The organism is Vibrio ishigakensis, from assembly GCF_024347675.1.
GTDB classification, from domain to species: Bacteria; Pseudomonadota; Gammaproteobacteria; order Enterobacterales; family Vibrionaceae; genus Vibrio; species Vibrio ishigakensis.
In genome coordinates this window covers 2,018,276-2,479,648 of the sequence record NZ_AP024881.1, presented here as the reverse complement: position 1 = coordinate 2,479,648, position 461,373 = coordinate 2,018,276, and the positions used below count along the sequence as shown (strand labels likewise).

Sequence of the window (461,373 nt, the reverse complement as noted above, 5' to 3'; positions counted from 1 at the left end):
CTACACTTGAGCTTACCACTACTAAGTTCATAATTTTTCGATACTAGTTCTGAAATATAATCCTAAATTATACCCATAAGCATAGTTAAGTTGAACACTGGAAACATTTGTTTAGATCTAGGTCAATTCTCAGTTTCGCTTACACGCGCTCTGGCAAGGTTTTGTTCAATACGCCTCTGCGGTATACTTCGGGTAATTGACCGAATTAGTCAGCTTAGAGAACAAGATGTTTGATAACTTAACAGATCGTTTATCCCAGACACTGAAGAATATCAGTGGTAAGGGTCGTCTTACTGAAGACAACATTAAAGAGACCCTACGCGAAGTGCGTATGGCACTATTGGAAGCGGACGTTGCCCTTCCGGTAGTTCGCGACTTTATCAAGCGCGTAAAAGAAGGCGCTGTTGGCGTTGAAGTTTCCAAATCCCTTACACCGGGCCAAGAGTTCATCAAGATTGTTCAATCTGAGCTTGAAGCGGTTATGGGTGAGTCCAACGAAGGTCTAGACCTTGCGGCTCAACCTCCAGCAGTTGTATTGATGGCAGGTCTACAAGGTGCGGGTAAAACCACCAGTGTAGGTAAGCTATCTAAACTCCTAAAAGAGCGCGATAAGAAGAAAGTATTGGTCGTGTCTGCCGACGTTTATCGTCCTGCAGCGATCAAACAGCTAGAAACCCTAGCCGGCGATGTTGGCGTAGACTTCTTCCCATCTTCTGCCGACCAGAAGCCTATCGATATCGCAAACGCGGCTATCGACCACGCCAAGAAGAAGTTCTATGACGTGCTTCTTGTGGATACCGCGGGTCGTCTAGCTGTAGATGAAGAGATGATGGCTGAGATCCAAGCTCTTCACGATGCGATTACCCCAGTTGAAACCCTGTTCGTGGTTGATGCTATGACAGGTCAGGATGCGGCGAACACGGCAAAAGCCTTTGGTGATGCGCTACCTCTTACCGGTGTAATCCTTACTAAGGTCGATGGTGATGCTAGGGGCGGTGCTGCCCTTTCGGTAAAACACATCACAGGTAAGCCGATCAAATTCCTAGGTGTGGGTGAGAAAACCGACGCCCTAGAACCTTTCCACCCTGACCGTGTAGCCTCGCGCATTCTAGGCATGGGTGATGTGCTGTCTCTTATCGAAGACCTGCAGCGCAACGTAGATACCCAAAAAGCTGAAAAACTGGCGAAGAAGTTTAAAGAGAAGAAGGGCTTTGACCTCGAAGACTTCCGTGAGCAGCTAGGTCAGATGCAAAACATGGGTGGCATGATGGGTATGATGAATAAGCTACCAGGCATGAACAATCTACCAGACGACGTAAAAGATAAAGTCGACGATAAGATGTTTAAGCAGATGGAAGCCATCATTAACTCTATGACCATGAAAGAGCGCCAACGCCCAGAGCTTATTAAAGGCTCACGCAAGAAGCGTATTGCAGCGGGTTCAGGTACTCAGGTTCAGGACGTAAACCGTCTACTCAAGCAGTTCACTCAGATGCAGAAGATGATGAAGAAGATGCAGAAGGGTGGCATGCGCGGCATGATGCGCAACATGCAAGGCATGATGGGCGGCATGGGTGGTATGGGCGGCGGTGGCTTCGGCGGCCCATTCGGCCGATAGGCCCGCTAGTCACAATGAATGCTTAGAATCAGGCTCTAGATTTCTAGAGCCTTTTTATTTCTTGGTTTATTTTCAAAATGTTACCCAGCTCACATTCAATTAGTTGGCTAAAAAGTAACTAAACCCCTTGCAAAGATTCCGAATAAGAGTAAAATTCCGGAGCTTTATTTTGGCACGAGACCCCATGCAATTCTGCGGAAAGAATAGTTTGGGGTTAAATTTTTTTTTGAGAAAGCAAAGAGGACGACATGGTTACCATTCGTTTGGCACGTCACGGCGCTAAGAAGCGTCCATTTTATCAAATCGTAGTAGCAGACAGCCGTCGTGCAGCTACTGGTCGTTTCATCGAGAAAGTAGGTTTCTTCAACCCTACTGCTAAAGGTCAAGAAGAAGGTCTACGTCTAGACCTAGACCGTGTAAACCACTGGGTTTCACAAGGTGCTACAGTTTCTGACCGCGTAGCTAAGCTAGTTAAAGACGCTCAAAAAGCGGCTTAATTGGCACTCGATGTAAAAGGAAAAGAACGAATGAGTGAGCAAATCGAAAAAATTGTTGTAGGCAAGCTTGGTGCTACTTATGGCATTCGTGGTTGGCTTAAAGTTCATTCCTTTACAGACAACGCTGAAAATATTTTTCAGTACAGCCCTTGGTTTCTTAACCAAAACGGCAGCCTAGTTGAGTACAAAGTAGAGAGCTGGAAACGCCACAATAAAGGCTATGTTTGTAAGCTTGAAGGTGTAGATGTACGTGAAGACGCACATTTGCTTACCAACTTTGAGATCTCGGTAAATGCTGCTTCTCTACCTGAACTGTCAGAAGATGAGTTCTACTGGCGTGAATTGTTTGGAATGCAAGTGGTAACCACTAAAGGTTACAACCTTGGCGAAGTCACCGATATGTTGGAGACGGGTTCAAACGATGTTTTGGTAGTGAAGGCTAACCTAAAAGATGCTTTTGGCAAAAAGGAACGACTAATTCCGTTCCTTGAAGAGCAAGTGATCATTAATGTTGATCGCGATGCTCAACGGATCGAAGTTGACTGGGATCCTGGCTTCTAGTCCAAAATTAGAGAGTGAACTATGTGGGTTGGCGTAATTAGCCTATTTCCAGAGATGTTCCGCTCTGTCACTGATTTCGGAGTAACAGGTCAAGCGGTTAAAAAAGGTCTACTAACGGTACAAACGTGGAATCCTCGTGATTTTACTCACGACAAACACCGTACTGTTGATGACAGACCTTACGGGGGAGGCCCCGGAATGCTAATGATGGTTCAGCCTTTGCGCGATGCCATTCATGAAGCAAAGAAAACCGCACCGGGTAAGACGAAGGTTATCTATCTTAGCCCTCAAGGTCGAAAGCTCGACCAACAAGGGGTAGAAGAGCTGGCAACCAATGAGAACTTGCTTCTTATTTGTGGCCGCTACGAAGGGGTAGATGAGCGCATCATACAGTCTGAGATTGATGAAGAATGGTCAATCGGAGACTTCGTGATGACGGGTGGTGAGATACCAGCCATGACCTTAATCGACTCAGTATCTAGGTTTGTACCTGGGGTATTGGGAGATTTTGCGTCAGCAGAGGAAGACTCCTTTGCAAATGGCCTTTTAGATTGTCCTCACTACACGCGTCCTGAGGTGTTAGATGGCACTGAAGTACCAGCGGTACTTAAGTCCGGAAACCACAAGGACATTCGTCGCTGGCGATTAAAGCAATCGCTGGGCCGTACTTGGCTAAGAAGACCAGAGATGCTGGAAAACCTAGCTCTGACTGACGAACAGGAAATATTACTTGTCGAGTTCATAAATGAACATAAAAGTCGCAAGTAATCATATATTTAGATTCAGTTTATTCTAGGGTATATACAAATGAGTAATATCATCGCAGCTCTTGAGCAAGAGCAAATGAAATCTGACCTGCCAAAATTTGGTGCAGGTGACACTGTAGTTGTACAGGTTAAAGTAAAAGAAGGTGACCGTGAGCGTCTGCAGGCGTTCGAAGGTGTTGTAATCGCGATTCGTAACCGTGGCCTTCACTCAGCATTCACAGTTCGTAAGATCTCGAACGGTGAAGGTGTTGAGCGTACGTTCCAAACTCACTCTCCAATGGTTGATAGCATTGAAGTTAAACGCCGTGGTGCAGTACGTCGTGCCAAGTTGTACTACCTACGTGAGCGTTCTGGTAAGTCAGCTCGTATTAAAGAGAAACTTGCTAAGAAGTAATGCATTACCTGCATTTCTCATAGATAAAACGGGAAGCCAAATGGCTTCCCGTTTTTTTGTGTTTGTTTGATAACTGGTTATTTTGAACGCTAACTGCGTTGTCACTGCTCATGTGCGCGTTGCACACTGCGCGGCTCCGCCTTGTTAGCCTCCAAAATCTCTGCGTTATCATTCCAAAAACTGCTTTTAGAGCTTGTGGCTAGCTTTAATATTGATCTTCAGACCAACCGTCCGAATCAGACATATCCGGTGCGCCTGGAATCGAGTTCTCTTCATCGGCCCATTCGCCGAAGTCTATCATCTGGCACTTTTTGCTACAGAATGGACGGTGAGGGCTTTGCTCTCCCCATTCAACATCATTGCCACACTGCGGGCACTTAACTATGGTTGGTTTACTCATGGTGTTCTCAGCTACAAACGGCAAGCTCAAACTCAATATCTTGGTTGCTAGCCTGCCCAGTTTCAAAGTTAATGAATTTGATCACAAAGCGGTTCTTATGTCCAGAAACCATAGGGTAGACGCCGTAATCTTGGCTGAACTGTAGCCTGACCATGTTGGCCTCCTCGGCATCGCTCTGGAAAAATCCCCCACGAGCAATCTGAGGCTTCATTTGACTGGAACTACGGGTTAGATTGAGCCACTGCTGCAGACCGTGATTAAGCGGTGCTAGCGAGCTTAACCAGCGCTGGGCATCCGTCATGCGCTTTTCCAGAGGTTGATGTAGCCAAAAGTGTAATGCAGGAAGGTCGAAGCAACAGGCACCTCCTGGCAGATTAAAGCGTTGGCGTATGGAGGCAAGGAAGCGATCTTCCTTCAACAAGGTGCCGAAGCGCTGCGCCTTGATGATTTCTCCATGCACCATATCCAACTCTTTCAACAGGCCCTGTAGGCGCTTTTGATCCACACCCGGCACATTTAGCCAGTTGGAGTAGGTGAGCTTGAGTTTATCAAGATCTTTTAGCAGTTCAGGTTTTAGCTGGATCTGTTCGAAGATATCCAACAGATCGAAGATAGATCGGAACAGTACTTGATAATGTTGAGGATCAGAGAAGGTCGCACACTGCTGAGCTTGCCTGAGTAGGCTCTCAATACGCAGATAGGTACGGCTCTTTTCATTGAGCGGGTGTTCGTATTTTTGAATTGTCATACTGAGCATCCTGCTTTTCAGTTGCGCTTCACTCTCCATGGCTTGCCTCTGTCATCGCTAGATATTGATGGTGCAATTTTTCTATCTGCTCGGCCAGTGGTTCGATGCCGTCGTTGTTGACCACATCGTCTGCAATCGCCAGCCGTTCGGCTCTGCTTGCTTGTGATTTTAGTATAGATTCAACTTGCTCTTGTGAGACCTGATCACGCGTCATTGTTCGGTTAATTTGTGTCAGCTCTGAGACATCTACCACTAAAACTCTATTCGCAAGGCGTTGCAGTCCGTTTTCCACCATAAGTGGGATAACCAGTAGACAATAGGCAGAGTGAACTTGTTCAATCTGATCTAACATGCGCTGGCGAATCATAGGGTGAAGCAGTTCATTTAACCACGTCTTAGCACTTTCATCTGAAAAGATAACCTCTCTGAGCTTCTTCCTATCTAAAGTGCCATCGCTGGTAAGGATCTGCCCACCAAATTTATTCGTGATAGCCTTGAGACCTTCAGTGCCTGGCTCCACCACTTCGCGAGCAACCACGTCGGCATCGACGATCTCGATGCCAAAACGGTGATTAAACTGATCGGCTACTGTGGTTTTACCGCTGCCAATGCCGCCGGTCAGGCCAATTACAAGTGTCATTAGGCACCTCCGAAATAGAAGCCGAGATACCAGCTAACGATTTGCTCACCCACAATCAGATACACCCAACCAGCAATAGCTAGATATGGACCAAACGGAAAGGCTTTTTCAATGCCTTGTTTCTTTAGTCTCAACTGGATGATGCCAAAAACTAGTCCGACAACAGATGAAAGTAGGATAATAAGCGGAAGTGCCTGCCAGCCAAGCCAAGCCCCGAGAGCAGCAAGAAGCTTAAAGTCGCCATAGCCCATACCTTCCTTGCCGGTAATCAGCTTAAACAGCCAGTACACGCTCCACAGAGACAGGTAACCCGCCATTGCACCGATAATGGCTTGTTCAAGGCCTATCGGACCAATACCAGTTAGTGCTAGTGCTATGCCAGCCCACATTAGAGGAAGAGTTAGGCTATCTGGCAACAGCATGGTATCTAGGTCGATAAAGGTGGCGCAGATCAGTACCCAGGTAAAACCAAGCAGGGCAACGGCATACAAGCTTGGTTGGAATTGTAGAGCCACAATGAGGCACAAACCGCCAGAGAGAAGTTCTATTAAAGGGTAGCGAGGGCTTATCTTAGTGCTACATGCTCGGCATTTACCTCTAAGCATTAACCAGCCCAATACAGGAATATTGTCTCGAATCTTAATTGGGGTTTCACACTTAGGGCAGCGTGAGCGCGGTAAACTTAGTCCAAAGTCACCCTCTGGCTTGTCTAGTTTTAGCTCCGGATAGGCCTCAGCAAATTCTGTTCTCCATTCTCTTTCCATGATGATGGGCAGTCTATGGATAACTACATTGAGAAAACTGCCGATGATAAGGCCGAGAATTGTGGCCATAATTGGGAAGAGGGCAGGGAATTGAATGAAGTAATATTCGAGCATCAGAGGCCCATGTACATGAAATTCTAGCAATTATTTTATATTAATCTTCTAATGTAAGCTATTCATCAGACTGAATATGGGCAGATAAATGGATAGCACCATAGTACCAACCATGCCTCCGAGTAGCAGTATAACAAAGGGCTCAATAAGCTTGCTCAGATTATCTGTGGTATCAATGAGTTGCTGTTCGAGGTCTAGAGACGCTTTTTCTAGAAGCGAGGTTAGTCGACCACTGCTTTCACCTATGCTAATGAGCATCCCCAGCTCAGAGGGAAAATTAGGGACTTCGGCCATAGCGTCAGACAGGCGCATACCCTGATTTATTTTCTGTTTAGCCTTACTTAGATGCTGGTTTAGGTAGCCGTTCTCCACCACACAGGTTGCATTGTGCCAAGCGTTCAATATAGGCAAGCCGGCACCTAGGCTAGATGCGAGTATCAGGCTAAACCTAGCCCACTCGCCCGAGCGTAACGCTTTTCCCATTATGGGTAGACCAAGGAGCAGGGCATCGAACCTGTATCTCAATCGCGTTCCACTTCTAAGTAGCGTGGTGATAACTAGCGTGAATAGCGTTGTTCCCATGAGCAGGTATAGGCCGTAGTTTTGTGTCCAGGCTGACAAGCCTAGTGTCCATTGGGTAAGGGAAGGCAGTTCCGCTCCAAACCCTGCAAAGAGGTTCTCAAACTGAGGAAGTACAAATATCAGCATGATAACCAGTACAATTAGAGCAACCAGAAACACTAGGGTCGGATAGATTAGGGCGGAGCGCAGCTTGCGTTTAATATTCATGCTGCGTGTTCTTTGCTCTAGTGCCCATCTCAGGGTATCAGCCAGCTTGCCATTAGACTCGCCTATGCGGATATATTGAAGCAAGATGGGGTCGAAACAATCGAATCGACTTAAGCTCTGCGAAAGGCTCAAGCCCTCTAATATCTCATCTCTGACTAGATGGATAAGAATCCCAAGCTCATTTTTCTCTCTATGTTTAAGACTTTGACTGAGTGCCTCTGTCACAGGAAAGCCAGACTCCAGCAGAGTAATTAGCTGATGGATTAAACTATTTACTTGGTTAGCCTTAATGCCAAAGCGCATTTTATAGATGCTAGATACAGAGCCTTCGGCGATCTTTTGAATCTGTATTGTCTCTCTCTTCGCTAACTGGGCTAACTGAGCTCGAGAGTAGGCGTATAAACTCCCAGAGGTTTTATTTGAGTTCTCCTGCCTACCGAACCAATGGAAACATCTCAGCTTATGCTTCATGACCAATAACTCTGTCTAGTTCGTTTTTGGTGGTTACTCCTGATGCTTGCCAGTGTTTACCCGCGTCATGAAGCGTCAAGCCGCCAACCATCTCTTGATTGGGTAGAGAATAGAGTTCAAATAGCCCAACACGCCCTTTGTAGCCGTCATTACAGTGTGGGCACCCACTTACACAAGACAGGCAGGCCCTCCTTACTAGTCTTTGGGCAATGACTAGCTTGAGTGTGGTGCGAACATCTAGCTCAGACACTCCAAGGCTCAACAGTCGTGGAATAGATTCTCTAGCACTATTGGTGTGCAGGGTAGAAAGGACTAAGTGACCGGTTTGAGCTACGTGTACGGCGATCTGGGCTGATTCCGAATCTCGGATTTCACCTAGCATTATAATGTCGGGATCTTGGCGCAATAGTGAACGCAGTGCTTCTGCGAAGCCATAATTTATATTGGGGTCAATCTGAACCTGATTGTAGTTAGTGTCTTGAATCTCTACCGGGTCTTCAACGGTGCAGATTGAAAGACTGGGCGTCTGTAATTGCTTTAGGCAAGAATAAAGCGTGAGACTCTTACCGCTTCCTGTAGGACCGGTAACCAACAAGAGGCCATGCGGGCTTAGCAGTGTTCGTTTTAAATGATCGAATTGAACATCCATCAACCCAAGTTTATCTAGGCTAGGAACCTGTTGCTCGGCTTGCATCCGTAATACCACTTTCTCGCCCCATATGGTTGGCAGTATGGATACTCGGATATCTTGATTGTGCCAATGCAGTCTTCCATCTTGTGGGTGTCTATGTTGTGTGATGTCCAGATCGGCCAGTACCTTGATGCGACTAACCAGAGTGGTGGTGAATGGGTGGGGAATACTTCTCCATGGATGCAGTAATCCATCGATGCGAAAGCGGATATCTGTTTGCTCTTTTCTTGGCTGAATATGCACATCGGAAGCTCTGCTGGATTTTCCTTCTCGCAGTATTTGTTCCAATAAATCTTCATCGTTAGTGCTCAGTTCCGCTTTTATGCGCTTAAAATCCGAGTAGCAGATTAGAGTGAACTGGGTATCGAGCTGGTGGATAAAACCAAACTCTTGGCAGGCTTGTACAGCTTTTGGATCATATGAGACCAAATGCAATTTATCGCCAGCCCTATTAATAACTATTAGATACTCATCCCTTGTTCTATAAAGGGTTGAGAGCTTTTTAAGTTCATCTGTCTCATAGTTAATCTGTTTAGAGAAAGGCAATTTGTGCAGCTTTGATAGTATTTGGCCTATGGTAGGCCAAATACTCTGAGGTGTGCTTTCTATTACCTCTTTTAATTCTAAAGATGCTTCGATGGCCCGCTGATAAAGGGCAGAGTCGATAAGCCCCGCCTCTTCCAGCGCATCTAGATAATGTTTCACTGGCAACCTTTAGGTCGGGTGACATTTGCCGCACCGCTAATGCTACAACTCCAACCGTTAGTGGCATCTCTAGAAAAAGCGACGCTAGCATTGGCAAGGGCGCTATTGTTGTTATCAAAAGAGAACAGGAGCTGATTGCTTCCTTGAATAGATATGGTGCCTAAGGTGCCACCGGCTGCAGAGCTAGTTTGTATATCTGAAAGGTTGGCTGGAAAACTGCCGTGATCCAGCAGGTAAAGCTCAGCCTTGGTAATTAGCCCTCTCAGGGTGGCAGTGCCAGAGGCAAGCTCAGATTTCTTTACGTAGTCTTGGTACATGGGTACGCCGACTGCGGACAAGATACCTATGATAGCCACCACTATCATCAGCTCTATTAGGGTAAAGCCATATTGATGTTTACGCATGATTCTTCTCAACTTATTGGGGTTGAGTAAATCTAGAAAGTTGAAGCTTGAGCGTCGAAGGGCGGAGGCTAGCTTTACTAGCTCAGTCGAAGAGAGAAATGAAAGTCGGGAGAGAAAGGCTTAAAAATGTGACTGAATATCACAGCTTGTAATGCTCAGATACAAAAAAGGCCAGCATCTGCTGACCTTAGATAGGGTTTAAAGCGCCTTACTTGAAGCGCATAGACAGGTCCATTGCCTTAAGGTGCTTAGTCAGTGCACCTACAGAGATAAAGTCCACACCAGTTTCAGCCATAGGGCGGATGGTCTCTAGGGTCACGTTACCTGAGTTTTCTAGCACAGCGCGGCCTTGGTTGATCTCAACGGCTTCACGCATCATGTCTAGGGTAAAGTTATCTAGCATAATGATGTCTGCGCCTGCCTCGATAGCTTGTTTCAGCTCTTCAAGGCTCTCTGTCTCAACTTCAACAGGTTTACCAGGATTTAGCTCTTTCGCTGTTGAGATAGCTTGCTCGATACCGCCACAGGCAATGATGTGGTTCTCTTTAATAAGGTACGCATCGAATACGCCGATTCTGTGGTTGTAACCACCGCCACAGGCTACAGCATATTTAAGAGCGCTGCGCAGGCCAGGGATGGTTTTACGTGTGTCTAGTAGACGACAGCCAGTGCCTTCGATGGCCTTAGCATACTCGGCAACGACGGTCGCACAGCCAGATAGAGTCTGGATAAAGTTCATCGCGTTGCGCTCACCTGTTAACAGGGTGCGAGCAGGACCGCTCAGGGTACATAGAGTCTGGTTTGGCTCTACTGTATCGCCGTCAGCTACGTGCCATTCGATAGCTACTTCACTACCAAGCTGTTTGAACACTTCATCAGCCCACATCTGACCGCAGAACACGCCGTGTTCACGAGTAATGATGGTTGCTACGCCCTGGGTATCTGCTGCAATTAGGCTTGCAGTGATATCCGCTGATGCGTCTAGCGTTCCGCCTAGATCTTCTTTTAGTGTATCGGTAACCGCACGAGTCACTTCTACTGGAAGTTGCTGTTTTAGATAGGCGAGTCTAGCTTCGCTGTCGTGAGTGTTTTTCATAGTCACAGGCTTGATAGTTTATCTATTTGGGAATTGTGCTGAATGATACTCTTGCTTTGAATATAATACCAATCTGGATCAGCAAATTAGCAGGCAAATCATGGAAGATATCTGGTATCCAAAATCAAAAGTGGTGTTATCACCGTTTTGCGATGAAAGAGATGACCCAAATGATGTCTCCTTGCTGGTACTGCACAACATCTCTTTGCCGCCGGGACAGTTTGAAAATGGTCATATTGAGGCTTTTTTTCAGGGTAAATTAGACGGCTCAGCACATCCTTATCTGGCATTAGTTTCTAAGATGCGGGTTTCTGCACACTGCTTGATCACCCGAAGTGGCAATATCATTCAATTTGTTCCCTTCAATAAACGCGCTTGGCATGCTGGTTTATCTAGCTTTGCTGGTCGAGAAAAGTGTAACAATTATTCTATCGGTATTGAGCTTGAAGGAACCGACACTCAATCTTTCACTTCAGAGCAGTATCAATCTCTGTCTGAGTTAACCCAATTCATAACCACCACGTATCCTGCTATTACCCCTCATCGGATCACTGGGCACCAATATATTGCGCCCTACAGAAAGTCCGATCCTGGCCTATGCTTCGATTGGCGATATTTTAGACAGTCACTAAAGCATATCTAATTTGAATGAGCATTTGACCAATTCATATACTTTGGTTTAATTTGTCATACAAGTTAACCAGTTAAATATCCCCATGGCTGGTAACAATCAAGTTACAAAGAAACGGATTTTATTTGAATTCCTGTTAGTGTGATCTCCATTCCATGATTTAAATCAATTTTTGGTGGACAGGAAAACGAAAGGCGTGCTAACTTTGCGCCAAATCAAAAAATTGGTAATACCAATTAACGTATTACCAAATTACATTGTGCAGGACGCAAAGAACTAAATGCAGAAAGTTGCTTTTAAAAGTATTCGCCAACCAAAGCTTTCCGACGTGATTCAACGTGAATTGGAGAGCTTAATCTTGGATGGAATCTTGTCCCCAGGACAACAGCTTCCACCTGAGCGTGAACTGGCGAAGCAATTTGATGTGTCTAGACCCTCTGTACGTGAGGCGATCCAAAGGCTAGAAGCCAAAGGTTTGCTGACTCGTCGTCAAGGAGGGGGAACCTTTGTTAATGAAAACCTGTCTTCTAATTTGTCCGATCCACTTCTGAACCTGCTGTCGAGCCGTGCGGATACGCAACGAGACCTGCTTGAGACGCGTCATGCGTTAGAGGGCATCTCAGCTTATTTTGCTGCGCTTCGAGGCACCAAAGAAGATTTCGAACGAATCTCTCAATGTCACCAAGCAATGAACGAATCACTTCAGGCTGAGGATATTGAAGCAGAAGCCAAGGCAGTAATGGAGTTTCTAACTGCCATTGCTGAAGCATCTCACAATGTAGTTTTACTGCACATAGTGAAGAGCCTCTCTCCACTGTTAGAGCAGAACGTTTTACAAAACCTAAAGCTGTTGTCTGAGCGCGAAGATGCTCTGCAAAAGCTGAATGAACACCGAGCTAAGATAGTGAATGCGATCGTTTCTGGCGAGCCAGAGAAAGCGAGCGAGATGTCGCACACACACTTGGCATTTATCGATGAAACATTGTCGGATTTGACTCAGGAGCAGGGCCGCAGAGCTCGCTCACTACGTCGAACCCAACAGAATAAATAGTAAGCTTTTTCTGGGCTAAACCGCCCGGTAGTTGACCTAACTTAATATAAAAGGATAGTTCGCCATGTCTGACATGAAGCATGACGTTGATGCTCTGGAAACTCAAGATTGGTTAGAAGCACTTGAGTCAGTAGTACGTGAAGAGGGCGTTGAACGCGCTCAATTTTTGCTAGAACAAGTTCTAGACAAAGCTCGTTTAGACGGTGTAGATATGCCAACCGGTATCAACACCAACTACATCAACACCATTCCAGCAGCCCAAGAACCAGCTTACCCTGGTGATACAACTCTTGAGCGTCGCATTCGCTCAATCATCCGCTGGAACGCAATCATGATCGTATTGCGCGCTTCTAAGAAAGACCTAGACCTTGGCGGTCACATGGCTTCTTACCAGTCAGCTGCAGCTTTCTACGAAGTATGTTTCAACCACTTTTTCCGTGCTCCGAATGAGACGGACGGTGGCGATCTAGTTTACTATCAAGGTCACATCTCACCAGGTATCTACTCTCGCGCATTCGTTGAGGGTCGTCTAACTGAAGAGCAGCTAGACAACTTCCGTCAAGAAGTAGACGGTAAAGGTATCCCTTCATACCCGCACCCTAAACTAATGCCTGAGTTCTGGCAGTTCCCAACTGTATCTATGGGTCTTGGTCCAATCTCTGCTATCTATCAAGCACGTTTCCTTAAGTATCTTGAGGGTCGTGGCCTGAAAGACACTTCTGCACAGCGCGTATATGCGTTCCTAGGTGACGGTGAGATGGATGAGCCAGAATCACGTGGTGCTATCTCTTTCGCTGCGCGTGAGAAGCTAGACAACCTATGTTTCCTAATCAACTGTAACCTACAGCGCCTTGACGGTCCTGTAATGGGTAACGGCAGCATCATCCAAGAGCTAGAAGGCCTATTCAAGGGTGCTGGCTGGAACGTTGTTAAGGTTATCTGGGGTAGCAACTGGGATTCACTACTTGCGAAAGACACATCAGGTAAGCTTCTTCAGCTAATGAACGAAACTATCGATGGTGACTACCAAACATTCAAATCTAAAGATGGCGCATACGTACGTGAGCACTTCTTTGGTAAGTACCCTGAAACAGCTGCACTAGTTGCTGACATGACTGATGACGAAATCTTCGCGCTTAAGCGTGGTGGTCATGACTCATCTAAGCTGTTCGCTGCATTCAACAACGCGAAAGAAACTGGTGGCAAGCCAACTGTAATCCTAGCTAAAACTGTTAAAGGTTACGGCATGGGTGACGCAGCTGAAGGTAAGAACATTGCACACGGCGTGAAGAAGATGGACATGACTCATGTTCAGCACCTACGCGACCGTCTGGGCCTACAAGACCTTCTATCTGATGAGAAAATCTCTGAGCTTCCTTACCTGAAGCTAGAAGAAGGCACAGCAGAATACGAGTACATGCACGCTCGTCGTAAAGCACTTCACGGCTACACACCAGCGCGTCTACCTCAGTTCACTCAAGAATTCCAGGTTCCTGAGCTAGAAGAGTTCGCTCCTCTACTTGGCGCACAGAAGCGTGAAATCTCAACGACTATGGCGTACGTTCGTACTCTTAACATCCTGCTTAAGAACAAGAACATCGGTAAGAACATCGTTCCTATCATCTGTGATGAAGCACGTACCTTTGGTATGGAAGGTCTATTCCGTCAGATCGGTATCTATAACCCGCACGGTCAAGACTACACTCCAGAAGATAAAGGCATCGTTTCTTACTACAAAGAAGCAACCTCTGGTCAGGTTCTTCAAGAAGGTATCAACGAACTAGGTTCAATGGCGTCTTGGGTTGCAGCTGCAACTTCATACAGCACCAACGACCTGCCGATGATTCCGTTCTACATCTACTACTCTATGTTCGGTTTCCAACGTATCGGTGACATGGCATGGCTAGCAGGTGACCAACAAGCTCGTGGCTTCCTACTAGGTGCTACAGCAGGTCGTACAACCCTAAACGGTGAAGGTCTACAGCACGAAGATGGTCACTCGCACATCATGGCGAACACTGTACCTAACTGTATTTCTTATGACCCAACGTTCGCTTACGAGCTAGCGGTAATCATGCAAGACGGTATCCGTCGCATGTACGGTCCTGAGCAAGAGAACGTTTACTACTACCTAACAGTAATGAACGAGAACTACGCAATGCCAGCAATGCCAGAAGGCGCTGAAGAAGGCATCCGTAAGGGTATCTACAAGCTTGAGTCTCACGAAGGTACTAAGGCTAAAGTTCAGCTAATGAGCTCTGGTACTATCATGAACGAAGCGCGTAAAGCTGCGGTAATCCTAAGCGAAGAGTATGGCATCGCATCTGACGTATTCTCTGTAACATCGTTCAACGAACTAACTCGTGACGGTCAAGCAGTAGAGCGCTACAACATGCTTCACCCAGAAGCTGAAGAGCAAGTACCTTACATCACTACAGTTCTAGGTAATGAACCAGCAATCGCAGTGACTGACTACATGAAGAACTACGCTGAGCAAGTACGTGCTTACATGCCTTCTGAGTCTTACAAGGTTCTTGGTACAGATGGCTTCGGTCGCTCTGACAGCCGCGAAAACCTACGTCGTCACTTCGAAGTTAACGCTGGCTACGTAGTAGTTGCAGCCCTAACTGAACTGGCTAAACGTGGCGATGTTGAGAAGTCAGTAGTTGCAGAAGCAATTGCTAAGTTCGACATCGACGCAGACAAAATTAACCCGCAATACGCATAAGACTTCCATTTATTAAGGGAAATAAACAATGACAATCGAAATTAATGTACCTGACATCGGTGCTGATGAGGTTGAAGTAACTGAGATTCTAGTGAACGTTGGTGACAAGGTTGAAGAAGAACAGTCACTGATCACTGTTGAAGGCGACAAGGCTTCGATGGAAGTTCCTGCATCTCAAGCGGGTATCGTTAAAGAAATCAAGGTAGCTGAAGGCGATTCAGTTACCACTGGTTCTCTAATCATGATCTTTGAAGCAGAGGGTGCTACGGCAGCACCTGCTGCTCCAGCAGTTGAAGTGGCGGCACCAGTTGCTGCTCCTGCAGCGGCGGCTGCGGCCGGCGTTCCGGAGCTTAAAGAAGTTCACGTACCAGACATCGGCGGCGACGAAGTAGAAGTTACCGAAATCATGGTTGCAGTTGGCGACACAGTTGAAGAAGAGCAATCTCTTCTTACTGTAGAAGGCGACAAAGCATCTATGGAAGTACCAGCACCATTTGCAGGTACAGTTAAAGAAATCAAAGTAGCTTCAGGCGATTCTGTTTCTACTGGTTCTCTTATCATGGTATTCGAGACGGTAGGTTCTGGCGCAGCGCAAGCCCCGGCTGCAGCAGAAGCTCCAGCAGCTGCACCTGCGGCACCAGCTGCGTCTGCTGTACAAGAAGTTAACGTACCAGACATCGGCGGTGACGAAGTAGAAGTTACTGAGATCATGGTTTCAGTTGGCGACAGCGTTGAAGAAGAACAATCTCTAATCACTGTAGAAGGCGACAAGGCTTCTATGGAAGTACCAGCGCCATTCGCAGGTACGGTAAAAGAGATCAAGATCGCTGAAGGCGACTCAGTAACTACTGGTTCTCTAATCATGGTATTCGAAACGGCGGGTTCTGCTCCAGCAGTGGCTCCAGTACCGGCTGCTGCAGCTCCTGCGGCGGCACCAGCAGCTCCAGCGCCTGCGGCACCTTCAGCTCCAGTAGCAGAGACTCCAGCGGCAACGGGTGAGTTCCAAGAGAACCACGACTATGCACACGCATCTCCAGTTGTTCGTCGTATAGCCCGCGAATTCGGTGTTAACCTTTCTAAGGTTAAAGGTACTGGTCGTAAGAACCGTATCCTTAAAGAAGACGTTCAAAGCTTCGTTAAGGACGCTCTAAAGCGTCTTGAAGCTGGCGCTGGCGCAGCATCTGGTAAAGGTGACGGCAGTGCTCTTGGTCTACTACCATGGCCAAAAGTGGACTTCAGCAAGTTTGGTGAGACTGAAGTTCAGAAGCTTTCGAAGATCAAGAAGATCTCTGGCGCTAACCTACACCGTAACTGGGTAATGATCCCTCACGTTACACAGTGGGACAACGCAGATATCACTGAGCTTGAGAAGTTCCGTAAAGAGCAGAACGCGTTCGAAGCGAAGAAAGATTCTGGTATTAAGATCACTCCGCTTGTATTCATCATGAAAGCAGTTGCAAAAGCGCTAGAAGCATTCCCTGCATTCAACTCTTCTCTATCAGAAGACGGTGAGAGCATCATCCTTAAGAAATACGTGAACGTAGGTATCGCGGTGGACACACCAAACGGCCTAGTGGTTCCAGTATTCAAGGATGTGAACAAGAAGGGCATCTACGAGCTATCTGAAGAACTAGCAGTAATCTCGAAGAAAGCACGTTCTGGCAAGCTGACTGCAGCTGACATGCAAGGTGGCTGTTTCACCATCTCTAGCCTAGGTGGCATCGGTGGTACTGCGTTCACTCCAATCGTGAATGCGCCAGAAGTTGGTATCCTTGGTGTATCTAAGTCTGAGATGAAGCCAGTATGGAACGGCAGTGAGTTCGAACCACGCCTAATGCTTCCACTGTCTCTATCATACGACCACCGTGTGATCGATGGTGCAGAAGGTGCGCGTTTCATCACCTTCCTAAACCAATGCCTAAGCGATATCCGTCGCCTGGTAATGTAATCTAGAAAGCAGCTCGAAAGAGCTGCTTTTTCTCGCCCGTTTGTCCGGGCTATTTAAGATTTTTATATGCAATGCTGGTCTGCGACGAGCGGAAGTGTTGTATAGCTCACAGCCTAAATGGAATTAGTTTTCACTGAGTTTGCAAATTTGTAAACTGAGCGTCAGCTAAATACCCAATTAGCCTGTCAGGGATAATGACTAAAAGAGGTCACAATGAGCAATGAAATTAAAGCCCAAGTTGTCGTACTAGGTTCAGGTCCAGCTGGTTACTCTGCTGCCTTCCGTTGTGCGGACTTAGGTCTTGAAACTGTACTTATCGAACGCTATAGCAGCCTAGGTGGCGTATGTCTAAACGTTGGCTGTATTCCTTCTAAAGCACTTCTTCACGTTTCAAAAGTAATCGAAGAAGCTAAAGCTATGGCCGACCACGGCGTAGTTTTCGGTGAGCCAACTACAGACATCAACAAGATCCGTATCTGGAAAGAGAAGGTTGTTGATCAGCTGACTGGCGGCCTCGACGGCATGGCTAAGATGCGTAAGGTTAAGGTTGTAAACGGCTACGGTAAGTTCACTAGCCCTAACTCTATCCTTGTAGAGGGTGAAGGTGAGTCAACAGTAGTTAACTTCGACAACGCTATCGTTGCTGCGGGTTCTCGCCCAATCAAGCTTCCATTCATCCCACATGAAGACCCACGTATCTGGGATTCAACGGATGCACTTGAGCTGAAAGAAGTTCCAGGAAAACTGCTTATCATGGGCGGTGGTATCATCGGTCTAGAAATGGGTACGGTTTACCACTCACTAGGTTCTAAGGTTGACGTTGTTGAGATGTTCGACCAAGTAATCCCAGCTGCGGATAAAGATATCGTTAAGGTTTACACCAAGCGTATCAAGAACAAGTTCAACCTAATGCTTGAGACTAAGGTTACTGCAGTAGAAGCGAAAGAAGATGGTATCTACGTTTCTATGGAAGGTAAGAAGGCTCCTGCTGAAGCTGAGCGCTATGACGCAGTACTTGTTGCTATCGGTCGTGTACCAAACGGTAAACTACTGGACGCAGAAAAAGCGGGCATCGAAGTTGATGAGCGTGGCTTCATCAATGTAGATAAGCAGCTTCGTACTAACGTTCCTCACATCCACGCTATCGGTGATATCGTAGGTCAGCCAATGCTGGCTCACAAAGGTGTGCATGAAGGTCACGTAGCGGCTGAGGTTATCTCTGGTAAGAAGCACTACTTCGACCCTAAAGTAATCCCATCTATCGCGTACACTGAGCCTGAGGTTGCTTGGGTTGGTAAGACTGAGAAAGAAGCGAAAGCAGAAGGTATCAACTACGAAGTTGCTAGCTTCCCGTGGGCCGCATCTGGCCGTGCAATCGCATCTGACTGCTCAGACGGTATGACTAAGCTTATCTTCGACAAAGAATCTCATCGCGTAATCGGTGGTGCGGTTGTAGGTACTAACGGTGGTGAACTACTAGGTGAAATCGGCCTAGCAATCGAGATGGGCTGTGATGCAGAAGACATCGCGTTAACCATCCACGCTCACCCAACTCTACACGAGTCTGTTGGTCTTGCGGCAGAGGTGTTCGAAGGTTCGATCACTGACCTACCAAACAAGAAAGCGGTTAAAAAGAAGAAGTAATTCTTTCTCTTTGAGCGAATAAAATGAAACCCGGCCTTAGGTCGGGTTTTTGTTTTTCGGTAACAAGTTTTGTCTGCTACAATGCACGCCCTTTTGATCCTATAGTTGAAGCTATATTCCATTAGCGAGAAAGCACAATGAAACATACCGTAGAAGTCATGATCTCTGAGCAAGAGGTGCAAGAGCGAGTCCAACAACTGGGTGCCCAGATTAACGAGCACTATAAAGACAGCCAAGAGCTTGTTTTAGTTGGTCTTTTGCGCGGTTCATTCGTATTTATGGCTGACCTTTCACGTGCCGTAACCGTAAACCACACCGTGGACTTTATGACGGCTTCTAGCTACGGCAACAGCATGGAAAGCTCTCGTGACGTACGTATCCTGAAAGACCTAGATGACGACATCAAAGGCAAAGACGTACTGCTGGTGGAAGACATCATAGATACAGGTAACACCCTAAGTAAGGTGTGCGAAATCCTAGCGATTCGTGAGCCTAACTCTATCCAAATCGCAACATTGCTAGATAAGCCATCTCGTCGTGAGGTGAAGGTAGACGTTAAGTGGATCGGCTTTGAGATCCCAGATGAGTTCGTAGTGGGTGTGGGCATCGACTACGCACAGAAGTACCGTAACCTACCGTATATCGGCAAGGTAGTACCGCAGGAATAAAAAAAACGCCTCAGAATACTGAGGCGTTTTTTTATCTGTTAGCTGATAGCTTTCAGCTTAAAGCTCTTAGGCCACAATCTTAGCCATCGCTTCCTGATAAGTTTGCTCTAGACTCGCATGGTCGGCACAGTTCATCTTAAGGTCGGTCAGCTTACCGTCGCCGATACCATAGATAACCCCATGGATTTCAACGTGTTGGCCTCGCTCCCAAGCATTACGCAAGATACTTGAATTACCTAGGTTATACACCTGTTCAGCAACGTTGATTTCACCCAGTTTGTCGCCTTGCTTCTCTGGTGGTAGCGAGTCGATAAGCTCTTTGTGCTTCAGGTAATGGTCACGGATATGAAGGATCCAGTTGTTGATAAGACCTAGATTAGGGTTGTCGATAGAGGCTTGAACACCGCCACAGCCGTAGTGACCACATACTATGATGTGCTTAACCTTGAGTACGTCTACCGCGTACTGCACTACAGAAAGGCAGTTTAGGTCGGTATGGATAACCTGGTTGGCTACGTTTCGGTGTACGAACAGCTCACCCGAATAAAGGCCGGTTAGGCGCTCTGCAGGCACGCGACTGTCTGAGCAACCGATCCAAAGGAAACCTGGTGACTGGCCTTCAGCAAGCTTAGAAAAATACTCAGGTTTTTCTGATTTGAGCGACTCGGACCACTTAGAGTTGTTCTCAAATAACTGTTTAATCTCTGGCATGACAATTCCCTTAATTAATTCGGTCTACTATACACAAAGGTGAGATCTTGATCCCGAAAAAAAACGCTGATCAGATCTGTTAGATCTCTATTAATCAATCGGTTACATGAATCATATCCACTGCGTATAACTTATAAGTTCGTTACCCTTTTATTCAAATTGTTTCATTTGTTAACATGTGCCAGTTTTGGAGTTGCTTTTAAACGGATTGATATGAAGTTGGTACATAGATTTGAGGATCTAAATCTTAAAGGGGATCTGTTTGGCGGTGTTACCACGGCCATCATCTCTTTGCCATTGGCGCTAGCCTTTGGTGTGGCATCTGGGGCAGGGGCGGAAGCTGGCCTGTGGGGCGCTATTATGGTGGGGCTATTTGCCTCCTTGTTCGGTGGATCGTCGACTTTGATCTCCGAGCCTACCGGCCCTATGACGGTGATCATGACCGCTGTGCTTACCAGTATGATGGCGAAATACCCTGAAACCGGTCTTGCCATGACCTTTACCGTGGTGATGATGGCAGGTGCATTCCAGATACTGCTCGGCACACTCAAGCTGGGCAAGTACGTCACCCTAATGCCTTATAGCGTGGTCTCAGGCTTTATGTCGGGGATAGGGGTGATACTGGTTATCTTGCAGTTAGCACCGATTTTGGGCTCAGCAGCTCCAGCAGGTGGCGTTGTCGGTACTATCAAGGCACTGCCTGAGCTAATCGTTAATATCGACTTCAAAGAGCTGTTCTTGGGCCTTCTAACCCTAGGCATCTTGTTCTTCCTGCCTAAGAAGTATCGACAGCACGTACCGCCGCAGTTGGTGGCTCTAGTCGCGGTAACCCTGTTGTCTGTGCTCATCTTCGATAATGACTCCATACGTCGTATCGGTGAAATCCCAGCAGGTCTTCCGAGTTTGGTGATGCCAACCTTTAATAGCGAGATGTTAACTGCCATGGTAATCGACGCCCTAGTGCTAGGTACCCTTGGTTGCATCGATACCCTTCTAACGGCGGTTATCGGCGACTCGCTAACGCGTAAGGAACACGACTCTGACAAAGAGCTCAGAGGGCAGGGCTTAGCTAACCTGATTGCGGGTCTGTTTGGTGCACTACCAGGCGCAGGTGCGACCATGGGTACGGTGACTAACATCCAAGTGGGTGCGCGCTCACCGCTATCAGGTGTGATTCGTGCGCTGGTGCTTGCACTGGTGGTTTTGGTTGCCAGTGACCTAACTGAACCTATTCCTATGGCGGTACTGGCTGGTATCGCGGTATATGTCGGCTTTAATATCCTCGATTGGAGCTTTATCCAGCGCGCGCATAAGGTGAGCCTCGCTGGTATGGGCATCATGTATGGGGTGATGCTACTGACAGTGTTCGTTGACCTAATTGTTGCAGTAGGCCTTGGAGTATTTATCTCCAACATTATCATTATCGAGCGTTTGAGCTTAGCTCAAGAGCGGCACGTTAAGGCGATAAGTGATGCCGACGATGATGATGTGCCTTTGACCGCAGAGCAGAGAAGTATTCTGGATAAGGCGCAAGGTAAGGTGCTGTTCTTCTACCTATCTGGTCCTATGATCTTCAGCGTATCTAAGGCGATCTCCCGTCAGCACTCGAGTATCGATGAATACGAAGCGATGATCTTGGACTTATCTGACGTACCTATGATCGATGTGACTGTAGGCCTAGCACTTGAGAACGCCATCAAGGATGCCAAGGATGCCAACTGTCATGTGTATCTGCTGTGTCCTAATGAGCAGACGCGTAAACAACTAGATAAATTCCACGTGATTGATCTTGTGCCGGATGAAAATATCTATACTCAGCGTGAACAGGCACTGGAAGCGGCGTATCAAGCCACGCTCTAAGAATATTAACTAAGGTTATAGCGAGCATTGCCAATGGCGTGCTCGCTTTTTTATTGATGATTTCAATCATTGCGCTTGAAAAACGACGTTGAGATCATCATTTGTAGTATCATCTGTATATTTTTCGATATCATTGGAAATATCAAACTATTCCAATAGCTCATTCAATCGGTAGAAAGCATGGTCGCATTAGAGATAGAAGATTTACGAAAAACCTATAAAGGGGGATTCGAGGCGCTTAAGGGGATTTCTCTTAGCGTAGAGAAAGGGGACTTTTATGCCCTGCTTGGCCCAAACGGTGCAGGCAAGTCCACCACTATAGGCATTATTTCCTCTTTGGTGAACAAGAGCTCGGGTGGGGTAAAGGTCTTTGGCCACGACATAGATAAAGAGCTTGAGCTGGCTAAGCAAAACCTTGGTCTTGTGCCGCAAGAGTTCAACTTCAATATGTTTGAAACGGTTGAGCAGATAGTGCTTCAGCAGGCGGGTTACTACGGCGTATCGCGCGCTGACGCGAAAGTGCGTGCACAGAAGTACCTGACACAGCTAGACCTGTGGGATAAGCGTAAAGAGCGTGCTCGTAGCCTCTCTGGCGGTATGAAGCGACGCCTTATGATTGCCCGCGCTTTGATGCATGAACCGCAACTTCTGATCCTAGATGAGCCAACCGCAGGTGTTGATATCGAGCTTCGCCGCTCTATGTGGGAGTTCTTGAAGAAGATTAACCAAGAGGGCATCACCATCATTCTAACCACTCACTACTTGGAAGAGGCTGAGATGCTGTGTCGCAACATCGGTATCATCAACCGCGGTGAGCTGATAGAAAACACCAGCATGAAGTCACTGCTGAACAAGCTTCAGGTGGAGACCTTTATCTTAGACCTAGAAGCGGGCGTTGAGCCTAAATTACTCGAGGGCGTTGTAGGCCAGAATTTGGTGAATGGTTCCCTTGAGATAGAGCTTCAGAAAGAGCAGGGACTGAACCACGTATTTAGTCAGCTATCAGAGCAAGGCATCAAGGTGCTTTCTATGCGTAACAAGGCCAACCGACTTGAAGAGCTGTTTGTAACCATTGTTCGAGATCAGGAGAAATAAAATGTACGCGATCTATTGGACGGCATTTAAGAGCCTGCTCGGCAAAGAAATTAATCGTTTTACTCGTATCTGGGTGCAAACCTTGGTACCACCTGCGATCACTATGACGCTATATTTCATCATCTTCGGTAGCCTGATCGGTTCTCGCATCGGTCAGATGGGCGGCTTTAGCTATATGGAATATATAGTGCCGGGTCTTATCATGATGAGCGTGATCACCAACTCCTACTCGAATGTGGCCTCGTCATTTTTCAGCTCTAAGTTCCAAAAGAACATTGAGGAATTGTTGGTTGCACCTATCCCAACCTATGTGATCATTGCCGGTTATGTGATGGGGGGGGTGGTTCGTGGCTTGCTGGTGGGCACCATAGTCACCTTTGTTTCTCTGCTTTTTGTAGACCTTCAGGTGCAGCACTGGGGCGTGGTGATCGGCACGGTATTTATGACCTCAGTAGTATTTGCCCTAGGCGGTCTTATCAATGCGGTGTTTGCGGGCACCTTCGATGATATCTCTATTATCCCGACCTTTGTGCTGACCCCGCTGACCTACCTTGGCGGTGTATTCTACTCAATCAGCCTGCTACCTGAATTTTGGCAGTACGTGTCTAAGGTGAACCCTATCGTGTATATGGTGAATGCCTTCCGCTACGGCTTCTTGGGTGTGTCTGATGTCAATATTGTGAGCTCATTTGCGGTATTGAGCGTGTTCGTTGTAGGCCTGTTTGCTGTGGCTTACTACCTAGTTGACCGAGGCATAGGCCTTCGAAGCTAATACAAAAAAGGGCAGTCAATTGACTGCCCTTTTTAATGCTGGTGCGCGTTACGCTAGCTTAACAACCGTATTGTCGATAAGCCTCACTGAGCCTAAGAAAGCCGCTACTAGAATTACCGCTTCCTCGGTTTCTGAGGTCACCTCGGTAAGGGTGAGAGCATCACAGATAAACAGTTCATCTGCCTGCATACCGGCAGCCTTGATCGCTTGTTCACCCTTTGCAATCACGGCTTGTGTCTCAAGAGGGGCTTTGAGTAACTCGTCCGCCATCTCAAACATCACCTTTGACAGGCCTGGTGCGATAGCGCGCTCCTCAGCAGTCAAACGGTTGTTGCGAGAGCTCATGGCAAGGTTATCTTGCTCACGTACCGTTGGTACAGGCACGATCTCAATATCCATAGCTAGGTCTTCAACCATCTGACGAATCACAGCCACCTGCTGGAAGTCTTTCTCACCAAAGCACGCCACATCTGGTTGAACCAAATTGAACAGCTTGGTCACGATAGTCGCTACGCCGCGGAAGTGACCTGGACGCGATGCACCCTCAAGCATGCTTGATAGCTTTGGCACTTCAACAAAGGTTTGATTTTCAAGCCCTTTAGGATAGATAACCTCTGGGGTTGGTGTGAACACCATAGCCGTGCCGAACGCCTCTAGCTTGGCTAGGTCTTGCTCTAGGGTACGAGGGTAGTTGTTGAGATCATCTGGGTTACCAAACTGCATTGGATTTACAAAGATGCTCACTACCACTACGTCAGCATGTTCTTTAGCACGCTCAACCAGAGTCAGGTGGCCTTGATGAAGGTTACCCATGGTTGGAACAAAACCAACGCGCTTGCCTTGGCGTTTGTATTCTTTGATCTGAGCTCTTAGCTCGCAAGGAAGTTGTACCGTTTGCATCTTAGAACCTACGCAATGGTATAGTCAGCGTTAGGGAAGTCACCGCTTTCCACTTCTTCGATATATTGGGTTACCGCAGCGCGCATATCGCCAGTTTCGGCTAGGAAGTTCTTGGAGAATTTCGGCATATAGTTGGCTGAAATGCCAAACATGTCGTGCATTACCAAGATTTGACCGTCGGTTCCGTTGCCTGCGCCGATACCAATAACCGGTACAGACAGTACATTAGTGATGCGCTCAGCAAGGGCTGCTGGTACACACTCAAGCAAGATGATCTGAGCACCTGCGTTTTGCAGTTCTAGTGCGTCTTTTACCATCTGGTCTGCTTGCTCTTGCTCGCGACCTTGAACCTTGAAACCACCAAAGATGTTTACCGATTGTGGGGTAAGGCCTAGGTGTGCACATACAGGTACAGCACGCTCGGTTAGCTTGCGTACGGTTTCCACAAGCCAAGCGCCACCTTCCAGTTTCACCATGTTAGCGCCAGCGCGCATTAGCTTAGCGGCTTCCATACATGCGTGTTCCGGGGTTGCGTAACTCATGAATGGCATATCAGCCATTAGCAAGCTGTTTGGGCTACCAGCGCGCACACAGCGAGTGTGATACGCCACTTCTTCTGTGGTTACAGGCAGTGTGTCTGGCTTGCCTTGTAGAACCATACCCAGCGAGTCACCCACTAAAAGAACTGGCATCTCTTGCTGTTCAAATAGCTGAGCGAAGCTTGCGTCATATGCGGTTGAAGAAGCGAATTTACGTCCTTCAGCCTTCCATTTCATAAGTGTGCTAATGGTAACTTTTTTCATTTTATTGCCTTTGTTTGGGAGTGGCTACTCGCCCCACACACGCAGACCGTTTCGATCAACGTTCTCTATTAGAGACTCAAGTGTGCTCCCGTCGGGAAGTGTTAAATTTGGTTCGATTTCTTGCAGCGGGTAGAGGACGAACTCACGCTCTTTCATGCCGTAATGCGGTACGGTCAATCTTGGTTCGTCTATGATTTGCTCCCCATAAAGCAAGATATCTAGATCTAGGGTTCTCGGTCCCCAACGCTCATCTTTACGTACTCGCCCCTGTTCCAGTTCGATCTTCTGGGTATTATCTAAAAGCTCGAAAGGTGCTAGCTCGGTCTCTATCTTAACCACGGCATTGATATAGTCGGGCTGATTCTGCGGTCCCATAGGGGTGCTACTGTATAGAGACGATGCTTTAAGTACGCGAGTGCTAGGGATGCCTTCTAGGGCTTTGATTGCAAGCTCGGCTTGAGCGACAGGGTCGCCCAAATTACTTCCTACTGCGATATAAGCGGTGATCATTGGCTTGGCTTCTTGGTGCGTTTCTTATTGCGACTGCTAGAGGAGCGACGACGGCGCGTGCCTGATTTTGAGCCTCCGCCAGCAAGGTCAGTCACCATTGCCTGACGCATATTGCGACCAGAGTGCTGGAAGGTATGCCACCATTTAGCTAATGCCTGGATCTCTCCACCTTCAACCTCGCCACGCATCTCTAAGAAGTCAAAGCCAGCGCGGAACTTGTTTAGCTCAAGTAGGCGGAATGCACGCTTGCCTGAGCGGCGTTCTAGTCGGCTCTGAAGTTGCCAGATCTCGCGGATGGTTGCGGTATGACGACGTGGAATCGCTGTGCTACGCACCTGCTCATCAAGAACATGGTTGCCTGCGGTCATCATGGCATCGTAAAAGGTCATTCCCTTCTCTTCTACTAGACGATGGGCATAGGCCTCAACCGGATACCACAACATAGCGGCAAACATAAACGCTGGGTTTACACGCTTGCCTTCAGCCAGACGAGCATCGGTCGACTCAAGCACCAACTCAATCATGCGCTCGGTCTTGGACTCTTCTTCTTCGGTGAAGAACTCAGAAACCTGAGGGAAGAGGTGCTCAAATAGGCTGAACTCACGTAGCAGATCATAGGTATCGAGACCGTGACCCGATTGCAGCAGTTTAAGAGATTCTTCGTACAGACGAGCGGCTGGAATACTGGCTAGCAGAGGTGCGAGATAGTTAATTGGGTTTGCGGTCTCGTAGCTGATATCCATGTCTAGCTTAGAAGCGAAACGGATAGCACGAAGCATACGAACTGGGTCTTCACGATAGCGGGTCTCAGGGTCGCCAATCATGCGCACCATGCCTTCTTCTAGGTCCTTAACACCGTTGGCGTAATCGTGGATAGAGAAGTCAGAGATGTTGTAGTACATGGCATTGATGGTGAAATCACGACGCTCTGCGTCTTCATCAATAGTGCCATACACGTTATCGCGAAGTAGCATGCCTTGGTCAGACTGCTGAGAAACTTGTTTTTCAGGCTCTTGGTGGTGACCACGGAAGGTGGCTACCTCAATGATATCGCGACCGAAGATGATGTGTGCCAAACGGAAACGTCGACCGATAAGTCGACAGTTACGGAAGGTCGCTTTGATCTGCTCTGGAGTCGCATTGGTAGCGATATCGAAATCTTTTGGTGATTGACCCAGTAGAAGGTCTCGTACACCACCACCTACTAGATAGGCGTCATAACCCGCTTTTTGCAATCGATACAGCACTTTCAGTGCGTTTTCACTGATGTGTTGACGCGAGATATTGTGTTTGTCTCGAGGATAAATCTTAAGGTCGATCTTGCCTATCGAGTTTTGGCTATCTAAATCTGTTGTCATCGAATTTGTCGGTATGTTTGATGGTTATGAAGAGGGAGTAAGCCTCAAGAATTGGTGCACATAATAGCTTAGCTTGCTCTATTTGAGAACAGAGTTGTAATCTCTGTCTCAGTTGGTAACTGGGTTAGGCTCCAGTTCTGCTCGCCCCAAGCGATGATTTTCTCAATTTCCGCACCCTTAATTGCCTCTGGAATGTTAAATCCTAAAAATGCCATGGCTTGCAAAAGGGTAGGAATAGGGTTTTCTATATCTATCGGTTGGGCATGGTTTTGCTTCGAGAGCTTAGCGCCGTTCTCTGTCACTGCCAGTGGCAGATGTAGATATTTAATCGGCTGTTTGCCGAGCATTTGATATAGAGAGATTTGACGACCTGTCGGTTCGATAAGGTCTGCACCTCGCACTACCTCGGTCACCCCCTGGTCTATATCGTCCAGCACAACCGCTAGGTTATAGGCAAAAAGGCCGTCACGGCGTTTAACGATATAGTCTTCCTCGGCGATGGCTTGCGGTATGGCAATGGAGCCATGCTTGAGGTCGTTAAATTCGGTAACGCCTGTTTCTACCTTGATGCGTACAGCACCCTCATCTAATCCTTTATCTCGACAGTGACCAAGATAAAATCCGCCATCTGCTTTGATCTGCTTGCGCGTGCACTGGCAGTAGTAGGCTTGCCCTTTCCCGATCCAGTTGTCGATCTGCTGCTGATATCTATGGTGGCGATTGCTCTGGTAGATCACCTCGCCATCCCAATTTAGATGATAGGCTTTTAGTGATTCAAGGATAAGCTCGCTGGCGCCCACCATTTCACGAGGTGGATCCAGGTCTTCGATGCGTACCAGCCATTTACCGTTTTGAGATTTGGCCTGAAAGTAGCTACCAAGGGCGGCTACAAGGGAGCCGAAATGAAGCGGACCTGAGGGAGAGGGAGCGAATCGTCCAACATATTGAGTCATAAAGTCTTAACCGAAAAAGGGAGCCGAAGCTCCCTTATGAAATCTAACTGACTAGTAGTTTAGTCGAATTAACCTTGCATCTGCTTTTCTTTAAGCTCCGCTAGGGTCTTGCAGTCGATGCAAAGATCCGCTGTTGGGCGAGCTTCAAGACGGCGAATACCGATTTCAACACCACAAGAGTCACAGAAACCAAACTCGTCTTCTTCGATCTTGTTTAGAGTCTTCTCGATCTTCTTGATCAAGCGACGCTCACGGTTACGAAGTTCTAGGCTGAATTCTTCTTCCTGAGACGCGCGGTCTACTGGATCTGGGAAGTTTGCAGCTTCGTCTTGCATGTGAACTACTGTGCGTTCAACTTCTTCACGTAGCTGGTCGCGCCACGCTTCTAGAATTTTTGTAAAGTGAGCCACTTGCTCTGGTGACATGTACTCTTCACCAGCTTTTTCTTGGTACGGCTCAACGCCTGCTATGGCTAGAATGCCTAGCGCTTTTTTCTTAGATTCTGGCATACCGCATCTCCTAACTAACCTTGTTGAGCTTTAAAGGCTCAATTTTAAGGCGGGTATCTATACCAAAAAGTCCTTTAGTAGGCAACATAACTCCGATGTTGCTTCCGAATCTGTACGAATAAGTGTGAACATATCGTCAGTTTATGCGTCGAAAAACGGTAAATTGTGAGAGATCTTTACATCATTCACAGTTATGTCCGCTTTGTAGCAGAGAATTTCTACGCCGGATTTTTGGGCTTGGTTTAACAATTTCGCATATCGCTCATCTATATGGAGCGCAGGGGAAACTTTTTCAATCCCAGAATGCAAAACAATAAATAAAAGTACTGCCCTTTGACCACTTTTAGCAAGTTCACTCAGTTCTCGTAGGTGTTTTTGCCCGCGAGTCGTCACTGCATCCGGAAACTGTCCCAACCCAGATTCTGGGTCGCTAAGCAAGGTAACGCTTTTTACTTCTACATAGCAATCGTCCTTTGCGTCATCCGTGAGCTTTATATCGATACGACTGTTCTCTTTGCCGTATTTTTGTTCAGTTTTCAGCTCGGCATAGTCAGACAACTCAGAAATGATGCCGTTTTGGATAGCTTCCACCGCTAGTGTGTTTGCTCTAATTGTATTCACGCAGATCTTATGTCCGGCAGGCGTTTCTGTTACCTCCCAACTATTTGGATATTTGCGTTTTGGATTGTCAGAGGTAGAGAACCACACCTTACTGCCAGGTTCAGCGCATCCCGTCATTGCGCCAGTATTGGCACAGTGGATAGTGAGCTCTTCTCCGGAATCTAGGGTGAGATTTGCAAGGAAGCGCTTATAGCGTTTTATCAAAATGCCACTTTTCAGTGGTGGGGAAAATTCCATTTCTATCGCTTTTGAGTAGAATTGTCGAAAACGGACATCTTGGCATAGGCGCACTGCGTGACACAAGCTCAAAGCTCTCTTCCCATAGCGGAGATAATTTCTCCTCTTCTTCAGGCAATTCCTACACAAAATCAGTTTGTGATTAAGGCTCCACCAGGGGCGGGTAAGTCAACCTACCTGCCACTTCAATTGCTACTAAACGCAAAGCTTGAGGGCAAGATAATTATGCTTGAGCCTAGAAGGCTGGCGGCCAAAAGCATTGCCACTTTCCTAGCTTCTCAGCTCGATGAAAAAACTGGGCAGAGAGTAGGTTATCGCATCCGCGGAGAGTCGAAGGTCTCTAAAGAGACAAAACTGGAGATAGTGACCGAGGGAATACTGACGCGAATGATACAGTCAGACCCTGAGCTCTCGGGCATTAGCATGATCATCTTTGATGAATTTCATGAGCGCAGTCTGCACGCTGACCTTGGTCTTGCCCTAGCTCTGGAAGTTCAGCAGGTTTTTAACGAAGAGCTCAAGCTGATGGTGATGTCTGCAACTCTAGATCAGCTCGGTTTAGATACTTTGTTACCGGATGCTCTAGTGTTGGAATCCGAAGGGCGCACCTTCCCTATCGAACAGAAATATGCCGCGCTTCCGGCAAACGCTAGCCTTATTTCCCATATCTGCAAACAGACCCTAAAGCTAGTCAATCAAGAAATCGGCTCTGCTCTGGTATTTCTGCCAAGTGTAGGTCTTATCAACGCTTGTTTGGAGCAGTTAACCTCTCATCCAGAACTGCCACAAGATATGTCCGTCTTGCCTCTTCATGGCAGCTTGGATTTTAAGGTGCAACAGGCGGCGATTCGTCCTGCAATAGAGGGGAGCCGTAAGCTGGTTTTGACCACCAATATCGCTGAAACCTCGTTGACTATCGATGGGGTGCGTATGGTGATAGATAGCGGGCTTGAGAATCAAAGCAGCTTTGATATTGCCAGTGGCGTGACTAAGCTCGAGCAAAAGCGTATTTCTCAATCGTCAGCTATCCAGAGAGCCGGTCGTGCCGGTCGTACCCAAGCGGGTATTTGTCTGAGGCTTTACTCTGAATCTCAGTTTAATCAAAGTGCCTTTCATACGCCTCCTGAGATACTGCGAAGTGACCTTTCTTCTCTGTTACTTGAGGCGAGCGGTTGGGGGGCTAGACAACTGAGTGAACTGCAATGGCTTGATAAACCTAGCGATGCAGCCGAGAAATGTGCGCAAGAACTGCTCAAGAGATTAAGTTTACTCGCTTCTGACCATTCGTTGACTCAAGAAGGTGAGCGAGCCCTACACTTAGGCTTAGAACCGAGACTGGCGGCCATACTGTTAAGGGCGCCACAGGAAGTTCGTTCTACAGCGATTGCCTGCGCCGTGGTTTCGGAAGAGCCAATGCGTAACAATGATGACCTGCAATCTCAGGTACTTTTGTTTACTCAGGGTAAACACAGTTATCAGAAGCGACTGCAGACTCGAGCCAACAGTTTAGCTGAGCGCATTGGGGCTAAGTATCAAGCACAGCAAGTACAGCTATCTAAATTGGGACTATGTCTTAGCTTTGGTTATCCAGACCGAGTGGCAATTAAACGGGGTAAAGATAGCAATACCTACAGATTGGCCTCTGGCTTGGGCACGTTTATTGATGAGTTAAGCTCTCTTAACCGAGAGCAGATGCTGGTGGTAGCAAATGTTCAACGGGGCAAGCAAGCCGATAGCCGTGTGCTGTTAGCCGCGCCTTTCAACCAAGCCATGTTAGAGCAGCATCACAAGCTAGAGAAACATACCTGCGTCGTTTGGGACCAAGATAAGCAGGGGATGCGCGGGGAGAAGCAGACTCGCTTTGGCGCCTTGATTTTAAGTCGAGAGCTGATCCCAAATAGCGAGATTGATGATGAGCTCATCAAACGCGGTGTGCTTGATTATATCACTCAGCAAGGTCTGGATACGCTTCCGTGGAGTGACGCATCCCTTAGTCTGCAGACTCGAGTAATGTGCGCGAGTGAGTGGCTACCTGAGATGGGTTGGCCTGATTGGAGCAGTCAAGCGTTAGTCGAGAACCTAGATACATGGCTTGAGCCGTATCTCAACTCTATCCGCTCCCTTAAAGAGCTGAAAAAACTAAATATGCTTGAGATATTAAATGCGCATCTTGGCTGGCCGTTAAATCAAGACATAGACAAACTATTGCCGGTAAAACTGACGGTACCGAGCGGTGCTAGCAAGAGGCTGGAGTATCAGGTCGGTCAGTCACCGAAACTATCAGTAAAGATGCAGGAGATGTTTGGTCAGCCAAGTTCTCCTACTGTGGCAGGTGGTCGAGTCAAGGTAACTCTAGAACTGTTATCTCCAGCCCAAAGACCACTGCAAGTGACCCAAGACCTCGCCGGTTTTTGGAGTGGCGCCTACATAGAGGTGCAAAAAGAGATGAAGGGGCGTTATCCCAAGCATCCTTGGCCCGATGACCCAGCTACCCATGTAGCAACCAGTAAAACCAAGCGTCAACTAAATTCGAAGTGATTGGAAGTTCACAGTGACAAAGAAGCAAACCACTACAACCAAGCGCAAGGCAGCGCCAAAGAAAGCTCAGCCACGTAAAAGTGCGCCGAAAAAACGTAACAAGCCAAGTATCTGGCGCAAGCTATGGAGCATAGGTTGGAAGCTCGCACTTGTAGGTGTTGCGGTGTTGGTGTTCGTGATTTTCTATCTAAATACCGTGGTGGAGCGCCGCTTCGAGGGGCAGTTATTTGACCTGCCTACCGTAGTTTACGCTCGCGTGCTTAACCTAGCCCCAGGTACAGAGATCACTCATTCTCAAATGCTCAAAGAGCTCGACGTGCTCAAGTATCGCAAAGTACGAGACCCTAAGTTTGCAGGCGAATACTCCGCCTCGAGCACCAAGATTGAGCTTATCCGTCGTCCGTTTGAGTTCCAAGATGGTCCCGAGCCTGAGCGTCATGTGATGCTTACCTTTGATAGCAACAGCATTCGAAGTATTCGCTCTTTAGATTCAGGAGGTGAGCTAGGTTTCCTTCGTCTCGAGCCAAAGATGTTGGGTATGCTGGAAAAGGATGTGGTGGAGCAGAGGTTGTTTGTGCCTCGTGAGCAGTATCCCGAATTCTTGGTAGATGCACTGCTGACTACCGAAGACAGAGATTTCTATCAGCACGATGGGGTTTCTCCTACTGCCATTGGACGTGCCTTCGTTGCCAACCTCAAAGCAGGTAGAGCGGTGCAGGGTGGCAGTACCTTGACCCAACAGCTAAGTAAAAACCTATTCCTAAGCCGCGAGAAAACTCTATGGCGTAAAGTCCGTGAGGCGCTGATTGCCCTTATTATCGACCACAAATACGACAAAGACCGCATCCTAGAGGCCTATCTTAATGAGGTGTATCTGGGACAAAGTGCAGGGCAGGCCATCCATGGCTTTGGTCTGGGGGCTCGTTTCTACTTTGGTCAGCCGGTGGAAGAGCTTCGCTTAGATCAATTGGCGATGCTGGTGGGTTTGGTTAAAGGGCCTTCTTACTACAATCCGGTTCGTAATCCAGAACGTGCTAAAGAGCGTCGCGACCTTATCCTCAAACTGTTGTTTGAACAGGGCACACTCAATGCAGACCAATATCAACAAGCCATCAGTCGTGACCTTGATTTGCAAGAGAATCCGCACATTGCCAGTCGTCAGCCAGCATATTTTCAGCAGCTAACTCGTGAGCTGAAACAGAATCTAGGGGACAGCTTTGAGCAGCACCAAGGCTTGAGGCTCTTCACTACTCTGGATCCTGTTTCTCAGACCATGCTAGAGAGATCAGTACGCGAAACCTTGCCTCGTCTTGAGAAAGGTGCGCCTTCAGATTTGGAAGCGGCAGCCATTGCAGTGGATCGCCAGACCGGCGAGATCCGCGCCATGGTAGGTGGCAGACGTACAGGCTTCGATGGCTTTAACCGCGCCTTGAGTGCTTCAAGGCAAATTGGCTCCTTGGTTAAGCCAGCTGTGTATTTGGATGCGCTAATGCAGCCAGAGAAATTCCAGTTAGCCACGACTCTGGTAGATGAGCCTATCTCACTGAAAGGCAACAAAGGAAGCGAGTGGACGCCGCGAAACTTTGACCGCAAGTTCCGTGGTGATGTGCCTCTGTATCGCGCATTAGCCCACTCTCTAAACGTGCCTACGGTTAAGCTAGGTATGACCTTAGGGATCAAGAATGTGCAGCACCTGATGGAAGACCTGGGTGTTGGGCAGAATGAAGTGCGTCCTGTGCCATCTATGTTCCTTGGGGCATTCTCTCTGACTCCAATTCAAGTGGCGCAGATGTATCAAACCATCACTAATTCAGGGCGCAAGGTGCCACTGAGTGCGCTGCGTGTGGTGCGAAACCAAGATGGTGACATCCTCTATCAATCTTTTCCTAAGGCGCAACAAGTGGTGCCAGAGCAGGCTGCTTGGCTTGCCACTTATGCGATGAAGATGGTGGTGAATGAAGGATCAGGCCGTTACCTGAAAGCGAACTATTCACCCTATGCGCTAGCGGGAAAAACCGGTACCAGTAACGATGGTCGAGACAGCTGGTTTGTCGGTGTAGATGGTCGTGAGGTGGTTACCCTTTGGGTGGGGCGTGATGACAATAAGGCCGCGCACCTTACAGGATCTTCTGGCGCACTTCGGGTTTACGCAGACTATTTGGGTAAGCGTGAGCCTGAGGTATTGAGCCTGCCGTGGCCGAAAGGGATCCGCACCCTTGGCTATCGTCAAAACAGTGATGGCAGCCTAAGCATTGATTGCAGTAGCCAATATAAATTGCCAGTTTGGGATGACTCGGGAGAGCTACTTAAGCGCTGTGAGGAGCAGGCTAAGCCTTGGTTCAAGAAAATTTTACCTTGGTAAGTCCCTGATACTAGGTTAAATTTATTTTATTCTCGAAACGGATTTTTAGGAATAGCAGTTGCTACATAGAGCTCTAACTGTCTGCGTATTAGCCGTAGTATCACTACCACTGTTTGCGCAGACTGCCTCTTCTTCCCAATCTACTCAGGCCAAACGCCCGACTATAGCCGTCGTGTTAGCAGGTGGTGGTGCTAAAGGTGCTGCGCATATCGGTGTGCTTAAAGCTCTGGAAGAGTTGCGCGTACCGGTAGATATCATTACCGGTACCAGTATGGGTTCTTATGTCGGTGGTCTGTACGCATCTGGACAAAGTGCCGAGCAGATAGAGGGCTACCTCACTACAGTGGACTGGTATTCCGGCTATCGAGATCAGGTGGACCGCTCCGACCGCCGTTTGCGCGACAAAGAATATGAAGATAGATATCAGCTTAACACCGACCTTGGTGTAGGCTGGGGTACTCTGAAAACGCCGAAGGGTGTGGTACAGGGGCAGGGCATGCTCCGTATCTTGCGTCAAACCTCGGGTAACCCATTGGCTATGGATAGCTTTGACAATATGCCTATCCGCTATCGCGCGGTTGCCTCGGATATCGTTGAACTAGAGCAGGTGACTATAGACCACGGATACCTGGTCGATGCCATGATGGCCTCTATGTCTGTGCCGGGTGCGCTTCCTCCTTATGAGATAGATGGAAGGCTTTTAGTTGATGGTGGCGTGGTGAATAACATGCCAGTGGATCTTGCTCAGGATATGGGCGCAGATTACATTATCGCCGTGGACATCTCCTCAAACTACAAAGACCAAGAAGAGATCCGTAGCTTTTTAGACGTGGGCGGGCAGCTTTCTAACTTCCTTGTTCAGCGCGGTACCGTGGAACAGGCTCAGCTTCTTACCGACCAAGATACCTATATCAAACCCGAAGTTGGGGATATAGGCACTACTGATTTTAGTGCTATGCCTGAAGCTTATCAGCTTGGCTACGAAGCCGCTATGCAGCACAAAGAGGAGCTGATGCGTTATTCGGTTTCTGAAGAGCAGTACGCAGAGTACGAGGCCGATAAAGCCATCAAAAAAGAGCTAATGATCTTTGGCGATGAGATACCTATCGAAAGCATCGAGGTTCGTAATCAGAGTCACTACAATCAAGACCTACTGATAAGGCGCATTAATCTCGACCCTGAGAGCCAGCCGAGCTCTGATGAGATCGAGGCCGGCATCAACAGACTGTATGCCTTAGACCGTTTCGAGCGTATCACCTACAAATACGAACAGCGCGAGTTTGAAAACGCTATCGTGGTGGATGTGGATGAAAAAGATTGGGGTCCTAACTATCTGAACTTTCGCTTTTTCCTAGAAGATGACTTCACTACTGAAAGCCAATATGGCTTGGGTGCTTCGGTTAACTTTACCGACCTTGGCAGGCAAGGTGCAGAGCTTAGAACCAGCTTTGAGCTGGGAACCGACAAGCTAGTAGCCGCAGATTTGTATGCACCTTTCTTTGCCAACCAGTTGCTATTCAATACCCTTACTTTGAAATATACAGATGAGGGTCGAAATGTCTCGGTGAACAACGCCAGCGGCAATGAGACCGAGGATCTGAGAGAGACCAAGGATTATATCCCTCTAACTTACAAAGAGTTCTCGGTAGATCTCGGTATGGGTCTGCAACCTGCCCTTTGGAATGAGGTGAAGGTGGGCATGAGGTACGCCTATGGTAATGCTGAGATCTCGTTTGCGCCTTCGCAGGGAAGTGCTGATTATCAGCGAACGGGGTTTTATGTTAGGTATCTGCATGACACCTTAGACAGCCTTGCACTTCCTACCGACGGCTCTTTATTAAGACTTGAGTATATGACCTCTTTCGATAGGGTGGATGCTTCAGGAAATCTGCAAGCAGAGGATGAAAGGGTAGATGAGTACAAGGCCAACTTTGTGCTGGCTCATACCTTTGCGGAAAAACACTCTTTTGTGCTCGATGCTGAGTTGGGTCTTCTGGACTCGGACAACAATGACTTGCCCATTGATCCTTATGACCTAGGTGGTTTCCACAACCTTTCAGGTATCCCTCGCAACTCACTCATTGGTAGTAACAAGGTATTCGGTAAGTTGGTGTACCGCTATCGCTGGTTTGAAAATGATTTTGGCATGTTCCAGTCACCTATCTATCTGGGCGCATCCGCTGAATATGGTGGGGTATTTAATGACTTAGACCGAAGCTTCAGTGACTTGCCTCTGTTTGTGGCAGGCTCGGTATTTGCCGGAATCGATTCCCCGCTCGGACCGGTGTTCTTAGGTTATGGTCAAACCGAAGACAGCATGAGCGCAGTTTACCTCATCATCGGTAACTCATTCCGCTAACGGGCTGAAAATAGACACAAATTGAAAGAATTTTCATCACAACTTGCTATGTTGGTCAAATTGGTGAGATTTTAATTTAAGGTTAAATTTGGTATCCTCGACTCACCATTTGGCGTCGCTCACTCCTGTTTATGCAAGCAGGAGCACTCTTCTTACAACAGAGTCGGCGCCTGATCAAAGGACGTCTAAGACCTTGTCTTGGACAAAAATCAGAGGAATGAAGTTGTGCTTGAAGCCTATCGCAAACACGTAGCCGAGCGTGCGCAGCAGGGAGTGGTACCAAAGCCCCTAGACGCTGAGCAAGTTGCCGGTCTTGTCGAACTACTTAAAAATCCCCCTCAAGGCGAAGAAGCCTTTATCTTAGACCTGCTAGAAAACCGTATTCCACCGGGCGTGGATGAAGCAGCCTATGTAAAAGCTGGATTCTTGACTGCTATTACTAAAGGGGAAGTTTCTTCACCGCTAGTTTCTAAAGCTAAAGCGGCCGAGCTACTAGGTACAATGCAAGGTGGCTACAACATCGAGCCACTTATTAATCTTCTTGACGACTCAGAGCTTGCACCAATAGCGGTTAAGGCCCTGTCTCACACCCTACTAATGTTTGATGCCTTCTACGATGTAGAAGAGAAAGCAAAAGCGGGTAATGAGTTTGCTAAGCAAGTAATCCAATCTTGGGCTGATGCCGAGTGGTTTACTTCAAAAGAGAAAGTCGCTGAAAAGATCACGGTAAAAGTATTCAAGGTAACCGGTGAAACTAACACCGATGACCTATCTCCAGCGCCAGATGCTTGGTCTCGCCCTGATATCCCAGTACACGCTAAAGCAATGCTTAAGATGGAGCGTGACGGTATCAACCCTGATGAACCAGGCACAGTTGGTCCAATCCAGCAGATCGAAGAGCTACAAAAAGATGGCATCCCACTAGCCTATGTTGGCGATGTTGTGGGTACGGGTTCTTCGCGTAAGTCAGCTACTAACTCAGTGCTTTGGTTTATGGGTGAAGATATCCCATTTGTACCGAACAAGCGCACTGGCGGTATCTGCCTAGGTGGCAAAATCGCTCCTATCTTCTACAACACTATGGAAGACTCAGGTGCATTGCCAATCGAACTAGACGTACAGAACATGAATATGGGCGATGTTATCGACATCTACCCTTATGAAGGTGTTGTGCGCAAGAACAATGAAGAGATCTCTAGCTTCGAACTGAGCAAGGTACTGCTTGATGAGGTTCGTGCTGGTGGTCGTATTCCACTGATCATCGGTCGTGGCCTAACCGGTCGTGCTCGCGCATCTCTTGGTCTAGAAGAAACAGACCTGTTTGCTAAGCCAATTGACCCATCGGCATCAGACAAGGGCTACACACTAGCTCAGAAGATGGTTGGTAAGGCGTGTGGCGTTGAAGGTGTACGTGCGGGTCAGTACTGTGAGCCTAAGATGACAACCGTCGGTTCTCAGGATACTACCGGTCCTATGACCCGTGATGAGCTAAAAGACCTTGCGTGTCTTGGCTTCTCAGCAGACCTAGTGATGCAGTCTTTCTGTCACACCTCGGCTTATCCAAAACCAGTGGATGTGAACACGCACCACACACTACCTGATTTCATCATGAACCGTGGCGGTGTTTCTCTACGCCCGGGTGATGGTGTAATCCACTCATGGCTAAACCGTATGCTTCTGCCTGATACCGTAGGTACAGGTGGTGACTCGCATACTCGTTTCCCTCTAGGTATCTCATTCCCAGCAGGTTCTGGTCTAGTAGCATTTGCTGCGGCGACGGGTGTAATGCCACTGGATATGCCTGAGTCTATCTTGGTTCGCTTCAAGGGCGAGATGAAGCCAGGTATCACACTGCGTGACCTAGTACATGCTATCCCTTACTACGGTATCAAGCAGGGTCTACTGACGGTTGAGAAAGCAGGTAAGATCAATGAGTTCTCTGGTCGCGTACTTGAGATTGAAGGGGTTGAATCGCTAACTGTAGAGCAGGCGTTCGAGCTATCGGATGCATCAGCAGAGCGTTCAGCTGCAGGCTGTACCGTTAAGCTATCTCAAGAGTCTATCGAAGAGTACCTAAACTCCAACATCACTATGCTTAAGTGGATGTTGGCTGAGGGCTATGGCGATGTTCGTACTATCGAGCGCCGTATCGTTGCGATGCAAGAGTGGCTAGCAAACCCAGAGCTAATGGAAGCGGATGCGGATGCAGAATACGCACACATCATCGAGATTGACCTAGCTGAAATCGATGAACCTATCCTTTGTGCGCCAAACGACCCAGATGATGCGCGTCTTCTATCTGAGGTTCAAGGCACTGAGATCGACGAGGTATTCATCGGTTCGTGTATGACCAACATCGGTCATTTCCGCGCGGCAGGTAAGCTTCTTGAAAACTTCGGTGGTCAATTGGATACACGTCTATGGGTGGCTCCGCCAACTAAGATGGACCGCGATCAGCTAACCGAAGAAGGTTACTACGGCATCTTTGGTCGTGCTGGTGTCCGCATCGAGACCCCTGGGTGTTCACTGTGTATGGGTAACCAAGCGCGCGTTGCAGATAAGGCAACCGTAATGTCTACCTCTACGCGTAACTTCCCGAACCGTCTAGGTACAGGCGCGAACGTATTCCTATCGTCTGCAGAGCTTGCGGCAGTAGGTGCGATTCTAGGTCGTATCCCGACTAAGGAAGAGTATCTAGAATACGCCTCTCAGATCGATGCAACGGCAGCAGATACCTACCGTTATCTGAACTTCCACCGCATGCAGGACTATGTGAAGAAGGCCGATGAGGTTATCTTCCAAGAGCCGGCTTAAGGCTAATTAGTCAAAAATAATCAACCGCTGCTTTGCAGCGGTTTTTTTTTAGGTAAAATTCGCCCACTACTGTTTTGGGTTGAGGCGACTATGGAATTTGAATTTAAGCGCGGATTTGGTGAATACAGCGTTCAGACCAGCATGGGACACGAGATCATCGGCCGTTGGCTTCAAGAAGAGATAGGTCGTGATTTAACCAAAATAGAGCAAGTTCTAGATCTTACCGAACAAGCGAAGCATCAATTTGGTGAGAATCACAAACTTGAGGGTAATGAAATCTCACTTTCTATCGAGTCTGGCGAGGTGCTTGTGCAAGATAACGCCTTGTTTTTACAGACAGAACACGATCTTGAGCCGGATTTTGAGTTGTACGATAGTGAAAGTTACGCCGTGTGCGGATTAGAAGATTTTGAGGCCCTAATTCAGCAATGGCAGAGATTTGTCACCACGGGACTGTGATCTAAAGCACCAGGTTTGCACAATTTGGTGACATTTTTTAACAATCTGTTCAATTTTGGTGAGTGCGATGCACCAAGATTGTGCGTCGATTCCCGCCTATACCCACCTCTATACAGTAAACCCTTATATATCAATGCTTTAAAAAGTTGGCACGCCCTTTGTATTAGTAACAGTGTTACTGAATTGATTACGCAAAGGAAAAGCTATGAAACTTATCAATGCAATCATCAAACCCTTCAAACTGGACGACGTGCGCGAAGCACTGTCTGATGTAGGTATCGAAGGTATGACCGTTTCCGAGGTTAAAGGTTTTGGTCGTCAAAAAGGACACACCGAGTTGTACCGTGGTGCTGAGTATCAAGTAGATTTTCTTCCAAAGGTAAAGCTGGAGATCGCTACCCAGGCAGAAAACGTTGATCGCGTAGTTGAGGCAGTAAGTAAAGCGGCTCACACCGGCAAGATTGGTGACGGCAAGATCTTTGTCTATGACCTATCGCAAGCAGTACGTATCCGTACTGGCGAGCTAGACACTGAAGCCCTTTAAGAATTCACGGACGAGAGATTTTATTATGGAAATTGCAGCAACAGTAACTGAACTTCGTTATGCGCTAGACACCTTCTTTTTCTTAATTTCAGGCGCATTGGTAATGTGGATGGCAGCAGGTTTTGCCATGTTAGAAGCGGGTTTAGTTCGCTCTAAGAACACCACAGAGATCCTAACTAAAAACGTCTGCCTATATGCGATTGCATGTACCATGTACCTAGTTGTTGGTTACAACATCATGTACGTAGACAATGCTTCAGGCAGCTGGTTGCCATCTTTTGGTAGCCTAATCGGAACTCAAGGCGAGGGTGCAGACCACTCCCTAGAGTCAGACTTCTTCTTCCAGGTAGTATTCGTAGCAACGGCTATGTCTGTAGTATCGGGTGCGGTAGCTGAGCGTATGAAGCTTTGGGCATTCCTAATCTTCACCGTAGTACTAACTGGTTTCATCTATCCAATGGAAGGTTACTGGACTTGGGGCGGTGGCTTCCTATCTGAAGCAGGCTTCAGTGACTTCGCAGGCTCAGGTATCGTTCACATGGCAGGTGCAGCAGCTGCGCTATCAGGTGTAATCCTACTGGGTGCTCGTAAGGGTAAATACGGTAAAAATGGTTCGGTTAACCCTATCCCAGGTTCGAACATGCCTCTAGCAACTCTAGGTACCTTCATCCTTTGGTTCGGTTGGTTCGGTTTCAACGGCGGTTCTCAGCTAATGGTTTCTGATTTCGAGAACGCAACAGCTGTAGGTCAAATCTTCCTGAACACCAACGCGGCGGCAGCAGCAGGTGCAATTGCAGCGCTACTAGTGTGTAAGACTACTTGGGGTAAAGCTGACCTAACTATGATTCTGAACGGCGCGCTAGCAGGTCTAGTAGCTATCACAGCAGATCCACTGTCTCCATCACCACTAGCAGCGGTAAGCATTGGTGCAGTAGCAGGCGCAATCGTAGTATTCAGCATCGTTGGCTTCGACAAGATCAAGATTGATGATCCAGTAGGTGCTATCTCAGTTCACGGTGTGTGTGGTTTCTTCGGCCTAATGGTTGTTCCACTAAACAACGCAGACGCTACTTTCGGTGCACAGCTACTAGGTGCGGCAGTAATCTTCGGTTGGGTATTCCTAGCAAGCCTAGCGGTATGGGGCGTACTAAAAGCTACCATGGGTATCCGTGTAACAGAAGAAGAAGAGATTGAGGGTATGGATATTCACGACTGTGGTATCGGCGCTTACCCAGAGTTCATGACAGTGAAATAAGGATTTTTCACTCAGATAAAAACCTGCCTTCGGGCAGGTTTTTTTATATGTAGGATATGGAAATGTCGAAAATGAAGTTGAAAATCGTTCTCATTGGTATGCGCCAGATCACAAATCTAAACTAAGAACCCATAAACCTGAACTTAGTTTGTTTCTTATCATTGTTTTGCATAAGCGCTTGAATATAATAACCGCATTGATAACCATTCTCACTTTCAATTAGGGATAAAAGATGAAAAAACTTTTGGTTATGACTGCTGCAGTAAGCGGTGTGCTTTCTCCAATCGCAATGGCTGCAGAAGAGGTAAATGTATACTCTTATCGTCAACCATTCCTAGTTCAACCTATGTTCGATGAGTTCACTAAAGAAACCGGTATCAAGGTTAACGTGAAGTTCTCAAAGACTGGTATCGCAGAACAACTCAAAAAAGAGGGCGAGTACAGCCCAGCTGACGTAGTTCTTACTACTGACATCAGCCGTCTGGTTGAGTTGGCTAACGAAGAAGTTGTTCAACCTGTTGAAAGTAAAGAAATCAGTGGCAATGTTCCTGCTCAGTATCGTGATAGCGAAAATGAGTGGTTTGCTCTAACCCTTCGTACTCGTAATGTTTACTCTTCTCGTGACCGTGTAGGCCAGCTTGGTGCTGACTTTGACTATAAAGACCTAGCGAACACGGAATACAAAGGCAAGATCTGTACTCGTAGCGGTAAGCACCCATACAACGTATCTCTAGTGGCTTCTATGATTGCGCACCACGGTGAAGCAGAAGCGAAAACTTGGCTAGAAGGCGTAAAAGCAAACTTAGCGCGTAAGCCTCAAGGTAATGACCGTGCACAGGTTAAAGCCGTGAAAGAGGGCCTGTGTGACCTAGCACTAGGCAACAGCTACTACCTTGGTAAGATGCTGGAGAATGAAGAACAGCAAACATGGGCTGAGTCTGTATATATCAACTTCCCTGGCCAGAACGCTAACGGTACTCACGTAAACGTAAGTGGCATGGCAATGGCGAAGTACGCGCCTAACCGTGATAACGCAGTTAAGCTGATGGAATTCCTAACCGAAGATAAAGCACAGCAGATGTACGCAGAAGTAAACTATGAGTACCCAGTGAAAGAAGGCGTTAAGCGTTCTGAGCTAGTGGCTTCTTGGGGTGACTTCAAAGCAGATACAATTGCTCTAGAGAAGATTGCTGACAACCATGCAGCTGCGGTTAAATTGCTCGATCAGGTTAAGTTTGATCTGTAAATCAGACCCAAACTACACACAGGGGGAGCAATCCCCCGTATAATCAAATATCGACATGGCGTTGAGTCTTTTAGACTGAACGCCTTTTGCTGTTTTTAGGGACTGAAGCAGGAAAGAACTCAAAGGTAGACTCAAAGGTCAATAGAACCTGTTAGATGAAAGAAAATTATCCAGTATTTAAAACCGCCAGTGGCCTAGTGGCACTGCTTTTGGTTTTACCTATATTAGCTATTTTTTACACCAGCTTCGGTGGTGACAACGACCTGTTTTCACACCTACTACAGACGGTGATGCCTACCTACGCCAGTAACACACTGTGGCTATTGGTTGGGGTCATGCTGCTCTCGCTCTTGATTGGCATTCCAACCGCTTGGTTTATGGCGATGTGCCGCCTACCAAGTGCTGGCATATTGCAATGGGCCTTGGTTCTCCCTCTTGCTATGCCTGGCTACATCGTTGGTTACATATTTACCGACTGGTTTGATTTTGCCGGTCCAGTCCAGATTTGGCTGCGAGATATTACCGGTTGGGGACCGAGAGAATATTGGTTCCCTGATATGCGAACTTTGGGCGGTGCTATCTGGGTCATGTCTTTAGTGCTTTACCCTTATGTTTACCTTCTGTGTCGTGCTGCCTTTATGGAGCAGAGCGTCAATATCTTGCAATCTGCACGCCTTCTCAAATGCTCGCCTTGGCAAAGTTTCTGGCGCATCTCCCTACCTATGATTCGCCCATCCATAGCGGTTGGTCTGTCGTTGGTGGCGATGGAGGCAATTGGTGACTTTGGCACTATGAACTACTTTGCAGTGAATACCTTGACCACGGCGGTTTATGATACCTGGCTTGGTTACTCGAATCTTGGTGCAGCAGCTAAGATCTCTGCTGTGATGTTGCTATTCATTATTTTGTTGATTGGCTCGGAGCGATATAGCCGTCGCCGTCAAAAGCTGTTTCAAAACCAATTCACTAGTCATGAAGATTTCCGCTATGAACTCAAAGGCTGGAAAAAGTGGGGTGCAGTAGCTTGGTGCTGGTCGATTGTGGCAATAGCCTTTATTTTCCCACTACTTCAGCTGACCTCCTATGCGATGAGCTATTTCGAGCAGAGCTGGACTAGTGATTTCTTCCGTTTCTCAATGAACAGCCTGAAGGTTTCTATCCTAGCTGCAACGATTGCGCTTGCTGTGGCGATGTTGGTTAACTTCAATCAGCGTCTTTCGAGCTCTCGATTAGGTAATGCCTTTTTGCGTGGTGCGTCTCTTGGCTACGCAGTGCCGGGAACGGTATTAGCTATCGGGGTGATGGTGCCAGTATTGACCGCTGATCACTGGATAAACGATGTAGCTAAATTTATGGACTGGGGCCGACCTGGCCTAGTGCTTTCTGGCTCTATGTTTGCTTTAGTGTTTGCCTTTGTGGTGCGCTTTTCGGCGGTGGCGATAGGTACGGTGGAAAGTAGTATGAACAAGATATCACCATCGCTAGATATGGCGGCTCGCACCATGGGATGTAACAGCACTCAGATGCTAAGTCGCGTGCATATACCACTTATTAAACGTGGTGCTCTGATTGCCTTCTTGCTGGTCTTTATCGAGTCGATGAAGGAGCTCAATGCTGCCTTGCTATTGAGACCGTTTAACTTCGAAACCCTAGCTACCTACGTTTATAACTTTGCCTCAGATGAGCAATTGGAGCTGGCGGCTATGCCGGCGGTCTTGCTAGTCTTGGTAGGCCTGATCCCACTAATTATCGTTAACCGTTCTTTGGAGCAAGCACACTAATGAGTCGTACCCTAACCGTTAAAGACCTAACCTGTAAGTATGAGGATCAAGTGGTACTTGAGTCCTTGTCCCTTAAGGTTAAGAAAGGTGAGATCGTGTGTCTGCTTGGTGCTAGTGGCTGTGGCAAAACCACCTTGCTTAAGGCTATCTCTGGCTTGCTTCCATTGTCTCAAGGACGTCTCGAACTAAATGGCAACGTGATCGATGATGGCGACCATTGGATGCCACCTGAGCAGCGCAATATAGGCATGATCTTCCAAGACTATGCGTTATTTCCTCACCTTACCGTGGCAGAGAATATCTGCTTTGGTATCCGTGAGTTGGCGAAAGAGGTGCAAAAAGAGCGTGTAGAGCAGATGCTTGAGATGGTGCACTTACAAAATCTTGGTGACCGCTATCCGCATCAGCTTTCTGGTGGTCAACAGCAGCGTGTGGCAATCGCTCGCTCTTTGGCTTATAAACCGGACCTGCTACTTCTGGATGAGCCTTTCTCCAATATCGATACTCAGGTGCGTCATAAGCTGATCTCTCAGATCCGCGATATCTTTAAGAAAGCGGGTGTTACGGCGATCTTTGTAACCCACAGTCGTGAAGAAGCGTTTGCTTTTGCCGATAAAATGGCAGTAATGAACAAGGGTGTGATTGAGCAGTTTGGCAGTGCCTCTGAGCTTTATCACAATCCATCCAGTCGTTTTGTGGCTGACTTCCTAGGTGGTGGCAGTTATCTGCCTGCTCTGAATCTCGGTGAAGGTAAGTATCAAACCGCACTGGGTGTGGTGGATGCTACCGCTAAGGGTGCGGAAGCAGAGCGTGTGAATATTTTGCTACGCCCACAGAACCTATTATTGAGCGAGAATGAGGAAGGGGTGACCCAGGTGCTTGAGCAGCAGTTTATGGGTGACCATTTCCGCTATGTTATTGAGCTTGAAGGGCACAGATTGCTGTCGAGTTCGGTAGAAAAGCTGGATATTGGCAGTCGAGTGGATGTAAAGCTCACACCAACCCAGTTGTTAGCATTCGCATAAAAAAAGAGTCGCTTAAAGCGACTCTTTTACGTTTTACCAAGGGCTTCGGTAGTTAATACCTCGGCTATCAAGCTGTGCTAAATCTGTTTTCAATCGAGCCAAGAAGTCATGCCAGTCTCTGTTTTGAGGCTGAGTCCAAGTGACTTCGGCGATGGCTTGCAGCCTAGGATGAACCATATATTCCAGACGTTCTGGAGTATCTACCAGTTCACACCAAAGAGCAGCTTGTATCCCTAGCACCTTGTCTCGGATTGGGTCATCAGAGGCTATCTCTTTCAGAGGCTGATAATGGTAAGCGCGCTCTAGTGGAATCACGTTTGCCCAGTAGAAACCAGACTCATTTTGTTCAAAGTCTTGGGCCATATCTAGGTAGGTAAACTGACCTGGCTGAAGCACCACATCGAAGCCTTTTCCAGCACATTCGATAGCGGCCTGCTCACTTTGCCACGAGTAGATAATGGTGTCTGTGCTGACCTTGTCACCATACTGCGCCTCTTCCCAACCGAGCATTCGCTTGCCTAACTGAGCGAGCTTCTTCTCAACATGACGAAGCATATGCCCTTGCAGTTCTTTGGCTGAATTAAGGCCAAGCTCTTGCATCTGCGCTTTACACAGGTCGCTTTGGGACCAAACGCCCTCAGGCACTTCATCCGCCCCAATATGCACCATAGGAGCTGGGAACAACTCGGCTACCTCTTCCATAACCGTATCAAGGAACTCGTAGGTGCCTTGCAGAGCAGGCGAGAGCACATTGTCGGTATAGTGCTGAACACTGCGATACTCTGACTTATCTTCCGCGTCCACTAGCAGATGTGGCAGTGATTTAATAGCCGCACGGCAATGTCCAGGGATATCTATCTCAGGGATGACAGTGATACCACGAACGCCGGCATACTCGACTATCTCTTTTATTTGTTGCTGGGTGTAGAAGCCGCCATATTTTTTGCCTATTTGTTTGAACTGAGAACAAAGCGCTTCTTTAGGCCCGCGCCACGCGCCGATATCGGTTAGCTCTGGAAAGGCTTTAATCTCGACTCGCCAGCCTTCATCGTCGGTCAGATGCCAATGGAAGTGGTTGTATTTATAGCGAGCGAGCTGGTCAATAACAGCCTTTACCGTTTCTATTGAGTGGAAGTGACGACAACAGTCGAGCATCATGCCTCGATAACTGTATTGAGGGGCATCGCTGATTCGTAGGCACCAGAGGGTATTACTTGAGCCCAACAACTGCACTAGACTAGCTGTTGCGTTTCTAAAGCCCTCACTATCGCAAGCGCTTAGAGTAATTTGATCATGGGTAACCTCAAGCTGATAAGCGCCAACATCGAGGTTATCTAAGAGTGCAAAAACGAGCTCGGCATCATTTTCTGACTGCTCGAACTGAATATGAGAAGCAGCTTGTTTTAGCCAAGCAACGGATGGCTCTGCGACTTCGGATTGAATGCTGTAGCGACAGATATTCCCCAGTTTGATCTCACCCTCTAGAAGCGTCAGCTCGTTGGGTCTAGGAATAAGAGCAATGGCACTTGTGTCAACCTCTGGCACCTTGGTTGGCTCATTGTAGGCGTTACCGATGTTTGCGGGCGTTATCTCTATGTCGAGTCGTTCGCCATTGATGTCTACATAGGCCTCCAAGATAGTGTCGCATTGCAGCCTGAGGGGCGGGGTTTCCATCTCTAGGGTAAAGGATATGGACTCATCGATAGCAAGCTCAGGAAGCTCAGTTACAGAGCAAAGGCTGCCGAGTTGAGATAGGCTACCTATGCTGATGCTATCGGATTTGAGGAAACGAGTAATCGAAAAAATAAGATCCCAATTACTCAGTGTTTTTGAGCTATTGTTGTGCAGAGTAATGGTGAACTGGGCTGTGTGCGAATTGGTCTGCACCACGTCTTGGGATAGTGATAGGTGAGTCATGTTAGCCTCGTGAATACAGGTTGTGTTTAGGGTTATTTGCCAACATCAGCGCGCCATCCATAGCGTCGCCTTTGGCAGGGACGATAAATTCTTGTATTGCGGGTGTTAGCCAAGCTTGGATGCGCTCGGCAATGCCTCCCATCAGGCAGATTTGCCTCGCTCCCCGCTTATGTAGTGCCCATAGAAACACCTCTATGTCTTGAGCGGTTTGGGTGAGAAGCTCGATAGCCAGCGGGTCGCACTCTTTGGCTAAGGAGAAAATCTGCGGGGAAAACTGACCGTAGTCTCTAGGAAGAGCTGATTTAGACCAATCGACGATAGCATCGATATCTTGATTAAAGTGCTCGAGCACATGCAGGCTCAATGGCGTATGCGGACGAATCTCGTCATGGGCCAACAAGGTTTGCTGAATAAGCCTCAGCCCCATCACAGCGCCGCTACCTTGGTCTGAAATAGGAAACTCTCGACCACCAACAACGTGCTGCTGACCTTGATTTAGCAAGATGCCACAACTGCCCGTACCAGCAATCATGATTGCGCCATCTTGTCCTTGATGAGCACCAAGGCAAGCGCCATAGGCGTCGGTATTTAGGGTTATCGAAGCAAATGGATGGGGCTGGCTCATAAAGGCATCCCACGCCGACTTTTGCTCCGCTCCTGCCAGTGCCGCGCCTATATGCAGTGACTCAAACTGTGATTCTTCAATGCCTGCATCTAGGAGTGCACCTATGATGGCATCCAGTGCAGATTCTGCCCCGAGTAAGATATTGGCACTGCCGCTTTTGCCCTCAGCAGTCAACTTACCGTCAAGGTCTACTACTCTTGCGCGGCAAGAGGTACCGCCGCCATCGATTCCAACCAAGTAGCTCATAGAGATTCCTCCTTGGCTGTCAGCGAGACTGCTAGCATGAACCAGGCTGCATGAGGTATCCATTGCTCGCCCCAGCGCCAGTTCTGCGCCATATTATCCGCTTGAGCTTCGGGCTTAAAAGCGATGCCATTTGGGTCATCAAAGCCAGCGGTTATGCCATTGCAGATCCCGCCCTTGGCATTAAAAAAGCCAAGCTCAGGTAGATAGTCTGGGTTGTTGCGACCATGACCATCGAGCATGCAGATATCATATGGATTAGCACCTAAGATCCAGTTAAGACACTTGTTGCTATAGGCAGAGATCTTGGATTGTGAACTGCTATCAAGCAGGGGCTTGGCAACAAGTCCCATACAGGCGAGAGAGCCTAGGCGTGCATTCTCACCCTGCCACCAATAGCCACTCTCGTTATCCTGCGAAATAAAGAAAGAGGAGCGCTTTTCTCCACCCACGTCCTTCACGTATTGGCGTGGATAGCCAAAGGGATTGGCAACCTCTTGGCTAATCTCAAGCTCAAAGGTAATAGCGCTTTGTATTGTTTGTTGGCACTCTTGCTTGAGCAGTTCATCGGTTTCTATGGCTAGGTAATGGCACAAGGCAATTACAGGTAGACCAGCATCTGAGGCGTGATAATAAGGGCGCTCGGGAGAGGCGCTCCAGAAATTTTGCTGTTTGGCATCGCTTTGCTGACGAGCCATTAGAGCATTTGCCCAACCTCGTGCTTCCGCTAGGTATTCTTGTTTGTCGCTGGCTTTGAAGAGCTCGATACAGGCAAGCAGGGCGCAGTATTCATCTATGATATTCGCTTCGCCGTTATCCAAGTACTTAAGGTTGTACTCCTTGAGATGGTGATAGCCCAGTTCTGCGCTCTTAAGATAATTGGGCTGTTGGCTAATGCGATAAGTAGCGGCAAGGGCTGCGATAGCCATACCACCACCTTGGCGAAATCCTGCCTGATAATCCGCTCCCTTGTGTCCATCTTGGGTTTGATAGGCGCACAGTTCTCTCTGCTCTGTGTCCTTGCTCCACTTATCGAACAGGGTCATATAGAAAAAGCCAGACTCGTGCTGCATGCGAATCAAGAAGTCAGCACCGAACTTTGCTTCTTCGATAAGTCTTAAGCGAGTAAAGGCTTGTTCAAATTCAGTATGCTCTATGGCTTCTAGGCTCTGGACTAGGCTCCAGACGACCAAGGGTATCTGCTGCGGATTCAGGTAGTTAGCGTAGGATAGGTGGCTCAGATATTTACTCACATCCCCCGAAGCATCATACCAACCACCGCTTACATCTCGGGTTTCATCACTGCCATAGACCTTGGCGTTTTTATCGCTCTCTTCATAGATGCCACTGCAGCGCTGAGATTTAAAGTAGTGAAGCAGATCAGAGAAGGTGCGCTTGAATAGCAGTTGTGGCTCTAGGCTAAAGGTGTGCGAGTGCGTCGAATCTAGTTTGACGTAGTATTCACTAGCATCATTAAGGCTCGAAAAATCAAAACTATGGCAATAACCTACCTGCCAATTATCCACCAGTTGTGCTTCATCTAGTGGCACCTGCAGGGCGATGCTGTGATCACTTGTTCTGATCAGCTGCACACATTTAGAGATAAGTGGCTGATCACTGATGACAACACCATGTTTTGGGCTGTTTGTGGAAAAACCTAGATGATTAATCAGGATCTTCATACGTGTCTCATATAAAAAGTGCCCCTCAAACTGGAGGGGCAAAACTAGGAGTGAAATTGGTGGTTATTGCTCGTGCAGATAGCAACGAACAAAGTGGTTTTCGGACAGCTGAGTCACTCCTGGGAGCTGTTCTTTACATCTATCGGTTGCGTGCTGGCAGCGACCAGCAAACGGACAACCTGCTGATTCTGGTGTCCACAATGGGATCTCGCCCTTGTTACCCTTGAGTTTTTCATGGATAGACTTAGATGGATCGGGCACCGCAGAGATCAACAGCTGAGTATAAGGGTGCTGAGGGTTCGCGATAACCTCATCGGTATCTCCCCATTCCACCATGTGTCCTACGTACATAACAGCAATGTCTTCGGCGATATAGCGCGCTGTAGCGATATCATGGGTGATGTATAGAAGCGACATCTGCTTCTCGAACTTCATCTCTTCCATTAGGTTAAGAACGCCGGCACGGATGGACACATCCAGCATTGATGTCGGCTCATCGGCAAGCACTACCTCGGCACCCACAGCGATATTTCGCGCTAGGTTTACCCTTTGACGCTGACCACCAGAGAGCTGATGAGGGAATTTCTCAGCGGTCTCTTTTGGTGGGATTAAGCCTACTTGCTCAAGCAAGTCATATACACGCTCTTGAAGTTCTTTCTTGTTACCCGGCTTGACCTTCTTATGGATGATCAATGGTCGAGCGATATGGTGAAAGATGTTGTGGGTTGGGTTTAGTGACCCAAACGGGTCTTGCCATACCATCTGCACGCCTTCACGGTAGTGCATTAAGTCGGCTTTCTTGTTGATGGTCTGGATATCACGGCCACGGTATTCGATGCTGCCACCAGTGGGTGCATACATCTTAGCGATCATCTTAGCTGTGGTAGATTTACCTGAGCCAGATTCGCCCACCACAGAAAGACCACGACTCTTATACATCTTGAATGACACGTCATTAATGGCGCGCATCATAGGGTTCTTTAGCGCTGTGCTGCTAACCGGAAAATCTTTGATTAGGTTTTTGCCTTCGATCAACAGCTCGCCTGTAGGTTTACTCATGTTACTTCTCCTTTAGCTCACTGCTGTTTGAATGATTGGCTCGCCATATAGATGGCAGTTGGAAAATCTTCTGTGCTCAATCTGTCTTAGCTGGGTCGAGGTCGTGCGACACGCCTCATGTACACGGTCACAGCGCGCTTGGAAACGACAGCCTTGCGGCACTTCAAGAAGGTTAAGCGGGTTACCCGGAATACCGGTCAGCTTGGTCTTTGGGCCTATTAGAGGAGGGAATGAACTGCCCAGCCCCTTAGTGTAAGGGTGATACGGGTTTTCTAGGATCTGTTTGGCCGGAGCAACCTCAATAAGCTCACCCGAATACATGATGCCGATGCGGTCGGAAAACTCCACCATCAGCGACAGGTCATGGGTGATAAACAGGATAGAAAAACCAAACTCTTCTTTAAGCGCATAGATCTTTTGTAGGATCTCTCGTTGAACAACCACATCAAGCGCTGTGGTTGGCTCATCCATGATGATCATCTTTGGATTAAGCGCGAGAGCGATGGCAATAACCAGACGCTGACGCATACCACCAGAAAACTGGTGTGGGTAGTCGCTCAGGCGGCTCGGGTGTATATCTACGATCTCTAGTAGGCCTTCAGCGCGTACCTTAGCTTGAGTACGAGTCATGTTGGTATGACGCATGATCACATCACAGAACTGCTCTTCCATGGTAAGCACGGGGTTTAGGGCGTTCATCGCACTCTGGAATACCATAGACATCTGGCTCCAGCGGAAACCCTGCATACGGTCATCGCTGTACTTTAAGATATTCTCACCGTTAAATAGCACCTCGCCGCCAGTAATAAACGCGGGTGGCTTATGCAGGCGCATCAGTGAGAAGGCGACGGTAGATTTTCCGCAACCTGACTCACCGGCAAGGCCGAAGACCTCGCCTGGTGCAATATCAAAGCTGACGTTGTTGCAGGCACGCACGTCACCTGCATCGGTAATGTAGTCCACACAAAGGTCGCGGACAGATAGTAGTGGTTCAGTCATGTTCTATTCTCCGCGCATAATAGGGTGGGTAGGCGCTTTTTCTATAGTGTCTTTGCGCTCCTTTTGGTCTTGTTTGGCTAGCTTCTTCCAGCGACGCATACCCTTATGAGAGCGAAGCTGAGGGTTAGCAATCTCGTCTACAGCAAAGTTAAGCAGAGCTAGACCCGTTACCAGTAAGGTCAGAGCCAAACATGGAGCTAGCAGTTCCCACCAAGCGCCAATCAACATAGAAGAAGAGGTTTGTACGTTGTACAGCATGATGCCCCAGCTGATGGTGTTCGGGTCACCCATGCCTAAGAAAGAGATGGTTGCTTCCATCATGATGGCGTACATCACAGAGCCGATGAAGCTCGCGCCAACGATAGAGATAAGGTTCGGCAGTATCTCTACAAAGATGATGCGAAACGATGACTCACCTAGAACCTCAGCGGCTTTAACGAATTCTTTCTCTCGAAGGGCTAGGGTCTGCGCTCGTACAACCCTCGCGCCCCAGGCCCAGGAGGTCATACCGATTATTAGGGCTATGGTCAGCGGTCCTGCTTCACCGATAAAGGCAGCCACAACAAACAGCAGCGGATACTGAGGAATAACCAACATGATGTTCATTGCTGCGGTCAGGAACTCATCCACCTTGCCTCCAAAGTAGCCTGCAGAGACGCCGATAACCGTCGCTAGGAAACACACGGTAAGACCAGCGCCGAAACCAACTGCTAGGGAAACGCGCGCGCCGTAAGCTACTTGTGCCCAAACATCACGTCCCATACGTGTTGTGCCGAGTACGTGCTCTGCATCTTTAGACATGCGCATAGTACGAGCATCAGTCGCTAAATTTTGCGCTACCCAACCATCAGGGTTGGCCTGAGCCGCTTTCACCACAGCTGCAGGGTATTCATGTGGTTTACCGGTGCGCTTGTCTGGAGCATGGCCAGTGATCAAAGGCGCAGCGATGGCAATAAAGAGGAAAACACTGAGGATAGACACGCCAATCATGGCTACCGTGTTACCTCGAATCAGTTTAAAGATACCTTTCATGATTATTTGCCTCCCTTGCGTAGGCGAGGGTCAAGCAGTACATAAAGCATGTCCGCCAAAAGGTTAAAGAACAGCATAAATAGGGTCATGATTAGCAGTTGACCTTGCAGTACCTGATAGTCACGCGCTGTGATTGCGTTGAACAGTACAGTGCCAAGACCTGGGTAGTTGAAGATGATTTCGATAATAAGCTGGCCACCGATAGCCATACCCAGTGACATAGAAAGGGCAGTCACACTTGGTAGCAGTGCGTTACGTGCCGCATAGTTGAATACCACTCGGTTCTCGCTAAGGCCCTTGCCTTTCGCCATGGTGATGTAGTCTTCAGCCAGCAGGTTGATCATGTTGTTACGCATGTTTACGAGGAAGCCACCGATCTGAACGATAGAGGCACAAAACAGAGGTAGTACTGCGTGATAAGCCACGTCTTTAATAAAGGCCCATGAGGTCCAGTCAGGTGAAGTACCTGCGGTATAGGCGTAGCCCGTTGGGAACCACTTAAGACCGATAGCGAAGATAAACATCGCCAGCATAGCGATAACCACCTGAGGTACCGCTTGAATGATCAGCATACCCGGGGTGACAAAGGTGTCGTACTTGCTGCCGCGTTTCCATGCGGCAAAGATGCCTAGGATAGAGCCTATTGAGAAAGATAGGATAACCGCGGTTCCAGCTAGGAATAGAGACCAGCCAAATGCACTGCCTAATAGGTCGTTTACGCTAAGCGGATAGAATTTGATAGAGGTTCCTAGCTCCCAGCTAAGAATACTCTTGATGTAAGTGAGATATTGCATCCACATAGGGCCATCCACAAATCCAAGTAGCTGTTTCATTGCTTCGATTCGTTCTGGAGTAACCTGAGCTGTTGCGTTAGCGAACATCATGGTTACGGGATCGCCTGGCATCGCACGCGGAATGATGAAGTTGATAGTGGCAGCTACCAAGAGCGCCATAAAATAAAACGATAATCGTCTAAGAAAATATCCCATGCCTACACCTAATACGGATACAGATACTCTAAATTGGAAGCGAGTGCTCCCAGGGTGCTTACGCACCTAAGTTTCATTTAAGGGGAAGAAGAGCGGCACGGAACGCGCCGCTCGTATATCGATTACTCGACTGGTTTTAGGTCCAATACGTGTAGAAGACGCTCAGGGATACCTGCCCAGATGTTTGGACGGCCTTGAGGGTTATCTTCGTTCCACCAACCTGTGAAGCGAGTGGTGTTGTATTGGTAGTTGCTTGCACCAGACATTACTGGGATGGTCACCTGATCCGTTGCGATAATGCGTTGGATGTTGTGAGCGATTTCCATCTGCTCTGTCTTGCTTGCTGTTTTGTAGAAGCTGTTTAGTAGCTTATCTAGCTCGTTGTTTTTGTAGTAGTGCATCGCAAAACGAGGCATACCACTACCGTCTTGTAGAGCTGAGTTGTAAGCGCTGTTCCAGTATAGGTGTGGATCCGCACCGTGGAAGTAGTTGGTGTAAGCCACATCATAGGTACCCTCAAGCATCGCTTGGTTGTATACCGCAAACTCAGGAGTACGAGCACGCGCCTTGATGCCTACTTCGTTTAACTGCTCAACCGCTAGTTGAACTGTGTTATTGAAGTCAGTCCAGCCGTTTGGAGATTGGATCAGAAGCTCAAACTTCTTACCCGATGGAGTCTCTACAAAGCCGTCGCCGTTAGTGTCTTTGAAACCCGCTTTTTCAAGAAGTGCTTGAGCACCCTCTGGATCATACGAGTTGTATTGCTTGTACTTGTTGTGCACGCCTTCGTCAGACCAAGCTTCGAATGCGTAGCCTAGACCAGAACCGAAATCATTTACTGTACCTGCGCCGTAGAACGCGATATCGATGATGGTTTCACGGTCGATAGACATACTCATAGCGCGGCGGAAGTCTACGTTAGTAAGTGCTTCTTTCTTCGCAGGATCTGGGTTTTTGAAGTTAACCATCAGAGCCTGAGTACCTGCTGGTGGGTTCCAGTAGCCGTGGTGAGGATTCACTGACTTATAGGTGCGGTCGATGTCAGGGATGAAAGATGAAGTCCAATCAAGCTCTGAGTTTACGATCTTGCTTAGAAGCTGGTCGTTGTTTGCGATCTGAGGAACGCGAAGGCAGTCCACCTCTAGGTTATCTGCATCCCAGTAGTTCGGGTTTTGACACTGAACGTAAAGCTGAGGAGTAAAGGTATCGATCTCAGTGAATGGGCCTGTACCTACTGGATTTTCGTTAGTGAACGAAGTTGGGTTATCAACCTTAGACCATACATGCTCAGGAACGACTGGTACCTTTGAAATCTCGTAAGGTACGTTAGAGTTGCCTTCGGTTAGGATGAAGCGTACTTGGTAGTCGTTTAGCTTCTCAACTTTAGCAACCCACTTGTTGATACCCGTTTGGTCTAGCTCGGTTTTGCTCTTAACTAGGTTGAAAGAGAATATAACGTCATCAGCGGTGAAGGCTTCACCATCAGACCATTTCACGCCCTTGCGGATATCGAAGGTGACGCTCTTAAGGTCGTCTGACATAGTAAAGTTTTCAGCTAGACGCATTACAGGCTTGTTACCGTGCATTTCATTGAAGATAACAAGAGGCTCGTAGATGAAGTCGGTGGTGGTACGCAGGTTAGTCGCAAGGTAAGGGTTGAAGTTGCGAACCATAGTTGGGTAGAACTCTGGGACGATAGTCAGTTCTGAGCGAGCTAACGCTGGCGCCGAAACTGCAGTTGCCGTGGTTGCGATAATCGCAGCTGCAATGGCAGTTTTTTTTATTTGAGCAAGCATGGTATGTCCTTTGTTTCAGTTTGCTTAATTGTTTTTGTATTGCCACCAATCCATTTGAGCCTGACTGATTCTTTCCGCCGGTATCACTGCTTTCGTCTTGGGGGACAGTGGGGCTCAAACCCTTTGGTTGCTTGTAGAATTGTCTTTCCTGTAAAAATCGTCAATTTGCCTAGTTGTTAAAACCGTCAAAACACCCTCAAACCCCGTTAAAATCGTTAAAAATTTCGTGATTGTGATGCAATATTCACCTCATGCTATGAGTGCTATTAACTTAGATATTGAGTTGTTTGTTGGTGCTTACTTACCTATTGGGCTGTTAAATGTATGGCTTTTATATCTGTTTTTAATCTTGTGAGATCTCGATGTTAGCAATTTTCAGGACTTAGTTTGCGAGTTAAAATTAACTTGCTTGTAATGTTGTGATAACACTCTCAATAATGGATAAAATCGTCTTTTGACCCTGTTGTAACGAGCTTATTTCCGAGTTTTTAGTTGTTATTTAGCACTGATTATTGAGGTTTATTTGTGGCAATAAAAAAGCCCCGATAAGGGGGCTTTATGCGGTTGGATGAGACTTAATTCTGCGTGACCTGGTATTGGAGTTGGTCACGCAGTGAAAGCAACTGTGCACGCTGTGCATCGTCTCTGTCTGAGTGGGTTAGGATGAAATCCAACGAGTTAAGTACGGTGCGCCAGCGCGGCGTTTTAGGCAGGGTTTCAACCCTTAGGTACTTGTCTAGGGTGCGGGTCTGTAAGGTGCTTCTGTCGAGGTAGACGCGCCATAAACCACTCTGCTCAGCAAAGGTAAACTTGGTCTGCCCTTCGTGGCTTTCCCAATACTCTATGGCTAAGGTCATACATTCAACCAGCAGCTGCCTTAGGGTTTGCTGTTTACCGTTCTTCTCTCCCTCAACCTTTTCTACCAGCTTAGAGAAGTCGCCGCCAAGCTCGCGTATCAAGTCGAGCTGTGACTTGTCACCGGCAAAGGCGTAATGCGACATAGCATCTAGAGCAACCTCTAGATCTGCGACGCGCTGATTAACCTTGTGTGGGTCATTGTTAAAGATAAACATGCCACGCATACCAGTCTCTAAAGGCAAAGTGAAGATATCACTCGGCACGCTCTGCTTCTCTTCATCCACAAAGATATCGATATCGATACTGCGGTGTGGCTGATCGAAGCTGAGATATTTCGGTCCAATAAACTCTTCTATGCTAGAGCGCTTGAGCTGCTCTATAGAGCGTTTAAACAGCTGAGTAGCAGTTTGGTTGGCATAGCTGATCTTATGCTTATCGTTGACACAGACAATTGCCTCAGGGGTATTCTCCAGCTGCTCAAGCAGTCTGGTTTGAGTATCTAGAAGGATCGCCTCGGTCTGTTCTAGTTGTGACAACTCTTGGGTGAGGACTAGGTTCTGCTGTTTCCTCTCTTCAGAAACACTGGCATCGATGTGTACACCGATACGCGCTGATAGCTCCTGCTTATTAAACGGCTTCACTAGATAGTCGTTGGCACCACACTCGAAACCTTTGATCTTATCCTCGGTCTGGTTAAGGGCGGTGAGCATAATGATTGGAAGTTCATGTCGAGAGTACTTAGTGCGGAGCTTTTCACACACCTCATAACCGCTGAGCTCTGGCATCATAATATCCAATAGAAGCACAGCCGGTTTTTGCTCTGCCACTTTATCTAGGGCTTGCTGTCCGTCGCTAGCACATTCAACCCGATAGCCCTCGATTCGAAGGAAACTCTCTAGGATTTTCAGGTTTACCGGCTCATCATCGGCAATCAGGATCAGTTCACCATCTGGGTTCTCTGGCAGAGCGCTTGGCTCTTCTGATAGCTTTATTTGCTCGGTGGTTTCGGCTTTAAAGTGGGTACCCTCTACCTGCTGGTTGAGCTGCTCTTCTGTCGCTAGGGGCAGAGTTAGCCTGAAGGTAGTGCCCAGCAGAGGCTGACTGCTAACGCTAAGTTCACCATCCATGAGTTCAATAAGACGCTTGCTGATGGAAAGCCCAAGACCTGTGCCGTGTTGATAGCGCGCAGATTGACTCTGCATCAGGGGTTCAAAGATGGTTTCAAGGTCTTGTTCTGGAATGCCGCGACCAGTATCGATGACCTCTATTACTAAGCTGTCGTCTTGCTCGGTAGCATTTAGCACCACTTTACCTTCGTTAGTGAACTTGATGGCGTTCCCGACAAGGTTATACAGCACCTGCTCTAAGCGTTGCGGGTCAGCGCTCACCATAGGTAGGCGAGGGTCGATATGGTTTAGAAGGCGCACAGGTTTATCTTCGATAAGGTGGTTAGAGAGTTCGACCACCAGTTGTGCCGATGAAGCGACCGATACTGCGTGTTGATCCAGCTTGAGATCCCCATAGCGCATCTTGTGATAGTCCAGCAGATCATCCACTAGATTAGAAAGCCGGTTACCACTGTTGATGATGATCTCTAACTGGAATCTCTGCGCACTCGGGATATCTCCATGTGCACCAGAGAGAAGCGTTTGAGCCACGCCTATCATACCGTGCAGTGGGGTCCGAAGTTCGTGTGAGGTGGTGGCTAGGAATTCATCTTTTAGTTTATCTGCCAGTTGCAGTTCTTGGTTTTGTTCGGCAATGGTCTGAAGGTTGTACTCTAACTCTTGCTTTTGTTTTTCAATTAGTTCGATTTTCTCACGGACCGAGCGCTGCATACGCTCAAAGCTGACAGCCAGTCGACCAATCTCGTCCTCGCGCTCAGCTCCCTCTACTTTCTCTTCTAGGTGACCGGCTGAGATGCGTTCAGCTGCCCAGGTTAATTTAAGCAGTGGACGGGTGATCAGGTTCGATAGATAGGCCGAGGTGATAAACACCAACACCAGTGCCACCACTACGATACCCACAAACAGCATCTGTAGGTTGGAAACGCGCGCGAAGGCGAGGTCTTCAGGTGATTGAGAGAATACCGACCACTGCATACCGTGCACTGAGACAGGTGCGAATGAAGCCATGATCGTTTCATTGTCGTTATCCACGTACTGAGTAAGATCTGCCTGAGGCTCAGTTTGAGTGAGTGCGATGACCTCTTCTAACTGATCTGGACTACCAGCAAGCAGGTTTTGATGCTGATCCAATAGCATGATGCTGACATTGTCAGTTGGATCGCTGTCGATAAGATTGCTTAGTCGTTCTATTGGAAGGCGGGCAAAGGCGTAGCTGTGCAGGTAGCCTTGCTGGATAATAGGCGCGGCAAACCACACTACCTTCTGATCAATGTCTTTGCCTGTGTTCTGGCTAAAGTCACTCATCAATACCAAGTCGTTATAGTCCAACAGGTCTTTCTGCTTGTTCGACATAGTGCTCTTTAACGACTCAAACAGCTTTCCCAGTTCGCTGTTGTGATAGCGCCCTGAGTCTAGGTTGGTGGCATAATAGTCGTTCTTAAGGGCTGAATAGGCAACGTTGCCATCTAGATCCACCAGTAGGATGTCATCAAAGTCCGAACGCTTTAGAAGGTCTAGGAAGGTGTTCTGGTAGCGAGCATGGATCAGGCGGTAGCGCTCAACCCCCACATAGTTCGCCGATTCTCGAGTTGTCGGCTGACTAATCACATCTCCCGAGCCTGGAATATAGCGCTTTTGTCCTATCTCACGAGATTCCTCTACATTCTCTCCGAGGCGACGAAAGGCATCGATCAACCCGTAGAAGCGGCCACCACTGGAGTAAGCAAGCTCAGAATGAACAAAGCCTACCACTTCCGCATCAAGGTTATTGAAGTAGGTGGATACCTTCTGACTCGCTCCATTTCGCGCAGCGATTAGATACTGCGTGCTCTGCTCTGTGAGATCTAAGCTGTGGGAGCGAAGGAAGAAGTATCCAACCACCAACATAGGGGTAAGGCTGATCACCAAGAAGATGGCCATCAGGTTACTTTTGATACGTTTAAATTTTGGCGCAGTGGAATTTTGAGACATGAAAAGCAAGACACATATAACCCAAGATGTCTTGAAATGTACCCTTGCTAAAGGCTTTGACAAAGTGAGTCGTTGGAAAAGCGTGTTGCCTCACACATTTTTAACGACGAAAAATAAGTTTTTCCGTACTCGCTCAGATTTGGATAGTGTGCGCCATCTTAGGCGAAGGCGCACTGAGTTATTAGGACACAGTGGGTTACTTGCTTGCGTGGTAAATGGCAAATTTGGTGGTTTTATCCAGCACAGTATTGTTGCCGAAAGCCTTCTCAATGATAGGCGGATACTTCAAAAAGCTATTCGCGACGATAACTAGTTCACCGCTCTTTACTAGCTTGTTTGGCGCTTTTTCTAGCAGGGTTTCGGTGGCGCTGTAGCTGGTATCTAGACCTGAGTGGAATGGTGGGTTGCTGACGATAAAGCGGTAGTCATCGCTAGTGTGCGAATAGACATCACTGGCAAATACCTTACCTTCAACACCATTAGCCTTGAGGGTGCGCTTGCTCGATTCAAGCGCGAAGGCGCTGATATCACACATCTCAACCTGAATATCAGGGTTCGCCAGCTTCATCGCAGTGCCGATAATACCTGCGCCACAACCAAAATCCAGAACCTTACCAGACAGTTTTGGCAGGTTATCCAAAAGCAGTTTAGTTCCCAGATCAAACTCACCATGGCTGAATACACCAGGCATACTGATGACATCCAGCTTGTGTTCGCCAAGGCTTACAGGGTATGACTTAAAGTAGCTTTCGAGGTCGAACTCGCTCGGCGCTTCTTGACAGATCCCCCAATAAAAGGAGCAGCGTCTCGCCGAGTCGTATTTATTGATGGGACCGAACGGCTTAAACATCTTCTCGATGCTTTTCACTCCAGAACGGTTTTCTCCGATGACCACGATTTCAGTCTCATTACCAAGCTTATTAAGAAGCATATTTAGCAGAAACTGAGCTTCGCTCTTCGCTTTTGGCCAGTACAACAAAACCATGTCGCTATTGTCAGCGTTATCGTACTCAACTCCGAATTGGCTCGAGATACCTTGGCTTTGCATCTGCTGGTGGTAGCCAAAATGGGTGGTGAATACGGTTACCGACTCGGCAACCTGTGCCAGTTGTTTTGGAAATAGGTCTTCCGCTTCACCGGCAACCACCACACGCTTTCCTGAAAAGTATTCAAGTTGACGCTCGGCAATTTGGCTTGGGGCAGTGTAGGCACTCATAAAACTAACTCGTGATTATCTTTGATCTTGTTGGTCGAGGAAGTCTTTAAACTCCTCTTCATACATGTTGAACAGCACCAAGGTGATGGCGAAGATCAACGGGCCGTAGATTAAACCAATTAAGCCGAACACATGCAAACCGCCAAGAAGAGAAAAGAAGATCATTAGTGTGCTCATACCTGCGCTACCTTGCATAAGAAGCGGACGTAAGATGTTATCGATAGAGCCCACGATAGCCACAGACCAAACCAACAGGAAGATGGCCCAGCCAGTTTCTCCAATGAACAGTAGATAGATACAGGCAGGCACCCAGATAAGTGCGGTACCGATAACAGGGATGAAAGAGGCAAAGCCCATCATGGTACCCCAGAATAGGCCAGGGAAACCCGAAAGCCACATGGCGATACCGCCAGCAAAGCCTTGCGCGATAGCGGTTAGGAAAGAGCCCATTACCGCAGACTTGGATACTTGCTCTATTTCATTTAACAACCTGTCTTCTTGTGAGCGAGATAAAGGAAGGATGTGGCGCATGCCTGCGATGATCTTGTCGTGATCGCGCAGTAGGAAAAACAGCACGAACAGCATCAAACCAAAGTTAAGCAAGAAATTGGTGGCGTTGCCGATAACCGTGGCGCTGATAGCCACAAGGTTACTACCAAAGGTCGATGCAAGCTCTGCAATCTTTTGTCCAATCTCTGATGGCTCTAGGGTATCGAACGGTAGATACTTATTAACTAGGTCTAAACCTTTCACTATCCATGGCTGAGAGAACATCTCTTGGATGCCGCCTCCGCTTACCCAGCGATAGACATCTTGCGAAAAGCTGGAGCCTTGCTGGACAATAGCCGTAAACACCAACAGCAGCGGGATAACCACGATAAAGGTCAAGATGATGCAGGAGAGCAGTGCCGAGGTGTTGGGCATACTCGGCATCTTTTGCTCTAGCTTTTCATGAATAGGGAACATCAATAGTGAGATGATGAAGGCCATCACTATGGAGTTGATGTAAGGGGTGATCAGGGTGTAACAGGCGTATGCTGCAGCGATAAGGGCAACGATAAGTAACCACTGACTTGAATTTAGCTTATTTTTTTCAGGCACTTGCACATTAGAAACCAGAGTTCATATAGTGACTAAATCATATACCCAAGCACAAAAAAAGCACAGGGTGAAGGCCCTGTGCTTTGCTATTTTATGATTAAATTACTTTAACTTAGCGAAACAGCGCTCAGCAGCCGCGATGGTTGCCTTGATATCTTCATCACTATGCGAAAGAGAGGTAAAGCTTGCTTCAAACGCAGACGGAGCCAGATATACGCCCTCTTCCAGCATTAGGTGGAAGAAGGTTTTAAAGCGCTCAACGTCACACTCAGCTACGTCTTGATAGCAGGTCACTTCGCTCCTATCAGTAAAGAAGAAACCGAACATGCCGCCTACTTGGTTTACAAGAAGTGGCACGCCTTGCTTATCTGCTGCTGCCTTGAAGCCATTCGCAAGCTTCGCGGTTACCTCAGACAGGCGCTGTTCGTTGCCTTCTTTAGTAAGCTCAGTCAGGCATGCATAACCGGCAGCCATAGCGATTGGGTTACCTGAAAGGGTACCCGCTTGATAAACCGGGCCGGTTGGCGCGATGTATTGCATTACCTCTTTACGACCACCGAAGGCACCTACTGGCATACCGCCACCGATAACCTTGCCTAGCGTAGTTAGGTCTGGTTTTACTTCGTAGTAAGCCTGAGCACAGCCTTCAGCTACGCGGAAGCCCGTCATTACTTCATCAAAGATCAGTAGTGCGCCGTACTGGTCACATACGTCACGAAGTTGTGTCAGGAAGCCGTTTACTGGTGGGATGCAGTTCATGTTGCCTGCAACAGGCTCAACTATGATACATGCCACCTCATCTTTGTTTGCTTCAAACAGAGACTTTACTGACTCGATGTCATTAAAGGTTGCGGTAAGGGTGTGCTTGGCAAAGTCAGCAGGAACGCCAGGAGAGCTCGGCTGGCCTAGGGTTAGGGCGCCAGAGCCAGCTTTAACCAGTAGGCTGTCAGCATGACCGTGGTAGCAACCTTCAAACTTGATGATCTTGTCACGGCTAGTGAAGCCACGAGCTAGACGGATGGCACTCATGGTTGCTTCAGTACCTGAGCTCACCATGCGAACTTGCTCCATAGAAGGAACGATGCGAGATACCAGTTTTGCCATCTCGATTTCAAGCTCAGTCGGTGCGCCAAAGCTAAGACCGCGCTGTGCCGCTTCAACTACCGCGTCACGAATGGCGGCGTTGTTGTGGCCAAGGATCATAGGACCCCAAGAGCCAACGTAGTCGATATAAGCTTTGCCATCGGCATCATAGATGCGAGAGCCGTCTGCTTTCTCAATAAAGAGTGGCGAGCCACCCACACCATTAAAGGCACGAACTGGAGAGTTCACACCGCCAGGGATAACTGTTTGAGCTTGTTGATACAGTTCTTCTGATTTGCTCATTCTATGAATCCTTGCATTCGAAAAGTGGCGCTATTGTACACGCAACTTAACTTACAAGGCGAGACAAGGTGCAAATTCTCAGAATACTTGAACACTTTGCTCGGGTATTACATAATCAACGGATCTTTTAGCGACAACATGGTTTGTAGGAGAAGTTCCAGTGAGTGAACTAGATGTACCTTTGAATTTCTCGGACGCGGCAGCAGCACGCGTTAAGGTTCTGATTACAGAAGAAGAAAACCCAGAGTTGAAACTGCGCGTTTACATCACTGGTGGTGGTTGTAGTGGTTTCCAATACGGTTTTACCTTCGATGAGAAAGTAAACGACGGCGATGCAGTCATTGTAAAAGACGAGGTAACCCTAGTTGTTGACCCTATGTCGCTACAATATCTGATTGGCGGTACCGTAGATTATACGGAAGGCCTAGAAGGCGCGCGCTTCTTTATCGATAACCCGAATGCGACCACCACTTGTGGCTGTGGCGCTTCATTTAGTGTGTGATCCCTTGCCCAGACTTACAAAGTGAGACTTTGTATACTAATCAGATTGAATTGATTAGTCGTAGTAGTTAACAAATACACTGATGTAGCCTAACTACTAGAAAAGGATTTTTATGGCATTCTCAACGCTAGGGCGAGCGGTTTCGCAGCGCCCGTGGATCATCTCATTAATCCTGATTCTCGCTCTAGGGGCATGGCTTGGCGCCGGTGCCCTAAGAGCAGAAGAATCTTCCCAAGCCTCTCCCTCTAAAAAAGACGTCCCTCTCGCTAGGGTAATTGTCTCTTCATTTGACGCAGAACCTGTGGCTCGCAAGATAGAGCTATATGGTCGCACTGCGCCCAATCGTGATGTCCATCTGAGTGCTGAGCTGGCAGGTACTATCGAGAGCTTGCGCGTTCGCAAAGGCGCTATGGTCAAGCGCGGTCAGGTGATCGCAACTATCGACAAGGGTGACCTTGAGATCCAGTTGGTTCGTGCCAACGCACTACTGCGCGTAAAGCAAAAAGAGTATGAAGCGGCAACCACCTTGAAAAAACGTGGCCTGCAGAACGAGGTTGCCTTTACCACTGCAGAGGCGGAACTGGCTAACGCTAAGGCAACGGTTGCGAATGTAAAACTGGCTATCCGAAACAGCGTGATTCGCGCTCCGTTTGCGGGTGTGGTAGACAGACTTATCGTTGAGGTGGGTGACTATGTGGCCAGCGGTGATGAGGTAGCGCACCTTATCGACCTTGAGAAACTGGTTATCGAGGCTGACCTGAGTGAGCGCCATATTCAGCAGGTGAAAAAAGGGCAGTCTGCCAGCATTACCTTGCTAGGCGGCGAAAAAATCTCGGGCACCTTGAGATACGTATCCCGCAACTCATCTCTTGCGACTAATACCTTCCCAATTGAAATAGAAATAGCCAATGCCGATCAGATGATTCCTTCGGGTGTGAGCGCTGAGGTGGGGCTTGAACTTGAAACCAAGATGGCAGTGAAGATCACCCCGGCTATGCTTGCGCTAGATGAAGAAGGTAACTTGGGCGTTAAGACCCTTGAGCAAGAGGATGTGATCAAGTTTGTGCCTATCCAGATAGTAAAAGCTGAACAAGACGGGGTATGGCTCTCCGGCTTGGGTGACAAGGTAGACATCGTTACCACAGGGCAGGGCTTTGTGCGCGACGGTGACCGCGTTATCGCTGTGCGTCAGTAGGGAGCGATACTATGTATGCTCTGATAGACGCAGCCCTTTCCCGCTCTCGCACTATTTTGACCCTGCTGGTGATGCTGATCATCGCAGGTGTCGGCACCTATTTAACTATCCCCAAAGAATCTAGTCCTGATATTACTATCCCTATCATCTATGTCTCGGTAGGACATCAAGGCATTTCACCTTTGGATGCGGAGCGCTTGTTGGTTCGCCCAATTGAGCAGGAGCTTCGCTCTATCGAAGGGGTGAAGAAGATGACCGCGACTGCCTCAGAGGGGCACGGCTCAGTGACACTGGAGTTTGTCGCAGGTTCAGATCTCAACAAAGCGATGACGGATGTGCGTGAGGCGGTCGACCTTGCCAAATCTAAGCTGCCGCAAGACGCTGACGACCCTACGGTTAATGAGGTCACGTTAGCCAGCGAACAGCCGGTATTGTCCGTTGCTTTATATGGGACCGTACCTGAGCGAACCATAGTGCAAATAGGTCGTCAGCTTCAGGATAGACTCGAGGCTTTTAAGCAGATCTTGGAAGTGGATATAGCTGGTGACCGAGAGGATATCGTCGAGGTTATTGTTGATCCGCTTCTAATGGAGAGCTACGGCTTAGACCAAGGTGATATCTATAACCTGATTGCCGCTAGCAACCGAGTAGTAGCCGCTGGTTTTGTCGATACTGGCTATGGGCGCTTCTCGGTTAAGGTGCCTTCGGTATTTGCCTCCTTGCAGGATGTGATGGAGCTTCCGGTCAAGGTGGATGGAAAAGAGGTCATCACCTTTGCCGATGTGGCGACTATTCGTCGCTCGTTTAGAGACCCAGAGAGCTTTGCTCGCCTCGACGGTGAGAGCGCAGTGGTCCTGGACGTTAAAAAGCGCGCCGGTGAGAACATCATAGAATCGGTAGGCTTAGTTAAGGCTGTTATTGAACGTGCGATGCAGACTGACCAATGGCCGGATAACCTATTGGTTAAGTACACCTACGATGACTCCAAAGATGTGGACATGATGCTCACGGATCTGCAGAACAACGTGCTTTCTGCGATTATTCTGGTGGTCATCGTTATCATTGCCATATTAGGTGTGCGCACCGCGCTACTGGTGGGGATTTCTATACCTGGCTCATTCCTTACTGGTTTATTGGTGCTGTCTGTATTTGGCTTAACCGTCAATATTGTGGTGCTGTTTTCGCTGATCATGGCGGTAGGTATGCTGGTGGATGGTGCTATCGTAGTCACCGAGTTTGCCGACCGTAAGATGCAAGAAGGTGTGCCAAGAGAGCAGGCCTATAGAGAAGCGGCTAAGCGTATGGCTTGGCCTATAACCGCTTCTACTGCGACTACGCTCGCTGCGTTCGCTCCCTTGTTGTTCTGGCCCGATACCACGGGCGAGTTTATGAAATACCTACCACTTACCCTGATTGCTACCCTAAGTGCATCCTTAGTAATGGCGCTTATCTTCGTTCCAGTATTGGGCAGCCTGGTGGGTAAACCCCAGTATATGAACCTCAAGACTCAGCGCCGCATGCAGGAGATCCATGAGGGCAATTTCGAAAAAGCCACAGGGATTACTTGGCTCTACTATCACACCTTAGCCATCGCTATAAAGCATCCGCTCAAAGTGTTGTTGAGTGCAGTGCTAATGGCGTTTGCGGTTGGCTTTGCCTACAACAAGGCTGGGCTGGGTGCAGAATTCTTCCCCGAGGTAGATCCACCGTATTTCAACGTTAAGGCTCGCTCTTACGGCGATCTCTCTATCCAAGAAAAAGATCGCATCATGCGTCAGATAGAGAACGAGATAGTCGGGCATCCCGAGCTTGAGAGTGTCTATACCCGAACCGGTGGTGATGAGGAGATAGGTACGGTCCAAGTGACTCCGGTGGATTGGCAATATCGACGTCCGGTTAAAGACATTATTGAAGAGCTTCGAGAGCGCACAGATAAATTTGCCGGAGTGGAGATTGAGTATAAATTCCCAGACGCAGGTCCTCCGGTAGAGAACGACTTGGTTATCGAGGTGACTGCGCGCGACCCATCTCAGATTGATGCCGCGGCTAAGCAGGTGCGTTTGTGGGCCGATGGTAATCCAGCGCTCACTAATATCAGCGATAACTCTAGTAAGCCGGGTATTGATTGGACTATAGATGTAAACCGAGCTGATGCAGCAAGATTTGGCGCAGATGCCACGCTAGTGGGCAACACGGTGCAGTTTGTGACTAATGGCTTAACGGTTGGGGATTACCTGCCAGATGATACCGATGATCAGGTAGACATACTGGTTCGTTTCCCTACCGAGAAGCGCGATATAGGGCGCTTCGATGAACTAAGAGTTAAGACCCATTCAGGTTTGGTGCCAATCACTAATTTTGCTCGTGTTAAACCTGAACCTAAGCAAGATACTATTCATCGCTTAGACGGAAAGCGCATTGTTAATGTGGTGGCGGATATGGCTGAGGGATATAACCTCGCCATCGAGCTTCCAGCTATTCAGAAAGCCTTAGAAGAACTAAACCTGCCAGCAGGTGTTGAGTTCAGCATCAAAGGTCAGAACGAAGAGCAACAAAACTCTTCAGCCTTCCTGCAATCGGCATTTATGGCGGCTCTTGCCGTGATGGCGCTGATCCTGATCACCCAGTTCAACAGCTTCTATCAGGCGTTCTTGATACTAAGCGCAGTGCTTTTCTCAACCGTAGGGGTATTTGCAGGCCTGTTAGTTTTCCAACGACCGTTTGGCATCATAATGTCCGGCATTGGCGTGATTGCCTTGGCGGGTATTGTGGTAAACAACAATATCGTACTTATCGATACCTATAATCAGCTCCGCAAGCGTGGTTTGCCAAAAGAGGAAGCCATTTTGCGAACCGGTGTTCAGCGTCTTCGTCCTGTACTTCTTACTACCGTCACCACCATCTTAGGTCTAATGCCCATGGTGCTACAGACCAACGTTGACCTGATCAACCAGAAGATAGAGATTGGAGCCCCGAGTACCCAGTGGTGGACTCAGCTAGCAACTGCAATTGCGGGTGGCCTGGCCTTTGCGACCTTGCTGACTCTGGTGCTTACCCCGTGTCTACTCATGTTTGGCCGAGATAAGGTGAAACAGGAGGCAGAAGATACCGTCCCAAAGTCGCTAGAGGATAAAGAGCCACAACAAGGAGTGGCTTAAACTAAAAAAGCACAGCAATTGCTGTGCTTTTTCATATCAATCGACCGTAGCCGTGAGCAAGGTTCGATATCGCTCAAGTTCACCAAGACGTTTTTCCGCTACCTGCATAAACTCTTTCTTCTTATTGCCAGTCAGAGATTTAGCTTCTGGAAGTTTTACCGTGCGCGGGTTCTTATGAACACCATTTACCAAGAATTCATAGTGGAGGTGAGGGCCCGTAACTCGGCCTGTACCGCCTAGCGTGCCTATGGTTTGGCCCTGCTTCACCCTTTGACCACCTTTGACCTTACGCTTTTGCAGGTGGAGATACTTGGTGATGTAGATATTGCTGTGTTTGATAAACACATAGTTACCGTTGAACTGGTTATAGCCAGATTTCAGCACGATGCCATCACCGGCTGAGTAGATAGGTGTGCCAACCGGTGCGGCATAGTCGGTGCCTCGGTGTGCGGTGATCTTGCCCGTCACTGGGTGGCGACGATTAGGATTGAAATTGGAGGTTACACGGCGAAAATCCACTGGAGAGCGCAAAAAGGCTTTTTTCATCGCTCGGCCTTTTTCGTCGTAGTAGTTACCGCTCTTCTCATCAAGGATCGCCTTGAAGGTGGTGCCTTGGTTGGTAAATTGTGCAGCTAAGATACGCCCTCTGCCAACTCGTTCACCCTCGACAATATTCTCTTCATACAACACCTTAAAGCTGTCGTTAGGACGAATATCCAGAGCAAAGTCGATATCCCAACCAAAGATACCAGCCACACTCATGATCTGATTTGGCGTGAGCTTGGCATCGATAGCCGCGTTCCAGAAGCTAGAAGTGATATTTGCCTCTGCATAGTTGAGCTGCACGTTTATCTGCTTCTTCTCAATACTGGAGATGAAGCCTGATTGTTCGCGTTTTACCACAAAGGTCTCGTAGGCACTCAATCTGCGTTTTATCTGCACTAGTTGATCGTCTGCATCGAAGCCAAAATGAAGTTCATCGTTTGGACGCAGTCGAGATAACTGCTTGTTGATGTCATCGTTGCTGGTAACCAATTGATGAAGCAGGCTAGGGGAGAGACCGATACGCTGAAATAGAACAGCTGCGCTTTCACCAGAGCGGACCTTGTAGTTGGCCCAGCGAGCGACACGGGATTGATTCTGGCTAGGCTGGCTCTTCAAAAGATCAGCATCAATGGGCAGCGAGTATAGCTTGCCTACCTTGTAGTTGGTCTTCTCATCTCTAAGCTCTCGAGGATCAGGAAGAAGGAACAAGGCTACCAAAATAATGGCAGTAAAAAGGCAAATTAACGCTCGGTGCAAAAGGGGTAAACGTTTAAAAATGGTCAGCATAGCCCGATTCGTTAGATAACTGGGTATAAATAGTGAATTTTCGTATTTGATTAGTCTAACGGCTTTCAAATCTGTTCGCTATTCAAGTACACTGTCAGGATAATTTTTTTCCTGATTTTGTGGGAGCATAACATGGCGAATTTGGAAACTGCGCTAGCTGAGATCAAACGCGGCGTAGATGAATTGATTCCAGAAGAAGAATTGATTGCCAAGCTGAAAGAGGATCGCCCTCTACGTATTAAACTGGGTGCCGATCCAACAGCACCAGATATTCATCTTGGTCACACTGTGATCCTAAACAAGCTACGTACCTTCCAAGACCTTGGACATGACGTAACTTTCCTGATCGGTGACTTCACCGGCATGGTAGGTGACCCAACAGGTAAGAACACTACGCGTCCACCGCTGACTCGCGAAGACGTACTGCGCAATGCCGAGACCTATAAAGAGCAGGTTTTCAAGATCCTAGATCCGGCAAAGACCAAGATCGCGTTCAACTCTGAATGGCTGAGCGAGCTAGGTGCTGAAGGCATGATTCGTCTAGCAGCAAACCAGACGGTTGCTCGTATGCTAGAGCGTGACGACTTTAAAAAGCGTTATAACAATGGGCAACCTATCGCTATCCACGAGTTCATGTACCCACTTCTACAAGGTTACGATTCAGTAGCAATGGAGACTGACGTTGAGCTTGGTGGTACTGACCAGAAGTTCAACCTGCTTATGGGCCGTGAACTGCAAAAAGCCAATGGTCAAAAGCCTCAGGTTGTACTGACTATGCCACTTCTTGTTGGCCTAGACGGTGAGAAGAAGATGTCTAAGTCAGCCAACAACTACATAGGTGTGACTGACGTACCGACAGAGATGTTCGGTAAGATCATGTCTATCTCTGATGACCTGATGTGGAACTACTTCGAGTGTCTATCTTTCCGTCCTCTAACTGAGATTGAGCAGTTTAAGACCGATATTGCGGAAGGTAAGAACCCACGTGATGTGAAGATCCTGCTGGCGAAAGAGATCATCGCTCGTTTCCACTCTGAAGCAGATGCTGATGCAGCAGAGCAAGAGTTCATCAACCGCTTCCAAAAGGGTGCTATCCCAGATGAGATGCCTGAGTTTGAATTCGAAGTGGGTCGCCCTGTAAGCAATCTTCTAAAAGAAGCTGAGCTATGTGCTTCGTCTTCTGAAGCTATGCGCATGGTTAAGCAAGGCGCAGCCAAAATTGATGGCGAGAAGGTAGCAGACAGCAAGTTTGTTCCACAATCGGGTACTTTTGTATTCCAAGTAGGCAAGCGCAAGTTTGCACGTATTACACTGAAGTAAAACTGTAATATGTAACGCCGTTTTAATGAGCGCCTTTTGGCGCTCATTTTGTATTTATCCACAAATGGCTTTTTGATATATTACGCGCCGCTGGACCAATCCAGCAGATTTTGGAGATAACTATGAACACTACCGACCATCCTCCTAGTAGCAAGGGAGAAAAATAACCTCTGTCGGTGTGATTCGTAACGTCTCTGCCCACAGTGGTAGGGAGTCCTTTTCTTATTTTCTCTTCTATTTTTCTCCTTGATATCTAGCCGTAAATAAAACTGAACCTGGCGTTTAGCTTTGGTTTTATACCCAAAGTAATTGGAGTTTCAGGTAGGCGGCAAGCGAGTGAAGCCCCTGAGCATAGGTTAACTATGTGATGGGGAGAGCGAGCGCCAGCCAACACCCCTGCAACTTCAAGTAAGAAGGGTATATGCGTTTTATTACGATGGTCGTTACCGTGCTTTCGCACAGCTAATCGGGAGATTCGCCATGACGGTAATGAACACTACTATTGCTCACGATGTGAACTCATTCTCACGTGAGGAGATCTGCGCAGCAACTAGCGCATTTCTGCAATATGATGAAAAACAGCAGTTGGCTCTGCTTCAAAAAATGCCAATCGAGGAAGCTGTTGGTGTGCTAAACCAATGCTCAGTAGCCTATGTGCAGAAGATGATCAGCGAACTAGAGTTGTGTGGAGAAGATGTGCGTGCACGTCACTTTGCTCATCAGCTTGGTTTTATTCGCTCTGAGGCTGAGCCACATAAGGGCTATTTATCAACCAGCGTTCTAGCGCATGTACAGCAGCGTATCGGCTGGATTATCGGGCTTGCATTGATGGGGATTGTTTCAGGTCTTATCATCGCCAGCTATGAAGATACTCTTAGCCAACTGGTTCTACTTGCCATCTATATGCCGGTAATTGCGGCAGCGGGTGGTAATACGGGTACTCAGTCGGCAACGCTTGTTATCCGAGCCTTGGCAACTGGGGAGCTGAAAAAGAGACAGTGGCTATCTGTCCTTTGGAAAGAAAGTCGCGTGGCTTTGTGCATCGGCTTTGTTATTGCTGTAGTGATAGTGGGCCGTATCTTGCTATTCAGTGATGGGGTTGGCACAGGTGGCTATAACCTGAATACTATAGCTCTCGCGGTTGCGGTGGCTCTGTTTATCCAGATCACTATCTCAACCACGCTAGGTGGCGTGCTGCCTATCATTGCGCGAGCGTTTAAGCTCGACCCTGCGGTTTTGGTAAGCCCAGTGCTGGCCTCTATCGTAGATATCTCAGGTATGTGGATCTACTTCAGCGTAGTGAACTACTTCTTGGGTATAGCCTAGAAAAGAGTGGCGGGTCTGAGACCCGCTATTTTTTTGTCTGCTGGATGAGTTTGTTATAGAAGTCTTTCTCAAAGCTCACGATGGGCGCCTCAATACCTTCACGCTTTGGCGGATGGTAGTTAGAGACAAACTGCACGAAGGTTTTTTGTATTTTACCTTCGCTATCCAATGCGTATCCCACCATGTTATGCGTGCCAAACAGTGAACCGCTTTTACCATGGATATTACCCTTGATAGGCTCCTTACGCATACTAGGGCGATACTTAAGAGTGCCGTTTTCACCTGAGGTCGGTAGCAGGGCGATTAGTCCTAGCTCTTTGTCATGAGCCTGAATATATTCCATTACCTGCATCATGCTTGAAGCCTGAATGCGGTTGTTGCGTGATAGCCCTGAACCATCTTCTAAAACAGCCGTGCTTAGGTCGATATTGGCTTTCTCATTCAGTATTAGTTTGAGTGCTGCTGTACCGCTCTCAAAGCTCCCTGAAACATCAAACATCTCGTGACCAAGTCGCTTAGTAATCGCGTCCGCGTAGAGGTTATTTGAGTCTCTAAGCATGGTCTGAAGCAGTTCATCGATTGGCGCCGATTGATGAGAGGCAATAACCTTAGCTCTTCGCTCTGTTTTACCTACGCGAATCTGGCCCTCAAGTTTGGTGTTCCAAGACTTAAATATCTGCTCTATGACGTTTTCTACGTAAAGCTGTGGAGACTGTAGAGCGAACTTCAGAGGTAGAGGTTTATTACGTTTTTGCAGGCAACCTGAGAGGGTGTATGTATTATTTGGAGCTGTCGTTAATTCTAAATCACAGAAGCTTTGCTCCTGCTCTTCTTTTGTGAGGCTCTTTACGTTGCCAACGACCTCAATTGGTTGAAACGAAGGCACATAAATACGACTACTGCCATTCTCGTTTGTGGAAATAGAGGCTTGAACACAGTTGCCTTCCAAGGACACCGCACTAACCGGAGCAGCATAACAGACCCCGAGTACGTCCCATGGCCAGCCCACACCTCGGGTGTAACCGGTAAAGATAGAGTCATCTAAAATAAGGTCACCAGAAATGGTTTTGCCTTTTAATGGGCGAAGCAGTGCTTCAAGGTTTTTTCTTAAAAGGCTTGGGTCACCACTAAATCTAACAACGTAATCCTGATCTTGTTTGAGAAGTTCGGTACTGAATCGAAACTCATTGTTTGGCCACTGCAGTTTGGCTGCCAATGCGGTTACTACCTTAAGAGTACTAGCTGGTGGCATGAGTTGCTCTGCATTGTGAGACTCGATTTCTGAGGTGCCATTTCGCACTAAAATGGACGATGAACTGCCCTCAGGAAGAAGATCATAAGTGGCGATGGACGCCAAAGCTGAGTGTGTGAGAGCTAAGCTGAGAGTAAGGGAGAGTAGGCGACGCATAGTGGTCCTGACAGCGAAGGGATATGTTGCCAGTATAAACAAAAACACCCGCCAAAAGGCAGGTGTTTTTCGATAGAACTTAGGTGGTTATACCATTATAGGTAGTAACGAACACCAACAGAGTACTTGTTATCGTCGTCTGAGTAGTCATCACCTAGGTCGATTTGGTAACCAGCGAAGCCAACAAAGCTGTTAGTGAAGTTGTACTCAGCTTGGATAGCCATTTCGCTGCGAACAGTTAGGTTATCTGCGTCGTTTTCTACACCTTCGTAGTTAACAGAAAGGTTTAGGCTGTTAGATAGAGCGTAAGCTGCTAGGAATTCGTAAGCAGAAGTCTCAGCTAGTGCTTCACCGCCAGCAATGTTCATGTATTCGTTCATTGCGTATACACCAGCGATGTATAGGCCGTTACCGTAAGAACCGTACTTAGCAGAGAACGCGTGAGAGTTAGCGTCTTTCGTGCCACCAGTTACGCCAGTAAGTGGAGAGAAGTCAACGTCACCTGTGTTGTAAACGTAACCTGCAGAGAAACCAGCAACGTCAGCAGAAACAGCTACTTGAATACGGTCACCGTAGTTACCTGCGTCAGCATTTGGATCAAGAGCGTTGAATGACTCAGAGTTGTCACCCTGCCAACCTAGACCGAAGTTAAGACCTACAGAACCTAGGTCAACACCATTGCGGTAAGAAACCATCTTGTCTGCACGGCCAGTACCTAGTTTGCCATGGTTGTCGTATAGAAAGTCGTTCGCGAAAGCGATTGGCATATCAGCTACACCAGCAACGTCGTAGTATGGAGACCACTGAGTACCAGCTACTGCGCGACCGAATGTGTCATGAGAAACACCGATGTAACCTAGACGAGTAGTGAATGTGTTGTCACCACCTTCTAGCATGTTCATCGCCCACTCACCTTTAGCGTCAGCAGTGAAGCCGTGGCCAAGGTCTTGAGTAGCGTTGAAGTTAATACGAGGAGATACAGCTTCTACTGTTGGGTCATTTTCTTCAGAACCCTGGATAGCAGCAGTTACGTGACCGCCTACAGCGAAAGTTGTGCCGTCGTTGTTGTAAAGCTCAACAGCAGATGCTTGAGTACCGAATGCCGCTGCAGCAACTGCTAGCGCAATGATTTTCTTGTTCATTTCCAAATCCTAAAAGTTTTGTCCATAAATGGGCGTGTTCACTGTGCCCTAAAATTTCCCGAATCCGAATCAGTGAGTCAGGCGCGTTACTAAGTTATTGTTATTCGTAACGTTTAATGCGTAACCAGAATCGTTCCGTTGAAGGATTTTGACCTAGATCAGTAAGGGGTCGGAAGTAAAATGATGTAAAGATATGGAACTTTTTGGATCTAAAGGTTTGTGTGGGTGGCTATATTCAACCATTTCAATAGGTTAGTTGTTGTTATAAAAATCAGTGAATAGTGAGTTGTTTAGTAGTTTTTATAGTTTAGATTAAAAAACACGCAGTTAATCAGTGATTTAGATGTGATTGATGTCACGAAACTGAACTTGGTTGCACAGATGAATTTAGGTGAAAATTTTTACTGTTTTCGATACAATTGAAGCATTCCAATTGAATATTCGCCTATTGAGCACTCCGCTCGATAGGTTTTTTGTTGTCCTAATTTAGCTTGGACATAGAGGTTATTATGCAAAAAGTACCTATGACTGTTCGTGGCGAGCAGAAACTAAAAGAAGAACTCGATCGCTTGCTAAAGCTTCGTCCACAAATCTCTGTGGCTATCGCAGAAGCGCGTGAGCTGGGTGACCTAAAAGAGAACGCAGAGTACCATGCAGCTCGTGAAGAGCAAGGCATCTGTGAAGCACAAATTCGTGATATCGAATACAAGCTATCTGTTGCTCAGGTTATCGATGTAACTAAGATGGATAACACCGGCAAGGTAATCTTCGGTACTACCGTAACCCTTATCGACGTTGATACTGAAGAAGAGTTCAAATACCAAATCGTTGGTGATGATGAGGCTGAAATTAAGCTTGGTCGTATCTCTGTAAGCTCACCAATTGCTCGTGGTCTGATCGGTAAAATGGAAGGCGATGAAGTGACTATCACTACTCCGGGTGGTGTAAAAGACTTCGAAATCGAACAAGTCGAATATATCTAATAGATATCAAAAAGGCTGCATTACGCAGCCTTTTCTCTTCTTACCGTCGCGATTATTTGCGAGGAAGTTCAATCTTGCGATCTTCGGTCTGACGATACAGAACTAGGGTCTTACCAATAGTCTGTACTTTTTCTGCGCCAGTCTCACGAACGATAGCTTCGATGATTAGGTTTTTAGTCTCACGATCTTCTGAAGCAACTTTTACCTTGATCAGTTCATGATGGTCGAGAGCGATTTCGATTTCCGCTAGAACAGCCTCTGTCAATCCATTTGCGCCCATTAGCACAACCGGCTTAAGGTTGTGTGCTAGGCCTTTTAGGTGCTGCTTTTGTTTGGTGCTTAGGTTCATATCGCGGCCAAATTCTTAGTTTAAAGGGTTGAAAAATCCTATTTTAGCTTCATATCTGTATCAAGACTATACCCAAGTGATTTATTAGCCTTTAATAAAGCTAATAGGGATAGAAAAAACACTGAATTCTGGGAATTTAATGAGTAAACAAAAACGATCTGCAAGTTCTGGCCGTTGGCTGAAGGAGCATTTTGACGATATCTACGCTAATGAAGCGAGAAAAAAGGGCTATCGCTCTCGCGCTTTCTTTAAGATTGATGAAATCCAAGAGAAAGATAAGCTGATAAAACCGGGTCACACAGTAGTGGACTTGGGCTCTGCACCAGGCGGCTGGTCTCAATACGCAGCAAAAATTGTTGGGGATGAGGGGCAAGTCATAGCCTGCGACATTTTGCCTATGGATTCCATAGCTGGTGTGGCATTCTTGCAGGGTGACTTTCGAGAAGAATCTGTGCTTGATGCACTACTTGAGAGAATCCAACCGGACATGGTTGACGTAGTAATGTCTGACATGGCTCCAAATATGGCAGGCAATTCGTCTGTAGATCAACCAAGAGCAATGTATTTGGTTGAACTTGCCCTCGATATGTGTCGACAAGTTCTAGCACCAAATGGTAGCTTTGTAGTTAAGGTATTCCAAGGCGAAGGCTTCGACCAGTACGTCAAGGAATGCAGAGACATGTTCAAGGTTGTGAAGATACGTAAACCTGACTCATCGCGAGCACGTTCCCGTGAGGTATACGTTGTTGCAACTGGCTACAAAGGCTAACATTTAACAATCTAGCTACACGTTCTAAACTGTAGTAATCTACCTTTAATTACAATTAGTTATCGAGAGGCTTACACCTTGAGTGACATGGCAAAAAATTTAATCCTGTGGCTAGTGATAGCTGTAGTATTAATGTCCGTATTCCAGAGCTTTGGCCCTGGAGACAGTAACGGAAAAACTGTGGATTACACCACATTCATACAGGAAGTTGGCCAAGGCCAGATTCGTGAAGCAAAAATCAACGATAAAGAAATTGTTTTCTATCGTAGTGATAACTCACGAAATGTGACGTACATGCCTGTGTACGACACCAAGTTGCTTGATGACCTTATCAACCAAAACGTTAAAGTAACAGGTACTCCACCAGAAGAGCAGAGCCTGCTTGGAACCATCTTCATCTCTTGGTTCCCGATGATTCTTCTTATTGGTGTGTGGATTTTCTTCATGCGTCAGATGCAAGGCGGCGGTGGCAAAGGTGCCATGTCGTTCGGTAAATCTAAAGCGCGCATGATGAGCGAAGAACAAATCAAGACCCTATTCTCTGACGTCGCAGGCTGTGACGAAGCAAAAGAGGATGTAAAAGAGCTTGTAGATTATCTTCGCGACCCAAGCCGATTCCAGAAACTGGGCGGTAAGATCCCTACGGGTGTTCTTCTTGTTGGTCCTCCTGGTACAGGTAAAACCCTTCTTGCGAAAGCCATCGCAGGCGAAGCTAAGGTTCCATTCTTTACTATCTCAGGTTCTGACTTCGTAGAGATGTTTGTTGGTGTGGGTGCGTCACGTGTACGTGACATGTTCGACCAAGCGAAGAAAGCGGCGCCTTGTATCATCTTCATCGATGAGATCGATGCCGTAGGTCGCCAACGTGGCGCTGGTGTTGGTGGTGGTCACGATGAACGTGAACAAACACTTAACCAAATGCTGGTTGAGATGGATGGCTTCGAAGGTAACGAAGGTATCATAGTTATCGCTGCGACTAACCGTCCAGACGTACTTGACCCTGCGCTATTGCGTCCTGGCCGTTTCGACCGTCAGGTTGTAGTTGGACTACCAGACGTTCGTGGTCGTGAGCAAATCCTTAAGGTTCACATGCGCAAAGTACCTCTAGCAGGTGACGTTGAGCCTTCTCTGATTGCTCGTGGTACTCCAGGTTTCTCTGGTGCTGACCTCGCTAACCTAGTGAACGAAGCTGCTCTATTTGCTGCTCGCGGCAACAAGCGCAACGTTTCTATGGTCGAGTTCGAGCAGGCGAAAGACAAGATCATGATGGGTGCAGAGCGCCGCTCTATGGTAATGACAGACGACATCAAAGAGTCGACTGCATACCACGAAGCTGGCCACGCCATCATCGGTCGTCTAGTGCCAGAGCATGACCCAGTTTATAAGGTATCTATCATTCCTCGTGGCCGTGCTCTTGGTGTGACTATGTACCTACCTGAGCAAGACCGCATCAGCATGAACCGCCAGCACCTAGAGTCTATGGTTTCTAGCCTGTACGGTGGTCGTCTAGCGGAAGAGCTAATCTACGGTAAAGACAAGGTTTCTACCGGTGCATCTAACGATATCGAACGTGCAACTGACATTGCTCGTAAGATGGTTACTCAGTGGGGCTTCTCAGACAAGCTTGGTCCACTTCTGTATGCAGAAGAAGAGGGTGAGGTGTTCCTAGGACGTAGCGTTACTCAGACTAAACATATGTCTGATGATACAGCCAAACTGATCGACGATGAGATTCGCCAAATTATCGACCGCAACTACGCTCGTGCACGTCAAATCCTTGAAGAAAACATGGATATCATGCACGCCATGAAAGATGCGTTGATGAAGTACGAAACCATTGATGCAGGTCAGATTGACGACCTAATGGAACGTAAAGAAGTTATCCGTGAACCAGCGGGCTGGGGCGAAGTAAGTAAGCCAGTTGAGCAGCCAGAAGAGGCGCCAAAGGCCGAAACTAAGCCAGATGCAGAGGCTGAGAAGAAGGCCGATGCTGAACCTGCGAAATCAGAGTCTGCAGATAAAGAATCTGAATAATCCGTCGTAAATTAAAAACCCCGAGCTCGCTCGGGGTTTTTCCGTATATTCCCTTCAAAACTATGATACTGACCAATAACTCTAAAACTCTGGACCTCTCAACACCTCAGGTGATGGGCATCCTTAACGTGACTCCAGACTCCTTCTCTGATGGCGGTAAGTTTAATCGTATTGATGCAGCTATTGAGCATGCCAAGCAGATGATTGCTTATGGTGCGACCATAATCGATATCGGCGGCGAGTCTACACGTCCGGGAGCGCCAGATGTTGCTCTTGAAGAAGAACTCGAGCGTGTGATCCCAGTGATCAAGGCGTTGCGTGCGGTTTCGGATGTTTGGATTTCTATCGATACCAGCAAAGCTGAGGTAATGAAGCAGGCAGCAGAAGCAGGTGCAGACATCATCAACGATGTTCGAGCCTTGCAAGAGCCTAATGCTCTTCAAGTAGCCGCAGATACAAGACTTCCTATTTGTTTAATGCATATGCAAGGACAACCCCGCACTATGCAGAGCAATCCGCAATATGACGACCTACTGGAAGATGTGGGTGAGTTTCTAGAGAAGCGCATTCGAGCCTGTGCTGAGGTAGGAATCGATAAGAGTAAGCTGATTCTTGACCCTGGATTTGGCTTTGGAAAGACGCTTGAGCATAACTATCAACTTCTACAGCAGCTAGAAAAATTCCATCAATTTGGGCTACCTATCTTGGCAGGTATGTCGCGCAAATCTATGATTTTTAAGTTGCTTGATAAGACGCCAGCAGAGACTTTGGCGGGTAGTATTACCTGCGCGGTAATCGCAGCGCAAAAGGGCGCACAGATAATTCGTGTTCATGATGTTGAACAAACAGTGGATGCAGTGAAGATCGTAAACTTCATGCACAAATTACAATAAAGACTAGGTTATTAATTATGTCGAAGAGACGTTATTTTGGCACCGATGGTGTCCGTGGCAAGGTGGGTCAATACCCAATCACTCCTGACTTTGTACTCAAGCTAGGTTGGGCGGCTGGCCGAGTTTTGGCAAAGCAAGGCACCAAGAAAGTTATTATTGGTAAAGATACTCGTATCTCTGGCTATATGCTTGAGTCCGCTCTTGAAGCCGGTCTTGCTGCTGCAGGTTTAAAGGCGACCTTCACTGGTCCTATGCCAACGCCAGCGGTTGCTTATCTAACTCAAACCTTCCGTGCTGAGGCAGGTATCGTTATCTCTGCGTCGCACAACCCATACTACGACAACGGTATTAAGTTCTTCTCATCTGAAGGTACTAAGCTTCCTGACGATATCGAGCTAGCCATTGAAGCGGAACTTGATAAAGACATCGAGTGTGTGGAATCGGCAATGCTTGGTAAGGCATCTCGTCTAAACGATGCGGCGGGTCGTTACATCGAATTCTGTAAGAGCACCTTCCCACATCATGAGAGCTTAGCTTCTCTAAAGATCGTTGTGGATTGTGCTCATGGCGCAACCTACCACATCGCTCCTAGCGTGTTTAAAGAGCTAGGTGCTGAGCTGGTGCTAATGGGTTGTGAACCTGACGGTCTTAACATCAACAAAGAAGTGGGTGCTACCGATGTTCGCGCTCTACAAAAACGTGTTGTTGAAGAGAAAGCGGATCTAGGTTTAGCGTTTGATGGTGACGGTGACCGCATCATCATGGTTGACCACAAGGGTAACAAGGTAGACGGCGACCAGATCGCGTATATCATTGCTCGCGATGCACTGCGTCGTGGTGAGCTAAAAGGTGGCGTTGTAGGTACTCTGATGACCAACCTAGGTATGGAAAATGGCCTTAAGCAACTGGGTATCCCGTTCTCTCGTGCCGCCGTTGGTGACCGTTATGTAATGGAGCAACTGGTTGAGAAGGGTTGGAAGATCGGTGCCGAAAACTCAGGCCATGTTATCCTACTTGATAAGGTAACTACCGGTGATGCTATTGTTGCTGCGCTTCAGGTGCTAGCTTCAATCGTGGGTAGTAACATGAGCCTGTTCGACCTATCTCAAGGTATGACGCTATATCCACAAGAGTTGGTAAACGTGCGCTTTAGTGGTGATACTAACCCAATGGAGCTAGACATTGTTAAGCAGGCGGTTATCGATGCTGAGACTGAACTTGCCGATAAAGGTCGCGTACTTCTGCGTAAGTCAGGTACAGAGCCACTTATCCGAGTTATGGTTGAAGGTGAAGATGGCGAGCTAGTGCTAGCCTTGGCGAATCGAATCGCCGATGTGGTTAAAGAAAACTGCTAAAACAAAAAATGGTCACCTAGGTGACCATTTTTTTATATTCAAATTCGGCAAGCTACTATTTCTGCCTAGCTTTTATTTTAGTAGAGCTTCATTGCCGTGTTCGCGGATGTGCTTAAGGATACCCTTAACGCCACGTGCGCTTGAACCAACTACGTTACCTGATTTCAGGTAATCAGTACCGCCTGCAAAGTCAGTTAGAATCGCACCAGCTTCACGAGCGATCAGCTCACCTGCAGCGATGTCCCATGGTTTAAGACCAAGCTCGAAGAAACCATCTACACGGTTAGCCGCTAGGTAGCATAGGTCAAGAGCTGCAGAGCCAGTGCGACGGAAATCAGATACGTCGTTAAATAGAGAACTCATGATCTTGAAGTAAGATTCTGAGTGTTGCTTTTGCTTGTATGGGAAACCTGTCGCTAGCACAGTACCTTGAAGGTCTTTAAGCTGCTTAACACGGATACGAGAGTTGTTTAGCTGAGCGCCAGCACCGCGTTGTGCAGTGAATAGCTCGTTAAGCATTGGGTCATAAACACATGCAACCTCAGTTTTACCGTTAATACGAACTGCGATTGATACAGAGAAGTGTGGAAGACCTTTAGCGAAGTTAGTGGTGCCATCCAGTGGGTCAATGATCCATTGTACAGCGTCGTCTTTACCTTGTTGAAGGCCAGACTCTTCTGCAATGATGCTGTGATCAGGGTAAGAAGCTTTAATCGTATCAATGATTAAGTACTCGGCTTCTTTATCTACGTTGGTCACTAGATCGTTAGTGCCTTTTAGAGATGTTTCGATTTTGTCAGCGTTTTCTAGAGATTTAGCAATATGATTGCCTGCTTTTCGCGCAGCGCGAATAGCAATATTCAGCATAGGATGCATATTTATATACCCAACGGATGTTAAAGAACTAAAGCGGTGCGGAGTATAAGCAAGAATTCCATAAAAGGGAAGTGGTTATTTTTTATTCGAAACGAATTTGGTTGGGTCATGTGGGTATTTAGCGGTCACTTGTGCATATTGATTGTGCTAACATTCCCTCGATTTCAAAGTTCAAGGAAACCAAGATGCTAAACCAAGTCAAAGTCGTACTTGTTGGAACCTCTCACCCAGGAAATATTTGCTCTGCAGCGAGAGCTATGAAGGTGATGGGCATAAAACAACTAGTGTTAGTCGCACCTCAATGTGAGGTAGATGAGCAGAGTATGGCATTGGCGGCAGGGGCAGATGATGTAGTAAAGAATGCCCGAGTGTTTGAGACCCTTGAACAGGCGGTAGCTGATTGTGCACTGGTAGTGGGTTCAAGTGCTCGATCACGTACCTTGGACTGGCCCATGCTCGAACCAAGAGAGTGCGGTATTAAGTTTGTCCAAGAAGGACAAAGCGCACCGGTAGCACTAGTATTCGGTCGTGAGCGTACAGGTCTTACTAATGAAGAGCTTCAGATCTGCCAGTATCATGTTTGTATCCCAGCTAACCCAGAATACAGCTCGCTAAACCTAGCCATGGCAGTACAAACCCTTACCTATGAAATCCGTATGGCCTTTCTTGAACACCAGCAAGCAGCCTACCCAGAGCAAGCTCAGCCAGAGTATGCCAGACACGGTGAACTACAAATGTTTTACGAGCACCTTGAAAAGGTACTGCTCGATACCCAGTTTATCTCTGAGGACAAACCTACTCAGGTTATGAATAAGCTAAAACGTCTGTTCAGTCGCGCACGCCCAGAGGCGCAAGAGTTGAATATCCTTAGGGGTGTTCTGAGCTCGGTTCAGAAGTCGATTGCGGACAAAAAATAACCATGCTAGCAAAATGGTTAAATACCTGAGTAAATTAGTCAAATAAATACTTGACCGTTTTTGTCGGGTATGGGAGACTTCCCGTATTCAGTGAATCGGAAAGAGTGTGATATGAAGCTTACATCTAAAGGAAGATATGCCGTAACAGCCATGCTTGATGTAGCATTGCATTCTCAGCACGGCCCAGTTCCGCTAGCGGACATTTCGGAGCGTCAGGGTATATCTCTTTCCTATTTGGAACAACTGTTTTCCAAGTTACGTAAAGCTGGCCTAGTGGCGAGTGTACGAGGCCCGGGTGGTGGTTATAACCTGGGTAAAACGGCTGATACTATTGCGATCGGTACTATCATTTCAGCCGTAGATGAATCAGTAGAGGCGACTCGCTGTAATGGAAAAGCAGATTGTCAGGGAGGCGCTAGGTGTTTGACGCACACCCTATGGCGTGATTTAAGCTCCCGCATTAGTGATTTTTTAAACAACATCACCCTTGGTGAGTTGATGTTGGATAACGAAGTTCTCGAAATTTCAGGACGTCAAGATATGGAGCTAGCAGCGAACCACGCAGTTCCTTCTATCTCTGAAACTATTGGTATCAACGTCCGCTCATAGAGCAACAGTTTTACTTGGAGTAAATATGAAACTGCCTATTTATTTAGACTATTCTGCAACCTGCCCAGTTGATGAGCGCGTTGCGCAGAAGATGGTCCAGTTTATGACTATGGATGGTACTTTCGGTAACCCTGCATCTCGCTCGCACCGCTTTGGTTGGCAAGCAGAGGAAGCTGTGGATACGGCTCGTGAGCAGATTGCTGACCTTCTAAATGCAGACCCACGTGAGATCGTATTCACCTCGGGTGCAACTGAATCTGATAACCTTGCTATTAAAGGTGCTGCAAACTTCTACTCGAAGAAAGGCAAGCACATCATCACTAGCAAGACTGAGCATAAAGCCGTTCTTGACCCATGTCGTCAACTAGAACGTGAAGGCTTCGAGGTAACTTACCTAGAGCCAGAAGCGAACGGCATCATTGACCTAAACAAGCTTAAAGACGCAATGCGTGAAGACACTGTGCTGGTATCTATCATGCACGTGAACAACGAAATCGGCGTTATTCAAGATATCAACTCGATCGGCGAACTATGCCGTGAGCGTAAGATCGTATTCCATGTGGATGCGGCTCAATCAGCGGGCAAACTGCCGATCGACGTACAAGAAACTAAGGTTGATCTAATTTCATTGTCTGCGCACAAAGCGTATGGTCCTAAGGGTATTGGCGCACTTTACGTTCGTCGTAAGCCTCGTATCCGTCTTGAAGCACAGATGCACGGTGGTGGTCATGAGCGAGGTTTCCGTTCTGGTACGCTTCCAACTCACCAAATCGTGGGTATGGGTGAAGCATTCCGTGTAGCAAAAGAAGACATGGAAAAAGATTACCAGCACGCACTTAGCCTGCGTAACCGTCTTCTAGACCAAATCAAAGACCTAGAAGAAGTAACAATTAACGGTGACCTTGAGCAGCGTGTACCGCACAACCTAAACGTGAGCTTTGCTTTCGTTGAGGGCGAATCGCTACTAATGTCACTAAAAGACCTAGCAGTATCTTCGGGTTCGGCATGTACTTCAGCAAGCCTTGAGCCATCTTATGTACTGCGCGCTTTAGGTCTTAACGATGAACTAGCACACAGCTCGGTTCGCTTCTCATTCGGTCGTTACACCACTGAAGAAGAAGTTGATTATGCAGCGGCACAAATCCGCGAAGCAGTGACCAAACTACGTGATATGTCTCCGCTTTGGGACATGTTTAAAGAAGGGATTGATCTGGACACCGTTGAGTGGGCACATCATTAATTCCAAGGAAGTTGAGGATTAGAGGAATTTATTATGGCTTACAGTGAAAAAGTAATTGATCATTACGAGAATCCACGCAACGTTGGGTCGTTCGATAAAGAAGATCCAAATGTAGGTAGTGGTATGGTTGGCGCACCAGCATGTGGTGACGTTATGAAACTTCAAATCAAGGTGACTCCAGAAGGCATCATCGAAGACGCGAAGTTTAAGACCTATGGTTGCGGTAGTGCTATCGCATCTAGCTCACTCGTAACTGAGTGGGTTAAAGGTAAGACTGTAGATGAAGCAGCAGCGATCAAGAACGCTGAAATTGCGGAAGAGCTAGAGCTACCACCAGTGAAGATCCACTGTTCAATCCTTGCAGAAGACGCTATTAAAGCAGCTGTATCGGATTACAAAAAGAAACATCAAGAGTAATAGTTGGGGAGTTCGCTCCCCAGTTTCAGGAAAATAAGGTTGTAGTATGGCCATCACAATGACACAAACCGCAGCAGACCGCGTGCAAGCATTCATGGACAGTCGAGGCAAAGGTATTGGCTTACGTCTAGGAGTGAAGACCACGGGATGTTCGGGCATGGCTTATGTGCTTGAATTCGTTGATGAACTAAACGAAGAAGACAGTGTATTTGAGCATAAAGGCGTGAAAGTGATAATCGATGCCAAGAGCCTAGTTTATCTTGATGGTACTGAGCTTGATTATGTGAAAGAAGGACTTAACGAAGGATTTGAGTTCAACAACCCTAACGCCAAGGGCGAATGTGGTTGTGGCGAGAGCTTCAACGTTTAATCCGAGTTAAGCAGGGGGAATTTATTCCCCCCTTCTTTTGTATCTCGATGCAGAGAAACCAGATGAATCACTTTGAACTTTTTGGGCTACCAACGCAGTTTGAGCTGGATGGTAGCCTTCTTTCTTCTCAATTTCGCGAACTCCAACGTCGCTTTCACCCTGACAACTTCGCAACCGCGTCGGAGCGTGATCGCCTTATGGCGGTGCAAAAGGCAGCGACCATCAACGATGCTTATCAGGTACTGAAGAATCCTATCACTCGCGCCGAATACCTGCTTTCAGAGAATGGTGTTGATATCCGTGCTGAACAACAGACCTTGCAAGATCCTATGTTCTTAATGCAACAGATGGAATTGCGTGAAGAGCTTGAAGATATAGGTTCTAGCAGTGATGCAGAAGAACAGTTGTTTGATTTTTCAGGCAAAGTGTCGAAAATGCATAAACAACAACTGAAGTTGGTACAACAGCAGCTAGAAGAGCAAGCTTGGGAGCAAGCTGCCGATAGCGTTCGAAAGCTGAAATTTATTGAAAAACTAAATGTAGAGATTGAACGACTCGAAGACCGTTTGATGGGCTAGTCGTTTAACAAAAGGAAGCACATGCCATTACTTCAAATTGCAGAGCCAGGTCAAAGCTCTGCCCCTCATGAGCATAGACTTGCTGCTGGTATCGACCTAGGTACTACAAATTCATTGGTCGCTACCGTGCGTAGTGGCGAAGCCTCGACCCTGCTTGATGAAAGCGGTCGCGCTATCTTGCCTTCTGCAGTGCATTATCAGTCTGAAGAAATTGTAGTGGGCCATAATGCCTTGGCTTCTGCTGAGGCAGATCCAGTCAACTCGATTATCTCGGTGAAGCGTTTACTTGGTCGCTCTGCAACTGACGTACAGCAACGATTCCCTAATCTGCCGTATGATTTGCAGATCAGCGACAATGGGCTACCTCTGCTTCGCACTGCTCAAGGTGACAAGAATCCAATTGAGGTTTCTTCTGACATCCTTAAGTCTTTGGCAAAACGCGCTGAAGATACTTTAGGTGGCGAACTGACGGGTGTGGTTATCACGGTTCCTGCTTACTTTGACGATGCTCAGCGTGCTGGCACCAAAGATGCGGCTAAGCTGGCAGGTTTAAATGTATTGCGTCTTCTTAATGAACCAACCGCTGCAGCAATCGCCTATGGTCTAGATTCAGGTCAAGAGGGCGTAATTGCGGTATATGACCTTGGTGGCGGTACCTTTGATATTTCAATCCTGCGTCTGTCACGCGGGGTGTTCGAGGTGCTATCAACCGGTGGTGACTCTTCGCTAGGTGGCGATGATTTTGACCACCTTTTGGCTGAGCACTTACAAAGTGAGATGGGACTTGAAACCCTGACTCCACAGCAAACTCGAGCTCTGCTTAACGCTGCTACTCAAGCGAAAATTGATTTATCTAGTCAAGACGTCGCTGAAGTATCTGTACTTGATTGGACTGGCAGTGTATCTCGCGATCAGTTTGAAGAGCTGATTCGTCCGCTAGTTAAGCGCACTTTGATGTCTTGTCGTCGCGCTGTAAAAGATGCGGGTATCGATAACGATGAAGTGCTTGAAGTAGTTATGGTTGGCGGTTCAACCCGCACACCTCTAGTTCGTGAAATGGTAGGTGACTTCTTTGGTCGCACTCCATTAACCAGTATTAATCCTGATGAAGTTGTCGCTATCGGCGCAGCTATTCAGGCGGATATCCTAGCGGGTAATAAGCCTGATTCAGAGATGCTACTACTTGATGTGATCCCACTTTCCCTTGGTATCGAAACCATGGGTGGTTTGGTTGAGAAGATCATCCCGCGTAACACCACGATTCCTGTGGCCCGTGCGCAAGAGTTTACTACCTTTAAGGATGGTCAAACGGCCATGACTGTGCACGTAGTGCAAGGCGAGCGTGAGATGGTCGATGACGGTCGCTCTCTGGCTAAGTTTGCTCTGAAAGGTATTCCGCCAATGGCTGCAGGTGCTGCGCACATTCGTGTGACCTATCAGGTGGATGCCGATGGTCTATTGTCAGTAACGGCAATGGAGAAGAGCACTGGCGTTAATGCTGAGATCCAGGTGAAACCATCTTACGGTCTTAGCGATGACGAAGTAGCGAACATGCTAAAAGAGTCTATGACTCACGCGAAAGAAGATATGCAGGCTCGCGCACTGGCTGAGCAGCGTGTAGAAGCTGACCGAGTAATCGAAGGCCTGATTGCCGCTATGCAGCAAGATGGTGACGAGCTTCTTTCCGAGCAAGAGCGCGCCGAGTTACTTAAAGCGATTGAGCAATTGATCGAGCTTCGCAACGGTCACGATGCAGACGCTATTGAAGAGGGCATCAAGAAAGCGGATAACGCTAGCCAAGATTTTGCCTCTCGTCGTATGGATAAATCGATTCGTCAGGCTCTGTCTGGTCAATCAGTAGATGATATTTAGAGAATAAGAAAATGCCTAAGATTGTTGTATTGCCACATGAAGAGTTGTGCCCAGAGGGCGCGGTACTTGAAGCTGAAACTGGTGAGAGCGTACTAGACGTCGCTCTGAAAAACGGTATCGGTATTGAGCATGCGTGTGAGAAATCCTGTGCATGTACTACTTGTCATGTGGTTATCCGTGAAGGCTTTGATTCTCTTGAAGAGAGTGAAGAGCTAGAAGACGATATGCTAGATAAAGCGTGGGGCTTGGAGCCGGAATCTCGCCTAGGTTGTCAGGCTATGGTAGCTGACGAAGACCTAGTGGTAGAGATCCCTAAATACACGCTGAACCACGCTTCAGAAGACCACTAAACGAGGAACAGAGTCATGAAATGGATTGATAGTCGTGACATAGCCATTGAGCTGAGTGAGCAGTTTCCAGAGGTAGACCCTAAGACGGTACGCTTTACGGATCTGCGTGATTGGGTAATGAATCTAGAAGAGTTCGAAGATGACCCAAACCACTGTAATGAGAAAATTCTCGAGGCTATTATTCTGTGCTGGATGGACGAAGCAGACTAATTGTTAGTGAGTTAACAGTTATTTAATAAAAATCGGGCTTTCATGCCCGATTTTTATGTTTTTGAAAACTAGTCTAGGCATAATGATTTAATTGATCATAATGGGTTAACCCCCTTGGAGCCTCGGCTCCACATAATTATAAAAGTAGAAGGCAAGGAGAAGTCATGTCTACAATGCAAGTTAAATTGTCTACCGAACAAGCCGCCGCCCACTGGGGCGCAAATGCGATTCTTTCTTTTGATGGTGAGAGCGCAACCATTCATATCGGTAAAGGCCACGATCAAGGCGCAATTCAAAAAGCTGGGCGCAAGCTAGACGCTCAAGGCATCAAGCAAACTTCATTAGTTGGTGAGGGCTGGGGTCTAGAAGAGATCTGGTCTTTCCAACAAGGCTACCGTAACGCTAAGAAAAACAACCAGCTTGAGTGGCAAGCACTTGCAGAAGCTGACCAAGTTGAACTTGAAGGTCGCATCAAGGTTGCTAACTGGACTCGCGATATCATCAACAAGAGCGCAGAAGAAGTAGCACCGCGTCAACTAGCGACTATGGCTGGTGAGTTCATCAAATCACTGGCACCGGATCACGTGACTTATCGCATCGTAAAAGATAAAGATCTACTGACCGAAGGTTGGGAAGGTATCTATGCTGTAGGTCGCGGCTCTGAGCGCACTTCAGCTATGCTGCAACTGGATTTCAACCCAACTGGCGACCCTGAAGCTCCAGTAATGGCGTGTCTAGTAGGTAAAGGCATCACCTTTGACTCAGGCGGTTACAGCATCAAGCCATCTGGTTTTATGACCGCAATGAAGGCGGACATGGGTGGTGCAGGAACCATCACTGGCGGTCTTGGTCTGTCTATCATTCGTGGTCTTGATAAGCGCGTGAAGCTGATCCTTTGTTGTGCAGAAAATATGATCTCGGGTCGTGCACTCAAGCTTGGCGACATCATCACCTATAAGAATGGTAAAACCGTTGAGATCATGAACACCGACGCTGAGGGCCGATTAGTCCTAGCGGATGGCCTGATCTACGCTAGCGAACAAAACCCTGAACTTATCATCGACTGTGCAACTCTAACCGGTGCGGCTAAGAATGCACTTGGTAATGACTACCATGCGCTGTTTAGCTTCGATGATGCTCTGGCAGAGCAAGCGCTTGCTTGTGCTCAGGAAGAGCGTGAAGGTCTATGGCAACTGCCATTGGCTGACTTCCACCGCGGTATGCTGCCATCAAACTTTGCTGATCTATCTAACATCAGCACAGGCGACTATGTACCGGGTGCATCAACGGCTGCGGCTTTCTTGTCTTACTTTGTAGAAGACTACAAGCAAGGCTGGCTGCACTTTGACTGCGCGGCAACCTACCGTAAGTCTGCAAACGACAAATGGTCAGCAGGCGGTACAGGTACAGGTATCCGCACCCTAGCTAACCTATTGGTTAGCCAATAATAAATAGATTCGATTGTGATCATGGGCTCGCTCTTGAGCCCATATTTGGAAGCCTGATTTGGCAAAACCAAGACAATAATAAAAACGCGATAAGGAAATAAAATGGCGATAGAAAGAACATTTTCCATCATTAAGCCCGACGCTGTGAAACGTAACCTAATTGGCGCTATCTACCAACGCATTGAAGCGGCTGGATTGCGCGTTGTAGGTGCAAAGATGGTGCACCTAAATGAAGAGCAAGCGAGTGGCTTCTATGCGGAGCATGAAGGCAAGCCTTTCTTCGACGCACTTAAAGAGTTTATGACCTCTGGTCCTATCATGGTTCAGGTACTGGAAGGTGAAGATGCTATCACTCGCTACCGTGAGTTGATGGGTAAAACCAACCCAGAAGAAGCAGCCTGTGGCACTATCCGTGCAGACTATGCTTTGAGCATGCGTCACAACTCAGTACATGGCTCAGACAGCCCGGCGTCTGCAGCGCGTGAGATCGAGTTCTTCTTCCCACCTTCAGAGGTGCACGCAAGACCATAACCCTAGGTTTTGTATGGAGAATCATCCCAGCTCAGGCTGGGATTTTTTATGCCTGTAACATAAGATCACGATCACATATCACTTGTTGTAATTGCACAAAGGCTGTACAATTCGCGCCCCAAGATTTGTTGTTTGTCGTTGAGAGGCACCATGACCCAAGCAAAAGTTAACCTACTTGATTTTGACCGCCAAGGGCTGCGCAAGTACTTTGCCGATGAGCTAGGCGAGAAGGCGTTTCGCGCCGATCAAGTAATGAAGTGGATGTATCACTTTGGTTGTGATGACTTCGAGAAAATGACTAACCTCAACAAGAAGTTGCGTGAAAAATTGCAGCGTCTTACCGAGATCCGTGCACCTTATGTATCTGAAGCTCAGTACTCAAATGATGGCACCATCAAGTGGGCGATGCGCGTTGGCGATCAAGACGTTGAAACCGTGTATATCCCAGATGGTGATCGTGCAACCTTGTGTGTTTCCTCTCAAGTAGGCTGTGCACTGGAATGTAAATTCTGTTCAACGGCGCAGCAGGGCTTTAATCGTAACCTACGCGTGTCTGAAATCGTAGGTCAGATCTGGCGTGCATCCCGTGAGATTGGTCTTGAGAAAGAGACAGGTCGTCGCCCAATTACCAACGTGGTAATGATGGGCATGGGGGAGCCACTGCTTAACATGAAGAACCTGATGCCATCCCTTGAGATCATGCTTGATGATCTTGGCTTTGGTCTATCAAAGCGTCGCGTGACAGTCTCAACGTCGGGCGTAGTATCGGGTCTTGACCAGATGACTGGCAATATCGATGTTGCGCTAGCTATTTCTCTACACGCACCTACTGATGAATTGCGCAGCCAGATTATGCCAATTAACGATCGTTGGGATATCGAAGAGTTCCTAGCTTCTGTGCGTCGTTATATTGCATCTTCAAACGCAAACCGAGGTAAGGTAACTGTCGAGTACATCCTACTAGACCATGTAAACGATGATATGGAGCATGCGAGACAACTCGCAGAACTGCTGAAAGATACCCCAGCTAAGATCAATTTGATTCCATTTAACCCATATCCTGGCTCACCTTATAAGAAGCCAAGTAACTCACGTATCGACCGCTTCATGAAGACCTTGATGCAATACGATTACACTGTGACGGTACGTAAGACCCGCGGTGATGATATCGATGCAGCTTGTGGTCAGCTAGTGGGCGATGTTATCGACCGTACCAAGCGTACTCAAAAAGCTCGCTCTGAAGAGAGTGTGCAGGGTGATATCCCAGTAAAAACTCTATAAAACGAGTTTCATAAAAGGGTTTGGGTTCTTTGGCGCAACGCCGGAGAACCCTATGTTTAAAGCATCGATCACACTTTTTTTCCTCAGTCTCTGCTTAGGCTGTGTTACAGTGAAAAGAGCAGATGGAAACGCGAAATTTGACCCCCTCTTAGCTGCCGACGCACGTATCGAACTGGGTTTGAGCTACCTCAAAGCGAACGATACTGTCAGGGCAAAGCAAAATTTAGATCTCGCACTTCAATATGCGCCGAAATATGTTCGTGCCGCGTCTGCAATAGCCTATTATTATCAACAAGTTTCAGAGACTAACCAGGCTGAAGATTGGTATCAAAGAGCACTAAGACTCTCACCCTATGATGGCGATCTACTAAATGATTTTGGCGTCTTTTTATGTCGTCAGCATCGCTACTCCGAGGCGTTGCAACAATTTGATAAAGCGATACAACTAGATGGCTATAGCCAGGTTGCAGCGAGTTATGAAAACTCCGGCCTCTGCGCATTGAAAATGGAGCAGTGGCAAAGGGCAGAGGGCTTTTTTATTAAGTCTTTGCAGCATCAACCAAACCGTTATCGCAGTGATATTGAGCTTGTTAAGTTGGCCATTCGTTTTGGTCATTTAGAGCAAGCAAAACAGAGACTAGACAGAATTCAAATTCGAGTCGGAATGACCGCAGAGATTGAACAGCTAAGGCAGACATTGACTGCCGAGCAAACATAGTTCAGCTGCTCCTTCGGACTTCAGAAAAAGTTTTAGAGAAAATGAGCACAGATTCGACTAATACAGATACAGCAAGTACTTCAGAAAATCCTACCCCTATGCTCGGCGAGATGCTTCGAGTTAAGCGTGAGTCTTTGGGACTCAGCGTTCGAGAGGTGGCCGACAGACTGCGTCTTCGCGTTGCCATCATCGAGAGCATCGAAGCTAACGACTTTCAAATAGGTCAGGTTCATACCTTCACTCGTGGCTATATTCGCTCTTATGCCAAGTTGGTGGGTGTGGATGAGAAGTCAGTATTGGACGCATTCGATAGCTTAGGCGTAGGCAAGAGTGCAGAGCAAGATATGCAGAGCTTTTCTCAAGGCACTCAGAAGAAGAAGCATGATAACAATATCATGAAGCTCACTTGGGGCATCTTTGTGGTTATCGTGGGTATCTCTGCTGTGTGGTGGTATCAGAACGAGCAAAACGTGGATACCGTTGTAGTAGAAGTGGCTCCTCAGGTTGAAGAGTTTGACCCTGCCAGTATAGAACCAGAATTAGCTGAACAAGCTGAGTTACTAGACCAACAAGAAGCCGTAGAAGCATCAAACGCAGTTGTCTCTGAACTAGAATCTGTGGCTTCAGGCGCTGAGGTTGCAAACCAAGAGCCTGCAATTGAACCGGAAGTAATGGAACAAGAGCCTCAAGTAGCCGAGACACCAGTACAGCTTCCAGCAGAAGTCCCGCCTGCAATCTCGATGAGCTTTAGCGCTGATTGCTGGATTCAAATCCAAGATGTGAATGGCAAAACCCTATCTACCGGGGTTATGAAAGCAGGTCAAACTCTAGAACTTGAAGGCCAGGGGCCATTTAAGTTCGTAGTTGGTGCTCCAGAGGCCGCTTCTCTGTCAATTTCGGGTGAACCCTTCGACCTTTCTGGGTATACTGCGGGCAAAGTTGCACGTTTCACTGCAGAGTAATTATGCATCAGGAATCTCCTATTAAGCGTCGTCCTTCGACGCGTATCTACGTTGGTGATGTTCCGGTCGGCGATGGTGCGCCGATCGCTGTTCAGTCAATGACAAATACCCGTACCACGGATGTTGACGCAACCGTGGCTCAGATCCGCGCGCTTGAGAAGGTTGGTGCGGACATTGTTCGTGTATCTGTACCTACCATGGACGCCGCTGAAGCGTTCAAGCAGATCAAACAGCAGGTGAATGTACCGCTTGTTGCTGACATCCACTTTGATTACCGCATCGCGTTAAAAGTGGCGGAATACGGTGTGGACTGTCTGCGTATCAACCCAGGTAATATCGGTAAAGAAGACCGAATCCGCGCAGTGGTTGATTGTGCTCGTGACAAGAACATTCCGATCCGTATCGGTGTTAACGGTGGTTCTCTTGAGAAAGATATCCAAGAGAAATACGGTGAGCCAACGGCGGCTGCTCTGGTTGAGTCAGCGATGCGTCACGTAGATATCCTAGACCGTCTTAACTTTGACCAGTTCAAGGTAAGCGTGAAAGCGTCAGATGTATTCCTTGCAGTGGATTCATATCGCTTACTAGCAAACAAGATCGACCAACCTCTACACCTTGGCATTACTGAAGCGGGCGGTGCTCGCGCGGGTGCAGTGAAGTCGTCGGTAGGCTTAGGCATGCTTCTCGCTGAAGGTATCGGCGATACACTACGTATTTCACTAGCGGCAAACCCAGTGGAAGAGGTAAAGGTAGGTTTCGATATCCTGAAATCTCTGCGTATTCGCTCTCGTGGCATCAATTTTATTGCATGCCCAACCTGCTCACGTCAGGAGTTTGACGTGATCGGCACGGTTAACGCACTAGAAGAGCGTCTTGAAGACATCATCACCCCTATGGATGTGTCTATCATCGGTTGTGTAGTAAACGGACCAGGTGAAGCGGAAGTCTCACATATGGGCGTTGCTGGTGGTAATAAAAAGAGTGCCTTCTACCTTGACGGTAAGCGTCAAAAAGAGCGATTCGACAACGAGCAGATGATTGACCAACTGGAAGCTAAGATTCGCGCTAAAGCGAGTCAGTTGGATCCTGCACAGCGAATCGACATCAACGATATTCAAGAATAATAGTCTCAGAGCATAAGCTCTGACTCGATACGGTAATTTATAGTGGCTAAAACTATTCAAGCAATCCGAGGCATGAACGACTGCCTCCCAACTCAGTCTCCACTTTGGCAGAAGGTGGAATCTACGGTTAAACGTGTTGTAAGCGCATACGGCTATAGTGAAGTACGTATGCCTATCGTTGAGATGACGAACCTGTTCAGTCGCGCTATCGGTGAAGTGACCGACGTAGTTGAAAAAGAGATGTACACCTTTGAAGACCGTAACGGTGACAGCCTGACTCTTCGTCCAGAAGGTACTGCAGGTTGTGTTCGTGCGGGTATTCAAAATGGTCTGCTTTACAACCAAGAACAGCGCCTATGGTACATGGGCCCAATGTTCCGTCACGAGCGTCCTCAGAAAGGTCGTTACCGTCAGTTCCACCAATGCGGTGTAGAGGTGTTCGGTATCGACGGTCCTGATGTGGATGCTGAACTTATTATGATGACTGCGCGTCTATGGCGTGAGCTCGGCATCGATAAGCACGTTCGCCTTGAGCTTAACTCTATCGGTTCTCTTGAAGCTCGTGCCAACTACCGCGTAGCGCTAATCGAGTTCCTAGAGCAGCACATCGATATCCTAGATGAAGACTGCAAGCGTCGTATGCACACCAACCCACTGCGCGTTCTTGATACCAAGAACCCAGATGTACAAGCCATCCTAGGTGATGCACCACGTCTATCTGACTACCTAGATGAAGAATCTAAAGCGCACTTTGCAGGTTTGTGTGAACTTCTTGACGCTGCTGGAATCGAATACCAAGTTAATGAGCGTCTAGTACGTGGTTTGGACTACTACAACCGCACTGTATTTGAGTGGATCACCGAGAGCCTTGGCTCACAAGGTACTGTTTGTGGCGGTGGTCGCTACGATGGTCTAGTTGAGCAGCTTGGTGGTAAGCCAACGAATGCAGTTGGTTTTGCAATGGGCCTAGAGCGTCTAGTGCTTATGCTTGAAACCTTAGAGCTTGATGATGTTCGTCCAGCGGTTGATGTCTATGTTGTTACGGCCGGTGAGGGCACGCTAATGGCAGGTATGAAGCTGGCTGAATCTCTACGTGAACAACTTCCAGAGCTACGTGTAATGAACCACTTCGGTGGCGGTAACTTTAAGAAACAGTTTAAGCGTGCAGATAAAGTGGGTGCTCACGTAGCATTAGTGCTTGGCGAGAACGAAGTTGAGCAAAACAACGTAGTTGTGAAAGACCTTAAAGGTGGCGAGCAATCTACGGTTGCACAAGACGAGCTTGTGTCTCAATTACAAAAATTACTATAAAGAGGATCTGTCGTGGAACTGTACGATAGCGAAGAACAACAAGTTGAAGCCATTAAGGATTGGTGGCAAGAGAACGGTAAAGCCGTAATTTTGGGCGCAGTAATTGGCCTAGGCGGCCTATTTGGCTGGCGCTACTATCAAGATTCTGTGGTTGAAGGCCAAGAAGCAGCATCAGTTGCTTATAACTCGGCAGTTCAAACACTTCAAACTCAAGGTGTTGCTGCAGCCGATCAAGTACAAAGCTTTATCGATAGCAACTCTGATCGTGAATACGCGGTTCTGGCTGCAATGCAACTAGCTCAGGTTCAAGTAGCTGAAGCCAACTATGCAGAAGCATTGAAACAGCTAGAGTGGGCGAAAGCAAATACTAAAGATACTGCGATTGCACCAGTTCTAGCTATTCGCGCGGTACGCGTGAAAGCGGAAATGGGCGACATTGATGGCGCACTTGCTGACCTAGAAGCGGCGAAAGCTGAAGGTTGGGAAGGTCGCATGGCTGAGCTGAAAGGTGACCTTCTACTGCGCAACGGTGACAAAGAAGGCGCTTACACAGCGTATACCGAAGCACAGCAGGCAGCAGATGCGAGCCAAACGCTGCAACTTAAGCTTGATGACCTAGCGAAGTAAGGTTTAGTAGATGGCAAACAGAAAGTGGCTAGGACGCGCGTTAATTGCGAGTATTGCGCTAGGTATCGTGGGTTGTGCTAGCGAAGAAGATACTATCGTGATGGCTCCGGTTCCTGTAGTGCAAAGTGAATTCACACCCACTCAGGAATGGTCCACCTCTGTCGGTGATGGCGTTGGCCAGTACTATTCTAAACTCACTCCTACTTTTGCGTATGACAAGGTATTTGTAGCAAGCCGTGACGGTGAGGTTGCAGCACTAGACCCTGAGTCAGGTAAAGAAATCTGGTCTGTGGATCTTGAAAAAGATGTACCTGCTCGCCTATCTGGTGGCATCAATGCGTCTTACGGTCAGCTGTTTATCGGTAGTGAAAACGGCGAGATGATCTCTCTAGATGCCGAAACGGGTGAAGAGAAGTGGCGCGTTAAGGTAGATGGCGAGGTTCTATCTGTACCGGAAACCGACTCCAACCTAGTGCTAGTACACACATCTCGCGGTGCGCTTGTTGCCCTAGATGAAGAGACAGGCAACGAAGCATGGACCGTAAGTACTGAGGTGCCAACTCTTACTCTACGAGGCACTAGCTCTCCAGTTGCTTTATCTGGTGGTGTATTCTGGGGCACCGCAAATGGTCGCCTTGCAGCCGCTATCGTTGAGCGTGGCCAGATGATCTGGCAGCAACCTGTAGGTACACCTAAAGGTGCGACTGAGATCGACCGTCTTGTTGATTCAGATGCTAAACCTCTGATCATCGGTGGCATGCTGTATACCGTTGGTATCAATGGTCAACTTGTAGCTATCGATCTTCGCTCTGGTGCGCCAGCGTGGAAGCGTAACTACTCATCTGCGCAAGATATGGCCACCGATGGCCGTAATATCTACCTAATCACAGATAAAGACTACATTGTTGCTGTAGATGCACGCAGTGGTACCGAGCTTTGGGAGAACCGTGAGCTTGAATACCGTTTGCTAACGCCACCTGCAGTCATTGATGGCAAGCTAGTCGTTGGTGATAGCGAAGGTTATCTACATTGGCTAGATCGTCGCAGTGGTGATTTCATTGCTCAGCAGCAAGAACACGACAGCGGTTTTGCCGTGGCACCTATCGAGCTTGATGACGGATTTTTAATTGTCACTCGAAATGGCAGTGTTAAGAAGTTAAAGATCAACTAAGATCTGTGATATGATTCACGTTCGGCTCTTGGCTGGTGACAGTCAAGAGCCTTTTGTTGTTTATAAAATAGAACAGTTTCAGTTTTTGAGGTCGTTATGATTCCAGTTGTTGCGCTCGTAGGGCGTCCGAATGTAGGTAAATCTACGCTATTCAACCGATTAACTCGCACCCGCGATGCCTTGGTTGCGGACTTCCCAGGTCTAACGCGCGATAGAAAATATGGTCAGGCTAAACTTGGCGAGCATGAGTTTATCGTGATCGACACCGGCGGTATCGATGGTACCGAAGAAGGTGTTGAGACCAAGATGGCTGAGCAGTCTCTGGCTGCGATCGATGAAGCTGATGTGGTTCTATTTATGGTTGATGGCCGAGCTGGCCTTACCGTAGCGGACGAAGCTATCGCTCAACACCTACGTAAGATCGAAAAACCAGCCATGCTTGTGGTAAACAAGGTGGATGGTATCGATGCAGATGCAGCAAGTGCTGAATTCTGGCAACTTGGTGTTGAAAACATGTACCAGATTGCGGCAGCACATGGCCGTGGTGTAGGTGCATTGATCGACCGTGCTTTAAACCCATTTGCCGAAGAACTGCTTGCAGAGCAAGGTGAGATTGAAGACCTTACTGGCATCGAAGATGCGCCAGAAGAGAAGCTTGAATACACCGAAGAAGAAGCGGAAAACGAGTTCAAGCGTCTGCAAGATCAGCCGATCAAGCTGGCTATCATTGGTCGTCCAAACGTAGGTAAATCAACCCTGACTAACCGTATTCTCGGTGAAGAGCGCGTGGTGGTTTACGATATGCCGGGTACCACTCGTGACTCTATCTATATCCCAATGGAGCGTGATGGTCGCGAATACGTTCTGATCGACACTGCTGGTGTACGCCGTCGTAAGCGTATCAATGAAACCGTAGAAAAGTTTTCTGTGGTTAAAACCCTAAAAGCAGTAGAAGATGCTAACGTGGTTCTTCTGGTTATTGATGCTCGTGAGAACATCTCAGATCAAGACTTGAGCCTACTAGGTTTTGCCCTCAACTCAGGTCGCTCTATCGTGATCGCGGTAAACAAGTGGGATGGTCTAGATATGGACGTGAAAGAGCACGTTAAGAAAGAGCTAGACCGTCGTCTTGGATTCGTTGATTTTGCGCGCATCCACTTTATCTCTGCACTGCATGGTACGGGTGTTGGTCACTTGTTCGAATCGGTACAAGAGGCGTATAAGTCAGCAACCACACGTGTAGGTACATCAGTACTAACCCGTATCATGAAGATGGCTACCGATGATCACCAGCCGCCACTAGTACGTGGTCGCCGTGTGAAACTGAAGTACGCACACGCAGGTGGCTATAACCCACCGCTAGTGGTTATCCACGGTAACCAGGTGAATGACCTACCAGATTCTTACAAGCGCTACCTGATGAACTACTACCGTCGTTCACTGGAGATTATGGGCACGCCGATCCGTATCCAGTTCCAGAACAGTGAGAACCCATTTGAGGGTAAGTCAAACAAGCTGACTATCTCACAAGAGCGTCGTAAGAAGCGCCTTGACCAGATGCTGAAAGGTAGAAGCAAGAAATAATGAAGAAAACCGCGGAAACGCGGTTTTTTTGTGCCCGAAAACATACAAATATGGAAGCATGAGTTGTTTTACATGAGCCTGTATTTCGATTTAGGTGAAAAAGAGATCGTTTTATAAAATCCTGTAAATTCCACCATTGTATTTACTTTAAGAGTTTTCGTCTGTATAAAATCCAAAGACAGCACATGTAACTTATGCTTTCGGTATGTGGTTATATAAATGTTCTTTTTAGGGTAGATCGCTGATCACGGAACACAAAGGAGAAGATCTGCGAAAGATCACTTAATGGAGCTCTTACAGTTCAAATCAGAGATATTGAGATTTTTAGTGACAAACCCCATATCAAGACAAGAGATATCAAGGCTTTCGATACGATTTGAGGAGTTTAGCTTGAACGAGAATAAATGCCCAAGCTGTGATAGCGACCTAGGATGGGATGGTCAATATTATTGCGCCAAGTGCGATCAGCACTATAAAAAGATCGGCTTTTGTCCAGACTGCGATGCGGAGATGGAAAAACTACAAGCCTGCGGTTCGGCGAGTTATTTCTGCCATAGTTGTAACGAGCTCAAGTCTAAATCTCGAGCTCGCTTCGAGTTTCAAAAGGCTTAATCTACAGAGATAACCTTTGAGGTAACCTGGCCGTCGGCAAATCGAGTGGTCAGGGTATCTTCTACCTTCACCTCACTCGCCTGTGTGACCACCTTTTTACCTACCGAGCTGATGGAGTAGCCACGCATCATGGTTGCAAGCGGGCTGACCGCATCCAGTTTTTCCGCCAACAAACCAAGGGCGTATTTCTCTTGGGTCATTCGACTTTGAATGGCGCTTTGCAGGCGTTGCTCTAGGCTAGACAGTTTCTGCTTCGATGCCGCAACCTGGGTATCAGGAGACCTTAGCTGCAGTCTATGCTCAAGGTTTTGGATCTGCTGACGACGTCTAGCCAACAAGTCACGCATAACCTGCTTGAGGCGCATCTCTTTTTCGTCCAGCTGCTGGCTCTGCTCTTGCAGTTGATGCTTTGGATGTAGACGTTCTAGTCTATGTTGCTGTGTCAGCAACTGCTGCTTAAACAGAGATAACTGCTGCTGCATGGCTGAAAGCAATTGGCGTCGTCTATTGCCTAATTGATCACTCTTATGGCTTTGGTCTCGGCTTACCAACTCTGCTGCGGCTGATGGGGTGGCTGCGCGCATATCCGCCACAAAGTCTGCTATGGTCACATCCACTTCATGACCAACAGCACTGATAATAGGGATCTGGCTAGAAGCTATAGTGCGTGCCACTACCTCGTGGTTGAAACACCACAGATCTTCCAGAGAGCCACCACCACGGCCCACAATCAGCACATCGCACTCGTTTCTCTCATTAGCAAGACCAATCGCCTGAGCAATATGAAAAGCCGCCGGCTCACCCTGAACCAGAGTAGGGTAGATGATTACAGGCAAGCTTGGATCGCGGCGTTTAAGCACTCGCAAGATATCGTGCAGGGCAGCACCGGTAGAAGAGGTGACCACGCCGATACGCTTTGGATGTTCTGGAATTGGAAGTTTGTTTGACTGAGCAAACAGACCTTCAGCGGCCAGTTGCATCTTAAGCTTCTCAAACTCTTGTTGCAGGCGACCATCCCCCTCTGGCTGCATCGACTCGATAATGAGCTGATAATCTCCGCGAGGTTCATATAAAGAGAGGCGTGCTTTTACTAAGACTTGTTTTCCATTCTCAGGTCTAAATGTCACACGACGGTTATTGCCACGGAACATGGCGCATTTTACCTGTGCGCGGGAATCTTTAAGGGTCAGATACCAGTGTCCTGAAACGGGAGCCGAGAAGTTAGAGATCTCACCGATAAGCCACACTATACCCATTTCGTTTTCTAGTAACAGGCGGACTTCAGAGTTAAGACGAGAGACGGTATAGATGTTGCTGTTTTGCTGGGAGGGCAAATTCGGACTCGCTAGACGTGAGTATGGAGGATAGCGCCAATATAATACACATCAAGGTTTAGAGTGCAAATAAAAATCATAAAAATGAGTAGCCAACCGTTTGCGCTCTGCGTATAATCCCTCCGCAATATCAATCCAACTCAATCTACTAACTTCCTGTTAGGCGTTGGATACCTTTATTTTTAACCACCTATGTTGTGAGATATTGCAAATGCTACGTATTGCCAAAGAAGCGCTGACCTTTGATGATGTACTATTGGTCCCAGCACACTCCACCGTTCTCCCAAACACTGCCGATCTTCGCACTCGTTTGACGAAAAACATCAACTTGAACATCCCTATGATCTCTGCATCTATGGATACCGTTACCGAGGCTCGTCTAGCGATTGCCCTGGCACAAGAGGGTGGCATCGGTTTTATTCATAAGAACATGTCTATCGAAGCGCAAGCTGAGATGGTACGTCAGGTTAAGATCTTCGAAGCGGGCATCGTTTCTGATCCAGTGACCGTTCGTCCTGAAATGTCTATCGAAGAAGTACTTAAGCTAACTGAAAAGCACGGCTTTGCAGGCTTCCCAGTTGTTACTGATGGCCAAGAGCTTGTAGGTATCATCACTGGTCGTGACATTCGTTTCGTAACTGACCTATCTAAGACAGTTCAAGAAGTAATGACCTCGAAGGAAAACCTAGCTGCGGTTAAAGAGGGCGCATCTCCTGAAGAAGTTCAAGAGAAGATGCACGAAGCGCGCGTTGAGAAGGTGCTTGTTGTAAACGACGACTTCCAACTACGCGGTATGATTACTGCAAAAGACTTCCACAAAGCAGAACGTAAACCAAACGCATGTAAAGATGAGCGCGGCCGTCTACGCGTTGGCGCTGCTGTTGGTGCTGGTGCTGGTAACGAAGAGCGCGTTGCTGCTCTAGTTGAAGCTGGCGTTGACGTACTTCTTATCGACTCTTCACACGGTCACTCTGAAGGCGTTCTAAACCGTATCCGCGAAACTCGTGCTGCTTACCCAGATCTTGAAATTATCGGTGGTAACGTAGCAACTGGCGCAGGTGCACGTGCTCTTATCGAAGCCGGCGTAAGCGCAGTTAAGGTTGGTATCGGCCCTGGTTCTATCTGTACCACTCGCATCGTAACTGGCGTTGGTGTTCCTCAGGTAACGGCTATCGCAGATGCAGCTGAGGTTGCAGCTGAGTTCGATATCCCAGTAATCGCTGATGGCGGTATCCGTTTCTCTGGTGACATCTGTAAAGCTATCGTTGCTGGCGCATCTTGTGTGATGGTTGGCTCTATGTTCGCAGGTACTGAAGAAGCGCCGGGTGAGGTTATCCTTTATCAAGGTCGTTCTTACAAAGCATACCGTGGCATGGGTTCTCTTGGCGCTATGTCTCAAGGCTCTTCTGACCGTTACTTCCAAACTGATAACGCAGCTGACAAGCTGGTTCCAGAAGGTATCGAAGGTCGTATCGCTTATAAAGGTCGCCTAAAAGAGATCGTTCACCAGCAAATGGGTGGCCTACGCTCAAGCATGGGTTTGACTGGTAGCGCAACTATCGAAGATATGCGCACCAAGGCTGAGTTTGTACGTATTTCTGGCGCGGGTCTTAATGAGTCTCACGTGCATGACGTACAGATTACCAAAGAAGCTCCAAACTACCGCCTAGGTTAATTTATCGTTGCTGAGTGACTCTGTATCTGCGTCGAAGGTGCTCATTTACCACTTGTAAACTGTGCGCCTTCTCCTTGCTACAAAGCCACTCAGCTTAGCTAAATGTAACCTAGAACTTTATTAAGAAACTTATTTAAAGCTTTGGAGGCGATTGCCTCCATCCACCTAATATTGTCGAGATTTCTAATGACTAAAAATATCCACGATCAGCGTATTCTGATTCTAGATTTCGGTTCTCAGTACACTCAGCTTGTAGCTCGTCGTGTGCGTGAAATCGGTGTTTACTGTGAGCTTTGGAGCTGGGATGTAGAAGAAGCTGATATTCGTGAATTTAATCCAGATGGCATCATCCTATCTGGTGGTCCAGAGAGCGTAACGGAAGCGAACTCTCCACGTGCACCTCAATACGTATTCGATTCAGGCGTGCCAGTTCTTGGTGTGTGCTACGGCATGCAGACCATGGCTGAGCAATTGGGCGGCAAGGTTGCTGGTTCTGATGAGCGTGAATTCGGTTATGCACAGGTTAAAGTGGTTGAAGATTCTTCTATCTTCCACAACATCGAAGATGCTATCGCTGAAGATGGTAACGCCCTTCTAGACGTTTGGATGAGCCACGGTGACAAGGTTGTTGAGATCCCAGCAGACTTCACCAAGATCGCTGAAACCGACACTTGCCCATACGCTGCTATGGCAAACGAAGAGAAGAAATACTACGGCGTGCAGTTCCACCCTGAGGTGACGCACACTCGCCAAGGTACTCGCATGCTTGAGAACTTCGTTCTTAATGTGTGTGGTTGTGAAAAGCTTTGGACTTCTCAATCTATTATCGATGATGCTGTTGCTCGTATCAAAGAACAAGTGGGCGATGATGAAGTAATCCTTGGTCTATCAGGTGGTGTTGATTCATCTGTAGTGGCTATGCTGGTTCACCGTGCAATCGGTGACAAGCTGACCTGTGTATTCGTAGACAACGGTCTACTGCGTCTAAACGAAGGCGAGCAGGTAATGGAGATGTTTGGTGACCACTTCGGTCTGAATATCATCAAGGTTGATGCTGAAGAGCGTTTCCTAAAAGCACTTGAAGGTAAATCTGATCCAGAAGACAAGCGTAAGACTATTGGTCATGTATTCGTAGACGTATTCGACGAAGAGTCGAAGAAGCTTGAGAATGCTAAGTGGCTAGCGCAGGGTACTATCTACCCAGACGTTATCGAGTCAGCCGCATCTAAGACAGGTAAGGCACACGTAATCAAGTCTCACCATAACGTTGGCGGTCTGCCAGACGATATGGAAATGGGTCTTGTTGAGCCACTACGCGAGCTATTCAAAGATGAAGTTCGTAAGATCGGTCTAGAGCTAGGTCTTCCATACAACATGCTTTATCGCCACCCGTTCCCAGGTCCAGGCCTAGGTGTACGTGTACTTGGCGAGATCAAGAAAGAGTACTGTGACCTGCTACGTCGTGCGGATGCTATCTTCATTGAAGAGCTTCACGCTGCAGACCTTTACCACAAGGTATCTCAAGCGTTCACTGTATTCCTACCAGTTCGCTCTGTAGGTGTAATGGGCGATGGCCGTAAGTACGATTGGGTTGTATCTCTGCGTGCAGTTGAGACTATCGACTTTATGACTGCTCACTGGGCACATCTACCTTATGACTTCCTAGGTAAGGTTTCGAACCGTATTATTAACGAAGTTGATGGTATCTCTCGCGTAGTTTACGACATCTCAGGTAAGCCGCCAGCGACCATCGAGTGGGAGTAATCCCTCGTTAGAATACAAAGGCCCGCAGATATCTGCGGGTTTTTTTATTTGTGCCTAGGAAAAATGCCTGCGGACATGCGAGAATTAACTATCAAAGAAATTAAACAGAAGTATAAGAGATGGCAAAACTGACCCTTCAGGAGCAGATGCTCAAAGCTGGCCTAGTTAACGAGAAAAAGCTAAAGAAAGCGAAGAAAGGCGCGAAGAAATCTCGCGTTCAAGCTCGTGAAGCTAAGGTAGCAGCCGAAGAGAATCGTATCGCTCAGCAAGAGCGTGATAAAAAGATCAACCAAGAGCGTGAGCAGCAGCGCCTAGCCAAAGAGCTCAAGGCTCAGGTAAAACAGCTTATCGATATGAACCGTATCGATATTTCAAAAGGTGAGATCAAATACAACTTTACCGATGGCACTCTAGTAAAAGCGCTATACGTGGAAGAGCTGATCCGTACTCAGCTATCAAAGGGCATCTTAAGTGTGGCTCGTGATGGTGAAGGATACGCAGTTATCCCGACTGTGGTTGCAGAGAAGATTGCTACCCGTGTTCCAGAAGCTGTGGTTGCGACCGCTGAACCTACCGAAGAAACGGTAGACGAGGACGACCCGTACAAAGACTTCGTCGTACCAGACGATCTAATGTGGTGATAAAAAGGCAGCTCAGCTGCCTTTTTTATTGTCCATAATTTAGGCATTCGATGCAGTTTTACGAAATTAGGGAAATTTAAGCGGATTTACTCTGGTCTGAGTCTGTTCAATGCCGTTTTAAATCACAGCCTTGGATGGCTAATGCAACTATTGGTTACATTCACCCTAGCAGTCGTATTACCATGGTGAAAGTAGATCTGTGCTCTAAGCGCAGCTCGACTTAACGTTACAGGCATTGCCAAGGAAAATAACGGAAATCAGTATGAAAAGAATTCTCACCGCAGCACTGACGCTTTGTGTTGCCTTCTCCCTTAGCGCCGCGGAACAAGACGCTAAGCCCTCTTGGAAAGAGATAGAACAAAAGGCTAAGGGACAAACCGTCTACTTTCATGCCTGGGGTGGCAGTCAGGAGATAAACCGCTATCTGCAGTGGGCCGCCAAAGAGCTGCAACGCCAAAACGGCGTGACCTTAAAACACGTTAAGGTGACGGATATCGCCGAGAGTAGCTCGCGTTTACTTGCTGAAAAAGCTGCAGGCAAACAGCAGGGTGGTAGTGTCGATATGGTGTGGATCAATGGCGAAAACTTCAAATCTATGAAGGATAACGGGCTGCTGTATGGTCCATTCGTTGAGGGTCTACCGAGCTGGCAATATGTCGACAAGTCTCTGCCAGTAGATATCGACTTCTCTGAACCAACAGATGGTCTAGAGGCTCCTTGGGGTGTCGGGCAACTGGTGTTTATCTACGACTCAGCCGAGCTAACCAATCCACCGGCTTCATTTAGCGACCTTCTCAATTATGCTAAGGCGCATCCAAATCGATTGAGCTATCCAAAACCGCCTGAATTTCACGGTAGCAGTTTTATCAAGGCGCTTTTGATCGAGCTATCTAAGAATGACCCAAGACTGCAAAAGCCGGTTACCGATGATAGCTTTAATGATCTGACTCCACAGCTTTGGCGCTACCTAGACGAGTTTAACTCTGTTGCTTGGCGTGGCGGAAAACACTTCCCTTCAGGTACCACGGAAACCTTGCGTCTTCTGGATGACGGTCAGTTAGACCTGGCTGTTACCTTTAACCCAAATGCTGTGTACTCGGCGCAATCTGCGGGTAACCTTGAAGAGACTACCCGTGTGTATGCAATGGAAGAAGGGGCTCTATCAAATATTCATTTCCTAGCCATCCCTTGGAACGCAACCGCAAAAGAGGGCGCTATGGTGGCGATCAACTTTCTACTCAGCCCTGAAGCGCAGTCGCGCAAGGGTGACCTAGATATCTGGGGTGACCCATCTGTACTTGAGAAGCAATATCTGACTGGAAGTGCTAAGCGTTCTGAGCAGTTTAAATCTGTGGCTGAGCCGCACCCTAGTTGGCAGACTCGCCTTGAGCAAGAGTGGCTAAAACGCTACGGCAGTCAGTAACTTAGGCTGGTTTCGCATGCTACGTTTGTTGTACACCTTGGTTGTCGCAGTATGCATTCTCCCCATAGTGCCGGGCATGGTGGGGGTAACCGCTTCGTCTCTAAGTTTTATTCCACCTCTGGGTTTGAGCGAGGTTTCTCTCGGGGCGTTTGAGCAGGTATTTTCCTGGCATGGGGTGGAGCGCTCTATTGCCCTTAGCCTGTTTTCAGCCCTGCTGAGTAGTTATATCGCCTGTTTGTTAGCGTTTGCTGTGCTGATGTCTTGTTGGCAGAGTCGCTGGTGGCGAAGAATCGAAGTAACACTATCACCACTTCTTGCCTTGCCGCACGTAGCTTTTGCTATCGGCTTCGCCTTTCTATTTTCCCCAACAGGTCTAGGTGTTCGCGCACTGCATGCCTTGACCGGACATGACCTTACTGCAGGCAGTGGCGATCAGCATGCGCTCTTGATTCAAGACCCGTATGCACTGGGGCTAGTGGTGATGTTGGCCCTAAAAGAGGTGCCTTTCCTGCTCTTGATGAGCATTCCTATTCTGAAGCAACTAGATGTCGATAAAAGCGCTAAGGTGGCAGCCTCCCTTGGCTATAGTCCAGCACAGATGTGGTGGAAGATCTTGCTGCCACAGTGGATAGTCAAGCTGCGCTTTCCTATGTTTGCTGTGCTGGCCTACAGCGTATCTGTGGTGGATGTCGCTCTGATTGTTGGGCCAGGAAATCCGCCTACCTTTGCTGTATTGGTATGGCAATGGTTTAACGATCCAGACCTGTCTCTACTGCCAAGGGCTTCGGCCGGTGCTGTGGTGCTGTTTGCGCTGACTTGTTTGGTGCTGGGCTTTGCCCGCGTCATGGAGTATTTGATCACCAAGCAGTGTCGAGCCTGGCAGGTTTCTGGCCGCTGGGGTCTTAACCTACCCGGAAGAACCGTTATCCTAGGCCTGCTTACCTTGTGTCTGAGCATGATCCCTTTGATGTTTATATGGAGCTTTGCACAAAGGTGGCGCTTCCCGGACCTTTTACCGAGCCGCTATAGCCTGCGCTTTTGGGAGTACGAGTGGCAAGGCATCTTATCGACCATACAACAAAGCTTAAGTCTAGCTCTGGTCTCTTCAGCTATCGTTCTAGTACTTGCATTAATCGCCCACGAATATCGCATCAAACACAGATGGACCATACCGGGGATAGTGATCGCGCTGCCTATGCTTATCCCTCAGCTCTCTATGTTGTTTGGTCTGCAGGTGATCACCTTATTTGTTGAAGGTAACTATCACTGGTTGTGGGTGTGTTGGTCGCATGTGTTGTTTGCATTCCCATTTGTTTACTTGGCTCTGGATGGGCCATGGCGTAGCTACAATCCGAGAATGACGCAGGTTGCCCTGAGTTTGGGCAAATCCCCATTGCATGTCTTCTTGCACGTTAAACTGCCACAGCTGTTGTCGGCGGTATTGTTTGCTTGGGCCATAGGTATCAGTGTCAGTCTGACCCAATATTTACCAACTCTGATCCTAGGGGCGGGGCGCATCACTACCTTGACCACAGAAGCGGTTGCACTTTCTAGCGGGTTTGATCGCCGCGTAACCGCCATCTATGCACTATGGCAAGCATTGTTGCCATTGGTGTTCTTTACCCTAGCCGTACTATTGAGTCGAATTAAGCTTCGCCGTATTTCTGTAAAAGGATTTGATGCTAATGAGTCTGTATCTAAACGCCCTCAGCGTTTATAAGCGTGCCGACGCTAGGCACAAAGACCGAACTTCACTGTTCAAGAACGTGGAGATCTTGGTCGAACCCGGAGAGGTTGTTTCTCTGATGGGGCCGAGTGGGTGTGGTAAATCTACCCTACTGGATGTCATTGCAGGGCATTTGAGTGATGAATTTACCTATGACGGCGAAGTCACTCTAAATGGGGTCGATATTCACCACCTTCCTGCACACAAACGCGAGGTCGGTATCTTGTTTCAAGACGATCTTTTGTTTCCTCATCTGAACGTTTGGGAGAATCTCGCCTTTGCTCTGCCTGAATCGGTGAAGGGCGCAGAGAGAAAGAAGCAGGCCTTAGCTGCACTGCAAAATATCTCATTGCTTGAGCTGAAAGAGTCATACCCGGAGCAGATATCCGGCGGTCAAAGAGCTCGTATCGCTCTAGCGCGTATGTTGTTAGCTAAGCCTCAAGTAGCCTTGCTAGATGAACCTTTCAGCAAGCTTGATAAGGCACTTCGTGCTCAGTTTAGGGACTGGGTGTTTGAGCAGCTCAAGCAAGCCAATATTCCAGCCTTGATGGTGACCCATGATGATCAAGACATTCCGCTTGGAAGCCGAGTTCTAAATTGGCCATGGGAGAAACGTCATGCTGGATAGCTACAGTATCAAACTGATCCGCTGGCCATTAGCTCAGAGTGCCAAGCTTTTAGATAAATGTGGCGCCACCGCCAATCAAATTACCTTAACTGGATTTTTAATAGGCTGCATGGCTCTGCCTATGCTTGCCCTAGAGCAGTACACGGCGGCACTGGTGTTTATTGTCTTGAACCGGATCTTCGATGGGCTTGATGGCGCTCTGGCGAGAAGGCAGGGTATTAGCGATGCTGGTGGCTTTCTAGATATTAGTCTCGACTTTCTTTTCTACTCTTTAGTGCCGTTTGGCTTCGTTTTGGCAAACCCAGAAGCCAACGCCATTGCTGGTGCTTTCCTTATCTTTTCGTTCATTGGTACTGGAAGCAGTTTTTTAGCCTTTGCGGTAATGGCTGGAAAACGGGGTATCGATAATCCTGTATATAAGCATAAGTCCCTCTACTATATGAGTGGACTTACTGAGGGCACCGAAACCATCGCCTGTTTCGTGTTGCTATGCCTTATGCCACAACACTTTGCGCTGATTGCCTATATCTTTGGCGCCTTGTGTTGGTTTACCACCTTCACCCGGATCTACTCCGGATACCACACCTTAAAGCAGTCTGATGAGCCCTCTATTTGAGGGCTTTTTTATGCATCAAATTGCCTGAAAATCCCCTTCAGAATTACTCGATATATTTGGAATCTTATTTCTCATAATCTGAATTGGCTGTCATAGAGCAGCGATTTAGGAACAGGCACTAAGCTGCCTTTATAGAGGAGAGACCAATGTCATTGAAACGCCCACAGCCGCAATTGGCTCAGGTTGAGAGCGCAAAGTCAGCGCCAAACCTGACTCAAGTGGCGGCCGATTACGGGCACAAGAAGGTATTAAAGCCGTTTAAACAATCTCTGGTTCTGGCCATGTTCGCCGGCGCTTTTATTGCTCTAGCCTTCGTGTTTTATATCACGGTAACCACAGGAGCACAGGGACAAGGATGGGGAATGACACGCCTAGTAGGCGGTTTGGCATTCAGTCTTGGGCTTATCTTGGTGGTGGTGTGCGGCGGTGAGCTGTTCACAAGTACTGTGCTCAGCTCCATCGCTTGGGCGCAAAAACGCGTCAATACCAAGCAATTGCTAATCTGCTGGGCTCGAGTCTACGCTGGCAACTTTCTCGGTGCCATGTTGATGCTCTCCCTGATCATGATGGCCAAGATGCACCTTTTGGATCACGGCAATTGGGGACTAAACGCCCTGTATATCGCGACCCATAAGCTAGAGCATGACTGGTGGCAGGCCTTCTCTCTAGGAGTGCTATGTAACCTATTGGTTTGTCTTGGTATTTGGATGAGCTTTAGTAGCAAGGAGAGCGCGAGTAAATCCCTGTTGGTACTACTTCCTGTGGCTATGTTCGTCAGCTCCGGCTTCGAACACAGTATCGCCAACATGTTTATGGTGCCACTGGGTATTGCGGTCAAAGCGATGGCCAGTCCTGAGATGCTAAATGCAGCAATCGATGCCGGTATTCATATCGAACATCTAAATGTGGCGACCTTTATCTCGGCAAATCTAATACCCGTAACTTTGGGCAATATCTTCGGTGGTGCAGTGCTAGTGGGACTTGCATTCTGGAGTATCGAAAACCAAACCCACAACGGATTGCAGTCCGTCAACACTTATCACTATACGAACCTATCTATTTTGGAGCACAACATGCTAGAAAAACTAAAACAACTGCGCGTGGCGGATTTGGCTACCGATGATCAAATTACTTGTCATGAGAAACAAACGTGCGTTTCTGCGCTTAAGTCACTTATCGACAATAACCAGGCAGGTGCCGCCGTTCTGGATGACAGCGAGACCGTGATTGGCTTTATCTCACAGCAAGACCTATTGCGTGCACTTTGGGGCCAAGACTTTGACCTAGAAGCTGTGATGATAGTGAAAGAGTTTATGCAGAAACCTGTCTGTACGCTATCTCCAGAGCAGAGCATCTTGACGGCTCTAGAGCCAATGATTGTTGACCAAGACGTGTTGTATCCGGTGAACAGCAATGGTTTCTACATGGGCGGTGCAGCGCAATCGTTCAGTGAGCGTCTAGCTCAAGCAGCAAGCAAAATGCCAAGCTGTTATCCAGTAGTGTTCAACGGTCGCTATGTGGGGCTTCTTCAGCGCGATGCTATTGCAGCATGGATTGCTAACTTCTATCAGCCAGAGGCTGAGCAGAAAGAAGAGCTTTCTGTAGCCTAAGGCTGCAAGGCTTTGGTGGCGTAAGCCTTAAAACAACGCACAACTAAGTTTTTGGGTCACACGAGAGTAGTGCTCTTGTGTGGCTTGAAAGAACGACCTCGGGTTAATCTTCTCGCCTCAGACAACAAACATTCCCTCAACGGTGACTCACCGCTATCCGTTCTCCAGATAAACGAAATCTCACGCTGCATATTAAGCTGTGGAGTTGGCAGGATCTTTAGCTGATTGTTCTCAAGCTCTTGAACGATATCCAGATAGGGCACGCAGCCAAGGTAGCTACCATTTGCCACCATAGACTTGATTACGCGTACGCTCTCGTACTCTTTCCATACCTTGATGTTGTCGATAAGACCGTGCACAGCACCATCAAAGATACGCCTTGTACCTGCACCTGGCTCACGCAGTACCCATTTAGCCTGTTCGAGCTGTGCAAGAGTGACTTGCTTGTAGTGAGCAAAAGGGTGGTTAGGGGAGGCAATAACTACAAGATCATCATCCAGCCAGTGTTCGGTCTGAAGTCGACTATCGCTATTCTTGCCCTCAATAATACCCAGATCGCAGTCATAGTTGAGTAGTGCCTCGATGACATTCTCGGTATTCTCGACCATCAAATTAATTCGCATTTCTGGGAAATCGTTATCAATTTTACTGATAAGGCTCGGCAGTAGGTGTTTAGCTGCGGTTTGGCTGGAGCAAAGGGTTAGGTTACCGCTGATCAGATGCTGTTCATGCAGACCAAATTCTATCTGCTGCGCATGTTGCAAAAGCTTCTTTGCGCGTGGTCTAAGCCAATGTCCCCAATGACTTAGCACCAATCGGTTTCCCTGACGGTTAAAAAGAGGGCGGTCGAGTACCGACTCGAGTTGGGAGAGAGACATGCTAACCGCAGACTGGGTCATTGAGAGTTTTTTGGCCGCGGCACTCACACTCTCTTGGCTAGCAACCGCGTCAAACACGGCAATCTGCTTTAACGAATACTTAAACATAAACTCCTCCCGAAACAACGACTTGAGCGCCGATAAAACTCAGATAGGCATAAACTGAGTAAATATGGAGCTTGGAATGAGTATCAAATAATTTGATGCTCTGTGTGAATACATTCTATCACTGTGATTATTCCATAAATATAAGTTTTCAAATATGGCTTTGTGACAAGATGTAAGCGGTCTGGTGGGGGATTGGCCACAAATGGCTTATAAATTGAACGATTAAACTAATTCTTATTCATGGCTTGAAATAATTTGTTTCAGGAGTATGATTATCGTCATTCGGCGATTAACCCTGTGTCTAAACATGGCAAATTGTAAAAGTATGGCAGATGATCTCCTCACCAGTAGTGAAGATCAGCTTAAGCTTGAGGCCGATTTTGCGCGTCTATCTAAGGCATTATCGCATCCAGCTCGCGTTCGCATCTTAAAGGTGTTGATGGAGCTAGAATCTTGCGGCGGATGTCTAAACAGTGACCTAGTTGGTCAGCTTGGACTCGCGCAATCTACGGTATCTGAGCATTTGAGAATCTTAAGGGAAGCGGGCTTCATTCGTAGTGAACCTCAGCCTCCAAAGGTGTGTTACCGAGTCGAGCTCGAGACGGTGGCGCAATATAAACAAATTTTGTCCGCTTTGTACTAAGCGGCATTTTTTTAATAATATCAATCGTAATTCGACGATTAACGAAGGTGGCCTGATGAGTCAAGCACAAACCGCAGCTCCTAAAATGAGCTTTTTAGATAGATATCTAACCCTATGGATCTTCCTAGCCATGGCTGTAGGTGTAGGCATAGGTGCAATTTTTCCTGAAGTGGCTGAAATCAATGAGGCTATGTCAGTAGGCGGCACTAACATCCCGCTAGCTATCGGCCTTATCCTGATGATGTATCCACCATTAGCCAAGGTAGACTACAGCTTGCTTGGCAAGGTAACCAAAGACCGTGAAGCGATTAAGTTATCACTATTCATGAACTGGGTCGTGGGCCCTATTCTGATGTTCGTGCTGGCATTGACTTTCCTAGGTGATCATCCCGGCTACATGGTGGGGATTATCCTAATCGGTCTGGCTCGCTGTATCGCTATGGTTCTAGTTTGGAATGACATCGGTGGTGGTAACCGTGAATACGGTGCTGCCCTAGTTGCCCTTAACAGCGCTTTCCAAATTGTGACCTATAGCTTCATGGCGTGGCTATTTATCACGGTTCTACCACCAATCTTTGGCTATCAGGGAATGGTTGTAGATATCTCAATGGCTGAGATCGCACAAAGCGTGGCCATCTATCTGGGTATCCCTTTTGCTGCTGGTTTCCTTGGTCGTAAGTATCTTGTCGCTACTAAGGGCGAGGCTTGGTACAACGAGGTGTTTATCCCGCGCATCTCTCCAATGACGCTAATCGCACTATTAGGCACTATCGTACTTATGTTCAGCCTAAAGGGTGAGATGATCCTAGAGCTTCCAATGGATGTGGTACGTGTGGCAATTCCACTGACTATCTACTTCGTGGTGATGTTCTTTACTAGCTTCTATGTAGGTAAGCGCATGGGCATCGAGTATGACAAGAACGCTTCTATTGCCTACACAGCGACAGGCAATAACTTTGAACTAGCGATTGCAGTTGCTATCGCGGTGTTTGGTATCAACTCAGATCAGGCGTTTGCCGGTGTGATTGGTCCTCTTATCGAGGTGCCAGTACTGATTGCTCTGGTGAATGTGGCACTGAAGAAGAAGTACACACTTAAAGCTGCATAATATTGCTGAACAATTTATAAACAAAAAGCTCCTATCTAGGGGCTTTTTTTGTTTTTATATTTCTAAACGTAAAGAGCAATTATATTTTTATTACCAAATGAAAGGTTAAGTTAATACCTTAATACGGAACATTTAATTTTTATCTGAAAATTAAATGTGAGCTAACTCTAGTTAAATTTTAATGAACCTAGGTTTTATGGGATCTCATGCACTCTTTTTAATGCATACAGGTGATCAATATATCATTTGACGAATGAGCGCCTGTTTCACTTCCATGTCATACAATATAGTCAGTGTATACATTAGTTAATACACAGGCACAGCGATGAAAAGTCATAAGGAGATAGCCCTAGATGCTATCGAACTGGTTAAGCCGGCCATTGAAAGATTATTCGAGCGCACTAATCGCCAAGAACTGCATATTGTGGTTATGGATCCAAGAGTGAAGCCTTGGGAGCGTGATTTCGAAGAAGCAATTTTATGCGAAGCGCAACTGGGCAATCCAGAGCAGTGGACCATTCCATTCGATGAGTTTGCCCGCAAGAAAGCCGCGCAAGCATGGCGCAATTCTGGTGCCAACATCACTAACCAAACCCAACACACCGCTTCTTTGAGAGAAGAGGATCTCCTGTTCTACGGCTCATTTGTATACGGCGATGTCGTCGTGGCATGCAGTGGCGTTGAGCAATGGTATGACATGCTCATCAGCGGCTGGATTGCGGTCGCAATCGAACAGCTGTGCATGAGCGAATACCAAAACAATAAAATCTCAAACCCTACACAAACGTTCAGAAACTAAATCTAGAAAACAAAAGGTCACATCATGAGTAAATTACTTAAATCGCTACTTGTAGCCGCAGGTATCATGGTTTCAGCTACCGCAGTTGCAGCAGACTACCCAAGCAAAAACATCCGTCTTGTCGTTCCTTTTGGTGCTGGTGGTGGTACTGATGCAGTTGGTCGTACCTTGGCTAACTCAGCTAAAGATATTCTGGGTCAAAACATTGCTGTTATGAACCGTACTGGCGGCGCAGGCGCTGTAGGTATGAGCTTTGGCGCTCAGCAGCGTGCGGATGGTTACACCCTGACTGTTGTAACCCGTGAGATCGCATCTCTTCCACAAATGGGCTTGATGCAGCACGATGCAAGTGACTTCAAACTGATCCGTATGGTTAACCTTGACCCTGCAGTTGTACTGGTTTCAGCTGACAGCCCATACAACACCATCAATGACCTAATCGCAGAAGCGAAGAAGGGTGACGGTGTGGTTAAGTTCGCTTCAACGGCAGCGCCAAACTTCTATCTGATGGCGCTTGAAAAAGACCAAGGCATCAAGCTAAACGCGATTCCTTATAACGGTGCAGCAGAAGCAATCCCAGCAGTACTTGGTAAGCACACTGATGTAACCATGGTTACACCAGGTGAAGCAATCGCACAGCTACGTTCAGGCCAACTTAAGGCTCTAGGTGTTATGTCTGAAGAGCGTATCTCTTACATCCCAGATGTTCCGACTCTAAAAGAGCAGGGCATTGATGTGGTAACTGGTACATGGCGTGGTATCGGTGCTCCGAAGAACACTCCAGATGAGGTTATCGAGACTCTAGGTAAGGCGTTTGACCAAGCAATGGCAACTCCAGAATTCAAGGAGTTTATGGAAAAAGGCGCTATGACTATCCATAACATGAACGCTGAAGAGTTCACTCAGTTTGTTGACCAAGATGCTAAATCGCTTGCAACACTTATCGACTAATTAGTAAGACAAATAAAGGGAGGGGCCAAGGTCCTTCCCTTATTTAAAATAATAAATAAGGGTGAACGTTATGCTAAATCGACACGTTATATTTCCCTCTCTAATAATTGTATTTAGTGCAGTAGTACTTTTCTTGGTTGGCCAATTTGCAGAGCCGCGTTTTCAAGACGCGAGCGTGGACGCTAAATTCTTTCCAACGGCAATAGCAGTTATTCAAATCATTATTTGTGCGGCGCTTCTCATTCAGCACAAAATAAAGAAAGCTCAGTCAGAAAAAGAGCAACAAATTATTTCAAAGATAGCGGTGTTTGGAATTTCATTCCTGATCGGATACGCCTTCTTGATCACAGTAGTTGGGTACCTGTATGCGAGTTTTGTCGCCTTTAGCCTCTACCTCATCTGTTTCAAGGTGAAAAAACCGCTTTACTACGCAGTCGCTTGGTCGTTCGTGTATGGCGTGTATTACTTATTCGGTGAAGTCTTTTACATCGCACTGCCTGAAGGCATGTTTTATTAGGAGCCATTATGTTTGAACATTTATTAAATGGCTTGCTGACGGCGTTCAGCCCTGAAGTCTTACCTATTCTTATCTTTGGTGTTGTGGGCGGTATCGTGCTCGGCGCCTTGCCTGGCCTTACAGCGACCATGGGTGTAGCCATCTTGCTACCCTTTACCTTCGGTATGGAGCCAACCGCGGCTCTGGTAATGCTGATCGGTGTGTATATCGGTGGTATTTACGGCGGCTCAATTGCGGCTATCTTGCTAAAAACTCCCGGAACGCCTGCTTCTGCGGCCACGGTTCTTGATGGACATACATTGGCAGCCAAAGGGCAAGCGGCCCGTGCGCTATCTATTTCAGCGGTGGCCTCTTTCACTGGTGGCCTTATCAGTACTATTGTTCTGATTGCTATCGCGCCGCTTCTGGCAAACTTTGCCTTGCGCTTTAACGCCCCTGAGTACTTTGCTCTGGCTCTGTTTGGCTTGACCATTATTGCTAGCGTATCTTCGCAAAACATTCTTAAAGGTTTGCTAGCCGGTACTATCGGTCTTCTTATATCGACTGTGGGTCTTGACCCAATCAGCTCGGTACCACGCTTTACCTTTGGTGTAATGGACCTGTATAGCGGCATCAATGTTATCCCTGTTTTGATCGGTCTGTTTGCTCTATCTGAGGCTATCAACCAGATTGAGAAGATCCTGAAAGAGAAAAAGGCAGAAGTACCTAAGTTTGACCACAAGCTTCTGAGCAAGAAAGACCTTAAAGAGATGATGCCGACCGCGGTTAAAAGTGGCGTGATGGGTACAACCATAGGTTCGGTACCTGGCGCAGGCGCGGATATCTCAGCCTTTGTTTGCTATAACGAAGCGAAACGCTCATCTAAGAATCCCGACGAGTTCGGTAAAGGCTCGGTGCGTGGTCTAGCTGCTGCCGAGGCGGGTAACAATGGCGTTACTGGTGGTTCTCTGGTTCCACTTCTAACCCTTGGTGTTCCGGGTGACGCAGTAGCGGCTGTACTGCTTGGTGCCTTGATTGTACAGGGCCTGACGCCAGGGCCACTGCTATTTGCTCATAGCCCAGAGGTGGTTTACGGCGTATTCAGCTCTATGCTGGTGGCGAACGTAGTCATGCTACTAGTCGGTCTATTGGGGATTCGCTTCTTCTGTCGTATCATTGAGGTGCCGAAGATCCTGATGATTCCGGTTATCCTGTTCCTATCAGTAGTGGGGGCCTACGCTATCAACAACTCTATGTTTGATGTGGGTATTGCGATTGCGTTCGGCATACTGGGTTTTGTATTAGGTAAGTTGGAGATACCGTCATCGCCAATACTACTGGCTATCATCCTCGGGCCTATGGCAGAAACCAACCTGCGCAAAGCATTACTAATGTATGACAATAGCTGGTCATTCTTGTATGAAAGACCGATTGCCTTAGCCTTCGTTTTGCTTGCTATCTTCTCTGTCTATTCAACCATGAAGATGAAGAAGAAACAGAAGCTACAGGCTGCCGAAAGCCAATAGCACTAAAATCTAATGCATAAAGCCAGTGAGTGAAATCACTGGCTTTTTTGTTTCATGCGCGCAAAGGCAGGGAGCAACAAGAAACTTGCTATGAAAGATAAGATTACCCTGATGTAACGAAATGTTTGGTCGGATTGTGATGTGATTCAACATTTGTATTATTATATTAATGCATGATAGGTATCACTTGATTAAAAGAACTCGAGAGTAGGGTTCGACTAAATTTCCAGAGGAATCGACTGATGCCGAAATTGAATAAAACTTCGATGCTTGTTCTGGCTGCTCTAGCAGGTGGCCTAGCGGGTTGTTCAACAACTGCCGACAGTGGCAACGCACAAAATGTTGTTCAACACGATGCTGCTCTAGCAACGCAATACAACCTTGATGTAACTAAAGCGCCAGCTGAAAACTTTGACCTGTCTAAGTTTAAACTGAATACACCGCGCGATGATGACAAGCCAGAGCGTGCCGGCAAGGTTATGGAAATCTACAAGCCTATGTTGAATGACAAGGCGAACCCTTTCTCTGATCCTGAGTGGTTCTACACAGACCCTGTAACAGGCGCTATGGTGTTTGCATCACCAAACAAGGCGATGACTACCCCTAACTCTAAGAATGCTCGTAGTGAGCTGCGTGCAATGCTTTCTGATGATTACGGCTCAAAAGACAACAACTTTACCGTAGCTTCAACTAAAGATGCTGACCAATACGGCGCTATCGGTGGTGAGATGAGTGCAACCCTTTCTGTTGATTGGGTAAGTACCAGCGGTAACTACAAGAAGAATGGCGCGTTCGCCACTGTAATCGGTCAGATCCACGGCTCGAAAAACGAACCACTTAAGATCATGTATCGTAAGCTTCCTGAGCACAAACACGGCTCCCTATACTGGAACTACGAAACTAACGCTCTAGGTGATGACTACGGCAACCGTCGTGACATCATGCACGAGGTATTTGGTAAAGCAGGTCTGCGCAAAGGTGATGCGGACCCAGCAGACGGTATCCTACTAGGTGAAATCTTCTCTTACGACGTAAATGTTGAAGGTGACATCATGCACCTGACCTTTACTAAGAACCCAGGCAAGCCTGACCAAGAGATCAAGAAGTTTGATATCGACCTAGCTAAGGGTAACTACCAAGGCGATAAGTATGACCAAGGTTATGCTAACGACTGGATGTACTTCAAAGCGGGTACCTATAACCAATGTAACACTGGCTCAAGCGGTTGCTCGAACAATGGCATCGAAGCGGGTGACTACACCAAGGTAAGCTTCTACCAATTCAAGCTTGACCAATAAACGTTGTTTATTGGCCTCTAGAACCCGCTCAACCCTTTGAGCGGGTTCTTTTTTATCTGCACTCTACAAACGTCACTGTTTCGCACTGCCAGTGCTGTGAGTGATAAGCCTAGATGTTATTTTAATAGCTGTTTACTGACTGCTTTAGGAGTTATGTGTGGCTAAGATCTACTTCATCTGTGGCTTTATTGGTTCAGGCAAGACTACCTATTCCAAAGAATTAGCAAAATCAAAAAGTGCATTTCGTTTCTCTATGGATGAATGGATGATCCCTCTGTATGGCGAACATATGGAGCGAGAGGTATTCGATCAGAGACTTGCGACCTTGCAAGGCCTGTTCAAAGACTCTGCATTACAGCTTCTTAAGCTCAATGTCCCTGTGATCTTTGATTTTGGCTTCTGGAGCAAGGCAGAGCGAGAAAGCATCATGGACTGGGCTCATGAGGTGGGAGCTGATGCAGAGATTCACTATCTAGATGTTCCCTTTGAGGTTTGCAAACAGAGGGCCACAAATCGCAACCAAGACCTTCAAGGAAAGTCCTATGAGATGACCCCAGAGATGCTCGACATGTTCTGGTCTTGGTTTGAGATTCCTTCCTCGGGCGAGGATATCGTCCGAATCGATAATACGCCGAAGTAGATCTCGATCACTGAGTGTTTTCATAGATTTGAAAGTTATGAAACTAATGCGTACCCAAATGTATAAAAATGCATCTTGATGCGTGACAAAACTCTTGTTTCCCCATGAAACGAAACCGCTTTCACGATGAAATAATCTGTAATATCTCTCTGGTAAACCCCTATTTATAAAGGTTTGGCAAACTATCTGTTCAACACATTAGTTTCATGAATACTCGGCTCAAATCTAGATGTGAGCGGCACTAAATCTTTCACTTGTTTCATTTTTTAGAATTTTCCTATCGAGAAAACGAGCCTCGTTTTGCGAGATATCGAATATCGAATGACCTCAAAACCCGAACCAATCTAATCGATAGGGAAATAAAAAAATGAAAGCATTCAAGGTCTTACCACTAACCCTAGCAGTGGCCTCTACCCTAGGCGCTTTTGCAGCTTCAGCTGCATCAGAAGCCGATCTACAAGCACTAGAAGATCGAATCGCGACTCTCGAATCTCGCGCTGAAACTACCTACCAAAACGACCAGCAACCAGCCATCCTAACGCCTGACTTCGAAGCACCTTTAGGAATCATTTTCTCAGGTTATGCGCGCTATGGTGCACACTACAAAGCGGGTGACTCACGCTACGTAGACATTGGTACCACAGGCCGCTCTGTAGGTCGTCTAGGTAACGAATCAAACGGTGGTGAATTCCAGTTTGCTAAGGTATTTGATGCTGAAGATGGACCAAAGTGGGACCTAGTGTTGATGTTCGATCACTGGTCAAACAGTGATTGGGGTTCAGAAGGTGGCGTTAACCTGAAGAAGATGTACGCAGGTGTAACCAATGTATTTGAAAGCCAACCTGAGCTTTATATGTGGGCTGGTCGTGACTTTCATCAGCGTCCACAACAGGGCATCAATGACTACTTCTGGATGTCACACGATGGTCAAGGTGCTGGTTTCTACAACCTAAATCTAGGTGGAATCAAGCTGGATATGGGCTTCGTTGGTCAAGTGGCTGATAACGGTGGTGCATTAGGCGATGATAGCGGTCGCTATGCAGTGACTTCGAAGATCCACGGTATTGACCTAGGCATCGGTGGTCTAGAGCTATACGCGAACTACGGTTTTGCATCAGATGATGCCAATAGCACGGCTAACCCAAATGTTGATGATGAAACAGCTTGGCAAGTGGGCGCGGTAATGGGACTGGGTGACAGCAACCGTATCGTAGCCAAATACGCTGATGGCGCAGATGACTCTGTATTTGATCTAGCCGGTGACAAGCAAGTTATCTACGTGAGTTTGGAAGGTGCATACGCTGCAACTGACAACTTCATTATTGACTATCTAGGTTCGTACAAAGATATCAGTGGTGATGATGCTGTAGATGGAAATGGTCGTTCGGTTGCTAGTTCAGAGTACTCAGCAATCGTGCGTCCTCAGTATCAATGGAACAGCGTGCACTCTACTTGGCTAGAAGCGGGTTATGCATATGTTGACTATGCAAACGATGATGAAGACCAAGGTTGGAAGGTAACACTATCGCAAAACGTATCCCTTGGTGGCCTACCATGGAGTCGTCCAATGCTTCGCTTCTACGCAACCGTGGGTGACGTAGAGTCTACGCGAGCTGATGTGTCTGAAACCGTTGATACAGTTAGCTTCGGTGCAATGTTCGAGGCGTGGTGGTAAACCAAGCCAAATCCTAGAAAGTTAGCTTTAACTCCCTATTTAGGGCCTAGCTTGCCCTAATAAAGCTAGAGACAAACCCTTTTGAGCACTGCTTAGCAGTGCTCTTTTTTTTACGTCTAGAAACAAACTCACTTAGATAAATATTCACTTTCGTGACCGTGAAAGCCCTTTCATGAAACTGTTTCATGGGCTCATGAAAAACTTCCTGTTTATTCATAGTTTGAATATTTGCCAAAAAAACGCCTATTTCGATGTGATTTTACTCACATCCAACAAGGTCACTTTTACCCAAAATAGCTCTTGAAAGCGGTTTCTAGAAATTGGAGTTTTGAAGTGGCAACCATCAAAGAAGTATCAGAGCATGCAGGTGTATCACAGGCGACCGTGTCGCGAGTGATCAATGGCACCAGTCGTGTTAGCCATGACAAAAAGCTTAAGGTAGAGAAGGCTATCCAAGAGCTGGGCTATCGTCCTAATTTTATTGCACAAGCACTAGCATCAAGCCGAAGCGGTAGTATTGGCGTTGTGGTTCCTGAGCTCGGTGGTCCTTTCTATTCAAGCATCCTACACAACATCGAGAGCAAACTTCGCCAATATGGCTATCACGTTATCGTGACTGCGTGTGGCAATACAGAACGTGAGCAACAAGAGTCGGTTGAGTTCCTTCTTAGTCGTCGTGTGGATGCTCTTATCATGCATACCCAGCACCTTACCGATGACTATCTCATTAACCTTGATGAGCAAGGCGTGGTGTTTGTGCTGATTAACCGTTTCGTGCCTGAGCTAAAGCAAAGCTGCATCGAAATTGATAACGAGTACGGCGGCAAATTGGCTACCGAGCATTTGCTTAATAGCGGTCATACCCGTATTGCGTGTATAACAGGTCCTCTTGAGAAATCAGACGCGAGAGGTCGCCTACAGGGCTATCGCGCTGCCCTAGAAGAAGCAGGTATCGATTACGACGAAACCCTAGTAATCGAGGCGGGCTTTACTGAAGAAACCGGTCACAGCGCAGCTAAGAAATTGCTTCGCCGAGGCTGTGACTTTACCGCTCTGTTTGCGTGCAACGACCACATGGCATTTGGCGCTTTTGAGGTGCTGCGTGATGCCAATTATAAAATCCCTGAACAGGTTTCTCTGGTTGGGTTCGATGACATCTTGTTTGCAAGATACCTGACTCCAGCCCTCACTACGGTGAACTTTCCCATTGAACAGATGAGCATAGAAGCGGTTCAGCTCGCTATTCAAAAGCTACATAAAAACAAACTAGACGTGAATTTTAAGCTTCAACCAAACCTGATGCTGAGAAATTCCACCCATGTCTTACCACATACTCTACAAACGATTTAAGGATTGATCATGAAACTAAAAACGTTATCGCTGACAGTCGCTGCCGGCCTAGGCTTGGCAACCGCAGTTAACGCGGCGGACCAAAGCATCCGCTTTGACGGCTTTCCAGATTTCGATAGCAGCCTAAAAGTGATTCTGCCTGACTTTGAAAAAGAGACAGGTATCAAGGTTGATTACCTGATGAATAACCACGGCGACCACCACACTAAGCTAACCACTAACCTTGCAACGGGCTCAGGTGCGGGTGACGTTATCGTAGTTGACGTTGAAAAGATCGGTCCTTTTGTCGGCTCAGGCGGTCTAGTAAATCTATCTGAAAAATATGGCGCAGATAAATACGCAGAGCGCTTTGCACCATATGCTTGGGAGCAAGGTAAAGGCGCAGACGGCAGTGTTTATGGTATCCCTGTAGACCTTGGTCCTGGCGTTATGTACTACCGTACTGACATCTTCGAAAAAGCGGGCATCGATGTAGATGCTGCAACTAAAGATTGGGATTCATACATAGCGGCGGGTGAGAAGCTCAAAGAGCAAAACGTAAAACTGATTGCATCAGCGGCAGACGTTGCTCAAGCCATCATCTTTACTACTGTACCTGAGGGTGAAGGCCTGTATTTCGATATGGATGGCAACCCGGTAGTAACTTCTGAACGTTTCGTTCACGCATTTACCGTAGCGAAAGAGATCCGCGACAAGGGCCTAGATGGCCGTATCCTAGCGTGGTCGAACGAGTGGTATGAAGGCTTCCGCAACGGCACCTTTGCAACACAGCTTTCTGGCGCATGGCTACTTGGCCACTTAAACAACTGGATTGCACCAGATACAGCGGGCAAGTGGGGCGTTGATCACCTACCTGATGGCATCTATGGCAGCTGGGGCGGTTCTTTCCTTTCTATCCCTACTCAATCTAAGAACCCAGATGAAGCGTGGAAGCTAATCGAATACATGACAACTCGTCGCGACGTCCAGCTTAAACACTTTGAAACCATTGCTGCATTCCCTGCGAACGTGACTACTTACGATGACGCAATGTTTGCTGAGAAAGTAGATTTCCTTGGCGGTCAACAAGCTCGCCTACTGTTTGCTGATGTGGCTAAAAACATCAAGCCAGTAGCACCAGCTAAGGGCGACCACGTTGCTCGCGCAATCATCCTAGAAAATGCTCTGATGGAAGTGCTAGACGAAGGCAAAGACATCAAGACTGCATTGAAAGACGCAGAGCGCCTAATCAAGCGCCGTACTCGCAACCTTTAAGCTGTAATTCGGGGCGCCCTAGCGCCCCTGTATCTGACACGAGGTCATAGACAATGAACCAAGCTGCCAGCAAAGCATTAGAAAACAATGGGCGTCCCAGCCTTTTTTTAAAGCTTAACTTGAAAGCGCTTACACCATACGGCTTCTTACTGCCATTTTTGGTGATTTTTTCAGTATTTGGAATCTTTCCATTGCTGTTTTCAATCTTCCTTTCCTTCCATGAGTGGAACCCAGTGGAAGGCCTTGGTGCCATGGAATATGTGGGGTTAGAGAACTACCATCTAGCACTAACTGACCCTTGGCTTTGGCGCTCACTAAAGAACACGCTGTGGCTTGCTATCACCTCAGGTGTGGCTCAGCACCTTGTGGCTCTGCCTGTAGCTTACATCCTAGTTTCACTGGGTGGCCGCTTGCGTCACTGGCTAACATCAGCCTATTTCTTGCCGTTTATCACCTCAACGGTGGCGGCATCACTTATCTTCTTCAATATGTATTCGCCAAACTCAGGCATCATCAACCAAAGCTTGATGGCGCTGGCGGACAGCACACTATTTGGCTGGGCATTCGGTTGGGTTAACGACTATCAACCTATCCGCTGGCTAGAAGACGCAACCATGATCAAGCCATCTATCGCCATCATGGTGTTCTGGAAATATACCGGCTTCAACATAGTGCTCTACACCACGGGTCTTATGACTATCCCGAAAGAGATCCTTGAAGCAGCGCGTATGGATGGTGCAAACGCATGGCGCCGTTTCTGGAGCATCTCACTGCCTATGATTCGCCCGTTCATCTTCTTCGCGGTAACCATGACCATCATCGGCAACCTGCAGCTGTTTGAAGAACCATTTGTTCTGACCCGAGGTACCGGTGGTACTGGTCAGTCAGGCTTAACCATCTCTATGTACCTGTACAAGGTGGGTTGGGAATGGCTAGAGATGGGAACCGCTTCGGCAATCTCATGGCTACTGTTTACGCTTATCGCGGCCTGTACCGCAGTTCAATTCTTCTTCTTTGGTAAGAAAGGCTTAGGGGAGCAATAAGGTGTCTATTCAAGTATTTAAACCGAGCGACCGAGCTATTGAGATCGCAACCAAGATACTCTTGGTTGCCCTAGCTACTCTGCTGATAGTGTCGGCAATCATTACGGTATTCCCGTTTGTCTGGTCTGCGCTTTTGTCTACCCGTGACCGTAGTGAGATCTTCGGTACTGGCATCAGCCTAGCCATCGGCGATAGCCTTAGCTACAACTACGAGCGCCTGCTAGAGATCATGCCGTTTTGGCAAGCCATGTTTAACTCTATCTACGTGGCGTTTCTAGGCACCAGTATCTCGCTGCTGTTCTGCAGCATGGGCGGCTATGCGTTCGCGGTATATAAATTCCGTGGCAAGTCTCTGCTGTTTGGCATGCTGGTGGGCTCTATGATGATCCCGCCGGTGCTGAGCCTTATCCCATACTTCATGATAGTGAAGTTCTTGGGACTGATTGATAACCACCTAGCGGTATGGCTTCCGTTTACCACTACGCCATTTGGTATCTTCCTGATGCGTCAGCACGTTGTGGCTTCTATCCCTAAAGAGCTTCTTGAAGCAGCCAAGCTAGATGGTGCTGGTGAGTTCAGAACCTATTGGAGCGTTGTGCTTCCACTGATGAAGCCAGCACTAGCGACTCTAGCTATCGTGCAATTCGTTTTCTTCTGGAACATGTTCATGCAGCCTCTTGTAGTGCTGACCTCACCAGAAAACTACGTAATTACTCAGGCGCTTCGAAGCGTACAGGGCATTCCAAACACCCCATGGGGCGCGGTAATGCTTGGCACCACAATCTCAATTCTTCCACTAGTAACAGCTTACTTATTTGCATCTCGCCAAATGATTAGCGGCTTAACGTCGGGCGCGGTGAAAGGTTAAAAGACAATTATGATTAAGTATCACATTCCTCAAGATTCAAAATTGCGTAGCCGAGACTTCACCTTCGGCGTGGCGACCTCTTCATATCAAATCGAAGGTGGGGCGGACCAGGGTGGTCGTACTCCATCTATCTGGGACACCTTCTGTCGAAAACCAGGAGCGGTAGATAACGCCGACAATGGCGACATTGCTTGTAATCACTATGAATTGTGGCAGCAAGACATCGAGATGATTCAATCTCTAGGGGTGGATGCCTATCGCCTATCTATGGCTTGGCCTCGTATTCTGCCTCGTGATGGTGAGACGAACCCTGAAGGCTTGGCTTTTTATGAGCAGATCATCGATGAGTGTCATGCACGTGGACTAAAGGTATATGTGACCCTTTATCACTGGGATCTACCACAGTACCTAGAAGACAAAGGCGGCTGGTTAAATCGCGAAACCGCGTACAAGTTTGCTGAGTATGCAGAGGTAGTAAGTAAGCACTTTGGCGACAAGATTGATGTGTACACCACGCTAAACGAACCGTTTGTTTCTGCGTTCCTTGGTTATCGCTGGGGCGAGCACGCGCCGGGCATCAAGGGCGAAAAAGAAGGCTACCTTGCGTCTCACCACTTGATGCTAGGTCATGGCTTGGCAATGCCAGTGCTGCGTAAGAACGCACCTAACGCTATACATGGTGTGGTGTTTAACGCAACACCGTCTTACCCACTTACCGAAGCAGACCAAGGTGCGGCGGATTACTGCGAAGCGGAGAACTTCCAGTGGTTCATTGACCCTGTATTAAAAGGCGAATACCCAGCTGCGGTAATGGAAAAGCGTGCCGATGCCATGCCGATGATCCTAGAGGGTGACCTAGATATTATCTCAGCACCTGTGGATTACATAGGTATCAACTATTACACCCGCAGCGTGGCACGATTTAACGATCAAGGCGATGTTGAGACCATCAAGATGGAAGAGTCAGAGAGCACTTTCATCGGTTGGGAGATCTATCCTGACGGATTGCGTGACCTTCTGATTCGTCTGCACAACCGCTACGAAAATATCCCACCTATGTACATCACCGAAAATGGCGCGGCTGGCAACGATTCGGTTGAGAATGGTGAAGTTGATGACGAACAGCGCGTGCGCTACTTCCAAGGGCACCTAAATGCGGTGGATGAAGCGATAAAAGAAGGTGTGCGTGTTGATGGTTATTTTGCTTGGAGCTTGATGGATAACTTCGAGTGGGCCTTCGGCTATCGCCAACGCTTTGGCATCGTGCACGTGGACTATGCAACCCAAAAAAGAACATTGAAAAACAGCGCTATTGCTTATCGAAATATGCTTCTAGAGCGCGCAGAGGAGAACAAGTAATGGCTAAGGTAGAGTTTCGCAATATCAAGAAATCCTTTGGTGATGTAGAGGTCGTTAAAGAGTTTGATTTCACCGTAGAAGATGGTGAGTTTGTTGTATTCCTTGGCCCGTCAGGCTGCGGTAAATCAACCACACTGCGCATGCTAGCCGGCCTAGAGAGCATCAGCTCTGGTGATATCTATGTGGGCGACAAGCTGATGAACAAGATAGATGCTAAAGACCGCGACTTGGCTATGGTGTTCCAAAGCTATGCTCTGTATCCGCACATGACGGTATACGAGAACATCGCTTTTGCTCTGAAGCTCAAGGGCATGTCTAAGCCGGATATCGATGCTGAGGTGCGCAAAGCAGCTAAGATGCTTGAGCTTGAGCAATTGCTAGATCGTAAGCCTAAAGAGCTATCAGGTGGTCAGCGTCAGCGCGTGGCTATGGGCCGCGCCATGGTGCGCACTCCTAAGGTATTTTTGTTCGATGAGCCTCTATCCAACCTAGATGCCAAACTGCGTGGCGTAATGCGTGAAGAGATTAAACAGCTTCACCGCGAGCTAAAGACCACCACTATCTACGTAACCCACGATCAGATTGAGGCGATGACATTAGCTGATCGCATCGTGATCCTTAAAGATGGTTATGTGGCACAGGTGGGTACACCAACCGAGGTGTTCCAGCGCCCAGCGAACAAGTTCGTCGCTCAGTTTATCGGTAACCCTTCTATGAATATGCTTGATGCCAAGTTGGTGGATCAAGATGGTGATTGGAAGGTGCAGATTGGCGATATCACTATCCCACTGCCTGAGCGCTTCAAGGCACATGCATCAAAGAATGTGGATCTTCATTTTGGTGTTCGCCCAACGGACATTCACCTGCGTGCAGAGCAGGTAGACCACGATCGCGTATTGCCAATTCCTGTGGCGATCAAAGATAAAGAGCTTCTTGGTGCGAGCATACTTCTTAAAACAGAGATCGCTGGCCAGCCTCTTATGATTGAGACTCAGGCTGCAGAGGTGAATAGCGAAGATACCACCTTGTATCTCGACCTAGATGCTATCCATCTGTTTGACTCTATGAGCGAAAACTCACTCGCTAGCTAATTTCCTTATCTAATAAACCCAATAATCAGCCCCTCCAGCAGTGGAGGGGTGAAGGACAATAATGATGAAATTTGGATATTTTGACGACAAGAATAAAGAATATGTAGCCATCACGCCTTGTACCCCAATCAAGTGGTGTAACTATGTTGGCACGCTAGGTTTTGGCGGTTTAGTGGACAGTAATGGTGGCATCTTGCTATGCAAGGGAGACCCAGCGCTAAACCGCATCACTAAGTATATTGCCCAACTTCCAAACTCAGAATTTAAGGGCTCGACCATCTATCTAAAGGTGACGGATGCCAGTGGTAAGCAAGAGATCTTCTCTCCTTTCTTCACACCGACTTTAAAGCCACTGGATAAGTTTGAAAACCACACTGGGCTTTCTTATACCCGCATTATCTCGGAAGCCTTTGGTGTGCGCTGTGAGGTGACCTTCTTTGTCCCAAGCGACGACGAGGTGCTGCTGCAGGATATCCGAGTTACTAACATCTCTGGTACAGAGCTGCATATCGATGTAGTGCCAGTGATTGAATTCACCCACTTTGATGCGCTGAAGCAACTGCTTAATGCTGATTGGGTACCACAAACCATGACTCTAAAGGCGCACCAAGACGGCGAACATACCGTGCTTGAACAATACGCCTTTATGAAGCGTGATTATGCGGTAAACCTAGTGACAGCAGACCGTCCAGTAACCTCGTTTGATGGCGATAGAGCGCAGTTCTTGGGTGAGTACGGCTACGGCAGTTGGGCTGCACCTAGGGCCCTCACTCAAGCTGAGCTGAATAACAGTGAATGCCTGCGTGGCGATAATATCGCGGCTCTTAACCTAAGACTCGGTTGGCTGAGTCCTGAGCAAACAGAGCGCACCGTGGTTCAGCTTACCCAGATGGAGAGCTTAGAAGCCGCGAGACCACTTATGGCTAAATACCGTAACCTGGATGCGGTTGATGAAGCGTTTGAGAAATTGGGTGGTTTTTGGGAGAACTACCTTGAGACGGTTCAGGTGGAAACACCAGATGCGGCCATGAACTCAATGCTGAATGTGCACAACCCGCGCCAATGCCATACCACTAAAAACTGGTCTCGCTATCTTTCTCTGTATCAGCTTGGATACGGCGCACGAGGAATCGGCTTCCGTGATTCGTCGCAAGATACTCTAGGCGTAATTACCCATATGCCAGAAGAAGCGCGTGAGCTTATAGAAAGACTACTTTCGGTACAGAATATTGATGGCTCGGCCATGCATCAGTTCTTCCCATCCACTATGGAAGCGAATGCGGGTGACTCTCGTGAAGAGGAAGATCGTCCAGATTACTATGGTGACGATCACCTATGGATCATCTTTGCGGTTACCCAGTATGTGAAAGAGACCGGTAATGCGGACTTCCTAGACAAGTTGATTCCTTTCTATCAGAAAGACAGCAAAGGTAAGCCAATCGAAGAGGGAACGGTATGGAATCACCTATGCCGCTCTATCGAGTTTACCCAGAACAACAAGGGTGAACATGGCCTACCACTGCTGGGCTTTGCTGACTGGAATGATACGGTGAATCTGCCAACCGGTGCCGAATCTATGATGGTGGCAAGCATGTTTGGTAAGGCGCTAAACGATATGCTGGACCTGTGTGAGTACCGCGGAGAAACTCAGCTAGTTGAGCAGTTCAAGCGTTACTACCTAGAGATGCAGGACACCATGAACAGCGTAGGCTGGGATGGGCAGTGGTATGTGCGTTACTTTGATGAGAAGGGCGAACCAATCGGCTCGCATAAGAACGAGCAAGGCCAGATCTACACTAACGGTCAAAGCTGGCCAGTGATCTCGGGTTTTGCTACCCCAGAACGTGCGTCCCAAGCATTGGATTCAGTGTTTAACAAGCTCAATACGCGCAACGGCATCAAGCTTTCAACTCCGGGATATAACGGCTTCGACCCTAAACTTGGAGGCGTTTCTACCTATCCACCGGGTGCGAAAGAGAACGGCGGCATCTTCTTACACGCCAATCCTTGGGTAATGATCGCAGAAGCTATTGTGGGCAATGGTGACAGAGCGTATGAGTACTATCGTCAGATCAACCCAGCCTCGAAAAACGATAGCTTAGATGTGTTTGAATCTGAACCTTATTGCTACCCGCAAAACATCCTGGGTGATGAGCATCCACAGTTTGGCTTAGGGCGAAATGCTTGGTTATCAGGCACCTCTTCTTGGACCTATGTGGCTGGTACTCAGTGGATCTTAGGTGTTCGACCTGAGATGGACGGACTTATTGTAGACCCATGTATCCCACGTGACTGGCCTGAGTTTAAGGTGCGCCGTAAATTCCGCGGGGCGACCTATCACATTCAAGTTCGCAACCCTAACGGCGTTTCCAAAGGCGTGCTTGAAATGCGTCTTAATGGAGATGTTATCGAGGGTAACAAACTACCTGTTCGCACCGAAGGTGAGCACCAGGTAGAAGTCATTCTTGGCTAAATCTTGAGAGGGCTAGTAATAGCCCTCTGCTTTCTCGCCCAGCAATCAAAAGAACAGACCTAACATGAAAAACACTATCCCTTACACAAGCTATGCCGGAAATGCCCAGCAGCTAACCACTAAAGGTGATGCCATAGAGTTTATTCAGCCTTGGTATACCCCTATTTCTACGACACCGGAAAATACCGGTATGGCAGTGGGCGGTATAGGCAATACCTTTAGCCTGACCCCAACAGGAAGTACCCCAAACTTCAGTTTTATTCCGGGCATCTTCGTCGATATCTCAGATGAAGATATCCATCTAAACGACTTTTATATCTCTATTGCCGAGGTGCCCAATCTGGACAGTCTCGGCTTGAAATCCGAGGTTGAAGCGAGAAATTATTTGGGGTATTACCCAGCTCTATTCTCAGGTAAGACAATAGATGCACACTCAAACTTGCTGGCTGAGATTAAGGCATCCCTGTCTAACGGGCGTTTCTATGCCGATAACCGAGAGAGCCTTATCCGTTGGAATATAGAGCTATCTCCGAGAAGTCTTGATGCAATAGTGAAAGATGCTTCCTCGGTACAGACCCAGATTCTGGTGGCCCTAGATTTCTTCAAAGGGCTACTAATTAATACCTCTGCAGTAGCAAGACAGCTTGATGCTGGTGGTACTAGTGAGATTGAATCTGTTTCAGCTCGAGATATCGATTATCGCGCTCTTTACCCTATGGCCGAGTATGAATATCAAGGACTGGGCGAGGTATCGTTAAGACGTAAGGTGGTTTCACCCTTGGTGAAAGAGAACGCTAAGCTTTGCAGTCTGCCTAGCCATTGGAACCATTTTGAAGTGACTAACCATGGTTCTGAGGCCAAGAGCATCACCTTGGTTCAGCCACTGCTTAACTTGCTGGGCTCTACCTATCGTAAGGGGCGTGATGGCATTCAGGATTCGTTTTGCACCCTAACGCAAAACCCAATCAATCAGGTTCACAGCAAGGTCGAGTATCAGGTCGAAGACCAGGCTTATCTCGGTATCAGTATGGGCACCAACTCACCGTTTCAAGGGGACATTGCGGGTGAGGTGAGCTTAGGTATTGCCGTAGACTCTAAGCTCATTGATTCGGGCAGAGTGAGTGTAACGATAAAGCCACAGATTTATTCGACTAACACTGAAACCGAGGTCATCAACGCCTTGATGACAGGTCGTACCGATGTTGATTTTAATCGAGGCATCTACTCAGGTCGTGAGGCATTGTCCGGCTTAGCGGTGATCAACATAGAACTAGAAGCAGGTGAAAGTTGTGAGTTGCGATTCTTGCAAACTCAAGACTACAGCAAGATAGCCCTCGGTGATTGGCATAGCCAAAAAGCCTATACCCAGTATTTTTATGACGTGCAGAGAACAGCGCAGATCAACAAGCACCTACTTGCGCGCTTTGACACAATCGAGAGCGCTCTGGTAGAGCAGCAGACCGAATATCTGGCTCTAGCGAATTCTCAGTTCGAAGATGAAAATAGAGCTGAGCGTTTTGCGACTATGGCTATGAATACCCTCTCTTTCTTAGCTGAATCTACGGTGTGGGATAGGGAGAATAAGTTCTTGGTTAAAGAGTGTGTGGACTACCCATTCTTTAACTCTCTCGATGTCTATTTCTATGGCTCTTTCTCGATCCTTTATCTACTGCCTGAAATCGATGGCTGCGTGATGAAAGATTTTGCTAAGGCTATTTTGGCGGAAGATCCAACACAGAGACGCTACTGGGAATATGAAGACAAGCCGTTTGCTGAGCTTATTGATGTTAAGTATCAGGGCACGCGTGCCGTTCGCGGTGCGGTTATCCATGATCTTGGGAGTCCGTTTGATATCCAGCCAGATGCCTACAGTTGGCATAATGTTAAAGAGTGGAAGGATCTCGCGCCTAAATTTATTTTGATGGTGTATCGCCACTATCAAAAGACGGGCAATCGTGAGGTAGTCGAGTCTTGCTGGGAAGCCATCCTTGAGAGCCTAAGTTACCTAGAAAGCTTGATAGAGCCGGGGGACCAGCTTCCTCTAACTCGAGGCACGGACGATACCTTTGATAACCTTTCATCTCATGGTATTTCAATCTACTGTGCAAGCTTGTGGGCCGCGGGACTCAAAGCTGCATCTAGCCTAGCCGAACTCATGGGCAATGCTGATATGGCTATCGAGCTGGAGGCGAAGTCGTCGGCTGTAGTGGCAGAGGTAGAAGAGTCTTTATGGGATGAAGAGCGCGGCTATTATCACTTCTTTGTAACGCCGATTCAGACCAAGCACCTTACAGGGGAAGGTGCTGAGGCTTTAAATGCAATGGGTATTCCTGCAACTGGAAATTCTATTGAAGACAAAAATGCACTCAATCTATACCTAAACCAAAGGGATGATCTATCGGTTGATAAGCTTACTGAGCGACGTGTTAAAAAGCATGCTTTAAAACAGCAGGCACCGCAGGCATTTACCTCTGATTTCGACGCTATCTTGGATTTAGATTCAGACAATAGCTTCGGCGATGCAATGCTGGCAGACAGCTACCTCAAATTGACTTCAGGCTCTGGTCTATTCAAGTCTGAGCGCGTGCAGCGTTCCCTTGAGTTTACCCGTCAAACTAACTTCCTAGGTAATAGCCCTAAGGTTGGGGTAGCGAACATGACCTTGTGTGACGGCATGCCTCATGAGGCCTTCCAGGCGCAAGATGTATGGATTGGGGTTCAGTTTAGTGTAGCCACCGCCCTTAAACTAAGTGACAAACCCATTCTTGCGGAAGAGCTGATGGATACAACCTATCAAGCACTGTATAGCCTTGCGCGTATTCCATTTGCTGCGCCAGAGGGCTTTAACGCCTCATGTGCGGTAGATGAAGAATTGCTGAATGGCTTAGGCGTGCATGCAGAGGAGTCGAAAGCCTGGGTTGAGGTACTAAAAGAGCAGAGCATCCTGTTATCTGACGGTCGCGTAAACCCTGACGCAGACCTGAATATGTTTGAGTTAGAGCATCAGCAATTGCAACATCATCAAGCTAAGGTGATGGAGCTGGTGGCACAGACAAGCTTGAAATATACCGCAGGACGCTATTTTAGACCTGGAATGATCTTCGCCTATTTGTATTAAATTTGATGACTAAAGTCTCGAATAGTCGATAAAAACTAAGATATCACCTTTTGATGTCTCAAACTTAGCCCCTTTAACTCGTTTTTAGGGGCTTTATACCGTAAATATGGAATCTATTTTCGTAAGCTTGGAGTGAAACATGAAAAAGAAGAAGGCGCCTACTGTCTATGACGTGGCCAAACTTGCAGGCGTTTCTCCAAGTACCGTCTCTCGGTTCCTGAATCGAACTACCTATGTCTCCAGCGAGAAGAGCGAAAAGCTTAAGAAGGCTATACGTGAACTCGGCTATGAGACCAATCAAAATGCAGTCTCTGAGGGTAATCGCCGCTCTATGACCATAGGCGTTTTGATCCAACATCCTGATAGCCCTTTTACCAGTCGATTCCTCAATGACATGGAAAAGATGTTGTTGTCATTGGGCTACTCACCGGTTATCGCAACCGGCCACTGGCAGCGTAACCTTGAAAACGATGCTCTTGATTATTTAGTGAAGAGTAATGTCGATGGGATGATTATCGTCACCGGCAATATCGAAGAAGAGAAAATAATTCAGGTGGCGCAGAACATACCTGTCGTCGCCATTGGTTATCAGGTGAAAGCGCCGAATGTATGCAGCATTCAATTCGATAATACTATGGGCGGTTATCTCGCCACCTTACACTTGCTACAGCAGGGGCATGTAAATATTGCGCACATTAAGGGGCATTCGGGACAACCAGATGCGATCAATCGCTTTGAGGGTTACAAGAAAGCACTGGCTGAGACTGGGATCCGTTATAGAGCTAACCTAGTCAAACAAGGTGATTTTAGTAGTGAACTCGGCTACGAAAAAACTGTTGAGCTCATCGAATCCAATATCCATTTTTCTGCTATTTTTGCAGCGAACGATCAAACCGCTTACGGAGCAATCAAAGCGCTGACAGATAATGGCTATAAGGTTCCAGAAGATGTGTCTGTGGTCGGTTTCGATGACCTGCCGACGTCTCAGTACTTTACGCCAGCAATCACTACGCTGCGCCAACCTATTGAAGAAGTTGGAGTTATCTGTGCTCGCTCGATCATCAATATGCTCAATGGCGATCCTTATGAGACACGTATACCACCCATAGACCTTATGGTGAGGCAGAGTACTCGCTCTATCTATGAGGCAGTAAAAGAACCCTAAAAATCGGCCCGACTATTAGTCGGGCCGATTACTTTTAGAACTTGTGTTGATATTGAATACCAACTATCAATGCGTCTGGCGTGACTGTGGCGGCAACATTTTCAGTGCCTACAGCCTCAAGTGACTCATCGACTTGTGTTGCTTCACCGATTACCCAGCTTACACCAAGATCTACCGTACTGTTATCATTGAAGTGATAGCTGCTACCAAAGGAGATCCAATGGCGGTCACTATCAGGAATCGAGAGTGAAGTCAGCTGATCAATAGGAGAGGCGTCAAACATATAACCAGTGCGCAAAACCCAGTTCTTGGAAAGATCATATGTCGCACCGATTGAAATATGTCCAGCATCCTTCCAGTTGTAGTCTTTTATCGTCTCATCATGACTAGGAGAGGTCAGAGCATCAAATTCAGACCATTTTACCCATTGTAAGCTATAGTGCAGTGCTATTTGGGGCGCCAATTTATGCCAACCGGAGAACTCTGCCATGTCTGGAAGAGGTACGTTCATTTTGGAGGCTGGTGCCTGCCCCATTTTATTAATTGTCCCTTCAACTTCGATATCTGGGCTATAACGATAAGAGAGACCAAATTTGTGGTTTTCATTTATCTGGTAAGTAACGCCAAGGTTACCGCCTAAACCAAAGCCATCCGCATCAACATTTAGAAGACCTTTGTCGTTACCAGCGCCTTTGTCACGATAAATTTCACCGGTGCCGTAGATGACGTCAAGACCAGCACCTAAGTTAATCTTATCTGTCAGTTCATATGCAATAGCGACACCAGTATTGATGCTACTTAGGTAGGTTTTGCCCCCAAAACTGTTTGCTTCAAACGAATCATCATACTCGACATTGGTTCCGAAGTTCGAATGCACGGTAAAACCTAAGGTGAACTTGGAGTCTTGCAATGGGTGCACATAGTGAAGATTTGGGACTAGGGTACCAGCTCCAATACTCTCATCAGGAAGAGACTGGGTATCACCTCGAACGGGAGTGTATTGGATATCCGTTACGTCTACACTACTGTCGATGTAAACAGCGCCTAGAGATAGTGAAGGTTGCTCAATATAAGCCATGGCTGCGGCGTTTTTCGAGACGATAGCTGCGCTGTCAGCAATAACTGCATCACCGGCAAAAGCGCGGCCCAGGCCAGTTGCCGATTGAGAGTTAAGTTGGAACCCTGCGGCTTGAGTTAGGCAGGGTAGCAGCAAAGTGGATGCTGCAATTACTTGATATTTATTTTTCATTTTCAGCAGCCACCTGTGTTTGTACATGTTCTAGGTTAGTAATGCCGACTTTAACTCCGTCGGTGTCAACCATATAAGCGACCATCTCTTGTTGGGTTTTCGTTGCGTCTCGAACGAAGTCCATAACTTCACCTGTAGGAAGACTTGGTAAACCTGTCTCGTCCATTGGACCTTCATATGGGAACATGTAAGTACCATGCCCTCCCGTAGTTAGCCTTACAACGCCACGGATTGGGGCACCAAATGTGGTTTCTTCTGTGATGGGAGCTAGATCGAGCGCTTTGATAAGCGGATTTGTACCAGTACGGATGTTGTTGTCAGCCGAGTTTGGTACCACAGTGTCTGGCATATATTCACCAACTTCACAGGTATCACCACAGTTACCAACTGCTTCAAGAAGCAGAGTCGGTTGACTGTTCTCAGATTGACGAGATGTGAAACTTGCTGGGTCTGATGAGTCGATAGTGAGTTGAACGCCTTGAAGTAATTCAGGCTCTATCAATGCCCACGCATCATCTTTAAGAGAGGTGATAGCATCAGCATTCTCTTGTGATTCAGATTCAAACTCATGCAGTGCAACAATACACTCTTCGTTAGTTGCCTCTTCTGTACATATATTCGGTAACAGGGTTTCAGCTAGGCTACGCTCAACATCTGAAGAGTTTTTCACACCTTCAATCGTTTCTGGTCTTAGGGTGTGAGAGTTCAGAACCAAGTTTGTTAGACCTTGACCCGGAACTACAAAGTTCGCCGTTTTAAATGTCAATTCAGGATGGTTTTGGCTGAACTCAGAGATCATTACAGAAGTAATACCACCCAGTGATAGACCAATTAGGTGTACGTTGTCTTGGTCAACCCAACCAAGAGCATTAAGTGCACTGCGCAGACTGATAAAGTCAGCAACGGATTGCTGCAAGTTAGAACGCAGAGCCAGTGGGGAGTCAATATTGATGAAATAAGACTTTTCGGCCCTCGCGCTGATCTCTTGCTCAGGGTTACCTTGGTCAGCTTTGCCATAGCGAATACGAGTGCCGTGATATGGCATATCGATAGCTACAACGGCATAGCCATTACCTGTAAAGTCTTTAAGCATGGTAGAAACCGTGCCCTTCTCACCAGTAACACCGTGAACAAAGATAACGGTTGGTAGCTTAGTTACTCGATCCCAACCATCAGGAACGTAAATATCTGTTTCCAAGAGTTCTTTATATTCAAGATCAGTGATTTTAGGCGTTGGGTTGTCCTTTGTCGGAAATGCGCCATCTTCCGTGGTAATCCACTGAAATAGCGGTTTGCATGTGTTTTTCAGATCGTACTTATTTAGATCGCACTCTAGTTCTTCACGTTCTTTAGTGAATGGTAGATAGAATGGTGCCTTTAGATCCACTCGGTACAGGTCGTAATAATCTTTGAATTCGCGCTGTTTCGTTTCATCAGAGGGATAGCTTTCAAACTCTGCTTCGCTCAAGCTAAGCTCGACCATAGCATCTAGTAAGGCGTAAGAGTGTTGCGTTGTGAACTCTGCAGCATACACAGGGTTGCCGGCATCGGGTGCTTGTGCGATGGCGCGATCTACTTGCTCTCTCAACTCTTGTTGTTCTGGCGGCAGTTCAGCAAGGTTAACCGAGACAAGGTCTGTGAAACTTTGGTCTGCTTGCAGAGCGTCACCGTTTTCGGTTTTCACGCCGTCGGTCACAACAATATGGTAGGTAGTGTTATGTTTTAAGCTTGCTTGGCACTCAATCTTGATTTCTGAGCCTGTTGCAGAAAGCTTAGTTGGAACTAGGTTGCCAGAGTCATCGATCAGCAGCACGTTGCCACCGAGTGAGTTGTGATCTAGAGGGTGTCTCTGTTCTGAATCTGCAGCTTGCACAGGAATTAAAATTGGTTCAGCGCATAAGCCCCAGCCATCTAGTGCAGCGTAAGATTGAGTGAAATCTTGATAGTAAGTGTGCTGCTCTTCATAAGCAGGCTCATCTACACCTGAAATTGTGAGGTCATCATCATAACCATAGCCGTCGTTAGGCTTAGGCAGTTCATTGAGATTGTAAGGAATATAGACAGATGCTTGGTCAGCATTTGATGTAGTTTCTGAATTACAGCCAATTAGAGACAAGCCAAGTAGTGCGTATATGCAGTGTCGAGTAAAATTCGGCAAAACGACTCCTTATATAGTGTTCGTGGTGGGGGAACATCGGCAACAACTGAGTTATTGCCGATGGGTGGAGCATTCCAGCGAAACAGCTACCAAAATGACCGAAAACTATAATGGAGAGTGGAAACATCTAGCACTCAAACAGCCTGATTGAGAGATAAGCGCATAATTAGAGAAGGATTTAGTTTATCTAATAAGAATTTAGATAGGTTTTTAACTAACTGAAGTATATGGGTTTATGCGCATTTAGCTGTTTGCTATATTGCTTAACAAGAAAGTAACAATAACAAGTGTCTATGTTTGACCAACTTACAGTAAATGGCTCGATACAGATTGACTTTGTAGCTGGGGAAATCCACCACCTAGAGTCCGGTCGCGTCTATAGAATTGGTACCAACGAGAGTGAATTGCTCAAGTATCTCTGTTTGCACCCCCATCAGACTTTGACTCGTCAGCAGTTGATAGAGAAGGTGTGGCGTTCCAAGGGCATAGTCGTTGAAGATGGTAGCTTGATGCAAACCATATCATTATGCCGAAAGGCTCTTGAAGACAATGATGGGCGTATTATTGTCACTGAAAGAGGACAGGGATACCGCTTTACAGGCGATACACAAACTTCTACTGAGATTACCAAGAAACCAATTGAATTAGGCAAAGGCTCTCAAACCCTTTCATTAAATTTCATCCTAGGTTTAGTTACGATATTCGCTGTTTCTTCAGTGTCCGCATACTTCGTTTTTTCCGGTAAACAACAACCTTTGCAATCCACTATTGAAACCAGTGCGTTCTCTCTTTGCACTTTGAGTACTGATGAGCTTGCCTATACAACACTGTCAAACGTTACCAGTTATCGACTTGGAGATAAGCAGATAATCATCGACGAGCAAGGTCGTTCAGTTACCTTCCCTGTAGGAAGCGAGGAGGTTATCTGTGAATAAGAAACTAGTGTTGTGCGCATTGACCGCAGCAATTGGCGTAGGTGCAGGTTATTTTGCTACAAACTACTCGAATTCGCACTTAAGTGGCGCGTACTATGGAAAGACAGCCTCCGTTAATCAATCCAAGCTTGGGCTCATAGTGAATCAACCGAACGTTAAGGTTGAGTTCAAAAGCAATCAAGAATACGACTTGCTTTATCTAACGAGTAAACTTGTTGGCTTTAGCTCAGGCGGTGAATACCTAGTAACTGGAAACTCAATATCGCTACAAGAAAATAGACACGACAAAATAGTGCCGGATCGTGCTCTAGAGTTTTATGAGAAGGTAATGATTAGTGGCGGTGCGATACTTTCAAACGATTCAATGGATTATTTGACCATTGGTGATAACGAGTTCTTGCTCATCTCAGAATACGGAATGCTCCATTTCTGTAAAGGTAACCCGTGTGAAGAGCTAGAGGCGTATTCGAAGTTCAGTGATTGATTTACTGATGTTTAGATAATAAAAAAGCACCCATCAGGGTGCTTTTTCGTACGAATTGGTGGAGCTGGCGGGAGTTGAACCCGCGTCCGAAAACCATTCATCATTGGTACTACATGTTTAGTCGATCTTTAAATTCACCAAGTACCTGCGAACCGACACGCTAGTAAATGACTATCCTGAATTAAACTTCGCCGTTCATCTCTCAGGCGGGAGAATCCGGGCTAGCTTTTTTGGGTTTGATCTCTTGTTGGTCCCCGTCTTAAAAGCGGAAGCTAGGGCAAGAGAGCTCTCAGCAGGTTATTAAGCTGCTAGTGCGTAGTTTTCGTCGTTTGCGACTATTTTTTTGCGGCTTTTTACGTGGCCAACCGCCCCACGACATGCACCTCAGACTTCAGAATTCCCGTCGAATCCTAGATCAGCCCCGAGTGTCCTTGCATAGTACCAGAAAAGCTTGGCCTGTCTAGCGCTATGCGAATTGGATGCTTATTATTAGCGCAACTTGCTCTTCATGATACGAGCTTTGTCGCGAGCCCAATCTTTTTCTTTAAGATCGGTTCGTTTGTCATGTAGCTTTTTACCTTTAGCTACACCAATTTTAATTTTAACCCATGAACGAGACCAGTACAGGGATAGGGCGGTAAGGGTCATACCATCCCTATGAATACTACCAAATAGGTTGTCTAGTTCTTTGCGAGAAAGAAGTAGTTTTCGAATTCGGGTAGGGTTGGCTACTATATGAGTAGAGGCTTGGTTAAGAGGGATGATGCTCATACCACTGATAAAAGCTTCACCATCTTTCAAATAAACGTAACTTTCTGCGATGTTCGCTTTGCCCTGGCGAAGTGATTTCACTTCCCAGCCTTGTAGCTCAAGTCCCGCTTCAATTTCGTCTTCGATGAAGTATTCGTGACGAGCCTTTTTATTTAGCGCAATAGTGTTACTAGTCGCTTTAGTTTTTGATTTTTTCTTTGCCATAATGGCGTCATTATACGGATTGCCTTATTATAGGGAAATTATTTTTGTTCTCGCTGGAACAAAATTTAGGCAAATTAGTGGTTTAGCTTTTGAGGAGATGAAATGCCGATCGTTACCCGTTCAGCCTTGGTGTCGTTTAGTGCTGAGCAGATGTTTAATTTGGTCAACGATGTTTCACGTTATCCTGAATTTTTACCTGGATGCTCAGGCAGTAAGGTGCATCAAGCTGACGATACCAGTATGACCGCTTCCGTGGATGTATCCAAAGCGGGAATCAGCAAGACATTTACTACAGAGAACAAGCTTGTATCTGGTAGTGTTATCGAGATGAATCTGGTGGATGGTCCCTTTAAACACCTACGTGGTGGCTGGTTCTTTACACCGCTGGATGAGCAAGCCTGTAAGGTAGAGCTAAAACTAGAATTTGAGTTCTCTAGCAAGATGATCGAGATGGCCTTCGGCAAGGTGTTCAACGAGCTGACTTCCAATATGGTGAATGCCTTCACCAGCAGAGCAAAACAGGTTTACCCTTGCTATGAGTATTGATTCAGAGATGATTCACGTAGAGGTGGTATATGCGCTTCCTCAAGAACAGCGCGTGGTGTCGCTGGTAGTGAACCGTGAATTAACGGTTGAGGAAATCATTGCTCAATCTGGCTTGTTGGCCTTGTATCCTGAGATTGATTTAAAGGTGAACAAGGTTGGAGTTTATAGCCGTAATGTTAAATTAAATGCTACGGTGAGAGACCAAGACAGAATTGAGATTTACAGACCACTGCTTGCTGACCCGAAAGAGATTCGCCGTAAGCGAGCTGAGCAGGCCGCTCAACAAGTTGCTGAAGCTAAAGCTAAATAGATCAGATAGACATAAAAAAGAGGAGCTTTGCTCCTCTTTTTTGTTATTGAATCGGTTGGTTAAATTGAGGACCCGCCGAGAAATCACCATCAATGCGTTCCAGTCGTTCATCATCACCAAAGAAGACAAATAGGTTCTTCTGAATTGGGTCTTCATGACCTTTGGTGAAATGGTAGATGTAATACCATTTGTTCGGCTTGCCGTTTTCTACCAGCATTGGAGAGCCTAGTACATAACGTACTTGCTCTTTACTCATGCCAACACGCAGTTGATCGACTGCTGACTGCTCAACAAAATTACCTTGGCTAATGTCGATGCGATACACCAATTTTTCGAGAATGGAGCAACCAGAGAGCATGGAAACCGCTAACGGCACCACTAACAACCACTTTTTAAACTGCATGTTAGGTCTTTCAACTTAAAATCTAAAACTCGGCAGATGATAAACAAGCTCAATCGGCTTGTATAGCGAAACACGGTTTGTATCCACAATTTCGCTACATATCTTTTATTTTCTGCATGGACTGTCGCTTTTGACCTGAGTTGAGGCGATGAGTTCCGAGTAAGTCATCGATTTCTCTATAAACAAAAATCCCCGAGGTTTGCGCCTCAGGGATACTTTTATGAGATTCTATTATGCCGCCATTAGTTCTCGAGCATTCGCCAAGGTGCTGTCGGTGATTTCACTGCCACCAAGTAAGCGGGCAAGTTCACTGACTCGCTGGTCACTATCCAGAGCAATCATATTGGTTTCGGTTTGCCCTGATCGAGTTTTCTTAGCCACAAACATCTGTTGATGACCACAACCAGCAACCTGAGGAAGGTGGGTAACACATAAGATTTGTGTGCTTTCACCTAGGGTGCGTAGCATCTTACCGACTACTGCCGCTGTCGGGCCACTGATACCTACGTCTACCTCATCGAAGATAAGGCTAGGGGTTTCTACTTTCTGCGCTGTGATAACTTGAATAGCTAGAGAGATACGAGATAATTCACCACCGGAGGCAACCTTGCCTAAGGATTGAAGTGGTTGACCTGGGTTAGCGGATACCAAAAACTCCACATCATCTGCACCTAATGGAGAGGCAAACTTGCTGTCGAAATTCACCTGAATATCAAAGCATGCTTTCTCCATACTCAGCTGTTGCATGCTATTGGAGATAAGCTTGTTTAGCTCTTTTGCGTAGCGTTTGCGTGACTTATGCAGTTTTTCGGCACTTTTAAGATAAGTCTCTTTAGCCGTTTCTACTTGCTGTTCCAGTTCCTCGATTTTTTCATCGGAGCAATCTAATGCCTCTATTTGAGCTGATAACTCTTGATGATGGGCATACAGGTCTTCTGGAAGAACATGATGTTTCTTGGCTAGGGACATTACCTGCGAGAAACGTTCTTCAACACTTTGCATGTGCAGAGGGTCGATATCGATAGAATCGAAATAGTTACGCAATTCGCTACTGGCTTCTTCTGCTTGAATCAGGGCGTCGTTAAGCATTTGGCTTACGTTGCTCAGTTCTTTATCGAGCTCGCTAAGTTGGGTGGCGCAGTTGATGCTGGCATGTAGCAAGCTAAGTGCATTTGACTGCTCATTTTCACTTAGAAGGTTTAATCCCTCTTGGGTTAAACCTAAGATTTCCCCGCTGTTGGTGATCTTCTTGTGCTCAAGTTCTAGCTCGGTAAACTCCTGTTCACCCAAGGAGAGTTCATCCAGTTCTTTTATCTGATATTCAAGTAATTGCTTTTGTGCCTGATTCTGCTCGCTGTTTTGTAGGGTCTGCTTGAGAGTGTTTTCAGCTTGACGCCATTTTTGATAACGACTTTGCGATTGAGTAATTAGGTTCGCATGTCCGGCATAATCATCGAGCAGTTTGATCTGATACTCTTTTTTAAGCAGTTGATGATGGGCGTGTTGTCCATGGATGCTAACCAGCAGTTGCCCCAGAGATTTTAGTTGGGAAACAGGGACAGGATTGCCGTTGATAAAGCCACGAGAGCGACCGTCCTTGCTGACGATACGGCGAAGAATGCACTCATCACCTTCGGCGAGTTCATTGTCCTCTAACCAACGCTTGGCACTTAAGTTGTTCTCGATAATAAAGCTAGCAACGATGTCTACCTTATCTTCACCTTGACGCACCATACCAGCGTCAGAGCGGCAACCTAAGCAGAGGCTAAGTGCGTCTATAGCGATAGATTTACCAGCGCCAGTCTCACCTGTGATGGTAGTCATTCCAGCGCCAAGTTCGACTTGTAGCGATTTAACGATAGCGAAGTTGTTAACACTTAAATGAGCGAGCATATCCATAACCTGAAAGTACTGTATATGAGAACAGTATATACTGGTTTTCTATACAGTAAAGTTTGCAGGTGATTTTTTTGTTCGGAAAATTGTTGCTCAGATCACAGGGCTAAAAAAGCTTGCTCGACCAGCCCAGTTTTTCTCTAAGTACATGATAGTAGCTGTAGTCTTTTGGATGGATCAGCTGAAGTACGTTAGGGCTTTGATAGATGTGTATCTCATCGCCAGGTTCAACGGGTAGAGAGATTTGACCATCGCAACTCACCTCTTGAGTTCCTCTATTGTCAGGAGCGAGGATAAGTTTGATGCGACGATTTCCGTCTACTACCAGTGGTCTGCTTGATAGCGTATGCGGGAACATAGGTACAAGCGAGATGCTGTTCAGGCTTGGAGATAGGATAGGACCACCGCCAGATAGAGAGTAGGCGGTTGAGCCAGTTGGAGTGGATACGATTAAACCATCGGAGCGCTGAGAAAAGGCGAAGCTGTCATCGATATACACTTCGAATTCTATCATGTGCGCCACTTTGCCTGGGTGAAGTACCGCCTCGTTTAGAGCTGCGTTTTGGCTTTTTATCTGGCCGTGGCGATGGATTTCAGCTTCGAGCAAAAATCTCTGCTCTTTTATGAACTCACCATTAAGCACCTTTTCCAGAGGCGATTTAAAATCATCAGGGTCAAGGTCGGTTAAGAAGCCAAGGTTACCTCGGTTTACACCAATGACAGAGATATCAAAACGGGACAGAACACGAGCTGCACCTAGCATATTGCCATCACCGCCGACAACAATTGCAAGGTCTGCATCTTTACCTATGCGCATAAGGTTAGTAAAAGCGCTAGAGTCTACATTCTCCATTCGGTCACGCAGGCGGTCGTCCACCAAAACCTTGTACTCACGCTCAATCAGCCAGTCGTAGATTTCTTGGTGCGTTTGAATGGCAAGATTGCTACGAGGTCTACCTAAAATCGCTATGGTTGAGAAATGTTTGCTCATTTTAATCCCATTTTTGACTATCTGAACCCAAGCAGGCTTGAATCAGAAACGATGATCCCCATAATAAAGGCAAGTTGATTTGAGATGCTAACGTTTTATGTTGGAAACCCTGACAAAAATGATAGCAGTTTCAGGAATATGCATGTCCTGCCGGAGATATCATGAGCGACAAAGATATTAAAAACGAAGAACAAGAAGTAGAGCAAACAATCGAAGAGCAGGTAGCTGAAGAGGTTGTTGCAGAGCAAGAAGCTGACGTTATTGGTGACGAAGGCGATGTAGAGTGGAACGAAGAGTCTGCTGAAGATATTGAAGAGTCAAAGGTTGCCCAGTTAGAAGCAGCACTGCTTCAAACCGAGACCCGTCTTAAAGAGCAAGCAGATTCTGTATTGCGCGCTAAGGCTGAAGTAGACAATATGCGTCGTCGTACTGAGCAAGAAATGGCGAAAGCTCGCAAGTTTGCGATCAACAAGTTTGCTGAAGAGCTACTTCCAGTAATTGATAACCTAGAGCGTGCTATTCAAGCAGCAGACGCTGAGAACGAAGCGGTTAAGCCTATTATTGAAGGCGTTGAGATGACTCATAAGTCATTCCTTGAGGTTGTTGAGAAGAATGGCCTTAAAGAGATCAACCCTGTAGGCGAAGCATTTAACCCTGAACTGCACAACGCAGTTTCTATGGTTGAGAGCCCAGATCATGAGAGCAACACAGTAACGGTTGTTCTACAAAAAGGTTATGAACTAAACGGTCGTGTAGTTCGCCCTGCTATGGTTATGGTTGCTAAGTAAACCTTTAAACATAGACGTAAAGTTTTTAGAGAGGTCGTGATCGACCTCTCTTTTTTTTGCATAAAACAAAATTGGTGTTATCAACTTATTACAAAATGTATCACCTGATATTAATTTCATATGTTGAGATCAATCTGGAGCATGTGTCTGATTTATTGCAATTAAATAGATAATAATCTGGAAAATTGATCGAAATCATAGCGGGTTAAATTTTGAGTCATGCACTCCATATGTAGAATGTCCTGCGACTACTCAGAAGGGTAGCGATAAATATTATAAAAATGGACAAACACAGCAAAACACATTGGAGTATGTGATGGACAAATCACTATCAAGTAAAATTTTTATCGGCATGTTTGCCGGTTTATTTATTGGCACGGCAATACAATACCTGCTAAACGGCATCTCAATCTTTGACGTTTATCTTTTAGGTTTAGCAGAAGGCGTTGGCGGCATGTTTGTATCTTTGATCAAACTGCTTGTTGTGCCACTGGTATTCGTATCTATCGTATGCGGTATCGTTGAACTTAAAGACATTAAGACCTTCGGTCGTTTGGGCGGTAAGACATTCGTGCTTTATATCCTAAACACCATTGTTGCTATCAGTGTTGCTCTAGCAATCGGTATGGTTTTCCAACCGGGTGCAGGCGCAAATCTAGCGGGTACAGTGACTGAAACTGTTGAGCTAGCAGCAACCACAACACCAGATATCTTCTCTCTAGTTGTTAACATCGTACCGAGCAACCCGTTCCAAGCGTTTGTTAATGGCGACATGCTTCAGATCATCTTCATGGCGATCATCGTAGGTTTGGCTATCCAAGCTCTTGACCACAAAGGCGGCCCAGCTGTTAAAGCATTCAAGGTTGCTAACGACGTAATGATGAAGCTTATCGGCCTTGTAATGAGCCTAGCGCCTTACGGTGTATTCGCTCTTATGATTCAACTGGGTGCAACCCTAGACTCGAACACTATTATGTCTGTTGCGGGTTACGTAGCTCTAGTAGTAGCGGTTCTAGCCTTCTGGATCTTTGTATTCTACCCAACCATGGTTGGTATCATGGCGCGTATCTCGCCAAAGACTTTCTCTCGTGCGGTTCGTGAACAGGTTCTATTCTCGCTATCAACAGCAAGCTCGAACGCAACTATCCCAGTAACTATGCGTACCCTAACTGACAAGCTAGGCGTATCTAAGTCCATCGCTGGTTTCGGTGTACCGCTGGGTGCAACCATGAACATGGCAGGTGCTTCTATCTACATCGCTATCGCTATCGTATTCGTAGCGAACGCGTTTGGTCAGCCAATTGAAGCCTCTCAGCTGATGACTATCGGCTTTATGGTACTGCTTCTGTCTATCGGTGCTGGTGGTGTTCCAGGCGGTGGCGTTGTGATGATCGGTGTGCTTATCCACCAACTAGGTCTTCCACCTGAAGCGCTAGCTATCGTTGCAGCTGTAGACCGTATCATCGATATGTTCTGTACTTCTTCTAACGTAGTGGGTGATACCGCGGTGAACACTATCGTTGCTAAGTCTGAGAACGGCATCGAGGAAGAGGTTGAGCTAGAGACAGCTAAGGCTTAATCCAGTATTCAAGATTGAAAAGGCGAGGTGAAAACCTCGCTTTTTTTCATTTTTTTTTCGCCTTACTCTTGAATCCTCATTTCCCGCCCTTATCTATCAGTCAGAGCAAACAATAACCGAGCCACATGGCTCAATCTGCTTTAACAAATTTGTCAAACTTGGGGTTGAAACCAAGTTAAACACCCCCACTTATTGGGGTATAGAAAACAGATAATTAAATTCTTGGAGATAGCCAGATGGGTAAAATCATTGGTATTGACTTAGGTACTACCAACTCTTGTGTAGCTGTACTAGACGGTGAAAAACCACGTGTAATCGAAAACGCGGAAGGTGAGCGTACTACAGCATCTGTAATTGCATACACAGACGGCGAAACACTAGTAGGTCAGCCTGCTAAGCGTCAGGCAGTAACTAACCCAGAAAACACGCTATTTGCAATCAAGCGTCTAATCGGTCGTCGTTTTGAAGACGACGAAGTTCAGCGTGACATCGAAATCATGCCTTACAAGATCGTTAAGGCTGACAACGGTGATGCTTGGGTTGAAGCGAAAGGCCAACAAATGGCGGCTCCTCAGGTTTCTGCTGAAGTTCTTAAGAAAATGAAGAAAACTGCTGAAGACTTCCTAGGTGAGGAAGTAACAGGTGCAGTTATCACAGTTCCTGCGTACTTCAACGATGCACAGCGTCAAGCGACTAAAGATGCTGGCCGTATCGCAGGTCTAGAAGTTAAGCGTATCATCAACGAACCAACAGCGGCTGCTCTAGCATACGGTCTAGACAAGTCAGGCGGCGACCGCACTATCGCGGTTTATGACCTTGGTGGTGGTACTTTCGATATCTCTATCATCGAAATCGACGAAGTTGAAGGCGAGAAGACTTTTGAAGTTCTAGCAACTAACGGTGACACTCACCTTGGTGGTGAAGACTTCGATAACCGCATGATCAACTACCTAGTTGACGAGTTTAAGAAAGAGCAAGGTATCGATCTTAAGAACGACGCACTAGCGATGCAACGTGTTAAAGAAGCAGCAGAAAAAGCGAAGATTGAGCTTTCTTCTACTCAGCAAACTGACGTAAACCTACCTTACGTAACGGCTGATGCGACTGGTCCTAAGCACATGAACATCAAAGTGACTCGTGCAAAACTTGAGTCTCTAGTTGAAGACCTAGTACAACGTTCTCTTGAGCCACTAAAAGTTGCTCTAGCTGACGCAGACCTATCTGTAGGCGAAATCACTGACGTTATCCTAGTAGGTGGTCAGACTCGTATGCCTATGGTTCAAGCTAAGGTTTCTGAGTTCTTCGGTAAAGAGCCACGTAAAGACGTTAACCCTGATGAAGCAGTAGCTATGGGTGCTGCAGTTCAAGGTGGTGTACTTGCTGGTGACGTTAAAGACGTACTTCTTCTAGACGTAACTCCACTGTCTCTAGGTATCGAGACTATGGGTGGCGTAATGACTAAGCTAGTTGAGAAGAACACTACTATCCCAACTAAAGCGAACCAAGTTTTCTCTACTGCAGAAGACAACCAGAGCGCGGTAACTATCCACGTTCTTCAAGGTGAGCGTAAGCAAGCGATGTACAACAAGTCTCTAGGTCAATTCAACCTAGAAGGTATTCAGCCTGCACCACGCGGTATGCCTCAGATCGAAGTTACTTTCGACCTAGATGCGGACGGTATCCTGCACGTATCTGCGAAAGACAAGAGCACTGGTAAAGAGCAGAAGATCACTATCCAGGCTTCAGGCGGTCTAAGCGATGAAGACATCGAGAAGATGGTACAAGAAGCAGAAGCTAACAAAGAAGCGGACAAGAAGTTCGAAGAGCTAGCAACTGCACGTAACCAAGCTGACCAAATGATCCACGGTACTCGCAAGCAAGTTGAAGAAGCAGGTGATGCACTTCCAGCTGAAGAGAAAGACAAGATCGAAGCGGCTATCAAAGAGCTAGAAGAAGCGAAGAACGGCGACGACAAAGAAGCTATCGACGCTAAAGTTCAGGCTCTAATGACTGCAGCTCAAAAGCTAATGGAGATTGCTCAGCAGCAAGCTCAAGCTCAGCAAGCACAAGGTGCTGACGCTGGTCAACAAGCTAAGCAAGACGACGATGTTGTTGATGCTGAGTTTGAAGAAGTAAAAGACGACAAGAAATAATTCTTCGTCGCTATAGCGGATAACTTCTGCGTCGAAGGTGCTCACTTACGAGAGTAAGCTGCGCGCCTTCTCCTTGAATTTACCTCGCTATAGCTTAGCAGAATCGTTTTCTGCATATTTCTTCTGATGCGGGCGTTTCGGGAAACCAAAACGCCCGTCTGTTTGTAAATGACGTTGTCGCTATAGAGCAGTCTTACAGCTAATAAGCTTAACGCTTTAGGCTTGCTCTATATCGATATAAACACCAAGCGGCGGAGCCGTTTGCAGTACAAAATTGGTGACGAAACACATGTCTAAACGTGATTTTTACGAAATCCTAGGTGTAAGCAGAGATGCTTCCGAGCGTGATATTAAGAAAGCGTACAAGCGCCTGGCGATGAAGTACCATCCAGATCGCAACCCTGATGACGATGCGGCGGCTGAGAAGTTTAAAGAAGTAAAAGAAGCGTACGAGATCCTTACCGATTCCCAGAAGCGTGCGACTTACGACCAATACGGTCATGCTGCCTTTGAACAAGGTGGTATGGGTGGCGGCGGCTTCGGCGGCGGTGGCGCAGACTTTGGTGACATCTTCGGTGATGTGTTTGGTGATATCTTCGGTGGCGGCCGTCGTGGCGGTGGTCAGCAACGTGCCCAGCGTGGCGCAGACCTACGTTACAACATGGAACTGACTCTAGAAGAAGCCGTTCGTGGTTGCACTAAAGAGATTGAAGTACCGACTCTAGTAAGCTGTGATGTGTGTGAAGGCTCTGGTGCGAAGAAGGGCTCAGGTGTAGAAACCTGTTCTACCTGTCATGGCCATGGTCAGGTTCAGATGCGTCAAGGCTTCTTTGCCGTTCAACAAACCTGTCCAACCTGTAATGGTAAAGGTCAGATCATCAAAGACCCTTGTGATGCGTGTCATGGTGAAGGTCGCAGACATAAGACTAAGTCTCTTAGCGTTAAGATCCCTGCAGGTGTGGATACTGGCGATCGCATTCGTCTATCTGGCGAGGGTGAAGCGGGAGAAAACGGCGCTCCAGCAGGCGACCTATATGTACAGGTTCATGTAAAAGAGCACCACATCTTCGAGCGTGACGGCAGCAACCTATATTGCGAAGTACCAGTGAGCTTTGCGATGGCAGCTCTAGGCGGTGAAGTTGAAGTACCGACCCTTGATGGCCGCGTTAGCCTTAAGGTTCCTTCTGAAACACAAACTGGCCGTATGTTCCGCATGCGCGGTAAGGGTGTGAAGGGCGTTCGCGGTGGTCCTCAAGGCGATCTTATCGTGAAGCTAGTGGTTGAGACTCCTGTGAAGCTAAGCTCTCGCCAAAAAGAACTGCTGCGTGAGTTTGAAGAGTCTTGTGGCGGTGATGCAGCTAACAAGCACAAGCCAAAATCTGAAGGCTTCTTCAATGGTGTGAAGAAATTCTTCGACGACCTAACCAGCTAATAGGTCAAAACTTTCCCAAAGGTCAGCCAAGTGCTGGCCTTTGTTGTATCTGGAGTCCAGTTTTTCGAGCTAGATCCAAACCTTGATCTCTATTCTCTCTCCTAGCCCTTTCATTGCCTAGCTTGTATTAAGTCCTTTGTTTGTAGAGATAGGGGGAGCAGTGCAACAGGGATTTACGCTTCTTGAACTCATTGCAGTCACTTCGGTTTTAGGGCTACTTAGCCTAATCGGAGTACAAAGCTATTCGAATTACCATGACTCGCAACGTCTAAAGCTTGCAACCAGTCAGGTTTATTCAGCTTTGATCTCGGCCAACTCTCTTGCTTACGCGAAAAGAAAAGATCTGTGGCTGAGTTTTGAGCAAACTCAGACCAACACAGTTTTTAAACTTTCAGACAATACGGAGGGACTGAATCCCTTTTCCTATTTCGCTATTAATGATGTAAGTCTACAGCTGACCTCAGAGAGCATACACTTCGATGGCTACCGAGGCGGGGTGTTAGGAAACGGTAGTATCACGCTAAGCATTGAAACAGGAGAACAGCTCAAGGTTATCTACCACCAAATTAGCGGGCGGATTCGGGTCTGCTCACCAGTGCGCGGAAGCTTGGGTTATGCCGCTTGTTAAGGGGTACAGCCTGATTGAGCTGACCATTACCTTGTCTATTTCATCTCTTCTATTACTTTCAGTAAGCTCACTTTTAATGGGGCTTCATCAGCAAACCCTTTCCGAGCTAAAAAGAGTTCAGCTCCTGCTTCAGGCACAACAAATTAATGAGTTGATTCGCACTGAGTTTTTTAGGGCTGGATTTAAAGTGTCAGCTGCGAGCAGTGTTATTCCTGTAGGGATAGGTGTTAGCTATTTGGGAGACAGTGGTTATGAACGACTCGCTGTGCATCTTGAGGACAATAAGCTCAAGCTATGTCGCGACTCTAGTCCTAGTTATTCATCAATTACCTCCGTATGTGATGAGGTGAGTAACTTCTCTATGCTCAACGACAAACTCATCTCAGTTGATGCCTTTGAGGTGACAGATGTGGCGAGTCACGCCTTCAATCTTGAGTACGAATTGAGACCTAAGGGACAAAGTGAGACATATCGTCAGTCACTTCTTGTTGTTCCAAAAGGAGTAACTCGCAGTGACTAAATGTCAGGGTGGAGTGCTTGTTATGACCTTATCTTTGGCCCTGGTGATGGGCATCTATTCTATGTACCTGCTTCAGCAAGTCTCGCAAAGCTTGGAGTGGCAAAATAGGTTAATGTTGAGCCGGAATCAGTTAGACCTTGAGCTAGACAATGCCCTTAACTGTTTCGCTCTTCATTTTCCAGATTCGGAGCCATGCCAAACCGCTATTGATTATGTTTTTAATAGCCAAGTCATTTCTGCGAATAGGCTAGAGCTTAGTGTCGGCCTAGATGAAGCTAAAGTGAGCCAGACAATTGAATTGGGTTCAGATAGTGCTGGTATGGCAATGGTTCATGCGGATGACGCTATTGAATCTGTCTTTGGTCGAACACTAGAAGAGCTTGCTACTCTGCTGGATGGCCAGATTACCAGTCTAGACCCAGCCTCTTGCAGTGATGCTTTGTTGGCTCAATTGCAATTAGGGGTAAAGTCTCTCTCTATTTCAGGGGATTGTGAGATTTCAGAGCCTGATTGGCAGGCCATTACTTCTTATCAGCCTCTTCTGTTGTTGTTCTCTCAAGGGAGAGTCTGGATAAGAGGAAGCGCGCTCCTCGAAGGCGGGCTGGTTATGGCTCCGAGTAATACCAGTGCTGATTGGTCTCACTTTTCGAGTGGCGCACAAGGTTTTGCATCTGAAGATCTGGCGGTCATTGAGGATATCCAGATCAGTGGCGGATTACAGATAGCGGGAAGGGCTGCTGTAGATACTGTTCATACACAAGTTGATCCTGTGGTGATGTCCAAAGTCTTAACTCGGTTTGCTACAAGGAGGTGGTCTCGGTGGAGTTGGCATGATGAGTAAGCAAAAAGGACTGTGCTTGTTGGAGGTGTTGATTGCCACTAGTGTGTTAGCAACTAGCTCGCTGTTTTTAATAGAGCTTAATCTTTGGAGCCAGAGAGAGATACGCGCTCAGAATCAGTTCATAGAGGTGAGACAGGCTCTATTAGATAGGTTAACTCTAGCTAGGCTAAAACAATATCAGAATGGTGTTTTGTTTATACCAAGAGAGATTTCAGGAGTAAGTTTTTTGGAAATAACTCAGGAAATTATTACAGAGCAGGGTCATAAGGGGAACGAAATTACTGTGACCGCTCGTTGGACTGATCCGCATAATATTCCAAGAATTATGTCATTTAATGCCTTAATCGCTTTTTAACGATGTTTTATGGTCCTTTTCTTCTGAGTTAAAAATGGTTCAGTTTGGTAATTGTAAGGTTTTATATTTGTTGCAAGCCTTGCGTGTGAGTGTATTTCTGTATGTTTCTGATCTGTTACAGATATAGAAAAATCTTATCGCAACCCACATTTTGCAATCTTAGATTCTGTTTTTTGACTGTAAATTGGGTAAAATGCGCGCCCTAAAAACAAGAAAAACCATTTAACACAAAAAAACACCTAATACTCACAACACGGTATAACTATGAGCAATCAAGCAGCCAACCTGCCTCCTCAGAAAACGAGTGGTATGGACCGCTTTTTGAACCTAATCGAAAAAGCGGGTAACAAAATTCCTGATCCAGCAATCCTGTTCTTCTGGGCACTGATCATCGTATGGGTTTGTTCAGCAATCCTTTCTAATGTTTCTTTTGATCTGATTAACCCTCGTACGGGTGCTCCACTAGAAATCACTAACCTGCTAACCGGTGATGCTTTGGCTCACTTCCTAGCAAACATGGTAACGACATTCACAGGCTTTGCTCCTCTGGGTATCGTACTTGTAGCTATGCTAGGTGTTGGTGTTGCTGACTCTTCTGGCTTTATCAACACTGGCCTTAAGAAGATGCTGAACTTTACGCCAGCTAAGCTTCTTACTCCAATGCTTATCCTAGTAGCTATTGTATCGCACACGGCTGCAGATGCGGGTTACGTACTGGTTATCCCACTAGGTGGTATCATCTTCCACGCAGCAGGCCGTCACCCTCTAGCGGGTATCGCAGCAGCGTTCGCAGGTGTATCAGGTGGTTTCTCTGCTAACTTCATTCCATCTGGTATCGACCCACTACTAGCGGGCTTTACTCAGACTTCAGCTAACGTTCTAGACCCAGACTACATCGTCAACCCACTAGCAAACATCTTCTTCACTGGTCTTTCTTCAGTGATCATCGTTGCTATCGGTTGGTTTGTAACTGAGCGCATCATCGAACCACGTCTAGCGAATACTCCAATCGATCAAGATGCTGAAGAAGCACCTGACCTAGGCTCTATGACTGAGCAAGAGTCAAAAGCATTCAAATATGCTGGTTGGTCTATGGTTGCAGGTATCGCGCTTCTAGTTGCGGCTCTTATCCCTGAGACTTCAGCACTGCGTTCTCCAGAAGGTGAAATCACGGCGTTCTCTGCACCTGTAATGCAGTCAATCGTTCCACTGATCTTCATTCTATTTATCATCCCAGGTATCGTTTACGGCCGCGTGGTTGGTAAGTTCAAGAGCAGCAACGACGTAATTAAGTCTATGTCTGACACCATGAACACCATGGGTGCTTACATGGTAATGTCGTTCTTCTGTGCGCAGTTCCTAGTTGCATTCGGTCAGTCAAACATCGGTACTATGCTAGCGCTTTACGGTGCTGAAGGCCTGAAAGCGATGAACCTTCCAGGTGAAGCTACTGTTGTTGGTATGATTCTTCTTACTGCTATGGTTAACCTTCTAGTAGGTTCTGCATCGGCCAAGTGGGCACTTATCGGTCCTATCCTAGTTCCAATGCTAATGGCTGTAGGTATCTCTCCTGAGCTATCTCAAGCAGCGTACCGTGTAGGTGACTCTGTATCTAACATCATCTCTCCACTAATGGTGTTCTTCCCACTAGTAGTTGTTTACTGTCAGCGCTACGTTAAGTCGACAGGTATCGGTACTCTAGCTTCTCTAATGATGCCGTTCTCTATCGCTATGCTAATTGGTTGGACTATCTTCCTACTAGCTTACTGGGCACTTGGTATCCCACTAGGTATCGCAGCACCATATACTTACACTATGTAAGTTCGAGTATTTCAAATAATTCAGCCCGCAATTGCGGGCTGTTTTTTTATCTGGATTATTTAAGCAGATGCTTGGCATGGAAGGCGAGATGCTCGCTGATAAAGCTCTGGATAAAGAAATAACTGTGGTCGTAACCAGTCTGCATCCTGAGCTCAAAATCCAGTGATTGCTGGGCTGCAACATCGATAAGGTGATTTGGTTTGAGCTCTTGTTCTAAGAAGCCATCTGCGTCACCTTGGTCAACCAGAATTGGCAATTTAGAACCATGCTTTGCCAGCAGTCGACAGGCGTCATACTCTTCCCACGAAACCTTATCTTCTCCAAGGTAATTAGATAACGCCTTGATACCCCAAGGGCACTCCATAGGGTTGGTTATCGGGCTAAACGCAGAGATTGAACGGTAGCTATCTTGATTCTTAAGCCCAATAGTCAGAGCTCCATGTCCACCCATGCTATGCCCTGAGATAGAGCGCACATCGCTTACTGGAAAGTGCTTTTCAATTAGAGCAGGGAGCTCATCAACAACATAGCTATACATCTGATAGTGCTGTTTCCATGGTTTCTGGGTGGCATTTAGATAAAACCCAGCACCTAGACCAAAATCGTATGCGCCGTCAGGGTCGTCAGGCACACCATCACCGCGAGGGCTAGTATCTGGAGCAACTATGGCTATGCCGAGCTTAGCTGCAGATTCAAATGCTGCAGCCTTTTGCATGAAGTTCTCATCGGTGCAGGTTAGGCCAGATAGCCAGTAAAGCACGGGGACTGGGTTGTCACTACTTGCTTGTGGTGGTAAGAAGATAGCAAAGCGCATATTGCACCCAAGCGCTTTTGAATCATGGGTGTACTGTTTGTGCCAGCCACCATGAACCTTGGCTTGGCTAATGTTTTCTATGGTCATTGTCTGTCCTAGATAAAAAGAAGGTGCCAGCATAGCTGACACCTTTTATTTCGGGATTCGATTAGTAGTGGATAACGGTACGGATGCTTTCGCCCTTGTGCATGAGTTCAAACGCTTCGTTGATATCGTCTAGGGGCATAGTGTGGGTGATGAATTCTTGTAGACCAAACTCACCTGCCATGTAGCGTTCTACGATCTCTGGAAGCTCAGAGCGACCTTTAACGCCACCGAATGCACTGCCACGCCATACGCGACCGGTTACTAGTTGGAATGGACGAGTAGAGATCTCTTGACCTGCACCAGCAACACCAATGATTACCGACTCACCCCAACCTTTGTGACAGCACTCTAGCGCTGAACGCATTACGTTGACATTACCGATACACTCGAAAGAGTAATCTACACCACCGTCTGTCATCTCAACGATAACCTCTTGGATAGGCTTGTCGAACTTCGTAGGGTTCACTAGGTCAGTGGCGCCTAGCTGAGTTGCTAGCTCAAATTTGCTCTCGTTGATATCAACGCCAATAATGCGGCTTGCACCTGCCATGCGTGCACCGATAATCGCGGATAGACCGATACCGCCTAGACCGAAGATAGCCACAGTATCGCCCTTTTGAACCTTAGCGGTGTTAAGTACAGCGCCCATACCTGTAGTTACGCCACAGCCAAGTAGACAGACCTCTTCAAGAGGGGCTTCTTTATTCACTTTAGCCAGTGAGATCTCAGGCAGTACTGTGTACTCAGAGAAGGTTGAGCAACCCATGTAGTGGTAGATAGGCTCGCCGTCTTTGTAGAAGCGGGTAGTGCCGTCTGGCATTAGGCCCTTACCTTGGGTTTCACGAACCGCTTGGCAAAGGTTGGTTTTACCTGATTTACAGAACTTACATTCACCACATTCTGCTGTGTATAGTGGAATAACGTGGTCGCCTACTTCAACGCTAGTTACACCTTCACCTACCATCTCAACAATACCACCACCTTCATGGCCTAGGATGCTTGGGAAGATACCCTCAGGATCATCACCAGAAAGAGTAAAGGCATCGGTGTGACAAACGCCAGTTGCCACGATACGCACCAGTACCTCGCCAGCTTTTGGTAGCATAACGTCAACTTCTTCCATCTTAAGTGGTTGGTTTGGACCCCAAGCTACGGCTGCACGCGATTTGATAAATTGTTCAGTCATGGTGATTCCCTTTTGAGAGTGTTTATCTTGGCCAAGCCCTCTAAGACTAGTGGATTTTGGCGCGTTTTCATTAGATAGGATTAGTATATTTATCTGATAAGAAATGATAATTGATATAATTTGAAATAGACTATTACGAATTTGTAATAATGGTGATTGGGCATGGCTGACTGGGAAGGGATTAACGAGTTCGTTGCTGTGGTAGAGGCGGAGAGCTTTACTGGCGCTGCAACTAAACTGAACACATCAGTGGCGAATATCAGTAGGCGAGTGAATGCCTTAGAGCAGAGGTTGGGTTCTAAGTTGTTTGTGCGCACCACGCGCAAGGTCTCGGTTACTGAAGCGGGTGCGACCTACTACCACCACTGTAAGCCTCTTGTAGAGGGTTTAGGCTTGGCTGAGTTGGCGATCAACCAGCTGCACTCATCACCGCAAGGCAAGATCAAGGTAACGGCTCCAGTCACCTTTGGTGAGCAGGTGCTTGCACCTCTGATGCATGAGTTTTTGCTCGAGTATCCGCAGATAGAGCTGGATCTGGTGTTGTCCAATCAGCAGCTCGATCTGGTGCAAGAGGGATTCGATCTCGCAATACGTCTGGGACGCTTGCAGGACTCCTCTATGATGGCGAGAAAGCTTCGGGATAGAAATGTATACGTGTGTGCCAGTCCTAGCTATATCGAAAAGCATGGTGAGCCACATACCCTTTCAGAGCTCAAGCGTCATCAGTGCCTGCGCGGGTCCAATAAATATTGGCGCTTTGACGATTCAGGCAGCGAGCGCCTTATCCATGTGGACGGACGGTTACAATGCAACAGTGGCTATTCCTTGATGGATGCGGCCTTAAAAGGGTTGGGAATTGTGCAGCTTCCTGATTATTATGTGCAGCCCTATCTAGAGTCAGGCGAGCTCATTGAGCTTCTTACTGCATATAGAGGGGATAAAGAGGGCATATGGGCACTGTATCCGCAAAACCGTATGCTAACGTCTAAGGTGCGTACCCTGATCGATTATCTATCTGAGGCATTAAGTAGAGATGACAGCTAATTTTAGCGAACTGGACCACAAGTTTATGCGCCGAGCGATGGAGCTTGCATCTAAGGCAGAAGAGCAGGGAGAGGTGCCTGTAGGCGCGGTATTGGTCAAAGATGGTGAAGAGATTGCTTGTGGCTGGAATCAGAGCATCTGCACTCACGATGCGACTGCCCATGCTGAGATCATGACCCTGCGAGCAGCAGGAGAAGCCTTAGAAAATTACCGCCTGCTAGATACTACGCTGTATGTCACCCTTGAGCCTTGCCCTATGTGTGCAGGTGCGCTTTTGCATAGCAGAGTAAAACGTATCGTTTTTGGTGCGCCAGATCTAAAAGCAGGAGCGGCTGGAACTGTGCTGAATCTATTTGAGAGTGAAGCTGCATTTCACTATGCCACTATCGAATCGGGCTTGATGGAGCAAGAGTGCAGAGAGCAGTTGCAGGCCTTCTTTCGTCGAAGACGTAAAGAACAAAAGGCGTTAAAGCAGTTAAAGAGAGAACAGAGTGGAGAAGGGGATTCTTAAGCAAACATTCGGCTTGAGAGCCAAATGTTTGCATTACGTGGTTTAAGCTACCGCAGAGTAAGCTCGGTTGCGCCCAAGAACCTTTTTCTTGTTGTTGGATAGCATGCGCTTACGACGGTTAGCTGAAACAGTTTTTTGTGCCAATTTCTTGGACAGCTTTCTTCTGTGTTTCAACGAACTATCTCCTATGTAACTACGTTGTTTGGCGTAATTTCTTACGCTGACTCACCATATATAGAACAAGATTGTTACTGATATATGATCAACAACAGAGGAAGGCTCCCCTGTTCGTCATTAACCAATATATATAGGTCGCAGTTGGCGTTTTCAATGCTTGTTATTGCACAAGTTACATGAAATGTGAACCATACCGTAAAATATGACTATTCCTGCTCTATCCCTTGCTCGTCGGTGCTTTGCGCTGCTGACTCTGGGATGTCTTCAGAGTGAATCACCAGCAGATCATCAGTATTGGTTTCTACCTGTTTATGGTCGCGTTTGTCTACATGGCCGATGATGCTTTGATAATAGCGACGAATGTTTTCAACATAGTTCAATGCCTCATCGCCACGAGCGTATCCATAGCGAGTATATTCGTAATAGCCTTTCTTACGCAGTAGAGGTAATCGCTCTTTGACATCACTCCACAGGTTAGGATCGGCGCCTTGTGCCTTGGTGATGCGTCTAGCGTCCATTACGTGTCCATAACCCACGTTGTATGAAGCCAGAGCAAACCAGATCTTCTCGTGCTCGTTGATGGTATCTGGGATACGTCCTACTATCTTGCGCAGATAATCCACGCCACCTCGAACTGATTGCTCTGGGTCTAAGCGGTTGGTTACCCCAACGCTTTCAGCGGTTGGCAGGGTTAGCATCATCATACCGCGCACACCGGTCGGCGATTTCGCATTTGGATTCCAGTGTGACTCTTGATAAGCAAGGGCCGCTACCAAGCGCCAGTCGAACTCATCTGCATACTTCTTAAATAGGTTTTCCCATTTTGGCAGTCGGCTATCTAGAGCGCGAACGAAAGCACGAGTATCTACGTAATCAAAATCTTGGATATGGCCAAGGTATTTTTCTTCAAGAAGATGAAGCTCACCGTTTTGCTGGATATTGCCGAAGAACTCAATAACAAGTGCATACAGGCTTTCGTCATTGGTCTTGCGCATAAACCAAGAGGTTGGTTGGTCTTCAGTTAGCTCAAATGCCAAAGCGATATCAGGATAGATGCGCTGGGTTAGAGACAGTTCGATTGAATCTGAAACGGTGAACAGTCGCTTACCCTCGGAGACCTGCTTAAGCAGGTCGTTGAGGTCATAGGCATCGGTCACTTCATAGTTGATATCAGGGTGTGTTTTTGAAAGCTCGGCTAGGGTATGTTCAAAGTGAGAGCCTTTTACTACCGTTAACGTCTCGCCGCTATCGATAAGCTGCTCAAGGTTACGGGGGCGCCAAGTGCCTTTCTTATACACAACCTGCTGGCTCACGTAATAGTAGGCTGGCCCCGGTCTAAATGCTTTTACGCGATTCGGTGCTTGGGTAAGACCCGCCGCCACTATATCCACCTCACCATTTCTTAGTGCAGGGAAGAGCTCGGATAGGCGGTAGGCCGGTTTGATCTCAAGGCGAACCCCGAGTTCTTTGGCAAATTGAACCGCAAGATCGTATTCAAGGCCGGTAGGGCCGTCGGGGCCGATATAGTAGGAGAGTTGGTTGTTCAGAGTTCCAACACGTAACACGCCTCTGTCTTTGATCTTTTGAAGCTCGCTCTTGGAGTCCATCTCATATTGGCAACCGGCTAGGGTAGCGAGTGCCAATAGGGCAACAGTGAGCTGTATAAATTTAGTGAACACCGACTTGGGCATGACGTTGGAAATCTCTGATTATTCTTCTAAAACCTCACTTTATATCAAACGGCTAACATAGGGGGAAGAGAAAGCGTTTTGATAAACCGCTCAAAGGAGGGGAAAAAGGGTACAAAATCGTGTTGCGCAAAAATTTGCGCAAACGGTTGCTTTTTTGGTTACTTCACAAAACAAATTCACTATAATACGCGCAAAATTGCTAGGTAATATCGCAATATCCTCGATGATTTAAGTGTAAGTCATTGAAAATATTGGAATGTTACTTTTAATCCATCATTTAAGAGACCTAAGCACATGAAAATTTTGCGTGGCTCCCCAGCTCTTTCTGAGTTTCGTGTTAAAAAACTTCTAGAACTTTGCCGTGAGCAAGGGCTTCCAGTGACGGGAATCTATGCTGAGTTTATGCATTTTGCAGACCTAACCTCAGACCTAGACGCGACCGAACTGACTAAGCTTGAAAAGCTACTGACTTACGGACCAACTATCGAAGAGCACGAGCCTGAGGGTCTTCTACTTCTAGTAACTCCTCGTCCGGGCACTATCTCTCCATGGTCTTCTAAATCGACCGATATCGCGAACAACTGTGGTCTAGACAAGGTTAAGCGTCTAGAGCGTGGTACAGCTTACTATGTAGAATCAGAAGCTGAACTAACAGGCGAGCAGGTTGAGGCAGTTAAAGCACTTATCCATGACCGCATGATGGAAGCGGTTTTCACTGACTTGGACGCAGTAGACGCACTATTCGCAGTTGCAGAGCCAGCACCACACACAGTAGTGGATGTGCTTGGTGGCGGCCGCAAGGCACTAGAAGAAGCGAACGTTTCTCTTGGTCTTGCTCTAGCTGAAGACGAAATTGACTACCTAGTAGAGAGCTTTAACACTCTAGGTCGTAACCCGAACGACATCGAGCTAATGATGTTCGCACAGGCGAACTCTGAGCACTGTCGTCACAAGATCTTCAACGCTGATTGGACTATCGACGGCGTTGATCAAGACAAGTCTCTGTTCAAGATGATCAAGAACACCTACGAGACTACGCCAGACCACGTTCTTTCTGCTTATAAAGATAACGCAGCGGTAATGACAGGTTCTACAGTAGGTCGTTTCTTCCCAGACCCTGAGACTCGTCAATACAACTATCACAACGAAGATGCGCACATCCTGATGAAGGTTGAGACGCATAACCACCCAACTGCTATCTCTCCATGGCCTGGTGCTTCTACCGGTTCTGGTGGTGAGATCCGTGACGAAGGCGCAACCGGTATCGGTGGTAAGCCAAAAGCGGGTCTAGTTGGTTTCACTACGTCTAACCTTCGCATTCCTGGCTTTGAACAGCCTTGGGAAACTGACTTTGGTAAGCCTGGCCGTATCGTAAACGCGCTAGATATCATGCTTGAAGGTCCTCTAGGTGGCGCGGCGTTCAACAACGAATTTGGTCGTCCAAACCTACTAGGTTACTTCCGTACCTATGAAGAGAAGGTAACTTCTCACGCAGGTGAAGAGGTCCGTGGGTACCACAAGCCAATCATGATCGCTGGTGGTATGGGTAATATCCGTGACGAGCACGTTCAGAAGAAAGAGATCCCAGTAGGTGCGAAACTTATCGTACTTGGTGGTCCTGCAATGAACATCGGCCTTGGTGGCGGTGCTGCATCTTCAATGGCTTCTGGCCAATCAGCTGAAGATCTAGACTTTGCTTCTGTACAGCGTGAAAACCCAGAGATGGAGCGTCGTTGTCAGGAAGTTATCGACCGTTGTTGGCAGCTTGGCGAAGAGAACCCAATCGCATTTATCCACGATGTGGGCGCGGGCGGTATCTCTAACGCACTTCCAGAGCTGGTAGACGACGGCGAACGTGGCGGTAAATTCCAGCTACGTGACGTACCAAACGATGAGCCGGGCATGAGCCCACTAGAGATCTGGTGTAACGAATCTCAAGAGCGCTATGTAATGGCGGTTGCTCCAGAGAATATGGAAGTATTCGATGCTATCTGTAAGCGTGAGCGTGCTCCATATGCTGTAGTAGGTATTGCAACTGAGGAGCGTCAACTGACTCTAGACGATTCTCACTTTGACAACACGCCTATCGATATGCCAATGGACATCTTGCTAGGTAAGACTCCTAAGATGCACCGTGACGCTAAGACCCTTAAGGTTGATAGCCCAGCGATTGCACGTGACGGTATCGAGCTAAATGAAGCAGTTGATCGCGTTCTACGCCTTCCAACTGTTGCTGAGAAGACCTTCCTTATCACTATCGGTGACCGCACAGTAACAGGTCTTGTTGCTCGCGATCAGATGGTTGGTCCTTGGCAGGTGCCAGTAGCAAACTGCGCGGTAACCGCAGCAAGCTATGACACTTACCATGGTGAAGCTATGTCTATGGGTGAGCGCACTCCAGTTGCTCTTCTAGACTTCGGTGCCTCAGCGCGCCTAGCGGTAGGTGAGTCTCTGACTAACATCGCGGGTACAGATATCGGCGATATCAAACGCATTAAGCTATCTGCAAACTGGATGTCTCCAGCAGGTCACCCAGGTGAAGATGCAGGCCTATACGAAGCAGTTAAAGCGGTAGGTGAAGAGCTATGTCCTGCGCTTGGTCTGACTATCCCTGTGGGTAAAGACTCAATGTCTATGAAGACCAAGTGGAACGAGAACGGTGAAGATAAAGAAGTAACCTCTCCGCTTTCTCTAGTTATCACTGCGTTTGGTCGTGTTGAAGATGTACGTAAGACTGTGACTCCACAGCTTCGCACAGACAAAGGCGATTCTTCTCTAGTTCTTGTTGACCTAGGTAATGGTCAAAACCGTCTGGGTGCAACAGCTCTAGCACAGGTATACAAGCAACTTGGTGATAAGCCAGCTGACGTTGATAACGCAGAGCAGCTAAAAGGCTTCTTCGATGCAATGCAAACCCTAGTTCGTGATGACAAGCTAGTTGCTTACCACGATAAAGGCGATGGGGGTCTACTAGTAACCCTAGCTGAGATGGCATTCGCTGGTCACTGTGGCGTTAAGGCAGATATCTCTGACCTTGGTGAAGATGCACTAGCATCGCTATTCAACGAAGAGCTAGGTGCAGTTGTTCAGGTTAAGAACGACGACCTAGAAGCAGTTAAAGCTGTACTTGCAGCGAAAGGCCTAGAGGCTTGTTCTCACGTAATCGGTAGCGTAGAAGCGAGTGACGAGTTTGCTATCTTCGCTAACGGCAACGCACTGGTTGAGCGTTCTCGTACTGAGCTTCGCACTATCTGGGCTGAAACTACTCATAAGATGCAGGCACTGCGTGATAACCCAGCGTGTGCAGACCAAGAGTTCGAAGCTAAGAAAGACAACACAGACCCAGGTCTGAATGTTGAGCTTACTTTCGATGTAAACGAAGACGTAGCAGCGCCATACATTGCGACAGGTGCTAAGCCTAAGATGGCTATCCTGCGTGAGCAGGGCGTTAACTCGCACGTTGAGATGGCGGCAGCATTCGACCGTGCTGGTTTCGAATCTGTAGACATCCACATGAGCGACATCCTGACTGGCCAAGCTGTGCTTGATGAATACCAAGGCCTAGTGGCTTGTGGTGGCTTCTCTTACGGTGACGTACTAGGTGCTGGTGAAGGTTGGGCTAAGTCTATTCTGTTCAACGCACAGGCTCGCGACCAGTTCGAAGGCTTCTTTAAGCGCGAAGACACCTTCTCTCTAGGTGTGTGTAACGGCTGTCAGATGCTATCTAACCTGAAAGAGCTTATCCCAGGTGCTGACCTATGGCCTCGTTTTGTTCGCAACGAATCTGAGCGCTTCGAAGCTCGCTTCAGCTTGGTTGAAGTTCAGAAGTCTGACTCTGTATTCTTCGACGGCATGGCAGGTTCTCGTATGCCAATTGCAGTTTCTCACGGCGAAGGCCGCGTAGAGGTTCGCGATGCTGACCACCTAAATGCGATTGAAGCATCAGGCACAGTAGCGGTTCGTTATGTAGACAACAACGGTAACGCTACTCAGCAGTATCCAAACAACCCGAACGGTTCTCCAAATGCGATTACCGGTCTAACTACTAATGACGGTCGCGTGACCATCATGATGCCTCACCCAGAGCGCGTATTTAGAACAGTAGCGAACTCTTGGGCTCCTGAGTCTTGGGGTGAAGATTCTGCTTGGATGCGTATGTTCCGTAACGCACGTAAGAACATCGGCTAATAGCTAGATTCTAGATATATCAAAGGCGCTTCGATTGAAGCGCCTTTTTTATGGGTGAAGTTTGATAATCACTTTTTTAGCCCCTTTTATTCTGAACTAAAGGGGCTGATTTTGGTTTATTCGCCGAGCTTGCCACCGTCGTAGCGAGAGATGACTACTGTGCTTGAGCGAGGTCGCCAAGTCTCACCGCTTGGGGTTTCGACCGATGCATCCAAAGCGGAATGTGGCCAGTTTGTTGGGTGTTGAACATTGGTAAACATATGGCGGAAATCTGGGGTAAAGGTGATTCCGGTTGACTCAGCGCCCTGTGGTGCAACGGCAAAACGCTTCAGTTGCTCTTGGTTGTTCATATTGATAACAGGTTCACCATGAGCAGGGGATTCGAGATTGTTTGGAATGACCGCCAGAATCTGGTCGTCTACATCGACATCTGTACCACCACCATCGGTTTGTAACCAAAAGATGCCACGCTGGTCAAAACAGATTCCATCCGCTGAGCCGAACTCATTCTCTTCAGTCAGACCCGATAGGTTAATAGATGAAGTATCGGCTTCTGAAGAAGAACCAAACACAAAGATCTCCCAGTTGAACTCAGTATCCGTTTCGCCCTCTTTCCAGCGAACGATATGGCCGTATTCGTTGTAAGGGCGTGGGTTTGCCGAGTTACCTTGTTCACGGTTATCGTTGTTGGTCAGAGAAAGATATACAAAGCCTGTGCTGTAATCCACGGCTGTCCATTCAGGGCGGTCCATTGGAGTAGCACCCATTTCATCGGCAGCTCCTAAGGTATTGCGGATAATTTCAGCTTGCGTACCTATCAGCTCGCCCAGTGTTTGACCGTTCATAGCAACGGCTTCTTCGGTCAAAGGCAACCAAACGCCTTTACCGTTTTCATCAAAGCGCGCCACATACAGGGTACCCTTGTCCATATATTTGGCACCGATGGCCATGCGGTCGGCATCATGACCTAGGTTTCTGTTCGCATCTTTTTCATCCCATAGAGCTTCAGAAACAAACTTATACACGTATTCAAATTTGCCATCATGCCCGCTGTAAAACACCAGAGGTTTACCTGCTATCGGAGTTGCGTAGCTACAGTCTTCATGACGGAAGCGGCCCAGTGATGAGCGTTTTGCTGGCATAGCATTAGGTGAAAACGGATCGATCTCGACGATATAACCATAACCTGCATCGAAGTTTCGGAAGTCTTCTTCAGCTGAGCCACCTTTAGCTGTGAGGTCCCAGCGTTTGAATTCACCAGGGAATTGCTCTTCCTCTACTGGTGCAGTTTGCCAGTTGTAGCTGAACATGATGTTATTTTTTTGGATTCCATAGCGCTCACGCACAGGGTCAATATCATCTTCAGTGGTAAACGCCCCTGTCCAGTTTTCTTCACAGGTCAGATAGGTACCCCATGGTGTAAATCCATTACCACAGTTATTGAAGGTTCCGTGTGTGGCATTGGGCTTGCCTGTTTCAGCGGTAAACTTGGTGGTAAGAAGGTCATTGTCAGCTATCGCACCTGTTACTTCCATTTCGGTTGCTGTGTGTACGCGACGATTGTATTGGCTGTCTAGCACCACATTCCAAACACTGTTTTCCAGCCTTACATGGACTACGGATACACCGTGTGCGTAGTACTCTTTACGGACATACTCCGCCAGACGGCGACCAAAATTGTCGGTGTCGTTGGTATCAAAGCCTTCCTCATGCAGGGTATCTTGCATGATGAACTCATGGTTTATGCAGAGAATCCCTTCCGCATCGTTTAACGGATAGTAATGTATGCCATCGTGCATCTGACCTGTTGAATTCAATTGGTCTAATGCCGTATTGGAACCGTCTTGCTGAAAAAACTGTATCGGTGTGCCTGTTTGTACATCATGTGAAAAGAGTCGCGTGCCCCAAGGTGCGAGTACTTGAGCAAAATAGCCTTCAGGCACAGTAAACGCGTCCTTACCTTGCGCGCTTACCGATTCAAACCCTAGAGAAGTCACTCTATTGGTCAACTCATTACTTGTTTCATCTGAGCCACAGCCCGTCAATCCAACTGAGCTAAGTGCGCCAACGGCCATTACGCCGCCGGTTCCTTTCAGAACGGCACGTCGAGAGTAGGCTTTTGACATTATCTCCGAGAGTGGAGTTTGTTCGCTCTTATTATAGATCTCATGTGATGTAGTGCATTTACTCATAGTGAAAACCTTATGTATTAGGATGAACGTTTAGTTGTTGTTTTTAATAGGAAAAAGGTTTTTACCAAGCAAATGTTAAAGAACTATTTAATTTGTATTTAAATTAATGAGAATGGTAACGATTTGTGAGTTTATACTTTAATTCTAAAAAAATAGCGCTCTGTGAATGCATATGAGCTCACACACCGTCAGTCGTTTCTTAATCACGTAAACTGCTGCTGATCAATAGAGGTGATTAAATTAGGGAAGGGGTTTCTATTTATCGATTTCGACCTAAAGCAAGAAAGAGAGGGGAGCGAACTAATAAGAACACCACACCTTCTAAAGTCACAATTTCACTACAAACCCTATAATAGCGATTCATTGAAATGGCGGTATTTTATCTTTGATATGAATGAGTTGAGAGCGGTTTTGATGTGTAACGGCTTTGTGATGAAATCTTGTTTAATAATGTTGTGATCTGTAAATATTCATCTAACCTTTTGATGTAGATTGTATTTATTGGCGGCATGGATGCTTTGCAGTAAAAAAGCCCTCTTTGACAATAAATTTGCAATCCAGTTCAGTCATTTAATTGTAAATGATTGAAATTAGGCTATTTTATCAAAGGCAAATCAGCTTTGTTATCAGAATATAAAAAGGGCTCATTCTATGAAAAAGTTTTGCATGAAAGCAGTTGGTCTAGCGGTTGTTGCAGCTTCGTTGTCAGGTTGTATCGGTAGTAACGCCGTTACAGGTTACGTAATGAAGTTTAACCTTGAGGTGGTAGATAACCGTTATGCTCGTGGTGGTGTAAACATGCTACTTGCGCCGGTTTACGCACTTACAGTCGCTGTGGATGCATTGATCTTCAACTCACTTGAATTCTGGACGGGTAAAAACCCAATCAACGGTAAGCCACACATCTTCGATACTAAGACTAAGACAATGATGAACATCAACGATGATCTCGACCCATCATTGACTGATGCACCAGTTGACCCAATCACAATGCGTGAAGTTGAGAAGAGCACGTTTGAAGCTATCGATGAAAACACTATTCAAATGAACATCACTTATAACAATGGCGATAAAGCGGTTGTTACTGGTGTTCGTGATGGCGACAACGTTTCTTACTACTACAACGGTGAGCTAGTATCTGAAACCACTATTGGTCAACTAGAAGAGATGCAAGCGACTAAGGCTTAATTCTTAACTGGAATCCATAAAAAATGCCGAGCAAGTTGCTCGGCATTTTTGTATCTATATAAAAGCTTATGCCTTAGTAGGGATATGCTTAAGTAGAGCTACCATTTGCTCCCAGAACAGATCAACGGTATCGATCTTCACTTTCTCATCAGGAGAGTGGGGGAACTTGATGGTTGGACCGAACGATACCATGTCCATGTTTGGATACGGTTCTTTGAATAGACCGCACTCAAGGCCTGCGTGGATTACCATGATGTTTGGCTTGTGGCCATAGATCTCTTGGTACATGTCACGGAAGATAGCCATGATTTCTGAGTTTGCGTCTGGCTTCCAACCAGGGTAAGCACCAGAGAATTCGATGTTAGCGCCTGCAAGAGTCGCAACAGAACGCAGCATGCTTTCAACTTGAGAGCGACCCGAGTCGATCAGTGAGCGAATCAGGCATAGCGCCGCTACTGAGTTTTCTTCAGTAGTAATAACACCAAGGTTTAGAGAGGTCTCTACTACGCCTTCAATGTCATCGCTCATACGGATAACGCCGTTTGGACATGCGTTTAGCGCAGCGATAAGCTTGGTTTGAGACTCTTTAGTAAATACCTGTGCGTCAGTATCAACGTCTTCGATAAAGCTAACTAGGCCGGTTTCGATAGCTGCTAGCTCAGTCTTAACCATTTCAGTATATAGAGAGAACAAACGCTCAAGTTCAGCAACATTCTGCTCTGGCAGAGAAAGGCTAACAAAGGCTTCACGAGGGATGGCGTTACGTAGGCTACCACCACGGATCTCGGTTAGTTGAATGCCAAGCTCTTCAGCGTGACCGGCTAGGAAGCGTGCAACAAGCTTGTTCGCGTTTGCGCGACCAGTGTGAATATCACAGCCAGAGTGACCGCCTTTCAGGCCCTTGATGATAAGCTTTTTGTTTACGTTTCCGCTTGCTGCTTGCTCACGCTCGATGTCGAATGTGAAACCTGCGTCAACGCCACCAGCACAACCCATGTAAACCTCACCCTCTTGTTCAGAGTCAGTGTTTAGTAGGATTTCACCTTCAAGTAGACCTTCTTTAAGGCCAAACGCACCTGTCATGCCTGCTTCTTCATCAATAGTAAGAAGTACTTCAAGTGGACCGTGTGCAACGTCATCTGAACCAAGAACTGCAAGGCAAGAGGCCATGCCAATACCGTTGTCAGCACCAAGAGTAGTGCCGGTAGCCGTAACCCATTCACCATCGATATATGGTTTGATTGGGTCTAGGGTAAAGTCGTGTTCGGTATCTTCGTTTTTCTGAGGAACCATGTCGATGTGTGCTTGAAGCACCACGCCTTTGCGATCTTCCATGCCTAGAGTTGCAGGTTTCTTGATGATTAGGTTACCCACTTCGTCAGCTTTTACTGCTAGGCCTTTAGCTTCAGCCCAAGAAACAATGTAATCGGAAAGGGCTTGCTCGTGTTTAGATGGATGCGGGATAGAGCAAATTTTGTCAAACAGTGGCCAAATCGGGTTAGCGCTTTGGCGAGTAATTTCAGTCAAAAATTGCGACATGGCGATACTCCTTCATGCTCGCGGGGAATGTAATTATTCTGAATACCTTAAGGTATTTGATAGTCAGAGGCAGGATAGCATTGCTCAGACTTATTTCACAATATTGTGGCACGCCAAGCTTGTGCTTTGTGAGTCCTATTCTGCGGCGGTCACAATATCACAGTTAAAAGGACCAATTAGTGAAGTGAGTAGATAAAAAGGTAAGCCGTTTTTTGTGGTCGCATATGCAACAAATATTTCGAGGCTGAAAATTAATTACCAATATTAGCTTAAAAAAGCATCTTTTTAGCCTTTTGCGTAAAATGGCTTGTAATTTAATTACAGCTGATTTAGTATCTCATTGTCGAATACAGAAGGAGACTACACCGCCTAACAGTGTATGTTTTTTCTTTTGTGTTAATGCTGAATTTTGGCGTTAAGTTATTGTTTATTATGACTTAATGTTAAGCGTTTAAGTGTGTTTTAGATGATGTTTCTTTGAAGTGTCGTCATCACTTGAATCGTAGACTCACTAACCCCGGGTCATTAAGCATGTGATTGAACTCCGGTTCACCCCTCTTATGTTTGGAAATTTATTACTTTTTTAGTAGCCGCCCATTTTTGGAGCGGCTTTTTTTTGCCTGCTATCCGCCTAGCCACTACATATTCCCAGTCTGATTACTGCAACTCTAACTTGTTTATCACAATTCCTATATTAACTGCTCTATTTCACACTTTGTACGGGTCATAAAAGCGGATATAGGATATGTAACTTTAGAACAAGAGCAAAAAATAGCCGTTATATTTCAAAGTGTATAAATTAATTAACCACTTTTAAAACAATAGGTTATGAGTTTTGTGGCACGGCTTGTCTGATATAGAAGAGGGTTTTGAGGAGATAAAGAGAGAAAACAGTATAGTATTTCGTGATTTTACTCACTATAATTCCGCCCAATTCCATACGCAAACGTTTACTTTTACATTTTTTTAGGAATTGAACAATGCTCGAGAAGCTATTCAAACTAAGTGAAAACGGTACTACCGTACGCACTGAGATCATTGCAGGTATGACTACCTTCCTGACAATGGCCTACATCATCTTTGTTAACCCAGCTATGCTATCTGACGCTGGTATGGACCACGGTGCAGTATTCGTTGCTACCTGTTTGGCAGCAGCAATTGGCTGTTTCATCATGGGTTTCTACGCTAACTATCCTATTGCTCAAGCGCCAGGCATGGGTCTAAACGCCTTCTTTACCTACGCGGTAGTTTTAGGTATGGGTCATACGTGGCAGGTTGCTCTAGCTGCTGTATTTGTATCTGGTGTGTTGTTCATTCTATTGAGCTTGTTCCGCGTTCGCGAGTGGATCATCAACTCAATCCCTCTTTCTCTACGCACAGGTATCTCAGCTGGTATCGGTCTATTCCTAGCTTTCATCGGTCTTAAAAATGCGGGCATCGTTGTTGATAACCCAGCGACCTTTGTATCTCTTGGTGATATCACTTCTGTTCCTGCTGTGCTGGCATCCCTTGGTTTCTTCATCACTATTGCACTAGTTCAGCGTGGCGTTCGCGGAGCGGTAATGATCGCTATCCTAGCGGTTACAGTTCTGGGTCTTATCTTCGGTGATGTTCAATACAATGGCATCATCTCTGCGCCACCAAGCGTAGCGCCGACCTTCATGCAACTAGACTTCTCTGGTCTGTTTGAAGTAGGCATGATCTCTATCGTATTCGCTTTCCTATTCGTTGACCTTTTCGATACTGCAGGCACCCTAGTAGGTGTCGCATCTAAGGCAAACCTAATTAAAGAAGATGGCAAACTGCCTCGCCTAAACAAGGCGCTTCTAGCTGACTCAACAGCAACTTCAGTGGGTGCACTACTAGGTACGTCAAACACTACCTCTTATGTAGAGTCTACTGCGGGTGTTGCTGCAGGTGGCCGTACAGGTCTTACTGCTGTAACTGTTGGCGCTCTTTTCCTACTGGCTTTGCTGTTTTCACCATTAGCGGGTATGATTCCGGCATACGCGACAGCAGGTGCGCTATTCTATGTAGCTATCCTTATGCTTTCTGGCCTAGTTGGCATCGATTGGAGTGACATTACTGAAGCTGCTCCAGTAGTAGTAACCTGTCTACTAATGCCTCTGACTTTCTCTATTGCTGAAGGTATCGCTCTTGGCTTTATCTCTTACGCTGCTATCAAGCTGCTAAGTGGTAAGGGCCGTGAGGTGTCACTAAGTGTGTGGGTAATGTCTGCTGTCTTTATCCTGAAATTCGTTTTGGCTGGTTAATCCAGTCAATTAAAAAGGTCGCAAGTTATGCCAAAAAAATACGTTATCACCTGGGACGAGATGCAAAAAAATTGCCGTGAGCTAGCTGCTCGTCAAATGCCTGCAGAACAATGGAAAGGCATCTGGGGTGTGAGTCGTGGTGGCCTTGTTCCTGCTGCTATCCTAGCGCGTGAACTGGGTATTCGTTACGTAGATACTATCTGTATCTCTAGCTATGACCATGATCATCAGCGTGATATGACGGTTGTTAAAGCTCCTGAGGGTGACGGTGAAGGCTTCCTAATCGTAGAAGACCTAGTAGATAGCGGTGATACTGCGCGTAAACTACGTGAAATGTATCCAAAAGCTAAGCTTATCGCTGTATGTGCTAAGCCTTCTGGTGCGGACCTACTTGATGACTATGTGGTTGATATTGAACAAGAAACTTGGATCGAGCAGCCATGGGATATGCAGCTTTCTTTTGTTGAGCCAATCAATCGCAAGCGCAAGTAATACCCAAGTAGTATAACTTTTCAAATAAATGCCTCTATTTAGAGGCATTTTTTGTTTATGCTTAGGTCACCATAGTGCAACGCATCGCCTTTTATGGAAGACCAAAAAAGTAAAAACCTCTCTGAGACCCTATTTGCTAAGCATCATCAAGCCAAAGAAACCTCTGGTTTGGTGCAGTATATGCCGAGCAGTCAGGCCCTTCTTCAACAGCGCCCAGAACACAGTTGGTATCGAAACCTGCGTCGGCTTCAGTGGATCTGGCAAGGAGCTGACCCGATAGTACAAGAGCAGGTCCTAGCTCGTATTTCCTCCTCTGAGCACTCCCGTACCAATGACAATTTGCTGGATACCGTTATGGGATTTCGTAAGGGTAACTGGGCTTATGAGTGGACCCATGAAGGGATGAAACATCAGAAACTTGCGCAGGAGCTAAAAGGCGAGGAAGCATCGTTAGAGCTTTACCGCGCAAGTCTCTATTTCAGCATCGCTGCCTATCCTCATATTCGTGGTGACAACCTTGCCTCTCAGGCTCAGGTTTTGGCCAACAAGGCTTATGAAGAAGCCTCTGAGAAGAGCCAATATGTCTTTAAACAGCTGAAGATCCCACATCAAGGCAAGACAATCGAAGCTAACCTGCATCTTCCACACACTGAAAGGCCTCTGCCTGCGGTTATCGTTTGTGGCGGCTTGGATAGCGTGCAGACAGATATGTGGAAACTGTTTCTAGAGCATCTCGCGCCGAATGAATTGGCTATGTTGACCATAGATATGCCGTCCGTAGGTAAAAACAGCCATTGGACACTAACCGAAGATACTAGTGTTCTGCACAAGGCTGTTTTGGACTTCCTACCTACTGTACCGTATGTGGATCATTGGAAAGTAGGCCTGCTTGGCTTTAGGTTCGGTGGCAATGCCTTAGTGCGTTTGAGCTTTCTTGAACAGCAGCGTATCAAAGCGTGCGTTGCCCTAGGAGCTCCAGTGCACGACATCCTATCTAGCGCCGATAAGATGAAGTCCATGCCTAAGATGTACTTGGATGTATTGGGCTCTAGGTTGGGTAAGTCAGCGGTGGATATCCATAGTCTAGCAGCACAGATGTCGGCGTGGTCACTAAGGACCCAAGGCCTGCTTGCTTCAAGAAAAACCAAAGTGCCAATTTTGGCGGTTTCCCTAGAAGGAGACCCGGTAGCCCCGCATAGTGATAACAAACTGGTGGCTATGTCCAGTCAGTACGGAGAAGCGGTCAAAATTCCATCAAATAATCTGAGCGCTGGTTATCAAAAATCACTCGACCTAGCTGTGAATTGGTTAATAACCGAATTAAAGTCGTGACAAAAATGTTAAATTGATAGAGTATGGTTGTGTATATGATTGAATAATCGTGTGAAAGCTCAACTCAAAAGATCAGCATAAATAATAAATGGAGTTATATTTATGTCAGGAAAACAGCCTACCTATCATCGTCTCATTGCAAAGCTAAAAGCTATCGGTCCGTACTTGCGTGAAGGGGAGTGCGAGCAAGATCTCTTCCTATTTGATTGTCTGTCTGTGTGTGTGGATGACAAAAAGTCTCCAGAGTGTCGCGAATTCTGGGGTTGGTGGATGGAACTGGAAAAACAAGAGCAGAAGTTCGTTGCTTGTTACCATCACGGCAAATATAACGCCGAAGGCGAGTGGATCGAAGAGTCGCTACCGGAGAGCGCTGAGCAAGAGGTGCTTCGTACTCAGCAAGCATTCCAAACCAAGGTTGAAACCCTACTGCAGGAGCAGTTTGGCATGACAGTGGATCTGCATGAAGACTCGGAAATCATTGCGTAACCCCTGTCCAAATCAAGTTTAAGGCGCCTTTGAGCGCCTTTTTGCTTTTTTGCTTGTGAAACAAGTCACAGCTTGCTAAAAAGAAGCTCAATGTAATCGGAGCAAATCAAAACCCATGCAATCAAAAACAGTTGTGGTTAAGCTCGGCACTAGCGTGCTGACTGGGGGCTCACAAGAGCTAAATCGCGCCCATATGGTGGAATTGGTTCGTCAATGCGCGGAACTGAAACAGCAAGGTTATAACCTTGTATTGGTATCTTCAGGGGCAATTGCCGCTGGACGTGAAACCCTAGGTCACCCCGAACTCCCCACCTCAATGGCAACCAAGCAACTGTTAGCGGCTGTGGGACAGTCTCATCTTATCCAGGTGTGGGAATCTCTGTTCTCCATCTATGGTATTAAGATCGGACAGATGCTTCTGACTCGTGCAGACCTTGAAAACCGCGAGCGTTTCCTAAATGCGCGTGACACCATTAATGCCTTGGTTACCCATGATATCGTGCCTATCGTTAACGAAAACGACGCTGTCGCGACCACTGAAATCAAAGTGGGTGACAACGATAATTTGTCTGCTTTGGTGGGTATTTTGTGTGGTGCGGATAAGCTTATTTTGCTGACTGATCAGCCTGGCCTATTTACAGCGGATCCTCGCTCTAACCCGGATGCTGAACTCATCCGAGAGGTTACTACTATCGATGAGACCCTGCGTAAAATAGCTGGTGGTAGTGGTACTAATCTAGGCACAGGCGGTATGGCAACCAAACTGCAAGCAGCTGACATTGCGCGCCGTGCGGGTATTGAGGTTATCATTTCAGCAGGCAGTGCTAAAAACGTAATTCAAGACTGTGTATCTGACTCACCTGCAGGCACGCGTTTTCTTCCTCTTCCAGAGGCTTTAGAGAATCGCAAGCGCTGGATCCTAGCTGGCCCTGCGGCATCTGGTGATATCGTCATCGATCAGGGTGCGGTAAATGCGCTGCAGACCAAAGGCAGTAGCCTACTAGCTAAAGGTGTAGTGAGTGTGAATGGTCGTTTTGAGCGCGGTGATGTAGCGCGCGTAGTGAGCACAAATGGCGCACTGGTCGCTAAGGGTTTAGCAAGCTATTCCAGCGATGATATGCAGCAGATCAAGGGTATGCACAGCAACGAAATTGGTCAGGTACTGGGTCATGATTATGGCTCTGAGGTAATACACCGTGACGATCTCGTGGTTATACAAGATTAAAGAATTGAGGTAGAAAAAGTGGATTTAGTAAAACTTGGACAGCAGGCGAAAGAGGCCTCATTTGCGCTAGCAACCACAGATACAGCAACTAAGAATAAAGCTCTGGCGATTATGGCCGATGAGCTAGAAAAACAATCTGCAATCATCCTAGAAGCGAATGCACTGGATATCAGCGCTGCACGTGAGTCCGGTATGGGTGAAGCGCTTCTTGACCGTCTAATGCTAAATGAAGCTCGCTTGAGTGCGATTGCTGATGACGTGCGTAACGTGATTAAACTTAGCGACCCTGTGGGTAGCGAACTAGACAGTCGCGTTTTGGAGAACGGCCTTGCGCTATCTCGTCGCCGCGTGCCGCTGGGTGTTGTAGGTGTTATCTATGAAGCGCGTCCAAACGTGACTATCGATATCGCCTCACTGTGTCTGAAAACGGGCAATGCCAGCATTCTTCGTGGTGGCCGTGAGACCTTCCATTCAAACATGGCTCTGGTAAAGGTTATCCAAACCGCGCTCTCTCAAGCGGGTCTGCCTGTGGCATCAGTACAGTACATCGAAAAGCCAGACCGTGAGCTTGTTTCTCAGCTTCTTAAGCTAGATGAATACGTAGATATGATCATCCCACGTGGTGGTGCCGGTCTGCACAAGATGTGTAAAGAGAACAGCACTATCCCTGTTATCATCGGTGGTTTTGGTATCTCACACGTATTTGTTGATGAGACAGCAGACCTAGAGAAATCAGTGGTTGTGGTAGAGAACTCTAAGATGCAGCGTCCATCGGCGTGTAACGCTCTAGATACCCTAATGGTACACAAAGCTGTGGCGCAACCATTCCTGGAGAAGCTTCAGGCACAACTGGGCGATAAGATTGAGTACGTGGCAGATGCGAGCGCTATGCCTCTGCTTGAAGGTGCACCTAAGGTACGTGCCGCTGCAGAGGGTGACTTCGATACCGAGTGGCTTGCTTATATCCTTGGTGTGAAAGTGGTTGAGAGCGTGGATGAAGCTATTGCTCATATGCGCGAGCACAACGCCAGTCACTCAGATGCAATCATGACTAACGATCTGATGAGTGCAGAGAAGTTTATCAATGCAGCAGGATCAGCAGCTGTGTATGTAAATGCTTCTACTCGCTTTACTGATGGTGCTCAGTTTGGTCTAGGTGCTGAGGTTGCGGTATCCACCCAGAAACTGCACGCCCGCGGCCCTATGGGTCTAGAGGAGCTAACCAGCTACAAGTGGGTTGGTAAAGGCAACTACCTGCCTCGCCCATAAGCTAATTGGTTGTTTTATAAACGATATGAGGGCTCTATCACAGAGCCCTTTTTTATATGTACTTGCACACACTTGAATTCTCGAATAGTGCGTGCAAATCCGTTACACTCACAATAATTTTCTCCCCTAAGCAACACCTCATTGGAATGAGTTGCTCATCGTATTGGGTCCAGTAAGGGAGCAGGTATGCATTGCCCATTTTGTTCTGAAAACGAAACCAAAGTCATAGATTCTCGCTTGGTGGCTGATGGCCATCAGGTTCGTCGCCGACGCCAATGTCTGGCGTGTAATGAGCGCTTTACCACCTTTGAAACCGCAGAGCTGGTTATGCCTAAGGTGATCAAATCTAATGGCAACCGTGAACCCTTCAACGAAGACAAGCTATCTAATGGTCTGCAACGTGCATTAGAAAAACGCCCAGTGAGCGCCGATGCGGTAGAGCTTTCAATGAGTGTCATCAAGTCTAAGCTGCGTGCTACTGGTGAGCGCGAAGTGCCGAGCGACATGATAGGTAATCTTGTGATGGAACAGCTCAAAGAGCTGGACAAGGTCGCTTATATCCGTTTTGCCTCTGTATATCGCAGCTTTGAAGATATCCGAGAGTTTGGCGAAGAGATAGCTAAGCTCGAGGACTGATGATGCAATTTTCTTTGTTTGACCATCAGATGATGGCTCGAGCGATCAAGCTGGCGGAAAAAGGCCGCTTTACCACTCATCCTAATCCGAATGTGGGCTGCGTCATCGTCCAAGGTGAAGAGATCGTCGGTGAGGGTTATCATATCCAAGCGGGTGGTCCTCACGCTGAAGTTCACGCCCTGAATATGGCCGGCGAACGCGCAGAAGGTGCGACAGCTTATGTGACCCTTGAGCCTTGCTCTCATTATGGAAGAACCCCACCATGCGCTGAAGGGCTTATTAAAGCCAAAGTGGCTCGTGTGGTATGCGCTATGCAAGACCCTAACCCTCAAGTAGGCGGTCGCGGCTTCAATATGCTCAGAGAAGCCGGCATTGAGGTAGCAGTGGGTCTTCTTGAACAAGATGCAGAGCGCATCAACAAGTCATTCTTGAAAAAGATGCGCACTGGCATGCCTTATGTACAGCTGAAAATGGCCTCTAGCCTTGACGGTAAAACGGCTCTAGCCAATGGGGTGAGTCAGTGGATCACTGGCCCTGAAGCTCGCGCCGATGTGCAGCAATATCGCGCTCAATCAGGTGCAATCCTATCTACCTCTCGTACTGTTATTGATGACAATGCTTCTCTTAATGTGCGTGATAGCGAGCTTCCAGCCCAAGTAAAACAGGCCTATCCAGATACCGAGCTTAGACAGCCGATACGCGTCATCTTAGACAGGCAAGGAGAGCTCGAGCCTAGCCTTAAGCTATTTAACACTTCAGGTGACATTTTAGTCATACCGAGCAAGGCGCAAGGTGCACAAGTAGACAATCAGAAAATAGAATTGCCTGAACTACTTGCAAATCTGGCCCGCAATCACAATATCAATCACTTATGGGTTGAGGCTGGCGCGACACTAGCCGCATCCTTTATTGAACATAAGTTGGTGGATGAGCTTATTATCTATATGGCTCCTAAGCTTATGGGCACCGATGGGCGAGGTCTAGTCAATCTGCTCGGCTTTGAGCAGATGGATCAGGCTATCGAACTGGATATCACAGAGGTATCTCAGGTCGGTAAAGACATCAAAATCGTCGCACGTATCAAGAATTAGTTAGGAAGGGTTATGTTTACCGGTATCGTAGAAGCTGTAGGCACCGTTGCCAATATCGTCTCAAGTGGCGAAGACATCTCGGTGACCATCAATAGTGGCAACCTAGATATGTCGGACGTAAAACTAGGGGATTCTATCGCAACCAATGGTATCTGTTTGACGGTGGTAGCGTTTGATTCCCGCTCATTTAGTGCAGACCTTTCTGTTGAAACCCTAAATAAAACGGGTTTTAGAAACTATCAGGTGGGCGATCGCGTAAATCTAGAGAAGGCCATGCTTCCAACCACACGCTTTGGTGGCCACATAGTATCGGGTCACGTTGATGGCGTGGGTACTATTGTCGAGCGCATCCCTGTAGGTCGTGCCGTGGAGTATTGGGTTGAGATGCCGGAAGAGATTGAGCGCTATGTGGCTCAAAAAGGTTCTATCACCGTTGATGGTATTAGCCTAACGGTAAACGATCTAAGAAAGCGCGGATTTAAACTCACCATAGTGCCACACACTTCAGAGCAAACCATCATAGATGAATTTGAGGTAGGACGTCAGGTCAACCTAGAGGTTGACGTACTGGCTCGCTACATGGAGCGCCTACTCGGGATCGGTGAGCAAGAGACTCAAAGCTCATCATCTATCACCATGGAATTTTTACAACAAAACGGCTTTGCATAAGCAGACTAGTTTAGGAACCCGATATGCCAATCAGTTCACCGCAAGAAATTATCGAAGATATTCGCCTAGGAAAAATGGTCATTCTTATGGATGACGAGGATCGTGAGAATGAGGGTGACCTTATTATGGCCGCTGAGCACATCACGCCAGAAGCGATTAACTTTATGGCTACTCACGGCCGTGGCCTTATCTGTCTGACTATGACAGGTGAGCGTTGTGAGCGTCTTGGTCTACCTCCTATGGTTCAGGACAACAATGCGCAATACACCACAGCGTTTACCGTATCTATTGAAGCGGCTGAGGGTGTAACTACGGGTATCTCGGCAGCTGACCGTGCAGTGACGGTTCAAGCAGCAGTAGCAAAAGATGCTAAAGCGGCAGACCTAGTTCAGCCTGGTCATATCTTCCCACTTGCAGCCCAAGAGGGTGGTGTACTGACTCGCGCGGGTCATACTGAAGCGGGTTGTGACCTTGCTCGTCTAGCGGGCTTTGAGCCAGCATCGGTTATCGTTGAAATCCTAAACGACGATGGCACCATGGCACGTCGTCCAGACCTAGAAGTGTTCGCTGAGAAGCACGACGTTAAGCTAGGCACTATCGCGGATCTTATCGAGTATCGTAACAACACTGAAACCACTATCGAGCGCGTTGCTGAGTGCAAGATGCCAACCGAGTTTGGTGATTTCGATATGGTGACCTACCGCGATACTATCGATAACCAAATCCACTACGCATTGCGTAAGGGGGAGGTGACAGAAGAACCATGTCTTGTGCGTGTTCACCTGCAAGATACCTTCACCGATCTGCTTCACTCAAACCGTAACTCGGACCGCAGCTGGTCGCTAGACAAAGCAATGCAGCGCATCAGCGATGACGGTGGCGTTCTGATCGTTCTTGGTAATGAAGAGAGCCAAGAGCAGCTTATTCATAAGCTGAAAGCCTTTGAGCAACAAGATAAAGGCGAAGCGCCAACCATGGCGAAGAAGCAAGGCACCTCACGCCGTGTGGGTGTAGGTTCACAGATTTTGGCTGACATGGGCGTAAGCAAAATGCGTCTGATGTCATCGAGCGACAAGCGTTATCACTCACTGTCAGGCTTCGGTCTAGACGTGGTCGAATACGTTTGTGAATAATTAAATGGGAGCCTATTTGGCTCCTTTATTTGTTAACTTGAGAATTCGCTGAATTGTTATTAGATTCTGATCACAAATTTGTGCTAGAATCCCGCGATTCTCGCTAGAGGATAGTTGAAGGTAAACTTATGAAAGTAATCGAAGGTGGATTTCCAGCACCAAACGCTAAAATTGCAATCGTGATTTCGCGTTTTAACAGCTTTATCAATGAGAGCTTGCTGTCTGGTGCGATCGACACTTTGAAGCGCCATGGACAGGTGGCTGAAGAAAATATCACAGTAGTGCGTTGCCCAGGTGCAGTTGAACTGCCACTAGTGGCGCAACGTGTTGCTCGTACCGAGAAGTACGATGCTATCGTATCTCTAGGTACTGTTATTCGTGGCGGAACGCCACACTTTGACTATGTTTGTAGTGAGTGCAACAAAGGTCTTGCGCAGGTTTCATTGGAGTACAGTCTTCCAGTGGCGTTTGGCGTACTGACCGTTGATACTATTGATCAAGCTATTGAGCGTGCTGGCACCAAGGCGGGTAACAAGGGTGCAGAGGCTGCACTAAGTGCGCTAGAGATGATCAACGTTCTTTCTGAAATCGATTCCTAATGGGGGCCAGTGTGAAACCAGCCGCACGTCGTAATGCACGTCAATTTGCTCTACAAGCGATCTATTCTTGGCAAATTACTAAAGAAAACATCGCAACTGTAGAAGAACAGTTTTTGTCAGGTGGTAAGTATGATGAAGAAGAGCATCATGCTGATGAGCCTGCACTTAATGAACAAGAAACAGACGTTGCTTATTTCCGTGATTTGCTAACTGGTGTAGCACTGACTCACCAAGAGCTTGATAGCAAGCTTCGTCCATACCTATCACGTCCAATGCAAGATCTTGACATGATGGAACTGGCTCTGCTTCGCCTAGCTATGTACGAGATGACTCGTCGTGAAGACGTACCTCACAAGGTAGTAATTAACGAGGCTATCGAACTTGCTAAGGTATTTGCAGCTGAAGACAGCTACAAGTTCGTGAACGGTGTGCTAGATAAAGCTGCACCGCACATTCGCAAGAACAAGTAACTCAAGTTTATTGAGCTAAAAGGTCAGCAATTGCTGGCCTTTTTTGTATCTAATCCAGCAAGGAGGAAAGGTGGCGGGCGAGTTTGACCTTATCGACAGGTACTTCTGTCGTCAAAAACTACAGCGTAGCGATGTCGTACTGGCGCAGGGTGATGATTGCGCTATCGTAAGTGTCGATGCTGATAAACAGATAGTGATCAGTACAGATACGGTAGTGGCAGGTACTCACTTTTTATCCGATGCCCCAGCGGCTTGGGTGGCACATAAAGCGCTTGCTTCGAACCTCAGCGACCTTGCTGCTATGGGGGCAGAGCCGGCTTGGGTGTCCATGGCCATCACCCTGCCAAGCTTTGATAGCCAGTGGCTAGAGGAGTTTTGCGATAGTTTCTTTGCCCTTGCGGATGACCATAACCTCAAGCTTATTGGTGGCGATACTACCAAGGGACCACTGAGCATTAGTTTGACCATTCAAGGTTTGGTACCTAAAGGCAAAGCCTTGACCCGCTCAGGGGCAAGAACGGGAGATATTATCTGTGTATCAGGGAGCCTGGGTGACAGACATGCGGGTCTAGAGGTGCTTCTAGATAAGAGCAAACAGGGGCTGCCTTTTGCTAAACAACTAGAACAGCGTCATTTCATCAGCACCTCTAGGGTTGCTCTAGCACAAAAGCTAGTGGGTCTAGCATCGAGCTGTATCGACATCTCAGATGGCTTGGTATCAGATATCCAGCACATTATGAAGCGCTCCAATTGTGGCGCTAATATCGATGTATCTAAGTTGCCAGTATCACCTGAGCTTGAGGCTTTTGCTCAGCATCCAGACAGCGAATATTCTGATGCATGGCAATACGCTTTGTGCAGCGGTGAAGAGTATGAACTTTGCTTTACAGTTGCTCCGGATCTGCTAGAGTCGGTTCAGGCTTTATCAAACGAAATCAAAGCTATAGGTGTGATGAATGAGTCAGATGACTTAGTTCTTCACCAAGCAGGTAGCACACTCGATGCCAAGCTGTTTGGCTTTGATCATTTTAGAGAATAGAAGTACATGAGCAATCCCCTAGATAAGATCACCCTCGATAATCCTTGGCACCTATTAGCGACAGGTTTTGGTAGTGGTCTATCTCCGATAGTACCCGGCACTATGGGCACTATCGCCTCGATTCCACTGTATCTTGCCTTAGTGCAACTGCCGTTGCCCGCTTATCTTATTGCTGTGCTGATCTCCTGCATCGTCGGGATTAAGATCTGCGGCAAGACCTCGGAGGATATGGGCGTGCACGACCACGGCTCTATCGTGTGGGATGAGTTTGTTGGCTTTTGGATCACCATGGCGGTCGTGCCGCTAATGGGTATTGCCGCGAACGACTGGAAGTGGTTGATTGCCGGCTTCGTACTATTCCGCGCCTTTGACATGATCAAACCATGGCCTATTAGCTACCTAGATAAGCACATCCATGGCGGTCTGGGTATCATGATAGATGACATACTTGCCGGTGTGATGGCCGCCATCTCGCTGGTACTTCTTGGGTATTTCCTAGGTTGGATGTAAAAGAAAACGGAAGCAGGCGCTTCCGTTTTTTATGCCTTACAGGATCTGTTTTAGGTTTCTTTCTACCTTGTTTGGATCTTTCATTCCGATCAGGGCGCAGTCTATGCGTTCGTCCTCTATCAAGAAGTTAATCATCGATTCAGGTGTGAATCTATCGAAGTCTTTACCTTGATTGAGGGAGACATTGGTAAACATGGTTAGATTGTTTGCCTTGGCGGCATTTAGTATTGAGTGACCGTTTTGGTTTAGCTTATCAGAGGCTTCAGTCCTAGCCTGATTGTAGGGCAGTTGGATGACCTTGAAGCTGTGGTTATCGCCACCTGCGCGTTTCGCAGTCTCTAGGATTTTTTCCAAGTTCAGATAATTCGCCTCTGATTCATCGGCTAAAAAGCCTGACCAAGTGGCAAAGCCATATATACCTAGTTTGCCTGCTTTTACTTGCGACTCTAGAAAATAAAAGGTATTTTCAAGCTCTGTATAAAAGGTATCTTCTCCTAGCGTTTCGAGAGACATCTCTGGATTGTGCAGATAGTAGATATCTATCTTAGCCAAGCTCAAGTTATGTAGGCTTTGGTTAAATGCCCACTCAATAAAATCAGCTTCGATAAAATTGATACGCTCGTTACCTGCGGCACCTTTTCCTAGGATAGGCGCGACGCTGTATTGATAGAAATCCTTCATATCCTGACGAGCATCGCGTCCAATGCGACCAGAGCGCCAATCTGAAGGTGTAAAGCCACCCTTAGTGGCAATAACAAGCTCATCTCGAGAGATATCGCTATTGGCAAATATCTGTTGTAGAGCTTTAGATACATTAAGCTCAGAGCGTTGCCCACGATAATTAATAGCGGTATCGATAAGATTGCAGCCGAGCGCCACAGATTTCTGGATGGCCTGAATAAAGCCGGTGTCGTGCTCTTCTGTCGCATCACCCAAATAGGTACCAAGGCCGATGTTAGATAGGGCTAGTCCGTTTGTGATTGAGGCCTTGCTGACGCCCTTTTGAGCTAAGAATTGCTGTTGCTTACGTGTCATTATTTATCCCTTTGACTCCATCCCTTCATTTGAGATTAGCATTTGTTGGCATAATGCTTGGGATACAAACAATGATTTCAATATGTTAGGTATAAAAAAGGTTCTTCGCAGATTAGAAAGGGAGCGTTAAAATCTATCTGAACTAGTCACTCCCTCCGAGCGATTGATTCGCAAGGCCGCGGTGAACCCATCCGTGGGCGCTTGCCGCTCGCCTCCCTGAGAGCGACACCTTGCTCCATCAACCACTCTCCAGCGCTAGCATCAGTGTGACCCCAGCGTAGCGATGCTCAAAGTCATCGCTGATATTCCGGGATTGTGAGCGGCAGGCTGTGGTGCAGGGCAAGTGTTTGAGGCAAGGATGCCGAAACCAAGCCTATAGGGAGGTATCTACGGCGGCTTGCCATGCATCACGGGCAGAGTGAGCACACGAACCTAGAGTCGTGTAGTTGTTCCCGCTGATCTGCGATGAACCATAAAAAAGCCCGCTTGAAGCGGGCTTAGGGGGTTATGCGTTTTGGTAGTCGTTGATGGCTTTTTCGATGCCTTGTGCGTCGAGTCCAAGCTCTTCATGCATCTCGCCTTGAGTACCTTGCGGAACAAAGCGATCTGGTAGACCAAGGTTCAGTACTGGCTTCATTACCTTCTTACTCATCAAGAACTCAACCACGCCACTGCCAGCACCACCGGCAATTACGTTTTCTTCGATGGTGACTAGCACTTCATGTGTTTCGGCCAGTTCAAGGATCAGTTCTTCATCAAGAGGTTTAACAAAGCGCATATCAGCAACAGTAGCATCCAGAACTTCTGCCGCTTGAGTGGCGTTGTCTAGGAAGGTACCAAAGCTTAGGATAGCTACCTTGCCATTGCCGTCACGAACCTTGCGGCCTTTACCAATTTCAATGGCGGTAAACTCACGCTGGATCTCGGCTCCAATACCATTACCACGAGGATAGCGAACCGCAGTTGGTCCTTCATGCTGGTGGCCTGTGTAAAGCATCTGGCGACATTCGTTCTCATCGCTTGGTGCCATGATCACCATGTTAGGGATGCAGCGCATAAAGCTGAGGTCAAACGCACCTTGGTGGGTTTGACCATCGGCACCGACTAGACCGGCACGGTCGATAGCGAACATTACTGGCAGGTTCATGATGGCGACATCATGGATCAGTTGATCGTAACCACGCTGCAGGAAGGTAGAGTAGATAGCCACGATAGGCTTGTTACCTGAGATAGCTAAGCCAGTTGCCAGAGTAACCGCATGCTGCTCAGCAATCGCCACATCGAAGTATTGTTCAGGATACTCTTTAGAAAAGCGTACCATTCCCGAGCCTTCACGCATGGCTGGAGTGATCGCCATTAGCTTAGGGTCTTGGGCTGCCATATCACATAGGAAGTCACCAAATACCTTAGAGAAGGTCGGTAGACCACCTTTGCTCTTTGGCAAAGAGGTGTGGGCAGGGTCGAACTTAGGCACGCCGTGATAGCCGATAGGATCGCGTTCTGCCGGCTCGTAACCTTTACCTTTCTTAGTCATGATATGCAGGAACTGTGGCCCTTTAAGGTTACGCATGTTCTTTAAGGTCTTAACCAGCTCGGAAACATCGTGACCGTCCACTGGACCGATATAGTTAAAGCCCAGTTCTTCAAACATGGTGCCAGGGACAACCATACCTTTTAGATGCTCTTCGGTGCGTTTTGCCAGCTCTTTGATTGGAGGCAGGCCTGATAGCACCTTCTTCCCACCTTCACGCAGTGTGGTGTAAAGACTGCCAGAAAGCACCTGAGCCAAATGATTATTTAGCGCGCCCACGTTCTCTGAAATAGACATCTCGTTATCATTTAGGATAACTAGCATGTCTGTGTGTACGTCACCGGCGTGGTTCATGGCTTCAAACGCCATACCGGCAGTGATAGCGCCATCACCGATAACACTCACGACCTTGCGACCCTTAGCTTCTTTTTGTGCACCGATAGCGATACCCAGCGCAGCGCTAATAGAGGTAGAAGAGTGGCCCACAGAGAGTACGTCATACTCGCTTTCACCGCGCCATGGGAAAGGGTGCAGCCCATCTTTTTGGCGGATAGTAGGCATCTGCTCACGACGGCCGGTTAGGATCTTATGCGGGTAAGCTTGGTGGCCTACATCCCAGATAAGTTGGTCGAACGGAGTGTTGTACACATAGTGCAGTGCCACGGTCAGCTCGACGGTGCCAAGACCGGAGGCTAGGTGTCCACTTGATTGGCTAACACTGTTGAGCAGATAAGTGCGAAGCTCATCGCACAGGGTAGGCAATGTCTCTCTTGGTAGAGCTCGTAGCTCATCAGGCGTATTGGCTAGCGCCAATGTTGGGTATTTTGAGATATTCAGAGTCATAGTTGTTCGCGCTGATAAGTTTAGTTATTTCGTTCCACGACATAACCGGCAAATTGTTCCAGCATCAAGGTATCAAACGGGATCTTTTCCAGTTCTTGAAGGGCTTGCTTTAGAAGCTCTTGCGCCGTTTGCTGTGCTTTATCCAGACCCAACAGCGAAGGGTAGGTCGACTTGTTTTGTTCCAAGTCTGATCCCTGCGGCTTGCCAAGGGTTTGGGTGTCACCAGTAATGTCTAAAATGTCGTCCTGAACCTGGAATGCCAAACCTATTTTCTCTGCATACGCATTTAGGTTGTCTAGATATTGGATACCAGTTTCGCCTGCCGCCAATGCGCCAAGCTGTACTGCGGCCTTGATAAGTGCGCCAGTTTTGTTGCGATGAATCAATTGTAATTGATCTAGACCCACTTGCTTGTTTTCTGCTGCAAGGTCTAGGGACTGCCCTAAACACATCCCAGCCGCTCCCGATGCACTCGCTAGAGTTTGCACCATCTTTATACGCTGACTTTCAGCGTTAGGAGCAAGCTTACCCTCAGCAAGAATACTAAAGGCAAGGGTTTGTAAGGCGTCACCCGCTAGAATAGCGGTCGCTTCATCAAACTTGATGTGGCAAGTTGGTTGACCGCGACGAAGTTCATCGTCGTCCATAGCAGGCAAGTCATCATGAATCAGTGAGTAGGCGTGTACACACTCGATAGCACTGGCTGGTGTATCAAGGTGTTCTGGCTTCACGCCAAAGATGGAGCCAGTTGCATACACCAAGAAAGGCCTTGCACGCTTACCACCTAATAAAAGGCCGTAACGCATCGCTTGGGTAAGGGCGTCTTCTTGGTTTGGCAGTGTATCTAACCAGTGCGTCAGCTGCTGGTTGTTTCTCTGCTGATAGTCGCTGAGTTGCTGCTTAAAATGGTTCATCGCCAATTTCTGGATTGAAGTCTACAGGGGCAGCGTCGGCTTGGTTATCCATAAGGATAGAAACACGTTGTTCAGCTGAGTCAAGTTTGGTTTGTCCGGCACGTGCTAGGGCGATGCCTCGCTCAAAGCTTTTTAGTGCGGCATCAAGGTCCAAATCACCTTGTTCAAGCTGATTGACTATGGTGTCGAGCTCCTTAAGGGACTCCTCGAAACTCATGTTTTCTGGTTTTTTCGCTGCCATGGGGTTTCTTCTGTTCACGATGATCCGAGAAAGGTAACTCAGGCGAGGGACAGGGTCAATTTTAGTCACTGATTTTCCTGCCTTAAGCCTGATTTTAGTGAATTGAGTGCTAGTTATTTAATCATGGGCAAGTTGTTTCACTCTTGCTCTGGTTAATTTCAGTTTTTGGGTGAAAGGTGTATAATCCTTCGCCCTTAAGAAACAGGTGCTTGGGTTTAAGCTAGACTCAAGTGATTGACAGCGTATAAGTGAAGTTACCTATGAAGTTTATCGTTAAACCGCATCCAGAAATTTTTGTTAAAAGTGAATCTGTTCGCAAGCGTTTCACTCGTATTTTGGAGTGTAACCTAAGGATCATTATCCAGCGTCGCACTGAGTCGGTGGCGGTATATAACCGTAGGGACCACATCGAAGTATCGGCAAACAGCCATCAGTATTATCAACAAGTGCTTGAGATCCTGACACAAACCCCTGGTATCCACCATGTGCTTGAGGTGAAGCAGTCTGACTTCAATGATATGCATGATATCTTCGAGCAAGTGTTAGAGCTAAACCGTGAGCGTATCGAAGGTAAGACCTTTGTAGTTCGCGCTAAGCGTCGCGGTAAGCACGACTTTACCTCTATTGAGCTTGAGCGCTATGTGGGTGGCGGTCTTAACCAAGCGGTTGAAAGCGCGAAGGTTAAGCTAACCAAGCCAGACGTGACTGTGAACATAGAGGTTGCTAGCGACAAGCTAAATCAGGTGCTTGCACGTCATAAGGGTCTTGGTGGTTTCCCTCTAGGTACTCAAGAAGATGTGCTGAGCCTTATATCTGGTGGTTTTGACTCGGGTGTATCTAGCTATCTACATATCAAGCGCGGCTCTAAGACCCATTACTGCTTCTTTAATCTGGGTGGCCCAGCGCACGAGATCGGTGTTAAGCAGGTTTCTCACTATCTTTGGAACAAATACGGTTCATCGGCCAAGGTTAAGTTTATCGCGGTAGATTTTGAGCCTGTGGTTGCTGAAATCCTTGAGAAGGTAGACGACGGCCAGATGGGCGTGGTGCTGAAGCGTATGTTTATGCGTGCTGGTGGCATGATTGCCGAGCGCTTTGGTATTCAAGCTTTGGTTACTGGTGAAGCGCTAGGTCAGGTATCGAGTCAGACACTGACTAACCTTCGTCATATCGACGGCGTTACGGATACGCTGATCCTTCGCCCACTGATTAACTGGGATAAAGAAGACATTATCGATCTATCTCGCGTTATCGGTACTGAAGACTTTGCTAAGGTAATGCCAGAGTACTGTGGTGTTATTTCTCGTAAGCCAACAGTAAAAGCAGTTAAAGAGAAGCTTGAAGCTGAAGAAGCGAACTTTGACTACTCGGTACTAGAGAAGGTTGTAAGCGAGGCGCGCATTATGGATATCCGCGACATCGAGAAAGAGAGCCAAGAGCAAGCTCCAGAGGTTGAGCAGGTTACGGCGGTGCAAGAGCACGCGACCGTTCTGGACATCCGTAGCCCAGATGAAGAAGACGAGAACCCGCTTGAAATAGATGGTGTAGATGTGGAGCACATTCCATTCTATAAGCTAGCGACCAAGTTTGGTGACCTTGACCAGTCGAAGACCTATCTTCTTTATTGTGACCGAGGTGTGATGAGCCGTCTGCAGGCTCTGTATCTGCAAGAGCAAGGATTCAACAACGTTAAGGTATATCGCCCTTAATTTTATTTGTTCTTAAATTGACCTTGAAAAGCGCATCTATGGGTGCGCTTTTTTATTGCTTTGTTGTTTTCTACCCATAAAAAAACACCGCTCAAATGAGCGGTGTAAAATGACAGACAAGTTCATTAAATTGGAATGGTACTTACGAGAAGCCGTAAGCCTTTGGTAGAAACTACCGTGCTCAAGATGAGCTCACAAACACAACATTGCAATACAACTCCATACCCTAAGGTATGCCGTTTAGAGCCGTATCGCCTTGGTGGGAAATATAGATTTTCTCTGGCTGTTGAACAACGGACAATTTATAATGTTTCACATAAAAAAAACTAATGTTAGATAACGGCAGATGTCGAGACGATTACCCCCACTAAATTCATTGAAGGTTTTTGAGGCTGCAGCGAGGCATTTAAGCTTCACTCGAGCCGCTGAAGAGCTGTTTGTTACCCAAGCTGCTGTGAGCCATCAGGTGAAGGCACTTGAAGAATTTCTTGGTCTAAAACTGTTCAGAAGACGCAACCGCTCTTTGCTACTCACAGAGGAAGGACAGAGCTATTTCTTGGACATCAAGGATATCTTTACCTCACTGTCTGAGGCGACCGATAAGGTGCTAGAGCGCAGTGAGAAAGGCTCTTTGACCATCAGTTTGCAACCCAGCTTTGCTATCCAGTGGCTAGTGCCGCGACTGGCGGATTTTAATGCCCAAGAACCGGATATCGATGTGCGAATCAAAGCGGTGGATATGGATGACGGCTCTCTTACTGATGATGTGGATGTGGCTATCTATTATGGTCGAGGTAACTGGCCGGGCGTGCGTGCGGACAAGCTCTACCAGGAGTACTTGATACCGCTTTGCTCTCCAGGCCTGCTTATCGGCTCTAAACCACTAGAGTCTCTGCAAGACCTTTCTAGACACACTTTGTTACATGATACTTCGCGTAAGGATTGGAAGCAGTTCGTGCGCCAGCATGATGTAGAAGGGGTAAACGTGAATCATGGTCCGATATTTAGTCACTCGACCATGGTGCTTCAGGCCGCAGCACACGGCCAAGGTATCGCATTAGGCAACAATGTACTGGCTCAGCCAGAGATAGAGGCAGGACGCCTTATTAGCCCATTTGAGGAGGTGCTCGTGAGTAAGAACGCCTTCTATGTGGTGTGTGACGCCAAACAAGCAGAAATGGGAAGAATTGCTACCTTTAGAGACTGGATGCTGAGTATTGCTGCCAAAGAAGGCGCACCAGCGGTCTCTCAAGAGTAACTGTAAGATATAACGAGGTAAGACTTGAAACAGGTTATTTTGTACTGCCGTGCTGGCTTTGAGAAAGACTGCGCAGCAGAAATCCAAGAAAAAGCGACTCGCCTAGAGGTATTTGGTTATCCTAAGACCAAGAGCAACAGTGGCTACGTGCTATTTGAGTGCTATACAGAGGGTGATGCTGAGCGTCTGGTTAAAGAGATCGACTTTCAGACCCTGATCTTTGCCCGCCAGATGTTTGCTGTGGCAGCGGAATTGCAGGACCTGCCAAGCGAAGACCGCATCTCACCAATGTTTGAGGCTCTGTCTGAGGTAGATATGCCAGTGTGTGGCGACATTCGTGTGGAGACCCCTGACACCAACGAAGCGAAAGAGCTACTTAAGTTCTGCCGCAAGTTCACTGTGCCTCTGCGCCAAGCGATGCGTGGTAAGGGGCTGCTTCTTAAGAAAGAGCATAGTAAGAAGCCTGTAATGCACGTGTGCTTTGTGGCACCAGGTCACTGCTTTATCGGTTACTCCCTACCGGGTAACAACTCTCAGTTTTTTATGGGCATTCCGCGCCTTAAGTTCCCAGCAGATGCGCCAAGTCGTTCAACCCTGAAGCTTGAAGAGGCGTTCCATGTGTTTATTCCAAAGCATGAGTGGGATACACGTTTGTCATCAGGTATGTGGGCGGTGGATCTTGGGGCGTGTCCCGGCGGTTGGACCTATCAGCTAGTGAAGCGTTCTATGTTTGTACACGCTATCGATAACGGCATGATGGCGCAAAGCTTGATGGATACCGGTCAGGTGAAACACCATCAAGTGGACGGCTTTAAGTTTGAGCCACCACGTAAGAATGTAACTTGGTTGGTGTGCGACATGATCGAGAAGCCATCACGTGTAGCCCAACTAATGGGTGAGTGGTTGATTCAAGGTTGGTGTAAAGAGGCGATCTTTAACCTCAAGCTTCCTATGAAAGGGCGCTACGATGAGGTGGTTGATGATATTGAAAATCTTAAGATCTTCCTGCGTGATAATGGGGTGAAATACACCATGCAGGCGAAGCACCTTTACCATGACCGTGAAGAGATCACGGTGCACGTTCGCTCACATGCGAACCTTGGGTGGTAATTGCTTAAGATTGTGAGTTGAAAAGATACCGGATGCGCTTGGCGCTCCGGTATGACATGAGTAGTTTAAGCTCAGAGTCACTTGTCGAACTGAGTCATCCCGGCAGTCTCTTAGCCGGGATCTTTGTTTCTGCGGTCAGAAGATTCCCGCTGAAAAGCACACGGGAATGACGATTTTATTTAAGTACTTATTGGGCTCGCCACCCTAAGGCTTCTGCCAACGAATATCCTGCAGATTAAACCCAAGCGCCAAGTCTGTTTTTAGTCCAGCCAAGTCTCGGCACATCAGCGCTTGCTCTTCATGTCCGGCAAGCTTCTTACGATACTTCTCTGCAAGGGTCTCACTGGCAAATGCCTGCTCCAGGTCTTTGTGCTCAGCCAAGATATCCTTGGCGGCTTTTGGTCCAACTCCCGGTACCCCAGCAAGACCAGTGCCACTAATACCGGTTAAACCCCAATAGTCGGCGAGCTGTGAGACCTTTACCCCAAACTCCTTTTCAATAAAGGCAGCATCCAACCAGCGGTGTTGGAAGTAATCGCGGATTCTTAGGGTTGGGGACAGAAGCTGACAATAGCCCTTATCGGTTGAGATGATGGTTACTTGGTGGTTTTGATTTGCAACCTTTACCGCAAGGGTGGCCACTAGGTCGTCCGCTTCATCACCTTCAGAGAGCAAGGAGTCGATCCCAAGCTCCCACCATGCTTGCTGTATGCTGTCGAGTCCTTTCGCTAGAGGTTCAGGCATAGGCTTACGGTCTTGCTTGTACTGTGGGAATCGCTCTTCGCGCCAGCCACGGGTCTTTTGCATATGATCGAACACCGCAATCACGTGCGAGGGCTCGGTCTCATTTAAGATACGATTCAGGGTACGGGTGGAGGTTTCTATGGTTCTCTGGATATCTTCCGGATCAGGTTGGGCGGAGTGGATGCGACGGATCAGATTGAGTGCGTCGATGATAACCAGGTGTATAGACATAAAACTCGAATAAAAATGGGGCCGAAGCCCCATAGTATACTGCTTTATGTTTTGGTTGCTAGGCTACGAGGTCTCAACTCTGTAGCACGGAATATACTCAGAGCCCGGCAGTTTCATACGCTGCTGTTTCACAAAGTCACTCAGCAGTTTGTCCATCTTGATCATCAGTTCCTCATCACCGTTTATCACATAAGGGCCGTGTTTTTCTATCTCTAGAATCCCTTCTGCTTTTACATTACCAGCGACAATGCCTGAGAAGGCGCGGCGCAGGTTGGCGGCTAAGATCTCAGGTTTCTGGTCTAGGTGCAGGTCTAGATTACGCATGTTTTCATGAGATGGCTCGAACGGCAGTTGGAACTCAGGCTCTATATGCAACGACCAGTTGTAGCTGTAGGCATCTTCATTCTTTTTGCGATGCTCACGTACATCTGGCATCGCCTCCTTAATTGCCTTGGCTGCACTCGCAGGATCGGCAATCACTATCTGATAATACTTGGTGGCTTCTTCACCTAGGGTAGCGCGAATAAAGTTATCGATGGAGACGAAGTAGTCTTCACTCTCTTTCGGGCCAGTGAGCACTATCGGCAACGGTTGATCCTGATTCTTAGGATGCATCATGATCCCCAGCAGATACAGAAGCTCTTCTGCAGTTCCGGGACCGCCAGGGAAGATAACGATACCGTGGGCGATACGCACAAACGCCTCAAGACGCTTCTCGATATCCGGCATTATGATGAGCTCGTTTACAATAGGGTTTGGCGGCTCAGCGGCGATAATTGAAGGCTCAGTCAGACCAATATAACGGCAGTGTGAGTGGCGCTGTTTTGCATGGCCGATAGCTGCCCCCTTCATTGGACCTTCCATAGCACCTGGGCCACAACCGGTACATACGTTTAGTTCACGCAGACCCAGTTCATGGCCTACCTCGCGAGTGTATTGATACTCGATTGGGTTGATGGAGTGGCCGCCCCAGCACACCACTAGATTAGGGTCGACCCCGGGAACAAGCACCTTAGCGTTTCTTAGAATGCCAAAGACCAAGTTAGTGATATGAGTGGAGTTGGTTAGGTTGAGCCTGTCGCTTTGGGCGAGGAACATGTGTACAAACACTATGTCTCGCAGAACAGCAAACAGGTGTTCTTGGATTCCCTTGATGATAGTGCCATCTACAAAGGCGTGTTCAGGGGCGTTGAGAAGCTCGAGCTTTATGCCTCGCTCGCGCCTCAGTACATTGACGTCAAAAGATTGGTATTGCTCTAGCAGTGCCTTACTGTCGTCAGTGTGGCTACCAGAGTTGAGCACCGCTAGGGTACAGTTGCGATATAGATTATAGATGTCACTAGATGCAGTTTTTTTTAAGCGCTCTACCTCAAGCTGAGATAGGAGGTCCATGCTTCCTGCAGGATTAATCGTAGTAATCATAACGGCTCCTTTGTTGTTTGAGACGGGGCCCATCGGCTGATGCGTCTCAATTTGTTGTCACGGGTTATGATAGAGCTGATACGAAAGAGATTTTCGCTCAGCTCACACTTAACAATAGAGGGTGACAAGCTAAAAGCAAAGAGCCATATATCAATTACTTAAGTCTAATCCTCTTCGCTTGGTAGCGCATCTAGGGTAGAGGTTAGGTGCTCTTCGGAGGCGCTACTATGCACCTTGATGAGTCCTTTCTTGATGGCGAGTAGGGTAGAGCGACGGATATCATCCGAGGCGAAACTGGCCGCTGGCGCCATAGGAATCGCGGTAAATGCCACCCATTGGCTGGACTCTTCTTGGCTTGCCACCTGATGGGCAATCTCTACCGACAGCAACAGCAAATCGATAAGGTCTTCATCGTTGATGGCGGTATAGGCACGAGGCAGGAATGGGTAATCGGCGAAGCTAGCAACGAATCTGCCATCTACGTCATAGTCATGTTTAAACTCATCCACCCACTCTTGGAAGCGCTCAAACAACACTTCGGGTTGCAGGCGTTTATCTGGGTTCGGTTCGATGTAGAGGAAGCGACTGTCGGTAAGGTGATATACGCGAGCACCCTCAGGCAGCTTGGATTGTATATTGCGACCAAAGGTGCGCTCTGCAATACGACCTTCTTTATAGCCATATTTTAGATAGATCTCTTCGATCATAGGTACATCAACCAGCGCAAACTTAAGCCTGTCGTTAAGTGGCTCATCGATAAGCTGACCAAAGCGCCACTGCTCGTAGTTACGCCCAGTTTTTTCTAATGAATCCGGCAGGTTACGGATAAGCAATCGCATATTACGCAGGCCTGATCTTGGGTGGGTATAGAGCTCTTGGTTTAGCTCATTGATGGCCAAGGTTCGATTGCGTACTCGCTTCATGTAGATGAGAAGCATCAGAAGTAAAATTGCTGTGCTGATACTTAGACCAAAGGAAAGATTTTTATAGGTCTCAAACTCGGCACTAAGGTCGGTAAGTTCATTTACCTGATCTTGATAGTGAAGGGACTGCTCCACCGAGGCGACCTGATTCAAGAAGGCACGACTAATAAGCTCATTCTTCTTCTTAAGGTTTTCGCCGGTGATCTGGTTATATTCTTCAAGGTAACCCAAAGAGGCCTGATTCTTCTTGAGCGCTTTGGTGACTCGATGCAGAAGATCTAAGGTCTGCAGCTGAATATCGGTATCTTCAATCTTTTTCGCCTGTGCCAGAGCCTCAATCCCTAGCTTTTCTGCTCCCTTGGTATCCTTTTGCAGATAGTCCAATCTTGCACGCATCAAGGTCGCGCGCACTTTTTGCGATTCGATATCTGAATAGTCCAGAAGCTCAGTGGCGCGGTTTAGATAGCGCTCGGCTAGGGTGTAATTGAACAGGTTGAGATAGGTCTCAGAGAGCTTTAGGCGTAGGTCGATGATCTCTTCAAGGTCTTTCTCAGCCAGTTCTTGGTCTAGCACATTGAAGTAATGTACTAGTGCTAGGTTATAGCGACCTTGAGTGAAGTACACATCGGCAAGCTTGCGCAAAACCTTAGAGAAGACCGGAGATTGCTCATATTGCCCGTAGAAGCTGGCGGCCTGAGACAGGTGCTCTTGCGCCTTGTCATACATCTGTCTTGCGATATACAGGTCGGCTAACAGGTGATTAGCTCGGGCGATATACTCGGCGTTGTCTTGCTCGATAGCGAACCAATAGCTCTCGATAAGCTCACGCAGTGCAAGGTTAAGGCGCTCACTCTTAAGATGGTGCTCACCCATTTGCAGGCTGAGCTCTATGCTTTCGTTAGGCGTTTTGAGTTTGTCGACATTTTCTTGGGCGGCGGCGAAGGCTTTTTCCGCAGCTTCACTCTGTCCTAAGTCAGAATGGATGTGTGCCTGAATCATGTTCAGGCGGAATTTGAGTCGCTCTTTCTGTAGCTCTTCGATGTTATAGGTCTTCAGAGCCTTAGTGATGTCATTGATAGGCCCTTCCACCTTTCGGACATCTTGGGTCATCAGCCACATCAAGCGTATCTTCATGATACGGGATTCCGCTTCTCTAGCCTGAAGTCGGTTGTTGAGAGAGATAACGATGCTGCGGTCTATGCTTGAGAGAGAAGAACGGTAGTTCCCCAGTACAAAGTCGGCAATGGCTAAGGTTTGATAGGCATGTACCTGATTAGCCGCTCTAACAATAGGAGTAAGCTTACCCTTCGCCACATTGGTGGAGAAGTCTCGCTCCTCCTTTTGCGGCGTCAGGGTAGAGAGATAGGATCGGGCTATCTTTTTCGCTTGCAGCGGCGCAACGTGCGCTAGCTTTCGCGCGTCCACCAGCTCTTTAGCGAGATTAGATTCGCTAGCCACCGCAGGCGTGGCTAGCAAAAGGATGAGAAGAAGGAGCCGTTGGACAATCGAGTGCATTACTGTCGAGCTAGCCTCTGTTTGTTTACATTGATCGGAGAAGAACTGCGAATTGGGTTGATATCTAGGCCACCACGACGAGTATAGCGCGCGTATACAGACAAGGAACTTGGTTTGCAGTAGCGTGTGATGTCGGTAAAGATTCGCTCAACACACTGTTCGTGAAATTCGTTGTGCTCACGGAAAGAGACCAGATAGCGAAGCAGTGCCTCACGGTCGATCTTTTTACCTGTGTAGTTGATCTCAACACTGCCCCAATCAGGCTGATTGGTGATCAGGCAGTTAGATTTAAGCAGGTGGCTGTGCAGTGTCTCAGACACCTCCTCTTCTGAGGTAGCGCCCTCTAAGTAGTCGGCCTTGAACTCATAGTCGCTGATAACTATGTCTTGTTCATCGATGCATTCGCCCTGCATATCAACGATAGGTTGCTGGTTAAACTCTTGTACCTTTTGCACCTCAACGCTGACATTTCCACCTGCACACGCAGAAAGGTCTTTAGCCAGCTGAGCTTGTACTTCTGTCCAGTTAGCAAAACGAGTCTGATTGTAGCTGTTTAGATAGAGCTTGAAAGATTTAGACTCTACAAGGTTTGGACTGTCTGCCGGAATGGAAACTGTACCGACCGCCACTTGTGGCAAGCCATTGCTGTTGAGCCACGACAACTCATACAGGGTCCAGATATCTTCGCCAACGAATGGCAGTTCATCTCCAAGCTCTAGGTCATCTCGGTTTAGGCTTCGCGGTACAGGCTGCAGCAGTGAAGGGTCGTACTGGGATGCGTACTCGGTTTTTTGACCTAGGGTTAGACCGGCCAGTTCTTTAGCGTCTGAATATTTGCTCATCTTAAAGTGCATTTTGCAGTAGAATGTCGAGAATTTTACTTAAAATTCATAAGTAACTTCAAGTTTCAGCCAATTTCTATCGTCTTTTACTGCGATATGTTCGGGAATCTTTATGACTACAGCTATTGTTTCAGCTTTAACACGCATCAGTTCACAATACCAAGCGACCTTTGAAAAAGAGTACGGGACCCTGCCTAGCAGTGCTGAGCTGGTGGGTGTTCCTTCGCCTTGTATCACTGAATCTAAAGATGGAGAGGTGTTTTGGAAGGCGATAACCCGTGAGGAGTTAGCCGATTTTTCAGATGTTGAGCGTGGTATTGAGCTGAGACTGCACTCAGATATTAAAGAGTTCTATGGCGCTCAATACAGTGCCGACCTCTCTATGAGCTGGAAGGGCAAGCCTCTTACCCTGCTTCAGGTTTGGAGTGACGACGATTTCATTCGCCTGCAAGAGAATATCCTTGGTCATCTAGTGACCCAGCGTCGCTTGAAGCTAAAACCAACCGTATTTATTGCTGCTATCGACTCTGACCTTGATGTTATCTCTGTGTGCAACATCACTGGTGAGGTAGTACTGGAGCATCTTGGTACCGACAAGCGTGAAGTGCTGAGCGAGAGCCTAGAGCAGTTCTTAGCTGAACTTGATGTTGAGGTTTAAGCATGTTTGTTTGCGAGCTGGCATTCGAGTGCTTTGAAAACACTACTATCACTAAGGTAGAGAAAGCGGTAAATGGTCTGATGGACGCCCTGCGTTTCAATGGTCAGGTGTATGGCAGAGAGTTTCCTCTTGCCAAGAACGAAGCCACCTTTACGGTGCGTTGCGTCTGTCCAGAGCAAGAGAGCCTGCACCCTCGAAATCATTCAGACTTTGTAAACTTCTGCTTAGAGCGATTGAGTGAGGCGGGCGTGTTGTCTCCTAAGGTGAAACTGATTGGTCAAGACATCAATTCGGAGCAAACCGCTGAGGATGAAGTTCCGAGTTGGCAGATTTTATATACCACCTATGTACATACTTGCTCGCCACTTCGTAGTGGTGATACCTTTATGCCTATTCCTCTGTATCGTAATCCGCCAACACTTAATGGTGATCACAAGTCAGTGATCAAATGGCAAAGTGAATGGCAGGCCTGTGATGAGATTCAGATGGCGGGTGGTTGCAAGGCTGAGCACGCTACGGTGCGCGAGCTGACCTCTATCGAGAGTGATATCTTCAGAAGAGGTTGGGATCTTCGCGGTCGTATGGAGTACATCACCAAGATCCCTACCTATTATTATCTGTATCGTGTCGGCGGTGAAAACCTGGCATCTGAACAAGCTCGCAAGTGTCCTAAATGCGGTGGAGATTGGGCGTTAGAAGAGCCACTACATGACATCATTCATTTCAAATGCGATGATTGTCGCCTAGTCTCAAACATCTCTTGGGATCACCTTAAGTAATCCACTGGAAAAATTCATGATATCGAAAAACCAACTAAAACTTCTTCGTGCTTTGGGTCAAAAGAAACAGCGTAAGGCCCATGGACTTTTCCTTGTTCAGGGTGAGAAGAATGTATTAGAGCTCGTGGAAAGTGGTCTAGTGGTAAAGAACGTGTTTGCTACTGAGGAGTTTCTGTTAGAAAACACTGGCAAACTTAAGGCCTTTGATTGTATTGAAGCGTCGCTGGATGAGCTTACTAAGGCGAGCACCTTGGTGAGTAACAACGCGGCTATCGCTGTAGTTGAGATCCCGTTGAGTAAGACACCCAAGGCTGAGGGCTTGATGATCGCTCTAGATGGCGTATCTGATCCAGGTAACTTGGGCACCATTATCCGAGTCGCGGATTGGTATGGCATCAAGCATATTGTGGCAAGCACCGATTGTGCCGATCCTTACAATCCAAAGACCATCAGCGCCACCATGGGCAGCTTTGGGCGAGTGACAGTGACTCAGTTAGATCTGCCAAGTTATCTTGAGCAATCTAACCTACCTGTATACGGCGCTTTCTTAGAGGGAGAGAGCACCCACAGCAAGACCTTTTCCGCTGAGGGTATCTTACTTATGGGCAGTGAATCTCATGGAGTTCGTGAGGAAGCAGCTAAGTTTGTGACCGACAAGATCACCATCCCAGCCTTTGGTGGTGCAGAGTCCTTAAATGTGGCCATGGCCACAGGGATCATCTTGGATAATATTAAGCGTCAAAACCCTTAATTATTTTTCCAAATACTGGAGTTTATTCTCCACACCGTTCCATTCTTCAGCTTCTGGCAGAGCAGGCTTTACTTCAGTGATGTTTGGCCACACCTCTGCCAGCTCAGCATTCAGCTCGATATACACCTCTTGGCCTTCTGGCAGTTCTTCTTCTTGGAAGATAGCCTGGGCATCACACTCAGGTACACATAGGCCACAGTCGATGCAATCGATAGGGCTTATCACCATAAAGTTTGGCCCTTCATAGAAGGCGTCCGCTGGGCAAACTGCTACACAGTCAGTGTATTTACATCGAATACAGTTATCGGTTACGACAAAGGCCATGGTAATAAACTCTCAGTGGTGTGATTTTGGAAAGGGAATATTACGGATAGAGCTCGAAAACTCAATTAAAAAAACGCTTTCACAAAAAGGGTTTAAGTAATGAGTTTAGCACCCTTGCCTTAGTTTACGCCCAATGCCTTACTTTCTCTTGTCCATGTTTTATATGACAGATTTCGCATCTTGGCGTAGAATCCGCCCCATTGTGAGCGGGTTACTCCTTAACCTTTGCTAAGACACCTATATACGAGAATCTAGATGATACGTTTAAACGAAATAAAACTTCCTTTAGACCATAAGGAAGAGGCGCTTGAAGCCGCCATAGTGAAAAAGCTCGGCATTAATGCCGAAGACATCCATTCTTTTACTGTGTTTAGACGTGGCTATGATGCTCGTAAGAAAAGCAACATTCTGCTTATCTACACCCTAGATATCGAGCTAGAGAACGAAGCCCAGCTTCTCGATACCTTCTCTCACGATCCACATGTGAAGCAGACTCCAGATATGGAGTACAAGTTCGTGGCTAAGGCTCCAGAGAACCTAAAAGAGCGTCCAGTGGTGATCGGTTTTGGTCCTTGTGGTCTTTTCGCTGGTTTGGTTCTGGCTCAAATGGGCTTCAAACCAATCATTGTTGAGCGCGGTAAAGAGGTGCGTGAGCGCACCAAAGATACCTTTGGTTTCTGGCGCAAGCGTACTCTGAACCCAGAATCAAACGTGCAGTTTGGTGAAGGCGGTGCGGGTACCTTCTCTGATGGCAAGCTATACAGCCAGGTGAAAGATCCAAACTTTTATGGCCGCAAGGTGATCACTGAGTTTGTAGCAGCCGGTGCACCTGAAGAGATCCTATATGTGAGCAAACCTCATATCGGTACCTTTAAGCTGGTTACCATGATTGAGAAGATGCGCGCTAAGATCATCGAACTGGGTGGTGAGATCCGCTTTAGCACACGTGTGGATGACATCCACATGCAAGATGGTCAAATTACAGGCCTTACTTTATCTAATGGTGAGAAGATCGAGAGCCGTCACGTAGTGCTTGCAGTGGGACACAGTGCACGCGATACCTTTGAAATGCTGCACGACCGTGGCGTCCATATGGAAGCTAAGCCTTTCTCTGTAGGTTTCCGTATCGAACACAAGCAATCAATGATCGACGAAGCGCGCTTTGGTAAGAACGCGGGCAACCCTATCCTAGGCGCTGCTGATTATAAGCTGGTTCACCATTGTAAGAATGGCCGTACCGTATACAGCTTCTGTATGTGCCCGGGTGGTACCGTGGTTGCGGCAACCTCAGAAGAGGGACGCGTAGTGACTAACGGCATGAGCCAATACTCTCGTGCTGAGCGTAATGCTAACAGTGCAATCGTGGTGGGTATCTCTCCTGAGCTAGATTACCCGGGTGACCCGCTAGCGGGTATCAGACTGCAGCGTGAGCTAGAGTCAGGTGCGTTTAAGCTGGGTGGTGAGAACTATGATGCTCCAGCGCAGAAGATTGGTGACTTCCTGAAAGGTCGCGATCCAAGCGAACTAGGCGATGTTGAGCCATCATTTACCCCAGGTATCAAGCTAACCGATATCTCTAAAGCCCTGCCGGATTTCGCTATCGAGGCAATCCGTGAGGCTATCCCTGCGTTTGATAAGAAGATCAAAGGCTTTGCCTCTGAAGATGGCCTGCTAACCGGTGTTGAGACTCGTACTTCATCTCCAGTAAGCATTCGCCGTGGTAAAGACTTCCAAAGTGTTAACCTGAAAGGCTTCTTCCCAGCAGGTGAAGGTGCAGGTTATGCGGGTGGTATCTTGTCTGCGGGTATCGATGGTATCAAGGTGGCAGAGGCACTGGCGCTATCTATGGTTGAGCAAGCTGAAAACGCTTAATCAAATAACCTGGATCGAACTAAAAAGGACTCATAAGAGTCCTTTTTTGCTATTTGGTCGCGCGGGCTAAAATTCTGTCTAAGTGAGAGGCAAAGTCTCGTCGTTCCGTTTGAGAAAGCGCCGCTGGGCCTCCAGTCTGAACCCCTGATGAGCGCATGGTATCCATAAAGTCACGCACGTTTAGGCGCCCCTTGATGTTCTCTTTGGTAAACAGCTCACCACGACTACTCAGCGCCTGACCACCTTTGGTAATTACCTCATCCGCTAGCGGGATGTCTGAGGTGATCACTAGATCGCCTTTTTCAACACGCTTAGCTATCTCATCATCGGCAATATCGAAGCCTTGATTGACCTGCATAAAGCGAATGCAGTTACGCTTGGGCAGCGGGATAGGGTGGTTGGCCACAAAGATGCACTCGATATTAGTACGCTCAGAGGCGCGCACTAGGGTTTCTCGAATCACCTTAGGGCAGGCATCGGCATCGACCCAGATCCTCATTGTTGTTTCTCCAATGCTTCAATGCGAGCGGTCAGTTTCTCGATAGTGGCTTCAAGCTTAGCGATTCTCTCGTCTGCAGAAATGGTTTGCTCAGCAGCAACCTCAATCTTCGGGACGCGCTTACTGCTCTTCCAGTTCTTGATGGCGGTAATAAGTGCTGGCATAGGCACTGTGGTAGAAAGGCGCGCTTTTACCAAGGCCATGCTTGGTTCTTTGCCTTCAGCTTCCAGAGAGGTAAAAATCTGGTTTAGCTCTTGGGTGACTTCTTTTGTGAGCATATCGATACTCCTAAACAAACTTTTTTCCAATCCTAACCAAAACGCTATCCTGAGTACACAGTAAACCTAAAGGAAATGAAATGGAGCTTCGTCCTCATAGCGAGGAGCAAAGAGAGGCATTTATCTCGCTCAACACTTGCCCCATAAACCGAAAAAATATGAATGGCCCGCACACCATCGAGAGTGCCTCTAATCTGTTTGATAAGATTTTGACACCTTCGAATTCATTGTTATCTCGGGCTATTTATCAAGATGAGGTCTATCTAGGACATATCTTTGCCATAGAAGATGATAACCAATGGGAATTAGGCTTTATCCTAGATAAAGCCTTTTGGAGAAAAGGGTTCGCCGAGCAGGCTTGCCGGATGTTTGTCTATGATCACCTTAGCGATAGGAGGCTCTTTGCCACCGTGGATGAGGGACATCTTGCTTCGATGCGCATTCTAGAAAAGCTTGGATTTAAAAGGAAAGAACAGCGCGAGGATGAGTTTGGCGTTTTCTATCTCTACATTCGGTGAGGCTGTGTCTGAAAGTGCATGATACGCATTCCTTGCATGATGAGCTTGCCTTGGTAGCAGTCATCACCTAGTGCGGAAAACTCAAAAGCAAACTCTGTATGCCAATACCAGCGCCCGCTCGCATCTCTGACTTTGTGGGCGCCGGATGAGATGCTAACCACCTGCAGATCCAGCTTATTGCAGTAACGGCCAATCGCTGTGCGAGCCACCTCTGCCTGTCGTCTGTGCTGCCAAAAAAGGGCCAGCAGTATGATTAGCCCCAATATCGCAAATAGGTCACCCATCTATTGCTTGCCCTTGGTCTGAGCTTGCAGTGTCAGAAGTGCTTCCGCTAGCGCCTTCGATGGGGCTTGATGCAGCATAGGCAGAATGATGATGCGAAGCTTAGGCAGCATCACCAGATCAGCGAACAGCTGATTAAACAGGTTCTGATTGTTAGTCTCTGCCAGGCGAATCAAGAACTGCTCGGCAATCGCTTGCTGTTGTAATGGTGTCCAGCAGCGACCTGCGATGGCAATCAGCACCTCTTGGTGGCTGAACTTAGCCTCGGACAAGATGGCGGTAACTAGGGAGTCCAGTTTATCGCTGTTGTCTCCAGCCAATGCGCGCACTAGAGCAGATAGTAAGAAGAGATCACACTCCGAGCTATTTAGCTGATCCAGCGCTAGGTCATAGATACGACCTGCGAGAGAGGCGGAGATATCTTGGTGTTCTAAAGCACCAAGCAGGGCATACAGCGGCTGGCCAGGGAGCTGGTTCAAGCTCTTCTTCACTAGTTGCTCGTTATTGCCTTCACTCAAGCGAGCACTCAGGTCTGTGATGCCTTGTAAACCAACGGTTTGCCAGTTGCCCCAACCTAGATTTCCAGAGAAGTAGTCTAGGGTATGAGCAAGATATTGGCTCGGTGCTAGACCAAGATGAGCCGTTATCTGGCTATTAAACACGGCAAGCTTGTCTTCTTTTGGCTTGTAGGTGTATGGATTGTTAGCCAGTTCTTGCTGAACCTCTTCGCTTAGTTCTTTTTGCAGCCTTGAGCCCATAGCCTCAACCACAAACTTAATGAAGTTACCTATATCTGTTGGGCTGAGTAGGCCTCGCTCATCTAGGTCAAACTTTAAGAACCAGATCCAAGGCTGTTTCTGTTCATTCCAGTATGAGATGGCAAATTGAGCCTGACGCTGGATTGGATACGGATAGGCCTGCTGGCCACGTTCGATGCGGGCAAAGTCTTGATTGTCGATTTGTTCGATGCGACGACCGAGATCGTGAATGGTGAATTCACAACCGCTGTCGGTCAGAATTTGCGTAAGAGTAGAAATTTGTTCCATTGCTTCATTGATACCTTGCCATGTTCTCTCTATAAAATGGTAATCTTGCGTCCAATTTCAAGAGTAAAAGAGAAATAGCGTGAACAAACAGGTCATTAAGCTAGAAAAATTGTTTCAACAGCTTACACAGCGACTGCAAAGTGTCCAAAAGTGGGATATTGAGCCTCCTTCACAAACCGCTTTGATGAGTACCCAGCCATTTGCAGTGGACACGCTATCGCCAGAGCAGTGGTTGAAGTGGATCTTTGTTCCTAAGATGCAAGGCCTGATAGAACAAAAGCAGCCACTGCCTTCGGGTTTTTCTATTGCCCCCTATTTTGAAGAGGCTTGGAGAAATAGTGAGGAGATGGAGCCTATTTTGGATGTAATTCGCGCAATTGATGAGGTGTTTGCATGCTAGAGATTATCTACCAAGACGAGTATCTGGTAGCAGTGAACAAACCGGCGGGAATGCTGGTTCATCGCTCATGGCTCGATAAGCATGAGACTCAGTTTGTGATGCAGACCCTGCGCGACCAAATTGGCCAGCACGTATTCCCTTTGCACCGTTTAGATAGACCCACCTCTGGGGTGTTAGTGTTCGCTCTATCTAGCGAATACGCCTCTAAGATGATGCCTATGTTTGCCGGACATAAGTTTGTTAAGACCTATCATGCGATCGTACGTGGTTGGATAGATAAGGGGGATCGCCTCGATTATGCCCTTAAGGTTGAGCTAGATAAGATTGCAGATAAGTTTGCCAGTGAAGATAAAGAGGCGCAGTCAGCGGTTACCGATTATAAGCCTTTGGCTAAGGTCGAAGTGCCTTATTCTACCGGCAAGTTTCCTACTTCACGCTATTGCTTGATGGAGTTGTCTCCACTAACGGGTCGCAAGCATCAGCTTCGCCGTCATATGAAGCACCTAAGACATCCGATTGTTGGGGATACTACTCACGGTGATGGTAAGCATAATAGGCTGTATCGTGAGGAGTTTGGCTGTGAGCGCTTGATGCTACATGCATCACGATTAGAGTTTGAGCATCCGTTTACTGGAATGCAGATGGTGCTTGAAGCGCGCTTTGATGATACTTGGAAAAACCTGATTGAGCGTTTCGAATGGCAGGACGCATTTACGGAATAGAAGAATTAAAAAGCCCGCTCAATGTAGCGGGCTCGGGCTTGTTTTTATTTCAGTTTTTCTAGATCCGCTTCGATCTCGGCGATCTTGCTCGAAACCACCTTTTCCAGGTGACGAAGGTCGGTCAGTATCTTCTGCTTCACATCCAATTCCTGAACCTTAACTGGCTTAGTAATAGTGTTTAGCTCATCGATAACTAGGGTGAGGTTACGGTTGATCTCGGTAACCTGACGGTATTGGGCATTGCCCCCTGAAACCAAGACATTCTTCACCTGCCTTGGGTATTTAAACTTAACGCTTTTAGCGAATAGCTCGCCTTTTTGTTTTTTAAAATAAATCTTAAGTACATCTTTGTGCGCTTCTTGACGAAGAGAATAGCGCTCAATCTGTCCAGGCTCGTTAATACCAAGGCCTGTTAGGTGTGGATACATAGGCACCTCTAAAGTTAGCGTTCCTTGGATAAAGTTAGCAGGGAATCAGTGGCTTAGGTAGCGCTAAACCCATCAACCCTGCGTTTATTCACAATTTAATTCGGCGCCAACTTAGACAGGTTCTCTTTTAGCTTTGAACCTAGGGTCTGCTTGAGCTCTTCGTCCAGTGGTTTGTAGTCTGGCGAGGTGATAATAAACAAGTCCTCCGCACGCTCACCGATGGTGGTGATCTTGGCTGCATGCAGGTGTATACCCAGTTCTGCAAAGGTCGCACCCACGCTGGCGAGAAGTCCTGGGGTATCCAGCGCCACAAGCTCCATCATGGTGCTCTTGTTGTTCTTGGTCTCAATAAACTCAGCGCGAGTTCGAACCTTAAAGTGCACTAAGTTTCTTGGCGTACGACGCACCTTGATCTTAGTGAGTCTGCCGTCTTTTATCACATGTTGAAGGTGCTTGATCACCTGCTCGTGACGGCGTGTCTCGATAGGCTGGTTGTTCTGATCACTGATGATAAAGGTGTCCAAGATATAGTCGTCTTTGCTCACCATTACCTGCGCGTCATGGATATTGAAGTTGCGTCTATCCAGCTCAGCTACCACGGTTGCAAACAGAGCGGGTTGGTCCTTGGTATAGACAAACACCTCAGTACCACCGCGAGTTGGTTTAGGGCTTATTAGGATCAGAGGCTCACCTTCACTGTGCTGCTCCAAGATCCCTTGCGCATGCCATGCCAGTTGCTGGTGGGTGTGACGCAAAAAATAGTCTGCCTTAAAGCGTTGCCATAGCAGGTCGACTTGTCGCTGGGTAAAGCCCTGGGCACGTAATACCGCTGAAGCCTGATGCTGGTTGTGTCGGATACGTTCCCTAGCATCTACAGGGTGCTCTAGACCGCGACGCAGTGCACGCTGGGTAGAGTAGAAGAGATCGGTCAAAAGTGAGCGCTTCCAACTGTTCCACAGCTCAGGGTTGGTTGCACAGATATCAGCTACCGTAAGACAAACCAAGAACTCTAGGTACTCCTCTGTTTTCACCTTTTTGGCAAATTCGGTGATGACCTCTGGGTCTTGAATATCGCGCTTTTGGGCAGTTACAGACATCAGAAGGTGGTTACGCACCAGCCAAGCAACTAGGTTGGCTTCGGCCTTAGGCAGTCCATGTTGAATACAGAACTCGTACGCCTCTCCCTCGCCTATCTCAGAGTGATCGCCCCCACGTCCTTTACCGATATCATGGAAGATGGCAGCAATGATTAAAAGCTCTGGCTTTTGCAGTCTAGGCAGTACCTCACAGCAGATAGGGTGCTTCTCACGGTTCTTGGCGAAGCTAAAGCTATGTATATGCTTGAGCAGACGCATACTGTGCTCATCCACGGTGTACACATGGAAGAGGTCAAATTGCATCTGGCCGACGATCTGGCTCCACTGCGGAAGATAGGCGGCCAATACACCGTGTTGATGCATTAAGCTAAAGGCCTTGGTGAGCGCATTGGGGTGACGCACCAGCTCCATAAATTTTTCACGCGCGGCGGGCAGTTCAATCAGGAACTTATTCAGGCGACGGCGCGCAGTTCTTAGCTGACGTAGGGTTGGTGGCGATACGCCGGTGATGCTGGAGTCATTGGTGATGTGGATGAACATATCCAAGATGGTCTCTGGACGCGCCTGAAATAAAGCAGGCTTTCTTGCCTCTATCAGGTGTCCACGACGCTGAAAGTCATCATCGATAGGCTCTGCCGGAACCACCTTACCGCGGTTTAAGATTGCTTGGTCGAACAGCTTAAGCAGCATTTTGTTGAGCTCAACAATACGACGCAGGGTTCGATAGAACTCCTTCATCATGCGCTCCACCGGCTGGTTTCGCTCACCAGTAAAGCCGAGGTTTTCTGCGACCTTAGCTTGATGGGCGAATTGAAGGCGATTGTCGTAGCGTCTTAGCTCAATATGCAGAGCAAAGCGGATCTGCCACAGGAAATTCTGACATTCTTGCAGCTCACGATACTCAGCGTCGGTAAGAAATCCGTGCTGGCTCATCTCCATCAATGAGGTGGCTCCGAAGTGACGACGCGCTACCCAACTCAGGGTATGGATATCACGCAGGCCACCAGGACTGGATTTAATATCTGGCTCTAGGTTATAGCCGGTATCATGGTAGCGAGCGTGGCGCTCTCTTTGCTCCTCAAGCTTGGCTTTATAGAAGACCTCGCTTGGCCAGAAGTCCTCTTTCTGGATCATTTGATTGAGCTGCTGATAGCAATCCTGACTGCCGCAAATAAGACGAGATTCTTGCAGGTTGGTGGCTACCGTTAGGTCATCCTTGGCCACGTTATAGCATTCTTGAAGGCTGCGCACGCTGTGTCCAACCTCGAGTCTCAGATCCCACATTAGAGTGACGAACTCGCTTACCTTAGGAATCCACTCCTCTTTTAACGGGCGTTTAGAGAGGATCATGATGTCTATATCAGATAGGGGGTGAAGCTCCTCTCGGCCATAACCGCCAACCGCGACTAGGCTGACCCCTTCAACGGAATCAAATCGATAGAACTTCCATAGTCGCTTGAGCAGAGAGTCCATAAATTGGCTGCGCTCTGTGACTAGGTCAATGACAGATCGCCTTTGAAGAAACTGCTCTTTCTGTTGTTCACTAAAATCCTGCAACTTCTGCTTGAGCTCGGTGAGGTTGATCTGCTCATCGCTCAGCTTCAGAGGGGAAAGTGGTTCGATATGGGACACGCTTAAAATCCTTTTTCTCACATTCTTTACGAATAGTTCATGATTTCAGGGCGTTAGGCAAGAGTTGTTCTAATCTATTAAAGGTTTCTATTCACTATATGGATGTTATGAAAAGAAGATTTACCATACGTTTCACCGTTATCAGTCTGTTTATTATTACTACTGCACTTACTGCAGGGGTTGCTATTGCTCTGCAATATCATTTCAGCAAGGAACAGGTGTTAAAGCATACCTTGTTCGAGTATCGCGCTACGGCTCAAACTATTGCGCACGATGTAAATAGACTGGACGATTATTTCTCAAATTCTACCGAGCTGTTATCTCAGATAGGCATGCCTCTAACTGAGTTTGAACAGGGAGCCTTTACTCGCGATGTATTCATTACTTTGTTAGAGGCCTCACCGCACTTTTACAGTATTTATGTGGGGCAGGCAGATGGTGATTTTTTTCAGGTGATAAACCTAGAAGCCATGCGAGACCTGCGTGCCAGATTGGGGGCTTCCGAACAAGATAGGTGGGTTGTTGCAAGGGTTATGCCAGAGAATAAAACGAGAGAGCTAACATTTTTAACCAGTGACTTAGAGACCACGGCGACTCGCAGTGAATTTTCCCGCTATCAAGCCAATCAAAGGCCTTGGTTTGTTGGCGCGGATGATCGTGAGCTGTTCAAGACTCAGCCTTATTTGTTCCAGGTTGTTCCTGTGAGTGGTCAAACTTATTCAAAAGCAATAGATGGTTCAGATGCCGTTGTTGGTATTGATGTCGTACTCGGCTCTATCGCTTTGGATATTGCCAATGAGATTGGTGATGCACTTAACCATGATGGCGTAGAGTTTTTTATCTATGGCGAAACAGGAAACCTCGGGGCGGGCTCTCGCCTTGAACAGTTGAAAAACCTTCCTGAGGTCGAGCCAATGCAGTTGTCACCTGAGTTGGAGCATTTGGTCAAGTCAATGGGCACCATTAAGGTCTCTAATGAGGCTAATTGGCCTCCTTTAGATTTTTCACTCAGAGGGCAACCGTCAGGTTACATGGTTGACCTTATTAAGATTTTGTCTTTAAAAACGGGTTTGGATGTCAGCTTTATCAATGGATTTACCTGGAAACAGCTGGTAGAAAACTTTCGTGCAGGTCAGTTGGATGTGCTCCATCCTGTATCGAATAATCAGAGTAACCGTGAACTGGGCAACCTGAGTCGTCCACTCGCTCGATTTGATTTTGCACTAGCCCAACTGGGGGATGATTACACTGAGCTTGAGCAGTTGAAAGGGAAAAGGCTAGGGGTGTTGTCCGGCTGGTCAATCATCGAGCCCTTGATGCGCGCCTTCCCAGAGATTCAATTTCAGGAGTTTGATGAGCTGCATGAAGCTTTATTCGCCTTGGAAAAACAAGAGCTAGACGCAGTAATTGACCTTGAGGTCATTCTTAGTCGGGTAATGAAACAGAGATTCTTAAAGAAAACTCAATTGCAATCTATTGCGTTACCTAAAGGATTTGAAGACTTCGATTCGTTTCACCTTGTGATTGATAAATCTAATCCGGCACTGTTGGCCTTGTTGGATCTTGCCCTAAGTGATGTGTCGAAAGAGGAGCGAGCTTTTCTATCTAAAAAGTGGCTGGAACAAGAGAGTAATTCAGGGATAGTGCCACATGAGTTTTTGCTCAAGGCGACCAAAGACGAGAAGCTAAGAGATCAGTTGGTTGAACAAACCTTAGATGGTGAGAGTCATATTGTTTTTGTGACTGAGCTTGACCTGTTTGAGAGTGGCAGGGAGTACTTCGCGATTACCGTACCCAGCGCACTTTTACTAGAGCAAACGCAAAATAGTGTTCTCACGTCTATCAGCGCTTCAGCTGCAATACTCCTGCTACTTATACCCTTATCGGGATTTTTTGCCGGGCCTATAGTTAATCCGATTAGGTTTTTGATAGAGCAAACCTCTCATGTGCGAGAGCGCCGATACAAAGAGGTTGCTTTGGTAGACTCTAGGATAGTGGAGATTGACTCTTTATCGCGTTCAATCAAAGAGACCTCAGACGCTCTTGAGGAGCACGAGCGTACTCAAGAGGAGTTTATTGAATCCTTTATCAAGATGATCGCTCAGGCTATCGATGACAAGTCACCATACACGGCAGGACACTGTAATCGAGTGCCTGAGCTCGCCTTGATGTTGGTCAAAGAGGCGGAGCAGAGCCAATCAGGTCCGTTTGCTGATTTTGCCTTTGAGAACGATAAACAGCGCCGTGAGTTTAGGATTGCGGCTTGGCTTCATGACTGTGGCAAGATCACCACACCTGAACATATAGTAGATAAGGGCTCCAAGCTTGAAGCGAATTACAACCGCATTCATGAGATTCGTACTCGCTTTGAGGTGTTGATTCGCGATCAGATCATCGCCTTCTATCAACAGAAATCCCCTCAGCTAGCCCCAGAACTGGACAGTGAGCTTCAAGCAAATATAGATCAACTGAAACAGGAGTTTGCTGAAGTAGCTAGCGCCAACGTGGGTGGCGAGTTTATGGATCAAGAGGCGATAGACCGTATTCAAGCTATCGCCCAACGTACCTGGACACGGTATCTGGACAACACTCTAGGGTTATCACCCGAAGAGGAGCGTCATTTAAAAGACACCGGTGTAACCTCGACTACCCCAGCGCTAGAGCAGTTGTTGGCGGACAAAGCAGAACATATAGTTCCTCATCCGACCAAGATAGAGTTTGACCCTAAGTTTGAGATAAAGATGCCGGTGCCCGAGAATCTTGCCAATCGAGGTGAGGTTTATAACCTTAGTATCCAGAAGGGCACCTTGACAGCGGAAGACAGATTTAAGATCAACGAACATATCGTCGGCACCATTAAGATGCTTGAGCGTATGCCTTTCCCTGCAGAGTTAGCTAAAGTTCCTCGCTATGCGTCTACCCACCATGAAACCATGAAAGGCACAGGTTATCCTAGACAACTGAAGGGTGATGAGCTGAGTATCCCAGAGCGTATCATGGCACTTGCTGATGTATTTGAGGCGCTCACCGCTGCAGATAGACCTTATAAGAAGGCCAAGAGTCTGAGTGAATCACTGCGTATTATGCGCTTTATGGTGCTGGACGAGCATTTGGACAAAGAGGTGTATCAACTCTTTTTAGAGAGTAAGCTCTATATGGCGTATGCAGAGCAATATCTAGGACCAGAGCAATTAGACGAGATTGACATTGAAGAATATCGTATCTAACAAAAAGGCCAGCATAAGCTGGCCTTGATTCTGTTTGGTATTGATGACTAGTTAACCATCAAGCGAGGAATAGTGTCGTCACTACGCAGAGTAAGCACTTCACAACCGTCTTTGGTAACAACGATAGTATGCTCCCACTGTGCAGAATTCTTGCCATCGCCGGTGTAAACAGTCCAGTTGTCTTCACCGTCGATAGAGCAACCGAATTTACCTGCGTTGATCATTGGTTCGATAGTAAAGCACATACCTTCCTTCAGAACGCGGCGGTCGAAGTTTTTGTAGTGAACAACCTGAGGTTCTTCATGGAACTCATTGCCGATGCCGTGACCACAGAAGTCTTTTACGATAGAGAACTTGTTGCGTGGGTTCTTCTTGTTGTTCTCTTTGATGTACTTCTCGATAGCGGTACCGATATCACCAACGGTAGCACCAGGTTTTACTTGCTTCATGCCAAGATACAGAGCTTCTTGAGCTACCATGCACAGGCGCTTGTCTGCTGGAGCAACATCGCCGATTAGGAACATCTTAGAGGTGTCACCATGGTAGCCTTTCGGACGAACGCTTAGGTCGGCATTTTCGTCATCTGGGATGATTACCGTGATGTCGATATTTACGATGTCTCCGTTTTTTAGAACCGCTGGCTTATCTTGACCGTTGCTACCTTTAGCATCAGTTTCTGCTGGAATGCCGTGGCAAACGATATGGTTAATAGAGGTACAGATCGATTTTGGGAAACCGTGATAATCAAGAGGTGCGGAGTAGGCCCCGTTCTCAAGGGTAAACTCGTGACAGATGCGGTTTAGCTCTTCAGTGGTTACACCCTCTTTCACATGGGGTTCAATCATCTCAAGAACTTGTGCAGCCAGCTTACCAGCGGCGCGCATTTTCTCTATTTCAGCTTCGGTTTTGATTTTAATCGACATGCACTACTCAGTTTATTCGCTTCAAGTTGCGGCTATTCTAACAATCTCTTTATACGGCGCAAATGAAAATCAAACTCAAACCCAGTCTAGGGGAAATAATTTACTGGTAATTTGCTCGGTTTTTATGGTATAAAGCGCGCCGAGATGGAATCTGTTTTCTTCCAGCTAAAGCTAGGGCGAAGCAGAAATCCGTTTCACATAACTTTATTTTTAATTCACACACATTTCGTCACATGTTTCGGGGTGCCCAAGAACTCATAGAGTTTATGAGGTCGAAACCATGGGAAATGTGGAGGCCTAACCCCATAGAGGATTTTAAAATGGCAACTGTATCAATGCGCGATATGCTAAAAGCTGGTGTTCACTTCGGTCACCAGACTCGTTACTGGAACCCAAAAATGAAGCCATTCATCTTTGGTGCTCGTAATAAGGTTCATATCATCAACCTAGAAAAAACTGTTCCAATGTTCAACGAAGCTCTAGCTGAAATTGCTAAAGTTGGCGAGAAAAAAGGTAAAGTTCTTTTCGTTGGTACTAAGCGCGCTGCATCTGAAGCTGTTAAAGAAGCTGCAATCGCAAGCAACCAATTCTACGTTAACAACCGCTGGTTGGGCGGTATGCTAACAAACTACAAAACTGTTCGTCAGTCTATCAAGCGTCTAAAAGACCTAGAAGCTCAAGCTCAAGACGGTACTTTTGAGAAGCTAACTAAGAAAGAAGCTCTAATGCGTACTCGCGAAATGGAGAAGCTAGAGAAATCTCTTGGTGGTATCAAAGACATGGGCGGCCTACCAGACGCTCTATTCGTAATCGATGCTGATCACGAGCACATTGCAGTTAAAGAAGCTAACAACCTAGGTATCCCAGTATACGCTGTTGTTGATACTAACTCTGATCCTGACGGTGTTGATTACATCATCCCAGGTAACGACGACGCTATCCGCGCTGTACAACTTTACCTAAACGCTGCTGCTTCAGCTGTAACTGAAGGTCGCAACAAAGACGTTGCTACTGCTGCTGACAAAGACGGTTTCGTAGAAGAAGCTGAGTAATAGCGGCTCCTAGCCACACTTAGTTTGTCGGAATACGACATACAATATAAACTAAGTGCTAGTATGCATCAGGGGCCCAATTTAGGCCCCTGAATTTTACCTTTTTGAATCAACTGAGGAATTAGAGAATGGCTGTAACTGCTGCTCTAGTAAAAGAACTGCGCGACCGCACTGGCGCAGGCATGATGGACTGTAAGAAGGCGCTGAACGAAACTAACGGCGACATCGAACTAGCAATCGAAAACATGCGTAAATCTGGTGCTGCTAAAGCTGCTAAGAAAGCAGGTAACGTAGCTGCTGAAGGTGCAATCATCATCAAAGAAGAAAACGGTGTTGCTGTTCTTCTTGAAGTTAACTGCCAAACTGACTTCGTTGCTAAAGATGAAAACTTCACAGCTTTCGCTGAAGAAGTTGCTGCTGCTGCTCTAGCTTCTAAAGCTTCTGTTGAAGAGCTAAAAGAGAAATTCGAAGAAACTCGTGTTGCTCTAGTAGCTAAAATCGGTGAGAACGTAAACATCCGTCGCGTACAGTACGTTGAAGGTACTGCACTTGCTGCTTACCGTCACGGTGAGAAGATCGGTGTTGTTGTTGCTGGTGAAGGCGACGCAGAAACTCTTAAGCACGTTGCAATGCACGTTGCTGCATCTCGTCCTGAGTTCGTTAACCCAGAAGACGTACCAGCTGACGTAGTTGAGAAAGAGAAAGCGGTTCAAGTTGAGATCGCAATGAACGAAGGCAAGCCTGCTGAAATCGCTGAAAAGATGGTTATCGGCCGCATGAAGAAGTTCACTGGCGAAATCTCTCTAACTGGCCAAGCGTTCGTAATGGAGCCTAAGAAATCTGTAGGCGAAATCCTTAAAGAGCGTGGCGCATCAGTTTCTTCTTTCGTTTGCCTAGTAGTAGGTGAAGGTATCGACAAAGGCGAAGAAATGAGCTTCGCTGACGAAGTTGCTGCAGCGCAAAAAGGTTAATCATTAGCCTTAAGCGAACACATAGAGACCGTGGCAATTGCTACGGTCTTTTTATGAAAGGGTATCCAAATTTAGCAGTGCTGAATGTAGACTAAAAAGCTATCAGCTATCAGCTATCAGCTATCAGCTATCAGACAGCTGAAGGCTTACGGCTTAAAGCTTGATTCTAGTCTCTATTCACGACTGTTAATCGACAAACTGACTTGGTAGGTATACTCCATGACTACAAACCCAAAACCGGCGTATCAGCGTATTTTGTTAAAACTGAGTGGTGAAGCACTTCAAGGTGATGAAGGCTTCGGCATCGATCCAGCGATCTTGGATCGTATGGCCCAGGAAGTTAAGGAGCTTGTAGAACTTGGCGTAGAAGTGGGTGTTGTTATCGGTGGTGGTAACCTTTTCCGCGGCGCAGGTCTGGCTGAAGCAGGTATGAACCGCGTAGTGGGTGACCACATGGGTATGCTAGCAACAGTAATGAACGGCCTAGCAATGCGTGACGCACTGCACCGTGCTTACGTAAACGCACGTGTAATGTCAGCTATCCCTCTTAAGGGTGTGTGTGACGACTACAACTGGGCAGACGCTATCCGTGAACTTCGTCAAGGCCGTGTAGTTATCTTCTCTGCAGGTACAGGTAACCCATTCTTCACAACTGACTCTGCTGCATGTCTACGTGGTATCGAAATCGAAGCTGACGTTGTTCTAAAAGCAACAAAAGTTGACGGCGTATACAATGCTGACCCTGTGAAGAACCCAGACGCTGAACTTTACTCAAACTTGTCGTACAATGCTGTGCTAGAGCAAGAGCTAAAAGTTATGGACCTTGCTGCATTCACACTAGCGCGTGACCACAAAATGCCGATCCGCGTGTTTAACATGAATAAACCAGGTGCGCTACGTCGTGTAGTGATGGGCGAATCTGAAGGTACCTTGATCACCGAAGCATAATTCCGCGAATCAAGACCCAAATCAAAAATAATTATAGGTGACATCGTGATTAACGAAATCCAACAAGATGCTCAGCAGCGCATGGAAAAAAGCGTTGAAGCACTAAAAACCACTCTTTCTAAAGTACGTACTGGTCGTGCACACCCGAGCCTACTTTCTGGTATCTCGGTTGAGTACTACGGCGCACCAACGCCTCTAAACCAAGTAGCTAACGTAATCGCAGAAGACGCACGTACTCTTGCTATCACAGTATTCGACAAAGAGCTTGCTCCTAAAGTTGAAAAAGCAATCATGCAGTCTGACCTAGGTCTAAACCCAATGTCTGCTGGCACTGTAATCCGCGTTCCACTTCCACCGCTAACGGAAGAGCGTCGTAAAGACCTAGTTAAGATCGTTCGTGGTGAAGCTGAAGGCGCTCGTGTTGCTATCCGTAACATCCGTCGTGACGCAAACAGCGACTTTAAAGCGCTTCTAAAAGATAAAGAAATCTCTGAAGATGAAGATCGTAAAGCACAAGACGAAGTTCAAAAACTAACTGACGCTGCTGTTAAGAAAGTAGACGAAGTACTTGGTGCTAAAGAAAAAGAGCTGATGGAAGTTTAATATTTCCGCCTCTTGTAGATACAAAACGCTGCCCTACTGTGCAGCGTTTTTTTCTGCTATTATCTCCCACCTGTTTCATTTTATTGATCTTTTATGTCTGACATTCCTCTCTCCAATGCTGCGCTTCCGCAACATATTGCCTTCATTATGGACGGTAACGGTCGCTGGGCTAAAGCTCAGGGTAAGCCGCGTGTATTCGGCCATAAAAAAGGGGTTAATGCGGTAAGAAAAACCATTACTGCAGCAGCAAAACTTGGGGTTAAAGCGGTAACTTTTTTCGCATTTAGTAGCGAAAACTGGCGTCGTCCAGAGGAAGAAGTTAGCTTGCTAATGGATCTCTTCATCACTTTGCTTTCTAAAGAAGTAAAGCGACTGCACAAAAACGACCTTAAGCTAAGAATCATTGGTGATAAGAGCCGTTTTTCTCCTAAACTTCAGGAAAAAATCGCTGAGGCAGAGGAGCTGACCAAGAACAACCAAGGCTTGGTGATTAACGTTGCGGCTAACTATGGCGGCAAGTGGGATATCGTTCAGGCAACTCAGTCACTGGCACAGCAAGTGGCCAAGGGTGAAATCCAGCCTAGTGATATCAACGAACAGCTGATGTCAGGCGCACTTAGCCTGTCCGATCTACCTGAGGTGGACCTGCTGATTCGCACCAGCGGTGAGTCACGTTTAAGCAACTTCTTGTTGTGGCAGGTGGCTTATGCGGAGTTCTACTTCTGTGAAACGCATTGGCCAGATTTTGATGAGGATACCCTCTCTGAGGCGATCTCATGGTTTGTGAATCGTGAGCGCCGCTTTGGTTGCACCGGAGAGCAGATCAAAGCACTAATGGATCAAAAATAAGGAAAGTCTTTTGAAGCAACGCATTATCACGGCACTGATTCTTGCGCCCCTAGTTATCCTTGGGGTATTTATGCTGCCGCTAACGGGCTTTATGTTAATGCTCGGATTTATCACCCTGCTAGGACTGTGGGAATGGACCCAGTTTGTTGAGATGGGTACCCGAGCGCAAAAGATGGTCCTGCTATTTGCCAGTTTTTTAATCCCGTTCCTATTCATCCCAGAAAGCACATTAAAGCTTTCTGAACTTAGTGGTGCGCTGCTAATAATCGTAGTCGCAGGCGCTATATGGTGGCTGGTGGCAAGTGCACTAGCGATCACCTACCCGAAATCTACTCCAGCCTGGAAAGATTCAGACCTACTGCGTTTTGTATTTGGCGTACTGACTCTGGTTCCTTTCTTCTGGAGCATTGCAGCCCTGCGCGCTATCGATATCGATACTGACTTTTACTACGGTGCCAAGCTTGTGATGTACGTATGTGCTCTAGTTTGGGCTGCAGACAGTGGCGCTTATTTCGCAGGTCGTCGCTTCGGCAAGCATAAGATGGCACCTAGCGTGAGCCCGAACAAGACCATTGAAGGTCTGATTGGCGGTATTATTGTAGCCATGCTTATCGGCTGGGGCTTAACCCATTGGTTCGGATTGGAGTTTTCAACCCCTTGGCTAATGATGCTGCTCACCCTAGTGACTGTGGTGATTTCAGTATTAGGTGATCTGGTTGAAAGCATGTTCAAGCGCGTTGCTGGCATCAAAGATAGCAGTAACATCATTCCTGGCCATGGCGGCGTTTTAGACCGTATCGATAGCCTAACAGCTGCCTTCCCTGTATTTACTGTGCTTTACTTTATGTTGCAGTAGTAACGGTCTGATTCGATATGCAAAGACTCTCCATCCTTGGAGCTACAGGCTCTATAGGCACAAGTACCCTTAAGGTTGTAACGCAAAATCCTGATCGCTATCAGGTTTTTGCCCTTGGTGCTGGCAGCAACGTACAGAAGATGGTGCAGCTGTGCCGTCAATGGCAACCTGAATATGCGGTAATGGCTGACGATGCAGCTGCCTTAGCCCTGCGCAATGAACTTGCTTCAATCGGTTTGAAGACACGTGTTCTCTCTGGTGATGAGGGCATGTGCTTTATCGCCTCTGCACCAGAGGTGGATATGGTGATGGCGGCTATTGTTGGTGCTGCTGGTCTTCTTTCTACCATGGCGGCGGTGCAAGCAGGCAAGCGTGTATTGCTCGCTAACAAAGAAGCTTTGGTGATGTCTGGTCAGCTGTTTGTTGATGCTGTTAAGCAATATGGCGCTGAGCTTATGCCAGTAGATAGCGAACACAATGCCATCTTTCAGTGCTTGCCAGAATCAGTTCAAACTAATCTAGGGCACTGTAGTCTAACTGATGCAGGGGTAGAGCGCATTCTACTCACAGGTTCTGGTGGCCCATTCCGCTACTCTGCGATTGAAGAGCTAGCAAGCGTTACCCCTGAACAAGCCATTGCACATCCAAACTGGTCTATGGGGCCTAAGATCTCTGTAGACTCTGCGACTATGATGAACAAGGGCCTTGAGTACGTTGAGGCACGTTGGCTGTTCAATACTAACCGCGAACAACTAAAGGTGGTGGTGCACCCACAGTCGGTGATTCACTCTATGGTTCAGTATAAGGATGGCTCAACGCTTGCGCAGATGGGTGAGCCAGATATGTGCACCCCGATCGCATTAACGCTTTCTTACCCAGAGCGCGTACAAGCGGGAGTTAAGGCGCTTGATTTTACCCAAGTGGGTGAACTGACCTTTATGCAGCCTGATTTCTCCCGTTATCCTTGCTTGGAACTAGCAATTGAAGCTTGTTATAGTGGTCAGCACGCAACGACAGCGCTAAATGCAGCCAATGAGATTGCCGTTGAGGCATTCTTGGGACGTCAGATTGCATTTACCGATATCGCCAAGGTAAATGCAGCGGTAATGAACAAGGTTTGTGCAACTGAGCACGCCAGAGAATTGGATAGCTTGGAAAGCTTGATTGAGCTAGATAGAATGGCGCGAATTTTAGCGAGAGAGCATCTAAGTTAAGGGTGGATCCTATGACTTCCGTATTATGGAACTTTGCGGCATTTGTTGTCGCCCTTGGCATTTTGGTTGCAGTGCATGAGTACGGCCATTTTTGGGTCGCCCGTAAATGCGGTGTAAAGGTACACAAATTCTCTATCGGTTTTGGTAAATCTATCTGGAACAAGATAGGTAAAGACGGAACCGAGTACTCCATTTCTGTGATTCCGCTTGGTGGCTACGTCAAGATGCTCGATGGTCGAGTTGATGAAGTGGCTGAGCATGAAAAACACCTCGCCTTTGACCAAAAATCTCTCTCTCAACGCAGTGCTATTGTCGCTGCCGGTCCAATCGCCAACTTTTTATTCGCTATAGTTGCTTATTGGCTGGTCTTTTTGATTGGTATTCCAGCGGTTAAACCAGTAATTGGTGACGTAACGCCCAACTCTATAGTTGCCGAAGCAGGAATTTTGCCAGGCATGGAACTAACGTCGGTGAACGGCGTCAAAACCGCAGATTGGGAGTCGGTCAACATGGGGCTGGTAGCCAAGATTGGCGACGATAGCATGACCATGACCCTAACCTCGCCAGATGAGCTTGGGCTTGAGAAGCAATATACGCTGGATTTGCGTGAGTGGTCGTTTGACCCTGAAACCGAATCGGCAATGTCGACCCTTGGCTTTAGACCCTATTCACCTGAGATTTATCTGACCCTTGCTACGGTGCAAGAGGGGGGGGCAGCAGATCAGGCTGGCCTTGAGGTTGGTGACACGATTTTGTCAGTAAATGGCGAGTCTGTGACACAGTGGCAAGAGTTTGCCACCATTATCCGCGATAATCCGGGGCGCTCTTTAGAGCTGGCAGTGGATAGAAATGGCTCCGTTGAGCGTTTGACTTTGATTCCGGGTGAGCGCAAAGGCCGAAATGGCGCAATGGGCTTTGCTGGCATCTCACCAACTGTGGATGAGTGGCCGGCTGATTATCGCTTTGACCTGCGTTTTGGCCCGATAGAAGCTATCGGCAAAGCAGCAGAAAAAACAAAACAGGTTATTGGTCTAACCCTAACCATGCTGAAGAAGCTGGTAACAGGTGATGTTGGCTTGAATAACTTGAGCGGCCCTATCTCTATAGCCAAGGGAGCGGGAGCCACAGCTGATTATGGTATTGCCTATTTCTTAGGATTTTTGGCCCTGATCAGTATTAACTTAGGAATTATTAACCTGATGCCTTTGCCAATTTTGGATGGTGGGCATCTGATGTTTTTCGCAGTCGAGGCTGTGATTCGTCGTCCGGTACCAGAAAAAATCCAAGATATGGGGTACCGAGTTGGGGGCGCGATCATCTTTGCTTTGATGTCTATTGCGATCTTAAACGATTTTATGCGCCTGTAATTTAAGCGACAGCGTGTTTTGATAGGAAATTAGTAGTCGATATGTCGTTAAAACGTTTACTGCTTACCGCGTTACTTCTAGGCAGTAGTGCAGCGCACGCTGCGGGAAACTTCGTAGTAGAAGATATTAAAATTGAAGGCCTTCAACGTGTTGCACTGGGTGCAGCTTTGCTTGAAATGCCAGTTCGTGTGGGTGATAACGTAGGCTCAAAGGATGTCTCCGAGATCATCAAATCCCTGTATCAATCGGGTAACTACGAAGATGTAAAGGTATTGCGTGATGGCAATGTGCTTGTGGTGCGTGTAAAAGAGCGCCCAACGATTGCTAGTATCTCGTTTTCCGGTAACAAGGCTATCGAAGAAGAGCAGTTAAGTCAGAACCTTAACTCTTCAGGTGTACGTGTGGGTGAAGCCCTAGACCGTACTGCTCTTAGCACTATCGAAAAAGGTCTTGAGGACTTCTATTACAGTGTGGGTAAGTACAACGCTTCTGTACAAGCTGTAGTTACGCCACTTCCTCGTAACCGTTCTGACCTTAAGTTTGTCTTCTCTGAGGGCGTATCTGCAAAAATCAAGCAGATCAACTTCATTGGCAACGAGGTGTTTACCGATTCTGACCTCCTTTCCCGCTTCAACCTAAACGTAGACGTGCCTTGGTGGAACTTCCTTGCTGATGATAAATATCAGAAACAGGTTCTAGCGGGTGACCTTGAAGCGTTGAAGTCTTACTACCTTGACCGTGGTTACTTGAAGTTCAAGGTGGACTCTAGCCAGGTTGCGATCTCTCCAGATAAGAAGGGTGTGTATATCACGCTATTCCTAGACGAGGGTGAGCAGTACAAGGTTGAGAATGTAGAGGTTCGCGGCGAGCTGATCGGTAAACGCGAAGAATTCGAAGGCATGAACCCATTTGAAAAGGGCGATGTCTACAGCGGTGCTTCGGTAACTGCGATGGAAGAATCCATCAAGCGCGTTTTGGGTGAATCAGGCTACGCCTACCCAGAAGTTCGCACCATCCCTGAATTCGATGACGAGAACAATACTGTATCTCTGGTAGTGAATGTTGAACCCGGTGCGCGTATCTATGTGCGTGATATCCGCTTTGTAGGTAACAACACTACTAAAGATGAAGTGCTGCGTCGTGAGATGCGTCAGATGGAAGGCTCATGGCTGAACTCTCGCTCTCTTGAGACAGGTAAAACCCGTCTAAACCGTCTGGGTTTCTTTGAGACTGTAGATGTTCAAACTGCACGTGTTCCTGGCACCACTGACCAAGTAGACGTTATCTACACGGTTAAAGAGGCCAACTCAGGTAGCGTAAACTTTGGTGTCGGTTATGGTACTGAGTCAGGTATCAGCTTCCAGGTAGGTCTACAACAAGACAACTTCTTAGGTACGGGTAACCGCGTTGGTATCAACGCTATGATGAACGACTACCAGAAGAACGTGAGCCTTGAGTACCGTGACCCATACTGGAACCTAGATGGTGTGAGTTTGGGTGGTAAGATCTTCTACAACATGTTTGAGGCATCTGAAGCGGGTATCGTCGACTATACCAACGAAAGTTATGGTGGCTCTCTAACCTGGGGTTTCCCATTCGATGAATTAAACTTCTTCGAGCTAGGTATAGGTTATACCCACAACAGTCTGTCCAACCTTGACCCTTATGTTCAGATCGAGAAATTCCTGCAGTCTCAGGGTGATAACTATGATCCGATGAATAACACTCTGGATACAGACGATTTTGATATTTCTCTGACTTGGACGCGCAACAATCTGAACCGTGGTATTTTCCCGACTTCGGGTAACCACCAACGCCTAACCACTAAGGTGACGGTTCCGGGTTCAGACGCACAGTACTTCAAGATCCAGTACGATGCGCGTCAATACTTCCCATTGAACCAGAAACAGAGCTTTGCACTTCTGTTCCGTGGTCGTCTAGGTTACGGTAATGGTTATGGTAAAACGGATGGTAACGACAACCTGTTCCCATTCTATGAAAACTTCTACGCAGGTGGTTTCACTACTCTACGTGGCTTTGGTTCGAACTCAGTTGGTCCAAGAGCGGTTTACAATGACCCGACTGGCTGTTCTGGTGGTGTAGGTGGTAACAACCCATGTTACTCCGCAACAGATGAATCAGCGGGTGGTAACGCCACCATGCTAGGTAGTATGGAGCTTATCGTTCCAACACCATTTGCAAGTGATGCCGTTCGAAACCAAATTCGAACCAGTCTATTTGTTGATGCTGCAAGTGTTTGGGACACTGAGTTCCAAGACGTAGCAATCGACCCTAACTTACCGGGTTCAGAGTACTACTATGACTACTCTGATCCATTCGCATTCCGTGTCTCTGTTGGTGCGGCGGTGCAGTGGATGTCACCGATGGGACCTCTGGTCTTCTCGTTGGCAACTCCTATTGAAATCTATGAAGGCGATGACGAGGAAGTCTTTACCTTCACCATTGGTAGAACCTTCTAAAACTTGAGGATAAAATTTTGAAAAAACTGATCAAAGCAGCTGGCCTGAGCCTAGTAGTACTGAGTTCTTCGTTGGTTGCCCACGCAGCTGAAGCCGCTCAGAAGGTTGCCTATGTGAATACAGCACAAATTTTCCAGGAGCTTCCACAGCGTGAAGCGGTACTGAAAAACCTTCAAGACGAGTTTAAAGATCGCACTGCTGAGCTAAAGGCTCTTGAAACTAAGATCAAATCTAAGGTTGATCAAGCACGTCGTGATGCTGAGCTTCTAGGTGATGATGGTGTTCGTCAGATCCAAATCGAGATCGCTGGTCTTGAGGCTGAGTACAAGCTAAAAGGTCAATCTCTAGAGCGTGACGGCAAGCGTCGTGAAGCTCAAGAGAAGCAAAAACTGTTCAAGGCTATCCAAGACGCAGTAGCGAAAGTAGCTGAGAAAGAAGGCATTGATATGGTTGTTGACGCGCAAGCGCTTCAATACGCTAAGCCTGAACTAGACCTATCTCAAAAAGTTATCGACGAGCTTAAGTAATCGACTATGACAACACTGACTCTAAAACAACTCGAACAAATTACAGGCGGTACCCTGCACGGTGATGCAGAGGCGACTGTCTCTTCTGTGGCGGCTATGGACAAGGCGCAGCCAGGGCAGGTGACATTTATGTCTAACCCTCGCTATAAAAAGCAGCTTGCCGAGTGTCAGGCGTCAGTGGTTATGGTTAAAGAGAGCGAGCTCGAGCTGTGCACGGGTAACGTACTTGTGGTCGCTGACCCTTATGTTGCCTTTGCTAAAGTTGCACAAGCGCTAGATGTGCCAGAGCAGCCAGCAACAGGTATCTCAGAAGCGGCGTTTATCGCTGCAGATGCGACCCTAGGCGAGAACGTTTCGGTTGGTCCTAATTCGACCATCGAATCTGGCGCAGTAATTGGCGACAATGCGTCTATCGGTGCCGGTGCTTATATTGGTCGCAATGCCAAGATCGGTGCTGGCACTCAGGTATGGGCTAACGCTACCATTTATCACCATGTTGAAGTGGGTGAGAAGTGCGTATTCCATTCTAGCTGTGTGATCGGTGCCGATGGTTTTGGCTATGCTAATGAGCGTGGCGAGTGGATCAAGATCCCTCAAACTGGCACTGTAAAGATTGGCGATCGCGTTGAGATAGGTGCAAGTACTACTGTAGACCGTGGTGCTCTTGAAGATACCATCGTTGAGAGCAACGTTATCCTAGATAACCAAATCCAGATTGGTCACAACGTACATCTAGGCTACGGCTCTTGCATTGCAGGTGGTACTGTTGTCGGTGGTAGCACACACATCGGTAAATACTGTATCATTGGCGGCGGCGCAGCGATTTCAGGCCATCTAGAGATTGCTGATGGCACTATGATTTCTGGTAGAGCTATGATTCTTAAGAGTATTTCCGAAAAAGGAGTGTACTCTTCAGGCATGCCAGCACAGCCTAACCGTGAGTGGCGTAAATCTGTGGCGAGACTGAATCGTCTAGAAGATATGCTCAACCGGTTGAATGAATTAGAGAAAAAAGTGAACTCTTAATTCAATTCATAAAAATAAAGGCCTGCATAATGCAGGTCTTTTTAGTTCAAGTGACCTCAAGTTGCAGGTAAGAAATTTGACAATTTCTGTCCGAAACGTGCACCTTGAAGTAGCTTGGGTATATAATTCCCCATAAAATAAAGTATTACACGTAAGGAACTACACTTTGACTTCTGAAAAAAAGACCATGGATATTACGGAAATTCAAGCACTTCTACCGCACCGCTATCCATTTTTGCTACTAGATCGCGTTACGGACTTCGAAGAAGGCAAATATCTAATTGGTTTGAAAAACGTGACTTTTAATGAGCCACAGTTTACAGGTCATTTCCCGCAACTTCCTGTTTTCCCTGGTGTACTAATCCTAGAAGCTATGGCGCAAGCGACTGGCCTTCTAGCGTTTAAAACCTTCGGTGCACCAAAAGAGAACGAGCTTTACTATTTTGCGAGTGTCGACCAAGCTAAATTCAGAAAGCCTGTAAGTCCTGGTGATCAAATGATTATCGAAGTGGAACTACTAAAGAACCGTCGTGGCATCGCTATGTTTAACGGTGTTGCTAAGGTTGACGGTGAAGTGGTGTGTTCTGCTGAATTGAAATGTGCCCGTCGAGAATTCTAAATATGATTGATCCTTCTGCAAATATTCACCCTACTGCAGTTATTGAAGGCGATGTAAAAATTGGTGCTAACACCACCGTCGGACCGTTCACTTATATCAGTGGTAACATTGAAATCGGTGAAAACAACGAGATTATGTCGCACGTTGTGATTAAAGGTCACACCAAGATTGGTGATGGCAACCGTGTATTCTCTTTCGCTATTTTGGGCGAAGAGAACCAAGACAAGAAATATCAAGGTGAAGACACCAAGCTTATCGTTGGTGACCGTAACGTTATTCGTGAAAGCGTGCAGATGCACCGCGGTACTATCCAAGATAATGGTATTACTCAAGTGGGTAGCGATAACCTGTTCTGTGTTAACGCACACATTGCTCACGACTGTACTATCGGCGACAACGTTATCCTTGGTAACAACGCGACCCTTGCAGGCCACGTGACCGTTCAAGACTACGTTATCCTTACTGCACTAGTGCCTGTACACCAGTTCTGTACTCTAGGTGCACACGCCTTTATTGGTGGCGGTTCTACCGTAGCTCAAGACGTACCTCCATTTGTGATGGCACAAGGTAACCACTGTAGCCCTATCGGCATCAACTCTGAGGGTATGAAGCGTCGTGGTTTTGAGAAGCAGGATATCCTTGCGGTTCGTCGCGCATTCAAGACTTTGTATCGCTCAGGCCTAAGCCTAGATGAAGCGAAGGAAGAAATTGCTAAGAGCGCGGAAGAGTTCCCAGCGGTTAAATCCTTCCTTGACTACCTAAACAACGATGTGAAGCGTGGCATTATCCGCTAAGCCTTGTTGATTTTATTGCTTTTAAAGATCGCTGTTTTCGGCGATCTTTTTGTTTATAAAGGAGTGTGATGCCATGAGTCGACCTTTACGCATTGGCATAGTGGTAGGCGAGTTGTCGGGGGATACCCTAGGCGAAGGCTTTATCAAAGGGATCCAAGAGCAATACCCAGATGCTGAGTTTGTTGGTATCGGTGGCCCTAAGATGCAAGCGTTAGGCTGCAAGAGTTTGTTCGAGATGGAAGAGCTTGCGGTTATGGGACTGGTAGAGGTTTTAGGCCGCCTGCGTCGCATCCTGCATATCAAGCGTGAGCTGGCCAAGTATTTCAAAGAGTGGCAGCCGGATGTGTTTATCGGTATCGATGCCCCTGATTTTAACCTGCGCCTAGAGCTTGAACTCAAGCAAGCTGGTCTTAAGACGGTTCATTATGTGAGTCCATCGGTTTGGGCTTGGCGTCCAAAGCGTATCTTTAAGATAGATGCGGCTACCGATCTGGTGTTGGCATTCTTGCCATTCGAGAAAGCCTTCTACGATAAGTACAATGTTGCCTGTGAATTTGTCGGTCACACCCTAGCTGATGCCATCCCGCTTCACTCTGATAAGCATGAAGCGCGTGAGCGATTCGGTTTGGACCAAGAGCGCCGCTATATGGCCGTACTCCCGGGCAGCCGTCGCGCTGAAGTGAAGCTGCTTGGTGCCGATTTTATCGGTGCCTGTAAGCTGATTCACCAGAAATATCCGGATATTGGCTTTATCGTCTCTGCAGTAAATCCAGTGCGCCGTGCTCAGTTTGAGGAAATCTGGAAGCAAGAAGCTCCAGAGATTGATTTCCATATCATCGAAGAGAACTCTGCACGTAACGTGATGGCGAGTGCGGATTTTGTGCTCTTGGCTTGCGGCACTGCAGTACTTGAAGGGATGCTAGTCAATCGTCCTATGGTGACCGCTTATAAGGTGAATAAGATCTCTGGCTTTATCGCTAAGCGCATGATGCTAAACAAATACTACAGCTTGCCGAACCTGCTAGCCGATGAAGAGCTAGTGGAAGAGTACATTATGGAAGAGTGTTATCCAGAGGCTCTTGCTACCGCGCTTGAAAAGATAATAGATGGCGATAACAGCTATGTGCAGAACAAGTTTACTGAAATGCACGAATGGATTCGTAAAGACGCTGACCGTCAAGCAGCCAAGGCTGTACTGAATCTAATTGGAAAATAAATGAGTAAAGATATCTTTGAACCCTTTGAGTATCCTCAAGGTTTTCAACTGTTTGCTGGTGTAGACGAAGTGGGTCGTGGTCCATTAGTGGGTGATGTGGTGACCGCTGCAGTTATACTAGACCCAAACAATCCCATCGAAGGGTTGAATGATTCCAAGAAACTGACTGAGAAAAAGCGTTTGGCTCTGTTTCCTGAGATCAAAGAGAAAGCTCTGGCATGGTCTGTAGGCCGCTGTTCACCCGCTGAGATTGATGAGCTTAATATCCTAAATGCTACCATGCTGGCGATGACGCGCGCCGTTGAAGGTCTATCGGTACAGCCAGATTATGTGCTTATCGATGGCAACCGAGTACCAGAACTTCCTATGCAGGGGCAGGCCGTGGTGAAGGGAGACCTTCGTGTTGCTGAGATCAGCGCTGCTTCTATTATCGCAAAGGTAGTGCGCGATCATGAGATGGAAGAGCTCGACAAACTTCATCCAGAATTTGGCTTTGCCAAACACAAAGGCTATCCAACTAAGGCGCACTTTGAGGCTATCGAGAAGCATGGTGTAATAGAGCAGCACCGCAAAAGCTTTAAGCCAGTGAAGCGCGCTTTAGGGTTAATTGATTAAGAGAGTAGTAAGCACCAATGACAGAGCCTAGGTTTATTCATCTTCGTGTCCATAGTGACTTTTCCATGGTGGATGGCTTGTCCAAAGTGCCACCTTTGGTTAAGAAGGTGGCCGAGATTGGCATGCCTGCCGTTGCCCTGACCGATTTTACCAACCTGTGTGGATTGGTTAAGTTCTATAACACGGCGCATGGCTGTGGGGTCAAACCTATCATAGGTGCGGACTTTACCCTGCAATCTGCTGCTTTTGGTGATGAGCTTACTAGCATTACGGTCCTAGCAGCCAATAACCAAGGCTATAAGAACCTAACCCTGCTTATCTCCAAGGCTTATCTTCGTGGCCATGTTCAGCATCAGCCTGTTATCGATAAAGAGTGGCTAGCTGAGCTCAATGAAGGGCTTATTATCCTTTCCGGTGCCAAGAATGGTGAAGTAGGGCGCGCGCTTTTAAAGGGTAACCCTAGCCTTGTCTCGGACAGTATTGCCTTTTATCAGCAATACTTCCCAGATCGTTTCTATCTAGAGCTAACCCGCACTGGTCGTGTTGATGAAGAGAGCTATCTTCACTTCGCTCTAGAATGCGCTGAAAAATATGACCTGCCTGTGGTTGCGACTAATCAGGTGGTTTTCCTTACCGAAGAAGACTTTGAAGCGCACGAGATCCGCGTAGCTATTCATGATGGCTTTACCCTAGAAGACCCGAGACGTCCTAAGAACTACAGTGCTCAGCAATACCTTCGCACCGAACAAGAGATGTGCGAGCTGTTTGCGGATATTCCAGAGGCACTGCAAAACAGCGTGGAGATTGCCAAGCGCTGTAACGTCACCGTTCGCCTAAACGAATACTTCCTACCCGCATTCCCAACCGAGGGTATGGAAGAGACCGAATTCTTGGTAATGAAATCTCGAGAGGGCCTAGAAGAGCGCCTCGAGTTTTTATTCCCTGACCCTAAGGTGCGTGAAGAGCGTCGTCCTGAATACGATGATCGCCTGCAGATCGAGCTAGACGTTATCAACCAAATGGGCTTCCCAGGCTACTTCTTGATCGTAATGGAGTTCATCCAGTGGTCTAAGGATAACTTTATCCCTGTAGGCCCAGGTCGTGGTTCAGGTGCGGGCTCGCTGGTGGCGTATGCCCTCAAGATCACAGACCTCGATCCCCTTGAATATGACCTACTGTTCGAACGATTCTTGAACCCAGAGCGTATTTCCATGCCCGACTTCGATGTCGACTTCTGTATGGATAAACGCGATCAGGTTATCGACCACGTTGCCGAGATGTATGGCCGTGATGCGGTATCTCAGATCATCACCTTCGGTACCATGGCAGCAAAAGCGGTTATCCGTGACGTTGGCCGTGTGCTGGGTCACCCATATGGCTTTGTTGACCGTATCTCTAAGCTGGTGCCGCCAGATCCAGGTATGACCCTAGCTAAGGCATTTGATGCCGAGCCTCAGCTTGGTGAGCTCTATGATGCCGATGAAGAGGTAAAAGAGCTTATCGATATGTGTCGCATCCTAGAGGGGTGTACACGTAACGCCGGTAAGCACGCAGGTGGTGTTGTAATCTCGCCAACCACCATTACCGATTTTGCGCCTATCTATGCGGACTCTGAAGGCCACTTCCCAGTTACTCAGTTCGATAAGAATGACGTAGAAACCGCCGGTCTGGTTAAGTTTGACTTCCTAGGTCTGCGTACTCTGACCATCATCGATTGGGCCTTGGCGCTGATTAACCCTAGGCTTGAACGTGAGGGTAAAGACCCGGTTCGAATCGAGTCGATTCCGCTTGAGGATGAAGCCTCGTTCCGTCTACTACAGAATTCTGAAACCACGGCGGTATTCCAGCTTGAATCCCGTGGCATGAAGGAGCTTATCAAGCGTCTGCAACCAGACTGCTTTGAAGACATCATCGCACTGGTGGCTCTGTTCCGCCCAGGTCCGCTGCAGTCGGGGATGGTAGATAACTTTATCGACCGTAAGCATGGTCGAGAGGCGATCTCCTACCCAGATGAAACCTGGCAACACGAATCTCTAAAAGAGACCCTAGATCCGACCTACGGTATTATCCTCTATCAAGAGCAGGTAATGCAGATCGCGCAGATTTTGGCGGGCTATACCCTAGGCGGCGCGGACATGCTTCGCCGTGCAATGGGTAAGAAAAAGCCTGAGGAGATGGCTAAGCAGCGCGGTACCTTTAAAGAGGGCGCGGAGAACAACGGTGTTGATGGCGAGCTAGCCATGAAGATCTTCGACTTGGTAGAGAAGTTTGCAGGCTACGGTTTCAACAAATCTCACTCGGCTGCTTATGCTCTGGTTTCTTATCAAACTCTGTGGCTAAAGACACACTATCCGGCTGAATTCATGGCGGCGGTAATGACCGCGGATATGGATAACACCGAGAAGGTTGTGGGCCTTGTCGATGAATGTCTGCGTATGGGACTTAAGATCCTACCGCCAGATGTGAATGTGGGTCTGCATCGCTTTAACGTGGATGAGAATGGCGCCGTGGTTTACGGTATTGGTGCTATCAAGGGCGTGGGTGAAGGCCCAATCGAGAGTATCATTGAGGCGCGCAACTCCGGCGGTCATTTCAAAGACCTATTCGACTTCTGTGCCCGCATAGACCTTAAAAAGTGCAACAAGCGCGTGATTGAAAAGCTTATCCAAGCAGGTGCGTTAGACAGATTGGGTCCTCATCGCGCGGCTATGATGGCTTCGGTCGATGACGCCGTGCGTGCTGCTGGTCAGCACAACCAAGCGGAAGCCTTTGGTCAGTCCGATATGTTTGGTGTTCTAAATGATACTCATGCTGGGGTTGAGCAGGCGTATGCCCAGGTACCAGCATGGCCTGAAAAGGTATGGCTCGAGGGGGAGCGCGAGACCCTTGGCCTTTATCTGACCGGACACCCGGTGAATGAGTACCGCAAAGAGCTAGCTAAATACACTAGCTGTCGTTTGAATAATGCCACACCGACCCGACGCGATCAGTCAGTGACTCTCGCAGGACTAGTTATTGCCGCTCGAGTAATGACCACCAAACGTGGTACGCGCATCGGAATTATGACCCTAGACGACAGATCTGCACGAATTGAGGTGATGCTTTTCTCGGATGTGTTAGAAAAGTATGCAGATTATGTAGAAAAAGATAAAATTGTGGTGGTTTCAGGACAGGTCAGCTTTGATGATTTCAATGGTGGCCTTAAAATGACGGCGCGCGAGGTATTGGATCTTGGCCAAGCCCGCGAAAAATTTGCCTCAGGACTCTCACTGTCGATCTCAGAGTCGCAAATCGACGCTCAGTTTTTCCAACGCTTTGGAGAAATCCTTGAGCCGCATCGTGCAGGCACGGTGCCAGTAAATATTTATTACCAACGAGCAGACGCTAGGGCTAAGTTGAGCTTGGGCGTGGAATGGCGAGTAACGCCATCGGATACCTTGTTGGACGATTTAAAGCAGCTACTTGGTCAAAGCCAGGTAGAACTCGAATTTAATTGATGATGGAACCAACTGTCATCAGCAGTAACGAATGAAGGAATGCTAGATGAGTTTAAACTTTCTAGAGTTTGAAAAGCCGATCGCGGAACTGGAAGCGAAAATCGAAGCGCTGCGTGACGTTAGCCGCCATGGTGGTGAAGAGGGTGTAGATCTGGATAAAGAGATCGCATCTTTGGAGAAAAAAAGCCTAGAGCTAAAGAAGAAGATCTTCGGTGACCTAGGTGCATGGCAGGTAGCTCAGCTAGCTCGCCACCCACAGCGCCCTTACACCTATGATTACATCGAGCATGTATTCTCTGAATTCGATGAATTGTGTGGTGACCGTCATTACGCAGACGACAAGGCAATCGTTGGTGGTATCGCTCGCCTAGAAGGTCGCCCAGTGATGATCATTGGTCACCAGAAAGGTCGTGAGACCAAAGAAAAGGTAATCCGCAATTTCGGTATGCCTAAGCCAGAAGGTTATCGTAAAGCCCTTCGCCTGATGGAGATGGCTGAGCGTTTCAACATGCCAATCATCACCTTTATCGATACCGCGGGTGCATACCCTGGTGTTGGTGCAGAGGAGCGTGGTCAGTCTGAAGCTATTGCACAAAACCTTAAAGTAATGGCAGGTCTAAAAGTACCGGTTATCTGTAACGTAGTAGGTGAAGGCGGTTCAGGCGGTGCACTGGCAATCGGTGTTGGCGATTTCGTTAACATGCTTGAGTATTCGACCTACTCGGTTATCTCTCCAGAGGGCTGTGCATCTATCCTTTGGCGTGACGCTGAAAAAGCGCCACAGGCTGCAGAAGCCATGGGTCTGATTGCTCCTCGCTTAAAAGAACTTGGCCTAATCGATGAGATCATCTCTGAGCCACTGGGCGGTGCACATCGTGACCACATCCAAACGGCTGAGAACGTGAAGTCTACGCTTATTGCTCAGCTTGCAGAGCTAGAAGGCAAGAATAACGAAGAGCTTCTTGAGCGTCGTTATGACCGCTTGATGAGTTACGGCTACTGCTAAGCCAAGAAACAGTTACACTAAAAGCGAGCATTAGCTCGCTTTTTTCGCTTTAAGGGATTCTCTTTGACAGATTTACTCTCGCCACTTTCTCGTTTGTTAGAGTCGCACCAAGGTGCTGAGGTAGTGCTCGCGTTAAGTGGTGGCTTGGATTCACGCCTACTGCTGCACGTTTTGGCTCGCTATCGAGAGCTACATCCAGCCACTTCCGTCAAGGCGGTGCACATACATCATGGGCTGAGTGAAAACGCAGATGAGTGGGCACAGCTGTGCGGTAAATGGTGTCGTGAGTATCAGATATCATTTTGTGTAGAGTACGCCAGGCTCGAGCTTAGCTCTAAACAGAGCCTAGAGGCTCAAGCGCGAGAGGCGCGATACTCTCTGTTACAAGAGTACCTTGGAGAGGGTGATATCTTGCTAACAGCCCAACACGGTGATGATCAGCTAGAAACCCTTTTACTCGCCCTAAAGCGTGGCAGTGGGCCAGCAGGTTTGGCTGCGATGGGAGAGATCAGCTCGTTCGCTGGTGGCTTTCTGGTTCGTCCCTTACTTGGGTTTACTCGCGCCGAGTTAGAAGCCGAAGCTCAGAGATGTCAGCTAGAGTGGGTTGAGGACGAGAGTAACCAGAATACCGATTTTGATAGGAATTTCCTGCGCCATGAGGTGATTCCTAAACTTAGCCAGCGCTGGCCTCATATCCAAGCTTCTGCCACACGATCAGCGGCCTTATGTTATGAGCAAGAGCAGTTGCTACAGAGCCTTATCAAAGAGAAGTATCAAGGCTTAGTGGGTGACGACCTAGGGCTGGAATGCGAGGCATTACTTAGTTGTGAACCTGCGCTGCAAAACCAGCTTTTGCGAATGTGGATTAAAGAGCAAGGCCTCAATATGCCAAGCCAAAATCAGCTTAGGATGATAGTCGATGAGGTGGTAAATGCTCGTCCTGATGCTAACCCTAAGCTAGCTATGAAGGGCTTCAGCGTGCATCGCTTTCAGGGGCAGTTGTATATTGCTCCGGTGAGAAATCTCAAACCTAGCTGGAGTCAGGCATTGGTTGTAGGGCAAGAGATTGATTTACCAGAGAATCTGGGAAGTGTTGGCTTATACCAAGACTCAGAAGTTGGCTTAAAGCTTCGCGCACCGCTTGCCCAAGAGAAGGTAAGCATAGCCTTCGCTCCGGTCGGGGAAGGTTTGGTATTGCACCCTGAAGGGCGCAGCGGCAGTCGAAAACTAAAAAAACTGTTTCAGGAGTATCAAATTCCGCCATGGAAACGATCGCTGACCCCGATTTTGATGTATAACCAAGAAGTAGTAGCTGTGGGTGACCTCTTTGTTTGCAAAGCATTTTCTGGTCAAGACTGCAGTTTTTATTGGAAGCAATAATTAGAAAAAGGAAACCTTATGAACAAGATTCTAGTGTCTGCAGTGTTAGCCCTTGGCGTGAGTTTTGGTGCCACGGCAGGAGATGCGGCAGCAGGTAAAGCGAAATCAGCGATTTGCGCTGCTTGTCACGGTGCTGATGGTATTGCGGTTATCGATGGCTATCCAAACCTGGCGGGCCAAAACGAAAAATACCTAGTTTCTTCGATGAAGGCCTACAAGGCGAAACAGCGCAATGGCGGCTTGGCTGCGGTGATGCAGGCGCAAGCCTCTATGTTGAGCGATGAAGATATCGCAAACTTGGCTGCTTACTACGCTTCAATGAAGTAAAACTGTATAGCCATTTCGCTGTGAAATAGGATAATATTCAAAGCAGACAAACACTTGTAGAGGTAGGGAATATCCATGAAAAAAATTGAGGCGATCATCAAACCATTCAAACTTGATGATGTGCGAGAGGCGCTAGCAGACGTTGGTATCACCGGTATGACGGTATCTGAGGTGAAAGGCTTTGGACGTCAGAAAGGCCACACTGAGCTGTATCGCGGTGCTGAATACATGGTTGATTTCCTTCCAAAGGTGAAGCTTGAGATTGTGGTTGCTGAAGAAGTGGCAGCCCAGTGTGTGGACACCATTGTTGAGACTGCACAAACCGGCAAGATCGGTGATGGTAAGATCTTTGTAACCGACGTTGAGCGTGTTGTGCGTATCCGTACTGGTGAAGAAGACGAAGACGCTATCTAAGCCTCATAGCAACACAAGACCTCAAGCCCTCGCATCGTGCGGGGGCTTTTTGTTTATGCTAGATTGTTTTTATTCCTCCCAAGCCCCAGCCGTATATGACATTCAAACGCTCTCTTATCGCCCTTATTGCCACCTTAACTACTCTAGGTGTGCTTGCCTTTGATTTTTGGCCTCAGGTGCCGGACAAGGATACCGTGGTGGTTACCGATGGTCTGCAGGAACAGCAAGAAAGTAATATCGAGTGTAAGGAGTTTCAAAGCGCATCACCTCTGGATAAAGACGGGCAGATAGAGGTCTTGGTTTGGAATATCTACAAGCAGAATAAGGCGGGCTGGAAATCAGATCTTGAATCTTATCTTTCAAAGATTCAGCTCGGGTTACTGCAAGAGGTAAGCATGTCTGAAGAGTTTAAGTCATGGCTCTATCATGCAGATTGGATTGGTCAGCAGGCAAAGGCGTTCGAGATGTTTGATGCCTCAGCTGGGGTGTTTAACCTTGCCCATGTCTATCCAAGCAAGATCTGCGCGCAGCTTTCTACTGAGCCCTGGTTGAGACTGCCGAAATCGGCGCTGTTTGCCACTTATCAGCTTTCTAATGGTGAGGTGCTAGGGGTGGGGAATCTGCACGGAATTAACTTTACCTTTGGAACCGAGGACTATGCGAAACAGCTTGGCTTGCTTGGCGAGAAGCTCAAGGAGCATAAGGGGCCTGTCATTCTAGGCGGAGACTTCAATACTTGGAGTGATAGTCGTTCACAGGCGCTTAGAAAGGCTATGAGTAATGCCGGGCTGATTGAGGTAAGCTTTGACCCTGACAATAGGTCTCGTTTTATGGATGGCGAGGTGCTAGACCATATCTATTACCGTGGTCTAGAGCTAAAAAAAGCAGAGGCGCCAACTAGTGACGCCTCTGATCATAATCCATTGTTCGCAAGTTTTGCTTTGATTAAACGCTAACCTTAGTCACGTCTACATACAGCTTAAGCTTTTGACCTGGTTTTAGGTATTTGGATTTATCAAGGTTGTTCCATTTGATCACATCAGACGAACGTACCTTGAAGCGGTTTGCGATAGTGCTGATGTTGTCACCACTACGAACCGAGTAGTAAACCGTGCGAATAACCGCACCTTGTTTACCTTGTTTCCAAACGACTAGGTCTTGGCCTACACGAATCGTGTCTTTTGGTGCCATCCCGTTCCATCTAGCCAGAGACTGGACCGAAACATCGTGCTTCTTAGCGATAGTCCAGAAGCTCTCACCGGATTTCACCTTGTGCGTAACCTTGTAGTCACCACGAGAGCGAGATTGAGTCTGCTTGAGGCGGTTATCGGCGCTCAGTGCATAGGCGTTAGCATTTTGGCTCGAGGTCGGAACCAAGATGTAAGCCCCCGCACGAAGGGCAGAAGAGCTCATGCCGTTGGCGGTCTTGATGGCATCCATAGTTGTGTTATGCGCTTGAGCAATCTGGCTTAACGTATCGCCCGACTGTACCTTGTAGCGCGTTACCTTGATGCCTTTGCCTCGGTTTTCCTGCACCTGCTTTTCAAACTGCTCTTTTTTCTCAATAGGGATAAGAAGCTGGTGTGGACCTTCTGGCGCGGTTGCCCATTGATTGTAGGCTGGGTTGTAGCTCTGAAGTTCTTTTACTGAAATGCCTGCATACTGAGCGGCAATACCTAGATCTAGCTGCTCTTTCGGGTCAACGCTAACCAGAACTGGCTTGTTGGCAATAGGCGGGATGGATACACCGTACTTTTCTTGGTTGGCGACTATGTCTGCCAGCGCCATCAGCTTAGGCACATAGCCACTGGTCTCTTTTGGCAGCTTTAGCGAGAAGAAATCAATTGGCTTACCATGACGGCGGTTTTGACGGATAGCACTGCTTACGCGACCACTGCCACTGTTGTATGAAGCAATCGCATGGTTCCAGTTGCCATCGAAGCGCTCACTTAGGTAAGTAAGATAGTTAAGAGCGGCGTCAGTTGATGCTTCAACGTCACGACGACCGTCATACCAATAGGTCTGCTCTAGGCCGTACATCTTGCCCGTACCCGGAATAAACTGCCATAGGCCAGCCGCACTGCCATGCGAGTAGGCAAAGGCATCGAACGAGCTTTCAACCACAGGAAGTAGGGCTAACTCTAACGGCAGGTTACGCTCTTCAATCTTCTCGGTAATTAGGTATAGGAAAGGCTCGGCACGCTTTGATACGGTGCGAAGGTGGCTCGGGTGTTTGAGATACCAGTTGCGGTAATATTCGACTTTCTTATGGTCAGCGACCGGCAATTCCAGTTGCATGCCGATGCGCTTCCATACGTCTTCTTGCTCCTGAGGCGTTAGCTCTTTGGTTGCTTCAACCTTAGGCTCTAAATCTGTCTGTGCTTGAGCCTCATCTTTGATAGGGGCTTGTTCGAGACTGGAATCAGGGTTTTGTTTCGGTGCCTCTGTCTCTGTTGTTTCTGGAGTTTGAGCCACCTGACACCCTGTTAACAGGAGTGCCAGAACCCAGCTGTGCTTGAGTCTCATCAATTTACCTTTATAACTCTATTTTTCGCGGAAAATTCGAATGAGTGTATACAATTAGAAGTGATCTTTCCATTTTCGAAGCGCAGTGAATACCCCGAGCGGGCTCAAATCTTCAGTCTTATTACGCACCGAATCCATAATCTCCGGCTGCGTCACTCTAAGAAAAGGATTTATGGCGCTTTCTAGACCGATCGTGCTTGGAAGTGTCGGTCTCTGTTGCCCTCGCAGTTGGTTTACCTTGTCGCGATATTTTTGTAACTCGCTGTTTCCTGGCTCTACGGCTAGGGCAAAGGCTAGGTTGCTGGCGGTATACTCGTGAGCACAAAACACCTGAGTCTTAGAGTCTAAACTGGCCAGTTTGGATAGTGAACTCCACATCTGCTCTGGAGTGCCTTCGAAGACGCGACCACAGCCAGCGGAGAAAAGCACATCTCCGCAAAATAGCTTTTCATCGGCAAGGTATCCAATATGACCTAGGGTATGACCCGGAAGGTCTAAAACCTCGAAGGTTTCGCCGAATAGCTCAAAACTGTCACCCTGCTGAACGGACTGGCTCAATCCAGCGACAGCATCCTTAGTTGGGCCTACCACCTTGGCATCTTTATAAGCGCGCTTTAGAGCAGCCACACCGCCTACATGATCTGCATGATGATGAGTGATAAGTATGGTGCTTAATGTGAGCTCATGCTGTTGTAAGTAGTTGATTACTGGTTGGTGATCGCCCGGATCGACCACGGCGCACTCACCTTGGTTATTGTGAATCAGCCAGATGTAATTATCGTTAAATGCAGGTATGCTTTTTACTACTAACATTAAAAAGTTCCTTTGATTGAGCTATGGACGGCCATTGAATGCGACCCGCTCGTATATCCCGAAAAATAGAGCAACCACACTCGTGGTCAGAACTGCCTAAGCACGCTTGGGTGTTCGATACTATTCAAACACGTTTGGATGAGTGGTGTCCTAAGCTGTTTGGCTACCATATGCTTAAAGTGGGCGGGTTAAGCTCCGAGCTTACCAGTTGCAACTGCAACATTCAGCACCAAATTAATCTCGATAGTGTTAATCCTATTCACAATATTGTGGCCGATGCGTACGACCTTCCGTTCCTAGAAAAAAGCATAGATGTGGTACTGATGGCGCACCAGTTGGACTACTGCTTAGACCCTCACAGATTACTTCGTGAAGTGGATAGGGTAATGATAGACGATGGCTATCTGATACTGACTGGCTTTAACCCTATCAGTTTGACCGGCTTGAATAGCTTGATGCCATGGCGAAAGCATAACTTGCCATGGAGTGGTCGAATGTTTACCCCATACCGAGTGCAAGATTGGCTGAGTGTATTGAACTACCAGGTGGTGCATTTGGATAGCTACGCCATGATTCCGGCAAAGAAGCAAAGGGCTATCTGGACTTGGATGGAGAATGCATTCGGCGATTGGAGTGCACCGTTTTGTAGCCTTTATTTCATCGTGGCGCGAAAGCGTACTTATCCGCTTAAACCGATAAAGCCTCACTGGAAATTAAAGCGTCGATTATCCCCAGTGAGCGTTAACTATAGGGTTAAGCCGACTCCTGATAGCCAGTGTCGACATCGGTAGGGTTGTCTGCTGCCGCACGAGCGATTTCATCGCAGATCTCGTTCTCTCTGTGCCCGGCGTGACCTTTCACCCATTTCCATTCGATCTTGTGGCGTTGGGCTTCAGAATCTAGCGCTTTCCACAGGTCGACATTGATAACGGGCTTCTTATCAGCCTTTTTCCAGCCACGTTTTTTCCAACCATGAATCCACTGTGTGATGCCTTGTCTGACGTACTGGCTATCTGTGGTCAAAACCACCTCACAAGGCTCTTTAAGGAGCTTGAGTGCCTCTACTGCGGCCATCATTTCCATACGGTTGTTGGTGGTGCGTTCAAAACCCTTGGCGATCTGCTTTTCGTGCCCTTTATAGCGCAGTACAATCCCATATCCGCCAGGACCTGGGTTTCCTAAGCAGGAACCATCAGTGAAAATTTCAACTTGTTTGAGCATGTTTTGGTATATTAGGGTCTGATGACCTTCTGCGTTTGAATTTTGCTCGAGTCAGAAACGATTTAATCGCGGCGAGAACCTTGTAGCCTAGTCATCTAAGCAAAAGGGGCTCAACAAAGAGTAAATCGTTTCTGGCCGAGCCCTTTGGGTAGCGTTTGTTCGGCATTTCTACCGCGTTAGACACTTTTCATGTAGAACCACTACACCTAAAAGTGTCTGCCTTGTATAAAAGCCGAACAACTCGCTACAAAAACGAACTCATAAGGTCTTCAGACCCTAATCCTTAGCCGATGCCATAGTCTGACACAGTTTTATTTATGAATACTAGCAACAAATCACATCGTATCGTGGTGCTCGATACCGAAACCACAGGTATGAACCGCGAGGGTGGCCCTACTTACCTTAACCATAGAATCATCGAGATAGGTGCGGTTGAGATCATCGACCGTAAGCTTACGGGTCGTCACTTTCACGTCTACATTAAGCCTAATCGTGAGATCCAACCCGATGCGATTACGGTCCACGGTATTACCGATGAGTTTTTGCTAGATAAGCCAGACTATAAAGAGATACACCAAGAGTTTCTTGAGTTTATCGATGGTGCAGAGCTGGTGGCTCACAATGCGCCCTTTGACGTCGGTTTCATGGATTACGAGTTCAGCATGCTGGATCCGGCGATAGGTAAAACGGCGGATCACTGTCAGATCACCGATACCTTGGCTATGGCTAAACGCATGCCAAACATGCCGAGTCGTAAAAACCTAGACTCGCTTGCAAAGCATTACACCATAGACATCTCCGCACGTGTGCTTCACGGCGCATTGCTCGATGCTGAGATTCTGGCAGACGTATACCTTGCGATGACGGGTGGCCAAACAGACTTGGAGTTTGCTAGCGCTAATGGCAGTTCCGCAGGACAAGCCCAAGGTATTACGCGTGCGGCTGGGGGCAGAAAATTGAAGGTCATTAGAGCTACAGATGAAGAACTAGTCGCCCATAGTGAACGACTCAAGTTGGTTAGCGAAGACCTGAACTGGTAATAAAAAAACGCCTTGCTTAGCAAGGCGTTTTGTCATTTAAGAGGCTTGTCTAATCGCCTCTGGAGTCTGAACCCCGGCGCTTAGCATTTCAGGTTCAAAATCATCCACGTTGATAGAGCGCATTCTATGCTCTTCCGCTTCTAGCAGTACTTCAGCTTCTTCTTGAGTGATGGCTCCTGCTTCCAATCCCTCTTTCGCGATTAGGTCTAGGCGAGTAAAGGCACGCTTGGTCTGTAGGTGAGTACACACCTTGTCGAAGATAGGTTCAGCTTGCAATATCACTGTGAGCGCCAATTCAAGTTGGCCTTGAACATTGTGTTTCGATGGCTCTAAGTATTGGTTACGCGCCAAACGTGTACGAGTCGAATTCGGGGTTTGTAGAATACGTGCTAGCTTGCTATCCAGCTTATCACTCGGTGCTTTACGGACGCGACCAATTGGCATTAGTAGAACTTTTAGTGATGCACCTACCCATTTGACAGGGAAGTTGCTCAGGAAGTCATGCATAGCAGATTCAAGCTCATGCAGGCTGTTTTGCGCAGCCCAATGCACCAGCGGTAAGTCCTCTGCAGGGCGGCCGTCTTGCTCGAAGCGCTGCAAGACAGCAGAGCATAGATAGAGCTGGCTCAACATGTCTGCAAGACGGGCGGACATACGCTCTTTGCGTTTCAGCGAACCTCCTAGCATCAGCATAGAGATGTCTGAAAGAAAGGCTAGATTCGCACTGTAGCGGTTGAGTTTCTGATAGTAGCGCTTAGTGGGCCCTTTCACGGCGCTGTATGAGCCCAAGCCGTCTGTCACTGAAAAGGTAAGGCTTCGCACTAGGTTACTCATTGCAAAACCAACGTGACCAAACAGAGCTTTATCAAAATCGGCTAACGCTTTGGCGTCAGTAGAGTGCGCCGCTTCCATCTCTTTTAGCACATATGGATGACAACGAACCGCGCCTTGACCATAGATCATCAAGGAGCGAGTCAGAATATTTGCCCCCTCTACGGTGATAGAGACTGGTGCGCCTTGATATCCACGAGCAAGGAAGTTTGATGGGCCAAGCATGACCCCTTTACCGCCGGCAATATCCATTGCGTCGATAGAGGCTCTTTGGCTTAGATGGGTACAGTGGTATTTAACAATTGCTGAAATAACCGAAGGCTTTGCACCTTGGTCAATGGCACTCATGGTAAGCAAGTTTACTGCCTCAAGTAGGTAAGCACTACCTGCAATGCGTGCCAATGGCTCCTCAATCCCCTCCATTTGACCAATAGGCTGTTTGAACTGGCGGCGAATACGAGCATAGGCGCCGATAGCCAGGGCATTGGTTTTCACCCCACCTGTGTTGGTAGATGGTAGGGTGATCGCCCTTCCCACAGACAAGCATTCCACAAGCATACGCCATCCTTGGCCCGCCATTTTCGGACCACCTATGATGAAGTCGAGAGGCACGAATAGCTCTTGTGCTTGGGTAGGTCCATTTTGGAACGGAATGTTGAGTGGGAAGTGGCGACGTCCGATCTTGACGCCGTCAAGGTTAGTTGGGATAAGTGCGCAGGTGATGCCTAAATCTTGCTCGTCACCTAACAATCCATCTGGGTCTCGTAGTTTAAAGGCTAGGCCAAGTACGGTCGCGACTGGTGCTAGGGTGATGTAGCGCTTATTCCAAGTAAGCTTCATCCCAAGCACACTCTTACCTTTCCATTCCCCCTCGCACACTACACCGAAATCTGGGATGGCACCGGCATCGGAACCTGCCTCAGGGCTAGTGAGTGCGAAGCAAGGGATCTCTTTGCCTTCGGCTAATCTTGGTAGGTAATAATCTTGCTGGTCTTTGGTGCCGTACATTTGAAGCAGTTCACCCGGGCCTAGAGAGTTAGGGACACCTACGGTTGAAGCAACCACAATCGATGTACCTGCAAGGCGTTGCAGTACAAGGGCTTGTGCGTACGCTGAAAACTCTAAACCGCCATATTTCTTTTCAATGATCATGGCGAAGAACTTGTGCTTTTTGAGGAACTGCCATACCTCTGGTGGCATATCAGCCATTTCGTGAGTGATCTCAAAATCATTGATCATGGCGCACAATTCGTTCACCGGGCCATCAAGAAACGCTTTCTCTTCTGCGGTAAGCACTGATTTCTCGACCTTCTTTAGAAACTCCCAATCTGGCTTACCTTGAAAGAGTTCTGCCTCAAACCAGGTTGTGCCCGCATCGAGGGCCTCTTTTTCAGTTTGGGACATAGGAGGTAGAACCTTGCGAAATGCGCTTAAGATCTTGCTAGAAACGGTTTTTTGTCGCCATTCATCGAACATCATGAATGCGGATATTGCCAGCAGTACTAACCAGGCAAGTAGTGAAAAACCTACGAAGACGCTAGCGAGGACTAGAGCTGCGGTACTTGCTAAAAAACAGTTGAACAGGCTGGTTCTTCGATAAAGACAGACAGAAGCCGTGCCTAATAGGGTGATTAAAGCGACAAGCAATTCCATGATTTTGGGCTCTCCATATTGTGAAGCCAGATACTTATAATATAGGTAAGAGGTCTAACCAGATCAAAATGGTATCTCAATTGTTAAAATATTGTGAATCTAGTTGGTTTGTTTTTGTGATCTAAATCGATAGATGGTTTGATGAAAATCTGTTCAGTCGTCTGTTTTGAGGTGCTAAATATGGGTGTTGGATACTCGACACTAATCAAGGTTTCTTGTTACATTCGATGTAACAAAATCAAAATACCCTAAAGGGAGAGAACGCTGTGTATCAGGACCTAATAAAGAGTGAGCTAACCGAGGCGGCACAAGTGCTGCAAGCCTTCATCAGTGATGAAAAAAACATTCAGCAGATTGAAAAGGCGGCAAAGCTTATCGCTGACTCTTTTAAGCAAGGTGGTAAGGTACTATCTTGTGGTAACGGTGGCTCTCATTGTGATGCTATGCACTTTGCTGAGGAACTAACGGGTCGCTATCGCGAAAACCGTCCAGGCTATCCTGGTATTGCTATTTCGGATCCAAGTCATCTCTCTTGTGTGAGTAACGACTTCGGTTATGACTTTGTGTTCTCTCGTTACCTTGAAGCAGTAGGCCAAAAAGGCGATGTGTTGTTTGGACTATCTACATCAGGCAATTCAGCTAACGTGCTAAAGGCTATCGAGACAGCGCAGAAAAAAGGAATTAAAACCATCGCCCTAACGGGTAAAGATGGTGGCAAGATGGCTGGTTTGGCTGATGTTGAGATTCGTGTTCCACACTTTGGTTACGCCGATCGTATTCAAGAGATACATATCAAGATCATCCACATTATTATCCAGCTGATTGAAAAAGAGATGGAAGCTTAATCGCTAATCGGGTAGGAGAGAGTTATGTGTGAACTGCTTGGCATGAGCGCAAATGTGCCAACAGATATCTGTTTTAGTTTTACCGGTCTGATGCAACGTGGTGGTAACACTGGTCCGCATAAAGATGGCTGGGGGATCACCTTTTATGAGGGTAAGGGCTTTCGCACCTTCAAGGATCCGAACCCGAGCTGTGACTCTAAGATAGCTGACCTCGTTCAAAACCTACCTATCAAGAGCTGTGCGGTAGTAAGTCATATCCGTCAAGCCAACCGTGGGGCGGTGAACCTTGAGAATACCCATCCGTTCACTCGAGAACTTTGGGGGCGCTATTGGACCTTTGCTCACAACGGCCAACTGACAGGGTATCAAGACCTGCCGGTAGTGCGTCACCGCTCTGTGGGTAAAACCGACAGTGAAAAAGCATTTTGCTGGCTACTCGACAAGCTTGAGGAGCGCTACCCGCAGCCACCTGAGGATATGGAGCAAGCGTTCAAGTACCTGGTTGAGCTGTGTGATGAGTTGCGAGAGCTAGGTGTCTTTAACATGCTCTTGTCCGACGGTGAATACGTGTTGGCTTATTGCACTAATCACCTCTATTACATTACGCGTCGCGCTCCATTTGGTAAGGCGAGTCTCATCGATGAGGATGTGACTATTAACTTCCAAGAAGAAACCACGCCTAATGATGTGGTTTCTGTGATTGCTACACAGCCTCTAACTGATGATGAGGTGTGGCACAGGCTCAAACCAGGGGAGTTCACCCTGTTTAGGAATGGCGAGCTGATCGGCGGTAATGCCGATGCGCTGATTGATGTCGCTTACGCGGAAGCCAAGCCAAAAAGTCAGGCACCAACAGAGGCCCTTGAAGATTAGTTTATAGTGGCTCGGCGACGAGCCGCTGTGGAACCAAGCAAGGCCAACCAGATAAGGTTTAAGCTACCGCCACTCGATTTGCCTTTTTGAGGCTCAACACTTTGAGTTTCTTTACTAACTACTTCTACAACACCTTCTAATCGGTTTTTCTCTTCAGTTCTTAGATGAACAGTAATATCTGGGTCTATCTGATTGTTGAGAATGTCGGTAATCCAATCGGCATAGTCTGCAACTTCAGTGAAAACAGAGGTTATAGGGTAGTTTGGGTCACCGCATTTTTTAGGGCCGAAGCTAGTAATACCGATTAGAACATTTCTACCGTTCCTTCTTCCATATACAGGGCCACCGGAGTCACCATTACAGGTTGAATTCAAAAGTCCAGAGTACTGGTTGTAATAGCCAGTAAAACAGATATGAGAATCAAGGATCTTATCCCCATACTGTAAACGACAGGTATCGTTAGTAACGAGATTTAGGTTTACCTTCTGTAGATAGTTTGTATTCTTTTCGTCTTGGGAGGTATTACCATGACCGATAGCTACAAAAAGGTTATTCAAGTCTTGTCGGTAAGTTTCGTATCTATCCCATCCCACGATTTCCCCAACCTGTCTCGGCGCCTCTAATTTGAGGATCGCAATATCATTTGGTAGCCCTTGGCGCACCGAGTCAACATAGTCTTTACGATAATAGATATCTGAGACTCTGCGGCTAAAACCGTGGTGTTGCGGGTGATGATGAATCTCGTGCTGTGGCTTAAAAACAACCGAGGTATAGAGTTGGGTTAGGTCATCGCCATAGATGCAGTGAGCTGCGGTAAGAATGTGCTCTGGATCAATCAATACACCGCCACAATAGGGGAAATATTTATCATCAGAAAGGTAGCCAGTTGGATCAACGTAAAGGCTCACAAAAGAAGGGTACTGATCCACATCGGCATTTATACCATTGACTATGTATGCTGAATTTCCATCAGCTTGAGCGCTACCTATTGATGCAAAACTTGCAAAAGTAATAGCAAAAAATGATTTCAAGTTCATTTGAGTTTCCTTATCTCCCCCCCAGGTGACAAAGAAACAAAGACTACCGCTTACTTAAAGTTGGTTTCCATATGCAACAATAAACTAGCGTACGGTTTATTTTTTGGATGTGATCTGACGCATTTCTTTTGGCACAAAAAAACAGGCTTGAAGCCTGTTTTTATCGTCTATTGCCAAGTTACTCGGCCGGATAAGATGTCTTGCACTACCTTAGGGTAGAGTTGATGCTCTGCCTTTTGCACCTTTGCCATTAGAGATTCAGCGCTCTCTTGTGGCTCTATCGCTACCTTTATCTGCTCTATGATAGGGCCGCTATCGAGTTCAGGGGTAACAAAGTGCACGCTACTTCCGTGTTCACTGTCTCCAGCATCTATAGCTCTTTGATGAGTATTGAGGCCAGGATACTTAGGTAGCAGGGAAGGGTGGATGTTTATCATCTTACCAAGATAACGGTTCACAAAGCCTTCGCTCAGGATACGCATATAGCCAGCGAGAACGATTAGATCAGGCTGGTAGGTGTCGATGATCTTCATTACCTCAGCATCAAAAGACTCTCGGTCGGAGTAATCTTTGTGCGAAAGAGTATGAGATGGAATCGTCGCTTGCTTTGCGCGTTCTAGGCCGTAAGCATCAGTGCGGTTACTGATAACCGCACTGACTTGACCATCGATTTCGCCCTTAGCGCAAGCATCTATGATTGCCTGCAGGTTACTTCCATTCCCTGAAATTAGGACGACGATCTTTTTCATCGTTACTTGATCTCTACTTGCTCTTCTTCAGCAGTAGCTTGTGCAATCTGACCGATAACCCAAGCGTTCTCGCCTTCAGCTTTTAGAAGCTCAACAGCCGCTTCAGCTTGGTCTTGTGGTAGAGCGACGATCAGGCCAACACCACAGTTGAAGGTGCGGTACATCTCGTGAGTTGTGACGTTGCCGTTCTCTTGTAGCCAGTTGAACACGGTAGGCCATTGCCAGCTGTTACCGTCGATAACCGCTTTAGTACCTTCAGGAAGTACGCGTGGGATGTTTTCCCAGAAGCCACCACCTGTGATGTGAGAGATAGCGTGGATATCGTGCTTCTCGATCATCTTAAGAGCAGACTTAATGTAGATCTTAGTTGGCTCTAGTAGGTGCTCACCTAGAGTCTTACCTTCAAGGTCTTGGCTAAGGTCAGCTTCAGAAACTTCTAGGATTTTACGGATTAGTGAGTAGCCGTTTGAGTGTGGGCCACTTGAACCAACTGCGATAAGTGCATCGCCAGCCGCTACTTTAGTACCATCGATGATTTCTTGTTTCTCAACAACACCAACACAGAAGCCAGCAACATCATAGTCGTCGCCTTCGTACATGCCTGGCATTTCAGCAGTTTCACCACCAATCAGTGCACAACCACTTTGTACACAACCTTCGGCAATACCTGCAACTACGTCTGCAGCTGTGTCTACGTCGAGCTTCCCTGTCGCGTAGTAATCTAGGAAGAATAGAGGCTCAGCACCTTGAACGATTAGGTCGTTAACACACATAGCAACTAGGTCGATGCCGATGGTGTCGTGTTTTTTCATGTCCAAAGCGAGACGCAGTTTAGTGCCCACACCATCCGTACCAGAAACCAGTACAGGTTCCTTGTATTTAGTTGGTAGTTCACACAATGCGCCAAAGCCACCGATGCCACCCATGACTTCTGGACGACGAGTGCGCTTTACAGCACCTTTAATTTTGTCAACCAGTGCGTTGCCAGCGTCGATATCTACACCAGCGTCTTTGTAGCTAAGAGAAGCCTTGTTACCACTCACGGGAAAGTCCTCGAATAAATAGTTAGGGAAGAAAAATCGGCGCTATTCTAACAAGGGTCAAGTCGCAATAGCAAACGTTTGCGCAGTTATTTTTTATAAAAGGAAGCATGCGACTGTGCTCGCATACTTATGGTTGTTCGTTATATAATTCACAGGTTTATAGTTACGTTTTCTGGAGATAGAGATGAAAGTCGTTGAGGTGAAGCACCCACTTGTTAAACACAAAATTGGTCTGATGCGTGAAGGGGACATCAGTACTAAGCGTTTTCGCGAGTTGGCGACTGAGGTAGGTAGCCTACTAACCTACGAAGCAACAGCAAACTTTGAGACAGAGCGAGTAACTATTGAAGGCTGGAATGGCCCAGTAGAGATCGACCAAATCAAGGGTAAAAAGGTAACTGTAGTGCCTATCCTTCGTGCAGGTCTTGGCATGATGGACGGCGTGCTTGAGCATATGCCAAGTGCAAAGATCAGCGTTGTAGGTGTTTACCGTGATGAGGAAACCCTAGAGCCTGTGCCTTACTTCAACAAGCTAGCGTCAAACATCGATGAGCGTATCGCTCTGGTTGTTGACCCTATGCTAGCAACTGGCGGTTCTATGATTGCAACTATCGATCTTCTAAAAGAATCAGGTTGTAAGAACATTAAAGCGCTAGTTCTAGTAGCCGCACCTGAAGGTATTGAAGCACTAGAAAAGGCACATCCAGACATTGAGCTTTACACTGCAGCTATCGATGAGTGCCTAAACGATAAGGGTTATATCGTTCCTGGTCTTGGCGATGCGGGCGATAAAATCTTCGGTACTAAGTAAGAATAAAGTCAAGGCGCACTCCATAGGTTTGCGCCTGCCTGTCTAGTCACTTATCATTTCATAACACCTTCATATTATTGAGTTCTGTATGCGAATTTGTGCGTTTTTGGCGGTAGCGTTAACTTCTTTTTCTAGCTTTGCGGCGACCAAGGTCAATCTATTTGATGTAGAGGCTGTGGTCTACGAACAACAAGCGGATGCGAAGTACAGCGGTGAGGAGTTAGCTCGCCGTAGCGGTATGCGTGAAGTTATCGTAAAGGCGACTGGTAACAGTGCCTCTTTGGATAACCCAGTAGTAAAGAAGGCGATCAGCCAGAGCAGTCGTTTCCTTTCTACTATTTCTCCTTCTGAGCAGGGTGGACAACCGACACTTAAGATGTCGTTTAACCCGCGTCAGATCCAAGCATTGCTGCAGCAAGCGGAACTGCCATATTGGCCAGAAGAGCGTGCCAAAGTATTGGTATGGGTAGTGGAAGATAACGGTTATGACCGCACCATTAGCTGGGAACAATCAGGACGTACGTCAGTAGCCAACCTAAACTCTGTTGCTCGTCAAAAGGGCTTACCAATAGTTGTACCTGTTGGTGATATCGATGATGTGACTAGCATTAAGGCAACTGAGCTGTGGGGTAACTTTACCGAGCAGATTTCTGCATCGAGTCAGCGCTATGATGCTGATGCAGTCGTGGTTGTGCGTATAGAGCGAAACGGTAATCAGCAAAATCTGCGTTGGACGCTATACGATGATAAGCCTCAATACATTGCCGATCCGAGCCTTGCGACCGTAACCGGCCAAGAGAGCGGCACTAATCAGCAGGTAACCGAGGCGTTTGTTGCCGAGCTTGGTCGTTATTATGCGGACAAGAGCGCTGCCAAAGGCAGTGGTGAGGTTGCCTCTTCTATTACCGTAAACTTTGGTGGTATCGAGTCGGCGAAAGATTTCTTCACTGTTGAGAAGATGCTTCAAGGTCTACCAAGCGTGGCATCGGTTGAGCTTGAAAAGGTAACCGGTAGCAGTGTGGATTACCGTATTAACCTGCTCACTGACCAAGCAGACTTCCAACGTGAACTGCTGCGTAGCAATAAGGTAACTGAAGCCACTCCAGCCATCCCAACCACTTTGCCTGAGCCAGCTCCAGAGGCTGTAATTCCAGCTGAAACAGCGCCAGATGCAATTGCTCCTGAAGCACCTCAGCCAGAGCAAATGCCTGAGCCTGTACCAGAAGAAGAGCAAGAGCTCTACTTTGAATGGAGCTAGACAGAAGAATAAAAAATAACCCCGCAATCGCGGGGTTATTTGTATCTGTTACTTAGACGAGAATCTTTCGTCTTCTTCTTGTTTGTACTCGGAAAGCTTTTTCAGCTTCAGTCCGAGTTCGCGTCCGCGAAGACGGCTAAATAAGAGATTAGCGGTGAAGGTAATGGTCACCAGAATCAACTCTGCTACGGCTAACCAACGCTCTCCTTCATCCACATAGATAAGCGTCAGAGAGTGCAGGAAGTAGAGTAGAAGAATAAAGTTACTCCAAGCGAAGGTATAAGGTTTTGCCTGCAATATGCCTTTGATAGGAAATAGCAGGGGCACAGCCCAAACCAAGGTCAGTACTAAAGCACTGAATTCAGATGGTGGTGAGATAATAGAGTGCCATGCACATACAAAGGCGAGTAAGGAAAAATGACCCAGCTGTGCAACTCTAAGTGCCGTTCTGGTGTTAGGCGCCATTTCCGCACTCATTATAGGATCTCTAGCACTTGCTCTGGTGGGCGGCCGTGACGTGCTTTGCCTTCATTTACCACAATAGGGCGCTCAATCAGTTTTCTGTGCGATAGCATTGCATCGAAAAGCTGCTCATCGGTTACGTCATCTGCACCTAGGTTAAGCTCTTTGTAGTCCGCTTCTTTGGTACGCATCATCTCACGTACATTGCTCAGCTCTAACTGAGAGTAAAGTGCTTTTAGGTTGTCTTTAGTCAGCTCAGCTTGCAGATACAGAACCACCTCTGGCTCGATGCCTTTCTCTTCCAGCAGAGCTAGAGTTTGACGGCTCTTAGAGCAGCGAGGGTTGTGGTAAATGGTTACAGGCATAAAAGTTCCTTTTAGATTAGTTTTGTAGCGCCATAAATTGGTCACGCTGTTGCAGTAGCTGGTCGATTCTTGCGTCGAACCTAGCTTGTTGTAGGCTTCCCAACTCGGAGAGTTGTGCAGCCTGGGTAAAGCTCTGGATGGCTCTATTCCAGTTTGCGTTTAGAGCGTACAGCTCACCACGAGCGGCTACCTCATTGGCCGAGTCGCCAAGGCTCGCATACGCCTTGCTCAAAAGATGCCAACCATTGGTGTCTTTTGGGTTGTCATGGGTGAAGCGTTGCAGGGTTCTTACTGCTCTATCGTACTCTTCATCCTCTATCATTACGTTTGCTAGGTTGATGGTTAACACTGGGTTTCTTGGCTTAGTTTCAAGCGCAGTTTCAAGCATGGTCTGCGCTTCTTTGCCTTTGTCACTCTCAATATAGAAGTCTGATAGAGCATCCAAGATAAAGTTGTTATTCGGGAACTGCTTTTTAAGCTCCATCAACAAAGGCTCAGCTTTGTCTAATTGCTTAGTGTCTAAGTAGACTAAGGCTTTGCCATAGAGGTAGGCTGGCTTGGTCTCAGCAGAGGCACGTTTTTCTTTGCGCTGAAGCCAATCAAGGGCAGCATCACTGTTGATACCTACATAACGAGCAACAATCCGAGACTTGGCGAAATGAAAGTCTAGCGATGAAGGTACAGGCTTTATCGGGTACTTATTCGCTCTCGCCCTTGAGTCGGTAATACGGTCTTCTGGCAATGGGTGAGTCAAAAGCATAGGTGGCGGCTTACTGGCATAGCGGTATTCATCCGCCAAGCGGCCGAAGAACATTGGCATAGCATGAGGGTCAAACCCCGCCTTAATTAGGGTGTTCATACCCACGCGGTCAGCTTCTTTCTCATTGCTTCTGGTGTAGTTGATAGAGCTTTGTATCGCGCCTGCTTGGGTCGCGGTAATTGCAGCAATACCAGCCTCAGGGGCTGCGATAGCAAGAAGAATAGAGCCAGCCAGAGCGGCGATAGTCAGCGGCGTTTTACGTGCCTGATCTTCCATGCGTCGTGCAAGGTGTCTTTGGGTAACGTGCGCTATCTCGTGCGCCACTACCGAGGCGAGCTCACCTTCAGAGTTGGCGTGCAGGAATAGGCCTGTATGCAGAGCCACATAGCCACCGAAGAAAGCGAATGCGTTAATGTTACGATCGCGAATCAAGAAGAAGGTAAACGGCGTTTTTACGTCATCAGCGTTAGCTACTAGACGATAGCCTAGCGCATTTATATATTCGTTTAGAACGGGGTCATTGATCACCGGTTGGCTCGCGCGCAGCAGACGCATATAGGCGTCACCATAGTTATTTTCTTGATCTATGGTCAGCGTTGCGCCAGCGGCAGTGCCGATGTCGGGTAAGTCTGAGGTGTTGGCCCAAGCGGGAGAAGTCATGCACAATGACGAGCTGAGAACAACGGCCAGCATTGATCGTAATGGCTTTTTCTTGAAGGGATTCAACAAACACTTCCTATTTGAACTGTAACTCGAGTTTGTGGCTAGCTGCCACATAGTTACGACCACTCCTGGGAGAAATGGTTTCGTTTTTACTCCATTGATGGCTATACATTACCATCCATAGCCAGCTCGGGTATACAGCATCTGTTAAAAAGAATTACAATACTCCTTTTATGGAAAGCTTAAGCATGACAACGAGTGTGTTAGATTTAACAAAAGAGCGTTGCCCCATGTCCTTGCTGCTTGCAAAAAGAGCTAGCCTTAAAGTAACAAGCGGACAAGATCTTAAGCTTTTAGTCAGTGACAAGAGCTCTGTGGAAGACATGGTGCGATATTTTGAACGCCATCAATGGCGAACTCAGCTCGAACACGCATCCGATTGTTATCAACTTACGATTATCAAAGAGTAGTTATTCATGCTTAAAATGTTGAGTCAGTGGTACCAGCGACGTTTTTCTGACCCACATGCGGTGAGCTTGGTTGTTATCATCCTAGCTGGCTTCATAACTATCTATTTCTTTGGCGGTTTGATTGCACCACTTCTGGTTGCAATTGTCCTCGCTTATCTTCTTGAATGGCCTGTGACGCAATTGGTCAGGCTAGGGCTACCTCGCTCCTTTGCTGTGGTATGTGTGCTGCTGATGTTTATCAGTCTAGTGCTGGTGGCCATCATAGGCATAGTGCCAACCATCTGGCAGCAGGTGGGTAACCTTATCAACGATATTCCTAGCATGTATCTAGAGCTTCAGGGTTATATTCACTCTATCCCAGAGCGCTATCCTGAGCTTGCCAATATCACTAATGTTGAAACCATCTTTGGTGATGTGAAGAACAAGGTTGTGGGTATGGGGGAGACCATAGTGAAGGGCTCTTTGGCATCTCTAGTGAGCTTGGCAACCGTAGGTATCTATCTAATTTTGGTGCCGCTACTTATCTTCTTCTTGCTTAAAGATAAAGAAGAGATGCTAGGTATGCTAGGTGGTATTCTGCCTCAAAACCGAAATCTGGCTGATCAGGTTTGGCACGAGATGAACGAGCAGATCTCTAACTATATCCGAGGCAAGGTACTGGAGATCCTGATTGTGGGTCTGGTGAGTTATATCACCTTCTATATTCTTGATCTGCGTTATTCAGCCTTGCTTGCAGTTGCAGTGGGTCTATCAGTATTGATCCCTTATATCGGCGCGGCAGCGGTTACCATTCCAGTAGCTATTGTTGGTCTGTTCCAGTGGGGTTTATCACCACAATTTTACTACTTGTTGGTTGCCTACGGCATCATTCAGGCGCTTGACGGTAACGTGCTCGTTCCTATCTTGTTCTCTGAGGCGGTAAACCTGCACCCTGTGGCAATTATTGTGTCGGTATTGGTGTTCGGTGGTCTGTGGGGATTCTGGGGGATCTTCTTCGCTATTCCGCTCGCAACCCTAGTTAAGGCGGTTATCAATGCCTTTCGACATACAGAAGAGATAGCCAGTAAGGCAGAAACGTAAACTAGATTTGATTCTAAGAAAACAGCGCACCATTGGTGCGCTGTTTTCTTTTAGTCGTGGCAGAACTTTGCTTTGTAGCTTGATGCCTTGCCAAAGAAGATAATCGGCAAGAAGGTGATGGGCATACATAGCAGTCCAATAATTGACTCATAATAGAGGACTGCACCTATAGAACTGACAATGCCGACCATTACAGCGGTGACAATGATCTTATGGACGATAGGGAAGCTTTGAGAAAAGTTTGCGTATTGTGAAATCATTGGGGTTTTCCGAGAAAAACGATTATTTGAGCATAGTGATGACGTTTTATAATGATTTCAGAGTGCGTGAAGTTGTTGGCGGGAACAAGTTAATAAATATCATCTTTTATCAGGGTTAGATCTTTTAACCTGAATGATATTGAGTGAGGCAGGTTCCGTTAATTCGGCTCGAGAATTTGTCTTGATTATAGGTTGCTGTTCTATATCTGAGGTGATTCATGTTTTTTTAGACAAAAGATGATTTCACCTAAATTGTCATACAAGTGATGTGCTTAAAGGGCTCTGCCTTTTTGTAAGAAACAAAAAAGCCGCTTTTCAGCGGCCCGTTTTAGATTATTGGTTCAGATAATCCAGTACCACTTCATGGTGTGTTTTGGTTTTGAACTTGTTGAATACATGTTCAATTACGCCATTCTCGTCGATAAGGAAGCTGATACGGTGCAAGCCGTCATAGACTTTGCCCATAAATTTCTTCTCGCCCCAAACGCCGAACTGTTCCGCCGCAGAGTGGTCTTCGTCTGAAAGAAGGGTGAAGTTTAGCTCATCACGTTCGATAAACTTACCTAGGCGCTTAACTGGATCGATACTTACGCCCAGAACCACTACGTTGTGAGCGTCTAGCTCAGCTTTGATATCACGTAAGCCTTGAGCCTGAACCGTACAACCTGGAGTCATTGCTTTAGGGTAGAAATAGAAAAGAACCTTCTTTCCTTTAAAGTCTTTGATTGATACTTCTTTGCCGTCTTGGTCTAGAAGAGTGACGTCCGGTGCAGGAGTGCCTGCTTGCAAGGTTTGCATACCGTTTCCTTTTTTATCCATTGTTCAGAAAGTTGAGTGTGCCGGAAACGCCTAAGCGTTCGCACAATGCGGTGAAGGCTTCTTGAAGCTCCATCAGGTTATACTCGTCTGACAGTGAAGCGGTCAGACTGATTTGAAATTGGTCGTCTTCGGTTTGGGCTCTATCTTTGGTTAGGGTACGAGCACTTAAGGAGTCCAGTCCGATATTACGTTCAGCAAAGAAGTGCGTGATGCCTTCGGTCAGTCCAACCTTATCGTCCGACTGGATATGTGCCTCTAGGGTAAAGCTTTGGCTCGTCTCTCTGTGTCTTGAGGTGCGCTTCATCATGGTGATCAGGTCTTGCTCTTGTCCTAGCGCGGGCAGGGCATGTTCGACACGAGCAATTTGAGCGTTGTTGCCGGAGACTAGCATGATAAGAGTGAATTCATTACCAAAGATGGCAATACGGCTGTCGATGATGTTACAGCCGGTCTCTGAGACGAGGTGGATAACCTGGTTACCGATACCTGCGCGGTCTGAGCCAACCGCAGTGATGACGAGGTGTTGAGACATAGGGCATATCCTTAGCAAAATCGGCAATAGTGCCGCCCAAAACTTGGGAGAATTTTAATATTTTACACGCTTTGTTTTTTTGCTGTGATCAGAATTGTTAGAATTTTTTGAAATGGCGCAGACGATTTTGTCATGTATCAGGCTTTATGCAAAATAAGCGCAAATAATGCAATTCTTCTCACACTATCCCTTGTATCAGCCAAGCCCTATCAAGTACCATGCAAATTCAATAACGTTTAGGGAGTGAATCATGTTTTCAGGAAGTATCGTTGCTTTAATCACACCGTTTAATCAAGATGGCGAAGTAGATTACAAGAGCCTACGAAAACTGGTGGAACACCATATCGAAGCAGGTACAGATGCCATCGTTGCAGTAGGTACTACTGGTGAGTCAGCAACTTTGACTGTTGAAGAACATGTGAAGGTCGTAAATAAAACCGTTCAGTTTGCAGCAGGCCGTATTCCTGTTATCGCTGGTACGGGTGCAAATGCGACTCACGAAGCGGTCACATTCAGCCGTCTGTTGAACGATTCAGGCATCGCAGGCTGTCTAAGCGTGACTCCTTACTACAACAAGCCGACTCAAGAAGGCTTGTATCAGCATTTCAAAGCTATCTCGCGCGTAAGCACTGTGCCTATTATCCTATACAACGTACCGGGTCGTACTGGCGTTGATATGTCTCCTGAAACCGTTGCTCGTCTGTCTAAGCTCGACAACATCGTGGGCGTTAAGGATGCAACAGGCGATCTAGATCGCGTTGCGAAACATAAGGAACTTTGTGAGAAAGACTTTATCTTATTATCAGGTGATGATGAGACGGGTCTTGATTTTGTTAAGCTAGGTGGTGACGGAGTTATCTCTGTAACCAATAACGTAGCGGCGCAAGATATGGCGAACATGTTCAAGTTGGCTGCTGCGGGCAACTTTGATGAGGCAGAGGTGATTAACCAACGCCTAATGGGTCTGCACAACGGTTTGTTTGTAGAAGCCAGCCCAATTCCAGTAAAATGGGCCGCTTGTCATCTTAAGTTAATTGAACATGGCGGTCTGCGTCTGCCTATGACTCCACTTTCGGAGCAAGGACAGCAGGTAGTTAAAGCGGCTCTAGACCAAGCGAACCTGATTTAGAGCGCTGAATTACGCAACCCAAACGGGTTGCGGTTAGGAGTACCGATGAAGTTTGTTAATCAGCTAGTGGTAAGCTCACTAGCTGTTGCTATTTTAAGTGGTTGTGCCGGCAGTGCTGCCGAGCGTCGCCAAGCGAAAGACGATTTTAAGTATCTAGATGTTGAGTCCACTCCACCTCTAGTTTCCTCTCCAGATCAAACCCTAGAGCACTACCCTGATTACGATATCCCAGCGGGTGATTACACTGGTGGTATCGGCAAGCAGGTTGATATTCGTCCACCGCAACAGGTGTTAGAGCTGATCCCAGGTGCTCGTACAGAGCAAAAGGACGGTGAGGTGACCCTGTGGCTTCTGACCAAGGAAGAGCGTGATAAGGTTTGGGAAACCGTTAAAACCTTGATTGCCGATCAAGATCAAATCTCTTTAGCTGAGGAAACTGAAAACCGCCTTGAGACCGATTGGATCGTTTGGGAAGAAGAAGACGAAGAAGAGACGCTTGCGAGTCGCTATGAGATTGAGCGCTTTGAGCAAAACTCTCGCTACGGCTTCCGTATTAGCCTGATTGGTTGGAAAGAGGGTGGTAAAGAGCTACCTGTCTCTCGCACCAACAAAGAGCGCTATAACACCTTTATGACTAACCTAGTGACTTCTCGTTACGATCAGTTCGTGCGTGAAGAGGCAGCTCGTGAAGCCCTAGAACTAGTTAAGGTTATCCCACTAAGCATGGGTAAAGACCGTAGTGGCCTGCCAATCATCATCGCTCGCGCAGAGTACAATGTGTTCTGGCAACGTGTGCCTGAGCTACTGCCTGTGATGGGCTTTAACCTTGAAGAGCGTAACCAGTCTCAAGGTACTATCAAGGCGAGTTATGTGGCCCCAGATGATGAGTTTTGGGAACGCGTAGGTACTAAGCCGCTTGGCTATAGCCCAGAGAGCTACACCTTCTTGTTAGGTGATTTAGGCAACCGTACCTCCATCAATATTACGGATGCTAGCGGTAAGCCGGTAACCGAAGATATGCTAGAACAGATGCTTCCGGTGCTGGCAGCGGTCATGAAAGATGACAGTGCTACGACAACGGAAGAAGAGTAGATAGTAAAACGCCCAGTTTAAAACTGGGCGTTTTTGTATTTGAGATTATTCACCACCCTCGGAGCCACCGCTCTCGGACTCATCAGGGCTCTTGTCCTTCATATGCTTGTTGATTTTGGCCTGACGCTCTTCATCTAGCTTCTTGAGACGTTCAAGATCTTGCTTCTTCTCATCAGACATAGTACCCACCTTCATGTTAGCTGTGTATTTAAGCGCCGCAATATTACCTACGACTATGCTAACCACGATAATGATGATCACCCATGGATTTAATAGCCATTCTATAAGCATTACTGCGCGTCCTAATCCGTTGAAATGTTGATGATATATTGAGTGTAGATGGTATTTAGCTGTTCAAGCACAGTATCAAGGCCTTCGACAGGGTGCTTTAGCAGTGCTGCAGACAAAACCGCTTCGCTGTATGTTGACATAGCCGCTGAGGATATTCCTTTGTGGCTGATATGCCAGGGCTCTACAGCAACCCCGCCTTTGTCTTTTTCGTACGGAAAGAAGAATCCAAAACGAGGGGCATTTTTCTTCAGCCAGGTGTAGAAGCTTGCTTGATGTCCGCGGAGGTATTCCCACGGCTCGAGCTGCAGTTTCGTGTCCTGCGGAAGGTGATTCTTGGCATACACATCAAAGTCTGTACCCCAATGATGGCGACTGCCACCGGGTAGGGCAGACCAACGCAGGATAGCCTTAAGTTTCTCTTGTGCTGTTAACGCATTGGCATCGAGAGGGTTACCGTCTGAATCCTGAATAGGGCGCAGACCGGTGAATTTACCATCCCAGATGGCTTTCTGACGCTTAAAGTCTCGAAAGCCACTGGCAACGGAAAGCTCAAACCCCTCAGCATAGGCGGCCTCTACAAGTGCTTGCAGATCTGATGCCACGTCTATATGGGCTAACACTTGTTGTTCCGGCAGTTGCAACTCCCTTAGGTGAGAGTCACACAAACCGGTAAGCTGGGCATCGAGCCAAGGGGATTGATTACTCATAGGCTTATTTTGCTAGTAGGTTTTCAAGTACGTTTTCGTACATCTTCGCTAGAAGGTCGAGATCTTCTGCCTTAACGCATTCGTTCACCTTGTGGATAGTTGCGTTAACAGGACCTAGTTCGATAACCTGACCACCCATCTTAGCGATAAAGCGACCATCTGAGGTGCCACCTGTGGTTAGCAGTTGCGGCTCTTGACCGTTAACCTTAGCTACAGCATCTACTACTGCGTCTAGTAGGTCACCGGTACCGGTTAGGAAAGGTTCGCCGTTTAGGGTCCACTTCATCTCGTAGTCGAAGTCGTACTTGTTTAGTACCTCGTATACGCGCTCTTTGATTTCCTCGTGGGTGATCTCTGTGCTGTATCTTAGGTTAAACATGGCATGAACTTCACCAGGGATAACGTTGCTTGCACCTGTGCCACCATTTAGGTTCGGGAACTGGAAGCTTGTCGGTGGGAAGAAGTCATTGCCTTGGTCCCATTCGATTTGGCTGAGCTCAGTCAGTGCCGGTAGCGCAAGATGGATAGGGTTCTTCGCGATATGCGGATAGGCAACATGACCTTGAATACCTTTAACGGTTAGCTCACCGGTGAAAGAGCCGCGGCGGCCATTTTTCACTACATCACCCACATGGTCTGTGCTCGATGGTTCACCCACGATACACATATCGATGATCTCATTACGCTCCATCAGGGTGTCTACCACACGGGTAGTACCATTGATAAATGGCCCTTCCTCATCTGAGGTGATCAAAAACGCGATAGAGCCTTTGTGGTCAGGGTTTTTAGCGATGAACTCTTCAACAGCAACTACCATAGCCGCTAGAGAGCCTTTCATATCGGCTGCGCCACGACCATACAGATAACCATCGATGACTTGTGGCTCGAACGGTGCAGTATTCCAGTGGTCAAGATTGCCGGCTGGAACCACATCTGTGTGACCTGCAAAGGCGAATAGCGGTGCCTGTGTACCGCGACGAGCCCAAAGGTTAAGGGTGTCCTCGAAGTGCATCACTTCAATCTCAAAACCCAGCGCCTTTAAACGCTCAATCATTAACGGCTGACAACCCGCATCTTCTGGAGTAACAGATTTGCGGCTGATAAGGTCCTTAGCCAGCTCTAAAACAGGACTTACTTGCATCCTAGATCCTTTAAAATTTACTAAATGTGGAAAATGTCTCGGTACTGCTCAGCCTTAAAGCCGATATGCAGTAGATCGCCAATACGGATGATTGGACGCTTAATCATGGCAGGGTGTTCTACCAATAGGGGAATAGCGGTGCTTTCGCTTAAGCTTTGCTTTTGCTCGTCACTCAGTTGACGGTAGGTTGTGCCACGTTTGTTTAGCACTTGTTCCCAGCCCAGGAACTTGCAGAACTCAGCAACCAACTCTTCATCGACACCTTGTTTGCGGTAATCGTGAAATTCAAATTCGATATTCTGCTCTTGAAGCCACTTCTTGGCCTTCTTAATGGTATCGCAGTTAGGGATACCATACATAATTACGCTCATTTTATTTCCTTTCTATAAGCCGTTAACAGCATCCTAACAGACTACAACGAGAGGGTGTACAGGCAATGTAAGAGTTTCTTTGCTCACGTTATTTAGTAAAAAAGTATGTTGGATTTGGTTTGAGTTGATCCTTCTCAATTTTCGATAGTCGATATTAGCAATAATGAGAACAATGATTTTTGGAGGTATCAATGGAATTGAATCCTGTATTTGCGCGCAGGCTGTATCTCGCGCACCTTGTCGCCAGCTTGGAACGACCGAATGTTCCTAAATTAATCGAACGTACCGGTTGGCCTCGTCGTACTATTCAAGATGTTTTGAAGGCATTACCTGGAATCGGTATCAGCCTGCAATTCGTACAAGACGGTCGTCGACATAACGATGGCTATTATCAAGTCTCTGACTGGGGACCTTTAGACCAACAATGGGTTGAGGTAAACACCAAGAAATTGGAGTCCCAGTTCAACGGCTAGTCTTTCATTGCTAGATATGCAGCAAAGCCAATCCAGCTAACTATAAGCAGTATCCAAGGCAGTTTAGAAGCGCTATTCGTGCTCTCTACGGAAGCTTCTGTTTCAGGGGCTTCCACCTGGGCTTGTTTAGCCTTAACGTTTCTTTTCTTGGCTTTGTCTGCTTGCCTAGCCTTCTGTTTATGCTGCTTTTTGTATTCAGCTATACCTTTCGCAATACCCTGCGCAATCAGCTTGGTTTGTTCCTTGGTTTGCCCCGGTCTTTGAGTGGCCTTGGCTACTTGCATCGCTTGTTGTTGGGTTTCGTCTGAGATTGTCGTATTGTTCTTCTTCATTTTGATTAGGCGTCATCGAATCTTGTTGAAATTATGCCTAAATTTGTGAGTAACGGAAATGCGATATTTTATCGAAGACTACGATAAACACGGCTATCTGAAAGCGCCTGCTTGGTTGTGGGTGAGTTGGATATTCCTAGCCCGTGGTTGGGTAGCTTTTGTGATGGCGGCAGCAACTCGAGACAAAGGCAGTGAGATCTTAGGCCTCATCTACCCAAATGTCTCTCATCTATACACTATGATGTGGTTAGGTCTGCCTCCAATCATCATTATGTGGATGATTGGGCTACGCAATCCAGAGCGCCCCCTTATCGCAAAAGCGATGCGTGTCGGGCGCTGGGTCAGCATTTTTACTGCCGGCACTCAATTGCTGCTAGAACTGTCTGCTGTGATGCAAAGGCATGGCCAGTTCAGTTGGGGCAGTGCAGTCTCTATTGTTGGCCTTAGCTGGATACTGATTTATCTATTTAACAGTCATAGAGTCAAAGAGTGCTTTAAGACTCTTTGACTCGTACACATATGTTTTGGAATCAAGATTTCGGGAGAGATAAATGATTCAACCTCAAGCGGCTATCGTGCCTGAAGCTGGCCCATTTGGCCTATATGTACTTTTGAAGGTGACGGGCGACCGAAGCCTAGTGTTGCAAAACCTTAAGCAGGTTTCTGATTGGGTTGGAGAGATTAACTTCAACCAACCTGGCGCGCACCTAACCAGCAGTGTGGCTTTTTCTCACGATTTTTGGCTCTCTGCCTTTGAGATGGCTCCACCAAAAGAGCTAATTAGCTTCCCACGCCTTGAAAGCGGCGATGTGGTTGCACCAGCTACAGATGCTGACATCTATCTGCACTGTCACTCTCACCGCCATGACCTGCATTTTTATCTGCTACGTAAGCTGATGCAGAATATCTCAGAGCATGTTGAGGTGGTAGACGAGACCTATGGTTACAAGTTTATGGACTCGCGTGACATGACCGACTTTGTGGACGGTACAGAGAACCCTAAGGGCGATGCACGCGCAGATGTTGCGCTTATCCCAGAGGGTGAGTTCGAAGGCGGCAGTTATGTGATGGTGCAGCGCTTTATCCATAGCCTTCCGCCATGGAATGATCTATCTGTTGCTCAGCAAGAAGAGATTGTGGGTCGCACTAAGCCAGACTCGATCGAGCTGGATGATGTGCATGAGGAGTCCCACGTAGGACGAGTGGATATCAAGAAAGAGGGTAAGGGCCTTAAGATAGTGCGTCACAGCCTGCCATATGGCTCTGTATCGGGCGAGCACGGTCTTTTGTTTACGGCTTACTGCAATACACTGGAAAACTTCACTGCCATGCTAGAGAGCATGTACGGCCAAACTGACGGTAAGACAGATATGCTTCTGAACTACACCAGGGCGGTCACAGGTGCGTATTTCTTTGCGCCAAGCCTAACGCTTTTGAAAACCTTGGCTTAGGCTTAAGGCATAAAAAAACGCAGCCAACTGGCTGCGTTTTTTATTACCTTAGAGGTACTTATTTAGTTACGCGAAGAACTGGAGTTTCGCCAACTGTTACAGCACCAGAAAGTTTGTTCAGCTCTTTGATTTCATCCATGTTAGAGATAACAACTGGAGTAAGAGTTGATTTCGCTTTCTCTTCTAGGAACGCTAGGTCAAATTCGATGATAGTGTCACCAGCTTTAACTTCTTGACCTTCTTCAGCGATGCGAGTGAAGCCTTCACCTTTCAGTTCAACAGTGTCGATACCGAAGTGAACGAACAGCTCGATGCCGTCAGTAGACTCGATAGAGAACGCGTGGTTAGTTTCGAAGATCTTACCGATAGTACCGTTTACAGGTGCAACGATTTTGCTACCAGTAGGTTTGATTGCGATGCCGTCACCAACGATTTTCTCAGCGAAAACTACATCTGGCACATCTTCGATGTTTACGATTTCACCGTCCAGAGGAGAGATGATTTCGATTGAACCTGCAGTGTTGCCTTCGTCCGATACCAGCTTCTTAAGTTTGTCAAACAGACCCATTACGTGCTCCTAAGCAATTAATTTCTATTGAATTATATTATTAGTTGGTTTTTTCCGCGATAAATTTCGCTACGTGCGCTTCAATCTCTGCAGCCGTTGCCATTTGCAGCGCTTCGTCTGCCATAGCTTTAACTTCTGCGAAGTTTGCGTTGCGGATAACCTTCTTAACTGTTGGGATAGAGATGCCGCTCATAGAGAACTCGTCTAGACCCATACCCAGTAGTAGAAGTGTTGCGCGCTCATCGCCCGCTAGCTCACCGCACATTCCAGTCCACTTACCTTCCTTGTGAGAAGCGTCAATCACCTGCTTGATTACTGTTAGTACAGCTGGCGATAGTGGATTGTAAAGGTGAGAAATAAGCTCATTACCACGGTCTACTGCTAGAGTATACTGAGTTAAGTCGTTAGTACCAATACTAAAGAAAGAAACTTCTTTTGCTAGGTGGTGTGCAATCGCAGCTGCTGCTGGAGTTTCCACCATAACACCGATCTCGATGTCTTCGTCAAATGCATGACCTTCAGCACGAAGTTCAGCTTTGTACTCTTCGATTGCCGCTTTAAGCTCGCGAATCTCTTCTACTGAGATGATCATTGGGAACATGATACGTAACTTACCGTGTGCAGATGCACGTAGGATGCCGCGTAGCTGGTCACGAAGGATTTCGCGACGGTCTAGGCTGATACGTACTGCACGCCAACCTAGGAATGGGTTCATCTCTTTTGGAAGATCCATGTACGGTAGGTCTTTGTCGCCACCGATGTCCATGGTACGGATGATAACCGCGTGGCCATTCATCGCTTCCGCTACTTCTTTATAGGCCTGATATTGCACTTCTTCAGTTGGAAGTGAATCACGGTCCATAAATAGGAATTCTGTACGATACAGACCAACACCTTCACCACCGTTACGGTTTACGCCGTCACAGTCTTTAACTGTACCGATGTTACCGCAAACCTCTACCTGGTGACCGTCTAGAGTGATCGCAGGAAGGTCTTTCAGTTTCGCTAGCTCAGCTTTCTCTGCTAGGAAACCTTCTTGGAAGCTCTTAGCTTCAGCTAGCTCAGCTTCTGATGGGTTGATGATGATCTTGTTGTTTAGTGCATCAAGGATTAGCATGTCGCCGTTGTTCACTTGCTTAGTGATGTCGTTAGTACCAACGACAGCAGGAAGTTCAAGAGAACGTGCCATGATAGAAGTGTGAGACGTACGACCACCGATGTCACAAGCGAAACCAAGAACATAGTCTAGGTTGATCTGTGCAGTTTCAGATGGGGTAAGGTCGTATGCTACTAGGATAACTTCTTCATCGATGTCACTTAGAGACACGATGTTGATGCCAAGTGCGTTTTTAACAAAACGAGAACCGATATCACGGATGTCCGTTGCACGCTCTTTTAGGTATTCGTCGTCTAGAGACTCAAGGGCAGTTGCTTGCTCTTCGATTACGCTGTGGATAGCGTTATCAGCGCTTAGTTTGTCGCCTTTGATAAGAGCAAGAATCTCTTCTTCTAGCTCTTCGTCTTCAAGAAGCATAATGTGACCTTCAAAGATCGCTTCTTTTTCTTCGCCAAAGGTTTCTAGAGCTTTCTGCTTGACGATCTCAAGTTGAGCAGCTGATTTGTTACGCGCGTCAAAGAAACGCTGTACTTCAGCTTCTACTTGGTCATCAGAGATTTTGTTGGTGTTAAGAACGATTTCGTCTTCTTGAAGAAGTAGTGCTTTACCAATAGCAATACCTGGAGAGGCTAGGATGCCTGAGATCATAGCTGTACCTCAAATTGGTCAGTTTGTGGGCAGAGTTAGGCTTAATTTTTAGCCTAACTGGGCATTAAATCAATAAAGCCACTTGGTATTTAAACGAAGTGGCTTTGAGATACTAAATGCGTTGCTTAGTGAAGCTCGTCCATTAGAGCTACTAGGTGGTCAACTGCTTCTTGAGCCTGTGGGCCTTCAGCAGAGATAGTAACCATGGTGCCTTTAACTAGACCAAGAGTTTGAAGCTTAAATAGGCTCTTAGCGCTTGCGCTTTTGCCGTTAGAAGTCACAGTGATGTCTGCGTCGAAAGATTTTGCTTCTTTAACGAACTGCGCCGCTGGGCGAGTGTGAAGACCGTTCTCTGCAGTGATTTCTACTTGCTTCTCGTACATGTGAATTACCCCATTTATGTCGATTATGTTTGTTAAGTTCTGAATCGGCTTATGGCAACCAACGTTTAGTTTGTCAGTTGAAGCACTATTTATTGTGCTAGTACCGATTTCAGCAGGTTCGAGTTCAGTTCTTATGACTTAAATCTTCGAGCCCAAATTTGGTGCTTCTTTTATTTTGAAGCGAAAAATAAACCAAAGGCATAGTATCAAATGTTAGCCGTGAATCAATAAAAAAGCCCCTAGAAGGGGCTTTTTCTGTCGAAAAATTGATTTATATACAAGTTTTCATAAGTTTACTGTTGATTTTCTTTGTCTGTGAAAATCCCAGCAAATAGGGCAGTACTTAGGTAACGCTCACCAGAGCTTGGAAGTACGGTTACGATAGTTTTTCCAGTAAATTCAGGCAGTTCCGCGATCTTGTTGGCGGCTACAACTGCAGCACCAGATGAAATACCCGCAAGAATACCTTCCTCTTCCATCAGACGTTGAGCCATTTCAATCGCCTCTTCGGAGGTAACAGTGACTACTTTGTCGACAAGTTCTAGATCTAAGTTTCCAGGAATAAAACCGGCGCCGATACCTTGGATTTTATGCGGTGCTGGTTGCACGTCTTCACCCGCAAGTACCTGGCTGATCACTGGAGACTCTGCTGGCTCAACTGCAACTGAAGTAATCGCTTTGCCTTGAGTCTTTTTAATGTAGCGGCTAGTACCAGTGATAGTACCGCCAGTACCTACACCAGAAACGAATACGTCGATCTCGCCGTCTGTAGCTTCCCAGATCTCAGGACCTGTAGTTTGCTCGTGGATAGCAGGGTTTGCTGGGTTGTTGAACTGTTGCAGAAGAAGCGTGCTTTCAGGATTAGCCGCTACGATCTCTTCTGCTTTGGCGATAGCGCCTTTCATACCTTTCGCCGCTTCAGTTAGCTCTAGGTTGGCACCTAGCGCTTTAAGAAGTTTACGGCGCTCTAGGCTCATTGATTCAGGCATGGTTAGGGTTAGCTTGTAGCCGCGAGCAGCAGCAACGAAAGCTAGTGCGATACCTGTGTTACCACTGGTTGGTTCTACAATTTCGATGCCTTGCTTTAGTTTGCCTTGCTTCTCTGCTTCCCAAATCATGTTAGCACCGATACGACACTTAACGCTGAAGCTTGGGTTACGCGCTTCAACCTTAGCTAGCACGTTGCCTTTACTGACTCGGTTTAGACGAACCAGTGGAGTGTTACCTATGGTAAGGGAGTTATCATCGTAAATTTTGCTCATTGCTCTATGTCCTTGTGCATGTTTGGTGCGAAGTCTTATACCCATCCAGAATAAGACGCAACATATCAGTGATAAAGTAATAAAAGGTTATATCTAATAGCTAATGGGCTATTCGCTAATACCTTGTTAAATCTTGGAATTCTTAAATTCACAAACCCACATCACCGTAGCACCACATACTGCAATAGGCATGACTACTAGGTTAAGTATAGGAATAGCGGTGAACAGAGAGACCAAGGCGCCAAACCCATAGGCTTTGGACTGCTTTTGTTTGAGCTGCATGCGCATGCTATTGAAGTCGATCTTGTGGTTATCGAAGGGGTAGTCACAGTATTGAATGGCGAGCATCCAACTGGTGAAGATAAACCATACGAACGGGGCGATAGTCTGACCAAATGCAGGGATCAGTAAAAGTAGGAACAAACCTAGAGCCTTGGGTAGTAAGTACACTAACTTACGCCATTCACGAGCCATGATTCTTGGCACATCCTTGACTAAATCCGCCCAACCTTGGTCTATCATTCCTTGCGGACTCAGCCTCTGTTCCACCTTTTCTGCCAGCAGTCCACAAAATGGAGCTGCAATAAAATTGGCTAAGGTACTAAAAAAGTACGAGAAGGTGGCTAAGATGGTAAGAGCAAGCAAAGGCCACAGGATGTAAGTTAACCAGTCTAGAAACTCTGGCAGACCACCTATCCACTGTTCAATCCAGCTATTTAGGTTGGAGAACAGATAGAAAAGGGCAGAGCCTATGAGTAGCACGTTAATGAGCAGAGGCATAAACACGTAGCGTCGCAGACCAGGCTGCATAGCCATCTTAGCCCCGGCGAAGAAATAGCCGAATCCACTTCGTGACTGAGGGTGTAGAGAGGTAGAATGATGCGACATGGTGTCTTCCTGTGACCCAGTTTGTAGTAATTTGAGCCTAATATATGAAAAGCGTGCTCAAAATCACAGCATAAAATGAGCAAGAACTACTAAAAGATTCAAATCTTTACATGAGTTTTGTTAAAGTAGATTCAACCACTCATGGGTATCTGACCAAGGTAAAGCAGAGAGCAAAAAATGCAGGAATTGCGAATCGTACTCATCGTAGTAGGCGTGCTAGCCATAGCTGGCCTACTGATTCACGGATTATGGACCAATCGCCGAGAGCAAAGCGGCAAGTTTTCTGATAAACCATTGGGTAAACTTGAAACCGAATCAACCGACTCAGCGCCTGCTGAAGAGACAGTAGCTAAGCAAGAAATTGCGGATGACGACTTCGAGGTTGTGAAGAAGGTTTCCAAGAGCAGTAAACAAGAGCCAAGCTTTGGCGCGATGGACAATGACTATTCTGATCCGCTTCTGGACTCTGAACCAGAAACAATTACAGATTCAGACCAAGAAGAGCCAATCAAGCCCAAACACATGAAGGCAGACGACCTTCCAACTATTACCATTAGCTCAGATGCTTACTCCAAGCATATGGACGATGATCTTCCTTCTGTTAGTGCGACCGATGATTTCGACATCGAGCCAGAAATAGAGGTTGAGCCTGAGCCGGTAGTTGCTGCAGCTCCTGTAGAGGAAGAGCCTGAAGAGGAGCAACTAGAGGTGTTGGTGCTGCATGTTAAGGCAAACCACAATCAGCAATTTGTGGGCACGCAGTTGTTTGACAGTATGGAGCAAAATGGTCTGCACTTTGGCGCCATGAGCATCTATCACCGCCACGCAGACCTGACTGGTAACGACAAAGTATTGTTTAGCGTTGCCAACATGATGAAGCCAGGCTCACTGGCTCACGATGATCCAGAAACTTTCATAACCGACGGCATCTCTTTCTTCATGACATTGCCTTGCTACGGCGATGCAGAGCAGAACTTTAAGATCATGCTACACACAGCACAGATGATTGCTGATGATTTAGGTGGCAACGTTCTGGATGATAAATACGCGCTGATGACCCGCGACCGTATCGATGCCTTTAAGCGTCAGGTTCAGCAGTTTGAAGCCAAGAAACGTGCAAAGCAGGCAAGCCAAGTCCTGTAGTGGTTCGCTAATTTATTGATTTATATATAAAAAGGCACTGTAAGGTGCCTTTTGTTTTGAGTAACACTATGTCAAAGACCATTCAACAACAACACCAAGAGCTGTCTAAAGCTCTTCATTATCACGCGGTTCGTTACTACGTAGAAGACAGCCCAGAGATCCCAGATGCGGAATATGACCGCTTGATGCGCCAGCTTCTTGAGCTTGAAGAGCAAAATCCTGAGCTAGTCACCGTAGACTCGCCATCACAGCGTGTTGGTGGTGCACCTCTAGATGGGTTCACTCAGGTAAGCCATGAGGTGGCTATGCTGTCACTGGACAACGCCTTCGATGATGATGAGCTACGTGCCTTCTATAAGCGCATGCAAGATCGCCTGAATCAGACCGAGTTGGGTGATTTTAGCTGTGAGCCTAAACTAGATGGTCTTGCGGTTAGTTTGATGTATGAAGATGGTGTCCTTGTACAGGCAGCTACGCGCGGTGATGGCACAACCGGTGAGAATATTACTCAGAACGTTCGCACTATCGCTACTATTCCACTTAAGCTTCAGGGTGAAGGCTACCCAAGCCGTCTCGAGGTGCGTGGTGAGGTATTCATGCCTAAAGCGGGATTTGACAAGCTAAACCAGCAAGCACTAGCCAAAGGCGACAAGGTATTTGCTAACCCGCGCAATGCCGCCGCAGGTAGTTTGCGCCAGCTAGATTCGCGCATCACGGCCACTAGGCCATTGAGCTTCTATGCGTACAGCACAGGCGTGGTTGAAGGTGGTGAGCTTGCGGGCAGTCACTATGAGCGCTTCCTAGAACTGAAACGTTGGGGTTTACCTATGTGCCCTGAGGTGAAACGCGTAAGCACCTTGAATGAGGTGATTGATTATTACCAAGCCATCATGAATGGTCGTGATGATCTGGCCTACGAGATTGATGGGGTAGTGATCAAGCTTGATGATATCGAAAAGCAGCAGCAACTTGGCTTCGTGGCGCGTGCTCCGCGCTGGGCGATTGCGTATAAATTTCCGGCTCAAGAAGAGCTGACTGTACTGAACGATGTTGAGTTTCAGGTAGGCCGTACTGGCGCTATTACTCCAGTGGCTAAGCTAGAGCCTGTGTTTGTGGGCGGGGTTACCGTGAGTAATGCAACTCTGCACAACGCCGATGAGATTGAACGCCTTGGGGTGATGATCGGTGATACCGTGATTATCCGCCGCGCGGGTGATGTTATTCCTCAGGTGACGGGTGTAGTTATGGATCGCCGTCCAGAGTCTGCCAAAGCCGTAGTGTATCCAACCCAGTGCCCTGTGTGTGGCTCGGATGTAGAGCGCGTTGAGGGTGAGGCAGTATCACGCTGTACTGGTGGCCTAGTCTGCTCGGCTCAGCGCAAGCAAGCCCTTAAGCACTTTGTATCCCGCAAAGCGATGGATGTAGACGGTCTAGGTGACAAGGTGGTGGAACAGCTAGTGGATAAAGAGATGGTGGAAACACCAGCAGATCTCTTTAAGCTAAGTGCAGGTCGCATTACCGTGTTGGATCGTATGGGGCCAAAATCAGCACAGAACGTGGTAGATGCCTTAGAGAAATCAAAGCAAACCACACTGCCTCGTTTCTTGTTTGCTCTTGGTATTCGTGAGGTCGGTGAAGCGACGGCCGCAAACCTAGCGCAACACTTTAAGACCCTAGAAGCTATCGAAAAGGCAGAGACAGAGCAGCTTATCGAGGTGGATGATGTTGGCACTGTAGTGGCTGAGCACGTGCATGCTTTCTTTGCTCAGCAGCGCAACCAAGACGTCATTCGTGAGCTGGTGGAACTTGGTATCCACTGGCCAGAGATTGAAGAAATCGCGAGCCCAGATGAATTGCCTCTTGCGGGTATGACAGTGGTGCTAACCGGTACCTTGTCTCAGCTTAACCGAAGCGATGCGAAGGCAGCCCTGCAGAAGATGGGCGCTAAGGTGACCGGCAGTGTTTCTAAGAAGACAGATATCCTGTTCGCTGGTGCGAATGCTGGTTCGAAGTTAGCTAAGGCAACAGACCTCGGTGTCGAGGTGCAAACGGAAGAGCAACTGCTGGAGCTTGCTCAGAAACACAACGCATTGACCTAACGCTAAGTTTTGAGTTAAAACGCTTGGTGCTCTCATCAAGCGTTTTTTTATGCCTGAAATTTAGGCGGGACTTTTTTATTCCCCCATCTGCTACCATTATGGCTAAATGTCTGAAAATAAGATTATTTTTAGATTTTTACTGAGCCTTAAAGCTCTATATCCCTTACCCATCAAGGCATCCGATACGGATCTTCTATGTCCCGCTATGAGCCAATTCGTATCTGCTTAACCTCAATAAGGATCATTGAGGTTAAATGATTTCCACTCGCAGCTTCTACCGCCTAGTTTCTAATCAAATTAGAAACTGCAAAAAAATCGTTAACCATAGAAGGAAACTTGTAATGCGATTTATTCAAAAGAAGTTAGCGTTTCAAATAGGCTTAGTCTGTGCGTCACTTAGCGGTGCGTATGTGGCTCCGGTATCGGCTCACGGATATATGGAATATCCGCAGGACTACGCCAATAGTTGTTTTAAAGGAAGCACCACGGATTCTGAGCTGTGTAATGACACAGTGTCCAATCAAAAAAATGAGATAAACAACACCCCAGGCGGTGACCATAAAGCGGTTATTGCTGATGGACAGCTCTGCTCGGCTTCAAAGGGTGGCGTGTATTCGGTTCTCGATGTACCGAGTGCAAATCGTTATGCCACAGAGCTTGAGTTGGACGCAAACGGCGAGTTTGAGATCGTCTATACCCATACCGCTCCGCATCGAACCTGGTATTGGGATATCTTCGTGACCCGTGATGGCTTTGACCCAGATACCGAGGTATTGACCTGGGATGACCTTGAGCGTTTGACGGTCATTGACGGCTATGGAGAAGAGCCAAATGCTACTGAAACCTTTAAGGTGAAGTGGCCAGAGGGTAAAACCGGAAAACACGTTATCTATCAGGTGTGGCAACGTCCTGATGTAAGCCATACCCATCACGAGGTGCTAGGCGCTCCGCCTGAGAATGTCTGGGATAGCCCTGAGGCATTCTACAGCTGCGCCAATGTCATCGTGGGTGACCATAACCCTGCCCCTGAACCAGATAAATCACCTTGGGTGAAGAGTGAAGCCTTCGCTACCGAAAGCTTTGAGGTTGCCGCAGGTGATCGTGTGAAAGCTCGCCTGATGCACAGCAACTCAGAAGAGTTCGAGGTATTCCAAGATATTACCTCTAGCAATGAAAACGATGATATCTGGAAGCTGGATTTAGCTAGGGCTATCAATGATAACCCGACTATCTCAGAATACGTTCAGGTTGGCGTATTAAACGATGATGGTGAGGTTGAGCTGAGTGACGACCCAGCGAAAAACTATATCCACTATGTGAGCAAGGAATGGTCGCATCTAGTTGAGAAGCTTGAACAAGATGGCAGTGACACCTCTATAGCCTGGGTCAATGGCGAATCTCAATATGAGTTAGCAGAGGGTGAAGCCCTATCTATTCCTGTGGAAGTGGCGGTTGAGAACGGTGAGCAAGATATTTACGACTTCACCGTGATCATGAAAGCCGTGGGTGAAACTGAGCCTGAGCAGGTTGTATCGGGCACCACAGATGCACTAGTAAGCTTGCAGGTGAGTGAGTTAGGCGAGTATACGGTGCGTGTTACCGGTCGAGTTGACGGTGCTCTAGAGCAGGCAAACTATGAGTTCTCCGTTATAACTGAACAAGGAGATATCGAATACGACTATCTATATCCGGAAGGCTTTGGAAACTATGTCGCTGGGGATGTGGTGAAATTTGAAGGTGAGGGCATCTATGAATGTTATGGCCCTTGGGCTGCCCATTGTAATGATGAAGCCTTCTTGCCGGGTGTTGCTAGCGATCCAAACTGGGTCGAGCAGCAGTGGAGAAAGCTGGACTAAATGATGATAGCCACCTGTGTTCAGGTGGCTTTATCTCTCTTGATTTTAACCATGAAAGTGAACATCGCCATACTTCTGCTCATCATCAGTGGCGTGTGTTGGGGCAGTGAGCTAAGCGCCACACAGCAGCTGGGACGCTATCTATTCTTTGATACCTCACTGTCATTGCATAGCAATCGAAGTTGCGCCTTATGTCATTCTCCGACTCACGGCTGGAGTAATACCTTTAACAAAACCATAGATATTTATGGTAAGCCAAGCACTTTGAATACCCCATCTCTGCTCAATGTCATTCATAGGCGTCAGTTTTCACAGACCAATCCAAGGGCTACTGAGCTAGAGCAAGCCATCTTAAACCCTCTGTTCTCTGTTGATCCCCTAGAGATGGGTATGACTGTAGAGCTTTTGGTAGCTCGGCTAAGTCGTAAGCCCTTATATCTAGCAATGTTTGAGACAGGGTTTGGGGACTCTGAGGTAACAATTGAGCGCGTTGCTACCGCACTCGAGGACTACTTAAGCCTTGTTCAAAGCCAAGATACTCGTGTTCATCGCTATCAGCAGGGTCAACACAAGGCTCTTAGTGCACAAGAGTTGTTAGGGTGGCAACTCTTCTCTGGTGACAGGCTAAACTGCTCCAAGTGCCATGGTGGTGTCTTGTTCGATACCCCCAGCGACGAGCAAGAGCCTTTTCGGAACACGGGATTGTATGGCGCGCTGGATGCCGAAGGGTTTCCAAGTTACCCCATGGGTCAACTTGGTCTAGAGGGGCATTCGGGAAAGAAAAAAGACAATGGCAAGTTTCGTATCCCCTCCTTGATCAACGTAGCGCACACCTCTCCTTGGGGACACGATGGTAGCATTCAATCCTTGGAATCGTTACTGGACCTTTATGCCAGGGGAGGGCGCAAGCTCACCTATGGAACAAATCAAGGAGATGGTCGAGCACACCCTGCAAAGAGCGAATGGGTAAGCGGGTTTCAAATAACTAGACGGGAGCGAGAAGCACTGCTTGCTTTCTTGAATGCACTGTCCATTGACAGGGACTGGACGAGATACCCGTTTAACTCTCCGTTCTGTGAGCAAGCTGACTCATCGCTATGTGATAGATAGGATTTAATTAGAAATGAAGTTATCAAAAATAATGATTGGTCTGTTGTTGGCGTCACCGAGTCTGGTGTTAGCAGACGATAGTGCCAGAAATGAGTTTTTTGCTCGGCAATACCAGCAGCTTTGTGAGCTGATAGCTAAGCCTTGGAAAGTAGCAAATACAGCCGATGAGGCGGCTCAAATGAGCCTAAGCGTGACTGAACCCATTTCCATCGCTACGACCTTGAACAAAGCCGGTGAGGCTTATCTAGATCTTTCTATCGAGAACTGGGATGAGAAGCTAATTGTTTTTCATAGTAAGGGGCTTGATATGGATATTGCGGGTGCTGATGTTTTAGGGGCAGATATTGATAACCAGCAATGTGACAGTTCAAAGATGACGATTACCCACATCAATACTCATGAGTGGGGTAGCTACACCTTGGTGTTGAAAGGTCAGCCAAGCCAAGAAGTGACGTTAAAGATAACTAGGGAAACCTTGGATTAGTGAAGATTATTTATTGGAGTAGAATGGCGAGAAAAAACGCTGAGTATTTACTCAGCGTTTTACGTTTTGTTATTGCTTTGGCCTGATGTGTAGCACTATGCCATCGACCTTGTACACCTCAATGCGTGTGCCTGCGCTGATCTCAGTATCAGAGCGAGCCGACCATGAAGTGTCACCCAACTTAATGCGACCACGACCCTCAACAAAATCGTTCTCTAGAACCGTGGTTTCACCAACCAACTGCTTCGATCTTTGGTTGAGTGTCGAATCTTGATGTGCCTTATTGTCGCGCTTCGACTGATAGCGCCACCATAGCCAAGTCGTTACTAAGCTAAAGCTGGCAAAGCTCATCCACTGCATCTGCCAACCTAGAGGTAGGACAGAGAGCAGTGCCCCAACGATAAGGGCAGAAAGTCCGAGCCACAAAAAATAGCCTGCTGTGCCCAGTAACTCTACACAAAGTAGCACGAGCCCGAATGCGAGCCAGTGCCAGTGATTAATCTGTGAAAGAAGTTCGATCACGATTGAGCCTTATCTGATTTAAACATCTCAGCGATGCCAGCAACAGAACCCATTAAACCTGAAGCCTCAAGTGGCAGCATAACGATCTTACCATTCTCAGCCTGACCTATGCTCTTAAGGGCATCAGTATAGCCTTGGGCGATGAAGTAGTTCACAGCCTGCATATCACCCTGAGCGATAGCATCAGATACCATTTTTGTTGCTTTAGCTTCTGCTTCCGCAGCGCGTTCACGGGCCTCAGCTTGTAGGATAGCCGCTTGTTTCTCACCTTCGGCTTTAAGGATTTCAGATTGCTTGTGACCTTCAGCGCGAAGGATTTCTGCCTGACGCACACCTTCTGCCTCTAGAACTTCGGCACGCTTGTTACGCTCTGCCTTCATCTGCGCATTCATGGCCGCAGTTAGATCCGCTGGTGGTTGAACGTCTTTAATTTCGATACGAGTCACCTTTACCCCCCAAGGGTTGGTGGCTTCATCCACGATAGACAGCAAGCGCGTATTGATAAGGTCACGCTGACTTAGCATGTGGTCAAGTTCCATTGAGCCAAGCACAGTACGGATATTGGTTAGGGTTAGGTTGCGAATCGCATGTTCCAGTTCGGTAACCTCATATGCTGCTTGCGCTGCATCGATAACCTGCACAAAGCACACTGCATCGATAGTAACGTTGGCGTTGTCTTTTGAGATGACCTCTTGTGCTGGGATATCTAGCACGCGCTCCATCATATTGATTTTATTACCTATGGTATCCATGAACGGAACGATTAGGTTTAGGCCAGGCTGAAGCGTCTTGGTATAGCGCCCGAAGCGTTCCACAGTCCAGTTGCTACCTTGAGGTACGGTCTTGACCGCTGACATGATGAATACCACTGCCAGTACAATAAACACCGCAATCGTGATTAGAGTTGAATCCATGAGAGTTCCCTTAATTGGAATTAAGCATCCACTATACCTTCAACCTAAGGTCAAAAATATGTCTCAGTTATTAATTTGTAATAATAATCAATCTGTTATGCAAATGACTTGATACAAAAAAGAGGCGCTAAACGCCCCTTTTCATTCTAGCTGTGCCCCAATTAACAGGGGAATACGTCATTTAGTATAGGATTGAGTATAGCTGACGGCGATATTGCTTGGCGGTGCTGTTCTCTTGACCGAGGGCGGTCAGTACATCCATAAAGGTTTTACGCATCTCGCCGTCCAGTGCATTTAGGTCTTTAGAGATAAACGACCAGATAAGAGCCAAAGACTCTTCACTGCGGTTAACTTGATGGTACTGCAGGGCCAGGTCGTTTGCGATCTGAGCGTTAGTTTCATCTTGAGCCAGCTGCTGCTCTAGGGCTTGGATCTCAGGGCTGTTTGCCGCTTGTGCATGAAGCTCTAGCTTAGCAATTAGACCTTTATAGTAGTTGTCTTGATACTCCAGAGGGATCTTCTGCAACAGAACCTCGGCTTCAGAAAACTGCTGACCTTCAAGTAGGCAGTCTGCTATCGCGAGCTTTACCTCACCCTGAGCTTGGAGCTCTTCAGGTAGGGTTTTGAAGATAGCTAATGCTTGCGCGTGCTCCCCTTCAGACATCAGGCCTAGCGCTTGCTTTAGGTTAAGCTCATCTCGACTCGGAAGGTGCTTTTTCAGCATCTCTTCAATTGCCTGAACTGGCTGAGGACCACCTAAACCATCCACGGCTTGACCCTGATCGAACAGAGCGATAGTCGGTAGGGCTTGGATACCAAATTGCGCTGCGATGTTTTGCTCTACTTCGCAGTTCAGTGTTGCTAGGGTAAAGGCGCCGGCATATTGCTGCGTAAGGTGTTGCAGTTGTGGGAGGAGTTCGGCGCTCTCTTGACTCATTGGAGCCCAAAAGTAGGTCAGTACTGGTGTTTCCATTGAACCTTGAAGGATCTGTTGGAAGTTCTCTTGGTTCATTTCGACGATAAGTTGTGCCTGCATTATGAGTCTCTGCTGTGAATTAAGATAACTGTATAATTTATTGGGCTAAATCCTGAAATTTCAAGCGTCCAGAAACGCAAAAACCCAGCTAATTCACAAATGTGACGCTGGGTTTCTGGTCTGGATATTTGAGTATGGTGGCTATAGCAAAACAATAACGAGAAGCACAACCCCCACGCTTAACCAGTTAAGCTTGTTTAAAGACATGTTGTCTCCGACACCGATAACAAAATAACCGTGGATGCGTACATAATGCACACGTTTTATTACACTTTTATGGCGTCAAGAAATAAACAGCAAATTTTTTTCAGTTTGTGGATCAGTTAAGGATCTGTTGCAAAGCAGGTTGCAAGCGCGAATAGGTAAATTTGAACCCCATCTCAGTGAGTCTGACTGGTTTTGCATTCACGCTATCGAATAGTAAGCAGCTCGACTCTCCCATCAGCAGTTTCATCATAGGCTGAGGCGTAAACAGGAAGTGAGGTCTAGACAAGGTTTTGGCAAGGGTCTGACTGAACTCTTTGTTGGGCACGGGATGAGGTGCGGTGAGATTGAACACGCCTTGCGCCTGTGGACTCTCAATTAAAAACTGGATGGCGCGAACCATATCTTGGATATGGATCCAAGGCATATATTGCTTACCTGAACCTAAAGGTCCTCCGAGCCCCAGTTTATAAGGCAGTAACATCTTGCCTAGAGCGCCGCCGTTTGATCCCAATACGATCCCTGTTCTGAGCAAGCAGACACGAGTTTGATCGTTTTGCGCTTGCATGGCGATCTCTTCCCACTGCGCGCACACCTTATGTGGAAAGCCTTGCTCGGGATACTCGCTACGTTCGTCGACAGTATTGTGCTGCTGGTCGCCATAGATACCCACGGCCGAGCCACTGATAAATACCTTGGGTGGAGTCTCGCTGGCGTGCATTAAAGAGACCAGTTTCTCGGTCACGTCCCAGCGACTGTCACAGATGCGCTTTTTTTGCAGGCTCGACCAACGTCGGTCAGCAATAGGCTCTCCTGCTAGGTTAACTACGGCATCGAAGGCACTGAGGTCTTTCAATTCATTTAAGGATTCAATCAGGTCATAGGTGTTGCTATTGAGGTGCTTGAACTGAGCCCGCGCTTTGTCAGCACTTCGGGTTAAGACGGTGACGTGACTAGGAATGAGCTGCTTAACTAGAGCCTTGCCAATAAAACCTGTACCACCTGTGATCAGTATCTGCATTGAATCCTCTTCAAAGACTAGATTGAGATAAGCCAATGCCTCAAGTATAGAAGCATCCGGCAATGGGTTGATTTTGCACTTGGTTTACACCTTCAATTCGCGCCCGATGTCACATCGAGGCGTGTGAATATAAACCATAGTTAAAGTACGCACTTTTTGACCAATGAGATTGCTATGCAGGCCTTTATACGATCATTTATCGGCAGCATCCGAGACCTCGTCCCCATAATCCTTGTGGTGGCGTTCTTTCAGTTGGTCATTTTACAGCAGCCTCTTCCTAATTTTATCACTATTTTCAGTGGCTTATTTTTAGTTCTTCTAGGTCTGACCTTGTTTGTACTCGGTCTCAACATGGGGCTGTTCCCTATAGGCGAGAGCATGGCGCAGACCTTCGCCCGCAAAGGTAGCTTGTTTTGGCTGCTGTTGTTTGCCTTTGCTCTGGGTTTTGGCACCACCATAGCCGAGCCCGCCCTTACTGCAGTGGCTTGGGAGGCCGCAGAGGTGGCCGCTGAAGAAGGACAGATAGCGGCAAGTGAAGAGGGAATGGAAAAGTATGCGATGGGTCTTCGCATAACCATTGCTCTGTCGGTGGGGTGCGCCATCTTGTTAGGAGTAATTCGAATCATAAAAGGCTGGCCAATCCATATGATGATCATCGGTGGCTATTCGCTGGTGGTGATAATGACCTTCTTTGCCCCAGCGAGCATTATTGGTATTGCCTATGACTCCGGTGGGGTGACTACCTCAACCATTACAGTGCCTTTGGTTACCGCCCTTGGGGTTGGGCTTGCTTCGGCAATCAAGGGGCGCAACCCTTTGCTGGATGGCTTTGGACTGATTGCCTTTGCCTCCTTGCTTCCTATGGTGTTTGTCATGGTTTACGGGATATGGCTGACATGATCGAGCTAATGCTAGATGTCTTCTTATCTACCATTCGAGACGTGATTCCCATCGCGGTGATCCTATTCGGCTTTCAGGTCGCGGTACTTAGAAGACCGATAGCTAATCTCAAACAGGTTCTGATGGGATTTGTATTGGTCATCATTGGCCTTTCATTTTTTCTGGTTGGGCTTGAGCTTGCGCTGTTCCCGCTAGGGGAGATGATGGCGGTGCAATTGACTATGCCGAGCTTTTTGCAGCAGGTGCGCATCACCGATTTTGGGAGCTTGATGTGGTTTGATTACTACTGGGTTTATCTATTTGCCTTCTGTATTGGCTTTAGCACCACTGTAGCTGAGCCCGCTTTGATAGCAGTGGCTATGAAGGCAAATCAGGTTTCTGGGGGCAGTATCAAGGTGAATGGTCTCAGGTTCGCGGTGGCGCTCGGGGTAGCTTTTGGCATCACTTTAGGTTGCTATCGAATCGTCGAGGGTGACCCTATTCACTACTACATCATTGTGGGCTATTTGGTGGTAATCATTCAAACCTACTTTTCACCACCCATGATAGTGCCCCTTGCTTATGATTCGGGGGGGGTAACCACTTCTACGGTAACCGTGCCACTAGTCACCGCTCTTGGGCTAGGGCTTGCTTCGACGGTACCGGGGCGGAGCCCTTTGATTGATGGTTTTGGGCTTATCGCCTTTGCCAGCTTATTTCCCATGATAAGCGTCATGGGATATGCACAAATTACTAATTGGATAGCAAGGCGTCAGCCAAACAAGGAGGATTCCAATGCGTTTTAAATTGATATTGGCTTTTGTCGATGACAGTCGCACGGACGCGGTATTGGATGCGGCTCGAGAATCGGGTGCAACTGGTGCAACCGTCATCAATAACGCCAGAGGTGAGGGGCTGAATAAAAAGAAAACCTTTCTAGGTCTTAGCCTCGAAGTGCAAAAGGATGTGCTGCTGTTTGTGGTTGAGGAGCATTTGGCGCGAAAGATTCTGGAGAAGATAAGTCATGTCGCTGAGTTTGATGAACAGCCGGGGCAGGGCATCGCGGTTCAGCTAGATATTGAGGATGCGGTTGGGGTTGCCCATCAGGTAGCCAGTTTAACTAAGGTGGTTGAGAAAGAGCTATGAAGAGTCACAGCAGTCGAAAAGTAAGGACAGTTATGTCGGATACCTACGCCATAGTGGATGGTTTGATGACGGTGGAAGAGGCGATAGGTATTGCTAGGGAGAATCAGGTCAAGGCGCTCATCGTGGATAAAAGGCATGATGAGGATGAGTATGGTTTAGTGCTGATGAACGATATTGCTAAGAAAGTGTTAGCTAAGAATCGAGCACCGGCTCGCACTAATGTGTATGAGATCATGAGCAAGCCTGCGCTATGTGTATCTCCAGATATGAACGTAAAGTATTGTGCCAGATTGTTCGAGCGCTTTGGGGTTAGCCGCGCTCCTGTGGTGGAAGAGGGTCGAATCCTTGGTATGGTGAGCTATAACAATATAGTGATAAAAGGCATGGTGCTTGCGAGCGACCAGTAATTCTGGTCTCCCTTTTGTGCGCTTGCTAAAATCACCGCAATTCAAATCTTAGAGATGTCATTAATGAAGCTGTTTTTCGCCTCTGATCTGCATGGCTGCTTAGCCTCTACCGAAAAAGCCATCGCTGCCTTCAAACAGAGCGGTGCTGAGCACTTTATCCTGCTTGGGGATATTCTAAACCACGGCCCACGTAACCCGGTACCTGAAGCTTATGCTCCCGCTAAGGTGGCCGAACTTCTAAATCAATATAAACGCCAGATCATCGCAGTGCGTGGCAACTGTGATAGTGAAGTGGATCAGATGCTTTTAGACTTTCCGGTCCTCAGTGATTTCGCCCAGGTATTGCTAGAGGACGGCAAGCGCTTGTTCCTAACCCATGGCCACCTATATAACCAAGATAGACTGCCACCATTAAATGAGGGCGATGTGTTGGCACATGGTCATACTCATCTTCCAGTGGCCGAGAGCATGGGTGACTACATCCTGTTTAACCCAGGCTCAGTGACTCTGCCTAAAGGCGGCAATGTAGCAAGCTTTGGTGTTTTAGAAGAGAGAGAACTCAAGGTGGTGAGCTTTGAGGGAGATGTGTTGGCAAGCACTCACATCTAAACTCTTTTTAGGACGGTACAAGAGAAACAAAAAAGGAGGCTGAGCCTCCTTTTTTTATGGGGTTGATACTAAGACTCGAGAGCCGTGCCCTAGGCTAGTCAGCAGTATGGAATTGTCATTAACAATATCCACTCGGCGACTCTGCTGCGCATCGGTAATGAATACCTGTTTAATCATGCGTAGCTGGGTATCGGTAAAGTCTTGAGAATCGGCGGTTGAAGAGTCTTTAAACTCTTTAGGGTCGATAAGCAGATAGTTATCGCTTAGCTCCCAACGACCAGTTTCAGAAATGCTCATGGTTAGAGACACCTCTTTGTTCTCATTAAATAGCTGCATGCGCGACTCACGCAGGTAGTCGCCATTTGGCAGATACTTTACGTTTGACGTGATATGAACCTTGCTTAGCGGACCGATAGCATCGTCTGCTTGGTCAGACACAATGAAGGTATTCATATTGGTCTGCCACTCGCGAGAGGTTAGGATTTGCTCAATCTTTACATCACTTCCCCAGTACAACCAGCCACTAAAGATTGCAGAAAGGACAAGTATTACAGTTGCAGTTTTCTGATTCATTACTTACTTCCCTTCTTTGGCGCACAGATACGGCTTAGATCTTCTTGAGAAGCAACCAGACGAACCGTGCTGTTCTCAATCGTAAATTCTGGGCTGTGGATGTAGTTCAGGTACAGCTGGTGGTCTTGGCTAGCTGTAGCAATCACTTCCACTGGGTCTGAATCATCGGCATAAGCATCGATATAGTGGTTTACACACATCTCAATGCTCGGTAGCCAGCGAGCAAGATCAGGGTGACCTTCAGTGGTCTTTACTGGAATATCTTGCACTGTGGTAATTGCTCTAAACGCTGAAGGCGCAGAGTTAGGAATAAATATCGCAATCAGAGGCAGAACCAAAGCTAGAGCCAATAGAACGCGAGTCGGGGTATCCCAAGTGGTCCAGAATGGTGGTTTTTTCACCGTAGGTTCTGATTTAGATTCTTTTAGCTGAGACTGAGAGCCACTAGAAACCGCCGCTAGAGCAGGCTCACCTGCAGCGTCGTTTTGGGCCTCTTCTTGTACTGGAACTGGGGTAGTGCGCTCAACAGAACAGATCAACTGGTAACCGCGTTTTGGCACGGTTTTTACGAATTGTGGTGATTTTGTCGAATCCTTCAGCATCTTACGCAGGGTCGAAATCGCCTGAGTTAGACTTGAATCATCCACTTGGAAGCCTTGATCACGCCATACAAACTCATGCAACTGATCTCGAGTCACCACTTCATTTGGATGTTCACTAAGTAGGGTTAGGATACGACTTTCATTACTACCCAGACGAATAATGGCATCGTCTAAAGTTTGGTCGACCAGTGAGTTGTTGTTTGGATCAAAAATATACTTCTGCGCCAGTATGTATTTAATACCGATTTTACTCATTTAGTTCTTCTTTGATGTTCGTCTTTTCGACTTCCTTTCCCGCCACATTCATTCCCTATGAAATGTGTGTTTATTCGTGTTTTAGGACGAATAACCGGCATAGCATAATAAATTTTTATTTAAAAAACATTTTTTTTGTTGCGGTTGACCTTGAATTTACATTCTAAAGCCTTATTTCCTCTCTCATAGAGGATGCCTATTTCCCGCAATAGGTCCAAAAAGTACAACATGATATTGATTATATTGGAGTTAATATGAGCGAGACAGTGTCTGCTAACAAAGAAACTCGTGGCTTCCAATCTGAAGTGAAGCAACTTCTTCACTTGATGATCCATTCACTCTACTCGAATAAAGAGATCTTCCTGCGTGAGCTGATTTCAAACGCTTCAGACGCGTCTGATAAGCTTAGATTCCAGGCTCTATCAAATCCAGATTTATACCAAGGTGACGCCGATTTAGGTGTAAAACTGTCATTTGATGAAAAAACCAATACTCTGACCATCTCAGATAACGGTATCGGCATGAGCCGTGAAGATGTAATCGAGCATCTTGGTACTATCGCTAAATCTGGTACAGCTGAATTTTTCTCAAAACTTTCAGAGGATCAATCAAAAGATTCTCAATTGATTGGTCAGTTCGGTGTTGGCTTTTATTCTGCATTTATTGTTGCGGATTCAGTTACCGTTCGCACTCGCGCGGCTGGCACTGCTGCTGATCAAGCGGTTCAGTGGCACTCTGCAGGTGAAGGCGAGTACACCATTGAAGACATAGTTAAAGAAAGTCGTGGTACTGATATCACATTGCACATGCGTGAAGAAGGCAAAGAGTTTCTATCTGAATGGCGCCTTCGTGATGTGATCAGCAAATACTCTGACCATATCGGTATTCCGGTTTCTATCCTGACTAAAGAGATGGATGAAGAAGGTAAAGAGACTGGCGAGAGCAAGTGGGAACAAATTAACAAGGCTCAAGCACTTTGGACTCGCGCCAAATCTGATATCAGCGACGAAGAATACCAAGAGTTCTACAAGCACGTTTCTCATGACTTTGCTGATCCACTAGTGTGGAGTCACAACAAGGTTGAAGGTAAGAACGACTACACCAGTCTTCTATATATCCCAGCGAAAGCACCTTGGGATATGATGAACCGCGACCACAAGAGTGGCCTGAAGCTGTATGTTCAGCGCGTATTCATCATGGACGACGCTGAGCAGTTTATGCCGTCTTACCTGCGTTTTGTAAAGGGTCTGATTGATTCCAACGATTTGCCACTAAACGTATCGCGTGAAATTCTGCAAGACAACAAGGTAACCCAGTCTCTTCGCAGTGCTTGTACTAAGCGTGTACTAACTATGCTTGAACGCATGGCAAATAAAGACGAAGAGAAGTATCAATCTTTCTGGAAAGAGTTCGGTCTGGTGTTAAAAGAAGGCCCAGCTGAGGACATGTCCAATAAAGAGAAGATTGCTAACCTGCTTCGCTTTGCATCAACTCATGTAGACAGTGCAAATCAAACCGTAGGTCTTGCTGGTTATGTTGAGCGCATGAAAGAAGGCCAAGATAAGATCTACTACCTAACTGCAGACAGCTATGCTGCGGCGAAAAACAGCCCACACCTAGAGCAATTTGCAGCTAAGGGCATCGAGGTTGTACTTATGTACGATCGCATCGATGAGTGGCTAATGAACTACCTAACTGAGTTCGATGGCAAGCAGTTCCAGTCGATCACTAAAGCGGGTCTAGACCTAAGCCAGTTTGAAGATGACGCGGAAAAAGAGAAGCAGAAAGAAACAGAAGAAGAGTTCAAATCTGTTGTTGAGCGCACTAAAGAGTACCTTGGCGATCGCGTGAAAGAGGTTCGTACTACCTTCAAGCTAGCGAACACGCCAGCGGTAGTAGTGACCGACGACTTCGAGATGGGCACTCAAATGGCGAAACTGCTTGAGGCTGCAGGTCAAGAAGCACCTCAAGTGAACTACATCTTCGAGATCAACCCAGAACACGCTTTAGTGAAGCAGATGGCTGACACAGCGGATGAAATTGAGTTTGGTCGCTGGGTAGAGATGCTACTTGGTCAGGCGATGCTAGCGGAGCGTGGTTCTCTAGAAGATCCAAGCCAGTTCCTAGGTGCTATCAACCAGTTGCTTTCTAAGTAACCGATCTCGCTTTAAGTAATCGATTTCGCAAAATTAAACAAAGAGCCCTGATTTGTGGTAACATTCAGGGCTCAATTTATAGGCAATACAACTGTATACCGAAATTCATCTAATTATCAGTCACTTAGGCTAAATTGGTGAGATTCGTTATACGGTCAAATCCAAAGAGGAAAAACAATGCGCATCATTCTTTTAGGTGCTCCAGGTGCAGGTAAAGGCACTCAAGCTCAGTTCATCATGGAAAAATACGGTATCCCTCAAATTTCTACTGGTGACATGCTTCGTGCTGCTATCAAAGCAGGCACTGAACTTGGCAAAAAAGCTAAAGAAGTAATTGATGCTGGTCAGTTGGTTTCAGATGACATCATCCTAGGTCTTATCAAAGAGCGTATCGCTGAAGAAGACTGTGTTAAAGGTTTCCTACTAGACGGTTTCCCACGTACTATCCCTCAGGCTGATGGCCTGAAAGAGATGGGCGTAGACGTAGACTATGTTATCGAGTTCGACGTAGCTGACGATGTAATCGTTGAGCGTATGGCAGGCCGCCGTGCTCACCTAGCATCTGGTCGTACTTACCACGTTGTTTACAACCCACCTAAGGTTGAAGGTAAAGACGACGTAACTGGCGAAGACCTAGTTGTTCGTGACGATGACAAAGAAGAGACAGTACGTGCTCGTCTAGGCGTATACCACAACCAAACTGCTCCACTTATCGAGTACTACGGTAAAGAAGCAGAAGCGGGTAACACTAAGTACCTTAAATTCGATGGTACTAAGCAAGTTGCTGAAGTGAGCGCTGACATCGAAAAAGCGCTAGCATAAGCATTGCTAGAACTCTGAATAGTAGAGATACTAAGAGGGCGACGTTGAGTCGCCCTTTTTTATTTCTCAAATTTATCATGCCACTTGCTTGGTCATGATCGAATCTTCGAGCCGTGAGCTATAAGAAATTAGCCATTAAAAGTAAAGACGCTGAATCTTCAATGCTAGTCACAGCGCGCTGATAATGGCCTGATTATTAAAACATAAATAACCTTTAGATCAGGATGTTATGGAAAACAAACCTCAAATTGGTGTGCTACTCGTCAACCTAGGCACGCCGGACGCTCCCACGCCGCAAGCGGTGAAAAAGTTTCTTTCTCAGTTTCTTCATGATCATAGAGTAGTGGATATGACCCGTTGGTTGTGGTGCCCACTACTGCACGGCATTATTCTGCCAGTGCGCTCGCCTAAGGTAGCAAAGCTCTATCAACAGGTGTGGATGGATGAAGGTTCTCCGCTTATGGTTTACTCCCAGCGACAAGCAGCCAAACTCGGTAAAGCTCTTAATGTGCCGGTAGAACTTGGTATGACCTATGGCAACCCAAGCCTGCAAACTGGGGTGGACAAGCTTATCCAAGCTGGGGTTGAGAAAGTGGTGGTGCTTCCTCTTTATCCGCAATATTCAGCGACCACCACAGCGGCTGTGGTGGATGGCCTAGCTAAGGCGCTTAATAAGATGCGCGTGATTCCTGCTTATAGCATTGTTCGTGATTACTTTGATCATCCGCTTTATATCAAGGCGCTGGCTGAATCGGTGAAAAAATCTTGGCAAGAAAAGGGTCAAGGTGATTATCTGCTTTGCTCGTTCCACGGCATTCCAAAACGCTATGCTGACAATGGTGATATCTATCCTAAGCATTGTGAAGCTACTACTACCGCGCTTGCTAAAGAGTTGGGTTTAGATGAAAGCCAAATAGGGATGTCTTATCAATCACGGTTTGGTCGTGAGGAATGGCTACAGCCTTATACCGATAAAACCCTACATAAACTTGCTAAAGAGGGCACAAAAAAGCTGGATATCATTACCCCCGCGTTCTCAGCTGATTGTTTAGAGACCCTTGAAGAGATTTCAGGCGAGTGTCGAGATGAGTTTATTGAAGCAGGTGGCGAGGTGTTTAACTTTATTCCATGTCTTAATGATGATGACCTGCATATCGAAATGATGGTTCAGCTGGTGGAAAATGGTGCCTAGCTAAACGAGTTTAGCGGACTAAATGAGCACTCAAGAGCGAGGGTACGGCATACAGTTTTAATGTTTGATAAAATGTATGGGTTAAAAAAAGAAAAACTCAGGCTAGGTTATGAAACAGTGGTATTTACTTTATTGTCGTCGCGGTGAACAGCAGCGGGCACGGATGCATTTGGAGAATCAGGGTGTTGAGGTCTATTACCCTCAATTTAAACTTGAAAAGTTGGTGCGAGGCAAGAAGACAAAAAAGCTGGAGCCGCTGTTTCCAAGCTATATGTTTGTGCGTTTCGACTACGAGGTAGGACCGACTTTTACCACCATTCGTTCAACCCGAGGTGTCGCAGATTTTGTTCGTACCGGTGCCTACCCTAAAGAGCTTCAGGGCGACCTCGTGTATACCCTAAAAGAGATTGAGAAGAGTCAGCTAGAGCCGGTTTCTGAGGTAAATCTACCGGAGAAAGGGGACAAGGTGATTATCAAGTCAGGTCAGTTCGCAGGTATCGATGCCATCTACCAAGAGGCCGATGGTGAAAAGCGCTCAATCCTGCTGGTAACGCTGATCAATAAGCCGGTTGAGATCCAAGTGAATAACCAAGATATCGAACACGGTTAATTAAACAAGCGAGAATTAAAAAGGGATGCATCTGCATCCCTTTGTTGTTTTAGTAAGCGTCGTTGTGAACCGCTTTAACTGCTCGACCTGATGGGTCGGCGTTGTTCTTGAATGACTCATCCCATTCGATAGCTTTTGCTGAAGAACAAGCTACTGATGGACCACCCGGTACACACTCTGCTGCCGATGGCAGTGGGAACAACTCTTCAAAGATCTCACGATAGACGTAGCCTTCTTTGGTAGTTGGCGTGTTGTATGGGAAACGGTACTGCGCGGTTTCCATTTGCTGGTCAGTAACTTTAGCTTCCGCTACCTCACGTAGGGTATCGATCCAGCCATAACCTACGCCATCAGAGAACTGTTCTTTCTGACGCCATGCGATCGCATCTGGAAGATAGTGTTCGAAGCACTCACGTAGGATGTGTTTCTCCATCTTGCCGTTGCCACACATCTTGTCTTGTGGGTTTAGACGCATAGCCACGTCGATAAACTCTTTGTCTAGGAAAGGTACACGTCCTTCAACGCCCCAAGCCGCTAGAGACTTGTTCGCACGAGCACAGTCAAACATGTTTAGTGCCAGTAGTTTACGTACTGTTTCTTCGTGGAATTCTTGTGCGTTTGGCGCTTTGTGGAAGTATAGGTAGCCACCGAAGATCTCATCAGCCCCCTCGCCAGACAGCACCATCTTGATACCCATAGCCTTGATCTTACGACCCATTAGGAACATAGGCGTTGAAGCGCGGATGGTCGTCACGTCATAGGTTTCGATGTGGTAAATAACGTCACGGATAGCATCTAGGCCTTCCTGAATGGTGTAGGTCATCTCGTGGTGAACCGTACCTATCTGGTCAGCAACCTCGCGAGCAGCTTTAAGATCAGGTGCGCCTTCAAGGCCGATAGCAAATGAGTGTAGCTGTGGCCACCAAGCCTCTGACTTATCATCGTCTTCAACACGCATCGCTGCGAAGCGTTTTGCTACCGCCGAGGTGATAGAAGAGTCTAGGCCACCAGATAGCAATACACCGTAAGGCACATCTGTCATTAGCTGACGCTTAACTGCTGCCTCAAGAGCTTCAGTTAGTTCTTCTTTGCTGGTGCTGTTGCCTTGTACCGCCGCATATTCGTTCCAGTCACGAATATAATAGCGAGTCGGTGCCATAGCGCCTTTCTCTAGATAACAGCCAGGAGGGAATTCTGAGACGGTTTTACATACTGGTACTAGCGCCTTCATCTCAGAAGCAACGTAGATATTTCCGTGCTCGTCCAGACCTTGGTATAGCGGGATAATACCGATATGGTCACGGCCTACTAGATAGGTGTCTTTCTCTTCGTCATAAAGAACAAAAGCGAAGATACCGTTTAGCTCCTCAAGAAGGTCTGCACCCATGTCTTGGTATAGGGCTAGGATAACCTCACAGTCAGAATCCGTTTGGAATTCATACTTGCCTTCATAGCGAGTACGCAATTCTTTGTGGTTATAGATTTCACCATTAACGGCAAGGATAAGCTTTTTGTCTGGGCTATACAGAGGTTGTGCACCACTATTCAGACCAACAATCGCTAGACGCTCGTGCGCCAAGATTGCTTTTTCTGAAGAGTAGATACCTGACCAGTCAGGACCACGGTGGCGCAGTTTCTTAGACATCTCAAGAGCCACTGGACGTAGTTTGGCAGCGTCGCTCTTGATATCAAGAATCCCAAATATTGAGCACATAGTATTTCCTTAAACCGTTAACATCGTTTAAAACCAATTTGCCATCTTATTAAAAAAAAACAACCCGCTTTATTAAAATAATTAGTATTGGAATGCTTTAGATAGAAAATATTTAATAAAAGCTATCTTTGTTTGGATTTCATCTAAGTGGTGGTGGTTTTGTGCTCTAAGTGGGTGATTTGGTAGTTGTTACGCCCTTGTTTCTTCACAGCATACAAGGCGTCATCGGCACTGTTTATCAGAGTGCTTGAGGAGAAATCTGCGTTTTGAGTGATGGTTACACCTATACTAACGGTCAATGCCCTACCATTTGGATGGGGTAGGTTAGCAAGCTTAAGTGCTTCGCGAAGTTTTTCGACTAGAACCTCAACCCCTTTGGCATCGGTGTTTGGCAGGATAATGGCAAATTCTTCGCCACCATAACGACATACAGAATCTGTTGAACGCCTAAAAATACGTTTTAACTCTACCGCAACCCTCTGTAGAAAATCGTCACCGATGGTGTGCCCGAGGGTATCGTTGACCTGTTTAAAGTGGTCAATATCTACTAACACTAGGGTTAGCGGGGTGGGGTTTCTAGCAAGCCTTTTGATCTCTTTTTCTAATTCCACATCAAAATAGCCGCGATTATACACACCTGTCAGGCCATCGGTGATGGCAAGTGCTTGTAGTTTCTTTTTTTGCGCTTCTAGCTCTAGAAGCTGCAATGTAATCTGTTGGTGGGCTTTCCACTGCTCTTGATTGTGCTCGAAGCGACGTTTTCGAGTCACAAAGTGGTCCTGACCTAGATAGAGCAACCATATCAAGGTAAACGAGACAGAAGCGAAAAGGTGGGGGGTTAAAACGCGATAGCCGTCTAATAGCATAATCACTAAGATGCCGGTAATGACGCTTACCCCATATAGGGAGCCGACGGCCCACATTGGCAGTATCATCACCTTTACCAATAGGCTCAGCAAAATGATTGAGATGGGCGCTAGGGTATGAGACTGAGTCAGCATGATGGCATGCAGTCCGGCTACTAGGATGGAGACACCCATTAAGATGGCTAGATTGAGTTTAGTATTTACAACCTGGGTCTTCGCTATGTACCAAAGCGCCATGAGTGCGGGTGGAGCGATGGCAATGAGAAAGAAGCGAAACCAATAAATCTCTTCGGTTGAGTCCAGCAAGAAGGTGGTTCTCGATAGATAGGGAATAAAGAAACCTAGGAATAACAAAACAGCAGCGACTATAGGTAACCAAAGTCGCATCTGTTTGCGGTTTTGAATGTTCGCGAAATGGGAAAAGTTATTGGTTTGCATGCACTTTTTGAAGACGACTACGACTGCATAAGCTTAGTACAAACCGAGTAGGATGATGGAATTGCGGTTATTCCATAAGCAAAAAGCAGTCTTTCGACTGCTTTTCTAACTTAAGCGCTGTTTTTAGTGAATTCAGGTTTGAGGGTGTCGCAGACATGGGTTGCAAAACCGCTGCCCGCTTCTCGATAAATATTGAAGGCCGCATCTGCACCAAGCTCTAAGAATTGATCAACCTGATCCGGATATTCAGCAATAGCTGCGACTTTGCCTTTGTAGCCACGGATCTTCAGCTGTTCAAAGGCGTAATGGTTACCCTGATTATTCGGAATTGCCAAAAGCACCAATTCGATCTGTTGTATGTTCTGCACTCGCTCCCAGAAATCTGAGTCGGTCACATCCCCTTGGATAGTATTGCGCTCATATTTTTGGTGATGCCCAGCGGTATCGTCACGGATTTCTACACCAACACAGATTTCACCATGGCGGCGAACCAGTTCATCATAAGCTCCGGTGCCGATACGGCCCATACCTAGAATCATTACCTGAGAGTCACCTAGGTGGATAAATTGGTCGCGAATGTTGATCTTAGTGTCACTGTGCTCTTTTAGCCATTGAGCGCTACGCCTGTAGATACCGTTACTGAAGCGGTTAATAGGGGCGGATACTACAAAGGAGATAGATACAGCAAGGGCGATAGCGACCATGATATCACCGGTGATCCATCCCTCTTTGTATGCGAGACCACCCACAATCAGGCCAAACTCACTGTAGTTAAACAGAGTCAATGAGGTGAGCAGTGAGGTACGGTTTCTAAACTTAAAGCGGTCGATAATGAGGTAGTAGAATAGAGCCTTAACTGGCAGTAAGAACATAAACAGGATAGCCATTACAAGGCCCGTCACTGTCGGTTGCTCGGAAAGACCGATATTAAGGAAAAAGCAAACTAGTAGTAGCTCTTTCATATTAAACAGTGACTTAGAAAGCTCTGAAGCTTTTTTGTGACCGGCGAGAAGCATTCCTAGCACCAGTGCGCCAAGGTCCGCTTTAACACCAACCAGTTCAAATAGACCAGCGCCTGTTACTAAGGCAAAGAAGATGCCACCCAGAACCAGCAGCTCACCGTGGCCCAACTTATCTAGGAGCTTGAATAGAAGCGGTCTTGCCAGTGGCAGGGCAAACAGGAAGATGGCATACCACTCAGGTATCTTGCCTGTGGAGACAGTGAGGAAGATAACCGCGAAGATATCCTGCATAACCAGGATACCGATGGCCAGAGTGCCATACACAGAGTTCATCTCACCCTTATCTTGTAACGCTTTGATAGCAAATACGGTACTCGAGAAGGAAAGGGCAAAGCCTAGGATAACTAGTTGAGTCATGCCCATATCGGCGAATGCACTGACACCAATAAACTGCAGAGCGAGTAGGGCTAGAGTGAAATAAGCGGTGGACGCAACATTGTGTATGGTGGCACCGGCCCAGATCTCTTTAGAAAGCAGGACCTTGATGTCCAGTTTCAGGCCAATCGTAAACAGCAGCAGGGTAACACCTAGGTCGGCAAGGTGTTGGATAGCTGTGTTACTTTCGAAGCCAAAGGCATTTAGACCAAATCCAGCAAGCAGGAATCCGACTAGGGGTGGCAGATTACACCGTTGAGCTATAAAGCCAGCAATAAACGCCACACATATCAGAACTATATCCATATTACCCTGCTAACTGTTACAAAATTCGCGCACATTCAACCACAAATATTAGGCTGAAAGTAACTGTTATTGTGCGGAATCCATTAATTTTTGTAACAAGATCCCATTTAGCATGGCTCGTTTTACGATAGCGAAGGCACCCATGGTTGGTTGCAGTTCAAGATCCGATGAAACTATAGGTAGGTCTTTGTGGAAAGCGGTCAACGACTGACTCACCACATTGCGTTGGATAGCCGGGAAGAGGATCTCTTTGGCCTTGGTAATATGACCTGCAATGACGATCTTCTCGGGGTTGAATAGGTTGATAACGATGGCGACTGCTTTACCTAGCTGATCTCCCACGCGCACTATGCTTTGGGTAGCCAAGGCGTCGCCATTTAGTGCGTGTTCACAGATGGTATCTATATCTATGTTCGCTTCATCGGCAAGAGAAGAGCTATAGCCTTGGGCCAGGCGCGCTTTTACGCCTTTCACGATAGCTGGGTTAGCAGCGATGGTCTCAAGACAGCCAAAGTTGCCACACTGGCACTGCTCACCAAGAGGGTCCACCTGAATATGGCCGATTTCACCCACGTTACGGTTGCTACCAAGGAATACCTGACCACCAGATATGATGCCAGAGCCCGTACCACGGTGAACACTGATCATTACAGAGTCGTTGCAATCTCGGGTTGCGCCAAAGTAGTGCTCTGCCAGTGCCATAGCGCGGATGTCGTTCCCCACGAAAGACTCAACCTTGAACTCTTCTTTTAGCATCTTAGCCAGAGGCAGGTCGTCTATCTTGGTATTCGGCATATATTCCACCTCTCCTTGCACTGGGTTTACCAGACCAGGAAGGATGACACCGATAGCGATAAGCTGTTGAATACGCGCTTCGTTAGAGGCTTTAAACAGGGCGATTTTGTCGAACAATTGTCCAACCAATTCGCCTTGGTCGCGATACTGAATCGAAGACTCATCTTGCGCCAACACCGCACCGCTTAGATCATGCAGTGAAAGCTGTAGATAGTCACGACCGATACGTACCGCTATGGTGTGGAACTGAGTAACTTGTGTCTTTAGAGAGATGGCACGACGACCACCAGTGGAGGCTTGCTGAGCCACCTCTTGGATATAGCCAAACTCTAACAACTGGCGGGTGATCTTTGTGACACTTGCAGGTGCAAGGTGACTCAATTCAGCGATCTGAATTCGTGATATTGGGCCTTGTTGGTCAATCAAGCGATAGACAGCTGCGCTGTTCAGCTGTTTGACCAAGTCTACGTTACCAATCTGTCCGCCAGTCATAGTTACCCTTTATTGCATTTCGCCGTTTACTACAGTGTTCAATACCTTGAAATTGCTATCAAAAATAGCAAGGTTGGCAATCATACCTGATTTTATGCGTCCAAGCTTGTGATCTATGCCAATAGCTTTCGCAGGATACAGGCTCGCCATACGTAAGGTTTCGTCCAAAGAGATACCCACGTGCTTCACGCAGTTCTCTACCGCTTCAATCATAGTCAGAGCTGAGCCACCGAGTGTGCCGTCTGCGCCAACGCATTTGCCATCTTTTACATACACAGTTTTGCCAACAAAGTTGAACTCTGTCATCTCAGCGCCTGCTGGAGCGGTAGCATCGGTAACCAGTACCAGCTTCTCGCCCTTAACACGCTGCGCTATGCGGATGTTTGCATAATCAACGTGGAAACCATCGGCGATGATGCCCGCGTATACTTCAGGGGTATCGTAGATAGCGCCCACAACACCTGGCTCACGACCTGTCATAGGTGTCATGGCATTAAATAGGTGAGTAGCAAAGGTGATGCCATTGGCAAAGCCTTCGCGCGCTTCTTGATAGGTGGCGTTTGTGTGACCAATTGAAACCACAATCCCTGCCTCGGCCAGCTTTTTAACGTGCTCTGGGTTGTTTTGCTCTGGCGCTAGGGTTACCTTCGCCACCACATCTGCGTTGTCGCAGATAAAGTCCACCATCTCATCATCAGATTGACGGATGTAGGACTCGGTATGAATACCCTTGCGAGCTAAGTTCAAGTATGGGCCCTCAAGGTGCAAACCTAGAGACTGATTCGCATATTGCGCTTCGAACTCACGCTGAGCAGTGATAGCTGCACGCATATCTTCATCGGAAGAGGTGATAAGGGTTGGCAGATAACTTGTGCAGCCTGACTTTTGGTTAGCCGCTTGCATGGTTTGCAGGGTGTCAGCGTTGATCTCATCGTTGAACATCACGCCCCCACAGCCGTTTAGCTGAAGGTCGATAAAGCCTGGTGATACATTTGCGCCTTCTAGGTCTATAGTCTTGATTGAAGAATCGAGTTCAGCCTGAGGGCATACCTTTACTATGGTATCGCCATCGATGATGACCGCGTGCTGATACAGGGTATCGCTGCCTGTAAACAGGGTGCAGTTGGTTAACGCATACATAGAGTATTACTCCTGAATTTATGTTGGTAACCCGCAGCATGGGAGCGAGTCACAGAATCTGTTTGCCTTGTCCAGTTTGTAGGGCACGTGAAATCAGGTGGTCCCACTTATTTTATTGCTGTACAAGCACGTCCTATAAGACGTGGATAAATTTGGCATATAGGCAAGTATACTCAAATTCGCAGTTAATTTTAATAGTGAAATAAGTTTTATGATCGAGCTAACAAAAACCGGGCTATTCGCATCCCTCATATGATAGACATCACGTTTTATGGGGTTTTAATTTGCGATGCAAATTTACCTGCTTATGATGAAAGGGACTAAATTGGTGGGCTAAAAAAAGTTTTCATCTTCCTTGTCACTGAGCTTTAGGTAAGCGACAGGGTAGAGATAGAGCTGAATTAAATAATTTCCTCTAAAGGAGTGTAAGGTGAATATTCTCGGATACTTTCAAAAGGTAGGTAAGGCACTTATGGTGCCGGTGGCGACACTTCCTGCTGCAGCAATATTAATGGGTATTGGTTACTGGATTGACCCAACGGGTTGGGGTGGCAACAGTGCTCTGGCTGGCTTTCTAATCAAAGCTGGTGCGGCGATCATCGACAACATGTCTTGGCTATTTGCGGTAGGTGTTGCCTACGGTATGTCTAAAGACAAAGACGGTGCAGCAGCACTAGCAGCACTAGTAATGATGTATGTAGTAACTACGCTACTTTCTCCAGGTGCAGTTTCTCAGATTCAAGGCATTCCTGCTGATGCTGTTCCAGCAGCATTTGGTAAGATCCAGAACCAATTCGTTGGTATCCTAGTGGGTATTATTTCTGCTGAGATCTACAACCGCTTCTCTCACGTTGAACTGCACAAAGCACTAGCGTTCTTCTCTGGTAAGCGTTTGGTTCCTATCCTAACGTCTGTAGCGGGTATCGCAGTATCTTTTGTACTTATGTACGTATGGCCTGCAATCTACGACGGTCTAGTACACTTCGGTGAGTCTATCCAAGGTATGGGTTCTGCAGGTGCGGGTATCTATGCATTCTTCAACCGTCTACTTATCCCTGTAGGTCTTCACCACGCACTTAACTCAGTGTTCTGGTTCGACGTTGCAGGTATTAACGACATCCCTAACTTCCTAGGTGGCGCTAAGTCTATCGCTGAAGGTACAGCAACAGTGGGTATCACTGGTATGTATCAAGCGGGCTTCTTCCCAATCATGATGTTCGGTCTACCTGGTGCAGCTCTAGCTATCTACCACACGGCTAAACCTGAGAACAAAGCAAAAGTTGCTTCTATCATGATCGCTGCAGGCTTCGCATCATTCTTCACAGGTGTTACTGAGCCACTAGAATTCTCATTCATGTTCCTAGCACCAGCGCTATATGTTCTACACGCATTCCTAACTGGTGTGTCTGTATTCATCGCAGCGTCTATGCAGTGGATTGCAGGCTTCGGTTTCTCTGCAGGTCTTGTGGACTTGGTTCTATCAAGCCGCAACCCACTAGCAGTTAACTGGTACATGCTTGTTGTTCAAGGTCTAGTATTCTTCGGTGTTTACTATGCTGTGTTCCGCACTGTAATCGTGAAGTTTGGTCTTAAGACTCCAGGTCGTGAAGACGAAGATGAAGGCGCAGCAACAACTGGCGGTTCTGAGAACTCTTCTGAGCTAGCTAAGCAGTACCTAAAAGCGCTAGGTGGCCACGCTAACCTAAGCACAATCGATGCTTGTATCACTCGTCTACGTCTAACTCTAAAAGACACTAGCGTAATCAACGAGAAGCAATTGAAAGATCTAGGTGCGATGGGTGTTGTGAAACTAGGTTCAAACAACGTTCAAATCATCCTTGGCCCACTGGCTGAAATCATTGCGGGTGAGATGAAAAACATCCCTGCAGACGTTGACCTAACAACAGTTCAACTTCCTTCTTAATCGATAAGATTAAAATGATTGTCCTAATGCCTCCCTCGGGAGGCATTTTTTTTACCTAAAACGCCCATATATAAGAGGTAACTTGCTCTGACAATGCACTAGGTTTCTTGAGGTTATTTAGCGTTAAGCATACAATGGCGGGTCAGAAAATATTACTTTACAGAACAATACTAACGAGGTGTTTAGATGACTGAAGCTGAGGCTCGTCCATCAAACTTTATTCGCCAAATCATTGATAAAGATTTAGCGGATGGCAAACACAACAGCGTACATACCCGATTCCCGCCAGAGCCAAACGGCTATCTGCATATCGGCCACGCTAAATCCATTTGTCTTAACTTTGGTATTGCTCAAGATTATCAGGGACAGTGCAACTTGCGCTTCGATGACACTAACCCTGAGAAAGAAGACATTGAATACGTTGAGTCTATTAAGAACGACGTAAAGTGGCTTGGCTTTGATTGGTCTGGCGACATCCACTACTCATCGAACTACTTCGATAAGCTTTACGGCTACGCAGTTGAGCTGATCGAAAAAGGTCTAGCTTATGTTGAAGAGCTAACACCTGAAGAGATCCGCGAATACCGTGGCACGCTAACAGCTCCAGGTAAAGAGAGTCCATACCGCAACCGTCCTGTAGAAGAGAACCTAGCGCTATTCGAAAAGATGCGTGATGGTGGCTTCGAGGAAGGCAAGGCGTGTCTGCGCGCGAAGATCGATATGTCATCTTCATTCATGGTGCTGCGTGATCCTGTGCTTTACCGCGTGCGTTTTGCTACACACCACCAGACTGGTGATAAGTGGTGCATCTACCCTATGTACGACTTCACCCACTGTATTTCGGATGCGCTGGAAGGCATTACCCACTCGCTATGTACTCTTGAGTTCCAAGACAACCGTCGTCTTTACGATTGGGTTCTGGATAACATCACTATCGAGTGTCAGCCTCGTCAGTACGAGTTTAGCCGTTTAAACCTAGAAAATACCGTGATGTCTAAGCGTAAGCTAAGCCAGTTGGTATCTGAAAACCTAGTAAACGGTTGGGATGACCCACGTATGCCGACCATCTCTGGTTTGCGCCGTCGCGGTTTCACTCCTGCGTCTATTCGTGAGTTTTGTAAGCGTATTGGTGTGACTAAGCAAGAGAACATGATTGAGTACAGCTCGCTTGAGTCTTGCATCCGTGATGACCTTAACGAGAACGCTCCGCGCGCGATGGCGGTTCTTGACCCAGTTAAGATCGTTATCGAAAACTTCGAAGGTGAAGAGACCCTAGAAATCGCTAACCACCCGAACAAGCCAGAGATGGGTAGCCGTGAGGTACCATTTACTCGCGAGATCTTTATTGAAGCTGACGATTTCCGCGAAGAAGCAAACAAGAAGTACAAGCGTTTGGTTCTAGGTAAAGAGGTTCGTCTACGTGGTGCTTATGTGATCAAGGCTGAGCGCATTGAGAAAGACGAAGACGGCAAGGTAACGACTATCTTCTGTAGCTACGATGCTGAGACTCTAGGTAAGAACCCTGCTGATGGCCGTAAGGTTAAAGGTGTTATCCACTGGGTATCGGCTGAGAAGGGCGTACCTGCTGAGATCCGTGTTTATGACCGTCTATTCACCGTAGCTAACCCTGCGGCAGCGGAAGACTTTAAAGCGACTATCAACCCAGACTCATTGTCTATCGTTGAGGGTGTGGTAGAACCAAGCCTTGCAAATGCAGAAGCGGAGAAGGGCTTCCAGTTCGAACGTACCGGTTACTTCTGTGTGGACAGCAAAGACAGCTCTAGCGATAAACTAGTGTTTAACCGTACTGTAGGACTTCGCGACACTTGGGCTAAAATCAGCGCCAACTAAGCGAAATTCGATACAAAAATGCCAGCTAGATTAGCTGGTATTTTTTATGTCTGCTGTTTGATATTAGTCGTTTAAGACGTAAGAGATATCGCCTGTACGCGAATCATACCAGATGACATGTGTAGCATTGTTGGGATTGGTGCTAAAACCATCTTTGGTATAGATAAAGGCACAACGTGTTTGGGCGCCACTAAATTCGCCCTCACCACGACGGCGTGTGGCGTAGATGTCAAAGTCATCGATCTGATTGGCGTTATCGGTGGCGACTAGAGAGCTGTCTAGCAGTCGGTTCCACAGTAAGAAGCAGGCCTTGTTGCCTCGCCCAATATTGAGCGGTGCACTTAATCGAGGGTTTTTATCAACACCAATCGGGTAACCAACATCGTTCATATCCAGATGACTGTCGATACTGTTACTGTTTGGATTGGTGTCGGTGCCTTCGGCGTAGCCAGGCATATTGGCCACCGCGACATTGCCGATACCTTCGACCACCCATCGCTGATGAGCAAAATTGATGGCTTGTTGAAGTTCAGAGGCTACCCCTTTGAGCATAGACTCGCGGGCATCACTATTAAGATCTAGAAATCGTGGCGCAGCAACCACCGCCAACACGGCGAGAATCACGATCACCACGATCAATTCGATTAAAGTAAATCCTTTTCCTCTAATCATATAGGCAGGTCTTACTTAGGCTTATGTGCCTTAGGATTGTTTTTACAGTCACCTGTAGCACAGCGGCCGTATAGATATAGGCTGTGGTTGGTCAGGTTGATGTTGTATTTCTCAGCGATTTCGTGCTGACGCTGCTCAATCAGGTCATCAGAAAACTCGATTACAGAACCACAATCTAGACAAACTAGGTGGTCATGGTGCTCTTGTGTTGCAAGTTCAAATACAGATTTACCACCCTCGAAGTGGTGACGGGTGACAATGCCAGCGTCATCAAATTGGTTAAGAACTCGGTATACTGTTGCCAAGCCAATCTCTTCGCCGATATCGATCAGTTTCTTATATAACTCTTCAGCACTGATATGCTGACAGCCCGGTTGTTGCAGTAGCTCTAAAATCTTTAAGCGAGGTAGTGTTACCTTCAAGCCCGCATCCTTTAAGGCCTTATTGTTATCTGGCATGTTAATTCCTACAGTTTTTTAGCTCAGCTATTGTCATTATATTGAAACCCTAACAAACATTAAACCACAGCTTGGATAGGGGTATGGTTTTTTCGTTGTAATTCAGTGGGAAATCACGCATAGTGACTTAAATTTTAACATCTTATTAACGTAAAGGGTATGAAAGCGAGCTGGTACAAGTTAATGAAGCCCCATTGGGTACAAAGAATATTCAATTGCTGGCCAGTTTTTATCGGCTCCGGCATACGCATTGAAACTATTAGTAAAGATTTTTGTTATGCCAAGGTGGCGCTGAAATACCGCTGGTGGAATAAAAACGCGAATCGCAGCGCTTACGGCGGCAATATTTTCTCTATGACAGACCCTATATACCCCTTTATGTTGATGGGGGTGTTTGGTCCTGATTATCTGATTTGGGATAGTAAGGCGAGTATTCACTATATCAAGCCGGGTAGAGGAAAGCTCACTGCTGAGTTTCAGCTATCTCCAGAGATCATAGCCCAGATCCGTAATGCTACCGCGAATGGCGATAAGCATTTCCCTAGCTTTGTGATTTATGTAAAGGATGAACACGGGGATGTGGTGGCTGAGATAGAAAGGGTGCTTTATATCAGGCGTCGAGCGAAGCAAGTAACGGATATTTCTCGCAGTAAGGCGGCGTAAAGACAATAAAAAAGGGACCGAAGGTCCCTTTTCTTGGAATAATTTGGAATTAGTCTTCCAGTTCAGATAGGCACATCTCAGAGTAGATCTGCTCAACCCAATTTTTAACGCGCTCGTCAGTCAGTTCTGGCTGACGGTCTTCATCGATGCATAGACCTACGAAGTTGTCGTCGTCTACTAGTGCTTTCGATGCTTCAAACTCATAGCCTTCGGTAGGAGTGTAACCTACGATAGTGCCACCTTTCGCTTCAACGATGTCACGTACGGTGCCCATTGCATCACAGAAGTACTCTGCGTAGTCTTCTTGGTCGCCACAGCCGAATACCGCTACTAGTTTGGTGCTGAAGTCGATGCCTTCAAGCTCTGGGAAAAAGTCATCCCAATCACATTGTGCTTCACCGTAATACCAAGTAGGGATACCTAGTAGTAGCAGGTCAAAGTTATCGATATCTTCTTTGCTGCTTTTTGCAATATCTTGAACGTGAACCAGTTTTTTACCAAGTTGTTTTTGAATCATCTTTGCAACAGCTTCAGTGTTACCTGTGTCACTGCCGAAGAAGATACCTACGCTTGCCATAGAATGAATACCTTATTGATTGAAGTGGATGCCCTGTTTCAAGGTCTATAGACCTGAGCCTTCCCATGAGATTTGGATAATGCCTTTAGCGACAAACCCAGCACAGCCAAGAAACAATACCAGCCATACGATTCGACGCCCAAACGGTGGAACATTACCCTGCTTTAGTACGTCTTTGATCGCTAAACCTATCAGAATGAAGACAGAAGCGAACAGCAGATCGAGTCCGATAGACTCTATCTTGTCGATGTAATCGTAGAGCATGACATCCCTTTATGCTTGATTAATCGCAGAACTATATCACAGCAATTCTTGCTTGTAATAAAACTTTATCTAGAGCAGATCTAGATCAAAAACTTGCGAATGGTTCTCAGTACCATCTCAGGTTTTTCCGCATGTAACCAGTGTCCAGTGTTGGCAATGACATGGGCTTTAGCATTCGGAAACTGTTGTAGGATCTGTGCTTGATACTCAGCTGTGATGTAGTCGGAATCCGCTCCTTTGATGAAAAGGGTGGAGACTGGGTTGGGTGCTAGGGTCTCCCAACCGGTGATCTCCCAGTACCATGATTTCAAAACCCTATGGTTAAAGCGCCACGCCAGTCTATTTCCAACTTTATACAAAGATTTGCTCAGGAACTGACGAACCCCGTCCATTTCAATCTCGGTGGCCATCAAATCCATGGCTTCACTGCGAGCAGTAGGTGCACCATTTTCCACCGCTAGGATCCCGGCAAACACATTAGCGTGTCGATCAACTTGGTAAGAGACTGGAGCCATATCCATGATGATCATCTTGCTGATTATTTGCGGGGCTAGGCTGGCTAAACGCATTGCCACCTTACCGCCCATAGAGTGACCAACCAGGGTAGCATTTTCGATCTTGAGGTGATTAAGAAGGTTGAGAACATCGAATGCCTGGGCTTGATAGCTGTTGTCATCGCTATGGAAAGAACGGCCATGGTTGCGCAGATCGACACTGATAACCCTATGGTCTTTGACTAAATCTCGAGCTAAAAGCCCCAAATTATCCAGACTTCCGAATAATCCGTGGATCAATATGATTATTTCTCCATCGCCTTGGTCTTTATAATGTAATTGGTCCGACATTTTCACTATTTCCCTTTTGCTTTCCGTAGAGAACTCAACAATAACTGGTTATAATCTGGCGCAGTTTAAACTAATCAGATTGTGAAATGCGAATGAAAACCATCGAAGTTGACGACGAATTGTATCGATTTATCGCGAGCCGTACCCAACGTATTGGAGAGAGTGCTTCCGATATCTTACGACGTTTATTGAATGTGGATGGTGAATCTCAGCAAGAACCTCAAGCTCAAGTTGAAGCAGACGCTGAGCCAGCAGGTGCAGCAACTCCGATTGTAGTGGGTAAACCAACCTCGAGCTTCGATCCTATTAAAGAGATCCGCAGTGTGCTTATCTCAGACGAGTTTGCTGCACGCGAAAAAGCGATCGACCGATTTATGTTTATCCTAGCGGCGCTGCACCGCATCGATAAAGATGGCTTTGCTGAGGCAACTCAAGTGAAGGGCCGCAAGCGTATCTACTTTGCGGACAACGAAGAAACATTATTGGCGAGTGGCAAAACCACTAAGCCAAGGGCGATTCCTGACTCACCTTTCTGGGTGATCACAAATAATAATACCGACAGGAAGCGCCAGATGGTGGAACAATTGATGGTGAGGATGTCTTTCCCTACTGACCTCATCGAGCGAGTAACTCGCTCAATCTAAAGGAAAAAAGATTGGCCCACTTTAAAACTCCCCGGTTTGAGTGGGCTTTTTAATGATTTAAAAATACGATTATAAAAAGGACTACAACTATGGCTACGCATCCTCGAGCAGGCCAAAAGGCTCTGCAAGAAGATCTTCATAACATACCTCAGTTGGTATCAAACTATTACCTCCTCCAGCCTGAAGCTGGTAACAGTGAGCAAAAGGTACAATTTGGTACCTCTGGTCACCGTGGTAGCTCAGACAAAACAACCTTTAACGAAAACCACATCATGGCGATCGCTCAAGCTGTTGCAGAAGTTCGCGCAAGCAAGGGTGTAACGGGTCCTCTTTACGTTGGTAAAGACACTCATGCACTTTCGGAGCCTGCGTTTACTAGCGTTATCGAAGTGCTGATTGCAAATGGCGTGACCGTTATCTGTCAGGAAAACCAAGGCTATACCCCAACTCCGGGTATCTCCCACGCTATCCTGACTCATAACCTAGCTAATGCTGATAAAGCTGACGGCATCGTTATCACTCCTTCGCACAACCCACCACAAGACGGCGGTATCAAATACAACCCGACCCATGGTGGTCCAGCTGAAGGCGAGCTAACCCAGGCGATCGAAGACCGTGCAAACGAGATCATCGCAGCGGGTATGGGTGATGTTAAGCGCATGAACGTAGCAGACGCTAAAGCAAGCGAGCTGTTCGTTGAGCGCGATCTTGTAGCGCCTTATGTTGACGACCTAGTAAACGTTGTTGATATGGCAGCTATCCAGAAAGCAAATCTTAAAATCGGTGTTGATCCACTAGGTGGTTCTGGCATTGAGTACTGGCGTCAGATCAAAGAGGCTTACGGCCTAGACCTGACTCTAGTGAGCGAAGCAATTGACCCAAGCTTCCAGTTCATGTCGCTAGATAAAGATGGCGTGATCCGTATGGACTGTTCATCTCCTTACGCGATGGCTGGCCTGCTAGCGCTTAAAGACGAGTACGACCTAGCCTTTGGTAACGACCCTGACTATGACCGTCACGGTATCGTTACGCCTGCTGGTCTAATGAACCCGAACCACTTCCTCGCGGTATGTATCGATTACCTATATCGCAACCGTAGCGAGTGGTCTGCAGAGGTTGCTGTAGGTAAGACTCTAGTATCGAGCGCAATCATCGACCGCGTAGTGGCTGACCTTGGTCGTGAGCTATGTGAAGTGCCAGTTGGCTTCAAATGGTTCGTTGATGGCCTGTACGAAGGCAAGTTTGGCTTCGGCGGTGAAGAGAGCGCGGGCGCATCTTTCCTACGTAAAGATGGCACTCCTTGGGCGACAGACAAAGATGGCATCATCCTATGTCTACTAGCAGCTGAGATCACAGCGGTTACTGGTAAGAATCCTCAAGAGTACTACAACGAGCTTGCAGCTAAGCACGGTGAGTCTAGCTACACCCGTCTACAAGCAGTTGCCAATGGTCCTCAAAAAGACGTTCTTAAGAAGCTATCTCCAGAGATGGTTTCGGCTGAGACTCTAGCGGGTGATGCAATCACAGCTCGTCTAACTCACGCCCCAGGTAACGGTGCGGCTATCGGTGGTCTTAAGGTAACGACAGACAACGGTTGGTTCGCGGCGCGTCCATCAGGCACGGAAGAGATCTACAAGATCTACTGTGAGAGCTTCAAGGGTGCTGAGCATCTGAAGCTGATTGAGCAAGAAGCTCAAGAGATTGTAAACCAAGTATTCAAGAACGCTGGTCTATAATCCCAGTCTGAACTAATACTAAGCCTCGCATTTGCGGGGCTTTTTAGTCTCTAGGCTGTGCTAAGTTGTCATCAAATCTTCGTTTGCCTTGTTTGCGACTCAATATAAGCATTGAGATAACTGCAGGGCTAACAATCACTATCACTGCCATACTAACCCCCTCGAACAAACCCAACATAAACAGACCTCTTTTTCTATGATCTAATGTGTAATCGATTCCGCATAAAAACAATTGTGTGAGTCAATTGCCGCTGAAAGTAACAAAGAGTGTAAAGATAATATTAAATGGGTACAACTTGGTAATCTGCGCAAAAAGTTATGTTCCTATTATTAAGTTATTGATGCAGTTGGATTTATTGGCGGATATAGAAATTGTGCAAACATTAATCCTAGATATGAAAGTATGGAATACAGACTCTATGTAGGCTGGCCACTCTCAGGCCAATGTTCTGGCACCACAAACCAGAACTGTCCAGATTTTGTCTGACAGTGGACAGGGCGATTACTAGGCTCAAGCAAGGGCTCATGAAACTCGGTTAGACCTATGGCCCACAGTGGCTTAGGCACTCGATACAAGGTTTCGCTAATCTGATCGAGCTGGTGGTGATAACACCAAAATCCGGCTACCTCAGAGGCTTTGATAGGGTAACCCTCACACTGGGTTGGGATCTCTTCATTCGAGAAGGGATTAGTATAAAGGCGCCCTTGCATCATCAGCTTAGGGGTGAGGTTTTGATATTCAGGGTAAAGCGCTTTGAAATAAGGTTGCTGTCCATGTTGCAGCTGACGCTCAAGCATGTGCTTAAACTTCTTATCCAGCCTATCTATGGCATTTGGCCCATACCAGAGCCCATCCTTTAATAGATAAAACTTGATGGCCACTTCCCAGTGCTCGTACTCTCCGCTGGATTGATTCTTGAGAATGAAATCCAGCTCGCCTATGGTTTTCTCCTCATCGAACAGTTGCAGTTCACTCTCTCGAATATCGAAGTCGCCGCTTTGTTCAAACAAGCGATGCCAAATATCTTGATAGATAAAGCCCAGCCTAGAATTACCCTCATAGTCATGAGTGTTGCTTAGCTCTTTGTTCAAGAAAGGTGCCTGCTCAGCAATAGGCTCATCCCCACACATCAGGTTTGGTCTGTTTTGTATCCAGTTGGCGAATCTTGTTAGGGTTTCGGGCGTTAGAAGAGGGTACATGCTTTGACGTAATTTCAAATGTTTGATTAACTTGCAAGGTAGCACAAAGCGGCAACTTAACCATGGTAAAACAATGAATAACTTACAATTGCAGTCTCTTCTAAATCAGAAGCTATCCCCACAACTTATCAAAGATTATGCACCGAACGGCCTTCAAGTAGAGGGTACAGCTGAGGTGAAGAAAATCATCACGGGTGTGACCGCCTCTCAAGCGCTGATCGACGCTGCTATTGAAGCAAATGCAGACGCTATCTTGGTTCACCATGGCTATTTTTGGAAGGGCGAGCCAGAGCCTATCGTGGGTATGAAGGGTCGCCGTATTCGCGCACTTATCAAGAATGACATTAATCTTTATAGCTACCATTTGCCGCTAGATATCCATCCTGAAATAGGTAACAACGCTCGTCTGGCTGAGCTTTTGGATATCGTGGTAGAGGGTGGTTTAGAGGGACATCCGCAATCTGTTGCCATGTATGGCCGATTAAAGACGCCAATGCAGGCGAGTGAGTTTGCTGAAAAGATTGGTCAGGTGCTAAATCGTGAGCCGATGCATATTGCTCCTGAGAGTGATAAAACCGTTATAGAGACAGTAGGCTGGTGTACAGGTGGTGGACAGGACTTTATCAATCTTGCCGCAGACTTTGGTTTAGATGCCTTTATTTCAGGTGAGATCTCAGAGCGCACTACCTATAGTGCTAGAGAGCAGAATATTCACTATTTTGCAGCCGGGCATCATGCTACCGAGCGCTATGGTATCAAGGCACTAGGGGAGTGGCTTGAAGCCGAACATGGTATGGATGTCACCTTTATCGATATTGATAATCCGGTATAAAAAAAGAGGCCAAATGGCCTCTTTTTTAGTTGTTGAGAGTGAATTATTCGCGCTCGTGTAGAGACTTAAATTCACGTTGTGCTTCACCTGTGTACAGCTGACGCGGACGACCGATACGGTTGTGCGGGTCACTGTGCATCTCGTTCCAGTGTGCAATCCAACCAATAGTACGCGAGATAGCGAAGATAACTGTGAACATAGACACTGGGATACCGATCGCTTTAAGGATGATACCTGAGTAGAAGTCTACGTTTGGATACAGTTTCTTCTCTACGAAGTATTCGTCAGAAAGGGCGATACGCTCAAGCTCCATAGCTACGTCTAGTAGTGGATCCTTGATGTTTAGCTCTTTCAATACCTCGTGGCAAGCTTCACGCATTACAGTCGCACGTGGGTCGTAGTTCTTATAAACACGGTGACCGAAGCCCATCAAACGGAATGGGTCATCTTTGTCTTTCGCGCGAGCTACGAACTCTTCGATGTTGTCTACGCTACCGATCTCTTCTAGCATACGTAGGCAAGCCTCGTTAGCACCGCCGTGTGCTGGGCCCCAAAGAGATGCGATACCCGCTGCAATACATGCAAATGGGTTAGCACCCGATGAACCTGCTAGACGTACAGTCGAAGTCGATGCGTTCTGTTCATGGTCAGCGTGCAGGGTAAAGATCTTATCCATAGCACGAGCAACCACAGGGTTAACCTCATACTCTTCGCAAGGATTTGCGAACATCATATGCAGGAAGTTTTCTGCATAGGTTAGGTCGTTACGAGGATAGATGAACGGTTGTCCAATACTGTACTTGTAACACATAGCTGCCAGAGTCGGCATTTTTGACAATAGACGGAACGCCGCGATCTCACGGTGTTTGTCATTGGCAACGTCCAAAGAGTCGTGATAGAAGGCCGCTAGTGCGCCAACTACGCCACACATCACCGCCATTGGGTGTGCGTCGCGACGGAAACCGTGGAAGAAACTCGCAATTTGCTCATGAACCATAGTGTGACGAGCTACGATGGTCTTGAAGTCTTCGTATTGTGCGCGAGTTGGTGCTTCGCCATAAAGCAGGATGTAACAAACTTCTAGATAATCTGCATTGTTCGCCAACTGATCGATTGGGTAGCCACGGTGTAGAAGGATACCCGCGCCGCCGTCGATATAAGTTATTTGAGATTCACAAGATGCAGTGGCAAGAAAACCTGGGTCAAAAGTAAAGAAGCCTTTGCTTCCCAGTGTACGAACATCAATTACGTCTGGGCCAACAGTACCTTCCATAATCGGCAGTTCGATAGGCGCTTGACCCTTTATGTTAAGAGTCGCTTGCTTGTCTGCCATAACATTCTCCTTTGTTATTTATTGTTCCATTTTTCTCCAATGGTGCCCCGAATTTGTACTTAGGTTCGGGATTGATGTCAATTTATATAACTTTTTGTGTGCACTTGTTTTGATTTTTATACATATAAAGATTAAAAGTCTGGCCTATGTAGCATATTTTGTTAACTCGATTGTATTAGTATGTTAACGACCTTATAGTGACGATGAAGTTCAGCCCCATCCCCCGACCGTTCAGGCCTCGCTCTGGATTAAAAAGAGGCGGACAGGCAGTTTTACGACAACTATAAGGCTTCATTGCTACAGAAGTATTTCTTACATTCTGTAAGCTTTTGTTAAATTTTTGAGAATTCATCATCTATTTGCATTTAACAATGCTCAAAGGAGCTGAGTGAGCGCGCCGTGACCAAGAAAAATCAAAGACCCGTCAACCTGGATCTGCAAACGATCCATTTTCCCATTACCGCTATAGCATCCATCCTACACCGAGTTTCAGGCGTAATTACGTTTGTATTCGTGGGTGTGTTGTTGTGGTTACTCTCTACTTCATTGTCCTCGCCACAGGGCTTTATGGAAGCAGCTAGTTTTGTAGATGGCTTCTTCGTTAAGTTCATTCTGTGGGGCATGCTAACCGCACTTTTCTATCACATTGTGGGCGGTATTCGTCACCTATGTCAGGACTTGGGGTATTTCGAAGAGCTAGAAAGCGGCGCTAAGAGCGCGCAGGTTTCTTTCATCATTACAGGCGTTCTAGCACTACTGGCAGGGGTAATCGTATGGTAAAGCACGTTTCAACCTTAGGTCGTAATGGCGTACATGATTTCATCCTTATTCGTGCCTCTGCCATTATCTTGACCCTTTACACCATCTATATCTGTGGCTTTTTCCTAATGGCCGGTGATGTGGGTTATATGCAGTGGAACGGCTTCTTTGAAAGCCTGTTCACAAAAGTATTCACTATGGTCGCACTAGCTAGCATCTTAATTCACGCATGGATCGGTTTGTGGCAAGTGCTGACTGACTATATCAAGCCAACTCTGCTTCGAGGAAGCCTGCAATTTGCATTGATTGCAGTTCTATTTGGCTATTTCTTCTCTGGCTTATTCATTCTTTGGGGGGCATAAATGACGATTCCAGTTCGTGAGTTTGACGCAATAGTCATTGGTGCTGGTGGTGCGGGTATGCGTGCCGCGCTACAAATTTCAGAGCAGGGGCTTTCGTGCGCTCTGCTATCAAAAGTATTTCCGACTCGTTCACACACAGTATCTGCACAGGGTGGCATCACAGTAGCCCTAGGTAACTCTCACCAAGATGACTGGCAGTGGCACATGTATGACACGGTTAAGGGCTCTGATTATATCGGTGACCAAGACGCTATCGAATATATGTGTAAGAACGGTCCAGAATCTGTTATCGAGCTTGAGAAGATGGGTCTTCCATTCTCTCGCTTTGAAAACGGCACCATCTATCAACGCCCGTTTGGTGGTCAGTCGAAGCAATTCGGTGGCGAGCAAGCAGCGCGTACAGCGGCAGCAGCAGACCGTACCGGTCACGCACTTCTGCACACCCTGTATCAGCAGAACATCAAGCATAAAACCACCATTTTCAGTGAGTGGTATGCGCTAGATATGGTGAAGAACCAAGATGGCGCTATCGTGGGTTGTACTGCAATCTGCATGGAAACCGGCGAGATCTGCTACTTCAAATCTAAGGCGACGGTTCTAGCAACCGGCGGTGCAGGCCGTATCTATCAATCTACTACTAACGCACACATCAACACAGGTGACGGTGTAGGTATGGCGCTTCGCGCCGGTGTACCTATGCAGGACATGGAGATGTGGCAGTTCCACCCAACCGGTATCGCAGGCGCAGGTGTACTTGTGACTGAAGGCTGTCGAGGTGAGGGTGGATACCTTCTAAATAAAGACGGTGAGCGCTTTATGGAGCGCTACGCACCGAATGCCAAAGACTTGGCAGGTCGTGATGTGGTAGCTCGTTCTATGATGATCGAGATCCGTGAAGGTCGCGGTTGTGACGGCCCATGGGGTCCACACATCAAGCTTAAGCTAGATCACCTAGGTAAAGACGTACTCGAGTCTCGTCTACCGGGTATCCTTGAGCTTTCTCGCACCTTTGCTCACGTTGATCCAATCAAAGAGCCAATCCCGGTTATCCCAACCTGTCACTATATGATGGGTGGTGTTCCGACTCAGGTTTCAGGTCAGGCTATTAAGCAAGATGCGAACGGTAATGACGTTGACGTTCAAGGTCTATTCGCTTGCGGCGAAATTGCTTCTGTATCGGTACACGGTGCGAACCGACTAGGCGGTAACTCGCTACTAGACCTTGTGGTATTTGGCCGTGCAACCGGTCTGCATCTAGGCGAAACACTGGCTGCGCAATCTGAAGCTCGTGATGCCTCTGAATCAGACATCGAAGAGTCTCTAGCGCGCACCATGCGCTGGGAAAACAGCACCAGCGGTGAAGACCCAGCACAGATTCGTAAAGACCTACAAACCTGCATGCAAAACAGCTTCTCGGTATTCCGTGAAGGTGAAGCAATGGCAAACGGTCTTGAAGAGCTTAAGGTTATCCGTGAGCGTCTAGCTGATGCACACCTAAGCGACAAATCTAGCGAGTTCAACACTCAACGTATCGAGTGTCTTGAGCTGGACAACCTAATGGAAACGGCATTTGCAACGGCTGTAGCGGCGAACTACCGCACCGAGAGCCGCGGCGCACACGCTCGCTTCGACTTCCCGGATCGTGATGATGAGCAGTGGCTATGCCACTCTATCTACAACCCGGAAACCGAAGCTATGACTAAGCGTGACGTGAACATGGAGCCTGTTCACCGCGAAGCGTTTCCACCGAAAGCACGAACTTACTAAGGGGGCGGGATATGAACTTGAATTTCTCTATCTATCGCTATAACCCAGATGTGGACTCTAGACCCTACATGAAGCAGTACACCCTAGAGGTGGAAGAAGGGTCTGACATGATGGTGTTGGATGCTCTTATCCTATTGAAAGAGCAGGATGCAAGCCTGTCGTTCCGACGCTCTTGTCGTGAGGGTGTATGTGGCAGTGATGGCTTGAACATGAATGGTAAAAACGGTCTGGCGTGTATCACGCCGCTGTCTGCGCTGAAAGGCGACACTATTACTATTCGTCCGCTGCCGGGTCTGCCTGTGGTTCGTGACCTTATCGTCGACATGACTCAGTTCTACGACAACTACGCTAAGGTGAAGCCGTTCTTGATCTCAGATGGTGACTTACCACCGTCACGCGAGAACAAGCAGTCTCCAGAAGAGCGAGCGCATCTAGATGGTCTGTATGAGTGCATCATGTGCGCTTGCTGTACCACCTCTTGCCCATCTTTCTGGTGGAACCCTGATAAGTTTATCGGCCCTGCAGGTCTGCTTGCGGCGTATCGTTGGTTAATCGATAGCCGAGATACGGCAACAGATGAGCGTCTTAGCAATTTAGACGACGCATTTAGCGTTTTCCGTTGTCATGGCATCATGAACTGTGTCAGTGTATGTCCTAAGGGTTTGAACCCAACCAAAGCGATTGGACATATTAAGACCATGCTAGTGAATCGCTCTGTTTAGATGATTGAAATTACAGGCTTTTCAGAGTTTACTGTTAAGCCTGTTTTAGCCCAAATTGGTTGCTCTGCAGCTGATTTTGAAGAGATAAGTTCGGCATAGACCGAAATAGTGAATAAGAAATTACTAGTTAAGGGAATATATGCATAACGGTGTGATGAAGGCCTGGCTCGAGTCTTCTCACTTGGCTGGCGCCAATGCAGTGTACGTGGAAGAACTCTACGAACTCTATCTAAGTGACCCAGATCTGGTTAGTGAGGAATGGAAGCGCGTCTTCGAGGGGCTGCCTGCGCAAGCTCCAGAAGCAGGGGAGCAATCCCATACGCGAGTTCGTGACTACTTCCGCAGACTTGCACAAGAGACAAAGCATTATAGTGTCCAGGTCAGTGATCCTGATGTCGATGCAAAGCAAGTAAAAGTCCTACAGCTGATCAACGCCTACCGATTCAGAGGACATCAAGCGGCCAACCTCGACCCGCTTGGTCTTTGGCAGCGCCCAGTTCAGCCAGAACTGGACCCAGCATTCCACAGTCTTACCGAAGACGATCTTAATGAGAGCTTTAACGTAGGTTCTTTCGCAGTCGCGCAAGAAACCATGCAGCTTAAAGACCTCTATACCGCACTAAACAAAACCTACTGTGGCTCAATCGGTGCAGAATATATGCACATGACCAACACAGAACAAAAGCGCTGGGTTCAGCAGCGTCTGGAGTCAGTGCAGTCACAGCCTGAGTTTTCGCTAGATGAAAAAATCACTTACCTTGATGAGCTGACTGCAGCTGAAGGTCTAGAGCGTTATCTTGGTGCCAAATTCCCCGGCGCGAAGCGATTCTCTCTAGAGGGTGGTGATGCCCTTATCCCAATGACCAAAGAGCTGATCCGTCATGCAGGCCGTAGTGGCATGCGTGAGGTTGTTATCGGCATGGCCCACCGTGGCCGCTTGAACATGCTGGTCAACGTTTTGGGTAAGAAGCCTCAAGACCTATTCGATGAGTTTGCTGGTAAGCACGACGAAACCTGGGGTACAGGTGACGTTAAGTACCACCAAGGCTTCTCTGCGGACTTCGCAACTCCAGGTGGCAACGTTCACCTAGCGCTGGCGTTTAACCCGTCTCACCTTGAGATCGTTAACCCTGTGGTTATCGGCTCAGTAAGGGCGCGTCAGGACCGTCTTGGTGACAAGCACGGCGACAAGGTTCTGCCTATCACCATCCACGGTGACTCAGCGATCGCAGGTCAGGGTGTAGTGCAAGAGACCTTCAACATGTCTCAGGCGCGTGGCTTCCAAGTCGGTGGTACAGTTCGTATCGTAGTGAACAACCAGATCGGTTTCACCACCTCGAACCCGCGTGATACGCGCTCGACCATGTACTGTACTGACATCGCTAAGATGGTACAGGCACCAATTTTCCACGTTAACGCAGATGACCCAGAAGCGGTTGCCTTCGTTACACGTATCGCTCTGGATTACCGCAACACCTTTAAGCGTGATGTAGTAATCGATCTGGTTTGTTATCGCCGTCACGGCCATAACGAAGCCGACGAGCCAAATGCAACTCAGCCTCTGATGTATCAGAAGATCAAGAAGCACCCGACACCACGTAAGCTATACGCTGATGTGATGATGGAGCGCGAAGAGATCGGAATCGATACCGCAACCCAGCTTGTAAACGAATATCGTGACGCGCTGGATCACGGTGAGGTGGTAGTAAAAGAGTGGCGCCCAATGGCGATGCACTCAGTAGACTGGTCTCCATATCTTGGCCATGAGTGGGATATGAAGTGGGATAGCGAGTATGAGATCGAGCGTCTGAAAGAGCTTGGTCAGCGTATCTGCCAGTATCCAGACAGCCACAAGCTACAGAGCCGAGTTAACAAGCTTTACAACGATCGCATGGCCATGATCGAGGGCGAGAAAGCTATCGATTGGGGGATGGCGGAAACCCTTGCTTACGCAACCCTAGTCGACGACGGTAAGCGCATTCGTATCTCTGGTCAGGATTCAGGCCGTGGTACCTTCTTCCACCGTCACGCAGTTCTGCATAACCAGGGCGATGCGAGCACTTATGTGCCTCTAGCCCATGTGCATGACAAGCAAGGTCCTTTCCAGGTATTCGACTCCGTGCTTTCTGAAGAAGCGGTACTGGCGTTTGAATATGGCTACGCAACAGCAGAGCCAGGCGGTTTGACCCTTTGGGAAGCCCAGTTTGGTGACTTTGCCAACGGTGCGCAGGTTGTAATCGATCAGTTCATCTCATCTGGTGAGCAGAAATGGGGCCGACTATGTGGTATCACCATGCTGCTGCCACACGGCTATGAAGGTCAGGGCCCAGAGCACTCATCTGCACGTCTAGAGCGTTATCTGCAGTTGTGTGCTGAGCAGAACATTCAGGTAGTAGTTCCATCTACACCGGCTCAGGTTTATCACATGCTACGCCGTCAGGTTGTACGTCCTATGCGTCGTCCGCTTATCGTGATGTCGCCTAAGTCGCTACTGCGTCACCCGCTATGTACTTCGACACTTGAAGAGCTAGCGGAGGGTACCTTCCAGCCGGTAATCAACGAGATTGACGAGCTAGAACCGACTAAGATTCGTCGCGTCGTCTTCTGTTCAGGCAAGGTGTACTTTGACCTACTAGAAGAGCGTCGCAAGCGTGAAATCGACGATGTGGCCATTGTTCGTGTTGAGCAGCTGTATCCGTTCCCGCTTAGTGATGTGCGCGAAGCTATCTCTATCTACCCACAAGTGACAGACTTTGTTTGGTGTCAGGAAGAGCCTCAAAACCAAGGTGCTTGGTACTCGAGCCAACACAACTTCCGTGCGGCAACGCCATTTAACACCACGCTAAATTATGCCGGCCGCCCAGCCTCGGCATCTCCGGCTGTGGGTTATATGTCTGTTCACCTGAAACAACAAAAAGCGTTGATCGACGACGCGCTAACTATTGATAAAGAACTAGAAGAATAAGGAATCCCAAGAAATGACAATTGAAATTCTGGTTCCAGATTTACCTGAATCTGTTGCAGATGCGACGGTTGCAACCTGGCACAAGCAACCTGGCGAGCGCGTTGAGCGTGATGAAGTGCTGGTTGATATCGAAACCGATAAAGTGGTTCTAGAAGTACCGGCTCCAGAAGCAGGCGTACTTGAAGAAATCATTGAAGCTGACGGTGCAACTGTTCTTGCCAAGCAGCTAATCGCTAAACTTAAGCCTGGCGCAGTTGCTGGTGAACCAACTAAGGACACCACTGAGCAAACAGAAGCGTCTCCAGACAAGCGCCATAAAGCTGCGCTAACTGAAGAGAACAACGATGCCCTAAGCCCAGCGGTTCGTCGCCTGCTAGCAGAGCACAGCCTAAGCGCATCTGATGTGAAAGGCACAGGTGTTGGCGGTCGCATCACACGTGAAGACGTAGAAGCGCACCTAGCGAATGCATCTAAACCTGCTCCAAAGAAAGAAGAAGCGCCGATTGAGAATCTTGCGACAGCAGCTCGCAGTCAGAAGCGCGTGCCTATGACTCGTCTGCGTAAGACGGTAGCAAATCGTCTTCTAGAAGCGAAGAACAGCACGGCTATGTTGACCACCTTTAACGAGGTAAACATGAAGCCAATCATGGATCTGCGTGCTCAGTACAAAGATTCGTTCGAGAAGCGCCACGATGTGCGCCTAGGCTTTATGTCTTTCTACGTGAAGGCGGTAACCGAAGCACTGAAACGCTTCCCAGAAGTAAACGCTTCTATCGATGGCGATGATATCGTTTATCACAACTACTTCGACATCAGCATGGCGGTTTCTACCCCACGCGGTCTAGTAACTCCAGTTCTAAAAGACTGTGACACTCTAGGCTTTGCTGACATTGAAAAAGGCATCAAAGAGCTAGCAATCAAAGGCCGTGACGGCAAGCTAACCGTAGACGAGCTGATGGGTGGTAACTTCACCATCACTAACGGCGGCGTGTTTGGCTCGCTAATGTCGACCCCTATCATCAACCCACCTCAAGCGGCAATCTTGGGTATGCACAAAATCCAAGAGCGCCCAATGGCGGTGAACGGTAAGGTTGAGATCCTGCCAATGATGTACCTAGCGCTTTCTTACGATCACCGTCTAATCGATGGTAAAGAGTCAGTAAGCTTCCTAGTGACCATCAAAGAGTTGCTAGAAGATCCAGCACGCCTACTGCTAGACGTTTAATTTAAGAATTGGGGGAGTTATCTCCCCCAGTTGAACCACTTTGGTTCACAAGCTCAAGAGTACCCTACACCAGTTAAAGTACCTCCTTTAACGCGAGGATAATCTGAAATTGGGTTTCCCGATTCAGAACATAAATGGAAGAAATCAATGAATTTGCATGAATACCAAGCGAAGCAGTTATTCGCAGAATTCGGACTGCCAGTGCCAGAGGGTTATGCCTGTGACACTCCGCAGGAAGCCTTTGAAGCTGCTGGTCGTATCAGCACAGCTAAAAAAGTAGTTAAGTGTCAGGTTCACGCAGGTGGCCGTGGTAAAGCGGGCGGCGTTGAACTGCACGACACTAAAGATGGCGTAAAAGAGTTTGCTCAAAAGTGGCTAGGTAAAAACCTAGTAACTTATCAAACAGACGCAAACGGCCAGCCTGTAACCAAGATCTTGGTTGAAGAAGCATCAAACATTGCTAACGAGCTATACCTAGGTGCGGTTGTTGACCGTGCTAGCCGTAAGATCGTTTTCATGGCTTCTACTGAAGGTGGCGTTGAGATCGAGAAGGTGGCTGAAGAGACACCTGAGCTGATCCATAAAGCTGCTATCGACCCGCTAGTAGGTCCTCAGTCTTACCAAGGCCGTGAGCTTGCATTCAAGCTTGGTCTTGAAGGAGACCAAATCAAGCAGTTCGTGAAGATCTTTATGGGTCTTGGCGAGATGTTTGCTCAGTACGACCTAGCACTACTTGAGATCAACCCACTAGTAATCACAGGTGAAGGTAACCTGCTGTGCCTAGACGGTAAGATCAACATAGATTCAAACGCACTTTATCGTCAGCCTAAGCTTCGTGAAATGCACGATCCTTCGCAAGAAGATGAGCGTGAAGCACACGCGGCTCAGTGGGAGCTGAACTATGTTGCTCTAGACGGTAACGTAGGCTGCATGGTAAACGGTGCCGGCCTAGCAATGGGCACCATGGACATCGTTAACCTGCACGGTGGTAAGCCAGCGAACTTCCTAGATGTAGGTGGCGGCGCGACTAAAGAGCGTGTAGCAGAAGCGTTTAAGATCATCCTTTCTGACGACAATGTTAAAGCGGTTCTGGTTAACATCTTTGGTGGTATCGTTCGTTGTGACATGATTGCCGAAGGCATCATCGGTGCAGTGAAAGAAGTAGGTGTAACTGTACCTGTGGTGGTTCGCCTAGAAGGTACAAACGCAGACCTAGGCCGTGAGGTTCTGGCGAACTCTGACGTTGATATCATTGCTGCTGAGTCACTAACAGACGCAGCTCAGAAAGTTGTTGCTGCTGCGGAGGCGAAATAATGTCTGTACTAATTAATAAAGACACTAAAGTAATCTGCCAGGGCTTCACTGGTGGTCAAGGTACCTTCCACTCTGAGCAAGCAATCGCATACGGTACCCAGATGGTTGGCGGCGTTTCACCAGGTAAGGGTGGTCAAACTCACCTTGGTCTACCTGTGTTTAACACAGTGCGTGAAGCAGTAGAGACAACAGGCGCAACTGCGACAGTAATCTACGTACCAGCTCCGTTCTGTAAGGACGCTATCCTTGAAGCTATCGATGCAGGCATCGAGCTTATCGTGACTATCACCGAGGGTATCCCTACAACAGACATGATCGACGTTAAGGTGAAGCTAGAAGAGACTGGCGTTCGCATGATCGGTCCAAACTGCCCAGGTGTTATCACTCCTGACGAGTGTAAGATCGGTATCATGCCTGGTCATATCCATAAGAAGGGGAAGGTAGGCATCGTTTCCCGCTCTGGTACTCTTACTTACGAAGCAGTTAAGCAGACTACAGATGAAGGCTTTGGTCAGTCATCTTGTGTTGGTATCGGTGGTGACCCTATCCCAGGTTCAAACTTCATCGACATCCTAAAACTGTTCCAAGAAGACCCAGAAACTGAAGCTATCGTGATGATCGGTGAGATCGGCGGCACAGCGGAAGAAGAAGCAGCAGCATTCATCAAAGAGAATGTGACTAAGCCAGTTGTTTCTTACATCGCAGGTGTTACGGCTCCTCCAGGCAAACGTATGGGTCACGCAGGCGCTATCATCTCTGGTGGTAAAGGTACTGCAGAAGACAAATTCCAAGCTCTAGAAGCGGCTGGCGTTAAGACAGTTAAGTCTCTAGCAGATATCGGTAAAGGTCTTCGCGAGATCACTGGCTGGTAATCAATACCAATCCAGACCATAAAACAATATCCCGGCTAATGCCGGGATATTTCGTTTCTGGGAAAGGATAAAAATCCCTGTCATACCGGAATGCGAAAGCATATCCGGTACCTCCCCAACAACTAAACTCTCTTTAACTGCGCCAGCACAAAGCAGAACGTTGCACTCACCACCACCGATGGCCCCGCTGGCGTATCATAAAACCAGGACATACTCAGCCCACCAAATACGCAGGCTATACCTATCATTGAAGCCAACATCGCCATCTGCTCTGGGCTGGTGGCAAAGCGACGAGCGGTAGCGGCAGGGATGATCAGCATAGAAGTGATGATCAGAGCCCCAACAAACTTCATGCCCACGGCAATCACTAAGCCTATCATTAGCATCAGAATAAGGCGCATAAAGTCGATGTTAACCCCCTCAACGGCAGCCAATTCTTCGTTTACTGTGCTCGACAGAAGCGGACGCCAAAACGCAACCAGCATCACCATAATGGCGCCGACCCCTATATAGATAAAGGCAACATCTTGGTTAGATACTGAGAGCAGATCACCAAACAGGTAACCCATCAAATCTACTCGCACATTGTCCAAGAAGCTAACTGCAATCAGACCTAGGGACAGGGCACTGTGCGCCAAGATCCCGAGCAGAGTATCGGTCGCCACTAGCTGCTGTTTTTGCATGGTCACTAGCACAACCGCCAGACCTAAACAGACCACAACTAGTGCTAGATACAGGTTGATATTAAGTAGAAAACCGAGCGCCAGACCCATTAGAGAGGCGTGGGCTAGGGTGTCGCCAAAGTAGGCCATTCTGCGCCACACCACAAATGAACCTAATGGCCCTGCTACGAGTGCGATGCCGATACCGGCAAGAATAGAGGGAAGCAGAAACTCAATCATGTTTATGTCCATGGGTGTGGTTGTGGCAGTCGTGTGCGTCGCCCTCTACCGCTTCTCCAGAGAGGTCGTGATGGTGATGCAGGTGTTGATGCTGATATAGCGCAAAGGTGGATTGCTCCACATTAGCCGAGCCAAACAGCTCTATATAGCTAGGGTGAGTAGAAATCGCTGATGGTGTGCCTGAACAGCAGATGTGGTGGTTAATACACACCACCTTATCGGTTTTCGCCATCACCAGATGCAGGTCATGGGAGACCATAAATATGGCGCAGCTAAACCTGTGCCTTAGGGTATCAATAAGGTTGTAGAGGTCTATCTGCCCTTGAACGTCTACACCTTGTGCTGGCTCATCCAGAACCAACAGCTCAGGTCTGCCAAGTAGTGCTCTAGCCAGAAGTACCCTTTGATTTTCGCCACCCGAGAGACTATGCACATTTGATTTCAAAAGATGGCTAGCGCCAACCAGATTCAGGGCATCCATTCGCTCCTGTTGGCTATATTTGCCCGCCAGTTGTAAAAACTTGTCTACACGCAGAGGCAGAGTCTCGTTAAGGTGGAGTTTTTGCGGTACATAGCCGACGCGCAGTTTTTTGTTTCGAGTAATTGTGCCACTGTATTTGGTCTGCAGACCAAGTAGCACCTTTACCAAGGTAGATTTACCAGCGCCGTTAGGACCGATTAGTGTGGTTATCTCAGACCTATTGATGCTAAAACTGATATTATCTAGCACCTTTCTTTGGTCAAACTGGACCGTGATCTGATTGAGCTCGACGAGTTGAGTCATAGGTAAATTATTGTATATCCTGATGATTTGACGCTTGTATTATATTGCAAATCTGCAAATGAGAAAGGTTTGCACTTACACTATGTTATAAAGTAACATTTGCAATAGTTTAACTCCATAGCAAGGAAGCAACCTTAGATGAAGCGCCTTATATTATCACTGGCCTGTTTTGGCTTTGTGGCGAATGCCCACGCGGTTGAAGTACTCAGCAGCATCAAGCCTATTCAGCTCATTACTCAAGAGATCACCAAAGACACAGCAGAGTCTCATGCGTTAGTAGACTCGAATATGTCTCCTCACGACTATTCTTTAAAACCATCTGATGTAAAGAAAATCCGTTCTGCTGACCTTATTGTTTGGTATGGCCCTGACTTAGAGCGTTTTATGACCTCTTTGACTGAAGAGCAAAAAAATGTGCTTACAGTAAGTGAGCTATCTAACGTAGATCTTCGCGCTTTTGATGAAGGTCACCATGATGATCACCATCATCATCACGGCAGTTATGACCCTCACTTCTGGCTTGGTCCAAAACAAGCTGGCTCAGTGGCAAAAGCGGTTGCGGAAAAGCTTCAAGCAATAGACCCAGAAAATTCTGCTCAATATCAGGATAATCTGAAAGAGTTTCTGGCGAACTTACAAAAAACTAGCCTTGAGATTGATGCTGAACTAAAGCCAGTAAAAGATAAGGGCTACTTCGTTTTTCATGAGGCCTATGGCTACTTCGAAGACTATTACGAGCTAAACCACCTTGGTGCTTTTACTGTAAGTCCAGAACGTAAGCCTGGTGCGAAGACACTTATTCAGATTAAAACGCGCCTAAAAGAGGGTGACGTTCAGTGCGTATTCAGTGAACCACAGTTCAAGCCAGCGGTCATCGAGACGGTAACGCGTGGCACGGGTGTAAATCAAGGTCAGCTAGATCCATTAGCATCCGATATCGAGGTTAAGCCAGGTGCTTACTTTGACTTCCTGCGTCAGATGAGTAGTTCATTTACTTCTTGCCTCTCATAAATTTCGAATTTGAAATATAAGTTTTCAGAAAAGCATCCTGTTAAGGATGCTTTTTTTGTCCTAATCGAGGTTTTGCTGCGTTAAACTCAGTTACAATTTTTTAAATGATAATAATTGGCATTTAGATTATGAAATTGGCAGATTTAGCGTTAGGGCAAGACGCAACGATTGTATCTATGCAACAGCTTGATAGTCAGACTCGAAAGAAGCTGATGGTAATGGGGTTACTACCTAACACCTCTATTACACTTGTGCGCGTTGCACCATTTGGTGACCCTCTTCAAGTACGTGTTCGCGATGTAAGCGTTGCTTTGCGTAAATCTACCGCAAGCCAAATTGATGTAGAGGTAGCCTAATGGACTATTCAATTCTAACCGTAGGTAACCCAAACAGCGGTAAGACCACGCTTTTCAATGCCTTCACTGGAGCGAACCAAAAGGTGGGTAACTGGGCGGGTGTTACTGTTGAAAAGAAAACGGGTACTTACAGTCTAGCGGGTGAGAGCTTTGCTCTGACCGACCTTCCAGGTATCTATGCACTAGACAGTGGCAATGACGCCAACAGCCTAGATGAGACCATCGCTTCTCGTTCGGTGCTATCCACACCAGCTGACCTAATTATCAATGTTATCGATGCAACCTGTCTTGAGCGCAGCCTATATGTAACCCTACAGTTGCGTGAACTTGGCCGCCCTATGGTGGTGATCCTAAATAAGATGGATGCACTGGCTAAAGATAATCATCAAATTAATCTAAAAGGCCTGTCTAAGGCTCTAGGCTGTCCGGTTCTTTCTGTAAGCGCGACCAAGCAACACGAAGTAGACATGCTTAAGGCTGATCTACATAAGATGCTGGCGCAAGGTATCGAGGTTGAACCTCTTGCTCTGGATTATGGTGAAGAGCTAGAAGACAAGGTTAACCAAATTGCTCCATATTTTGAGCATGAATTAGTAGCAAGTCGCGCATTGGCTATCCGCGCCCTTGAGCAAGACCAGCTTATCTTAAACAGTGCACCTGCTGAGGTAAGAGATACAGTAACTGCAACTCACAGAGGCAGTGATCTCGATATCGAGATGCACGTTGCGGATGTGAAATACTCCTTCTTGCATCAAATCACCAAAGCGAACCGCTCTCAGGTGGGTCGTGTGACCCGCCGTATCAGCGAGCGCATCGATGCTATCGTCCTTAACCGCTGGTTGGGTATTCCTATCTTCTTCGGCGTGATGTACCTGATGTTCATGTTCGCCATCAACATTGGCGGTGCCTTTATCGACTTCTTCGATATCTCATTTGGCGCTGTGCTGGTGGATGGGGTGCACTATCTTCTAGACGGAAATCTGCCTGAATGGCTAGTGACCATCCTTGCTGATGGTATCGGCGGTGGTATCCAGACGGTTGCGACCTTTATCCCTGTAATCGCAGGCCTGTATCTATTCCTGACTTTGCTTGAAGGCTCGGGCTATATGTCCCGTGCAGCCTTTGTTCTGGATAAGGTGATGCAAAAAGTAGGTCTACCAGGTAAGGCATTTGTTCCTCTAGTCCTTGGTTTTGGCTGTAACGTACCTGCTATCATGGCAAGCCGTACCCTAGACCAAGAGCGTGAACGTCGCTTAGCCGCATCTATGGCGCCATTCATGTCATGTGGTGCTCGCCTACCTGTATACGCTCTATTTGCGGCGGCTTTCTTCCCAAGTGCTGGTCAGAACGTGGTATTTGCTCTGTATCTGATTGGTATCCTAGCGGCAGTATTCACCGGTCTATTGCTTAAGCACACCATCTACCCGGGTAACAGCGACAGCTTTATCATGGAGATGACCGACTATGAGATCCCACGTGTTAACAACGTATTGATCAAGACTTGGCAGAAACTGAAGCGCTTTGTATTCGGCGCAGGTAAAACCATCGTTGTGGTAGTGACCATCCTAAGCTTCGTTAACTCTATTGGCACTGACGGCAGTTTCGGCAACCAAGACAGCGAAAACTCTATGCTGTCTAAAGCGGCGCAAGTGGTTACGCCTGTGTTTGCCCCTATGGGTATCGAACAAGACAACTGGCCTGCAACCGTTGGTATTGTAACGGGTATCTTCGCTAAAGAAGCAGTAGTGGGTACTCTAAATAACCTATATGCAACGCCATCTGAAGAAGAAGCAGAATACGACCTAATGGGCAGCCTTGAAGAGGCATTTATGTCCATACCTGAGAACCTGAGCGATCTTAGCTTCAGTGACCCGCTAGGTATCGAAGTAGGTGAGCTTGATGACACATCAGCGGTTGCCGAAGACCAAGAGGTAGACGTGTCTGTATTTGCGAACCTGCAAGGTAAGTTTGGCTCAGCACACTCAGCGTTTGCTTATCTGCTGTTCATCCTGCTTTATACTCCTTGTGTGGCAGCTATGGGTGCTTATGTACGTGAGTTTGGTGCTAAGTACGCTCGCTTTATTGCGGTATGGACCATGGGCCTAGGTTACTTCAGTGCTGTGCTGTACAACCAAGTGGCGCACTTTAGCGTGAATCCGTTGACTAGTTCTATCTGGATTGCAGTGGTGTTCGCGGTTGGTCTTATGACCTATCTGCTCCTCAAGCGTGAAGCGAAACGCTCTCGCTTGGTTGAAGTTGAAACTCTAGCCTAGGAGTCATCATGATACTGCAGCAACTAAAGGCTTATTTGGAGGAGCATGGCACCTCAGAGCGTAAGGTATTGGCCAATCACTTTGGTCTGTCTGAGGATGGCGTAGATGCTATGTTGCAGCGCTGGATAGATAAGGGGCAGGTGATGCGTATCGAGGACACCATCAAGGGTAAGTTTTCTGGAGTAAGATACGCACTTAATAAGGGGATTGGCATCTCGGTTAAGATGTAATCCCCAATCAAAAAATGACTAGCTTGGTGAGAAACTTGGATTTTCACCAAGCTTTTGTTTTATTTGGGCCAGCAGCTCTTTTTGAGCACTCTCTTCTCGTACTTCACCCTGAGTATTCCCCCAAACAGGTCCAGGCCAGGCTATATCGCTCTTGAATCTTGCAATATGATGCACGTGCAGTTGAGGTACCATATTTCCTAGCGCGCCAAAGTTGAGTTTATCTGGGCTAAACAGTGACTCTAGCGCCTCCATCACCACCTGTGATTCACGCATAAAGGCTTGTTGATTCTCTATGCTCATATGATGGATTTCTTTAAGGTCCGCTATTTGAGGCACCAATATTACCCAAGGCACAGCCGAGTCTTTGTGCAGTAGCGCGATTGATAGAGGAAAGTGACCTAAAACGTCAGTATCTTTTGCCAGTTGAGGATGCAGTGAGAAAGGCATGATGACTCCTAGTGTGCGTTTACCGTTTGAGTAGATTGAGGCTCAGGATTTGGCTCTCGACTCAACATTAGCGCACCTCCTACCAACATAACAGCGCCAATGATCTGCGGTGCACTCAAGGTCGCATCAAAGGCATACCAGTTGATGGCTACTGCAGATACAGGGAAGAACAACTCACCTATGGTGCCGTAGCGAGCAGGAATGCGCTCAAGCCCTTTATAGTAGATAAACATGCCGAACAGACCAGATAACAGAACCATATAGAATAGCGAGCTAAAGCTACCGTCCGACAGGCTAAAGGTTTCACCGCTATAAAGCATAGCTAGGGTCAGCACAATAAAGGCTAGGGTGAAACGTCCAGACATGATCTGCACGCTGTTATAGCCCTTGAGAGTAAGCTTACGGCCATAAACAGTAGATGCCCCCCATGCTACAACCGCAAGCAGTGCACAGCCGTAGCCGGTGAGAATCGCAATGATCTCAGGGCTGTAATGCCATACTGCCTCTTCGTGCAGAAGCTCAAGGATATCTGGCGCTATCATCACGATACTGCCCATCAAGCTGATGGCCGACCACAGCAGAAAGTGCCTCTGTAGCTTCTCTTTGAGCAAGATAACCGACAGTGAGATGGCCACAATTGGCTGCAACTTTTGCAGCAATATCACCAAGGTCGGGTTCATCAGGCTAAACGCCTTGGTAAAGGCGAGGGTGCCTATGGCCGAGCCAAATACGCCAATAAGTACAAAGGCGAAGATGGTGCCTTTTATATAGGAAAAGCGCCATTTTGGAATAAAGATCTGCGCTATTCCCAGCATGAGTACCAGAAGTAGGTGTTCGAAAAAGACGATCTGTAGGGTGCTGTTGCTCTCAAGGAGCGGATAGCGAAAGAGGGTATCAGCCGCCCATAGGCCAGCTGCTAGCATTACAAGTAAGATTCCTGCCACGATAATTCTCCGACGTGTGAGTCAATTCGTTAACAGGGGCTAAAAAAGGAGTAGCGATCGAAGGCAGAGTGTGGGACGCAAAAGCGCACGCAGCTTTTCTACAACAACGAAACACACACCAACATAAATGCTGGTGCAATTTACTTCTTTCATCCGGACTATAACCGTCGGCTCTGGGTTCTCACCAGATCTGCTGACCTTTCGAGTAATCGAAAGCGCTCGTGGGCTCAAAATCACGCTCATTTGAGCTGATTTTTACCACCGGTGGGGAATTCCGCCCCGCCCTGAAGTCTTGTGTAAGGTAACAAATTTATACCTAGATTCCTACACCCAAACCGTGGGCGCTTATTGACCACTTGTATAGATATGCAGGCGCTGCATTTGCAAAACGTGATCAATGTCTCTAGAATCCGGCGTTTTTGTAATTGTCAGCCTCAGGTCAATACGCAACTTATTGAAGCTTTTAACAGCTAAACGCAACTTTTCGACCAATTATCGAGGCTCTTTTCGTGGGAGTTTCAATGCCACAAGGTTTAATGCTTACTGATCTCGCTATTGCAGGCCTACTGCTAATAGCCGCTAAGATTCTGCGCGTTCACTTTACCTTCTTACAACGCCTATATGTTCCTTCTGCCGTACTGGCAGGTTTGATGGGCCTAGTCTTGGGCCCTGCGGTATACGATGTTCTGCCGTGGACAGATACCTTTACTGCCAATGCGGGTCTTTTGACTGCTGCCCTTTTTTCAGCATTAGGCTTAGCTACAGATGTACCATCACCTAAGCAAGTAGCAACCCGCGCTGGTTCTTTGTGGGCCTTTAATCAGGTGTGTTCTGTATCCCAATGGCTATTTGCGGCTTTCCTAGGCTTAGGTCTAGTGACCTTCTTCTGGCCAGACATTAACCCTGGTCTTGGCGTAACCATGTCGGCAGGCTTTATGGGCGGTCATGGCTCAGCCTCTGTAGTGGGTTCTATCTTTACCTCATTGGGTTGGGAAGATGGCTTCACCCTAGGTTTGACCTTTGCCACTGTCGGTATCTTTATCTCTATCTCTGTGGGAATGCTCATCTTACAGGTCGCTCTAAAACTGGGCTTTATCCAGAGCTTTACCTCGTTCGATAAGATGAACGAGTATGAGCGTAAAGGTCTGGTTGAGCCACAAGAGCAGAGCCCAGTGATGAAAGACACTATGTCTTCTTTGTCGGTAGATACCTTTGCGGTACATGCAGCGCTGGTGGTCGTGGTAACTGCGTTTTCTTACGTTGCAGCTAACTATCTGTCGGGCTTTCACGATAAGGTACAGATTCCAACTTTTGTAACAGGCTTTTTAGGCGGCATGCTGGTGCGTATCGCCGCTAAGCAGACCAAAGCTCAAGATTATCTTTGTGACGGTGCCTTTAAACACGCGGCGGGTATCAGCACTGATTATCTGATTATCTTTGGCATATCCGCTATCAAGATCACCGTACTAGTTCAATATCTACTGCCTATGGTGATCCTAGCGACCGGCGGTGTGATCTTTACCCTTTGGCTAGTGCTATGGGTGGCACCACGTATGCTAGGTGATGACTGGTTTGAAAAGGGTATCTTTACCTGGGGTTGGCTCACCGGCACTGTGGCTATGGGAATCGCGCTACTTAGAATCGTTGACCCTAAGATGCGCAGTAAGGTGCTAGATGATTACGCTATCGCTTATGTACCTGGCTCTATCACGGATATCTTTATTATCTCGTTGATGCCAATCGCTATGTATAACGGTTTGTATTGGCAGGCACTGGCCGTGGGTGTGGGCTATCTAGCCTTTGTACTGTTTATCTGGCGCTTTGTGCTCAATCGCTATCAGGTAGCTAGCGCCTAATATACCGTCTAAAACAAAAATGCCCTGCTCAATGAGCAGGGCATTTTTTATTCGAACGCTTTAATTAGAAGCGACGAGAGAAGATTGCCGCTAGGCCAATGATTGCGATAGCAAGAATCATGATTGGACCTTTACCGCTATCGAAGCCGCTTACGATACCAGCGATTGCAACGATTGCTACAGCGAAAGGAATCACGTACTTAACTAGGTTGTACCATAGACCGAACAGTGGGAAAGATACCTTACCTTCGTTGGTGATTTCTTTCTCAAGGTCAGCACGGTTTAGACGCCAGCCTGCGAAGATACAGATGAACATACCGCCAACCGCTAGGAATACCTTGTCAGTCAGTAGGTCGAAGATGTCGAATACGCCTGTATCGAACAGTGTAGGACCAAGACCACCTAGAGATAGTGATGCGAACACACACATGATAGCCATTACTGAGCTAGCAGAAAGTACTGCAGTGGTACGCTTCATGCCTTTCTCGTCGATTAGGTAAGACACAACTACTTCTAGAAGAGATACAGAAGAGGTTAGTGCTGCAACCGTTAGACCGATGAAGAACATAAGTGCGAACAGTAGACCTACGCCGCCCATTTCAGCGAATAGCTGAGGAACAACAACGAATACTAGACCTGGGCCAGCTGCTGGTTCCATGTTGAACGCGAACATTGCTGGGAACATAGCGATACCTGCAAGTAGAGCTACCGCAGTATCCATACCTACAACCATACCTGTAGTCTGAACTAGGTTCTCTTTCTTCTTCAGGTAGCTACCGTATGTGATCATACAACCCATACCTAGAGATAGTGAGAAGAACGCTTGACCAAGTGCTGCTAGAACAACGTGGCTGTCTACTTTCGAGAAGTCTGGCTTGAATAGGAACTCAAGACCTGCACCAGCACCCTCTAGAGAAAGACCTTTCACCGCTACGATGATAAGGATAAGGAATAGTAGAGGCATTAGAACCTTACCAGCTTTCTCGATACCGCCAGAGATACCCTTACTTACGATAACGATGTTAAGCACTAGGTATGCTGCCATCCAAAGTAGAGGTTGAACTGGGTTAGAGATAAAGCCGCCGAAGCTGTCACCGATAGCTTCTGGGGTGTCTAGAAGACCTGTTGCAATCTTAGGAATGTACGCTAGAGCCCAACCACCTACTACAGGGTAGAAGCCCATGATCAATAGACCACTTAGTACACCGATTACACCAACAAAGGTCCAACGCTTGTCTGTCGATTTAAATGAACCTACAGCTGAACGGCTCGTATGACGGCCGATCGCAAATTCGGTCAGCATTACGCTGAAGCCGATAAAGATTACGAACGCAAGGTAGATAAGTACAAATGCACCACCACCGTTCTCACCAGCTGTGTATGGGAATTTCCAAATGTTACCTAGACCTACAGCTGAACCTGCTGCGGCCATAACAAATCCTAGTCGTGAGCCCCAGTTATCACGAGGGGCTGCTGTTGTGTTACCAGTCGCCACAATTACTCCATCAAATATAATATTGTGTTTGTTACTAAATCGGCGCCTTAAAAATTAGGTGTACAGTTTCTTATACACTTTCAAAAAGTTAGATTGACGCTCTTGAAGTGGCAAGTTAATCAGGCTTTGGGTAAAGTTGGAACCCCAAAAGTGCAATTAGTTGGATTTAGATCTAATTATTGTGCTCAACCGCTGATTTATTGTTCTGCATTCATATTTAATCCTGCAAAAATATCTTTACAGATAACATTTCACTAACATTATCTCTCGATTACCTATGCATATTGACAAGGTGAAACTTGTCATTTTGACGATCTCAATGCATAAATTTCATCAATGTCAGATAAAATGCACTTAAACGACCTTGTTTGCAGCACGGCTTGAATGAATATTTGTGGGGAATTGATGCACTAAGCTGATTCTTTACCCTGCTAATTCTGGCTCTACTGTAAATCCCAACCAAATTTTTGGCTTAGCCCTCGAAGCACATCAATTTCCTTATTCGCCTCCTGCTTGATCCACTCTTGTACTCCTTGCACAACAGCAGAAGAAGATCGGCAGTGGCAAAAATATTGCCATTCAGAGGGTAGGATCTGGATATTACTTGGGCTAACTAGATAGCCATGTTCTAGTTCAGGCAGTATCAAAAGAAGATCGGTCACAGTCACTCCCTGTCCTGACAAGCAAGCACTGAGCGCCAGGTCCAAGGTAAAAAACGTAGTATTACGCGCTTTTCGGTTATCTCTATGCCCTATGGATGCAAGCCAGGTTTTCCAATCGTGATGATCCAACGTCGAGTGCAGGCGAGGAAGTGTGAGTAGTGCGTCTAAATCCACATGCTGCGAATAGATCTCCTGTGAGCAGACTGGCCCCATGTACTCATAGCGAAGAAACTCAATATCTGGTCTGTTCTTGTAAAGGTGCGGCGCTCTAGAGTTTAAGATCAGCAGGTCATAGTCATTGGCTTTGATCGCTTCATCTTCTTCGATGATGGGAATAACTACTATCTCGTGTTCAGGATAGCGCTCTTGAAGTTGCTGTATCTTGGGAAGCAGTGAGCGCGTTGCGTAGCTGAGCGCCGCCTTTATCACGATACGTTGCTGATCGCTGGAATGCCAAGATTCTATTAATGACTGGACACTCTGATAGTTCTTCTGCAGTACAAGGAAGAGTTCGGCCCCTTGCTTGGTCAGCTCGATACTGCGGTGCATGCGGGTGACAAGCTCTGTCTTTAGCCCTTGCTCCAGCTGTTTTACCTGTCTGCTGACCGCACTTTGGGTGACGCTGAGCTCCAATGCGGCATCGGTAAAGCTCAGATGTCTCGCCACTGCCTCGAAGGTTTTCAAGCTGTTGTGGGAATAGGGGATATCTGGATAGGGCTTCATAACACTCTCGCATGATTTCAGGTAATGCCAATCTATCAATAATGTTAATTGAAGATGGGCCTATTTGGCAGTAACTTTATCCCTCAAACCATGAGGGCAGTATGAAAAACATCCTAAAGCTAGCGCTACCACTGACATTATCTCAACTCATCGCTATGGCTTTGGTACTCACCGATGTCTGGATGATGTCGCGCATCAGTGTTGCGGACCTAGCCGCTGGTGGACTTGGCGCCTCTGTATATTCGTTTGTTTTTCTTATCGCAAGTAGCGCAGTTGGTTGCGTTGCCAACCTAATCGCCATCGCGTACGGACAAAGTATCGCAAGGCCTGAATATGGCCGCGAGCAGATCCGCTTTGCGGTGAAGGGAGCGGTGATGCTCTCAGTATTACTAAGCGTACTGCTCAGCTTTAGCTTTGTGTTTGCGCCGCAATTGCTACTAAATGCTCAGCAGTCCCCTGAAGTGATTGAGATCGCCATGCTGTACTTGCATGCATTGAAGTGGGCCATGTTACCAACGCTCTTGCTATTGGTACTTCGAGGCCTAACCAGCACCTTTGGTGATGTACGCTCGGTAATGCTGATGTCTATCGTGACCGTGATTGTGAATGTGCCTATCAGCTACTTGCTTGCCTTTACCCTAGATTGGGGTATTGCGGGGCTAGGTTATGGCACGGCGATAGCGGCTTGGTTAGTGTTGCTTGGTTATGGTTTCTGGGTATTCAATCAGCAGAAATATCAGCGCTTTGCCCCTTGGTTAAATCTTCAAGAGTATACGCCTAAGCTGATGCTTCCTCTTTTGTCCATGGGTGCACCTATCGCCTTTGCCAGTATGCTAGAGCACGGACTTATCTATGGCGGTACCTTGATGGCAGGCATGATAGGCGTTGCCTCTTTAGCACTGCATCAGATCTTACTGCAATGTCTGTCTTTTACTTGGAACATCAACTTTGGTTTCGCTCAGGCTGCCGCCATCTTGGTAGGCAAAGAGTACGGTGCGACCAATTACAATGGCATTACCGCTATTGCTAAGAAGAGTTTTGTCATTGTCTCTGCGCTGAGCTTTGTTATTGCAGCTGGTTTTGCTATCTGGCCCGAATCAGTCGCAAGCCTGTTCCAGTTAGACAGTGATGGAGGCCATGAGCTTACCGATATACTCAGCTCAGTTATCTGGGTAGTGGCGCTGTGCTTTGTGGTGGATGCATGGCAATTGCTGGCCATCAATATTTTGCGTGGCATGAAGATAGTGGTAGTGCCTACCATAATGACTGCAATCGGTTACTGGGCGTTTGGCCTGCCAGCGGCCTGGCTTCTAATGAAGGCGTTTGGCCTCGCAGGCATCTGGGGCGGGATAGGCATAGGTCTAGGTGTGACAGGTATCTTGCTGCTAGCACAGGTTATCTTTGAAACCCGTCGATTCCATTCTCATTCACAGGTCCAAGTCGCTTAATGTAAAACCTCTGCTTAACGGCAGAGGTTTTTTGTTTATGTACGATGTTGTCCATCAACGGTGAGTCGCGCTAGAGGCTAGCTAGCGAGAAAATACAGGTTATCTGCGGGGCGCTATAAAGAGCGCCTTATCTATTACCTGGATCTCCGAGACCTAGCCTGAATGCCTCATGTTTTTTCTAATCGTCGTCGCCTGCTAAATCTCACCTCTAGTAGCAAGGAACTGTCGGCTCAGTTTCGTTGGGAGACGATCAATGCCATCGCCTATAAATTAGGTGGGGTACTATTCGTTGCAGGCAGTTATTTCTTTTTCCCAGCCCAAGCTGAACATGCCTATATTGGAAGTTGGCTATTTTTGTGTGCCTCTCTTGTGTATCTGGTGGTTAATGCCCATCAGATGTTAGAGATAAGACGCTATTGGCGCAGATGTAAATCACATAGCCTAGATGAGGTGTTGGAGTATGTGGCTGGGCTGAGTTATTTGCTCGGTACGTTAAGCTTTGTGTTCGGGCGTATTGCTGGCTTCTTTGGCGCGGAGCACATACTTATCAGCACCTGGCTGTTTATCATAGGTAGCGCCCTGTTTATTGCCGGGGCTAGTGTGAACGTATTTCTTATCATCAAGGCAGAATCGATACAGCTTTTACAGTTGATGAATCTAACCTCAATCACCTTCATTGTCGGTTCGGTTCTATACGGCACTGCTTCTATTCCCTATCTGTGGGTATTTGAGTCACCCAATGACCATCGCCTGATACTCAATTTTCTGGCGTGGCAATATATGATTGGCAGTCTGCTATTTTTGCTCGGTGGGATATTTAACTATTGGCGAGCCTATCTCTTGGTTCAAAGGAAGTTAGCCCGGCTCGAAGGGACGAAAGCATTGGTTTAGCGCACAAACAAAAAGGCCTGAATATCAAATTCAGGCCTTTGCAGTTTTTATCTCTTTAACGGAGATTACATGCGCTCTAGAGTCTCGATACCTAGTAGTGATAGACCTTGTTTGATGGTCTTCGCTGTTAGCGCAGCAAGTTGTAGACGGCTTTGTTTAACCGCTTCGTCTTCTGCTACTAGGATAGGACATGCTTCATAGAAGCTAGAGAATTGACCCGCTAGCTCGAACAGGTAGCTACACATGATATGTGGTTGACCTTCGCGAGCTACTGCTTGTACCGCTTCTTCAAACTGAAGCAGTTTAGCGATAAGCGCTTTCTCTTTGTCATCGGTGATCTTGATATCGCCAGACAGCTCATCCATAGAGATGCCCGCTTTTGCGAATACAGATGCCACACGGGTGTATGCGTACTGCATGTAAGGCGCTGTGTTGCCCTCGAATGCTAGCATGTTGTCCCAATCAAACACGTAGTCAGTAGTACGGTGCTTAGAAAGGTCTGCGTATTTAACCGCTGCCATAGCAACTGTGTTAGCGATCTTAGTCTTCTCTTCAGAAGCCAGCTCTGGGTTCTTAGACTCGATAAGCTTGATAGCGCGCTCTTCTGCTTCATCAAGAAGGTCAGCAAGACGTACAGTACCGCCAGCACGGGTCTTAAATGGACGACCATCTTTGCCAAGCATCATGCCGAATGCGTGGTGCTCTAGAGATACCTCTTCTGGCACATAGCCCGCTTTACGAACGATGGTCCAAGCTTGCATTAGGTGCTGGTGCTGACGTGAGTCGATGAAGTAAAGTACGCGATCTGCGCCAAGTTGCTCGTAGCGGTATTTAGCACATGCGATGTCGGTAGTGGTGTATAGGAAACCGCCGTCGCGTTTCTGGATGATTACACCCATAGCTTCGCCGTCTTTGTTCTTATACTCTTCAAGGAATACAACCTGAGCGCCGTCATCTTCAACCGCTAGGCCTTTCTCTTTAAGGTCAGCAACGATGCCAGGCAGCATGTCGTTGTACATGCTCTCACCCATCACGTCTTCACGCGATAGAGAAACATTTAGACGGTCGTAGTTACGCTGGTTTTGAACCATGGTGATATCAACCAGTTTCTTCCACATCTCAGCGCAGTACTCGTCACCACCTTGTAGCTTAACTACGTAGTTACGAGCGCGCTCAGCGAACGCTTCGTCTTCGTCGTACAGTTTCTTCGACTCACGATAGAAAGCTTCTAGGTCAGACAGTTCCATAGAAACCTCGCCAGCTTCTTGCTGAACGCGTTCTAGGTTTGCGATAAGCATGCCGAACTGAGTACCCCAGTCACCGATGTGGTTTGCACGAACAACCTTGTGACCAAGGAATTCTAGAGTACGAACTACCGCATCACCGATGATGGTTGAGCGAAGATGACCAACGTGCATTTCTTTCGCTACGTTTGGAGCCGAGTAGTCAGCAACGATAGTTTTTTGCTCTTCAGTCGCAACGCTTAGGCGCTTATCAGCAAGAGCCGCTTGCGCTGACTTAGCTAGAAACTCTTCGCTTAGGAAGATATTGATAAAGCCAGGACCTGCGATCTCGGTTTTGCTTGCGATACCGTCTAGGTCTAGGTTGTCTAACACTTTTTGCGCGAATTCTCGTGGGTTAGTTCCTAGTCGTTTTGCAACGCCCATTACGCCGTTTGCTTGGTAGTCACCAAACTGAGGCTTTGCAGATTGACGTACAGCAGCTGGGCTACCTGCAGGTGCACCTGCAGCGGTCAGTGCTTCGGAAACTTTGTCGTTAATAAGTGCTTGGATATTCACGCGCTAGTCCTTCAAATTGAGGATGCATGAAGGCAAAAAAGAGGGCCTTCATTGTCTAAGTTAGAAAAATGGCGTTCATGATAACAACTAAACGGCTGAGGATCGATAGCCGAGAGCTATTTGAATCGCTTGTTATTGGGGCTGCTAATCTATGCACTTGAGATGCGTAGAATTATGGTTACAATCCGCTTGGATTTTCTCATTCAACACTCGATGGAGAGCAAGCTTTGGACAAGCTAACACAAGCCGAATTACACCCGCAGCAGATGCTAGGGCGCGTTGAAGAATTTATGGATAAGATTCAAGCTCTTGCCACAGAACTTAACCTGCCAATCGCCGAGTTTCAGGCGGACCATCTAGCGCTTCGTATCAATGATAGTGAGCTTGCCAGGCTTGCTCATCAGGCTTGGTCTGAGCATGGCAGCACCATCTCAGAGGCGATGATCAACGGTCGCCCAATCGTGGTTATCTTGTTTGATGAGCCGATTAAGGTGAAAGGATGGAATATCGAATGCCTTGAGCTGCCATATCCAGCAGAAGGAAAGCTCTATCCGGTGCAAGACTGGGAGCATGTTGAGTTCGTGATTCCCTCGAATGCACAAAGCGCTGATGACTTCTTTGCAGAGCTGAAACAGGCTTATCCAAGCTTTGAACAGGCAGTGAAAGAGGGGGATTTCAAGCTCAAGCTATCTAGCCCGAAAGGCGAAGGTGAGCGTCTGGCTAACCCGACGGTCGCCATCAAAAATAAAGGGGTGTGCATTAAGCTACACCCCCATCCGCTAAAGGCTGTTGTCGAGTCCGAACAAGGCCTATAGGATTACCGTTTTGTTGCCGTAGACAAATACGTGGTCATTCACCACCTTGTTTAGGGCCTTACTCAGGACGTTCTTCTCTACATCACGACCGGCTTGAGCCATGTCTTTGGCGCTAAAGTTGTGATCCACAGGGATAACGTCCTGCTTGATGATTGGTCCCTCATCGAGATCATCGGTAACAAAGTGCGCAGTCGCACCTATGATTTTTACCCCGCGCTCATACGCTTGCTGATATGGCTTAGCCCCGATGAAGGCTGGTAGGAAGCTGTGGTGAATATTGATGATCTTATGCCTGTATTGGGCCACAAAGCCCGGGTTTAAGATACGCATATACTTGGCAAGCACAAGATAGTCTGGGGCAAACTCATTGATCGCTTCGCACAGCTTAGCCTCATGCTCGTCGCGATTTAATCCCTCATGGCTGACATGGCGAAATGGGATATCGAACTTTTCCGCTAGTGGCTGCAAAGTATCGTAGTTACCTACAATCGCTGCAATATCGATATTCAATGTACCGTCGAAGGTTTTGATCAGGATATCGCCTAGGCAGTGCGCCTCTTTGGTGACTAGGATAACCACCTTCTTCTTTGAAGAATCTACTAGCTTCTTGCTCGCCCCCTTAGGTAGCGCAAACTCAAGGTCTTCCATTAGTACAGCATCGTTGAAGTTACCCTCAAGCTCGGTACGCATAAAGAAATGACCGCTGGTATTATCAACAAACTCGTTGTTATGGATAATGTTTAGCTGATGCTTGTAACAGATGTTGGTAATCTTAGCGATAAGACCCGGCTCGTCTGAGCAATGGGTAAGCAGGGTTTTTCTTTCCATGAAACGGATTCCTTTGGTTACTTAATACCCTCACTATACTCAAGAATGCTTTTGATGCCAGCCCTTGTTAAAGGCGAGCATAGAATTCAAAAAGGAACTAAGTTGAAGATAAATAAGGTTTTTTCCACCGATGGAGCCCTAGGTAAGGCGATAAAGGGCTTTCAACCGCGTGATGCCCAGACCGAAATGGCGCAGGCGGTGATGGATACCATCAAGGAGAAAAGCCAGCTGGTGGTTGAGGCAGGTACGGGTACCGGTAAGACCTTTGCCTATCTAGCCCCTGCTTTATTAAGTGGTAAGAAAGCCATAGTCTCAACCGGTTCTAAAAACCTGCAAGAGCAGTTGTATCACCGTGACCTTCCGTTAATGAAAGACGCCCTAGGCTTTACTGGTCGAGTGGCACTTTTGAAGGGCAGGGCAAACTACCTTTGCCTAGATAGACTAAGTCGCCAGATGATAGAGAGTCATGGTCATCACGCCGATCCACAGCTTCTTAGCCAATTGGTCAAGGTGCGCTCTTGGTCCTCATCTACCCAGTCGGGAGACTTGGGTGAATGTGAGGACCTGCCAGAAGATAGCCCTGTAATTGCTGACATCACCTCGAACAACGATAACTGCTTAGGAAAAGAGTGTCCTAGCTACGATGACTGCTTTGTATTCAAGGCGAGAAACCGCGCACTAGAGGCAGACCTTGTGGTGGTGAACCATCACCTATTTTTAGCGGATATGGCGGTGAAAGAGACTGGCTTTGGTGAGCTATTACCAGAGGCAGAGGTATTTATCTTCGATGAGGCACACCAGATCCCAGACATCGCCAGTCAGTATTTTGGCCAATCACTGAGCTCGCGTCAGGTAAATGAGCTAGCTAAGGATATAGAGATTGGCTATCGCACTGAGGCCAAGGATATGCGTCAGTTGCAAAAGGTGGCGGATAAGCTAGTGAGTACGGCGGCAGAGCTTCGAATCTCTTTGGGTGAACCGGGCTTTCGCGGAAACTGGCGTGAGAGCATGAAAAATCTCGATGTTCAGCGGAATGTGGAGAGACTCAGTGATGCCCTGCAATTGGCACGTGAAGTACTCAAGGTTGCTCTTGGACGCTCCCAGCTTTTGGACACCGCCTTTGATAGGGTGACCGTGCTTCAGAACCGCCTTGAACGGGTCTGTGATACCTCCATCATGGGATATTCCTACTGGTTTGATTGCACCAGACGCCATTTCTCGTTGAACATCACGCCATTATCAGTGGCAGACAAATTTCAACAGCAGGTAACAGAGCAGGGTGGCAGTTGGGTTTTTACCTCAGCAACCCTGTCGGTTTCCAACGACTTTGGCCACTTTACCTCGCGCTTGGGTCTAAAACCGAAACAGCAGATAGCTTTAACCAGCCCATTTGATTATCAAACCCAGGCCAAATTGTGTGTGCCAAGATATCTGCCTGAGCCGAATAGTCCTATGATGTCGCAAAAGCTGGTTTCTATGCTTGGGCCGGTTATCGAGGCCAACAGAGGTCGCTGTTTCTTTCTCTGCACCTCACACGCTATGGTAAAAGATCTCACTGAACGTTTTCGTGAACGCCTCGACTTGCCGGTTCTGATGCAGGGGGAGAGCAGTAAGCAAGCCCTGCTACAAGAGTTCGTTTCTCTTGGAGATGCGCTGCTTATTGCAACAGGTGCATTCTGGGAGGGGGTTGATGTTAGAGGTGACACATTAAGCTGTGTTATCATCGACAAATTGCCCTTTACCGCCCCAGATGACCCGCTTCTTAAGGCCCGAATCGAGGATTGTAAACTCAGTGGAGGTGAGCCCTTCTCTGAGGTGCAACTGCCCGATGCCGTGATTGCATTAAAGCAGGGTGCGGGACGTTTGATTCGAGATACCAACGATAAGGGCGCATTGATCATCTGCGACAACCGCTTGGTAACTCGAGACTATGGCAAGCTGTTCTTATCTAGCTTGCCCCCAATGCCGAGAACCCGAAGTGTCTCGGTGGTAAAAGAATTTCTTCAGTCTGTCGACGGTGATCGACAGTAAGTTTGACTACGAATAATTGAGAGTTACATGAGCGCTAAAATCTTAGCTTTAGACACCTCTACCGAGTTTTGCTCGGCTGCTCTACTTGTAGATGGTGAACTGTTTCATCGTGGCGAGGTCTCACCGAGAGGCCACACAACAAAAATCCTGCCTATGGTGGATGCGATCCTAGCCGAGGCCGGTATCAAGCTGACTGACCTAGATGGCCTAGCATTTGGTCGTGGGCCAGGCAGCTTCACCGGTGTTCGTATCGGTATCGGTGTTGCCCAGGGTTTAGCCTTTGGCGCTGACCTGCCTATGCTGGGTGTATCGACCCTAAAAGCCATGGCTCAGGGTGCTTATCGCACATCCGGTGCAACTCATGTTGCTGCCGCCATCGATGCGCGAATGAGCGAGGTGTATTGGGGCCGCTTTAGCCGTCAGCAAGATAACAGTTGGTCTGAGGTTGACGCTGAGTGTGTTATCCCACCGGCTGAACTTAGTGAGCAAGTCACCGAAGACGGCAACAGCTGGACTCAAGTCGGCACAGGTTGGGATGCCTACAGCGAAGAGCTAGCTGGCCTTAAACTGAATCGCACCGAAAGCGGTGTGCTGTATCCAGAATCACAAGACATTGTCGCTGTTGCTTCCCAAGAGTGGAGTGAAGATAAACTGGTTGGCCCTGAAGAGGCATCTCCTGTTTATCTGCGTGACAAGGTTGCTTGGAAGAAGCTTCCAGGCCGAGAATAGAGGAAGTAAAAAATGGCAAAGAAGACCCTGTTTGTATTGGCTCTGGCACTGTTTCTTTCAGGTTGCGCCTCTTTGCCAGAATCCTTGAAAACTGAAGACCAGAATCTCGTCACGGATTATCAGACTTGGATTAACGCGCCTCAAGAGTCGCTGACCACAGTGCGACTTGGCGGTGTTATCGCTAAGGTTGATAATGAGGCTGAGCGCACTCGTATCGAGGTAGTGAATCTGCCTATCGAGAATAATGGCAAGCCAGATATCAACGTTGAGCCAGAGGGGCGCTTTGTGGCGTACATAGATGGTTTCGTTGACCCTGTGACCTACTCTAAAGGTCGCTTAGTGAGCATTTTGGGTAACTCAGATGGCTATGAGTTGGGTAAGGTAGGAGAGTACGAATATCGCTTCCCAGTGATGAAGGCTTCTGGTTACCACCTTTGGCAGATCAAGGAGAAGGTGATAGTTCACGACCAGCCAATCAACACCTTCCCTTGTCGCTCTCTATATTGTCGCGAGGTGCGCATTGGGCCTACCACTGGGCAAGTGATCCAGCAGGTAGAGTAGGTGCAATTTAACCTTAATGACTATCAGCTGAGTACTATTGAGGTCTCGAACGACTCACATGTAGAAACTGTTCTATTTCTGCATGGTTGGCTCGACAATGCGGCCTCATTCGAGCCTCTGATTGCACAGATGGTTACGCTCAATCCTCGCCTTAGATACATAGCCTTGGATCTTCCCGGTCATGGGTATAGTTCCCATGCAAAGTCGGGCTTTTACCCATTTCATGACTATCTCGATGTACTCAATCAGGTTATTACTGAGCTGAAAACGCCAGTGCATCTGGTGGGGCACTCAATGGGAGCGTTGATATCCAGTTGCTATAGTGCTGCCTTTTCAGAGCATGTGTTGAGTCTTACTCAAATAGAGGGCTATGGGCCCATGTTTGAGCCTGAGCACAATGCCATTTCTCGTCTTAAAAAGGGTATTCAGAGCCGCCAGCGAATCATTAATAAACCGCGACGCTTGTTTCCCGATATTGCTCCTATGTTAGCGCTTAGGGCATCAAGCACCGAATTGACCGAAGAGCAGATAGCACCCATTGTGCATCGTGACATCATCGAGCAAAAGTTTGGCTGGCAGTGGCGCCACGACCCGAGACTCAAAGCCGACTCTTTGTATCGAATGTCAGAGTCGCATGCAAAGCAGGTTCTTAATCTGCTTCCGAATAAAAATCTTCTGATTCTGGGTAAAACTGGCTTTGCTGGTTTACCTCACCACTTTGAGCAACATGGCAATCCAAATACCAAGCTCCTTGAGATTGAGGGCGGTCATCATTGCCACATTTCTACACCTGAGCCCATCGCTCGTGCATTTTTCGAGCTATTGAATGCTTAAATGTTCGCTTTTGTGAACGCAAATTAAACACATGTTCAATTTTCAGCTACCCTGATAGTTAAAATCTAATAATACAAGTGATTTCAATGCCCTAGCGCACTGACTTCACCTGACTTCTGGGTATATAATGCGCCCCTATTTTTTTCAGGAGTAATGACGTGAATAAACCTTGGCTCTCCCGTTATCCCGCTGACGTGCCAGAATCAATTGACCCGGATACCTATCCGTCTCTAGTGGAGATGTTTGAGAACGCAGTTCGCCGTTTCCCAGATCAACCAGCCTTTATCAATATGGGCTCGGTTATGACATATCGTAAGCTGGAAGAGCGTAGCCGAGCATTCGCTGCTTATCTTCAGAACGAATTGAAATTGAAAAAGGGTGACCGTGTCGCTCTTATGATGCCGAACCTGCTGCAATATCCGATTGCTCTGTTTGGTGTGCTTCGTGCTGGCTGTATCGCAGTAAACGTAAACCCGCTATACACCCCACGTGAACTAGAGCATCAGCTAAACGATGCCGAGGTTGAGACCATAGTTATTGTCTCGAACTTCGCCAATACCCTTGAGCAGATCGTAGATAACACCAAAGTGAAGAATGTGGTGCTGACTAGCCTAGGTCAGATGCTACCTACGGCTAAGGGTACGATCGTTGACTTCGTAGTTAAATACGTTAAGGGCATGGTGCCTAAGTATGACCTACCAGGTGCTATCTCATTCAAACAATCGCTACAGAAAGGCCGTCGCTTACAATATGTGAAGCCGTTTATGAGCGGTGAGGATATTGCTTTCTTGCAATACACTGGCGGTACCACCGGTGTGGCGAAAGGTGCGATTCTTACACACACCAATATGGTGGCAAACGTTCTTCAAGCGAAAGCTGCTTATGGCGCTAAGCTAGATGAAGGTCGTGAGCTAGTGGTAACTGCGCTTCCTCTGTATCACATCTTTGCGCTTACCGTGAACGGCTTGCTGTTTATGGAGCTAGGTGCGACCAACCTGCTTATCACTAACCCGCGTGATATCCCAACCTTTGTTAAAGAGTTGAAGAAGGTGCCGTTTACCGCTATCACAGGTGTAAACACACTATTTAACGCTCTGGTTAACAATGAAGACTTTCATGAGCTAGATTTCAGTCGTATGAAGCTCTCTGTTGGTGGTGGTATGGCGGTTCAGCAGGCTGTTGCTGACAAATGGAAGAAAACCACAGGCGTATTCCTGCTTGAGGGTTACGGTCTAACCGAGTGCTCGCCACTGGTTTCTGGTTGTCCGCACGATATGACGGACTACAACGGCTCTATCGGTCTGCCTGTGCCTTCTACTGAGGTGCGTGTGGTGGACGATGAGGGTAATCCACTGCCAAATACCGAAGTGGGCGAGCTTCAGGTTCGAGGCCCACAGGTGATGCAGGGCTATTACAAGCGTCCAGAAGCCACTCGTGAGGTTATCTCACAAGAGGGTTGGCTATCTACGGGTGATGTGGTGCGCTTTGACGATGAAGGCTTCCTGCATATCGTTGATCGTAAGAAAGACATGATTTTGGTTTCTGGCTTTAACGTGTATCCTAATGAGATTGAAGATGTGGTTGCTCTGCACGGTAAAGTGCTTGAGGTGGCTGCTATCGGCGAACCGCATGAGGTTTCTGGTGAGGTGGTGAAGATCTGCGTAGTGAAACGCGATCCATCTCTGACCAAGGATGAGCTGATCAACCATTGTCGTCAGCATCTGACCGGTTATAAAGTGCCTAAGATTGTTGAGTTTATGGAAGATCTGCCAAAAACCAACGTTGGTAAGATACTAAGGCGAGAGCTCAGAACCGAGCAAAGCCAAACAGCATAATCTTAAATCGCCCTTCAAGGGCGATTTTAATTTGTGAGAATACTTTGAATTATCAAATAATTACTAGCAACCAAGAGTTGCAAAACGTCTGCGATGTAGCCCGTAAGCACTCTGCGGTAATGCTAGATACTGAGTTTGTGCGCACCCGTACCTTTTACCCACAATTGGGTTTGGTACAGATGTTCGACGGTGAGATCTTATCCTTGGTGGACACCAATGTAATCACCGACGTGACGCCGATTGTGGAACTGCTACAAGACCAATCTGTGCTTAAGGTATTACATGCCTGCGGTGAAGATATCGAGGTGTTCCAACACCATTTCCAAACTGTGCCTAGCCCTATGGTGGACACTCAGGTAATGGCGGCCTTCCTTGGTCATGGTCTGTCGACTGGCTTTGCTGCTCTAGTGAACGAATACCTAGGCGTTGAGCTAGATAAGAGTGAGTCTCGTACCGATTGGCTTGCGCGTCCTCTGACACAGAAACAGCTAGATTACGCGGCAGCGGATGTGTTTTATCTGCTTCCTATGTATCAAAAGCTGCACGCCAAGATCGAGGAAATGGGCCTATGGCAAGATGCCATTCAAGAGACTGAGCTTCAGCTGTCTAAGCGTGTGCGCGATACCAATCCAGAGAATGCTTATCTAGATATCAAGGGTGCATGGCAGCTAAGCCCGCAACAACTGAGTATCCTAAAACCTCTTGCGACTTGGCGCTACGAGCAAGCGGTGAAGAAAGACCTGGCTTTGAACTTCGTGTTTAAAGAAGCCGACCTTTTGACCGTAGCCCGCTATAGCTTGACCTCATGGCGTGAGATGGAGCGTCGAGAGTGTGATGTGCGCTCGGTGAAGCGCTATGGTCGTGTCATTACCCAGATAGTCAACGATGCCAAAGAAACCCCTAAAGGTGAGTGGCCAGCTAAGATTGAGCGCCTTGTGGATATGACAGGCTATAAGCAGGTGTTCAAACTACTCAAAGATGAGCTTAAGCTGGTAGTGGATAAGTCTCATCTGGCTCCTGAATTTCTGGCGTCTAAAAAGCAGATTAATCAGCTAATCTCCTGGGTGTGGCGCAAGGATAAGAATCCAGAAGCCTTGCCAGATTTAATGCAAGGCTGGCGAAAGCCACTACTTGGTGACAAGCTTCTGGCAAAGCTTGAAGCGAATCGCTAAAAAGAAAACCCAGCTGATTGAGCTGGGTTTTTTATTACCTGAATTTCGGGCATAAAAAAATCCGAGTGCGAACACTCGGATTTCTTATCAAGCTTAATCAATAAGTGATTATTGAGTTGCTTGGATCGCAGTAAGAGCGATGGTGTAAACGATATCGTCTACTAGCGCGCCACGAGACAGGTCGTTAACTGGCTTGCGCATACCTTGCAGCATTGGACCGATAGATACTAGGTCAGCTGAACGTTGTACCGCTTTGTAAGTCGTGTTACCAGTGTTTAGATCTGGGAATACGAATACAGTTGCCTTACCTGCTACTGGAGAGTTTGGAGCTTTAGAAGCTGCAACGTTTTCCATGATAGCTGCGTCGTACTGTAGAGGACCGTCGATGATTAGATCAGGACGCTTCTCTTTCGCTAGCTTGGTCGCTTCACGTACTTTATCTACGTCTGCACCCTTACCAGATTCACCAGTAGAGTAAGAGATCATAGCAACGCGAGGGTCGATACCGAACGCCTCTGCAGATTCTGCAGATTGGATAGCGATTTCAGCAAGTTGCTCAGCTGTTGGATCTGGGTTGATCGCACAGTCACCGTATACAAGAACTTGATCAGGCAGAAGCATGAAGAAGATTGAAGATACGATAGACGTGTCTGGAGCTGTCTTGATGATTTGGAACGGAGGAACGATGGTGTTCGCAGTAGTGTGTACTGCACCCGAAACTAGGCCATCTACTTCGTTCGCTTCTAGCATCATAGTACCTAGGTAAACAGAGTCTTGTAGCTTCTCACGAGCAACAACCTCAGTCATACCTTTCTTACCACGAAGCTCAACTAGACGAGGAACGTACTTCTCACGTACTGCGTCAGAGTCGATGATCTCAACGCCAGCACCTAGCTCAACACCTTGCTGTGCAGCAACGCGTTTGATTTCTTCTGGGTTACCTAGAAGCACGCAGTTCGCGATACCGCGCTCAGCACAGATAGCTGCAGCTTTAACTGTGCGTGGCTCATCACCTTCTGGAAGGATGATGCGCTTGTTAGCACGACGAGCGAATTCAGTTAGCTGGTAACGGAATGCTGGTGGGCTTAGGCGACGAGATGCAACTGCACCTTCAGTTAGAGAGTCGATCCATTGGCCGTCGATGTTGCTTGCAACGTGTTCGTTAACGAACTCGATGCGCTCTTTATCGTCAGCTGGAACTTCTAGGCTGAAGCTCTGAAGGTTCAGAGAAGTCTGCCAAGTGTTACCTTGTGCTTTGAAGATTGGAAGACCAGTCTCTAGAGCAGGCTTACATAGAGTGTGGATTGACTCAGGGATGTCGTAGCCGCCAGTCAGTAGGATAGCACCGATGTCTACGCCGTTCATTGCTGCAAGAGATGCTGCAACGATTACGTCTGGACGGTCAGCAGAGGTTACTAGTAGTGAACCTGGCTTGAAGTGCTCGATCATGTTTGGCAGTGAACGTGCACAGAAAGTGATGCTCTTGATACGACGAGTAGATGCGTCACCTTCGTTGATGAAATCAGCGTTTAGGTGCTTAGCCATATCAACGGCACGAGTAGCGATTAGCTCAACGCTCCATGGCACGCAACCTAGTACGCGGATAGGGCTTGAGTTGATGATTTCCATCGCTTTAACGTCAGCTTGGTGCGCTGCGTCGTTCTCGTCAAAGATCTCTGATAGGTCAGGGCGAGTACGGCCTGCTTCATCAACTGGAGCGTTAAGCTTGTTGATGATAACACCAGAGATGTTTTTGTTCTTCTTACCACCGAAGTTAGACACTGCAACCTCGATACGCTCAGCAAGTTGTGCTGAGTTGTAAGTACCAGGAGTTGCAACGAATACGATCTCAGCACCAAGAGTCTTAGCGATCTCTTCGTTCACTTGGTTAGCGAATGGGTGCTTACGAGTAGGAACTAGACCTTCGATTAGAGTCACGTCTGCATCGTTGATTTGGTTGAAACGCTCAACGATGGTTTCAAGCAGAACGTCAGTTTGCTCATTACGAATAAGATCTTGTGCTTCGTTCATTGGAGTAGAAACACCGATCTTGATGTCGTTGTTTGACTCTAGGATAGTCGAAGTTAGATCTGGCTGACTGCCACCTGTGCGCGGTTGTGCGATTGGCTTGTAAAACGATACGTTTACGCCTTTACGCTCCATTGCGCGAATAATACCCATGCTAACACTGGTAAGACCTACACCAGCGCTAATTGGGACAAGCATAATGGTACGAGACATAGTCTGAAGACCTCGGGATATAGATAATTAATAGTCAGTTGAGGGGAACAACTGAACCAATAGAAAACAGGAGAGGCTAGCCTCTCCTGTTTCAGTCATTAAAGACCAGCTAGACGAGCTGTGTCTTCTGCAATTACTAGCTCTTCGTTAGTAGAGATAACCATTGCAGGGATGCGGCTGTCAGCAGTAGTGATAGTACCTTCACCACCGAAGCGCGCTTTAAGGTTAGCTTCGCCGTCAACTTCGATGCCGAATACGCCTAGACGGTTAAGAACCATCTCACGGATTGGGCCAGAGTTTTCGCCGATACCACCGGTAAATACGATAGCGTCTAGACGACCTTCTAGAGTCGCAGTGTAGCCAGCAACGTACTTGGCTAGACGGTGACAGAACACGTCCATTGCGCGAGTTGCTTCTTCTTTTCCACCGTAGTTGTCTTCAACGAAACGACAGTCAGAAGTCACTTCAGTTAGACCTTGTAGGCCAGACTCTTTAGTTAGCATAGTGTTGATTTGATCAACGGTGTAACCTAGAGAGTCGTGTAGGTGGAAGATGATAGCTGGGTCGATGTCACCACAACGAGTACCCATTACTAGACCTTCAAGAGGAGTTAGACCCATAGAAGTGTCTACAGACTCACCGTTTCTGATAGCACATACAGATGCGCCGTTACCTAGGTGGCAGTTAATGATGTTTAGTTCATTAGCTGGCTTGCCTAGTTGCTCAGCTGCTTCGCGAGCGATAAATAGGTGAGAAGTACCGTGCATGCCGTAGCGACGGATGCCGTGCTCTTTGTATAGGTTGTATGGTAGAGCGTATAGGTAAGCTTCCTGAGGCATAGTCTGGTGGAATGCAGTGTCGAATACTGCAGACATTGGTAGACTTGGGAAAGCTTTTTGAGCCGCTTTAATACCAACGATTGCAGCTGGGTTGTGAAGAGGTGCTAGAGCTGCACAGTCTTCGATACCTTTTAGTACGTCGTCAGTGATAAGCGCTGACTCAGTGAACTTCTCGCCGCCGTGTACAACACGGTGACCGATAGCTGCTAGGCTCTGAGATAGTTCTGGTTTAGAAGCTAGGATAGTGTCTACGATGAAAGATAGAGCTTCATCGTGAGCTGCACCGTTACCTAGTTCAGCTTCGTGTTTACCATCCAGTTTCCACTTGATACGTGCTTCAGGAAGGTGTAGACACTCCGCAAGACCGGTTAGGTGCTCATCACCGTTTTCCGCATCAACGATTGCGAACTTCAGAGATGAACTACCGCAGTTTAAAACTAAAACTAGCTTTGACATGATTAGATACCTGTTTATTATCTGAACAACTCAGAAACAATTGAATTTAGTCTTCAAGAATAGACGAAATTTTTTTCTGTTTTCGCCACTCTATTTAAATGTGCAACAAAATCCTTTTGCTGTCCGTATAACGATTACATTCCTTGCGATCGAACCTCGCCCTCGCCTAAGATGTAGGTAAGAGAGGCAAAGGCCTCAAATCGCGGACAAGGATAGCGATAATGGGGAAATATAACAAAAAAAATTGAAAAATCCTTATCCGTTATCAATTTTTTCTCGGTTTTTTTTAAATGTTCAACTTTTTTAGCAAGAAACGATATGGTTGAGAAAAGCGGTATGCTGCATAGATTAAGAGAAGGTCAGGTCTATATGGACCTTTGGCCAATGCGCAAAGAGTTGATGCCTATATTCCCAGAGCAGCGCATTATCAAAGCAACTCGATTCGGTATTAAGGTGATGCCTGCGGTAGCGGCCATCAGCGTGCTGACCCAAATGTCATTCCAAAACATGAGCGGTCTGCCTCAGGCGATCATCATTGCGGTATTCGCATTGAGTATGCCAATACAAGGTTTCTGGTGGTTGGGGACGCGCTCCAAGACCTTACTTCCGCCTTCACTCGCAAGCTGGTATAGAGAGATACATCAAAAGATTGCCGAGACAGGTATGGCGCTCGAGCCGCCTAAGGCTAAGCCAAGGTATAAAGAATTGGCACAGCTTCTAAACCGAGCCTTCCGCCAGTTGGATAAAACCGTGTTAGAGCGCTGGTTCTAACCTTTATTAAGACCTTTCAAAAGCAGTCCACAGTGACTGCTTTTTTTATGCCCAGTTCCTTCCAATATTGCGAAGTTACATTCCATTCCCGAAGTAGCACACATTTTTTGATATACCCAATCTCCTACATTCAAACGTTTGCGTTATTTGAACTAATTTATAACTTTTTAACCTTTTGCTTAAAAAGTGGTTACAAATGCGCTCAAAATATAGATTCATCGCACGATAACTGGTAATAATGGTTAAGTTTTCCACAGCTTTCTGCGTTTAGTGGACCAAGGACTCTTCAACCCAACTGGTTGTTACATCAAGGAGATAAGATGAAAACAAACAAAATACTCGCCGCAGCTTGCCTGATTGGTGCCACCTTAATCACTAGCACCAGCGTACTGGCTAAAACTGCAAAGGTTGCGGTTTCTCAGATCGTTGAACACCCTGCATTGGATGCTACCCGCCAAGGTTTAGTCGATGGCCTAAAAGCGCATGGCTATGAAGAGGGCAAAAACCTAGAGTTTGATTATAAAACCGCGCAGGGTAACCCAGCGATTGCCGTTCAGATTGCGCGCCAATATGTGGGTGAGCGCCCAGACGTGCTAGTGGGTATCGCTACCCCTACTGCTCAGGCACTAGTATCTGCAACCCGCGACATCCCAGTGGTATTTACCGCAGTAACTGACCCTGTGGGTGCAAAGCTAGTTAAACAACTAGAGCAACCGGGTAAGAACGTGACTGGCCTTTCTGACCTTTCTCCTGTTAATCAGCACGTTGAGCTTATCCAAGAGATCATGCCGGATGTGAAAACCATAGGTGTGGTGTACAACCCAGGTGAGGCGAATGCAGTGAGCCTAATGAAGCTTCTTAAAGAGAGTGCTGAGAAGCACGGTCTGAAAATTGTTGAAGCGACTGCGCTTAAGAGTGCAGATGTTCAGAGTGCTACCCAAGCGATCGTAGAGAATTCTGACGTTATCTATGCCCTTATCGACAACACGGTAGCCAGTGCCATCGAAGGTATGATCGTAACTGCCAACCAAGCTAAGACACCTGTATTTGGCGCAGCGACTTCTTATGTTGAGCGCGGCGCAATCGCAAGCCTTGGCTTTGATTACTATCAAATCGGTGTGCAAACAGCTGACTACGTAGCGGACATCCTGGATGGTAAGAAACCAGGTGAGATGGACGTTAAGGTAGCCAAAGGCTCAGACCTTGTTATCAATAAAACAGCGGCAGACAAGCTAGGGGTTAAAATCCCTGAAGCGGTAATGGCGCGCGCGACAAGCGTTAAATAATCGAACGGTGCGGAGCTTGCCTCCGCACTTTCCCAAGCTTGGCTTGGGGTTTAAGCAGAGAAGGAGTTTTTATGTCTGCTTTTGCGTTTTTTGGCGCTCTTGAAATTGGCCTTATCTATGGCCTAGTTGCCCTCGGGGTATACCTTACCTTCCGTGTTCTCGACTTTCCCGATCTTAGCGTTGACGGCTCTTTCCCTATGGGTGCAGCGGTAGCCGCTACCGCGATTGTAGCGGGTATTAACCCTTGGATTGCTACAGGTATGGCGATCATCGCCGGTGGCATGACAGGTTGGGTGACGGCTTTCCTAGCGGTGCGCTGTGGCATCCTGCATCTACTGGCATCCATCTTAACCATGATCGCAGCATTCTCGATCAATATCCGCATCATGGGTCGACCGAACATGGCATTACTTGGCGAAGATACCATCTTGACGCCATTTGAATCCCTTGGGGATCCTATGTTGATGCGCCCGCTGGTGGTGGGTGTATTAGTGCTTTTGTCGGCATTTTTTATTGTACGTCTACTCAATAGTGATTTTGGCCTTGGGCTACGAGCGACGGGCGTGAACGCCCGTATGGTTCGAGCGCAAGGTGGCAGCACGGCGTTTTATACCTACTTTGGTCTCGCACTGTCTAACGGTTTTGTTGGCTTTGCTGGTGCACTGTTCGCACAGACCAACAGCTTTGCAGATGTGACCTCAGGTGTGGGTACTATCGTGGTCGGTTTAGCGGCTGTGATTCTCGGTCAAACCTTGATTCCCGGTAGAAAGATCTGGGTGGCAGTAACCGCAGTTATTGTCGGCTCAGTGCTATACCGCCTTGCTGTGGCCTTTGCCCTTAGCACCGGCATGTTTGGCCTGCAGGCATCGGATCTAAACCTAGTCACAGCGGTTCTGGTTGCCGTTGCGCTCATCGCTCCGAAGATGAAGAGCCAATATAAAACCAAGCAGAGACTGAAAGCGGCGCGTAATTCATCGGAGGCAACATGATAGAGCTTAAAAATATTCAGGTTACCTTCAACCCCGGCACGATTTTGGAGAACCGCGCCCTGCGTGGGGTGGACCTTGTGGTGCCTGAGCATGAGTTTCTCACCGTTATCGGTTCCAACGGCGCGGGTAAATCCACTTTGCTAGGCGCAGTCACCGGTGAGACCCCTATGATTGATGGTCAGGTGATCATCGATGGCAATGATGTGACCCGTCGCAGTGTCGACCAAAGGGCTGATCTGTGCGCGCGAGTATTCCAAGACCCGCTAGCAGGGACCTGTGGTGACCTGACCATAGAGGAAAATATGGCACTGGCGTATCGCCGAGGTCTAAGACGCGGTTGGAGCTTAGCGCTTTCTAGCAAGCGCCGTAAGGTATTCCAAGACCGTATCGCTATTCTAGGTTTAGGCCTTGAAGACCGCCTTGGAGATAACATAGGTTTGCTTTCCGGTGGTCAACGTCAGGCAGTCAGTTTGGTTATGGCAACACTGTCTGAGAGTAAGCTACTGCTTTTGGATGAGCATACCGCAGCCCTTGACCCAAGAATGGCCGCTTTTGTTATCGACTTGACCAAGAAGATCATCAAGGAGTTTAACCTTACCGCCATGATGGTAACTCACTCGATGAAGGATGCTCTGGCTTGCGGTGACCGCACTGTGATGCTCCATCAGGGTGAGATTGTGTTGGATGTAGCAGGTGAGCAGCGTGCTAATATGCAGGTGCCGGATCTTCTTGAGATGTTCACTAAGGTTCGTGGTGAAGAGCTCACCGATGACAGCCTACTTCTGAGCTAGTTCCTTACTCAAATCAATAGCTCTACAAAGCGTGATCACGTGCAGACTTGTAACGAATCGCGCTTTTTTATATCCCTAACTTTCTCTACCTTGAGTGCAAATTGTTCCGCTCTGGAGTTTGCATGACAATGCCTTTCCTATTCCATCCGCAATCCGAGGATGGCTTATCGTTTGACGGCACACATCTGACCGTCACCCTGCACATTGAACCTATCCAAGACATCAGTAAGGTAGTGCTTAGGCACGAGCCGGATAACGAGCAGTTCTTCGTAGAAATGTCTCAGCTTGAGGATAAGGGTAGGCTACAAACTTGGCAGGCACGCTTTCCTATCAACCAAGATAGAGACGTGACCCACTATGTATTTAAGGTGCAAACCACAACGGCGCAATACTGGCTGGATGCCCGTGGCGTGACCAACCGCATTCCGCCAAAAGAGTATCACTTTAAGTTTAATGCTGAGCACCGTCCGGCTGATTGGGTACAAAGCCAGGTTTTCTATCAGATCTTCCCTGACCGTTTCTGCAATGGCAATCCAGGGATTGGCGTGCGCACTGGTGAATACGCCATTAAGGATGGTACGGTGCCGGCAGTGGAGTCCGAATGGGGCACGCCAATAAACCAAGATAGCTCAATGTCGGTACAGTTCTTTAACGGCGATATTGCGGGCGTATATTCCAAACTGGATTACCTGCAAGAGCTAGGCATCACCACCTTGTACCTAAATCCAGTATTTAGCTCGCTCAGTAACCACAAATACGACACCACAGACTACTTTAACGTCGACCCGCACATCGGCACCAATGAGGAGTTGGCTGAGCTTTGCCAAGAGGTGCATCGCCGCGGTATGCGTATCGTGCTAGATGCGGTATTTAACCATACGTCAGCGGAGCACCCTTGGTTTGATAAGAGTGGCCGTTTTGAGGGTGGGGCTTTCCATAACACAGACTCTAAATATCGCGACTATTACTTCTTCGATGGTGATAGCCAGAACTATGAAGGTTGGAATGGGGTGTCCAATCTTCCCGTGCTCAACTTCGACAATCCAGAAGTACGTGAGTACATCTATGACTCACAAGATGCAGTGATCAAGCACTGGCTACGACCGCCTTACAATATCGATGGCTGGCGTTTCGATGTGATACATATGTTGGGTGAGGGTAAGGGCGCGTATAACAATGCTCACTATGTGAAGGCATTCCGCGAAGCCACCAAACAAGAAAACCAAGACGCCTTGGTGCTTGGTGAGCACTTCTTTGAGGCAACTTCATGGTTGCAAGGTGATCAGGAAGACGGCGCCATGAACTACTATGGCTTTGCTCATCCGGTGCGTGCTTTCTTTGCTAACCAAGATATCGCTTATGATCCTATCTCGCTGACCTGCGAAGAGTTTAAGCAGTGGCTACTAGAAGCAAAAGCTAAGGTGCCTTGGCATAACCAGTTGGCGCAACTTAATCAGCTGGATAGCCACGATACCGCTAGATTCATTACTCTTCTTGAGGGTGATGAGCAGCTGATGAGTCAAGCAAGTCTATTCTTGATGGCTTACGTAGGCGTACCTTGTCTCTACTACGGCACTGAGGTGGGTCTTGAGGGTGAAAACGATCCAGATAACCGTCGCACCTTCCCATGGGAGCGAGTAGAAACCTCAAAATGGCTTCCTTACTACAAGAAGATGCTGGAGCTTCGCCATCAGTACAAGGCACTACAAAGTGGTGACATTCTATTCTTGGATGCGGAAGAGCAGTTGGTGTTTGCCCGCAGTCTCGGTGATGAGAAGCTAATTACTGTGCTCAATACCAAGTCTGATAGTGCTGAGATTCGTATCCCAGTATGGCAACTGGGTATTGAGAGCGGGGATGCAACCTCTGTTCTGACTAACTCATCTTTCAAGATTGAAAATGGTGAGCTGGTGGCCAAGCTAGAAGGAAAGGGCGCCGAGCTTATCAAGCTATAGAATGAAAATTGCCAGCATCTAGCTGGCAATTTTTCGATTGTTCGAATCTTTAAACGGTAGCCATCAGCTCTTGATGGTAGGCCTGAATATGTTCCACGATAGGAGCGGCCTTGTTAAAGGTGCGGATGTTGTGGAACAGCTCTTTCGCTTCAGGGTACTGCTGGCGTAGATAAGCAAACCACTGTTTGACGCGGTTAGGGTAGTAAAGTCCCTTGTCACCCTTCATCTCATATTCTGAGTATTTCAGCAGTAGCGTCACTACCTCAGTCCAAGGCATTACGGCCTGATTGTGTTTTACCACATTGCCAAGGTTAGGCACGTTAAACGCGCCACGGCACACCATCAGCGAGTCGATACCCGTGCTTTCGATGCAGCGCTGACCATCTTCAAAATTCCAGATTTCACCATTAGCGATAAGTGGCATCTTGGTGTGTTGACGGATCTTAGCGAGATAGTCCCAGCGGATCTGATCGGCGCGATAGCCACCCTCTTTGGTGCGGGCATGCACAGTAAGCTCATTTGCGCCTGCGCTTTCTACCGCACTTACGATCTCAAAGCAGTCGTCTGGGTTTTCCCAACCAAGGCGGATCTTAGCCGTAATTGGTACCTCAGATGGCACTGCCTCGCGACACGCCTTGATGATTTGATACATCAGCTCAGGCTCTTTTAGAAGCACAGCGCCGCCCTTGCTCTTGTTAACCAAGCGGGCAGGGCAACCAAAGTTTAGGTCGATACCGGCAGCACCTAGCTGATAGGCCTTATAGGCATTCTCTGCCATCCACTCTGGGCGTTGACCGAGAAGCTGAAGGTGTACTGGTGTGCCTGATTTGGTTTTAGAACCCGTTAGTAGCTCTGGGCAGAGCTTATAGAAGGAACGGTCTGGTAGCAGCTGGTCACTGACGCGCACGAACTCAGTGACGCATAGGTCATAGTCGTTAATGTCAGTAAGGATTTCTCGCATTAGGTGATCGAGAACGCCCTCCATAGGGCCGAGTACAAGACGCATTGGGTTCTACCTTCAATTTAGGGACGGGCGATTTTAGATGCTTTTGCCTAAAATGTCACCGACATTATCCCGCCCTATAGCGAGCCAAGGCTTTTTCACTCATACTAGGCGCAAATTCGAGTTTGGAATAAGAAAATGAGCGATTTGATTAGCTTTGCTGACGACTATCAGGGTGAGAGTGGCTATTTTTGGGAAGGGGCAATACTGGCTTCGAACCTGACGGTTAAGCCGTTAGAGCCCGAGAACTGGGCTGCAGACCTGTTTGGCGAGGATTTTGAACAGGCTAAGCCGACTATCGTTGAGCACATCAATGGTCAATTTGCCAAGCTCAAGGCGAACCAGTATTCGGCCCTAGAGTTAGCATCAGGCAATCAAGATAATCTAGCTGATTTTGCCGAGGGCTTTCTGTCGGTATGGCCGACCGTAGAGCAAGACTGGCAACAGCTAGAGATCGCAGACGGTACCATGCGTATGCTATCGGCGCTGTTAACGACTATGTCGCTATTGATGGATGAAGCTCAGACCCATGAGCAGATGAAGCAAGCGGGCTTTGAAGAGCTGCCACGGCTTAGTGACCTTCAGCCTCAGCTAGACCTTATGATCAACGAGGTAGCGCAAGCGGCAGACGAGTTGATGGTAGGGAACAAGAGTCAGTCTCTAAACCCATACAAGGATGTGGGTCGAAACGACCCATGCCCATGCGGAAGCGGCAAGAAATTCAAAAAGTGCCACGGCGCTTAAAACAAAAAACGCACCTAGGTAGGTGCGTTTTTTAATGCTTATTCTTCCTCAGGAAGCTTAACGTTGAGCTCCAAAACAGCGATATCATCGTGCTTGTGCTCAAAGCTCACATCGACCATGTTCGGGTCAACATCAACGTACTTACTGATCACCTTCAGGATATCAGCCTTAAGCTCAGGCAGATACGCTGGCGCTGGGTCGTCTTGACTGCGACGCTCAGCAACGATGATCTGCAGGCGCTCCTTAGCAAGGTTCGCCGAGGTCTTCTTTTTTGGGCGGAAAAACTCAAGTAGTGACATAGATTAACCCCCGAATAGACGCTGGAAGATGCCTTTTTTAGGCTCGGTTAGGAAGCGGAACTCAATGGTCTCGCCAAGCAGACGCTGAATGGTATCTGAATAAGCCATACCTGCGTCAGATTCATTATCAAAGATAACCGGCACACCCTTGTTAGACGCATTTAGAACTGCTTGGCTCTCAGGGATAACACCTACAAGGTCGATGTGAAGGATCTCTTCTACGTCTTGTACGCTCAGCATCTCACCTTGGTTAACGCGCGTCGGGTTATAGCGAGTCAATAGCAGGTGGGTTTTAACTGGGTCTAGGCCAAGTTCAGCGCGGCGAGATTTAGAATCCAGAATGCCTAGGATACGATCTGAGTCACGTACCGAAGAAACCTCAGGGTTAGTGGTCACGATGGCTTCATCAGCGAAGTAAAGCGCCATTAGAGCACCTTGCTCGATACCTGCCGGTGAGTCACAGATGATGAAGTCAAAACCCATTTCGTCCAGATCATCTAGAACCGCTTGAACGCCTTCTTTTGATAGCGCGTCTTTGTCACGGGTCTGAGATGCAGGAAGAATAAATAGATTATCGGTGCGCTTGTCTTTGATTAGCGCTTGGTTAAGAGTCGCTTCGCCGTTGATTACGTTAACGAAGTCATACACCACGCGGCGCTCACAGCCCATGATAAGGTCTAGGTTTCGTAGGCCGATATCGAAATCGATAACAGCGGTTTTTTTGCCTGCTAGCGCAAGGCCTGACGCGATTGCGGCACTGGAGGTGGTTTTCCCTACGCCGCCTTTGCCTGAAGTAACAACAATGATACGTGCCATCATTTTATCCTTAGTTAAATTTTGAGGAGCTCGCTGTGAAGAGTTTCATCCTTCAAACTCAGAATCACCTTTTCTCCCCAGTGGTTTGAATCGATTTGCTCGCTAAGCCAATAGTTTCCTGCGATGGAAACTAATTCTGCTTGCATGTTGTGGCAGATTATTGAGGCGCCCTGCCCGGTTGCGCCCGCAAGAGCACGACCACGCAAAGTGCCGTAAATATGTATGCTTCCGTCTGCGATAACCTCAGCGCCTGCGCTCACATGGCTCAGGATTATCAGATCGCTGTCTTTAGCGTATATCTGCTGGCCAGAGCGCACCGGCGTGCGAACTATCTTGGTTGGAGTGATAGGTGCAGGGGCTTTGTCTGGACGGTTGGTTCCCGTCATTACTGCAAGGCCTGACTCGCGAGCCAATTTCTCGAGATGCTTATCGCTGCATTCGGTCACGCCCACAGGGATCATGCCGACGTTTTCAATGCCTTGCTTGAGTAGAAAGAGGTCGAGGTCAGAGGAAGCGTTCGATAGATTGATCACCAAGGGCGCCGAATTAAAAAATGCAGGAGCCTTGGATACCTTTTGGTCAAGGTATGCGATTGCAGATTGAGCGTCATGCTGGTGCATATGAAGCACGGTTAGTGGAAAGCTACTGCCTTTCAGATCTGGAGATTGAGACATGGAACCTAGCCTTGGCATATAATCAATTTCAGAGTATTCATGTTATATTTCATCGGGTGGGTCGACAAGTAATCTTATTGTCAAATGGTGCTTTTAGCTTCAAAATCCCTATAAAGCGGTGTTTTTAACATTTTTGTATTCTCAGTTTTAGAAAATCACTCGATATATCAAGGCATCTTATGATTTGCGCAATTTATAAAAGTAGTAAAAAAGAGGGTATGTACCTCTACGTTCCTAAGAAGGATGATTTCAGTCAGGTGCCAGATCAGTTGATGCAGATGTTTGGTAAGCCTGTCATTGTGATGATGATCAATTTAGCCACACGTTCTTTGGCACTTGTTGACGTAGAAAAGGTCAAAGAGTCTATGAACAAAGATGGTTACTTTTTGCAGCTTCCACCTCCAACGGAAAACGAGCTGGAAAAATACAAACAAAGAAAGCAACAAGGCGATAAGCCTGTGGAGTAGTAAATGGATTTTAAGCTGAGAACAGGGACGTTCGGATTGTTGTTAGGGGCACTGATTGCCCCAGTCCACGCAGACACCAGTTTGGTGGATCGTGATATTACCTTTGAGGCCTATGTAGAGACCTTAAAGAGCCAAGCCATAGAAGAGGGCATTCGCCCTGACACCGTTAATCAAGCCTTTGAAAACGTCACCTTTAAACACAGGGCTGTAAAGGCGGATCGCTCTCAACCAGAGCAAAAAATTACTCTAGAAGAGTACCTTCCCCGCGCTGTTCCCGGCTGGAAAGTCAAACAAGCGAAACAGCAATACAACAAACACAGAAAAGAGCTAGAGCGTATTGGCGATGAATATGGCGTACAGCCGCGCTTTATCGTTGCTCTGTGGGGGGTTGAGAGTAACTTTGGTTCTCTCACTGGTGGCTACAGCGTAGTGGATGCGCTGACCACTATGGCATTCGAAGGAAGACGCGAGACCTTTTTCCGCAATGAGTTGATGGATGCGCTTACCATTCTCGACCAAGGCCATATCACGGCAGATAAGATGAAGGGCTCATGGGCGGGTGCTATGGGACAACCCCAGTTTATGCCAAGCTCATTTTTGAATTATGCCGCTGATGGCAACGGTGATGGCACTAAAAACATCTGGACCAATGAAACGGATGTGTTTGCTTCGGCTGCCAACTATCTGCGCCAATCAGGTTGGAATGACAAATATACTTGGGGACGTGAGGTTAAGGTTACCAAACCTTTATCTGATCAGCTTTACGGTCGCCAGAAATCTCAATCCAAGACATTAGCAGAATGGCAAGCCCTTGGGGTTCGCAATCAGCAGGGCTTTGATTTGCCTGTGCTAACCGAGGACATAAATGCTTGGTTGATAGCGCCGGATTCACCCAATGGTCGCACCTATCTTGTGTATGACAACTATCAGGTGTTGATGAAATGGAATCGCTCCTATTACTTTGGGCTAGCTGTAAGTAAGCTAGCTGATTCACTGAAATAAAAAAGAGGCCGCTTGGCCTCTTTTAGCATCTCTAGACTTACTTTCCGTATTGCTCGCAAGCAATCATGGTGTTCTCAATAAGAGAGGCTACCGTCATTGGGCCAACGCCACCTGGTACAGGAGTGATATAGCTTGCGTTCTCTTTTGCTACGTCGTATTCCACATCACCAACAAGCTTGCCGCTATCTAGGCGGTTGATGCCTACATCGATAACCACAGCGCCCGGTTTCACCCAGTCACCTGGAATAAAGTTTGGCTTACCAACAGCAACTACCAGTAGGTCTGCTTGACGCACGTGACCTTCAAGGTCCTTGGTAAAGCGGTGACACGTAGTAGTTGTACAACCTGCCAGCAAAAGCTCTAGAGTCATAGGACGACCAACGATGTTAGATGCGCCTACGATCACAGCGTGCTTGCCGTGAGTTGGGATGTTGTAACGCTCAAGCAGAGTCACGATACCCTTAGGCGTACAAGAGCGCAGCTTTGGGATACGCTGTGCCAGACGACCAACGTTATATGGGTGGAAACCATCCACATCCTTCTCTGGAGTGATACGCTCAAGCACTAGAGTCGAGTCGATACCCGCTGGCAGTGGCAACTGAACTAGGATGCCATCGATCTCATTGTCTTGGTTTAGCTCATCGATAAGGTCTAGAAGCTGTTGCTCTGACGTTGTCGCAGGCAGGTCATAAGACTTAGATACAAAGCCCACCTCGTCACATGCACGGCGCTTACTGCCAACATAAACCTGAGAGGCTGGGTCTTCACCCACTAGCACTACCGCAAGACCAGGCGCACGCAGGCCGGCTTCGGTTCTCGCTTTCACTCGAGCGGCAACTTCTGAGCGAACAGTTTGTGAAATCAGTTTTCCGTCGATATTTTGAGCAGTCATCACATTTCCTAAAGTTTGGCGGTTCAAAATTTTGGCGCATTGTCGCAAAAATGTTTACGTTTTGCTACAGCGCAATCGTTTGCTTTGAGTAAAAGTTACACGCAGTGGATCTTTCTGGTTCAAAATTCAGCACTTAGATCATAATGCTATACAAAGCCGTTGACCATTGGATTACAGCGCTTATAATTCTTTTCTTGTAGCGCGCCCTTAGCTCAGCTGGATAGAGCACGTCCCTTCTAAGGATGTGGTCGTAGGTTCGAATCCTACAGGGCGTGCCATTCTTCAATGAAAGGCCAGATAATTCAATGAGTTATCTGGCCTTTTGCTTTTCTGTGGTGCCGTGGTGGTGCCGGTGGCAATAAGCCTGTTCAGCGTCCCTGCTTGAGAAAATCTAAATAGTCGAGAGTCATCGTGCTTATGTGACGTTTCATTGTTTTCTGTCCAGACTACATTAATGGGTTTGCATAAATAATCTTTGTTCGATGAACGATTCCAAGTCAACCACTCTATAAAAAACTTTTCTCCCAATTTTTACAAACGGGAGTTGATACCTACCTGTTGAAGCCCAAACCGCAAGTGTTCCTGGAGAAACTCCCAAGTACTCAGCAGCTTGGTTTCGATTCAGCATTTTCGTTTGAGTCAAAATGTCCATCATTTTAATTCACTTCCTTTAAAGACTATGGAATCTCAATTACCGTGCTTTTTAAGATAAAAGTCAGATTTACGAATGAGTTTCTAGATCCTGCTCCAGAAAATAACTGGTTAGTATGGTGGTGAATCTGATGTCAAGGCAGAGGCAACTCAGACTTCTCATGTTTTGTGCTCATTGAATATGAATGTAACGTTCTGTTTATGGTGGCACATTTCATTGTTTTTAAAGAGATTGGATTACTCCTTATTGAAGCGCACACAGTGCGAACCAAAGTGTCTTAGGACATTCCGCGTAACAGCACCAAAGGAGAAAGCCATGGGTACGATGACTCAATTTTCAAACCAAACTCACGCTCGAGTTGAGTATATGAAGTGGCCAGTGCATGAGCTCGTCAGAGCGAATAAAAAGCACTGGCAAAACGAGGGACAGGCCCCGCCTTTTACTTCGTCTAATTATCGCAAGCGAAATTAGACGAAGTACCCTTGAAGACACGAGCCCAGCATTGACAGGGCTCCCAGCAAAAACTCTTGGAAGTTTTTGGAAGTCAGTGGTCACCAACAAGACTTGGCCAGGTGATAAGACCTATAACGGTTTTCGTTATCACTCGAACGCAACCCAAGTAGACCAATGACTTAGCAACACAATAGCGAAACTGTAGATAGAGGATGCAATAAGCCGCTTACTGATGCCAACAGTACTGTCTACCGCTCCAGTAGAAGCACACAAATACGAGCATGCAATAAGGCCACTGGCCCCGCGATGGGGAAGCGTATTGTATTAAAGAGGCGTAATCATTTATCGATACAGAAGTGTGATTCTTCTGCGCAACATTCGCTATGTTGAGGGTTTACCCCAAAATAAAACGTAACTCGTCTACTTCGACTCTCTGGTTTGTTTACGTCTAATACCGAAACAATGGAGATGGTACGATGAAAAAGACCTACAAAGGTGTAATTCTGAAGGGATTACGCGATTTTTCTAAACTTAACTTTGGCTTACAGGCTCGTCAGTTGGATAGAGCACTGATAAACGCGAGCTTAGAGCAAGTTGGGGGGACAAAAAACAACACCCACTTGGCGAGGTTGGCAGCATGCCGTGATTTTGCCCAATTTGTTAAAACTGAGACGGACGTAAAACGTCTCGAGCACCTATCTAAATCCCACATAACCCAGTATGGGGAGTACCTGAGAGAGCGCTTTGAGCGTGAACACATCAGTTGCAGCACCGCTAGAGATTATTTGAGTCACGTAAACAAGTGCTTAGAGCAGGCCAGAGGTGACGATTCTCTCAGAGTCCGTGCCACTAAAGAACTGGCTTTTCCGCCCAAGTCTGGCATTGCCCTAGAAGATAAGAGTGTGCCTGAATCCCTCCACAAGAAGGTGCTGGGCCAAGTGAGTGAGCCTGTGGCGGTGGTATGCAGTCTGCAACGTGCATTCGGCCTACGAATGCGAGAAGGCTCGTTGCTTGATTGTGAGAAAGCTCTACAGGAGGCTATGCGCGATAACCAGATTAGTATTAAACGAGGAACCAAAGGGGGCCAAGCACGTGTCGTGCCGATAACAAACACCGAGCAGCTTAATGTTCTTGAGCGAGGTAAAGCGCTTCAACAGCGCATCAATCACGACAACGCTACTCCAAGCTCTTTGAGCTTCAAGGCTTTTCAAACCTCAGCCTACAGGGAGACCAAAAACGCAGATGAGACCTACCTCTCTCATGGAGAGCGTAAGCATTTCGCGAATACACAATACGAGTTAAAAATGGGCGCATTGTCACCCGTAAGAGCAGGGATAGCGCATGGCAAAGCACATCATGAATACCTTGCGAAAACGCTCAATGTCTCCCTTTCTGAGGCGAAAGTAAGAGATAAATCAGTCCGACTCGAAATCTCTAAGATGCTTGGGCACCATCGTATCGGAATCACCAATGCCTACTTGGGTTGACGGGTAAATCCCTAGGGGAAATAACGTTTAACGTTAAATGTTATATAACGATTTTCGTGTCAACAAATACGGTAAATCGTTATAGGTTTGGAGAGGTTAGAGCAAGATAAAGTCGCAACACTGTCTGCTCGCTCTGTCAGTTTGACTATAGGGGTTGAGTTCACTGAAATGAGGGATGCATGTGAATCAACATACTTATAGACAGATTAAAACCATTATGGCGCCTTACACTAAAAAAGGGCTGCCCTACAGAACTAAACAAGTGAAAAGGCTGACAAGCATATTTGAGGACATCTTTGAGCATGAGCCTTATCTGCATGAAAAAATAGAAGGGGTGGGTCATCGACAAATCACCGGCTATTTTCGAAGGATAAGCGACCAATCTTTAAAGACTCGTAAAGAAAAATACCGAGTATTGCGACTGTTTTTTGCCTTTGCAAACATCAAAGTTCGAATTCCACTACAACATTAAGCCAAAAAAGGGCATAGCACTGTTGCTATGCCCTTTCTTCATCTATTTGCGATAGCCTGTTGCACAAACAACGAATGCACAGGTCGGAATGGTAAGGTTTGTAGACACGCCAGCAAAACACCAATCTGTGCGAACATCGTTTTTGTCCTTCGTGGTTACCATTGGGAAGTGCATCGAAACTATGGTGTGTCCTTCAAGTCCTAGCTTAAACACAGCATTATTGAACGCATCTTCAGAGTAGTAAGGCTCTCTCGGCTCTTTATCTAGTTCAACACAATAGTAAGGTGAACCTTTGGTGCTTTGCGGTAGGTCGAAAGCAAAATTTGTTCTTTTCATAATAAACGTCCCATGTAATTGATGTTTGATATGCGAGATGGCCATCTACACAATCACCATACATGAGTCGGAAAGAGCACCAAATTGATGGCTTACAGGTGTTGGTAGTTTCTGTCAAAGCGGTCTCAATGCGATGTTCTTAGTTAACTCATAAAAAAGCGTGACAAACATTTTTTATGTCGTGCGAATGCATACGTCGACGTATGTGCAAACTGATTTTTTCAGTTTGAGGGGCTTGAACCTTATGTTCGTCAGTCACTCTACACCCAATTTGGAATCAAGATGTATTGTATGGGGGCATGTGCACTACCGTCGAATCAAGGGATATCCCAATGGCGGAAGTAAAGGTCGGTAGCCAAATGACGAAATAAGTTGCCTCACTGTATCTGCTAGGTGAGGAGTTGCAACAAATGATAATAAACTACCGATTGTGTGACTGGGATGGGGCGAGGGCTTTACACACAGCGCAGGGCAGACCGAAATGCTAGTTGGAAAAAAGCAGATTGGCCGCGACCAAACTTGTATCTAAATCGTAAGTTTTATCGATTTTGGGTAGGGGCGGTGTAGCCGAAATAGGCTAAAATACTCAAGTACTGCCTAGAGTTTTGTTAAGAATAGATACCTTTAAGTTATCTAGTAAAGCAAGAGGTCATCTTTGTATATTTGACATATGATTGTTTTCTTACCAGAAAAGATGCGATTGTAGGTTCAGTTCATGTGATGCATTGGAATCGAACAGAGGATCACTTTAAAGACACCGTTTGGATATGCGCATTTCATCATCGATGAGTCAGGAGGCTATGATGTCAGAGAAAGAAAGGAAAAATAAAACAACTGACATTTGGCCCCTTACTCCATCAATTGAGCGACTTAATATCGAAATACTTCGTATCATTAAAGAAACGGGGCAAGAAGGGAAAATTCGAGAACCAGACATTGAAGTATTGGTTGACTTGTTGGCAGCCATTGCGAGAGAAAATAGCCTTGGTGAATTAGCAGATAAAACAACGCCTATGATCGAGTCTGATTTGCTTAAATTCAAACATGCGGTAAAGCCTTTTGAGTATTCTTCGCTTCAATACAAACTCGTACAAGACCTAAATAGCATTGAGCGCAGAGCTGAAGAATATCCACTCCTTTCACCACAGAATGTCGGTGAGCTTTGTCGGCTTCCTAACCCTTCTTATGACGTTTTTAAACTGATTAGAGAGCAAAAACTACTTTCTTTCACGTTCGGTGAATCAAACACGTTTTTATTACCTGAATTTCAATTTAACTTGGCTTCCAACGAAACGTGGGAGCCCGTACCGTATCTTTGTGTGTTGTTCGCCGAAGTCAGTGATTGGATAGCTTTTGAATGGTTTACCACATATACAGCTGACCTAGGTATGACTCCTGCGGCAGCACTTCAAAACACTCACTTGCATGAGGAGCTAGCTGATTTAGCCGGCTTGTATGTTGGCGAATGTCGGTGTGCACATCTGAGCTTCTTAGGTTAAGAAATGCCTGTCCTTTTATCAGGCTACTGCTAGGGTTCTTTGGACCCATGCGCAAGTATGACGTTTTGCTTTTGATAGGGTTAGTTACTTAAAATCGAAAGAAATCTGATACTTTTTGAAACTACGCTTTCACTTTTTAATTAATAATGGAAATACAACTTCAATATGAGTTCACGTCGCAGAGCAGTGATTTTCCCCAGACACCAACGCATTCTCGAACAATTCGGTAAGAATATTGAGTTAGCTCTCAAGAGGCGGCGTATCTCACAGGAACTGTTACATCAGCGAACAGGGATATCAAAACCAACCTTACGAAGGGTTGTCAAAGGTGATTCAACGGTCTCTATTGGGCACTATATGGTTGTTTTGACAGTGCTGGGACTTGAGAGTGACCTCAGCATGGTCGCGAATGATTGTGAGCTAGCTCGTAAACTTGAGCTGATAGCCCAGCTCAAAAGTAATTCAAATAAATGAAACTTAATTGTTGAGTGGTTAAGCGAGTCTGGCTTGCTTAATCATCTAGAGGTTGAGTAGGGCTTTGCAGGTCGCCACAACAACATTAGACACATTTTCTTCGGTAAAATATAGAGTACAGTAACACTGACTGCATTGGATCTGCTTCATTCTATATCTTGGTTTTCTTGAAGGGATCTTTTAACTCTCTCCAAAACGTAATTTCAATGTTTGAGTGGCCTCGGGGCAGGTTGCTTGTTACTTATTTCATCAATCCAATACCGAGATACGATCATTTCGACTTCTGTTGAGTTCGCATCAACTGTGTTGATTTTTATGTTTGGTTGAGTGAAGATTCGAGGCTTGATCATCTACTGTCACGGACAGAGAACCAGTTATTTATGTTCACATAGAGCAATGCTCCATCTCAAACGCTAGTTTGTCCTAGACCTTTCTGAGTACTTTCAGGTTTTTGTCCTTCGTAGGTAACGTTACAGAATACCTCTTCTTAGCTTACCAATGAGTATCCATCAATAGTTATTTCCTATGTGATACCTCACTTTCCCTGCTAAAACGGTAGGTCCGATCCGCTGAAGTGGATTAATTCGTATTGTGTTCTAATATTATGATTCTCTTTGCCTAAATACGCCTAACTAATAAATAGGCGGTATCGGCTTGGTAGTGAGGGTGACTCCTTTGCCGAGACCCGGCTGAGAGAATGCTCTAAGTATCAATATCTATTTATCATTAGGACGTTACAAGCATGAAAGCAAACAACAAAACCGTGGGTAAAGTGGATTCAGAAAAACAGAGTCAAGTAGGCGCGGTTGACGACTCTCGTCGCTCTTTACTTAAAGCCAGTGCAGCAGTAGCAGCAGCGGCGACTGCGGCAGGTATTTCCGGAGTGGCAAGTGCTGCGACCCCAGAGGCTGAGAAAAAGTACGCGGATCCCAAGAAAGGGGTTTTACCACCAACAAAAATGAAGATTGATACCAATCGAACAGCTTTGGTGGTGGTCGATCCACAAATCGACTTTTTATCTCCAAATGGCACTGCATGGCCAGTAGTAGGCAAGAGTGTTGAGGAAAACCAAACAGTTTCAAATATTGAAAGCATGTTTAAAGTGGCGAAAGAGGTTGGTATGCCTGTACTTATCTCACCTCATTACTATTATCCTTGGGATAATGAACACCACTTTGGCGGCCCACTTGAAAAAGTCATGCACAACTTACCGATGTTTGTGCGCAAGGACCCATTGAGCTTAGATGGTTTTGAAGGCTCTGGGGCTGACTGGATGCCAGAGTTTAAAAAGTATATTAATGACGGGAAGACAATTGTTTGCAGTCCACACAAGGTTTATTCACTCCAACAGAATGACTTGAACCTGCAAATGAGAAAAATAGGTATTGATAAAGTAATTCTATGTGGGATGTCGGCTAACCTCTGTGTCCAGGCTCACCTATACGAGATGCTGGAGTTGGGTTATGAGGTGGCGGTTGTGCGAGATGCTACAGCGGCGGCTCAAATACCAGAGGGTGACGGTTATATGGCGGCACTGATTAATTACCGGATGGTTGCCAACGATTTGTGGTGGACCAAAGATGCGGTTGAGGTTGTTAAGGCGGCTTACAAAGCTAATCCTCCAACAATGAAGGACGATCATGGTCATTAGTCGTAGTAATGCGAATGTTTGATATGCAGGTAGTGAAGCGCTCGATGAATATCGAGCGCTTTTTTTGTGCTTGTAGTTAGAGTTCTATCCAAAAATAAAGCCCTAGCACTCGCGATTGCTGCTTGGTTAGCAATGATGGTTGTACTAATGCCTCTGGCTAACCTCGGGCTGTTTTGCTTGGCATTGGACATCAAGGTACCAGTAATGACATTTGTCCTTCACTTGGTGTTTGGCGTTGCGCTAGGTGTTTCGTACTCGAAGCTTACCAAGGGCTAATGGCTTACCAGGTGGCAATAAAGGAATTATTTGTGAATAGGCAAGGTACCTAACAGGATGAGATTCACATCTTCAAGCTGTAATGGACCAGCACCTTACTGTTCACTTTGTAAATTCATCTATATGCAACTAGCGTTAATACTGCATTTAAATTGGTGGAAGAGAGCTGTAAATGACCCACTAAATCGACACATAGATTGAAATCAATGAGTTAGAAAAAGAAGGTTCTAATGAAAGCATCAGACTTATTTGTAAAGGCACTCGAAAACGAAGGTGTGGAGTTTATTTTTGGCGTCCCGGGTGAAGAGAATCTCGATATGGTCGAGTCTTTGAGAAACTCTAACATTAAACTGGTGTTAACGCGTCATGAGCAAGGAGCAGCCTTCATGGCGGCAACCTATGGTCGGTTAACGGGCAAAGCCGGCGTTTGCATGGCGACGCTAGGGCCAGGAGCAACAAACTTCGCAACGCCTGCAGCTTATGCACACTTAGGCGCGTTCCCCTTGGTCATGCTGACAGGTCAAAAACCGATAAAGAAATCTAAGCAGGGTCAATTTCAAATCATTGATGTCGTAGGTTTGTTTGATCCCGTTTGCAAAATGTCTAAGCAAATCGTTCATGGTAATACTATCCCATCCATCGTTAGAGAAGCCTTCCGCCTTGCCGAGGAAGAGAGACCAGGTGCGGTACTGCTCGAGTTACCCGAGGATATTGCTAGAGAGGATTGTGATGCAAGCGTGATCACACCGCATCCTCGTTGGTATGCAAGGCCAGAGGATAATGTTATACAGCAGGCTGCAGACCTTATCCGTTCGGCAAAATTTCCTCTTGTGCTAGTAGGTGCAGGTGCCAACCGTAAAGCAACTTGTAAAACCCTGCAAAGTTTTGTCGAGCACCTTCAAATTCCTTTTTTCAATACACAAATGGGCAAAGGGGTTGTCGATGAACGACTTGATATGTGTTTGGGTACAGCCGCGCTCTCCACAGGAGATTATCTGCACGAAGCAATCGCTAATGCCGATTTGATTATCAATATTGGTCACGACGTGGTTGAGAAACCACCTTTCTTTATGCATGAAGACGATGAGAGAAAGGTTATTCACATCAACTATAAATCCGCTCAAGTCGATCAGGTCTATTTCCCACAGTTAGAAATTGTCGGTGATATCTCTGCCTCTATCGAACTCCTTAAGAACCACTTTGAACAGCCAATTGATTTCGACCGTTCCATCTTTAACCTGGTTAAAACCGAGGTAGAAAAACATCTGCTTGAGGGAGTGGATGATCCGAGATTTCCGATCGTGCCTCAAAGGCTGGTGGCGGATGTCCGTCGAGTGATGGCCGCTGGAGATGTCATTGCCCTCGATAATGGTATTTACAAGATTTGGTTCGCTAGAAACTACAAGGCATACCAGTCAAATACTGTACTTCTCGATAACGCATTAGCCACTATGGGGGCGGGTTTACCGTCTGCAATGATGGTTGCGAAAATGCACCCTAATAAGCGAGTAATGGCAATTTGCGGCGATGGCGGTTTTATGATGAACAGCCAAGAAATGGAAACCGCAGTGCGCTTGGGGCTCAACTTGGTTGTTGCTGTCCTTAACGACAGCTCCTACGGCATGATTCGTTGGAAGCAAGCCGCCGCTGGTTTTCAGGATTGGGGATTGGAGTTTAACAACCCAGATTTCGTTAAATACGCTGAATCTTATGGTGCAAAAGCAAGTCGTGTTCCGAGTGCAGAACAGTTAGTGCCCATTTTAAATGATGCTTTTGAGCAAGGCGGTGTTCACCTTATTGAAATCCCGGTGGACTATTCGGAAAACCAAAAGGTTCTGATTGATGAACTCTCCAAGAGAGCGTGTGTCGTATGCAAAAAATAGCCAAAGTTCGTAACCCTTTTGACCTCTCTGAAATAGGAGAAGTGCCTTTCACTGATTGGGACACGGTTGAAGGATTTCTAGCCGAAGCTTACCACCTGTATCGTCATCGAGCGCATTGGCAACCGAAACATAGACGCATTACGATTCTTGGCAACATTGCCAGAATTATGCAGGAAGAGTTTGAGCAGCTCGCTATGTTGATCGCTTCAGAGGGTGGGAAACCGCTTATCGATGCGAGAATCGAAGTAGACCGAGCAATTGCAGGCGTTCAGCTATGTATTTCGGAGTTGCAGAGTGAACGTGGTGTGGAGATTCCGATGGATCTTACTGCAGCAGGTGCTGGCAGAACGGCTTTCACCTCACGAGAGCCAATAGGGGTTGTGGTCGCTGTCTCTGCGTTTAATCACCCTTTGAATTTGATTGTTCACCAAGTTGCTCCTGCTATTGCTGTCGGTTGCCCAGTGATTGTTAAGCCAGCTATGGATACACCTTTAAGTTGTCAGCGCTTTGTTGAAATTGTCTATGAAGCGGGATTGGACGAGAGTTGGTGCCGAATGGTTTACCTTGAAAATGAGGTAGCATCGAAATTGATTACCGACCAAAGAGTCGCTTTCCTGACGTTTATTGGCTCAGCAAGAGTTGGTTGGATGCTCCGTTCACAATTAGCTCCCGGTACACGTTGTGCGCTGGAGCATGGGGGTGCTGCTCCAGTTATCATGGCTGAAGATGCAGATCTCAACAATGCCTTACCAGCTTTGATGAAAGGTGGGTTCTATCACTCTGGACAAGTGTGTGTCTCAGTGCAACGTGTGTTTGCTCCAAAAAAGTACGCAAGAGAGCTAGCGCAGCTAATGGCATCTGAGGCCAATAAGCTCGTTGTGGGTGATGCGAGAGAAGAGGCAACACAATGCGGTCCTCTGATTCGACCCGCAGAAGTGACCAGAGTTGCGCAGTGGGTCGATGAGGCGGTTCAAGAGGGAGCTGAAGTACTCTCTGGAGGGAAAGCTCTATCAGAAACCACCTATGCACCCACCATACTGTTTGAGCCTTCGCAGCAAAGCAAAGTTTCCCAAAAAGAGATTTTTGGGCCGGTGGTGTGTGTATACACCTACGATGACATCGATCAGGCTATTGAGTTAGCAAACTCTTTGGATGTGGCGTTTCAAGCTTCTGTCTTTACCGAAAACCAGGCCATAGCACAGCACTGTATAAAACACCTGGATGCTACCGCAGTTATGGTGAACGACCATACAGCGTTTCGGGTTGACTGGATGCCATTTGCTGGCCGACATACCTCGGGATATGGAACCGGTGGTATCGGCTACACAATGCATGACATGACCCAAGACAAAATGGCGGTGTTTAAACATGGCTAATTACCAATTTGTTGTAACAAAACTGACCGTTTTTTTAGTGATTTCATAAGGAGTTAAAATGGGTGATTTCATGTTTTCTGCCACCACTTTTTTAGCGAGTATGCTGATAGTCGTAATAGGTATCGTAATTCTGGCCGTCATATACATGTATATTGTGGATAAGAATCAGTACGAGCACGCGATTCGTAGGAACTATCCTTTTATAGGGCGTTTCCGATACCTATTTGAAAAACAGGGTGAATTCTTTCGCCAATACTTTTTCGCTCTAGATAGAGAAGAGATGCCATTTAACAGAGCAGAGCGTTCATGGGTGTATAAGGCCGCAAAAAACGAGGATCGCACCATTGCGTTTGGCTCGACACGCAGTCTAGACCCATCCGGTACGATCTTATTTTTGAATCACGCTTTTCCGGTAATGACTGAGGACGCCGTTCAACCTGCGGCTGTCACTATTGGTGAGTACAGCCGAACACCCTATACAACTAAATCTGTTTTCAACATATCGGGAATGAGCTTTGGCGCTTTGTCTGCACCTGCTGTGCGAGCACTTTCTAGTGGTGCGAAAATTGCGGGGTGTTGGATGAATACCGGAGAAGGGGGCCTGAGCTCATATCATCTTGAAGGTGGAGGCGATTTGGTCTTTCAGATAGGTACAGCCAAGTATGGAGTTCGAGATGAAAACGGTAAGCTCAGTGATGAGAAGCTAAAAGAGGTAGCAGCTCACGAACAAGTACGAATGTTTGAAATCAAGATGAGTCAAGGAGCTAAACCTGGGAAGGGAGGAATACTGCCAGGTCGTAAAGTGACTGCCGAGATAGCTCAGATTCGTGGCATCGAGGCGGGTAAAGATTCTATCAGCCCCAATGGACACCCAGAGATTAAGTCTGCTGCGGATCTGCTCGATATGATAGCTCACGTCCGAGAGGTGACAGGCAAGCCGGTTGGGTTCAAGTTTGTCATGGGTAATTCAGCTTGGTTAGAAGAGTTATTCGATGAAATAGAATCGCGTGGTATTGAGTCTGCTCCGGACTTTATTACGCTAGACAGTGCCGACGGGGGGACAGGGGCTGCTCCACAACCCTTGATGGATTATATGGGTTTACCTTTGAAAGACAGCCTACCTTTGATGGCAAAATTGTTGCGGGAAAGAGGCCTTGTGCCCCGAACTAAGTTGATCGCATCTGGCAAATTGATCACGCCGAGTAAAGTTGCTTGGGCATTGGCTTTAGGGGCTGACTTTGTTGTATCAGCCCGTGGTCACATGTTTTCACTGGGTTGTATTCAAGCACTTAAGTGCAATAAGGATACTTGTCCGACTGGCATTACGACACAGAATAAATCGCTACAAAAAGGATTGAATGTCGAAGACAAAAAGCAACGTGTAGCAAACTACAACAAGTATATCCATTACGGCGTCGGACTTATTGCGCACTCGTGCGGAGTGACCAATGCAAGAGACATTAAGATGGATCACGTTAGGGTTGTCACTGAGAATGGTTTGTCCATTGCACTTGATAAGCTCTATCAGCATCATGTGTGATCATGACGCGATTCGATCACATCTTAAGTTCCGACGGGCTTTATTATTACGGTACCTATAAAGGTTTTTCGGGACTAATAAACCAATACGTTATGATCTGAACGGCTACATCCATTAATGCTTGTAGCCGTATTGCAAACTTCGTTTCGAAACAACAAACTGAAAACGGCGCACAAAGCCTTAACAAAAGGTAGTTATCTAACCTTTGAAATTGGTTAGGAAGCGATAACAAAGTGGAAATAAAATCAACAACATAAGCGCAGTAGGTCTAGCCAAGGTAGTGATTTATCCATTCTTACTACACTGATAATGAAAAAGTTTGCCTATGTCATCAAGAGCGCTGTTTCTTTCTACCTACCAAGAGAGGGGCAAGCTTCTGGAGGTATTGGCATCCTCGCAAGTTGACGTTAGCTTACCAAAAGCTCTGCAGCTACAACAAGAGTAAAAAAACAGTATGGATATTATAAGCACTCTCTTTCAGGCACAACAATGTAATTAGTAAAACAGATGCCATATGTAATAGTGGTGTTACTTTGCTTAGGTAGAAACTAAGTTCCCTCTTAGGAGTCGTTGACAACAAAGTGAGAAAACCGATAGGAAAAAAGACACTTTCAGAGTCACTTATTACACATATTGGAACTTAGTATTGGCTCATATTGATTAGCAATTATCACTATAAACGTTATTTTGGAGTTAAATCATGTCAGTCCCTCAATCTGCAATTCTTCCTGGAAATGAACGCTTTGCACATTTTGTTTTATTAAATATCACGTCTAGCCATCAACAGGTCATTGAGTCATTAAAGACTCTATATAAAAGTACACAACAGATAAGAGCCGACAATGAACAATCGAGTATTCACTTAGCTATTTCATTTTCTGCGGATTTTTGGTCTGACATTCATTCTGCTTCGCCAAGTGAGCTGATTACTTTCCCCGGCTATGGTAAGAATAACATAGTGGCTCCCGCTACTGATGCGCATGTATTTTTGCATTTCCATTCTGCTCGGCCTGACCTTCACTTTGAACTTATGCAATCATTTTTGAAGCAGGTTGGTGAACACGTGAAAATTGTCGACGAAGTACAAGGTTACCGTTATCTAGACGACCGAGATATGACCGGTTTCATTGATGGTACAGAAAACCCAACGGACGATGATCGCGCAACCGTTGCCCTAATAGCTGAAGGTAAGTTTGCCGGAGGCAGTTATGTGATGGTACAAAAATTTGCCCATAATCTAAAGCCATGGCATAAACTCGAACAAAACAAGCAAGAGCGTATGATTGGCCGCACAAAACCGGATTCTGTAGAGTTGGATGATGTACCTAACAACTCACATGTGGGAAGAGTAGATCTCAAAGAGAATGGCAAAGGTTTAAAAATGCTTCGTCATAGTATGCCTTATGGCATGGTGAGTGAAGATCATGGACTCTATTTTGTTGGGTACTGCGCGCGGTTGTACAACATGGATAAAATGCTTAAGAGCATGTATGGTGAAATCGATGGGGTAACGGATATGATACTTAACTTTTCACAAGCCAAAACAGGTGCTTATTTCTTTGCACCAAGTGAAAGCTTGCTACTTTCAATATAGCCAATAGTTTTTTGACTATGGTCTCCTTCACAGCGTAATCTGCCTATATTATTGGGCAGATTGTTTTTACTCAAGTGAAATAAGCGGTGTGCTTCTAACTGTCTTGTTTTTTCTCAATTGACACGCCCCTTTAACAAGATTTCATGTCTTCAGCGTCAAACGGTTTTCGATCTTTAGAAGTGCTTGGTCAGAAATGACTGCGATTAATGCCACGATGACACCTCCTTGCAGAATAAACGCCATGTTGTCAGTTAAGAGTCCTGCAATAATAACTTCACCCAAACCTTTAGAAGCAACTGTAGATCCAATTGTTGCCGTACCAATACTTATGATCATTGAGGTTCGAATTCCCGAAATAATCAGAGGTAGTGCCAAAGGTAACTCTACTTTACGTAGTTGTTGAAGAGGACTCATCCCCATTCCTTTAGCTGCTTCTAAAATACTTTTAGGCGTTTGCTGGAGCCCTGTTACGGTGTTTTCAAAAATAGGTAATAACCCATAGAGAAACAACGCAACTAACGTGGGTTTCAATCCGAAGCCTAGAGAAGGGATAGCTAAGGCGAGTACGGCAACGGGTGGAAATGTTTGTCCTAGATTGGCTAACGCTCTAGCCAATGGTAGAAAATCTCGGCCAAAATCACGAGTAACAAAAATACCACAAAGCAAAGCAACAATCGTTGCTAAACCTATCGCGAGAAAAACAATCAACATATGCCAAAATACAAGGTTTGCGAAGGTGTCCCTATAGTAAATAGCGGGGGCGTCGTTGTGGTTGAAATAAGTGAGTACAGGTTCGAGTAACTCTATCCATGTTATGAGGGTAACTAACACCATTAGCGGTAGTAATAAAGCAAACCAAGATCTAAAACGGGGTTTGCTCATAACTTGGCTCCCCTTTTGAGTATATCTTCAAGAGAAACAGTTCCTATAACGTGTCCATCGGCGTTAGCCACCGCCAAATTGTGTACACCTTCCCAGATATGCATAGAGACTGCGTCTCTTAAGTTAGTATCAGCAGATATTAGAGGTAATCCTGTGCTGTTTGATAAGTTGGTTGACATAATGTCACCAACTTGGCTTAAAGTAAGTAGCCTTAAAGAACGATCTAGTCCTCCAACCATGTTACTTACAAAACCTGGACGAGGGTTTCGTAGTAAATTTTCTGGACTATCAAATTGCAGCAACGAGCCCTTATCCATAACGGCAACAACATCGGCCATTTTTATTGCTTCGTCTATGTCGTGCGTGACCATGATAGTCGTGATACCGAGTATCTTTTGGATGCTGCGTATTTCATCTTGTAATCGATCTCGAGTGAGTGGGTCTAAAGCACCGAACGGTTCATCCATTAATAGTAATTCAGGCTTTGCCGCTAACGCTCTGGCTACACCCACGCGTTGTTGCTCTCCCCCTGAAAGCTGGTGGGGATACTTAGTAGCAAAGCGTGCGTAATCTAAATGGAATAGCCCAAGCAGTTCTTCAACGCGTTCAGTGATCTGTTGTTTATCCCACCCTAAAAGCGAAGGAACAGTGGCGATATTGTCGAAAGTATTGCGATGTGGAAAAAGGCCAACCCCTTGGATGGCATAGCCAACTCTGCGGCGCAGTGACTCTGCAGGTAAAGAAGATGCGTCTTGCCCGTTGATTAAAACGTTACCTGAAGTTGGTTCAATTAATCGGTTGATCATTTTTAGTGTCGTCGATTTGCCGCAACCTGATGTACCTATTAAGGTGCAAAACTGGCCTGTTTCCACGGTCAAAGAGACGTTTTCAACAGCATTTTGTTGACCGAAGCGTTTATTTAGTGCTCGAAGTTCAATCATGATCGTTTGTCTTTGGTCACTTCAATGATGGCATCAATTATGACAGCAGAGAGAAAAGATAAAAAGAGAGTAGGAAGCGCACCTAAAATAATTAGGTCTGTCGCTGTTTGCCCTAACCCTTGGAAAATATAAGTGCCGAATCCACCACCCCCAATTAAACCTGCAACGGCCACTAAACCAATATTCATGGTTACGACAATACGGATCCCGGATAAAATGGTGGGTATTGAGAGTGGAAGTTCAATTCGATAGAGTAACTGCCTATCATTCATTCCCATTCCTCGGGCTGCATCGCGTGTTTTTGCATCAAGCTTGTCGAACCCAGCGGTGGTATTACTGACAACGGGTAAGAGAGAATAGAAAAATAGAGCAATTACAGCAGGTGCGGCTCCAATGCCTTTGATTCCAAACTCAGCCGCTATGGGGAAATTTGAAGCAACATAGCTCAAAGGAATCATTAAAATACCAAACATAGCTAAACTTGGGATAGTTTGCAGTATGTTTAAGATGGGCATAACAGCGCTTCGAATCGTGGGCGAACGGTGGCATTTTATACCGAGTGGAATACCGATGATTACGGCTGGGATTAAGCTACCGAAAGATAGCTGGAGGTGGCGAATAGCTTGTTGCCAGAAAGTAGTTTGGTTTTGGTACTCCTTGATAAGTGATAAGTTGTCCAAGAGGCCGAGACTAAGGGCAGCTAATACAATACTGACTGTCAAAGTGACGAATAGTAGACGTTTTAAACCACTAATACCTAGCTTTATGATAGCATCAGTAATCAGTAATCCAATCAAAAATAAGCTTGTCCAGAAAGCGCTACCTAAGGAAACTCGAGCAAAAGGAGTGGAGTCACTAAGTAATTCATTGGCACTGCTTCCTGAGTTAATAAGTAGAAACAAAGCGGTAATAAAGCAAATGGCAAGTTGTGGCGTAGCTATTCTGGTGATTGAAGAACACAAAATCATCAGTAGTGCTAGCGCTAAAAAAATCAAATATACGGGCATTGGTGTTACCTCAATAAGATAGTAACCCTCACCAGGCATGATTCGATTAGGTTGTAGCTGGACAAAAGGCAGAGCGAACAGAGAGAGTAAAGTTAACATGCTCACTGTCAGCCCCAACTTGTTTATGGAAGAAAAGCTCAATTTGGAACCTGAATTGACCCTGTTACTGACAATTATTGAACAAAACCATTGTTTTGGAGGTAACTTTTAGCTACGGCTTCTGCACTCTCACCACCAATAGCTATGCGGCTGTTAAGGTTTTGCAGTGTATAGAGGTCTAAGGAGGCAAAAATTGGCGTTAGGATATCTTCAATTTGTGGGTTGGCTTTGAGCACACTTTCACGGACAACTGGCGAAGGAGCGTATACCGGTTGAACACCTTTATCATCTTCCATTACAACCAGTCCTACCGATGCGATAGCACCATCTGTACCATAAACCATAGCCGTATTGGTGTTATCAGTTTGTAGTGCGGCTGCTCGAATGGTTGCTGCTGTATTCCCTCCCGATAGAACTAGGATTTGCTGATCTTTTAGCTCGAAGCCATAGGCCTCTTGAAACGCAGGAAGAACAGTTGGAGTGGAAACAAACTCCGCTGATGCTGCGAGCTTAATCTCACCACCTTCAGTTACATACTGACCAAAGTCTGACATGGTCTTGAGGTTGTTTGCTACTGAGATTTCTTTTCTTATTGCGAGTGCCCAAGTGTTGTTTGCATTGGCGGGTGAAAGCCAGACCAACTTATTTGCATCGTAATCTAATGATTTGGCTAAATCATAGCCGTCTTGGAAGTTTTTCCAAGCATCGTCTGCTGTTCTATTGAAGAAGAAGGCAGCGTTACCAGTATACTCAGGATAAATGTCTATCTCTCCAGAGATAATTGCTTTGCGTAGGATAGAAGTCCCGCCCAATTGGATACGGTTTTCAACGTCAAATTCAGCGTTTTTCAAAGACTGATAAATAATTTGACCAAGAAGCCCACCCTCCGTATCTATTTTTGAAGAAACAACAATTTTTCCACCTGAGAATGCAGCAGGGGAGACAGCTAATAGAGTGGCTAAAGTAGCGTTACGTATTATTTTACTTATCAACTTTATATCCTTATTTGTTGATTTAATGAGAACTTGAATTCGCGCGGTAACTAATGTAGCGAGTGTAACGCAGGGTTTATAATTCTGAAAGTGATATCAGAATTATACTCGTAGCCTACAGTTGTAAAGGTATCAAAACAGATAGAGGGCGTGAACTTTTTTCTGAGAAAGTCCAGAAGCTACTTGTGGCTTATGGAATCAAGTTTTGCCCAAATAAAACTGGTTCACTTCACTTAGATGGCAAAGTGGAGCGTTCGCAGAAAAGCGAAAAAAGCGTCTATCCGACTATAGGTATCTCAGTGGGGCTTGAAGAACTGGATTTGGCGCTAGCTGAATGGCAACACTATTAAAGCTGGAACGTCCCTACAGGCTGTTAAAGGGTTTAACTCCGATAGACAGGATTACTCAGGTATCTAACCGACTCCCTTTTGTATGAAGAGATATCTCAGCGCTACGAGGCAAGAAAGAGCGAATCCTAGAGCAGAATTACAAGTTCGATCTTTAGGTAGATAATTGAAACATCCCTACGTATCAAATAGCCTATGTGACTAACGTTAGACTTACTGAATATATACAATCCCGACAGTTACACAGAATCTGTTACAGCCTCGGAAGAATCGCTAAACGGCTTCTTTCTATCTTTTCCTACCGCTTCAACGTTTATCCTAACTCGACGAAGCGATTTCAGGCGAGCAATCTTACCTTCCTCGTTTTAGTCGCGGCATCCTGTCACTCACCCCAATCTAGTACACTTTTTATAGCTTCTTAGACACATCCAAACGAGTCACTCCCGGATAGACTGTAAACCAAATCAAGACACCGGATAATAATGGAGTGACCGACATGTTTAACATAAATAATCTAATTCGTGGTTTCTTTGCAGGTTTTATTGCAACACTTGCACTTACCTCAGTAATGATGATCAAAAGTGCTCTAGGGGTTATGCCCGAGTTTAATCCAATTCATATTCTTGCCAACCTAGCTACTGAACAAATAGGTTTGAGCATGAGTATCGGGGTTGGTTGGGCGATACACTTTCTATTAGGTAGCGCTATATGGGGTGGGGCGCTAGTAATTTTAAATAGTATTCTTCCTGGAAGTAAGCAATTAACTAAAGCCTTGGTGCTTTCGACAGCGGCATGGCTTGCAATGATGGTCGTATTGATGCCTCTAGCAAATCTAGGACTATTTGGACTAACCCTAGGAATTAAAGTGCCAGTGATGACATTAATTCTTCACCTAGTGTTTGGTATAGCCTTGGGCGTATCTTACTCGAAACTTAACAAAGATTAGGTCTGATTTTTAGTTAACCAAAATCTAAGAAAATATTTATTAATGAAAGACGTAAGCAACTTGAGGAAATGATTATGAGCAACTCAAAGAACTTGAACTTAGCACTATACTACTTCGATGGATGTCCTTTCTGTACAGTAGTTAGAAGAGCCATCGATCAGCTCGGACTCGATGTAGAGTTGAGAAATACTATGACAGAACCAAAATATCGTGAAGAACTCCTAGAGGCAAGAAAGAGAGGTACTGTTCCTGTGCTTAAGATTACCAATGAACAGGGAAGTGAAACCTGGATGCCTGAATCAATGGATATTGTAGAATATCTGAGAAGCCTGAAATAATTTCTGTAGTAAGAGAAAATAACTGTAACGATAACGCCTTAATGTGTAGAGAGTTTAATAATGAACAAGCAATTTGATCTAATTTGGATAGGAACTGGTCAAGCAACGATGAGTATTTTGCCTCGCATTCTTAAGGCGGGAAAAACGGTAGCGATTATTGAAGAAGATAAATTTGGAGGAACATGTGTCAACAGTGGCTGTACACCAACAAAAGCACTGGTTGCAGCTGCCAAGGCGATACATCAAGCCAAGCGTGGTTCTGATTTCGGTTTTGACATAGGCGAGCTCAAAGTTGATTTTGAGAAAGTAATGGAGCCACAGAAAAAGACTCGCTCTAAGTCAACTCAAGGTATCGAGTCATGGCTTCAAAACGCAAAAAACTGTACGGTTTTTAAAGGCTCGGGGGAGTTTACTGGCAGTCACACTGTAAAGGTTGGTTCCGAGGAGCTTTATGGTAAACATATTGTCATCAATGTCGGTTCAAGACCAAGGCAAGTAGCGACTCCAGGGGCAGAAGCAGTCAATTGTCTAACCAATAAAAGCTTATTGAATCTGAATACCTTACCAGAGCACCTTGCGGTTGTTGGGGGAAGCTATATTGGACTCGAATTTGCTCAAATCTTTCGACGCTTGGGCAGTAAAGTAACTGTCTTTGAGCGAGGTGAGCAGTTGGTTTTTCGGGAAGACCCTGATATAGCCGAAATTGTAAGAGATGTCTTGTCCTCTGAAGGCATCGATATTGTCTATAACAGCGATGTGGAACAGGTTGAGCCAAAAGATTCTGGAGACTCTGTGCTGGTAGCGTATTCTGAGTCAGGGATAAAAAAGACCTTGAAGGCATCACACATATTATTTGCCGTTGGACGAGAGCCAAATAGCGATAAGTTAGGGTTAAGTAAGGCAGGTGTAGAGGTTGATAGAAGGGGGTTTATTGAGGTTAACCAAACCGTTCAAACAAGCCAGAGTCACATCTATGCCGTTGGTGATGTAAATGGAGAAGGCGCCTTTACTCATACTTCTGTAAATGATGGTGAGATTTTTTGGGATCATTACAGTCGCTTGATGGATATGAACCCTGAGCCTAAGGAGCTCGATAGAACCTTATCTATGCGAACTACCATCTATTCCATGTTTATTGATCCGCCACTTGCTAGAGTTGGAATGAGTGAGACTGAAGCGAGAAAATCGAAACGAAATATACTCATGGCAACGCTACCTATGGAGCGCATTGCGCGCGCTCGGGAGAAACAAGAAACTTACGGGATCGTTAAAATCTTTGTTGATAAAGACAGCGAGCAAATTGTTGGTGCAACAGTATTTGGTACTGGGGGAGACGAAGTGATTGGCATCTTTGCGGCCTTTATGCAGACAAAATTATCATACAAAGTGCTGCGAAGGACTGTTTTCCCTCATCCTACAGTGGGCGAGTTAATGCCTTGGATTATGGATGACTTAAAACCTTTAAATAATTAACAAGATTTGTAGTTTATAAACTAGTTTCCTGGTTGATTTAAAAACAAAGGCTCATTGCAACTACGATGAGCCTTTGTTTTTCATAGAGGTAAATAATTGATTTAAGCATGGCTAGGTAGGATTAAAATCCGTGTGAATTAAGTTAACAATAACTTTGCACACAACTTGCTAAATTTCTCACACATAAATAAGGGGCAGTCCAATTCATAATTAATCTCATAGCTGACAAGAATACCTCAGTTAAAGCAATAGATAGTGAAAAGGTAGGTAAATTATGACTATGAGAGCACACCCAGACGCAGAGTTGATGTCCACTGAAGTTGAAACTATTTCAAATTCTTTATTGAGTTTGAAAGAAGAGATTGATGCTCAAAATTCAGTCCATTTAGCCAATGCAATGAAAAAGTATGATTGCTCTTTGACTGACTTTGCAGACGCAGCAAGTCAATCAGAGCAAAGCTACAAGTCTCTTATTTTATTAAATAATAATAAAGAAAAGCTGCGATTAGTTGAGCGGGCGATAGCTAAATTAAAAAAGGGAACATACGGAGTAAGTGAATTAACTGGAATGCCAATTCCTTTTGAGAGACTAAAGTTAGTTCCATGGGCAACAACCTGCATTAATGATTAAGTGAGGAATACTCTAATGTTAATTTTTACTTTATGCTCTCTTATATTAAATAATTTCTAATGTTGTGATTTATTGATTATTGATTAATGAAGGAAGACCACGGACACTAGGGACTTTGAATCTAGCTCAAACTAGTTTTGCAGTCTGATTTTGACTGGCAAACCGACCTCAAGGCGCTCGATTAACATCGAGCGTTTTTTTATTTCAACCGATACCAACGCAAAGGTGATGGTGATTATTTTTTAGCCTGTATCATCCCCTCGAACCATAGAGCTATCTTTTGGCTATATAGTAACTGTTAAAGGATTCTCTATTTACACCACTGAACTAAATAGACTCCCCCATCACTGTTCGTTGGAATACACAGCTTGCTTGCTAACAGGCTATAGATTACTTTAAAGAAATTGTAGAACACCGAGGGTTTAAGGGGACGACTTTTTTGGTTCACTTACTTTTCATATACGGAGGAAAGCCGGCTCTTATAGATGTTTATACGATACTATTGACTAACACTGGGAGAGGCCACGAGTAGCTTAGTCGAAGGCCTAGATAGTAGCTCGGTAGAAGAAGTCGGTGTGGTAGGTATTGGATTATCTTCGCGATAGAGCGCTGTTATAGGTTGAAGGTGGGCTTTTTATTAGTGTTGTATTGAACTCTTCTTAACAGTCATTTTGTTATGTAATTTAGCTTTCTCCCTATGTTTTAAATAACTATATATGACACCATATAAGAAGAAAGCCTTATATTTTCATATAGGGCTTTCGGATGCGATATTGTTGTTGATGGTATGTTTCTCCTTATTAAAAGTATTAGCGATGGCGATTTTTATCTTCTGATGGTTGTAGCGAGTATCCACCTCCTGTTTTGTTTGATTGGTCTTCAAAAATTCCACCGCCACTCTTATTAGATGGGTCTTGCCAAGTGTATTGTGAAAGACTATCAGTTGAGTTTCCAGAATTGCTTTCTGCATATGCAACACCAGCGGTAGAGGCGATTGTAATTAGAATTAGGTTTAGTGTATTGAATTTCATGATGCTGTCCTTAAATAGATGTTTGCTGTGTTTGTCTGTTTACGGGTTCTATTATTGTCGAATTTAAGGTTTGAGTATGTGCTCTTATTTAGAGAGGATGTGACTATATCAATTAGTTTTGGGTGCATGGATTGCTATTCATACTTGAGATGAGTTAGATAAATTTTGACTGATGCGTATGGGGTTCGTTCTCTGGGGAAATATCGCACAACGTCTGTGTAGAGAGCGGGGATCGATATAGAACAAGATGTCACTGATAGACAGCCTGGCCTATATATGCTCGACTAATCAATTTTGTTAGTGGAAGTATGGGCTGCACAGTGTTTTTGGAATGCAGATAGGCTTATTTGAGATAGATAACTATTGAGTTGGTTTTTGCAGGATGAGATTGGATTAATGCCATAAAATAAAAAAGACCCTATGTCAGTATAGGGTCTTTAGAAATTACTTTTAAGCGAGAGCTTGGAATAAATAGCTATCTGTGTATTTTTTAAATGGGTCTTCCCATCGCAATTTAGTAGAGGTGAAACTCTCTGAAGTGTTTCTTTGTCCATGTTTTATGTACATATTAAAGGTGTGATAGAACGTAGAAAACGCAAAGCTAAAAAAATCCTTGTTCATAATGTTGAGATCCTAAAAATATTCAATTTTTTGTATGGTTCTGTATTAAGTTGCCGATTGTAATTCCATGCCCAATTATAATCGGCAGCCTAGATTAACGATGACGATTTTTTGATTGATTGTTTTTGCTAGGGTCTTCTAACCAATAGCCACCGCCAGTTTTATTTGATGGGTCTGCCCAGTAACCGCCACCGGTTTTGTTTGATGGGTCTTCCCAATATCCGCCACCGCTTTTATTTGAAGGGTCTTCCCAAGTGTATTGAGATAGATTGCTATTAATTGATGCTGTTACAGAGTTGATTGCTGGAGCAGCTGCGTGTGCAAGACTTGCACTAGAAGCAAGAGTAACTAGAGCTAGAGTTAGTGATTTGATTTTCATAATGTGTTCCTCAATTTCTAGATGTTTGGTGTGTTTTGTTTACGAGGCTCATTATTGTCGATAGTGGGGCAGGGGTATGTGTTCTTATTTGTTGCTGTTGTGCCTATTCTGGAACACTATGGAGGCTACAAAGAACTAGCTACCTAGAGTCGCCGAAGCGCGGTGTGACGCTCCCAGTTTCTGTGGCACTTTAAATTAGAGCCTTTCCTACTTTCATATCTTGCCAAACACTCCTAGGGAGTCAGATCATCGAGTGAGTCATGAGGGTGTTCATCGTTGTATTCCTTCATCCACTTTTCTGTCAGTTCTCGGACTTCGCATAGGGTTTTAAATACGTACATGTTGAGTATTTCTGTCCGATAAGTGCGGTTAAATCGCTCTATGTAAGAGTTCTCCTTGGGTTTCCATGGACGGGTAAACTCCAGTTCAACCTTGTTCTCTTTCGTCCAATCAGCCAGAGTGGTTGAAATAAATTCAGGACCATTATCCATGCGCAGCTTACTGGGTAGCCCTCGCCATGCAATAATACGCTTGAGCACCCTTATGATGCGTGGTGCTGACAGGTTTAAATCTACTTCAATAGCCAGTACTTCACGATTGAAATCGTCCACAACATTGAACGTACGAAAGCGCCTGCCGCAGATCAATGCGTCACTCATGAAGTCGATAGACAAGCAACTGTTGATCCACTCTGGACATACAAGTGGCGTTGGATTTCGTTTAGGTAGGCGGTTTTTTCCCTTACGCTGTAGGTTTAACTTGAGTGAACAGTACACACGGCAGGCTCGTTTATGATTCCATCAGTGTCTCTAACGCCTGAGTACTTTAAATCATTTGCCAAATCCGTACGCAGGATAGCACTCTGTGGCCTCCTGTAACTTCGCTATAACCTCATCATCTCCGTGAGGACCTGGTCGGTAGCGATAAACTGAGTCGCTAATGCCAACGGCGCGGCAGGCCATTCGTAAACTAACCTGATATTGTTTGCGAGCGTATTCGAAAAGCTCGCGCTTAACCGATGGCCTTACAGCTTTTTTCTAGAATATCTTTAACGATATGGTGCTCGAGGCTGAGATCGGCAAACATTTGTTTGAGTCTTCGATTCTCATCCTCGAGTTCTTTTAGTCGTTCAACATCTGACGCATCCATACCACCATACTCGGACTTCCATTTGTAATATGTGGCATCAGAGATAACATATTCACGACAGATTTCGCTGACCTTTCGGCCTGCTTCCATCTCCTTCAGGATCTTTACGATTTGTGTTTCTGTGCAGCGTGATTTTTTCATCATGCGTTCTACGTTTGTTTCAGCCTAAACGGAAAACTCTAATTGCTAGCGACCAGTTTTTTGGGGAGGGTTACACCTCATTCATATCTTCGACGGACTCAGATTGTCTAGTTGAAGACTGAAACTTCTGAACGTTGGTATGATAGAAATGAAGGTCTGATGTTAACCAAATCCTACCTTTGAGGTTTTCACTACGTAATTTCTGCCCGAATTTAATGTTCATCTAAGTACTGAATAATCTCCAATCTAAGGTTAATAATCTAGCATAGTGAAATTGGAATGGCGGTGAGTCAGTGTACTCTAACCCTTTTACTCCTAACAAAAATCTGTCCAAAGACGTGTTGGTGTCTCAGTACTAACACGCCTTTGCCTTGAAGTTTGTTAGAGATTTAAACCAATGCACACTACTCTTCATTCAGTGTATCAATAAACGCTTCATATAATAATTCAGTTGTTGGTACGCTTTATGTCAACTTTTTATGAGATTAATTCGAACGTTCAGATAGCTATGGAGGAGAAATGACTCTTTTGGAATATGTCATTATTGCGATTGTCGGGATTGTATTGATTGTGTCATATGTCGGAGTCCACCTTGTTTGGGCTATTGCTACTATTCTCGGTGTTGTTTCTTTTATGGTACATAGATTAGTTGGTGTTGCTCTGTGTATCGCTATTTTAGCTTTGTACTTCATGTTTAATTGAAGTTAATTTGAAGCGAGTACACATGAATATCATGTTCTTCATAGTGGCCACTTCGTAACTCTGAAGTGTCCAAAAACGTTGCAGTTGAACTTGCCCGGAGCCCTTTGATCTCGTTACGATTTAAAAAACTCCTACTTTATTCATACCAGACGGGATTCACCTGATACTAGAGTTGAAGTCTAAATAATAGAGAAGGAGATCTTATGACGGATGCACTATTGCAGGAAGAGCAGATATTCTTACATGAGTTACAAGAGTTGTATTTAAAACTCAAAGAAACAAGCACAGAAATACAACAACACGAAGACAACCTCAGAACTGAAGAAACAGGGTCATGATTCGTTTACTCGTAATTCTTGCCATTCTTGGTTTGCCATCTACCTCATTGGCGCGAATACTTAGCTTTGATATTGAGCCAAAACAAATCCTTAGATTCACATCTCACAATGATGGTAGCAGCATTACAGTTTCGGCTTCTGTAGCAGACGAATTTTTAAAATTGACACAAAATCACGTGGGCCAAACAGTTGCAGTGACCATTGATGGGCACCCATACGCAGTCTTCACTATTCAAACAACATACAGAGCAGAATCCTTTCGTGGCAACCAATTGCCTGAAAGGATCGCTGAATATATCCATTACTATCAGTGGTTCGCCTACCCAATACACTCGAGTAAGGTCATACACCACAGCAATTGATGCATCTCACTACAAAGATGAGACAACCCATTTTTGGATTTGAGCTTCTCCGAGCTGTGAAAATCCCAAAGTACATTTTTTAGCAATCTGTTTACTCAGATAGCCGAAGAGCGTCTTCCAACTCCACACCAAGATAGCGAATCGTGTTATCCAACTTAGTATGTCCGAGTAACAGTTGTACTGCCCTGATATTCTTTGTCCGAGCGTAGATTAGTGTAGCTTTCGTACGTCGCATAGAGTGTGTTCCATAGTTATCTGCATTCAACCCCAGTTTACTTGCCCAATTTCTGATTATGGAACGATAAAAAGAGTAACTGATAGATTGCCGTTTGCGACGTGAACTAGGGAAAAGAAAACAGGGTCCATTTAGTGAGGATGAGAATAACCAATGACCAATACTTTGCTGAGTCCTCGGCGTAATTTCAAAATGCACGTCAGACCCCGTTTTTTGCTGCAAACACTGCACCCGTTCGTGAACAACACCTTCAGATGAAACATCACATACACGAAGTTTTAGTAAATCACACGACCTCAATTTACTATCAATAGCCAAATTTAGTAATGCAAGTTGCATTAAGTCGTTTTCTAACTCCAGTCGAGTTCTGATTCTCCAGATTTCTTCCAGTTTAAATGGTCTTTTTATACCACTACTTGTTCTGGTTGATTGACTCTTCATGTCGGCCTCCTTTGAGTTGCTGACCAACAACGATTTTAGAGAGGCAATACTGATGTTCTTTTCAAGATAGTCATGGAGTCTTCAAGGTTACGATGTGTCAAGCTAATAAATTTTTGGACAAACACTTGTTGTAGATTTTGCTAATTTAGCAAGTTATGGATTAATTTATTTATGGCAAAATCACTATTAACACGGGCAGTCTTTGTCACCTAGTTGGCAAACAATGCACAGAGTCACATAAAGCAAAGTGTTATTTGGCTCCACTCAATGTGGGGGACCTCACAGAATTAAAAATTAATTCGAGTTCAATCTCAAATCATCAAAATAGTAATAAACGTACACATATACTGAATAGGAAAGTCTGAATAAAAACCCGCCAAACTCGTCGTGAGGCGAGGACGGAAAGCCACGGGTCTTGATTCTATTTCTCTCAATATGTCAGGGAGTTATTAAGCATTAAGATAGCCGGGTTGCGAACATGGAAGTATTAGCAATGAAGAAAACTATGTATTTAGCAGTTGCTCTTCTGGCAACCGCTTCATCCAGTGTACTTGCCGAAAATAACTACTCTTGTAACAACTTACCTGCCCTTGCTAAATGGGAAGATTTTGAAGTCACACGAAGTGACTGGAGAAACGGTGTTACGTACAAAGAGATTGAGACGGTTTCTGGCCATAAAGGCGTTCGCCTTTCTGGTGAGGGGATCGGGGGTGGCTTGTGCTTTGATAGTGTGGGTCTTGGTAAAACTGCTTATGCAAAAAGAGCCTGGAAAGCTCTTGGCAGTTCAAGTTCCTTAGGCGACAAAGTGAACTCAGTATCTTCTAACCCCACAGTGGGCCTATACAAAATTGCTGTTGAAGACGGTATGGATAACTACGGGTTAGTTCTCTCCGGTGGTGGCATTGGCGGGAAGCTTGGATTTGAAGACGAAGAACTTGGCTTGGAGTTTTTGGCTTGGTACCACGATGGACAATTTAAAGGTAACGGGAGAATCACTGGGGATAAAGCCAAATTGAATAGCTTCACTAACAAAAAAGGTCAGCGTGTTGTGAAACTCGGCGGGCAAAGTGTTAGTGGTAGTATCACCGTGAAATACTAACGTAGTATTTCCATTTTTACCGCTCTAAATTAGTTTAAAGCCATCTGATAACCAGATGGCTTTTTGGGTTTTGACTACAAGTCAGCAGATGGGAATAAACTGTGAGGGGAGAGTCATGACCTTTAGGTCAACGAGTCTAGATATTTTTTTACAGGCAGTGAGGGAGTATGCTCATCTAGTTTAATCTGTATCTAGCGACACTTACTGTTGTCACCTTCTCCATCAGTGTAAATCGTACCAGAGTCATTGCCACTGTATCGGATACAAAAGTTACCATTTGAAGCATCGGAGATAACAAACGTGGTTTGATTTTCAAAAAGACAAATAAAATTGCCATCCAAGCTAGGATGCTTCTTCTTTGGTATGCCATTGATGTTTCCCGCCTGAGTTTGGGTAAAATCAAGTAATCCAACTGCCCTACACGCATCAGCATAACTAAGTCTGTTGCGGAAAATAGCGAGGTCAAGACCGTTGCTATAGGTGACTGATTCAACTCTACCATTAGCATTGCTATTAACTCGACTTTCTACGTTAAGTAATGCCTCGACATTATTCATAACCTCAGCAATCGAGCCTTTAACGCTTTTCAAACTGGCAACTCTGGCTTCGTCTCCCAAGTTTAAAAATTTAGGTAATGCAGTAACGGATAGTACGCCAAGAATGACTATTACTACAATCAACTCTATAAGCGTAAACCCTTTGTTTCGTCTAATTCTATTAATCATTCAGCATGCTTCAGATATAAACACAACTGTAACATTCTAAACAAGTTTCGGCTGTATTAATACGAACTACACTGTAACCGCGTCGTAAAATTCGAAAAAATCACGAGCATCTTCGAACGACTTGAACAGAGAATTAGCACACTAATCAAAGTGTATAACCATCAAATCCAACGCCGTACTCTGCAGGTGTATTCAGTATATTGCTTTGGAAAAAGCGATTTAAGTTGGCGTTCTTCAACTTTTACTTGGCTATGCAATGTAAACAATCCAATCAGTAGGCAAATAAGAGAAAAGTAAGATGGTAAGGCAAAGAAAAAACCCAGCTGAGCAGTAGTGACGGCAATATACATTGGGTTTCTCGAGTATCGATAAAAGCCGTGCGTTATGATCTTGGCAGGTGCGTTAGGGTCGATACCCGAACGCCACAGTTCTCCAAGTTTAAAGTGAATTACGGAGGTGGCAGTAAATCCAAGTCCAAGCCCAAGTAGCAACATGCCCAAGAATTGGAATATCGGCGAAACCAAAGACGTTATCATTCCCAAATAGCTATCAATAGTCGGATATGCCAAACGCAACAAACACACACAACAGATGCAGGTTCGAAACAACCTAAACGTCAACTGGTTACACCATTCTTTAGTATATTTTTCACCTACAAATACAACTTCTGAGGCTATCGCACTCTTGACCACGATAATTCTCACTACATAAAAAGTAGCGACAAAACTAAAAAATAGAGCCAGAAAAATGCGCGTGAATTCAGTGATATCCTGCATATAAGTGCTCGCGTAAATCAAAAGTGAAGTGCTTCTGAATCAGTAGGGCGTGATGAATGATGATTGAAGACATTGATTAGGGTTAAGCAAGTTCTACCAAAAGCAATTTGGCTACCCCTCAAAGTTAGCTTAGATGTCATAAGTGCCAGAATCAATGTGCTGCTCCGAGGTGGTTAACCATCGAGTAACGAGTTAAACAGTACTTAGTTTCCAGCGACTAGCGTCTTGAGCGGTGAGAATAACGCTCTACTCTTATCTGAGAATTACAAATTACTAATAGAAAAATACTAAGCCAATGTTCGCACTGTTTACACAAGGCAAAATATTACGTAAATCGAAAAGGGGCAGAGGCGTGTTAGCGGGGCTATTGCTAACTCACCTTTGCCCCAAGGCGTGTTTAGAAGGCAAGAAAACATCACTAATTTAATTTGTGCGACAAGCTGTTGCACGAACTCCCCCTCAATTTAGCAAGAGACTCTTGCTAAAATCACTCTGAAGCTCCTCTGCCCCAAAGAGTGTTTTAATTTCGCTATTGAACACATAACCATCACTTCCTTTGATCTGCATTTCCTAATGTCAGCAGCTCAAAAAAACTAGCTAGTGTCTACTGAGTGAGTAACTATTAACAGTACAGTTATTGGAGAACTTTAATTAGATGACTAAGATCAAAGTTTTGCTAATTGTTGTTGTCAAATTATTGAAATCAAATGTTAACCTCCTCAACCCTATGAAATGAGTGCAAGACACATCTTTATCGGTCCGTGATGGCTATATGGATATAGTGGTTAATAAGTTTATTAGGTGTTTAAAGGTGATTAACGACAGTAAATATGATCGGGCTGAAGAACTAGTCTCTGCCGTTTGTAATAATGATGAAAAAAGAGTATCAACCCTATTAGAAGAAGGTGTTGATGTACATTATAACGATAACGAAGCACTGTGGTTGGCTATATCAAACCGTTTTGCAGGAATTACGCTTTTGTTATTAGATGCTGGAGCTTATATTGACGACCGTGACGGCGAAATATGGGAACTGGCATGTACTCAAAATGCTATTGATGACGACTTTAGCAATCTTATTCAATTAGGTGCAAATGCAATATCAGGTCTAGATTATGCCTCACAGTTAGATGTTGCTCTGAATAAGGGTAACGCAATACTTGTTGATTTTTTGATCCAACGTTTTCCCTCCGAACTAAATGCTGAAGGGTTAATATTAGGTATGGAATACAGAAAATCAAATGTGGTGGAGTACTTCTTGGAGAAAGAAGTAAATTTTGACCTATGCAATGTGGAAAACGCCCATATTTTGTTTACTGCTTGGGATTCGGGGTACAGCCATCTAATGCCTAAATTAGTCAAGTTCGGTGTGGATATATCAGATGCGGTACATGACTATCAGTTTGGGAGTTACATCTGTGCAAGCTCTCTACCCTCGGAGTTTCTTAGCAAATTACTTAAGTTGTCGGAACATGATTCTGATGTATGTGAGTCAATCGCATCTATTGGAATAGGTAATAAGCAATTCGATGTTGCAGTTGATGCTATTAATGGTATTGCTCATGATGCTGACAAGTTAGGGGATATTTTTTTTCGTGCGCTTTTATGTGATGCAGAGGTGTTGTATCCGCTACTAATGAAGTTAAAAGCAGATATTCAACTCAACGAAACAGACGATATTGACTGGCTCAATCCATTTGTAAATCATTGTACCGATCGTGATTTAGTATGTTATCTATTGCTTAGGGCTGGTCCTTGGGTTGCTAACGATGGGTATTTACTTGATAAAGCCATTGAGGATGGCGACACCGAGTGGGCAAAGACATTAATCATGCTCGGAGTTGAGTCTAATAAGCCGATGTATATGAATGCGGAGTTAGAAAAACTAATTGATAATATTGAGGGAAATAAGAACTATCAATTTGAATTTTATTTAAACTTAGCTGAAAAATTTGGAGGGCAACCAGCAGAAGAAGTTGCTGATGCATTCATGCAGGGACATGTTGTGGAGCAAGATAAATCTAAAGCTATATTCTGGTACAGACAAGCAGTTAATTGGGGAAGTACCTCTGCAATGAGAAAATTGGCTAGAATACTAGCTACTGGTGATGGGGTAGAGCAAAATAAACAAGAAGCGATTTCTTTGTATAGGACTTTTACAAAGGATACTACGTTCGTGAAAGATTTAGAGGTTCATGAAATGTCTGATGATCAGATCATTTCACGATTAGCGGTTATGATCCCATAACTGTATCTGCCGGAAGCCGAACCACTATAGCTCGGTAAAGCAACGTTTATTTTGTTTAAAAAATTATGTCTAGTAATCGAACACTGCGCCACATGGCGATACTGCGCTATATTCCTCAAGAGCCTCAATATACGACGACGAGAGAGCTAAGTGATAAGCTGAGTAATGATGGCTTTGATATTAATATGCGGATGCTACAGAGGGACATTGAAATACTATGTTGTCAGCACCCTTTGAGCTGCGATGATACTGTAAGGCCGCATCGTTGGTTTCGTATTCAAGGGGTAAACGATGTAACGTTTGAAATGACGCCCAGCCTAGCTCTCGCTATTAATATGCTGAGTGAACAGTCTCATTATTTGTTGCCTCGACAAGTTCATGACAATCTAAAAGGCTTCTTTTTACAAGCAACTCAAAAGTTTACTGTCGCACCAGAAAACCAGCTATACCATTGGCCATCGCGTATCGCTAACATGTCTCCTGGTTTTCAGCTTTGTAAGCCGTTAATTGACGACAAAGTGCTGCAAGTTGTTGAACGAGCTTTGATCCAACAAACGCCATTAGAGATTAGTTATCGGCCTCGACCACCAAGGTATAGTAAGAAGTATCAAATAAACCCTTTAGGTCTGGTTACTCGTGGGCCTGTTTATTATCTTATTGCGACACTACGCGAAAGTGGCGACTATCGACATTTTGTATTACATCGAATTCAAGATGTCGAATTGATAACCACCGTGCAACACCGGGTACAAAATTTCAACTTATCGACCTACATAAAAAACGGCAACCTGAGTTTCCCGAAAGACAATGAGATAACACTAGAGCTGAAAGTGTCCTATATCGAAGGTTACCACCTGCTTGAAACCACAATCCATCCAGAGCAAGAAATCAGCTACCCAGACCCTCACCACTTCGTTGTAAAAGCAAAAGTTAATCATACCGAAGAACTTAAGTGGTGGTTAATGTCGCTTTCTGACATTAGTGAAGTCATAGGACCTAATTTTTTAAGAAGGGAACTCACAGAGAGCTTAGAAAAAGCGGTACGTCAATATCAGTCAAACTAAGGCGTTATTCAAACGCCTTAGTGTTGAAGGTTAAGGTCGTTATTTGATTTTTTCTGATTTGATCCAACCAATCTGGCTCTTTGGCGGCTCTTCATCGCGGATACGCTTATAAGCATCGCTCACATGGTAAGCCCAGACTCGGCGTTTGGTTCGGCGACCGTTGAGTGTGAATGTGATCAGATATTCTTTCATTGCATCGTTCTCTTGATTGATAGTGTTGACACCATTTTCCATATTATGGCGTCACAATTTGACTTGAATTGAAACGACACGCCATGACGCATAACCGTCATACACTAAAGACTTTGAAACAAGTAAGGACGATAATTCATGCTACTTTGGATTACCGAGACTCCGGAGCAACAATACGAAAGTGATGAGTTGATCATTCGCTCTCCGAGTCAGATAAGAGCAATCAGCCCGAATGGACCCGCTTTTGTCGTTATTGATAGTCAAACCCCCACTCCTGAAATGATGGAGTGGGCTTCAAAACGCCACCAAGCTACGTTTTGGTGGAAACCCACTACAGAAGTACCTAAGGCGCATTGTTATGTGGATATAGCTGAATGTTGTGCGACTGAGTTCACTCTATTAATCACCGATATATACCATCGAAATGGTGTAATTAACGTATCACTTTCAGAGTTAGAGTCCGTGGTTAAGTCTTATGAAAAGGCTCAGGTTTTTCATGTCTCAAGTGACAGAGGCCCTTCACACCATCATCAATGCTGGTCTTTTGGTTACCTTATACATCGAGATTGCAGTGCAAATATTGATGACTTCCAACGCGTGACTGAGTTGGGGAGAAGCCACTTTAACATTGAAGAAATGATCAATCTTATCATTCCAGGTGACGGACTCAATTTACTCCTTACGTTTTCGAAAGCGTGAGTCTAATTATTATGTGTAGAAAAGGTTAATCGACAGCAGCATGGCAGCAGAAATAGAAAAGTTTATGCACCAGAATACGAAAACCAGCCACAAACGATGGGAATCTATTGTTACGTGTGATTTTCAATATTTCGTAAGGAGTGTAAAACAGCTCAAATGCTTAACTAGTAATAACCCTCAAGTATGAAGTTCACTAAGTGTTAGTGGCTAACCGACTGCCTAATATATATTGATTAAAATGGTTCAAGATGACTCCTTCATTTTTAAAAAACAATCTCGAAAATATTCAACAAACAGAGCAGCCAAGCTTTAAAATTTCCAACAGCTATTATAGCTATCGTCACTATAAAGTAATCGATGACATCTTAGCTAGTTGTAAAAATGGTTATATCGGTCGCGAGCAAGTGACCACGTATTTTAAAGGGCAACACTATTATCAAGGCTTTTTTGCTGCAATGATTTGGGGAGGGGTTTCTACTGGAGGTGTTACTGGAGACAACCTAACCAAGTTACTAAGTGTAAAGCCAGAGCGACTAGAAGCGATCGTGTTGGTTGTTAAGCGTTTATTAGAGCGACAGTTATTCTCTGAAGCATACAACTATATGGAAGGAGAAGGAAAGTTAAAAGGCTTAGGCGATGCGTACTTTACCAAACTATTTTTCTTCGTTGCAGCAGCAGATGGCTTAACGATTGTCCCGCCTATTTTTGATAAATGGACCAAGCTTGCATACTGCGCATTACTAATTGATGAAGGGAATGATCAACTGGCCAAGCAGTACATTTCTCGAGTGGAGGGCGTTGAGGTTAAATTAAGAACAGCAACTCGCAGTGCAGCTTTCAATGATTTTGTGCTTCGGATGAATCGATGGGCTAAAGAGTGCATGGTAGAGGTTAACCAACTAGAAAGTTATATTTTTGGGACTCATCGCTCTAAAGATAAAACAAGTCATAACCCACGCTTCTACTTTGAGTCGTTTGTTGCTGATCATCACGCAGAGGTATTTGATACTCAAGCCACAATACGCAGAAGTAAGTCAAAAGAAAAAAAGTCGCATTCATTAACAAACTTAAACAAGGATAAAACAATAATGTCACGTATTGTAGCGATATACTTGTCTCCAGCGAATAAAACAGCTTATACCTCAACTAATATCGAATTACTGGATACTAGCAAGCCATACGGTAAGGAGCCGTTAACACTTGTTAAAGGCGGGCTAGGTGCTAAAGGATATCGTGTGTTTTCAGGTGAAGATGGTGCAACAGTGACGGCTAACCATAAAGCAATGCGTAATGATCCAACCTTACAAGTGGTGTACTTAAGTGGTGACGATTTGGTGAGTAAAAAGTCACAGGCTGAACAGTTCACAGATAGTGAGTCATTAAAGGTAGCTAAGAAATATGCGCAAGAACTAGCGAAAGGACTAGGGTTTAAGAAGATAGGTCGCTAGGAATGAATGCTGGATACTCAGTTATAAAATTTTTCCATACGCAGGCTAATTCATTAATTGCTAAATTAGCAATGCCGATGACACAGTATTGTCCAGAGGCGTGTTAGCGGGGCTGTGGCTAACTCACCTGTGCCCCATTGTGGTTTAGTTTAATCTAGCACCAAAAGAGCGTGTGCCATCGGACTTTATACATATTGATCTTTTGAACGTTTTATAATTAAGTTATTGATTTTTATAGATTAGATGTTTCAATACCTAGTTTGAAGAAAGTGGGTTGGTTTATATTTGTCTTGTTGTTATAAGGAGTAAATATGACAGGTGTTGAACATGTACCCACCCTTGGTGAGTTCCATAAAGTTGTTTGTGATTCGTTGGGCTTATGGAGTGATGAAAAGAAAGAGGCAACATTCCATGTACCAGCAACAGAAAAAGATCGCAGACAAGCATTACAGGATTCATTCTCGTTGGTCGGGGCAAAAAATCACAGTGGGGTTAATATTAAAGAGTTGCTTAATGCGACTCGTCAACTTGCCCCTGATAACAAGCTAGTATCTAAACAGCTTAAGACTATCAGATCATACGTTATTCAATACGCGAAAAATGATTTCAGCACTATTAGAGAGTACAAGGAATTCCAGAATTATGTGTTGCAAGTTATTGGAGAGCGATATCCTGAGCATGAAACGGCTCTTTTAGCAAAAAACTATTATCTACATGCCCTTGAATATTATCGAGAGTGGGTCAGAGAGTTTGTGATTGTTGATGGATGTATCCCCGAAGCTTACCAATATTTCGTTAATAATGTCCTGAAATCTATCATCATTAGCTTAGTTTCTCACCATGCTTTAGGCGATAGAGATTGGTTGCAAGAGACACTACAAGATAATTGGCCAATGCGTCGCTTAATCAATGAACTATTGGCTAGTGCAGATAGCTCAGCCTACAAACTTACTCAGTACCATAACAAGGCGAAAGCCAGTAAAAATGTAGAGTTCACTGACATAAAAGGTAGCGATGTAGACACTGCCGCCAAACAAGTCATCGAACGGCTTTCACAATTTAAGAGAGTTAAGTGGCGTATCTATCTTAAAACAATTAAGCCTGTACAGAAATTGACACCAGCTGAGTGTGATGATGCTTACTTTACTGCTGCTGCCTTAGGTGCGTTCATCATCCATTATCTCAATACGCATTTGAATGACAATCAATGCGAACCTATTTGGGATAAGAAATTTAGCTACCCGCAGTTGGGTGAAACTACGATGGAATCGGCCAGTGAAGTGATTGATTACGCAATGGAACAGGAACTACCTGAAGCCGAGCGATTGAAGTTATTTGCTATGGCCAAAGCTAAGTTAAATGAATATCAAGACGTACTAGATAGCTATGGCCTTATTTTAAATAAGGTAGATAAGATCCCTAGCATCTTAGAGTTTACTTATGGAGAGGGAGAGCATTTTTCAATTAAAGAGTGGAGTAAAGGCCTCATATTCAAACCAAGCTGGGTTGAACATTGGATTAAGGCCCAAAATGCTGTAGCTACAGGTAAATCTATTATTGCAACAAAGCATTACATGGAAGTGTTGAGGGGTGCTAAGTACTGTTCAGGTCCATTGTGGATGTTGTTATTTTTCGAAGTTTGTTGCTTATGTAAAAAAGAAGCCAGAGAGTTAAGTGAAGAGCTGTTTGATGCTCACTATGAGCCTTTGGGTTCGCAAATTACCGCTTATGCGAAACTACTAGGGTACCTACCTGATAGCGGACGGAACCCTGAAACGCTTATGCCTAACCCGCTAACGATTAAAGAGAGCTTCATTATTGGGAAGGTGAAGCAATTACTAAATAATGGATTCTTACCAAATTCCCAACTGTCCCAACTGTAATGGTTAAAAGGTTTGGCCAGGTAGTTGTTGGTCATCCAAAAAATAACTACTCCATATTTCTCTATCTTAGCGTAAGTCCTGAAACACTTTTTTCAAGAGACGTGTTGGCGGCGAGCGCTAACTCGTCTTTGTCCAAAAGTGTGTTGACTCAGTTTTTCGAAAACTATGATGACCCCAACTTAAAGTTGTACTCTAACCTTGGAGAAAGTTGAGTAGCTCTTTTTTTTCGCTAAATGAGAGCTCTGAGACTAGAGTTTTTATATGGCCTAACTTGGATGTTGCGATGTTTTTTTGGAGCATCGTTTCCGTCGTATTTTGTAGAGTCTCTCTAATACTATCTATTGAAAGATGAGCATAGACGTCGGCGGTAATACTGACATTAGAGTGACCCAAGAGCTTACTTGTAGCCTGTAATGAACCACCAGACGTTACTTGATACGTTGCAAGTGTTCGTCTTAAATCGTGGACCTGTAAGTTCTCAGATGGATCGGGACTATAAAGACCAGCACGCTCAGTAATGCGACGCCAAAAACCACCTTTTCCACTTTTATCCGTAATGTGTCCAGATTGGCTATTCGAACTTGGGAAGATGAATTCCTCGCCTTGAGTTGCAGTTTGGGAGCGTCTCTCGAGTATATCCATTGCTTCTTTTGACAATGGAACAACATGAGGCCTTTTACTCTTGAACTTTGAGGTAGGGATTGTCCAAGTGCGGTTTGCTCTATTGATTTCCTTCCACTGCATGGACAGAACCGTGGATTTTCGCTGTCCAGTGAGTAAAAGCAAGAGCACGCAGTCGCGATAAATGTCTTTCTCTAGTTCTAGAGACTCAAATAAGCGTAGTAGTTCAGGGTCGCTGAGGGTTCGTTCTCTTCGGTGGTAAGATTCGTCAATTTTTTTGAGCGTACTAAAAGGGTTGGACGAGATGTCAGCGCGATTAAACATTGATTTTAAGAGCGTGAGAGAATGATTGTGGCGACTATACCCGCTCTCAGCCAGAATTTCGCGCAGCAGCTTTCTCGCATCACTTTTTGAAAATGACTCGATAGAAAGACGTCCTATTCGAGGCTTAAGGTGAAGGTTAAACAGTGTTTGATTGCTCCGTAGGCTGGTGGCTCGTCGCGAACCGGCTTTGATATCGAGCTCAAATAGTTTTTCGTACACGGCAAAAAGATCATTGAATGTTTGTGCTTCTCGCTTTTTTCGCTTTTCCTCGTTGGGATTGATGCCACGCGCTATCTGTTGAGCGATGTCTCGCGCATGAGTTCTGGCGATTTCAACGGTTATCTCAGGGAACTTTCCTATAGTGACCTTAACGTTTCTACCATTAACTTTTTGCACAAATCGGAATGTTTTCTCACCAGTAGGGGTGAGCTCGAGCCCCAATCCTCTGACACTGTTTGGCCCCCCAAAGTCTCTGTATCTGATACGAGATTTGGGGGTTTCTAGGTTCTCTAACGAGCGCTTAGTAAAGTTAATGCTAGTATTCATCGAGCCTCACATTCATTTTTGGTGGTGCCGTGGTGGTGCCAGCGGGGTGAATATAGAGCAATTCTGGGTGTGTTTGGTTAATTTGTCAATATTTATGATTGGTGATTAAGCTACTGATTAATAAGAAAAATATAGTAATATTTAACGTGGTTAAAGTGGGTTAAATTACTGGTCTTATTCCTACAGGGCGTGCCATATTCTATAAGGCCTGACAGCTTTCCAAGTTGTCAGGCCTTTGTCGTTTTTGGGGTTTGTAGTCAAGTTTGTAGTCAAATAAGCCTGAGATTTGATGTTACCCAGTGAGTTAGCTTGATACTTATGTTCTATGAAGTCCCCACTGCTGGTGATATGTAAGTCAAATCTCCTAGTGAACTTTCCTCTGCTAGTTCGTTGCTGAGATGCCCACCAATCTTCTCCAAAACACCTCCGCTGACATGAGTCTAACAGTAATCAATTTTTAGAATGCTTTAATGGTTTAGAAATCTTGTGGAGGTTGTTAATGTCAAGAACGCAAAGCAAGTCTACTCTCCCAAATGGGAAAGAGGGCCTTTTCCCAGTCGAGGTTCTAGATTTCGATTTGTCTGAACCAAAGCTTAGAAAATTGGTTTCTATCGATAGTGAGAAAAAACTTCGTCAAATTGAACAACTTTTAAAACTTCATCCAGATGTTTTTTGCGAGGGCAGTAGTTTGCTTTGGGCGCATATATGTGTAGCCGCTAGAGAAACTGGTGTTCCATTGTCGAGTCAATTTTTAATGACTAGTTACCAAGTTCACACACTAGAACTAAGTATTGATAACTATCTACGATTTCAGGCACATTAGAGTGGCCGAGCCGTTTACAAGTATTTGGGCGATGCTTTGAATTTATACATCGCCTCTTGTACAAGCTTCCTTGTTGATAAGTCGATCTCGGAAATCGAATTTCGAGTTAGAACGGAGCTATTTTTGACGGGTTCAGCATTAATGACAGCCATGTACGAACCGTTGATTTGTGCAGGCAACTCCAGAACCAGTGAAGCTACTGAAAAGAGAATGGATGCAGCGGGTAAAAGAAAAGAACGTGCGCTCAGGATGAGAGACGAATTTCGAACTAGGCACCCAAAGGCTTCTGAGTCACAAATTGCAGGGTTAATTGCGGAAAAACTTCAAGTAAGCAAGAAAACAGTTCAGAACTACTTCTCTTCTGTGAGTACGACAAAGCATACAAAATGAAAGTAGAAAATACTTTTCTCGAAACAGCTTCAATACAAAACTGAATTAATATTCGTAGTTATTGCCACCACTTTCGATCGCTCTTAGAGAGTGAACTAGAAAAAGATAACATTCAATTGAAAATGTGAAAGTTGTTGAAAAAACAGCATCTATAAAGAGGTATTTGGCATTTTAGAGAAGGGAAGTATTTTTATATATGAGTGTTTTAACAGGTAAAAATAAGGTTCCTAGTAATTAAGAAAAAGTGCAGTAGTTGATTCGTTTTTGTCTACTGCAATCATTTTAATAATTACCTTTAATCTTAACTGAGAATCACACCATATGATCAAAGATTTCTAGATACCAATTTAGTTGGTATTACAATATTTGAGTTTCTAATTGTTGACTCGTCAATTTTCGAGAGAAGTAACTGAACCGAATGTTTTGCAATTAATTGAGCATTTTGTTCGACGGATACAATTCGATTTGGCAAGAAGTCTAGCATTGTATGATCATCAAAAGTGCCAATTATGGTGGATGTAGGTATAACTCCTGTATGTGATTTAATGTAGTGAAGTGCCCCTTCAAGTATAGGGAGGGAGGAAAAAACTAAAGCCTTGGGAACACGATTGAGGTCCTGCATGAGCATCTTCATACCATCGAACCCATCTTTAGCCGTATTTTTAGGAACCGAATATAGCCAATTCGAGACAGGCGATAATTCATGGTGAGTGTAACTATCGATAAAACCTTGTAATCGATCTCGAATAGTGGGGATTTGGCAGTCACCACTTATCACATAAACTTCAGATAGCTTTTTATCTAGTAACTTGTTGGTTAATTCGAAAAAACCCAAGTGATTGTTACTAGTGACAGTGTGTTGATCCTTTATTTTGTAGTCACGATCCAGTACGACAATCGGTTTGCTAGGGTATCTTCCCAGTGTATCTTCAAGTTGTTCTTTGGAGCTAGGTACAATAAAGAAGCCATCAACACCCCTTTCAAAAAGCCTCTTGGTTACCTCTTTTTCTTTTCCAGCATCACCGTCACATGAAGCAGTGATCAATTGAAAACCTGCATTGCTACAGTGCTGTTCCAATTCTTCGATCAAAGACGAAAAAAAACGGTTGGTAATTCTAGGTACGATTAGACCGAGCGTATTTGTTTTTTTTAGTTTTAAATTTCGAGCCGTTTGATTGACAACAATACCGTGCTTATCAATGAAGTCATGAACTCTTTTTTGAGTTTTTGCAGATATCCTATATTTATCTGCTTTGCCGTTGTGAACAAGTTTAACGGTGGTAATAGATACACCAAGGTTACTCGCTATCTGTTCGATAGTCATAGCCATAAATTTTCCATCCCCAGGTTTTGTTAGAACGTTCTTGATGTGTATAAAAACTGTGCGGTTGTGCAAGTTTTTTATTGCTCAGAAAACGCTTTATCAGCTTTATATCACATTATCCTATTCACTTCATTGTCTGTTTTTGAATGCATTGCTATACCTTTGCTAACACGAGTTAGCAATGGCGTTATGATTAATTTGGAGGGATTATCAATGGGTGATTCGTATGTCATAGGAGTGGATGTTGGTTCGGGCAGTGCCCGTGCTGGCGTGTTTGATGAAAACGGATTTAAGCTGGGCATGTTTGTCAAAGCCATCAAGCAATTTCGACCGAAGAAAAATCATGTAGAGCAGTCTTCAGCAGACATCTGGCAACAAGTTTGCAACGTGGTTAAAGGTGCGGTTCAAGAGAGTGGAATAAACCCAGAATCTGTCGTTGGAATCGGTTTCGATGCGACTTGCTCTTTAGTCGCGTTAGATAGTGATGACTTGCCCGTATCCGTCTCTACTAGCAATAATCCAAATCAAAATATTGTGATGTGGATGGACCACCGTGCAATCGAAGAGGCAAGTGAGATTAATGAGACAGCAGACCCTGCTCTAAAATACGTCGGTGGAGAAGTTAGTCCAGAAATGGAACTTCCAAAAATTTTATGGCTGAAAAAGCACCTACCGGATGCTTATAACAAAATAGCCAAATTTTTTGATTTGGCGGATTTCCTCGTTTACCAATCTACGGGGAATGCCAAGAGAAGCGTTTGTACTAAGAGTTGCAAATGGAACTATCTGTCTCACAACCATGATTGGGCTTACGACCTGCTAGGAAAAGTTAATCTTATCGACTTAATAGAGGATGGAAAGGTCGAGGGATCTATCGAGGACTTGGGCACGCCTGCGGGAAAGCTCACAGAGAAGGCAGCTAGAGAGCTTGGTCTCAGCCAGAACACTGTTGTTTCGACTGGCATTATTGATGCTCATGCAGGCGGCTTGGCTATCATAGGTGCCGAGCCAGAGACAACTTTGGCAATAATCGGTGGTACATCATCATGTCACATGGCAGTCAGTAAAAATGAAACTTTCGTCCCTGGTGTATGGGGACCATATTGGGGCGCGATGCTCCCTGAATATTGGCTACTAGAGGGTGGGCAGAGTGCCGCTGGGGCATTGTTGGATCACGTCATTCACAGCTCTTCTCAGTATGAAACTCTTCGTCAAAGAGCGGAATTAGAAAATCGTAGTGTTTACGAAATTTTAAACCAAAGAGTTCTTGAGTTAGAGAAAGAAGCCCCAGAGTTGATGAGTGAATTCCATATGCTTGGTTATCATCATGGCAACCGCTCTCCCCGCGCCAATCCAACACTCAAAGGTATGGTTTCTGGTTTAACTCTTGAACAGGGTCTTGATTCACTCGCCATCGAATACTTATCTGCAATTCAATCTGTAGCCTACGGCACACGTCATATCATCGAAGCAATGCGACAAAGCGGACATGAGATTACCAAGATATCAATGTGTGGCGGAGGTACAAAAAACCCACTTTGGCTTCGTGAGCATGCTGATGTCACGGGTTGTGATGTGGTCTTGTCAAAGGAACCAGAGGCCGTGATTTTGGGGGCCGCAATGCTTGGCGCAACTGCAAGTGGTGTACATGAAACTCTCAGTGATGCGGTTAAAAAAATGGGGTTCGAGGGTGGTCGAATTTCACCTAATAAAGAGAGAACTAACTTTCACAATAAGAAATACAGGGTCTTCCTTGAAATGTATGAAGACCAGATGAAATACAAAGCCATGATGGCTGATAAATAATCCAAAACCTAAAAAATAAATTTGGAGACTAACGTGAATACAATAAATCTAGATTTACCAAACAAACCACAGAAATTAACCGTAGATGACAAGACCCTTGTAATGGTTTGTCCTGGTGACCTGCGTGATAGTGCTAATAAGAATTGTTGGCCTGTGCAAGATGCTTTTGAGAAAAAGTTCACGAAGGTAATGAAGGAAACCTTTGGCTATAGCGTGTTAAGAGCACATAAATATGACGATGAGAGTGGGCATGGCTTTATCTCTAGCCAACGTCAAGGTTGTGATGTTCTGGCTGGAGTTGATGAGGATGCACCTATTGTAGTTCTTATGACTGCGTGGCAGTACTCACATCATCTTGCTCCAGCACTTGTCAGTCACAAAGGTCCAATTCTATTAATGGCAAACTTCGATGGAACGTGGCCTGGTTTGGTTGGAGCTCTGTGTATGGCCGGAACTTTGACAAGTCTTGGCCGTGATTATTCTCGTCTATGGTCAGAGAACTTAGATGATGAGTTTTTCCTGACGAACATGGAAAACTGGTTGACGTCAAAAGAAATTCTACATGATACATCTTACCTAAAAGAAGTGACGTTTGAGTCGCCGCTAATGGGTACACCTGCAGCGAGTATCGGACGTACTGTGGGGAACTATATCCTCGAAAATAAAGAAATTATGGGCTTATTCGATAGCTTCTGTATGGGAATGATGAATGGTGTCTTCCCTCAGAAAAGCTTAGTTGATATCGGCATGCCAATGGAAAGCCTATCTCAATCAGCTTTGCTACATGAGATGAGCTTAGTAACACCAGAGCTAAAAGAAGAATGCCTCCAATGGTATGAAGAGCGTGGTATGACATTCCACTTTGGCACGGATAGCAAGACAGAACTGACGAGAGAACAGGTTTTGGAGCAGTGTGCAATGATGATTGCTATGGCACGCTTTACCAAGCGATTCGGTCTAACGAGTGTTGGAGTCCAGTATCAACAAGGGCTGAAAGATAGTTGTCCTGCTTCAGATTTTGCAGAGGGTGCAATTGGATCAACTCAACGTTTCCCTATTCCTGATGAAAATGGCGAAATCATCCAACCGGGCAAGCCAATTCCGTGTATCAATGAAGTAGATATGGGAACAGGTATTCCACAAACCATGCTCTACAGATTACTAGATTCAATGGGGCTACCTTCCGAAACCACACTACATGATATTCGCTGGGGTAGTGACTACGAAGGAACATTCTATTGGGATTTTGAAATTTCAGGTTCTGTTCCATTCGAACATATCAGTGGTGGTATCGCCGCTGCACAAGGGCACCGACAACCAGCCATGTATTTCCCGCTGGGGGGGTCTTCTATTGCAGGTCAATGTAAAGCTGGGACGTTCGTGTGGGCTCGCGCTCATTATGAGGGAGAGCAAGTCTACATGCATGTGGGTACTGGCACAGCATTTGAGTTACCACAAGATGAATTTACTCGTCGACTTCACGCGACCACTCGAGAATGGCCACTGATGAACTGTGTGCTAGATGGCGCTTCTAAAAATGATTTGATGGCAGGTCACCAGAGTAACCACATCACAGTGGCTTATGTGTCAGAAGAGCACCTTGAAAATGTTGTTACTGCTTTTGTTGCACAAGCGCTTACTCAAAACATGAAAGTATTTTTGGCAAAATAAAGAACGAGTACTGGTATGAATAATACGATTGTACAAATGAATAACATTACAAAGCGCTTTCCCGGGGTGTTAGCGCTGGATAATGTTAGCTTTAACCTACGCAAGGGCGAAGTACACGCCCTGCTTGGGGAAAATGGTGCTGGTAAATCAACCCTTATGAAAGTCCTCTCTGGAGTTCATATTCCAGATGAAGGTCATATTGAATATGAAGGTAGCAAGGTAAAACTAACTAGCCCAATATCAGCCCAAGAGATTGGTATTACTATAATTCATCAAGAGTTCAACTTATTTCCCGAACTGTCCGTTGCAGAAAATATATTCATTGGCCGTGAACATACTGCAAAACATAAGTGGGTTCTAGACGATAATTCACAATCTGAAGCAACTCAAATATTACTCGATAGATTGAATCTCGATATTAAGCCGGAAACCTTAGTAGAAGAGTTGACCGTCGCTCAACAACAGATGGTTGAAATAGCCAAAGCTCTTTCTGTTAATGCCAAAGTACTGATAATGGATGAACCTACAGCGGCATTAACAGAGTCAGAGATTGAGAGCCTTTTTAAAGTAACCAATATGTTGAAAGACCAAGGTGTAGGGATTGTCTATATCTCACATCGATTGGAAGAATTAGCTTTGATAGCTGATCGAGCGACGGTCATGCGAGATGGTACCTTTATCGGAACCGTAGATTACCACACTGTCCTCATTGACGATCTTATTGCAATGATGGTTGGTCGTGATCTAGGTGACATATATCCGAATAGAGCGAACAAGCCTTCAGACGAAACCGTATTAGAGGTTACAAACCTCACTCGTGAGGGAGTACTGCACGGTGTGAATTTCGAACTTAAGCGTGGTGAAATCCTTGGGTTTTCGGGATTGATGGGTGCAGGGCGTTCAGAGGTCGCTAGGGCTATATTTGGTGCTGATCCGATAGATTCGGGTGAGATTAAGCTTTTTGGTAAAAAAGTTGAAATAAATAGCGTTTATGAAGCTATTGAACATGGTATTGCTTACTTAACAGAAGATAGAAAAAAAGACGGTTTAGCTTTAGGTATGTCTGTTCAAGATAATATTATGCTTAGTAGCTTTGACGATTATTCTAGTCAGTTTGGTGTTATTGATGAAACTCGTTCAGATAATATCTCTTTGGACCTAAAGCAAAAGCTTAGAATTAAAACCCCTAACCTAGAGCAGTTGGCGGGTAATTTAAGTGGTGGTAACCAGCAGAAGATTATTATTGCTAAGTGGTTATGTAAAAACACAGAAATATTGATATTTGATGAGCCAACCCGAGGGATTGACGTTGGTGCAAAACTAGAGATTTATGAACTTATAAACCAACTTACAAAACAAGGTAAATCGGTAATTGTTATTTCCTCAGAACTTCCTGAAATTCTAGGTATGTGTGATCGAATATTGGTCATGCGAAATGGAGTAATAACAGGAGAGTTGAGCGCGGAAGTGGCTAACCAAGAAAATATCATGAAGTATGCGACTTTAGAAGGTTAAAAAAATGAGTAGCAACGTCGAAGTAAATAATAAACCTGATAGCCAAAATAAAAGCGTTATCAACAAACAACTGTTAATGAAATTTGCACCACTAATAAGCTTAGTGTTATTGATGATCTTCTTCAGTTTAGGGACACCTTATTTCTTAAACTTTAACAATCTATTGACTGTAGCACTGCAAACATCAGTTATTGGTATCATTGCCATTGGTATGACCTACGTAATCATCACAGCAGGTATAGACCTATCTGTTGGTTCAGTAATGGCATTTTCTGGAGTTGCGGTTGGTCTTGCTGCATCAGCAGGTTTACCTCTGCCAATATGTATATTGGCTGGTGCTCTTGCCGGTGCTCTATGTGGTGCTATGAATGGTGCCTTGATTACAAGAATTACAATACCACCTTTTATTGCGACGTTAGGTCTAATGATGTCAATTCGTGGTATTAACTTGGTATTAACTGACGGGCGAGCGCTTTACTTCACTGAATATCCAACGTTCAAGTTACTTGCTCAAGGGAAATTATTTGATGTTATACCATACCCAGTTATTTATTTTGGTGTTCTAGCTTTTATTGCTGCATTTATTCTTAAAAGAACAGTAATCGGTCGTTATATTTATGCTGTAGGTAGCAGTGAAGAGGCTGCACACCTTTCTGGAATTAAAGTTGATAGAGTAAAAATGTTTGTATATTCATTCTGTGGCCTAATGACAGGTATTGCAGGTGTGATTATTACCGCTCGATTAAATTCAGGCCAACCAACTGCTGGTGTTGGCTATGAACTAGAAGCTATTGCAGCAGTTATTATTGGTGGTACTAGCTTGATGGGGGGTATCGGTACTATCGGCGGTACTATTATTGGTGCCTTTATAATGAGTATTTTGAAAAATGGTCTCAACTTGATGGGAGTCTCTCAATTCTGGCAAATGGTTGCAATGGGGGCAGTTGTTATTGCAGCGGTTTATCTAGATACATTAAGAAAGAAAATGAAATAAAAAATATAAATCAATAATTAAATAACGGAGAAACAAAAATGAAATCTGTAAAACTAACTTTACTTGCGGCTCTAGCTACCGTTGGTATGGGCATCGCTCAAGCAAATGAAGACCTATATATCCCTGTTGTAAGTAAAGGATATCAGCATGAATTTTGGCAAACAGTTAAATTGGGTTCTGATACAGCAGCCAAAGAGTTGGGTGTGAAAACAAACTTCGTTGGTCCGGCCGCTGAAACTCAGATCTCAGAACAAATCCAATTGATGGAAGACATGATGGCACGTCGACCAGACGCGATTCTATTGGCTGCTCTAGATGCAAATGCTTTGGTGGTGCCTGTTGAAGAGGCGAAATCACGCGGTATTGAAATTGCAACTTTTGATTCGGGAATCAACTCAGATATTCCAAAGAGCTTTATCGCCACTAACAATGTGAAGGCAGGTGCTGATGCAGCAATGACTTTGGGCAAAATGTTAGATGGTAAAGGCAAAGTCGGTATTGTTGCTCACGTTGCTGGGACTCAAAATGCAATGGAGCGCTCGCAAGGCTTTATTGATGCTATGGCTAAAAATTACCCAGATATAACTGTTCTAGAAGTGCAATACAGCGATGGCGACCCGCAGAAAGCAATGGATAAAACCATTGATATGGTGCGTGCTAATCCAGACTTGTCTGCCGTATACGCTACCAATGAAGGTTCAACTCTAGGTGTTGCTAATGCTATCGATAGCCTTGGTATCGCAGGTAAAGTTAAGGTAATGGGCTTTGATAGTACTGAGGGTATTATTTCATTCTTGAAATCGGGCACTATTCAAGGGTTTGTTGTTCAAGATGCATATCAGATTGGTTACCAAGGTTTGACGACGCTGTATAACGTACTTGAAGGAAATAAGGTTGCGAATGTAATTGATATTCCAGTAGTTGTTGTTACAGCAGAAAATATTGATGAACCATCTATGCAACAGCTCCTTTATCCTTTCGGAAGTAAATAGATAAATCTAAAGCTGGGAGCACACTCCTGTCCATACTCACCCCCTGAGGTATGGAGCTCCCAGCTTCATATAAAAGTACATATTATGTGTTTTTATATGAAGCTATAAATTTAATTTTACTAGAGGTATTCAATATGCTCAAAGGTATACATCCAGCTATTTCGCCTGAGCTTTTAGCGATATTATCTGAAATGGGCCATGGTGATGAAATATTGTTTGCGGATGCTCATTTCCCTGCAGAGACTTTTGGGAAAAAGGTTATACGTTGTGACGGTGTCAGTGTTGATACTCTTTTGGAGGGGGTGATTAGGTTGTTTGAATTAGATCAATACGTAGAGCAACCTGTAGTGATGATGGAGCCTGGGCAAGGTGATGAGCTAGATTTGAGTGTAGAAAGTCGGTACTTAGAAGCAATGTCCTCTGAAGGGGTTACACAGGACCAGATTTCTCGTATAGAAAGATTCTCTTTTTATGAACGCTCAAAACAATGTAGTGCAGTTGTGCTAACAGGGGAGTTGGCTAAATATGGAAATATCATTTTGAAGAAGGGCGTCACTCCCTGTTAATTAGTTTCGATATCATAAATTAATGGTGGTTTGTGTTGGGGGACATAACTTCACTGTAAATTCTTTTATTTTGGGGTAAGTAAAAGACATATGTATTGAAACAGAGCCTATCTTGGTTATTTATTGAAGCTAGGCTTTTTTTATTCGGTGTTTCACATGGATTATTAAGCATGTAATGCGCAATAGAATACACTAAATTAATGGACCGAAAATGGATAATAAATTAAATAATCTTCGTGAACTAACTACAGTAGTAGCAGACACAGGTGAGATTGAGGCGATTAAAAAATATCAACCTCAAGACGCCACCACCAACCCATCTCTAATTCTAAAAGCCGCTCAACTCGATGAGTATCAAGGGCTTATCCAACAAGCCATCGAATACGCCAAGGACCAAAGCCAGGATAGAGACCAACAGGTTCAATATGCCTGCGATATGTTGGCGGTCAATATAGGCAAAGAGATCCTAAAGACCATCCCAGGGCGCATCTCCACCGAGGTGGATGCCCGCCTTTCATATGACACAGATAAGAGTGTGGCAAAGGCACGTCAACTGATCGCCATGTATAACCAAGCAGGGATTCCAAATGAACGTATTCTGATAAAGCTAGCATCAACTTGGGAAGGTATCCGCGCCGCAGAAATCCTGGAAAAAGAGGACATTAACTGTAATCTGACCTTGTTGTTCTCTTTTGCTCAGGCGAGAGCTTGTGCCGAGGCAAATGTCTATCTGATCTCTCCATTTGTTGGTCGCATCATGGATTGGTACAAGGCAAAAGAAGGTCGCGATTTTGAACCGAGTGAAGACCCAGGGGTGATCTCCGTTACCCAGATATACAACTACTACAAACAGCATGGCTATAACACAGTAGTTATGGGTGCGAGCTTTAGAAACATCGATGAGATATTAGAGCTTGCAGGCTGTGATCGCCTGACTATCGCACCACCTCTTCTAGCAGAGCTTGAAGCAAGCCCTGGTAAAGTTGAATCCAAGCTTATCGATTCAAACGGCAGCACACCGCGCCCTGCATCTATGACCCAAGCCGAGTTCTTATGGCAGCACAACCAAGACCCTATGGCGGTAGAGAAACTGGCGGAGGGCATCCGTAACTTCGCTGTTGACCAAGGTAAGCTTGAGTCAATGATTGCCGAAAAGCTGTAAATTACTTCAACAAAGGGAGCCAAGTGCTCCCTTTCTCATCTCAAGACTTATCACTGGAATCAAACATGGACAGGAAAAACCTAGCCAATGCAATCCGCGCTCTAAGCATGGATGGTGTACAAAAAGCTAACTCTGGTCACCCAGGCGCCCCAATGGGGATGGCTGATATTGCCGAAGTATTATGGCGTGGTCACTTGAACCACAACCCTAGTAACCCAGAGTGGGCTGACCGCGACCGTTTTGTACTTTCAAACGGCCACGGCTCTATGCTGATCTACTCTCTACTTCATCTATCAGGCTACGAGCTATCTATCGATGACCTGAAAAACTTCCGTCAGCTTCACTCTAAGACTCCTGGTCACCCAGAGTACGGCTACGCACCGTGTATCGAGACTACCACTGGTCCTCTAGGTCAAGGCATCACAAACGCTGTAGGTATGGCGATTGCTGAGAAAGCTCTGGCGGCTCAATTCAACAAGCCAGGCCATGACATCGTTGACCACTTCACTTATGTATTCATGGGTGACGGCTGTCTGATGGAAGGTATCTCTCACGAAGCGTGTTCACTTGCGGGTACTCTAGGCCTAGGCAAGCTGATCGCATTCTGGGATGACAACGGCATCTCTATCGACGGTGAAGTTGAAGGCTGGTTCTCTGACGATACTCCTAAGCGTTTTGAAGCGTACGGCTGGCACGTAATCCCAGCGGTAGACGGTCACGATGCTGACGCTATCAATGCAGCAATTGAGGCAGCTAAGGCGGACCCTCGTCCAACCCTTATCTGTACTAAGACTATCATTGGCTTCGGTTCTCCAAACAAAGCGGGTTCTCACGACTGTCACGGCGCACCACTAGGTGAAGCAGAAATCGCAGCGGTACGTGAATTCCTAGGTTGGGAGCACGCACCGTTTGAAATCCCTGCTGACATCTACGCTGAGTGGGATGCGAACAAAGCGGGCAAAGCGAAAGAAGCAGCTTGGAACGACAAGTTCGAAGCATACGCAAAAGAATTCCCAGCGGAAGCCGCTGAGCTTAAGCGTCGCGTAAACGGCGACCTTCCTGCAGAGTGGGAAGCGAAGGCTGTAGAAATCATTGCTGACCTTCAAGCAAATCCTGCGAACATCGCATCACGTAAAGCATCTCAAAACGCGCTAGAAGCGTTCGGCAAGATGCTACCTGAATTCATGGGCGGCTCTGCGGACCTTGCACCATCAAACCTAACCATGTGGTCTGGCTCTAAGTCTCTTGAAGCTCAAGACTTCTCAGGCAACTACATCCACTACGGTGTGCGTGAGTTCGGTATGACGGCGATCATCAACGGTATCGCACTGCACGGCGGCTTCGTACCTTACGGTGCAACCTTCCTAATGTTTATGGAGTACGCACGTAACGCTATGCGCATGGCCGCTCTGATGAAGGTTCAGAACATTCAGGTTTACACTCACGATTCAATCGGTCTGGGTGAAGACGGTCCTACACACCAACCTGTAGAGCAGCTTGCTTCTCTACGTGTAACTCCAAACATGAGCACATGGCGTCCATGTGACCAAGTTGAGTCTGCAGTAGCTTGGAAACTGGCTGTCGAGCGCAAAGATGGTCCTACATCTCTGATCTTCTCTCGTCAAAACCTAGCGCAGCAAGAGCGTGACGCTGAGACTCTGGCAAACATCGCTAAGGGTGGTTACATCCTGAAAGATTGTGAGGGTACGCCTGAGCTGATCATCATTGCAACCGGTTCTGAGGTTGAGCTAGCAGTAGCTGCACAAGCGGAACTAACAGCACAAGGTAAAGCAGTACGCGTAGTGTCTATGCCTGCAACTGACGTGTTCGACAAGCAAGATGAAGCGTACCGTGAAGCGGTTCTACCATCTTCAGTAACCAAGCGCATCGCAGTTGAAGCGGGCATCGCTGATTACTGGTACAAGTATGTTGGCTTCGGTGGCAAGATCATCGGCATGACTACCTTCGGTGAGTCTGCACCAGCGGGTGAGCTATTTAAGATGTTTGGCTTTACTACTGAAAATATAGTGAGCACAGGAAAGTCACTACTAGCTTAGTTATTTTACTTTAGCCACTATCCTGCGCTTTACCGTTTGTTTTTTTATCAATAAATTTATTTGTAAATAGCTATTTTGAGCTATGGTAAAACCAATAGAGTAGTAGTTATTTGATACTACGGTTCACAATCAAGAGAATGCTGCTCTATGCTGATATCGAGCCTGTGTTGCTATTATTAATCGCGCCAAAAATTATCCATACCGTAGTGCATCGGCAGGTTAGTCTGTTTTAAAAATTCTGCTAAATCTACTTTCTCTAAATTGAGTGAAACAAGAAATAATCAAGACCTTGATCACACAAATGGTGGTTGAATTTTGTGCAAGGAGAGACTGAGTTCTATAACTATTGCTAACACGAGTTAGCAAGGTGGCTCATTGAGTCGTAAGGGTGTTTAGGTACCGAGCTCTATACCCATTGAGAACTTAAAATTAATACGAGTGTTTAACTAAAGGGACTAGTTAATATGGACTATCAAGAGGGAAGGCAACCTTTATTGAGTATGAAAAACATAGGGAAAGCTTTTTCTGGCGTCACAGTTTTGAGTAACGTCAATCTTGATCTCTATCCTGGTGAAGTATGTGTGCTTGCTGGAGAAAATGGCGCAGGAAAAAGCACGCTGATGAAAATTCTAACAGGAATATATAAAGACTATGATGGAGAGATAGAGTTAAAACGCAAGAAGGTTAAGTTTGATAGCCCAATTGACGCTCAAATCAATGGAATATCTATGATTCATCAGGAGTTATCACTGATAGACTCTTTAAATGTTGTTGATAACATTTTTCTAGGAAGAGAATGTGTATCAAATACCAGATTTATCGATAAGAAAATTCAAAAAGAGCAGGCGAAGAATATATTGGATAGTTTAGGTGTAAATTTAGACTTTAATAAGCCTATCGGTGACTACCCAGTTTCTATACAGCAAATGATTGAAATCGCCAAAGCACTAACATTCAATTCTGATATTGTTGTTATGGATGAACCAACTAGCGCGCTAAGTAAGCCTGAGGTAGAGCAACTTTTCAAAATAATTGAAGAGATGAAAAGTGAGGGGAAAGCGATAGTGTATATTTCGCACAAAATGAATGAAATATATAAATTAGCTGACACTATTGCGGTACTTAGAGATGGTAATTTTATCGGTAAGGAAGTTAAAGAAAATTTACCTGAGAGCAAGTTAATTTCTTGGATTATTGGACGTGAACTAAGTCAACAATTCCCCCATCGTGAACCAAGTGTAGGTAGGACTGTTTTAAAAGTTGAAAACTATAGTGTTTCTGATCCTTATGGAGTAAAAAATAAAGTTGTAGACAGTGTATCAATGTCGGTTTCTGAAGGTGAGATAGTCGGAATAATGGGGCTTGAAGGTTCGGGAAGTCATGAGTTTCTGCTTTCACTTTTTGGTTCATATGGAAAAAATAAAACAGGAAAAATTACTCTTTGTGATAATGACTATATGCCAATTAATCCAGCACACGGAATCAAAAATAAAATAGCACTTTTGACTAACGATAGGAAAAGTAACGGCTTAGTTTTAGGAATGAGTATAGAAAACAATATTTCTATGGCATCGATAAAGAAAATATCACCAAATGGATGGTTAAACGAAGCGATAGAAAGGGAAACTTCATCGAAATATCAAGATGAAATGAATATTAAGTATTCATCATCAAAACAAGCTGTTTCAGAGTTGTCTGGAGGAAATCAACAAAAAGTTGTTTTGGCTAAGTGGATAGAATCTATGCCTAAAGTATTGTTTCTTGATGATCCAACTCGTGGTGTTGATGTTGGGGCAAAGAAAGAAATATATCAACTTATGAATAAGTGGACAGCACGAGGTTTAGGCATCGTTCTTCTCTCATCTGAACTTCCAGAAATAATGGCGATGTCAGACCGTTTCATTGTAATGCACAGAGGTAAGGTTACTGCAAAGTTTGAAAAACTTGAAGCAACACAAGAGAAACTATTACAAGCGGCGATGGGGAAAAATTTTGAAGGAGTGTTGCAATGATCGACAATATACAAAGTTCTAACGTCACAGAGAATAAAAACAAATCAAATCAAGTACTAGCACTTCCCATTACAAAAGCATTAGTTGCTTTGTTGGGTATTCTAGCCATCGGAATGCTCTTTGATGGAGGTGGTTCTTTTTTTAAGTTTAACACCCACACAGAAATGCTTGGATTTGTTAGCCGCTATGCAATTCTGGCATTTGGAATGACCTTAGTAATTATTACAGGAGGAATTGATCTGTCTGTTGGTAGCGTCCTTGGTCTTTCTGCTGTGAGTTTCTCCTTGCTGACAATACATTTTGGGGTTCCGGGTTATTTAGCTATCCCTCTTTGTATAGCGATTGGGATGAGTTGTGGATTGGTCTCAGGCACTCTGATTGGAAAATTTAAGCTACAGCCATTTATCGTAACACTAGCAATGATGGTGTTTGCAAGGGGGTTAGCTAAAGTGTTCTCCGGTGGGCAGAAAGTATCCACAGCAGTACAAATAGATGGTGAGTATCATTTTGTTGAAGAGCCTGCAATTTTTGAAACACTCAGTGGAAAAGTATTCGGAGACACTATTTTTACTGCCACTATTATTGCAGCTATTGTTGCTTTGTTTTGCTGGATTCTTCTATCAAGAATGAGGTTTGGAAGATACCTTTATGCAATAGGAGGTAATGAGGAATCGGCTCGCCTTTCTGGTATCCCAATCATAAAAACTAAATTAATTGCTTATGGTATTTGTGGAGCCCTGGCAGCCCTAGCTGGAGTATTGCAAGCTGCAATGGAAACGCAGGGAGATCCAGAAGCAGGTATTGCGTACGAGCTTCAAGCCATTGCAATTGTGGTTATCGGTGGAACGAGTTTAATGGGTGGTCGAGGTGCTATCACGCTTACAGTAATAGGTGCTTTGATTATCGGTTACTTGGAAAAGATTCTAAGTATAAACGCGGTGCCAGAATCTTACAGGCTAATGCTAACGGGTTTAATAATTGTTGGTGCAGTCTTATTTCAACGCAGTAAACGTGGAAGTTAGAGTTAGATCGATATCTAACTAAGATAAGATAAGGAAGAGGAAAATGACTAATAAAATAATCAATGGAATAATTGTGCTCAGTATGACATGCATGTCTAGTACTGCATTTTCGAAAGAGTTTGTAATTGGTATGAGTCAATCTAATTTGGGTGAACCTTGGCGTGCTCAAATGAATGCAGATATAAAAAAAGCTGCAGAGGCAGCTGGTTATAAAGTGATATTTAAAGACGCACAAAATGATTCATTGAAACAAAAGTCTCAAGTTGTAGAATTCATGAATTCTAATATAGACCTTCTGATTATTTCACCAAATGAAGCCGCGCCACTTACCAAACCGGTCCGAGAGGTATATAAAAAGGGTATTCCAGTCATTGTATTAGATCGAAAAGTCGTAGGGAGTGATTATACAACATATATTTCAGCGGATAACAAAAAGATCGGTTTGGCTGCCGGAAAGTGGATTGCTGATAACTTCCCTAAAGGAACTAAAACTGTTGAATTGCGTGGACAAATGACAGCGACTCCAGCGCAAGACCGCCATAATGGTTTTAGAGAGGGAGCAAAAGATGCGGGTTTAGATATAGTATTTGACGTTGAAATGAAGTGGCTGGAATCTATAGCGAGGCAAGAGATGTCATCAGCACTGGGAAGATTTGATGATATCGATCTAGTTTATGCACATAATGATCCTGGTGCCCATGGTGCGTACATGGCCGCAAAGGCAGCTGGTCGAGAGAAAGACATAAAGTTTGTTGGCATTGATGCATTGGCGCAAGAAGGCCAAATCTATGTTAAGAAGGGGATTTTAGCCGCATCGTTTGAATACCCAACAGGTGGAGAAGAGGCCATAAAAAGGGCAGGTGAAATTTTTTCGGGTAAAGAAGTCCCCAAAGAAATTATATTACCTTCAAGGGTATTTACACCAGATAATGTAGATGAAGGGGGTGAGTGGTTATAATTCTATACTGTCGGCATGCTTTATAGCCTTTTAATAATTCTGTAGTTCATACATTTTACTGGTTAATGCCAAATCTGGCCTAGATAGAACATAATTCACTTAACTCAAGTAGTATGTAATAAAGCATGCTACTTGAGACCGTAGGTCTAATAGAATAAAAAGAGCGCGCTATGCGCTCTTTTTATTTGAAGCGTACTTCTCTCTCAACCGTTTCATTTATGTCCATTATTGATAATTAATTTCCAGTTTGGACAACTACGAATCTAGATTCGGTTTCTCCATAAAAATTTGTGTGCATTATCACAATTTTATTATCTCATTACATTTATATTGTTCTGAGCCTAAATAAGATGTTTAATCACCAGATTACAGAGTACTTCTAGAGTTTGGCCCTACTTATAAAAAATAAATTTCTAATCGCTATATTTTTCTTATTTTCAAGGAATGTATATAGGAGTGAATTATGTCAATTGCCCTTATATTAGATTGTGGAGCCACAAACGTCCGCTCCATTGCGATTAATAAAAAAGGGAAGATTGTTGCGTCTCACTACATTAAGAGCGAAACGTTACAAAATGGAACAGAGCATATTTGGGATTTTCAACAAATTTGGCGAAAGCTAGTTGATTGTTCAAAACGCGTGGTCGCACAAATAAATGCTGCTGATATTGTTGCTGTATCAGTTACTACGTTTGGAGTGGATGGAGCGCCATACGATAACAATGGCAAACAGATTTACCCGATTATATCGTGGAAATGCTCTCGCACATTGCCAGTGATGTCCAAAGTTGGTGTTGAGTTCGACCGTTCAAACCTGTACTCGAACAACGGTATAGGTGATTTCTCCTTCAATACATTATTCAAACTTAAATGGCTGAAAGATAACGAGCCTGATGTATTTAAAAGAATGGATAAATGGGTGTTTATATCATCCATGATTAGCCACAAGTTAACAGGAAAGTTGACTACAGACAGAACAATGGCGGGAACGTCAATGATGACCAATCTAGTAGATGGGGCTTGGAATAAATCGGTTCTTGAATATCTTGGTATGAAGGAGTCTCAACTTCCTCCTATGGTTGAAGCGGGCGAAGTAGTTGGTCACTTGCGTGATGATATTGCGTACTTGCTAGGTGTTCCGTCCAATGTTCCAGTTATTTCTGCAGGCCATGACACGCAGTTTGCGCTGTTTGGTTCGGGAGCTAAGGAGAACCAATTTTTCCTTAGCTCCGGGACTTGGGAAATACTAATGGCACGTTCCGGACAGCCAAAGTTGAATCTCTCGCACTTAAAAGCGGGTATCACGACTGAGCTAGATGCAAAGGCGAATCTCTACAATCCAGCCATACAGTGGCTTTCTAGTGCCGTTATGGAGTGGGTAGCTAATACTTACTTTGGAGAGCTTAAAAGTGACAAAGATAAATACGCTGTAATGATTGCTGAGGGTGAGGAAGCGCCTGCAGGATCAAATGGTGTGATCTTTGAACCTAACTTTCTAGTTGATGATAATGGCCACAGTGTTGGTGGGATATCCGGGCTGACTATTAACACAACACGAGGAGAAATATACCGTGCTGCGTTGGAAGGGTTGGCAAGCAAGCTAAAACTTAGCCTCGAACATTTGACCTCCGTATGTGATATCGATACGACGAGTTTGATGGTTGTAGGTGGAGGTTCTAGAAATCGCCTTTGGAATCAAATTAGAGCCGATGTTGTTGGGGTTCCGATCCATGTAGTTGATCAAGCAGAGGCTACCGTTACCGGAGCCGCTATGTTTGCTCTCTTTGGTGCTGGAATTTTCGATAGCCCTGAAGCTGCGCAAGAAAATATGAGGCCATCATATTCAATTATTAATCCAAAGGCTTACAACTAGGTAAGTCCCTTTAGCTTAAATTAAATAATCTAACACTAATGTCTTTTGGTGTTTTAAATAGAATTTGATTTTTAATTTATAGAAAGAAATTTATATAGTTTAAGGGTTATCGGTTTATTGCTGGCACAAATTAAATCTATATTGAAAAATGGGTGTTTATAATGTGTAGAAAAAAACTAAGTGAAAAGATAATTAAAACCTGTCTAGAAATGAATAAATTAGGCTTAAATCAAGGCACTGCGGGTAACGTAAGCGTAAAGTTTGAAGACGGAATGCTTATTACACCGTCAGGGATAGCTTATGAAAAGCTAACTACTGATAGTATAGTTTTTGTTGAAAAAAATGGAACATTTGAGAAAGGAAAAATTCCCTCAAGTGAATGGATGTTTCACTTGGAGTGTTACAAGGCAAGAGATGATATAAATGCTGTTGTTCACAACCACTCCATTAACTGCGCGGCAGTCTCAATACTAAATAAACCTATTCCAGCGATTCATTATATGGTCGCAGCTTCAGGCACAACAAAGATCCCTTGTGTACCATACGCTACTTTCGGAACTGAGACACTATCTGCACATGTAAGTGATGGAATAAAAAAGAGTAAAGCTATTTTGCTTCAACATCATGGACTGATTGCCTGTGGCGAGAATCTAGATAAAGCCCTGTGGCTTGCACATGAAGTTGATGTTCTCGCCGACCTCTACCTTAAGGTGCTTTCAGTCACAGAATCCGCACCTGTCTTGGATGATGACGAAATGTATGTGGTACTAGAAAAGTTTAAGAATTACGGTCTTAGAGTCGAAGAAAAGTGAGAATTAAGCTTGTTTAGCTGATTTTATTTATCATGTTATTCATAACTTTCGTATGTAGGTGAATTACCACGATTATATTTTAACTAAACTTATAGTTTTAATTAAATGAATGTCTTTCTAAATTTTGTCTCCTGTAAAATATTTAAGTAATATTCCTTAAATTACATTGCTCTTTTAATTAATTGGGATTAAAAACATCAAATAAAGAGGTGTCATTATTTGCTAGCTTAAAATTAATAAAGCATAGAGAGGTTGGTTATTTATGTTGATATTATTATGTCGAAATCCTCTGTTTTACATATTTTAATTAGGCTGGCTTTTCCTTTTTTTGTTAAATCTGCGATTAAAACCCTACTCTTAGATGATTTTATGTATGCTCTTTTAAGATCAGCGTTTATTTTATTAGAGTCCCATATGTCGCCTTCTATATTGAAACCACTGCAAGACATAAAAAATATATCTAGTGATATTTTTTCGACCTGGATTACCGTGCTTAATCCATAAAAACCCTCGTAAGTACGGGAATAATTCCCTGGTAGACTAAAAATTGAAATGTTTTTCTTGTGATTAAGTGCTTTTATAATCCTTAGACTATTTGTTACAACAGTAATTTTAATGTCAGGTAAACTTTGTGCCAACTTCCAACAAGAACTACTCGCATCTAATCCAACTAGATCCCCTTCTTTTATTAAAGGAATTGCCTGCTCTACTAATTTATTCTTGCTTATGGAGTTCTTTTTAGATCTGGAGGAGAATGTAGTTCCAATATCACTATTTTTTAAACTTACGGCTCCACCTGTCACCCTGACTAACTTATTCAAGCCCTCAAGATATTTAAGATCTCTACGTATAGTTTTTTCTGACACACTGAATTTTATGGCTAAATCAGAAACTCGGGCATTGCCATAATTATTAATATGTTCAACGATTGATTTTTTTCGCATCGATACCTCCAAGAGATACTCTATAACAAACAGAGTTATAATTTAGTGACTTGGTTCCTATTACGTTTGGTGAGTACAGTTCTCAGCTTCGCTGTTACCTGATAAGCAATAAAACTGAGTTTTTGGTATTAGGGTAATACCCTGAATTGATTGTTACTTTGTTTCTAGTGGAGTCAATTGGAGATGTGTAGAAGATACTACTGAACTGAGACTCTGAGGCTGCGTTTACAAGCTATCCGTCTTTTAGTCAAAGGGTAGTAGTGGTCTTTTTTTAAGGTAATCAATTGATTTAAAGAGTAATCTGAGTTCACTGACGTATAAAGCAGATAACGAATGTGAGCTCTTTTCACTCTATGTCTATCGAATTATCTAAGGAGATCACCTATGGTCAGCATTACCTTCTTTAGTAGCAAAACCTATGATCAAGCCGCGTTTGAACTGGCGGGCAGTGAGAGTAGCCAAGACCTTCAATTTCATTTCTACGATTTCCAGTTAAATGAGCAGACCGCCAAGATGGCGAAGGGCTCTGAGACGGTGTGTGCGTTTGTTAACGATGACTTGTCTAAACCAGTTCTTGAGGCGCTTGCCTCTTATGGTGTTAAGTTACTGGTTATGCGCTGTGCAGGATTCAACAATGTTGATCTCGAAGCGGCGAAAGAGCTTAGTATTCAAGTTGCTAGAGTTCCTGCCTATTCACCAGAGGCGATTGCTGAGCATGCGGTAGGGCTGATGATGACTCTGAACCGACGCTTCCACAAGGCGTATCAGCGTACCCGCGATGCAAACTTCTCCCTCGAGGGGCTGGTGGGCTTTAACTTTTTTGGTAAAACTGCGGGCATCATAGGTACGGGTAAGATTGGCTGTGCCACCATTCGTATCTTAAAAGGCTTGGGTATGCGGGTGCTCTGCTTCGATCCATATCCAAGTGATATCGCCAAGGAATTGGGCGCTGAGTATTGTGATTTCGAAACCTTGATTCGCGAGTCAGATGTTATTTCTTTGCATTGCCCAATGACCAAAGAAAATTATCACCTGCTGAATGAACAAGCCTTTGGCATGATGAAGGACGGTGTGATGATCATTAATACCAGTCGCGGTGAATTACTGGATTCACAGGCGGCCATCGAGGCCTTGAAGCAGGGTCGCATCGGTGCGCTGGGACTGGATGTGTATGACAACGAAAAGGAGTTATTCTTCCAGGATAAATCCAATGATGTCATCATCGACGACGTTTTCCGCCGTTTGTCTGCCTGCCATAACGTTATCTTTACCGGCCATCAGGCGTTTCTAACCAAAGAAGCGTTGGGCAATATTGCCAGTGTGACCTTGGATAATGTGGCTAGCTTTGTTGAAGGCGAGAGAACCGCTAATTTTCTATAGTTTCTCGGCTGAAAATGCGTTAATCCTTGGTTGATGTTCACTTACCTTTCTTGAAATATAGGGTGTCTGAGCTAATCTCAGTGCCAGTATCGAGGGAGGTAAGCCTATGAACACCATCTATCGAGTCGTATCCGGTGATACCTTGGCAAATATCGCCGCCAATCATGCCGTCACACTAGAGCAACTGTTACAGCTCAATCCCCAAATCAATAATCCAAATCTGATATTCGTTGGTCAACCGATCAATATTCCTATTGTAAAACCAAAGCCTGAAGCGCAAGTCTTCCAATCACTCTGGTATCAAGCTGCACTGGGTGAGATGGAGTCAGGCGTATCGGAGGTCTCCGGTGCCGATGCTCACAATCCACGTATCCTTGAATATCACCAGACAACAACCCTAGGCGCATCCGATGACGAAACCGCTTGGTGTTCGAGTTTTGTGAATTGGTGTGTAGAGCAGAGTGGCTTAACCGGTACTCGCTCGGCGGCGGCGCGTTCTTGGTTAACTTGGGGTAGTGCTTTGCAAACTCCGGTGGAGGGATGCATTTTGATCCTAAAAAGAGGTAAGCATCCGTGGCAAGGGCACGTAGGCTTTTACGTGGGAGAGAAGAACGGTGCGATCTTGGTGCTTGGTGGCAATCAAAGCAACTCGGTAAATATCAGTTCTTATGCTGCTGAAAGGCTGTTGGGCTATCGCACTCATCCCTAATATTTGCCTTGTGAATGCTTGATTTTGTTCATATTTGTTTTCGCAATGAATGGATATGTAACAAATTGGAACTCGATCACATGAAACTAGTTGAGTAGTAACGCTTAGAAATAAACTGACAATATAATAATACAAGAAATCGTGTTTGAGCCGTCTATATAGGAGCAATAACAGTGACGCTTAATAAAACAAAGATTCTTGGCCTTGCCAGTACTCTACTACTTTCTTCTCAAGCCTTTGCTATCACCTTTGATGACGCAGGAGATGACCGCGGTATTCCTGCCGATTACGCACAATACCGTCCTATCCTGTCTGAGTCTGAGCTTCAGATCTCTGATCCTGCTGGTAAGAAGGGCAATAAGCTGTACATTGCGACCGATACTAACTTTGCCGGTATCGTGAACGAAGTCTTCTATGTTGATAAAGAGTCTGAAGCTTTCGTGTTTAAGATGACCGGCGACCACAAGCGCAATGAGCTTCGTGTACACAAGAACTTCAATACCTCATTGCCACATACCTTTTATCACCTGAACACTAGCCTAGAGCCGATCAATCCAGAAGCATCGATGAAGAACTCGACCTCTAAGCAGAATGAGATCACCTATCTTCAGGTGCATAACAAGGGTGAAACCGTAGATGGTAAGAACAATATCCCGCATCCACTGCTTCGCATTGTTTGGCGTGAGGGTGGTCACTACTGGGCGGTAGTCAAAGACAACGCACTTATCTGCAAGGGTAAGAAGGGCAAAGAAAACATGAACAAGCCTGAGTGTAAGTCAGAAAATGCCTATAAGCAGTATGACCTAGGTAAGGCAAAAGCCGGTGCTACTGACTTCGATATTGTTGTAGGTAACAAGATGCTAGTTGTTAAGGTTGATGGTGAACAGAAGGTGAATCACAACATCGATTACTGGAGCCACCTGCTTAGCTATTTCAAAGTCGGTGTGTATAACCAGTTCACCGATGGAGAGAGTGAGGCTCACTTCTACAAACTGGATTATCAAGTAGAGCACAAGTAATCCTAAAGGCCTGGCTGATGTCAGGCCTTTTTCCTACCAAAGTGCTGCGCCTGTGTGTTCCTCTCCTTGCTCGTCTTCTGGATTGTAGAGGTGGCATTTCTTCATAGAAAGACAGCCACATCCGATGCAGTGGTCCAACTTAGTGTCTAGCTTTTCTAGGTCTTGGATCTTCTGCTGTAGGCTCTCACGCCATATAGAGCTGATCGCTTCCCACTGCGTGGAAGTCGGCGCCTTGTCTTGAGGAAGGGTTTTTAAAGCGTCTTTTATCTCTTCTAACGACAGACCCACCTGTTGAGCCACTTTGATTACCGCTATGCGTCTTAATACGTCGCGAGCAAAACGTCTTTGATTGCCCTGATTTCGCGTCGAGCTGATCAAGCCCTTCTTCTCATAAAAATGGACGGCGGACACCGCAATTCCGGCTCTTGATGCTACTTCACCCACTGACAGCATATTTTTTATTTTCCCTGTTGACCTCAACCTATGTTTAGGTTTTAGGCTGTAGGGGTTTGAAAGTCAACAAGGAGTTTTTATGACCAAACTAGAACATGCCAATATCACTGTACCTAGCATTGATGCCGCTATTGAATTTCTTGGAGTAGTGGCTCCGGATTTTAGAGTTCGTGCGGATAAATTTAATCAAGCCAGCGAGTACCGCTGGGCACACATAGGAAATGATGAAAACTATATTGCCCTGCAAGAGCCGAAGGACATAGAAGAAGCAAAGGACGCGCGCCGTCCGTATTTTGATTTTGGCGTGAATCATCTTGCTTTGACAGTAGGTGATATAGAACAGAGCATTCGCGAACTGGTGCGATTGGGCTATCAAAGGAACGGCGAACTTAGCGATGAGGTGAGCCGCAAGCGCGTTTATTTCTATGATAGGGCAGGCTTTGAGTGGGAGTTGGTTCAATACCTGTCTGACGACCCGAAGCAACGATACCGTTATGACGATTAAAGTAGGCTCACCCCAAACCATTTGGCGACTACTGCGGTCAGTGCGAAACAAATCAGAGTTACCACTATTCCAATTAACAGTGCAATGGGAAAGGCGAATCGGGCATTGAAGATAGGGAATAGCAAGAACATAGGCAGGGTAGGGAGTACATACCAGAAGGTATAAAGGGCGTGATTGGATAGCTTTTCACTGCCCTGGCCCTCGACATACATCCATATCAAAGTAAGTACGGTGACCAGCGGCAGTGCGGCTACAAGCGCACCTAATCTATCGCTTGATTTGGCGATTTCAGATACGGCGACTACGATACCTGCGGTGATGAGATATTTGGTGATGATCCAAGCCATAGCGCGTTCCCCTGCTGTTTATCTAACAGTATGAATCATATCGAGTTTCTAGTATGCAGATGCAGTACGCCAATTTGATTGTAATTTATGCAAAATTAGCTTGTAAAACTTGATGCATATCACATAAATAGGTAAGATGAGTCCGACTGTGAATCTTGAGTTAAAGAAGGCGAATATGAAATCAGTATCTATTTCTCGTAACACATCTCAAACATCAGCTGTAGCCGTAAAACGCTTTGAGGAAATCAGCGGTGTCATAGGACTATTCTCTCTGTTTGCAACAGCGGTGGTAATGCTCAGCCTACAGTGGATTCACTAAATGGACGAAACGCGCTAATTAGCGCGTTTTTTTATTTCTGGGCTTCGAGATTCAGTATGGTTATGGCGTTTGCGACGCTGGTGGCCAAGACATCGATGGCTCCGGTGCGAAGAGCACCCAATATTGAAAGAGGTTTACTGGTCTCAGCTGCAATTGCGATAACCTCAGGTATTTTTTGATAGTCTGAGATAGTTAGACCGATGACACGGTTGCTCATCTTGGTATCTTGCACCCTACCATGGATATCGAAGAAGTCGTATCCACCGACCTCACCCACAACCCCTTGCTGAATGCGCGCTTCCACCATTTCTTGTACCGAGAACCAGCCTTGGTTGACCATGTAGCTGCTTTCAGCCAGATCACCGATACCCACTAGCGCAACATCCGCCTTGCGAGCCATATCCATGGTCTGCTTTACGGTTTGGTCTTTAAGAAGCGCTTCGTGCAGGATGGGATCAGGTGCATAGGCCGGTGCATAAAGGGTTTCACTGACACCGCCAAAGCTTTTAGCAAACTGCCTCGAGATATGGTCGGCGTTGAGCATACCGCCTCTTGGGTGGATACCGCCGATACTAGCGACAAAGGTACACTCTTTCGGATTCACTATGCCGATGTGCTCGGAAACGGCGGATACGTTTCGTCCCTGACCGATAGAAACAACCATGTTGTCAGTAAGGTTGGCCGAAAGATAAGTAGAAACCACACCTGCGATCAGGGCTCTTTGCTCATCTTCATTAGCTTGATCAAGGGCAATCAGAGCACGCTTTAGACCAAAGGTTTCTTTGAGTTTCTCTTCCAGCTTGGCACTAAATACCGGATGGTACTTTACCTTGATTTCCACTATGCCTATATCGCGAGCGCGCTTGAGCAAGCGGCCGACTTTAATACGGGTCAGGCCAAATCGTTTAGAAATCTCTTCCTGAGTGGCGCCATCTTGATAATAGGCAACCGCAATCTCAGTAAGGAGGTTGGTTTCCTCGTTTTGTTCTATTTGCATAGTGTCTGTATCGCTTCCATGTTTTGTACAGAATAATCAAAATATGGCGTTTGCCAAATCAAATTAGCCCACATTGTGGGCTAACTGACTGATTAACAGACTAATTGCGCTTGTTTTTGCTCAATATGATGGGTCGACGAGATCTTACGAATGGTGCGGCTCTGTCCTTGAATTAGCAGGGTTTCGGTAGTCACTACGTTTCCTTTTCTGCTCACGCCCTCTAGTAGGTCACCCTTAGTAATGCCGGTGGCAGCAAAGATGACATTATCTGATTTCACCATCTGCTCAAGAGTGAGCACAGTGCGTGCCTCAACCCCCATCTCTTCGCAACGTTTAAGCTCTAGCTGACCGTGACGAATGTTTTCATCGTTAAGCTCTTTTACTTCATGGCGAGGAAGCAGTCGGCCTTGCATATCACCGCCTAGCGCTTTCATTACTGCCGCGGTTACTACGCCCTCAGGGGCGCCACCGATGCAGTACATAAGGTCGATGTCACTCTCTGGTAAACAGGTAAGAACCGAGGCAGCAACATCACCATCTGGAAAAGCAAATACCTTAACACCAAGGCGTTGCATCTTGATGATGATTTCATCGTGACGCGGTTTCGCAAGAGTCACAACCACCAGGTCTTCTAGGCTTTTATTAAGCGCCTTAGCCACATTGTTGAGGTTGGTTTCAATATCCAGATTTAGATCAATATGACCCGCCGCATCCGGGCCAACAACAAGTTTTTCCATATACATATCAGGTGCTTGCAGGAAGGCTCCCTTTTCACCTGCCGCTAGCACGGCGATAGCATTTGATTGTCCCATAGCGGTCATACGTGTGCCCTCAATAGGGTCCACTGCGATATCTACAGCACAGCCACCTTTACCTAACTCTTCTCCTATATACAGCATAGGGGCGTCGTCTATCTCTCCCTCCCCAATAACTATTTTACCAGCAATAGGGGTGCGGTTTAGTTGTGCGCGCATTGCTTTTACTGCGGCATCATCGGCAGCGTTCTTATCACCTCGACCCAACCATTGATAGCCAGCGAGGGCTGCCGCCTCTGTTACCTGTGAAAAAGCGATAGCCAATTCTGATTGCATAACTCTGTTCCTTTGAGTGTTCGTTTGTTAACTAGGTTGTACATATGTTCATTAAGGTTAGCAAATGTTCAGTGGTCATAACCGTGCTCTTGTTAACAAAAAAAGCACAATAAAGGCGGTGATAAATATCCAAGGTAGTAAAACTGGTTACATATCATTCAACTCAATATATTTTGCAGCAGATCTACTAAGTTGTTTGAATGTTAATTTTAAGTGTATGTTTTTATTGGTTTTTGGTGCTGCTTGGGTATGTTTGGTGATCTTAGTCCCACTTTCTTAGTGCTGCATAATTAGTTGATAGCGATCACGAACTTGTGTCCAAATGTAACTTTTCTGTGATTTCGGTCTCGAACGAAGTGTTTCAGCTGTTGCTCAAATTAACAAAATATTTACTATCATTTGCATCGAAGTAAAAACAAATGAACAGCAAAAGGAGTGGCACATGTCGATTGCAATTGGTTGTGACGATGCTGCGGTGGAACTGAAAGAAGTTTTAAAGGCACATCTTAGTGCAAAAGGAATTGATTACGTGGATTACGGTGCAGACCCGAAAGATGGCGTGTTGTACCCAGACGTGGCTAAGACAGTAAGTATCGCAGTGAGCGAAGGTCGTCACGAAAGAGGGATCATTTTATGTGGTACCGGAATTGGCGTATCGATAGTGGCAAATAAAGTACCAGGCATTCGCGCTGCACTTTGTCACGACACATTTTCTGCAGAGCGTGCTCGCAAGAGTAACGACGCGCAGATTATTACTATGGGTGCGCGAGTTATCGGCAACGAACTGGCAAAAAGCATCCTAGATACTTGGTTAGCGTCAGAGTTTACTGATGGACCTTCAACTCCAAAAGTGAATCGAATCAAAGAGATAGAGAAAGAGTTTATCGCTTAGAACCGAAACACCTTTGAAAATGAATAACGTGGAACATTCAATGAAAAAAAATATTCTAATTCCAAGTGCAATCGCGGCAGCGGTAATGATGTCAACATCAGCGTTCGCGAAAGACCTAAAAGTAGCAACCAGTGCTCAAGTAGGTTCACTACAGTACAACACGACTCAGTACTTCACTGAGCACGCGAACAAAGAGTTCGATAAAGCAGGTATTGATTACAACCTGAAGTTCTTTGGTGCTGCGCAACTTGGTAAAGACAAAGACGTACAACAAAAACTAAAACTAGGCACCATCGACCTAGCACTTCTGACCTCTACGCTACCAACTCACGTTTCTGAAATGGCGCTATTTGAGCTTCCGTTCCTAGTATCTGACCGCAACCACGTGGCTAAGATCGAAGAGCAAGTGTTCTGGCCATACATTGCACCTGCTGCAGAGAAGAAAGGTTATAAGGTTATCGGTTTCTGGGAAAACGGCTTCCGTAACATCACTAACTCTAAGCGTCCAATCAATGAGCCATCAGACCTTCAGGGCCTAAAAGTACGTACTCCAAACAGCTCTTGGCGCGTGAAGATGTTTAAGAACTGGGGCGCAAACCCAACTCCAATGGGCTTTAGCGAAGTATTCATCGGTCTACAGACTGGCGTTATCGACGGTCAAGAAAACCCATACACCAACATCTATGCGGCGAAACTGCAGGAAGTTCAGGGTTACCTAAGCGTGACTAACCACGTGTACACCCCAGCTTACCTAACAGCTGGCGCGCGTCACTACGGCAAGCACCCAGAAGAGGTTCGTGAAATCCTTGAGCAATCAGCGAAAGCGGCTCAGCAGTGGGGTTACGAGCAAGCATCTCAACTTGAAACTGAGCTTCAGCAGAAGCTGGTTGATGGCGGTATGAAGCTAAACGTAGCTAACCGTCAGGCGTTCGTTGATGCAAGTGGTCCTATCTATGACGACTTCAAAGCTAACGTAAATAACGGCGACGTAATGCTAGAAAAAGCTCTAGCAAGCGCTGAATAAAAATCTAGCCATGTCCGAGAGGGCATGGCTTTTATACCTGTTTGGGGGATTCGATGTCATTTAGAAGCGGTATAAATGTCATATCCAATCTGTTGGAGAAGGTGCTGATAGTTATCTCAGTGACTATTTTGCTATCACTGAGCGCCATCATCATTACAGCGGTATTTTCTCGTTTTGGCGGGGCGTCACTTTATTGGTATGACGAAGTGTCTGCCATTCTTCTTGCCTGGCTAACTTTCTATGGTTCTGCACTTTGTGCACTTAAACGCTCACACATGGGATTCGGCGGCTTTATTGCAAGCCTTCCTTTGACCAGTCGTAAGGCTTTGTTCTTGTTCAGTGAGCTAATTGTTATTGCCTTTTTCGTCACTATTGCGTGGGCAAGTTACTACATTCTACAAATTTTCGGTGATGAGACCCTAACTAGCCTGGAGTTCATCCCACTTTCATTCGCTCAATCTGCTCTACCTGTTGGTGCCGTCCTATTTGTGGTGGCTCAGCTGTGTTCTTTCCCTAAAGCTTGGGAGATGGTGAGCAAGGGCACGACCCAAGAAGATGAAGAGATCGAAGAAGCGATCCGTGATGCTAAGAAAGAGATGCGCGATGTAATGGAGGCAGTGAAATGAGTTCGATTGCGGTTTTAATCTGCCTTATCGCCCTAGTAATGATCAACGTGCCAATCGGCATTGCGATCGGTGCGGTAGCACTAGTGGGCATGGTAGCCACTTCAGGTATTGATGCTATCTACAACGCAGCCCTAGCTATGTTTGAGGGTGGCTCTAAATTTACCCTACTATCAATCCCATTGTTCGTATTTGCCGGCGCATTGATGAACACAGGTGGTATCTCACTTCGTCTCATCAACTTTGTGAACGCTATTGTAGGCTTTGTACGTGGCGGTCTGTCCATGGTTAATGTGGGTGTATCGATGATCTTTGCAGAGATCTCGGGCTCGGCGGTAGCAGACGTAGCAGCACTGGGTTCAATCCTTATCCCAGCGATGAAAAAGCGTGGTTATTCAGGTAGCTTCTCAGCGGCGGTAACCTCATCATCGGCGTCACTTGCGGTAATTATCCCACCATCACTGCCGATGATCATCTACGGTGCAATGGCTGATGTGTCTATCTCACAGCTGTTTGTTGCGGGCATCATCTCTGGTCTACTTGGTGCGGCGGGTATGTTTGGCGTGTGTTACTACTACGCGGTGAAATACGATCTACCTCGTGAAGACTCGTTCAGCCTACGTAAGCTTTGGGTTGCATTTAAAGATGCGTTCTGGGCTCTAACTCTACCGTTTGCCATCCTTGGCGGTATCCTTTCTGGCTTTATGACAGCTACAGAAGCGGCAGGTATCGCAGTGCTGCTGGCTATCATCATCTCAGTATTTATCTACAGAGAGATGAATCTGAAATTGTTCTACAAAGCGGTCATGGAAGGGGTTACAGGTACCTCTGTAGTAATGCTTCTGGTTGCAACTTCTGCGGTTCTAGGTCTGTTCCTAACCGAGCAAGAAGTACCACAAGCAATGGCTGCTGGCATCTTGAGTATCTCTGAAAACAAATATGTGGTTCTGATGATGCTGAACATCATGCTACTGATTGTTGGTGTATTCCTACACGGTGCAGCGGCCATCATCCTAACCGTACCTATCGTACTACCACTTATCCACGAGCTCGGCATCGACCCAATTCACTTTGGCATCATGCTTGCGCTAAACATCTCAATCGGTCAACAGACACCACCGGTAGCAAGTGTACTTATCACAGCTTGTTCTATCGCGAAAAAAGACATTTGGGCAGTTACTAAGGTTAACGCCATGTTCATCGCGGTACTGGTTGCAGTGCTGATGCTGGCAACCTACGTACCAGCTATCTCTGTAGGCTTCGTCGATTATCTATACAAATAAGATTTAAAGGAATAAACCCATGACTAAACCAACTATTGCTCTTGTTCTAGGTGACCCATCAGGTATCGGTCCAGAGGTAGCAGTGAAAGTATTGGCAGAAGAAGAAAACCGCCAGCAAGCTAACATCCTTATCATCGCTGAAGAGTATGAACTGCGTAAGGGTATGGATGTAGCCCAGGTTAGCTTCGACTACGACGTGGTATCTAGCTTTGAAGAAGCACAGTTTGAGGGTGATAAGCCGGTTCTACTGACCTTTAAAAACTCAAACGAAAAAGAGATTGAGTACGGGAAAGCAACCCCACAAGGTGGTCAATATGTACTTGATTCACTAAAGATTGCGGTAGACCTAACCCTTGAAGGTAAGACTCACGGTATCTGCTTTGCTCCACTGAACAAGCAAGCGATGAGCCTAGCCGGCCTTGCACACCGAGACGAGCTGTCTTGGTTTGCAGAGCTAACTGGCTATAAAGGCTTTGGCTGTGAAGTGAACGTGGTTGATGACATCTGGGCTGGCCGTGTTACATCGCATATCCCATTCAAAGATGTAGTAGACAACCTAAGCGTAGATTCTGTGCTTGAGACCATCGAGCTTATGGATCGCACTCTAAAATCGGCTGGCTTCGAAGAGCCTAAGATTGCGGTTCAAGCGCTAAACCCACATGGCGGTGAGGGCGGTCTATTCGGTGATGAAGAGATCACTATCATCACTCCAGCTATCGAAAAGGCGAAAGAGAAGGGCATTCAAGCGTGCGGTCCTTTCCCTGGTGACACCACTATGTGGATCGTTGAGAAGCAGGGCCTTAACTCAATCGTTTCCATGTATCACGACCAGGGTGCAACTGCACTTAAGATGATGGGCTTTGACCGCGGCGTAACCGTTCAGGGCGGTATCCCTATCCCAATCGCGACAGCAAACCACGGCAGTGCGTTCGATATCTATGGTAAGAACATCGCATCTACGGCAGCGATGAAGAACGCACTGACCACAACCGTCAAGATGGCGACCAGTTATCAGAAAAAATTTGCGTAAGGATGTAGCAATGAGAAAACCAAAGAAACTGATCAACGACCCTATGCGCGTTGCCCAAGAGCAATACGAAGGTATGCTTGCGGCTATGAGCGGCAAGCTAGAAGGCCTGCCAGGTATTACGGCAGCGATTCGTACTGACCTGCCGTCAGACAAAGTGGCTATCGTAACCGGTGGTGGTTCAGGTCACGAGCCACTGTTTGCAGGCTATGTTGGTAAAGGCTTGGCAGATGCGGCCGCTCTGGGCGATATCTTCGCAGCTCCCGCACCAAACGTCATCATGCAGACCACAGAAGCGGTGGATAACGGCAAAGGCGTTATTTACATCTACGGTAACTATGCCGGCGATAACATGAACTTCGACATCGCAGCTGAGCTTGCTGATGATGAAGACATCAAGACTCACACTGTACGTGTATGGGACGACGTAGCATCGGCGCCACTTTCTAAGATTGAAGAGCGTCGCGGCACAGCCGGTGACCTATATGTTCTGAAGATCGCGGGTGCGGCGTCTGAGAAATACACTGACTTTGACAAGATTGTTGAGCTGACTGAGCGCTCTCGTGACTACACCCGTTCAATCGGTGTGGCACTGTCTGCGGGCTCGGTTCCTCAAACTAATTCGTTCAACTTTGAACTGCCAGACGATGAGCTGGAGATTGGTATGGGTCTTCACGGTGAACCAGGTGTGGCTCGCGAGAAGATGTCTTCGGCTGACGAGGTCGTTTCAAAGCTGGTGGATCAGCTGTGTGGTGACCTGCCATACCAGTCTGGTGATGAAGTGTGTCTACTAGTGAACAACCTAGGCTCTTCAACTTATATGGAGCTTCTGATTGCTACTCGCCAAGCACATAAATTGCTGGCAGAGCGTGGCATCAAGGTTCACGACACCTTAGTAGGTAACTACTGCACCTCTCAAGAGATGTCTGGCTACTCAATCACTCTACTTAAGCTAGACGAAGAACTAAAAGAACTTTACGACTACTCATGTGACTCATTTGCTCTAAGGAAGTAACAAAATGGATGTACAAAACGCAAAACAAATGATGGCTTATGTTGCTGACAAAATGGTGGCGAGCGAGCCTGTACTGACTAAATTTGACCAAGCTATTGGTGATGGCGACCACGGCATCGGTATGGAGCGTGGCTTCAAGGCGGTTCAAGAGCTTCTAGCGGATGAGAGCTTTGCACCAGCTGATGTGAGCAAGCTACTACTTAAGATCGGCACAACCATGATGTCGACGATGGGCGGTGCATCGGGCGCGATCTTCGGTACGCTTTTCCGTTCAGGCGCTAAGGCTATCAAGGGTGCAAATGAGCTAAACACACAAGTGCTTTCTGAATTCCTAGCGGCTGGCCTACAAGGCGTTTACGAGCGTGGCGGTGCAGCGCCTGGTGACAAGACAATGATCGATGCACTGGTAGCGGCAGTTAAAGAGTCTGAGTCTCGTCAAGGTGAGCTAAGTGAGCACCTACCAGCAATTGCTGCTGCAGCGCAAGCTGGGGTAGAGGCGACTAAAGACATGATCGCGACCACAGGTAAAGCTAAGACACTAGGTGAGCGCTCTCTAGGCCACCCAGATCCTGGCGCTATGTCTATGGCGTTCATCCTTCAGTTCATGTGTGAATTTGCGACAGAGCAGGTTGCTGCATGAAGAAGCTGTGGATAGGGACTAGCTGGAAGATGAACAAAAGCAAAGCTGAGGCCCAAGCTTGGACCTTGGCAACTCGTGAGGCGATCGAATCGTCTCCTGAGTCGGTGCAACCGTTTGTCATTCCTCCGTTTCCTTATGTGGATCAGGTAAGCCAAGCCTTCGCTGAGTCTAAAGCGGTGGTTGGTGCGCAGAACATGTGCTGGCAGGATGCAGGGGCATTTACCGGTGAGGTTTCGCCTTTGCATCTGAAAGACTGTGGTGCAACCCTAGTTGAGCTGGGCCATTCTGAGCGTCGCGCCCAATTTGGTGAAACCGATGAAACGGTGAACAAGAAGGTGCTGGCCGCATTGAAACACGGTCTCACTCCTTTGGTATGTGTTGGTGACACTCATCAAGAGAAGGCCTGGGGCGTTTCTATCGAGTCGGTTGTTCGTCAGGTGAAGATTGCGCTACACCAAGTACCTAGCGCTCAGGTGAGTGATGTGATTATCGCTTATGAGCCAGTATGGGCGATTGGCGAGCATGGCACACCCGCGACAGCTGCTGAGGCGGCAAGCGTGCATGATGCACTTCGTACGGCACTGACCGACAGCTTTGGTGAAGACATTGCCCAGCGTACAGTGCTTTTGTACGGTGGCAGTGTGAATCTTGAGAATGCCAATGAGCTTCTTAGTCAGACCAATATTGATGGCCTATTTGTTGGGCGCACCGCTTGGAATGCTGAGGGCTATTGTCATCTTCTTGAGATAGCTAGAGCGCATAGTTAACTGTGCAACAGGTTCAGTTAATAGCATGGATATTGGCTGGATTTGTGTTGGCGCGAACCGTTAAACAGGTTCGCAGCCAACATGTGGATGCGGTGCGCAAGTTTGCCTTCGCTTTCCTCACTCCAACCCTGTTTTTCGGCGCCATGAGTCGTGCTGATCTAGAGGTGTTACCTTCTTGGCAGATGGTTGGAGGTTATTTAGTCAGCATTATGCTGCTGTTTTTCGTGGTCAGGCTCTTCCTAAGTCAATCTCAAGTGCAGAGTGTGGCCGAAAGTAACGTGAAATCCATCTCAGCTCTTTACCCAAATGCGGTAGGGGTTGGGGTACCGCTTATCTTCTCACTTTATGGGAACGAGGCTGAGCTGATGTTGATGGGAATAGTCTTCGTCAACCTAGTGCTTATACTGCCTGCATTCAATGTTCTCATGATACGAAGCGGTGAAGAGGGATTTTACAGCTACAGCAAGGTAGCGACCGATCCGATTTTGTTGGCTATCGTCGGCGGTGCCTTGATTAATCTATTTGGAATCAGCTTGCCAGCTTGGTTGGCAAGCTCTATTGACGGCATAGGCTTTATCGCCTTACCGATTATTTTGGTGGTATTAGGCGCAAGCTTGGGCTTTTATCGCACCGATGACCTAAAGCAACAAAAGGTGTCGATGCTCCTGTTTGTGAAGGTAGTGGGTTTCCCATTTGCCGCCCTGATTGTGGCGCAGTATCTATTTTCACTGTCTGCCATAGAGACTCAGGTTCTGGTGCTATTGTGCGCCTTGCCGACGGGGATCAACGTCTATTTGTTAGCTGAGCGCTATCAGGTAGCGAGAGAATCTACCGCGAGCGTGATCCTAGGCTCAACCACTTGCTCACTGGTCTCCCTCATTGGATGGGAGATGGTTGTTTCCCGTTTAGCGTGAGGCGGGAACTAAGGATGGAAAATGAACATTATTGATAGGTTAGCGATTAATACCGCCATTTTTGATGGCCATGACCTTAAGATCTCTCTTAAAACGATAAAAAGCCTAGGTGTGAAGAAGGTAGAGTTCGCATTTAACCAGGGGTATGTTGGCCAATTGGACAGAGACATGTTCTCTGAAAATCACGCCAACTATCTGCTCTCTCTACTAGAGAAAGAGGGGCTGACTACCGATGCTCTGGGCTGCACCATGAATCTGGCAGCGCCAAATGCGATTGAAGAGTTTAAGCTGCGTATCCGTTTTGCTAATAAGCTTGGCGTAACCTATCTTAACACCTGTACAGGTCCTATCGGTGAGAGACACACCATAGTACAGAACCTAAAAGAGCTAGCGCCCTATGCCGAGGAGCATGGCTGCGTTATCTGTATCGAAAACGGTGGTGACCACAACTTCAATGCCTTTGTCAGTGCTGAAGATGGGGTGCGTATCTTAGGTGAGGTAGGGCACTCGGCGTTGGCGCTGAACTTCGACCCAGGCAACTCGGTCTCTCTTGCACCTAACCTTAGCCCAGCAGAAGAGGCGAAATTTGCCCTTCCGTTTTGTCGTCACTTCCATGTGAAGGATGTTTTGGTACACGATGATAAATTTACCTTCCCGACTTTGGGTGAGGGCATCATCAACTACAAACCCATCATAGAAGCGATCAACAATCGCAACCTTTCATTCAGCATTGAGAAGCCGCTACGTATGTCACGTCGCAAGGATACCTTCCCAGTGCGCGGTCGCTCACCAGAGAGCATAGAGATTATCACTAAGGTGTTGGATGACAGCATCTCCCATATTCGCCAACTGGCAGAAGAGGCATAAAAGATGGCAATCAGCAGTATCGAGGAGCTCCTCGAAGATTATCGTCAAGGCAAAATGGTTATCCTAATGGATGACGAAGACAGAGAGAATGAAGGGGATATCATGATCGCGGCGGAGTGCATCTCGCCGGAGACGATCAACTTCATGGCCACCCATGGGCGCGGGCTGATCTGCCTGACTCTAACTCAAAAGCGCTGTCAGAACCTGAATCTTATCCCTATGGTGTCTAACCCAACAGAACCTTGGGCAACGGCGTTTACCGTTTCTATCGAGGCGGCAGAGGGCGTGACAACGGGGATCTCAGCTGAAGACCGCTCGGTAACCGTGCAGGCGGCCGTAGCAAAAGATGCCGTGGCGGCAGACTTGGTTCAGCCAGGGCACATTTTTCCGCTAGCGGCGAAAGATGGTGGCGTACTAAACCGCGCAGGTCACACCGAAGCTGGCTGTGATCTGGCGAGACTTGCGGGTTTTGAACCTGCCTCAGTTATCGTAGAGATCCTAAATCCTGACGGCACTATGGCGCGTCGTCCAGAGCTAGAGGTGTTCGCTGAAGAGCATGGCATTAAGCTAGGTACCATCGCTGATCTGATTGCGTATCGTAATCGCACCGAAACCACGGTAGAGCGCATAGCTGAGTGTAAACTGCCGACCGAGTTTGGTGAGTTTGATATGGTGACCTACCAAGATACTATCGATAAGCAGGTGCACTATGTCCTGAAAAAGGGTGAGATCTCAGAAGAGCCATCTTTGGTTCGAGTTCATATGCCCGAGCTGTTTAACGACCTATTTGCGGCCACTAGGCAAGGAGCTCGACACTGGCCTATCGAGCGTGCTCTTGGCAAGGTGAGTGAAGAGGGTGGCGTTGTGGTTATCTTAGGTAAAGAGGAAGATTCCAACAGCAAGATAGCTAAGGTGAAGCGTATGCAGGCTGAAGAAAGTGGCAAGCCGGTGCTCGCCACTAAGGGAACAGACTACTCAAGACAGGTAGGTGTTGGCTCTCAGATCTTAGCCGACCTTGGCATCAGCAAGATGAAGCTACTGTCATCGGGTAATACTCGCTATCACTCTCTGTCAGGCTTTGGCCTTGAGATTGTGGAATACGTCACCGAGTAAGATGTTGGATTAGTTAAAACGCCAGGCCACGAAACGACTCAGTTTCTGGCCTTGCCCCATATCCACTACTTTAATATCAGAGGCTTCAAGTTGCTTGAGCCTCTTTTTTAGTTTTGCCACATTCTCTTTCTTGGAGATAAGGGTGCTAAACCACTTCACCTGAGAGGCAAACAGTTTGCTCTCATCGGCCATGCTCTTAACGAAGGCCTCTTCTCCCCCAGGGCACCATAGCTCAGCCTTTTGACCGCCAAAATTCAGACCTGATTTCACATCCTTTGTTTTGTCAGTATTGCCGCGCTTACGCTTATTAGCCGCAAGATTTTTTGCTTTGCGCAGCGTGCCTTGCTCGGCCTCTTGCAGTGATTTATGAAACGGTGGATTACACATGGTGAGATGATACTGCTCACCGGGCTGAATGATGCCTTTAAAGATGTGTTTGGCTGAGTCTTGCAAGCGACAATCGATGCGCCCTTTTAGCTTAGGATTAAGGCTTGCGATGGCTTTAGAGGATTTCACCGATATAGGGTCAATATCACTGGTGACAAACTGCCACTGATACTCAGTTGCCCCTATGATTGGATAGATAAGGCTAGCGCCTGTGCCAATATCCAGCACACGTACCTTGGTCTCTTTATTGTCGACGAACTCAGACAACCTATGCACGTAATCCGCACGCCCCGGAATAGGCGGGCATAGAAAACCCTTGGGTAAGTCCCAAAACTCGATGCCATAGTGGTGCATCAAAAGCGCTTTGTTTAGCAGCACCACAGATTCGCTGTCGGTAAAGTCTATGGTCTGCTCACCTTTTGGGTTGCGCTTAACCTTAGCTGAGAGTGCAGGCAGTGCCTTGCACAGCGCAGGAATATTGTAACGACCCTTGTGCGGGTTATTCGGGTGTAGACCGGGAGAGGCAGGTTTATTCATAGCTTTACGGACGATTCGATTTTGCGAGAGTCTAGCATGAATAAGAGCCATACATAGGTAATCTTGCAAAGTAAGGCCAAAGCTTGCTATCTTCGCGCCTCAATTTCAAAGTGTGATCTTAGTCCAACTCTTCTATGTCCAATCGCAATATTCAAACCGCTATCCTGCTTCTGGTATTGGCAAACCTGATGGCCTCTTTTTCAGATGTCTCTCTGAAGGTGCTAAACGGTGAGGTGCCAACCTTTCAGTATGTGCTGATCCGCCAGATCTTGAGCTTAGTGTTTATTGCCCCACTTTGGTTAAAACAGCCAAGAGAAGAGCGTATGTCAGGCTGTTGTAAGGTCAACTTTTGGCGAGCGCAGTTTATTTTGATTGGCAGTGGCTGTGCCATGGTGGCCATTACTCATCTAACCCTAGCCACCGCCAATGCCATGTTTTATGTGGCGCCTTTGATGATGCTCCCTCTATCGGTAGTGTTTCTAAAGGAAGTCCCACCGATGAAGAAGATTATTGCCACGGGTATCGGCTTTGTAGGGGTGCTGGTGGTGCTAAGGCCAGAGCATTTTCACTGGGCGGCAATCATAGCGCTTGGTAGCGCGCTGGCGATGGCGGTGGGGAATATCCTTATCCGAAAACTTCCGAAGCAGTCTGTGGTGACTACGCTGTTTTGGACTACCGCTCTGACCATTCCGGGTGCTTTTTTATTGGCATTGCCAAATTGGGGTGAGATAGAGCCTCGTCATCTTTTCTGGATAGCCGCGATAAACTTCTTTGTATTGGCTTATCATGCGCTAGTGGTGTTTGCCTACCGTAAGGCAGAAGCTGGCCAGATTGCTCTAGCTGAATACTCGGGCTTGGTGTTTGTCACCATCTTTGGAATTATCGGGTTTGATGAGGTGCCGGATATGCTGACCACCTTGGGTATCTTGATGATAGTGGTGCCTCTGATGCCGATACGCTGGCGCCGTTCTAAAAAAGAACCGATTCCGGCGCAAGATACTGCTACATAACGAGTTTTTTTGGCTAAGCTTTTTAGGTGCAATTGGCACAAGGAGGAGCTAGCTTGAAAATTATCCTAATGATCATCACCCACACCATCACCTTAGGAGTGGGGTTTGCCTTGGGTATCTATCTACTGCCGGTACTAACTGCGCCTCCAGCGCCTACCGAGCAGATCATCCGCCATTTCGACAGCGCGCAGTTCACCGCTAACTTCACTAAAGAGCGTCAGGACAGTGACTTTTTCCACTGGGGAGAGGGTAAGGTCAATATAAGTGATTCACAGATCTCTTTTATGGGGGAGCTAGCCCCGGGTCCTGATTACAAGCTTTATTTGTCTCCAGAATTTGTGGAAACCGAAGCTAAGTTCAATGAGCTCAAATCGCAGATGGTGCAGATAGGGGATGTGAAAAGTTTTACTGGTTTTAGCCTGCCAGTGGACTCCTCGGTAGATATTGATAACTACAACACAGTAGTAGTGTGGTGTGAGAGCTTTGGTGAGTTCATCACCTCAGCACAATATAAATGATCCCTTGTAGCGCACCTTAGGTAAAAATCTCAGGAGGTGCGCTTATGAAACCGCTAATACTCACCATTACCTTACTCACCGCTGGATTCTCTGGTGGTGCATTTGCTTGTGCTGACATTCTTAAGGTAAGCCAGCAAAAACTCAACTCCACTGAATCTATCGACTTTTGCCAAGCCTTTGAGGGGAAAACCCTATTGGTGGTGAACACGGCCAGTCAGTGTGGCTTTACGCCGCAATATAAACAGCTGGAAGCCCTGTACCAAAAATATAAGCAGCAGGGACTAGTGGTAGTGGGCTTTCCGTCCAACGACTTCAACCAAGACCGTGGGGGCGAAGAGAATACCGCTAAGGTTTGCTATCTAGATTACGGGGTTACCTTCCCTATGGTGGCGAGAACCTCAATCAAGGGCAAGAATGCCAATCCTGTGTTTAGTAAGATCGCCAAACAGTCTGGTGTGTCACCGCGCTGGAACTTTTATAAGTTCTTAATTGATAAAGACGGTGAGGTGGTAGCGACCTTTCCAAGTAGCGTTTCTCCAACCAGTGGTACGCTAACCGATGTGATTGAACAGCACCTCTAGAGACTGACCACGCGCCACATCAGTTTTTTCAGCAGTAGCAAAAAGCCTATGGGGATCAAAATGGTCTTCAGCGTAAAAAGCGCTATCAGGGTAAGCAGATTTTCGATGAGGTCTTCTATCTTGTCTTGAAGACGCTCGAAGTCTTGCTCCCACTGCTCTTTGGTTTGCTCGAAGCCAGACGACAACGAGTTCCAAGCTCGACTCGCTTGACCCCACAAGCCATCGTCTTCTGGCGGTGGCGTTTCTATTAGCTTCTGGTTTATCTGTTGAATGTCTTGCTTGATAAAGTCTGTCTGTTGGGTGAGTTGATCAGCCTGCTGATTGAGAAAGAGGCTGTCGACCACACCATTCAACAGCAGTGCCAAAACGATAATAAAGCGCGATAAACAGATAATGCCAAAGGCAGTTCGCAGGAACTTACTTAGGGCGGGGGATAGCTTCAGCCAAAGGGTGCAGAGAAATCCGATACCTGATATCAGCACTATGGCGTTGAACACCTTAGTTGAGAACATCTCTAGCAGTATTTTTTGCAGGCCAAGAGATGCCAAGGCGGTGGTCAGAACGGTAGAGGTGGATTGCAATATCTCTGTGGCCGGAGAGAGCACCTCACCGATACTGACAGTTAGAAAGGGAACGCTGATTTCGGTCCCCTCCAATAGAGCGATAACCGCATGGATTGCCCTGACCGAGGCAAAGGCGATCACCCCTTGGTCTATGGATTGGTCTAGCAGTTGATGGGTATAGCTATCTGCAACATTAAGGCTGGCAGTGAGCATCAAGGCAACCGCGAGACATGTAAGCAACACGCGCTGCTTTGCCGTGAGATTATTAAAATCTATACCCATAGTAACTTCCTATTAGTACGGCACTGGGAACTGCTTAATTACAGCACCAATCTTGTCCAAAGCAGCTTGGTCTAGCGTGATATCAAAGGCATCGATATCTTCTTTTAATTGAGCCACAGAGGTTGCACCTATGATGCTTGAGGTAACCCCGTCCACTTGATTACACCATGCCAGTGCAAGTTGAGCTGGAGTGATATTTAGCTCGGCAGCGATTGCCACATATTGAGCCACAGCGTTATGGGTATTGTCCGTATCACGTAGCAGTCCGTGTCTTTGTGGGATTGACCAACGGCTACCCTTAGGTCTTGCTCCGTTGGCATACTTACCTGTCAGCACGCCGGTTGCCAGTGGAGACCATGGCAAATAAGCCACCTCTTCTTGGATGCACTGCTCGATAAGATAAGGCCAGTCTTTTAGACACAGAAGGCTAAATTCATTCTGGATTGACACCATCTTAGGAAGGTCATGTTGCTGAGCAAGCTTAAGGTAAGTAGAGATACCCCAAGGGGTATCATCAGAAAGGCCACAGTGACGGATCTTGCCTGCCTTGATGCACTCAGAAAGGGCTTGCAGTATCTCAAGCATCTGAGAAGTCTGTTCCTTACCATTGTCATCAGAGAAGGTTACATGTCCCGGCCAATGTTTACCGAAATGCGGGGTAGTGCGATTTGGCCAGTGCAGTTGATACAGGTCGATATAATCTGTCTGCAGACGTTTTAGAGAGGCATCTACAGATTGAATGATGGCTTCACCGTTAATAGGGCCGCCTTCGCGAATCCACGGCAGGCCAGAGCCGGCTATCTTGGTGGCCAACACCATTTCCTGGCGTCGGTTTGAGTTTCTCGAAAACCAGTCGCCTATGATGGATTCCGTTTTGCCATAGGTATCCGGCGTCGGAGGAATGGCATATAACTCTGCGGTATCGATGAAGTTTACCCCTTGGTTTAGGGCAAATTCGATCTGCTGGTCGGCGTCTTGTTGATTGTTTTGTCTTCCCCAGGTCATGCTTCCAAGGCAGACACGGGAAACATTGAGGTCGCTGCTTCCGAGCTTAGCGTATTCCATGTGCTTTCTCTGTCGGTATTGAAGAGTTTTATTAAACCACAATTTGCTTGGGCTGTACCCCTCGGACTAAACTGCGTGTATATAAAAGAAGGAATCCAACTCTTTGATTCGTATAGCAAGTCTTAATCTATTCAACTATATACAGCCACCATCAGCCTATTATGACTTCGAGAATATCTACTCTCAGAAGCAGTGGCAGGACAAACAGGCTTGGCTTACGCGAACCCTGTTCGAGCTCAATGCCGATGTGATTGGCCTGCAAGAGGTGTTTAGCGTTGAGGCGCTAAAGCAGCATCTGTTTTCCTTGGGTTATGGGTACTTCTATGTTGCTGGTGAGCCTAAGCTTGAAAGTGATTATGTCTTCTCTGAGCCAGTGGTGGCGATAGCCTCACGTTACCCCATCACAGATGTCAAAACACTCGAAGTAGATTCTCGTATTCGCTCTGAGTTCTCTTTTAGTCGAGCGCCCTTGCTCGCGACGGTCGTGTGTCCCGAACTCGGAAAGCTGGATTGTTGTGTGGTGCATTTTAAGTCCCAAAGGCCAACAGCATTTGACGTAGATGAAGCGCTTAGGGCTGAGTTGGGTGAGGTTGAGAGGTGGCGCTCTACCTCGCAGCGGGGTATGGAAGCGCGCTACCTTTTATATCTTCTAAGAAAAGCCAAAGCTTCAAACGGTAATCCTCAGGTTCTGATGGGGGATTTTAACCGAGATCTACCTAGTACAGAGCTAAGTTGTTTGGTCGAGGGTGACGCTCGCTTCTTGTTTGACCCTAAAACCTTTATCGATTCACCCTTGCTGACGCCCACCCATTATTACGGAGAGTCAGGCTCGATTCTGGACTACATCTTAGTATCGGAAGAGCTCAGCCCAGAGAGTGCGGTGAAGGCAATCGAGGTGAGTAACTACCAGTTGATAGACAAGCACCTCGTCTCTCCGGTGTACGATCTAGACTATATGGCCAGCGATCATGCACTGATCAGCATAGATCTGAACCCTATTTCTGCCAGTTGATCTCTAACACGGGTTTATTGTCACTGTTGATCAAAAAGGCAGTATTCTCATCTGCTACCAGATCTAATTTAATGGGAAGCAGAGCAGGGCGATGAAAGCTTACTTTTAGATACCTAGTGTTTAGGTCTAAGGTGCTGATGGCTTTAGCTAACATAAACATGCCGTGGGCGATAGGACGCTTAAAGCCAAAGGGCTTAGCGGTTAGAGCATGCAGGTGAATAGGGTTGTAGTCCCCTGATACCTTGGCATAGCCCCGCACATTGGTTTCATTGAATCTTATATTTGATTTAGAGCTAAGGTGTGAGAACTCGGGCTTGGGACTAGGTTTAGACTCCATCTCAGGCTGTTTTTTAAAGCAGAAGTAGCGATTGACCATTTTCGCTCTCTCAACTCCTTCCACCATAAATCGCGCCGTGACATCAAACTCGACTCCTTTTGGATGGGGGATCTCTTTCCCTATCTCTAAAGCGACATCATGAGCTTTGTGAATATCTAGCGGCTCTGGCATCTCTAGTTCGATGGAACGATGCACTAGACCTAGCGCCTTATAGGGAAATCTTTCGTTTAGAAGCAGCTCGAGTTGGGCATTTTGGCTTGCTACAAACAGATAGGGTAGGGGCAAGCTTTTTGACTCGAAGCCTAGGTAGTCGCAGTAGTTTTTGATGTGGCTAGGGCTGAACTTGAATCCTTCAATGGTGAGTGCCATAGGCTCGATTGGGACCTTGCTTGAGCGCTTCAACAGCACCTTGGCAAAAAGTTTAAGTCCTGAACTGATATTTTCTTGCGAGAGTGTTTGGGTCATGAAAATTTAATGATTTTAATTAACTTATTGAAATCTAGTGCATTATTTTTAGACTGAAAAGCATATTCCACAGGTTTCATGCGCAATCATGCCCTAGCGCAATCTTACGTTTCAGTTTTGCCTATTGAGAGCTCCCGACCACTGACCTAGATTATATGGCGAAGGTGATGGGGTTCCACCTAATTGAACCGCCGAATTGTTGAGACGCTCAGCGTCAAACAACCCTCTCGGCTGATGACTCCTACTAAAATCGAAAACAGCAGATTACCCAACAAAGGGTATGGGCGCAGAGACATAGTCACAGTTCTATGTTGTTCGGTTTGGTAGGTAGCAGTAGCCAAATCATATCCAAACATTCGTTTGAGTACACGCCCAATATAAAAACAAGCTGTTTTCCCCGGAAGTAAAACCAGTAGAGCGGAAAACACTATGCATTACACAAACGAAATTCAGTCAATGTGTCCAATTCAACGCGGCGACCTACACGCATCATCTCCGATCCCTGTCGAGGGTCGTATGATCAATCCTAAAGATGTTATCGCAATCTCAGGTCTTAGCCACGGTGTTGGCGCATGTGCTCCTCAGCAGGGCGCTGCAAAACTAACCTTGAACGTTAAACAAGGTATCATCGAAGAAGTTCTTATCGAAACCATCGGTTGCTCAGGCATGACTCAGTCAGCGGCGATGGCATCTGAAATCCTAACTGGCAAAACTATCCTTGAAGCGATGAACACTGACCTAGTGTGTGACGCTATCAATGTAGCAATGCGCGAAATCTTCCTACAATTTGCTTATGGCCGTTCACAATCTGCTTTCTCAGAAGGTGGCCTAGAAGTAGGTGAAGCACTGGAAGACCTTGGTCAAACCCTTCGCAGCCAGGTAGGTACAAGCTACTCAACTAAAGCTAAAGGCGTTCGTTATATGGAGATCGCTGAGGGCTATGTAACTCGCATGGGTCTAGACGAAAACGACGAAGTTATCGGCTACGAGTACATGAACCTAGGTAAATTCATGAAAGCAGTAAACGCAGGCGTTGACGCTGACACGGCACTAAAAGAAGCATCAGGCACTTATGGCCGTTTCGATGAAGCTGTGAAAACCATCAACCCACGTCAGCAATAATTCTAAAGAGGATTGAATCATGAACCAACCAACTCAAGCTCTACTAGCAGAAATGAACATGAACTCTTTGGAAGAAGCGTTCGCATATTGTAAAGAATTTGGCATCGACACTCGCGAGCAGGTGATGGAAACCCAGCCAATCGCATTCGAAAGCGCAGTTGAAGCCTACACAGTCGGCACGGCTTACGCGCTATTTACTGACAGCAAAAGCTCTATCGAGGCAGCTGAAGCTATCGGTCGCGGTCTACAAGCAGCGTGTAAACCAGGCAGTGTTGCAGACCAGCGCCAAGTAGGTATCGGTCACGGCGCACTAGCAGCTCGCCTATTAGACGAGAAAAGCACTTGTTTTGCATTCCTAGCAGGTCACGAGTCATTCGCAGCAGCGGAAGGTGCTATCAAAATCGCACTCAACGTAAACAAAGCACGCACAACTCCGCTTAAAGTAATCCTTAACGGTCTTGGTAAAGATGCCGCGTATCTAATCTCTCGCATCAACGGCTTTACCTATGTTCGCACTCAGTTTGACTATGAAACTGGTGAGCTAAAAGAAGTTGAGCGTCGTCGCTTCTCTCAAGGTCCTCGCGGTGAGATAACTTGTTACGGTGCAGATGATGTTCGTGAAGGCGTGGCTATCATGCGTAGCGCTGGCGTGGACGTGAGCATCACAGGTAACTCTACCAACCCAACTCGCTTCCAACACCCAGTAGCCGGTATCTACAAAGCAGAATGTAACCGTGAAGGTCTTCCTTACTTCTCTGTAGCTTCAGGTGGCGGTACAGGTCGTACTCTACACCCAGATAACGTGGCTGCAGGTCCTGCTTCTTACGGCATGACAGATACCATGGGTCGTATGCACGCTGACGCTCAGTTTGCAGGTAGCTCTTCAGTACCAGCACACGTAGCTATGATGGGCTTCATCGGTATGGGTAACAACCCTATGGTAGGTGCATCTGTTGCTCTTGCAGTAGCAGTAGACGAAGCGCTTAAAGCAAAACGCGCTTAACCCTTAATTAGGAGCCCATCAGGTTCCCTCTTATACCTGATGGACTTCTTTTTAAATTGCCCTTAGTGAGGATTTTCCGCCAAAGATCCTGGCTATATTTGCGAAGTGAGCCTTATTAAATGACCCCCTTACCCGTTTAATGCCAAGCGAGCTTTGCCATAGTGACCCATGAATCCGCTCTTTGTGAGTCACTTTGAGGGCATTAAAGCCGGTCGAAACTTTTTTAGTTCGACCGGCTTTTCCTTCTTTAACTCCCTGAAAAGTGAGCCATAATTCCCAAAGGCTTTTTCTATTTTCAGGGAATACAGTGTCAGACCAAGAAGCGAAGTTTGTCGAAGGCTCGACCATGAAGCACATCCTGACCATGTCAGGGGCAGGCTCCATCGGCTTGATGTCACTCTTTATCGTCGATCTGCTCGATATGATGTTTATCAGTATGTTGGGACAGGTGGAACTTGCGGCAGCGGTTGGCTTTGCTGGCACACTCATCTTCTTCTCTACCTCCATCTCTATTGGTACTTCCATTGCCATGGGCGCTTTGGTTTCGAAAGACCTTGGTGCTAAGCGCTTAGACAATGCCAGGCAGTTAGTAATGAATGTGTTGGTGACCGCGTTTCTAGTGAACGCCGTGGTCACAGGTATTATGACTTACTACATCCCTGAACTTTTGGCCTTGATTGGCGCTAAAGGTGAGGCGTTAGAGCATGCGAAAGACTATATGTACATCCTGCTTCCGACTACGCCAGCCGTCGCCCTAGGTATGGCTGCAGGTGCGGCGCTACGTGCGGTCGGGGATGCCAAGCGATCTATGATGGCGACTATATGGGGTGGGGTAGTGAATGCGATATTAGACCCTATCTTTATCTTCCTGTTTATGTGGGACGTTCAAGGTGCCGCTTTGGCCTCAGCGGTTTCTCGTTTTACCGTATTGGCTTTCTCGCTGTGGCCTTTGATTAAACAGCATGACTTAGTGGGACGATTTAACCTTTCCGAGTGGATAGGTAGCCTAAAGCCTGTCTGTGCTATCGCTATTCCTGCGGTGTTTACCAATATCGCAACCCCTGTGGGTAATGCCATAGTGACCAGTGGTATTGCGAAATTTGGTGAGGATTATGTAGCGGGTTTTGCGGTGATTGGTCGTCTTACCCCTGTAGTATTTGCGGCTATCTTTGCTCTATCGGGCGCAGTGGGGCCTATCATAGGACAGAACTATGGCGCAGATAGGCTAGATAGGGTAAAGGAGACTCTGTTTAACTCCTTGATTGTGGTCACCATCTATTGCTTGGTGGTGAGCTTGATATTGTATCTACTTCAATCTCAGATAGTGTTTGGCTTTAGCCTCACCGGTGATGCCGATACCATCGTTCGAATATTTTGCACTTATGTGGCTATTACCTTTGTGTTTAATGGTGCGCAGTTTGTGGCGAATACCTCGTTTAATAACTTAGGTAAGCCGCTGTACTCGACGGCGCTTAATGTTGGCAAGGCGACATTAGGTACTATCCCATTTGTTTATCTAGGTTCGGCGTGGTTTGGCGCACTTGGGGTTCTGTATGGACAGGCACTGGGCAGTGTTGTGTTTGGTCTAATCGCGCTTGGTGCGCTTCGCTATCATGTATACCAACTCGATTGCGCTGCTTGTACGAAAGATGATCTGGATGAAAGTTTGCAGGCGGTTAACATGCAACCCTTCTGTACCCACGATGCGGCAGTGATTGAAGAGTTAGCTAAGAATGAGCAACCTTTAATTGAGGTATCAGAGCAGAAATAAAAAAAGCCCAGTCATGTGACTGGGCTCTCTGGTATTTAAGGGAATTAACCCGCTAGAACGTCCGTTGCTACCTTGTAGCTCGGGTCTTCTTTTACGTTAATCTCAACCAAGCTGCCTGCTTTTTGCAGTAATGCACGGCAGTCTTGGCTTAGGTGACGCAAGTGTAGGGTTTTACCTACTGCCGAGTAACGCTCAGCCAACGTCTCAATAGCCTCGATAGCTGAGTGATCGGTTACACGAGAGTTAGCAAAATCTACAATCACATCTTGTGGATCGTTTTGCGCGTCAAATAGTTCAAGGAAGTTAGCAGCTGAACCGAAGAATACAGGACCATTGATATGGTACTCTTTTGAGCCTTCTTGATTAATGTGGCTGCTCGCATAGATGTGTTTTGCGTGGTTCCAAGCAAACATAAGTGCAGAGGCTACAACACCTACCGCTACCGCAACTGCAAGGTCAGTAAGAACCGTTACTGTGGTTACTAGCACGATAACAAAGAAATCTTGCTTCGGCACACGCTTAGCCAACTTGAAGGTTGCCCATTCAAAGGTGCCGATAACTACCATAAACATAACGCCCACTAGTGCCGCAAGCGGGATCATCTCAATAAGCGCAGAAGCGAATAGGATGAACACTAGTAGCGCTACTGCGGCTACGATGCCTGATAAACGACCACGGCCACCTGAGTTTACGTTGATCATCGACTGACCAATCATTGCACAACCACCCATAGCGCCAAATACCGAACAGCTAAGGTTTGCGATACCTTGACCTACACATTCGCGGTTGCTTTGACCACGGGTGTTTGTCATCTCATCCAGAACGGTCAGAGTTAGTAGTGATTCGATAAGACCGATTGCCGCGAGCACGATAGCGTATGGCAGGATGATCTGTAGCGTCTCAAGGTTGAATGGCACCGCAGGAATAGCAAAGGTTGGTAGTGTGCCTGCTAGGGTCGCAGCTTCATCGCCAGACATAGAACGCAGGAAGTCTACAACGGTGCGAGTTTCTAGACCAAACACATGCACGAGAGCGGTTACGGTTACGATAGCAACCAGAGAAGAAGGTATTGCTGTGGTTAGCTTAGGCAGGAAGAAGATGATTGCCATAGTTAGCGCAACCAAACCAAACATGATGGCCAGTTGATCGCCTGGAAGCCAAGTCATTACACCAGCGATATCCGGTGCTTGGAACTGACCAAGCTGAGCAAGGAAGATCACAATAGCCAGACCGTTTACAAAGCCGATCATTACAGGGTGTGGCACGATGCGGATAAATTTACCCAGCTTAAACACGCCGGCTAGCACCTGTATAACACCGGTTAGCATAATGGCTGCAAATAGATACTGAACACCGTGAGTGGCCACTAGGCTTACCATCACAACTGCCATTGCACCGGTTGCACCAGAGATCATACCCGGACGGCCACCGAAAATAGAGGTTACTAGGCCAACAATAAATGCAGCATACAGACCCACCATAGGGTCAACGCCTGCAACAAACGCAAAAGCAACGGCTTCTGGTACCAGTGCTAGGGCAACGGTTAAACCAGACAGAACGTCATTTTTAACGCTTTGACTAGAAAACTGAGGAGATTCAAACATGGGATTAACGTATCCGTTTCTACAAAAGTTCAGCTAAAACATAGCCTAGCTGAGAGGAAATTTTCATTTTGTTACAAATGGTGTAAGTCGGCGGATACTATAGGAAACAAGGAATAAGTGCAATCAATTGCTGAACTTATGAGCTAATAACGACCATAAATAAAAGGCATAAAAAAAGAGCCAACCCGGAGGTTGACTCTTTCTGTTTAGCGTTAAAGCTTGTTTAGCCTAATGTCTTAGACATTGCACTACCCGCTTGGCTGGTGGCCGCTTGGCTACCTGCACCTTTAGGCTCGTAGCTAGGGCCGGTAAATGGCGCTGCCTCGATGTTGATTTCGCGAGAGGTCTGTGGACCTGGCGCTTTAGTCATTGCTGATTGAGCGTGACCTTTAACTTCAACAGGAGCTTTAGCCTTTGGAGCTTCTACAGGTTTATCTACCTTAGGCGCTTCAACCTTAGCAGCCTTCTTAGGAGCCGCTTTCTTAGGTGCTTTCTTCGCCTGAGGTTTCTGCTTAGCTTCAATTACTGGCTTAGCCTGATATTGAGCAACAGATTGAACCACTGCTGGGATGATTAGCTTAGCTTCTGCTTTAGGCGCTTCAACTGGTGCTGGAGCTGCAGTCTGCTTGCTTAGGATAATTACTTTACCCATCGACATCTCAGGAGTCGCGTAACCACCTAGAGTTGCTTTCGCCTTAGGCTTGCGCTTTCTACCTTTGTACAGGTCGTACTTAGGCATAACCTTACCCATAGCCATCTCTGGAGACGCTACACCACCTTTACGTAGGCGGAATGGGTTAGGGCGACGATCGCGACCGCGACGACGACGCTGACCACTTGCACGTAGGTGACGTGGAGAGCGACGGTTACGGCGTTGTTTGCCTTCACCTTTACCAGTTTCAGCTTCAGGGGCTTTTTGCTCTTGAGGCTTAGCTTCGGCTTTTGGCGCTTCTGCTTTCTTAGGTGCTGTTTTCTCAGTAGCAACCGCTGCAACTGCTTCTGTTGCTTGAGTTTCTACCTGCTCAGCGGCTTGTTGATCCTTAACACGAACCTGGCGTTTTAGCTGACGACGTTGGCGACGCTGTTTAACCTGGCTAGTCTTAGTCTCTTTGTCGCTACGAGGTGCTTCAGTTTGCTCAGCGGCTTGCTTAGCAATCTGCTTGCCTTGCTCTTCAACCTTGCTGTTCTGAACTGGTTTCTTCTCGTTACGAGGCTTGCGCTTGTTCTCGTTGCGGTTGTCTTGACGACCTTCGCTACGTGCGGCTTTCTCTGGACGAGCTGTTTGTTGAGCTTCATCTTTGTCAGCATTGCGGTTGCGATTGTTGTTCTTACGACGGTTGTCACGGTTGTTACGGCGACGGTTGTCGTTACGGTCACGACGTTGCTTCGGCTTGTTCTTCTTCGGTTCTGGCTTCTCTTCCTTCACCTCTTCTTCAGAGCTGAATAGACCCGCAATCGCAGAAATGATGCGAGAGATGATGCCAGGCTTCTCTACTTGCTTAGGCTCTTCAGCAACTGGTGCTTTAGCCTTAGGAGCAGGAGTTGGTGCAGGAGCAGATTGAGTCGGAGAAGCAAAACCTTGCAGTGCAGGTTGTTCAATCTTCTTCGGTGCGATTTCAGCTTCTGCTGGCTCGCGAGACTCAGCTTCTTTCATTGCCTCTAGCTTCTTAGGAAGTAGGTATGAAAGTAGGTTTTGCTCTTCACCATCACGAACACGGATAACCTCAAAGTGAGGAGTTTCCATGTCAGAGTTAGGAACGATAGTGATCTTCACTTCTTGGCAACGTTCGATGTGGTTTACGCTGCGACGCTTCTCATTGAGTAGGTAAGAGGCGATAGATACAGGCACTACAGCCAGTACCTGAGAAGTGTTGTCTTTCAGTGCTTCTTCTTCAATTAGACGAAGAACAGAAAGGGCTAGGGATTCGTTGTCACGCACAACACCGGTACCGCTACAGCGAGGACAGATGTGGTGGCTCGCTTCTGCAAGAGAAGGGCTTAGACGCTGACGAGACATCTCTAGTAGACCGAAGCGAGAGATACGACCGATCTGTACGCGAGCACGATCTAGACGTACTGCTTCACGTAGACGGTTTTCTACTTCACGCTGGTGGCGTACTGGTGTCATATCGATGAAGTCGATAACCACTAGACCACCTAGGTCACGCAGACGAAGTTGACGAGCAATTTCATCAGCTGCTTCTAGGTTGGTGTTCAGTGCAGTCTCTTCGATATCGCCGCCCTTAGTTGCGCGAGCAGAGTTGATATCGATTGAGGTCAGTGCTTCAGTTGGGTCGATAACGATCGAACCACCTGATGGCAGACGTACTTCACGTTGGAACGCAGAGTCGATTTGACTCTCGATCTGATAGTGACTGAACAGAGGTACTTCACCGTCGTATTTCTTAACACGGTTGATGAAATCAGGGCGAACCAAATGGATGTGCGCGCGAGCACGCTCAAAGATGGTGTTGCTGTCGATCAGGATTTCACCGATGTCACGACGTAGATAGTCACGAATCGCGCGAACGATTACGTTACTCTCTTGGTGGATCAGGAAAGGTGCTTGGTTAGCATCAGCCGCTTCTTTAACAGCATTCCAGTGGTTAAGTAGAACATTAAGGTCCCACTCAAGCTCTTCTGCACTCTTACCAACGCCAGCGGTACGAACGATCAGACCCATGCCTTGAGGCAATTCTAGGGTGCTTAGTGCCGCTTTAAGTTGAGTACGCTCATCACCCTCGATACGACGAGAAATACCGCCGGCACGTGGGTTATTTGGCATAAGAACTAGGTAGCTACCAGCAAGAGAGATAAAGGTGGTTAGAGCTGCGCCCTTGTTACCACGTTCTTCTTTCTCAACTTGTACGATTACCTCTTGGCCTTCTTTAAGCACTTCTTTAATGCTTGGACGACCTTGGTAGGTGTAACCTTCAGGGAAATAATCGCGTGCTACTTCTTTAATAGGAAGGAAACCGTGTCTTTCAGCGCCGTAATCGACAAATGCAGCTTCTAGACTTGGCTCAATGCGGGTGATACGTCCTTTGTATATGTTTGCCTTCTTAGATTCGTGGCCAGGGCTTTCAATATCAAGATCAAACAGCTTCTGTCCATCAACGAGGGCAACACGCAACTCTTCTTTTTGAGTTGCGTTAATCAACATTCTTTTCATTAAAAATCTCGTTGTATTTCTTTCAATATTTTTTATTTGTGTCGCTGTAGTCTTTCGATGGTGCCGATCCCGTGGTTATATCTTGCAACCTCACGGCTGGAAGGGATGCTCGCGGGCACTTTTGTCATCATGATTCGTTAAATCCAAAACATGATCTGCGAAAAAGGTGCAGTCGAACTCTGCATCGAAAGGTAGAAGTCGAGCGACAAGTTTGTTCAATTTCAATGTCTTATGCCTTACGCTGCATTGGTAAAAAGAACAAGCGACTTCGATCTTTTGGTCAATAAATCGATGAGTAAACTGTAGAATATTACTGAGCGATTAGATTGATTGACGAACTATAACAGTGTCACTAATTCACAGCAATCAGCTTTCAAACAAAGCGTCAGAAAAAAACTAAAAAAAGATAAAGGGATCGCCGTAGATGCCTGATTTGTGGGCGATTCGCATCAAGATCACAGTTTGAAATTATTTTTATCCAGAAAGTTGTACACAGGTTTTCAAAATTGATTCATCGCTTCTGATTAAGTTATGAGCGATCCGCTTTTGTTTTGAAATATGTGATTTAAAGCAACTTTGAATGTTAGACTAACGAAATGAGTGAAATTAGAACCCAAGTGCAGTTTGTCGAGATTGATTCTGACATGGCTGGACAGCGAATCGATAACTTTCTTCGCAATCAATTAAAGGCACTTCCTAAGAGCATGGTTTACCGAATCGTGCGCAAGGGTGAGGTGCGTGTGAACAAAAAGCGCGTTAAGGCAGAGTATAAGCTTCAAGCCGGTGATCTTGTGCGTATCCCTCCGGTGACCATTCCTCAAGAGGAAGAGAATCCTGGTCTTAGCACTAAGCTGAACAAAGTTGCTGAGTTAGAAGACTGCATCATTTTTGAAGATGAGCATATGCTTATTCTTAATAAACCTTCGGGTACGGCAGTACATGGCGGCAGTGGTTTAAAGTTTGGCGCAATCGAGGCGCTTCGTGCTCTTCGTCCTCAGGCTCGGTTTTTGGAGCTTGTGCACCGTATCGACCGTGATACATCAGGCATCTTGTTGGTTGCTAAAAAGCGCTCAGCTCTTCGTCATCTGCAAGCGCAGTTCCGTGAGAAGACAGTACAGAAGTATTACTTTGCTCTTGTGATGGGTGAGTGGAAGTCTTCGATTCGTAAAGTAACGGCACCGCTTCTTAAGAATGAAGTTAACAGCATTGTTCGCGTGAACCCGAACGGTAAGCCTTCCGAAACTCGCTTTAAGATCATTGAGAAACTCAATCAAGCGACCTTGATTCAAGCAAGCCCAATTACCGGTCGTACTCATCAGATCCGTGTGCATACCCAATATACCGGCCACCCAATTGCGTGGGATGACCGATACGGTGACCGCCGTTTTGATGCTTACACTGGAAAAGTTGGGCTAGACCGCCTGTTCTTGCATGCTGCGCATATCAAGTTTGTTCATCCAGGCAGTGGTGAGGAGATGGAAATCAAAGCGCCGATGGAGAAGAAATTGGTTAAGGCTGTTGAGGGGTTGAGAGTTAAGGGTTAACTCTCAGGGCTTTGATGGTTTGAAGATCCCGGATAATTGTTGTCACAATTTCCGCTGGGCCGGCATTCCGGGATGACGTTGGATGATTAGTCGAATACTTCACTTAAATGAAACTCGTCATACCGGAACGCGAAGCTTATCAGGTATCTATAGTACGAACAGACTAACCTTCAAACGCATTAACCCAGTACCGCAACACCCTTACTTTCCAACATACCCACCAAATCAATCAGTGGTAGCCCAATCAGCGTATTCGGGTCTTTACCTTCAAGCCGACTAAACAGCGTAATTCCCAAGCCTTCGCTCTTAAAACTCCCAGCACAATTCAGCGGTTGCTCTTTATCTACATATGCGGCGATCTGCTTATCGGTAAGGTCTCTAAAGTGCACAACAAAGGTATCCAGCTTAGTCTCAGTTGCACCTGTCGATGAATCAAACAGTGCCAGTCCTGTATAGAAGCAGATAGATTTCCCGCTCTGCGCCTTTAACTGAGCAATAGCTTTTTCACGAGTATGCGGTTTACCCAATATCTTGCCATCTACCACGCACACCTGATCCGAACCTATCACTAGGTGGTTGCCTTCGGGTAGGTGACAGGACCTTGCCTTGCCTTCGGCCAAACGAATCACCAACTCCTGTGGAGTTTCATCTTTTAGCGGTGTTTCGTCAAAATCTGGCGAAAGGATCAAAAAGGGAAGTTGGAGCTTTTTTAAAATCTCGGCACGGAATGGCGAGGTGGAAGCGAGAACCAGCTGATAATCGGTCATATCACTACTTAGTGTTGGCTTATTGATTGGCATAAATTAGCAGATTTCTCAGTATCTTGTTGTAGAATAGTAGGGGCTCGCAAAAGATAGATGTGGTGAGGGCATTTCGCTCTATCGAACTCTATTAAATAACGCGCGAGTAAATGTACAAAAAATGATTAATTTTTTGTTGTTTTCCTTTGACTAAATTCAATTTCAAAGATAATATTCGCGCCCTATGCAAAAGGTAAAAATACCGCGAACGGTTGACCCGAGTAAAGCAGCTCAGAAACGATTGGACTACGATGGCATCATCCAAGTCAGTCTGCTCAAGCGCTTGAATGAGTCGGTCGAAAGCGTAAAACGCGATGCAGATGTTCAATTGTCCTTTGGTTTGGATGAACAGCGACTAGTCGTTATCTCTGGTAAAGCTAACGTCGAAGTCGAATTAGAGTGTCAGCGTTGTAATGAGGTTTTCACACACTTGTGTGAAGTTCAATTCGTCTACACACCTAATAAAGGTGAGCAGACTGAAGAGAACGCACCGGAAGAGTACGATTTGGTAGATCTGAACGAGTACGGTGAATGCGACCTAATACAACTAGTTGAAGACGAGTTCATTCTTGGTTTACCACAGGTAGCAATGCACGATCTGTCTGACTGTAGCGTTGATTCAAGTAACTTGGTATTTGGTGAGCTTCCTGAAGAAATTGAGGAATCGAAACCAAACCCGTTCGAAGTTTTAAAAAGCTTAAAAGCACAGACAAAGGAGTAGGGTCAATGGCCGTACAAAAGAGCAAAAAATCACGTTCAATGCGTGGCATGCGTCGTTCACACGATGCGCTAACTACAGCTGCACTATCTGTAGACGCAACTTCAGGTGAAACTCACCTACGTCACAACGTGACTGCTGACGGTTACTACCGTGGCAAAAAGGTAATCAACAAGTAAGGTTGCCTTTTGCGAACGATTACCGTTGCACTTGATGCAATGGGCGGGGACTTCGGTCCTCGCATTACAGTGCCTGCCGCCGTGCAGGCATTGTCTATTTTCCCAGAGCTGAAAGTCATTTTAGTAGGGGATGAATCCCTTATCCTTCCCGAGCTCACCTCTATTGGGTCCTATCCCAAAGACCGCATTCAAATCCAGCACACCGACAAAGTTATTTCTGATGGGGAAAAACCGTCTAGAGCTTTACGTCGTGGTCAGGGTAGTTCGATGTGGGAAGCTATCGATCTTGTTGAATCTCAGCAGGCGCAAGCGTGCGTCAGCGGAGGTAATACTGGCGCTTTAATGGCGCTGTCTCGTTATCGACTCAAACTGCTTCCTGGTATCGAAAGACCGGCGCTTGTTTCATCACTACCTACTCGTAGCGGGCAAAAGGTATGGCTTCTGGACCTTGGAGCGAATGTCTCGGTCGAAGCAGAGCACCTTTTCCAGTTCGCAGTTATGGGCTCAGCACTGGCGGAGCAACACCTAGGCCGCACGCCTCGCGTGGCCATCTTGAATGTGGGCGCGGAAGAGGTTAAAGGGAACGATCTAGTTAAATCTTGCGCGGATATGCTCAGTTCTGCTCACTCCATCAATTACACCGGCTTTGTTGAAGCCCACCAGATCCTTCATGATGAGGCTGATGTGGTGGTTTGCGATGGATTCGTGGGAAATGTGTGTCTAAAAGCGCAAGAAGGGGTGGCAAATCTATTCCTAGAGCACCTTAAGCGCCACTTGTGCCAGTCCAAATTTAAATCTTGGCTAGCAAAAATCTTCTTTGGTGGGTTGATTTCTGACCTCAAACAGATGAACCCCGACCAGTATAATGGTGCAAGTTTGCTAGGATTGCGCGGCATTGTCATCAAAAGTCACGGAAGTGCGGATAAAACTGCTATCATCAATGCAATTCTAGAGGCAGTTCACGAAGTCAAACGACAGGTACCGAGTCGTATTAGTGATCGTTTGGAAACCGTTTTACTCGAGAGGCAACAATAGTCTTCATGTACAGCAAAATATTAGGCACAGGCAGCTATTTGCCTTCACAAGTGCGCACAAATGCAGATTTAGAAAAAATGGTAGATACCAGCGACGAGTGGATCGTTGCTCGTACTGGTATCAAAGAGCGTCGTATTTCAGCGCCAGATGAAACCGTTGCCGATATGGGCTTTATTGCCGCTAAGAACGCAATCGAAATGGCGGGTATCGATAAACACGATATCGACCTGATCATCGTTGCGACCACCAGTGGTAGTCACGCCTTCCCATCATCAGCTTGCCAAATCCAAGGTATGCTTGAAATCCCGGGTTGCGGTGCTTTCGACGTAGCGGCTGCATGTACAGGCTTTGTTTATGCCCTGTCTATTGCAGACCAACATATCCGCTCTGGCATGTGTAAAAACATCCTAGTGATTGGCTCAGACGCACTGTCTAAGTCTGTAGACGACATCGACCGTTCTACCGTTATCCTATTTGGTGATGGTGCGGGCGCTGTGGTTGTCGGCGCGAGCGAAGAGCCGGGTATTCTGTCTACTCACCTAGGTGCAGACGGTCGTTATGGCGATCTTTTAAGTCTAGAGATGCCAGTACGTGGCGGTGAAGTCGATAAGTGGCTTCACATGACAGGTAATGAAGTATTCAAGGTAGCGGTGACTCAGCTTTCACGCCTAGTAACCGATACCCTTAAAGCGAACAATATGGAGAAGGAAGAGCTGGACTGGCTAGTGCCACACCAAGCGAACCTTCGCATTATCTCAGCAACGGCTAAGAAGCTGAGAATGTCGATGGACCAAGTGGTTATCACTCTTGATCGTCACGGTAATACCTCGGCAGCAACCGTACCTACTGCGCTAGATGAAGCAGTTCGTGATGGTCGAATTAAGCGTGGTCAAACCCTGCTTCTTGAAGCGTTTGGCGGCGGATTCACTTGGGGTTCAGCTCTGGTAAAGTTCTAACTTAGAGAGTACCCACGAATAGCAAAGAAGTGCTCAGGCACTTCTTTTTAAATATATAAGCAAAGCTTAAGGACGAATTATGAGCAAATTTGCAATTGTTTTCCCAGGACAAGGTTCTCAAAGCCTGGGTATGTTGGCAGAGCTTGGCGAGCAGCACGAAGTAGTAAAGCAAACATTTGCTGAAGCTTCTGAGGTTCTTGGCTATGACCTATGGGCACTTATTCAAGACGGCCCAGCTGAAGACCTAAACCAAACGCAACGCACTCAGCCTGCACTTCTTGCAGCATCTGTTGCGATCTGGCGCGTTTGGAACGAGCAAAGTCTAGCAACTCCGGAACTAGTCGCGGGTCACAGCCTAGGTGAATACTCAGCACTAGTTTGTGCTGGCGTTATTGATTTCAAAGAAGCGATCAAGCTAGTTGAGCTACGCGGCCAACTAATGCAACAAGCGGTACCAGCAGGTACTGGCGCTATGTACGCTATCATCGGTCTAGGCGACGAAGAGATCGCTAAGGCGTGTGAAGAAGCAGCGCAAGGTGAAGTTGTTTCTCCAGTAAACTTCAACTCTCCTGGTCAGGTTGTTATCGCAGGTAACAAAGATGCAGTAGAGCGTGCGGGCGCACTATGTAAAGAAGCGGGCGCTAAGCGTGCACTTCCACTGCCTGTATCTGTACCTTCGCACTGTGCATTGATGAAGCCAGCGGCTGACAAGCTAGCTGAAGCGCTAGAATCTATCCAGTTTAATACTCCAGCACTGCCAGTAATCAACAACGTTGACGTTGAAGCGGCAACGGATCCAGCGGTAATTAAGCAAGCGCTTGTACGTCAGCTATACAGCCCAGTACGTTGGACTGAGACGGTTCAGTCTATGCACGAGCAAGGCGTAGAGAAACTACTAGAGCTAGGTCCAGGCAAGGTTCTTACAGGCCTGACTAAGCGCATCGTTAAGTCACTAAGTGCGGCAGCAGTAAATGACGCAGCTTCTCTTGAAGCCGCGAAATAATAAGTTTTGGAGCAACGAATAATGAATCTTGAAGGAAAAATCGCACTAGTAACGGGTGCAAGCCGTGGTATCGGTCGTTCAATCGCTGAGACTTTGGTTGAGCGTGGCGCGACAGTAATCGGCACAGCGACCAGCGAGAATGGCGCAGCAGCTATTTCTGAGTATCTCGGCGACAATGGCAAGGGTATGGCGCTGAACGTAACTGATCCTGCGTCTATCGAATCTGTGCTTAAGGCGATCACTGAAGAGTTCGGTCCACTGGACATCTTGGTTAATAATGCAGGTATCACGCGCGATAATCTGCTAATGCGCATGAAAGATGACGAGTGGACAGATATTATGGACACTAACCTGACTTCAATCTTCCGTTTGTCTAAAGCAGTACTACGTGGCATGATGAAGAAGAAATGTGGCCGTATCATCAATGTTGGCTCTGTAGTTGGCACCATGGGTAACCCAGGTCAAACTAACTATGCAGCAGCGAAAGCGGGCGTTATCGGTTTCACTAAGTCTATGGCACGTGAAGTGGCGTCTCGTGGCGTTACAGTAAACACAGTAGCTCCGGGCTTTATCGAAACAGATATGACTAAAGCACTAAACGACGAGCAGCGTGCTGCTACACTGTCGTCTGTACCGGCAGGTCGTTTGGGTGATCCTCGTGAAATTGCAGCAGCTGTGGCGTTCCTAGCGTCTCCAGATGCAGCCTATATCACAGGTGAAACGCTACATGTAAACGGTGGCATGTACATGGTTTAATTTCATGCAATATTGACATGATATAAGTCAATATTGCGTGGAAAATCGGTTAAAATCGCAAAATTGTGGTTTGACCAGCAAGGATGCCCTTGCAACTTTCTTACTTTCGAATAAACTACGCAAAACATCGCATTAAGCGACTTCTTGTATAGGAAATAAAAAATGAGCAATCTTGAAGAACGTGTAAAAAAAATCATCGTTGAACAACTAGGTGTTGACGAAGCAGAAGTTAAGAACGAAGCATCTTTCGTTGACGATCTAGGCGCTGACTCTCTAGACACAGTTGAGCTAGTAATGGCTCTAGAAGAAGAGTTCGACACTGAGATCCCAGACGAAGAAGCAGAGAAAATCACTACTGTTCAAGCTGCTATCGACTACGTAAACAGCGCTCAGTAATTCTCCTTTCAGGCGGTCACTCATGACCGCCTGATTTCTCTTTAGCTATCCCTAGCTACCTTTCTTTTAAATCAAATCAATCCCGGAGTTATATCGTGTCCAAGCGTCGTGTTGTTGTCACTGGTATGGGTATGTTGTCACCGGTAGGCAACACCGTTGAATCTTCTTGGAAAGCCCTGCTATCTGGTCAAAGTGGTGTTTCAAATATTGAGCACTTTGACACTACCGATTTCTCTACACGCTTTGCAGCTATGGTTAAAGACTTTAACTGCGAAGAGTACATGTCTAAAAAAGATGCTCGTAAAATGGATCTATTCATCCAGTACGGCATTGCAGCAGGTGTTCAGGCGCTAGATGATTCTGGCCTAGAAATCACAGAAGAGAACTGCGCACGCGTAGGTGTTGCGATTGGTTCGGGCATTGGTGGCCTTGGTCTAATCGAAAACGGTATCCAAACTCTTACTAACCGTGGCCCACGTAAAGTAAGCCCATTCTTCGTACCATCAACCATAGTTAACATGGTTGCAGGTAACCTATCTATCATGCGTGGCCTTCGCGGTCCAAACATCGCTATCTCAACAGCATGTACTACTGGCCTTCATAACATTGGCCATGCTGCTCGTATGATCGCATACGGCGATGCAGACGCTATGGTTGCAGGTGGTTCTGAGAAAGCTTCTACCCCTATGGGTATGGCAGGCTTCGGTGCTGCAAAAGCGCTTTCTACTAACAACGAAGACCCACAAGGTGCATCTCGCCCATGGGATTCTGGTCGTGACGGTTTCGTTCTTGGTGACGGTGCGGGCATCATGGTTCTAGAAGAGTACGAGCATGCTAAAGCACGTGGCGCTGATATCTACTGTGAGCTTGTTGGCTTTGGTATGAGTGGAGATGCTTACCACATGACCTCTCCAAGTGAAGATGGCTCTGGTGGTGCACTGGCGATGGAAGCAGCAATGCGTGACGCTGGTATCACAGGTGAGCAAGTGGGTTACATCAACGCGCACGGCACCTCAACTCCAGCAGGTGATGTTGCAGAGCTTATGGGCGTTAAGCGCGCACTAGGCGAAGCAGGTGCGGCTCAAGTTAAGGTATCTTCTACCAAGTCTATGATTGGTCACCTTCTAGGTGCTGCGGGTTCAGTTGAGGCTATCATCACAGTGAAAGCACTTCTGGATCAGAAAGCTCCACCTACGATCAACCTAAATGACATGGACCCTCGCGCAGCTGAGCTAGGTATTGACCTAGTGCCAAACGAAGCGAAGGATCTAGACACAGAGTACGCTCTATGTAACTCATTCGGCTTCGGTGGTACTAACGGTTCATTGATCTTCAAAAAGATCTAATCTAACCGTCTAAAAATTCGCTAGAATTGTCAGGTCAGACTCAATTTCGATGAAATTGGCTCTGACCTTTTTTGTTTTTAGCCCTTAGGGAATCAGCCCCATGATATGGATAAATGGCGTAATCTCGGACCAAATAGACGCAACGGACAGAAGTTTTAACTACGGGGACGGTGGCTTTACCACAATCCGCACCATAGATGGCAAACCAGAGCATTGGTCTTTGCATGTCGAGCGAATGCAAGACTGCTTGACGCTACTACAGATACCGCAACCAAACTGGAAACAGGTGCGAGAGTGGGTGGAAACCGCAGCTAAATCTGAAGGGCTTGGCGGTGTAAAACTATTAGTAAGCAGAGGTAGTGGCGGTCGAGGTTACAGTCCGCAGGGAATAAACAAGCCAACCATAGTAATCTCAAACTTTGATTATCCCTCTCACTATAGTTTTTGGCAGCTTGAAGGGATTGAGTTGGGAATAGCTGAGCATAAACTGGGTATCAATCCTTTACTTGCCGGTCGCAAGCACAATAACCGCTTAGAGCAGGTGCTAATGAAAGCCGATATGGAGCAGCAAGATATGCCCGATGGGGTAGTGCTGGATATCAACAACCATATCGTTGAGACTACCATGGCGAACCTTTTCTGGGTTAAAGGCAATACTCTCTATTCCCCTAGCATTGAAAAAGCAGGTGTGGCCGGAATTGCACGCCGATTAGTGATGATAGATGCGCAGAACATGGGACTTAAGGTCATTATTGGCGAGTTCGAGTTAGACCATCTGTTGTCGGCGGACCAAGTATTTATTACTAATGCCATCCTTGGCATCGCTCCTGTCACAAAAATCACCCACAAATCTTTCCCGATAGGTATAATCACTCGTGATCTACAGGAGAGGATTAATAGTGTTTAAAAAGTTATTACTGCTCTGCGTTTGCCTAGTCGTTGTGGCAGCCGGCGCAGTTTTTTATGTCAAGAATCAAATGGATACTTACTTGGGACAAACAGTAAGCATTCAAGAACCTACCCTAGTCACTATCGAATCGGGCACGTCTTTTAATTCCATTTTGCGCCGATTTGAAACCGATAACTGGATTCAATCTGCTGATGCAGATTATGTGGCCAAGCTTATTCGCCGTCTTCACCCTGAGGTGACCCAACTTAAAGCAGGTACCTTCGAGCTTGAGCCAAATCTGAGTTTGAAAGAAGCGCTACTGTCTCTGGTTAATGGTAAAGAAGCGCAGTTTAGTATCACCTTTGTCGAAGGTAGTACCTTTAAAGAGTGGCGCACTCAGTTTGATGAGGCGCCGCACCTAGTGCATTCCACAGTGGATATGTCTGAGCAAGAGATTGCAAAGGAGCTAGGTATAGAGCGTGACAAATTAGAAGGCTTGTTCCTGGCCAATACCTATCACTATACGGTAGGAATGTCCGATCTCGACATTATGCGTCGCGCCAACACTTCGCTTAATCAAACCCTAGAAAAGTACTGGGGCGGGCGTCAGGAGAAACTGCCACTTAAGAATGCCTATGAAGCCCTTATCTTGGCTTCTATTATCGAGAAAGAGACGGCAGTTCCAGAAGAGCGCCCACTGGTTTCTTCGGTATTTGTGAACCGCTTGAATATCGGTATGCGATTACAAACCGACCCGACCGTGATCTACGGTATGGGTGATAAATATCAGGGCAATATTCGTAAGCGTGACCTGCAAACTCCGACCCCTTACAACACCTACACCATCTTTGGTTTACCACCAACACCAATTGCTATGGTGGGTGAAGAGGCGATTGCCGCTTCGGTTGACCCTGATGACAGCAAATATCTATATTTTGTGGCCAGCGGCGAAGGTGGCCATGTCTTTTCAAAAAATCTGCGCGACCATAACCGAGCAGTTCAAGAATATCTAAGAAAGTTGAGGGCGCGTAAGTGAGTCTAGGAAAGTTTATTGTTGTAGAAGGACTGGAGGGAGCGGGTAAGAGTACCGCTATCTCAGCGATTCATGAGGTTCTAAAACAACACGGCGTCACAGAGATCACCTCTACTCGCGAGCCAGGAGGCACTGTGCTTGCAGAGAAGATGCGCGCTTTAGTGAAAGAAGAGACCGAAGGCGAAGAGGTACAGGACATTACTGAGCTTCTGCTTATGTATGGCGCTCGAGTACAACTGGTTGAAACCGTTATCAAACCGGCTCTTGAGCAGGGCAACTGGGTAGTTGGGGACAGACACGACCTTTCTTCTCAAGCCTATCAAGGTGGAGGCCGCCAAATTCCGGCTGAAACTATGGCTTCACTAAAAGCCATTAGCTTAGGCGACTTCGAGCCCGATATGACCTTGTATATGGATATCGACCCAACGCTTGGCTTAGAGCGCGCCCGCGGACGCGGCGAACTAGACCGCATTGAAAAGATGGATATCAGCTTTTTTGAACGAGCTCGCGCGCGATACCTTGAGCTTGCCAATGCTAACGACAATATCCTTATCATAGATGCGAGCCAGAGTATTGAGCAGGTAGCGGAAGATATTCGCGGCAAGCTGAATAATTGGTTAGAGAGTCAATAACCATGTTTGGCATTAGCTATCCGTGGCTGAAACCTACTTGGGAAAAGCTTACTCAAGCCCTTGAACAGGACACTCTTCCGAGTGCACTACTGGTCAGCGCCTCCCAAGGGATGGGTGCCCATGAGGTGATTGACTCTCTGGCTGCAACCTTGCTCTGTACTAACAGTAGTAATGAGCCTTGTGGCTTTTGCCACGTCTGCTCTTTAGTGGAAGCGGGTACTCACCCCGACCTACATCAGGTGTCTCCACTAGAGGGTAAGTCGAGCATTTCTGTGGATCAGATTCGTGACTGTAATCGTTATGCCCTTGAGTCCTCTCAGCTGAACGGCTTGCGAATAATCGTGATTTCGCCCGCAGAGCGCATGACAGAAGCAGCCATGAACGCGCTACTCAAAACCCTAGAGCAACCACCAGAGCAGTGTGTGTTTATCCTAAGTAGCTTTGAACCGCATAGGCTGTTGCCGACCATTAAATCGCGATGCCAACACTGGCATATTGAAGCCCCGATGCTAGATGAGCTGTCTAGTTGGCTAGATAAGCAAGGCGAGGGTAATATGCCTGAGCTATACAAGGTGCTGTGCGCAGGAGCGCCACTACAACTGCTTGAGTTTGGTAAAAAGAATGATGCGTTTGAGCAATCTCTCGCTGCTTTAGAGCAGTTCTTGCAAGCCAACTTTGCTCATCCAAATGACTTTACTTCGGTTGTGTTGAAGGGAGATGCGATTTCATTACTCTCGGCCATCAGTATTTCACTGCTTGAATTGCAAAAGAGCTATTTTGCACCAACTCAGTCAGTAGAGTCGCATCAGACATTGCATTCGCTTAAGTCCAAGCTAGACTACCAGCAAGCATTCGATATGGCTCAAAGGCTAAATCAGCTTGTTGAGCAACTTACCACACACACGGGCTTGAATCAGGAGCTACTGATCAGCCAATGGTTAATAGAAAGTAAGTGCTAACCTATATAGTAGAGCACTAATCAAAGCGCACTCGAGTGCGCTTTTTTAATACGGAAAGATTATGTTTGTAGATTCTCACTGTCATTTAGACAAACTCAATTACGAAGACCTGCATCAAGGCGTAAGCGATGTGATTGCTAAAGCCGCACAAGCAAATGTGAGTGAAATGCTCTCGGTAGGTGTAACCCTAGATGCGTTCCCTAACATGATAGAGATGATCACTCCATTTGATAACGTGCACGCCTCTGCAGGTGTACACCCATTGGATGTTGAGAGTGAGTTTGACCTCGCAACGCTTAAGAAATTTGCCCAGCACCCTAAGGTAGTTGCTATCGGTGAGACAGGACTGGATTTTCATTACAAGCCCGAAACCAAATCCCTCCAGCTAGAGCGTTTTGAGCAACAGATTGACTTGGCCGTAGAGGTCAACAAACCGCTTATTATCCATACCCGACAAGCGCGCAAAGAAACTCTTGACCTGCTGAAGCAGGGAGGGGCAGAGCGTTGTGGTGGCGTTATCCATTGCTTTACAGAA

426 protein-coding genes, 1 tRNA gene, 1 other RNA gene, 2 pseudogenes and 3 riboswitches (2 of these 433 only partly in view) are annotated in these 461,373 nt (G+C 46.6%); of the genes and pseudogenes, 282 read left to right on the top strand and 148 right to left on the bottom strand.

All coding sequences use genetic code 11. From position 1 onward, the window contains the following. Positions 1 to 31, bottom strand: partial view of a cytochrome C assembly family protein gene (locus tag Pcarn_RS11300; RefSeq protein ID WP_261833976.1) — the 5' end (the start) only. Its footprint begins 764 nt before the window's first position; the window shows 31 of its 795 coding nt (coding positions 1–31); the start codon lies at positions 29 to 31; its stop codon lies beyond the left edge, outside the window. A 195-nt stretch (positions 32 to 226) separates the two neighbouring features. Here Pcarn_RS11300 and ffh point away from each other — a divergent pair, with 195 nt between their 5' ends. From ffh to rplS, 5 genes are all read left to right on the top strand, one after another. Next, entirely contained in the window at positions 227 to 1,618 is a 1,392-nt protein-coding gene (gene ffh, locus Pcarn_RS11295) for a signal recognition particle protein (protein WP_261833975.1), read from the top strand. A 248-nt stretch (positions 1,619 to 1,866) separates the two neighbouring features. Beyond that, positions 1,867 to 2,115: a 30S ribosomal protein S16 gene (rpsP, locus tag Pcarn_RS11290; protein WP_261833974.1), complete on the top strand. Its 249-nt coding sequence runs from the start codon at positions 1,867 to 1,869 to the stop codon at positions 2,113 to 2,115. Between the two features lie 30 nt (positions 2,116 to 2,145). Further along, positions 2,146 to 2,676, top strand: a complete 531-nt coding sequence (rimM, locus tag Pcarn_RS11285; RefSeq protein ID WP_261833973.1) for a ribosome maturation factor RimM — start codon at positions 2,146 to 2,148, stop codon at positions 2,674 to 2,676. 21 nt (positions 2,677 to 2,697) lie between these two features. After that, entirely contained in the window at positions 2,698 to 3,444 is a 747-nt protein-coding gene (trmD, locus tag Pcarn_RS11280; RefSeq protein ID WP_261833972.1) for a tRNA (guanosine(37)-N1)-methyltransferase TrmD, read from the top strand. Between the two features lie 39 nt (positions 3,445 to 3,483). Then, positions 3,484 to 3,837: a 50S ribosomal protein L19 gene (gene rplS, locus Pcarn_RS11275; protein WP_261833971.1), complete on the top strand. Its 354-nt coding sequence runs from the start codon at positions 3,484 to 3,486 to the stop codon at positions 3,835 to 3,837. A 205-nt stretch (positions 3,838 to 4,042) separates the two neighbouring features. Here rplS and yacG read toward each other — a convergent pair whose 3' ends face one another. The 8 genes from yacG to nadC all read right to left on the bottom strand — a co-directional run bounded on the left by yacG (position 4,043) and on the right by nadC (position 10,659). Beyond that, a complete protein-coding gene (yacG, locus tag Pcarn_RS11270) occupies positions 4,043 to 4,237 on the bottom strand; it encodes a DNA gyrase inhibitor YacG (protein WP_261833970.1) in 195 nt (64 codons plus the stop codon). A 7-nt stretch (positions 4,238 to 4,244) separates the two neighbouring features. Then, a complete protein-coding gene (gene zapD, locus Pcarn_RS11265) occupies positions 4,245 to 4,985 on the bottom strand; it encodes a cell division protein ZapD (protein WP_261833969.1) in 741 nt (246 codons plus the stop codon). A 28-nt stretch (positions 4,986 to 5,013) separates the two neighbouring features. Beyond that, a complete protein-coding gene (gene coaE / locus Pcarn_RS11260) occupies positions 5,014 to 5,625 on the bottom strand; it encodes a dephospho-CoA kinase (RefSeq protein ID WP_261833968.1) in 612 nt (203 codons plus the stop codon). Further along, positions 5,625 to 6,503: a prepilin peptidase gene (locus Pcarn_RS11255; RefSeq protein ID WP_261833967.1), complete on the bottom strand. Its 879-nt coding sequence runs from the start codon at positions 6,501 to 6,503 to the stop codon at positions 5,625 to 5,627. The genes coaE and Pcarn_RS11255 overlap by 1 nt, the downstream gene beginning before the upstream one ends. A gap of 48 nt (positions 6,504 to 6,551) precedes the next feature. Then, positions 6,552 to 7,763, bottom strand: a complete 1,212-nt coding sequence (locus tag Pcarn_RS11250; protein WP_261833966.1) for a type II secretion system F family protein — start codon at positions 7,761 to 7,763, stop codon at positions 6,552 to 6,554. Continuing rightward, positions 7,753 to 9,159: a GspE/PulE family protein gene (locus Pcarn_RS11245; protein WP_261833965.1), complete on the bottom strand. Its 1,407-nt coding sequence runs from the start codon at positions 9,157 to 9,159 to the stop codon at positions 7,753 to 7,755. The genes Pcarn_RS11250 and Pcarn_RS11245 overlap by 11 nt, the downstream gene beginning before the upstream one ends. Then, entirely contained in the window at positions 9,156 to 9,563 is a 408-nt protein-coding gene (locus tag Pcarn_RS11240; RefSeq protein WP_261833964.1) for a pilin, read from the bottom strand. The genes Pcarn_RS11245 and Pcarn_RS11240 overlap by 4 nt, the downstream gene beginning before the upstream one ends. Positions 9,564 to 9,771: 208 nt before the next feature. Then, complete coding sequence (gene nadC / locus Pcarn_RS11235) at positions 9,772 to 10,659, bottom strand: carboxylating nicotinate-nucleotide diphosphorylase (RefSeq protein ID WP_261833963.1); 888 nt, start codon at positions 10,657 to 10,659, stop codon at positions 9,772 to 9,774. A 100-nt stretch (positions 10,660 to 10,759) separates the two neighbouring features. Between nadC and ampD the strand changes: the two genes are divergently transcribed. The 6 genes from ampD (at position 10,760) to hpt (ending at position 19,329) form a co-directional block, all read left to right on the top strand. Then, entirely contained in the window at positions 10,760 to 11,302 is a 543-nt protein-coding gene (ampD, locus tag Pcarn_RS11230; protein WP_261833962.1) for a 1,6-anhydro-N-acetylmuramyl-L-alanine amidase AmpD, read from the top strand. A 268-nt stretch (positions 11,303 to 11,570) separates the two neighbouring features. Further along, positions 11,571 to 12,341: a pyruvate dehydrogenase complex transcriptional repressor PdhR gene (pdhR, locus tag Pcarn_RS11225; RefSeq protein WP_261833961.1), complete on the top strand. Its 771-nt coding sequence runs from the start codon at positions 11,571 to 11,573 to the stop codon at positions 12,339 to 12,341. 64 nt (positions 12,342 to 12,405) lie between these two features. Further along, the gene (aceE, locus tag Pcarn_RS11220; protein ID WP_261833960.1) at positions 12,406 to 15,069 is read left to right on the top strand and encodes a pyruvate dehydrogenase (acetyl-transferring), homodimeric type; all 2,664 of its coding nucleotides are present in this window, start codon (positions 12,406 to 12,408) and stop codon (positions 15,067 to 15,069) included. Between the two features lie 28 nt (positions 15,070 to 15,097). Then, on the top strand, positions 15,098 to 17,017 hold the full coding sequence (aceF, locus tag Pcarn_RS11215) for a pyruvate dehydrogenase complex dihydrolipoyllysine-residue acetyltransferase (RefSeq protein ID WP_261833959.1): 1,920 nt from the start codon (positions 15,098 to 15,100) through the stop codon (positions 17,015 to 17,017). A gap of 213 nt (positions 17,018 to 17,230) precedes the next feature. Further along, entirely contained in the window at positions 17,231 to 18,661 is a 1,431-nt protein-coding gene (gene lpdA / locus Pcarn_RS11210) for a dihydrolipoyl dehydrogenase (protein WP_261833958.1), read from the top strand. 137 nt (positions 18,662 to 18,798) lie between these two features. Continuing rightward, positions 18,799 to 19,329, top strand: coding sequence for a hypoxanthine phosphoribosyltransferase (hpt, locus tag Pcarn_RS11205; protein WP_261833957.1), 531 nt, complete (start codon positions 18,799 to 18,801; stop codon positions 19,327 to 19,329). Between the two features lie 66 nt (positions 19,330 to 19,395). On the opposite strand, the gene can is transcribed toward hpt, so the two are convergent. Beyond that, the gene (gene can, locus Pcarn_RS11200) at positions 19,396 to 20,040 is read right to left on the bottom strand and encodes a carbonate dehydratase (protein ID WP_261833956.1); all 645 of its coding nucleotides are present in this window, start codon (positions 20,038 to 20,040) and stop codon (positions 19,396 to 19,398) included. A 213-nt stretch (positions 20,041 to 20,253) separates the two neighbouring features. Here can and Pcarn_RS11195 point away from each other — a divergent pair, with 213 nt between their 5' ends. The 3 genes from Pcarn_RS11195 to Pcarn_RS11185 all read left to right on the top strand — a co-directional run bounded on the left by Pcarn_RS11195 (position 20,254) and on the right by Pcarn_RS11185 (position 23,767). After that, the gene (locus tag Pcarn_RS11195) at positions 20,254 to 21,900 is read left to right on the top strand and encodes a SulP family inorganic anion transporter (protein ID WP_261833955.1); all 1,647 of its coding nucleotides are present in this window, start codon (positions 20,254 to 20,256) and stop codon (positions 21,898 to 21,900) included. Positions 21,901 to 22,080: 180 nt separating this feature from the next. Then, complete coding sequence (locus tag Pcarn_RS11190) at positions 22,081 to 22,995, top strand: ABC transporter ATP-binding protein (protein ID WP_261833954.1); 915 nt, start codon at positions 22,081 to 22,083, stop codon at positions 22,993 to 22,995. 1 nt (position 22,996) lies between these two features. Continuing rightward, positions 22,997 to 23,767, top strand: a complete 771-nt coding sequence (locus Pcarn_RS11185) for an ABC transporter permease (protein WP_261833953.1) — start codon at positions 22,997 to 22,999, stop codon at positions 23,765 to 23,767. Positions 23,768 to 23,815: 48 nt separating this feature from the next. Here Pcarn_RS11185 and panC read toward each other — a convergent pair whose 3' ends face one another. From panC to sfsA, 7 genes are all read right to left on the bottom strand, one after another. After that, the gene (gene panC, locus Pcarn_RS11180; RefSeq protein WP_261833952.1) at positions 23,816 to 24,667 is read right to left on the bottom strand and encodes a pantoate--beta-alanine ligase; all 852 of its coding nucleotides are present in this window, start codon (positions 24,665 to 24,667) and stop codon (positions 23,816 to 23,818) included. An 8-nt stretch (positions 24,668 to 24,675) separates the two neighbouring features. Further along, complete coding sequence (panB, locus tag Pcarn_RS11175) at positions 24,676 to 25,470, bottom strand: 3-methyl-2-oxobutanoate hydroxymethyltransferase (RefSeq protein ID WP_261833951.1); 795 nt, start codon at positions 25,468 to 25,470, stop codon at positions 24,676 to 24,678. A gap of 24 nt (positions 25,471 to 25,494) precedes the next feature. Beyond that, complete coding sequence (folK, locus tag Pcarn_RS11170; RefSeq protein ID WP_261833950.1) at positions 25,495 to 25,980, bottom strand: 2-amino-4-hydroxy-6-hydroxymethyldihydropteridine diphosphokinase; 486 nt, start codon at positions 25,978 to 25,980, stop codon at positions 25,495 to 25,497. Next, positions 25,977 to 27,338: a polynucleotide adenylyltransferase PcnB gene (gene pcnB / locus Pcarn_RS11165; RefSeq protein WP_261833949.1), complete on the bottom strand. Its 1,362-nt coding sequence runs from the start codon at positions 27,336 to 27,338 to the stop codon at positions 25,977 to 25,979. The genes folK and pcnB overlap by 4 nt, the downstream gene beginning before the upstream one ends. A 68-nt stretch (positions 27,339 to 27,406) precedes the next feature. Next, positions 27,407 to 28,291, bottom strand: a complete 885-nt coding sequence (gene gluQRS / locus Pcarn_RS11160; RefSeq protein ID WP_261833948.1) for a tRNA glutamyl-Q(34) synthetase GluQRS — start codon at positions 28,289 to 28,291, stop codon at positions 27,407 to 27,409. A gap of 68 nt (positions 28,292 to 28,359) precedes the next feature. Beyond that, positions 28,360 to 28,800 (bottom strand): RNA polymerase-binding protein DksA, encoded by a 441-nt coding sequence (dksA, locus tag Pcarn_RS11155; RefSeq protein ID WP_261833947.1) that lies wholly within the window; start codon positions 28,798 to 28,800, stop codon positions 28,360 to 28,362. 141 nt (positions 28,801 to 28,941) lie between these two features. After that, on the bottom strand, positions 28,942 to 29,658 hold the full coding sequence (gene sfsA, locus Pcarn_RS11150; RefSeq protein ID WP_261833946.1) for a DNA/RNA nuclease SfsA: 717 nt from the start codon (positions 29,656 to 29,658) through the stop codon (positions 28,942 to 28,944). 57 nt (positions 29,659 to 29,715) lie between these two features. Here sfsA and hrpB point away from each other — a divergent pair, with 57 nt between their 5' ends. The 10 genes from hrpB to Pcarn_RS11100 all read left to right on the top strand — a co-directional run bounded on the left by hrpB (position 29,716) and on the right by Pcarn_RS11100 (position 46,041). Next, positions 29,716 to 32,196 carry an ATP-dependent helicase HrpB gene (gene hrpB / locus Pcarn_RS11145; protein WP_261833945.1) on the top strand — a complete coding sequence of 827 codons (2,481 nt, stop codon included), beginning with the start codon at positions 29,716 to 29,718 and terminating at the stop codon, positions 32,194 to 32,196. A 13-nt stretch (positions 32,197 to 32,209) separates the two neighbouring features. Beyond that, positions 32,210 to 34,558, top strand: coding sequence for a penicillin-binding protein 1B (gene mrcB, locus Pcarn_RS11140; protein WP_261833944.1), 2,349 nt, complete (start codon positions 32,210 to 32,212; stop codon positions 34,556 to 34,558). Between the two features lie 58 nt (positions 34,559 to 34,616). Next, entirely contained in the window at positions 34,617 to 36,917 is a 2,301-nt protein-coding gene (locus Pcarn_RS11135) for a patatin-like phospholipase family protein (RefSeq protein WP_261833943.1), read from the top strand. A gap of 225 nt (positions 36,918 to 37,142) precedes the next feature. After that, positions 37,143 to 39,731: a bifunctional aconitate hydratase 2/2-methylisocitrate dehydratase gene (gene acnB, locus Pcarn_RS11130; RefSeq protein ID WP_261833942.1), complete on the top strand. Its 2,589-nt coding sequence runs from the start codon at positions 37,143 to 37,145 to the stop codon at positions 39,729 to 39,731. Between the two features lie 90 nt (positions 39,732 to 39,821). Next, positions 39,822 to 40,190: a YacL family protein gene (locus tag Pcarn_RS11125; protein WP_261833941.1), complete on the top strand. Its 369-nt coding sequence runs from the start codon at positions 39,822 to 39,824 to the stop codon at positions 40,188 to 40,190. Positions 40,191 to 40,395: 205 nt separating this feature from the next. Beyond that, complete coding sequence (glnK, locus tag Pcarn_RS11120; RefSeq protein ID WP_261833940.1) at positions 40,396 to 40,734, top strand: P-II family nitrogen regulator; 339 nt, start codon at positions 40,396 to 40,398, stop codon at positions 40,732 to 40,734. 25 nt (positions 40,735 to 40,759) lie between these two features. Next, entirely contained in the window at positions 40,760 to 41,989 is a 1,230-nt protein-coding gene (locus Pcarn_RS11115; RefSeq protein WP_261833939.1) for an ammonium transporter, read from the top strand. A 232-nt stretch (positions 41,990 to 42,221) separates the two neighbouring features. Beyond that, positions 42,222 to 43,235: a Fe(3+) ABC transporter substrate-binding protein gene (locus Pcarn_RS11110; RefSeq protein ID WP_261833938.1), complete on the top strand. Its 1,014-nt coding sequence runs from the start codon at positions 42,222 to 42,224 to the stop codon at positions 43,233 to 43,235. A 155-nt stretch (positions 43,236 to 43,390) separates the two neighbouring features. After that, positions 43,391 to 45,016, top strand: coding sequence for an ABC transporter permease (locus Pcarn_RS11105; RefSeq protein ID WP_261833937.1), 1,626 nt, complete (start codon positions 43,391 to 43,393; stop codon positions 45,014 to 45,016). Then, positions 45,016 to 46,041, top strand: coding sequence for an ABC transporter ATP-binding protein (locus Pcarn_RS11100; RefSeq protein WP_261833936.1), 1,026 nt, complete (start codon positions 45,016 to 45,018; stop codon positions 46,039 to 46,041). The genes Pcarn_RS11105 and Pcarn_RS11100 overlap by 1 nt, the downstream gene beginning before the upstream one ends. A gap of 33 nt (positions 46,042 to 46,074) precedes the next feature. Here Pcarn_RS11100 and Pcarn_RS11095 read toward each other — a convergent pair whose 3' ends face one another. The 12 genes from Pcarn_RS11095 to hemL form a co-directional block, all read right to left on the bottom strand. Continuing rightward, complete coding sequence (locus Pcarn_RS11095) at positions 46,075 to 47,958, bottom strand: beta-N-acetylhexosaminidase (protein ID WP_261833935.1); 1,884 nt, start codon at positions 47,956 to 47,958, stop codon at positions 46,075 to 46,077. A 1-nt stretch (position 47,959) separates the two neighbouring features. Then, complete coding sequence (locus tag Pcarn_RS11090; protein ID WP_261833934.1) at positions 47,960 to 48,829, bottom strand: N-acetylglucosamine kinase; 870 nt, start codon at positions 48,827 to 48,829, stop codon at positions 47,960 to 47,962. After that, positions 48,826 to 50,508, bottom strand: coding sequence for a glycoside hydrolase family 9 protein (locus Pcarn_RS11085; protein WP_261833933.1), 1,683 nt, complete (start codon positions 50,506 to 50,508; stop codon positions 48,826 to 48,828). The genes Pcarn_RS11090 and Pcarn_RS11085 overlap by 4 nt, the downstream gene beginning before the upstream one ends. A gap of 63 nt (positions 50,509 to 50,571) precedes the next feature. Next, the gene (locus Pcarn_RS11080; protein ID WP_261833932.1) at positions 50,572 to 51,567 is read right to left on the bottom strand and encodes an ABC transporter ATP-binding protein; all 996 of its coding nucleotides are present in this window, start codon (positions 51,565 to 51,567) and stop codon (positions 50,572 to 50,574) included. A 12-nt stretch (positions 51,568 to 51,579) separates the two neighbouring features. Then, positions 51,580 to 52,566: an ABC transporter ATP-binding protein gene (locus Pcarn_RS11075; RefSeq protein ID WP_261833931.1), complete on the bottom strand. Its 987-nt coding sequence runs from the start codon at positions 52,564 to 52,566 to the stop codon at positions 51,580 to 51,582. A gap of 3 nt (positions 52,567 to 52,569) precedes the next feature. Beyond that, positions 52,570 to 53,598, bottom strand: a complete 1,029-nt coding sequence (locus Pcarn_RS11070) for an ABC transporter permease (protein WP_261833930.1) — start codon at positions 53,596 to 53,598, stop codon at positions 52,570 to 52,572. A 2-nt stretch (positions 53,599 to 53,600) separates the two neighbouring features. Further along, the gene (locus Pcarn_RS11065) at positions 53,601 to 54,587 is read right to left on the bottom strand and encodes an ABC transporter permease (RefSeq protein WP_261833929.1); all 987 of its coding nucleotides are present in this window, start codon (positions 54,585 to 54,587) and stop codon (positions 53,601 to 53,603) included. Between the two features lie 122 nt (positions 54,588 to 54,709). Further along, a complete protein-coding gene (locus Pcarn_RS11060; RefSeq protein ID WP_261833928.1) occupies positions 54,710 to 56,383 on the bottom strand; it encodes an ABC transporter substrate-binding protein in 1,674 nt (557 codons plus the stop codon). 575 nt (positions 56,384 to 56,958) lie between these two features. After that, positions 56,959 to 60,339: an ATP-binding protein gene (locus Pcarn_RS11055; RefSeq protein ID WP_261833927.1), complete on the bottom strand. Its 3,381-nt coding sequence runs from the start codon at positions 60,337 to 60,339 to the stop codon at positions 56,959 to 56,961. Positions 60,340 to 60,535: 196 nt separating this feature from the next. Further along, complete coding sequence (rsmC, locus tag Pcarn_RS11050) at positions 60,536 to 61,555, bottom strand: 16S rRNA (guanine(1207)-N(2))-methyltransferase RsmC (RefSeq protein ID WP_261833926.1); 1,020 nt, start codon at positions 61,553 to 61,555, stop codon at positions 60,536 to 60,538. A gap of 15 nt (positions 61,556 to 61,570) precedes the next feature. Then, positions 61,571 to 62,656, bottom strand: coding sequence for an AI-2E family transporter (locus Pcarn_RS11045; RefSeq protein WP_261833925.1), 1,086 nt, complete (start codon positions 62,654 to 62,656; stop codon positions 61,571 to 61,573). 102 nt (positions 62,657 to 62,758) lie between these two features. Next, complete coding sequence (hemL, locus tag Pcarn_RS11040; RefSeq protein WP_261833924.1) at positions 62,759 to 64,042, bottom strand: glutamate-1-semialdehyde 2,1-aminomutase; 1,284 nt, start codon at positions 64,040 to 64,042, stop codon at positions 62,759 to 62,761. A gap of 160 nt (positions 64,043 to 64,202) precedes the next feature. Between hemL and erpA the strand changes: the two genes are divergently transcribed. The 3 genes from erpA (at position 64,203) to Pcarn_RS11025 (ending at position 68,897) form a co-directional block, all read left to right on the top strand. Next, positions 64,203 to 64,544, top strand: coding sequence for an iron-sulfur cluster insertion protein ErpA (gene erpA / locus Pcarn_RS11035; RefSeq protein WP_261833923.1), 342 nt, complete (start codon positions 64,203 to 64,205; stop codon positions 64,542 to 64,544). 112 nt (positions 64,545 to 64,656) lie between these two features. Then, positions 64,657 to 65,739 (top strand): efflux RND transporter periplasmic adaptor subunit, encoded by a 1,083-nt coding sequence (locus tag Pcarn_RS11030; RefSeq protein WP_261833922.1) that lies wholly within the window; start codon positions 64,657 to 64,659, stop codon positions 65,737 to 65,739. An 11-nt stretch (positions 65,740 to 65,750) separates the two neighbouring features. Beyond that, entirely contained in the window at positions 65,751 to 68,897 is a 3,147-nt protein-coding gene (locus Pcarn_RS11025; RefSeq protein ID WP_261833921.1) for an efflux RND transporter permease subunit, read from the top strand. Positions 68,898 to 68,933: 36 nt separating this feature from the next. Here Pcarn_RS11025 and Pcarn_RS11020 read toward each other — a convergent pair whose 3' ends face one another. Next, on the bottom strand, positions 68,934 to 70,229 hold the full coding sequence (locus tag Pcarn_RS11020; protein ID WP_261833920.1) for a peptidoglycan DD-metalloendopeptidase family protein: 1,296 nt from the start codon (positions 70,227 to 70,229) through the stop codon (positions 68,934 to 68,936). A gap of 132 nt (positions 70,230 to 70,361) precedes the next feature. Between Pcarn_RS11020 and tyrS the strand changes: the two genes are divergently transcribed. Beyond that, positions 70,362 to 71,549 (top strand): tyrosine--tRNA ligase, encoded by a 1,188-nt coding sequence (gene tyrS / locus Pcarn_RS11015; protein WP_261833919.1) that lies wholly within the window; start codon positions 70,362 to 70,364, stop codon positions 71,547 to 71,549. A gap of 480 nt (positions 71,550 to 72,029) precedes the next feature. Next, positions 72,030 to 72,875, top strand: coding sequence for a magnesium transporter (locus Pcarn_RS11010; RefSeq protein ID WP_261833918.1), 846 nt, complete (start codon positions 72,030 to 72,032; stop codon positions 72,873 to 72,875). 25 nt (positions 72,876 to 72,900) lie between these two features. Here the strand turns inward: Pcarn_RS11010 and dacB are convergent, their stop codons facing one another. Together dacB and Pcarn_RS11000 are read right to left on the bottom strand one after the other, a co-directional pair. Further along, positions 72,901 to 74,283 (bottom strand): serine-type D-Ala-D-Ala carboxypeptidase, encoded by a 1,383-nt coding sequence (gene dacB, locus Pcarn_RS11005; RefSeq protein ID WP_261833917.1) that lies wholly within the window; start codon positions 74,281 to 74,283, stop codon positions 72,901 to 72,903. A 95-nt stretch (positions 74,284 to 74,378) separates the two neighbouring features. Further along, positions 74,379 to 75,425 (bottom strand): porin, encoded by a 1,047-nt coding sequence (locus Pcarn_RS11000; protein ID WP_261833916.1) that lies wholly within the window; start codon positions 75,423 to 75,425, stop codon positions 74,379 to 74,381. Positions 75,426 to 75,934: 509 nt separating this feature from the next. Between Pcarn_RS11000 and greA the strand changes: the two genes are divergently transcribed. Next, the gene (gene greA / locus Pcarn_RS10995) at positions 75,935 to 76,408 is read left to right on the top strand and encodes a transcription elongation factor GreA (RefSeq protein WP_261833915.1); all 474 of its coding nucleotides are present in this window, start codon (positions 75,935 to 75,937) and stop codon (positions 76,406 to 76,408) included. A gap of 52 nt (positions 76,409 to 76,460) precedes the next feature. Here the strand turns inward: greA and yhbY are convergent, their stop codons facing one another. Next, positions 76,461 to 76,757 (bottom strand): ribosome assembly RNA-binding protein YhbY, encoded by a 297-nt coding sequence (gene yhbY / locus Pcarn_RS10990; protein ID WP_261833914.1) that lies wholly within the window; start codon positions 76,755 to 76,757, stop codon positions 76,461 to 76,463. 139 nt (positions 76,758 to 76,896) lie between these two features. On the opposite strand from yhbY, the gene rlmE reads away from it, so the two are divergent. The 4 genes from rlmE to glmM all read left to right on the top strand — a co-directional run bounded on the left by rlmE (position 76,897) and on the right by glmM (position 81,808). After that, entirely contained in the window at positions 76,897 to 77,526 is a 630-nt protein-coding gene (rlmE, locus tag Pcarn_RS10985) for a 23S rRNA (uridine(2552)-2'-O)-methyltransferase RlmE (protein ID WP_261833913.1), read from the top strand. Between the two features lie 87 nt (positions 77,527 to 77,613). After that, positions 77,614 to 79,560: an ATP-dependent zinc metalloprotease FtsH gene (ftsH, locus tag Pcarn_RS10980; protein WP_261833912.1), complete on the top strand. Its 1,947-nt coding sequence runs from the start codon at positions 77,614 to 77,616 to the stop codon at positions 79,558 to 79,560. 62 nt (positions 79,561 to 79,622) lie between these two features. Further along, on the top strand, positions 79,623 to 80,453 hold the full coding sequence (folP, locus tag Pcarn_RS10975) for a dihydropteroate synthase (protein WP_261833911.1): 831 nt from the start codon (positions 79,623 to 79,625) through the stop codon (positions 80,451 to 80,453). A gap of 14 nt (positions 80,454 to 80,467) precedes the next feature. Further along, the gene (gene glmM, locus Pcarn_RS10970; RefSeq protein WP_261835674.1) at positions 80,468 to 81,808 is read left to right on the top strand and encodes a phosphoglucosamine mutase; all 1,341 of its coding nucleotides are present in this window, start codon (positions 80,468 to 80,470) and stop codon (positions 81,806 to 81,808) included. A 72-nt stretch (positions 81,809 to 81,880) separates the two neighbouring features. Here glmM and suhB read toward each other — a convergent pair whose 3' ends face one another. Further along, positions 81,881 to 82,684 carry an inositol-1-monophosphatase gene (gene suhB, locus Pcarn_RS10965; RefSeq protein WP_261833910.1) on the bottom strand — a complete coding sequence of 268 codons (804 nt, stop codon included), beginning with the start codon at positions 82,682 to 82,684 and terminating at the stop codon, positions 81,881 to 81,883. A gap of 185 nt (positions 82,685 to 82,869) precedes the next feature. Here suhB and trmJ point away from each other — a divergent pair, with 185 nt between their 5' ends. The 20 genes from trmJ (at position 82,870) to Pcarn_RS10865 (ending at position 100,616) form a co-directional block, all read left to right on the top strand. Beyond that, positions 82,870 to 83,601 (top strand): tRNA (cytosine(32)/uridine(32)-2'-O)-methyltransferase TrmJ, encoded by a 732-nt coding sequence (trmJ, locus tag Pcarn_RS10960; protein WP_261833909.1) that lies wholly within the window; start codon positions 82,870 to 82,872, stop codon positions 83,599 to 83,601. 111 nt (positions 83,602 to 83,712) lie between these two features. Continuing rightward, the gene (iscR, locus tag Pcarn_RS10955) at positions 83,713 to 84,210 is read left to right on the top strand and encodes a Fe-S cluster assembly transcriptional regulator IscR (protein WP_261833908.1); all 498 of its coding nucleotides are present in this window, start codon (positions 83,713 to 83,715) and stop codon (positions 84,208 to 84,210) included. Positions 84,211 to 84,235: 25 nt separating this feature from the next. Then, positions 84,236 to 85,450, top strand: coding sequence for an IscS subfamily cysteine desulfurase (locus Pcarn_RS10950; protein WP_261833907.1), 1,215 nt, complete (start codon positions 84,236 to 84,238; stop codon positions 85,448 to 85,450). A 33-nt stretch (positions 85,451 to 85,483) separates the two neighbouring features. After that, positions 85,484 to 85,867, top strand: coding sequence for a Fe-S cluster assembly scaffold IscU (gene iscU / locus Pcarn_RS10945; RefSeq protein WP_261833906.1), 384 nt, complete (start codon positions 85,484 to 85,486; stop codon positions 85,865 to 85,867). Positions 85,868 to 85,913: 46 nt separating this feature from the next. Further along, positions 85,914 to 86,237, top strand: a complete 324-nt coding sequence (gene iscA, locus Pcarn_RS10940; protein WP_261833905.1) for an iron-sulfur cluster assembly protein IscA — start codon at positions 85,914 to 85,916, stop codon at positions 86,235 to 86,237. A gap of 62 nt (positions 86,238 to 86,299) precedes the next feature. Further along, positions 86,300 to 86,815: a co-chaperone HscB gene (hscB, locus tag Pcarn_RS10935; RefSeq protein WP_261833904.1), complete on the top strand. Its 516-nt coding sequence runs from the start codon at positions 86,300 to 86,302 to the stop codon at positions 86,813 to 86,815. 21 nt (positions 86,816 to 86,836) lie between these two features. Then, entirely contained in the window at positions 86,837 to 88,687 is a 1,851-nt protein-coding gene (gene hscA / locus Pcarn_RS10930) for a Fe-S protein assembly chaperone HscA (RefSeq protein WP_261833903.1), read from the top strand. A gap of 11 nt (positions 88,688 to 88,698) precedes the next feature. Next, positions 88,699 to 89,037, top strand: a complete 339-nt coding sequence (fdx, locus tag Pcarn_RS10925) for an ISC system 2Fe-2S type ferredoxin (RefSeq protein WP_261833902.1) — start codon at positions 88,699 to 88,701, stop codon at positions 89,035 to 89,037. 15 nt (positions 89,038 to 89,052) lie between these two features. Beyond that, entirely contained in the window at positions 89,053 to 89,247 is a 195-nt protein-coding gene (iscX, locus tag Pcarn_RS10920) for a Fe-S cluster assembly protein IscX (protein WP_261833901.1), read from the top strand. A gap of 164 nt (positions 89,248 to 89,411) precedes the next feature. After that, the gene (gene pepB, locus Pcarn_RS10915) at positions 89,412 to 90,695 is read left to right on the top strand and encodes an aminopeptidase PepB (protein ID WP_261833900.1); all 1,284 of its coding nucleotides are present in this window, start codon (positions 89,412 to 89,414) and stop codon (positions 90,693 to 90,695) included. 102 nt (positions 90,696 to 90,797) lie between these two features. Next, positions 90,798 to 91,226: a nucleoside-diphosphate kinase gene (ndk, locus tag Pcarn_RS10910; protein WP_261833899.1), complete on the top strand. Its 429-nt coding sequence runs from the start codon at positions 90,798 to 90,800 to the stop codon at positions 91,224 to 91,226. A 150-nt stretch (positions 91,227 to 91,376) separates the two neighbouring features. Beyond that, positions 91,377 to 92,507 (top strand): bifunctional tRNA (adenosine(37)-C2)-methyltransferase TrmG/ribosomal RNA large subunit methyltransferase RlmN, encoded by a 1,131-nt coding sequence (locus tag Pcarn_RS10905; RefSeq protein WP_261833898.1) that lies wholly within the window; start codon positions 91,377 to 91,379, stop codon positions 92,505 to 92,507. Positions 92,508 to 92,559: 52 nt separating this feature from the next. Next, entirely contained in the window at positions 92,560 to 93,225 is a 666-nt protein-coding gene (gene pilW / locus Pcarn_RS10900) for a type IV pilus biogenesis/stability protein PilW (RefSeq protein ID WP_261833897.1), read from the top strand. Positions 93,226 to 93,266: 41 nt separating this feature from the next. Next, positions 93,267 to 94,187: a RodZ domain-containing protein gene (locus Pcarn_RS10895; protein WP_261833896.1), complete on the top strand. Its 921-nt coding sequence runs from the start codon at positions 93,267 to 93,269 to the stop codon at positions 94,185 to 94,187. A 2-nt stretch (positions 94,188 to 94,189) separates the two neighbouring features. After that, on the top strand, positions 94,190 to 95,311 hold the full coding sequence (ispG, locus tag Pcarn_RS10890) for a flavodoxin-dependent (E)-4-hydroxy-3-methylbut-2-enyl-diphosphate synthase (protein WP_261833895.1): 1,122 nt from the start codon (positions 94,190 to 94,192) through the stop codon (positions 95,309 to 95,311). 42 nt (positions 95,312 to 95,353) lie between these two features. After that, the gene (gene hisS, locus Pcarn_RS10885) at positions 95,354 to 96,622 is read left to right on the top strand and encodes a histidine--tRNA ligase (RefSeq protein WP_261833894.1); all 1,269 of its coding nucleotides are present in this window, start codon (positions 95,354 to 95,356) and stop codon (positions 96,620 to 96,622) included. Between the two features lie 12 nt (positions 96,623 to 96,634). After that, complete coding sequence (locus tag Pcarn_RS10880) at positions 96,635 to 97,249, top strand: YfgM family protein (protein ID WP_261833893.1); 615 nt, start codon at positions 96,635 to 96,637, stop codon at positions 97,247 to 97,249. Positions 97,250 to 97,259: 10 nt separating this feature from the next. Further along, a complete protein-coding gene (gene bamB, locus Pcarn_RS10875) occupies positions 97,260 to 98,420 on the top strand; it encodes an outer membrane protein assembly factor BamB (protein ID WP_261833892.1) in 1,161 nt (386 codons plus the stop codon). A 96-nt stretch (positions 98,421 to 98,516) separates the two neighbouring features. Then, positions 98,517 to 100,004 carry a ribosome biogenesis GTPase Der gene (gene der / locus Pcarn_RS10870; RefSeq protein WP_261833891.1) on the top strand — a complete coding sequence of 496 codons (1,488 nt, stop codon included), beginning with the start codon at positions 98,517 to 98,519 and terminating at the stop codon, positions 100,002 to 100,004. Between the two features lie 390 nt (positions 100,005 to 100,394). Then, the gene (locus tag Pcarn_RS10865) at positions 100,395 to 100,616 is read left to right on the top strand and encodes a zinc ribbon domain-containing protein (protein ID WP_261833890.1); all 222 of its coding nucleotides are present in this window, start codon (positions 100,395 to 100,397) and stop codon (positions 100,614 to 100,616) included. Here Pcarn_RS10865 and xseA read toward each other — a convergent pair. After that, a complete protein-coding gene (gene xseA / locus Pcarn_RS10860; protein ID WP_261833889.1) occupies positions 100,613 to 101,950 on the bottom strand; it encodes an exodeoxyribonuclease VII large subunit in 1,338 nt (445 codons plus the stop codon). The genes Pcarn_RS10865 and xseA overlap by 4 nt on opposite strands. 211 nt (positions 101,951 to 102,161) lie before the next feature. On the opposite strand from xseA, the gene guaB reads away from it, so the two are divergent. The 8 genes from guaB to focA all read left to right on the top strand — a co-directional run bounded on the left by guaB (position 102,162) and on the right by focA (position 112,033). Further along, positions 102,162 to 103,625: an IMP dehydrogenase gene (guaB, locus tag Pcarn_RS10855; RefSeq protein WP_261833888.1), complete on the top strand. Its 1,464-nt coding sequence runs from the start codon at positions 102,162 to 102,164 to the stop codon at positions 103,623 to 103,625. Between the two features lie 186 nt (positions 103,626 to 103,811). After that, positions 103,812 to 105,389, top strand: coding sequence for a glutamine-hydrolyzing GMP synthase (gene guaA, locus Pcarn_RS10850; RefSeq protein WP_261833887.1), 1,578 nt, complete (start codon positions 103,812 to 103,814; stop codon positions 105,387 to 105,389). Positions 105,390 to 105,508: 119 nt separating this feature from the next. Continuing rightward, on the top strand, positions 105,509 to 106,030 hold the full coding sequence (locus Pcarn_RS10845) for a DUF2058 domain-containing protein (RefSeq protein ID WP_261833886.1): 522 nt from the start codon (positions 105,509 to 105,511) through the stop codon (positions 106,028 to 106,030). A gap of 262 nt (positions 106,031 to 106,292) precedes the next feature. Continuing rightward, positions 106,293 to 107,453 carry an ABC transporter substrate-binding protein gene (locus tag Pcarn_RS10840; protein WP_261833885.1) on the top strand — a complete coding sequence of 387 codons (1,161 nt, stop codon included), beginning with the start codon at positions 106,293 to 106,295 and terminating at the stop codon, positions 107,451 to 107,453. A gap of 16 nt (positions 107,454 to 107,469) precedes the next feature. Next, on the top strand, positions 107,470 to 109,173 hold the full coding sequence (locus tag Pcarn_RS10835; protein WP_261833884.1) for an ABC transporter permease: 1,704 nt from the start codon (positions 107,470 to 107,472) through the stop codon (positions 109,171 to 109,173). Beyond that, entirely contained in the window at positions 109,139 to 109,807 is a 669-nt protein-coding gene (locus tag Pcarn_RS10830; protein WP_261833883.1) for an ATP-binding cassette domain-containing protein, read from the top strand. Before Pcarn_RS10835 ends, Pcarn_RS10830 begins: the two co-directional genes overlap by 35 nt. Then, positions 109,797 to 110,423, top strand: a complete 627-nt coding sequence (locus Pcarn_RS10825) for a CDP-alcohol phosphatidyltransferase family protein (protein WP_261833882.1) — start codon at positions 109,797 to 109,799, stop codon at positions 110,421 to 110,423. The genes Pcarn_RS10830 and Pcarn_RS10825 overlap by 11 nt, the downstream gene beginning before the upstream one ends. 146 nt (positions 110,424 to 110,569) lie before the next feature. Further along, on the top strand, positions 110,570 to 112,033 hold the full coding sequence (gene focA / locus Pcarn_RS10820; RefSeq protein WP_261833881.1) for a formate transporter FocA: 1,464 nt from the start codon (positions 110,570 to 110,572) through the stop codon (positions 112,031 to 112,033). A gap of 56 nt (positions 112,034 to 112,089) precedes the next feature. Here focA and Pcarn_RS10815 read toward each other — a convergent pair whose 3' ends face one another. Further along, positions 112,090 to 113,019: a LysR substrate-binding domain-containing protein gene (locus Pcarn_RS10815; RefSeq protein ID WP_261833880.1), complete on the bottom strand. Its 930-nt coding sequence runs from the start codon at positions 113,017 to 113,019 to the stop codon at positions 112,090 to 112,092. Between the two features lie 307 nt (positions 113,020 to 113,326). Here Pcarn_RS10815 and Pcarn_RS10810 point away from each other — a divergent pair, with 307 nt between their 5' ends. From Pcarn_RS10810 to Pcarn_RS10725, 18 genes are all read left to right on the top strand, one after another. After that, a complete protein-coding gene (locus tag Pcarn_RS10810) occupies positions 113,327 to 113,662 on the top strand; it encodes an ArsR/SmtB family transcription factor (protein ID WP_390904434.1) in 336 nt (111 codons plus the stop codon). Positions 113,663 to 113,717: 55 nt separating this feature from the next. After that, positions 113,718 to 114,770 (top strand): ACR3 family arsenite efflux transporter, encoded by a 1,053-nt coding sequence (gene arsB / locus Pcarn_RS10805; RefSeq protein ID WP_261833878.1) that lies wholly within the window; start codon positions 113,718 to 113,720, stop codon positions 114,768 to 114,770. A 325-nt stretch (positions 114,771 to 115,095) separates the two neighbouring features. Then, positions 115,096 to 115,569 carry a hypothetical protein gene (locus Pcarn_RS10800; protein ID WP_261833877.1) on the top strand — a complete coding sequence of 158 codons (474 nt, stop codon included), beginning with the start codon at positions 115,096 to 115,098 and terminating at the stop codon, positions 115,567 to 115,569. Positions 115,570 to 115,593: 24 nt separating this feature from the next. After that, positions 115,594 to 116,520, top strand: a complete 927-nt coding sequence (locus tag Pcarn_RS10795) for a tripartite tricarboxylate transporter substrate binding protein (RefSeq protein WP_261833876.1) — start codon at positions 115,594 to 115,596, stop codon at positions 116,518 to 116,520. Positions 116,521 to 116,590: 70 nt separating this feature from the next. After that, entirely contained in the window at positions 116,591 to 117,037 is a 447-nt protein-coding gene (locus Pcarn_RS10790; RefSeq protein ID WP_261833875.1) for a tripartite tricarboxylate transporter TctB family protein, read from the top strand. Positions 117,038 to 117,045: 8 nt separating this feature from the next. Continuing rightward, positions 117,046 to 118,542: a tripartite tricarboxylate transporter permease gene (locus Pcarn_RS10785; protein ID WP_261833874.1), complete on the top strand. Its 1,497-nt coding sequence runs from the start codon at positions 117,046 to 117,048 to the stop codon at positions 118,540 to 118,542. Between the two features lie 242 nt (positions 118,543 to 118,784). Next, positions 118,785 to 119,840 carry a polysaccharide lyase family 7 protein gene (locus tag Pcarn_RS10780; RefSeq protein ID WP_261833873.1) on the top strand — a complete coding sequence of 352 codons (1,056 nt, stop codon included), beginning with the start codon at positions 118,785 to 118,787 and terminating at the stop codon, positions 119,838 to 119,840. Between the two features lie 157 nt (positions 119,841 to 119,997). Next, on the top strand, positions 119,998 to 120,480 hold the full coding sequence (locus tag Pcarn_RS10775) for an AAA family ATPase (RefSeq protein ID WP_261833872.1): 483 nt from the start codon (positions 119,998 to 120,000) through the stop codon (positions 120,478 to 120,480). 367 nt (positions 120,481 to 120,847) lie between these two features. Continuing rightward, on the top strand, positions 120,848 to 122,155 hold the full coding sequence (locus tag Pcarn_RS10770; RefSeq protein ID WP_261833871.1) for a carbohydrate porin: 1,308 nt from the start codon (positions 120,848 to 120,850) through the stop codon (positions 122,153 to 122,155). A 333-nt stretch (positions 122,156 to 122,488) separates the two neighbouring features. Beyond that, the gene (locus tag Pcarn_RS10765; RefSeq protein ID WP_261833870.1) at positions 122,489 to 123,505 is read left to right on the top strand and encodes a LacI family DNA-binding transcriptional regulator; all 1,017 of its coding nucleotides are present in this window, start codon (positions 122,489 to 122,491) and stop codon (positions 123,503 to 123,505) included. A gap of 9 nt (positions 123,506 to 123,514) precedes the next feature. Further along, positions 123,515 to 124,759, top strand: a complete 1,245-nt coding sequence (locus Pcarn_RS10760) for an ABC transporter substrate-binding protein (RefSeq protein WP_261833869.1) — start codon at positions 123,515 to 123,517, stop codon at positions 124,757 to 124,759. 53 nt (positions 124,760 to 124,812) lie between these two features. Beyond that, positions 124,813 to 125,802: a carbohydrate ABC transporter permease gene (locus Pcarn_RS10755; RefSeq protein ID WP_261833868.1), complete on the top strand. Its 990-nt coding sequence runs from the start codon at positions 124,813 to 124,815 to the stop codon at positions 125,800 to 125,802. A 1-nt stretch (position 125,803) separates the two neighbouring features. Continuing rightward, complete coding sequence (locus Pcarn_RS10750) at positions 125,804 to 126,670, top strand: carbohydrate ABC transporter permease (protein ID WP_261833867.1); 867 nt, start codon at positions 125,804 to 125,806, stop codon at positions 126,668 to 126,670. A 9-nt stretch (positions 126,671 to 126,679) separates the two neighbouring features. Further along, entirely contained in the window at positions 126,680 to 128,029 is a 1,350-nt protein-coding gene (locus Pcarn_RS10745) for a GH1 family beta-glucosidase (protein WP_261833866.1), read from the top strand. After that, entirely contained in the window at positions 128,029 to 129,120 is a 1,092-nt protein-coding gene (locus Pcarn_RS10740) for an ABC transporter ATP-binding protein (protein ID WP_261833865.1), read from the top strand. Before Pcarn_RS10745 ends, Pcarn_RS10740 begins: the two co-directional genes overlap by 1 nt. Before the next feature lie 61 nt (positions 129,121 to 129,181). Continuing rightward, entirely contained in the window at positions 129,182 to 131,593 is a 2,412-nt protein-coding gene (locus tag Pcarn_RS10735; protein ID WP_261833864.1) for a GH36-type glycosyl hydrolase domain-containing protein, read from the top strand. 64 nt (positions 131,594 to 131,657) lie between these two features. Continuing rightward, positions 131,658 to 134,711 carry a glycoside hydrolase family 116 protein gene (locus Pcarn_RS10730; RefSeq protein WP_261833863.1) on the top strand — a complete coding sequence of 1,018 codons (3,054 nt, stop codon included), beginning with the start codon at positions 131,658 to 131,660 and terminating at the stop codon, positions 134,709 to 134,711. 139 nt (positions 134,712 to 134,850) lie between these two features. After that, positions 134,851 to 135,876, top strand: coding sequence for a LacI family DNA-binding transcriptional regulator (locus Pcarn_RS10725; protein ID WP_261833862.1), 1,026 nt, complete (start codon positions 134,851 to 134,853; stop codon positions 135,874 to 135,876). Positions 135,877 to 135,910: 34 nt separating this feature from the next. Here the strand turns inward: Pcarn_RS10725 and Pcarn_RS10720 are convergent, their stop codons facing one another. Together Pcarn_RS10720 and Pcarn_RS10715 are read right to left on the bottom strand one after the other, a co-directional pair. After that, positions 135,911 to 137,125, bottom strand: a complete 1,215-nt coding sequence (locus tag Pcarn_RS10720) for an OmpP1/FadL family transporter (RefSeq protein ID WP_261833861.1) — start codon at positions 137,123 to 137,125, stop codon at positions 135,911 to 135,913. Further along, the gene (locus tag Pcarn_RS10715) at positions 137,115 to 139,283 is read right to left on the bottom strand and encodes an Ig-like domain-containing protein (RefSeq protein WP_261833860.1); all 2,169 of its coding nucleotides are present in this window, start codon (positions 139,281 to 139,283) and stop codon (positions 137,115 to 137,117) included. The genes Pcarn_RS10720 and Pcarn_RS10715 overlap by 11 nt, the downstream gene beginning before the upstream one ends. Before the next feature lie 293 nt (positions 139,284 to 139,576). Here Pcarn_RS10715 and Pcarn_RS10710 point away from each other — a divergent pair, with 293 nt between their 5' ends. Next, a complete protein-coding gene (locus Pcarn_RS10710; protein WP_261833859.1) occupies positions 139,577 to 140,218 on the top strand; it encodes a winged helix-turn-helix domain-containing protein in 642 nt (213 codons plus the stop codon). After that, positions 140,211 to 140,702, top strand: a complete 492-nt coding sequence (locus Pcarn_RS10705; protein WP_261833858.1) for a hypothetical protein — start codon at positions 140,211 to 140,213, stop codon at positions 140,700 to 140,702. The genes Pcarn_RS10710 and Pcarn_RS10705 overlap by 8 nt, the downstream gene beginning before the upstream one ends. Positions 140,703 to 140,758: 56 nt before the next feature. Here Pcarn_RS10705 and ssrA read toward each other — a convergent pair. Both ssrA and smpB read right to left on the bottom strand, forming a co-directional pair. Further along, positions 140,759 to 141,125: a transfer-messenger RNA gene (gene ssrA, locus Pcarn_RS10700) on the bottom strand. Positions 141,126 to 141,191: 66 nt separating this feature from the next. Then, positions 141,192 to 141,677 (bottom strand): SsrA-binding protein SmpB, encoded by a 486-nt coding sequence (smpB, locus tag Pcarn_RS10695; protein ID WP_261833857.1) that lies wholly within the window; start codon positions 141,675 to 141,677, stop codon positions 141,192 to 141,194. 102 nt (positions 141,678 to 141,779) lie between these two features. Here smpB and Pcarn_RS10690 point away from each other — a divergent pair, with 102 nt between their 5' ends. Both Pcarn_RS10690 and Pcarn_RS10685 read left to right on the top strand, forming a co-directional pair. Next, entirely contained in the window at positions 141,780 to 142,223 is a 444-nt protein-coding gene (locus Pcarn_RS10690) for an SRPBCC family protein (protein WP_261833856.1), read from the top strand. Continuing rightward, positions 142,213 to 142,533 carry an RnfH family protein gene (locus tag Pcarn_RS10685; RefSeq protein WP_261833855.1) on the top strand — a complete coding sequence of 107 codons (321 nt, stop codon included), beginning with the start codon at positions 142,213 to 142,215 and terminating at the stop codon, positions 142,531 to 142,533. Before Pcarn_RS10690 ends, Pcarn_RS10685 begins: the two co-directional genes overlap by 11 nt. Positions 142,534 to 142,576: 43 nt before the next feature. On the opposite strand, the gene Pcarn_RS10680 is transcribed toward Pcarn_RS10685, so the two are convergent. The 3 genes from Pcarn_RS10680 to nadK form a co-directional block, all read right to left on the bottom strand. Then, on the bottom strand, positions 142,577 to 142,936 hold the full coding sequence (locus tag Pcarn_RS10680; RefSeq protein ID WP_261833854.1) for an outer membrane protein assembly factor BamE: 360 nt from the start codon (positions 142,934 to 142,936) through the stop codon (positions 142,577 to 142,579). A gap of 231 nt (positions 142,937 to 143,167) precedes the next feature. Next, a complete protein-coding gene (gene recN / locus Pcarn_RS10675) occupies positions 143,168 to 144,829 on the bottom strand; it encodes a DNA repair protein RecN (RefSeq protein WP_261833853.1) in 1,662 nt (553 codons plus the stop codon). A 109-nt stretch (positions 144,830 to 144,938) separates the two neighbouring features. After that, positions 144,939 to 145,823 carry an NAD(+) kinase gene (nadK, locus tag Pcarn_RS10670; protein ID WP_261833852.1) on the bottom strand — a complete coding sequence of 295 codons (885 nt, stop codon included), beginning with the start codon at positions 145,821 to 145,823 and terminating at the stop codon, positions 144,939 to 144,941. A gap of 161 nt (positions 145,824 to 145,984) precedes the next feature. On the opposite strand from nadK, the gene grpE reads away from it, so the two are divergent. From grpE to Pcarn_RS10625, 9 genes are all read left to right on the top strand, one after another. Next, positions 145,985 to 146,611 carry a nucleotide exchange factor GrpE gene (gene grpE / locus Pcarn_RS10665; RefSeq protein ID WP_261833851.1) on the top strand — a complete coding sequence of 209 codons (627 nt, stop codon included), beginning with the start codon at positions 145,985 to 145,987 and terminating at the stop codon, positions 146,609 to 146,611. Between the two features lie 316 nt (positions 146,612 to 146,927). Beyond that, positions 146,928 to 148,190: a dicarboxylate/amino acid:cation symporter gene (locus Pcarn_RS10660; protein WP_261833850.1), complete on the top strand. Its 1,263-nt coding sequence runs from the start codon at positions 146,928 to 146,930 to the stop codon at positions 148,188 to 148,190. A gap of 236 nt (positions 148,191 to 148,426) precedes the next feature. Then, positions 148,427 to 150,343 carry a molecular chaperone DnaK gene (dnaK, locus tag Pcarn_RS10655; RefSeq protein ID WP_261833849.1) on the top strand — a complete coding sequence of 639 codons (1,917 nt, stop codon included), beginning with the start codon at positions 148,427 to 148,429 and terminating at the stop codon, positions 150,341 to 150,343. A 289-nt stretch (positions 150,344 to 150,632) separates the two neighbouring features. Then, entirely contained in the window at positions 150,633 to 151,775 is a 1,143-nt protein-coding gene (dnaJ, locus tag Pcarn_RS10650; protein WP_261833848.1) for a molecular chaperone DnaJ, read from the top strand. A gap of 160 nt (positions 151,776 to 151,935) precedes the next feature. Next, entirely contained in the window at positions 151,936 to 152,403 is a 468-nt protein-coding gene (locus Pcarn_RS10645; protein WP_261833847.1) for a prepilin-type N-terminal cleavage/methylation domain-containing protein, read from the top strand. After that, positions 152,390 to 152,923: a prepilin-type N-terminal cleavage/methylation domain-containing protein gene (locus Pcarn_RS10640; RefSeq protein ID WP_261833846.1), complete on the top strand. Its 534-nt coding sequence runs from the start codon at positions 152,390 to 152,392 to the stop codon at positions 152,921 to 152,923. The genes Pcarn_RS10645 and Pcarn_RS10640 overlap by 14 nt, the downstream gene beginning before the upstream one ends. A gap of 22 nt (positions 152,924 to 152,945) precedes the next feature. Further along, a complete protein-coding gene (locus tag Pcarn_RS10635) occupies positions 152,946 to 153,764 on the top strand; it encodes a hypothetical protein (RefSeq protein ID WP_261833845.1) in 819 nt (272 codons plus the stop codon). Further along, on the top strand, positions 153,754 to 154,119 hold the full coding sequence (locus tag Pcarn_RS10630; protein ID WP_261833844.1) for a type II secretion system protein: 366 nt from the start codon (positions 153,754 to 153,756) through the stop codon (positions 154,117 to 154,119). Before Pcarn_RS10635 ends, Pcarn_RS10630 begins: the two co-directional genes overlap by 11 nt. A 264-nt stretch (positions 154,120 to 154,383) precedes the next feature. Further along, positions 154,384 to 155,940, top strand: coding sequence for an AbgT family transporter (locus tag Pcarn_RS10625; RefSeq protein WP_261833843.1), 1,557 nt, complete (start codon positions 154,384 to 154,386; stop codon positions 155,938 to 155,940). Between the two features lie 55 nt (positions 155,941 to 155,995). Here the strand turns inward: Pcarn_RS10625 and fghA are convergent, their stop codons facing one another. Next, positions 155,996 to 156,841: an S-formylglutathione hydrolase gene (gene fghA / locus Pcarn_RS10620; RefSeq protein ID WP_261835673.1), complete on the bottom strand. Its 846-nt coding sequence runs from the start codon at positions 156,839 to 156,841 to the stop codon at positions 155,996 to 155,998. Positions 156,842 to 156,902: 61 nt separating this feature from the next. Further along, positions 156,903 to 158,027: an S-(hydroxymethyl)glutathione dehydrogenase/class III alcohol dehydrogenase gene (locus tag Pcarn_RS10615; RefSeq protein WP_315972678.1), complete on the bottom strand. Its 1,125-nt coding sequence runs from the start codon at positions 158,025 to 158,027 to the stop codon at positions 156,903 to 156,905. 162 nt (positions 158,028 to 158,189) lie between these two features. On the opposite strand from Pcarn_RS10615, the gene Pcarn_RS10610 reads away from it, so the two are divergent. Together Pcarn_RS10610 and tadA are read left to right on the top strand one after the other, a co-directional pair. Beyond that, on the top strand, positions 158,190 to 159,071 hold the full coding sequence (locus Pcarn_RS10610; protein WP_261833842.1) for a LysR family transcriptional regulator: 882 nt from the start codon (positions 158,190 to 158,192) through the stop codon (positions 159,069 to 159,071). After that, positions 159,061 to 159,582, top strand: coding sequence for a tRNA adenosine(34) deaminase TadA (tadA, locus tag Pcarn_RS10605; RefSeq protein ID WP_261833841.1), 522 nt, complete (start codon positions 159,061 to 159,063; stop codon positions 159,580 to 159,582). The genes Pcarn_RS10610 and tadA overlap by 11 nt, the downstream gene beginning before the upstream one ends. 42 nt (positions 159,583 to 159,624) lie before the next feature. On the opposite strand, the gene Pcarn_RS10600 is transcribed toward tadA, so the two are convergent. Beyond that, positions 159,625 to 159,756: a hypothetical protein gene (locus Pcarn_RS10600; protein ID WP_261833840.1), complete on the bottom strand. Its 132-nt coding sequence runs from the start codon at positions 159,754 to 159,756 to the stop codon at positions 159,625 to 159,627. A 209-nt stretch (positions 159,757 to 159,965) separates the two neighbouring features. Further along, positions 159,966 to 161,450 carry a membrane-bound lytic murein transglycosylase MltF gene (gene mltF / locus Pcarn_RS10595; protein WP_261833839.1) on the bottom strand — a complete coding sequence of 495 codons (1,485 nt, stop codon included), beginning with the start codon at positions 161,448 to 161,450 and terminating at the stop codon, positions 159,966 to 159,968. A 294-nt stretch (positions 161,451 to 161,744) separates the two neighbouring features. Between mltF and purL the strand changes: the two genes are divergently transcribed. Beyond that, entirely contained in the window at positions 161,745 to 165,638 is a 3,894-nt protein-coding gene (purL, locus tag Pcarn_RS10590) for a phosphoribosylformylglycinamidine synthase (protein ID WP_261833838.1), read from the top strand. Positions 165,639 to 165,754: 116 nt separating this feature from the next. On the opposite strand, the gene Pcarn_RS10585 is transcribed toward purL, so the two are convergent. Beyond that, on the bottom strand, positions 165,755 to 167,764 hold the full coding sequence (locus Pcarn_RS10585; RefSeq protein WP_261833837.1) for a PhoX family protein: 2,010 nt from the start codon (positions 167,762 to 167,764) through the stop codon (positions 165,755 to 165,757). Positions 167,765 to 168,481: 717 nt separating this feature from the next. Here Pcarn_RS10585 and Pcarn_RS10580 point away from each other — a divergent pair. Continuing rightward, on the top strand, positions 168,482 to 169,018 hold the full coding sequence (locus tag Pcarn_RS10580; protein WP_261833836.1) for a DUF3332 domain-containing protein: 537 nt from the start codon (positions 168,482 to 168,484) through the stop codon (positions 169,016 to 169,018). A gap of 66 nt (positions 169,019 to 169,084) precedes the next feature. Here Pcarn_RS10580 and Pcarn_RS10575 read toward each other — a convergent pair whose 3' ends face one another. After that, positions 169,085 to 170,557, bottom strand: coding sequence for an aminoacyl-histidine dipeptidase (locus Pcarn_RS10575; protein WP_261833835.1), 1,473 nt, complete (start codon positions 170,555 to 170,557; stop codon positions 169,085 to 169,087). 980 nt (positions 170,558 to 171,537) lie between these two features. Here Pcarn_RS10575 and Pcarn_RS10570 point away from each other — a divergent pair. From Pcarn_RS10570 to pgpA, 14 genes are all read left to right on the top strand, one after another. Continuing rightward, positions 171,538 to 172,830: an NCS2 family permease gene (locus Pcarn_RS10570; protein WP_261833834.1), complete on the top strand. Its 1,293-nt coding sequence runs from the start codon at positions 171,538 to 171,540 to the stop codon at positions 172,828 to 172,830. A gap of 27 nt (positions 172,831 to 172,857) precedes the next feature. Then, entirely contained in the window at positions 172,858 to 173,322 is a 465-nt protein-coding gene (gene gpt, locus Pcarn_RS10565; RefSeq protein ID WP_261833833.1) for a xanthine phosphoribosyltransferase, read from the top strand. 93 nt (positions 173,323 to 173,415) lie between these two features. Beyond that, a complete protein-coding gene (frsA, locus tag Pcarn_RS10560; RefSeq protein ID WP_261833832.1) occupies positions 173,416 to 174,654 on the top strand; it encodes an esterase FrsA in 1,239 nt (412 codons plus the stop codon). A gap of 102 nt (positions 174,655 to 174,756) precedes the next feature. Next, a complete protein-coding gene (gene crl / locus Pcarn_RS10555; RefSeq protein ID WP_261833831.1) occupies positions 174,757 to 175,140 on the top strand; it encodes a sigma factor-binding protein Crl in 384 nt (127 codons plus the stop codon). Positions 175,141 to 175,255: 115 nt separating this feature from the next. Further along, the gene (gene proB / locus Pcarn_RS10550; protein ID WP_261833830.1) at positions 175,256 to 176,365 is read left to right on the top strand and encodes a glutamate 5-kinase; all 1,110 of its coding nucleotides are present in this window, start codon (positions 175,256 to 175,258) and stop codon (positions 176,363 to 176,365) included. An 18-nt stretch (positions 176,366 to 176,383) separates the two neighbouring features. After that, positions 176,384 to 177,634, top strand: coding sequence for a glutamate-5-semialdehyde dehydrogenase (locus tag Pcarn_RS10545; RefSeq protein WP_261833829.1), 1,251 nt, complete (start codon positions 176,384 to 176,386; stop codon positions 177,632 to 177,634). Positions 177,635 to 177,820: 186 nt separating this feature from the next. Further along, complete coding sequence (nrdR, locus tag Pcarn_RS10540) at positions 177,821 to 178,270, top strand: transcriptional regulator NrdR (protein WP_261833828.1); 450 nt, start codon at positions 177,821 to 177,823, stop codon at positions 178,268 to 178,270. Next, complete coding sequence (gene ribD, locus Pcarn_RS10535; protein ID WP_261833827.1) at positions 178,270 to 179,361, top strand: bifunctional diaminohydroxyphosphoribosylaminopyrimidine deaminase/5-amino-6-(5-phosphoribosylamino)uracil reductase RibD; 1,092 nt, start codon at positions 178,270 to 178,272, stop codon at positions 179,359 to 179,361. The genes nrdR and ribD overlap by 1 nt, the downstream gene beginning before the upstream one ends. Positions 179,362 to 179,373: 12 nt before the next feature. After that, positions 179,374 to 180,030: a riboflavin synthase gene (locus tag Pcarn_RS10530; RefSeq protein ID WP_261833826.1), complete on the top strand. Its 657-nt coding sequence runs from the start codon at positions 179,374 to 179,376 to the stop codon at positions 180,028 to 180,030. Between the two features lie 23 nt (positions 180,031 to 180,053). After that, the gene (gene ribBA / locus Pcarn_RS10525) at positions 180,054 to 181,163 is read left to right on the top strand and encodes a bifunctional 3,4-dihydroxy-2-butanone-4-phosphate synthase/GTP cyclohydrolase II (protein ID WP_261833825.1); all 1,110 of its coding nucleotides are present in this window, start codon (positions 180,054 to 180,056) and stop codon (positions 181,161 to 181,163) included. Between the two features lie 128 nt (positions 181,164 to 181,291). Further along, entirely contained in the window at positions 181,292 to 181,762 is a 471-nt protein-coding gene (ribH, locus tag Pcarn_RS10520; RefSeq protein ID WP_017028263.1) for a 6,7-dimethyl-8-ribityllumazine synthase, read from the top strand. Next, on the top strand, positions 181,762 to 182,232 hold the full coding sequence (nusB, locus tag Pcarn_RS10515) for a transcription antitermination factor NusB (RefSeq protein WP_261833824.1): 471 nt from the start codon (positions 181,762 to 181,764) through the stop codon (positions 182,230 to 182,232). Before ribH ends, nusB begins: the two co-directional genes overlap by 1 nt. Positions 182,233 to 182,302: 70 nt before the next feature. Beyond that, on the top strand, positions 182,303 to 183,271 hold the full coding sequence (gene thiL, locus Pcarn_RS10510; protein WP_261833823.1) for a thiamine-phosphate kinase: 969 nt from the start codon (positions 182,303 to 182,305) through the stop codon (positions 183,269 to 183,271). A 6-nt stretch (positions 183,272 to 183,277) separates the two neighbouring features. Next, positions 183,278 to 183,781, top strand: coding sequence for a phosphatidylglycerophosphatase A (pgpA, locus tag Pcarn_RS10505; RefSeq protein WP_261833822.1), 504 nt, complete (start codon positions 183,278 to 183,280; stop codon positions 183,779 to 183,781). Between the two features lie 36 nt (positions 183,782 to 183,817). Here pgpA and Pcarn_RS10500 read toward each other — a convergent pair whose 3' ends face one another. The 4 genes from Pcarn_RS10500 to xseB all read right to left on the bottom strand — a co-directional run bounded on the left by Pcarn_RS10500 (position 183,818) and on the right by xseB (position 188,345). Then, on the bottom strand, positions 183,818 to 184,816 hold the full coding sequence (locus Pcarn_RS10500; protein ID WP_261833821.1) for an aldo/keto reductase: 999 nt from the start codon (positions 184,814 to 184,816) through the stop codon (positions 183,818 to 183,820). Positions 184,817 to 185,321: 505 nt separating this feature from the next. After that, positions 185,322 to 187,190 (bottom strand): 1-deoxy-D-xylulose-5-phosphate synthase, encoded by a 1,869-nt coding sequence (gene dxs / locus Pcarn_RS10495; protein WP_261833820.1) that lies wholly within the window; start codon positions 187,188 to 187,190, stop codon positions 185,322 to 185,324. Positions 187,191 to 187,210: 20 nt separating this feature from the next. Next, complete coding sequence (gene ispA / locus Pcarn_RS10490) at positions 187,211 to 188,104, bottom strand: (2E,6E)-farnesyl diphosphate synthase (protein WP_261833819.1); 894 nt, start codon at positions 188,102 to 188,104, stop codon at positions 187,211 to 187,213. Further along, positions 188,091 to 188,345: an exodeoxyribonuclease VII small subunit gene (xseB, locus tag Pcarn_RS10485; protein ID WP_261833818.1), complete on the bottom strand. Its 255-nt coding sequence runs from the start codon at positions 188,343 to 188,345 to the stop codon at positions 188,091 to 188,093. Before xseB ends, ispA begins: the two co-directional genes overlap by 14 nt. Before the next feature lie 260 nt (positions 188,346 to 188,605). Between xseB and thiI the strand changes: the two genes are divergently transcribed. From thiI to rlmM, 3 genes are all read left to right on the top strand, one after another. Continuing rightward, positions 188,606 to 190,054: a tRNA uracil 4-sulfurtransferase ThiI gene (gene thiI, locus Pcarn_RS10480; RefSeq protein WP_261833817.1), complete on the top strand. Its 1,449-nt coding sequence runs from the start codon at positions 188,606 to 188,608 to the stop codon at positions 190,052 to 190,054. 346 nt (positions 190,055 to 190,400) lie between these two features. Beyond that, a complete protein-coding gene (locus Pcarn_RS10475) occupies positions 190,401 to 191,312 on the top strand; it encodes a transcriptional regulator GcvA (RefSeq protein ID WP_261833816.1) in 912 nt (303 codons plus the stop codon). A 24-nt stretch (positions 191,313 to 191,336) separates the two neighbouring features. Next, entirely contained in the window at positions 191,337 to 192,422 is a 1,086-nt protein-coding gene (gene rlmM, locus Pcarn_RS10470) for a 23S rRNA (cytidine(2498)-2'-O)-methyltransferase RlmM (RefSeq protein WP_261833815.1), read from the top strand. Between the two features lie 204 nt (positions 192,423 to 192,626). Here the strand turns inward: rlmM and xni are convergent, their stop codons facing one another. The 4 genes from xni to queF form a co-directional block, all read right to left on the bottom strand. Next, positions 192,627 to 193,397: a flap endonuclease Xni gene (gene xni / locus Pcarn_RS10465; RefSeq protein WP_261833814.1), complete on the bottom strand. Its 771-nt coding sequence runs from the start codon at positions 193,395 to 193,397 to the stop codon at positions 192,627 to 192,629. A gap of 63 nt (positions 193,398 to 193,460) precedes the next feature. Then, a complete protein-coding gene (gene ppnN, locus Pcarn_RS10460) occupies positions 193,461 to 194,819 on the bottom strand; it encodes a nucleotide 5'-monophosphate nucleosidase PpnN (RefSeq protein ID WP_261833813.1) in 1,359 nt (452 codons plus the stop codon). Positions 194,820 to 194,983: 164 nt separating this feature from the next. Continuing rightward, a complete protein-coding gene (locus Pcarn_RS10455) occupies positions 194,984 to 197,257 on the bottom strand; it encodes a tetratricopeptide repeat protein (protein WP_261833812.1) in 2,274 nt (757 codons plus the stop codon). Beyond that, positions 197,257 to 198,099 carry an NADPH-dependent 7-cyano-7-deazaguanine reductase QueF gene (gene queF / locus Pcarn_RS10450; protein WP_261833811.1) on the bottom strand — a complete coding sequence of 281 codons (843 nt, stop codon included), beginning with the start codon at positions 198,097 to 198,099 and terminating at the stop codon, positions 197,257 to 197,259. The genes Pcarn_RS10455 and queF overlap by 1 nt, the downstream gene beginning before the upstream one ends. A 112-nt stretch (positions 198,100 to 198,211) precedes the next feature. Between queF and syd the strand changes: the two genes are divergently transcribed. Genes syd through Pcarn_RS10435 form a run of 3 tightly spaced genes read left to right on the top strand, consistent with a single transcriptional unit; the run spans position 198,212 to position 200,287 of the window. Further along, the gene (gene syd / locus Pcarn_RS10445; RefSeq protein ID WP_261833810.1) at positions 198,212 to 198,757 is read left to right on the top strand and encodes a SecY-interacting protein; all 546 of its coding nucleotides are present in this window, start codon (positions 198,212 to 198,214) and stop codon (positions 198,755 to 198,757) included. A 2-nt stretch (positions 198,758 to 198,759) separates the two neighbouring features. Further along, a complete protein-coding gene (locus tag Pcarn_RS10440; RefSeq protein ID WP_261833809.1) occupies positions 198,760 to 199,536 on the top strand; it encodes a Zn-ribbon-containing protein in 777 nt (258 codons plus the stop codon). A 16-nt stretch (positions 199,537 to 199,552) separates the two neighbouring features. Beyond that, positions 199,553 to 200,287: an RNA methyltransferase gene (locus Pcarn_RS10435; RefSeq protein ID WP_261833808.1), complete on the top strand. Its 735-nt coding sequence runs from the start codon at positions 199,553 to 199,555 to the stop codon at positions 200,285 to 200,287. Here Pcarn_RS10435 and fdxA read toward each other — a convergent pair whose 3' ends face one another. Then, complete coding sequence (gene fdxA, locus Pcarn_RS10430) at positions 200,288 to 200,611, bottom strand: ferredoxin FdxA (protein WP_261833807.1); 324 nt, start codon at positions 200,609 to 200,611, stop codon at positions 200,288 to 200,290. It abuts the gene before it with no gap. Between the two features lie 255 nt (positions 200,612 to 200,866). Between fdxA and Pcarn_RS10425 the strand changes: the two genes are divergently transcribed. After that, positions 200,867 to 202,483: an NAD(P)/FAD-dependent oxidoreductase gene (locus tag Pcarn_RS10425; protein ID WP_261833806.1), complete on the top strand. Its 1,617-nt coding sequence runs from the start codon at positions 200,867 to 200,869 to the stop codon at positions 202,481 to 202,483. Between the two features lie 49 nt (positions 202,484 to 202,532). On the opposite strand, the gene Pcarn_RS10420 is transcribed toward Pcarn_RS10425, so the two are convergent. Together Pcarn_RS10420 and Pcarn_RS10415 are read right to left on the bottom strand one after the other, a co-directional pair. After that, positions 202,533 to 202,982, bottom strand: a complete 450-nt coding sequence (locus tag Pcarn_RS10420; RefSeq protein ID WP_261833805.1) for a YaiI/YqxD family protein — start codon at positions 202,980 to 202,982, stop codon at positions 202,533 to 202,535. Then, complete coding sequence (locus tag Pcarn_RS10415; protein WP_261833804.1) at positions 202,979 to 203,260, bottom strand: hypothetical protein; 282 nt, start codon at positions 203,258 to 203,260, stop codon at positions 202,979 to 202,981. Before Pcarn_RS10415 ends, Pcarn_RS10420 begins: the two co-directional genes overlap by 4 nt. 80 nt (positions 203,261 to 203,340) lie before the next feature. Between Pcarn_RS10415 and Pcarn_RS10410 the strand changes: the two genes are divergently transcribed. Next, positions 203,341 to 203,778 carry a GNAT family N-acetyltransferase gene (locus tag Pcarn_RS10410; protein ID WP_261833803.1) on the top strand — a complete coding sequence of 146 codons (438 nt, stop codon included), beginning with the start codon at positions 203,341 to 203,343 and terminating at the stop codon, positions 203,776 to 203,778. On the opposite strand, the gene Pcarn_RS10405 is transcribed toward Pcarn_RS10410, so the two are convergent. Continuing rightward, on the bottom strand, positions 203,766 to 204,062 hold the full coding sequence (locus tag Pcarn_RS10405; protein ID WP_261833802.1) for a DUF3301 domain-containing protein: 297 nt from the start codon (positions 204,060 to 204,062) through the stop codon (positions 203,766 to 203,768). The genes Pcarn_RS10410 and Pcarn_RS10405 overlap by 13 nt on opposite strands. Then, positions 204,063 to 205,106, bottom strand: a complete 1,044-nt coding sequence (locus Pcarn_RS10400; protein WP_261833801.1) for a DUF3549 family protein — start codon at positions 205,104 to 205,106, stop codon at positions 204,063 to 204,065. A gap of 79 nt (positions 205,107 to 205,185) precedes the next feature. Here Pcarn_RS10400 and Pcarn_RS10395 point away from each other — a divergent pair, with 79 nt between their 5' ends. Together Pcarn_RS10395 and truC are read left to right on the top strand one after the other, a co-directional pair. Then, on the top strand, positions 205,186 to 205,506 hold the full coding sequence (locus Pcarn_RS10395) for a YqcC family protein (protein WP_261833800.1): 321 nt from the start codon (positions 205,186 to 205,188) through the stop codon (positions 205,504 to 205,506). Then, entirely contained in the window at positions 205,500 to 206,228 is a 729-nt protein-coding gene (gene truC, locus Pcarn_RS10390; RefSeq protein ID WP_261833799.1) for a tRNA pseudouridine(65) synthase TruC, read from the top strand. The genes Pcarn_RS10395 and truC overlap by 7 nt, the downstream gene beginning before the upstream one ends. Before the next feature lie 44 nt (positions 206,229 to 206,272). On the opposite strand, the gene Pcarn_RS10385 is transcribed toward truC, so the two are convergent. Together Pcarn_RS10385 and glnD are read right to left on the bottom strand one after the other, a co-directional pair. After that, positions 206,273 to 206,656: a DUF3461 family protein gene (locus Pcarn_RS10385; RefSeq protein WP_261833798.1), complete on the bottom strand. Its 384-nt coding sequence runs from the start codon at positions 206,654 to 206,656 to the stop codon at positions 206,273 to 206,275. A 95-nt stretch (positions 206,657 to 206,751) separates the two neighbouring features. Further along, positions 206,752 to 209,376: a bifunctional uridylyltransferase/uridylyl-removing protein GlnD gene (gene glnD / locus Pcarn_RS10380; protein ID WP_261835671.1), complete on the bottom strand. Its 2,625-nt coding sequence runs from the start codon at positions 209,374 to 209,376 to the stop codon at positions 206,752 to 206,754. 116 nt (positions 209,377 to 209,492) lie between these two features. Here glnD and Pcarn_RS10375 point away from each other — a divergent pair, with 116 nt between their 5' ends. Continuing rightward, positions 209,493 to 212,612, top strand: coding sequence for an HD domain-containing phosphohydrolase (locus tag Pcarn_RS10375; RefSeq protein WP_261833797.1), 3,120 nt, complete (start codon positions 209,493 to 209,495; stop codon positions 212,610 to 212,612). Between the two features lie 47 nt (positions 212,613 to 212,659). Here Pcarn_RS10375 and map read toward each other — a convergent pair whose 3' ends face one another. Beyond that, positions 212,660 to 213,535 carry a type I methionyl aminopeptidase gene (gene map / locus Pcarn_RS10370; protein ID WP_261833796.1) on the bottom strand — a complete coding sequence of 292 codons (876 nt, stop codon included), beginning with the start codon at positions 213,533 to 213,535 and terminating at the stop codon, positions 212,660 to 212,662. 320 nt (positions 213,536 to 213,855) lie between these two features. On the opposite strand from map, the gene rpsB reads away from it, so the two are divergent. From rpsB to Pcarn_RS10265, 21 genes are all read left to right on the top strand, one after another. Further along, positions 213,856 to 214,587, top strand: a complete 732-nt coding sequence (gene rpsB, locus Pcarn_RS10365; RefSeq protein WP_261833795.1) for a 30S ribosomal protein S2 — start codon at positions 213,856 to 213,858, stop codon at positions 214,585 to 214,587. Between the two features lie 128 nt (positions 214,588 to 214,715). Then, positions 214,716 to 215,558: a translation elongation factor Ts gene (gene tsf / locus Pcarn_RS10360; RefSeq protein ID WP_261833794.1), complete on the top strand. Its 843-nt coding sequence runs from the start codon at positions 214,716 to 214,718 to the stop codon at positions 215,556 to 215,558. Positions 215,559 to 215,777: 219 nt separating this feature from the next. After that, entirely contained in the window at positions 215,778 to 216,506 is a 729-nt protein-coding gene (gene pyrH / locus Pcarn_RS10355; protein WP_261833793.1) for a UMP kinase, read from the top strand. Between the two features lie 45 nt (positions 216,507 to 216,551). After that, positions 216,552 to 217,109: a ribosome recycling factor gene (gene frr, locus Pcarn_RS10350; protein WP_261833792.1), complete on the top strand. Its 558-nt coding sequence runs from the start codon at positions 216,552 to 216,554 to the stop codon at positions 217,107 to 217,109. Positions 217,110 to 217,202: 93 nt separating this feature from the next. Then, positions 217,203 to 217,958 (top strand): isoprenyl transferase, encoded by a 756-nt coding sequence (locus Pcarn_RS10345; protein WP_261833791.1) that lies wholly within the window; start codon positions 217,203 to 217,205, stop codon positions 217,956 to 217,958. 10 nt (positions 217,959 to 217,968) lie between these two features. Beyond that, positions 217,969 to 218,814 carry a phosphatidate cytidylyltransferase gene (locus tag Pcarn_RS10340; protein ID WP_261833790.1) on the top strand — a complete coding sequence of 282 codons (846 nt, stop codon included), beginning with the start codon at positions 217,969 to 217,971 and terminating at the stop codon, positions 218,812 to 218,814. 17 nt (positions 218,815 to 218,831) lie between these two features. After that, positions 218,832 to 220,028, top strand: coding sequence for a 1-deoxy-D-xylulose-5-phosphate reductoisomerase (gene ispC, locus Pcarn_RS10335; RefSeq protein ID WP_261833789.1), 1,197 nt, complete (start codon positions 218,832 to 218,834; stop codon positions 220,026 to 220,028). 11 nt (positions 220,029 to 220,039) lie between these two features. Beyond that, positions 220,040 to 221,395 carry a sigma E protease regulator RseP gene (rseP, locus tag Pcarn_RS10330; RefSeq protein WP_261833788.1) on the top strand — a complete coding sequence of 452 codons (1,356 nt, stop codon included), beginning with the start codon at positions 220,040 to 220,042 and terminating at the stop codon, positions 221,393 to 221,395. Between the two features lie 41 nt (positions 221,396 to 221,436). Then, positions 221,437 to 223,875, top strand: a complete 2,439-nt coding sequence (bamA, locus tag Pcarn_RS10325) for an outer membrane protein assembly factor BamA (protein ID WP_261833787.1) — start codon at positions 221,437 to 221,439, stop codon at positions 223,873 to 223,875. Positions 223,876 to 223,892: 17 nt separating this feature from the next. Continuing rightward, the gene (locus tag Pcarn_RS10320; protein ID WP_261833786.1) at positions 223,893 to 224,402 is read left to right on the top strand and encodes an OmpH family outer membrane protein; all 510 of its coding nucleotides are present in this window, start codon (positions 223,893 to 223,895) and stop codon (positions 224,400 to 224,402) included. A gap of 6 nt (positions 224,403 to 224,408) precedes the next feature. Then, the gene (gene lpxD / locus Pcarn_RS10315; RefSeq protein ID WP_261833785.1) at positions 224,409 to 225,428 is read left to right on the top strand and encodes a UDP-3-O-(3-hydroxymyristoyl)glucosamine N-acyltransferase; all 1,020 of its coding nucleotides are present in this window, start codon (positions 224,409 to 224,411) and stop codon (positions 225,426 to 225,428) included. Positions 225,429 to 225,615: 187 nt separating this feature from the next. Beyond that, complete coding sequence (gene fabZ / locus Pcarn_RS10310; RefSeq protein WP_261835670.1) at positions 225,616 to 226,047, top strand: 3-hydroxyacyl-ACP dehydratase FabZ; 432 nt, start codon at positions 225,616 to 225,618, stop codon at positions 226,045 to 226,047. Positions 226,048 to 226,049: 2 nt separating this feature from the next. Next, a complete protein-coding gene (gene lpxA, locus Pcarn_RS10305) occupies positions 226,050 to 226,841 on the top strand; it encodes an acyl-ACP--UDP-N-acetylglucosamine O-acyltransferase (protein ID WP_261833784.1) in 792 nt (263 codons plus the stop codon). Positions 226,842 to 226,914: 73 nt separating this feature from the next. Further along, positions 226,915 to 228,057, top strand: coding sequence for a lipid-A-disaccharide synthase (lpxB, locus tag Pcarn_RS10300; RefSeq protein ID WP_261833783.1), 1,143 nt, complete (start codon positions 226,915 to 226,917; stop codon positions 228,055 to 228,057). Next, positions 228,058 to 228,672 (top strand): ribonuclease HII, encoded by a 615-nt coding sequence (gene rnhB, locus Pcarn_RS10295; RefSeq protein ID WP_261833782.1) that lies wholly within the window; start codon positions 228,058 to 228,060, stop codon positions 228,670 to 228,672. 17 nt (positions 228,673 to 228,689) lie between these two features. Continuing rightward, a complete protein-coding gene (gene dnaE / locus Pcarn_RS10290) occupies positions 228,690 to 232,169 on the top strand; it encodes a DNA polymerase III subunit alpha (protein ID WP_261833781.1) in 3,480 nt (1,159 codons plus the stop codon). Between the two features lie 46 nt (positions 232,170 to 232,215). Next, positions 232,216 to 233,175 (top strand): acetyl-CoA carboxylase carboxyl transferase subunit alpha, encoded by a 960-nt coding sequence (accA, locus tag Pcarn_RS10285; RefSeq protein ID WP_261833780.1) that lies wholly within the window; start codon positions 232,216 to 232,218, stop codon positions 233,173 to 233,175. A 63-nt stretch (positions 233,176 to 233,238) separates the two neighbouring features. Then, positions 233,239 to 234,555, top strand: coding sequence for a tRNA lysidine(34) synthetase TilS (gene tilS, locus Pcarn_RS10280; protein WP_261833779.1), 1,317 nt, complete (start codon positions 233,239 to 233,241; stop codon positions 234,553 to 234,555). 18 nt (positions 234,556 to 234,573) lie between these two features. Next, complete coding sequence (locus Pcarn_RS10275) at positions 234,574 to 234,882, top strand: c-type cytochrome (RefSeq protein ID WP_261833778.1); 309 nt, start codon at positions 234,574 to 234,576, stop codon at positions 234,880 to 234,882. A gap of 75 nt (positions 234,883 to 234,957) precedes the next feature. Then, complete coding sequence (glnB, locus tag Pcarn_RS10270) at positions 234,958 to 235,296, top strand: nitrogen regulatory protein P-II (protein ID WP_261833777.1); 339 nt, start codon at positions 234,958 to 234,960, stop codon at positions 235,294 to 235,296. A 95-nt stretch (positions 235,297 to 235,391) separates the two neighbouring features. Continuing rightward, positions 235,392 to 236,252 carry an endonuclease/exonuclease/phosphatase family protein gene (locus Pcarn_RS10265; protein WP_261833776.1) on the top strand — a complete coding sequence of 287 codons (861 nt, stop codon included), beginning with the start codon at positions 235,392 to 235,394 and terminating at the stop codon, positions 236,250 to 236,252. Here the strand turns inward: Pcarn_RS10265 and Pcarn_RS10260 are convergent. After that, positions 236,242 to 237,822, bottom strand: a complete 1,581-nt coding sequence (locus tag Pcarn_RS10260; protein WP_261833775.1) for a lytic transglycosylase — start codon at positions 237,820 to 237,822, stop codon at positions 236,242 to 236,244. The genes Pcarn_RS10265 and Pcarn_RS10260 overlap by 11 nt on opposite strands. 54 nt (positions 237,823 to 237,876) lie before the next feature. Beyond that, positions 237,877 to 238,635 (bottom strand): hydroxyacylglutathione hydrolase, encoded by a 759-nt coding sequence (gloB, locus tag Pcarn_RS10255; RefSeq protein ID WP_261833774.1) that lies wholly within the window; start codon positions 238,633 to 238,635, stop codon positions 237,877 to 237,879. Between the two features lie 38 nt (positions 238,636 to 238,673). Between gloB and Pcarn_RS10250 the strand changes: the two genes are divergently transcribed. Next, a complete protein-coding gene (locus Pcarn_RS10250) occupies positions 238,674 to 239,426 on the top strand; it encodes a class I SAM-dependent methyltransferase (protein WP_261833773.1) in 753 nt (250 codons plus the stop codon). On the opposite strand, the gene rnhA is transcribed toward Pcarn_RS10250, so the two are convergent. Next, entirely contained in the window at positions 239,389 to 239,856 is a 468-nt protein-coding gene (rnhA, locus tag Pcarn_RS10245) for a ribonuclease HI (protein WP_261833772.1), read from the bottom strand. The genes Pcarn_RS10250 and rnhA overlap by 38 nt on opposite strands. Positions 239,857 to 240,173: 317 nt before the next feature. Between rnhA and dnaQ the strand changes: the two genes are divergently transcribed. After that, positions 240,174 to 240,896 (top strand): DNA polymerase III subunit epsilon, encoded by a 723-nt coding sequence (dnaQ, locus tag Pcarn_RS10240; protein WP_261833771.1) that lies wholly within the window; start codon positions 240,174 to 240,176, stop codon positions 240,894 to 240,896. Positions 240,897 to 240,932: 36 nt separating this feature from the next. Here the strand turns inward: dnaQ and fadE are convergent, their stop codons facing one another. After that, entirely contained in the window at positions 240,933 to 243,380 is a 2,448-nt protein-coding gene (fadE, locus tag Pcarn_RS10235) for an acyl-CoA dehydrogenase FadE (RefSeq protein WP_261833770.1), read from the bottom strand. Positions 243,381 to 243,646: 266 nt separating this feature from the next. On the opposite strand from fadE, the gene lpcA reads away from it, so the two are divergent. Together lpcA and Pcarn_RS10225 are read left to right on the top strand one after the other, a co-directional pair. Then, positions 243,647 to 244,225 carry a D-sedoheptulose 7-phosphate isomerase gene (lpcA, locus tag Pcarn_RS10230; RefSeq protein WP_261833769.1) on the top strand — a complete coding sequence of 193 codons (579 nt, stop codon included), beginning with the start codon at positions 243,647 to 243,649 and terminating at the stop codon, positions 244,223 to 244,225. A gap of 24 nt (positions 244,226 to 244,249) precedes the next feature. Next, a complete protein-coding gene (locus tag Pcarn_RS10225) occupies positions 244,250 to 245,098 on the top strand; it encodes a class II glutamine amidotransferase (RefSeq protein WP_261833768.1) in 849 nt (282 codons plus the stop codon). Here the strand turns inward: Pcarn_RS10225 and Pcarn_RS10220 are convergent. The 3 genes from Pcarn_RS10220 to purM form a co-directional block, all read right to left on the bottom strand. Then, complete coding sequence (locus tag Pcarn_RS10220; protein WP_261833767.1) at positions 245,095 to 246,135, bottom strand: trypsin-like serine protease; 1,041 nt, start codon at positions 246,133 to 246,135, stop codon at positions 245,095 to 245,097. The two genes, Pcarn_RS10225 and Pcarn_RS10220, sit on opposite strands and share 4 nt — an antisense overlap. Positions 246,136 to 246,302: 167 nt before the next feature. Next, complete coding sequence (gene purN / locus Pcarn_RS10215) at positions 246,303 to 246,884, bottom strand: phosphoribosylglycinamide formyltransferase (RefSeq protein WP_261833766.1); 582 nt, start codon at positions 246,882 to 246,884, stop codon at positions 246,303 to 246,305. A gap of 2 nt (positions 246,885 to 246,886) precedes the next feature. Beyond that, positions 246,887 to 247,927 (bottom strand): phosphoribosylformylglycinamidine cyclo-ligase, encoded by a 1,041-nt coding sequence (gene purM, locus Pcarn_RS10210; RefSeq protein WP_261833765.1) that lies wholly within the window; start codon positions 247,925 to 247,927, stop codon positions 246,887 to 246,889. Between the two features lie 184 nt (positions 247,928 to 248,111). Here purM and upp point away from each other — a divergent pair, with 184 nt between their 5' ends. Further along, positions 248,112 to 248,738 (top strand): uracil phosphoribosyltransferase, encoded by a 627-nt coding sequence (upp, locus tag Pcarn_RS10205; protein ID WP_261833764.1) that lies wholly within the window; start codon positions 248,112 to 248,114, stop codon positions 248,736 to 248,738. Between the two features lie 88 nt (positions 248,739 to 248,826). After that, the gene (locus Pcarn_RS10200; protein WP_261833763.1) at positions 248,827 to 249,996 is read left to right on the top strand and encodes a DUF2066 domain-containing protein; all 1,170 of its coding nucleotides are present in this window, start codon (positions 248,827 to 248,829) and stop codon (positions 249,994 to 249,996) included. 48 nt (positions 249,997 to 250,044) lie between these two features. Here Pcarn_RS10200 and Pcarn_RS10195 read toward each other — a convergent pair whose 3' ends face one another. From Pcarn_RS10195 to bepA, 3 genes are read right to left on the bottom strand one after another with little or no spacing between them, the layout of a single operon-like run. Beyond that, positions 250,045 to 250,473 carry a DUF2069 domain-containing protein gene (locus tag Pcarn_RS10195; RefSeq protein ID WP_261833762.1) on the bottom strand — a complete coding sequence of 143 codons (429 nt, stop codon included), beginning with the start codon at positions 250,471 to 250,473 and terminating at the stop codon, positions 250,045 to 250,047. Beyond that, positions 250,473 to 250,823, bottom strand: coding sequence for an arsenate reductase (glutaredoxin) (arsC, locus tag Pcarn_RS10190; RefSeq protein WP_261833761.1), 351 nt, complete (start codon positions 250,821 to 250,823; stop codon positions 250,473 to 250,475). Before arsC ends, Pcarn_RS10195 begins: the two co-directional genes overlap by 1 nt. 16 nt (positions 250,824 to 250,839) lie before the next feature. Then, the gene (gene bepA / locus Pcarn_RS10185; RefSeq protein ID WP_261835669.1) at positions 250,840 to 252,276 is read right to left on the bottom strand and encodes a beta-barrel assembly-enhancing protease; all 1,437 of its coding nucleotides are present in this window, start codon (positions 252,274 to 252,276) and stop codon (positions 250,840 to 250,842) included. 203 nt (positions 252,277 to 252,479) lie between these two features. Between bepA and Pcarn_RS10180 the strand changes: the two genes are divergently transcribed. Together Pcarn_RS10180 and Pcarn_RS10175 are read left to right on the top strand one after the other, a co-directional pair. After that, positions 252,480 to 252,716 carry a sulfurtransferase TusA family protein gene (locus Pcarn_RS10180; protein ID WP_315972676.1) on the top strand — a complete coding sequence of 79 codons (237 nt, stop codon included), beginning with the start codon at positions 252,480 to 252,482 and terminating at the stop codon, positions 252,714 to 252,716. Positions 252,717 to 252,722: 6 nt separating this feature from the next. Further along, positions 252,723 to 253,796 (top strand): AI-2E family transporter, encoded by a 1,074-nt coding sequence (locus Pcarn_RS10175; RefSeq protein WP_261833759.1) that lies wholly within the window; start codon positions 252,723 to 252,725, stop codon positions 253,794 to 253,796. Positions 253,797 to 253,846: 50 nt separating this feature from the next. On the opposite strand, the gene Pcarn_RS10170 is transcribed toward Pcarn_RS10175, so the two are convergent. The 3 genes from Pcarn_RS10170 to Pcarn_RS10160 form a co-directional block, all read right to left on the bottom strand. After that, the gene (locus Pcarn_RS10170; RefSeq protein WP_261833758.1) at positions 253,847 to 254,056 is read right to left on the bottom strand and encodes a hypothetical protein; all 210 of its coding nucleotides are present in this window, start codon (positions 254,054 to 254,056) and stop codon (positions 253,847 to 253,849) included. 333 nt (positions 254,057 to 254,389) lie between these two features. Next, positions 254,390 to 254,854 (bottom strand): thioredoxin-dependent thiol peroxidase, encoded by a 465-nt coding sequence (gene bcp / locus Pcarn_RS10165; RefSeq protein WP_261833757.1) that lies wholly within the window; start codon positions 254,852 to 254,854, stop codon positions 254,390 to 254,392. 13 nt (positions 254,855 to 254,867) lie between these two features. Continuing rightward, positions 254,868 to 255,407 (bottom strand): glycine cleavage system protein R, encoded by a 540-nt coding sequence (locus Pcarn_RS10160; RefSeq protein ID WP_261833756.1) that lies wholly within the window; start codon positions 255,405 to 255,407, stop codon positions 254,868 to 254,870. 250 nt (positions 255,408 to 255,657) lie between these two features. On the opposite strand from Pcarn_RS10160, the gene dapA reads away from it, so the two are divergent. Further along, complete coding sequence (gene dapA / locus Pcarn_RS10155; protein WP_261833755.1) at positions 255,658 to 256,536, top strand: 4-hydroxy-tetrahydrodipicolinate synthase; 879 nt, start codon at positions 255,658 to 255,660, stop codon at positions 256,534 to 256,536. Positions 256,537 to 256,581: 45 nt separating this feature from the next. After that, on the top strand, positions 256,582 to 257,628 hold the full coding sequence (bamC, locus tag Pcarn_RS10150) for an outer membrane protein assembly factor BamC (protein ID WP_261833754.1): 1,047 nt from the start codon (positions 256,582 to 256,584) through the stop codon (positions 257,626 to 257,628). A 45-nt stretch (positions 257,629 to 257,673) separates the two neighbouring features. Here the strand turns inward: bamC and Pcarn_RS10145 are convergent, their stop codons facing one another. The 4 genes from Pcarn_RS10145 to Pcarn_RS10130 are packed head-to-tail and all read right to left on the bottom strand — an operon-like array spanning position 257,674 to position 260,138. Further along, positions 257,674 to 257,919 (bottom strand): DUF2897 family protein, encoded by a 246-nt coding sequence (locus Pcarn_RS10145; protein ID WP_261833753.1) that lies wholly within the window; start codon positions 257,917 to 257,919, stop codon positions 257,674 to 257,676. Between the two features lie 11 nt (positions 257,920 to 257,930). Beyond that, positions 257,931 to 258,626, bottom strand: coding sequence for a M15 family metallopeptidase (locus Pcarn_RS10140; RefSeq protein WP_261833752.1), 696 nt, complete (start codon positions 258,624 to 258,626; stop codon positions 257,931 to 257,933). A 4-nt stretch (positions 258,627 to 258,630) separates the two neighbouring features. Then, positions 258,631 to 259,767 carry a succinyl-diaminopimelate desuccinylase gene (gene dapE, locus Pcarn_RS10135; protein ID WP_261833751.1) on the bottom strand — a complete coding sequence of 379 codons (1,137 nt, stop codon included), beginning with the start codon at positions 259,765 to 259,767 and terminating at the stop codon, positions 258,631 to 258,633. Between the two features lie 20 nt (positions 259,768 to 259,787). Next, positions 259,788 to 260,138 carry an ArsC family reductase gene (locus tag Pcarn_RS10130; protein ID WP_261833750.1) on the bottom strand — a complete coding sequence of 117 codons (351 nt, stop codon included), beginning with the start codon at positions 260,136 to 260,138 and terminating at the stop codon, positions 259,788 to 259,790. Between the two features lie 191 nt (positions 260,139 to 260,329). Between Pcarn_RS10130 and Pcarn_RS10125 the strand changes: the two genes are divergently transcribed. Then, a complete protein-coding gene (locus Pcarn_RS10125; RefSeq protein ID WP_261833749.1) occupies positions 260,330 to 260,611 on the top strand; it encodes a winged helix-turn-helix domain-containing protein in 282 nt (93 codons plus the stop codon). Here the strand turns inward: Pcarn_RS10125 and Pcarn_RS10120 are convergent. Beyond that, positions 260,608 to 260,943: a DUF2956 domain-containing protein gene (locus Pcarn_RS10120; RefSeq protein ID WP_261833748.1), complete on the bottom strand. Its 336-nt coding sequence runs from the start codon at positions 260,941 to 260,943 to the stop codon at positions 260,608 to 260,610. The two genes, Pcarn_RS10125 and Pcarn_RS10120, sit on opposite strands and share 4 nt — an antisense overlap. A 58-nt stretch (positions 260,944 to 261,001) precedes the next feature. Between Pcarn_RS10120 and Pcarn_RS10115 the strand changes: the two genes are divergently transcribed. Next, a complete protein-coding gene (locus tag Pcarn_RS10115; RefSeq protein WP_261833747.1) occupies positions 261,002 to 261,451 on the top strand; it encodes a DUF2919 domain-containing protein in 450 nt (149 codons plus the stop codon). A gap of 43 nt (positions 261,452 to 261,494) precedes the next feature. Further along, complete coding sequence (locus tag Pcarn_RS10110) at positions 261,495 to 262,394, top strand: Dyp-type peroxidase (protein WP_261833746.1); 900 nt, start codon at positions 261,495 to 261,497, stop codon at positions 262,392 to 262,394. A gap of 58 nt (positions 262,395 to 262,452) precedes the next feature. Here Pcarn_RS10110 and crr read toward each other — a convergent pair whose 3' ends face one another. The 5 genes from crr to cysZ all read right to left on the bottom strand — a co-directional run bounded on the left by crr (position 262,453) and on the right by cysZ (position 267,260). Further along, positions 262,453 to 262,962 (bottom strand): PTS glucose transporter subunit IIA, encoded by a 510-nt coding sequence (crr, locus tag Pcarn_RS10105; RefSeq protein WP_261833745.1) that lies wholly within the window; start codon positions 262,960 to 262,962, stop codon positions 262,453 to 262,455. A gap of 40 nt (positions 262,963 to 263,002) precedes the next feature. Further along, on the bottom strand, positions 263,003 to 264,727 hold the full coding sequence (ptsI, locus tag Pcarn_RS10100; RefSeq protein WP_261833744.1) for a phosphoenolpyruvate-protein phosphotransferase PtsI: 1,725 nt from the start codon (positions 264,725 to 264,727) through the stop codon (positions 263,003 to 263,005). A gap of 125 nt (positions 264,728 to 264,852) precedes the next feature. Then, positions 264,853 to 265,110: an HPr family phosphocarrier protein gene (locus Pcarn_RS10095; RefSeq protein ID WP_261833743.1), complete on the bottom strand. Its 258-nt coding sequence runs from the start codon at positions 265,108 to 265,110 to the stop codon at positions 264,853 to 264,855. A 293-nt stretch (positions 265,111 to 265,403) separates the two neighbouring features. Next, entirely contained in the window at positions 265,404 to 266,372 is a 969-nt protein-coding gene (gene cysK, locus Pcarn_RS10090; protein WP_261833742.1) for a cysteine synthase A, read from the bottom strand. A 126-nt stretch (positions 266,373 to 266,498) separates the two neighbouring features. After that, the gene (gene cysZ / locus Pcarn_RS10085; protein ID WP_261833741.1) at positions 266,499 to 267,260 is read right to left on the bottom strand and encodes a sulfate transporter CysZ; all 762 of its coding nucleotides are present in this window, start codon (positions 267,258 to 267,260) and stop codon (positions 266,499 to 266,501) included. A 177-nt stretch (positions 267,261 to 267,437) separates the two neighbouring features. Here cysZ and zipA point away from each other — a divergent pair, with 177 nt between their 5' ends. From zipA to Pcarn_RS10060, 5 genes are all read left to right on the top strand, one after another. Beyond that, positions 267,438 to 268,403 (top strand): cell division protein ZipA, encoded by a 966-nt coding sequence (gene zipA, locus Pcarn_RS10080; RefSeq protein WP_261833740.1) that lies wholly within the window; start codon positions 267,438 to 267,440, stop codon positions 268,401 to 268,403. A 68-nt stretch (positions 268,404 to 268,471) separates the two neighbouring features. After that, complete coding sequence (ligA, locus tag Pcarn_RS10075) at positions 268,472 to 270,502, top strand: NAD-dependent DNA ligase LigA (protein WP_261833739.1); 2,031 nt, start codon at positions 268,472 to 268,474, stop codon at positions 270,500 to 270,502. Positions 270,503 to 270,843: 341 nt separating this feature from the next. Continuing rightward, positions 270,844 to 272,358, top strand: a complete 1,515-nt coding sequence (locus Pcarn_RS10070; protein ID WP_261833738.1) for a lytic polysaccharide monooxygenase — start codon at positions 270,844 to 270,846, stop codon at positions 272,356 to 272,358. Beyond that, a complete protein-coding gene (locus Pcarn_RS10065; protein ID WP_261833737.1) occupies positions 272,359 to 273,468 on the top strand; it encodes a cytochrome-c peroxidase in 1,110 nt (369 codons plus the stop codon). A 13-nt stretch (positions 273,469 to 273,481) separates the two neighbouring features. Continuing rightward, positions 273,482 to 273,952 (top strand): hypothetical protein, encoded by a 471-nt coding sequence (locus tag Pcarn_RS10060; protein WP_261833736.1) that lies wholly within the window; start codon positions 273,482 to 273,484, stop codon positions 273,950 to 273,952. A 69-nt stretch (positions 273,953 to 274,021) separates the two neighbouring features. Here Pcarn_RS10060 and Pcarn_RS10055 read toward each other — a convergent pair whose 3' ends face one another. From Pcarn_RS10055 to Pcarn_RS10040, 4 genes are all read right to left on the bottom strand, one after another. After that, entirely contained in the window at positions 274,022 to 274,474 is a 453-nt protein-coding gene (locus tag Pcarn_RS10055; RefSeq protein WP_261833735.1) for an NfeD family protein, read from the bottom strand. Beyond that, the gene (locus tag Pcarn_RS10050) at positions 274,471 to 275,388 is read right to left on the bottom strand and encodes an SPFH domain-containing protein (RefSeq protein ID WP_261833734.1); all 918 of its coding nucleotides are present in this window, start codon (positions 275,386 to 275,388) and stop codon (positions 274,471 to 274,473) included. The genes Pcarn_RS10055 and Pcarn_RS10050 overlap by 4 nt, the downstream gene beginning before the upstream one ends. Positions 275,389 to 275,569: 181 nt before the next feature. Further along, a complete protein-coding gene (locus tag Pcarn_RS10045) occupies positions 275,570 to 276,424 on the bottom strand; it encodes a co-chaperone YbbN (protein WP_261833733.1) in 855 nt (284 codons plus the stop codon). 319 nt (positions 276,425 to 276,743) lie between these two features. Continuing rightward, the gene (locus tag Pcarn_RS10040; RefSeq protein ID WP_261833732.1) at positions 276,744 to 277,649 is read right to left on the bottom strand and encodes a TIGR01777 family oxidoreductase; all 906 of its coding nucleotides are present in this window, start codon (positions 277,647 to 277,649) and stop codon (positions 276,744 to 276,746) included. A gap of 174 nt (positions 277,650 to 277,823) precedes the next feature. Here Pcarn_RS10040 and Pcarn_RS10035 point away from each other — a divergent pair, with 174 nt between their 5' ends. The 5 genes from Pcarn_RS10035 (at position 277,824) to yfcE (ending at position 280,690) form a co-directional block, all read left to right on the top strand. Continuing rightward, positions 277,824 to 278,549, top strand: a complete 726-nt coding sequence (locus Pcarn_RS10035) for a DUF1538 domain-containing protein (protein ID WP_261833731.1) — start codon at positions 277,824 to 277,826, stop codon at positions 278,547 to 278,549. Continuing rightward, complete coding sequence (locus tag Pcarn_RS10030; RefSeq protein WP_261835668.1) at positions 278,546 to 279,334, top strand: DUF1538 domain-containing protein; 789 nt, start codon at positions 278,546 to 278,548, stop codon at positions 279,332 to 279,334. Before Pcarn_RS10035 ends, Pcarn_RS10030 begins: the two co-directional genes overlap by 4 nt. Beyond that, positions 279,324 to 279,674 (top strand): P-II family nitrogen regulator, encoded by a 351-nt coding sequence (locus Pcarn_RS10025; RefSeq protein ID WP_261833730.1) that lies wholly within the window; start codon positions 279,324 to 279,326, stop codon positions 279,672 to 279,674. The genes Pcarn_RS10030 and Pcarn_RS10025 overlap by 11 nt, the downstream gene beginning before the upstream one ends. Next, positions 279,671 to 280,081 (top strand): CBS domain-containing protein, encoded by a 411-nt coding sequence (locus Pcarn_RS10020; protein ID WP_261833729.1) that lies wholly within the window; start codon positions 279,671 to 279,673, stop codon positions 280,079 to 280,081. The genes Pcarn_RS10025 and Pcarn_RS10020 overlap by 4 nt, the downstream gene beginning before the upstream one ends. Before the next feature lie 63 nt (positions 280,082 to 280,144). After that, complete coding sequence (gene yfcE / locus Pcarn_RS10015; RefSeq protein ID WP_261833728.1) at positions 280,145 to 280,690, top strand: phosphodiesterase; 546 nt, start codon at positions 280,145 to 280,147, stop codon at positions 280,688 to 280,690. A 54-nt stretch (positions 280,691 to 280,744) separates the two neighbouring features. Here yfcE and Pcarn_RS10010 read toward each other — a convergent pair whose 3' ends face one another. Both Pcarn_RS10010 and Pcarn_RS10005 read right to left on the bottom strand, forming a co-directional pair. After that, on the bottom strand, positions 280,745 to 281,263 hold the full coding sequence (locus Pcarn_RS10010) for a regulatory protein ToxS (protein WP_261833727.1): 519 nt from the start codon (positions 281,261 to 281,263) through the stop codon (positions 280,745 to 280,747). Further along, entirely contained in the window at positions 281,263 to 282,120 is an 858-nt protein-coding gene (locus Pcarn_RS10005; RefSeq protein WP_261833726.1) for a winged helix-turn-helix domain-containing protein, read from the bottom strand. Before Pcarn_RS10005 ends, Pcarn_RS10010 begins: the two co-directional genes overlap by 1 nt. Before the next feature lie 254 nt (positions 282,121 to 282,374). Between Pcarn_RS10005 and htpG the strand changes: the two genes are divergently transcribed. From htpG to rfaH, 4 genes are all read left to right on the top strand, one after another. Further along, on the top strand, positions 282,375 to 284,276 hold the full coding sequence (gene htpG / locus Pcarn_RS10000) for a molecular chaperone HtpG (protein ID WP_261833725.1): 1,902 nt from the start codon (positions 282,375 to 282,377) through the stop codon (positions 284,274 to 284,276). Between the two features lie 177 nt (positions 284,277 to 284,453). Beyond that, positions 284,454 to 285,098 carry an adenylate kinase gene (adk, locus tag Pcarn_RS09995; protein WP_261833724.1) on the top strand — a complete coding sequence of 215 codons (645 nt, stop codon included), beginning with the start codon at positions 284,454 to 284,456 and terminating at the stop codon, positions 285,096 to 285,098. 229 nt (positions 285,099 to 285,327) lie between these two features. Beyond that, a complete protein-coding gene (gene hemH, locus Pcarn_RS09990) occupies positions 285,328 to 286,290 on the top strand; it encodes a ferrochelatase (protein ID WP_261833723.1) in 963 nt (320 codons plus the stop codon). A 109-nt stretch (positions 286,291 to 286,399) separates the two neighbouring features. Further along, a complete protein-coding gene (gene rfaH / locus Pcarn_RS09985; protein ID WP_261833722.1) occupies positions 286,400 to 286,900 on the top strand; it encodes a transcription/translation regulatory transformer protein RfaH in 501 nt (166 codons plus the stop codon). A 49-nt stretch (positions 286,901 to 286,949) separates the two neighbouring features. Here the strand turns inward: rfaH and asnB are convergent, their stop codons facing one another. From asnB to nagA, 5 genes are all read right to left on the bottom strand, one after another. Further along, a complete protein-coding gene (gene asnB, locus Pcarn_RS09980; RefSeq protein WP_261833721.1) occupies positions 286,950 to 288,614 on the bottom strand; it encodes an asparagine synthase B in 1,665 nt (554 codons plus the stop codon). A 143-nt stretch (positions 288,615 to 288,757) separates the two neighbouring features. Further along, a complete protein-coding gene (locus tag Pcarn_RS09975) occupies positions 288,758 to 289,918 on the bottom strand; it encodes a GGDEF domain-containing protein (protein WP_261833720.1) in 1,161 nt (386 codons plus the stop codon). Positions 289,919 to 290,028: 110 nt separating this feature from the next. After that, on the bottom strand, positions 290,029 to 291,621 hold the full coding sequence (locus Pcarn_RS09970; protein ID WP_261833719.1) for a cation:proton antiporter family protein: 1,593 nt from the start codon (positions 291,619 to 291,621) through the stop codon (positions 290,029 to 290,031). 66 nt (positions 291,622 to 291,687) lie between these two features. After that, positions 291,688 to 292,908 (bottom strand): DNA-binding transcriptional regulator NagC, encoded by a 1,221-nt coding sequence (nagC, locus tag Pcarn_RS09965; protein WP_261833718.1) that lies wholly within the window; start codon positions 292,906 to 292,908, stop codon positions 291,688 to 291,690. A 9-nt stretch (positions 292,909 to 292,917) separates the two neighbouring features. Next, the gene (nagA, locus tag Pcarn_RS09960; RefSeq protein ID WP_261833717.1) at positions 292,918 to 294,048 is read right to left on the bottom strand and encodes an N-acetylglucosamine-6-phosphate deacetylase; all 1,131 of its coding nucleotides are present in this window, start codon (positions 294,046 to 294,048) and stop codon (positions 292,918 to 292,920) included. Positions 294,049 to 294,478: 430 nt separating this feature from the next. On the opposite strand from nagA, the gene nagE reads away from it, so the two are divergent. Next, complete coding sequence (gene nagE / locus Pcarn_RS09955) at positions 294,479 to 295,972, top strand: N-acetylglucosamine-specific PTS transporter subunit IIBC (RefSeq protein ID WP_261833716.1); 1,494 nt, start codon at positions 294,479 to 294,481, stop codon at positions 295,970 to 295,972. 186 nt (positions 295,973 to 296,158) lie between these two features. Beyond that, positions 296,159 to 297,823 (top strand): glutamine--tRNA ligase, encoded by a 1,665-nt coding sequence (glnS, locus tag Pcarn_RS09950; protein WP_261833715.1) that lies wholly within the window; start codon positions 296,159 to 296,161, stop codon positions 297,821 to 297,823. 63 nt (positions 297,824 to 297,886) lie between these two features. On the opposite strand, the gene Pcarn_RS09945 is transcribed toward glnS, so the two are convergent. Then, positions 297,887 to 298,495: a type II secretion system protein gene (locus Pcarn_RS09945; protein ID WP_261833714.1), complete on the bottom strand. Its 609-nt coding sequence runs from the start codon at positions 298,493 to 298,495 to the stop codon at positions 297,887 to 297,889. Between the two features lie 11 nt (positions 298,496 to 298,506). Then, positions 298,507 to 298,953, bottom strand: coding sequence for a ferric iron uptake transcriptional regulator (fur, locus tag Pcarn_RS09940; protein ID WP_261833713.1), 447 nt, complete (start codon positions 298,951 to 298,953; stop codon positions 298,507 to 298,509). 159 nt (positions 298,954 to 299,112) lie between these two features. Between fur and Pcarn_RS09935 the strand changes: the two genes are divergently transcribed. After that, a complete protein-coding gene (locus Pcarn_RS09935) occupies positions 299,113 to 299,616 on the top strand; it encodes a DUF4442 domain-containing protein (protein ID WP_261833712.1) in 504 nt (167 codons plus the stop codon). Positions 299,617 to 299,665: 49 nt separating this feature from the next. On the opposite strand, the gene fldA is transcribed toward Pcarn_RS09935, so the two are convergent. The 3 genes from fldA to Pcarn_RS09920 form a co-directional block, all read right to left on the bottom strand. Beyond that, complete coding sequence (fldA, locus tag Pcarn_RS09930) at positions 299,666 to 300,193, bottom strand: flavodoxin FldA (protein ID WP_261833711.1); 528 nt, start codon at positions 300,191 to 300,193, stop codon at positions 299,666 to 299,668. Positions 300,194 to 300,238: 45 nt separating this feature from the next. Continuing rightward, positions 300,239 to 300,457, bottom strand: a complete 219-nt coding sequence (locus tag Pcarn_RS09925; protein ID WP_261833710.1) for a DUF2788 domain-containing protein — start codon at positions 300,455 to 300,457, stop codon at positions 300,239 to 300,241. 80 nt (positions 300,458 to 300,537) lie between these two features. Continuing rightward, positions 300,538 to 301,302 carry an alpha/beta fold hydrolase gene (locus Pcarn_RS09920; RefSeq protein ID WP_261833709.1) on the bottom strand — a complete coding sequence of 255 codons (765 nt, stop codon included), beginning with the start codon at positions 301,300 to 301,302 and terminating at the stop codon, positions 300,538 to 300,540. A 92-nt stretch (positions 301,303 to 301,394) separates the two neighbouring features. On the opposite strand from Pcarn_RS09920, the gene seqA reads away from it, so the two are divergent. Further along, a complete protein-coding gene (gene seqA, locus Pcarn_RS09915) occupies positions 301,395 to 301,946 on the top strand; it encodes a replication initiation negative regulator SeqA (RefSeq protein WP_261833708.1) in 552 nt (183 codons plus the stop codon). Positions 301,947 to 302,035: 89 nt separating this feature from the next. After that, a complete protein-coding gene (pgm, locus tag Pcarn_RS09910; protein ID WP_261833707.1) occupies positions 302,036 to 303,682 on the top strand; it encodes a phosphoglucomutase (alpha-D-glucose-1,6-bisphosphate-dependent) in 1,647 nt (548 codons plus the stop codon). Between the two features lie 417 nt (positions 303,683 to 304,099). Here the strand turns inward: pgm and Pcarn_RS09905 are convergent, their stop codons facing one another. Then, a complete protein-coding gene (locus Pcarn_RS09905; RefSeq protein ID WP_261833706.1) occupies positions 304,100 to 304,882 on the bottom strand; it encodes a DUF1853 family protein in 783 nt (260 codons plus the stop codon). A 73-nt stretch (positions 304,883 to 304,955) separates the two neighbouring features. Here Pcarn_RS09905 and Pcarn_RS09900 point away from each other — a divergent pair, with 73 nt between their 5' ends. Further along, a complete protein-coding gene (locus Pcarn_RS09900; RefSeq protein WP_261833705.1) occupies positions 304,956 to 305,714 on the top strand; it encodes a Nif3-like dinuclear metal center hexameric protein in 759 nt (252 codons plus the stop codon). Positions 305,715 to 305,757: 43 nt separating this feature from the next. Here Pcarn_RS09900 and Pcarn_RS09895 read toward each other — a convergent pair whose 3' ends face one another. After that, positions 305,758 to 307,047: a citrate synthase gene (locus Pcarn_RS09895; RefSeq protein WP_261833704.1), complete on the bottom strand. Its 1,290-nt coding sequence runs from the start codon at positions 307,045 to 307,047 to the stop codon at positions 305,758 to 305,760. A 399-nt stretch (positions 307,048 to 307,446) separates the two neighbouring features. Here Pcarn_RS09895 and sdhC point away from each other — a divergent pair, with 399 nt between their 5' ends. The 8 genes from sdhC to sucD all read left to right on the top strand — a co-directional run bounded on the left by sdhC (position 307,447) and on the right by sucD (position 317,033). After that, positions 307,447 to 307,827, top strand: a complete 381-nt coding sequence (sdhC, locus tag Pcarn_RS09890; protein ID WP_390904431.1) for a succinate dehydrogenase cytochrome b556 subunit — start codon at positions 307,447 to 307,449, stop codon at positions 307,825 to 307,827. Continuing rightward, on the top strand, positions 307,821 to 308,168 hold the full coding sequence (gene sdhD, locus Pcarn_RS09885; RefSeq protein WP_261833703.1) for a succinate dehydrogenase, hydrophobic membrane anchor protein: 348 nt from the start codon (positions 307,821 to 307,823) through the stop codon (positions 308,166 to 308,168). Before sdhC ends, sdhD begins: the two co-directional genes overlap by 7 nt. Continuing rightward, positions 308,169 to 309,935 carry a succinate dehydrogenase flavoprotein subunit gene (sdhA, locus tag Pcarn_RS09880; RefSeq protein WP_261833702.1) on the top strand — a complete coding sequence of 589 codons (1,767 nt, stop codon included), beginning with the start codon at positions 308,169 to 308,171 and terminating at the stop codon, positions 309,933 to 309,935. A gap of 11 nt (positions 309,936 to 309,946) precedes the next feature. Continuing rightward, positions 309,947 to 310,657: a succinate dehydrogenase iron-sulfur subunit gene (locus Pcarn_RS09875; RefSeq protein WP_261833701.1), complete on the top strand. Its 711-nt coding sequence runs from the start codon at positions 309,947 to 309,949 to the stop codon at positions 310,655 to 310,657. Positions 310,658 to 310,796: 139 nt separating this feature from the next. Next, the gene (sucA, locus tag Pcarn_RS09870) at positions 310,797 to 313,622 is read left to right on the top strand and encodes a 2-oxoglutarate dehydrogenase E1 component (RefSeq protein WP_261833700.1); all 2,826 of its coding nucleotides are present in this window, start codon (positions 310,797 to 310,799) and stop codon (positions 313,620 to 313,622) included. 13 nt (positions 313,623 to 313,635) lie between these two features. After that, positions 313,636 to 314,847 (top strand): 2-oxoglutarate dehydrogenase complex dihydrolipoyllysine-residue succinyltransferase, encoded by a 1,212-nt coding sequence (gene odhB / locus Pcarn_RS09865; protein ID WP_261833699.1) that lies wholly within the window; start codon positions 313,636 to 313,638, stop codon positions 314,845 to 314,847. 147 nt (positions 314,848 to 314,994) lie between these two features. Beyond that, positions 314,995 to 316,161 carry an ADP-forming succinate--CoA ligase subunit beta gene (sucC, locus tag Pcarn_RS09860; RefSeq protein ID WP_261833698.1) on the top strand — a complete coding sequence of 389 codons (1,167 nt, stop codon included), beginning with the start codon at positions 314,995 to 314,997 and terminating at the stop codon, positions 316,159 to 316,161. Then, the gene (gene sucD / locus Pcarn_RS09855) at positions 316,161 to 317,033 is read left to right on the top strand and encodes a succinate--CoA ligase subunit alpha (RefSeq protein ID WP_261833697.1); all 873 of its coding nucleotides are present in this window, start codon (positions 316,161 to 316,163) and stop codon (positions 317,031 to 317,033) included. Before sucC ends, sucD begins: the two co-directional genes overlap by 1 nt. A 122-nt stretch (positions 317,034 to 317,155) precedes the next feature. Here sucD and znuB read toward each other — a convergent pair whose 3' ends face one another. Further along, the gene (gene znuB / locus Pcarn_RS09850; RefSeq protein WP_261833696.1) at positions 317,156 to 317,935 is read right to left on the bottom strand and encodes a zinc ABC transporter permease subunit ZnuB; all 780 of its coding nucleotides are present in this window, start codon (positions 317,933 to 317,935) and stop codon (positions 317,156 to 317,158) included. Then, positions 317,928 to 318,719, bottom strand: a complete 792-nt coding sequence (znuC, locus tag Pcarn_RS09845) for a zinc ABC transporter ATP-binding protein ZnuC (RefSeq protein ID WP_261833695.1) — start codon at positions 318,717 to 318,719, stop codon at positions 317,928 to 317,930. The genes znuB and znuC overlap by 8 nt, the downstream gene beginning before the upstream one ends. A 138-nt stretch (positions 318,720 to 318,857) precedes the next feature. On the opposite strand from znuC, the gene znuA reads away from it, so the two are divergent. From znuA to Pcarn_RS09825, 4 genes are all read left to right on the top strand, one after another. Continuing rightward, positions 318,858 to 319,730: a zinc ABC transporter substrate-binding protein ZnuA gene (znuA, locus tag Pcarn_RS09840; RefSeq protein WP_261833694.1), complete on the top strand. Its 873-nt coding sequence runs from the start codon at positions 318,858 to 318,860 to the stop codon at positions 319,728 to 319,730. A gap of 128 nt (positions 319,731 to 319,858) precedes the next feature. Beyond that, on the top strand, positions 319,859 to 320,086 hold the full coding sequence (locus Pcarn_RS09835; protein ID WP_261833693.1) for a FeoA family protein: 228 nt from the start codon (positions 319,859 to 319,861) through the stop codon (positions 320,084 to 320,086). Then, a complete protein-coding gene (gene feoB, locus Pcarn_RS09830) occupies positions 320,086 to 322,359 on the top strand; it encodes a Fe(2+) transporter permease subunit FeoB (protein WP_261833692.1) in 2,274 nt (757 codons plus the stop codon). The genes Pcarn_RS09835 and feoB overlap by 1 nt, the downstream gene beginning before the upstream one ends. An 8-nt stretch (positions 322,360 to 322,367) precedes the next feature. Beyond that, the gene (locus Pcarn_RS09825; RefSeq protein ID WP_261833691.1) at positions 322,368 to 322,589 is read left to right on the top strand and encodes a FeoC-like transcriptional regulator; all 222 of its coding nucleotides are present in this window, start codon (positions 322,368 to 322,370) and stop codon (positions 322,587 to 322,589) included. An 18-nt stretch (positions 322,590 to 322,607) separates the two neighbouring features. Here Pcarn_RS09825 and Pcarn_RS09820 read toward each other — a convergent pair whose 3' ends face one another. Both Pcarn_RS09820 and Pcarn_RS09815 read right to left on the bottom strand, forming a co-directional pair. Further along, a complete protein-coding gene (locus Pcarn_RS09820; protein ID WP_261833690.1) occupies positions 322,608 to 323,036 on the bottom strand; it encodes an HIT domain-containing protein in 429 nt (142 codons plus the stop codon). 8 nt (positions 323,037 to 323,044) lie between these two features. Then, on the bottom strand, positions 323,045 to 323,980 hold the full coding sequence (locus Pcarn_RS09815; RefSeq protein ID WP_261833689.1) for a DMT family transporter: 936 nt from the start codon (positions 323,978 to 323,980) through the stop codon (positions 323,045 to 323,047). 137 nt (positions 323,981 to 324,117) lie between these two features. Continuing rightward, a riboswitch (FMN riboswitch) is annotated at positions 324,118 to 324,276 on the bottom strand. 225 nt (positions 324,277 to 324,501) lie between these two features. Between Pcarn_RS09815 and Pcarn_RS09810 the strand changes: the two genes are divergently transcribed. Next, positions 324,502 to 325,836, top strand: coding sequence for a sodium/glutamate symporter (locus tag Pcarn_RS09810; protein ID WP_261833688.1), 1,335 nt, complete (start codon positions 324,502 to 324,504; stop codon positions 325,834 to 325,836). A 64-nt stretch (positions 325,837 to 325,900) separates the two neighbouring features. Here Pcarn_RS09810 and Pcarn_RS09805 read toward each other — a convergent pair whose 3' ends face one another. Both Pcarn_RS09805 and Pcarn_RS09800 read right to left on the bottom strand, forming a co-directional pair. Then, positions 325,901 to 327,331, bottom strand: coding sequence for a sodium-dependent transporter (locus Pcarn_RS09805; protein WP_261833687.1), 1,431 nt, complete (start codon positions 327,329 to 327,331; stop codon positions 325,901 to 325,903). Between the two features lie 443 nt (positions 327,332 to 327,774). Then, the gene (locus Pcarn_RS09800) at positions 327,775 to 328,716 is read right to left on the bottom strand and encodes a LysR family transcriptional regulator (RefSeq protein ID WP_261833686.1); all 942 of its coding nucleotides are present in this window, start codon (positions 328,714 to 328,716) and stop codon (positions 327,775 to 327,777) included. A gap of 101 nt (positions 328,717 to 328,817) precedes the next feature. Between Pcarn_RS09800 and Pcarn_RS09795 the strand changes: the two genes are divergently transcribed. After that, entirely contained in the window at positions 328,818 to 330,164 is a 1,347-nt protein-coding gene (locus tag Pcarn_RS09795; RefSeq protein WP_261833685.1) for an MATE family efflux transporter, read from the top strand. 162 nt (positions 330,165 to 330,326) lie between these two features. Beyond that, positions 330,327 to 331,055, top strand: a complete 729-nt coding sequence (locus Pcarn_RS09790; protein WP_261833684.1) for a YrhK family protein — start codon at positions 330,327 to 330,329, stop codon at positions 331,053 to 331,055. A 65-nt stretch (positions 331,056 to 331,120) separates the two neighbouring features. On the opposite strand, the gene argS is transcribed toward Pcarn_RS09790, so the two are convergent. Then, positions 331,121 to 332,854 (bottom strand): arginine--tRNA ligase, encoded by a 1,734-nt coding sequence (gene argS, locus Pcarn_RS09785; protein ID WP_261833683.1) that lies wholly within the window; start codon positions 332,852 to 332,854, stop codon positions 331,121 to 331,123. Between the two features lie 227 nt (positions 332,855 to 333,081). On the opposite strand from argS, the gene Pcarn_RS09780 reads away from it, so the two are divergent. Beyond that, positions 333,082 to 333,669: a VOC family protein gene (locus Pcarn_RS09780; protein ID WP_261833682.1), complete on the top strand. Its 588-nt coding sequence runs from the start codon at positions 333,082 to 333,084 to the stop codon at positions 333,667 to 333,669. On the opposite strand, the gene purU is transcribed toward Pcarn_RS09780, so the two are convergent. After that, entirely contained in the window at positions 333,664 to 334,497 is an 834-nt protein-coding gene (gene purU, locus Pcarn_RS09775; protein WP_261833681.1) for a formyltetrahydrofolate deformylase, read from the bottom strand. The genes Pcarn_RS09780 and purU overlap by 6 nt on opposite strands. Before the next feature lie 102 nt (positions 334,498 to 334,599). On the opposite strand from purU, the gene Pcarn_RS09770 reads away from it, so the two are divergent. The 6 genes from Pcarn_RS09770 (at position 334,600) to rnd (ending at position 341,659) form a co-directional block, all read left to right on the top strand. Continuing rightward, positions 334,600 to 336,528, top strand: coding sequence for an ATP-dependent DNA helicase (locus Pcarn_RS09770; protein WP_390904430.1), 1,929 nt, complete (start codon positions 334,600 to 334,602; stop codon positions 336,526 to 336,528). Between the two features lie 27 nt (positions 336,529 to 336,555). Continuing rightward, on the top strand, positions 336,556 to 337,257 hold the full coding sequence (gene tsaB, locus Pcarn_RS09765; protein ID WP_261833679.1) for a tRNA (adenosine(37)-N6)-threonylcarbamoyltransferase complex dimerization subunit type 1 TsaB: 702 nt from the start codon (positions 336,556 to 336,558) through the stop codon (positions 337,255 to 337,257). Positions 337,258 to 337,269: 12 nt separating this feature from the next. Then, a complete protein-coding gene (locus tag Pcarn_RS09760; protein ID WP_261833678.1) occupies positions 337,270 to 337,818 on the top strand; it encodes a Slp family lipoprotein in 549 nt (182 codons plus the stop codon). Further along, positions 337,819 to 338,652: an alpha/beta fold hydrolase gene (locus Pcarn_RS09755; RefSeq protein ID WP_261833677.1), complete on the top strand. Its 834-nt coding sequence runs from the start codon at positions 337,819 to 337,821 to the stop codon at positions 338,650 to 338,652. A 158-nt stretch (positions 338,653 to 338,810) separates the two neighbouring features. Further along, complete coding sequence (fadD, locus tag Pcarn_RS09750) at positions 338,811 to 340,487, top strand: long-chain-fatty-acid--CoA ligase FadD (protein ID WP_261833676.1); 1,677 nt, start codon at positions 338,811 to 338,813, stop codon at positions 340,485 to 340,487. Between the two features lie 44 nt (positions 340,488 to 340,531). Further along, positions 340,532 to 341,659, top strand: a complete 1,128-nt coding sequence (rnd, locus tag Pcarn_RS09745; RefSeq protein WP_261833675.1) for a ribonuclease D — start codon at positions 340,532 to 340,534, stop codon at positions 341,657 to 341,659. Between the two features lie 108 nt (positions 341,660 to 341,767). On the opposite strand, the gene pta is transcribed toward rnd, so the two are convergent. Beyond that, positions 341,768 to 343,900: a phosphate acetyltransferase gene (gene pta / locus Pcarn_RS09740; protein ID WP_261833674.1), complete on the bottom strand. Its 2,133-nt coding sequence runs from the start codon at positions 343,898 to 343,900 to the stop codon at positions 341,768 to 341,770. Positions 343,901 to 343,998: 98 nt separating this feature from the next. Continuing rightward, positions 343,999 to 345,195: an acetate kinase gene (locus Pcarn_RS09735; protein ID WP_261833673.1), complete on the bottom strand. Its 1,197-nt coding sequence runs from the start codon at positions 345,193 to 345,195 to the stop codon at positions 343,999 to 344,001. A 318-nt stretch (positions 345,196 to 345,513) separates the two neighbouring features. On the opposite strand from Pcarn_RS09735, the gene yfbV reads away from it, so the two are divergent. From yfbV to malZ, 5 genes are all read left to right on the top strand, one after another. Further along, positions 345,514 to 345,966, top strand: coding sequence for a terminus macrodomain insulation protein YfbV (yfbV, locus tag Pcarn_RS09730; RefSeq protein ID WP_261833672.1), 453 nt, complete (start codon positions 345,514 to 345,516; stop codon positions 345,964 to 345,966). Positions 345,967 to 346,286: 320 nt separating this feature from the next. Beyond that, positions 346,287 to 347,252, top strand: a complete 966-nt coding sequence (locus Pcarn_RS09725) for an ABC transporter substrate-binding protein (RefSeq protein ID WP_261833671.1) — start codon at positions 346,287 to 346,289, stop codon at positions 347,250 to 347,252. 71 nt (positions 347,253 to 347,323) lie between these two features. Next, positions 347,324 to 348,241: an ABC transporter permease gene (locus Pcarn_RS09720; protein ID WP_261833670.1), complete on the top strand. Its 918-nt coding sequence runs from the start codon at positions 347,324 to 347,326 to the stop codon at positions 348,239 to 348,241. Continuing rightward, the gene (locus Pcarn_RS09715; protein WP_261833669.1) at positions 348,238 to 349,032 is read left to right on the top strand and encodes an ABC transporter ATP-binding protein; all 795 of its coding nucleotides are present in this window, start codon (positions 348,238 to 348,240) and stop codon (positions 349,030 to 349,032) included. The genes Pcarn_RS09720 and Pcarn_RS09715 overlap by 4 nt, the downstream gene beginning before the upstream one ends. Positions 349,033 to 349,154: 122 nt before the next feature. Continuing rightward, the gene (gene malZ, locus Pcarn_RS09710) at positions 349,155 to 350,987 is read left to right on the top strand and encodes a maltodextrin glucosidase (RefSeq protein ID WP_261833668.1); all 1,833 of its coding nucleotides are present in this window, start codon (positions 349,155 to 349,157) and stop codon (positions 350,985 to 350,987) included. Between the two features lie 49 nt (positions 350,988 to 351,036). Here the strand turns inward: malZ and dusC are convergent, their stop codons facing one another. Beyond that, positions 351,037 to 351,993, bottom strand: coding sequence for a tRNA dihydrouridine(16) synthase DusC (gene dusC, locus Pcarn_RS09705; RefSeq protein WP_261833667.1), 957 nt, complete (start codon positions 351,991 to 351,993; stop codon positions 351,037 to 351,039). 135 nt (positions 351,994 to 352,128) lie between these two features. Between dusC and Pcarn_RS09700 the strand changes: the two genes are divergently transcribed. After that, positions 352,129 to 352,734: a YecA/YgfB family protein gene (locus Pcarn_RS09700; protein ID WP_261833666.1), complete on the top strand. Its 606-nt coding sequence runs from the start codon at positions 352,129 to 352,131 to the stop codon at positions 352,732 to 352,734. Positions 352,735 to 352,772: 38 nt separating this feature from the next. Here Pcarn_RS09700 and minE read toward each other — a convergent pair whose 3' ends face one another. The 3 genes from minE to minC are packed head-to-tail and all read right to left on the bottom strand — an operon-like array spanning position 352,773 to position 354,523. Next, complete coding sequence (gene minE / locus Pcarn_RS09695; RefSeq protein ID WP_261833665.1) at positions 352,773 to 353,033, bottom strand: cell division topological specificity factor MinE; 261 nt, start codon at positions 353,031 to 353,033, stop codon at positions 352,773 to 352,775. Between the two features lie 3 nt (positions 353,034 to 353,036). After that, positions 353,037 to 353,849 carry a septum site-determining protein MinD gene (gene minD / locus Pcarn_RS09690; protein ID WP_261833664.1) on the bottom strand — a complete coding sequence of 271 codons (813 nt, stop codon included), beginning with the start codon at positions 353,847 to 353,849 and terminating at the stop codon, positions 353,037 to 353,039. A 14-nt stretch (positions 353,850 to 353,863) separates the two neighbouring features. After that, complete coding sequence (gene minC / locus Pcarn_RS09685) at positions 353,864 to 354,523, bottom strand: septum site-determining protein MinC (protein ID WP_261833663.1); 660 nt, start codon at positions 354,521 to 354,523, stop codon at positions 353,864 to 353,866. Positions 354,524 to 354,702: 179 nt separating this feature from the next. On the opposite strand from minC, the gene Pcarn_RS09680 reads away from it, so the two are divergent. Then, positions 354,703 to 354,990, top strand: a complete 288-nt coding sequence (locus Pcarn_RS09680; protein ID WP_261833662.1) for a YcgL domain-containing protein — start codon at positions 354,703 to 354,705, stop codon at positions 354,988 to 354,990. Positions 354,991 to 354,993: 3 nt separating this feature from the next. Further along, entirely contained in the window at positions 354,994 to 355,992 is a 999-nt protein-coding gene (locus tag Pcarn_RS09675; protein WP_261833661.1) for a lytic murein transglycosylase, read from the top strand. A gap of 37 nt (positions 355,993 to 356,029) precedes the next feature. Here the strand turns inward: Pcarn_RS09675 and folD are convergent, their stop codons facing one another. Next, complete coding sequence (folD, locus tag Pcarn_RS09670; protein ID WP_261833660.1) at positions 356,030 to 356,884, bottom strand: bifunctional methylenetetrahydrofolate dehydrogenase/methenyltetrahydrofolate cyclohydrolase FolD; 855 nt, start codon at positions 356,882 to 356,884, stop codon at positions 356,030 to 356,032. A gap of 201 nt (positions 356,885 to 357,085) precedes the next feature. On the opposite strand from folD, the gene Pcarn_RS09665 reads away from it, so the two are divergent. Beyond that, positions 357,086 to 357,162, top strand: a tRNA-Arg gene (locus Pcarn_RS09665). A 173-nt stretch (positions 357,163 to 357,335) separates the two neighbouring features. Here the strand turns inward: Pcarn_RS09665 and Pcarn_RS09660 are convergent. Continuing rightward, entirely contained in the window at positions 357,336 to 357,512 is a 177-nt protein-coding gene (locus tag Pcarn_RS09660) for a helix-turn-helix domain-containing protein (protein ID WP_261835666.1), read from the bottom strand. A gap of 953 nt (positions 357,513 to 358,465) precedes the next feature. Between Pcarn_RS09660 and Pcarn_RS09655 the strand changes: the two genes are divergently transcribed. Both Pcarn_RS09655 and Pcarn_RS09650 read left to right on the top strand, forming a co-directional pair. Continuing rightward, positions 358,466 to 359,476, top strand: coding sequence for an integrase domain-containing protein (locus tag Pcarn_RS09655; protein ID WP_261833659.1), 1,011 nt, complete (start codon positions 358,466 to 358,468; stop codon positions 359,474 to 359,476). 181 nt (positions 359,477 to 359,657) lie between these two features. Continuing rightward, positions 359,658 to 359,948 carry a hypothetical protein gene (locus tag Pcarn_RS09650; protein WP_261833658.1) on the top strand — a complete coding sequence of 97 codons (291 nt, stop codon included), beginning with the start codon at positions 359,658 to 359,660 and terminating at the stop codon, positions 359,946 to 359,948. A 42-nt stretch (positions 359,949 to 359,990) separates the two neighbouring features. On the opposite strand, the gene Pcarn_RS09645 is transcribed toward Pcarn_RS09650, so the two are convergent. Continuing rightward, positions 359,991 to 360,284 (bottom strand): hypothetical protein, encoded by a 294-nt coding sequence (locus Pcarn_RS09645; RefSeq protein WP_261833657.1) that lies wholly within the window; start codon positions 360,282 to 360,284, stop codon positions 359,991 to 359,993. A gap of 803 nt (positions 360,285 to 361,087) precedes the next feature. Here Pcarn_RS09645 and Pcarn_RS09640 point away from each other — a divergent pair. The 8 genes from Pcarn_RS09640 to Pcarn_RS09605 all read left to right on the top strand — a co-directional run bounded on the left by Pcarn_RS09640 (position 361,088) and on the right by Pcarn_RS09605 (position 370,577). Then, positions 361,088 to 361,783: a hypothetical protein gene (locus Pcarn_RS09640; protein WP_261833656.1), complete on the top strand. Its 696-nt coding sequence runs from the start codon at positions 361,088 to 361,090 to the stop codon at positions 361,781 to 361,783. A 165-nt stretch (positions 361,784 to 361,948) separates the two neighbouring features. After that, positions 361,949 to 362,257, top strand: a complete 309-nt coding sequence (locus Pcarn_RS09635; RefSeq protein WP_261833655.1) for a helix-turn-helix domain-containing protein — start codon at positions 361,949 to 361,951, stop codon at positions 362,255 to 362,257. Between the two features lie 742 nt (positions 362,258 to 362,999). Then, positions 363,000 to 363,908, top strand: a complete 909-nt coding sequence (locus tag Pcarn_RS09630) for a cysteine hydrolase (protein WP_261833654.1) — start codon at positions 363,000 to 363,002, stop codon at positions 363,906 to 363,908. Positions 363,909 to 363,974: 66 nt separating this feature from the next. Further along, positions 363,975 to 364,184 (top strand): DUF6789 family protein, encoded by a 210-nt coding sequence (locus Pcarn_RS09625; RefSeq protein ID WP_261833653.1) that lies wholly within the window; start codon positions 363,975 to 363,977, stop codon positions 364,182 to 364,184. 230 nt (positions 364,185 to 364,414) lie between these two features. Next, positions 364,415 to 366,067 (top strand): acetolactate synthase large subunit, encoded by a 1,653-nt coding sequence (locus Pcarn_RS09620; RefSeq protein WP_261833652.1) that lies wholly within the window; start codon positions 364,415 to 364,417, stop codon positions 366,065 to 366,067. Next, the gene (locus Pcarn_RS09615; RefSeq protein ID WP_261833651.1) at positions 366,055 to 367,443 is read left to right on the top strand and encodes an aldehyde dehydrogenase family protein; all 1,389 of its coding nucleotides are present in this window, start codon (positions 366,055 to 366,057) and stop codon (positions 367,441 to 367,443) included. The genes Pcarn_RS09620 and Pcarn_RS09615 overlap by 13 nt, the downstream gene beginning before the upstream one ends. A gap of 58 nt (positions 367,444 to 367,501) precedes the next feature. Then, positions 367,502 to 368,983, top strand: coding sequence for an FMN-binding glutamate synthase family protein (locus Pcarn_RS09610; RefSeq protein ID WP_261833650.1), 1,482 nt, complete (start codon positions 367,502 to 367,504; stop codon positions 368,981 to 368,983). Positions 368,984 to 369,683: 700 nt separating this feature from the next. After that, positions 369,684 to 370,577: a Dyp-type peroxidase gene (locus tag Pcarn_RS09605; protein WP_261833649.1), complete on the top strand. Its 894-nt coding sequence runs from the start codon at positions 369,684 to 369,686 to the stop codon at positions 370,575 to 370,577. A gap of 141 nt (positions 370,578 to 370,718) precedes the next feature. Here the strand turns inward: Pcarn_RS09605 and Pcarn_RS09600 are convergent, their stop codons facing one another. The 4 genes from Pcarn_RS09600 to osmF form a co-directional block, all read right to left on the bottom strand. Next, on the bottom strand, positions 370,719 to 371,459 hold the full coding sequence (locus tag Pcarn_RS09600) for an ABC transporter permease (protein WP_261833648.1): 741 nt from the start codon (positions 371,457 to 371,459) through the stop codon (positions 370,719 to 370,721). Next, positions 371,456 to 372,400, bottom strand: coding sequence for an ABC transporter ATP-binding protein (locus tag Pcarn_RS09595; protein ID WP_261833647.1), 945 nt, complete (start codon positions 372,398 to 372,400; stop codon positions 371,456 to 371,458). The genes Pcarn_RS09600 and Pcarn_RS09595 overlap by 4 nt, the downstream gene beginning before the upstream one ends. Then, a complete protein-coding gene (locus tag Pcarn_RS09590) occupies positions 372,397 to 373,506 on the bottom strand; it encodes an ABC transporter permease (protein WP_261835665.1) in 1,110 nt (369 codons plus the stop codon). Before Pcarn_RS09590 ends, Pcarn_RS09595 begins: the two co-directional genes overlap by 4 nt. 74 nt (positions 373,507 to 373,580) lie before the next feature. Beyond that, positions 373,581 to 374,498, bottom strand: coding sequence for a glycine betaine ABC transporter substrate-binding protein OsmF (osmF, locus tag Pcarn_RS09585; protein ID WP_261833646.1), 918 nt, complete (start codon positions 374,496 to 374,498; stop codon positions 373,581 to 373,583). Between the two features lie 131 nt (positions 374,499 to 374,629). Between osmF and Pcarn_RS09580 the strand changes: the two are divergent. The 5 genes and pseudogenes from Pcarn_RS09580 to Pcarn_RS09560 all read left to right on the top strand — a co-directional run. Then, positions 374,630 to 375,003 (top strand): annotated as a pseudogene (locus Pcarn_RS09580) (IS481 family transposase); the annotation flags it as partial. Positions 375,004 to 375,341: 338 nt separating this feature from the next. Next, the gene (locus Pcarn_RS09575) at positions 375,342 to 375,791 is read left to right on the top strand and encodes a DUF6789 family protein (RefSeq protein ID WP_261833645.1); all 450 of its coding nucleotides are present in this window, start codon (positions 375,342 to 375,344) and stop codon (positions 375,789 to 375,791) included. 74 nt (positions 375,792 to 375,865) lie between these two features. Then, positions 375,866 to 376,129, top strand: a complete 264-nt coding sequence (locus Pcarn_RS09570) for a glutathione S-transferase N-terminal domain-containing protein (RefSeq protein ID WP_261833644.1) — start codon at positions 375,866 to 375,868, stop codon at positions 376,127 to 376,129. A gap of 60 nt (positions 376,130 to 376,189) precedes the next feature. Continuing rightward, positions 376,190 to 377,602, top strand: coding sequence for a mercuric reductase (locus Pcarn_RS09565; RefSeq protein ID WP_261833643.1), 1,413 nt, complete (start codon positions 376,190 to 376,192; stop codon positions 377,600 to 377,602). Between the two features lie 274 nt (positions 377,603 to 377,876). Next, a complete protein-coding gene (locus Pcarn_RS09560; RefSeq protein ID WP_261833642.1) occupies positions 377,877 to 378,233 on the top strand; it encodes a TraR/DksA family transcriptional regulator in 357 nt (118 codons plus the stop codon). An 809-nt stretch (positions 378,234 to 379,042) separates the two neighbouring features. On the opposite strand, the gene Pcarn_RS09555 is transcribed toward Pcarn_RS09560, so the two are convergent. The 3 genes and pseudogenes from Pcarn_RS09555 to Pcarn_RS09545 form a co-directional block, all read right to left on the bottom strand. Beyond that, complete coding sequence (locus Pcarn_RS09555; protein ID WP_261833641.1) at positions 379,043 to 379,264, bottom strand: hypothetical protein; 222 nt, start codon at positions 379,262 to 379,264, stop codon at positions 379,043 to 379,045. A gap of 715 nt (positions 379,265 to 379,979) precedes the next feature. Continuing rightward, positions 379,980 to 380,264 carry a hypothetical protein gene (locus Pcarn_RS09550; protein WP_261833640.1) on the bottom strand — a complete coding sequence of 95 codons (285 nt, stop codon included), beginning with the start codon at positions 380,262 to 380,264 and terminating at the stop codon, positions 379,980 to 379,982. A 233-nt stretch (positions 380,265 to 380,497) separates the two neighbouring features. Further along, positions 380,498 to 381,554, bottom strand: a pseudogene (locus Pcarn_RS09545) (IS3 family transposase). A gap of 519 nt (positions 381,555 to 382,073) precedes the next feature. On the opposite strand from Pcarn_RS09545, the gene Pcarn_RS09540 reads away from it, so the two are divergent. After that, on the top strand, positions 382,074 to 382,256 hold the full coding sequence (locus tag Pcarn_RS09540) for a hypothetical protein (protein WP_261833639.1): 183 nt from the start codon (positions 382,074 to 382,076) through the stop codon (positions 382,254 to 382,256). 203 nt (positions 382,257 to 382,459) lie between these two features. Next, a complete protein-coding gene (locus Pcarn_RS09535; RefSeq protein ID WP_261833638.1) occupies positions 382,460 to 382,594 on the top strand; it encodes a hypothetical protein in 135 nt (44 codons plus the stop codon). 453 nt (positions 382,595 to 383,047) lie between these two features. On the opposite strand, the gene Pcarn_RS09530 is transcribed toward Pcarn_RS09535, so the two are convergent. After that, positions 383,048 to 383,632, bottom strand: coding sequence for a tyrosine-type recombinase/integrase (locus Pcarn_RS09530; RefSeq protein WP_261833637.1), 585 nt, complete (start codon positions 383,630 to 383,632; stop codon positions 383,048 to 383,050). A 365-nt stretch (positions 383,633 to 383,997) separates the two neighbouring features. Then, positions 383,998 to 384,110, top strand: a riboswitch (cyclic di-GMP riboswitch). On the opposite strand from Pcarn_RS09530, the gene Pcarn_RS09525 reads away from it, so the two are divergent. Next, on the top strand, positions 384,111 to 384,731 hold the full coding sequence (locus Pcarn_RS09525) for a hypothetical protein (RefSeq protein WP_261833636.1): 621 nt from the start codon (positions 384,111 to 384,113) through the stop codon (positions 384,729 to 384,731). A gap of 191 nt (positions 384,732 to 384,922) precedes the next feature. On the opposite strand, the gene Pcarn_RS22135 is transcribed toward Pcarn_RS09525, so the two are convergent. Next, on the bottom strand, positions 384,923 to 385,444 hold the full coding sequence (locus Pcarn_RS22135) for a type II secretion system protein (RefSeq protein WP_315972688.1): 522 nt from the start codon (positions 385,442 to 385,444) through the stop codon (positions 384,923 to 384,925). 173 nt (positions 385,445 to 385,617) lie between these two features. Continuing rightward, complete coding sequence (locus Pcarn_RS09515; RefSeq protein ID WP_261833635.1) at positions 385,618 to 386,232, bottom strand: methyltransferase family protein; 615 nt, start codon at positions 386,230 to 386,232, stop codon at positions 385,618 to 385,620. A gap of 811 nt (positions 386,233 to 387,043) precedes the next feature. Between Pcarn_RS09515 and Pcarn_RS09510 the strand changes: the two genes are divergently transcribed. Beyond that, positions 387,044 to 388,480, top strand: coding sequence for a tetratricopeptide repeat protein (locus Pcarn_RS09510; RefSeq protein ID WP_261833634.1), 1,437 nt, complete (start codon positions 387,044 to 387,046; stop codon positions 388,478 to 388,480). 92 nt (positions 388,481 to 388,572) lie between these two features. Next, on the top strand, positions 388,573 to 389,544 hold the full coding sequence (locus Pcarn_RS09505) for a helix-turn-helix transcriptional regulator (protein WP_261833633.1): 972 nt from the start codon (positions 388,573 to 388,575) through the stop codon (positions 389,542 to 389,544). A 39-nt stretch (positions 389,545 to 389,583) separates the two neighbouring features. Here the strand turns inward: Pcarn_RS09505 and Pcarn_RS09500 are convergent, their stop codons facing one another. Then, a complete protein-coding gene (locus Pcarn_RS09500; RefSeq protein ID WP_261833632.1) occupies positions 389,584 to 389,778 on the bottom strand; it encodes a hypothetical protein in 195 nt (64 codons plus the stop codon). 96 nt (positions 389,779 to 389,874) lie between these two features. Here Pcarn_RS09500 and Pcarn_RS09495 point away from each other — a divergent pair, with 96 nt between their 5' ends. From Pcarn_RS09495 to Pcarn_RS09485, 3 genes are all read left to right on the top strand, one after another. Further along, a complete protein-coding gene (locus Pcarn_RS09495; RefSeq protein WP_261833631.1) occupies positions 389,875 to 390,435 on the top strand; it encodes a hypothetical protein in 561 nt (186 codons plus the stop codon). A 248-nt stretch (positions 390,436 to 390,683) separates the two neighbouring features. After that, on the top strand, positions 390,684 to 391,883 hold the full coding sequence (locus Pcarn_RS09490) for an 8-oxoguanine DNA glycosylase OGG fold protein (RefSeq protein ID WP_261833630.1): 1,200 nt from the start codon (positions 390,684 to 390,686) through the stop codon (positions 391,881 to 391,883). Positions 391,884 to 392,194: 311 nt separating this feature from the next. Next, positions 392,195 to 393,766: a hypothetical protein gene (locus Pcarn_RS09485; protein WP_261833629.1), complete on the top strand. Its 1,572-nt coding sequence runs from the start codon at positions 392,195 to 392,197 to the stop codon at positions 393,764 to 393,766. A gap of 192 nt (positions 393,767 to 393,958) precedes the next feature. Here the strand turns inward: Pcarn_RS09485 and Pcarn_RS09480 are convergent, their stop codons facing one another. After that, positions 393,959 to 395,257 carry a tyrosine-type recombinase/integrase gene (locus tag Pcarn_RS09480; protein WP_261833628.1) on the bottom strand — a complete coding sequence of 433 codons (1,299 nt, stop codon included), beginning with the start codon at positions 395,255 to 395,257 and terminating at the stop codon, positions 393,959 to 393,961. 499 nt (positions 395,258 to 395,756) lie between these two features. Between Pcarn_RS09480 and Pcarn_RS09475 the strand changes: the two genes are divergently transcribed. Both Pcarn_RS09475 and Pcarn_RS09470 read left to right on the top strand, forming a co-directional pair. Further along, on the top strand, positions 395,757 to 396,080 hold the full coding sequence (locus Pcarn_RS09475) for a hypothetical protein (RefSeq protein ID WP_261833627.1): 324 nt from the start codon (positions 395,757 to 395,759) through the stop codon (positions 396,078 to 396,080). 123 nt (positions 396,081 to 396,203) lie between these two features. Beyond that, positions 396,204 to 396,470, top strand: coding sequence for a hypothetical protein (locus Pcarn_RS09470; protein WP_261833626.1), 267 nt, complete (start codon positions 396,204 to 396,206; stop codon positions 396,468 to 396,470). 325 nt (positions 396,471 to 396,795) lie between these two features. Here Pcarn_RS09470 and Pcarn_RS09465 read toward each other — a convergent pair whose 3' ends face one another. After that, positions 396,796 to 397,800 carry a substrate-binding domain-containing protein gene (locus Pcarn_RS09465; RefSeq protein WP_261833625.1) on the bottom strand — a complete coding sequence of 335 codons (1,005 nt, stop codon included), beginning with the start codon at positions 397,798 to 397,800 and terminating at the stop codon, positions 396,796 to 396,798. Between the two features lie 207 nt (positions 397,801 to 398,007). Here Pcarn_RS09465 and Pcarn_RS09460 point away from each other — a divergent pair, with 207 nt between their 5' ends. The 13 genes from Pcarn_RS09460 to Pcarn_RS09400 all read left to right on the top strand — a co-directional run bounded on the left by Pcarn_RS09460 (position 398,008) and on the right by Pcarn_RS09400 (position 415,234). After that, the gene (locus tag Pcarn_RS09460) at positions 398,008 to 399,600 is read left to right on the top strand and encodes an FGGY-family carbohydrate kinase (protein ID WP_261833624.1); all 1,593 of its coding nucleotides are present in this window, start codon (positions 398,008 to 398,010) and stop codon (positions 399,598 to 399,600) included. 33 nt (positions 399,601 to 399,633) lie between these two features. Further along, complete coding sequence (locus tag Pcarn_RS09455; protein ID WP_261833623.1) at positions 399,634 to 401,271, top strand: hypothetical protein; 1,638 nt, start codon at positions 399,634 to 399,636, stop codon at positions 401,269 to 401,271. A gap of 15 nt (positions 401,272 to 401,286) precedes the next feature. Continuing rightward, a complete protein-coding gene (locus Pcarn_RS09450) occupies positions 401,287 to 402,786 on the top strand; it encodes a sugar ABC transporter ATP-binding protein (protein WP_261833622.1) in 1,500 nt (499 codons plus the stop codon). 4 nt (positions 402,787 to 402,790) lie between these two features. After that, on the top strand, positions 402,791 to 403,780 hold the full coding sequence (locus Pcarn_RS09445) for an ABC transporter permease (RefSeq protein ID WP_261833621.1): 990 nt from the start codon (positions 402,791 to 402,793) through the stop codon (positions 403,778 to 403,780). A 38-nt stretch (positions 403,781 to 403,818) separates the two neighbouring features. Further along, positions 403,819 to 404,772, top strand: a complete 954-nt coding sequence (locus tag Pcarn_RS09440; RefSeq protein WP_261833620.1) for an ABC transporter substrate-binding protein — start codon at positions 403,819 to 403,821, stop codon at positions 404,770 to 404,772. 134 nt (positions 404,773 to 404,906) lie between these two features. Continuing rightward, complete coding sequence (fucU, locus tag Pcarn_RS09435) at positions 404,907 to 405,338, top strand: L-fucose mutarotase (RefSeq protein WP_261833619.1); 432 nt, start codon at positions 404,907 to 404,909, stop codon at positions 405,336 to 405,338. 211 nt (positions 405,339 to 405,549) lie between these two features. After that, a complete protein-coding gene (gene tal, locus Pcarn_RS09430) occupies positions 405,550 to 406,500 on the top strand; it encodes a transaldolase (protein ID WP_261833618.1) in 951 nt (316 codons plus the stop codon). 65 nt (positions 406,501 to 406,565) lie between these two features. Then, the gene (gene tkt / locus Pcarn_RS09425) at positions 406,566 to 408,557 is read left to right on the top strand and encodes a transketolase (protein ID WP_261833617.1); all 1,992 of its coding nucleotides are present in this window, start codon (positions 406,566 to 406,568) and stop codon (positions 408,555 to 408,557) included. A gap of 464 nt (positions 408,558 to 409,021) precedes the next feature. Further along, positions 409,022 to 410,569, top strand: coding sequence for a sugar ABC transporter ATP-binding protein (locus tag Pcarn_RS09420; RefSeq protein WP_261833616.1), 1,548 nt, complete (start codon positions 409,022 to 409,024; stop codon positions 410,567 to 410,569). Further along, positions 410,566 to 411,591 carry an ABC transporter permease gene (locus tag Pcarn_RS09415; protein WP_261833615.1) on the top strand — a complete coding sequence of 342 codons (1,026 nt, stop codon included), beginning with the start codon at positions 410,566 to 410,568 and terminating at the stop codon, positions 411,589 to 411,591. The genes Pcarn_RS09420 and Pcarn_RS09415 overlap by 4 nt, the downstream gene beginning before the upstream one ends. A gap of 43 nt (positions 411,592 to 411,634) precedes the next feature. Continuing rightward, positions 411,635 to 412,549 carry a substrate-binding domain-containing protein gene (locus tag Pcarn_RS09410; protein ID WP_261833614.1) on the top strand — a complete coding sequence of 305 codons (915 nt, stop codon included), beginning with the start codon at positions 411,635 to 411,637 and terminating at the stop codon, positions 412,547 to 412,549. A gap of 463 nt (positions 412,550 to 413,012) precedes the next feature. Continuing rightward, positions 413,013 to 414,422: an L-fuculokinase gene (gene fucK, locus Pcarn_RS09405; protein WP_261833613.1), complete on the top strand. Its 1,410-nt coding sequence runs from the start codon at positions 413,013 to 413,015 to the stop codon at positions 414,420 to 414,422. A 161-nt stretch (positions 414,423 to 414,583) separates the two neighbouring features. Then, complete coding sequence (locus tag Pcarn_RS09400) at positions 414,584 to 415,234, top strand: L-fuculose-phosphate aldolase (protein WP_261833612.1); 651 nt, start codon at positions 414,584 to 414,586, stop codon at positions 415,232 to 415,234. A gap of 260 nt (positions 415,235 to 415,494) precedes the next feature. On the opposite strand, the gene Pcarn_RS09395 is transcribed toward Pcarn_RS09400, so the two are convergent. Beyond that, positions 415,495 to 416,178, bottom strand: coding sequence for a DeoR/GlpR family DNA-binding transcription regulator (locus Pcarn_RS09395; RefSeq protein WP_261833611.1), 684 nt, complete (start codon positions 416,176 to 416,178; stop codon positions 415,495 to 415,497). A 384-nt stretch (positions 416,179 to 416,562) separates the two neighbouring features. On the opposite strand from Pcarn_RS09395, the gene Pcarn_RS09390 reads away from it, so the two are divergent. From Pcarn_RS09390 to Pcarn_RS09380, 3 genes are all read left to right on the top strand, one after another. Then, positions 416,563 to 417,558: a 2-hydroxyacid dehydrogenase gene (locus tag Pcarn_RS09390; protein WP_261833610.1), complete on the top strand. Its 996-nt coding sequence runs from the start codon at positions 416,563 to 416,565 to the stop codon at positions 417,556 to 417,558. 106 nt (positions 417,559 to 417,664) lie between these two features. Further along, positions 417,665 to 418,267 carry a TIGR02594 family protein gene (locus tag Pcarn_RS09385; protein WP_261833609.1) on the top strand — a complete coding sequence of 201 codons (603 nt, stop codon included), beginning with the start codon at positions 417,665 to 417,667 and terminating at the stop codon, positions 418,265 to 418,267. 173 nt (positions 418,268 to 418,440) lie between these two features. Next, positions 418,441 to 419,286: a polysaccharide lyase family 7 protein gene (locus tag Pcarn_RS09380; RefSeq protein WP_261833608.1), complete on the top strand. Its 846-nt coding sequence runs from the start codon at positions 418,441 to 418,443 to the stop codon at positions 419,284 to 419,286. Positions 419,287 to 419,319: 33 nt separating this feature from the next. Here Pcarn_RS09380 and soxR read toward each other — a convergent pair whose 3' ends face one another. After that, positions 419,320 to 419,739, bottom strand: coding sequence for a redox-sensitive transcriptional activator SoxR (gene soxR, locus Pcarn_RS09375; protein ID WP_261833607.1), 420 nt, complete (start codon positions 419,737 to 419,739; stop codon positions 419,320 to 419,322). A 79-nt stretch (positions 419,740 to 419,818) separates the two neighbouring features. Between soxR and Pcarn_RS09370 the strand changes: the two genes are divergently transcribed. Then, on the top strand, positions 419,819 to 420,244 hold the full coding sequence (locus Pcarn_RS09370; RefSeq protein WP_261833606.1) for a VOC family protein: 426 nt from the start codon (positions 419,819 to 419,821) through the stop codon (positions 420,242 to 420,244). Here the strand turns inward: Pcarn_RS09370 and Pcarn_RS09365 are convergent. Next, complete coding sequence (locus tag Pcarn_RS09365; protein ID WP_261833605.1) at positions 420,241 to 420,591, bottom strand: DUF3147 family protein; 351 nt, start codon at positions 420,589 to 420,591, stop codon at positions 420,241 to 420,243. The two genes, Pcarn_RS09370 and Pcarn_RS09365, sit on opposite strands and share 4 nt — an antisense overlap. Before the next feature lie 175 nt (positions 420,592 to 420,766). On the opposite strand from Pcarn_RS09365, the gene Pcarn_RS09360 reads away from it, so the two are divergent. Next, on the top strand, positions 420,767 to 420,910 hold the full coding sequence (locus Pcarn_RS09360; RefSeq protein ID WP_261833604.1) for a hypothetical protein: 144 nt from the start codon (positions 420,767 to 420,769) through the stop codon (positions 420,908 to 420,910). A 31-nt stretch (positions 420,911 to 420,941) separates the two neighbouring features. Here Pcarn_RS09360 and Pcarn_RS09355 read toward each other — a convergent pair whose 3' ends face one another. Next, positions 420,942 to 421,907, bottom strand: a complete 966-nt coding sequence (locus tag Pcarn_RS09355; protein WP_261833603.1) for a sugar-binding transcriptional regulator — start codon at positions 421,905 to 421,907, stop codon at positions 420,942 to 420,944. Positions 421,908 to 421,999: 92 nt separating this feature from the next. After that, entirely contained in the window at positions 422,000 to 422,998 is a 999-nt protein-coding gene (gene glpX, locus Pcarn_RS09350; protein WP_261833602.1) for a class II fructose-bisphosphatase, read from the bottom strand. Between the two features lie 442 nt (positions 422,999 to 423,440). On the opposite strand from glpX, the gene rpiB reads away from it, so the two are divergent. The 11 genes from rpiB to ribB are packed head-to-tail and all read left to right on the top strand — an operon-like array spanning position 423,441 to position 433,163. Next, positions 423,441 to 423,890: a ribose 5-phosphate isomerase B gene (gene rpiB / locus Pcarn_RS09345; protein ID WP_261833601.1), complete on the top strand. Its 450-nt coding sequence runs from the start codon at positions 423,441 to 423,443 to the stop codon at positions 423,888 to 423,890. A gap of 40 nt (positions 423,891 to 423,930) precedes the next feature. Continuing rightward, complete coding sequence (locus tag Pcarn_RS09340; protein ID WP_261833600.1) at positions 423,931 to 424,914, top strand: TRAP transporter substrate-binding protein; 984 nt, start codon at positions 423,931 to 423,933, stop codon at positions 424,912 to 424,914. 53 nt (positions 424,915 to 424,967) lie between these two features. Then, entirely contained in the window at positions 424,968 to 425,540 is a 573-nt protein-coding gene (locus tag Pcarn_RS09335; protein ID WP_261833599.1) for a TRAP transporter small permease, read from the top strand. Then, entirely contained in the window at positions 425,537 to 426,820 is a 1,284-nt protein-coding gene (locus tag Pcarn_RS09330) for a TRAP transporter large permease (RefSeq protein WP_261833598.1), read from the top strand. Before Pcarn_RS09335 ends, Pcarn_RS09330 begins: the two co-directional genes overlap by 4 nt. A gap of 19 nt (positions 426,821 to 426,839) precedes the next feature. After that, on the top strand, positions 426,840 to 427,850 hold the full coding sequence (locus Pcarn_RS09325) for a 4-hydroxythreonine-4-phosphate dehydrogenase PdxA (RefSeq protein WP_261833597.1): 1,011 nt from the start codon (positions 426,840 to 426,842) through the stop codon (positions 427,848 to 427,850). Between the two features lie 10 nt (positions 427,851 to 427,860). Continuing rightward, entirely contained in the window at positions 427,861 to 428,862 is a 1,002-nt protein-coding gene (locus tag Pcarn_RS09320) for a dihydroxyacetone kinase subunit DhaK (protein ID WP_261833596.1), read from the top strand. 4 nt (positions 428,863 to 428,866) lie between these two features. Continuing rightward, the gene (dhaL, locus tag Pcarn_RS09315) at positions 428,867 to 429,502 is read left to right on the top strand and encodes a dihydroxyacetone kinase subunit DhaL (protein WP_261833595.1); all 636 of its coding nucleotides are present in this window, start codon (positions 428,867 to 428,869) and stop codon (positions 429,500 to 429,502) included. Next, entirely contained in the window at positions 429,499 to 430,269 is a 771-nt protein-coding gene (locus Pcarn_RS09310; protein ID WP_261833594.1) for a triose-phosphate isomerase, read from the top strand. Before dhaL ends, Pcarn_RS09310 begins: the two co-directional genes overlap by 4 nt. 2 nt (positions 430,270 to 430,271) lie before the next feature. Further along, entirely contained in the window at positions 430,272 to 431,183 is a 912-nt protein-coding gene (locus Pcarn_RS09305; protein ID WP_261833593.1) for an AEC family transporter, read from the top strand. Positions 431,184 to 431,204: 21 nt separating this feature from the next. Continuing rightward, positions 431,205 to 432,050, top strand: coding sequence for a sugar phosphate isomerase/epimerase family protein (locus tag Pcarn_RS09300; protein ID WP_261833592.1), 846 nt, complete (start codon positions 431,205 to 431,207; stop codon positions 432,048 to 432,050). A 3-nt stretch (positions 432,051 to 432,053) separates the two neighbouring features. Beyond that, positions 432,054 to 433,163, top strand: coding sequence for a 3,4-dihydroxy-2-butanone-4-phosphate synthase (gene ribB, locus Pcarn_RS09295; protein ID WP_261833591.1), 1,110 nt, complete (start codon positions 432,054 to 432,056; stop codon positions 433,161 to 433,163). Positions 433,164 to 433,172: 9 nt separating this feature from the next. Here ribB and rlmF read toward each other — a convergent pair whose 3' ends face one another. Next, positions 433,173 to 434,087 (bottom strand): 23S rRNA (adenine(1618)-N(6))-methyltransferase RlmF, encoded by a 915-nt coding sequence (gene rlmF / locus Pcarn_RS09290; protein ID WP_261833590.1) that lies wholly within the window; start codon positions 434,085 to 434,087, stop codon positions 433,173 to 433,175. A 134-nt stretch (positions 434,088 to 434,221) separates the two neighbouring features. Between rlmF and Pcarn_RS09285 the strand changes: the two genes are divergently transcribed. The 3 genes from Pcarn_RS09285 (at position 434,222) to Pcarn_RS09275 (ending at position 436,196) form a co-directional block, all read left to right on the top strand. Then, positions 434,222 to 435,097 carry a DMT family transporter gene (locus tag Pcarn_RS09285; RefSeq protein ID WP_261833589.1) on the top strand — a complete coding sequence of 292 codons (876 nt, stop codon included), beginning with the start codon at positions 434,222 to 434,224 and terminating at the stop codon, positions 435,095 to 435,097. Between the two features lie 68 nt (positions 435,098 to 435,165). Then, positions 435,166 to 435,615: a DM13 domain-containing protein gene (locus Pcarn_RS09280; RefSeq protein ID WP_261835664.1), complete on the top strand. Its 450-nt coding sequence runs from the start codon at positions 435,166 to 435,168 to the stop codon at positions 435,613 to 435,615. 44 nt (positions 435,616 to 435,659) lie between these two features. Beyond that, a complete protein-coding gene (locus Pcarn_RS09275) occupies positions 435,660 to 436,196 on the top strand; it encodes a glutathione peroxidase (protein ID WP_261833588.1) in 537 nt (178 codons plus the stop codon). Here the strand turns inward: Pcarn_RS09275 and Pcarn_RS09270 are convergent. Both Pcarn_RS09270 and Pcarn_RS09265 read right to left on the bottom strand, forming a co-directional pair. After that, a complete protein-coding gene (locus tag Pcarn_RS09270) occupies positions 436,193 to 437,041 on the bottom strand; it encodes a hypothetical protein (protein WP_261833587.1) in 849 nt (282 codons plus the stop codon). The two genes, Pcarn_RS09275 and Pcarn_RS09270, sit on opposite strands and share 4 nt — an antisense overlap. A 12-nt stretch (positions 437,042 to 437,053) precedes the next feature. Beyond that, the gene (locus tag Pcarn_RS09265) at positions 437,054 to 438,106 is read right to left on the bottom strand and encodes an aldo/keto reductase (RefSeq protein WP_261833586.1); all 1,053 of its coding nucleotides are present in this window, start codon (positions 438,104 to 438,106) and stop codon (positions 437,054 to 437,056) included. 103 nt (positions 438,107 to 438,209) lie between these two features. Here Pcarn_RS09265 and Pcarn_RS09260 point away from each other — a divergent pair, with 103 nt between their 5' ends. Further along, a complete protein-coding gene (locus tag Pcarn_RS09260; RefSeq protein WP_261833585.1) occupies positions 438,210 to 439,118 on the top strand; it encodes an endonuclease/exonuclease/phosphatase family protein in 909 nt (302 codons plus the stop codon). Here the strand turns inward: Pcarn_RS09260 and Pcarn_RS09255 are convergent. Beyond that, positions 439,102 to 439,920, bottom strand: a complete 819-nt coding sequence (locus Pcarn_RS09255; RefSeq protein ID WP_261833584.1) for a MaoC family dehydratase — start codon at positions 439,918 to 439,920, stop codon at positions 439,102 to 439,104. The genes Pcarn_RS09260 and Pcarn_RS09255 overlap by 17 nt on opposite strands. A gap of 154 nt (positions 439,921 to 440,074) precedes the next feature. Beyond that, positions 440,075 to 440,171, top strand: a riboswitch (Fluoride riboswitch). 178 nt (positions 440,172 to 440,349) lie between these two features. Between Pcarn_RS09255 and Pcarn_RS09250 the strand changes: the two genes are divergently transcribed. The 3 genes from Pcarn_RS09250 to Pcarn_RS09240 all read left to right on the top strand — a co-directional run bounded on the left by Pcarn_RS09250 (position 440,350) and on the right by Pcarn_RS09240 (position 443,816). Continuing rightward, positions 440,350 to 441,042 carry an iron-sulfur cluster assembly scaffold protein gene (locus Pcarn_RS09250; RefSeq protein ID WP_261833583.1) on the top strand — a complete coding sequence of 231 codons (693 nt, stop codon included), beginning with the start codon at positions 440,350 to 440,352 and terminating at the stop codon, positions 441,040 to 441,042. A 19-nt stretch (positions 441,043 to 441,061) separates the two neighbouring features. Next, positions 441,062 to 442,045, top strand: a complete 984-nt coding sequence (locus Pcarn_RS09245; RefSeq protein ID WP_261833582.1) for a GGGtGRT protein — start codon at positions 441,062 to 441,064, stop codon at positions 442,043 to 442,045. A gap of 307 nt (positions 442,046 to 442,352) precedes the next feature. Then, the gene (locus Pcarn_RS09240) at positions 442,353 to 443,816 is read left to right on the top strand and encodes an MATE family efflux transporter (protein WP_261833581.1); all 1,464 of its coding nucleotides are present in this window, start codon (positions 442,353 to 442,355) and stop codon (positions 443,814 to 443,816) included. 44 nt (positions 443,817 to 443,860) lie between these two features. Here the strand turns inward: Pcarn_RS09240 and Pcarn_RS09235 are convergent, their stop codons facing one another. Next, positions 443,861 to 445,420 carry a SulP family inorganic anion transporter gene (locus tag Pcarn_RS09235; protein ID WP_261833580.1) on the bottom strand — a complete coding sequence of 520 codons (1,560 nt, stop codon included), beginning with the start codon at positions 445,418 to 445,420 and terminating at the stop codon, positions 443,861 to 443,863. 223 nt (positions 445,421 to 445,643) lie between these two features. Next, positions 445,644 to 448,592 carry a ribonuclease E gene (rne, locus tag Pcarn_RS09230; RefSeq protein WP_261833579.1) on the bottom strand — a complete coding sequence of 983 codons (2,949 nt, stop codon included), beginning with the start codon at positions 448,590 to 448,592 and terminating at the stop codon, positions 445,644 to 445,646. Between the two features lie 596 nt (positions 448,593 to 449,188). Here rne and rluC point away from each other — a divergent pair. Further along, positions 449,189 to 450,136 (top strand): 23S rRNA pseudouridine(955/2504/2580) synthase RluC, encoded by a 948-nt coding sequence (gene rluC, locus Pcarn_RS09225; RefSeq protein ID WP_261833578.1) that lies wholly within the window; start codon positions 449,189 to 449,191, stop codon positions 450,134 to 450,136. A 179-nt stretch (positions 450,137 to 450,315) separates the two neighbouring features. On the opposite strand, the gene Pcarn_RS09220 is transcribed toward rluC, so the two are convergent. Then, entirely contained in the window at positions 450,316 to 450,903 is a 588-nt protein-coding gene (locus Pcarn_RS09220) for a Maf family protein (protein WP_261835663.1), read from the bottom strand. A 217-nt stretch (positions 450,904 to 451,120) separates the two neighbouring features. Between Pcarn_RS09220 and yceD the strand changes: the two genes are divergently transcribed. The 13 genes from yceD to Pcarn_RS09155 form a co-directional block, all read left to right on the top strand. Next, a complete protein-coding gene (yceD, locus tag Pcarn_RS09215; RefSeq protein ID WP_261833577.1) occupies positions 451,121 to 451,657 on the top strand; it encodes a 23S rRNA accumulation protein YceD in 537 nt (178 codons plus the stop codon). A gap of 5 nt (positions 451,658 to 451,662) precedes the next feature. Further along, positions 451,663 to 451,833, top strand: a complete 171-nt coding sequence (gene rpmF / locus Pcarn_RS09210) for a 50S ribosomal protein L32 (RefSeq protein WP_017051312.1) — start codon at positions 451,663 to 451,665, stop codon at positions 451,831 to 451,833. A 9-nt stretch (positions 451,834 to 451,842) separates the two neighbouring features. After that, positions 451,843 to 452,868, top strand: coding sequence for a phosphate acyltransferase PlsX (gene plsX, locus Pcarn_RS09205; RefSeq protein WP_261833576.1), 1,026 nt, complete (start codon positions 451,843 to 451,845; stop codon positions 452,866 to 452,868). A 5-nt stretch (positions 452,869 to 452,873) separates the two neighbouring features. Beyond that, positions 452,874 to 453,824, top strand: a complete 951-nt coding sequence (locus Pcarn_RS09200; RefSeq protein WP_261833575.1) for a beta-ketoacyl-ACP synthase III — start codon at positions 452,874 to 452,876, stop codon at positions 453,822 to 453,824. Positions 453,825 to 453,903: 79 nt separating this feature from the next. Beyond that, entirely contained in the window at positions 453,904 to 454,827 is a 924-nt protein-coding gene (fabD, locus tag Pcarn_RS09195) for an ACP S-malonyltransferase (protein WP_261833574.1), read from the top strand. A gap of 21 nt (positions 454,828 to 454,848) precedes the next feature. Beyond that, positions 454,849 to 455,583: a 3-oxoacyl-ACP reductase FabG gene (gene fabG, locus Pcarn_RS09190; protein ID WP_261833573.1), complete on the top strand. Its 735-nt coding sequence runs from the start codon at positions 454,849 to 454,851 to the stop codon at positions 455,581 to 455,583. Between the two features lie 162 nt (positions 455,584 to 455,745). Continuing rightward, positions 455,746 to 455,979: an acyl carrier protein gene (gene acpP / locus Pcarn_RS09185; protein ID WP_261833572.1), complete on the top strand. Its 234-nt coding sequence runs from the start codon at positions 455,746 to 455,748 to the stop codon at positions 455,977 to 455,979. Positions 455,980 to 456,074: 95 nt separating this feature from the next. Further along, positions 456,075 to 457,325 (top strand): beta-ketoacyl-ACP synthase II, encoded by a 1,251-nt coding sequence (gene fabF, locus Pcarn_RS09180; protein ID WP_261833571.1) that lies wholly within the window; start codon positions 456,075 to 456,077, stop codon positions 457,323 to 457,325. A gap of 100 nt (positions 457,326 to 457,425) precedes the next feature. Continuing rightward, positions 457,426 to 458,232 (top strand): aminodeoxychorismate lyase, encoded by an 807-nt coding sequence (gene pabC, locus Pcarn_RS09175; RefSeq protein WP_261833570.1) that lies wholly within the window; start codon positions 457,426 to 457,428, stop codon positions 458,230 to 458,232. Then, positions 458,225 to 459,250, top strand: a complete 1,026-nt coding sequence (mltG, locus tag Pcarn_RS09170; RefSeq protein ID WP_261833569.1) for an endolytic transglycosylase MltG — start codon at positions 458,225 to 458,227, stop codon at positions 459,248 to 459,250. Before pabC ends, mltG begins: the two co-directional genes overlap by 8 nt. After that, positions 459,247 to 459,879 carry a dTMP kinase gene (tmk, locus tag Pcarn_RS09165; protein WP_261833568.1) on the top strand — a complete coding sequence of 211 codons (633 nt, stop codon included), beginning with the start codon at positions 459,247 to 459,249 and terminating at the stop codon, positions 459,877 to 459,879. Before mltG ends, tmk begins: the two co-directional genes overlap by 4 nt. Before the next feature lie 2 nt (positions 459,880 to 459,881). Next, a complete protein-coding gene (gene holB, locus Pcarn_RS09160) occupies positions 459,882 to 460,838 on the top strand; it encodes a DNA polymerase III subunit delta' (RefSeq protein WP_261833567.1) in 957 nt (318 codons plus the stop codon). Positions 460,839 to 460,899: 61 nt separating this feature from the next. Further along, on the top strand, positions 460,900 to 461,373 hold the 5' portion of the coding sequence (locus Pcarn_RS09155; protein WP_261833566.1) for a TatD family hydrolase. It continues 297 nt past the right edge of the window; the window shows 474 of its 771 coding nt (coding positions 1–474); the start codon lies at positions 460,900 to 460,902; its stop codon lies off the right edge, out of view.

Bases quoted from the DNA above. Each gene is read 5' to 3' on its own strand.
- Pcarn_RS09365 (WP_261833605.1), bottom strand. From the start codon at position 420,591: ATGGCTTGGATCATCACCAAATATCTCATCACCGCAGGTATCGTAGTC.
- dnaK (WP_261833849.1), top strand. From the start codon at position 148,427: ATGGGTAAAATCATTGGTATTGACTTAGGTACTACCAACTCTTGTGTA.
- adk (WP_261833724.1), top strand. From the start codon at position 284,454: ATGCGCATCATTCTTTTAGGTGCTCCAGGTGCAGGTAAAGGCACTCAA.
- ribB (WP_261833591.1), top strand. From the start codon at position 432,054: ATGGCAATCAGCAGTATCGAGGAGCTCCTCGAAGATTATCGTCAAGGC.
- zapD (WP_261833969.1), bottom strand. From the start codon at position 4,985: ATGACAATTCAAAAATACGAACACCCGCTCAATGAAAAGAGCCGTACC.
- ribD (WP_261833827.1), top strand. From the start codon at position 178,270: ATGATGCAATTTTCTTTGTTTGACCATCAGATGATGGCTCGAGCGATC.
- Pcarn_RS10795 (WP_261833876.1), top strand. From the start codon at position 115,594: ATGAGTAAATTACTTAAATCGCTACTTGTAGCCGCAGGTATCATGGTT.
- gpt (WP_261833833.1), top strand. From the start codon at position 172,858: ATGCCAAAAAAATACGTTATCACCTGGGACGAGATGCAAAAAAATTGC.
- arsB (WP_261833878.1), top strand. From the start codon at position 113,718: ATGAGTCAAGCACAAACCGCAGCTCCTAAAATGAGCTTTTTAGATAGA.
- crr (WP_261833745.1), bottom strand. From the start codon at position 262,962: ATGGGTCTGTTTGACAAACTTAAGAAGCTGGTATCGGACGAAGGCAAC.
- ndk (WP_261833899.1), top strand. From the start codon at position 90,798: ATGGCGATAGAAAGAACATTTTCCATCATTAAGCCCGACGCTGTGAAA.
- Pcarn_RS10400 (WP_261833801.1), bottom strand. From the start codon at position 205,106: ATGGAACAAATTTCTACTCTTACGCAAATTCTGACCGACAGCGGTTGT.
- Pcarn_RS10005 (WP_261833726.1), bottom strand. From the start codon at position 282,120: ATGAGTAAAATCGGTATTAAATACATACTGGCGCAGAAGTATATTTTT.
- Pcarn_RS10905 (WP_261833898.1), top strand. From the start codon at position 91,377: ATGACCCAAGCAAAAGTTAACCTACTTGATTTTGACCGCCAAGGGCTG.
- bepA (WP_261835669.1), bottom strand. From the start codon at position 252,276: ATGCTGGCCGTTGTTCTCAGCTCGTCATTGTGCATGACTTCTCCCGCT.
- Pcarn_RS11115 (WP_261833939.1), top strand. From the start codon at position 40,760: ATGGAAATTGCAGCAACAGTAACTGAACTTCGTTATGCGCTAGACACC.
- Pcarn_RS11010 (WP_261833918.1), top strand. From the start codon at position 72,030: ATGACGGTAATGAACACTACTATTGCTCACGATGTGAACTCATTCTCA.
- Pcarn_RS10410 (WP_261833803.1), top strand. From the start codon at position 203,341: ATGGAGCTTCGTCCTCATAGCGAGGAGCAAAGAGAGGCATTTATCTCG.
- zipA (WP_261833740.1), top strand. From the start codon at position 267,438: ATGCAGGAATTGCGAATCGTACTCATCGTAGTAGGCGTGCTAGCCATA.
- tal (WP_261833618.1), top strand. From the start codon at position 405,550: ATGGATAATAAATTAAATAATCTTCGTGAACTAACTACAGTAGTAGCA.
- Pcarn_RS10130 (WP_261833750.1), bottom strand. From the start codon at position 260,138: ATGAGCGTAATTATGTATGGTATCCCTAACTGCGATACCATTAAGAAG.
- dnaE (WP_261833781.1), top strand. From the start codon at position 228,690: ATGACAGAGCCTAGGTTTATTCATCTTCGTGTCCATAGTGACTTTTCC.
- Pcarn_RS10250 (WP_261833773.1), top strand. From the start codon at position 238,674: ATGCGACCCGCTCGTATATCCCGAAAAATAGAGCAACCACACTCGTGG.
- Pcarn_RS10050 (WP_261833734.1), bottom strand. From the start codon at position 275,388: ATGGATTCAACTCTAATCACGATTGCGGTGTTTATTGTACTGGCAGTG.
- truC (WP_261833799.1), top strand. From the start codon at position 205,500: ATGCTAGAGATTATCTACCAAGACGAGTATCTGGTAGCAGTGAACAAA.
- Pcarn_RS11240 (WP_261833964.1), bottom strand. From the start codon at position 9,563: ATGCGTAAACATCAATATGGCTTTACCCTAATAGAGCTGATGATAGTG.
- fucU (WP_261833619.1), top strand. From the start codon at position 404,907: ATGCTCAAAGGTATACATCCAGCTATTTCGCCTGAGCTTTTAGCGATA.
- Pcarn_RS10835 (WP_261833884.1), top strand. From the start codon at position 107,470: ATGCTACGTTTGTTGTACACCTTGGTTGTCGCAGTATGCATTCTCCCC.
- Pcarn_RS10225 (WP_261833768.1), top strand. From the start codon at position 244,250: ATGTGTGAACTGCTTGGCATGAGCGCAAATGTGCCAACAGATATCTGT.
- Pcarn_RS11100 (WP_261833936.1), top strand. From the start codon at position 45,016: ATGAGTCGTACCCTAACCGTTAAAGACCTAACCTGTAAGTATGAGGAT.
- upp (WP_261833764.1), top strand. From the start codon at position 248,112: ATGAAAGTCGTTGAGGTGAAGCACCCACTTGTTAAACACAAAATTGGT.
- pepB (WP_261833900.1), top strand. From the start codon at position 89,412: ATGTCTACAATGCAAGTTAAATTGTCTACCGAACAAGCCGCCGCCCAC.
- Pcarn_RS10385 (WP_261833798.1), bottom strand. From the start codon at position 206,656: ATGTATCCACACCTAACAGGCCTTGGTATTAACGAGCCTGGACAGATT.
- Pcarn_RS09270 (WP_261833587.1), bottom strand. From the start codon at position 437,041: ATGGGTATAGATTTTAATAATCTCACGGCAAAGCAGCGCGTGTTGCTT.
- Pcarn_RS11000 (WP_261833916.1), bottom strand. From the start codon at position 75,425: ATGAACAAGAAAATCATTGCGCTAGCAGTTGCTGCAGCGGCATTCGGT.
- yceD (WP_261833577.1), top strand. From the start codon at position 451,121: ATGCAAAAGGTAAAAATACCGCGAACGGTTGACCCGAGTAAAGCAGCT.
- Pcarn_RS09475 (WP_261833627.1), top strand. From the start codon at position 395,757: ATGTCAAGAACGCAAAGCAAGTCTACTCTCCCAAATGGGAAAGAGGGC.
- Pcarn_RS09275 (WP_261833588.1), top strand. From the start codon at position 435,660: ATGAAACCGCTAATACTCACCATTACCTTACTCACCGCTGGATTCTCT.
- yhbY (WP_261833914.1), bottom strand. From the start codon at position 76,757: ATGAACCTAAGCACCAAACAAAAGCAGCACCTAAAAGGCCTAGCACAC.
- Pcarn_RS10575 (WP_261833835.1), bottom strand. From the start codon at position 170,557: ATGTCGCAATTTTTGACTGAAATTACTCGCCAAAGCGCTAACCCGATT.
- crl (WP_261833831.1), top strand. From the start codon at position 174,757: ATGTCAGGAAAACAGCCTACCTATCATCGTCTCATTGCAAAGCTAAAA.
- Pcarn_RS09490 (WP_261833630.1), top strand. From the start codon at position 390,684: ATGACTCCTTCATTTTTAAAAAACAATCTCGAAAATATTCAACAAACA.
- Pcarn_RS10125 (WP_261833749.1), top strand. From the start codon at position 260,330: ATGGAATTGAATCCTGTATTTGCGCGCAGGCTGTATCTCGCGCACCTT.
- Pcarn_RS11095 (WP_261833935.1), bottom strand. From the start codon at position 47,958: ATGACTCACCTATCACTATCCCAAGACGTGGTGCAGACCAATTCGCAC.
- Pcarn_RS10010 (WP_261833727.1), bottom strand. From the start codon at position 281,263: ATGAATCAGAAAACTGCAACTGTAATACTTGTCCTTTCTGCAATCTTT.
- accA (WP_261833780.1), top strand. From the start codon at position 232,216: ATGAGTTTAAACTTTCTAGAGTTTGAAAAGCCGATCGCGGAACTGGAA.
- yacG (WP_261833970.1), bottom strand. From the start codon at position 4,237: ATGAGTAAACCAACCATAGTTAAGTGCCCGCAGTGTGGCAATGATGTT.
- Pcarn_RS10145 (WP_261833753.1), bottom strand. From the start codon at position 257,919: ATGCTTATAGAATGGCTATTAAATCCATGGGTGATCATCATTATCGTG.
- smpB (WP_261833857.1), bottom strand. From the start codon at position 141,677: ATGGCAAAGAAAAAATCAAAAACTAAAGCGACTAGTAACACTATTGCG.
- xni (WP_261833814.1), bottom strand. From the start codon at position 193,397: ATGTCTATACACCTGGTTATCATCGACGCACTCAATCTGATCCGTCGC.
- Pcarn_RS09465 (WP_261833625.1), bottom strand. From the start codon at position 397,800: ATGGCTATGACTATCGAACAGATAGCGAGTAACCTTGGTGTATCTATT.
- Pcarn_RS09810 (WP_261833688.1), top strand. From the start codon at position 324,502: ATGCCACAAGGTTTAATGCTTACTGATCTCGCTATTGCAGGCCTACTG.
- mltF (WP_261833839.1), bottom strand. From the start codon at position 161,450: ATGCCCAAGTCGGTGTTCACTAAATTTATACAGCTCACTGTTGCCCTA.
- Pcarn_RS11125 (WP_261833941.1), top strand. From the start codon at position 39,822: ATGGAATTTGAATTTAAGCGCGGATTTGGTGAATACAGCGTTCAGACC.
- rnhA (WP_261833772.1), bottom strand. From the start codon at position 239,856: ATGCTCAAACAAGTTGAAATTTTCACTGATGGTTCCTGCTTAGGAAAC.
- sdhD (WP_261833703.1), top strand. From the start codon at position 307,821: ATGGTAAAGCACGTTTCAACCTTAGGTCGTAATGGCGTACATGATTTC.
- ispC (WP_261833789.1), top strand. From the start codon at position 218,832: ATGCAAAGACTCTCCATCCTTGGAGCTACAGGCTCTATAGGCACAAGT.
- rnhB (WP_261833782.1), top strand. From the start codon at position 228,058: ATGAGTAAAGATATCTTTGAACCCTTTGAGTATCCTCAAGGTTTTCAA.
- bamB (WP_261833892.1), top strand. From the start codon at position 97,260: ATGGCAAACAGAAAGTGGCTAGGACGCGCGTTAATTGCGAGTATTGCG.
- Pcarn_RS09555 (WP_261833641.1), bottom strand. From the start codon at position 379,264: ATGAAATTCAATACACTAAACCTAATTCTAATTACAATCGCCTCTACC.
- sdhA (WP_261833702.1), top strand. From the start codon at position 308,169: ATGACGATTCCAGTTCGTGAGTTTGACGCAATAGTCATTGGTGCTGGT.
- Pcarn_RS10035 (WP_261833731.1), top strand. From the start codon at position 277,824: ATGCAGGCCTTTATACGATCATTTATCGGCAGCATCCGAGACCTCGTC.
- rseP (WP_261833788.1), top strand. From the start codon at position 220,040: ATGACTTCCGTATTATGGAACTTTGCGGCATTTGTTGTCGCCCTTGGC.
- Pcarn_RS10800 (WP_261833877.1), top strand. From the start codon at position 115,096: ATGAAAAGTCATAAGGAGATAGCCCTAGATGCTATCGAACTGGTTAAG.
- fghA (WP_261835673.1), bottom strand. From the start codon at position 156,841: ATGACCATAGAAAACATTAGCCAAGCCAAGGTTCATGGTGGCTGGCAC.
- Pcarn_RS10065 (WP_261833737.1), top strand. From the start codon at position 272,359: ATGATGATAGCCACCTGTGTTCAGGTGGCTTTATCTCTCTTGATTTTA.
- Pcarn_RS10180 (WP_315972676.1), top strand. From the start codon at position 252,480: ATGGAAAGCTTAAGCATGACAACGAGTGTGTTAGATTTAACAAAAGAG.
- feoB (WP_261833692.1), top strand. From the start codon at position 320,086: ATGGACTATTCAATTCTAACCGTAGGTAACCCAAACAGCGGTAAGACC.
- bcp (WP_261833757.1), bottom strand. From the start codon at position 254,854: ATGCAAACCTTGCAAGCAGGCACTCCTGCACCGGACGTCACTCTTCTA.
- Pcarn_RS09540 (WP_261833639.1), top strand. From the start codon at position 382,074: ATGACTCTTTTGGAATATGTCATTATTGCGATTGTCGGGATTGTATTG.
- Pcarn_RS11255 (WP_261833967.1), bottom strand. From the start codon at position 6,503: ATGCTCGAATATTACTTCATTCAATTCCCTGCCCTCTTCCCAATTATG.
- gloB (WP_261833774.1), bottom strand. From the start codon at position 238,635: ATGTTAGTAGTAAAAAGCATACCTGCATTTAACGATAATTACATCTGG.
- nadK (WP_261833852.1), bottom strand. From the start codon at position 145,823: ATGAGCAAACATTTCTCAACCATAGCGATTTTAGGTAGACCTCGTAGC.
- Pcarn_RS09390 (WP_261833610.1), top strand. From the start codon at position 416,563: ATGGTCAGCATTACCTTCTTTAGTAGCAAAACCTATGATCAAGCCGCG.
- Pcarn_RS10635 (WP_261833845.1), top strand. From the start codon at position 152,946: ATGACCTTATCTTTGGCCCTGGTGATGGGCATCTATTCTATGTACCTG.
- Pcarn_RS09565 (WP_261833643.1), top strand. From the start codon at position 376,190: ATGAACAAGCAATTTGATCTAATTTGGATAGGAACTGGTCAAGCAACG.
- dacB (WP_261833917.1), bottom strand. From the start codon at position 74,283: ATGCGTCGCCTACTCTCCCTTACTCTCAGCTTAGCTCTCACACACTCA.
- Pcarn_RS09595 (WP_261833647.1), bottom strand. From the start codon at position 372,400: ATGATTGAACTTCGAGCACTAAATAAACGCTTCGGTCAACAAAATGCT.
- znuA (WP_261833694.1), top strand. From the start codon at position 318,858: ATGAAGCGCCTTATATTATCACTGGCCTGTTTTGGCTTTGTGGCGAAT.
- Pcarn_RS09505 (WP_261833633.1), top strand. From the start codon at position 388,573: ATGGCGATACTGCGCTATATTCCTCAAGAGCCTCAATATACGACGACG.
- Pcarn_RS09975 (WP_261833720.1), bottom strand. From the start codon at position 289,918: ATGCAAACCAATAACTTTTCCCATTTCGCGAACATTCAAAACCGCAAA.
- Pcarn_RS09330 (WP_261833598.1), top strand. From the start codon at position 425,537: ATGAGTTCGATTGCGGTTTTAATCTGCCTTATCGCCCTAGTAATGATC.
- Pcarn_RS11110 (WP_261833938.1), top strand. From the start codon at position 42,222: ATGAAAAAACTTTTGGTTATGACTGCTGCAGTAAGCGGTGTGCTTTCT.
- Pcarn_RS11190 (WP_261833954.1), top strand. From the start codon at position 22,081: ATGGTCGCATTAGAGATAGAAGATTTACGAAAAACCTATAAAGGGGGA.
- purL (WP_261833838.1), top strand. From the start codon at position 161,745: ATGAAAATTTTGCGTGGCTCCCCAGCTCTTTCTGAGTTTCGTGTTAAA.
- panB (WP_261833951.1), bottom strand. From the start codon at position 25,470: ATGAAAAAAGTTACCATTAGCACACTTATGAAATGGAAGGCTGAAGGA.
- Pcarn_RS09480 (WP_261833628.1), bottom strand. From the start codon at position 395,257: ATGAATACTAGCATTAACTTTACTAAGCGCTCGTTAGAGAACCTAGAA.
- Pcarn_RS10720 (WP_261833861.1), bottom strand. From the start codon at position 137,125: ATGAAAAATAAATATCAAGTAATTGCAGCATCCACTTTGCTGCTACCC.
- ptsI (WP_261833744.1), bottom strand. From the start codon at position 264,727: ATGATCTCAGGCATCCTAGCCTCTCCAGGTATTGCTATTGGTAAAGCA.
- Pcarn_RS10730 (WP_261833863.1), top strand. From the start codon at position 131,658: ATGAAAAACACTATCCCTTACACAAGCTATGCCGGAAATGCCCAGCAG.
- Pcarn_RS09410 (WP_261833614.1), top strand. From the start codon at position 411,635: ATGACTAATAAAATAATCAATGGAATAATTGTGCTCAGTATGACATGC.
- Pcarn_RS09620 (WP_261833652.1), top strand. From the start codon at position 364,415: ATGAAAGCATCAGACTTATTTGTAAAGGCACTCGAAAACGAAGGTGTG.
- Pcarn_RS10640 (WP_261833846.1), top strand. From the start codon at position 152,390: ATGCCGCTTGTTAAGGGGTACAGCCTGATTGAGCTGACCATTACCTTG.
- Pcarn_RS09310 (WP_261833594.1), top strand. From the start codon at position 429,499: ATGAAGAAGCTGTGGATAGGGACTAGCTGGAAGATGAACAAAAGCAAA.
- Pcarn_RS10630 (WP_261833844.1), top strand. From the start codon at position 153,754: ATGATGAGTAAGCAAAAAGGACTGTGCTTGTTGGAGGTGTTGATTGCC.
- fabD (WP_261833574.1), top strand. From the start codon at position 453,904: ATGAGCAAATTTGCAATTGTTTTCCCAGGACAAGGTTCTCAAAGCCTG.
- iscU (WP_261833906.1), top strand. From the start codon at position 85,484: ATGGCTTACAGTGAAAAAGTAATTGATCATTACGAGAATCCACGCAAC.
- Pcarn_RS09335 (WP_261833599.1), top strand. From the start codon at position 424,968: ATGTCATTTAGAAGCGGTATAAATGTCATATCCAATCTGTTGGAGAAG.
- purN (WP_261833766.1), bottom strand. From the start codon at position 246,884: ATGAAAAAGATCGTCGTCCTAATTTCAGGGAATGGAAGTAACCTGCAG.
- Pcarn_RS09630 (WP_261833654.1), top strand. From the start codon at position 363,000: ATGAAAGCAAACAACAAAACCGTGGGTAAAGTGGATTCAGAAAAACAG.
- Pcarn_RS11085 (WP_261833933.1), bottom strand. From the start codon at position 50,508: ATGAAGATCCTGATTAATCATCTAGGTTTTTCCACAAACAGCCCAAAA.
- arsC (WP_261833761.1), bottom strand. From the start codon at position 250,823: ATGCCTGTAACCATTTACCACAACCCTCGCTGCTCTAAGAGCCGTCAA.
- Pcarn_RS10195 (WP_261833762.1), bottom strand. From the start codon at position 250,473: ATGAGTGCGGAAATGGCGCCTAACACCAGAACGGCACTTAGAGTTGCA.
- pyrH (WP_261833793.1), top strand. From the start codon at position 215,778: ATGACTACAAACCCAAAACCGGCGTATCAGCGTATTTTGTTAAAACTG.
- Pcarn_RS10110 (WP_261833746.1), top strand. From the start codon at position 261,495: ATGATTCAACCTCAAGCGGCTATCGTGCCTGAAGCTGGCCCATTTGGC.
- hscB (WP_261833904.1), top strand. From the start codon at position 86,300: ATGAATCACTTTGAACTTTTTGGGCTACCAACGCAGTTTGAGCTGGAT.
- Pcarn_RS09715 (WP_261833669.1), top strand. From the start codon at position 348,238: ATGATAGAGCTTAAAAATATTCAGGTTACCTTCAACCCCGGCACGATT.
- znuC (WP_261833695.1), bottom strand. From the start codon at position 318,719: ATGACTCAACTCGTCGAGCTCAATCAGATCACGGTCCAGTTTGACCAA.
- Pcarn_RS09640 (WP_261833656.1), top strand. From the start codon at position 361,088: ATGTCAGAGAAAGAAAGGAAAAATAAAACAACTGACATTTGGCCCCTT.
- Pcarn_RS11020 (WP_261833920.1), bottom strand. From the start codon at position 70,229: ATGCTGACCATTTTTAAACGTTTACCCCTTTTGCACCGAGCGTTAATT.
- Pcarn_RS10725 (WP_261833862.1), top strand. From the start codon at position 134,851: ATGAAAAAGAAGAAGGCGCCTACTGTCTATGACGTGGCCAAACTTGCA.
- Pcarn_RS09200 (WP_261833575.1), top strand. From the start codon at position 452,874: ATGTACAGCAAAATATTAGGCACAGGCAGCTATTTGCCTTCACAAGTG.
- Pcarn_RS10120 (WP_261833748.1), bottom strand. From the start codon at position 260,943: ATGAAGAAGAACAATACGACAATCTCAGACGAAACCCAACAACAAGCG.
- Pcarn_RS10415 (WP_261833804.1), bottom strand. From the start codon at position 203,260: ATGCTCACAAAAGAAGTCACCCAAGAGCTAAACCAGATTTTTACCTCT.
- minD (WP_261833664.1), bottom strand. From the start codon at position 353,849: ATGGCACGTATCATTGTTGTTACTTCAGGCAAAGGCGGCGTAGGGAAA.
- soxR (WP_261833607.1), bottom strand. From the start codon at position 419,739: ATGCTGTCAGTGGGTGAAGTAGCATCAAGAGCCGGAATTGCGGTGTCC.
- Pcarn_RS10530 (WP_261833826.1), top strand. From the start codon at position 179,374: ATGTTTACCGGTATCGTAGAAGCTGTAGGCACCGTTGCCAATATCGTC.
- der (WP_261833891.1), top strand. From the start codon at position 98,517: ATGATTCCAGTTGTTGCGCTCGTAGGGCGTCCGAATGTAGGTAAATCT.
- Pcarn_RS11030 (WP_261833922.1), top strand. From the start codon at position 64,657: ATGGCATTCTCAACGCTAGGGCGAGCGGTTTCGCAGCGCCCGTGGATC.
- Pcarn_RS09905 (WP_261833706.1), bottom strand. From the start codon at position 304,882: ATGTACCCTCTTCTAACGCCCGAAACCCTAACAAGATTCGCCAACTGG.
- acpP (WP_261833572.1), top strand. From the start codon at position 455,746: ATGAGCAATCTTGAAGAACGTGTAAAAAAAATCATCGTTGAACAACTA.
- Pcarn_RS10405 (WP_261833802.1), bottom strand. From the start codon at position 204,062: ATGGGTGACCTATTTGCGATATTGGGGCTAATCATACTGCTGGCCCTT.
- Pcarn_RS09250 (WP_261833583.1), top strand. From the start codon at position 440,350: ATGCATTACACAAACGAAATTCAGTCAATGTGTCCAATTCAACGCGGC.
- Pcarn_RS10895 (WP_261833896.1), top strand. From the start codon at position 93,267: ATGAGCACAGATTCGACTAATACAGATACAGCAAGTACTTCAGAAAAT.
- folK (WP_261833950.1), bottom strand. From the start codon at position 25,980: ATGATCACCGCTTATATCGCAGTAGGAAGTAATTTGGGCGACCCTGTC.
- ppnN (WP_261833813.1), bottom strand. From the start codon at position 194,819: ATGATTACTACGATTAATCCTGCAGGAAGCATGGACCTCCTATCTCAG.
- Pcarn_RS09575 (WP_261833645.1), top strand. From the start codon at position 375,342: ATGTTTAACATAAATAATCTAATTCGTGGTTTCTTTGCAGGTTTTATT.
- Pcarn_RS10060 (WP_261833736.1), top strand. From the start codon at position 273,482: ATGAAGTTATCAAAAATAATGATTGGTCTGTTGTTGGCGTCACCGAGT.
- glnB (WP_261833777.1), top strand. From the start codon at position 234,958: ATGAAAAAAATTGAGGCGATCATCAAACCATTCAAACTTGATGATGTG.
- tsaB (WP_261833679.1), top strand. From the start codon at position 336,556: ATGAGCGCTAAAATCTTAGCTTTAGACACCTCTACCGAGTTTTGCTCG.
- Pcarn_RS10220 (WP_261833767.1), bottom strand. From the start codon at position 246,135: ATGAACTTGAAATCATTTTTTGCTATTACTTTTGCAAGTTTTGCATCA.
- Pcarn_RS10040 (WP_261833732.1), bottom strand. From the start codon at position 277,649: ATGCAGATACTGATCACAGGTGGTACAGGTTTTATTGGCAAGGCTCTA.
- focA (WP_261833881.1), top strand. From the start codon at position 110,570: ATGTCATTGAAACGCCCACAGCCGCAATTGGCTCAGGTTGAGAGCGCA.
- Pcarn_RS10570 (WP_261833834.1), top strand. From the start codon at position 171,538: ATGCTCGAGAAGCTATTCAAACTAAGTGAAAACGGTACTACCGTACGC.
- sfsA (WP_261833946.1), bottom strand. From the start codon at position 29,658: ATGGAATTTTCCCCACCACTGAAAAGTGGCATTTTGATAAAACGCTAT.
- malZ (WP_261833668.1), top strand. From the start codon at position 349,155: ATGACAATGCCTTTCCTATTCCATCCGCAATCCGAGGATGGCTTATCG.
- yfcE (WP_261833728.1), top strand. From the start codon at position 280,145: ATGAAGCTGTTTTTCGCCTCTGATCTGCATGGCTGCTTAGCCTCTACC.
- dhaL (WP_261833595.1), top strand. From the start codon at position 428,867: ATGGATGTACAAAACGCAAAACAAATGATGGCTTATGTTGCTGACAAA.
- Pcarn_RS09615 (WP_261833651.1), top strand. From the start codon at position 366,055: ATGCAAAAAATAGCCAAAGTTCGTAACCCTTTTGACCTCTCTGAAATA.
- Pcarn_RS11250 (WP_261833966.1), bottom strand. From the start codon at position 7,763: ATGAAGCATAAGCTGAGATGTTTCCATTGGTTCGGTAGGCAGGAGAAC.
- Pcarn_RS09675 (WP_261833661.1), top strand. From the start codon at position 354,994: ATGGATTTTAAGCTGAGAACAGGGACGTTCGGATTGTTGTTAGGGGCA.
- glnS (WP_261833715.1), top strand. From the start codon at position 296,159: ATGACTGAAGCTGAGGCTCGTCCATCAAACTTTATTCGCCAAATCATT.
- aceF (WP_261833959.1), top strand. From the start codon at position 15,098: ATGACAATCGAAATTAATGTACCTGACATCGGTGCTGATGAGGTTGAA.
- rpiB (WP_261833601.1), top strand. From the start codon at position 423,441: ATGTCGATTGCAATTGGTTGTGACGATGCTGCGGTGGAACTGAAAGAA.
- Pcarn_RS09385 (WP_261833609.1), top strand. From the start codon at position 417,665: ATGAACACCATCTATCGAGTCGTATCCGGTGATACCTTGGCAAATATC.
- Pcarn_RS09285 (WP_261833589.1), top strand. From the start codon at position 434,222: ATGTCCAATCGCAATATTCAAACCGCTATCCTGCTTCTGGTATTGGCA.
- hemL (WP_261833924.1), bottom strand. From the start codon at position 64,042: ATGAGCAAATCAGAAGAACTGTATCAACAAGCTCAAACAGTTATCCCT.
- Pcarn_RS09605 (WP_261833649.1), top strand. From the start codon at position 369,684: ATGTCAGTCCCTCAATCTGCAATTCTTCCTGGAAATGAACGCTTTGCA.
- Pcarn_RS09645 (WP_261833657.1), bottom strand. From the start codon at position 360,284: ATGAAAAGAACAAATTTTGCTTTCGACCTACCGCAAAGCACCAAAGGT.
- pabC (WP_261833570.1), top strand. From the start codon at position 457,426: ATGATATGGATAAATGGCGTAATCTCGGACCAAATAGACGCAACGGAC.
- guaA (WP_261833887.1), top strand. From the start codon at position 103,812: ATGACTAAAAATATCCACGATCAGCGTATTCTGATTCTAGATTTCGGT.
- Pcarn_RS09340 (WP_261833600.1), top strand. From the start codon at position 423,931: ATGAAAAAAAATATTCTAATTCCAAGTGCAATCGCGGCAGCGGTAATG.
- minE (WP_261833665.1), bottom strand. From the start codon at position 353,033: ATGTCACTACTTGAGTTTTTCCGCCCAAAAAAGAAGACCTCGGCGAAC.
- lpxD (WP_261833785.1), top strand. From the start codon at position 224,409: ATGACAACACTGACTCTAAAACAACTCGAACAAATTACAGGCGGTACC.
- nadC (WP_261833963.1), bottom strand. From the start codon at position 10,659: ATGAAAAACACTCACGACAGCGAAGCTAGACTCGCCTATCTAAAACAG.
- Pcarn_RS10455 (WP_261833812.1), bottom strand. From the start codon at position 197,257: ATGCACTCGATTGTCCAACGGCTCCTTCTTCTCATCCTTTTGCTAGCC.
- Pcarn_RS10710 (WP_261833859.1), top strand. From the start codon at position 139,577: ATGTTTGACCAACTTACAGTAAATGGCTCGATACAGATTGACTTTGTA.
- minC (WP_261833663.1), bottom strand. From the start codon at position 354,523: ATGTCTCAATCTCCAGATCTGAAAGGCAGTAGCTTTCCACTAACCGTG.
- hemH (WP_261833723.1), top strand. From the start codon at position 285,328: ATGGAAAACAAACCTCAAATTGGTGTGCTACTCGTCAACCTAGGCACG.
- Pcarn_RS11025 (WP_261833921.1), top strand. From the start codon at position 65,751: ATGTATGCTCTGATAGACGCAGCCCTTTCCCGCTCTCGCACTATTTTG.
- ligA (WP_261833739.1), top strand. From the start codon at position 268,472: ATGTCAAAGACCATTCAACAACAACACCAAGAGCTGTCTAAAGCTCTT.
- Pcarn_RS09790 (WP_261833684.1), top strand. From the start codon at position 330,327: ATGCCTCATGTTTTTTCTAATCGTCGTCGCCTGCTAAATCTCACCTCT.
- cysK (WP_261833742.1), bottom strand. From the start codon at position 266,372: ATGAGCAAAATTTACGATGATAACTCCCTTACCATAGGTAACACTCCA.
- Pcarn_RS09700 (WP_261833666.1), top strand. From the start codon at position 352,129: ATGAGCGATTTGATTAGCTTTGCTGACGACTATCAGGGTGAGAGTGGC.
- Pcarn_RS09945 (WP_261833714.1), bottom strand. From the start codon at position 298,495: ATGATTAGAGGAAAAGGATTTACTTTAATCGAATTGATCGTGGTGATC.
- hscA (WP_261833903.1), top strand. From the start codon at position 86,837: ATGCCATTACTTCAAATTGCAGAGCCAGGTCAAAGCTCTGCCCCTCAT.
- Pcarn_RS10680 (WP_261833854.1), bottom strand. From the start codon at position 142,936: ATGCAGTTTAAAAAGTGGTTGTTAGTGGTGCCGTTAGCGGTTTCCATG.
- Pcarn_RS09535 (WP_261833638.1), top strand. From the start codon at position 382,460: ATGACGGATGCACTATTGCAGGAAGAGCAGATATTCTTACATGAGTTA.
- dxs (WP_261833820.1), bottom strand. From the start codon at position 187,190: ATGACTCTGAATATCTCAAAATACCCAACATTGGCGCTAGCCAATACG.
- Pcarn_RS10585 (WP_261833837.1), bottom strand. From the start codon at position 167,764: ATGTCAAAAGCCTACTCTCGACGTGCCGTTCTGAAAGGAACCGGCGGC.
- dusC (WP_261833667.1), bottom strand. From the start codon at position 351,993: ATGCGTCTTGTACTCGGCCCTATGGAGGGCGTTCTCGATCACCTAATG.
- folD (WP_261833660.1), bottom strand. From the start codon at position 356,884: ATGACTGCTCAAAATATCGACGGAAAACTGATTTCACAAACTGTTCGC.
- ribBA (WP_261833825.1), top strand. From the start codon at position 180,054: ATGCCAATCAGTTCACCGCAAGAAATTATCGAAGATATTCGCCTAGGA.
- rpmF (WP_017051312.1), top strand. From the start codon at position 451,663: ATGGCCGTACAAAAGAGCAAAAAATCACGTTCAATGCGTGGCATGCGT.
- dnaQ (WP_261833771.1), top strand. From the start codon at position 240,174: ATGAATACTAGCAACAAATCACATCGTATCGTGGTGCTCGATACCGAA.
- ispG (WP_261833895.1), top strand. From the start codon at position 94,190: ATGCATCAGGAATCTCCTATTAAGCGTCGTCCTTCGACGCGTATCTAC.
- Pcarn_RS09900 (WP_261833705.1), top strand. From the start codon at position 304,956: ATGAATAACTTACAATTGCAGTCTCTTCTAAATCAGAAGCTATCCCCA.
- rpsP (WP_261833974.1), top strand. From the start codon at position 1,867: ATGGTTACCATTCGTTTGGCACGTCACGGCGCTAAGAAGCGTCCATTT.
- fabZ (WP_261835670.1), top strand. From the start codon at position 225,616: ATGGATATTACGGAAATTCAAGCACTTCTACCGCACCGCTATCCATTT.
- trmD (WP_261833972.1), top strand. From the start codon at position 2,698: ATGTGGGTTGGCGTAATTAGCCTATTTCCAGAGATGTTCCGCTCTGTC.
- Pcarn_RS10020 (WP_261833729.1), top strand. From the start codon at position 279,671: ATGAAGAGTCACAGCAGTCGAAAAGTAAGGACAGTTATGTCGGATACC.
- Pcarn_RS11080 (WP_261833932.1), bottom strand. From the start codon at position 51,567: ATGAGTAAACCTACAGGCGAGCTGTTGATCGAAGGCAAAAACCTAATC.
- map (WP_261833796.1), bottom strand. From the start codon at position 213,535: ATGTCGATTAAAATCAAAACCGAAGCTGAAATAGAGAAAATGCGCGCC.
- rlmF (WP_261833590.1), bottom strand. From the start codon at position 434,087: ATGAATAAACCTGCCTCTCCCGGTCTACACCCGAATAACCCGCACAAG.
- fabG (WP_261833573.1), top strand. From the start codon at position 454,849: ATGAATCTTGAAGGAAAAATCGCACTAGTAACGGGTGCAAGCCGTGGT.
- dapA (WP_261833755.1), top strand. From the start codon at position 255,658: ATGTTTTCAGGAAGTATCGTTGCTTTAATCACACCGTTTAATCAAGAT.
- fdx (WP_261833902.1), top strand. From the start codon at position 88,699: ATGCCTAAGATTGTTGTATTGCCACATGAAGAGTTGTGCCCAGAGGGC.
- Pcarn_RS10475 (WP_261833816.1), top strand. From the start codon at position 190,401: ATGTCGAGACGATTACCCCCACTAAATTCATTGAAGGTTTTTGAGGCT.
- Pcarn_RS09400 (WP_261833612.1), top strand. From the start codon at position 414,584: ATGTGTAGAAAAAAACTAAGTGAAAAGATAATTAAAACCTGTCTAGAA.
- tsf (WP_261833794.1), top strand. From the start codon at position 214,716: ATGGCTGTAACTGCTGCTCTAGTAAAAGAACTGCGCGACCGCACTGGC.
- bamA (WP_261833787.1), top strand. From the start codon at position 221,437: ATGTCGTTAAAACGTTTACTGCTTACCGCGTTACTTCTAGGCAGTAGT.
- iscR (WP_261833908.1), top strand. From the start codon at position 83,713: ATGAAGCTTACATCTAAAGGAAGATATGCCGTAACAGCCATGCTTGAT.
- Pcarn_RS10025 (WP_261833730.1), top strand. From the start codon at position 279,324: ATGCGTTTTAAATTGATATTGGCTTTTGTCGATGACAGTCGCACGGAC.
- Pcarn_RS11090 (WP_261833934.1), bottom strand. From the start codon at position 48,829: ATGAGCTACTTGGTTGGAATCGATGGCGGCGGTACCTCTTGCCGCGCA.
- Pcarn_RS10425 (WP_261833806.1), top strand. From the start codon at position 200,867: ATGATACGTTTAAACGAAATAAAACTTCCTTTAGACCATAAGGAAGAG.
- Pcarn_RS11195 (WP_261833955.1), top strand. From the start codon at position 20,254: ATGAAGTTGGTACATAGATTTGAGGATCTAAATCTTAAAGGGGATCTG.
- Pcarn_RS09970 (WP_261833719.1), bottom strand. From the start codon at position 291,621: ATGGATATAGTTCTGATATGTGTGGCGTTTATTGCTGGCTTTATAGCT.
- tadA (WP_261833841.1), top strand. From the start codon at position 159,061: ATGACAGCTAATTTTAGCGAACTGGACCACAAGTTTATGCGCCGAGCG.
- fur (WP_261833713.1), bottom strand. From the start codon at position 298,953: ATGCCAGATAACAATAAGGCCTTAAAGGATGCGGGCTTGAAGGTAACA.
- gluQRS (WP_261833948.1), bottom strand. From the start codon at position 28,291: ATGACTCAATATGTTGGACGATTCGCTCCCTCTCCCTCAGGTCCGCTT.
- dapE (WP_261833751.1), bottom strand. From the start codon at position 259,767: ATGCAAGTAAGTCCTGTTTTAGAGCTGGCTAAGGACCTTATCAGCCGC.
- Pcarn_RS09440 (WP_261833620.1), top strand. From the start codon at position 403,819: ATGAAATCTGTAAAACTAACTTTACTTGCGGCTCTAGCTACCGTTGGT.
- nrdR (WP_261833828.1), top strand. From the start codon at position 177,821: ATGCATTGCCCATTTTGTTCTGAAAACGAAACCAAAGTCATAGATTCT.
- Pcarn_RS09265 (WP_261833586.1), bottom strand. From the start codon at position 438,106: ATGGAATACGCTAAGCTCGGAAGCAGCGACCTCAATGTTTCCCGTGTC.
- dksA (WP_261833947.1), bottom strand. From the start codon at position 28,800: ATGCCAGAATCTAAGAAAAAAGCGCTAGGCATTCTAGCCATAGCAGGC.
- iscX (WP_261833901.1), top strand. From the start codon at position 89,053: ATGAAATGGATTGATAGTCGTGACATAGCCATTGAGCTGAGTGAGCAG.
- asnB (WP_261833721.1), bottom strand. From the start codon at position 288,614: ATGTGCTCAATATTTGGGATTCTTGATATCAAGAGCGACGCTGCCAAA.
- Pcarn_RS09280 (WP_261835664.1), top strand. From the start codon at position 435,166: ATGATCATCACCCACACCATCACCTTAGGAGTGGGGTTTGCCTTGGGT.
- ftsH (WP_261833912.1), top strand. From the start codon at position 77,614: ATGGCAAAAAATTTAATCCTGTGGCTAGTGATAGCTGTAGTATTAATG.
- Pcarn_RS10830 (WP_261833883.1), top strand. From the start codon at position 109,139: ATGAGTCTGTATCTAAACGCCCTCAGCGTTTATAAGCGTGCCGACGCT.
- Pcarn_RS11105 (WP_261833937.1), top strand. From the start codon at position 43,391: ATGAAAGAAAATTATCCAGTATTTAAAACCGCCAGTGGCCTAGTGGCA.
- Pcarn_RS10580 (WP_261833836.1), top strand. From the start codon at position 168,482: ATGAAAAAGTTTTGCATGAAAGCAGTTGGTCTAGCGGTTGTTGCAGCT.
- lpxB (WP_261833783.1), top strand. From the start codon at position 226,915: ATGAGTCGACCTTTACGCATTGGCATAGTGGTAGGCGAGTTGTCGGGG.
- nagC (WP_261833718.1), bottom strand. From the start codon at position 292,908: ATGACTGGCGGACAGATTGGTAACGTAGACTTGGTCAAACAGCTGAAC.
- Pcarn_RS10790 (WP_261833875.1), top strand. From the start codon at position 116,591: ATGCTAAATCGACACGTTATATTTCCCTCTCTAATAATTGTATTTAGT.
- Pcarn_RS10690 (WP_261833856.1), top strand. From the start codon at position 141,780: ATGCCGATCGTTACCCGTTCAGCCTTGGTGTCGTTTAGTGCTGAGCAG.
- suhB (WP_261833910.1), bottom strand. From the start codon at position 82,684: ATGCATCCTATGCTGAATATTGCTATTCGCGCTGCGCGAAAAGCAGGC.
- rluC (WP_261833578.1), top strand. From the start codon at position 449,189: ATGAGTGAAATTAGAACCCAAGTGCAGTTTGTCGAGATTGATTCTGAC.
- Pcarn_RS09245 (WP_261833582.1), top strand. From the start codon at position 441,062: ATGAACCAACCAACTCAAGCTCTACTAGCAGAAATGAACATGAACTCT.
- Pcarn_RS09825 (WP_261833691.1), top strand. From the start codon at position 322,368: ATGATACTGCAGCAACTAAAGGCTTATTTGGAGGAGCATGGCACCTCA.
- Pcarn_RS09495 (WP_261833631.1), top strand. From the start codon at position 389,875: ATGCTACTTTGGATTACCGAGACTCCGGAGCAACAATACGAAAGTGAT.
- Pcarn_RS10815 (WP_261833880.1), bottom strand. From the start codon at position 113,019: ATGTTTAAGTATTCGTTAAAGCAGATTGCCGTGTTTGACGCGGTTGCT.
- Pcarn_RS10770 (WP_261833871.1), top strand. From the start codon at position 120,848: ATGAAAGCATTCAAGGTCTTACCACTAACCCTAGCAGTGGCCTCTACC.
- recN (WP_261833853.1), bottom strand. From the start codon at position 144,829: ATGCTCGCTCATTTAAGTGTTAACAACTTCGCTATCGTTAAATCGCTA.
- rimM (WP_261833973.1), top strand. From the start codon at position 2,146: ATGAGTGAGCAAATCGAAAAAATTGTTGTAGGCAAGCTTGGTGCTACT.
- Pcarn_RS10950 (WP_261833907.1), top strand. From the start codon at position 84,236: ATGAAACTGCCTATTTATTTAGACTATTCTGCAACCTGCCCAGTTGAT.
- Pcarn_RS09760 (WP_261833678.1), top strand. From the start codon at position 337,270: ATGGCAAAGAAGACCCTGTTTGTATTGGCTCTGGCACTGTTTCTTTCA.
- queF (WP_261833811.1), bottom strand. From the start codon at position 198,099: ATGAGCAAATATTCAGACGCTAAAGAACTGGCCGGTCTAACCCTAGGT.
- Pcarn_RS10275 (WP_261833778.1), top strand. From the start codon at position 234,574: ATGAACAAGATTCTAGTGTCTGCAGTGTTAGCCCTTGGCGTGAGTTTT.
- ffh (WP_261833975.1), top strand. From the start codon at position 227: ATGTTTGATAACTTAACAGATCGTTTATCCCAGACACTGAAGAATATC.
- ispA (WP_261833819.1), bottom strand. From the start codon at position 188,104: ATGAACCATTTTAAGCAGCAACTCAGCGACTATCAGCAGAGAAACAAC.
- lpdA (WP_261833958.1), top strand. From the start codon at position 17,231: ATGAGCAATGAAATTAAAGCCCAAGTTGTCGTACTAGGTTCAGGTCCA.
- ribH (WP_017028263.1), top strand. From the start codon at position 181,292: ATGAAAGTAATCGAAGGTGGATTTCCAGCACCAAACGCTAAAATTGCA.
- Pcarn_RS09920 (WP_261833709.1), bottom strand. From the start codon at position 301,302: ATGTCGGACCAATTACATTATAAAGACCAAGGCGATGGAGAAATAATC.
- pgm (WP_261833707.1), top strand. From the start codon at position 302,036: ATGGCTACGCATCCTCGAGCAGGCCAAAAGGCTCTGCAAGAAGATCTT.
- glnK (WP_261833940.1), top strand. From the start codon at position 40,396: ATGAAACTTATCAATGCAATCATCAAACCCTTCAAACTGGACGACGTG.
- Pcarn_RS10435 (WP_261833808.1), top strand. From the start codon at position 199,553: ATGATATCGAAAAACCAACTAAAACTTCTTCGTGCTTTGGGTCAAAAG.
- rsmC (WP_261833926.1), bottom strand. From the start codon at position 61,555: ATGAGTGCCTACACTGCCCCAAGCCAAATTGCCGAGCGTCAACTTGAA.
- Pcarn_RS09360 (WP_261833604.1), top strand. From the start codon at position 420,767: ATGAAATCAGTATCTATTTCTCGTAACACATCTCAAACATCAGCTGTA.
- Pcarn_RS09655 (WP_261833659.1), top strand. From the start codon at position 358,466: ATGAAAAAGACCTACAAAGGTGTAATTCTGAAGGGATTACGCGATTTT.
- pcnB (WP_261833949.1), bottom strand. From the start codon at position 27,338: ATGACAACAGATTTAGATAGCCAAAACTCGATAGGCAAGATCGACCTT.
- Pcarn_RS10160 (WP_261833756.1), bottom strand. From the start codon at position 255,407: ATGTCTCAACACCTCGTCATCACTGCGGTTGGCTCAGACCGCGCAGGT.
- Pcarn_RS09590 (WP_261835665.1), bottom strand. From the start codon at position 373,506: ATGTTAACTTTACTCTCTCTGTTCGCTCTGCCTTTTGTCCAGCTACAA.
- bamC (WP_261833754.1), top strand. From the start codon at position 256,582: ATGAAGTTTGTTAATCAGCTAGTGGTAAGCTCACTAGCTGTTGCTATT.
- Pcarn_RS10070 (WP_261833738.1), top strand. From the start codon at position 270,844: ATGCGATTTATTCAAAAGAAGTTAGCGTTTCAAATAGGCTTAGTCTGT.
- Pcarn_RS09320 (WP_261833596.1), top strand. From the start codon at position 427,861: ATGAGAAAACCAAAGAAACTGATCAACGACCCTATGCGCGTTGCCCAA.
- panC (WP_261833952.1), bottom strand. From the start codon at position 24,667: ATGCAAACGGTACAACTTCCTTGCGAGCTAAGAGCTCAGATCAAAGAA.
- Pcarn_RS09300 (WP_261833592.1), top strand. From the start codon at position 431,205: ATGAACATTATTGATAGGTTAGCGATTAATACCGCCATTTTTGATGGC.
- aceE (WP_261833960.1), top strand. From the start codon at position 12,406: ATGTCTGACATGAAGCATGACGTTGATGCTCTGGAAACTCAAGATTGG.
- proB (WP_261833830.1), top strand. From the start codon at position 175,256: ATGCAATCAAAAACAGTTGTGGTTAAGCTCGGCACTAGCGTGCTGACT.
- Pcarn_RS09560 (WP_261833642.1), top strand. From the start codon at position 377,877: ATGACTATGAGAGCACACCCAGACGCAGAGTTGATGTCCACTGAAGTT.
- Pcarn_RS10685 (WP_261833855.1), top strand. From the start codon at position 142,213: ATGAGTATTGATTCAGAGATGATTCACGTAGAGGTGGTATATGCGCTT.
- Pcarn_RS09895 (WP_261833704.1), bottom strand. From the start codon at position 307,047: ATGGCAGACAAGCAAGCGACTCTTAACATAAAGGGTCAAGCGCCTATC.
- guaB (WP_261833888.1), top strand. From the start codon at position 102,162: ATGCTACGTATTGCCAAAGAAGCGCTGACCTTTGATGATGTACTATTG.
- xseB (WP_261833818.1), bottom strand. From the start codon at position 188,345: ATGGCAGCGAAAAAACCAGAAAACATGAGTTTCGAGGAGTCCCTTAAG.
- Pcarn_RS10735 (WP_261833864.1), top strand. From the start codon at position 129,182: ATGATGAAATTTGGATATTTTGACGACAAGAATAAAGAATATGTAGCC.
- Pcarn_RS09570 (WP_261833644.1), top strand. From the start codon at position 375,866: ATGAGCAACTCAAAGAACTTGAACTTAGCACTATACTACTTCGATGGA.
- Pcarn_RS10265 (WP_261833776.1), top strand. From the start codon at position 235,392: ATGACATTCAAACGCTCTCTTATCGCCCTTATTGCCACCTTAACTACT.
- Pcarn_RS09395 (WP_261833611.1), bottom strand. From the start codon at position 416,178: ATGCGAAAAAAATCAATCGTTGAACATATTAATAATTATGGCAATGCC.
- Pcarn_RS10030 (WP_261835668.1), top strand. From the start codon at position 278,546: ATGATCGAGCTAATGCTAGATGTCTTCTTATCTACCATTCGAGACGTG.
- Pcarn_RS09460 (WP_261833624.1), top strand. From the start codon at position 398,008: ATGGGTGATTCGTATGTCATAGGAGTGGATGTTGGTTCGGGCAGTGCC.
- thiI (WP_261833817.1), top strand. From the start codon at position 188,606: ATGAAGTTTATCGTTAAACCGCATCCAGAAATTTTTGTTAAAAGTGAA.
- Pcarn_RS09720 (WP_261833670.1), top strand. From the start codon at position 347,324: ATGTCTGCTTTTGCGTTTTTTGGCGCTCTTGAAATTGGCCTTATCTAT.
- Pcarn_RS09325 (WP_261833597.1), top strand. From the start codon at position 426,840: ATGACTAAACCAACTATTGCTCTTGTTCTAGGTGACCCATCAGGTATC.
- yfbV (WP_261833672.1), top strand. From the start codon at position 345,514: ATGGTTGAGAAAAGCGGTATGCTGCATAGATTAAGAGAAGGTCAGGTC.
- Pcarn_RS09925 (WP_261833710.1), bottom strand. From the start codon at position 300,457: ATGCTCTACGATTACATCGACAAGATAGAGTCTATCGGACTCGATCTG.
- purU (WP_261833681.1), bottom strand. From the start codon at position 334,497: ATGGAAAGAAAAACCCTGCTTACCCATTGCTCAGACGAGCCGGGTCTT.
- Pcarn_RS09680 (WP_261833662.1), top strand. From the start codon at position 354,703: ATGATTTGCGCAATTTATAAAAGTAGTAAAAAAGAGGGTATGTACCTC.
- Pcarn_RS11060 (WP_261833928.1), bottom strand. From the start codon at position 56,383: ATGCTTGCTCAAATAAAAAAAACTGCCATTGCAGCTGCGATTATCGCA.
- rplS (WP_261833971.1), top strand. From the start codon at position 3,484: ATGAGTAATATCATCGCAGCTCTTGAGCAAGAGCAAATGAAATCTGAC.
- Pcarn_RS11070 (WP_261833930.1), bottom strand. From the start codon at position 53,598: ATGAAAGGTATCTTTAAACTGATTCGAGGTAACACGGTAGCCATGATT.
- coaE (WP_261833968.1), bottom strand. From the start codon at position 5,625: ATGACACTTGTAATTGGCCTGACCGGCGGCATTGGCAGCGGTAAAACC.
- hpt (WP_261833957.1), top strand. From the start codon at position 18,799: ATGAAACATACCGTAGAAGTCATGATCTCTGAGCAAGAGGTGCAAGAG.
- Pcarn_RS10095 (WP_261833743.1), bottom strand. From the start codon at position 265,110: ATGTACGAGAAGCAAGTAGAAATCACTGCAGAGAACGGTCTTCACACT.
- Pcarn_RS10200 (WP_261833763.1), top strand. From the start codon at position 248,827: ATGCGAATTTGTGCGTTTTTGGCGGTAGCGTTAACTTCTTTTTCTAGC.
- znuB (WP_261833696.1), bottom strand. From the start codon at position 317,935: ATGATTGAGTTTCTGCTTCCCTCTATTCTTGCCGGTATCGGCATCGCA.
- Pcarn_RS09725 (WP_261833671.1), top strand. From the start codon at position 346,287: ATGAAAACAAACAAAATACTCGCCGCAGCTTGCCTGATTGGTGCCACC.
- fucK (WP_261833613.1), top strand. From the start codon at position 413,013: ATGTCAATTGCCCTTATATTAGATTGTGGAGCCACAAACGTCCGCTCC.
- Pcarn_RS10420 (WP_261833805.1), bottom strand. From the start codon at position 202,982: ATGAGGATCTGGGTCGATGCCGATGCCTGCCCTAAGGTGATTCGAGAA.
- iscA (WP_261833905.1), top strand. From the start codon at position 85,914: ATGGCCATCACAATGACACAAACCGCAGCAGACCGCGTGCAAGCATTC.
- pgpA (WP_261833822.1), top strand. From the start codon at position 183,278: ATGAGCAATCCCCTAGATAAGATCACCCTCGATAATCCTTGGCACCTA.
- fldA (WP_261833711.1), bottom strand. From the start codon at position 300,193: ATGGCAAGCGTAGGTATCTTCTTCGGCAGTGACACAGGTAACACTGAA.
- Pcarn_RS09820 (WP_261833690.1), bottom strand. From the start codon at position 323,036: ATGCCTTTCTCACTGCATCCTCAACTGGCAAAAGATACTGACGTTTTA.
- Pcarn_RS09415 (WP_261833615.1), top strand. From the start codon at position 410,566: ATGATCGACAATATACAAAGTTCTAACGTCACAGAGAATAAAAACAAA.
- dnaJ (WP_261833848.1), top strand. From the start codon at position 150,633: ATGTCTAAACGTGATTTTTACGAAATCCTAGGTGTAAGCAGAGATGCT.
- rne (WP_261833579.1), bottom strand. From the start codon at position 448,592: ATGAAAAGAATGTTGATTAACGCAACTCAAAAAGAAGAGTTGCGTGTT.
- rpsB (WP_261833795.1), top strand. From the start codon at position 213,856: ATGGCAACTGTATCAATGCGCGATATGCTAAAAGCTGGTGTTCACTTC.
- Pcarn_RS09355 (WP_261833603.1), bottom strand. From the start codon at position 421,907: ATGCAAATAGAACAAAACGAGGAAACCAACCTCCTTACTGAGATTGCG.
- Pcarn_RS10745 (WP_261833866.1), top strand. From the start codon at position 126,680: ATGATTAAGTATCACATTCCTCAAGATTCAAAATTGCGTAGCCGAGAC.
- Pcarn_RS09610 (WP_261833650.1), top strand. From the start codon at position 367,502: ATGGGTGATTTCATGTTTTCTGCCACCACTTTTTTAGCGAGTATGCTG.
- fadE (WP_261833770.1), bottom strand. From the start codon at position 243,380: ATGGAATTGCTTGTCGCTTTAATCACCCTATTAGGCACGGCTTCTGTC.
- Pcarn_RS09935 (WP_261833712.1), top strand. From the start codon at position 299,113: ATGAAAGCGAGCTGGTACAAGTTAATGAAGCCCCATTGGGTACAAAGA.
- Pcarn_RS10615 (WP_315972678.1), bottom strand. From the start codon at position 158,027: ATGACTGAACAATTTATCAAATCGCGTGCAGCCGTAGCTTGGGGTCCA.
- can (WP_261833956.1), bottom strand. From the start codon at position 20,040: ATGCCAGAGATTAAACAGTTATTTGAGAACAACTCTAAGTGGTCCGAG.
- Pcarn_RS09500 (WP_261833632.1), bottom strand. From the start codon at position 389,778: ATGGAAAATGGTGTCAACACTATCAATCAAGAGAACGATGCAATGAAA.
- Pcarn_RS09875 (WP_261833701.1), top strand. From the start codon at position 309,947: ATGAACTTGAATTTCTCTATCTATCGCTATAACCCAGATGTGGACTCT.
- pdhR (WP_261833961.1), top strand. From the start codon at position 11,571: ATGCAGAAAGTTGCTTTTAAAAGTATTCGCCAACCAAAGCTTTCCGAC.
- Pcarn_RS09420 (WP_261833616.1), top strand. From the start codon at position 409,022: ATGGACTATCAAGAGGGAAGGCAACCTTTATTGAGTATGAAAAACATA.
- Pcarn_RS09450 (WP_261833622.1), top strand. From the start codon at position 401,287: ATGAATAATACGATTGTACAAATGAATAACATTACAAAGCGCTTTCCC.
- trmJ (WP_261833909.1), top strand. From the start codon at position 82,870: ATGCTAAACCAAGTCAAAGTCGTACTTGTTGGAACCTCTCACCCAGGA.
- nagA (WP_261833717.1), bottom strand. From the start codon at position 294,048: ATGTATGCGTTAACCAACTGCACCCTGTTTACAGGCAGCGATACCCTG.
- Pcarn_RS10440 (WP_261833809.1), top strand. From the start codon at position 198,760: ATGTTTGTTTGCGAGCTGGCATTCGAGTGCTTTGAAAACACTACTATC.
- Pcarn_RS10345 (WP_261833791.1), top strand. From the start codon at position 217,203: ATGTCTGACATTCCTCTCTCCAATGCTGCGCTTCCGCAACATATTGCC.
- Pcarn_RS09370 (WP_261833606.1), top strand. From the start codon at position 419,819: ATGACCAAACTAGAACATGCCAATATCACTGTACCTAGCATTGATGCC.
- Pcarn_RS09515 (WP_261833635.1), bottom strand. From the start codon at position 386,232: ATGCAGGATATCACTGAATTCACGCGCATTTTTCTGGCTCTATTTTTT.
- Pcarn_RS09235 (WP_261833580.1), bottom strand. From the start codon at position 445,420: ATGTTTGAATCTCCTCAGTTTTCTAGTCAAAGCGTTAAAAATGACGTT.
- sucD (WP_261833697.1), top strand. From the start codon at position 316,161: ATGTCTGTACTAATTAATAAAGACACTAAAGTAATCTGCCAGGGCTTC.
- Pcarn_RS09255 (WP_261833584.1), bottom strand. From the start codon at position 439,920: ATGACCCAAACACTCTCGCAAGAAAATATCAGTTCAGGACTTAAACTT.
- Pcarn_RS10780 (WP_261833873.1), top strand. From the start codon at position 118,785: ATGCCGAAATTGAATAAAACTTCGATGCTTGTTCTGGCTGCTCTAGCA.
- Pcarn_RS11055 (WP_261833927.1), bottom strand. From the start codon at position 60,339: ATGTCTCAAAATTCCACTGCGCCAAAATTTAAACGTATCAAAAGTAAC.
- Pcarn_RS11185 (WP_261833953.1), top strand. From the start codon at position 22,997: ATGTACGCGATCTATTGGACGGCATTTAAGAGCCTGCTCGGCAAAGAA.
- Pcarn_RS09550 (WP_261833640.1), bottom strand. From the start codon at position 380,264: ATGAAAATCAAATCACTAACTCTAGCTCTAGTTACTCTTGCTTCTAGT.
- Pcarn_RS09835 (WP_261833693.1), top strand. From the start codon at position 319,859: ATGAAATTGGCAGATTTAGCGTTAGGGCAAGACGCAACGATTGTATCT.
- odhB (WP_261833699.1), top strand. From the start codon at position 313,636: ATGACAATTGAAATTCTGGTTCCAGATTTACCTGAATCTGTTGCAGAT.
- Pcarn_RS10045 (WP_261833733.1), bottom strand. From the start codon at position 276,424: ATGCAGGCACAACTTATCGTCGAAATGAACCAAGAGAACTTCCAACAG.
- fdxA (WP_261833807.1), bottom strand. From the start codon at position 200,611: ATGGCCTTTGTCGTAACCGATAACTGTATTCGATGTAAATACACTGAC.
- Pcarn_RS10810 (WP_390904434.1), top strand. From the start codon at position 113,327: ATGGCAAATTGTAAAAGTATGGCAGATGATCTCCTCACCAGTAGTGAA.
- Pcarn_RS09800 (WP_261833686.1), bottom strand. From the start codon at position 328,716: ATGAAGCCCTATCCAGATATCCCCTATTCCCACAACAGCTTGAAAACC.
- Pcarn_RS09735 (WP_261833673.1), bottom strand. From the start codon at position 345,195: ATGTCAAAGCTAGTTTTAGTTTTAAACTGCGGTAGTTCATCTCTGAAG.
- Pcarn_RS09445 (WP_261833621.1), top strand. From the start codon at position 402,791: ATGAGTAGCAACGTCGAAGTAAATAATAAACCTGATAGCCAAAATAAA.
- Pcarn_RS09530 (WP_261833637.1), bottom strand. From the start codon at position 383,632: ATGAAGAGTCAATCAACCAGAACAAGTAGTGGTATAAAAAGACCATTT.
- Pcarn_RS10260 (WP_261833775.1), bottom strand. From the start codon at position 237,822: ATGAGACTCAAGCACAGCTGGGTTCTGGCACTCCTGTTAACAGGGTGT.
- Pcarn_RS10610 (WP_261833842.1), top strand. From the start codon at position 158,190: ATGGCTGACTGGGAAGGGATTAACGAGTTCGTTGCTGTGGTAGAGGCG.
- Pcarn_RS10170 (WP_261833758.1), bottom strand. From the start codon at position 254,056: ATGATTTCACAATACGCAAACTTTTCTCAAAGCTTCCCTATCGTCCAT.
- frsA (WP_261833832.1), top strand. From the start codon at position 173,416: ATGGAAGACCAAAAAAGTAAAAACCTCTCTGAGACCCTATTTGCTAAG.
- Pcarn_RS10660 (WP_261833850.1), top strand. From the start codon at position 146,928: ATGGACAAATCACTATCAAGTAAAATTTTTATCGGCATGTTTGCCGGT.
- Pcarn_RS10375 (WP_261833797.1), top strand. From the start codon at position 209,493: ATGAAAAGAAGATTTACCATACGTTTCACCGTTATCAGTCTGTTTATT.
- Pcarn_RS09600 (WP_261833648.1), bottom strand. From the start codon at position 371,459: ATGAGCAAACCCCGTTTTAGATCTTGGTTTGCTTTATTACTACCGCTA.
- Pcarn_RS10825 (WP_261833882.1), top strand. From the start codon at position 109,797: ATGCTGGATAGCTACAGTATCAAACTGATCCGCTGGCCATTAGCTCAG.
- Pcarn_RS10500 (WP_261833821.1), bottom strand. From the start codon at position 184,816: ATGACACGTAAGCAACAGCAATTCTTAGCTCAAAAGGGCGTCAGCAAG.
- Pcarn_RS10760 (WP_261833869.1), top strand. From the start codon at position 123,515: ATGAAACTAAAAACGTTATCGCTGACAGTCGCTGCCGGCCTAGGCTTG.
- folP (WP_261833911.1), top strand. From the start codon at position 79,623: ATGATACTGACCAATAACTCTAAAACTCTGGACCTCTCAACACCTCAG.
- rlmE (WP_261833913.1), top strand. From the start codon at position 76,897: ATGAGTAAACAAAAACGATCTGCAAGTTCTGGCCGTTGGCTGAAGGAG.
- glpX (WP_261833602.1), bottom strand. From the start codon at position 422,998: ATGCAATCAGAATTGGCTATCGCTTTTTCACAGGTAACAGAGGCGGCA.
- Pcarn_RS09635 (WP_261833655.1), top strand. From the start codon at position 361,949: ATGAGTTCACGTCGCAGAGCAGTGATTTTCCCCAGACACCAACGCATT.
- Pcarn_RS09795 (WP_261833685.1), top strand. From the start codon at position 328,818: ATGAAAAACATCCTAAAGCTAGCGCTACCACTGACATTATCTCAACTC.
- Pcarn_RS10175 (WP_261833759.1), top strand. From the start codon at position 252,723: ATGCTTAAAATGTTGAGTCAGTGGTACCAGCGACGTTTTTCTGACCCA.
- cysZ (WP_261833741.1), bottom strand. From the start codon at position 267,260: ATGTCGCATCATTCTACCTCTCTACACCCTCAGTCACGAAGTGGATTC.
- Pcarn_RS10840 (WP_261833885.1), top strand. From the start codon at position 106,293: ATGAAAAGAATTCTCACCGCAGCACTGACGCTTTGTGTTGCCTTCTCC.
- greA (WP_261833915.1), top strand. From the start codon at position 75,935: ATGCAAAAAGTACCTATGACTGTTCGTGGCGAGCAGAAACTAAAAGAA.
- holB (WP_261833567.1), top strand. From the start codon at position 459,882: ATGTTTGGCATTAGCTATCCGTGGCTGAAACCTACTTGGGAAAAGCTT.
- Pcarn_RS10140 (WP_261833752.1), bottom strand. From the start codon at position 258,626: ATGAGTAATCAATCCCCTTGGCTCGATGCCCAGCTTACCGGTTTGTGT.
- pta (WP_261833674.1), bottom strand. From the start codon at position 343,900: ATGTCTCGTACCATTATGCTTGTCCCAATTAGCGCTGGTGTAGGTCTT.
- htpG (WP_261833725.1), top strand. From the start codon at position 282,375: ATGAGCGAGACAGTGTCTGCTAACAAAGAAACTCGTGGCTTCCAATCT.
- sucA (WP_261833700.1), top strand. From the start codon at position 310,797: ATGCATAACGGTGTGATGAAGGCCTGGCTCGAGTCTTCTCACTTGGCT.
- Pcarn_RS10115 (WP_261833747.1), top strand. From the start codon at position 261,002: ATGCGATATTTTATCGAAGACTACGATAAACACGGCTATCTGAAAGCG.
- sucC (WP_261833698.1), top strand. From the start codon at position 314,995: ATGAATTTGCATGAATACCAAGCGAAGCAGTTATTCGCAGAATTCGGA.
- nusB (WP_261833824.1), top strand. From the start codon at position 181,762: ATGGGGGCCAGTGTGAAACCAGCCGCACGTCGTAATGCACGTCAATTT.
- tkt (WP_261833617.1), top strand. From the start codon at position 406,566: ATGGACAGGAAAAACCTAGCCAATGCAATCCGCGCTCTAAGCATGGAT.
- Pcarn_RS09485 (WP_261833629.1), top strand. From the start codon at position 392,195: ATGACAGGTGTTGAACATGTACCCACCCTTGGTGAGTTCCATAAAGTT.
- Pcarn_RS10845 (WP_261833886.1), top strand. From the start codon at position 105,509: ATGGCAAAACTGACCCTTCAGGAGCAGATGCTCAAAGCTGGCCTAGTT.
- Pcarn_RS11065 (WP_261833929.1), bottom strand. From the start codon at position 54,587: ATGGGATATTTTCTTAGACGATTATCGTTTTATTTTATGGCGCTCTTG.
- Pcarn_RS09525 (WP_261833636.1), top strand. From the start codon at position 384,111: ATGGAAGTATTAGCAATGAAGAAAACTATGTATTTAGCAGTTGCTCTT.
- Pcarn_RS09220 (WP_261835663.1), bottom strand. From the start codon at position 450,903: ATGACCGATTATCAGCTGGTTCTCGCTTCCACCTCGCCATTCCGTGCC.
- ampD (WP_261833962.1), top strand. From the start codon at position 10,760: ATGGAAGATATCTGGTATCCAAAATCAAAAGTGGTGTTATCACCGTTT.
- rfaH (WP_261833722.1), top strand. From the start codon at position 286,400: ATGAAACAGTGGTATTTACTTTATTGTCGTCGCGGTGAACAGCAGCGG.
- lpxA (WP_261833784.1), top strand. From the start codon at position 226,050: ATGATTGATCCTTCTGCAAATATTCACCCTACTGCAGTTATTGAAGGC.
- Pcarn_RS10785 (WP_261833874.1), top strand. From the start codon at position 117,046: ATGTTTGAACATTTATTAAATGGCTTGCTGACGGCGTTCAGCCCTGAA.
- seqA (WP_261833708.1), top strand. From the start codon at position 301,395: ATGAAAACCATCGAAGTTGACGACGAATTGTATCGATTTATCGCGAGC.
- Pcarn_RS10755 (WP_261833868.1), top strand. From the start codon at position 124,813: ATGAACCAAGCTGCCAGCAAAGCATTAGAAAACAATGGGCGTCCCAGC.
- Pcarn_RS10740 (WP_261833865.1), top strand. From the start codon at position 128,029: ATGGCTAAGGTAGAGTTTCGCAATATCAAGAAATCCTTTGGTGATGTA.
- pilW (WP_261833897.1), top strand. From the start codon at position 92,560: ATGTTTAAAGCATCGATCACACTTTTTTTCCTCAGTCTCTGCTTAGGC.
- syd (WP_261833810.1), top strand. From the start codon at position 198,212: ATGACTACAGCTATTGTTTCAGCTTTAACACGCATCAGTTCACAATAC.
- tyrS (WP_261833919.1), top strand. From the start codon at position 70,362: ATGGCGAATTTGGAAACTGCGCTAGCTGAGATCAAACGCGGCGTAGAT.
- Pcarn_RS09660 (WP_261835666.1), bottom strand. From the start codon at position 357,512: ATGCTGAATCGAAACCAAGCTGCTGAGTACTTGGGAGTTTCTCCAGGA.
- Pcarn_RS10625 (WP_261833843.1), top strand. From the start codon at position 154,384: ATGAGCAATCAAGCAGCCAACCTGCCTCCTCAGAAAACGAGTGGTATG.
- grpE (WP_261833851.1), top strand. From the start codon at position 145,985: ATGAGCGACAAAGATATTAAAAACGAAGAACAAGAAGTAGAGCAAACA.
- Pcarn_RS11075 (WP_261833931.1), bottom strand. From the start codon at position 52,566: ATGACTGAACCACTACTATCTGTCCGCGACCTTTGTGTGGACTACATT.